Annotated in this window: 359 protein-coding genes, 9 tRNA genes, 1 pseudogene, 1 CRISPR repeat array and 1 riboswitch (1 of these 371 only partly in view); of the genes and pseudogenes, 123 read left to right on the forward strand and 246 right to left on the reverse strand. The window is 37.3% G+C overall.

Going from position 1 to position 461,373, the window contains the following annotated elements:
• Nucleotides 1-132 precede the first annotated feature (132 nt).
• The 10 genes from FLEMA_RS0109115 to FLEMA_RS0109175 form a co-directional block, all read right to left on the reverse strand.
• The gene (locus FLEMA_RS0109115) at nucleotides 133-1,011 is read right to left on the reverse strand and encodes a helix-turn-helix domain-containing protein (protein ID WP_026995202.1); all 879 of its coding nucleotides are present in this window, start codon (nucleotides 1,009-1,011) and stop codon (nucleotides 133-135) included.
• A gap of 12 nt (nucleotides 1,012-1,023) precedes the next feature.
• On the reverse strand, nucleotides 1,024-1,440 hold the full coding sequence (locus tag FLEMA_RS0109120) for a nuclear transport factor 2 family protein (protein ID WP_026995203.1): 417 nt from the start codon (nucleotides 1,438-1,440) through the stop codon (nucleotides 1,024-1,026).
• A gap of 56 nt (nucleotides 1,441-1,496) precedes the next feature.
• Nucleotides 1,497-2,030 carry a carboxymuconolactone decarboxylase family protein gene (locus FLEMA_RS0109125; protein ID WP_026995204.1) on the reverse strand — a complete coding sequence of 178 codons (534 nt, stop codon included), beginning with the start codon at nucleotides 2,028-2,030 and terminating at the stop codon, nucleotides 1,497-1,499.
• Between the two features lie 530 nt (nucleotides 2,031-2,560).
• Complete coding sequence (locus FLEMA_RS77350) at nucleotides 2,561-2,848, reverse strand: DUF4236 domain-containing protein (RefSeq protein WP_081681288.1); 288 nt, start codon at nucleotides 2,846-2,848, stop codon at nucleotides 2,561-2,563.
• Nucleotides 2,845-4,512 (reverse strand): hypothetical protein, encoded by a 1,668-nt coding sequence (locus tag FLEMA_RS0109145; RefSeq protein ID WP_026995207.1) that lies wholly within the window; start codon nucleotides 4,510-4,512, stop codon nucleotides 2,845-2,847. The genes FLEMA_RS77350 and FLEMA_RS0109145 overlap by 4 nt, the downstream gene beginning before the upstream one ends.
• A complete protein-coding gene (locus FLEMA_RS0109150) occupies nucleotides 4,512-5,231 on the reverse strand; it encodes a SpoIIE family protein phosphatase (RefSeq protein WP_159102675.1) in 720 nt (239 codons plus the stop codon). Before FLEMA_RS0109150 ends, FLEMA_RS0109145 begins: the two co-directional genes overlap by 1 nt.
• 29 nt (nucleotides 5,232-5,260) lie before the next feature.
• Nucleotides 5,261-6,103, reverse strand: a complete 843-nt coding sequence (locus FLEMA_RS0109155) for a vWA domain-containing protein (protein ID WP_026995209.1) — start codon at nucleotides 6,101-6,103, stop codon at nucleotides 5,261-5,263.
• Between the two features lie 317 nt (nucleotides 6,104-6,420).
• The gene (locus FLEMA_RS0109165) at nucleotides 6,421-7,536 is read right to left on the reverse strand and encodes a transglutaminase domain-containing protein (RefSeq protein WP_026995211.1); all 1,116 of its coding nucleotides are present in this window, start codon (nucleotides 7,534-7,536) and stop codon (nucleotides 6,421-6,423) included.
• 279 nt (nucleotides 7,537-7,815) lie between these two features.
• Nucleotides 7,816-9,558 (reverse strand): CocE/NonD family hydrolase, encoded by a 1,743-nt coding sequence (locus tag FLEMA_RS0109170; RefSeq protein ID WP_026995212.1) that lies wholly within the window; start codon nucleotides 9,556-9,558, stop codon nucleotides 7,816-7,818.
• Between the two features lie 148 nt (nucleotides 9,559-9,706).
• Nucleotides 9,707-10,012, reverse strand: coding sequence for a winged helix-turn-helix transcriptional regulator (locus FLEMA_RS0109175; protein ID WP_026995213.1), 306 nt, complete (start codon nucleotides 10,010-10,012; stop codon nucleotides 9,707-9,709).
• A gap of 143 nt (nucleotides 10,013-10,155) precedes the next feature.
• Here FLEMA_RS0109175 and FLEMA_RS0109180 point away from each other — a divergent pair, with 143 nt between their 5' ends.
• From FLEMA_RS0109180 to FLEMA_RS0109205, 5 genes are all read left to right on the forward strand, one after another.
• Nucleotides 10,156-10,758 carry a nitroreductase family protein gene (locus FLEMA_RS0109180; protein WP_026995214.1) on the forward strand — a complete coding sequence of 201 codons (603 nt, stop codon included), beginning with the start codon at nucleotides 10,156-10,158 and terminating at the stop codon, nucleotides 10,756-10,758.
• 659 nt (nucleotides 10,759-11,417) lie between these two features.
• Nucleotides 11,418-12,236: an AraC family transcriptional regulator gene (locus FLEMA_RS0109190; RefSeq protein ID WP_026995216.1), complete on the forward strand. Its 819-nt coding sequence runs from the start codon at nucleotides 11,418-11,420 to the stop codon at nucleotides 12,234-12,236.
• A 98-nt stretch (nucleotides 12,237-12,334) separates the two neighbouring features.
• The gene (locus tag FLEMA_RS0109195) at nucleotides 12,335-13,384 is read left to right on the forward strand and encodes an MBL fold metallo-hydrolase (RefSeq protein WP_081681415.1); all 1,050 of its coding nucleotides are present in this window, start codon (nucleotides 12,335-12,337) and stop codon (nucleotides 13,382-13,384) included.
• A 225-nt stretch (nucleotides 13,385-13,609) separates the two neighbouring features.
• The gene (locus tag FLEMA_RS0109200; protein WP_044171164.1) at nucleotides 13,610-14,677 is read left to right on the forward strand and encodes a 2,3-butanediol dehydrogenase; all 1,068 of its coding nucleotides are present in this window, start codon (nucleotides 13,610-13,612) and stop codon (nucleotides 14,675-14,677) included.
• Nucleotides 14,678-14,889: 212 nt separating this feature from the next.
• Nucleotides 14,890-15,807, forward strand: coding sequence for a bestrophin family protein (locus FLEMA_RS0109205; protein WP_026995219.1), 918 nt, complete (start codon nucleotides 14,890-14,892; stop codon nucleotides 15,805-15,807).
• Nucleotides 15,808-15,815: 8 nt separating this feature from the next.
• Here FLEMA_RS0109205 and FLEMA_RS0109210 read toward each other — a convergent pair whose 3' ends face one another.
• On the reverse strand, nucleotides 15,816-16,148 hold the full coding sequence (locus FLEMA_RS0109210; RefSeq protein WP_026995220.1) for a winged helix-turn-helix transcriptional regulator: 333 nt from the start codon (nucleotides 16,146-16,148) through the stop codon (nucleotides 15,816-15,818).
• 92 nt (nucleotides 16,149-16,240) lie between these two features.
• On the opposite strand from FLEMA_RS0109210, the gene FLEMA_RS0109215 reads away from it, so the two are divergent.
• Nucleotides 16,241-16,876: an NAD(P)-dependent oxidoreductase gene (locus tag FLEMA_RS0109215; RefSeq protein ID WP_026995221.1), complete on the forward strand. Its 636-nt coding sequence runs from the start codon at nucleotides 16,241-16,243 to the stop codon at nucleotides 16,874-16,876.
• An 89-nt stretch (nucleotides 16,877-16,965) separates the two neighbouring features.
• Here FLEMA_RS0109215 and FLEMA_RS68045 read toward each other — a convergent pair whose 3' ends face one another.
• Together FLEMA_RS68045 and FLEMA_RS0109225 are read right to left on the reverse strand one after the other, a co-directional pair.
• Complete coding sequence (locus FLEMA_RS68045) at nucleotides 16,966-17,394, reverse strand: LytR/AlgR family response regulator transcription factor (RefSeq protein WP_026995222.1); 429 nt, start codon at nucleotides 17,392-17,394, stop codon at nucleotides 16,966-16,968.
• 415 nt (nucleotides 17,395-17,809) lie between these two features.
• Nucleotides 17,810-18,772, reverse strand: coding sequence for a sodium-dependent bicarbonate transport family permease (locus tag FLEMA_RS0109225; RefSeq protein ID WP_026995223.1), 963 nt, complete (start codon nucleotides 18,770-18,772; stop codon nucleotides 17,810-17,812).
• 340 nt (nucleotides 18,773-19,112) lie between these two features.
• Between FLEMA_RS0109225 and FLEMA_RS0109230 the strand changes: the two genes are divergently transcribed.
• From FLEMA_RS0109230 to FLEMA_RS0109240, 3 genes are all read left to right on the forward strand, one after another.
• On the forward strand, nucleotides 19,113-19,757 hold the full coding sequence (locus FLEMA_RS0109230; protein WP_026995224.1) for an ankyrin repeat domain-containing protein: 645 nt from the start codon (nucleotides 19,113-19,115) through the stop codon (nucleotides 19,755-19,757).
• 257 nt (nucleotides 19,758-20,014) lie between these two features.
• Nucleotides 20,015-22,963: a M16 family metallopeptidase gene (locus tag FLEMA_RS0109235; protein WP_144080070.1), complete on the forward strand. Its 2,949-nt coding sequence runs from the start codon at nucleotides 20,015-20,017 to the stop codon at nucleotides 22,961-22,963.
• Nucleotides 22,964-23,138: 175 nt separating this feature from the next.
• On the forward strand, nucleotides 23,139-24,245 hold the full coding sequence (locus tag FLEMA_RS0109240; RefSeq protein ID WP_026995226.1) for an NAD(P)/FAD-dependent oxidoreductase: 1,107 nt from the start codon (nucleotides 23,139-23,141) through the stop codon (nucleotides 24,243-24,245).
• 305 nt (nucleotides 24,246-24,550) lie between these two features.
• Here the strand turns inward: FLEMA_RS0109240 and FLEMA_RS0109245 are convergent, their stop codons facing one another.
• Complete coding sequence (locus FLEMA_RS0109245; protein WP_026995227.1) at nucleotides 24,551-25,012, reverse strand: Lrp/AsnC family transcriptional regulator; 462 nt, start codon at nucleotides 25,010-25,012, stop codon at nucleotides 24,551-24,553.
• Nucleotides 25,013-25,263: 251 nt separating this feature from the next.
• On the opposite strand from FLEMA_RS0109245, the gene ald reads away from it, so the two are divergent.
• The 7 genes from ald (at nucleotide 25,264) to metE (ending at nucleotide 36,079) form a co-directional block, all read left to right on the forward strand.
• Nucleotides 25,264-26,379 (forward strand): alanine dehydrogenase, encoded by a 1,116-nt coding sequence (gene ald, locus FLEMA_RS0109250; protein WP_026995228.1) that lies wholly within the window; start codon nucleotides 25,264-25,266, stop codon nucleotides 26,377-26,379.
• Nucleotides 26,380-26,601: 222 nt separating this feature from the next.
• Nucleotides 26,602-28,461: an LTA synthase family protein gene (locus FLEMA_RS68050; protein ID WP_052354039.1), complete on the forward strand. Its 1,860-nt coding sequence runs from the start codon at nucleotides 26,602-26,604 to the stop codon at nucleotides 28,459-28,461.
• Nucleotides 28,462-28,697: 236 nt separating this feature from the next.
• The gene (locus tag FLEMA_RS0109260) at nucleotides 28,698-29,804 is read left to right on the forward strand and encodes a LysM peptidoglycan-binding domain-containing protein (protein WP_026995229.1); all 1,107 of its coding nucleotides are present in this window, start codon (nucleotides 28,698-28,700) and stop codon (nucleotides 29,802-29,804) included.
• A 79-nt stretch (nucleotides 29,805-29,883) separates the two neighbouring features.
• Nucleotides 29,884-31,110: a LysM peptidoglycan-binding domain-containing protein gene (locus tag FLEMA_RS68055; protein WP_044171169.1), complete on the forward strand. Its 1,227-nt coding sequence runs from the start codon at nucleotides 29,884-29,886 to the stop codon at nucleotides 31,108-31,110.
• Nucleotides 31,111-31,502: 392 nt separating this feature from the next.
• Nucleotides 31,503-32,444: a ribose-phosphate pyrophosphokinase gene (locus tag FLEMA_RS0109270; protein ID WP_026995230.1), complete on the forward strand. Its 942-nt coding sequence runs from the start codon at nucleotides 31,503-31,505 to the stop codon at nucleotides 32,442-32,444.
• 84 nt (nucleotides 32,445-32,528) lie between these two features.
• On the forward strand, nucleotides 32,529-33,095 hold the full coding sequence (locus FLEMA_RS0109275; protein ID WP_026995231.1) for a 50S ribosomal protein L25/general stress protein Ctc: 567 nt from the start codon (nucleotides 32,529-32,531) through the stop codon (nucleotides 33,093-33,095).
• A 240-nt stretch (nucleotides 33,096-33,335) separates the two neighbouring features.
• A riboswitch (cobalamin riboswitch) is annotated at nucleotides 33,336-33,533 on the forward strand.
• Nucleotides 33,534-33,721: 188 nt separating this feature from the next.
• Nucleotides 33,722-36,079 carry a 5-methyltetrahydropteroyltriglutamate--homocysteine S-methyltransferase gene (metE, locus tag FLEMA_RS0109285; RefSeq protein ID WP_026995232.1) on the forward strand — a complete coding sequence of 786 codons (2,358 nt, stop codon included), beginning with the start codon at nucleotides 33,722-33,724 and terminating at the stop codon, nucleotides 36,077-36,079.
• A gap of 28 nt (nucleotides 36,080-36,107) precedes the next feature.
• On the opposite strand, the gene FLEMA_RS0109290 is transcribed toward metE, so the two are convergent.
• The 12 genes from FLEMA_RS0109290 to FLEMA_RS0109345 form a co-directional block, all read right to left on the reverse strand.
• The gene (locus tag FLEMA_RS0109290) at nucleotides 36,108-36,638 is read right to left on the reverse strand and encodes a GNAT family N-acetyltransferase (protein WP_026995233.1); all 531 of its coding nucleotides are present in this window, start codon (nucleotides 36,636-36,638) and stop codon (nucleotides 36,108-36,110) included.
• 18 nt (nucleotides 36,639-36,656) lie between these two features.
• Complete coding sequence (locus tag FLEMA_RS68060; protein WP_044171171.1) at nucleotides 36,657-37,358, reverse strand: VOC family protein; 702 nt, start codon at nucleotides 37,356-37,358, stop codon at nucleotides 36,657-36,659.
• Between the two features lie 139 nt (nucleotides 37,359-37,497).
• Nucleotides 37,498-38,616 (reverse strand): ABC transporter permease, encoded by a 1,119-nt coding sequence (locus tag FLEMA_RS0109300; RefSeq protein ID WP_026995234.1) that lies wholly within the window; start codon nucleotides 38,614-38,616, stop codon nucleotides 37,498-37,500.
• A 12-nt stretch (nucleotides 38,617-38,628) separates the two neighbouring features.
• Nucleotides 38,629-39,735: an ABC transporter permease gene (locus FLEMA_RS0109305; RefSeq protein WP_026995235.1), complete on the reverse strand. Its 1,107-nt coding sequence runs from the start codon at nucleotides 39,733-39,735 to the stop codon at nucleotides 38,629-38,631.
• A 25-nt stretch (nucleotides 39,736-39,760) separates the two neighbouring features.
• The gene (locus tag FLEMA_RS0109310) at nucleotides 39,761-39,991 is read right to left on the reverse strand and encodes a hypothetical protein (RefSeq protein ID WP_144080071.1); all 231 of its coding nucleotides are present in this window, start codon (nucleotides 39,989-39,991) and stop codon (nucleotides 39,761-39,763) included.
• A 150-nt stretch (nucleotides 39,992-40,141) separates the two neighbouring features.
• Nucleotides 40,142-40,894 (reverse strand): ABC transporter ATP-binding protein, encoded by a 753-nt coding sequence (locus FLEMA_RS0109315; protein ID WP_026995237.1) that lies wholly within the window; start codon nucleotides 40,892-40,894, stop codon nucleotides 40,142-40,144.
• An 18-nt stretch (nucleotides 40,895-40,912) separates the two neighbouring features.
• A complete protein-coding gene (locus tag FLEMA_RS0109320) occupies nucleotides 40,913-41,821 on the reverse strand; it encodes an ABC transporter ATP-binding protein (protein ID WP_026995238.1) in 909 nt (302 codons plus the stop codon).
• Between the two features lie 24 nt (nucleotides 41,822-41,845).
• Entirely contained in the window at nucleotides 41,846-42,778 is a 933-nt protein-coding gene (locus FLEMA_RS0109325) for an HlyD family secretion protein (protein WP_026995239.1), read from the reverse strand.
• Nucleotides 42,779-42,800: 22 nt separating this feature from the next.
• Entirely contained in the window at nucleotides 42,801-44,057 is a 1,257-nt protein-coding gene (locus tag FLEMA_RS0109330; protein ID WP_044171172.1) for a TolC family protein, read from the reverse strand.
• Between the two features lie 96 nt (nucleotides 44,058-44,153).
• A complete protein-coding gene (locus FLEMA_RS0109335) occupies nucleotides 44,154-44,783 on the reverse strand; it encodes a TetR/AcrR family transcriptional regulator (RefSeq protein WP_026995241.1) in 630 nt (209 codons plus the stop codon).
• Nucleotides 44,784-44,871: 88 nt separating this feature from the next.
• A complete protein-coding gene (locus FLEMA_RS0109340) occupies nucleotides 44,872-45,324 on the reverse strand; it encodes an RES family NAD+ phosphorylase (RefSeq protein WP_026995242.1) in 453 nt (150 codons plus the stop codon).
• 6 nt (nucleotides 45,325-45,330) lie between these two features.
• Nucleotides 45,331-45,756: an Xre family toxin-antitoxin system antitoxin gene (locus tag FLEMA_RS0109345; RefSeq protein WP_044171174.1), complete on the reverse strand. Its 426-nt coding sequence runs from the start codon at nucleotides 45,754-45,756 to the stop codon at nucleotides 45,331-45,333.
• Between the two features lie 222 nt (nucleotides 45,757-45,978).
• Between FLEMA_RS0109345 and FLEMA_RS0109350 the strand changes: the two genes are divergently transcribed.
• Nucleotides 45,979-46,935, forward strand: coding sequence for a Brp/Blh family beta-carotene 15,15'-dioxygenase (locus FLEMA_RS0109350; RefSeq protein ID WP_144080072.1), 957 nt, complete (start codon nucleotides 45,979-45,981; stop codon nucleotides 46,933-46,935).
• A 238-nt stretch (nucleotides 46,936-47,173) separates the two neighbouring features.
• On the opposite strand, the gene FLEMA_RS0109355 is transcribed toward FLEMA_RS0109350, so the two are convergent.
• Together FLEMA_RS0109355 and FLEMA_RS0109360 are read right to left on the reverse strand one after the other, a co-directional pair.
• The gene (locus FLEMA_RS0109355; protein ID WP_026995245.1) at nucleotides 47,174-48,508 is read right to left on the reverse strand and encodes a flippase; all 1,335 of its coding nucleotides are present in this window, start codon (nucleotides 48,506-48,508) and stop codon (nucleotides 47,174-47,176) included.
• A 6-nt stretch (nucleotides 48,509-48,514) separates the two neighbouring features.
• Nucleotides 48,515-49,471, reverse strand: a complete 957-nt coding sequence (locus FLEMA_RS0109360; RefSeq protein WP_026995246.1) for a hypothetical protein — start codon at nucleotides 49,469-49,471, stop codon at nucleotides 48,515-48,517.
• 748 nt (nucleotides 49,472-50,219) lie between these two features.
• Here FLEMA_RS0109360 and FLEMA_RS0109370 point away from each other — a divergent pair.
• Entirely contained in the window at nucleotides 50,220-51,272 is a 1,053-nt protein-coding gene (locus tag FLEMA_RS0109370) for an MBL fold metallo-hydrolase (protein ID WP_229359397.1), read from the forward strand.
• A gap of 66 nt (nucleotides 51,273-51,338) precedes the next feature.
• Nucleotides 51,339-52,508, forward strand: a complete 1,170-nt coding sequence (locus FLEMA_RS0109375; protein WP_026995248.1) for a PQQ-dependent sugar dehydrogenase — start codon at nucleotides 51,339-51,341, stop codon at nucleotides 52,506-52,508.
• Nucleotides 52,509-52,812: 304 nt separating this feature from the next.
• Here the strand turns inward: FLEMA_RS0109375 and FLEMA_RS0109380 are convergent, their stop codons facing one another.
• From FLEMA_RS0109380 to FLEMA_RS68065, 6 genes are all read right to left on the reverse strand, one after another.
• A complete protein-coding gene (locus FLEMA_RS0109380; protein WP_218918527.1) occupies nucleotides 52,813-54,888 on the reverse strand; it encodes a beta-galactosidase in 2,076 nt (691 codons plus the stop codon).
• Between the two features lie 299 nt (nucleotides 54,889-55,187).
• A complete protein-coding gene (locus FLEMA_RS0109385; RefSeq protein ID WP_044171176.1) occupies nucleotides 55,188-56,852 on the reverse strand; it encodes a glucoamylase family protein in 1,665 nt (554 codons plus the stop codon).
• A 258-nt stretch (nucleotides 56,853-57,110) separates the two neighbouring features.
• On the reverse strand, nucleotides 57,111-57,944 hold the full coding sequence (locus FLEMA_RS0109390; protein ID WP_026995251.1) for a LamG domain-containing protein: 834 nt from the start codon (nucleotides 57,942-57,944) through the stop codon (nucleotides 57,111-57,113).
• A 147-nt stretch (nucleotides 57,945-58,091) separates the two neighbouring features.
• Nucleotides 58,092-59,627, reverse strand: a complete 1,536-nt coding sequence (locus FLEMA_RS0109395; protein WP_081681291.1) for a RagB/SusD family nutrient uptake outer membrane protein — start codon at nucleotides 59,625-59,627, stop codon at nucleotides 58,092-58,094.
• Between the two features lie 79 nt (nucleotides 59,628-59,706).
• Complete coding sequence (locus tag FLEMA_RS0109400) at nucleotides 59,707-62,844, reverse strand: SusC/RagA family TonB-linked outer membrane protein (protein ID WP_229359399.1); 3,138 nt, start codon at nucleotides 62,842-62,844, stop codon at nucleotides 59,707-59,709.
• A 32-nt stretch (nucleotides 62,845-62,876) separates the two neighbouring features.
• Nucleotides 62,877-64,469, reverse strand: a complete 1,593-nt coding sequence (locus FLEMA_RS68065; protein ID WP_081681292.1) for a glucoamylase family protein — start codon at nucleotides 64,467-64,469, stop codon at nucleotides 62,877-62,879.
• 236 nt (nucleotides 64,470-64,705) lie between these two features.
• Here FLEMA_RS68065 and FLEMA_RS0109410 point away from each other — a divergent pair, with 236 nt between their 5' ends.
• Nucleotides 64,706-67,579, forward strand: a complete 2,874-nt coding sequence (locus FLEMA_RS0109410; protein ID WP_026995254.1) for a two-component regulator propeller domain-containing protein — start codon at nucleotides 64,706-64,708, stop codon at nucleotides 67,577-67,579.
• On the opposite strand, the gene FLEMA_RS0109415 is transcribed toward FLEMA_RS0109410, so the two are convergent.
• The 11 genes from FLEMA_RS0109415 to FLEMA_RS0109475 all read right to left on the reverse strand — a co-directional run bounded on the left by FLEMA_RS0109415 (nucleotide 67,563) and on the right by FLEMA_RS0109475 (nucleotide 78,299).
• Nucleotides 67,563-67,901 carry a DUF952 domain-containing protein gene (locus FLEMA_RS0109415; protein ID WP_026995255.1) on the reverse strand — a complete coding sequence of 113 codons (339 nt, stop codon included), beginning with the start codon at nucleotides 67,899-67,901 and terminating at the stop codon, nucleotides 67,563-67,565. The genes FLEMA_RS0109410 and FLEMA_RS0109415 overlap by 17 nt on opposite strands.
• A gap of 47 nt (nucleotides 67,902-67,948) precedes the next feature.
• Nucleotides 67,949-68,293: a 50S ribosomal protein L20 gene (gene rplT, locus FLEMA_RS0109420; RefSeq protein WP_026995256.1), complete on the reverse strand. Its 345-nt coding sequence runs from the start codon at nucleotides 68,291-68,293 to the stop codon at nucleotides 67,949-67,951.
• Between the two features lie 119 nt (nucleotides 68,294-68,412).
• On the reverse strand, nucleotides 68,413-68,607 hold the full coding sequence (rpmI, locus tag FLEMA_RS0109425) for a 50S ribosomal protein L35 (RefSeq protein WP_026995257.1): 195 nt from the start codon (nucleotides 68,605-68,607) through the stop codon (nucleotides 68,413-68,415).
• Nucleotides 68,608-68,891: 284 nt separating this feature from the next.
• Nucleotides 68,892-69,449 carry a translation initiation factor IF-3 gene (gene infC, locus FLEMA_RS0109435; RefSeq protein WP_026995258.1) on the reverse strand — a complete coding sequence of 186 codons (558 nt, stop codon included), beginning with the start codon at nucleotides 69,447-69,449 and terminating at the stop codon, nucleotides 68,892-68,894.
• Between the two features lie 266 nt (nucleotides 69,450-69,715).
• On the reverse strand, nucleotides 69,716-71,659 hold the full coding sequence (thrS, locus tag FLEMA_RS0109440) for a threonine--tRNA ligase (protein WP_026995259.1): 1,944 nt from the start codon (nucleotides 71,657-71,659) through the stop codon (nucleotides 69,716-69,718).
• A 122-nt stretch (nucleotides 71,660-71,781) separates the two neighbouring features.
• A complete protein-coding gene (locus tag FLEMA_RS0109445; RefSeq protein WP_026995260.1) occupies nucleotides 71,782-72,978 on the reverse strand; it encodes a tetratricopeptide repeat protein in 1,197 nt (398 codons plus the stop codon).
• Between the two features lie 314 nt (nucleotides 72,979-73,292).
• The gene (locus tag FLEMA_RS0109450; protein ID WP_044171180.1) at nucleotides 73,293-74,189 is read right to left on the reverse strand and encodes a class I SAM-dependent methyltransferase; all 897 of its coding nucleotides are present in this window, start codon (nucleotides 74,187-74,189) and stop codon (nucleotides 73,293-73,295) included.
• A gap of 115 nt (nucleotides 74,190-74,304) precedes the next feature.
• Nucleotides 74,305-75,900 carry a sulfur globule family protein gene (locus FLEMA_RS0109455; RefSeq protein WP_052354041.1) on the reverse strand — a complete coding sequence of 532 codons (1,596 nt, stop codon included), beginning with the start codon at nucleotides 75,898-75,900 and terminating at the stop codon, nucleotides 74,305-74,307.
• Nucleotides 75,901-75,948: 48 nt separating this feature from the next.
• Entirely contained in the window at nucleotides 75,949-76,356 is a 408-nt protein-coding gene (locus FLEMA_RS0109460; protein WP_026995263.1) for an EVE domain-containing protein, read from the reverse strand.
• Between the two features lie 513 nt (nucleotides 76,357-76,869).
• Nucleotides 76,870-77,688, reverse strand: a complete 819-nt coding sequence (gene menB, locus FLEMA_RS0109470; RefSeq protein ID WP_044171182.1) for a 1,4-dihydroxy-2-naphthoyl-CoA synthase — start codon at nucleotides 77,686-77,688, stop codon at nucleotides 76,870-76,872.
• Between the two features lie 149 nt (nucleotides 77,689-77,837).
• Nucleotides 77,838-78,299, reverse strand: coding sequence for a DUF2452 domain-containing protein (locus FLEMA_RS0109475; RefSeq protein ID WP_026995265.1), 462 nt, complete (start codon nucleotides 78,297-78,299; stop codon nucleotides 77,838-77,840).
• Between the two features lie 467 nt (nucleotides 78,300-78,766).
• Between FLEMA_RS0109475 and FLEMA_RS0109480 the strand changes: the two genes are divergently transcribed.
• The 5 genes from FLEMA_RS0109480 to FLEMA_RS68070 all read left to right on the forward strand — a co-directional run bounded on the left by FLEMA_RS0109480 (nucleotide 78,767) and on the right by FLEMA_RS68070 (nucleotide 85,460).
• Nucleotides 78,767-79,264: a QcrA and Rieske domain-containing protein gene (locus tag FLEMA_RS0109480; RefSeq protein WP_026995266.1), complete on the forward strand. Its 498-nt coding sequence runs from the start codon at nucleotides 78,767-78,769 to the stop codon at nucleotides 79,262-79,264.
• A 133-nt stretch (nucleotides 79,265-79,397) separates the two neighbouring features.
• Nucleotides 79,398-80,411, forward strand: a complete 1,014-nt coding sequence (locus FLEMA_RS0109485) for an AMP-binding protein (RefSeq protein ID WP_229359401.1) — start codon at nucleotides 79,398-79,400, stop codon at nucleotides 80,409-80,411.
• 66 nt (nucleotides 80,412-80,477) lie between these two features.
• A complete protein-coding gene (locus tag FLEMA_RS0109490; protein ID WP_026995268.1) occupies nucleotides 80,478-81,251 on the forward strand; it encodes a hypothetical protein in 774 nt (257 codons plus the stop codon).
• A 177-nt stretch (nucleotides 81,252-81,428) separates the two neighbouring features.
• Complete coding sequence (locus FLEMA_RS0109495) at nucleotides 81,429-84,347, forward strand: TolB-like translocation protein (RefSeq protein ID WP_026995269.1); 2,919 nt, start codon at nucleotides 81,429-81,431, stop codon at nucleotides 84,345-84,347.
• 87 nt (nucleotides 84,348-84,434) lie between these two features.
• Entirely contained in the window at nucleotides 84,435-85,460 is a 1,026-nt protein-coding gene (locus FLEMA_RS68070; protein ID WP_052354042.1) for a sensor histidine kinase, read from the forward strand.
• Nucleotides 85,461-85,753: 293 nt separating this feature from the next.
• Here FLEMA_RS68070 and FLEMA_RS0109505 read toward each other — a convergent pair whose 3' ends face one another.
• Entirely contained in the window at nucleotides 85,754-87,034 is a 1,281-nt protein-coding gene (locus FLEMA_RS0109505) for a metal-dependent hydrolase family protein (RefSeq protein ID WP_026995270.1), read from the reverse strand.
• A gap of 287 nt (nucleotides 87,035-87,321) precedes the next feature.
• Here FLEMA_RS0109505 and FLEMA_RS0109510 point away from each other — a divergent pair, with 287 nt between their 5' ends.
• Nucleotides 87,322-88,515 carry a trans-sulfuration enzyme family protein gene (locus tag FLEMA_RS0109510; protein WP_026995271.1) on the forward strand — a complete coding sequence of 398 codons (1,194 nt, stop codon included), beginning with the start codon at nucleotides 87,322-87,324 and terminating at the stop codon, nucleotides 88,513-88,515.
• A gap of 66 nt (nucleotides 88,516-88,581) precedes the next feature.
• A complete protein-coding gene (locus tag FLEMA_RS0109515; RefSeq protein WP_026995272.1) occupies nucleotides 88,582-89,673 on the forward strand; it encodes a complex I subunit 1/NuoH family protein in 1,092 nt (363 codons plus the stop codon).
• 103 nt (nucleotides 89,674-89,776) lie between these two features.
• Here the strand turns inward: FLEMA_RS0109515 and rhaT are convergent, their stop codons facing one another.
• The 3 genes from rhaT to FLEMA_RS0109530 form a co-directional block, all read right to left on the reverse strand.
• On the reverse strand, nucleotides 89,777-90,847 hold the full coding sequence (gene rhaT / locus FLEMA_RS0109520) for an L-rhamnose/proton symporter RhaT (protein WP_026995273.1): 1,071 nt from the start codon (nucleotides 90,845-90,847) through the stop codon (nucleotides 89,777-89,779).
• 150 nt (nucleotides 90,848-90,997) lie between these two features.
• Nucleotides 90,998-92,413, reverse strand: coding sequence for a glycoside hydrolase family 28 protein (locus FLEMA_RS68075; protein WP_229359403.1), 1,416 nt, complete (start codon nucleotides 92,411-92,413; stop codon nucleotides 90,998-91,000).
• Nucleotides 92,414-92,458: 45 nt separating this feature from the next.
• Entirely contained in the window at nucleotides 92,459-95,023 is a 2,565-nt protein-coding gene (locus FLEMA_RS0109530; RefSeq protein ID WP_081681293.1) for a glycosyl hydrolase, read from the reverse strand.
• Between the two features lie 282 nt (nucleotides 95,024-95,305).
• Between FLEMA_RS0109530 and FLEMA_RS0109535 the strand changes: the two genes are divergently transcribed.
• Nucleotides 95,306-99,220: a M12 family metallo-peptidase gene (locus tag FLEMA_RS0109535; RefSeq protein ID WP_026995275.1), complete on the forward strand. Its 3,915-nt coding sequence runs from the start codon at nucleotides 95,306-95,308 to the stop codon at nucleotides 99,218-99,220.
• Nucleotides 99,221-99,537: 317 nt separating this feature from the next.
• Here FLEMA_RS0109535 and FLEMA_RS0109540 read toward each other — a convergent pair whose 3' ends face one another.
• Nucleotides 99,538-99,747, reverse strand: coding sequence for an alkylphosphonate utilization protein (locus FLEMA_RS0109540; protein ID WP_026995276.1), 210 nt, complete (start codon nucleotides 99,745-99,747; stop codon nucleotides 99,538-99,540).
• Between the two features lie 431 nt (nucleotides 99,748-100,178).
• On the opposite strand from FLEMA_RS0109540, the gene FLEMA_RS0109545 reads away from it, so the two are divergent.
• A complete protein-coding gene (locus tag FLEMA_RS0109545) occupies nucleotides 100,179-101,345 on the forward strand; it encodes a pyridoxal phosphate-dependent aminotransferase (protein WP_026995277.1) in 1,167 nt (388 codons plus the stop codon).
• Complete coding sequence (locus FLEMA_RS76070) at nucleotides 101,342-103,276, forward strand: DsbA family protein (RefSeq protein WP_052354045.1); 1,935 nt, start codon at nucleotides 101,342-101,344, stop codon at nucleotides 103,274-103,276. Before FLEMA_RS0109545 ends, FLEMA_RS76070 begins: the two co-directional genes overlap by 4 nt.
• A 59-nt stretch (nucleotides 103,277-103,335) precedes the next feature.
• On the opposite strand, the gene FLEMA_RS0109555 is transcribed toward FLEMA_RS76070, so the two are convergent.
• The 32 genes and pseudogenes from FLEMA_RS0109555 to FLEMA_RS0109725 form a co-directional block, all read right to left on the reverse strand.
• On the reverse strand, nucleotides 103,336-105,018 hold the full coding sequence (locus FLEMA_RS0109555; protein ID WP_026995279.1) for a sensor histidine kinase: 1,683 nt from the start codon (nucleotides 105,016-105,018) through the stop codon (nucleotides 103,336-103,338).
• The gene (locus FLEMA_RS0109560; protein ID WP_026995280.1) at nucleotides 105,015-106,133 is read right to left on the reverse strand and encodes a histidine kinase; all 1,119 of its coding nucleotides are present in this window, start codon (nucleotides 106,131-106,133) and stop codon (nucleotides 105,015-105,017) included. The genes FLEMA_RS0109555 and FLEMA_RS0109560 overlap by 4 nt, the downstream gene beginning before the upstream one ends.
• 1 nt (nucleotide 106,134) lies before the next feature.
• Nucleotides 106,135-107,208: a porin gene (locus FLEMA_RS0109565; protein WP_026995281.1), complete on the reverse strand. Its 1,074-nt coding sequence runs from the start codon at nucleotides 107,206-107,208 to the stop codon at nucleotides 106,135-106,137.
• Nucleotides 107,209-107,372: 164 nt separating this feature from the next.
• Nucleotides 107,373-107,936: a K(+)-transporting ATPase subunit C gene (locus FLEMA_RS0109570; protein ID WP_026995282.1), complete on the reverse strand. Its 564-nt coding sequence runs from the start codon at nucleotides 107,934-107,936 to the stop codon at nucleotides 107,373-107,375.
• 88 nt (nucleotides 107,937-108,024) lie between these two features.
• Entirely contained in the window at nucleotides 108,025-110,070 is a 2,046-nt protein-coding gene (kdpB, locus tag FLEMA_RS0109575; RefSeq protein ID WP_026995283.1) for a potassium-transporting ATPase subunit KdpB, read from the reverse strand.
• 72 nt (nucleotides 110,071-110,142) lie between these two features.
• Nucleotides 110,143-111,840 (reverse strand): potassium-transporting ATPase subunit KdpA, encoded by a 1,698-nt coding sequence (gene kdpA / locus FLEMA_RS0109580; protein WP_026995284.1) that lies wholly within the window; start codon nucleotides 111,838-111,840, stop codon nucleotides 110,143-110,145.
• A gap of 28 nt (nucleotides 111,841-111,868) precedes the next feature.
• A complete protein-coding gene (gene kdpF / locus FLEMA_RS77355) occupies nucleotides 111,869-111,949 on the reverse strand; it encodes a K(+)-transporting ATPase subunit F (protein WP_169719931.1) in 81 nt (26 codons plus the stop codon).
• A gap of 314 nt (nucleotides 111,950-112,263) precedes the next feature.
• The gene (locus FLEMA_RS0109590; RefSeq protein ID WP_026995286.1) at nucleotides 112,264-113,640 is read right to left on the reverse strand and encodes a sigma-54-dependent transcriptional regulator; all 1,377 of its coding nucleotides are present in this window, start codon (nucleotides 113,638-113,640) and stop codon (nucleotides 112,264-112,266) included.
• Between the two features lie 88 nt (nucleotides 113,641-113,728).
• Nucleotides 113,729-115,801: a M48 family metallopeptidase gene (locus tag FLEMA_RS0109595; RefSeq protein ID WP_026995287.1), complete on the reverse strand. Its 2,073-nt coding sequence runs from the start codon at nucleotides 115,799-115,801 to the stop codon at nucleotides 113,729-113,731.
• A 489-nt stretch (nucleotides 115,802-116,290) separates the two neighbouring features.
• On the reverse strand, nucleotides 116,291-117,157 hold the full coding sequence (locus FLEMA_RS0109600; protein ID WP_026995288.1) for a dienelactone hydrolase family protein: 867 nt from the start codon (nucleotides 117,155-117,157) through the stop codon (nucleotides 116,291-116,293).
• 469 nt (nucleotides 117,158-117,626) lie between these two features.
• The gene (locus FLEMA_RS0109610) at nucleotides 117,627-117,848 is read right to left on the reverse strand and encodes a hypothetical protein (protein WP_144080073.1); all 222 of its coding nucleotides are present in this window, start codon (nucleotides 117,846-117,848) and stop codon (nucleotides 117,627-117,629) included.
• A 144-nt stretch (nucleotides 117,849-117,992) separates the two neighbouring features.
• Nucleotides 117,993-118,349, reverse strand: coding sequence for a hypothetical protein (locus FLEMA_RS0109615; RefSeq protein WP_026995291.1), 357 nt, complete (start codon nucleotides 118,347-118,349; stop codon nucleotides 117,993-117,995).
• A gap of 4 nt (nucleotides 118,350-118,353) precedes the next feature.
• A complete protein-coding gene (locus FLEMA_RS0109620; protein WP_026995292.1) occupies nucleotides 118,354-119,097 on the reverse strand; it encodes a hypothetical protein in 744 nt (247 codons plus the stop codon).
• Nucleotides 119,098-119,153: 56 nt separating this feature from the next.
• Nucleotides 119,154-119,666, reverse strand: a complete 513-nt coding sequence (locus FLEMA_RS0109625) for a hypothetical protein (protein WP_026995293.1) — start codon at nucleotides 119,664-119,666, stop codon at nucleotides 119,154-119,156.
• Nucleotides 119,629-119,970 carry an immunity protein Imm33 domain-containing protein gene (locus FLEMA_RS0109630; protein WP_026995294.1) on the reverse strand — a complete coding sequence of 114 codons (342 nt, stop codon included), beginning with the start codon at nucleotides 119,968-119,970 and terminating at the stop codon, nucleotides 119,629-119,631. Before FLEMA_RS0109630 ends, FLEMA_RS0109625 begins: the two co-directional genes overlap by 38 nt.
• A gap of 1 nt (nucleotide 119,971) precedes the next feature.
• Nucleotides 119,972-120,940 carry an RHS repeat-associated core domain-containing protein gene (locus FLEMA_RS76075; protein ID WP_310587240.1) on the reverse strand — a complete coding sequence of 323 codons (969 nt, stop codon included), beginning with the start codon at nucleotides 120,938-120,940 and terminating at the stop codon, nucleotides 119,972-119,974.
• Entirely contained in the window at nucleotides 120,927-121,382 is a 456-nt protein-coding gene (locus tag FLEMA_RS76785; RefSeq protein WP_026995295.1) for a hypothetical protein, read from the reverse strand. The genes FLEMA_RS76075 and FLEMA_RS76785 overlap by 14 nt, the downstream gene beginning before the upstream one ends.
• 6 nt (nucleotides 121,383-121,388) lie before the next feature.
• Complete coding sequence (locus FLEMA_RS0109645; protein ID WP_026995296.1) at nucleotides 121,389-122,690, reverse strand: RHS repeat domain-containing protein; 1,302 nt, start codon at nucleotides 122,688-122,690, stop codon at nucleotides 121,389-121,391.
• Nucleotides 122,691-122,921: 231 nt separating this feature from the next.
• A complete protein-coding gene (locus FLEMA_RS0109655) occupies nucleotides 122,922-123,335 on the reverse strand; it encodes an SUKH-3 domain-containing protein (RefSeq protein ID WP_026995297.1) in 414 nt (137 codons plus the stop codon).
• Nucleotides 123,319-124,509 carry an RHS repeat domain-containing protein gene (locus FLEMA_RS0109660; protein WP_026995298.1) on the reverse strand — a complete coding sequence of 397 codons (1,191 nt, stop codon included), beginning with the start codon at nucleotides 124,507-124,509 and terminating at the stop codon, nucleotides 123,319-123,321. The genes FLEMA_RS0109655 and FLEMA_RS0109660 overlap by 17 nt, the downstream gene beginning before the upstream one ends.
• A gap of 475 nt (nucleotides 124,510-124,984) precedes the next feature.
• Nucleotides 124,985-125,311, reverse strand: a complete 327-nt coding sequence (locus FLEMA_RS0109665; RefSeq protein WP_026995299.1) for a hypothetical protein — start codon at nucleotides 125,309-125,311, stop codon at nucleotides 124,985-124,987.
• A gap of 10 nt (nucleotides 125,312-125,321) precedes the next feature.
• On the reverse strand, nucleotides 125,322-126,314 hold the full coding sequence (locus FLEMA_RS68095; protein WP_052354048.1) for an RHS repeat domain-containing protein: 993 nt from the start codon (nucleotides 126,312-126,314) through the stop codon (nucleotides 125,322-125,324).
• 40 nt (nucleotides 126,315-126,354) lie between these two features.
• Nucleotides 126,355-126,690 carry a hypothetical protein gene (locus tag FLEMA_RS0109675; protein ID WP_026995300.1) on the reverse strand — a complete coding sequence of 112 codons (336 nt, stop codon included), beginning with the start codon at nucleotides 126,688-126,690 and terminating at the stop codon, nucleotides 126,355-126,357.
• Between the two features lies 1 nt (nucleotide 126,691).
• Nucleotides 126,692-127,846 carry an RHS repeat domain-containing protein gene (locus FLEMA_RS0109680; RefSeq protein WP_026995301.1) on the reverse strand — a complete coding sequence of 385 codons (1,155 nt, stop codon included), beginning with the start codon at nucleotides 127,844-127,846 and terminating at the stop codon, nucleotides 126,692-126,694.
• Nucleotides 127,847-128,129: 283 nt separating this feature from the next.
• The gene (locus tag FLEMA_RS0109685) at nucleotides 128,130-128,558 is read right to left on the reverse strand and encodes a hypothetical protein (RefSeq protein ID WP_026995302.1); all 429 of its coding nucleotides are present in this window, start codon (nucleotides 128,556-128,558) and stop codon (nucleotides 128,130-128,132) included.
• Nucleotides 128,559-128,741: 183 nt separating this feature from the next.
• Nucleotides 128,742-129,143, reverse strand: a complete 402-nt coding sequence (locus FLEMA_RS76565; protein ID WP_081681298.1) for an IS1/IS1595 family N-terminal zinc-binding domain-containing protein — start codon at nucleotides 129,141-129,143, stop codon at nucleotides 128,742-128,744.
• A gap of 94 nt (nucleotides 129,144-129,237) precedes the next feature.
• On the reverse strand, nucleotides 129,238-129,900 hold the full coding sequence (locus FLEMA_RS0109700) for a hypothetical protein (protein ID WP_026995304.1): 663 nt from the start codon (nucleotides 129,898-129,900) through the stop codon (nucleotides 129,238-129,240).
• A pseudogene (locus FLEMA_RS0109705) lies at nucleotides 129,887-130,708 on the reverse strand (RHS repeat domain-containing protein); the annotation flags it as partial. The pseudogene FLEMA_RS0109705 and the gene FLEMA_RS0109700, both read right to left, overlap by 14 nt.
• A gap of 142 nt (nucleotides 130,709-130,850) precedes the next feature.
• Nucleotides 130,851-131,213, reverse strand: coding sequence for a hypothetical protein (locus FLEMA_RS0109710; RefSeq protein WP_026995306.1), 363 nt, complete (start codon nucleotides 131,211-131,213; stop codon nucleotides 130,851-130,853).
• A 4-nt stretch (nucleotides 131,214-131,217) separates the two neighbouring features.
• Nucleotides 131,218-134,670: a DUF6443 domain-containing protein gene (locus tag FLEMA_RS0109715; RefSeq protein ID WP_044171190.1), complete on the reverse strand. Its 3,453-nt coding sequence runs from the start codon at nucleotides 134,668-134,670 to the stop codon at nucleotides 131,218-131,220.
• 17 nt (nucleotides 134,671-134,687) lie between these two features.
• On the reverse strand, nucleotides 134,688-137,816 hold the full coding sequence (locus FLEMA_RS0109720) for a hypothetical protein (protein WP_026995308.1): 3,129 nt from the start codon (nucleotides 137,814-137,816) through the stop codon (nucleotides 134,688-134,690).
• A complete protein-coding gene (locus FLEMA_RS0109725; protein WP_026995309.1) occupies nucleotides 137,768-138,802 on the reverse strand; it encodes a hypothetical protein in 1,035 nt (344 codons plus the stop codon). The genes FLEMA_RS0109720 and FLEMA_RS0109725 overlap by 49 nt, the downstream gene beginning before the upstream one ends.
• A gap of 499 nt (nucleotides 138,803-139,301) precedes the next feature.
• Here FLEMA_RS0109725 and FLEMA_RS0109730 point away from each other — a divergent pair, with 499 nt between their 5' ends.
• Nucleotides 139,302-140,639, forward strand: a complete 1,338-nt coding sequence (locus FLEMA_RS0109730) for a chloride channel protein (RefSeq protein ID WP_026995310.1) — start codon at nucleotides 139,302-139,304, stop codon at nucleotides 140,637-140,639.
• Here FLEMA_RS0109730 and FLEMA_RS0109735 read toward each other — a convergent pair.
• Nucleotides 140,636-141,580: a helix-turn-helix transcriptional regulator gene (locus FLEMA_RS0109735; RefSeq protein ID WP_026995311.1), complete on the reverse strand. Its 945-nt coding sequence runs from the start codon at nucleotides 141,578-141,580 to the stop codon at nucleotides 140,636-140,638. The genes FLEMA_RS0109730 and FLEMA_RS0109735 overlap by 4 nt on opposite strands.
• An 86-nt stretch (nucleotides 141,581-141,666) precedes the next feature.
• Here FLEMA_RS0109735 and FLEMA_RS0109740 point away from each other — a divergent pair, with 86 nt between their 5' ends.
• The 5 genes from FLEMA_RS0109740 to FLEMA_RS0109760 all read left to right on the forward strand — a co-directional run bounded on the left by FLEMA_RS0109740 (nucleotide 141,667) and on the right by FLEMA_RS0109760 (nucleotide 148,544).
• A complete protein-coding gene (locus FLEMA_RS0109740; RefSeq protein WP_026995312.1) occupies nucleotides 141,667-142,359 on the forward strand; it encodes an HAD family hydrolase in 693 nt (230 codons plus the stop codon).
• A gap of 380 nt (nucleotides 142,360-142,739) precedes the next feature.
• Entirely contained in the window at nucleotides 142,740-145,157 is a 2,418-nt protein-coding gene (locus tag FLEMA_RS0109745) for a TonB-dependent receptor (protein ID WP_026995313.1), read from the forward strand.
• A 33-nt stretch (nucleotides 145,158-145,190) separates the two neighbouring features.
• Nucleotides 145,191-146,351: a DUF4249 domain-containing protein gene (locus FLEMA_RS0109750; protein WP_044171194.1), complete on the forward strand. Its 1,161-nt coding sequence runs from the start codon at nucleotides 145,191-145,193 to the stop codon at nucleotides 146,349-146,351.
• Nucleotides 146,352-146,490: 139 nt separating this feature from the next.
• Nucleotides 146,491-147,567 carry a ferrochelatase gene (gene hemH / locus FLEMA_RS0109755; protein ID WP_026995315.1) on the forward strand — a complete coding sequence of 359 codons (1,077 nt, stop codon included), beginning with the start codon at nucleotides 146,491-146,493 and terminating at the stop codon, nucleotides 147,565-147,567.
• An 86-nt stretch (nucleotides 147,568-147,653) separates the two neighbouring features.
• The gene (locus FLEMA_RS0109760; RefSeq protein WP_026995316.1) at nucleotides 147,654-148,544 is read left to right on the forward strand and encodes a DMT family transporter; all 891 of its coding nucleotides are present in this window, start codon (nucleotides 147,654-147,656) and stop codon (nucleotides 148,542-148,544) included.
• A 7-nt stretch (nucleotides 148,545-148,551) separates the two neighbouring features.
• Here FLEMA_RS0109760 and FLEMA_RS0109765 read toward each other — a convergent pair whose 3' ends face one another.
• From FLEMA_RS0109765 to FLEMA_RS0109785, 4 genes are all read right to left on the reverse strand, one after another.
• Nucleotides 148,552-149,130, reverse strand: coding sequence for a DNA-3-methyladenine glycosylase (locus FLEMA_RS0109765; protein ID WP_026995317.1), 579 nt, complete (start codon nucleotides 149,128-149,130; stop codon nucleotides 148,552-148,554).
• Nucleotides 149,131-149,319: 189 nt separating this feature from the next.
• A complete protein-coding gene (locus tag FLEMA_RS0109770; RefSeq protein ID WP_026995318.1) occupies nucleotides 149,320-150,195 on the reverse strand; it encodes a YicC/YloC family endoribonuclease in 876 nt (291 codons plus the stop codon).
• A gap of 131 nt (nucleotides 150,196-150,326) precedes the next feature.
• On the reverse strand, nucleotides 150,327-151,040 hold the full coding sequence (locus tag FLEMA_RS0109775) for a 3-keto-disaccharide hydrolase (protein ID WP_026995319.1): 714 nt from the start codon (nucleotides 151,038-151,040) through the stop codon (nucleotides 150,327-150,329).
• A 178-nt stretch (nucleotides 151,041-151,218) separates the two neighbouring features.
• On the reverse strand, nucleotides 151,219-153,666 hold the full coding sequence (locus FLEMA_RS0109785; RefSeq protein WP_026995321.1) for a putative glycosyltransferase family protein: 2,448 nt from the start codon (nucleotides 153,664-153,666) through the stop codon (nucleotides 151,219-151,221).
• Nucleotides 153,667-154,006: 340 nt separating this feature from the next.
• Here FLEMA_RS0109785 and lolA1 point away from each other — a divergent pair, with 340 nt between their 5' ends.
• Nucleotides 154,007-154,639: an outer membrane lipoprotein periplasmic chaperone LolA1 gene (gene lolA1, locus FLEMA_RS0109795; RefSeq protein WP_026995323.1), complete on the forward strand. Its 633-nt coding sequence runs from the start codon at nucleotides 154,007-154,009 to the stop codon at nucleotides 154,637-154,639.
• A 70-nt stretch (nucleotides 154,640-154,709) separates the two neighbouring features.
• Here the strand turns inward: lolA1 and FLEMA_RS0109800 are convergent, their stop codons facing one another.
• On the reverse strand, nucleotides 154,710-156,152 hold the full coding sequence (locus tag FLEMA_RS0109800) for a sodium:solute symporter (RefSeq protein WP_026995324.1): 1,443 nt from the start codon (nucleotides 156,150-156,152) through the stop codon (nucleotides 154,710-154,712).
• Nucleotides 156,153-156,354: 202 nt separating this feature from the next.
• Between FLEMA_RS0109800 and FLEMA_RS0109805 the strand changes: the two genes are divergently transcribed.
• From FLEMA_RS0109805 to chrA, 5 genes are all read left to right on the forward strand, one after another.
• Nucleotides 156,355-156,636 carry an ATP-dependent Clp protease adaptor ClpS gene (locus FLEMA_RS0109805; protein WP_026995325.1) on the forward strand — a complete coding sequence of 94 codons (282 nt, stop codon included), beginning with the start codon at nucleotides 156,355-156,357 and terminating at the stop codon, nucleotides 156,634-156,636.
• Nucleotides 156,637-156,681: 45 nt separating this feature from the next.
• Nucleotides 156,682-157,299 (forward strand): recombination mediator RecR, encoded by a 618-nt coding sequence (recR, locus tag FLEMA_RS0109810; protein WP_026995326.1) that lies wholly within the window; start codon nucleotides 156,682-156,684, stop codon nucleotides 157,297-157,299.
• A 61-nt stretch (nucleotides 157,300-157,360) separates the two neighbouring features.
• Nucleotides 157,361-158,110, forward strand: coding sequence for a superoxide dismutase (locus tag FLEMA_RS0109815; protein WP_026995327.1), 750 nt, complete (start codon nucleotides 157,361-157,363; stop codon nucleotides 158,108-158,110).
• Nucleotides 158,111-158,206: 96 nt separating this feature from the next.
• The gene (locus FLEMA_RS0109820) at nucleotides 158,207-159,184 is read left to right on the forward strand and encodes an isopenicillin N synthase family dioxygenase (protein WP_026995328.1); all 978 of its coding nucleotides are present in this window, start codon (nucleotides 158,207-158,209) and stop codon (nucleotides 159,182-159,184) included.
• Nucleotides 159,185-159,373: 189 nt separating this feature from the next.
• On the forward strand, nucleotides 159,374-160,546 hold the full coding sequence (chrA, locus tag FLEMA_RS0109825) for a chromate efflux transporter (protein WP_081681299.1): 1,173 nt from the start codon (nucleotides 159,374-159,376) through the stop codon (nucleotides 160,544-160,546).
• A 52-nt stretch (nucleotides 160,547-160,598) separates the two neighbouring features.
• Here chrA and rfbA read toward each other — a convergent pair whose 3' ends face one another.
• Genes rfbA through galE form a run of 3 tightly spaced genes read right to left on the reverse strand, consistent with a single transcriptional unit; the run spans nucleotide 160,599 to nucleotide 163,580 of the window.
• Entirely contained in the window at nucleotides 160,599-161,459 is an 861-nt protein-coding gene (rfbA, locus tag FLEMA_RS0109830; protein ID WP_026995330.1) for a glucose-1-phosphate thymidylyltransferase RfbA, read from the reverse strand.
• Between the two features lie 17 nt (nucleotides 161,460-161,476).
• Nucleotides 161,477-162,532: a dTDP-glucose 4,6-dehydratase gene (gene rfbB, locus FLEMA_RS0109835; RefSeq protein ID WP_026995331.1), complete on the reverse strand. Its 1,056-nt coding sequence runs from the start codon at nucleotides 162,530-162,532 to the stop codon at nucleotides 161,477-161,479.
• 28 nt (nucleotides 162,533-162,560) lie between these two features.
• Nucleotides 162,561-163,580, reverse strand: coding sequence for a UDP-glucose 4-epimerase GalE (gene galE, locus FLEMA_RS0109840; protein ID WP_026995332.1), 1,020 nt, complete (start codon nucleotides 163,578-163,580; stop codon nucleotides 162,561-162,563).
• A 292-nt stretch (nucleotides 163,581-163,872) separates the two neighbouring features.
• Here galE and FLEMA_RS0109845 point away from each other — a divergent pair, with 292 nt between their 5' ends.
• Nucleotides 163,873-164,712, forward strand: coding sequence for a transglutaminase-like domain-containing protein (locus FLEMA_RS0109845; protein ID WP_026995333.1), 840 nt, complete (start codon nucleotides 163,873-163,875; stop codon nucleotides 164,710-164,712).
• A 94-nt stretch (nucleotides 164,713-164,806) separates the two neighbouring features.
• Here the strand turns inward: FLEMA_RS0109845 and FLEMA_RS0109850 are convergent, their stop codons facing one another.
• Nucleotides 164,807-165,442 (reverse strand): 4'-phosphopantetheinyl transferase family protein, encoded by a 636-nt coding sequence (locus FLEMA_RS0109850; protein ID WP_026995334.1) that lies wholly within the window; start codon nucleotides 165,440-165,442, stop codon nucleotides 164,807-164,809.
• Between the two features lie 173 nt (nucleotides 165,443-165,615).
• Between FLEMA_RS0109850 and FLEMA_RS0109855 the strand changes: the two genes are divergently transcribed.
• From FLEMA_RS0109855 to FLEMA_RS0109875, 5 genes are all read left to right on the forward strand, one after another.
• Nucleotides 165,616-166,527, forward strand: a complete 912-nt coding sequence (locus FLEMA_RS0109855) for a WD40 repeat domain-containing protein (protein ID WP_026995335.1) — start codon at nucleotides 165,616-165,618, stop codon at nucleotides 166,525-166,527.
• Between the two features lie 125 nt (nucleotides 166,528-166,652).
• A complete protein-coding gene (locus tag FLEMA_RS76080) occupies nucleotides 166,653-167,762 on the forward strand; it encodes a DivIVA domain-containing protein (protein ID WP_052354050.1) in 1,110 nt (369 codons plus the stop codon).
• A gap of 172 nt (nucleotides 167,763-167,934) precedes the next feature.
• Entirely contained in the window at nucleotides 167,935-168,285 is a 351-nt protein-coding gene (gene folB, locus FLEMA_RS0109865; protein WP_026995336.1) for a dihydroneopterin aldolase, read from the forward strand.
• Between the two features lie 63 nt (nucleotides 168,286-168,348).
• Nucleotides 168,349-169,371 carry a LacI family DNA-binding transcriptional regulator gene (locus FLEMA_RS0109870; protein ID WP_044171197.1) on the forward strand — a complete coding sequence of 341 codons (1,023 nt, stop codon included), beginning with the start codon at nucleotides 168,349-168,351 and terminating at the stop codon, nucleotides 169,369-169,371.
• Nucleotides 169,372-169,563: 192 nt separating this feature from the next.
• A complete protein-coding gene (locus tag FLEMA_RS0109875) occupies nucleotides 169,564-172,365 on the forward strand; it encodes an alpha/beta hydrolase family protein (RefSeq protein WP_026995338.1) in 2,802 nt (933 codons plus the stop codon).
• Between the two features lie 172 nt (nucleotides 172,366-172,537).
• Here the strand turns inward: FLEMA_RS0109875 and FLEMA_RS68110 are convergent, their stop codons facing one another.
• Nucleotides 172,538-172,954 carry a barstar family protein gene (locus tag FLEMA_RS68110; RefSeq protein ID WP_052354051.1) on the reverse strand — a complete coding sequence of 139 codons (417 nt, stop codon included), beginning with the start codon at nucleotides 172,952-172,954 and terminating at the stop codon, nucleotides 172,538-172,540.
• A 7-nt stretch (nucleotides 172,955-172,961) separates the two neighbouring features.
• On the reverse strand, nucleotides 172,962-173,456 hold the full coding sequence (locus tag FLEMA_RS68115; RefSeq protein ID WP_044171199.1) for a guanyl-specific ribonuclease: 495 nt from the start codon (nucleotides 173,454-173,456) through the stop codon (nucleotides 172,962-172,964).
• 389 nt (nucleotides 173,457-173,845) lie between these two features.
• Here FLEMA_RS68115 and gyrA point away from each other — a divergent pair, with 389 nt between their 5' ends.
• Nucleotides 173,846-176,386: a DNA gyrase subunit A gene (gyrA, locus tag FLEMA_RS0109890; RefSeq protein ID WP_026995339.1), complete on the forward strand. Its 2,541-nt coding sequence runs from the start codon at nucleotides 173,846-173,848 to the stop codon at nucleotides 176,384-176,386.
• A gap of 159 nt (nucleotides 176,387-176,545) precedes the next feature.
• Nucleotides 176,546-178,030, forward strand: a complete 1,485-nt coding sequence (locus FLEMA_RS0109895) for a tetratricopeptide repeat protein (RefSeq protein WP_026995340.1) — start codon at nucleotides 176,546-176,548, stop codon at nucleotides 178,028-178,030.
• Between the two features lie 449 nt (nucleotides 178,031-178,479).
• Here FLEMA_RS0109895 and FLEMA_RS0109900 read toward each other — a convergent pair whose 3' ends face one another.
• From FLEMA_RS0109900 to FLEMA_RS0109915, 4 genes are all read right to left on the reverse strand, one after another.
• Nucleotides 178,480-178,947, reverse strand: a complete 468-nt coding sequence (locus tag FLEMA_RS0109900; RefSeq protein ID WP_026995341.1) for a pyrophosphohydrolase domain-containing protein — start codon at nucleotides 178,945-178,947, stop codon at nucleotides 178,480-178,482.
• 1,362 nt (nucleotides 178,948-180,309) lie between these two features.
• On the reverse strand, nucleotides 180,310-180,777 hold the full coding sequence (locus FLEMA_RS0109905) for a helix-turn-helix domain-containing protein (RefSeq protein ID WP_026995342.1): 468 nt from the start codon (nucleotides 180,775-180,777) through the stop codon (nucleotides 180,310-180,312).
• Nucleotides 180,778-180,929: 152 nt separating this feature from the next.
• Complete coding sequence (locus tag FLEMA_RS0109910) at nucleotides 180,930-181,772, reverse strand: CvfB family protein (protein WP_026995343.1); 843 nt, start codon at nucleotides 181,770-181,772, stop codon at nucleotides 180,930-180,932.
• A 779-nt stretch (nucleotides 181,773-182,551) separates the two neighbouring features.
• On the reverse strand, nucleotides 182,552-183,370 hold the full coding sequence (locus FLEMA_RS0109915; RefSeq protein ID WP_026995344.1) for a 2,3,4,5-tetrahydropyridine-2,6-dicarboxylate N-succinyltransferase: 819 nt from the start codon (nucleotides 183,368-183,370) through the stop codon (nucleotides 182,552-182,554).
• Nucleotides 183,371-184,413: 1,043 nt separating this feature from the next.
• Here FLEMA_RS0109915 and gap point away from each other — a divergent pair.
• Nucleotides 184,414-185,427, forward strand: coding sequence for a type I glyceraldehyde-3-phosphate dehydrogenase (gene gap, locus FLEMA_RS0109925; protein ID WP_026995345.1), 1,014 nt, complete (start codon nucleotides 184,414-184,416; stop codon nucleotides 185,425-185,427).
• Nucleotides 185,428-185,573: 146 nt separating this feature from the next.
• Here gap and trmB read toward each other — a convergent pair whose 3' ends face one another.
• From trmB to FLEMA_RS0109955, 6 genes are all read right to left on the reverse strand, one after another.
• On the reverse strand, nucleotides 185,574-186,239 hold the full coding sequence (gene trmB / locus FLEMA_RS0109930; RefSeq protein ID WP_026995346.1) for a tRNA (guanosine(46)-N7)-methyltransferase TrmB: 666 nt from the start codon (nucleotides 186,237-186,239) through the stop codon (nucleotides 185,574-185,576).
• Between the two features lie 157 nt (nucleotides 186,240-186,396).
• Nucleotides 186,397-187,722 carry a bifunctional folylpolyglutamate synthase/dihydrofolate synthase gene (locus FLEMA_RS0109935; RefSeq protein WP_310587209.1) on the reverse strand — a complete coding sequence of 442 codons (1,326 nt, stop codon included), beginning with the start codon at nucleotides 187,720-187,722 and terminating at the stop codon, nucleotides 186,397-186,399.
• Between the two features lies 1 nt (nucleotide 187,723).
• Nucleotides 187,724-188,692 (reverse strand): hypothetical protein, encoded by a 969-nt coding sequence (locus FLEMA_RS68120; RefSeq protein WP_052354052.1) that lies wholly within the window; start codon nucleotides 188,690-188,692, stop codon nucleotides 187,724-187,726.
• Nucleotides 188,693-188,714: 22 nt separating this feature from the next.
• Complete coding sequence (locus tag FLEMA_RS76085) at nucleotides 188,715-189,731, reverse strand: HU domain-containing protein (RefSeq protein ID WP_052354053.1); 1,017 nt, start codon at nucleotides 189,729-189,731, stop codon at nucleotides 188,715-188,717.
• A gap of 115 nt (nucleotides 189,732-189,846) precedes the next feature.
• Nucleotides 189,847-191,532, reverse strand: coding sequence for a TonB-dependent receptor (locus FLEMA_RS0109950; RefSeq protein ID WP_026995348.1), 1,686 nt, complete (start codon nucleotides 191,530-191,532; stop codon nucleotides 189,847-189,849).
• Between the two features lie 60 nt (nucleotides 191,533-191,592).
• On the reverse strand, nucleotides 191,593-194,616 hold the full coding sequence (locus FLEMA_RS0109955; RefSeq protein WP_044171203.1) for a tetratricopeptide repeat protein: 3,024 nt from the start codon (nucleotides 194,614-194,616) through the stop codon (nucleotides 191,593-191,595).
• A gap of 125 nt (nucleotides 194,617-194,741) precedes the next feature.
• Here FLEMA_RS0109955 and FLEMA_RS0109960 point away from each other — a divergent pair, with 125 nt between their 5' ends.
• Entirely contained in the window at nucleotides 194,742-196,541 is a 1,800-nt protein-coding gene (locus FLEMA_RS0109960) for a M61 family metallopeptidase (RefSeq protein WP_229359406.1), read from the forward strand.
• A gap of 55 nt (nucleotides 196,542-196,596) precedes the next feature.
• Here the strand turns inward: FLEMA_RS0109960 and FLEMA_RS0109965 are convergent, their stop codons facing one another.
• The 3 genes from FLEMA_RS0109965 to FLEMA_RS0109975 all read right to left on the reverse strand — a co-directional run bounded on the left by FLEMA_RS0109965 (nucleotide 196,597) and on the right by FLEMA_RS0109975 (nucleotide 197,696).
• Nucleotides 196,597-196,836, reverse strand: a complete 240-nt coding sequence (locus FLEMA_RS0109965; protein ID WP_026995351.1) for a hypothetical protein — start codon at nucleotides 196,834-196,836, stop codon at nucleotides 196,597-196,599.
• Between the two features lie 11 nt (nucleotides 196,837-196,847).
• Nucleotides 196,848-197,294 (reverse strand): peptidylprolyl isomerase, encoded by a 447-nt coding sequence (locus FLEMA_RS0109970; RefSeq protein ID WP_026995352.1) that lies wholly within the window; start codon nucleotides 197,292-197,294, stop codon nucleotides 196,848-196,850.
• Between the two features lie 78 nt (nucleotides 197,295-197,372).
• A complete protein-coding gene (locus FLEMA_RS0109975) occupies nucleotides 197,373-197,696 on the reverse strand; it encodes an Mpo1-like protein (RefSeq protein WP_026995353.1) in 324 nt (107 codons plus the stop codon).
• A gap of 17 nt (nucleotides 197,697-197,713) precedes the next feature.
• Between FLEMA_RS0109975 and FLEMA_RS68130 the strand changes: the two genes are divergently transcribed.
• Nucleotides 197,714-198,640: a tetratricopeptide repeat protein gene (locus tag FLEMA_RS68130; RefSeq protein WP_052354054.1), complete on the forward strand. Its 927-nt coding sequence runs from the start codon at nucleotides 197,714-197,716 to the stop codon at nucleotides 198,638-198,640.
• Nucleotides 198,641-198,966: 326 nt separating this feature from the next.
• Here the strand turns inward: FLEMA_RS68130 and menD are convergent, their stop codons facing one another.
• The 6 genes from menD to FLEMA_RS0110010 all read right to left on the reverse strand — a co-directional run bounded on the left by menD (nucleotide 198,967) and on the right by FLEMA_RS0110010 (nucleotide 206,718).
• Nucleotides 198,967-200,685: a 2-succinyl-5-enolpyruvyl-6-hydroxy-3-cyclohexene-1-carboxylic-acid synthase gene (gene menD / locus FLEMA_RS0109985; RefSeq protein ID WP_026995354.1), complete on the reverse strand. Its 1,719-nt coding sequence runs from the start codon at nucleotides 200,683-200,685 to the stop codon at nucleotides 198,967-198,969.
• Between the two features lie 82 nt (nucleotides 200,686-200,767).
• Complete coding sequence (locus tag FLEMA_RS0109990) at nucleotides 200,768-201,631, reverse strand: sigma-70 family RNA polymerase sigma factor (RefSeq protein ID WP_026995355.1); 864 nt, start codon at nucleotides 201,629-201,631, stop codon at nucleotides 200,768-200,770.
• 246 nt (nucleotides 201,632-201,877) lie between these two features.
• Entirely contained in the window at nucleotides 201,878-204,007 is a 2,130-nt protein-coding gene (gene pnp, locus FLEMA_RS0109995; protein ID WP_026995356.1) for a polyribonucleotide nucleotidyltransferase, read from the reverse strand.
• A 248-nt stretch (nucleotides 204,008-204,255) separates the two neighbouring features.
• Nucleotides 204,256-204,531, reverse strand: a complete 276-nt coding sequence (gene rpsO, locus FLEMA_RS0110000) for a 30S ribosomal protein S15 (RefSeq protein WP_026995357.1) — start codon at nucleotides 204,529-204,531, stop codon at nucleotides 204,256-204,258.
• A gap of 55 nt (nucleotides 204,532-204,586) precedes the next feature.
• A complete protein-coding gene (locus tag FLEMA_RS0110005) occupies nucleotides 204,587-206,083 on the reverse strand; it encodes an LptF/LptG family permease (protein ID WP_026995358.1) in 1,497 nt (498 codons plus the stop codon).
• A gap of 242 nt (nucleotides 206,084-206,325) precedes the next feature.
• Nucleotides 206,326-206,718: an START-like domain-containing protein gene (locus tag FLEMA_RS0110010; RefSeq protein WP_026995359.1), complete on the reverse strand. Its 393-nt coding sequence runs from the start codon at nucleotides 206,716-206,718 to the stop codon at nucleotides 206,326-206,328.
• Nucleotides 206,719-207,016: 298 nt separating this feature from the next.
• Between FLEMA_RS0110010 and FLEMA_RS0110015 the strand changes: the two genes are divergently transcribed.
• The 3 genes from FLEMA_RS0110015 to FLEMA_RS68135 all read left to right on the forward strand — a co-directional run bounded on the left by FLEMA_RS0110015 (nucleotide 207,017) and on the right by FLEMA_RS68135 (nucleotide 207,810).
• A tRNA-Met gene (locus FLEMA_RS0110015) sits at nucleotides 207,017-207,090 on the forward strand.
• A gap of 45 nt (nucleotides 207,091-207,135) precedes the next feature.
• Nucleotides 207,136-207,209, forward strand: a tRNA-Met gene (locus tag FLEMA_RS0110020).
• Between the two features lie 124 nt (nucleotides 207,210-207,333).
• Complete coding sequence (locus FLEMA_RS68135; RefSeq protein ID WP_044171206.1) at nucleotides 207,334-207,810, forward strand: deoxycytidylate deaminase; 477 nt, start codon at nucleotides 207,334-207,336, stop codon at nucleotides 207,808-207,810.
• Nucleotides 207,811-207,958: 148 nt separating this feature from the next.
• Here FLEMA_RS68135 and FLEMA_RS0110030 read toward each other — a convergent pair whose 3' ends face one another.
• On the reverse strand, nucleotides 207,959-208,471 hold the full coding sequence (locus FLEMA_RS0110030) for an FKBP-type peptidyl-prolyl cis-trans isomerase (protein ID WP_026995360.1): 513 nt from the start codon (nucleotides 208,469-208,471) through the stop codon (nucleotides 207,959-207,961).
• Between the two features lie 186 nt (nucleotides 208,472-208,657).
• Between FLEMA_RS0110030 and FLEMA_RS0110035 the strand changes: the two genes are divergently transcribed.
• The 6 genes from FLEMA_RS0110035 to FLEMA_RS0110060 all read left to right on the forward strand — a co-directional run bounded on the left by FLEMA_RS0110035 (nucleotide 208,658) and on the right by FLEMA_RS0110060 (nucleotide 215,113).
• Nucleotides 208,658-209,260 carry an acyl carrier protein phosphodiesterase gene (locus FLEMA_RS0110035; RefSeq protein ID WP_026995361.1) on the forward strand — a complete coding sequence of 201 codons (603 nt, stop codon included), beginning with the start codon at nucleotides 208,658-208,660 and terminating at the stop codon, nucleotides 209,258-209,260.
• Nucleotides 209,261-209,354: 94 nt separating this feature from the next.
• Nucleotides 209,355-210,374, forward strand: a complete 1,020-nt coding sequence (gene holA, locus FLEMA_RS0110040; RefSeq protein WP_026995362.1) for a DNA polymerase III subunit delta — start codon at nucleotides 209,355-209,357, stop codon at nucleotides 210,372-210,374.
• Nucleotides 210,375-210,608: 234 nt separating this feature from the next.
• The gene (locus FLEMA_RS0110045; protein ID WP_026995363.1) at nucleotides 210,609-211,721 is read left to right on the forward strand and encodes an alkene reductase; all 1,113 of its coding nucleotides are present in this window, start codon (nucleotides 210,609-210,611) and stop codon (nucleotides 211,719-211,721) included.
• 14 nt (nucleotides 211,722-211,735) lie between these two features.
• A complete protein-coding gene (locus FLEMA_RS0110050) occupies nucleotides 211,736-212,704 on the forward strand; it encodes an aldo/keto reductase (protein WP_026995364.1) in 969 nt (322 codons plus the stop codon).
• Between the two features lie 12 nt (nucleotides 212,705-212,716).
• On the forward strand, nucleotides 212,717-213,838 hold the full coding sequence (locus tag FLEMA_RS0110055; protein WP_026995365.1) for an alkene reductase: 1,122 nt from the start codon (nucleotides 212,717-212,719) through the stop codon (nucleotides 213,836-213,838).
• 108 nt (nucleotides 213,839-213,946) lie between these two features.
• Nucleotides 213,947-215,113: an MFS transporter gene (locus FLEMA_RS0110060; protein ID WP_218918529.1), complete on the forward strand. Its 1,167-nt coding sequence runs from the start codon at nucleotides 213,947-213,949 to the stop codon at nucleotides 215,111-215,113.
• A 249-nt stretch (nucleotides 215,114-215,362) separates the two neighbouring features.
• On the opposite strand, the gene FLEMA_RS0110070 is transcribed toward FLEMA_RS0110060, so the two are convergent.
• The 6 genes from FLEMA_RS0110070 to FLEMA_RS0110095 form a co-directional block, all read right to left on the reverse strand.
• Nucleotides 215,363-215,435, reverse strand: a tRNA-Lys gene (locus tag FLEMA_RS0110070).
• An 85-nt stretch (nucleotides 215,436-215,520) separates the two neighbouring features.
• A tRNA-Lys gene (locus FLEMA_RS0110075) sits at nucleotides 215,521-215,593 on the reverse strand.
• Nucleotides 215,594-215,683: 90 nt separating this feature from the next.
• A tRNA-Lys gene (locus tag FLEMA_RS0110080) sits at nucleotides 215,684-215,756 on the reverse strand.
• A 90-nt stretch (nucleotides 215,757-215,846) separates the two neighbouring features.
• Nucleotides 215,847-215,919, reverse strand: a tRNA-Lys gene (locus FLEMA_RS0110085).
• 89 nt (nucleotides 215,920-216,008) lie between these two features.
• Nucleotides 216,009-216,081 (reverse strand) — tRNA-Lys (locus FLEMA_RS0110090).
• Between the two features lie 109 nt (nucleotides 216,082-216,190).
• Nucleotides 216,191-216,263 (reverse strand) — tRNA-Lys (locus FLEMA_RS0110095).
• Nucleotides 216,264-216,645: 382 nt separating this feature from the next.
• On the opposite strand from FLEMA_RS0110095, the gene FLEMA_RS76790 reads away from it, so the two are divergent.
• Nucleotides 216,646-217,089 carry a hypothetical protein gene (locus tag FLEMA_RS76790; RefSeq protein ID WP_144080076.1) on the forward strand — a complete coding sequence of 148 codons (444 nt, stop codon included), beginning with the start codon at nucleotides 216,646-216,648 and terminating at the stop codon, nucleotides 217,087-217,089.
• A 55-nt stretch (nucleotides 217,090-217,144) separates the two neighbouring features.
• Here FLEMA_RS76790 and FLEMA_RS0110105 read toward each other — a convergent pair whose 3' ends face one another.
• Nucleotides 217,145-217,957 (reverse strand): SDR family oxidoreductase, encoded by an 813-nt coding sequence (locus FLEMA_RS0110105; RefSeq protein ID WP_026995368.1) that lies wholly within the window; start codon nucleotides 217,955-217,957, stop codon nucleotides 217,145-217,147.
• Nucleotides 217,958-218,230: 273 nt separating this feature from the next.
• Here FLEMA_RS0110105 and rlmD point away from each other — a divergent pair, with 273 nt between their 5' ends.
• Nucleotides 218,231-219,649, forward strand: a complete 1,419-nt coding sequence (rlmD, locus tag FLEMA_RS0110110) for a 23S rRNA (uracil(1939)-C(5))-methyltransferase RlmD (RefSeq protein WP_026995369.1) — start codon at nucleotides 218,231-218,233, stop codon at nucleotides 219,647-219,649.
• A gap of 299 nt (nucleotides 219,650-219,948) precedes the next feature.
• On the opposite strand, the gene dnaB is transcribed toward rlmD, so the two are convergent.
• Nucleotides 219,949-221,556 (reverse strand): replicative DNA helicase, encoded by a 1,608-nt coding sequence (gene dnaB, locus FLEMA_RS0110115; protein ID WP_026995370.1) that lies wholly within the window; start codon nucleotides 221,554-221,556, stop codon nucleotides 219,949-219,951.
• A 194-nt stretch (nucleotides 221,557-221,750) separates the two neighbouring features.
• Between dnaB and FLEMA_RS68140 the strand changes: the two genes are divergently transcribed.
• From FLEMA_RS68140 to FLEMA_RS0110135, 4 genes are all read left to right on the forward strand, one after another.
• On the forward strand, nucleotides 221,751-222,749 hold the full coding sequence (locus FLEMA_RS68140) for a PhoH family protein (protein ID WP_044171208.1): 999 nt from the start codon (nucleotides 221,751-221,753) through the stop codon (nucleotides 222,747-222,749).
• A complete protein-coding gene (locus FLEMA_RS68145) occupies nucleotides 222,746-224,029 on the forward strand; it encodes a M43 family zinc metalloprotease (protein WP_052354056.1) in 1,284 nt (427 codons plus the stop codon). Before FLEMA_RS68140 ends, FLEMA_RS68145 begins: the two co-directional genes overlap by 4 nt.
• Before the next feature lie 171 nt (nucleotides 224,030-224,200).
• The gene (locus tag FLEMA_RS0110130) at nucleotides 224,201-224,833 is read left to right on the forward strand and encodes a TetR/AcrR family transcriptional regulator (protein WP_026995371.1); all 633 of its coding nucleotides are present in this window, start codon (nucleotides 224,201-224,203) and stop codon (nucleotides 224,831-224,833) included.
• A 36-nt stretch (nucleotides 224,834-224,869) separates the two neighbouring features.
• Complete coding sequence (locus FLEMA_RS0110135) at nucleotides 224,870-226,198, forward strand: ABC1 kinase family protein (protein WP_026995372.1); 1,329 nt, start codon at nucleotides 224,870-224,872, stop codon at nucleotides 226,196-226,198.
• A gap of 171 nt (nucleotides 226,199-226,369) precedes the next feature.
• Here FLEMA_RS0110135 and FLEMA_RS0110140 read toward each other — a convergent pair whose 3' ends face one another.
• Nucleotides 226,370-226,762 carry a DUF3127 domain-containing protein gene (locus FLEMA_RS0110140; RefSeq protein ID WP_026995373.1) on the reverse strand — a complete coding sequence of 131 codons (393 nt, stop codon included), beginning with the start codon at nucleotides 226,760-226,762 and terminating at the stop codon, nucleotides 226,370-226,372.
• Between the two features lie 142 nt (nucleotides 226,763-226,904).
• Between FLEMA_RS0110140 and FLEMA_RS0110145 the strand changes: the two genes are divergently transcribed.
• Nucleotides 226,905-226,988, forward strand: a tRNA-Leu gene (locus FLEMA_RS0110145).
• A gap of 21 nt (nucleotides 226,989-227,009) precedes the next feature.
• Here the strand turns inward: FLEMA_RS0110145 and FLEMA_RS0110150 are convergent.
• The 7 genes from FLEMA_RS0110150 to FLEMA_RS0110180 form a co-directional block, all read right to left on the reverse strand.
• Nucleotides 227,010-228,053 carry a patatin-like phospholipase family protein gene (locus FLEMA_RS0110150; protein WP_044171210.1) on the reverse strand — a complete coding sequence of 348 codons (1,044 nt, stop codon included), beginning with the start codon at nucleotides 228,051-228,053 and terminating at the stop codon, nucleotides 227,010-227,012.
• A gap of 36 nt (nucleotides 228,054-228,089) precedes the next feature.
• Entirely contained in the window at nucleotides 228,090-229,325 is a 1,236-nt protein-coding gene (locus tag FLEMA_RS0110155; RefSeq protein ID WP_144080077.1) for a hypothetical protein, read from the reverse strand.
• Nucleotides 229,326-229,472: 147 nt separating this feature from the next.
• Nucleotides 229,473-229,700, reverse strand: coding sequence for a hypothetical protein (locus tag FLEMA_RS0110160; protein ID WP_026995376.1), 228 nt, complete (start codon nucleotides 229,698-229,700; stop codon nucleotides 229,473-229,475).
• Nucleotides 229,701-229,913: 213 nt separating this feature from the next.
• On the reverse strand, nucleotides 229,914-233,612 hold the full coding sequence (locus tag FLEMA_RS0110165; RefSeq protein WP_229359408.1) for a VCBS repeat-containing protein: 3,699 nt from the start codon (nucleotides 233,610-233,612) through the stop codon (nucleotides 229,914-229,916).
• A gap of 92 nt (nucleotides 233,613-233,704) precedes the next feature.
• On the reverse strand, nucleotides 233,705-235,501 hold the full coding sequence (locus tag FLEMA_RS0110170; RefSeq protein WP_026995378.1) for a RagB/SusD family nutrient uptake outer membrane protein: 1,797 nt from the start codon (nucleotides 235,499-235,501) through the stop codon (nucleotides 233,705-233,707).
• 69 nt (nucleotides 235,502-235,570) lie between these two features.
• Nucleotides 235,571-238,753, reverse strand: coding sequence for a SusC/RagA family TonB-linked outer membrane protein (locus tag FLEMA_RS0110175; protein ID WP_026995379.1), 3,183 nt, complete (start codon nucleotides 238,751-238,753; stop codon nucleotides 235,571-235,573).
• A 512-nt stretch (nucleotides 238,754-239,265) separates the two neighbouring features.
• Entirely contained in the window at nucleotides 239,266-239,490 is a 225-nt protein-coding gene (locus tag FLEMA_RS0110180) for a hypothetical protein (RefSeq protein ID WP_026995380.1), read from the reverse strand.
• A gap of 294 nt (nucleotides 239,491-239,784) precedes the next feature.
• Here FLEMA_RS0110180 and FLEMA_RS0110185 point away from each other — a divergent pair, with 294 nt between their 5' ends.
• Both FLEMA_RS0110185 and FLEMA_RS0110190 read left to right on the forward strand, forming a co-directional pair.
• Nucleotides 239,785-240,120: an ArsR/SmtB family transcription factor gene (locus FLEMA_RS0110185; RefSeq protein ID WP_026995381.1), complete on the forward strand. Its 336-nt coding sequence runs from the start codon at nucleotides 239,785-239,787 to the stop codon at nucleotides 240,118-240,120.
• A 105-nt stretch (nucleotides 240,121-240,225) separates the two neighbouring features.
• A complete protein-coding gene (locus FLEMA_RS0110190; protein ID WP_026995382.1) occupies nucleotides 240,226-241,107 on the forward strand; it encodes an arsenite methyltransferase in 882 nt (293 codons plus the stop codon).
• Between the two features lie 67 nt (nucleotides 241,108-241,174).
• On the opposite strand, the gene FLEMA_RS0110195 is transcribed toward FLEMA_RS0110190, so the two are convergent.
• Nucleotides 241,175-241,789 carry a deoxynucleoside kinase gene (locus FLEMA_RS0110195; protein WP_026995383.1) on the reverse strand — a complete coding sequence of 205 codons (615 nt, stop codon included), beginning with the start codon at nucleotides 241,787-241,789 and terminating at the stop codon, nucleotides 241,175-241,177.
• Nucleotides 241,790-242,011: 222 nt separating this feature from the next.
• Here FLEMA_RS0110195 and trhO point away from each other — a divergent pair, with 222 nt between their 5' ends.
• On the forward strand, nucleotides 242,012-243,001 hold the full coding sequence (gene trhO / locus FLEMA_RS68150; protein ID WP_044174584.1) for an oxygen-dependent tRNA uridine(34) hydroxylase TrhO: 990 nt from the start codon (nucleotides 242,012-242,014) through the stop codon (nucleotides 242,999-243,001).
• A 45-nt stretch (nucleotides 243,002-243,046) separates the two neighbouring features.
• Here trhO and FLEMA_RS0110205 read toward each other — a convergent pair whose 3' ends face one another.
• Together FLEMA_RS0110205 and FLEMA_RS0110210 are read right to left on the reverse strand one after the other, a co-directional pair.
• Nucleotides 243,047-243,541 carry a GNAT family N-acetyltransferase gene (locus tag FLEMA_RS0110205; protein WP_081681417.1) on the reverse strand — a complete coding sequence of 165 codons (495 nt, stop codon included), beginning with the start codon at nucleotides 243,539-243,541 and terminating at the stop codon, nucleotides 243,047-243,049.
• A complete protein-coding gene (locus tag FLEMA_RS0110210; RefSeq protein ID WP_026995385.1) occupies nucleotides 243,534-244,106 on the reverse strand; it encodes a 1-acyl-sn-glycerol-3-phosphate acyltransferase in 573 nt (190 codons plus the stop codon). Before FLEMA_RS0110210 ends, FLEMA_RS0110205 begins: the two co-directional genes overlap by 8 nt.
• Nucleotides 244,107-244,296: 190 nt before the next feature.
• Here FLEMA_RS0110210 and surE point away from each other — a divergent pair, with 190 nt between their 5' ends.
• Together surE and FLEMA_RS0110220 are read left to right on the forward strand one after the other, a co-directional pair.
• Nucleotides 244,297-245,067: a 5'/3'-nucleotidase SurE gene (gene surE, locus FLEMA_RS0110215; protein WP_026995386.1), complete on the forward strand. Its 771-nt coding sequence runs from the start codon at nucleotides 244,297-244,299 to the stop codon at nucleotides 245,065-245,067.
• A 98-nt stretch (nucleotides 245,068-245,165) separates the two neighbouring features.
• The gene (locus tag FLEMA_RS0110220; RefSeq protein ID WP_026995387.1) at nucleotides 245,166-246,719 is read left to right on the forward strand and encodes a GH3 family acyl-acid amido synthetase; all 1,554 of its coding nucleotides are present in this window, start codon (nucleotides 245,166-245,168) and stop codon (nucleotides 246,717-246,719) included.
• A 162-nt stretch (nucleotides 246,720-246,881) separates the two neighbouring features.
• Here the strand turns inward: FLEMA_RS0110220 and FLEMA_RS0110225 are convergent, their stop codons facing one another.
• The 24 genes from FLEMA_RS0110225 to FLEMA_RS76795 form a co-directional block, all read right to left on the reverse strand.
• Nucleotides 246,882-247,610 (reverse strand): SDR family NAD(P)-dependent oxidoreductase, encoded by a 729-nt coding sequence (locus tag FLEMA_RS0110225; RefSeq protein ID WP_026995388.1) that lies wholly within the window; start codon nucleotides 247,608-247,610, stop codon nucleotides 246,882-246,884.
• Between the two features lie 19 nt (nucleotides 247,611-247,629).
• On the reverse strand, nucleotides 247,630-248,625 hold the full coding sequence (locus tag FLEMA_RS0110230) for an SDR family NAD(P)-dependent oxidoreductase (RefSeq protein ID WP_026995389.1): 996 nt from the start codon (nucleotides 248,623-248,625) through the stop codon (nucleotides 247,630-247,632).
• A gap of 624 nt (nucleotides 248,626-249,249) precedes the next feature.
• On the reverse strand, nucleotides 249,250-249,690 hold the full coding sequence (locus FLEMA_RS0110235; RefSeq protein WP_026995390.1) for a VOC family protein: 441 nt from the start codon (nucleotides 249,688-249,690) through the stop codon (nucleotides 249,250-249,252).
• Nucleotides 249,691-249,871: 181 nt separating this feature from the next.
• On the reverse strand, nucleotides 249,872-250,471 hold the full coding sequence (locus FLEMA_RS0110240) for a DNA alkylation repair protein (protein ID WP_026995391.1): 600 nt from the start codon (nucleotides 250,469-250,471) through the stop codon (nucleotides 249,872-249,874).
• A 254-nt stretch (nucleotides 250,472-250,725) separates the two neighbouring features.
• Nucleotides 250,726-251,091, reverse strand: coding sequence for a VOC family protein (locus FLEMA_RS0110245; protein ID WP_026995392.1), 366 nt, complete (start codon nucleotides 251,089-251,091; stop codon nucleotides 250,726-250,728).
• 230 nt (nucleotides 251,092-251,321) lie between these two features.
• On the reverse strand, nucleotides 251,322-252,443 hold the full coding sequence (locus tag FLEMA_RS76090) for a DUF4932 domain-containing protein (protein WP_026995393.1): 1,122 nt from the start codon (nucleotides 252,441-252,443) through the stop codon (nucleotides 251,322-251,324).
• A gap of 287 nt (nucleotides 252,444-252,730) precedes the next feature.
• Entirely contained in the window at nucleotides 252,731-252,901 is a 171-nt protein-coding gene (locus FLEMA_RS76940) for a hypothetical protein (RefSeq protein WP_159102678.1), read from the reverse strand.
• A gap of 229 nt (nucleotides 252,902-253,130) precedes the next feature.
• A complete protein-coding gene (locus tag FLEMA_RS0110260) occupies nucleotides 253,131-253,847 on the reverse strand; it encodes a phytanoyl-CoA dioxygenase family protein (RefSeq protein ID WP_026995394.1) in 717 nt (238 codons plus the stop codon).
• 186 nt (nucleotides 253,848-254,033) lie between these two features.
• The gene (locus FLEMA_RS0110265) at nucleotides 254,034-254,357 is read right to left on the reverse strand and encodes a hypothetical protein (RefSeq protein WP_026995395.1); all 324 of its coding nucleotides are present in this window, start codon (nucleotides 254,355-254,357) and stop codon (nucleotides 254,034-254,036) included.
• A gap of 150 nt (nucleotides 254,358-254,507) precedes the next feature.
• A complete protein-coding gene (locus tag FLEMA_RS0110270) occupies nucleotides 254,508-256,112 on the reverse strand; it encodes a serine hydrolase domain-containing protein (protein WP_159102679.1) in 1,605 nt (534 codons plus the stop codon).
• 238 nt (nucleotides 256,113-256,350) lie between these two features.
• A complete protein-coding gene (locus tag FLEMA_RS0110275) occupies nucleotides 256,351-257,046 on the reverse strand; it encodes a hypothetical protein (protein ID WP_026995397.1) in 696 nt (231 codons plus the stop codon).
• 26 nt (nucleotides 257,047-257,072) lie between these two features.
• On the reverse strand, nucleotides 257,073-257,228 hold the full coding sequence (locus tag FLEMA_RS76945) for a hypothetical protein (protein ID WP_218918530.1): 156 nt from the start codon (nucleotides 257,226-257,228) through the stop codon (nucleotides 257,073-257,075).
• A gap of 2 nt (nucleotides 257,229-257,230) precedes the next feature.
• Nucleotides 257,231-257,929: a hypothetical protein gene (locus FLEMA_RS0110285; protein ID WP_026995398.1), complete on the reverse strand. Its 699-nt coding sequence runs from the start codon at nucleotides 257,927-257,929 to the stop codon at nucleotides 257,231-257,233.
• Between the two features lie 179 nt (nucleotides 257,930-258,108).
• On the reverse strand, nucleotides 258,109-258,564 hold the full coding sequence (locus FLEMA_RS0110290; protein WP_218918531.1) for a nuclear transport factor 2 family protein: 456 nt from the start codon (nucleotides 258,562-258,564) through the stop codon (nucleotides 258,109-258,111).
• A 309-nt stretch (nucleotides 258,565-258,873) separates the two neighbouring features.
• Nucleotides 258,874-259,953, reverse strand: coding sequence for a ligand-binding sensor domain-containing protein (locus FLEMA_RS0110295; protein WP_026995400.1), 1,080 nt, complete (start codon nucleotides 259,951-259,953; stop codon nucleotides 258,874-258,876).
• A gap of 184 nt (nucleotides 259,954-260,137) precedes the next feature.
• Nucleotides 260,138-261,400 carry a hypothetical protein gene (locus tag FLEMA_RS0110300; protein ID WP_044171212.1) on the reverse strand — a complete coding sequence of 421 codons (1,263 nt, stop codon included), beginning with the start codon at nucleotides 261,398-261,400 and terminating at the stop codon, nucleotides 260,138-260,140.
• A gap of 164 nt (nucleotides 261,401-261,564) precedes the next feature.
• Nucleotides 261,565-262,197: a hypothetical protein gene (locus FLEMA_RS0110305; protein ID WP_026995402.1), complete on the reverse strand. Its 633-nt coding sequence runs from the start codon at nucleotides 262,195-262,197 to the stop codon at nucleotides 261,565-261,567.
• 175 nt (nucleotides 262,198-262,372) lie between these two features.
• A complete protein-coding gene (locus tag FLEMA_RS0110310) occupies nucleotides 262,373-263,353 on the reverse strand; it encodes a hypothetical protein (RefSeq protein ID WP_026995403.1) in 981 nt (326 codons plus the stop codon).
• A gap of 166 nt (nucleotides 263,354-263,519) precedes the next feature.
• Nucleotides 263,520-263,744: a hypothetical protein gene (locus FLEMA_RS0110315; RefSeq protein ID WP_026995404.1), complete on the reverse strand. Its 225-nt coding sequence runs from the start codon at nucleotides 263,742-263,744 to the stop codon at nucleotides 263,520-263,522.
• Between the two features lie 11 nt (nucleotides 263,745-263,755).
• A complete protein-coding gene (locus tag FLEMA_RS0110320) occupies nucleotides 263,756-264,001 on the reverse strand; it encodes a hypothetical protein (RefSeq protein ID WP_026995405.1) in 246 nt (81 codons plus the stop codon).
• A 12-nt stretch (nucleotides 264,002-264,013) separates the two neighbouring features.
• Nucleotides 264,014-265,132 (reverse strand): hypothetical protein, encoded by a 1,119-nt coding sequence (locus FLEMA_RS0110325; protein WP_026995406.1) that lies wholly within the window; start codon nucleotides 265,130-265,132, stop codon nucleotides 264,014-264,016.
• 281 nt (nucleotides 265,133-265,413) lie between these two features.
• Complete coding sequence (locus FLEMA_RS0110330; protein ID WP_026995407.1) at nucleotides 265,414-266,346, reverse strand: hypothetical protein; 933 nt, start codon at nucleotides 266,344-266,346, stop codon at nucleotides 265,414-265,416.
• On the reverse strand, nucleotides 266,347-266,709 hold the full coding sequence (locus FLEMA_RS0110335) for a mCpol domain-containing protein (RefSeq protein ID WP_026995408.1): 363 nt from the start codon (nucleotides 266,707-266,709) through the stop codon (nucleotides 266,347-266,349). It abuts the gene before it with no gap.
• 27 nt (nucleotides 266,710-266,736) lie between these two features.
• Nucleotides 266,737-266,940: a hypothetical protein gene (locus FLEMA_RS76795; RefSeq protein ID WP_026995409.1), complete on the reverse strand. Its 204-nt coding sequence runs from the start codon at nucleotides 266,938-266,940 to the stop codon at nucleotides 266,737-266,739.
• 67 nt (nucleotides 266,941-267,007) lie between these two features.
• On the opposite strand from FLEMA_RS76795, the gene FLEMA_RS68160 reads away from it, so the two are divergent.
• Together FLEMA_RS68160 and dcm are read left to right on the forward strand one after the other, a co-directional pair.
• Nucleotides 267,008-267,313, forward strand: a complete 306-nt coding sequence (locus FLEMA_RS68160) for a DUF6471 domain-containing protein (protein WP_052354057.1) — start codon at nucleotides 267,008-267,010, stop codon at nucleotides 267,311-267,313.
• Nucleotides 267,303-268,673 (forward strand): DNA (cytosine-5-)-methyltransferase, encoded by a 1,371-nt coding sequence (dcm, locus tag FLEMA_RS0110350; RefSeq protein WP_026995410.1) that lies wholly within the window; start codon nucleotides 267,303-267,305, stop codon nucleotides 268,671-268,673. Before FLEMA_RS68160 ends, dcm begins: the two co-directional genes overlap by 11 nt.
• Here the strand turns inward: dcm and FLEMA_RS0110355 are convergent.
• From FLEMA_RS0110355 to FLEMA_RS0110395, 8 genes are all read right to left on the reverse strand, one after another.
• Nucleotides 268,663-269,352: an NgoBV family restriction endonuclease gene (locus FLEMA_RS0110355; protein WP_026995411.1), complete on the reverse strand. Its 690-nt coding sequence runs from the start codon at nucleotides 269,350-269,352 to the stop codon at nucleotides 268,663-268,665. The genes dcm and FLEMA_RS0110355 overlap by 11 nt on opposite strands.
• Before the next feature lie 235 nt (nucleotides 269,353-269,587).
• Nucleotides 269,588-270,325, reverse strand: coding sequence for a hypothetical protein (locus FLEMA_RS0110365; protein ID WP_052354058.1), 738 nt, complete (start codon nucleotides 270,323-270,325; stop codon nucleotides 269,588-269,590).
• Nucleotides 270,326-270,481: 156 nt separating this feature from the next.
• The gene (locus tag FLEMA_RS68165; protein ID WP_044171216.1) at nucleotides 270,482-271,177 is read right to left on the reverse strand and encodes an SMI1/KNR4 family protein; all 696 of its coding nucleotides are present in this window, start codon (nucleotides 271,175-271,177) and stop codon (nucleotides 270,482-270,484) included.
• Nucleotides 271,178-271,339: 162 nt separating this feature from the next.
• Complete coding sequence (locus FLEMA_RS0110375; RefSeq protein WP_026995414.1) at nucleotides 271,340-273,190, reverse strand: DUF4209 domain-containing protein; 1,851 nt, start codon at nucleotides 273,188-273,190, stop codon at nucleotides 271,340-271,342.
• Nucleotides 273,191-273,344: 154 nt separating this feature from the next.
• Complete coding sequence (locus tag FLEMA_RS76570; protein ID WP_229359410.1) at nucleotides 273,345-275,009, reverse strand: tyrosine-type recombinase/integrase; 1,665 nt, start codon at nucleotides 275,007-275,009, stop codon at nucleotides 273,345-273,347.
• A gap of 60 nt (nucleotides 275,010-275,069) precedes the next feature.
• Complete coding sequence (locus FLEMA_RS0110385) at nucleotides 275,070-275,417, reverse strand: single-stranded DNA-binding protein (RefSeq protein ID WP_026995416.1); 348 nt, start codon at nucleotides 275,415-275,417, stop codon at nucleotides 275,070-275,072.
• A gap of 334 nt (nucleotides 275,418-275,751) precedes the next feature.
• Nucleotides 275,752-276,300, reverse strand: coding sequence for a DinB family protein (locus tag FLEMA_RS0110390; protein WP_026995417.1), 549 nt, complete (start codon nucleotides 276,298-276,300; stop codon nucleotides 275,752-275,754).
• A gap of 118 nt (nucleotides 276,301-276,418) precedes the next feature.
• Nucleotides 276,419-277,003, reverse strand: coding sequence for a Crp/Fnr family transcriptional regulator (locus FLEMA_RS0110395; protein WP_026995418.1), 585 nt, complete (start codon nucleotides 277,001-277,003; stop codon nucleotides 276,419-276,421).
• Between the two features lie 213 nt (nucleotides 277,004-277,216).
• Between FLEMA_RS0110395 and FLEMA_RS0110400 the strand changes: the two genes are divergently transcribed.
• From FLEMA_RS0110400 to FLEMA_RS0110410, 3 genes are all read left to right on the forward strand, one after another.
• On the forward strand, nucleotides 277,217-277,903 hold the full coding sequence (locus tag FLEMA_RS0110400; protein ID WP_026995419.1) for a response regulator: 687 nt from the start codon (nucleotides 277,217-277,219) through the stop codon (nucleotides 277,901-277,903).
• On the forward strand, nucleotides 277,904-279,280 hold the full coding sequence (locus FLEMA_RS0110405) for a HAMP domain-containing sensor histidine kinase (protein WP_026995420.1): 1,377 nt from the start codon (nucleotides 277,904-277,906) through the stop codon (nucleotides 279,278-279,280).
• A 99-nt stretch (nucleotides 279,281-279,379) separates the two neighbouring features.
• Nucleotides 279,380-279,748: a hypothetical protein gene (locus tag FLEMA_RS0110410; protein WP_144080078.1), complete on the forward strand. Its 369-nt coding sequence runs from the start codon at nucleotides 279,380-279,382 to the stop codon at nucleotides 279,746-279,748.
• Between the two features lie 184 nt (nucleotides 279,749-279,932).
• Here FLEMA_RS0110410 and FLEMA_RS0110415 read toward each other — a convergent pair whose 3' ends face one another.
• The 4 genes from FLEMA_RS0110415 to FLEMA_RS0110430 all read right to left on the reverse strand — a co-directional run bounded on the left by FLEMA_RS0110415 (nucleotide 279,933) and on the right by FLEMA_RS0110430 (nucleotide 283,280).
• Nucleotides 279,933-281,069 (reverse strand): glycerate kinase, encoded by a 1,137-nt coding sequence (locus FLEMA_RS0110415; protein WP_026995422.1) that lies wholly within the window; start codon nucleotides 281,067-281,069, stop codon nucleotides 279,933-279,935.
• Between the two features lie 220 nt (nucleotides 281,070-281,289).
• Nucleotides 281,290-281,454, reverse strand: coding sequence for a hypothetical protein (locus tag FLEMA_RS77115; RefSeq protein ID WP_218918532.1), 165 nt, complete (start codon nucleotides 281,452-281,454; stop codon nucleotides 281,290-281,292).
• A 655-nt stretch (nucleotides 281,455-282,109) separates the two neighbouring features.
• A complete protein-coding gene (locus FLEMA_RS0110425) occupies nucleotides 282,110-282,721 on the reverse strand; it encodes a LysE family translocator (RefSeq protein ID WP_026995424.1) in 612 nt (203 codons plus the stop codon).
• A gap of 10 nt (nucleotides 282,722-282,731) precedes the next feature.
• Nucleotides 282,732-283,280: an NUDIX domain-containing protein gene (locus FLEMA_RS0110430; protein ID WP_026995425.1), complete on the reverse strand. Its 549-nt coding sequence runs from the start codon at nucleotides 283,278-283,280 to the stop codon at nucleotides 282,732-282,734.
• 161 nt (nucleotides 283,281-283,441) lie between these two features.
• Here FLEMA_RS0110430 and FLEMA_RS0110435 point away from each other — a divergent pair, with 161 nt between their 5' ends.
• On the forward strand, nucleotides 283,442-284,425 hold the full coding sequence (locus FLEMA_RS0110435) for a cation diffusion facilitator family transporter (RefSeq protein WP_026995426.1): 984 nt from the start codon (nucleotides 283,442-283,444) through the stop codon (nucleotides 284,423-284,425).
• A 49-nt stretch (nucleotides 284,426-284,474) separates the two neighbouring features.
• On the forward strand, nucleotides 284,475-285,251 hold the full coding sequence (locus FLEMA_RS0110440) for an alpha/beta fold hydrolase (RefSeq protein WP_044171219.1): 777 nt from the start codon (nucleotides 284,475-284,477) through the stop codon (nucleotides 285,249-285,251).
• Between the two features lie 110 nt (nucleotides 285,252-285,361).
• On the opposite strand, the gene FLEMA_RS0110445 is transcribed toward FLEMA_RS0110440, so the two are convergent.
• The 4 genes from FLEMA_RS0110445 to FLEMA_RS0110460 all read right to left on the reverse strand — a co-directional run bounded on the left by FLEMA_RS0110445 (nucleotide 285,362) and on the right by FLEMA_RS0110460 (nucleotide 288,309).
• On the reverse strand, nucleotides 285,362-286,282 hold the full coding sequence (locus FLEMA_RS0110445) for an SPFH domain-containing protein (RefSeq protein ID WP_026995428.1): 921 nt from the start codon (nucleotides 286,280-286,282) through the stop codon (nucleotides 285,362-285,364).
• 107 nt (nucleotides 286,283-286,389) lie between these two features.
• Nucleotides 286,390-287,091: an SDR family NAD(P)-dependent oxidoreductase gene (locus tag FLEMA_RS0110450; protein WP_044171221.1), complete on the reverse strand. Its 702-nt coding sequence runs from the start codon at nucleotides 287,089-287,091 to the stop codon at nucleotides 286,390-286,392.
• A 140-nt stretch (nucleotides 287,092-287,231) separates the two neighbouring features.
• Nucleotides 287,232-287,930, reverse strand: coding sequence for a GTP cyclohydrolase I FolE (gene folE / locus FLEMA_RS0110455; RefSeq protein WP_026995430.1), 699 nt, complete (start codon nucleotides 287,928-287,930; stop codon nucleotides 287,232-287,234).
• Nucleotides 287,890-288,309: a 6-pyruvoyl trahydropterin synthase family protein gene (locus FLEMA_RS0110460; protein ID WP_026995431.1), complete on the reverse strand. Its 420-nt coding sequence runs from the start codon at nucleotides 288,307-288,309 to the stop codon at nucleotides 287,890-287,892. Before FLEMA_RS0110460 ends, folE begins: the two co-directional genes overlap by 41 nt.
• 642 nt (nucleotides 288,310-288,951) lie before the next feature.
• On the opposite strand from FLEMA_RS0110460, the gene FLEMA_RS0110470 reads away from it, so the two are divergent.
• The 5 genes from FLEMA_RS0110470 (at nucleotide 288,952) to FLEMA_RS68180 (ending at nucleotide 293,240) form a co-directional block, all read left to right on the forward strand.
• A complete protein-coding gene (locus FLEMA_RS0110470) occupies nucleotides 288,952-289,812 on the forward strand; it encodes a sugar phosphate nucleotidyltransferase (RefSeq protein ID WP_044171224.1) in 861 nt (286 codons plus the stop codon).
• Between the two features lie 218 nt (nucleotides 289,813-290,030).
• The gene (gene ispG / locus FLEMA_RS0110475) at nucleotides 290,031-292,070 is read left to right on the forward strand and encodes a (E)-4-hydroxy-3-methylbut-2-enyl-diphosphate synthase (RefSeq protein ID WP_026995433.1); all 2,040 of its coding nucleotides are present in this window, start codon (nucleotides 290,031-290,033) and stop codon (nucleotides 292,068-292,070) included.
• Between the two features lie 29 nt (nucleotides 292,071-292,099).
• Nucleotides 292,100-292,288 (forward strand): DUF6728 family protein, encoded by a 189-nt coding sequence (locus FLEMA_RS0110480; RefSeq protein WP_026995434.1) that lies wholly within the window; start codon nucleotides 292,100-292,102, stop codon nucleotides 292,286-292,288.
• Nucleotides 292,289-292,316: 28 nt separating this feature from the next.
• Nucleotides 292,317-292,670, forward strand: a complete 354-nt coding sequence (locus tag FLEMA_RS0110485; protein WP_026995435.1) for an MmcQ/YjbR family DNA-binding protein — start codon at nucleotides 292,317-292,319, stop codon at nucleotides 292,668-292,670.
• 24 nt (nucleotides 292,671-292,694) lie between these two features.
• Nucleotides 292,695-293,240 (forward strand): tetratricopeptide repeat protein, encoded by a 546-nt coding sequence (locus FLEMA_RS68180; protein WP_044171226.1) that lies wholly within the window; start codon nucleotides 292,695-292,697, stop codon nucleotides 293,238-293,240.
• A 149-nt stretch (nucleotides 293,241-293,389) separates the two neighbouring features.
• On the opposite strand, the gene FLEMA_RS0110495 is transcribed toward FLEMA_RS68180, so the two are convergent.
• From FLEMA_RS0110495 to FLEMA_RS0110510, 4 genes are read right to left on the reverse strand one after another with little or no spacing between them, the layout of a single operon-like run.
• Nucleotides 293,390-294,772, reverse strand: coding sequence for an APC family permease (locus FLEMA_RS0110495; protein ID WP_026995436.1), 1,383 nt, complete (start codon nucleotides 294,770-294,772; stop codon nucleotides 293,390-293,392).
• Between the two features lie 4 nt (nucleotides 294,773-294,776).
• On the reverse strand, nucleotides 294,777-295,844 hold the full coding sequence (locus FLEMA_RS0110500; protein ID WP_026995437.1) for a mandelate racemase/muconate lactonizing enzyme family protein: 1,068 nt from the start codon (nucleotides 295,842-295,844) through the stop codon (nucleotides 294,777-294,779).
• A complete protein-coding gene (locus tag FLEMA_RS0110505) occupies nucleotides 295,841-296,890 on the reverse strand; it encodes an N-acetyltransferase DgcN family protein (RefSeq protein ID WP_026995438.1) in 1,050 nt (349 codons plus the stop codon). Before FLEMA_RS0110505 ends, FLEMA_RS0110500 begins: the two co-directional genes overlap by 4 nt.
• Nucleotides 296,891-296,924: 34 nt before the next feature.
• Complete coding sequence (locus FLEMA_RS0110510) at nucleotides 296,925-299,468, reverse strand: serine hydrolase (protein WP_026995439.1); 2,544 nt, start codon at nucleotides 299,466-299,468, stop codon at nucleotides 296,925-296,927.
• 147 nt (nucleotides 299,469-299,615) lie between these two features.
• Here FLEMA_RS0110510 and FLEMA_RS0110515 point away from each other — a divergent pair, with 147 nt between their 5' ends.
• Nucleotides 299,616-300,068 carry an Lrp/AsnC family transcriptional regulator gene (locus FLEMA_RS0110515; protein ID WP_026995440.1) on the forward strand — a complete coding sequence of 151 codons (453 nt, stop codon included), beginning with the start codon at nucleotides 299,616-299,618 and terminating at the stop codon, nucleotides 300,066-300,068.
• Between the two features lie 50 nt (nucleotides 300,069-300,118).
• On the opposite strand, the gene FLEMA_RS68185 is transcribed toward FLEMA_RS0110515, so the two are convergent.
• From FLEMA_RS68185 to FLEMA_RS0110530, 3 genes are all read right to left on the reverse strand, one after another.
• The gene (locus FLEMA_RS68185) at nucleotides 300,119-301,150 is read right to left on the reverse strand and encodes a thioredoxin domain-containing protein (RefSeq protein ID WP_052354059.1); all 1,032 of its coding nucleotides are present in this window, start codon (nucleotides 301,148-301,150) and stop codon (nucleotides 300,119-300,121) included.
• Between the two features lie 88 nt (nucleotides 301,151-301,238).
• A complete protein-coding gene (gldC, locus tag FLEMA_RS0110525; RefSeq protein WP_026995441.1) occupies nucleotides 301,239-301,592 on the reverse strand; it encodes a gliding motility protein GldC in 354 nt (117 codons plus the stop codon).
• 53 nt (nucleotides 301,593-301,645) lie between these two features.
• Entirely contained in the window at nucleotides 301,646-302,374 is a 729-nt protein-coding gene (locus FLEMA_RS0110530; RefSeq protein WP_026995442.1) for a DUF4197 domain-containing protein, read from the reverse strand.
• Nucleotides 302,375-302,578: 204 nt separating this feature from the next.
• On the opposite strand from FLEMA_RS0110530, the gene FLEMA_RS0110535 reads away from it, so the two are divergent.
• Nucleotides 302,579-303,817 (forward strand): competence/damage-inducible protein A, encoded by a 1,239-nt coding sequence (locus FLEMA_RS0110535; protein WP_026995443.1) that lies wholly within the window; start codon nucleotides 302,579-302,581, stop codon nucleotides 303,815-303,817.
• A gap of 56 nt (nucleotides 303,818-303,873) precedes the next feature.
• On the forward strand, nucleotides 303,874-305,175 hold the full coding sequence (locus tag FLEMA_RS0110540; protein ID WP_026995444.1) for a dihydrolipoamide acetyltransferase family protein: 1,302 nt from the start codon (nucleotides 303,874-303,876) through the stop codon (nucleotides 305,173-305,175).
• Nucleotides 305,176-305,552: 377 nt separating this feature from the next.
• Here the strand turns inward: FLEMA_RS0110540 and FLEMA_RS0110545 are convergent, their stop codons facing one another.
• The 7 genes from FLEMA_RS0110545 to FLEMA_RS0110575 all read right to left on the reverse strand — a co-directional run bounded on the left by FLEMA_RS0110545 (nucleotide 305,553) and on the right by FLEMA_RS0110575 (nucleotide 313,019).
• Nucleotides 305,553-306,233 carry an ABC transporter ATP-binding protein gene (locus FLEMA_RS0110545; RefSeq protein WP_026995445.1) on the reverse strand — a complete coding sequence of 227 codons (681 nt, stop codon included), beginning with the start codon at nucleotides 306,231-306,233 and terminating at the stop codon, nucleotides 305,553-305,555.
• Nucleotides 306,226-307,167 (reverse strand): hypothetical protein, encoded by a 942-nt coding sequence (locus FLEMA_RS0110550; protein ID WP_044171228.1) that lies wholly within the window; start codon nucleotides 307,165-307,167, stop codon nucleotides 306,226-306,228. Before FLEMA_RS0110550 ends, FLEMA_RS0110545 begins: the two co-directional genes overlap by 8 nt.
• Nucleotides 307,168-307,281: 114 nt before the next feature.
• The gene (locus FLEMA_RS68190) at nucleotides 307,282-308,043 is read right to left on the reverse strand and encodes an acyl-CoA desaturase (protein WP_044171230.1); all 762 of its coding nucleotides are present in this window, start codon (nucleotides 308,041-308,043) and stop codon (nucleotides 307,282-307,284) included.
• A gap of 156 nt (nucleotides 308,044-308,199) precedes the next feature.
• Nucleotides 308,200-308,880, reverse strand: a complete 681-nt coding sequence (locus tag FLEMA_RS0110560; protein ID WP_044174596.1) for a DUF4159 domain-containing protein — start codon at nucleotides 308,878-308,880, stop codon at nucleotides 308,200-308,202.
• On the reverse strand, nucleotides 308,880-309,581 hold the full coding sequence (locus FLEMA_RS0110565; RefSeq protein WP_026995448.1) for a 16S rRNA (uracil(1498)-N(3))-methyltransferase: 702 nt from the start codon (nucleotides 309,579-309,581) through the stop codon (nucleotides 308,880-308,882). The genes FLEMA_RS0110560 and FLEMA_RS0110565 overlap by 1 nt, the downstream gene beginning before the upstream one ends.
• A 588-nt stretch (nucleotides 309,582-310,169) precedes the next feature.
• Entirely contained in the window at nucleotides 310,170-310,733 is a 564-nt protein-coding gene (locus FLEMA_RS0110570; protein WP_026995449.1) for a hypothetical protein, read from the reverse strand.
• 81 nt (nucleotides 310,734-310,814) lie between these two features.
• Nucleotides 310,815-313,019, reverse strand: coding sequence for a glutamine synthetase III family protein (locus tag FLEMA_RS0110575; RefSeq protein ID WP_026995450.1), 2,205 nt, complete (start codon nucleotides 313,017-313,019; stop codon nucleotides 310,815-310,817).
• A gap of 571 nt (nucleotides 313,020-313,590) precedes the next feature.
• On the opposite strand from FLEMA_RS0110575, the gene FLEMA_RS0110580 reads away from it, so the two are divergent.
• The 3 genes from FLEMA_RS0110580 to mtaB all read left to right on the forward strand — a co-directional run bounded on the left by FLEMA_RS0110580 (nucleotide 313,591) and on the right by mtaB (nucleotide 317,948).
• Nucleotides 313,591-314,604, forward strand: coding sequence for a glutamine synthetase beta-grasp domain-containing protein (locus tag FLEMA_RS0110580; RefSeq protein ID WP_026995451.1), 1,014 nt, complete (start codon nucleotides 313,591-313,593; stop codon nucleotides 314,602-314,604).
• Nucleotides 314,605-314,722: 118 nt separating this feature from the next.
• Complete coding sequence (locus tag FLEMA_RS0110585) at nucleotides 314,723-316,561, forward strand: LTA synthase family protein (RefSeq protein WP_144080079.1); 1,839 nt, start codon at nucleotides 314,723-314,725, stop codon at nucleotides 316,559-316,561.
• A gap of 34 nt (nucleotides 316,562-316,595) precedes the next feature.
• Complete coding sequence (mtaB, locus tag FLEMA_RS0110590) at nucleotides 316,596-317,948, forward strand: tRNA (N(6)-L-threonylcarbamoyladenosine(37)-C(2))-methylthiotransferase MtaB (RefSeq protein ID WP_026995453.1); 1,353 nt, start codon at nucleotides 316,596-316,598, stop codon at nucleotides 317,946-317,948.
• 221 nt (nucleotides 317,949-318,169) lie between these two features.
• Here mtaB and FLEMA_RS68195 read toward each other — a convergent pair whose 3' ends face one another.
• Complete coding sequence (locus tag FLEMA_RS68195; protein ID WP_044171233.1) at nucleotides 318,170-318,745, reverse strand: 3'-5' exonuclease; 576 nt, start codon at nucleotides 318,743-318,745, stop codon at nucleotides 318,170-318,172.
• Between the two features lie 412 nt (nucleotides 318,746-319,157).
• Here FLEMA_RS68195 and FLEMA_RS0110605 point away from each other — a divergent pair, with 412 nt between their 5' ends.
• Nucleotides 319,158-321,362: a carbohydrate binding family 9 domain-containing protein gene (locus FLEMA_RS0110605; RefSeq protein ID WP_026995454.1), complete on the forward strand. Its 2,205-nt coding sequence runs from the start codon at nucleotides 319,158-319,160 to the stop codon at nucleotides 321,360-321,362.
• 162 nt (nucleotides 321,363-321,524) lie between these two features.
• Here the strand turns inward: FLEMA_RS0110605 and FLEMA_RS0110610 are convergent, their stop codons facing one another.
• The 3 genes from FLEMA_RS0110610 to FLEMA_RS0110620 all read right to left on the reverse strand — a co-directional run bounded on the left by FLEMA_RS0110610 (nucleotide 321,525) and on the right by FLEMA_RS0110620 (nucleotide 324,821).
• Complete coding sequence (locus tag FLEMA_RS0110610; protein ID WP_026995455.1) at nucleotides 321,525-322,865, reverse strand: ammonium transporter; 1,341 nt, start codon at nucleotides 322,863-322,865, stop codon at nucleotides 321,525-321,527.
• Between the two features lie 136 nt (nucleotides 322,866-323,001).
• Nucleotides 323,002-324,129 (reverse strand): porin, encoded by a 1,128-nt coding sequence (locus FLEMA_RS0110615; RefSeq protein ID WP_026995456.1) that lies wholly within the window; start codon nucleotides 324,127-324,129, stop codon nucleotides 323,002-323,004.
• Nucleotides 324,130-324,473: 344 nt separating this feature from the next.
• Nucleotides 324,474-324,821 carry a 4Fe-4S dicluster domain-containing protein gene (locus FLEMA_RS0110620; protein ID WP_026995457.1) on the reverse strand — a complete coding sequence of 116 codons (348 nt, stop codon included), beginning with the start codon at nucleotides 324,819-324,821 and terminating at the stop codon, nucleotides 324,474-324,476.
• A gap of 221 nt (nucleotides 324,822-325,042) precedes the next feature.
• Between FLEMA_RS0110620 and FLEMA_RS0110625 the strand changes: the two genes are divergently transcribed.
• Nucleotides 325,043-326,062 carry an aldehyde dehydrogenase family protein gene (locus tag FLEMA_RS0110625; protein WP_026995458.1) on the forward strand — a complete coding sequence of 340 codons (1,020 nt, stop codon included), beginning with the start codon at nucleotides 325,043-325,045 and terminating at the stop codon, nucleotides 326,060-326,062.
• Between the two features lie 163 nt (nucleotides 326,063-326,225).
• Here the strand turns inward: FLEMA_RS0110625 and FLEMA_RS0110630 are convergent, their stop codons facing one another.
• From FLEMA_RS0110630 to trpS, 3 genes are all read right to left on the reverse strand, one after another.
• Nucleotides 326,226-326,663 carry a DUF2147 domain-containing protein gene (locus FLEMA_RS0110630; protein ID WP_026995459.1) on the reverse strand — a complete coding sequence of 146 codons (438 nt, stop codon included), beginning with the start codon at nucleotides 326,661-326,663 and terminating at the stop codon, nucleotides 326,226-326,228.
• Nucleotides 326,664-326,665: 2 nt separating this feature from the next.
• Nucleotides 326,666-327,223: a phosphatase PAP2 family protein gene (locus FLEMA_RS68200; RefSeq protein WP_044171235.1), complete on the reverse strand. Its 558-nt coding sequence runs from the start codon at nucleotides 327,221-327,223 to the stop codon at nucleotides 326,666-326,668.
• Between the two features lie 105 nt (nucleotides 327,224-327,328).
• Nucleotides 327,329-328,303, reverse strand: a complete 975-nt coding sequence (gene trpS / locus FLEMA_RS0110640; protein ID WP_026995460.1) for a tryptophan--tRNA ligase — start codon at nucleotides 328,301-328,303, stop codon at nucleotides 327,329-327,331.
• 217 nt (nucleotides 328,304-328,520) lie between these two features.
• Here trpS and FLEMA_RS0110645 point away from each other — a divergent pair, with 217 nt between their 5' ends.
• From FLEMA_RS0110645 to trxA, 7 genes are all read left to right on the forward strand, one after another.
• Nucleotides 328,521-329,204 carry a DUF2461 domain-containing protein gene (locus tag FLEMA_RS0110645; protein WP_026995461.1) on the forward strand — a complete coding sequence of 228 codons (684 nt, stop codon included), beginning with the start codon at nucleotides 328,521-328,523 and terminating at the stop codon, nucleotides 329,202-329,204.
• A 267-nt stretch (nucleotides 329,205-329,471) separates the two neighbouring features.
• Complete coding sequence (dnaE, locus tag FLEMA_RS0110650) at nucleotides 329,472-333,044, forward strand: DNA polymerase III subunit alpha (protein ID WP_026995462.1); 3,573 nt, start codon at nucleotides 329,472-329,474, stop codon at nucleotides 333,042-333,044.
• A 316-nt stretch (nucleotides 333,045-333,360) separates the two neighbouring features.
• Nucleotides 333,361-334,740: an MBOAT family O-acyltransferase gene (locus FLEMA_RS0110655; RefSeq protein ID WP_026995463.1), complete on the forward strand. Its 1,380-nt coding sequence runs from the start codon at nucleotides 333,361-333,363 to the stop codon at nucleotides 334,738-334,740.
• A 33-nt stretch (nucleotides 334,741-334,773) separates the two neighbouring features.
• Complete coding sequence (locus FLEMA_RS0110660) at nucleotides 334,774-335,760, forward strand: hypothetical protein (protein WP_026995464.1); 987 nt, start codon at nucleotides 334,774-334,776, stop codon at nucleotides 335,758-335,760.
• 96 nt (nucleotides 335,761-335,856) lie between these two features.
• A complete protein-coding gene (locus FLEMA_RS0110665; RefSeq protein WP_026995465.1) occupies nucleotides 335,857-336,183 on the forward strand; it encodes a DMT family transporter in 327 nt (108 codons plus the stop codon).
• A 51-nt stretch (nucleotides 336,184-336,234) separates the two neighbouring features.
• Nucleotides 336,235-337,383 carry a hypothetical protein gene (locus FLEMA_RS0110670; RefSeq protein ID WP_026995466.1) on the forward strand — a complete coding sequence of 383 codons (1,149 nt, stop codon included), beginning with the start codon at nucleotides 336,235-336,237 and terminating at the stop codon, nucleotides 337,381-337,383.
• Nucleotides 337,384-337,583: 200 nt separating this feature from the next.
• Nucleotides 337,584-337,907: a thioredoxin gene (trxA, locus tag FLEMA_RS0110675; RefSeq protein ID WP_026995467.1), complete on the forward strand. Its 324-nt coding sequence runs from the start codon at nucleotides 337,584-337,586 to the stop codon at nucleotides 337,905-337,907.
• Nucleotides 337,908-337,963: 56 nt separating this feature from the next.
• Here trxA and FLEMA_RS0110680 read toward each other — a convergent pair whose 3' ends face one another.
• Nucleotides 337,964-338,773: an AraC family transcriptional regulator gene (locus tag FLEMA_RS0110680; protein ID WP_044171237.1), complete on the reverse strand. Its 810-nt coding sequence runs from the start codon at nucleotides 338,771-338,773 to the stop codon at nucleotides 337,964-337,966.
• 278 nt (nucleotides 338,774-339,051) lie between these two features.
• Between FLEMA_RS0110680 and scpC the strand changes: the two genes are divergently transcribed.
• The 4 genes from scpC to FLEMA_RS0110700 all read left to right on the forward strand — a co-directional run bounded on the left by scpC (nucleotide 339,052) and on the right by FLEMA_RS0110700 (nucleotide 344,940).
• Nucleotides 339,052-340,548 carry a succinyl-CoA:acetate CoA-transferase ScpC gene (gene scpC / locus FLEMA_RS0110685; RefSeq protein ID WP_026995469.1) on the forward strand — a complete coding sequence of 499 codons (1,497 nt, stop codon included), beginning with the start codon at nucleotides 339,052-339,054 and terminating at the stop codon, nucleotides 340,546-340,548.
• Between the two features lie 231 nt (nucleotides 340,549-340,779).
• Nucleotides 340,780-342,138: a TolC family protein gene (locus FLEMA_RS68205; RefSeq protein ID WP_052354060.1), complete on the forward strand. Its 1,359-nt coding sequence runs from the start codon at nucleotides 340,780-340,782 to the stop codon at nucleotides 342,136-342,138.
• Nucleotides 342,139-342,150: 12 nt separating this feature from the next.
• Entirely contained in the window at nucleotides 342,151-343,209 is a 1,059-nt protein-coding gene (locus tag FLEMA_RS0110695) for an HlyD family secretion protein (RefSeq protein WP_026995470.1), read from the forward strand.
• 141 nt (nucleotides 343,210-343,350) lie between these two features.
• Nucleotides 343,351-344,940 (forward strand): MFS transporter, encoded by a 1,590-nt coding sequence (locus FLEMA_RS0110700; RefSeq protein ID WP_044171240.1) that lies wholly within the window; start codon nucleotides 343,351-343,353, stop codon nucleotides 344,938-344,940.
• Nucleotides 344,941-345,520: 580 nt separating this feature from the next.
• Here FLEMA_RS0110700 and FLEMA_RS0110705 read toward each other — a convergent pair.
• The 8 genes from FLEMA_RS0110705 to FLEMA_RS0110740 all read right to left on the reverse strand — a co-directional run bounded on the left by FLEMA_RS0110705 (nucleotide 345,521) and on the right by FLEMA_RS0110740 (nucleotide 357,659).
• Nucleotides 345,521-347,431, reverse strand: coding sequence for a YgiQ family radical SAM protein (locus FLEMA_RS0110705; RefSeq protein WP_026995472.1), 1,911 nt, complete (start codon nucleotides 347,429-347,431; stop codon nucleotides 345,521-345,523).
• A gap of 435 nt (nucleotides 347,432-347,866) precedes the next feature.
• A complete protein-coding gene (locus FLEMA_RS0110710) occupies nucleotides 347,867-348,886 on the reverse strand; it encodes a hemin-degrading factor (RefSeq protein WP_026995473.1) in 1,020 nt (339 codons plus the stop codon).
• Nucleotides 348,862-349,719: a heme ABC transporter ATP-binding protein gene (locus tag FLEMA_RS0110715; RefSeq protein WP_044171243.1), complete on the reverse strand. Its 858-nt coding sequence runs from the start codon at nucleotides 349,717-349,719 to the stop codon at nucleotides 348,862-348,864. Before FLEMA_RS0110715 ends, FLEMA_RS0110710 begins: the two co-directional genes overlap by 25 nt.
• Nucleotides 349,720-349,744: 25 nt before the next feature.
• Nucleotides 349,745-350,821 (reverse strand): FecCD family ABC transporter permease, encoded by a 1,077-nt coding sequence (locus FLEMA_RS0110720; RefSeq protein WP_052354061.1) that lies wholly within the window; start codon nucleotides 350,819-350,821, stop codon nucleotides 349,745-349,747.
• Between the two features lie 179 nt (nucleotides 350,822-351,000).
• Nucleotides 351,001-351,852, reverse strand: coding sequence for a heme/hemin ABC transporter substrate-binding protein (locus tag FLEMA_RS0110725; RefSeq protein ID WP_026995476.1), 852 nt, complete (start codon nucleotides 351,850-351,852; stop codon nucleotides 351,001-351,003).
• 12 nt (nucleotides 351,853-351,864) lie between these two features.
• On the reverse strand, nucleotides 351,865-353,259 hold the full coding sequence (locus FLEMA_RS0110730) for an HmuY family protein (protein WP_026995477.1): 1,395 nt from the start codon (nucleotides 353,257-353,259) through the stop codon (nucleotides 351,865-351,867).
• Between the two features lie 105 nt (nucleotides 353,260-353,364).
• Nucleotides 353,365-355,662 carry a TonB-dependent receptor gene (locus FLEMA_RS0110735; RefSeq protein ID WP_081681300.1) on the reverse strand — a complete coding sequence of 766 codons (2,298 nt, stop codon included), beginning with the start codon at nucleotides 355,660-355,662 and terminating at the stop codon, nucleotides 353,365-353,367.
• Nucleotides 355,663-356,009: 347 nt separating this feature from the next.
• Nucleotides 356,010-357,659: a M28 family metallopeptidase gene (locus FLEMA_RS0110740; RefSeq protein ID WP_026995479.1), complete on the reverse strand. Its 1,650-nt coding sequence runs from the start codon at nucleotides 357,657-357,659 to the stop codon at nucleotides 356,010-356,012.
• An 802-nt stretch (nucleotides 357,660-358,461) separates the two neighbouring features.
• Here FLEMA_RS0110740 and FLEMA_RS0110745 point away from each other — a divergent pair.
• The 9 genes from FLEMA_RS0110745 (at nucleotide 358,462) to cas4 (ending at nucleotide 367,664) form a co-directional block, all read left to right on the forward strand.
• Nucleotides 358,462-360,417: a TM1802 family CRISPR-associated protein gene (locus FLEMA_RS0110745; RefSeq protein ID WP_026995480.1), complete on the forward strand. Its 1,956-nt coding sequence runs from the start codon at nucleotides 358,462-358,464 to the stop codon at nucleotides 360,415-360,417.
• A gap of 17 nt (nucleotides 360,418-360,434) precedes the next feature.
• Nucleotides 360,435-361,421: a CRISPR-associated protein gene (locus tag FLEMA_RS0110750; RefSeq protein ID WP_026995481.1), complete on the forward strand. Its 987-nt coding sequence runs from the start codon at nucleotides 360,435-360,437 to the stop codon at nucleotides 361,419-361,421.
• A gap of 8 nt (nucleotides 361,422-361,429) precedes the next feature.
• A complete protein-coding gene (cas5, locus tag FLEMA_RS76100) occupies nucleotides 361,430-362,224 on the forward strand; it encodes a CRISPR-associated protein Cas5 (protein ID WP_026995482.1) in 795 nt (264 codons plus the stop codon).
• 1 nt (nucleotide 362,225) lies between these two features.
• Complete coding sequence (locus FLEMA_RS0110760; protein WP_026995483.1) at nucleotides 362,226-364,649, forward strand: CRISPR-associated helicase/endonuclease Cas3; 2,424 nt, start codon at nucleotides 362,226-362,228, stop codon at nucleotides 364,647-364,649.
• A 9-nt stretch (nucleotides 364,650-364,658) separates the two neighbouring features.
• Complete coding sequence (locus FLEMA_RS0110765) at nucleotides 364,659-365,321, forward strand: CRISPR-associated endonuclease Cas6 (protein ID WP_026995484.1); 663 nt, start codon at nucleotides 364,659-364,661, stop codon at nucleotides 365,319-365,321.
• Nucleotides 365,322-365,354: 33 nt separating this feature from the next.
• Nucleotides 365,355-365,528 carry a transcriptional regulator gene (locus FLEMA_RS76950; RefSeq protein WP_044174613.1) on the forward strand — a complete coding sequence of 58 codons (174 nt, stop codon included), beginning with the start codon at nucleotides 365,355-365,357 and terminating at the stop codon, nucleotides 365,526-365,528.
• A gap of 9 nt (nucleotides 365,529-365,537) precedes the next feature.
• Nucleotides 365,538-366,560, forward strand: a complete 1,023-nt coding sequence (gene cas1, locus FLEMA_RS0110775; RefSeq protein ID WP_026995485.1) for a CRISPR-associated endonuclease Cas1 — start codon at nucleotides 365,538-365,540, stop codon at nucleotides 366,558-366,560.
• A 29-nt stretch (nucleotides 366,561-366,589) separates the two neighbouring features.
• Nucleotides 366,590-366,880, forward strand: a complete 291-nt coding sequence (cas2, locus tag FLEMA_RS0110780) for a CRISPR-associated endonuclease Cas2 (protein ID WP_026995486.1) — start codon at nucleotides 366,590-366,592, stop codon at nucleotides 366,878-366,880.
• Between the two features lie 211 nt (nucleotides 366,881-367,091).
• Nucleotides 367,092-367,664, forward strand: a complete 573-nt coding sequence (gene cas4, locus FLEMA_RS0110785; RefSeq protein WP_026995487.1) for a CRISPR-associated protein Cas4 — start codon at nucleotides 367,092-367,094, stop codon at nucleotides 367,662-367,664.
• 196 nt (nucleotides 367,665-367,860) lie between these two features.
• A CRISPR array of direct repeats spans nucleotides 367,861-399,496; the repeat unit is 37 nt; unit sequence CTTCCAGAGTAACTTCCATTAGAATAAGGATTGAAAC.
• A 207-nt stretch (nucleotides 399,497-399,703) separates the two neighbouring features.
• Here cas4 and FLEMA_RS77070 read toward each other — a convergent pair.
• Complete coding sequence (locus FLEMA_RS77070; protein WP_081681301.1) at nucleotides 399,704-400,927, reverse strand: C1 family peptidase; 1,224 nt, start codon at nucleotides 400,925-400,927, stop codon at nucleotides 399,704-399,706.
• A gap of 290 nt (nucleotides 400,928-401,217) precedes the next feature.
• On the opposite strand from FLEMA_RS77070, the gene FLEMA_RS0110845 reads away from it, so the two are divergent.
• Both FLEMA_RS0110845 and hmpA read left to right on the forward strand, forming a co-directional pair.
• A complete protein-coding gene (locus tag FLEMA_RS0110845; RefSeq protein ID WP_026995488.1) occupies nucleotides 401,218-401,670 on the forward strand; it encodes an RrF2 family transcriptional regulator in 453 nt (150 codons plus the stop codon).
• Nucleotides 401,671-401,819: 149 nt separating this feature from the next.
• Complete coding sequence (gene hmpA, locus FLEMA_RS68225; RefSeq protein WP_044171247.1) at nucleotides 401,820-403,022, forward strand: NO-inducible flavohemoprotein; 1,203 nt, start codon at nucleotides 401,820-401,822, stop codon at nucleotides 403,020-403,022.
• 118 nt (nucleotides 403,023-403,140) lie between these two features.
• On the opposite strand, the gene FLEMA_RS0110890 is transcribed toward hmpA, so the two are convergent.
• From FLEMA_RS0110890 to FLEMA_RS0111170, 21 genes are all read right to left on the reverse strand, one after another.
• Entirely contained in the window at nucleotides 403,141-404,076 is a 936-nt protein-coding gene (locus FLEMA_RS0110890; protein WP_026997683.1) for a helix-turn-helix domain-containing protein, read from the reverse strand.
• 30 nt (nucleotides 404,077-404,106) lie between these two features.
• Nucleotides 404,107-405,123, reverse strand: coding sequence for an aldo/keto reductase (locus tag FLEMA_RS0110900; RefSeq protein WP_026997684.1), 1,017 nt, complete (start codon nucleotides 405,121-405,123; stop codon nucleotides 404,107-404,109).
• Between the two features lie 174 nt (nucleotides 405,124-405,297).
• Complete coding sequence (locus tag FLEMA_RS68230) at nucleotides 405,298-407,304, reverse strand: carbohydrate-binding domain-containing protein (RefSeq protein WP_052354062.1); 2,007 nt, start codon at nucleotides 407,302-407,304, stop codon at nucleotides 405,298-405,300.
• 466 nt (nucleotides 407,305-407,770) lie between these two features.
• Nucleotides 407,771-409,090 carry a M56 family metallopeptidase gene (locus FLEMA_RS68235; RefSeq protein ID WP_044171250.1) on the reverse strand — a complete coding sequence of 440 codons (1,320 nt, stop codon included), beginning with the start codon at nucleotides 409,088-409,090 and terminating at the stop codon, nucleotides 407,771-407,773.
• Between the two features lie 3 nt (nucleotides 409,091-409,093).
• Nucleotides 409,094-409,459, reverse strand: coding sequence for a BlaI/MecI/CopY family transcriptional regulator (locus FLEMA_RS0110955; protein ID WP_026997685.1), 366 nt, complete (start codon nucleotides 409,457-409,459; stop codon nucleotides 409,094-409,096).
• Nucleotides 409,460-409,744: 285 nt separating this feature from the next.
• Nucleotides 409,745-410,632, reverse strand: coding sequence for a class A beta-lactamase, subclass A2 (bla, locus tag FLEMA_RS0110965; protein ID WP_026995492.1), 888 nt, complete (start codon nucleotides 410,630-410,632; stop codon nucleotides 409,745-409,747).
• A gap of 2 nt (nucleotides 410,633-410,634) precedes the next feature.
• Nucleotides 410,635-411,195, reverse strand: coding sequence for an STM3941 family protein (locus FLEMA_RS0110975; RefSeq protein ID WP_044171252.1), 561 nt, complete (start codon nucleotides 411,193-411,195; stop codon nucleotides 410,635-410,637).
• Nucleotides 411,196-411,302: 107 nt separating this feature from the next.
• A complete protein-coding gene (locus FLEMA_RS0110985) occupies nucleotides 411,303-413,012 on the reverse strand; it encodes an alpha/beta hydrolase-fold protein (protein WP_026995494.1) in 1,710 nt (569 codons plus the stop codon).
• A 153-nt stretch (nucleotides 413,013-413,165) separates the two neighbouring features.
• Nucleotides 413,166-413,936 carry a 3-keto-disaccharide hydrolase gene (locus tag FLEMA_RS68240; protein WP_044171254.1) on the reverse strand — a complete coding sequence of 257 codons (771 nt, stop codon included), beginning with the start codon at nucleotides 413,934-413,936 and terminating at the stop codon, nucleotides 413,166-413,168.
• Nucleotides 413,937-413,988: 52 nt separating this feature from the next.
• Nucleotides 413,989-414,480: a GNAT family N-acetyltransferase gene (locus FLEMA_RS68245; protein ID WP_044171256.1), complete on the reverse strand. Its 492-nt coding sequence runs from the start codon at nucleotides 414,478-414,480 to the stop codon at nucleotides 413,989-413,991.
• Nucleotide 414,481: 1 nt separating this feature from the next.
• Complete coding sequence (locus FLEMA_RS0111025) at nucleotides 414,482-415,342, reverse strand: alpha/beta hydrolase (RefSeq protein WP_026995496.1); 861 nt, start codon at nucleotides 415,340-415,342, stop codon at nucleotides 414,482-414,484.
• A gap of 76 nt (nucleotides 415,343-415,418) precedes the next feature.
• Entirely contained in the window at nucleotides 415,419-415,700 is a 282-nt protein-coding gene (locus FLEMA_RS68250; protein ID WP_044171258.1) for an antibiotic biosynthesis monooxygenase, read from the reverse strand.
• Between the two features lie 161 nt (nucleotides 415,701-415,861).
• Entirely contained in the window at nucleotides 415,862-416,773 is a 912-nt protein-coding gene (locus FLEMA_RS68255) for a DUF5829 family protein (protein ID WP_144080080.1), read from the reverse strand.
• Nucleotides 416,774-417,024: 251 nt separating this feature from the next.
• A complete protein-coding gene (locus tag FLEMA_RS0111070) occupies nucleotides 417,025-417,420 on the reverse strand; it encodes a hypothetical protein (RefSeq protein ID WP_026995497.1) in 396 nt (131 codons plus the stop codon).
• A 221-nt stretch (nucleotides 417,421-417,641) separates the two neighbouring features.
• On the reverse strand, nucleotides 417,642-418,358 hold the full coding sequence (locus FLEMA_RS68260; RefSeq protein ID WP_044171262.1) for a DUF3667 domain-containing protein: 717 nt from the start codon (nucleotides 418,356-418,358) through the stop codon (nucleotides 417,642-417,644).
• Nucleotides 418,359-418,580: 222 nt separating this feature from the next.
• Entirely contained in the window at nucleotides 418,581-418,763 is a 183-nt protein-coding gene (locus tag FLEMA_RS76575; RefSeq protein WP_144080081.1) for a hypothetical protein, read from the reverse strand.
• Between the two features lie 75 nt (nucleotides 418,764-418,838).
• Nucleotides 418,839-419,258: an SRPBCC family protein gene (locus tag FLEMA_RS0111100; protein WP_026997686.1), complete on the reverse strand. Its 420-nt coding sequence runs from the start codon at nucleotides 419,256-419,258 to the stop codon at nucleotides 418,839-418,841.
• A 152-nt stretch (nucleotides 419,259-419,410) separates the two neighbouring features.
• On the reverse strand, nucleotides 419,411-420,337 hold the full coding sequence (locus FLEMA_RS0111115; RefSeq protein WP_026997687.1) for an alpha/beta hydrolase: 927 nt from the start codon (nucleotides 420,335-420,337) through the stop codon (nucleotides 419,411-419,413).
• 141 nt (nucleotides 420,338-420,478) lie between these two features.
• Nucleotides 420,479-421,417 (reverse strand): polysaccharide deacetylase family protein, encoded by a 939-nt coding sequence (locus FLEMA_RS0111130; protein ID WP_044171264.1) that lies wholly within the window; start codon nucleotides 421,415-421,417, stop codon nucleotides 420,479-420,481.
• Between the two features lie 154 nt (nucleotides 421,418-421,571).
• Nucleotides 421,572-422,276 (reverse strand): hypothetical protein, encoded by a 705-nt coding sequence (locus FLEMA_RS68270; protein ID WP_044171266.1) that lies wholly within the window; start codon nucleotides 422,274-422,276, stop codon nucleotides 421,572-421,574.
• 484 nt (nucleotides 422,277-422,760) lie between these two features.
• Nucleotides 422,761-423,534 carry an SDR family oxidoreductase gene (locus tag FLEMA_RS0111170; protein ID WP_026995502.1) on the reverse strand — a complete coding sequence of 258 codons (774 nt, stop codon included), beginning with the start codon at nucleotides 423,532-423,534 and terminating at the stop codon, nucleotides 422,761-422,763.
• A gap of 114 nt (nucleotides 423,535-423,648) precedes the next feature.
• Here FLEMA_RS0111170 and FLEMA_RS0111185 point away from each other — a divergent pair, with 114 nt between their 5' ends.
• Nucleotides 423,649-423,975: a winged helix-turn-helix transcriptional regulator gene (locus tag FLEMA_RS0111185; protein WP_026997688.1), complete on the forward strand. Its 327-nt coding sequence runs from the start codon at nucleotides 423,649-423,651 to the stop codon at nucleotides 423,973-423,975.
• A 361-nt stretch (nucleotides 423,976-424,336) separates the two neighbouring features.
• Here the strand turns inward: FLEMA_RS0111185 and FLEMA_RS0111200 are convergent, their stop codons facing one another.
• The 7 genes from FLEMA_RS0111200 to dnaK all read right to left on the reverse strand — a co-directional run bounded on the left by FLEMA_RS0111200 (nucleotide 424,337) and on the right by dnaK (nucleotide 431,409).
• Nucleotides 424,337-425,098 (reverse strand): SDR family oxidoreductase, encoded by a 762-nt coding sequence (locus FLEMA_RS0111200; RefSeq protein WP_026997689.1) that lies wholly within the window; start codon nucleotides 425,096-425,098, stop codon nucleotides 424,337-424,339.
• Between the two features lie 79 nt (nucleotides 425,099-425,177).
• Nucleotides 425,178-425,738: a Crp/Fnr family transcriptional regulator gene (locus tag FLEMA_RS0111210; protein ID WP_026997690.1), complete on the reverse strand. Its 561-nt coding sequence runs from the start codon at nucleotides 425,736-425,738 to the stop codon at nucleotides 425,178-425,180.
• A 394-nt stretch (nucleotides 425,739-426,132) separates the two neighbouring features.
• Nucleotides 426,133-426,594, reverse strand: a complete 462-nt coding sequence (locus FLEMA_RS68275) for a hypothetical protein (protein WP_144080082.1) — start codon at nucleotides 426,592-426,594, stop codon at nucleotides 426,133-426,135.
• Between the two features lie 63 nt (nucleotides 426,595-426,657).
• Complete coding sequence (locus FLEMA_RS76960; protein ID WP_159102681.1) at nucleotides 426,658-426,819, reverse strand: uracil-DNA glycosylase family protein; 162 nt, start codon at nucleotides 426,817-426,819, stop codon at nucleotides 426,658-426,660.
• A gap of 299 nt (nucleotides 426,820-427,118) precedes the next feature.
• The gene (locus FLEMA_RS68280) at nucleotides 427,119-427,652 is read right to left on the reverse strand and encodes an RloB family protein (RefSeq protein WP_229359413.1); all 534 of its coding nucleotides are present in this window, start codon (nucleotides 427,650-427,652) and stop codon (nucleotides 427,119-427,121) included.
• 170 nt (nucleotides 427,653-427,822) lie between these two features.
• Complete coding sequence (locus FLEMA_RS0111275; protein ID WP_026997691.1) at nucleotides 427,823-429,154, reverse strand: AAA family ATPase; 1,332 nt, start codon at nucleotides 429,152-429,154, stop codon at nucleotides 427,823-427,825.
• Between the two features lie 350 nt (nucleotides 429,155-429,504).
• Nucleotides 429,505-431,409, reverse strand: a complete 1,905-nt coding sequence (gene dnaK / locus FLEMA_RS0111285; protein ID WP_026997692.1) for a molecular chaperone DnaK — start codon at nucleotides 431,407-431,409, stop codon at nucleotides 429,505-429,507.
• 442 nt (nucleotides 431,410-431,851) lie between these two features.
• Between dnaK and FLEMA_RS0111300 the strand changes: the two genes are divergently transcribed.
• On the forward strand, nucleotides 431,852-432,790 hold the full coding sequence (locus tag FLEMA_RS0111300; RefSeq protein WP_026995508.1) for an NAD(P)-dependent oxidoreductase: 939 nt from the start codon (nucleotides 431,852-431,854) through the stop codon (nucleotides 432,788-432,790).
• Between the two features lie 341 nt (nucleotides 432,791-433,131).
• Here FLEMA_RS0111300 and FLEMA_RS0111310 read toward each other — a convergent pair whose 3' ends face one another.
• A complete protein-coding gene (locus FLEMA_RS0111310) occupies nucleotides 433,132-434,100 on the reverse strand; it encodes a hypothetical protein (RefSeq protein ID WP_026995509.1) in 969 nt (322 codons plus the stop codon).
• 125 nt (nucleotides 434,101-434,225) lie between these two features.
• Between FLEMA_RS0111310 and FLEMA_RS68285 the strand changes: the two genes are divergently transcribed.
• A complete protein-coding gene (locus FLEMA_RS68285; RefSeq protein WP_044171272.1) occupies nucleotides 434,226-434,684 on the forward strand; it encodes a hypothetical protein in 459 nt (152 codons plus the stop codon).
• Nucleotides 434,685-434,786: 102 nt separating this feature from the next.
• Entirely contained in the window at nucleotides 434,787-435,602 is an 816-nt protein-coding gene (locus FLEMA_RS0111340; RefSeq protein WP_026995512.1) for a Cof-type HAD-IIB family hydrolase, read from the forward strand.
• A gap of 79 nt (nucleotides 435,603-435,681) precedes the next feature.
• Here FLEMA_RS0111340 and FLEMA_RS0111345 read toward each other — a convergent pair whose 3' ends face one another.
• The 8 genes from FLEMA_RS0111345 to FLEMA_RS0111415 form a co-directional block, all read right to left on the reverse strand.
• The gene (locus FLEMA_RS0111345; RefSeq protein ID WP_026995513.1) at nucleotides 435,682-436,791 is read right to left on the reverse strand and encodes an XdhC family protein; all 1,110 of its coding nucleotides are present in this window, start codon (nucleotides 436,789-436,791) and stop codon (nucleotides 435,682-435,684) included.
• A gap of 297 nt (nucleotides 436,792-437,088) precedes the next feature.
• Entirely contained in the window at nucleotides 437,089-439,344 is a 2,256-nt protein-coding gene (locus FLEMA_RS0111360; protein ID WP_044171274.1) for a GH92 family glycosyl hydrolase, read from the reverse strand.
• Between the two features lie 3 nt (nucleotides 439,345-439,347).
• Nucleotides 439,348-441,552: an alpha-N-acetylglucosaminidase gene (locus tag FLEMA_RS0111370; protein ID WP_026997693.1), complete on the reverse strand. Its 2,205-nt coding sequence runs from the start codon at nucleotides 441,550-441,552 to the stop codon at nucleotides 439,348-439,350.
• 35 nt (nucleotides 441,553-441,587) lie between these two features.
• The gene (locus FLEMA_RS0111375) at nucleotides 441,588-442,724 is read right to left on the reverse strand and encodes an acyltransferase family protein (protein WP_026997694.1); all 1,137 of its coding nucleotides are present in this window, start codon (nucleotides 442,722-442,724) and stop codon (nucleotides 441,588-441,590) included.
• Nucleotides 442,725-442,931: 207 nt separating this feature from the next.
• Complete coding sequence (locus FLEMA_RS0111380) at nucleotides 442,932-444,080, reverse strand: Gfo/Idh/MocA family protein (protein ID WP_026995515.1); 1,149 nt, start codon at nucleotides 444,078-444,080, stop codon at nucleotides 442,932-442,934.
• Between the two features lie 33 nt (nucleotides 444,081-444,113).
• A complete protein-coding gene (locus FLEMA_RS0111390) occupies nucleotides 444,114-445,484 on the reverse strand; it encodes a putative oxidoreductase C-terminal domain-containing protein (RefSeq protein ID WP_026997695.1) in 1,371 nt (456 codons plus the stop codon).
• Nucleotides 445,485-445,561: 77 nt separating this feature from the next.
• Entirely contained in the window at nucleotides 445,562-446,959 is a 1,398-nt protein-coding gene (locus FLEMA_RS0111395; protein ID WP_026995516.1) for a Gfo/Idh/MocA family protein, read from the reverse strand.
• Nucleotides 446,960-447,364: 405 nt separating this feature from the next.
• Nucleotides 447,365-447,757: a VOC family protein gene (locus FLEMA_RS0111415; RefSeq protein WP_026995517.1), complete on the reverse strand. Its 393-nt coding sequence runs from the start codon at nucleotides 447,755-447,757 to the stop codon at nucleotides 447,365-447,367.
• 118 nt (nucleotides 447,758-447,875) lie between these two features.
• Between FLEMA_RS0111415 and FLEMA_RS0111425 the strand changes: the two genes are divergently transcribed.
• Genes FLEMA_RS0111425 through FLEMA_RS68290 form a run of 3 tightly spaced genes read left to right on the forward strand, consistent with a single transcriptional unit; the run spans nucleotide 447,876 to nucleotide 449,957 of the window.
• A complete protein-coding gene (locus tag FLEMA_RS0111425) occupies nucleotides 447,876-448,466 on the forward strand; it encodes a TetR/AcrR family transcriptional regulator (RefSeq protein WP_026997696.1) in 591 nt (196 codons plus the stop codon).
• A gap of 14 nt (nucleotides 448,467-448,480) precedes the next feature.
• Nucleotides 448,481-448,705 carry a hypothetical protein gene (locus tag FLEMA_RS0111430; RefSeq protein WP_026995518.1) on the forward strand — a complete coding sequence of 75 codons (225 nt, stop codon included), beginning with the start codon at nucleotides 448,481-448,483 and terminating at the stop codon, nucleotides 448,703-448,705.
• Between the two features lie 31 nt (nucleotides 448,706-448,736).
• Nucleotides 448,737-449,957, forward strand: coding sequence for an MFS transporter (locus tag FLEMA_RS68290; protein ID WP_044171277.1), 1,221 nt, complete (start codon nucleotides 448,737-448,739; stop codon nucleotides 449,955-449,957).
• Between the two features lie 125 nt (nucleotides 449,958-450,082).
• Here FLEMA_RS68290 and FLEMA_RS0111470 read toward each other — a convergent pair whose 3' ends face one another.
• The 5 genes from FLEMA_RS0111470 to FLEMA_RS0111510 form a co-directional block, all read right to left on the reverse strand.
• Entirely contained in the window at nucleotides 450,083-451,465 is a 1,383-nt protein-coding gene (locus FLEMA_RS0111470) for a DUF4932 domain-containing protein (RefSeq protein ID WP_044171278.1), read from the reverse strand.
• A 97-nt stretch (nucleotides 451,466-451,562) separates the two neighbouring features.
• Nucleotides 451,563-453,974, reverse strand: a complete 2,412-nt coding sequence (locus FLEMA_RS0111490; RefSeq protein WP_026997697.1) for an ABC transporter permease — start codon at nucleotides 453,972-453,974, stop codon at nucleotides 451,563-451,565.
• A 100-nt stretch (nucleotides 453,975-454,074) separates the two neighbouring features.
• Nucleotides 454,075-456,459, reverse strand: coding sequence for an ABC transporter permease (locus FLEMA_RS0111495; RefSeq protein ID WP_026997698.1), 2,385 nt, complete (start codon nucleotides 456,457-456,459; stop codon nucleotides 454,075-454,077).
• Nucleotides 456,460-456,514: 55 nt separating this feature from the next.
• Entirely contained in the window at nucleotides 456,515-458,917 is a 2,403-nt protein-coding gene (locus FLEMA_RS0111500; RefSeq protein WP_026995522.1) for an ABC transporter permease, read from the reverse strand.
• Nucleotides 458,918-459,082: 165 nt separating this feature from the next.
• A protein-coding gene (locus tag FLEMA_RS0111510; RefSeq protein ID WP_026995523.1) for an ABC transporter permease crosses the window boundary here: on the reverse strand, nucleotides 459,083-461,373 show its 3' portion. 94 nt of this gene lie beyond the right edge of the window; 2,291 of the gene's 2,385 nt are visible here — the last part of the coding sequence; its start codon lies beyond the right edge, outside the window — the gene reads right to left on this strand; its stop codon occupies nucleotides 459,083-459,085.

Here is a 461,373-nt window from a genome sequence, read left to right on the forward strand (position 1 = left end):
CGATTTGAGCAAGGTCGAGGTTGGTTGGTAAATTTGCAATAGGAGGGCTTTTAAGCACAGATAACAAAATCTCACCTTTTGCAAATTACTCTTGCTATTGGGCCGTCGATGATTTGTCTACTGCAAAAAAGTCTAAGCTCCTCGTCCAAAACCAACGGTATCACGATATACTTGAGGCGAAATATCGGCATTAGTTTTAAAGAAACGACTAAAATAATATTCGTCCTGATAACCGAGTTCGTAGGCAATTTCTTTAATAGCCTTGTTGGTAAGGTACAGTTCTCGTTTAGCTTCTATGATTATTCTTTCAGCTATTAAATCAGTTAAAGTTTTATTAAAGTGGGTTTTGGTTATTTTGGCTAGGGCATTTGCTGATATATTCAAAATCTCGGCATAATCACTTGCCGAATGTTTAGTTTTAAACTCTTTTTCAATGGCATTTTTCAATTTTTGAAGAATAAACGGCTCTTTTTGTTCATCTATAGCTTGTAACGCCTTGGGTTCTTGTTCTGTTTTTAGGCGTGATGCCGTTATTAAAAATATCTTCAAATAGGAAATTAATAATTCGTCTTGAGCTAATGCAGGATTTTGCACTTCGGTTTTCATTTGGCTCATTAACATCTTGAATGTTGAAGCAGTATGTTCATCAATAGTAATAAATGGCGGATTATATATATTGTTAAACAATACTCCGTTGCAAGCTACTTCGGCTTGGTGCTTATGTATACAAAAAAAATCGGGATGAAACTGTAATGCAACCCCCATCAACGCATTATTGCTATGTAACATAAAAGGCTGATAGGGTGAAAATGCAAACAAGCAATTTTCGTAAAAATCATACTCCGAAAAATCTGCTTTTACTTTTCCAGTGCCTTGAGTAAGCCAAATAAGCGAATAATAATTATTGCGTTGAATATGGTCGAAATGGCTATTGTCTTCAAACGAAAATAACTTGAATGCTAAGTTTCCATTTTGAGGATTTACTAAGGTAAAAGCTGATTGGTTGCTCATTGTACATAAATATTATTTTAGTCTTCGTTCTGTTTCTTGAATAGGCAAGTCATTGATACTTGCCAACCTTTTTTGCATATAACCATTTTCGTCAAACTCCCACAGCTCGTTACCATAGCTGCGAAACCATTGCCCTGTGTGGTCATGCCATTCGTATTCAAAGCGTACAGCCATTCTATTTTCACGAAACCCCCAGAGCTCTTTTTTTAATTTGTAAGATAATTCTATTTCCCATTTTTTGTTCAAAAATTGTTTTACTTCTTCTCTTCCGTTGATAAATTCGGTTCGGTTTCTCCATTCGGTATCCACCGTGTAGGCCATACAAACTTTTTCGGGGTCTTTAGTATTCCAAGTATCTTCGGCCAATTGTACTTTTTGCAATGCTGTTTCCAGCGTAAATGGAGGCAGTGGGAGTCGTTGATTTTCCATATTTTCTTGGTTAGCAAGAGGCCATGCCGATATGTCTAACACAGCCTCTTTTATGATTAAATGGCCTTGGCCAAAGGGAAGTCAATCTCAACTTTTGTAATAGCGTGTACATAATTCATGGCTGTTTTTTCAGCAACCAGAAAAACAAGTTCTATCACTTGACCTTTGGTATAACCTGCATCAACAAAAGCGTCTATCGTTGCTGTTGAAGCGAACCCTTTTGTTGTTGTAATTTCTTTTGCCAGAACAACCAAGGCATTTAATTTACTGTCAAAGGAAGCATTCCCTTTTCTTATTTCAATAGTTTGTTCTTCGGTTAAACCATTCATCGTACCTAACAACGTATGTGCCGATTGGCAGTAATAACATTCATTTACTTGACTTACCACTAAGTTAATAACCTGTTTTTCTTTGTTTGAAAACGTAGTTTTAGCATTTTGAAAGGCAAGGTAATTGCCTAATGCCGTGTCTGACAACGCCATTACGGCATAAAGATTCGGAACCATTCCTAATCCTTTTTTGAGATTATCAAAAATTTCTTGATTGTTTGCAGAAACCTCGCCTCTGCTTGGAACATTAAAATTTGTCATTTTTCACCTTTTTTAGTTATGCCATTATTGACTATGCAAAGATGCAAGGACAGAACGTGCCTAGAAATGGAGAATTAAAGCAAGAAGATGGACAATTTTTTCAGCATCAAAAAACTATCTTTATCCAAAAACTACATAAGCAATCGAAATCTACTTATCACTACAAAAAATAACCTCGCTTAAATGGTATTAAACGAGGTAGGGGAGATATATTATGAGCGTTTTAGTAAAATTGAGTTGGGCAATGTATAGCCTAACGATGAGTTATGACATTTTTGGGCTTGATAAACAGCAGATTTTTAGCATAAATGTTTAATAAATGCACTATTGTTTGTTTATGCACAAAAGTTTCATAGAAGCACGTCAGCCCCATTGCGGCAATACCTTGTTAGTGGTTTGTCCTTCTTGTCTATATGTTAGTTGTTCGTTTATTTTATCGGTCGTGGTGCGTTGCTTGGTGGCACATTTGCAAAACTTGGCTTTAGCGTTGGCTTGTACGGTTTTGCAAATGTACCATCCAAAGTGTTGGGTTATAAACTTTTCTGTTTCCACCAATGTTCTGTGTTCTGATTATATTGTGTCATTCTGGGTTTTTGAATGGTCTTTTGTTGCTCGTTCGGTAAAGTATTTTTGCCTGATAAGTACTTTAAAAAATACAATCCAGTTCCAGGTATTCCAATGCTTAAATATTTTCGTCCCGTTGGTGATATTCCAATTCTAAATCCAGAAATACCCCAATTCATTCCAATACCTCCTTTAGAAAGTGTCGTCCTAATCGGACCAAAGTGAAATATTTTTCTAAAAACCCAACTCGTTATTTAAACCAACTTTGAACCCAAGCACCTAAAATTCCGCCCCCGATTGCTCCAACAAACCAAAGTTTACCGTCTGATGCTGCACCTATGAAAATTGCACCCAAGATTGCAAAAATTATAGGAACAATACAGCCTCTATTATCACTACTGCTATTAGAACTTGATGTTGTTTTTGTTGTCTGACTTGGACTGCTGTAGGTCGTAGTCGGTGGCTTGTAAGTTGTTTTGGGTTGTGTATTTACAGGCTTAGGTGTTTGTGTTACAGTCGGTTTCGGTGGTGTATAAACTGGTTTGTTTTTGTATAGTGTATTGAAAATGTCAACTTCTTTGTCAATTACCTTTTGGGGTTGTTGTTGTGGTTGAACAGTTGTATTTATGGGTTTTTGTTTCAGCCTTTGATTTACTTCACTTACACTTGCCAAAATTTGAATTTGTGTCGGCTGTTCAATAATCATTTGTGGTTTTCCACCAAAACTGCTTATTACTCCTGTAACACTTACATATTTTCCGACCAACGAATTTGGTGACATTCCTTTTGTTGTAAGGGCTGAAATTCCCTCTTGCCAAATTACAAGTGTAAATGTTTGGTTGGGATAAAGCCCAAAGTTCAAAAACATATAAGATGAACCGTGATAGGTTAAGCCTGAATGTTTTCCTGATATTTTTCCAACAACTTCAATTTTTTCGCCAAAATGTTCAAGTATGCTACCCTTTTTAGTTGCATCAATAATTTCATATTGACTGCGTGTAATGTTAATTGTTCCAACTGCACTCTTGTTGTATATGAAGTTTCCTGAAAGGAAATCTTTCAATGACGGCACTTTATCAAACTCTAAATAGCAACAGCCAATTAACCTTTCAACGAAGGGCTTTAATTCAGAGATTGATGATAAATCCTGAATAAGTGACGAGTTTTGAAGGTCGGCATAATCCTGACTACGGAATAAAATATTTTCTCCATTTTCATACTTGCTCCAAAGAGAAGGCTTTATGGAAATTGCTTTTAACCCGATGTAAATTACAATCGCTGAAAATCTATCAATGTATTGATTGTAGTGCGAAGCGGAACGCTTTGGGTGTTGATAATTTATGTGTCCAATTTCATTTGTTCTCAATGATGCCAATTCAGGAAAATACATTCCGTCATAGTCAATCAAATGAAGTTTATCGTTTTTAACTATTATGTTTCCGTGTTGTAAATCTCCGTGTGCAATTCCAAATTTTTCAAGTTCGCTGATTAGTTGAACAAAATCAGAAAGAAGTTTTTCAACCTTAGCTTGTTGATTATAGGCTTTGCTTAAATATATGTTTAATGGCTCGCCCTCAAGCCAACGCATTTTGATAATAGGATAACCTTTGCCATTGATTTTTATACCCTCTGACAAATATTTAGCATCTACAAAATATGAAGATTTATTACTAGAAAGGAAATTTCCAATAGATAGATAACGTTTCTGTAAATCTTGTATATCTCTGTGAAAACACCTTACCGCCCAAGCCGTTTGATGATTTGATATTTTGTAAGTGATAGTGAAACCACCAGAATATGGTTTGGGTAAACCCAATGGCGTAGTTTCTACTGAACCACTTTTAAGGTCGGTATCTGTAAATGCAATTCGTGGATTTTGAACCGCTACATTATATTCATCTCCTCTTGGTAGTAGCATTATTCAAATTTTATCATTAAAAGGGTTACGTCATCATTTTTAATTCTACGTGTTGCTCTTTTTTGGTTTATCCGTTCTTCAAAAGCATTTTCATCGCTCTTTTCAAATTGTTCAATTAGAGTTTTCTTAATTTTAATACTACGATTTTTTTGTTTCAAAATCCAAGCCGCCAAAGCGTCTGTTGCGAGTAGAATTATATCATTTGGCTCAATTTTTCCCTTGTGATAAACTACATTATTTTCTAAGTCAGTTTGATATTTTTCATTGCTAGCAATCAAATTTGGGGTATTATTAAAATCTTCAACAGATGAAATAGGAAACAAAAAATATAATTCATCATTCCTTATTTGAAAAAGCGAGCAATCGCCAATCGCAACCGCATCAAAAGAATTATCTTCTCGGTTTATTGTCAAGCCAAGAAAAGTAGCGAATGCTCCATTTTCAGCCTTTTGTTGGGCATACCAAGGCAATTCAGTGGCGTTAGCCATTGAGTGCCAAGTTTTGGAAATTGTTTTTATTGTTTCAGGTAAATGAACTTTGTCAAAGGGCTTATCTTTGTAGGCGCAAACCAACAAATCCGACCACTCCTTTGAAAAAGAAGATTCCGTTGCTCCATCAGAAATTGCAAACCGAACAAGTGTATCTGATTCAATTTCTGATTTACTTGGCTCTAAGATGTTGTCTTCGTTTTCATCTGCTGAATTTCCAAACTTGGGCAATGATATACTTTTGAAATGGCATTGTAGCATTATCTTAATTGTAAGTTCGGTCTTGTTCCGATTTCTATTGCTGTAATAATTAAATCTATATCCCCATTAAGAACAAATGCTTTAGCCCCGTCAGATAAATTCAAACTGAACTCTTGTGAGGCAACGTTTCTCATAAAACTTGGCAAAGTAGAAGCACCTTTGAAAAGCAATTCGGAATACTGGTCAGGCAATTGAACTTCTGAACCCGGAAATGAAATTGGATTTGTGCTTCTTGAATTGGTATGAAGATTAAACAAAATCACATTCCCGTCATTTGATGTTTGAGAAGTTAAGCTATTCATTTCTTCGGTTGGGTCTCCGTCTGTGCTTTCTCCATCTGTTATGTGGATTACAACAGGTGGAAAACAATTAGGGTTTTCGCTTAACCACCCCGAAATAATTGTGTTTGCTTGTTTAAATGCCTCTGTCATTGGTGTTCCACCGTTTGCAGTTGGGTCAAACCAAATAGGAAACTTAACGGTCGTTTCAATCAAACCACCTGCACTGTCAGAAACTTTTTTAGTGCGTTCTTCAATTCGTGCAGGATTATTGGCGATGGCAGAAATAGGAACAAGATTTTGTCCTGACAGGTTTCCGCTAAATGCTGCACCAGCACCATTTGCACCGTAGCCAATTACCCCAACGTGGTAATAATCCCTCACGCCTTCAGATTTTGCACACTTGATCACAAGTTGTTGAAACATTCTGTTGATCACGTCTGCAAGTGCTTCTGATTTTGGTTTACCAATACTTGCGTATTTGTCCGACATAGAACCCGACTGGTCTATGATGAAAAGGAAACAACTTGGATTGTTTCTACTGATTTCTGCTGTATATGCCATATTGAATTATTTATTGAGTTTGTAAAGTTAAAATTTTGCTTGTTGTGCAGTTGGGGCAAAAGCAAATGTGGGGTAACACGTTGGCTTTGTGCTGTGGGTTGTAGCTCTTTTAATTTTGCTGAAGCGTTGGGTTGTCTGTTCATTTATCTGTTGAATTTTAGCACGGTTGTTCAATAAGGTGACCGCTAACAAGAATATAACTGCCATAAATTCAGTACAGTTGCGTTTATCAGTATCAATAAGTGGTATGTTGATTTTATTATCTACGGGCTAACACTGCTTAGCATAGTCAACATAGGGGTTATACCGTTATATCATCAAGGTTTTGCATAAAAATCTTGGAGTGAGTTGGTGTATTCGCAGTAGTCAATTTTTGTTTTCCAAACCCACATAAATGTCGGATGTTCTATTCCTTGGGGAACAAGCATCAGGCTTCGTTTGCTATTTACTCTGTTGCGTTCTGTAATGACATCTTCACGCTGATCAAAAGAGCAATCAAAATAAAACAGGTAGGGTTGAACAAAGCTGATATAGGATATTTTGTCTACTTTGCCCAAACTCTTAAATGTTAATGTGTCAAAGTTGGTTCTGATGGCATTTTGAAATTCTACGGCATTTAAAGGAACTCCATTCAGAAAGGGCATGGCATTAAATTGGGCATCAACGAATACCCATTTTTGGAGGTCATCTATAAATACTTCGGTTGCAACGTGTCCGCCACCTTGCATAGATGTTGCTATGTCTTTGGTTTTGAGGTATATAACTCTTGATTTGAAGCCTGCAACCTTTAGTTGCGATGCCAGTACATAGCCATAGGCAAAACAAGGAAATCTGCCACCTTCTTTTACTTCATCCAAAATTGAGATAGCGTCGTTTTTCTTGGGGCTTACATTGCCGTTGTGTTCCCATTGGCTGCGAGTCCAATTTAAAATAGCCAGAACTTTATCGGTTTGTGTTTTGGCATTTTTTACACTAATCGGATATTTGGCTTTTAGCGAGTCAAGATACCCTTTTTCTCGGCTGTCGGTATACAAAATTTTATAAGTAGGATTACTTGTTGTGGATGTATAATGTAAGGTAGGAATCAGAATATGCTCTCTAATTACGGTGGTTAGGGCATAATGCTGGTTGTTTAAATGAACATAAAAACGCCTAGTTTCTTTTTCGTGGATGTCAAATTGTATGCTATCAATATCGGTCTTAAACTTAAATACGATTTTATCTTTTGAGGAAAGATAGGTTTTAATGAGGAGACTATCATCGGCTACTTTTGGGGCAACAGACCAATTGATGTTTTCAAGATTGTTTACATAGTATTTGATTCTTACGTTATTGGCTTCTATGACAGGAAGACCGTTGTACGTTTTTTGACCGTAAATGGCCAGTGAATAGAGCGATAGTAATAATGGCAGAAAGATGTTGGATAGTTTCATTATATGTTAAATTAAATAACCCTTTTCAGGTGTATTATTAGAAAATTTGCTACGACTTTGGAGCGTAATATTGTGGTAGGTTTTAGTACCAAAGTATAGTGATATACGGAAACTTTAATTTAAAATAAAAATTTTATAGAAATATCTTAGTAAGTGTATTTTTTCTATCTGGAATAATATTTTCTTCGATAAACATTTATTATCGATTTAAACTTATTAAGTGGTAAATTAATTTGTTTGTCTATAGAAAAAGCAACTCCTGATAAGAAGATTTTAGGGTTATTTGAGTACAGGAATTTTAACATAGCTATCGTTGTACCATTTTATGATTAAAGGCTCTTGTGCATCTTGTATGGTTTCGTCGCTTACTATTTTTCCTGTGCCGTAATTTAGTTCTGAGAATGAATTTTTATTGATATTCAAATGAACTAATAGGCGACTTCCTTTGCGTAATTGTTTGCTTACAAAATGGGTATTTGAAAACGGAATCGTTTCTATCAGATTGGGTCGTAATAATTTTCGTTGGGTAATATCGCTGGCATAACTTGCCCGACCAATAAAATAAGACAAATGAAAATACATTCCGTCGGGCATTACTTCGTATAGTGTAACACCAATATCCATATCCTTTTTGTTGATACTTGCTTTGATTTCGCCTAAAAACGAGCCATTGACTAGCAAATCCTCTGTAAGGGGTGCACTGATAAAGTTAAAGCCGCTGCTTGTATCAATTTCCTTTCTGACGATAGGGTCGGGGTAGTAGTCGTTATTGCTTTTTTCTCTGTCAGCAAAATCGACTTCTTGTTGTAAAAAGGCTTTTTTACGAGGCTTTTGGGTATTGGCTGAATAGAATTTCCCTGAGGGGCTGTTGGTCAAATACAGGGTGATGGAGCTATTACTCATTTTATCAAGAGAAGGGGCATGTTTCCATTCCTTTGCACCCATTACTTGGTAATTAATCTGATTTTGAAGGATTTGGGGTTTAATACCATTTTTCAGAATATAGTCGAACCATTGATATGTAATATTTTTGGTATTGATTAATGCGTTTGAATCAACGGCATATCCGTTGATAATGGCCTCGCCTTCTCTTTGAGCTCCGAAGTGACTGTAAGGGCCAATAATCAAGTATATATTAGCTTTGGGATTGTATTTTTGAAGTTCCTTGAGGTAATACATACTCGAATTTTGAGAGTCGTTGTAATAGCCATCTATCGCCAAAATAGGAATATTAATTTTGGTGAATTCTGTTTTGTAGGGAGCCATTTTTTGCCAATATTCATCAAAAGAAGGGTGACTTAGCCATCTTTGGAAAAGCCTATTCGGAACACCATCGATACTGTCTAGCTTGTTGTAGGCAGTGCCTGTTTGCCACCATTTGTTTTGCATTTTTCTGAATCGCTGTCTGTTATTTCCAGCAATAGTATCGAGGTATTTGTTATTGCCTACAAAAAACGACCACTCGTAATTGGGATTTACAAAAACGTTATTTTCCATTGGCAAGCCCATTCCTGGCCGATTGGCCACATAAGGAACTATCGTTTTGAGGGCAGGATGAAGCGTTTTGCAGGCCGCCCATTGGGTAAAACCATTGTAGCTGCCGCCGTACATCCCGATACTTCCATTACACCATTTTTGTTGGCTAATCCAGTCAATTATATCAAAAGCATCGTTGGCATCGTGTTCATAAGGAAAGATTTCGTTGGGGCTAAATCTTTTTCCTCGTGTATAGGCAATCACACCAATATAACCCTTATCTACATTTTCTTTCAATGATGCCATATCTCTACCTTTGTCTCTTACATAAATGGTAAATTGCAGCAATACAGGTTGGGGTAAATTATCTCCTTTTTTACGAACCACCATGGCCGAAATGATAGCTCCGTCTCTTGTTTTTATCAAAACACTATCCTGAATATCATAAATACTGATTTTGTCCTCCAATTGCGTAGCTGTAGTTTGTTGTGCCAAAGCATGAAAACTAATGAAGAAAATCCAAATGTATTTTAAGTAATGTTGCATTCGTTTGAATTTTAGATGATAGTGTCATTTATTGAGCCAATGATGCCAATATTTTCTTTTAGTTGCATTTGGATTCTCTCATTTGGGTGCAAATTAATTTGCACCCAACTAGGAAGGTAGAGCCTTGATGATAAATATTTTGATGTTCTTACACTTCCACAACTTTACTCACTCTGCTATCTTTTATGGCGGTTTCTTTGCCCCACTGAGCAATGGCCTGCAATAAAGGAATAAGTGTTCTTCCAAATTCTGTGAGTTCATAATCCACTTTTAAGGGCGGTTTGCTTGTATAAACTGTTCGGGTAATCAAGCCATCTTCTTCCAGCTCTTTCAATTGCAAACTTATGGTGCGTTCTGTTACCATCGGAAGCTCCTTTCTTAGCTCGTTATATCGCTTTTTTTCAATTAAATGGATAAGTATTACCGCTTTCCATTTTCCGCCTATGTACTTCATAGTCAGGCTAGTGCTACAAGGATACTGTTTGTTTTCTATACAATACATCTGATACTATCTATTTTAACCGTTATTGCAAATATAAATCACTATACTTAGTTTTGCAACAATAAAAAGTATAGTAATATTTAATCTTCAAAAATATGAGTTTTTTAGCTATTGCAGAAAGTAGATACACTACTAAAAAGTATAATCCGAATGAAAAAATTTCGGAAGAAAAAATCGAACAATTGAAGGAAATTTTGAGATTAAGTCCTTCGTCAATCAACAGCCAGCCTTGGAAGTTTGTCTTTGTTTCGGAGGAAACAACTAAACAAAAACTGGCAAGTATTTCTTATTTCAACGAACCCAAAATAAATGCGGCAAGCCATTTGGTAGTTTTTTACGCTATTGATGATATTCCAAAATTTGAGGAACAAATCAAACAACATTTGCCTGAAGGTGCTGTGGGTTATTACAATCAATTTCTGAAACCTTTGTCGGAAGCCGAAATAAAAGCTTGGTTTCAGCATCAGGTTTATCTTTCATTAGGATTTTTCCTTGCGGCTTGTGCCAGCCTTGACATCGATAGCACTCCAATGGAAGGTATCAATATTGAGGAATACCAAAAAGCATTGCCTTTGGATGGTTACAAACCTTTGTTTGCGGTGGCTATTGGTTACAGAGATAATGATGATGCCAACCAACCATCCATAAAGCCTAAATCAAGATTACAGCCAGAAACTGTTATTCAATCTATTGGATAGAATCCATTAAAAAGTGTTTCCAGTGCCATATAGTTTTGTGGCACTGGAGCATAATTAACGGGTTATTATCAGCAAAAAACTATTCATAATAGTTATCATAACGCTCATAACTATATGTATCGGCTACACAGGTACATTGAAGTGCGGTATTGAATAATGATAGAAGTCTGGACAAACAGCCATATGATATTTTTAGGTTGAAGCCATTGGCCAAAGGGGCTGTCACAAATATTAGATTATCGTTTTTTATTGCCGTTTTCAAGTAAAATGACATATTTAATCAAGCTACAATTATAGTATTATCCAAATTTTTATACTAGGCCTAAAACTACTTATGGCTATTCAAACTGAAATAGGTTGCAACTATCTCTGCAAATAATCCTTCCTAATATTGTATCATAACCTTTTAAACAAAGTATATTCGGACGTTTGAACAAAATACCCTTCTATAGCATTACCTAATTTTGTATCATCAAAACAATTGAACTTTCTGAGAAACGCTACAGAATCGTTATCCATGAATGTGGCAAAAGCCAGTAGGTGCTGGGCTTAACCCTAGTCGTGGATTGGAGGTAAATAGATATATTGAACAGATTTTGAGGTACTATTATTTCTATTTTTGTATTATTGAGGTATCCTTTAAAAATAGTGATAAAACAATGGAATATAAAGCAAAATATATAACAGACGATATAAAACTGTCCTGTTACGAAGATAAGTTTTTTAAATCGGACATTATGTTTGAACACCACATGCTGATTTGGTTTATTTCGGGCGAAACCAAAATCGTGCAGGCCAATGCTACTTACGTTTTTAGGAAAGGAGATATATTCTTAATCCCAAGAAATCAGCTAGCAACGATTATCAATTATCCAAAAGATGGCCAACCTCACAAAACCGTAGTTATGCACTTGTCGATTGACAGATTAAGGAATTTTTATGCAAACCTCAATGTGACACCCCAACCTTCTGACTCACAAAAAATATATTGTTTTAATAACCACCCTTTACTAGAAAGTTGTTTGGCTTCTTTGATTCCGTATTTTGATATGCAAGAGCTTCCAGAAGATATTGCTCTTTTGAAAATTACTGAAGCAATTAGTATCCTCAGGGCCATCGACAAGGGAATAGATAATGTATTGGCAAATTTTGAAGAACCAGGCAAGATTGATTTAATCGGCTATATGGAAAAGAATTTTATGTTTAACCTGCCATTAGAAAAGTTTGGGTATCTGACAGGAAGAAGCCTTACTACTTTCAAACGCGATTTTAGCAAAGCATTTCATACTACTCCACAACGGTGGCTTACCCAAAAGAGATTGGAGTTGGCTCATTATCAGTTTGTTGAAAAAAAGAAAAAACCCATTGATGTTTGTTATGAAGTAGGGTTCGAGAACCTGTCGCACTTTTCCTATGCTTTCAAAAAACACTTTGGCTATGCCCCTACAGAATTGATTAGTCAAGTGGCAGGGATATAAGATAGTTGTAGTACATAGGGTTTTGAGATTATGTAATGGGTTATTTCAGGTATTTTTTTATAAGTTGGGCGTAAATAAATGGTTTAATGATTAGCAAAATGATAACAGCAATATTGATTCTTATCAAGAAATTCTTTTTGAAAAAAGAACCTCCAGTCATTCAAAGTTATACTGCAAATACAGCATTACAAACCATCAAACAAGATTGGTTAGGAACACCTTTAGACCAATATGGTTTGTTTGTGAATCATGAATACCCCAACGCCATTAGTTTAAGAGCTGTCGTCAAATTTATGCTGGAAAGAAATCCTCAAAAGCAGTTGAAGAAAACTGACACATGGCGTATTGCGGTTAATAAAAACGATGACTGGTTATGGGATTTTTCTGATAAAATTGTTTGGCTGGGACATGCTAGTTTTTTTGTTCAATTAGCGGGTATTCGTATTGTGATAGACCCTGTTTTTGGCAACTTGCCAGTGGGCAAACGTTACTCTGAACTACCTGTTGAGCCAGATAAGCTACAAAATATTAGCTATATTTTGGTGTCGCATGCACATTACGACCACTGCGATAAGGAAAGCCTAAAACGCCTAGCAACCAATAACCCACAAGCCCAAATTTTGGTAGGATTGAAACTCAATGAGCTAATAGCCAAGTGGGTAGACAACCCGATTCAATCGGCTGGCTGGTATCAGCAGTACAAGCTTGACGATAAGCTGAGTATTACTTTTTTACCATCCAGACATTGGGCCAACAGAAGCCCTTTCGATACCAATACAAGCCTTTGGGGTGGTTTTATGATTCAGTCAAAAGATAAGTGTATTTATTATGGTGGCGATTCAGGATATGGTTCACATTTTAAAGCTATTGGCGAGCTTTTTCCCAAAATTAATGTGGCTTTGATAGGGGCAGGGGCTTATGCACCAGCGTGGTTTATGTCGCCCAATCACCAAGACCCTTACCATGCGGCCAAGGCATTTAATGAAACAGGGGCAAAAACATTCATTCCATTTCATTATGGCACATTCGACTCTGCCGACGAACCAATGGGAGAGCCTGAAAAAATCCTGACGACCCTTGATGCTGAAGGTAAAATCAATAATAAACTCAAGCTATTAAAGTTAGGAGAGCCTTTTGAGCTAAAATAAAAATACCTCAAATGTACAAATACGGCTTGCCGATTTTTATTATAAAATATGTGTATAATCCATCAATAGGCTGTGATATGATTAAGATAACGAAGGCATTAGTATAGGTTTAAAATTTTGTTAACAACTCCTTTTCGGTATTAAGTTTGCTTTTGGCCTGATTGAAGTCATAGAAATTGTCGGTAGCCTTGCTTAGGTTTGCCGTACTTATAAACACATAAAAATATGACTAATACAATGAAAGCTGCTCGCTGGTATGCTGCCAAAGATATCCGAGTAGAAACGACCGATATTCCTTCTACAAAGGTTGGTCAGGTAAAAATAGCGGTACAATTTGCAGGGATTTGTGGTTCTGACCTGCACGAATATGTTCATGGCCCACAGTTAATTCCTGTAGACAAGCCATATCCTTTGAATGGACACCAAGGCGTTACTACTTTGGGACACGAGTTTTCGGGCATTATCGAAGAAGTAGGAGAGGGTGTTGTCAACCTGAAAGTTGGTGACCGTGTGGTAGTCGAGCCTATTTTCAAGAATTTTGAGAGTCCTTTTATTATCAATGGTAAGTACAATTTATCTGAACCTTTGGGTTTTGTAGGTTTGTCGGGCAATGGTGGCTTTGCACCTTATGTAGTGGTAGAAGACTATATGGTACACAAAATTCCAGATACGATGTCATTTGAAAAAGGGGCATTGGTTGAGCCTGCCGCTGTAGCTGTATACGCAGTATTGCAAAGCGGCTTACAAATCGGGCAAACCGTGTTGGTATCTGGAGCTGGGCCTATTGGTTTGTTGTGTGTTCAGGCTGCTTTAGCCGCGGGTGCTACAACGGTTATTGTAACTGATATTGCCGAAAAACGCTTGGAGAAGGCTATTTCTATTGGTGCTACTCATGTTATCAACGCCAAAGAAGAAGGTATTCCACAAAAAATTAAAGCTATCACAGGGCTGGGGGTTGATGTATTTCTGGACTGTGCAGGCGTGCAGGCATCGTATTCAACGGGTATCGAAAGCCTAAAAAATGGAGGTACAGCCGTATTAGTGGCACTATTTGGCAAGCCCGTAAATACCAATGCCCTTGACCAAGTTTTGCGTGAAATTACGGTAAAAGGAATTATTGCTTATCGGAATATTTTCCCCCAAGTGATTGCCTTAATAGATAGTGGAAGAATGCCCGTAGAAAAGCTCGTAACTCGTAAAATTGTTCTGGACGATATTGTTCCACAAGGGTTTGAAGCCTTGGTGAATGACCCCACAGAGGTGAAAATTTTGATTGATATAAAAGCAGGATAAAACCCCTTCAATAATTGAGCAAAATAGTGAGTGTGGTTTGGGTATAGTCACTATTTTGCTCAATCATAGCCTATTGGATGCAATATTTAAGCCTTTGTTTGCAGAACAATATTCCATTATCTTAGCATGGCCGTCAAAAAAGAATGGCTTGGAGAATGTCCTTAAAAATTTTAGGGAAAGCGTTTGTTGCGTATATACAAATTGGTTAGGTTATGATTCAACGGAAAAGAAAAAATTGGTTTTATATGTTATTTGTTTGGCATGGGTCTGTTTTGCCACAACTGCTGCCAAGGTTATTATTACTATTGCTTTTTTCTGCTGTAATAGTGTATTTTAAGGGTACTTTATACAGTTATAAAATTCCACTCAATCCAGCTCCTTTTACGATTTTTGGTTTGGCTGTGGCCTTATTTCTGGGTTTTCGTAACAATGCTAGTTATGATAGATTTTGGGAAGGACGTAAGCTTTGGGGAGCATTATTGATAGACACTCGTTCGTTATTACGACAGGCTCTTTCGCTTACTCAGCCCCATATTCCTAGCAATACTACCGATGAGTTTGCTAGGTTGCTTATCGCTTTTGCTTATTCGCTCAAACACCAACTTCGTAAAACAGACCCATCGGCTGATTTTATCACAAGGTTGTCGCCCGAATTGGTTCAAAAACTCGAAAACGTTCAATTTAAACCTACACTTTTGATTTATGAAATTGGTTTTTGGGTACAAAAAGCAAGAATAGAGGGCTATATAGATACCATAGGGCAGGCTGCCATGGACGAAAACCTGAATAAATTGTCGGGAATAGTAGGAGGTTGCGAACGAATTGCCTCTACGCCAATTCCGTATACTTATAGTGTGCTATTGCATCGCACTGTTTATTTATATTGCTTTTTTCTGCCCTTTGGATTGGTCGATAGCCTCGGCTGGCTTACGCCTCTTATTACGGTTTTTATTGCTTATACTTTTGTGGCATTTGAAACTATTGCCGACGAGCTGGAAGAACCTTTTGGAACATCGCCCAACGACCTTGCCCTGAATGCAATGTGCTTTACTATAGAAACAACGCTACTAGAAATGATTGGTAAGCCGATTGCTCCGCAGCCCAAATCGACAAAATACTTTATTGATTAAAGATAGCCTTAGCCCAAAACTACCTTTCGGTGTTTTTGTCCCCATGCTACAATTTGTCCAATAAGTGGAGTTAATGATTGGCCGTGGCTCGACAAACTATAAACAACCGAAGCCGATGCTAAGGTGTCTTCTTCACGCACTATCAGTTTGTTCATTTCTAGGTATTTTAGTTCTTTTGTCAACGTTCTGGGCGTAATAAGTCCCAAATCTCTTTTTAGCTCGTTAAAACGTTTTGCTTTGTCGCACAAACTGGCCAAAATAGCCCCACGCCAGCGGCCTCCAATAATGTCGAGAACATCCTGTACGTCTCGTAGTTGTACTTGTTTTTGTTTGTTTTTCATAAAAAAGTAGTATCCTAAAAGATAGCGGTATTTTATGCAAAGGTAGTATATTTTGGATACTTGTTTGATACCTTTGTTCAAAAAAAAACAATATGAATATCACAATAATAGGAGCTTCGGCAGGTGTTGGCTTAGAAACCGTAAAAAGGGCCTTAGATAGAAATCACTATGTGACTACACTTTCACGATCTCAGATGCAAATCAATGATAATGAAAGACTTATCAAATTGAAAGGTAGTGCAACCAGTAAAAGCGATTTGCTAAAGTCGATTGAAAATGCCGATGCTGTAATAGTAGCCTTAGGTACTGGCAAAAGCATGAAAGCTACTACTTTATATTCTGATTTTGCCAAGCTTTTGGTCGAAATTCAAGCAGAAACAAAAGTGTCTATTCCCTTTATTATACTGACTGGGTTTGGGGCAGGAGAAAGCGGAAAATACCACGATAGTTTTATCATGAAAATGGCTTTTAAATTCTTGTTAAATGATGTTTATGCCGATAAAACCAAAATGGAAGAAATCATTGCAGGGTCAAGCATTACATGGGAGATTGTACGCCCTGGCCTTTTGAAAGATAAGCCTCTGACAGAAAAATACAGAGTCGAAAACCAACTCTACAAAGGCATAAATATTGGTAGTATTAATAGAATCGATGTGGCAGATTTTTTAGTGAAACAAGCCGAAAACCCAACTGAGCTTTATCAATATCCAGCATTGTCTAATAACTAATTGTGCCAAAACGAACACCAATAATTAGGAATGTATTTGCCTGATTATTAGTTTTTAAGTTATAGGCTGTTTGGCAATCGACCAATTTGCTAGTCGATAACGCTGTAAATATGCTTAATGATGTCGAGGAAATCTTTCTGATATTTTCTACCAATTGGGATTATCATTTTATTAATGCTGATTTCGTTTGCCGAAAACTCATGAATATGGTTGATATTGACTAAATACGAACGGTGTACCCTAAACATATTGGCCATTTGGAGCTTTTCTTGGATTTCCGTTATACTTCTTTTTATTACATATTTTTTATTGGTATTAGTAACCACATTTATATAATTGCCATCGCTTTCAATATACGAAATATGATTGTAGCTGACTTTGATGAATTGGTGGTTTTGTTTGATAAAAATAGAAGGCTCATTTGTTTTTATTGGTAATGAGTTGGTTATTAGTGGATTAATAGAAAAGGCAGATTCTACTGTTCCAAGGATTCTGGTCGATAAAGCTTGAGTTGTCATAAAAATGTGCTAATGCTTTAAGGGTATTTCTTCGTAATGTGTTTATCCAACGTTGGTTTGGAGCAACACACTAAAATAATTTGTTTGAGATAGATATTACAGAAGTATCAATAGTTATGAAACGGTGTTTTACTTCTTTATCACAAATAAAATACATAGAAGATTGTTACTTTGGTGCTTCTTGTATCAATGGGAGTTTTGGCTGAATGAATGGGCAAATTTCATACACAGAAAACCTTCATAAAAGAAACAATAGCACTAGAATCAGCTAAATCGGAAATATACGCCACAGGTATTTTGCATCTTAAAATTGATGTAAATACCTGTGGCATATACCTATAAAGAAAATAGTGTTTTATAAAAGTTATTTAAAAACTTTGGCAACAGCCGAATTGATTTGCAAAGCGTAAAATAGCTAGAAAAGCTGCACAACAAGAAAGTAAATGGGCATTCCAATGGTAATATTAATTGGAAAAGTTACTGCCAGTGGCATTGGTAAATAAAGTCCGGGGTTGGCCTTGGGTACTGTAATTTTCATGGCTGCAGGTACAGCAATATACGAGGCACTGGCTGCCAGTACAGCAAAGATAAATCTGTTGGTAATATCGCTAGTAACAAACGAGCTGACTATGGCAAAAAAACAACCATTTATCAGAGGAATGATGATGGCAAAAACAAAAGGAAACCAGCCAAAAGAGAAAAATGATTTTAGCTTTCGGCCACTTGTAATACCCATGTCTAGCAAAAAAATCGCTAAAAAACCTTTGAAAAGGTCGTTGGTAAAGGGCTTGATACCTTCGGCTTGTTTGGCATTGGCCAAAAACCCAATCACCAAACTTCCAAGAATAAGCAATACACTACCGTTGGTCAATGAATGAGTAAGAACAGCTCTTTTTTGTATTTTCTGTGAATCGTCTTTGTTGTATACCGAAATCAAAATGAGTCCAACAATAATGGCTGGCGACTCCATTAGTGCCATGATGGCTACCATGTGCCCGTGTAATGTCAATTGCTGGGATTCAAGAAACGATACCGCCGTAACAAACGTTACTGCACTTACCGAGCCGTATGCGGCGGCTATTGCACCAGCATCAAATACATTGAGCTTTTTCTTGAGAATGAAAAACGTATAGAAGGGAATAAGGGACGAAATACTGATTCCTAATAACATCGACCAGCCTATTTCACTGGTTAGGGTTTCGTGCGATAACTCCTGTCCACCCTTAAATCCAATAGAAAATAACAAGTATAAAGAAATAAATTTGGAAGAATTGGGCGGGATTTCTAAATCACTTTTGAGATACACTGCAACAATACCAAGTACAAAAAATAATAGTGCGGGATTGGTAAGGTTTTCAATTAGTAAATTAAAGTTCATGATATATAAATGCTTAGTTTTTTAGTTGGTTTTGCAAAGTTGGGTATCATATTTTATAATTTTTTATTTATATTTAATATATTATGTATAAATATATTTTATGAATACAAGCTTGTATCAGCGATGTAATCGAAAAATCGGAAGAATAGCAAAGCTGTTTTGGAGGGGTAGTAACAATTTCAACAGCCTTCTACGAATGGAGGAATAACTGTTGGGAAGAAATAAAAAACACATAACAAATACGTAAAGTTTACGATAGCAGCCACAGAGTTAGTGTAATAAATTATAGTGTAAAAAAACTTGTCTAGAAAGTATATATTTGCACAAAAACAGCTCAACTATGTTAAAAGAACTAATTGATAATAAAGACTATCAAGGTATTGCAGATACCCTTATTCATAACCCTAGCCTTGCCAATGCGGCTATGTCATATAGCAACGACAATGCGGCAAAAGCTCATCCATTGCATCGTATTTGTGATGGTGTGTTTTTTGGTAAATATACCGATGAAGAAGCTGTGCAAATGGCAAAAATCTTTCTTGAAAACGGAGCAGATATTAATGGCGGCGAGCTTATAGAAAAACAAGATACTCCTTTGATTGCTGCAGCTAGCCTATATGCCGACCAAGTAGCTATTTGTTATTTAGCCCACGGAGCAAACATTCATCATGCAGGATGCTATGGCGGTACAGCCCTGCATTGGGCAGCATGGTGTGGCCGAGTAGCAGTAGTAAGGGCTCTTATCGAACACGAGGCCGACCTCAACAAGCGGTGTATTGATTTTGAGGCTACACCATTATTTTGGTCGGTGCAAGGTTATAAAAATGGAGGAAACACCAGCAAGGAAGATTATCTGGCATGTATTCGTTTACTGTTACAGGCAGGAGCAAACAAAAATATCCCTAATATGATGGGAAAAATCCCCTTTGATTTACTAGATAATAGTGATACTGATTTTAAAGAAATACTGAGTGACTTGAAGTAAAAAAGCTGAATTACTACCCATTAATCAAACGCTATGGCAGCTATAAAATGTGTTGTAGCGTTTACTTTTTGTTTTTGGTTATCCGTATATCCATCAAAGTGGCTGTTTGGGCAATATCTTCGTCAATACCGCCAAATCCTCCCTTTTACTGTAATAAGTTATCTTTAATCAGTTTTTTCAACCGTTCAAAAATTTCGAGGTATTTAAAATAGCTCAATTTCGTATATTGCTATTTATAACTTTAACCTTAATGAATTATGCTAAAAATGATTAAACCGCTATTCGTTCTGATGGTATTGGTCAACACCCTCGGAGCAATTGCACAAAGCAAAGTTGAATGGAAAACTGCATCTGCTGGTGGCTACACATATCGTTATGTCACAAACGACCCGCTCAAAGCTAGATTTTATCAATTGAAAAATGGGCTTACAGTTATTCTGAGCGAAAATCACAAAGAACCTCGTATTCAGGCTCTTATTCCTACTAGGGCAGGCTCTAATACCGACCCTCGCACACACACAGGTTTGGCTCATTATTTAGAGCACATGCTTTTTAAGGGTACAGATAAGTACGGCTCGCTTGATTGGGCAAAAGAAAAACCTCTTTTAGACAAAATAGACGCACTATATGAGCAGTACAACAAAACTACGGATGCCTCTAAACGCAAAGAAATTTATGCCGAAATAGACAAGGTATCGGGCGAGGCCGCCAAGTTTGCTATTGCCAATGAATATGACAAAATGATGGCATCGATGGGCGGGCAAGGTACAAATGCTTTTACCTCATTTGAACAAACCGTTTATACCGAAGATATTCCTACCAACGCTATCGACCGCTTTATAGCTCTTCAAGCTGAACGTTTCCGCAATCCAGTGCTTCGTATTTTTCATACCGAGTTAGAAGCTGTATATGAAGAAAAAAACCGTAGCCTCGACAACGACCCATGGAAAGTGTACGAAGCCAGAAATGCAGCGTTATTCCCAACTCATAACTATGGCCAGCAAACTACTATCGGTACAATCGAGCACCTCAAAAATCCATCGTTGGTAGAAATCCGCAATTACTTCCATAAGTACTATGTGCCAAATAATATGGCCATTATTATGGCAGGTGATTTTAATTCGGATGAACTTATCAAAAAAATTGATGCGGCCTTTGCCTACATGAAGCCCAAACCAGTACCAGCTTATAAGCCTGCTCCCGAAGCCCCTATTACGGCTCCGTTGATTCGTGAGGTTTTTGGTCCTAATCCCGACAATATTACTATTGCTTGGAGATGGCCGGGTGCTTTGAGCGTTAAAGAGCGTGTAATTGGTACGATTGTCGACGAGCTGATGTCCAACTCAAAGGCAGGTTTGATTGATATTAACCTTTCAAAAGCCCAAAAAGTACTTCGTGCAAGTTCAAGCCCTGAATGGAATAAAGATTACTCTGTTTGGCAAATGACAGGTACACCTAAAAACGGTCAAAGCCTCGACGAAGTAAAAGATTTGTTGATGGGACAATTAGAGTTGTTGAAAAAAGGTACTTTCGACGAGTCGATTATCAAGGCTATTGCTGCCAATTACAAACTAACCGCAATTCAGGGGTTAGAAAAAAATGACTCACGTGCTTACAAACTATTAGAAGATTTTGTGGTGTCGAAGGGCGAAGATTGGCCTGCTACTATTTCTTTAGCCAACGACTTGGCCAAAGTTACCAAACAACAAGTGATAGACTTTGCTAACAAATACTGCGGCAAAGGCTATGTGGTAGTATACAAAAGAAAAGGTGAAGACAAAAATATTATTAAAGTAGACAAACCAACTATTACACAGGTAGAAACCAACCGTGAAAAGCAATCTGCATTTTTGCAACAAGTGAATGCAATTCCAATGAGCGATATAAAACCTCAATGGGTTGATTTCAACAAGGATTTGCAAAAAGGTAAAGTAGGTGCTGCCGAGTTGTTGTATGTCAAAAATGATGACAATGATTTGTTCCGTCTCAATTATCGCTTTGATATGGGTAGCTGGAATAGCAAAATTTTACCAATTGCATTGCAGTATCTCAACTTTTTGGGAACAGAAAAATTAAGCTCGGAGCAAATCAGTACCGAATTTTATAAGCTAGCTAGCAATTTTAATACTTCTTTTACCGACCACCACATTACATTGACAGTTTCGGGCTTAAACGAAAACTTTGACAGAACGGTATCGTTGTTTGAAGAGCTTGTTACCAAGGCTAAAGCAGACCCTGAAGCATTGGAATTGCTAAAAGGACGTTTATTAAAACAACGCAATGATGCTAAAGCCAACAAAGGGGCTATTTTACAAAGCTTGGCAGTATACGCCCAATACGGTGACAAAAACCCAAGAACAGTCTTGAACTTGTCAAACGATGAGCTAAAAGCCCTAACAGCCGAAGAACTGATAACTTTCTTGAAAGATTTGTTTTCGTACAAACACACAATTGTGTATTATGGCCCCAAGTCAATTGCCGACTTGAGTACTGCTTTACAAACTGTACACAAGCTACCAAGTCAGTTCAAAGCCGATTTACCAGTTATTGTACAGTTTGACCGCAAAACCCCTAGCAAAACACAAGTGTTGTTTGTGAATTACGACATGGTTCAGGCCGAAATCGACTGGGTACGTCCAACCGTAAAGTTTGACCCAAGTGCTACACCAGTTATTGATTTGTTCAATAATTATTTTGGAGGAGGTATGTCGTCTATTGTATTCCAAACTATTCGTGAGTCAAAAGCGTTGGCCTATTCTACTTACGCCTATTATTATACGCCAAGTACCAAAGACGAAAAATACTTTATGATGGGGTATGTGGGTACACAGGCCGATAAAATTAACGAGGCTATACCGAGTATGAACGAGCTATTTAATAGCTTCCCAGCTTCGCCCAAAAACTTGGAAACAGCCAAAGCAAGTATGAAAAAAACGTATCAAACTGAACGAATTACACAAGATGCTATTGCATTTACGTATTTGTCGGCTTTGGAAAAAGGTATCAACTATGACGAACGCCAAAAAACCTTTGATGTTTTGGATAAGTTGACCCTCGACGATTTGAAGGCTTTTCACGAGCAAAATATTGCCAATAAGCCTGTGATTTATTGTATTGTAGGTTCTGAAAACAAAATCAAAGCAGACGATTTGGCCAAATATGGCGAAGTGAAAAAGTTGAGCTTGGAGGAAGTTTTTGGTTATTAACCAATGGCTATGCTCGCTCATATTTGTTGGTAGCATGTAAGGCTCAATAATAATTAGGTCGAGAATTACCCCAAAGGTGATTCTCGACCTAATTGTTTTTATAAACCACACTTAACCTTTTGTTACCTATAGGCGTTATCCCATTGATAATTGTTGTTGTATAATCCCCAATAAAATGTTTGATGTAATTATAATAGGAGGAGGTTTGGCTGGCTTATGTGCTGCTATTCAACTTCATAAGTCAGGGAAAAGGGTTTTACTTATAGAGAAAAAACACTATCCTTTCCATAGGGTATGTGGGGAGTATGTCTCGAATGAGACCCAACCTTACTTACAACAATTAGGATTAAATTTAGAAAGCCTTGGTGCTAAATCTATTACAGAATTTCAATTTACCTCTCCTCAAGGCCATAGTTTACTAGCTGACCTTGACCTTGGGGGTTTTGGAATTAGTCGTTATAAACTAGATTATGCCCTGTACCAATTAGCCCTAGGTTATGGCGTTACTTGTTTGTGTGGAGTAGAAGTAGAGCAGGTAGTTTTCCAGCAAAATAGCTTTGTAGTATATACTTCTCAGTCGAGCGAGGGGCTAGAGGCTCGGTATGTAATTGGGGCTTATGGTAAGCGAACCAAATTGGATGCAACATTGAAAAGACCTTTTCTAGCACAACGAAGCCCTTATGTTGGTATCAAGTACCATATCAAAACAGATTTTCCACAGAATCGTATTGCATTGCATAATTTTAAGGATGGTTATTGTGGTATTTCGGCTATTGAAGACGATAAGTATTGTTTATGTTATTTGACAACACGAGAAAATTTGAGAATAAATAGTAAGATACCAGATATGGAAAGGAATATTCTCTGGAAAAATCCCTATCTCAAGGAAATTTTTACAACCTCCGAATTTTTGTATAACAAGCCCGAAGTAATTAATGAAATATCATTTTCCCCGAAAAGCACTATCGAAAATCATATCTTAATGATAGGCGATACCGCAGGATTAATTACGCCTTTGTGTGGCAACGGTATGGCAATGGCAATTCATGGAGCAAAAATAGTATCCGAAATTTTACTCGAAAACTTTGAAAATAGAACAGAAGTAGAAACCCTTTTTGCACAACAATGGAAACATCATTTTGCTACTCGTCTTTGGGTAGGACGCACCGTACAAAAATTATTCGGGAACGAATTATTGTCTGAAATAGCTCTACAAACCTTACGGATTTTTAGGCCAGCCCTAAGTATTATTATGAAATCAACACATGGGAAAACTTTTTAGCGAAAAAAAATTATATTTGGTTATAATTATTTTGTGCAGAATAGAATTTGTATTTTTCTTATATTGTCAAAAATAAAAATATATAATAGGTTTTTATTCAATTATTTTAATAATAAGTATAAATGCCTAGTTTTGGTAAATTGAATTCTTGGTATTATGTTTGCATACCAAATTACACTTCAACGATTAGACCTGTAAGCGTTACCAGACTACTTACAGGTTATTTTTTTGTCTATACCTTAGCTGGCAATCAGAACAGCAATATGTTATATCATGATGAGTTATAGCCCCTCCCAAACACTTCTTTAGTACAAGGGTATTACCGTGGTATTTTTAACTTCCGACATCACAAACGAACTACTAATATGGGCTACGCTTTGTAAGCTCGAAAGTTTTTTCTGGTAAAAGTCATTGTAAGCTTCCATATCTTTGGCAATAACCTTTATTAAATAATCGTAGTTGCCCGATACAATACTGCATTCAATTACCTCTGGAAATTGTTTGATAGCCTCCTCAAATTCTACAAAATGATTCTTTTGCTGTTTGTCTAAGGTAATACTACAATATACCAGTAGGGGATTGCCCAAAAGTTTTCTGTTTAAGATAGTTACGTATTTTTCAATAATGCCCTCATGTTCCAGTCGCTTGATTCTATCATGAGTGGGTGTCATGGATAAATTAATCTTCTGTGAAATTTCTTTGATAGTTAATTGGGCATTTTCTTGAATTAATTGAAGTATTTTGATGTCGAGATTGTCTAAGCTCATAAGATTGACAGAAATTTTTATTAGTTTAAGGGAAAAAGCTACACCATTTACAGGAAAAAATCCTTTATAAGTTCAAAATTATTAAAACAATTTCTTATTTATAAACTCATAGTAAAATAATTTCCTGTATTGCGTAATTTTGTTTCACACTTCATCAACAATGTCTTATCTGGATAGTACGATTGATTGTGAAGCTTGTCAGATAATGGCATCATTAACCCATAGTATAAATCCTTAACAAACCCAAAACAATGATAATCGGCGTACCTAAAGAGATCAAAAACAACGAAAACCGTGTAGCATTAACACCAGCAGGTGTGGCAGAATTTAAGAAAAATGGCCATACTGTGTATATCCAAACACAAGCAGGTGTAGGAAGTGGTTTTTCGGATGAAGAATACCAAAAAGCTGGGGCAAGTATTTTGCCAACAATAGAAGAAGTATATGCTATTGCCGAAATGATTTGTAAAGTAAAAGAACCTATTGCTTCTGAATATAGCCTTATTAAAGAAGGACAATTGTTGTTTACTTATTTTCACTTTGCCTCTTCAGAAGAGCTTACACACGCTATGATTAAGCAAAAAGCAACTTGCTTGGCATACGAAACCGTAGAGAAAAACGACCGTAGCTTGCCATTGCTAGTACCGATGTCGGAAGTAGCAGGACGTATGGCTATTCAAGAAGGAGCGAAGTATTTGGAAAAACCAATGGGCGGTCGTGGTATTTTGTTGGGTGGTGTAGCTGGTGTAAAACCTGCCAATGTATTGGTACTTGGCGGAGGGATTGTAGGCACACAAGCTGCTAAAATGGCCGCAGGATTAGGTGCAAACGTTACGATTATGGATGTAAGCCTTCCTCGTTTACGTTATTTGGAAGATGTAATGCCTGCCAATGTTGACACTGTAATGTCAAATGAATATAACATTCGTGAAGCTATCAAATTATCGGATTTGATTATTGGAGCGGTATTGATTCCTGGAGCAAAAGCTCCGCATTTGATTACACGCGATATGCTGAAAGAAATGAAGCCCGGTACAGTACTTGTCGATGTGGCTGTTGACCAAGGCGGATGTATCGAAACTTGTACGCCAACAACCCACGAAAATCCAACGTTTGTAATAGACGGTATTGTTCACTACTGTGTAGCTAATATGCCAGGTGCAGTACCATATACTTCAACGTTAGCTTTGACAAACGCTACTTTGCCGTATGCTATTCAATTAGCTAATAAAGGTTGGGAAAAAGCTTGTCGTGAAAATGAAGAACTTAAAAAAGGCCTTAATGTTGTACAAGGCAAAATTGTTTATAAAGGTGTTTCTGAAGCATGGGGGCTTACATTGAGCGACCTTTCGGAGGTATTAGCGTAGTTTAACACACACACCACGTATTGATTCTTGTTGTTTGAAATTGAACCTTTAAGAATTAGATAACGTTACTATATAGTTAAATGCCATCGTCATTTTGAGGATGGCATTTCTTTTATCAATACTTGTATAATTTGTTATTTATAAATGTATCTCTTTAAACGTCAGTATGCCCTCTTATTCAAGCGGATAGGTTGGCTAATGTGCCTTTATACACTATGTAGAGTGTTATTCTTATGGCTCAATCGTTCTGCATTTAGTACAGCTTCTGCTACAGACCTACTGTATGCTTTTGTATTAGGGCTTCGTTTTGACCTCTCTGTTATTGCTATTATCAATATGCTGTATGTGCTGTGTGCTCTTTTACCGCAAAAACTGTGGGATAATCTTTCCTATCAAAAGTTTTTGAAGTGGTTTTTTGTTATTCCTAATGCTCTATTTTTATGGTTTAATGTAGTTGATTTAGAATACTATAAATTTATTGGTCGTCGAACCAACTTTGAAATATTGGGTATTGCCAACGATGCTACTGACCAAGCTCTCAATTTGGCTGGTGAATTTTGGTATTTGGTTGTAATAGGAGGCATTCTTACATGGGTTTTTGTTGCATATCTGCCTCAATATCAAACGGTAAAAGTGTTGGGGAAAGACCAAAAACGCTGGAATCCATTTCTGATTTTTTCGGCCTTATTTACTACTGCTTTATGTATTTTGGCTTTTAGAGGAGGTTTGCAAGAAAAACCCTTGCGTATCAATCAGGCATTTGTACAAAATAATAGTGCCTTGGGCAATTTGGTGTTGAATACACCCTTCACTTTTTTGACTACGGTAGATGCCGTTGGTACTCATAAGGTAGATTATATTAGTCAAAACAAAGAATTGCTTTCGCTGGTGAGCCGTGATACTGAATTGTCAGGTTTCAGGCACAATGCTCCTCAAAACGTAGTAGTGATTATTGTAGAAAGTTTGTCGGCCGAATACATGGGCTTGGGCAATTCTTATGAAGGATATACCCCTTTTCTGGATTCGTTGGGTAGGGCTGGTTTTTGTATGCAGCAGCATTTTGCCAATGGTCGGGAGTCTATCGATGCTGTGCCTGCTGTTACGGCTAGTATCCCTAAGCTGATGGACGAGCCTTATATTACCTCGATGTACCAATCTAATCTAATCGAAGGCTTAGGTACAATTGCCAATACTAAGGGGTATAAAACTAGTTTTTTTCATGGAGCAAAAAACGGTTCTATGGGTTTTGAAGGCTTTTCTCAAATAGCTGGTTATCAGCATTATTTTGGGCTGAACGAATATCCCAACAAAGCCGATTATGACGGTCATTGGGGTATTTTCGACGAGCCGTTTTTACAGTTTTTTGCCGATAGGTTATCCCAAGAAAATACGCCATTTGTGAGTACAGTGTTTACCCTAAGCTCGCACATGCCTTATACAATTCCAGAACAACACAAAGGTAGATTTAAAAAAGGGCCATTAGAAGTTCATGAAACTATTGGGTATGCAGATTATGCTTTGAAGCGTTTTTTTGAAAAAGCCAGTAAACAACCTTGGTTCAAAAATACTCTATTTATCATTACAGGCGATCACACCCAACAAAACCACGAAGCCAAATACGCCAATGAACTAGGGGCGTATCGTGTGCCATTGATTGTTTTTCATGGTGGAAATGAGGAAAACAAGCGTTTGAAAAGTTTTGTCCATCCTCAAAAAATTACCCAACATGCCGATATTATGCCTTCAATAGCCGATTTCTTGAATATCCGTTTGGCTCAGCCTCTCCCTTTTGGTGAGTCTATTTTTAGGGCTGGCAATGGAGGCTTGGCTTTGCAGTACAATGAAGGTATTTTTAGAATGGTGTTACCCGATAAGTATATCAAGTTTGATGGCGATAAGGTACAGGCCTTTGGATATAACTTGGCACAAGGGAAAATATGGCCTTTAGCCTCCGATTTATCCAAAAACTTAGCTATAAAAGAATTACAGGCTTTTATTCAATATCATCATAATGGACTGATTGATAATTCATGGATCGAAAATCAGGTTTATAATAAAACGTATTTGGTAGAACGTAAATAGAGAATTTTAAGACTGAAATTCTATCAAGGAAGGGGAATATGCTTACTTTTGTGTAAAGTTTTAAAAAGTACAAAGTAATGTAGTCAATATAATTATTGTGTACCTTATTATGTAAGTAGTTGAGCTTATGGTTTAGTATTTGGGTAGATAATGGATTGATAGTCAGTTTTTTGATTGTTAGTCTACTTAGTTATTCACTTACTGAAACCTAAAGCCATTATTCCCCCCAAAATCTAATGACACATACCGTTCAAGCCAAGGAAACTCTATTTAGCATTTCAAAAAAATATGGACTAACTGTTGAGCAGTTAATGAAAGTCAATAATTTGCTTAGTAACAATTTGTTTATTGGGCAAAACTTAGTGATTTCTTTGCCTTCACCCGTTACTCCCAATGTCCCAGCAAAGCCTGTAGTAAGTTCTTATTTAGACACCCGCAAGGCTTTTGTGGTAAACAAACAGCCCAAAGGAACGTTTAATAATTATACGATTTCGTTTCCTTCCCCCAATGGAACTATTATCACAGGTTTGTTTCGAGACAATTATCCTTCACCCAACCGTGTCAATGCCAAAGGAATTAGCTACACAGGCAAAAGTTTGTTTGATACAAACAGAACACTCTTTGCCGATTTGTGCCAGCAAAACTATTATTTAGAAGTACTGCATCATATTGCCAAAAATGAGGGCTGTTTCGACGCTATTAATAGCTATGACAAAGCTATCTTCTCATTTGGCTTTATTCAATTTACAGGAGCAAAAGCTAGTGGAGCAATGCTTACAAGGGTTTTGCAAAGATTCAAATTAAGAGACGAATATGCTTTCAACGATTGTTTTACTCAATATGGTATCAATATCCAGTCCGACAAAGTACCAATTTTTAAAGTAGCCACTCCAGCTATTACCCTAGAAGATGATGCCGCATATACCGAAGTAGCCAATAATCTTCAGCTAACTGGGGCATTTATTGCCAGTGGGTTTAGGCGTAGTATGATTAGGGCTCAGGTAGAAATTGCGTTGGAGGAATATGTCCTAAAGGCAGTTTCGCCAACAGTTATGCTTAATTTTAAGGGACAAAGTGTGCCCTTAAATAACGTCCTAAAAACCGAAGGAGGCTTTGCTTTGCGGATAGATTTATGTGTGAATAGAGGTTTGACAGGCTCGTTATCAGTCTTAAAAACAGCTATCGAAAAAGTAGCCCAAGAATCGGGTATTACAACGGCGGTAGGTTTGGCCAAAATTAATGAAAGAAGGGTAGTAGAAGTACTAGCCATGAACGAAACCGATACCCTAAAAAGAGATAGAACCCTAAAGCTGCTCAATGAAGGCTTTAGTTTCTGGAAATAAGCCGTTAGATAACTTTTGGACAATAATAAAAATTACTTTCCAAGGATTTGATAATTTTATAGCTTACTCAAACTTAACTATGACACACACTGTAAAACCACAGGAAACACTGTACGCTATTTCACGGAAATACAACGTAAGTGTTGACCAAATCAAACAATTGAATGGGCTTATAAGCAACGACATTTCCATTGGGCAGGTATTATATATTACCTTTGACGACGCCCCCGTGTATCCCAATGCCAACCCTGTAACTCCCAATTATAGCGATAACGTGTATCCCAATACACCACCAAGCTATCCATCTACGCCCACTTACCCAAGCACACCCTCGTACAATACGCCTTCGGGTAATTACAATAATAATAATAACAATGCAGCCGTTGGCATTGAGGCGTTTCAGGTAAGAAAAGAGAATAAAGGCTCGTACAATAGTATCGTTATTTCGTATCCGAGTGATTATGGAACAGATTCAACAAATCCTATGCGAGACAACTACCCATCTCCCAATTTGGTAAACCCAAGAGGGGTGTCGTATTTTGGAAAATCTACCTTTGATTCGCAACGAGCTCAATTTGAAGACCTTTGTCCACGCCCTTTTTATGCCGATATTTTACATTTTATTGGCAAAAACGAAGGTAGTTTCGATGCCGTCAATAGTTATGATAAAGCTATTTTTTCATTTGGGTTTATTCAATTTACAGGAGCAGTAGCAAGTGGCTCTATGCTGACACGAGTGTTGCAACGCTTCAAAAACAATAACCAAAGTGCATTCTATCAGTCATTTGGGCAATTTGGGTTAGATGTTTCTACTTATGGAACACCTTTATTTACCGTCAATACGGGTTATGGGCAAAAGCAAGGCGATGAAGCGTACCGAGAAGTAGCCAATAATTTACAGCTTACAGGAGTATTTATTGCATCGGGTTTTGAACGTGAAATGATTCGTGCCCAAATCCAAATTGCTCAAGAAGAATATATGAATAAAGCCTTGGCCGATAGCACAAGCGTTGCTGTGCTGGGGCAGGGGGTTTCGCTCAATAGAGTTCTGTATTCGGAAGGAGGTATTGCCTTGCGAGTAGACTTGTGTGTCAACAGAGGTTTGTCGGGGTCATTGGCTGTTTTACAAAAAGCTATTGCTCAGGTAGCCGCCGAATCGGGTATTTATTCGGTAGCATCATTGGGTAGTATCGACGAAAGAAGGGTGGTCGAAACCGTTGCCAATAATGACATAGAGCAGTGGAAAAAAGACCGTACTCGCAAGTTATTGAGTAGTAATTTTAGTTTTGACAAATACTCAGTTTGATGAAATCGAGAGCAGAATATGTTAGATCTTGGATCTGTGATGCCAGAATGATTGAGCGTAACGCCTTTTATCCCTATCTCACAATCCAAAACTTTTTATATATTCTTAAATCTTGATAATCAGTTGTCAGCTATTTTGTTGTAAAAGTCCTTGTTTTAGGTAATATAATACAGGATTTAGAGATAGAGCATTGGATTTTGGCTTGTCAATGAATTTTTGTTGGGAAAATTTAAAAAACTCTTGGCAAAAGAGTATAGAATATGGCGTAAATTTCGTACTTTTGCGGAAAATTTTAAATCGGGCGACAGAGAAATGATACCAAGATTAAAGATGATTTTTTCGCTTGGAGAGGCACTTTTTTCTTAGGGCATAACTCTTTCCTCACAATAAAAATGGCTTCCATAAATCAAGTTAAAATTTTCTCAGGGTCTTCTTCTGAATATTTAGCTAAAGAAATTGCAAAGTATTTTGGAAAAGAATTAGGCTCAACTACAGTACAAAAATTTTCAGACGGTGAAATGTCACCGAGCTTTGATGAATCAATCAGAGGATGCGATGTTTTCTTGATTCAGTCAACATTCCCACCTGCCGATAACCTGTTGGAATTGTTGTTGATGATTGACGCAGCTCGTCGTGCTTCGGCACACTATGTTACGGTTGTGATTCCTTATTTTGGGTATTCTCGCCAAGACCGCAAAGACAAGCCAAGAGTAGGTATCGGTGCCAAATTGATTGCCAATTTGTTGACTGCTGCAGGTGCTGACCGCCTTATGACACTTGATTTACACGCTGGACAAATCCAAGGATTCTTCGACTTTCCAGTTGACCATTTGGAAGGAACAGCTATCTTTGTTCCTTATTTGAAGTCGCTAGGTTTACAAAACCTTTTGTTTGCTTCGCCCGATGTGGGTGGGGTGGTTCGTACTCGTAACGTTGCCAAGTCGTTCAATGCCGATATGGTAATTTGCGATAAACACCGTAAACGTGCCAACGAAGTTGCTTCAATGCAATTGATTGGTGATGTAACAGGTGCAGATGTAGTGTTGGTCGATGACTTAATTGATACCGGTGGAACTATGTGTAAAGCTGCTCAGTTAATTATGGACAAAGGTGCAAAATCTGTAAGAGCTATCGTAACGCACCCAGTGCTTTCTGGAAAAGCCTACGATAATATCAGCAACTCGGTATTAACCGAATTAGTAGTAACTAATACTATTCCGTTGCAACAAGAATGCGACAAAATTAAGGTACTTTCTGTGGCTGAATTATTTGCCAAAGCCATCGGAAGAATCCGTGACCATGAGTCTATCAGTTCATTATTCATAAAGCACTAAGAATATTCTGAGGTGCAAATTTATTTTAACCGGTTACTAGAAGATAGCTATCATGTGAAAGGCTAGTAACATAATATCACTCAAATGAGAAAGATTGAAATTGTAGGTTTCAGAAGAGAAACCCTTGGTACTAAGTCGGCAAAAGATTTGCGTAACGAAGCTTTAGCTCCTTGCGTATTGTATGGTGGAAAAGACCAAGTACACTTTGCTGTACCATTGATTTTGTTCCGTGACTTGATTTACACACCCGAAGTAGCGGAAGTTGAATTGAACATTGAAGGCGAAATCCGTCGTGCTATCTTGCAAGATGCTCAGTTCCACCCAGTAAATGAAAGTATTTTGAACGTAGATTTCTTGGAAATCGTTGATGGTAAGCCTATCAAAATCGATGTTCCTGTAAAAGTAATCGGAAATGCTCCTGGTGTTCAAAAAGGGGGTAAAATGGTTCAAAAATTGCGTAAAGTAACTTTGAAAGGTCTTGCTGAAAACATTCCTGATTTTGTTGAAGCTGACATCACTGGTTTAGACTTGGGACAAACTATCAAAGTTTCTAAATTGAAAGTAGAAGGTGTTTCTATCTTGAACAACCCTTCAAACCCAGTGGCAACTATCGATATCCCACGTGCATTGAGAGGAAAAATCAACTCTTAATTCACCAAAGTTTCAAACTGATAGATATTCAAAATGCCGTCTCGAATGTATTTTCGAGGCGGTTTTTTGTTGTATTATCTAAATGGTTTTTCTATAAAATTTGGATTTTATGGTATTTGTAAAGATAAAATATCTATTAATCAATTATTTTTTTGTATAAATATCTAAAATTGACACAAAAACCAGAATATATATAAATTGTATTTTATACTCTTCTAACTTTGTCGTATCCTTTTGGTACACATCAATCGGAATATTAGTATCAAAGGCAGCTTTGATTGAAAAAGGAATCGTGTGAAAATCACGAACAGACGTGCTACTGTAATTAACCGTTCAGCCATGAACAAATCGTATGCAAGAATCCATTGTTCTATTCAGAATGAGAAGGAGCGTTACGATGTTATAAGTCAGGAGACTTGCTAATATTCTCAATGACAAAACTCTCACGAACAGAGTATTGGACACGCATTGGTTTTTCTTATTTTATCGGAATGCCATAACCACGCTTCAGGCTTGGCTGGTAGGCTTTTGCCCAATAAGTAAGTAAAATCTGGCTTTCAATTAAACTAGGTGAAGGAATTGGCGTGTGCTAAAATGTTTTTGTTCATTTCTAAACATTTTACAACATGATTACTCACAACCTTGGCTATCCTCGTATTGGTAGCAAAAGAGAATTAAAACGTGCCTCTGAACAATACTGGGCTGGCACTATTACCAAAGAAGAATTAGCATTGGTAAGTCGTCAAATAAGAACACAAAATTGGAAAATTCAGCAAAATGCTGGTATCGAATTGATTCCAAGCAATGATTTTTCGTTGTACGACCACGTTTTGGACACTTCGCTGATGTTAGGGGCGATTCCCGAACGCTATCATGTATTGATTGATGGAATATCGAGTAAGGAACTCGATATTTATTTTGCTATGGCTCGTGGCGTACAAAAAGAGGGCGTTGATATTGTAGCTTCTGAAATGACAAAGTGGTTTGATACCAATTACCACTATATTGTTCCCGAATTTGTTAAAAATCAAAAGTTTTACCGCTATTCTGAAAAGGCTATTATTGAGTTTGAAGAAGCCAAACAGTTGGGTATTCTTACCAAGCCTGTTTTGGTAGGGCCTGTATCGTACCTTTTGCTTGGAAAAGAAAAAGAGGAAGGCTTTAGCCGAATAGATTTATTAGATCAGCTTTTGCCTGTTTATATTGATATTTTACAAGATCTAGAAAGCCGAGGGGCTACTTGGGTACAGCTCGACGAGCCATTTTTAGTGATGGATTTGACCCAAAAAGAAAGAGAGGCTTTTGAAGTTGCTTATCAGAAAATCCGTAAGGCATTACCTCATTTAAAGATATTACTTGCTACATATTTTGAATGTTCTGGCGAAAATATCCATACAACAGTGGCCTTGCCTGTTGATTGTATTCATTTGGACTTGGTGCGTTGTCCTTCACAATTGTCTGATATTCTGGCTATTGATTCATTTGTGGCTTCCGAAAAATTTTTATCGTTAGGTCTGGTAGATGGTCGAAATATCTGGAAAAATGATTTTACAAAATCACTCAGATTTATCGAAAATGCCGTTACAGTATTGGGCGAAAACCGTGTATTGTTAGCTCCTTCTTGCTCGTTATTGCATAGCCCTTGTGATTTAGATTTAGAGAAAAACGAAGCTGTTTTGAGTCTAGAAATCAAAAACTGGATGGCTTTTGCCAAACAAAAACTTTCGGAGGTAGTGGTATTAAGCAAATTGTCAGGAGCATCAACTTTTGCCGAATACACCAATCAATTGCTTGAAAATCAGCAAGCTGTAGAAAGTAGGAAAGTGTCGGCCTTGATTCACCGCCCAGCCGTAAAACAGCGAGTGGCCTCAGTACAGAAAGCCGATTTTAGTCGTGAAAAAAGCTTTGCCGAACGTCAGGCTATACAATTAAAAACCTTGAATTTACCTTTGTTTCCAACTACCACGATTGGCTCGTTTCCTCAAACAGCCGATGTTAGACAGTTAAGGGCAAGGTATAAAAAAGGAGAAATTTCGCATGAAAACTACGTGAAGCAAATAGAGGATGCTATTGCCCTGTCGATTGAGTGGCAAGAAGAAATCGGTTTGGATGTATTGGTTCATGGCGAATTTGAGCGTAACGATATGGTCGAATACTTTGGCGAACAGCTTTCTGGCTATGTATTTACCCAAAATGGTTGGGTTCAAAGCTACGGAAGCCGTTGTGTAAAACCTCCTGTAATTTATGGCGATGTAGAACGTCCTGTACCAATGACAGTACAGTGGTCGACTTTTGCACAATCCAAAACACAGAAATATGTAAAAGGAATGCTTACTGGGCCTATTACGATTTTACAATGGTCGTTTGTAAGAGACGACCAGCCTAGAAAAGATACAGCGTATCAGATTGCCTTGGCGATTCGTGATGAAGTAGTAGATTTGGAAAAAGAAGGTATCAAAATTATTCAGATAGATGAACCTGCCATTCGTGAGGGCTTGCCATTGCGAAAAGCCAATGCCGAAGCTTATTTGAACTGGGCTGTTAATGCTTTCCGTTTGAGTGCTTCGGGGGTAAGAAACGAAACTCAGATTCATACTCACATGTGCTATTCTGAGTTTAACGATATTATCGAACATATTGCAGCCTTGGATGCCGATGTGATTACGATAGAAACGTCTCGTTCACAGATGGAGCTATTAGATGCCTTTGCCGAATTCAAATATCCTAACGAAATTGGTCCTGGGGTTTATGATATTCATTCGCCACGTGTACCAAGTGTAACCGAAATGGAAATTTTGTTGAAGAAGGCCCTAGAAGTAATTCCTGCAAGAAATTTGTGGGTTAATCCAGATTGTGGTTTGAAAACCAGACATTGGGAAGAAACTGAAAAAGCATTGAAAAACATGGTTGCTGCAAGCGAAAACCTGCGTGAATTGCATGGTTCAACTCAGTCGGTAGCCGACTATGATGGCTTTTCGTTATAAAAGATAGTTACTTAGCCTCCTCAAAAGCCTATTGGCCTGTTGAGGAGGTTAAGTGATACCAAGTGGTTGGGCTGTCGTCAAAGCTGAAAATCTCTTTGAATTGAAAGCCCAATTTTTCAAGAATATGTCGTGAAGCGGCATTGTCTACATCAGTAATCGCAAATATTTCGTGGAGTTGCATTTGCTGAAAAGCATAATCAATAATAGCCCTACATACCTCAGTGGCATAGCCCTTGCCCCAGTGAGCTTGTTGAAAGCGATAGCCCAAATCATAATAATTGATATGGTGATTGGTGCTTTCTGTTACCAGTTTTAAGCCTGCCCAGCCAACAAAAGTATTATCAGCTTTGAGTATTACCGCCCAGCGTCCTATTCCGTTGGTTTGATATTGTTTTCGGATAAATGCTATTACATCGACACTTTGCTGAATGTTGCTTAATGGCGGATGCCCAACATACTTTACCACTTCGGGGTCGGAGTCGAGTAAGAACATCCCCTCGGCATCTATAGGGAGTATTTCACGGATAATAAACCGTTCGGTCTCAATAATTGGTTTCATAGTATATCAGGACGCCACTTAAATAGCCCCATTATAAAAACTTTTTTCAACACTAAATGCTGCGTCGTATTTGATAGAAAAAACCTGATTTTCTACCTCAACTACAACCTCTGTCCATTGTTCTGTTGCTGGTGTTGATGTTGGAAACCAATTTCGTCCTGTTTGGGCAAAAATCAATAAACCTTCATCATTGCCCAAAGCTGCAAAATCGGGTAGGGGAGCTTGTTTAGCAAAATAATTAAGGCGATAATTTGTAATAAGGCTTGTTGTAGTGGCCTTTACATTGTCGACGGCAAAGCCTACTTCGCTTACAGCTATTACCTGATTGCCAGAAAACTCATTTTCATGACTTGGGGCTAAATCAAACCTAGCAATAAACTCAACGATATTTTGATTATTGTCATAAAAATAAAACGATTTTGCATGCCAAGTGGCAAAATTAGAAACTTTTTGGTTAGGGGTAATTTCAATCAGAGGCATCCGAGCAGCCACCCAATCAAAAGCTTGTTCAAGTTGGTTGGGGTGAATATTAAAGGCAAAATGATACACAGGCGTATTGTCGAGAAATGGCGATAGCTGAAAACCTATTGTGGTAATTCCTGCCCGAAATGCAATATAATCGCTATTTTCTGTTACAATAGGCAACCCTAAAATGGTATGGTAAAACGTTTTGGTTGCTTCGAGATCCTGAGTGCTTAAAGAGAGTTTTAAAATCTTCATACTTTTAATGGAACAAATTTATTATTGGATGTATTATCATAACACAGCAATATAATGTTTTGTCCATTTTTGAAGAAAGGCTCTTTAATTAAGTCTATTATTACTATATTTTACTTAAATATTCCCAAAATACTGGTCATTATACCTGTTTTCGATAGGTCCAAATTGCCAGCCCATTAAATACTGTAGCAAAGCCCATAATAGCCAAAAGATGCTCCTTTATTTCTTTTAAGCCCGACCCTTTGATAACCACCAATCGCATCACTTCGATAAAATAGGCTACAGGATTGAATTTTGTGATGATTTTAGCCCACTGGGGCATACCATCTATAGAGGTATATAAGCCTCCCATAAGCACAAATACCATAATCAGGAAAAACGAAATAAACATGGCTTGCTGTTGGGTATCCGAAAAGTTGGAAACCAGTAACCCAATACCCAATACCGCCAATAGGTATATAGCCGTGAAAAAGAATATCAAAACCAAACTTCCCACAGGAATAATACCAAATACAAGGCGGCTAATCACTAAGCCAATGGCGGTTACGAACAAGCCCAATAACCAAAAAGGAATGAGTTTGCCTAAAATAAAATGATGTTTTTTGATAGGCGTTACATTGATTTGTTCGATAGTACCCACTTCTTTTTCTTTAACAATATTCAATGCCGATAGAAAAGAACCTACCATAGTTACCAGAATTACAAGAATACCTGGTACCATAAATAGCTTGTAGTTCATGGTTGGGTTGTACCAATTGCTTGTTCTTATATCTATCAATGGGGCGTTATTGAATCGAGGCAGGGTAATCCAGTCTAGGCGAATATCCTGATTGAAATCACGAAGGATACTTGCCATATACGAACCGCCAAGATTGCCCTTCATGCCATTGACGGCATTGACCGCCAAAAGTAATTGGGCAGAATTTTCCTTGATAAGGTTTTTCTCAAAATGAGGAGGTATTTCTAAAATCAAATCAGCCGAATTGTCTTCAATCGTTTTCATTGCTTTGGAATACGAATCGGCATAGTTGACTAATTTGAAATAACCCGAACCTACGATTTTAGTAATCATCAGCCTAGAGTAAGGCGAATGGTTGTGGTCGACTACCGTAAAATTGACATTTTTTACTTCATAATCGGCCGCCAATGGCAATACAATCAACTGCATAATAGGCATGACAAAGATAATCCGAAGGATAGAGCCATTTCGGAAAATTTGTCGAAATTCTTTTTCTAACAAAAAATAGAGAGTTTTCATGGAGTATTGTATTTATTCTAACCTGATTTTATAGTTTTTTAGGGCTATTCCCAAAAACACACAGGTCATGGCTAATAAAATGAAAGTTTCTTTCAAAATACTTTTAAAATCGAGTCCTTTAATCATGACATCTCGAACAATAAAGAAATACCATTTTGAAGGAATAAAATTCGAGATTATCTGCATGGGTAAAGGCATATTTTCGATAGGAAACATAAAGCCACTAAAAATGAGCGTTGGCAGCATGAGTATCATCAACGACACCAACATGGCTACTTGTTGTGAGTCGGTGATGGTAGAAATAAAAAGACCCAGTGCCAACGAAGCAAAAATAAATAGCAAACTTTCGCCTAAAAGCAATACCAAACTTCCTTGTATGGGTACATCTAGTAGAAATACACTGAGTAACAAAATAGTGGTGACATTGATACATGACAAGAAAACATAAGGAACGGCCTTGGTAATAATGACCATTAATGGTGGTACAGGCGATACCAACAGGATTTCCATAGTGCCAAGTTCTTTTTCACGGACAATAGCAATAGATGTCATCATAGCCGAGATCAATAACAAAATCATGGCCATTACACCCGGAACAAAAGTGTATGCCCCTTTCAATTGGGGGTTGTACAACATACGTATTTCGGGCTTGATAGTGTAGGGGAGCGGATTTTGGGCTAATAGTTCGTCCTGAAAATCTCGAATAATGGCACTTGCATAATTACTTACGGTATTGGCTGTGTTGGGGTCGGAAGCATCAGCAATAAGCTGAATACTTGCCTGATTGGTGTGGAGTAGTGTTTCTTTAAAGTGTTCTGGAAAAACAATGGCTAGCCTGATTTTCCCAGTTTTGAAGGCTTCGTGAATATCTTTGGTATTGGTTATGTTTTGTTCAATATCAAAATACCGACTAGCTTCAATTCTTTGGATAATTTTTTGAGAATAATCATCCTTCGCTTGGTCTAGAATTACCACACGAGAATCCTTCACTTCGTTGGTAAGGGCAAAGCCAAATAAAATAATTTGGACAATTGGCATACCAAACAAAATCAGCAAAGTACGTTTGTCACGTAAGATATGTTTGAATTCCTTTGTAATAAAGGCGATGAATAACTTCATTTTTTGACAGATTTATGTTGAAATCCTAATCGGTATATAGCTCACAAATAATATCAAGACTTTGTAACTGCTCGATAATCTGAAGGCATAATAGGGGGTTGTGGGGAAGGGCAACAATTCTGATTACATGGTCAATATCTTCCCAATCTATTGTCCAACATTGAATTTCGGCAAACTTTCCAAGCCCAGCCATTAGCTGAGCGAGTCTATCTTTAGATATATCGTAGGGTTTCAAAAGAATAATTTGGGATTCCATACCATACGTATTGTGTTTTATTGCAAAATTATTAGGCATTGTATGAATAGTTTTTGGCAAGTAAGAATACTAAATTAGCTTGAGAAATTACTATATAATATATTGAAAAACAGTTATTTGTCAATACAGCTTGTTCAGTACTTCTATCTATTATTCACCTCTTTGGGCTTTTCGTGCCAACTGATGAAATACCTCGTCCATAGAATGAGCATTAAATTGTTTTTTAAGATTGCTAGGTGTATCAAGAGCTTCTATTTTACCATCAACCATAATAGATACCCTGTTGCAATACTCAGCTTCGTCCATGTAGTGAGTTGTAACAAAAATCGTAACGCCACGGTTGGCTGCTTCATAAATCATATCCCAAAACTGGCGACGAGTAATAGGGTCGACCCCGCCAGTAGGTTCGTCAAGAAATACAATTTTGGGTTCGTGGAGTATGGCAATCGAAAACGAAAGCTTTTGTCGCCACCCAAGTGGTAATGAAGCTACTAGCTTGTCAGCTTCTTCTTCTAGCCCTAATTTTTGAATTAAAGCTTCGCTTTTTACTTTCAAATCTTTTCTGTTGAGGCCATAAATACCGCCAAAAAAGCGGATATTTTCTCGAATAGTGAGGTCTTCATATAGCGAAAATTTTTGGGACATATAGCCGATATTTCTTTTAATATCCTCGGTTTGGGTATATACATCAAAACCTGCAATAGAAGCTTCGCCAGCAGTTGGTTTTGAAATACCAATAAGGATTTTCATGGCGGTGGTTTTGCCTGCACCGTTCGCTCCCAAAAATCCAAATATTTCACCTCGGTATACCTCAAAAGTAATAGCGTCTGTTGCCGTAAAATCACCAAATCGTTTGGTCAGATTTCGGGTTTGAATTACAATATCCTTGTTGATTGGTTTCATTGCTGTTGGGTATTTGGGCTACATCATGGCCATAAAACAGTCTTCAATAGTAGGCTCAACTTCGGTAATTTGAAGAGCCAAGCAATCCTTTTCTCCCAGATATTCCAATAAGGCTTTCATATCGGCTTGGTTGTTTTGCAAGGTTAAATGATGACTTTCGCCAAAGCTAAAACATGAGTGCGTTGATGGAAATGCTCGTAAATCCAGTAATAATTGATACATATTTTGGCTTTTAATTGCCCAAAGTTTTTTGGGAAACTTCCGAATAATATGCTCTGGTGAATCAATATCAAGGATTTGTCCTTTTTGAATCAGTGCCACACGGTCGCACAGGGTGGCTTCGTCCATGTAGGGAGTCGACACCACAATGGTAATACCTTCTTGTTTGAGGTTTTTGAGCATTCCCCAAAATTCCTTTCTCGACACAGGGTCAACACCAGTAGTGGGTTCGTCCAAAAAAAGTACTGTTGGTTTATGAATTAAAGCACAACATAAAGCTAGCTTTTGTTTCATACCCCCCGAGAGTTTGCCTGCTTTTCGGGTTTTGAAAGGTTCTATTTGTTGGTAAATATCCTTGATTAAATAATAGTTTTCTTGAATAGTTGTGCCAAATACTTTCGCAAAAAAATCCAAGTTTTCTTCTACGCTCAAATCTTGGTATAACGAAAAACGTCCTGGCATATAACCTACTCGTTGGCGAATGGCCTTAAAATCATTTTTGACATCAAAGCCATCGACCGTAGCACTTCCTTTTTCGGCTAGAAGAAGGGTGGTTAATATGCGGAAAAGGGTGGTTTTGCCAGCACCATCGGGGCCAATCAAGCCAAATAATTCGCCTTGTTCTACTTGAAAAGAAATATCGGATAGTGCCGTTACTGTTCCTTTTTCAAATGACTTGTGTATATTTTGAGCTACAATTGCTTGCATTTGCGTTGGATTTGAAGGTTGAAATTATAGCTTTATTTCGCCATACATACCCAATTTGAGATAACCATCGTTTTTTACCCTGATTTTTACGGCATATACCAAATTGGCCCGTTCTTCTTTGGTTTGGATGGTTTTTGGGGTAAATTCGGCCTTATCAGCAATCCAGTAAATTTGCCCTGTTAGTTCCTTGAAGCTGTCAGTGCCATTGTCTACCAAAACTTTTACGGTTTGGTTGAGCTTTACCTTGGGCAATTGCGAGCCACTCAGATAGGCACGCAGTGTTAGGGTTGATAAATCTGCAATTTTGTATAGTGCCTTACCCGGTGCAGTTACCTCGTAGGTTTCGGCGTATTTGGTCAAAACCGTTCCTTTGATAGGATTTACAATGTTGGCACGACTGATTTGGTCGTTGAGTTGTGCCACTCTTTTTTCTAAAGGAGCTTTTTCGCTATTGATGCCTCTATTTTGTAAAGCAACTTGGGTTTTTTGAGCCGTAATTTGGCTCGACAATACCTGTATTTGTTTTTTTACTAGTGCTATTTGTCCTTCTATATCATCGAGTTGCTTGCTAGGGGCAGCTTCCGACTTAACAAGGTTGGTGATTCTTCTGTGTTCTTTCTCCAAAATACGTAACTGTTCCTTTTGTACGTCTATTTGGTTTTCTAATACTTTTATTGGGGCCGTTGGGTCGTTAAATTTTTGGGGCAAACTCTCAATACTTGACTCGATTTGTTCTTTCTGAATAGTCAAATTGAGCATATCGATTTGACCCACTTTTTGTCCTGCTGCTAGTGTATCGCCTTCATTGATATTGAGTGTCAGGATTTTACCGCCTATTTCCGAAGAAATAATGGTTTCGTTGGCCTCAAAAGTACCCGATGCGTCAGATTGGTCTGTGTTTTTTTGACAGGAAATAAGGCTACAAGCAAAAGAAATGACAATAATATGCTTTTTCATGATGATGTCGTTGGTTTTTATGTTACTGACCCAAAATGGTTTGATAGTTGGTTTTGGCAAGTAATAGCTGAATTTCGTGCAAGAGTTTATTTTCTTTGGCTTGATTTTCGGCAGTAAGGTCGCTGATAAAATCACTTGCTGTAATTGTTCCGTTATCAAGCTGGATACTCGATGTTTGCTTGATTTTCTCTCTTAAAGCTATCATTTGTTTATCTTTTTGAATAATACTTGTTAGCTTTTCGATTTCGCTAGTAGCTTGTTTTAGGGCTATGTTATTGTTAAGTAAGAATATATCTTTCTGAATATCAATACTTTGCTGTGATATAGACAAGATAGCTTTTTCGTTTTTGTGTGTATAAAATCCACTTAACGACCAGTTTACACGAAGCCCGCCAAGGTAATAGCCTGTAAAACTATTGTCTAAAAAATTAAGGGCTGGCCGCCCCAAGCCTGTTTGTAGGAAAAGCCCAACTTTGGGCAAATACTTGGCCTTTAATTGTAAATTTTGTTGGTCGATAGCCTCTTTTTGCAATGAAAATAAGGTTAATTCAGGGCGTTTAAAAACCGATTCGGACGAAGCTTGTGGATAAATGGGGCTTTGTAACTGAGCATTGGCCATGTCTTGATTTAGTAATAGTCCTAGCGACTCACGTGCCGATTTTTCGGCAGCAAGAATTTCGATAACTTTTTGCTCGGTTTTCAACAATTCCACCTGTAAAGTGTTCAGCGTGCTGGTAATACTTACACCATTCTGAATTCCCGCTTGTACTTTACTAATTTTAGCTTGTAACTCATTCTGAATATCTTGTGTGATTTTCCATTGATTTTTAGCGAGTAAAATACTGAAATAGAGTTGGTTAATGCGTTCTTTGAGCTTGTCGAGCTCTACTTCAATTTTTTGTTCATCTACTTTTGTATTGGCTATTTGTACTGCTTTTTGGGCTTCTGTTATTCCACCATCAAAGATATTCTGTTTGATTTCGGCATATAGCTTGTATTGGTCTTTGGCTATTTGCTGAATCTCACTATTGGGTAGTTTGATGGGAATACTCGTTACATCCGACTGGTAGGTGGCCTGACCTATCAGCTCAACCTGAGGTTTTTTGTTGGTTTGGAGGTTGTGGAGTTGCTTGGTTAGAATGCTGTTGAGATACCCTCTTTGCCGAGCTAAAGGATAATTTTGTTTGGCTAGCCGATAGCATTCTTCCAATGTATAGTTTTGTTGCCCATATATTTGCCAACTATGAACAAGTATTAGAAATAAAATGACTTTTCTCATTTTTTTAACTATTTGATTTAACTATTTGGTTAATTTTTGGGTAAAAATTTAGCAAGCCTAAATAATTAAGCAAGCAATTGATTAATAGTAAGTTACTTATTTATTAAGGCCACTTGTATTGGTCAATGAAAGTATGATAGTTTGGTAAACTTCTTTTTTACGTTGTAGGAGTAATTCCTGAAACAAGGCATCTGGAATATCTACCAATATATTTTGGATAATGGGTTTTCCTATAAACGGAAACACGCACATCGAAACAATATTGATAAGCAGGTGAATAGGCGTTATTGGCCTAATTTCGCCCTTTTCAATGGCCTGCATAATTTCCAAAGCCAGACTTTTGAATAAAGGAACTTCTCCATTTTTTTGGATTACACCTATGATCAAATCTGGGTTTTTCGATAACTCGTTGGCAACAAATAGTGGTATCTCAGGATTTTCCATTAAAAAGTTGATATAAGCTTCTATAATTGCCTCGATTTTTTGAAACAAGTGAGCCTCGGAATCAATGATTTTATTGATATTGGGTACAAGTTTGCCAATAAATCCTGAGAATACATTGGTGAAAAGTTTCTCTTTATTTCTGAAATAATAATGAAGTAAAGCTTTATTGATACCAGCTTCGTCTGCAATGTCTTGCATTCGTGCTCCGTCCCAACCTTTTTTTAAGAATATTTTTTTGGCTGCTATTAGAATCTTCTCCTCTGTGCTAATTTCTGCTATCATTTTTATCAAATAGTTTAACCATTTGGTTAAATATGGCACAAAGTAAAAATGCCTAGGAGAAAAAAGCAAGAGAATGGGGAAAAAAATATTACTTGATTCGATTGTCAAACTCAAAATCTTCTTGTCCGAGTAAAGTAATATGCCTGAAGTCGGGGTGACGAACATTAATAAGAAAATTGTATTCTTTAGGAATAATAGCCGAGGGTACTTTCAATAAAGGAAATTGATTTTGATTAAGCCATTCATTACCAATGTGTTGGCATATTTCGTAGCCATCCATTGTGCTTTTGTTCCAGCCAAGAGGGAGTTCTTCGGGGCTAATTTCTAGAATACCCAACGATTCGGGAACGTCGATAAGCATTACTTTAAATACTTGCTGAAGCCCTTCGCCAGAACGATGCACAACGTTTTCGAGGCAAGCCAAAGCCCTACTCGAAGCCGTATAAATCACAAGTTGTCCTTTGCTATTCCAGCGGGCAGCATTGCCCGAAGCGTACAGGCTATCGGCCCATTGGGCCAATGTAATTCGATAAACTTGCATGCGTAACTAGGCTAAATCTCCGTATTCGATTCTAATTAATTCTTCCATGATAAGTTCGATACCTCCAGAAGTTTGCATCAAGTCGTAAGGTATTTGCCAGCCTAATCCATAAGCAGGCTTATTAACCCAATTGCGGAAAGCCTCAATATTGCCAAAAATTTCAGTACCTTTTTGGTAAAGGGCGATCAGTTTAAGGGCATGCTCGCTACTTACAACATCAAGATTGGCATTTGACTGAGTGTAGCGTTGTATCGTTTTGGTAGAGGTATGAAAAAGCTCGGCCAATTGTTCTTTTTTGAAACCAGACAATATGAAAATATCGTAAAAGGCATTGGCATTCAGGCCATTGCGAGCACTTAGTACAATGGCTGTATTATTTTTTATTTGAGGAGCATACTTTTGGTAAATGCTCGAAATGTCGTCTCTTGCCATGACTATAAAAGTTTATTTGATGTAAAGAAATGGAAATTTGTCTGGAAAAGCAAGACAAATTTCCATTTGATGAGTAACAAAAGGCCAAATCGTTTAGGGCGTTGTATGTTGAGGTACAATATATGTTTTATTTAGGTATCATTAATTATTTTGTACTCTCATATCAAGTTGTACCTTTGCCAAAGAAAAATAGTAATCATTACATTTGAAACAGAACTAGAAGTGACTAAATTGTTGAAAGGTATTGCTTACAATCCTATGATTGTAACAATTGTTTTGGGAATCATTTTATTGATTTTTCAGGAAATAAAAGGAGAATTGACTGTTTGGATACAGATTTTTTTTGCATTTGGGTTTGTATTTTTTATAGGCATTCCGCATCGTGTTATGGACATCTGGCTAGAGCAAGAGCATCAGCGACGTGCAGGAAAACCTTTTAATAAGATACTATTTTATATAAGATATATTATTTCGATTGCTTTGCTAAGTACCTTATGGTATTTTGTTCCGACACTGAGTATTATATTGTTTTTGTTGCTAACAGCATGGCATATTGGTGAATCCGACCTGAAAAATGTTCCTGCCAACAATATTTTGTGGACTTGGACACGGTTTGTTTATGGGTTGTTTATTGTTTCGTGGCTGTTTTTATTGCATGGCTCACAAGCAAGTATATTATGGGCAAGCATTACTAAACAAGACTACTTTATGATGCAAATATGGCTATTGCTCAATGCCTATAGCAATACCATTATTACAACTTTGGGGGTTATGCTTACTTTGTTGTTGTTGTTAGTACAGTGGAAGTTTGAGATGCCATTGGAGTTGAAGAAAGTAGTATTCTTAATTTCTATTTTGGTAATTTCGGCATGGTTGCCACTATTACCTGCCATAGGCTTATATTTTGGAGGTTGGCATGCGGTCAATGCTTTTTCCGATGCTCATCGTTATTTTTTGCCTCAGGGAAGAAGTATTCTGACAGCCTTTCAACTGTGGTTGCATATTATGCCTCTTACATTAGTAGCTGTATTTTTGACTTTGGGATATGCCTATTTTTGGGCAAGTTATGCCAAAAGTATGAACCCTATTCCAATTTTATATTTGTTGGTAGCCTGTACTATTTTACCTCACCAGTTGCTAATTAGCCAGCTTAACAAACAAGACAAAAGTATTCGATAATTTGTGATAGAAAAAGGCTAGTGATACTTTGATTGCTTCATTGTAAGTATTTGACATACAGGTGTTTTGATGAGGTGGTATAATGCTATACAAGCTTGGTTTTGAGGAGTTTATTAAACTTGATACATTGAATTTGGTTTTTTGATGATGAAAAAAGCTTTATTCTTCTTTGAGAAAAGAGGAATAAAGCTTTTACATTTGACATCGTCCGCAACTGCTATTACTTGTAAAAACTTGATTAACGATTTTTGAAAATTCGAGGTTTTACATGTTGTTGGTAAAATTCGGGATAGAACCGAAAAGCGTAAATAAACGGATGGAAAACGTTTACTTTAAGTTCTTTATACAGAATAAACTGACCAATAATGAAACCAATAATATTGGAGTACAAGGTGGCATGAGCAGCACCCATAACACCCTGAGAACCAATAAGAAAATAGTTCATTCCGATATTAATTGAGGCCGTAAGTAATACCACCGAAAAAGTGAGGCGGGTTTTGCCGATAGAATCTATAATAATACCAAATTGACGACCAAAAGGCACAAAAATACAATACAGCAATGTGATTTTTAGTAGTGGAATAGAGTCTTCGTATTTGCCACCTGCAATAATATTGACAATAAAGCCTGAAAACGCATAGAGAAAAATAATTGCAGGAATAACCAAGGCCAATATCGTTCCAACCGACTTTTCATACAAATAACGTACGCCATCGAGGCCATGAGTTTCTATACGTTTGGCACTTTGCGGAAATACTATATTGGCAATCGCCCCTGTAGGAATTTCGATAAGATTGGTGATTCTGACAGCTACATTAAATGCCCCCGAAGCCACTGGCGAAAGCATTGCCCCCAACATCATTTGGTCGATTGTTCCCGACAAAATAGAGCTTACCGATGTACCGAAGGTATATTTGCCAAAATTAAATAGCTTTTTTATCCACTCAGGGAAAAGTTTTCGCTCATAAACCAAATGTTTACGAGCATAAATATAGCCCATTATGGTACTTACGGCAATTCCTGCAATTTGGGCATATACCAAGTACATGAGTGGTGTGGCGTAGTTGAGTGTATAACATACCACAATATAGCCAAACAAGATAGCCTGTCTGATAAAAGAGGTCATAAATACCCCACTGAATTGTAAATGAGCCTGTTCTACACTATTGAACAACGCTAATATTCCCGACAAAATAAAGGTGATATTGTGGACATAAAACATCAGCTCCAATTCGGGTGTTTTCCAGAGAATACTGAGCTGATGAGCAAAAACAAAATTGAGAATCACACAAAGCCCCGTTAATGAAGCACTAATAGTAGCCGATGCCGTAATAATTTTGGGGTGTTCTTCGGGGCTTGCTCCCGAAAGAAACTTGACCAAGGCATTGCCTGTAAGGCCATTTCTCATTACTTCCAAGATAGAAATGGTAGTCATGAAGAGCGTCCAGGCTCCAAAATGGTTTTTGTCGAGTATCCTTACCAACATATAAAACCCTCCAAAGCCAAATAGTACCCCTGTAAGGCTTTGTAAAATATTCAGAAAACCAGACTTGAGCCAGTAGTTATTAGCCATATAGTATTACTTTTTTACGTAATGTTGAAGTACAAAATTGCGGGCTTCTTCATTGGTTTTAGCATGATAAATAGTAGCCCCCGACAACATCGGGAATAGCTTTTGGAAACAGCCAAAATGATGCTCGGGGCCTTTTTTTGAGAGAATAATATTAGTGCCTTCAAAACAACTCGCCAAAGCCGCCGTACCTCCGTGAATAGAAATAAAGTGTTCGCAATTGGCATAAACCAGTAGCTGAAAGTGGTTGTAATTGCGAGCATTAGCTTTATTTTCTTTGTACAAATCTTCCATTAATATTACTTCTGGATGTGTTTTAGCAAGCCATTCGTAGTCGTTTAGCTCATAAATATCGCTGGTATCGTTGGTGATATTTTGGGGTCTTGGGCGATTATACACAATACTATAGTCATTTTTGAGTTGGCTAATCATAAAGTCGAGGTCCTCGATGCTATAAAAGCTAATAGGAGGGCCGCCCCATTCCATGTTGTAACGATTGGCAATCATGAGCATAGGTTTCTCAAAAACATAAATATCGTTTTTAAAATGTTCCTTAAAAGGTACTTTCAGCCATTTGTCCATGTTATAATCTTGGCTGTACAAAACCCTAGGCAACTCAAAATTATAATTCCCTTCGTTGGTTCTTACATCAAAAACTTCTTCATGATTAGGCGAAAAAAAGTACATTTCTTTGGTGTACAATGCCCCTTTGGTGCTTTTTAATGTACCATTTTTATAATGCCAGTAGGCAAATGGAAGGGTAAATTCCAATTCTGGAGCAAATTCGCCATCAAATACAATTTCCTTATAAGGCTTTTTTATCCAATAGTCTTTAAAATAGTATTGAATTTGGGTCAATTTACACATATACGTATGGCGGTAATAGTACCTTACATCGGGAGTAAGTTTACCATGACGCAACAATACAATCAAGCTCAAAACCTTGTTTAATAATTTTGTGAACATAAGGAAAATGATTTGGAATAATTCAGTAAAATCATAATAATAGTTAGGGCAAATAATCCTAATGTCAAATATAGAAACTTTTGCCAGAATAGTGTCGAATGAGAAATATTTTTAACCAATTATAGAAAATAAATGATAAAAATTACTCTTTGATAAATCGTTATGAATACTTACTTAGGTAGGAATAAAAGAATTTTAGTTGAATTCGTACAAAAAGTATTCCAACTTATAGCAGATAATGGAATAATCTTGATTTCTTGGAAAAGTATAAAATAAGCTATTGTACAGCCCATAACTTATGGTTTGGTACTTTGGTACGTAACTTTATCGTTTGCCAAGAATAAGATACAAGTAACTAGAACAAAAACAAGGACTTAGCCAAGAAAATAAACAGCCAATTGGTATTGGGTTTATCAACACAATAGATACAGTTTTTTGAGTAAAGTTTTTATAAACTATTCTACATTCAGTGGAAAATACAATACTAAGCTATTTTGATACTTCCAATGCTTGCAGGATGGTTTTATAGGAAAAAGGGCGTTTGGGTATTCTTTCAAAATCATTTGCTAGGCTGTTTTGGGTTATTGGGCGAAAATTTGCCATTCAGGGTAAGTCAGAATTTGAAATGACGTACTTTTGGGGTATTATTAAATAGACTCTTTGTTGCCCAAAGCAACCAAAGTATTATTATTAGAAGTGTACAAAATGACAAATACTATACCTGAAGGGGAACTTGAGGTATAGGAATATGATTAAAATAGAATTAGGCTTCATTGAAAAGAAGAATAAGCCCAACGCTATCCAACATCTCATTGTCAATCATCTGTACACATTATTATTCATGATTATGTTATCAAAGAAAATCATCAACACGATTGCCCTTACCTTGTCGAGTATGGCATTGCTGGCTCAAACGCCAAGCTTTGAGGTTGTGCCTTTGGGAGTAAAAGGCGGTACCGACGAGCGTAATTTATCGTCGTATTTGCTTGCACCTACGGGTACTACACAATATATCGCCTTAGATGCGGGTACGATTTACGCAGGCCTCGAAAAAGCTGTTGCTCAAAAAACCTTTAAAATAACTGCCCCACAGGCCTTGCGACAGTATATCAAAGGGTATTTTATTTCGCATGCTCATCTCGACCACGTTTCGGGGCTAATTATCAATTCGCCTGGCGATTCGGCCAAGACTGTTTACGCTACCCAAGACTGTATGACTATGATGCAAAATCATTATTTTAATGATAAAACATGGGTCAACTTTGGCGATTCGGGCGTAGGTTTTCCCTTGAAAAAATACCATTTTGAAACCTTAATTCCCGAACGAGAAATTCCAGTAACCAATACTGAAATGACCGTTAAAGCGTTTACATTAAGTCATATACACCCTTATCAGAGTACAGCATTTTTGGTAAAAAGTCAAGATAGCTATGCTTTGTATTTAGGCGATACCGGCCCCGATGCTTTGGAAAAAGGGCATAACCTCCAAAATCTTTGGAAAAACATAGCCCCACTGATTCAATCTAAGCAGCTCAAGGGTATCTTTATTGAAGTATCTTTTCCAAACGAACAGCCCGACAAATTGCTTTTTGGCCACTTAACTCCCAACTGGTTGATGCAAGAAATGCAAGTATTGGCCGACTTGGCAGGGAAAGAGGCTGTAAAAGGCTTGAATATCATAGTAACACATATCAAGCCTCCGCTAAGTAGCGAGAAAAAAATTATACAGCAACTCAAACAAAATAATCCACTGGGATTGAAGCTGATATTTCCCCAACAAGGGAAAAGATTCAATTTGTAAGCCAGTGTCGTCGTTTGAATTTACGCATTAATATTCAGTCCATTTTTACTAAACTATCCTCATATTATGAAAAATACCTTTTTAGGTTTTGCCTGCTTTTCGATGATGGCCGTATTGCCCTCAACTTCGTGCAAACAAGATAATACCACCAAAGCTACTGTAGAAGTAATAGCACCCAGCGATGAACCCAAAATCAAAACTAATATCTTGTTGACCAACCAAGAGATTATTTGGGGGATGGATTTTTTACCCAATGGGGACTTGTTGTTTACAGAGAAAAAAGGTAAAATTTACCGCTTTAGTGGTGGTAAAGTAACAGAGTTGTCGGGCGTACCGAACAACATCTTTTCTGATGGGCAAGGAGGCTTGTTAGATATTCGGGTACACCCCAACTATGCCAGCAATGGATGGATTTATGCCTCGTTCAATAGCTTGGGGGCTGGAAAAGCTACGCAGCTCAATTTGGTTCGTTTTAAGCTACAAGGTAATGCCTTGACCAACCTTGAAACTGTTTTTACGACAGAAGCTAGCAATACTTGGTACGGACACAATGGTAGTCGTATTGATTTTGACGATAAAGGCTTTTTGTATTTATCTGTAGGAGAGGGTGGTTCTACCAGTTATGGAGGCGAAGGCTCGGCCAATAAAAATGCTCAAAATACCAAAGTAGCTTGGGGAAAAGTACACCGTATGACCGACAGCGGGCAAGTACCAAGCGATAACCCAATTTTGGAAGGAAATACAGCTCCAAGTACTATTTATTCGTATGGTCATCGCAATCCACAAGGCTTGATTTTTAATCCTACTACCAAAGAAATGTGGGAGGCCGAGCATGGCCCTCGTGGCGGCGATGAAGTAAATATTATTCAAAAAGGTAAAAATTATGGCTGGCCTTTGGTTTCGTATGGGATTAACTACGATGGAAAAACGATTGCCAAAAATCCAATTTTGGAAGGTACTGTTGCTCCAATTCATCAATACACGCCATCGATTGGTACGTGTGGAATTGCCTTTATTACTAGCGACAAATTTAAGGCTTGGAAAGGTAATTTGCTTGTAGGGGGCTTGGCATATCAGTATTTGAGTCGCTTGGAAGTGAATGGTAATAAAATCGGAAAAGAACATAAAATGTTTGAAAATATCGGTCGTGTTCGTAACGTAAAACAAGGACCCGATGGCAATATCTATATTTCTGTTGAAAACCCCGGCCGTATTATTCAGATTATTCCAGAATAATATATCTACAGAGCTTTAAAGCTCTGTGTTGAACAATAAAAACATAAGCCATCCCGAATTTTTAGAACAAACAAGGCGGTCGAAATGAGTTTTTCGACCGCCTTGTTTAATAGTCAATAAATACCTAACAGTTGTGTGCCTTTTTTCCAATAAACAAGAGGTCTCTATTATAAATGGTCATGTTTTTATGGCTAAAGAAATTGTTTTGGGTGATTCTTGGAGGGCAACTGTTAAAAATCGTCTCGATGGATGAATACAGTTTGACCTGTTTTGTTATAAAATTATAAGACTATTAACAAAAAAATCATTCTTCTTCCAGAATCAAGCTATGCCATGCCTCTAGCTCGACACCCTGATTTTTGATAAGTACTTTTCCCGACAAAAGGTCTTTGGCTTTGTTGAATGGAAATTTGATGTTTTGTTTTTCTCCTGAATAATTAAAAATATATCGAACCGTTTTTCCTTCTTGATTCTGTCCAGATTTAATAATTAAGGGAAAATGTAAGCTTTGTTCGATTCCCCAAAGTCCTGCTTTTGTTATAACATCCTCCAAGATTTTTTCGGTAATAGCTCGGCTGGTCATACAGCCAATATAAGTAGCCAAACCTTTGCCATATTGATTTTGGGTAATAGCGGCGTATTTGCCCCAAACAGGATGATTATACGATGCCATTACTTGGGCAGTCGTGGGTGTAATAAGCTCCATCCATGTATTTACCTGCTTTTGGTCGTTGGGTACTTGGTATGTAGTAGTATTGAGCGATACCTGCTGAGGAATAGTAAATTGGCTATACTGAATACCACAGGCTTCGTTGATAATACCGGGTTGTATACTGCTCCTAACTTTAACGTTTTCGTCGGAAAACCCACTTTTAAAGGTATAAACAATATGTCCTCCATTTTTCACAAACAGATTGAGTCGCTCTAATAGCTGATTAGAAGCCGCATATAAAACGGGTACAACCAACACTTTGTATTGCTCGATATTGGTACTAGAAGGGTCTACAAAATCAACTTCGACATTCATTTTATAGAGTGCATCGTACATTGGTCTGAGAATATCGTTGTAGTTTTCTTTAGCTCCCCAGCCAAAACTAAAGGCATTAAAAGCTGTAAGGGCTTCGTTACTAAATAGAAACGCTACTTTATTCTGCTTTTTGAGATTGATGAGTTTGGGACTAAGTTTTTCAAAATCACGGCCTATGGTTTGGGCTTCTAAATAAGTAGGATTGGGTTCAAAGTCGTGGCTCAGCAAACCTTTCCAGTAAGTTTCTATGGCATTATGAATAGAATACCAATGCCAATATTCGACCATGTTGGCTCCTGAGGCCAAATGACTAAAGGCTTGTAAACGCAATTGGTTTGGATAAGGCACCCATTGAGGAAAACCCTGTGCTTCGGTTTCGAGTACCAAATAGCCTTTTCCTGCTTTCATCGAGCGGGTTATGTCGCCTCCAAAGGCTATTTCAATACCCGTTAGGGCATCTTGTGTAGGGTGATAAATATCAATACCAGCAATATCCAAAGCCTTTGATGAAGCAAAATGGTCAACATCGGGCTGAATTCCATACGAGAACCCTCGCCATTCTAAGTCGAAATTTTGGGTGACAAATTGCTCAGGGCGTTTGTATTCATTAACTAAGGCCGTTTGCCAAGCCAAGTAATCAGTTACTAATTTGCGCTGAAATTTGGCAAACTCTGCCGCCAGACTGGCGTTGATGGTGCCGATGGTAGACGGGAAATCATCCCATGTATTAATGCGATTGCTCCAATAGTCGAGCCCAAAAGCTTTGTTGAGGGCATCGAGTGTTTTGAATTTTTGTTGACAATACGCTACAAATAGCTTCTGAACATTAGGGCCAGCCGTATTATAGGCTTTGGTTTCGTTGTCGACCTGATAGCCAATAATAGCAGGGTGGTTTTTGATATGCTCCATCATTTTACGAATCATCCGCTCGGCAGCCTCTCTAAAATGTATATTGGCAATATCCATATTTTGACGAGCACCATACTGGTTTTGTCCCAATTTTGTAATAGCCAATATGTCTGGATACTTTTTTACAAGCCAAGTTGGTATGGCATAAGTGGGTGTTCCTACGATTACTTTGATATGGGCTTTGTGCATGGCATCGAGTACACGGTCGATATGCGAAAAGTCAAAAACGCCTTCTTGGGTTTCCATTGTTCCCCATGTCGACTCAGCTATTCTGACCACATTGATACCTGTAGCTTTCATCATAGCAATATCTTTGTCCAGACGGTCATAGGGCATATATTCATCGTAATAAGCAACGCCATATAACAATTTATCCATTTTGATTTGTTGTGCTGTAGCTATCATCGATAGCAAGCTGAGTAACAAGGTTGCGATTTTTTTCATAGAAATGGTTTTTTAGTACAAATATATACTTGTTAAATGCAACATTATCTATATTTGAAAAAATATTGTATCAAATTGAAACAATAAATAGTAATGCAAGTCTAGCTAAAGTTTTTGTATGAATAATTGCTTGATAATCAATTTTTTAAATTGCAATTACTTTTCGATATTTCGTATTTCTACTAAATAGTTTTATGATAAAAAAAACCGACCCAAGTTAATGGTGTCGGTTTGTGTGCTTTTGCCGAAATCACGGCATTTTGTATGAATATAGATATTTTTGCTTTTCATTTAAAACGTTACATCGTTTTAAATGAAAGTTTAGAGAGGCCATTTTGTACTTCAGGTGCAGACATAAAAAGTTTCCAAAGTAGTTGGGTACGATGGTTTTCAATCATGATAATGATAGGGCCTTGGTCTATTGCCAAAAAAGAATTAGCAAACCAAAGTTTATTCATATTGAAGGCATCGACAAAGCCATATTCTTTCCAGATTTTGTCGCCAAGGGTATAGTAAAAAAAGTGTAGGGCTTTCATTGATTCGTTAGGTGTGTAGGGAAAAGAAGCCAGTGCTGCCGTTGGACTAATCACACCTAGGTCGTTGGTAGGCTCGTGGGCAGCATAGCCATTTTCGTTATCGCTGGCTGTGAGTCCCCAGCAATTTTCGCCATAAAAAGCATATTGCTTAGGATTGGCCTTACAATAATTATAATTGATAAGGGCATGTGCTTTATTTTGTTCGCCATAATTGGCATATTGGTCAGACAGGCCGTTGGGGTTGATTCCTAAAAAAGAATAGTGTGCAAAAAACATAGGACCACCCAAAGTAGGCCCCAGCGGAAGCTTGATGCCATAATAACTAGTATTGTTGGCCATTTGTCCATTTCTAGCCCAACCTTTGTCATAAACAGCTTTACTAATAGTATGAGAAGGCGATGCGGCTGCCAAGAGATATGTAATTAAGGATTCGTTCCAGCCTGCAATTTTCATGTTCATGTCCCAGTTATAAGTGGGTGACCAGTGCCAGTACAAAACCTCTTGGTTGTTTTGGGTAAACCAGTCCCATTCTACATCTTGCCAAATTTGGTTGATACGGTTTCGTAGGTTATTTTCTGTGGTAGTATTTTGGTTAAAATATTGCCGAGCAGTCAGCAAGCCTTGTATTAGGTAGGAGGTTTCGACAAGGTCGGCACCATTGTCTTTTGTACTAAAAGCAATGGTTTGGCCTGTTGCTCCATTTAGCCAGTGGGGAAATGCCCCATGATAGCGTTGTGCTTTATTTTGCAGAAAATCTACCATTGTGTTGAGTCGGCTGAGTCCTTCTTGACGAGAAATGAAATTGCGTTCAATACCAACAATCAAGGCCATAATACCAAATCCAGAACCACCCGAGGTTACAATGTCGCCTGAAGTATTACGCTCACGGGCAAGCCCCGAAACAGGATGACCAAAATCCCAGAAGTATTTGAAAGTTTGTTGTTGTACTTTGTCGAGTAGTTGCTCGTCTGAAATACGAGTAAATTTGTCTTTTATATCAATATTGGTAGTAAGACTGATACTAAATTCTGAAAGTAATTTTCCGCCTTTGTTAGAAAGTAAGCTATTATTAACGGCTATGGTATATTTGGTAAGGTAGTCGAGTGGTTGGCTTGGTTGAATTACAAGGGTACTGTCGTTTTGTTCAAAACTGGTACTATATGGAATCGTCAAACCACTGGTATTTCGGAAAGAGATGCCGTTGGCAATGCTATTTTTGTCAATTACGGCTGCAAACGATAATTTGATAATAGGAGAGGTACTGGTATTTTTATAGTCAAATCCATTAAAAACACCATCAACTTTTAGCGTATTAAAACTAAATGAAGATGGTGCTGGGGGTACTATAGGGTTATTAGGCTCATCTTTTTTACAAGAAAAAAGCAAAATAATCAGCCATAGTATGTTGATGAAGGGGGATTTTTTCATGATATAAAATGGAATAGCTTGCTTGTTAGATAAAGCGGGTTGACTGATATTTCTGAGTATTTGAAATTTATGCCAAACAGTCTGTATCTGATTTTTAGGTAACTATGTACTACATAGGTTTTGTCTGAATATCAGAACTTTGTATTTTGGAAGGTTTTAGTCGGTTTGAATAGCTTTGTGTGAGCAATACGTAAAAATAAAGCAACTAGGCAATGAATGTCTACAATAAATCATCCAAAACCTAGTTGCTCAGGAGGTTTATTTTCCTCGGCCTTCAAGCTTTACTAAAGCATTGACTTCGTTTTCGTTGAGGGCTTTGTTATAAATTCTCACTTCGTCGAGCTGCCCATTGAGGTAGCTTGCCCAACTTTGTTTTTCTCCACCATTCAAACTTGGAGAAGTTTGGAACTGAACTGTTCCAAAAACCATTTTGGTAGGTTTCTGGAATTTTAATGCTCCAAAACCAGCTACTACCTGAGTAGCAATTTTATTGCCATTCACAAATACTTTAAACGTAGACGTTGTTTCGTCGTAAGAAACCGCAATATTTGTCCAAGTATTCCAGAAATTGTTAAGGTCATAATTGCCCAACCAAGCATCTTTTCCATTGTTATTCACATGGATTTTGAGTAAGCCTTTGGTATCAGTAGCACCGTTTTCCAAGAAAATTGTTAAATTTCCCCAGAAAGAATCAGGATTGGCGATGTCCAATAAACCAACAATTCCTTTGTCATTTTTCTTGGTATTAACCCACGATGTTACGGTAAAGCTTGTTAGGTTTTGAACTGCATTACTAACATTGCTTACTACGTATTTGTTGTCAGAGCCTACGATTGACGCTCCTTTGATACCATTGGCAAAGGTAGTTCCTGTATTTTCGCCAGCCGTTTTAGAAACAGCATCAGCATAATTATTGTCGAACGACCAGTACCCCACAAGATTGCTAGGCGAAATTTCGGTAGTACTCGTAAAGCCTCCGATAGATACGGCTGGAGCATAACTAGATGCGTCAAACTTTTCGTAACACGACGATAAACATAGCGATGAACCCAACAGTCCCGCTACCAACAATTTATTTTTGAAAATTTTCATAAGGCTCTTTTTGGGGGATAATTCTTTATAATTAAGTGAGTTGTGAGTGAGTGATAGTGTTTCAGTGAAACTTGATTTTGGGAACTCCAATAAGGACAATCCAAGTTTTTGAGAACTCAATAATTCACTCCTCACAACATATCACTTTTAGTATCCTGTATTTTGTTTTAAAACTCCAGCACTCAAGTCGATTTCGTTTTGAGGGATAGGCCAAACTTCACTTACGCCAGTTTTGAAGCCTTTTTTGCCAAATACTTCAGCACCTCTTCCTTGGCGAATTACGTCGAAGAAACGGTCAAATTCCATGGCTAATTCTACTCTTCTTTCGTGGTAAATAGCTTTACGCAATAGGGCTTGGTCGGTAGTAGTTACTTTTGGTAAAATAGCATTATTACCTTGACGAGCTCTAGCACGTACCATTTCTAAAGAAGCCAAAGCGTCGGCAGTATTACCTAATTCGTTATTAGCTTCGGCATTCATCAATAATACTTCAGCATAGCGAATCACACGGATATTTTGGTCGGCACCTTCGTTGTAGCCCGAAATAAACAAAGAGAATGGCACATACGATTTTTGATTGTACATAGGGTTGTCGCCAGTAGCAGGAATCACATCGCCTTGAGGGGTAATTTCACCTCTAAAAATAATAGTGGCATCTTTGCGAGGGTCTCCTTCCTCAAATTCATTAACGAGGTCTTGTGTAGGTACATGGAAGCCCCAGCCACCGCCTTGCGAGCCTCTTACGCCTTGTACTTGCGAGTATTGTGAGTTAGAAGCGGCAGCATTGCCAAGAATCAATTTACACTGAATCTCGAAGATAGATTCTGAACAGTTTTCGTTAGGAATTCTAAACATTTGCTCGTAGTTTGGAAACAACGAATAGCCCATTCCCATTACTTGTTTGGTCAATGCCACTACTTCGCTCCATTTTTTCTGGTACATGGCCACTTTGGCATTCAAAGCTAGGGCTGCTCCTTTGGTAGCACGTCCAATATCGGTAGCACCATAAGTTTGAGGCAAAATACTGGCTGCATCTTTCAAATCTTTTTCGATAGCCGCCCATACTTCAGCTTTTGGACTTCTTGGTAAGTTATAGGCTGCTGCATCCTGAGCCAACGATAAACGCAAAGGAACATCACCAAATGCACGTACTAAGCGGAAGTAACAATAAGCACGAATAAATTTAGCTTCGGCGATATAGCGTGTTTTAAGATTTTCGTCCATGCTAATAGCTGGAATATTATCAATTACTTGGTTGGCGTAATTGATAGACTGGTATTGTCCTTTCCAGAAATCGCCGATTTGTCCTTCAGAAGCACTAGCAGTGAAAGTGTCAAATTTATTGAAAAAAGTGGCATCACTAGGGCTACTACCTTTTTCGGTATCGTCCGAGGCTATACTCTCAACAGCCATTGGAGCAAAAGCTGTGTTGTTCCATGAACGTAGGTTGGCATACATAGCATTGACGGCTTTGGTGGCATCGCCTTCATTTTTCCAAAACTGCTCGCTAGGTTGTTGTCCTTGTGGTGGAACATCCAAAAAGCTGTCTTTACAACTTGTCAGAGAAAGTAATAGGGCAAAGGGTAAATATTTGCCTATTGTTAATGAGGATTGAATAATATTTTTTTTCATGATAATGCTTGAGTCGTTTTCTAAATGATTGATAATAGATAAGTAAGCCATTGTAATCTAAGGTATTGCTAATCAAATAGCTATGTTGATACAGGGAGGCTTTTTACATACTTACTTATTCGTTCTGTTTTTAGAAAGTTACATTTAAACCAAAGTTATAAGTGGCAAACAATGGATATACGTTCGTATCGATACCCGAGTTGATAGTAGCAGTTGTGCCAGTTACCACTTCGCCGCTGTTTTTGTAAGCACCCGAAACTTCTGGAGAGAAACCTCTGTATTTGAAGAAGTTAAAGGCATTTTGAGCATTGGCAAATACTCTAAGTTTTTTGATATGCAATTTATCGGTAAGAGCATTTGGCAAAGTATAACCCAACTGAATGTTACGAACTCTAAAATAAGCACCACTTTCTACAAAGAATGAGTTTGGCTTGTAGTTGTCGCCACCACCAATATTAGCAGAAGGGTAGGTATTTGATGTACCTTCGCCATGCCAACGGTTGTTATAAAAATCTTTGGTGAAGTTTTCGTTACCATAACGCAACCCTAGGTTGGCATTATAAATATCTACACCAGCAACTCCTTGAAAATCAAGTGTTAAGTCGAATTCTTTGTACATAAAGTTGGAATTGATACCATAGCTATATTTTGGGTTTGGATTTCCGATAGGAGCTCTGTCGAGGTCGGTAATTACACCGTCAGGAACACCGTTTGGCCCACTGATGTCACGGTATTTGAAATCGCCAGGTTTAGCATTTGGCTGTGCCGATGATGAAATCTCGGTATTATTTTGGAAAATACCATCAACAATATACCCAAAGAACTGCCCAATAGGCTGTCCTACAATAGTACGAGTAGACAACGCACCTCCTGTAGAAGCACTACCACCTGCATAAATAGGATTGCTACCTGTTACTACCGATAACACTTTGTTGTTATTGATACCAGCATTGGCACTGATTGAATAAGAGAAGTCTTTTGAAACGGTATTTCTCCAAGTAATAGCAAACTCATATCCACGATTTTGAATATCGGCTTGATTACCAGTAATAGTACTAGAACCAGTACCGATTGACGAAGGAATAGGAATATCAAAAATGGCCAATTCGGTTTTCTTGTTATAATAATCCGCTTCTAGGGTTAATTTGTTTTTCAAGAAAGCCATTTCTACTCCGATGTCTGTACCAACGCTGCGTTCCCAATAAGTAGTAGGAGGTACAACCGAGTTGATACTACCACCTGTGTATATTTGGTCGCCAAAAATGGCTGTTAAATTAGGGTCTTGGTTAACACGCAACACCGAAATATTAGAAGGAACAGACGCATTACCTACTTTACCCCAGCTAGCTCTAAATTTTAGGTTGTCGAACGTAGATTGATTTTCCATAAAAGGCTCATCTGTAACTACCCAACCCAAGCCCACAGAAGGGAAATAGCCCCAACGGTTGTCACCAAAGAATTTTGACGAACCATCAGCACGAAGCGAGGCATTCAACATATAACGGTTTTTGAATGAATAGTTAACACGACCAAAATAAGACGCAATCGTATTCAAATCGCCGTAGTCTGTAATCTGACGGCCATCTACATTTCCCAACTTGATATATAAATCACCATCGGACGTATTAGGTACATTTTGTGCCGAAGCTGTATAGCCATAAGAACGGTAGCTTTGGGCTGATTGACCCAATAATACTCTTACAGTATGGTCATTGTTGAATGTATTATCATAGCTTAGTGTATTTTCTAAAATCCAGTTTCTCGTTTCTGCTCTCGACATCGAAAGTGTACTAACTGTACTTCTTTGTTTTAGGGTAGCAGTATAAACGGGTGTATAATCTGTAATTTCATTTTGTCTGAATTCACCTCCAAGGCTAGTATGGAAAGTAAAATGTTTAGCAAAATTCAAATCAGCAAAGACATTTCCTGTTAGGCGGTATCCTTTTGATTTTTTGTTGTAATAGTCTAAAGTAACTTGAGGGTTGAAGTTAGCACCATCACCAAGGTTATAGTCGCTAGGGTCGCCATAAGTACCGTCGGCATAACGTACAGGAACCACAGGAGAAGCTGCATACAACTGTCTGAAAATACTTTCAGGAATATCATTAGAAGTATTGGCCGCACCCGTTGCAGAATAGCCAATTTTCAAGTGTTTTGAAATTTGGTAATCATTTTGTAAACGAGCAGTATAACGCTGATAATCGTTGCCCTCGACAATACCCGCTTGGTTCAAATACCCCAACGAGAAGTTGTAAGTAGATTTTTGTGACCCACCCGACATCGAAATTTGGTGATTGGTAACAGGTGCACTTCTTAATACCTGACGATACCAGTCTGTACCTTTTCCAAAATTAGCGGCTGTCAACAACTGACTACCTCCATTGGCAATCGACAACTCGTTTACCATAGTAGCAAACTCATTGGCATTGGCCATTTCTAATTGGTTGGTTACTCGCTGAACACCATACGAAGCATTGTATGTAATATTTGACTGGTCGGCTTTTCCTTTTTTAGTGGTGATCAAAATCACCCCGTTGGCTGCACGAATACCATAAATAGATTGAGCCGAAGCATCCTTCAATACGTTCATTGTTTCAATATCGGCAGGGTTTAAGAATGAAATATCATCAAACCATACACCATCAACTACGTACAAAGGGTTGGGGTTACCATATACTGTACCCAAGCCACGAATCCGAATCTGAGGTGCTGCCCCTGGCGAACCAGAGTTGGTAATTTGAACACCCGCTACTTTTCCTTGTAAAGCACTCACGGCATTCACAGAAGCTTGTTTTGAAATGTCTTCTCCTTTTACCGATACCACCGAGCCAGTTACATCCATTTTGCGTTGTGTACCATAACCTACAAAAACTACTTGTTCTAGTTCTGTCGAAGAGGGTTGTAATACCACATTGATAACGCTTTTGCCATTAACAGCAACTTCTTGCGTTTTGTATCCTACCGATGAAAAAACTAAAACGGCATTGTCGCCTACAGTTAGGCTAAATGCTCCATTAATATCGGTATTAGTTCCTTTGTTGGTATTTTTTACTCGAACAGCCACACCCGGAACCTCTTCTCCGTTTGTATCAGTAACCTTTCCTGTTACTTTAGTATCCACAGCCTGTTTGGTATGATTGGCAGGCACTTTGGCTTCGGTGATAACTGGCCCTGTAACCATTGCTGCCAAGCATGCGTATCTAAAAAACTTCAACACATCGAGCGTATTAAGTTTTGTAGAAGGAATAGTAAATGGTTTTTGTTTCATAAGTTTTGCTAATTGGTTAAATGAAAAAGAAACTACTTTAAAATCAATGATACTTCGTGTTGGTTATTACCTTGGGTGATTGTCGCTTTATATCTTCCCGATTTAGTTTTAAAGTGTACTTTTTGCATTTCTTTTAAAGAATTGGTTTTTGGAATTAATGTTTGCTTGTTATTATTATGGTCGGTGAGTGTTAGTTCTATGGGTTCGTTACCAGCTACAGCAAAGTCAAGGACATAATCGCCCGAATCGGGGTGTGTCATTAGCGTTACATCGTTGGTTTTGGGGTCGGGAATGTACATATAGAACCCTGTTGGGTAGTTGGGTTTATGGATTCCCATTTTTTGTAAGCCTATTTGTAGTTCTTTGGTTTTTTCGCCCAAACTCCACAATAAGCCAGATCGATAGTTTTCAATCATAACTACAATTGGCCCTTGGTCAATGGCCAAATACTGATTGGAATACCAATTTTTTTCGGCATTGTAAGCGTCATAAAAACCATATTTTCCAAATAAAATCGCTCCTTTTTTAAGATACATATACCGCATTGCTTGGTATGATTCAAATGGGGTATAAGGAAACGACGAAAGGGCTGCCGTAGGGCTTATCGTACCGTTATCATTGGTAGGAGAGTGGGCATCGTAAAAGTTATAGTCGTCGCTAGCGGTTAAACCCCAGTTTTCGGGAGAATAACCAAAGTTTTTGGGAGCTTCTTCTACACAATGCTTGTAGTTGATAAGTGTTTGAGCCAAATTATGTTGCCAGTAATTGGTTTTTTCGTCTTGCATCAAACGAGGGTCGAGGCTCAAATATGAATAGTGTGCAAAAAACAATGGCCCACCATAAGGAAACCCAACCGATAGTTTGTAGCCTAAATAGCTTTTACCATTTTCATAGAAATCACTTTTTTTCCAAGTATTTTGGTATACCTCAGGCTTGATAGCATGTGTTGGCGACGATAAGGCTAGTACATAAGTAATCAAGCATTCATTATAGCCACGAATAGGCATATTCATATCCCAGTTGTATTTGGGCGACCAGTGCCAGTATAGATGATTGTCGCCACGAGAAGCGTACCAATCCCACTCAACGGTTTCCCAGAGCTGAGTAATACTTTGGCGAAGAGCTTTTTCTTCGGCGGTGTTGCCATTGAAATAGGTACGGGCAATTAGCAGACCGTTGACTAAGTAGGCTGTTTCTACCAAATCGCCCCCGTTATCTTTTTCGCCAAAAGGTATCATTTTGCCATTTCGGCCATCAAGCCAGTGCGACCAAGCTCCATGAAAGCGTTCTGCTTTTCCCAAGAAATTAGCAATTTTAGCAATATGTTTAACACCTTCTTGGCGTGTAATCCATCCACGATGTACACCAGTTACTATACTCATAATACCAAAACCTGTACCTCCCGAAGTTACAATATTGGGTGTTGCCGAACGCTCGGCAGCCATGCCCGAAACAGGATGAGCAAAGTCCCAGAAATACTCAAATGTTGCTTTTTGAACAGTACCTATGTATTCATTTTTTTCATTAAGCGTATATTCTTTTACAGGAGTAACAAGGTTAGATTGTGCCAGTGAAGGTAGATAACTACAGGTAACAACTCCAAGAAGGGTAATTAATTTTTTCATGGTTTTTATGAAGTAATTGAATTTTGTTTCGACTAAATCTTAAAAGTGCAATCATTTGTGAATGAACACCTTTATAGAATAATTATTACTTTTTCTATAAAAATTTAAAATTTTACAGGGCAAATGTAGCGTGTTATCAAAGTGCTTTCCTAATTTTGTACTACATCATTACTACATCAAAACCTTATTTTTTCACTGTTTAGGCATATTTTAACTACGTCATACACAATTTTGATATGAATCGAGGACAATTTTTGGCATCTAGGGAGAGATTTCGATATTTGAGAGGGCGATTATTCTATTTGTGGATATTGGCTAGCCTATTTTTACTTTCAGAAGCTGCGGGGCAATCAGTTAGTAGTATTTGTAATCCTGAGATAATCTCTTTTACTAAGCAACAGTACGGTGCTCATTACCAAAACTGGGATGTAGTTCAAGACCAACAAACGGGCTTTATGTATTTTGCTAATTCAAAAGGATTATTAGAATACGATGGAAGTAATTGGAAGGTGTATGAATTACCCCAAAAGCAGATTGTTCGTTCGTTGGCAGTAGATGGTCAAGGCAGAATTTATACTGGGGCATTGGGTAGTATTGGGTACTGGCAAGCCAACACACAAGGCTTGTTACAGTACCACTCTATTGCCGAGCTTATCAAAGAAAAGGAGTTTTTTAAAGAAGAAATCTGGCATATTATTCCTTACAAAAATGGGGTTATGTTTCAATCGTTTGCTTTTTTGTATATATATGAAAACGGAAAAGTAACTCGGCTCAAAAATCCCGGTACAATTCTCTTTGTATCTGAAGCTCATCAGCGTTTGCTAGTTCAAGTAATAGGGAAAGGTATCTTTGAAATTATTCATCAGCAATTTGTTCTGATAAAAGGAAGTGAGATATTTGCCAACGAGGCCGTCAATGTAGTGTTGCCTCATGGCTCTAAAGACTTTCTTATTTGTGCAAGCAAGGGATTATACCTTTACGATGGACAAAATTTTAAAAGCCTCAATACCTCAACAAACGCATTTTTACAGCACTTTCAGCTCAATAGAGGCATTCTCTTGAAAAATGGGCAATACCTCTTCGGTACGATTCTCAATGGGGTTATTTTGACCGATGCCCAGGGCAATATCATTAGGCATATTAATCAGAAAAATGGTCTACAAAATAATACCGTATTAAGTCTGCTTGAAGACCAAAACCAGAATGTTTGGGTGGGTCTCGACAAAGGAATAGACCTATTAGTCTTGAGTTCTCCATTAACCTATTATCGTGATTTAGAAGGATATTTTGGTACTGTTTATGATGTGGCTACAGTCAATGACTGGTTTTATGTAGGTACTAACCAAGGCGTTTTTTGTAAAAAACTTAGCGATAAAAATGCCCGTTTTAGGCTTGTTCCTAAAACCCAAGGGCAAGTTTGGGATTTGGCTTATATCGACAATCAGTTACTTTGTGGGCATAATAATGGTACTTTTTTACTTGAAGGCGACCGTGCTACCCAATTATCTAGTATTACAGGGGGCTGGATGATCAAAAAACTCAGGAATCACCCCGACTGGCTGATTCAGGGTACTTATACTAAATTGTGTATGTACAAGAAAACAGCCTCAGGACAATGGCGTTTTGACCACGTGCTAGACGGCTTTACTGGTTCGGCTAAACAGTTAGAAGAGGATTCTGAAGGCAATATTTGGGTAAATCGACCATCGATAGGCTTGGCTAAAATAACGCTGGATAAATCACTAAAAAAAGTGGCTTCTTTGGTGGTTTTTGAGCAGGCAGAGTTTAAGGATGCAGGCAATAATTTAACTTTTTTCCAAAACCAGATTCTTGTGTCAACACCCCAAGGATTACAAAGCTATGATATAGCAAAACAACGCTTTAACCTAAGTGACACATTACAGAAATGGCTTTTTGGCGATATAATACATAAATTCTTTCCTGTTTCGGCTTCTGAGGCATATATTTTACGGAAAGACGGTACTTTACAGTATGGCAAAATAGGTCACAAACCCATAGATATTCCTATTAATAACAATCGCTGGGTAGATAGCTATGAAAATGTGGTGGCTTTACCTACTGGCGAGCTAATAGTATGTACCGAAGATGGCTTTGCCAATTTGCCCAATATTCGGCAATTGAGCCAATATTCAACCAACGCTATTAAGCCCTTTGTACGAAGTGTAACGTCGTTAGATGCCCCTATTGCCCATATTTTCCGTAAACCTCCCCAAAATGAGCAAATAGAACTGGATTATGACCAGAATAATATCAATGTGGTTTTTAGTACAACTAATTTTACTACGAAAGTTAAGTATAGCTATTGGCTAGAAAATGCCATGAAAATTTGGTCACCTTTTCAGTATATCACACAAAAAGAATTTAGTAATTTATTGCCTGGAAGGTATATTTTTCACCTAAAATCTAACCAAAATGATCAAGAAAATACAGTAACAATTACGATTCTGCCACCTTGGTATTGGAATAATTGGAGTAAGGCTGTTTATGTATTGATTTTTATAGGGTTAAATGTCCTGTTTTATCGTTGGCAAGATAAGCGATTCAAGCTGAAGCAATTAAAAGAAAGACGAAAACTTGAAAAACGCTTGCGACGACAAGAAGAATTGAGCCAGAACGAAATCATGCAACTGCGTAATGAGCAACTAGAAAAAGATATTATCCGAAAATCGGAAGAGTTGGCCAATTCGACTATGGTTGTTATCAAGAAAAATGAGTTACTGCTAGAAATCAAACAGGAAGTAGATAATTTAAGAAAAGAACTGGGTGGGCGAGGAGGTACACATGCCTACAAACAGATTTTACATTTGATTGATAGCAATATTTCAACCGAGCAAGATTGGCAAATTTTTGAATCTAATTTTAATATGGTTCACGAAGAGTTCCTCAAAAAACTTATCGACCATTATCCCAACTTAACGCCTAGTGATTTAAAACTTGCGGCCTATCTGCGAATGAACCTTTCTACGAAAGAAATAGCCCAGCTATTCAATATTACCAACCGTAGTGTTGAGTTGAAAAGGTATAGACTTAGAAAAAAAATGGATTTAGACACAGAAGTAAACCTAGGTGAATTTATGATGAAGTATTAAAGGTAAAGTATCCCTGAACATTGGGTTTTAGCTCATCAATCCCAATAATAGCACTCTTGTTGAGACGGCCATAAAGGTGTGGAAACACACCATGGTTTCCAGCTGATTCAAATACTAGCGGAGCCGTTAATAAATCGGCATCAATATGCAATAGCAGAATAGACGGCGTACCCACAAAATAGCGGTTGAGTGTACCTTCTACTTGTTCGGGCATCGAAAAATGAATAAACTGCTCGACAGATAATGTTTCGGATTCGTAGTAGTCTTTGCTATCAAAGGTAGCCCACCAATCGGGCAATACAAGGTGATGTACAAGTTTCATCTATCAAAGAAAAGACCGAGCTAAGATTAGCTCGGTCTTTTTAAGTTCTATTTTACTTTTGCTAAAACAGCCTTGAACGCCTCTGGGTGGTTCATTGCTAAGTCAGCCAATACTTTTCTGTTTAATTCAATACCTGATTTATTCAATTTACCCATGAAAGCTGAGTAAGATAAACCTTCTTGACGTGCTGCTGCGTTGATACGTTGAATCCACAATGCACGGAAATCTCTTTTCTTAACCTTACGGTCACGGTAAGCGTATTGAAGACCTTTCTCGATCTTATTTTTTGCTACTGTCCAAACGTTTTTACCTCTTCCGTAAAAACCTTTGGCTAATTTAAGCACTTTTTTACGTCTTGCTCTCGACGCTACGTGATTGACGCTACGTGGCATAATCTTGTTTGTTTTTTGAAATTTGGCGTTTCAATAGTGAAATCTTCAAATGCCAAGTTTCTGGTTGAACAATAACTAAAAGTATTTGAAAAGGAAATCCTTTTTCAAACAAAGGGGAATTACATTACTAACATCAATGTAACTCTGTCCATATCACCAGGACTAACTAAAGTATCGTGAACTAAGTTACGTTTACGTTTAGTTGATTTTTTGGTAAGAATGTGGCTGTGGAAAGCGTGCTTACGCTTAATTTTGCCTGTTCCAGTCACTTTGAAGCGTTTTTTCGCTCCTGACTTAGTTTTAATTTTTGGCATTGCTGTTAAACGTTTAAAATGTAAAAGTATTAACCTGTTTAATTTGGCTTGTGCTGAATGAACAGGCTTTTGTAAAATAGACCGCAAAAATACAAAAAAAATATGACAAACCGTATTGAAGACAAAAAGAATTTTAGCAAAAAGGCCAATAAACCTTATAGAGAGGGCTTATTGGGTCTCTTTTGTGAGGCTTCGTTGAGGTTTATAGTAAAAAAGCTCATTTGTTACCACTGAGGTACAAACGAGCTTTTTGTATTTATCCGAAATAAAATCGGCTATAAGTTTTATTTTTTAGGAGCTTTTGGCGAGAAAATAATCGACATTCTCTTGCCTTCAAGTCTTGGCATTTCATCAGGCTTACCAACTTCTTCAAGTCCTTTGGCAAAGTTCAATAATAGAATTTCACCTCTTTCTTTAAATACGATAGCACGACCCACAAAGTGAACATACGCTTTTACTTTTGCACCTTCTTTCAAGAAGTTGATAGCGTGTTTTAATTTAAAATTAAAATCATGCTCATCGGTGTTAGGGCCGAAACGGATTTCCTTTACGACTGTTTTAGCAGCGTTGGCTTTAATTTCCTTTTGTTTCTTTTTTTGCTCGTATTTAAACTTAGCATAGTCAATAACACGACATACTGGTGGAACAGCTTTGGGTGAAATTTCCACTAAATCTAATCCTTGTTGTTGTGCAGTTTCTAGTGCTTGCTTGAAGTCAACAATACCTTGCTCAACATTTTCACCAACTAAACGAACTTGTTGGACTCCACGAATAAGATTGTTGATTCTGTAAGGTTCTTCTTCTCTTTTTGGTCCTTTGAATTGATTCGGGCGTAACGCCATATTGTAAAATTTATTGGTTTTAAAAAGTTTGAAATTTAGGTTTGAGTTTGTACAACTCTGTACAATAGCTGTATTGAAATGATACTGTACTTTTTCCTATTTGTCGGGGTTTCTAATATTATAACTCATTATAAGTCAAAATAGTTGCCCTAAAACATCCGAAATCTATATTAAAAATAGATGAAATGCAAATTTCAGAGAAGAAGGAGATGATTAAATTTAAAAAAAACGTTAATATGTCTCCCTCTTCAAGGGTTTGCTGAGGTTTAACCTATTTTTACAAGATTTTTATTGATTTCTTCCTGTGCTAATTGGCTGAACTCTTCGATAGTCATCATACCCAAGTCGCCTTCTCCTTTTTTACGGACAGATACTTTTCCTTCGGCCGATTCTTTTTCTCCGACAATCAACATAAATGGAATCTTGGCAACTTCTGCATCGCGGATTTTACGACCAATTTTTTCGTCTCGGTGGTCGATATAGCCACGCAAGTCATTTTCTTGTAAACGCAAGAACATTTCGTTGGCATAGGCTTCGTATTTCTCTGAAATAGGCAATACCGCCAGTTGGTCGGGCGAAAGCCATAATGGGAAATTACCAGCAGTATTTTCAATCAAAATTGCAACAAAGCGTTCTAATGAACCAAATGGAGCACGGTGAATCATCACTGGACGATGTTTTTGGTTGTCAGAACCTGTATATTCTAGCTCAAAACGCTGAGGTAATTGGTAATCTACCTGAATTGTTCCTAACTGCCATTTTCTGCCCAAGGCATCTTTTACCATAAAGTCGAGCTTAGGGCCATAGAAGGCAGCTTCGCCTAGCTCTACTACTGTTGGTAAGCCTTTGGCTTCGGCCGAACGAATAATAGCCGCTTCAGCTTTGTCCCAATCTTCGTCTTTACCAATGTATTTTTCCTTATTTTCTGGGTCACGAAGTGAAATTTGAGCCGAATAGTTATCAAAACCTAATGCTTTGAACACGTACATCACAAGGTCGATAACTTTCATAAACTCATCTTCTACTTGGTCGGGGCGGCAGAAAATGTGGGCATCGTCCTGAGTAAAGCCACGTACACGAGTAAGGCCATGCAATTCGCCCGACTGTTCATAGCGATACACTGTTCCAAATTCGGCCAAACGCAATGGTAAATCACGGTAACTACGAGGTTTTACTTTGTAAATTTCGCAGTGGTGAGGGCAGTTCATCGGTTTCAAGAAAAACTCTTCACCTTCGTCGGGTGTGTGAATTGGCTGAAACGAATCTTTGCCATATTTGGCATAATGGCCCGAAGTAACGTATAATTCTTTTGATGCAATATGAGGTGTTACTACTGGAGAGTAACCAGCTCTTACCTGTGCCTTTCTCAAGAAACTTTCTAGGCGTTCACGAAGCATAGTTCCTTTTGGCAACCACAATGGTAAGCCCATACCTACTTTTTCAGAGAATGCAAAAAGTTCTAGTTCTTTACCTAGCTTGCGGTGGTCTCTTCTTTTGGCCTCTTCCAACAAGTGTAAGTATTCGTCTAGTTCCTTTTGTTTTGGGAATGTAACGGCATATACACGAGTCATTTGTTTGCGAGAAATATCGCCACGCCAATATGCACCCGCCACGTTCATTAATTTTACAGCTTTTACAAAGCCAGTATTAGGAATATGTGGGCCACGGCAAAGGTCGGTGAAGTTTCCTTGAGAATAGAACGTAATAGAGCCATCTTCAAGCCCTTCTAGCAATTCTAATTTATATTCATCTCCTTTTTCTGTGAAGTATTGGATAGCTTCTTCTTTTGAAATAGGCGTTCTTTCATACGTATTTTTTTGGCGAGCCAACTCCAACATCTTGTCTTCGATTTTCTTGAAATCTTCCGAACTTAATGTTTTGTCGCCCATGTCGATATCGTAATAAAAACCTGTGTCAATAGCAGGCCCAATCCCAAACTTAGTGCCAGGATACAGGGCTTCAATTGCTTCGGCCATTAAGTGGGCTGATGAGTGCCAGAAGGTTTGTTTTCCGTCTGTGTCATTCCATGTGAGCAACTGAAAAGCCGAGTCTTCGTTGATAGGCAAAGACGCATCTACTACTTTTCCATTGACTTTTGCTGCCAAAACATTTCTGGCAAGACCTTCCGAGATACTGAGGGCAATGTCCATCCCAGTGACTCCCTGGGCATACTCTCTAACACTACCATCTGGTAAAGTAATTTTAATCATTGAATTGTTAAGTTGATGTTGGGGGGTTATCATTTCTGAATAGCATATTATACAAACAATACGATTCAGTAATTTCCATCCTCAGCAAGGTTATTGTTTTTGTATTGAATATTCAAATTTACTTAATTCTTTCGAGAAGAATCAGGTTTTAGATTTAATCTTGTTTTGGGTTGTAACTGCCTAAAGGTTGTATCAATATTGCGATGTGGGGTTTCGTACTTATTACGAGACGACGTATCGTATTTCATTTCAAAATCTTCAGGTAAATAATTGTCAAACTGTTGCTTTCTTTTGGCTCGCCACATGCCATTAACAGCCCGATAGTCTTGTGGAGTTTCGGCCACAATTTCAGAATAATATTGTTCTGCTTTGGCAAAATCGCCTGTATATTCCAAACACAATGCCAAATATAGCTTGGCATCGGGGTATTGGGGGTTTATTTTTAGGGTATGGGCAAATTGCGGTAAGGCTTGCCTAAAAGCCCTAATCTTGAAATACAGATACCCTGCACTAAAGCTGGCCTGTATCAACGACGAATCGAGTTTTACGGCTTTTGAATAGCTTGCCAAAGCACTATCTGTTTGGAATGCCCTTTGGTATGTAATACCTTTTTTGAAATATAAATCAGCATTTTTAGGGTGGTGCTTGATACCCTCATCGGTATAAAACAAGGCCAAATCGTATTGTCTCAATGCTGTATATACTTCTGCAAACTTGATGTACAAAGGCAAAAACGTAGGTTTTAAATTAAGCGTTTGATGGTACAATTGTAAGGCAGTAGCTGTGTCGGCTTGTTTGGCTGCAATTTCACCTCTAAAAAAATAGGTTTCGCCATTGTTGGGCGAAATCTGCAACGATTTATTGAGGTATAATTTAGCTTTTCCGTATTGCCCAATCTGCTGGTACAAATCGCCTAAAAGGGTAAATAGCTCAGGTGATTCCACATTGAGTACTTCAGCTTTTGAGGCTGCTTCAAGGGCTTGTTGAGGCTCTTTGAGTTCTCGCAGAATCAGGGCTTTTACTTGGTAATAATGCCCATTGTTAGCTTTGATATTGATGGCATCGTTGATGTCATCGAGGGCTTCTTTGGGTCTTTCGTCTTCCAAATACAGCTTGGCTCTTTTATAATAAATATCGGCCGAATTGGATGATGAGTTTAGCAAATCGCTCAAAAACTCTATGGCCGCTGTACGTCGAGCCTTTTCTGTAACTTCGGGAACAGCTGGAATTGACAAACCTTTTTTTGATTCGCTACCACAACTAGCCAAAAATATGCCTATGAACCCTATAAGAATATTGATGCTGAAATTTTTCTTCATTTCCTCAAAATTACAACTTTCCTATTACAGATTAAGTGACAAAATACAAATATAAGCGTTGTAAAATAAGGCAATATAGCTGTATAATGAATAAAATGCTGAACAACAGTTACTTGTGCTTGGGTTTAGTACACGTTATTTTGTAAAATAATTGACTTTTATCTTTTGATTAAAATACCTAAAACGTTTGTGCATTGCACCACAAAATTATATATTTGTTGCTCAACTAATCACTTAAAATATTGTTATGAAAAAGATTTACTTGTTTGCTCTTTTCTTATTGTTACTCAAAGCTTTAGAGTCTTTTTCTTAAGCTAAATACTCGCAAAACGATAGAATACTCCAAGGGGAAGTTTTTTGTTGGTAATATCATTTAAGTACAATTCTCCAAACTCGTGATTTTGGGTTTGGCTGAAGCTGCACTTCACTAAATTTTCAACAATTAAAGACGAAAAACCCATAGAGTACATATTCAAAATAAGGAAATAGTTTTCCTTGTCGAGTATCTGGGCTACAGTTTTGAGCATTTCGTTGATTTGCTCTTCCAAAACCCACTTTTCTCCGTCAGGCCCTCTTCCGTAAGCAGGAGGGTCTAGGATTATTCCTTGATAGATATTTCCTCTTTTGGCTTCTCTTTTTACAAATTTCATAGCATCTTCTACTACCCAACGGATATTTTCGAGGCTACTGGCTTCCATATTCTCGCGTGACCAGCTAATTACTTGCTTGATAGAATCGACGTGTGTGACATCTGCCCCAGCTTGCTTGGCAGCAATAGATGCCCCTCCCGTATAAGCAAATAGATTGAGTACTTTGGGGTTTTTGACGGGTAATTGTTTCACTTTTTGAGCAATAAAGTCCCAGTTAGTAGCTTGTTCTGGAAAAACCCCGACGTGCTTGAAGGAAGAAAGAGCTAGCTTAAAACTTAAATCCAACGATTGGGTCTTGTAAGGCATATACCAACGTTCGACCATCCCTTTTTTCAAAATCCATTCTCCCTTTTCTTGCGAACCTTTGTCTTTTTTGAAATAAGCATGGGCTTGATTTTGCCATTCTAAGTCAGAAAGTGACTTGTCCCAGGCAGCCTGTGGCTCGGGGCGACGAAGAATATAATTACCAAATTTTTCTAGCTTTTCAAAACCACCCGAATCTATAAGTTGGTAGGCTTGCCAATTTTGTGGCGTTTCAAGTTTGATTATTTCCGACTTCAAAGTAATCTATTGTTTGAAATGTGTCCCTGTATAGGGATTTTGATGAATAAAAAAGCGATACTCAGATGAGTATCGCTACAAAGTTACAAAAAAGACTTGTGACTAACGCTCAAAACTAAAATGACACTTTATTTATATAAAATACATTACGTTTGGCATTTTCAGAATCGTTGTTAATACGTTGATAACCAGAGGCAATAAAGTATTTGTCGTACCAAAAATCAATTTGGTCGGAGGTAGTTCTTTTTACTACATCGCCATCGTTTTGGGTATCTATAGATTTCTGGCTTAGCTCACCTATGGTTTTGTCACGCATAATGGTTTTGGTATAAATTTGCCCTTTGTTGCTGTAAGTCAGGGTGATATTGTCGCCATCAATAGAAGCCTGAACCTTTTCAATAAGTTTTGGCTCTTTTACATCTTTCAACGGAATACTATTGTCCCAAAGCAAATTTCCTTTCTCGTCAAATGCTGCTACAATAGCATGGGTATAAATCCAGCCATCAAACACTTGCTGGTTGCCATAATAGCGGTTGCCATATCCCCACGGGCTATAATAACTACTAAATGGCGAATAAAGCCCATAATAGCCCCAACCCCAGCGATAAGGATTATAGAAGGTGTTCCAGGGGCTACCAAAGAAGCTGTTGTATCCATAAGGACTACCAAAGCCGTTGTAATTATTGTATTTATAATCAGCATAAAACGCCTCGGCCACCAAGATATACTTATCATCTTTTTTGATAATATCATGCACCAGCAAACGGTAATCCAAGCGTAAATCTTCGCCTTTATCTTTTTTGTCTTGGATTTTCTTCTCTTGTTTCAGCCGTTGTTTATCGCTTAGGTAATTGAAGAAATTTTTAAAATCGGTAAAGCTATGAAACTTCAGGTCGGTAACTTCGTTGTCCAGGAGCTTACTAAAATAAATTCCTTGTGAGGTTGGCCCACGCGATGTTCCAATGGTATTTTTATGACCATACGTACCAAACATCACTTGTGTGCTGTCGGTCAAGAGATTAAGACGGCCGTTCATCATGGCAAAATCGTCTTGGGTATCCATCACAATTTGATTGATAGATTTGCCTTCTTCATCAAAAGATTTTACAACCAATTGAAAGTTTTTGCCACGAGTACCCACCGCATAAGTTACATTCACAATATTGGTAGTTGTATCAAGCTCCATCGATTGGATTTCGGCTTGGTTTTTCAAAGCAGAAGGCAACACCTTGGTTTTGCGGGCATTGAGGTCGGTAAATAAAATAACAGGCTGGGAATTAACTACTCCTGCAATAAAAATAGACGCATTTACAGCCTGAAAATCAGACACTTCCATTCGGTCTACCGAAACTATCTGAAATTTTTCGATAAAGCCAGGCCCCAAGTTTACCTTAATTACTTCATATACATTACTTCTGTAACGGCTAAAAAGTAAGTAAATATTCTTGCCATCGAATGAGTGCTTTACATAGTCCAGATTGCCGTCGATAGTACCATTAATTGACCATACTTTTTCGAGGTTGGTATCAAAGCGAATCAAACTAAACTGCGTTTTGGTGATTTGTGATAAAACCAAAAGGCCTTGTTTTTGCAAAGGAATGGTAAAGTATTCGGTAGAGTTGGTTGGCAAAGGGATTTCGATCCTTTTGATGCTTTGGGCTGAAATGAGCGTCGAGCAAAATAATAAACAAATTACTAATATGTTTTTCATAAGATTTCTTATGGATTGATTAGTGATGAGACATAACACAAACATGGATTACTCATGAGCCAATCCTATAATAATGTCAAACTCTTCTGGTCGCACGGGCGTAACAGATAAACGAGATTGTTTGATGAGAGCCATGTTTTGTAAACGTTCGTCATTCTTGATTTGTTTTAGGGTAACGGATTTAGGGAGTTTTTCAACAGGAGCAAGGTCAACCACCACCCACTTGTCGTCATCGGCGGTAGGGTCGGGGTAATGCTCACGAACCACCTTGGCTATACCAACTACTTCTACGCCTTCGTTGGAATGGTAAAACAATACCAAATCGTGTAATTGCATAGCCTTTAGATTGTTGCGAGCTTGATAATTACGGACACCGTCCCACATTCCTACTTTTTGTTCTACAAAATTATCCCAAGAATATTTGAAAGGCTCAGATTTTACTAACCAATAGTTCATTTGTTGTGTAAGGTTGAAATAAGCCTTTAGCATAGTGCTTCTGGCGATAAATGTTTTTTGACGGCTGAAAATTATGGATTTATTCCTAAAAACTAAAAGAAATATCGAGATACTTAACGAATAAAAATACTTTCTTGTTATAGTTTTTTATAGAAACAAGGATAAACCATTTAGTGATAATGACACCTATTTGGCCGAAAAGGTTGATATACATAACAGTTATTTTTTTGGCAATATGCTATTATATTGATTGGCAACCTGATAACTTTCAGGAATAACAACAAAACATTAATAGATTAAGATTGAGGGAATGAGTGATTATTTTTTATGTATACCTTGCCGCAATTAGAGACGTAATATGATGTGTCTAAAAATTAGCGTCATCCAATAGATTAATATCAAAAAAGCGGTCGAAAATTGTTTTTCGACCGCTTTTTTTGATAACAGTTGGATAATAATCCTAGCTCCAAAATTTGGGATGACTCATGTTTATTGGATACGCTATTTTGCTTATCATGGAAACTTTGGAAACTTGCTAAAGTCTGGCTTTCTTTTTTCCAAGAAAGCATTTTTACCTTCTTTAGCTTCGTCGGAAAGGTAATACAACAATGTAGCGTTACCTGCCAACTCCTGAATACCCGCTTGGCCGTCTAGCTCGGCATTGAAAGCCGACTTTAACATTCTTAGAGCCAATGGGCTTTTCTCTAGTATTTTATGACACCACGCTACTGTGGTTTCTTCGAGTTGGTCTAGTGGTACAACTTTGTTGACCAATCCCATTTGAAGGGCATCTTGAGCATCGTATTGGTCGCAAAGGAACCAGATTTCTCTTGCTTTTTTCTGACCAACTACTCGTGCCAAATATGAAGCACCAAAACCGCCATCAAACGAACCCACATTAGGGCCAGTTTGTCCAAAACGAGCGTTATCTGCAGCAATACTCAGGTCGCAAACTACGTGCAAAACGTGTCCACCACCAATAGCCCAACCTGCTACCATAGCCACCACAGGCTTAGGAATAGAGCGGATAAGTTTTTGTAAATCGAGTACATTCAAACGAGGTACATGGTCTGTACCAATATAGCCGCCGTGTCCACGTACCGACTGGTCGCCTCCGCTACAGAAGGCACGTCCTCCTTCACCTGTCAAAATCACAACACCAATACGTTCTTCGTCACGACAAATATTCATGGCATCAATCATTTCTTTTACCGTAAGGGGCGTAAAAGCATTGTGCACATGCGGACGATTGATAGAGATTTTGGCAATACCTGCTTCGTTAAATTGAAACAAAATCTCTTGATATTCCTTGATGGTTTCCCACTGTATCATAAGTATATTGTATAATTAAGTAATTGACTAAACGTGTAATTGTTGAATGTAGGAGTATTCGCTATGAGTGCTAATTGTGAAAATGTCTCATTATTAGACCAATAATTTCGGTAATTGACACTTCATTAATACCCTTTATTTACAATCTTTTATTGTTCTTCTTGATCTAAAGCTTCGTTGTAGGTAACGTCCCAAGTGTGGTCGGCTAGTAGCAATACCTTGGCCAAATACCTTGAATACTTAAAGGAACGTCCCCATTCGTGAGGTGCTACCAAAGATAACAAATCTGAACCATCTTCTTTCTCGTACATGTAGTAGGTTTCGTTGATGATAGGCTCAAAGCCAATGGCAGCATCATATATTCTTTCCGAAATCTCACGTCTTTGAGCCAATGCTTTGGCCTGTTTTGCCAAGGTTTCCATTTGTTCGTACAACTGGTTCATTTGGCGGTCGGTTTGCTGACGCATGGCTGTTACAGAACGCCCTTTGGTTTTGCCCATATCTTCAGGCTTAATAACGGCACTTCCTGCTGTATGAGCATAAGGTAACAAACCTGGATTTTCGGCAACTTTATCCTTATTAATAGGATTAATAAATTTATCGTCTGACATAGTTGTGAATAAAAATGCTATTGCAAAATATTTTTACTACAAAAATACACCACAGAGAATTTTTATTTATCAAGGGCTTTGATTTTAGATAGACTATCTGTTTTTGTGATTTTTTATAGTAAAAAACACTTTGTGCCTCTTGATTAGCTTACAAAAATAGGGGAATTATCTTTTCAAAAGATGAATATAGCTCGATAAATCCTCGATCAAAGCATAATTTCTTACTGTGTATAGTGATTGTGTCTTGAATTAACTTCTAAAATAGACGCATTGTTTTGAGCAATATACAGTGAAAAAGATTTTGTTAAAAAATATGTATCAACATTTAATATAGCTACATCATTGTTTATTAATAGAAAATTATAGAAATTATTATGTTTTTGAGAAATAATAAAATATTGACTCAAAGACAATTACTCTTTCTAATATCCTTATTAGTTAAAACACATTAAACTTCTTAATCGCTTATGGAACGCAAAGAATTCTTATCGCTAGTTGGTATTAGTGTTGGAGCTGTTATTCTCCAAAATTGTATTTCGGGTTGTAGTAGCAAGTCGGACCCCACGCCATCTGGTAACAATGGAGGTTCTACTTCTGGTGGTGGTACTACCACTGTAACGGGGCTAACAGGTAATGCCACTGCCTCGAAAGGTACTATTGATTTTACGCTTGATTTAACAGCTTCAGACTTTGCTACGCTCAAAGACAACGGCAAAGCTCTTATTGTGGGCGATGTTATTGTTGCCAAAACCAAAACAGGCGATTATATCGCTGTAGCAAAAGCTTGTACACATGAAGGAACTACCATCAACTTTTTGTCTGACCAAAATAAATTCAAATGTCCTAATCATGGTTCAGAGTTTGATACCAGTGGTAGCGTATTGCTAGGCCCCGCCGCTACTGCCCTCAAGCAATATAAAGCAAGTTTTGATACCACAAAAAGTATATTGTCGATAAAGGCTTAGGTTTGAATACCAGTATAAAACATTCTTTGCACATCAATCGGCAAAGTACTTTGCCGATTGATGTGTATTTTTGTATATGTTATATATAAATCCTTTTGAAAAATTGCCAGTTGCTCAAAGCCAGTATGAACAAATGGCTATAGATTTTTGTAAAAAATGGCAAGCTGGTGAATCTATTTTTACTTTGCATACTTCTGGCTCAACGGGTATTCCCAAGCCTATCCAACTGACTCGCTACCAAATGCAACAAAGTGCCTTACTAACGGGGCAAACATTTGGGCTACAGCAAGGCGACCATATTTTGGTTTGTGTAAATATAGCCTATATTGCAGGTGTAATGATGCTGGTACGTGGCCTCGAATTGGGGCTCGCTATGACGGTAGTTGAGCCTGCCAGTAACCCTTTTGTAGGAATTGAGCATCTTGAATGCCAGTACGATTTTGTAGCGTTAGTACCTCTGCAAATCCAGAAAATACTACAGAATGATGTGATTTATAGACAGAAACTCAACCAAATGAAGGCGGTAATAGTAGGAGGGGCAAGTGTAAATAATACATTGCAACAGCAAATCCAAGAGCTTTTAGTTCCTGTTTATAGTACCTATGGCATGACCGAAACGGTTTCGCATATTGCCATTCGCCGACTCAACGGACCAGAGCCTAACGCTAATTTTAGGGTGTTGGAGGGTGTCGAAGTGAAAATAGATGAGCGAAGCTGCCTTTGTATCAAAGCACCAGCCTCTAATAATCAATGGATTGTTACCAATGATGTAGTAGAACTCTTGGATGCTTCGCACTTTTGTATAATTGGCCGATACGACAATATTATTAATAGTGGTGGAGTCAAAATCCAGTTAGAAAAGGTTGAAGCAGTTTTGGAGGTAGCTCTTCGAAATGTTTTGTCAACAAAATTGCTACCTCGGTTTTTTGCCTATGGTATTCCCGACGACCGCCTTGGGCAGCAATTAATAGTAGTAATAGAGTTGCCACAGTTGCCAGAAGAAGAGCGAAATCGTATCCTGGGTTTTTTACAGGAAAAACTGGGGAAATATGAAATTCCGAAGCAAATTTTGATAATTTCGGCCTTTTCTGAAACACCAACAGGAAAAATAGATAAAAGAACAACTATAAAAAGCTTAAATTTGTAGCATAATTGAGCAAAAAACTATTTTGAAAAGTTGATTGCTGGCAATACATTTAACATAATTACCTGAATGGATATTAAGAAACTAGAGTCATTGGTTATAAAGTTTGAAACGGCAGATATGATTCCGCCACCATTTTCTCATCAAATTTTGCTAGAAACAAAACCGAGTGGAAAAGGAATTGAAGTCGATTTTCAGATTGCTTATATTTATCGTGAAGAACTTTCTGAGGAAGAAATTATAGAAGAAGGCTTTACCCTCAACGATGATTATGCGTGGAAGGGACTTTTGGATACGCCTTGGATAGCACCTTTACAAAATTTATTAACCCAAACCCCCAACCGATTCAACAACAAGGCTTTGGAAGAAGAACAAAGCTTTTTGGAGATTTCGGTTAATAACCAGCATACTGGTACACCTCAAAATCAGGAAGAATGGGAGTATTTTTTGCAAGAATTGATTCAAGCTATTTATGAAACTTCGCAAAAAGAAGCCCCATTTCACTTGGATTACCGCAAGATTGGAAAGGATAAAACGATTCAAAATTTTGAATTAAATTTATACTATGCCGTTCGTAAGGCCGAGGGTATTACTACTACCAATGGTACAAATCCTGAAGTGCGTGAGATAACTTGGGAAGAGGCCAACAATATTATCCAAAATGTATTTATTGCTGAATTTATTCAGGAAAGTGCTTTAAAATCAGAACCTAAAAATACAGGAAAATACCTCGCTATTGGCGATGGCCTTTGGTATGAGTTTGGCAAAAGCCTAAAACGCCCACATGGAAACAAAGGGTATCTTTCAGAGCTTGAAAGAACTTTTGACGGGTGGATAGACTAAAAAATGGATTATACTAGCACAAAAGAGTGTCGCATTGGGAATACTAAAATAACCAAATGTGACACTTTTTTTGTTATATTAGTAATTCTTGCCAGTATCTGCCAATGGTAAGCAATAGCATCGATATTCTTAACTTAAATAGCTAAATCATATTTTTGAAAAAAAGACCTTTGTTAGATGAAAAGAATCCTATTGTCAATTTTCCTTATTTTTGATAGTGCCTTAATTGTTGCACAAGAATCTTTTTCAAATCTTGAACAGAACCCGCCTAGTGTAAAGTGGTCTCAAATCAAAACGCCTCATTTTAGATTGATTTTCCCGATGTCTATCGAGTCGCTTGGACAGCGTACTGCCAATGTCCTCGAAACGGTATATCTGCCAGTGAGCCAGTCGTTGGGTAAGCAACCTCGCCCGATTTCTATTATTCTACAAAACCAAACCAGTGTTTCAAATGGATTTGTGACTTTGTTGCCACGTCGGTCAGAGTTTTTTACAACACCTCCGCAAGACCCAAACCTGTTGGGTAATAACAATTGGCTCGATTTATTGGCTGTCCACGAGTTTAGGCACGTTGTACAAAACGACAAAGCCCTAACAGGAATATCTAAGCTTGCTTACACGCTATTTGGCAATAATGGATTGGGGCTTATTACAAGTTTATCGACTCCCAATTGGTTTAAAGAAGGCGATGCCGTTGGCCTAGAGTCGGTACTAACCCCTTCTGGTCGAGGACGCATTCCGTCGTTTGATATGGCCTTGCGTACTCAGTTGATTACCCGTGGTGCATTTTCATATCCTAAATCAACGGGGCAATCGTTCAAAGACTTTGTGCCTAATCATTATGTAAGTGGTTATTTTTTAACAACTTATGTCAAAGATAGATATGGTAACGATGCTTGGGATAAGATATTGGAGAAAATGTATCGTTTTCCGTTTTACCCATTTTCATTTTCAAATAGTATCAAAAAAGTAACAGGTTTTAGGGTAGAGGAAATTTATAGTCAGGCTTTGGCCGATATACAAAAACAGTGGAAAGAAGAACAAGCTACTATACAGGAGTCGCCCTTACAGTATTTGGCTTCTTCGGCAAAGTATTTTACCAATTATCAATACCCTCAGTATTTGTCTGATGGCAGAGTTTTAGCTCTGAAATCAGGTTTAGATAATATTGAAAGCTTTGTGATTTTAGACAAACAGGGGCAAGAAGAAAAGCTTATCGACCTTGGTATTTTTAATGATGCTGGAATGCTGTCGGTACAAGATACCAAAGTTGTTTGGGCAGAGTTTGAATATGACCCTCGTTGGGGGCAACGCAACTATTCGGTAATAAAATCGTATGATTTGCGGTATAAAAAAATCAAAACGCTGACGCATAAAACCAAGTATGCTTCGCCAGCCCTAAGTACCGATGAAACCAAAATAGCGTGTATAGAAAGTTTGCCAGAAAATAAATTTGCTATTGTGATTTTGGATGCCCAAACAGGTCGGCTATTACAAAAGATTCCTAACCCAGACAACGCATTTTATCTTCATCCTCGCTGGAGCAATACAGGCGAATTAGTAGCTGTACAATCAAAAGATACCCAAAAAGCGATTGTGATTTTTGAAAAAGATACCTATTTGCCTAAAATAGTGGTAGCACCAACAAGCGAAAATCTTTCGCATCCTGTAAAAAAAGGAGAGAAGGTTTTCTTTAACTCAGGAGTGACGGGTATTGACAATATTTTTGTGGTAAATACCTCTACCAATCAGCGTTTTCAGGTTAGTAACCGCAAATTTGGAGCAATGAATCCAACTTTGTCTAGTGATGGCAAAGAGTTACTTTACAATGATTTTACTCCTTTGGGGCACCGAGTAGGCTATGTACCTTTCGATGAAAATACCTTGCAGCCTTTTAACCCTCAACAAACGCAGGCAGGACGATACTTTGGACAAATGCTTGTGAAAGAGGCAGGTGAAAATTTATTGAAAAGTGTGCCGAATGTTCAGTATCCAGTTAAGCCTTATAGCAAAGCTAATGTTTTCAATATCTATTCGTGGGGTGCAGTTTTAAATTCTACAGGTAATTCGCTTATTGCGGGAGTGTCGTCACAAGATTTGTTGAGTACCACTTCAATATCGGCGGGTTATGGCTACAATGCCAACGAACAGCGTGGGCAATTGTATGCCAATTTGAGTTATCAGGCTTGGTATCCAATTATCGACTTTAGTTTTACGAGTGGTTCTCGCAAAACCTCGATATATATCGATAACGACCGAACACTCGACAGCCTTCGGTCAGATACTTGGAATCAGCAACAAATGACTTTGGGGTTAAGAATTCCTTTGAATCTAACCCAATCGAAATACTTGCAGGTGATGTCGTTGGGGGCTAATTTTGCCTTGACTCAGGTGAGTGGGTATAATTTGCCAAAACGCTATTTGTCGGAAAGTTATAATGGTACAAACAAGTCGATGATATATAGTATTTCGTATACTCGTCAACTCAAGCAATCGCCCAGAGATATTGCTCCAAAATGGGGGCAAGGGCTTAGTTTTTATTATCGCAAAGCATTTGATAGCAATATCGACGGAGGCTTAGCAACACTACAAGGGACATTGCTGGTACCAGGGTTATTGCCACACCACAGTATTAGGTTAAGAGGCGGCTATCAGTATCAGTACGGCTTTAAAGATGCCATCGGAGCACCCAATCCTAACCTTTATATCTTTAGCAGCCCAATTAGTTTTGCAAGAGGCTTTTCGTACCGCAATTTTGAAAATCTCAATACCTTTAGTGCCGACTACCGCTTTCCCTTGGCCAATCCTGACTGGGGGATTGGGCGTTGGGTATATATCAAGCGTTTGAAAACCAATTTGTTTGTAGATATGGCCAGAGGCGAAACAAATTATGATTTTACGGTACGAGAAGGAAACAGGCTAGTGAACTACAAAGGAAGTGATATAGGTAAATTTACGTCGTTGGGCATAGATTTTTCTGCACAATTTCACTTTATGCGTTTTTCTCAAACTTTTGAAGCGGGGCTAAGATTCGTATATTTGCAACAAAATAAAGATTTTATATTTCAGCCATTGGTAATCGACATCGGGTTTTAGCAAAAGGTATTCTTTATATTTGTAATATATTACCTATTAGTAAAGAGGCGTTGAATACTTTATTTGAACACCTTCAAGAGCAATAAAATGAAATTAATCGATAAAAGAATTTATTGGATAGGCCAATTGAGTTGGTGGATTTTTACCACATTTGTGCTTAGACAACCCACGTCCAAGTACTTCGAGATTGGATACAATTTGCCTATTTATCTGACTGTTAGTTTTTTGATAGGATTATTGCTTACACATTTATACAAAGAGCTATATCAATGGAAGTTTAGTACCCAAAAACGGGTTATCCCTGTTGCATTAGGAGGTATTCTGATTGTTGGGGCAGCATTTTATTTGCAAGACTATTTTTTTGGCTTTCAGCGATACCGCAAGCCGAGTATGGGTTTACCTTTAGAACCCTATGACTACTTTCAGTTTTATATAGAATCTATTCGATATGTCATTATTTGGTTCTTGTTTTTTCATTTAATTGTAATGGATAGGGTTTCGCACCACAAGGCTATTCAGTTGGCCAAAGCTGAAACTTTATTGAAAATTGCAGAATTAGAAAACCTCAAAAACCAACTCAATCCTCACTTTTTGTTCAATGCTATCAATAGTATCAAAGCCCTAACCCTAACAGACCCTGCTTTGGCAAGGCACGCTTTGACTGAGCTTTCAGACCTTCTACGTACCTCTTTGTCGATGGGGAGTCACCAATTGGTAAGTTTTGAGGATGAGCTAAAATTAGTCAAGGATTATCTTTTTCTCGAAAAATTGCGTTATGAAGACCGTCTGCGTTATCAGTTTATGATAGAACGAGCTACAATGGGCTGTAAAGTTCCGCCTATGTCGTTACAACTTTTGGTTGAAAATGCTATAAAGCACGGTGTAGGTAAGGTGAAAAATGGAGGTGATATTATGATTCAGGCAAGAATGAATGAGAAAAAAATGATTATTCGTGTTACCAATGTCGGTAAGCTCAATTTAGAAAATCACAGAGTGGGTGTTGGTATGAAAAACTTAGAAAGACGATTATCGATCAATTTTCAAGACAAAGCCGAATTTCAGCTGCTACAAGAAGGCGAAAAAGTGGTATCGCAGGTAATTATACAATATTAAAAAAGTTCTTTTCATCTGTAAATCCATAATTTCCGATAAAGTTTGTAACTGAGAAGTTTAATCAAGGGTATTAATATCAAACATGATTTATCCCGAATTTTGGGATAATTTATAATAAAGGCCCCTTATTTGTATTTGTTGGGATTCAGGAAGTAAAGCATTTATTGGCTAATAACCAAACAAGGCGGTCGAAATCAGTTTTTCGACCGCCTTGTTTGATTATTCGTGATGACTTATGTTTTCATCTTAAATTTCAGAATCACTTATTCGACTCATCTTACTTATGGAATAGTTTATTGTTTGTAAACAACCCCATCCTTCATCACAAAGCTAACTTTTCTCATCAACTGAATATCTTGCAGGGGGTTGCCGTCGGTAGCAATAATGTCGGCTACTTTACCCGCTTCAATTGAGCCAAAATCTTTGTCAACACCCAAAATCAGGGCAGGTACTACTGTAGCCGCTCTGATTGCCTCAATAGCAGGCATACCAGCCTCCACCATATACTGAAATTCGTAGGCATTTAAGCCATGCAAAGAAACCCCCGAGTCAGTACCAAAGGCAATTTTTACACCTGCTTTATAAGCTTTGGCAAACATACTTTGAATAAGTGGACCTGTTTCTAAAGCTTTTGGTACAACCAAAGGGTGATAATACCCCATTACTTTGGCCGAATCTGCTACTGTTTTGCCAGCTAAAATGGTAGGAACTAAATAAGTGCCATTTTTCTTCATGATTTCTATGCCTTCATCGTCCATAAAAGTACCATGCTCGATAGTGGTTACACCTGCACGAGCGGCTCTTTTAATACCTTCGGCCCCATGAGCGTGGGCTGCTACATGGAACCCATAATCTTTGGCTGTTTCTACGATAGCTTTTATTTCGTCGTCGGTAAACTGAGGGGCTTTTCCATTTTTAGCAATACTCAATACACCACCAGTTGCCGTAATTTTAATACAATCAGAACCCTCTTTATAGCGTTGACGAACAGCTTGGCGGGCTTCGTCGGGGCTATTTACTACTGCCGAAAGCATGTGTGGGTCGGGTGTATAGTTTTTGCTTAGGGCGTTGGTTGGGTCGCCGTGTCCACCTGTAGTAGCAATTGTTTTGCCTGAAGTATATACTCTTGGCCCCACAGTAAGCCCCTTATTGATAGCATTTCTTAAAGAAATATTGACACCACTTCCTCCCAAATCACGAACCGACGTAAATCCAGCCAAAAGGGTAACTCGTGCATTACGAGCTGCTTCAAAAGCCACATCGGCATCGTTGTACTGGTAGCGTTTAATAAGCTGGTCTTTGCTGGTTTCGCCCTCAAGGTGTACGTGCATGTCGGTAAGGCCGGGCATTACGGTTTTGGTTTTGAGGTCTATTACCTTATCTGTACCTTTGGGTGTGCTATAGCCTGCCTGAACAGCCGTTATTTTGCGACCTTCTACCACAATTGTGACTTGGTTTTGGGTATTACTTTTGGCAACATCAATAAAAGTGCCGCAGTGAATAAGGGTTCTTTGAGCAAAACTTGCCGAACTGATAAGACAAAGTGCTGCAAAAGAGAGTAGGTTTTTTTTCATGTTTGTTAATAAAGGTAGTTTAATGATTGTGTAAACAGAAATACATTCTGTATTCTAAAAATAACAATACTATTGCATTTTTTGCATAAAACATATTTAGTTTTTGAAAAAGAAGTAAAAATTACGTTCCATTCGAGGATTTGGGCGTAAATTAGTAGCTCGATTTAAGATATTTTGTCGTATAAACCATTTACTATATTGGCTTACTCTACTAAATGTGGCCAAATAGCTAAAACTTGGTGTATTCAGGCAAAAAAATATTGTCCATTTTAAAAAAAGAGGCTAAGATGAAGAAACAGACCAAAGCCATAAGAATTCAGGCAGAGCGTTCACAAAATCGTGAACATTCAGTGCCTTTGTACCTAACATCGAGTTTTACCTTTGATGATGTAGAGCAAGGAAGAGCCATTTTTGCCGAAGAAATGGAAGGCAATATCTATTCTCGTTATATGAATCCGAATGTGGATGAATTTGTAGAGAAAATGTGTATGCTCGAAAATACCGAAGATGGACTAGCATTTGCCTCGGGAATGGCAGCCAACTTTGCGGCTATGGCGGCTTTGTTACAACAAGGTGACCACGTGGTAGCTTCTAAAGCCTTGTTTGGTTCGGCTATTCAGATTTTGAGCAAGATTACACCAAAATGGGGCATTACATGTACTTATGTAGATGGGCACGATTTGGAGGAATGGGAAAAGGCTATTCAGCCCAATACTAAGTTTTTGTTTTGCGAAAGCCCTTCAAATCCAGGCTTAGATTTGATTGATTTAGAGGCTATTGCTCAGTTGAAGGCAAAATATAATTTGATTTTGGCGGTAGACAACTGTTTTGCTACTCCAGTTATTCAAACACCTGCCGATTGGGGTGCTGATTTGGTGATTCATTCGGCTACAAAATATATCGACGGACAAGGTCGTGTATTGGGTGGGGTAGTATGTGGTCGTGCCGATTTGATTAAAGAAATTAGATTCTTTGCTCGTCATACAGGCCCATCAATGTCGCCTTTCAATGCGTGGATTATGTCGAAAAGCTTAGAGTTGATTCATTTGCGTATGGAAAAACATTCTGATAATGCGATGAAATTAGCTACAGCTTTGGAAGGAAACGAAGCTCTTAATTTTGTAAAATATCCATTTTTAACTTCGCACCCTCAATATGAATTGGCTAAAAAGCAAATGAAAATGGGTGGAGCTATTATGACAATGGATGTAAAAGGTGGCTTTGCGGTAGTAAACGAAATGTCGAAGCATTTGAAAATTGCCTCTATTTCTCCTAACCTTGGCGATACTCGTACCATTATTACACACCCAGCTTCAACAACTCACTCAAAACTCAGCAAAGAACAACGTGCCGAAGTAGGAATTACCGACGGCTTGGTGCGTATTGCGGTAGGTTTGGAGGCTGTAGAAGACCTCATCGCCGATTTTGAGCAAGCTTTGGCCAAAGCCTTGGCTACTACTTTGGAAAGTGCAGAGGCTTAATATTTGATTTACAACACATTGTGCCATAGTATCCTAGATACCTTGTGCCTTTTAGTACTATAAGATATGTTGATTGCACTGTTGATTTGCCTCGGATTAGTATTGACCAACGTTGTGATTGGTGTATATGCCGAGCGAAAGGTATCGGCTTTTATGCAAGACCGCCTTGGCCCTATGGTAGTAGGGAAATACGGTTCGTTACAGTTGTTTGCAGACTTGGTGAAGTTGCTGCTAAAAGAGGATATTATACCAAAGCTAACCGATAAATGGTTGTTTTTGATGGCTCCATGTATCATTTTTGTAGCTATTTTTGCAGGGTTTGCGGTTATTCCACTGGGGCCAGGTCAGTATTTGCAAGGGTCGCAGGCCGAAATAGGAGTCTTTTATTTGTTGGCCATTGTGTCGATTGATATTATTGGTATTTTGATGGCTGGCTGGTCGTCAAACAATAAGTATTCATTGTTAGGGGCTATGCGTTCGGTGGCTCAAATTGTATCGTACGAAATACCCTTGGGGCTATCGGTATTGTGTGTAGTAATGATTTCGCAGACCCTTAATTTACAGGAAATTAGCTTACAACAAGGTATTTATTCAGAACAAACTAACTACCTTTTTGGGCTCAAATTTTTGCATATAGATGTAAGTCAAGTAGGAGGTTTTTTGACTTGGAATATTTTTAGAGTACCTTTTTTTCTAGGGGTATTTATTATATTCTTTATTGCATCCTTGGCCGAATGTAACCGTGCTCCCTTCGATTTGCCAGAAGCCGAATCCGAATTGGTGGGTGGTTTTCATACCGAATATTCGGGAATGCGATGGGCATTGGTATTTTTGTCGGAATATGCTATGATGTTGTTGGTGAGTATATTGGGTGTTATTTTGTTTTTAGGAGGTTGGAATTCCCCCTTTCCTAATATTGGCCCTGTACAGCTAGCTACTTGGACTTCTGGCGAACTAGATTCTTGGTCTGGGGCTATTTGGGGAGCTTTTTGGCTATTGACAAAATCGTATGTTTTGATATTTGTTCAGATGTGGATTCGCTGGACTTACCCTCGTTTGCGTGTAGACCAGTTGATGTATCTTACTTGGAAAGTACTAACGCCTTTTGCTATAGGGGCAATATTCCTATCGGCTATTTGGCGTTTGCTGATGATATAGTTACATCCTAGTATGGTAATATCAAAAAAAGCGGTCAGGAATTGTTTCTCGACCGCTTTTTTGATGAAATTTGGAGGATAATCGCAATGCTAAAATTGTAGCTTTAGTGTCCACCACTACCAGATAAGAAATTGCCATAACCTACAATAAATACCGAAATAATTACGGTAATAATACCTCCAATAATGGTTTTGTAAGTTTTGGTTGAAACACCCTTCCATTCGTTGAAATAAATACCCCAAAGGTTAGAAACAATAATAATACAAGCCATGTGTAAAATCCAAGAACTAGCACCATTACCGAGCTTGCTTTCGCCCATTCCATAGAAAAAGAACTGCAAAAACCAAGTAACTCCAGCAATAGCCGAGAAAATATAGTTACGCTTTAATGGTGCTTTTTTATTGTTATAATCGCCAAATGTTTTGTTACGGGTATTGAGGAGCATGCACCAAATAAAATTGGTGGTAAACCCTCCCCAAAGTACTACTACAAATATAACATTGTTTTGAAATAGAGGATTGCAGCCATTGGCCAAGGCGGCTTCGGCCATCGGCTTTCCTGCTTCGATCCCAAAGTTGAAGCAAGCACTCAGAATTCCTGATACAGTAGCTACAACCAAGCCTTTCCATAAATCAAATTCTTTGATACTTTCTTTTTTCTGCTCTTCCGACAAATCACCTTCTTTGAATGTACCTGCTTTTCCGCATATCATAATACCTAATAAACACACCCCAACGCCCAATAATACAACATTGCCACCTATATTTTGTAACATACTACTAAAAGTACCCGTTGTATTGTTGGTGGCCAAATCACGATAAATAGGAGGGACTAAAGCCCCAAAAGCTGAACAAAATCCTAAGACTATCGACATTCCCAATGACATTCCGAGGTAACGCATCGTTAATCCGAAGGTTAAACCACCAATCCCCCAAAGAATTCCCAGTAGATACGTCCAAAAAAGAATGGTTGTATCGGTATTCAAAATGATATTCATAAAATCGGGAATTGTCAAATAGGCGGCTGTAAATGGAGCAATCAGCCAAGAAAAAATACCGCCAACAATCCAGTAACTTTCCCATGACCAACCTTGTACTTTTTTGTAGGGAATATAGAAGCTACCCGATGCAACGCCTCCAATAAAGTGATAAAGAACTCCGAAAATAACTTGCATTGATATGATGGTTGATTTAGGAATGGATGATAAGTTTATCGTAAAACTACTTTTCCCATTCTGATAAACCGTCATGAGGTATCATGTATTTGTACAATTTTTTTACTTAATGATGCAATTTTTTGTGAGTTTGGCGTAAAATGGATTTGCTCAATTGTCAAAGTCAATATGTTGGCTATTGCTAACTGCTATACTTGATTGATTTTGGGTGAAAATAGCAATATCTTTTCCTTTCCAGTTTGAGGCGTATTCGATATTGCCTGCATATTGGGCAGCAATATGAATATGCTGTAAATCAAAGTTTTGTAGGATAGATTCTTTTAAGCCACTGGCCGAAATCCCCTTTTTTGCTCCTACAACTTCTATATTACTTAAATAAATATTCTTGAATATAGGAATCCCCAAGCTAGCAGGCTCTACTTTGGTAAGCATGGTTTTCCAGTGAGCGGGTAGTGTTTCCCACTGATAGCCTTCGGGTAAGGTAGAATAGCTATAAGATGGATTCCAGTTCATGGTAACCTCAATGGCAGTGCCAACTTTGGTCATTTTGATTTGCTCGAAGTGAATATCTTCTATTACGCCTCCGCGTGTGGTTGCCGATTTGAGGCGAATACCCACCCCAGTACCTTCTGCCGATAGGTTTCTGGCTAGAATATGTCTAATACCGCCGGAGGTTTCGCTACCAAGCGTAATGAGGCCGCCGCCTGCCCTTGATATACATTGTTGAATTAATACATATTCGGTAACACGATTAACCCGTAGGCCATCGGCATCTCGTCCTGATTTTAAGCAAAAGTTATCGTCGTTACAATCAATGTCACAGTGCTGAACCAATACCCAGCTTGACGAATCTATGTCGATACCGTCGGTGCTTGGCCCATGACCATTTACGTTGTTTCTGATGATGATACCATCGGCAGTAATATGGGTAGAGTACAAAATATGGACAGTCCAAAAGCCTGCTTCTTGGAGGGTAATATCTTTGATACTAATATCTGAGGCATTGGCAATCAGAACGGTTCTGGGGCGTTTACAATCATAATCAACAATCCAACGAAGGTTCTTTTTTTCGTAATCTTTTCGCATAGACCAGTATTTGTCCCAAAAGATTTTGCCTTGGGCATTTACCAAGCCTTTGCCTGTAATGGCAGCATTTTTTTGTCCCAAAATATTGATTAAAGCGGCTGGCCATTTCATTTCTATACCAGCAACACGGGTATCTATTTCTGGATAATCGTTTAAATCGGTACTTCCTCGTAGTTCAACACCTGCTGCTATTTCGAGGTTTACGCCCGATTTGATAAACAACGAACCCGAAAGATAAACCCCTTTTTCAAAACGAACGATACCTCCGCCTTGCTGGGCACAAATATCAATAGCTTGCTGGATAGCTTTAGTACAAACCTCCGAGCCATCGTTGGCTACACCGAACTTATTTACCCAAATTACCTTTTTACTTTTGGGAAAGTTTTTGGCCCCAACCTTTTTTGTCCAATTTTGTGTATCAGAGGATACGTTACTAAAAAAAGATAGAAAACTAATAATAGAAACTAGCATCAATTGCATGGATAGCATTGTATTTGAGAGTGATAATTATGCGTATAAAGGAAACTATTCGATTTCTAAAACAACTGGGCTGAGCAAACCCGATGGTTCGGGTTGCCATTGTGCAGGTTCTAGGGCTTTGTATTGAATATCGACTATATTAATATCATGAAATTTTTTCCAGTTATGCGATTGCTTGTCGATATACCGCATACGGTTGGCCGATAGGTTTTTAACGTCTATTTCAATAGTATTTTCGGTTTTTAAAATCTCAGAAGGAACAGCCAGCCTAAAAGGTAAACACCATGCTGTACCGATTATTTTTCCGTTGATTTTTACAGTAGCCGATTCTCGAACGTTCCCCAAATTAAGCCAAATAGGTTGGTTTTGTGCCTTTTTTGTCCATTTAAACGTATTGCTGTAGCGTGCTGTCCCAGTAAAATAGCCATTGGTGCTATCGCCACGGCTTGTCCATGATTCAAGCTTTTGGGTACTGTACGAAGCAGGACGAAAAGGTTGTCCTTCCAAAAAATCGACCTGCCAAGGGCCGTCAATCACAAGCGTTTGTTGGGCAGGTAGATTGGAGTCTATCCATTTTGCTCCCTGATGTGCCTGTTTAAATGTTTGGATAAACAAACTTTGCCCAGCCAGTAGTTTAATATTGATACTAATGGTGTTAGCGTCAATGCGTTTGAATGGAACAAACCCTTTGCGGTTGTTGACAGCATCAAATAACTCTACTGCTTGTGCATTTGTTTTGAGCATAATATTGCCATGTTGAAATTTTTGGTCAAAATTACTGATGAAATATAAAGTTCCGTTGGCATTTGTTTTGCGGATAAAAGAGATACCCAATTGAGGCAAAACCTCATTTCGTACCCCATTTTTGGCGAGTACTTCGGGGAGCTTTTCTAGTGGTATTGTGGCTTTGTCTTGGGTGAAGGCCTTTAGGGCAAGCTCCTTTTTTTCCCAGTCCAGAAATCCTGCAATATGTTGGGGTAACCCTTCAGCAAAGATGATTTTTGCTCTTTTTTGTTGAAGCCTCTGTAAGGCTTGTAAGGTTTCAAAAGGCAAATAGGCTGTTTGTGGAATTATAATTGTTTTGTAAGCAAGCCCCCCCTCACTAATAATTTGGCCCTTGGTATTTACATGAGCTTTGGTAATTTGAAGGTCAGAGATATAATCAAAACCTACCCCGTTTTGCTGTAAAAGCTTAGCTAGTTTTCCGAATGAATTAGAAAAAAGTAATTCTTGAGCGTTGGCATGAACACTCAATAAATGAACATGTTCTTTGCCGCCTGTATCGTGCCAAATATCATGAATTGGAAAGTACAATAGTACCTCGTTGTCGGCCGAGGCTGTTTGCAGAAGCTCCTGACAGCGAGTTACATAGCTATTGAGCCAATGAAATTCGTTCCAAAAATGGCTTTGTTGATTGAAGTTGGTAGAAGCATAAAATAACCAACCAGGGTAGGTGTCTTGTGGAGGAGAATAAGGAATGCCATGATAAAAAATATGATTAATACCAGAGGTAAACGACTCATCGACAATAGGTTTTACTTGCGATAGCGATACTTTGAAGTGGTTGGCCAGCCATGTGGCGGTTTCGGAAGATACCAGTTTTTTGCCAGTTGTATTAGCCGACGACGTAGCAAACTTAATAACTAAGGGGTCGGGTGTGCCAAAGCGACTTACTTCAAAATCGGGGTCTCTTCTGAAAAAAGGAATACCAAATGCTTTTGTACCAAAATACTCAGTTTCGGGAATATCCGATAAGGCATATAAATCTAACATATTTCCTGGCGAGCCGTGGGCTTCGTTGCGGGTAATCTTGCCCATTTTTTTGCAGGCATCATTCCAAGTAGCCGTAAAGGCATCACGACACAAATCGGCAATCGTGGCGTTATAATCGCCCCAAATACGCTGTTCTGTACTAGAATTTGTTTCAGTTTTGGCCAATACATCAAGGTGTTTTGCCAAATCGTATCCTCGTCTTTGCTGAAATTCTTCTAAAAAATTATTCGTCCAGTTAGCTCCATAAACCTCATACGAGTCGTTATAAAGAGCTCTAAGTGGATACTGAGTACCTGAAAAGGTAGCTTGAAAAGGGGCTAAATAGTGACGTAATGCCTTTGTATTGAAGTGGTCGAGTACCAAGCCTTCGCCACCTGGAGCAGCACGTTTTACTTTTTGCATGGTTGGTAGTATCTCTAATTGATATTGCCCATTGATTAGTTTTACCTGAAATTTCTTGGCAGCATCTTCTAGGCTTACTTCTTTTCCACCAAAAGGCCATCCTGTACCCATCGTAAGGTCGATACCCATGCCAAGTTTACGAGCTTCGGCTATTGTAAAGGCGAGTCGCTCTTTCCATAAAGGACTCATGAAAGGGATATTGTTTTGTTCATTGCCTTTTACACCATAAATCGGGATAATATGTAGCCCCCCAAGACCCGCACTGGCGTAGTCTTTCAGATTTTGACGGATACCTTCTTCTGTAACTGCACTGCCCATCCACCACCAATAAGCCCAAGGCTTGGCAGTAGAAATGGAAGTTTTTTGACCCAACATCCCTGTTAGTCCTACTAGAAAAAAGCACAAAGCAAGGACGACTTTTTTTACTAAAATCATGATTTTGAAGATAATGTTTTTGGCTTGAATAAAGGTTTTTGTTTTTCCAGTTTTTAGTATAAAAATTTCAAGTTACATAGATACGCCAAATACTTTTACAGAGTATCCTGTGGCGTGCTGTTTGGTTGTAGAGGATGAATTTTCCAAAAGTTACCATTCAATAAATAAATTGTGACTTAGTAATAGTGATATTATGCTATCGCACTGATTTTTATTATCCTTGCGAAGTAATTCGCCATAATATCAATACTTGTTATCGCTCATCATTAATCAATATGCCAGATGAAAAAAAATCTACTGTTCTGCTTTTATTTTTTTATTAGCTTTTGGGGACATAGCCAGTCTCAAATAGCACAAAACCTCCAAAAGATACAAGCCGAAAAAACGGCAGTGTCGTTAAATCCCTTCGTTGTATATAATTCGCCAACAGCCCAACTGAAAGCAGTTCTGAAATCGGAATGGAAGCCCTCTTTTTTACAAATGGATACCAATATTCTGGAAAAAAGCCTTGCTGCTAGTCCCGAATTACTTACATTGACATTGCCTGCTACTGCCGATTCGACAGTATTACTAGACCTAATGAAGGTAGAATTATTTGCCAGTGATTTTAAACTAACAACCCAAGAAGGTAAGGCTATTCCAATGAATAGAGGATTGCATTATCAAGGGGTTATCCGAGGAGCAAGGCAGTCGCTAGTAGCAATAAGTATTATAGACGGTGAGTTGTCGGGGGTGATTGCCCATGAAAAAGGAAATAGCCTTGTAGAACAAGTAAGAGGAAGTACTAATCTTTATGCTGTTTTTGATGAGAGGGCTCTTACAGAACCAAGACCTACATTTAATTGTGGTGTACAAGATGAAGGTCGAGCCTTGAATACTTCCGAAGTATTGCCTGTTAGTAGTATAGGCTGCAAAGTGGTAGGCTTATTTTTTGAGGCAGATTATCACATGTATCAAACCAACGGCTCAAGTGTAACCAATGTGGCTAATTATGTAGCCAGAATGTTTAACCAAGTCGCTTTGTTATACAATAACGAAAATTTGGCCATAAGAATCAACGAGCTTACAGTATGGACAGTTAGCGACCCTTATGTAGGCTATACGAGTACTTCGAGCCTGCTATCGGCTTATCGTTCAACACGAAGAAACTTCAATGGCCAGCTTGCCCATTTGCTATCTACAAGAGATTTGGGAGGAGGAATTGCCTTCCTTGATGTTCTGTGTAGTACAACCTCCAATTATGCAGTGAGTGCTAATTTAGGTTTATTTGGAACGTTCCCTAATTATTCATGGCCCGTGAATGTAGTGGCTCATGAAATGGGGCATAATTTTGGTTCACCACATACCCATAGCTGTACATGGCCAGGAGGGGCTATCGACAACTGTGGTATTCGAGCAGGCTATTCAGAAGGTTCATGTACTGGGCCTACACCTACCAATGGAGGTACAGTTATGAGTTATTGCCATTTGTTGAGTGATGTCGGTATAAAGTTCTTGAATGGATTTGGGGAATTGCCCGGCAACCTGATGAGGAACAGGGTGTCTTCTAAAAGCTGTTTTGTTATTAGTAACGATACCCCAACTAGCTTGTCTGTCGAGAGTGTAGGAGCTACCAATGCTACATTAACATGGGTCTCTACATCGGGTAGTACCTCTTTTACGGCTCAATATCGCCCAACAGGAACAACCAATTGGACAACAACGGGTACTATTTTGGGGGTTAGAACAAAACTTACAGGGCTAAATGCCGATGTCGTTTACGAATGGCGAGTAAAAGGCGAGTGTGGCGATACCTATTCGGCTATTGCTACATTTCGTACTGGCCAAGGGGTATATTGTACACCAACTTACTATTATAATGGCTGTGATTATGGTATAGGAATCAGTAGTGTTACGATTAATGGTAATGTTGTGTCGTCTAATAGTGGCTGTAGCACAAACTACTATAGGTTTTTTAATACACCAGAAGTTAGTTTATGTCGAGGAAATAACACTTTTCAACTAGATTTATTGGGTTATTATAATGGTCAACAAATAGCTATCTGGATTGATTTTAATAATGATTATGAGTTTTCAGATGCCGAAGTAATCTATGCTACTACTTCCGCTCAAAGAAGTGCAATTGTTGCCTCGTTTTCGATACCTAATAACGTTACGGCTGGACTAAAACGCATGAGAATTCGGAATCAGTTTAGTAATAAGGTTACTGATCCATGTGGTACATTAGGGTATGGCGAAACAGAAGATTATGTCGTCAATATTATTCCTACTCCTGTTATTTCAGCTTCAGGCAATACTACAATTTGTCGTGGTTCAAATCTTACCTTAACAGCCCAAGGTTGTACAGCCTATCGATGGTCAAATAACCAAACCACTGCAAGTATTACAGTGAGCCCTACGACCAATACTACCTTTACGGCTCAGTGTACCAATGCTACATGTCAAAGCCCTATTAGCAATGCTATTGCTGTAACCGTCAATGCTGTACCAGAGGCTCCTTCTATTGCGGCTGAATATTGTTCTGGACCAAAACTAGATAGTGATAAATTGTTTGGAGGCACATTGGCCGACTCTTTGCGAGATATGCTGGTTACTAGTACTAATCAATATTTATTTGCGGGGGCTTCTTTGTCAGCCAATAATGGTGATAAATCTGAAAATTCGCGTGGGGCTAACGATTTTTGGGTAGTTAAAACCGATAGTACTTTTCAAAAAATCTGGGATAAACGCTTTGGCGGTACTGGTGAAGATTTTCTGACAAGTATTACCCAAACTTCTAATAATGAATATCTATTGGCTGGTTCTTCGTTGTCGGGACTCAATGGCGACAAATCGCAGGCTTCTCAGGGGGGCTTAGATTATTGGCTCGTGAAAACCAATAGCAGTGGTACAAAAATTTGGGACAAACGCTTTGGCGGTACAGCCAGTGATTCTTTACAAAAGGTACTTCAATCGGGGGCAAGAACTTGGCTACTAGGTTCTTCTAATTCTGGAATTGGGGGCGACAAATCGCAGGTATCTTTAGGACAAAAAGACTATTGGGTAATCAAAATAGACAATAATGGTCAGAAGATTCTGGATAAAACTATCGGGGGAACATCTCAAGACGAATTAGCTGCTGCATTGGTATCGTTGAATGGACAGCTGGTATTGGTTGGGAAGTCGCTTTCGGGTATTGGAGGCCATAAAACGCAAGATTCGAGAGGTGCTAGCGATTTTTGGGTAGTTAAGTTGGACAGCAATGGTACAAAAATTTGGGATAAGCGTTTTGGCGGAACGGCTCAGGATATTCCTACAAGTGTAGTAACAAGTGCCGATGGAGGCTTTGTAATAGGGGGCTATTCGGCTTCAGCCCTTAATGGCGACAAGTCGGAGGCTTCAAGAGGAGGTTTTGACTATTGGGTTGTAAAAATAGATAGTGCTGGTACAAAAATCTGGGATAAGCGTTTTGGAGGGTCTGGAAATGATTATTTGAGTAGTATTGCTGTTGCATCCGATGGTGGTTTTGTTTTGACGGGAAGCTCAGATTCGCCTATTAGTGGCGACAAATCGCAGGGTAGCAAAGGGCTTACAGACTATTGGCTCGTAAAAATAGATGCCAATGGCACTAAAATTTGGGATATTGCTTTGGGTGGCTCAGGTAACGATAATGCCTATACTATTGTTACAACAAAAGAAAATGATTTTGTTGTTGGTGGTGCTTCTGCATCATCACTTTCTGGCGATAAGTCGGAAGCAAGTAAAGGGTTGTCAGATTTTTGGTTACTCAAAATCAAAGACTGCCATGCTAGTACGGGGTCTATTTGTGAGGGAATGAGCCTAAAACTTGTTTCAAATGGTTGTAATGGAGTGGTAAACTGGTCGGTAGGAGGCACAGGGCTTACTAAAATTGTGACTCCCAATACCAATACCACTTTTACCGCTACCTGTACAGAAGCCTCTTGTGTAAGTGCTAGTAGTAGTGGGTATGGCATAACCGTAAACAATTCGATGTATAGTGTAGCTTCGGGTAATTGGCAGAACGTTGCTGTGTGGTCGTGTGGCAGACTTCCCGTTGTAACCGACGATGTTACCGTAAGCCAAGGACATACCGTAGAGGTATTGAACAACAAAGCTGCGGCAAAGAATATTATCCAAATAGGAAACGTATTATTTACCAATAGCGGTAAGCTACAAATAAAGGGAAGTATAGATTAGTGATTTTATTTAGTGAATGAGTGATTTAGTGATTTTTTTGAAAAAAAGTTAGTATTTGAGGAACTCAAAATATTGAGATGGCGTTCGGCCTATTCACTCATTCACTCATTCACTCATTCACTCATTCACTCATTCACTCATTCACTCATTCACTCATTCACTCATTCACTCATTCACTCATTCACTCATTCACTCATTCACTCATTCACTCATTCACTCATTCACTCATTCACTCATTCACTCATTCACTCATTCACTCATTCACTCATTCACTCATTCACTCATTCACTCATTCACTCATTCACTCATTCACTCATCTATGCCTTTTTCAAAAAGCATGCTTTCAAAACAATACTCATTTTATCTACACGACAATCTACCTCTTCAGGGTCGTCGGTCAATTTAATATTTTTGACAACTTTGCCCCTCTTCAATGTAATAGAAGAGCCCTTTACCTTTAAGTCTTTGATTAAAACTACTGAATCGCCATCGTTTAGTAATGTTCCGTTACTGTCTTTTACTTCCATGATATATGTTTTTGGGGAATAAACCCTTGTGTGGATAATTGGGTCAAAAAATTTTGCAAAGATAACTTTATTCCAAGAATATAGAATGGTGTTGCTTTAAATCGCCCTGATTTAACCACAAAAATGATTTTTATCATTTTTGTGCAAAAGTGAAAAATATTGTTAGAAAAGAATTTCTTCACTCTTGTAAATAAATAAAATTACGATAGTCTTGTATTTTCTACTTTTGTTGTACATATTTAGCATATAAATACAAAATTCAGTAAAATTGCTAATAATTTCATAAGTCTGTTTGCCAAAGGCCTAAAAAAATGGAAAAGTCAGCTTATGAATAAAAGGGTGTTATCCTTATGAAGTCGTATACGTAATGGTAGTATCTTTCGTTACCAACCCATAAAAGTAGTATTGCTATCAACCCCATACCCTAGCTAATGTTTAGTAATAAATCCGTCGATTTAGAAATCTTAAAGCAGCGTGCTTATAACTTGAGGTGGGCAACTTTGCCCGATGGAGTGATTCCATTAACCGCCGCCGACCCAGATTTTCCGAGTGCACCCCAAATAGCCGATACTCTTACTCGGTTTGTCAAAGAACGCTATTTGTGTTACGGGCCTTCCGATGGCTTGCCTGTATTCAAAGAAAGTGTTGGTGCTTTTTTTCAACATAAACGCAATATACCTGCCAATCCTGCTTATATTTTTCCCGTTGATAGTGCAGCATTCGGGATTTATGTTGTTTGTCAAGCCTTTTTATCGCCCAACGACGAAGCTATTATTTTTGACCCTGTAGATTTTTTATTTCGCTATTCTGTAGAAACGGTCGGAGCCAAAGCCATACCTTTTGCTATACCCGCTGGAACAGAAAAGGTAGATTTCGAGGCTCTGGAAGAATTAATTACACCCAAAACACGATTAATATGCTTGTGTAATCCCCTAAATCCAACAGGTAAGGTGTTTACTCCAGACGAACTTTGGGCTTTAGGAAAAATAGCTTGTAAGCATAATCTGATTATTCTTTCAGATGAAATATGGAGCGATATAGTGTATCAGCCTTATACTTATACCAGTATTGCTTCGCTCGATGAGTCGATACGTCAGCAAACCATAACCGTAACAGGTTATAGCAAGTCTTATGGCTTGGCTGGGCTTAGGATTGGTGCTGTGATGGCATCTAATCAGGGGCATTTCGACAAGCTCATGAAGGTTTCGTTACATCAGTCAACCATACATGGCGCTAATGTTTTAGGCCAAATAGCTGCTTCAACAGCTCTTAATGAATGTGAGGCATGGCTCAAGGCGTTTGTTGAGCATTTGTACCAAATGCGAAACCTATGCGTGACCGAACTCAATAGTATTAAAGGGGTTAGTTGCTATGCTCCTGAAGGGTGCTATGTGGCCTTTGCCAATATCCAACAAACAGGTAAAACTAGCCAAGAAATTCATCAGATTCTTTTAGAGCAAGCCCAAGTAGCTGTTGTTCCCGGTTTAAAAGAATGGTTTGGCGAAGGTGCTAATGGCTATATTCGCCTAAGTTTTGCTACGTCAACAGAAATTCTTACTAAAGCTCTTGCACAAACTAAAAATGTATTAAATGTATGAAAGTAGTTATTATTGGAGGGGGAGTTGCTGGCTTAACGCTGGGACTCTTGTTACAGAAAAATAATATTGAAGTAGTTGTCAATGAAAAATTACAAGAAATGACAGCCCGTGGTCATGCTTTTTTGATGCACATTGATGGCTGGTCGATTTTGAGCGAACTCAACGAAAATACCCATACCAAACTTCCAGGGCAAGAAATAGGTACATTTAGCCTCAATCGGCAGGACGGTCGACCTATCAAAAAGCAAAAACTGAACCTTTGGCGGTGTATTCGTCGAAAAGATTTAATAGATTTTTTGACAGAACTATTGCCTACTACTTTTCTCAAAACAGGTCGAGCGTTTTCGCATTTTATTTATGACAATGGAAAAGTTGTTGCTGCTCAGTTTCAGAATGGCGATATTGAATATGGCGATGTTTTTGTAGGAGCAGACGGCAGTAATTCGGCCGTAAGAGAGGCCATTCTTGGTTCTGTTAATTTTACGCCAATTGAAGTAAAAGAAGTGGTGGGGCTGTGTCAAAATGAAAAATTAAGTGCTTCGTATCATAATATTTTTACAAAATATCAAAGCGATTCACGAGGTGTTAGCTTTGGGATGATTCCTGTTTCGGAGAAAGATTTTGTATGGTTTATGCAATACAGTGTTGCCGAAGCTGATTGTAATGCAGGTTGTACTGCCGACGAACTAAAGGCGTTTTGTGAATATCAATTAGCCGATTTTCCGCCTGTGGTAAGTGAGTTGCTCTCTACCAACGACTTTGGTACTAGCTATATCTGGAATACCCGAGACTTTGGCTTATTGGATACCTTTCACCAAGGAAATGTGGTTTTAATGGGCGATGCTGCTCATTTGGCTTTGCCTTTTACTAGTGCAGGTACTACCAATGCAATCTTGGATGCCAAAATGCTGACCGAAAAATTGTTGTCGACCAATACGGTAGAGGAGGCTTTCCAGCAATATTACGATGCTCGGAAAGAAGAAATAGAAAAGCATATCTATTTGGGACGAGAAATGAAGGATATATTTCTACATCCTGACAAAACGGATAGCGATAAAATGATTATTCCGCTGATTTCCAAACGGGTATCTGCCGATGTCAATACCAATAAAGAAATACAAGTACAATATTTTACCGACCCTATTTGTTCTACTTGTTGGGTGGTTCAGCCCTTGTTAAGAAAATTGAAATTGGAATATGGCGAATATTTTCAGATAGATTACCGAATGGGAGGCTTGCTACCTTCATGGGATGATTACCAGCGTGGCCCTATTTCTAAACCTTCCGACGTAGCACCACATTGGGAAGAGGTTTGTATGATACACGGTATTCCGCTCGATGGCGATATTTGGCTAGAAGACCCGCTACCGTCGTCGTATCCGCCTTCGATAGCCTTTAAAGCTGCTCAAATGCAAGATGCCGACTTGGCGATTTTGTTTTTGCGACGTATCAAAGAAATGCTTTTTCTCGAAAAGAAAAATATTGTGGATATGGCGTATTTAGAAAAAGCCGCTTTTGATGTGGGTTTGGATTCGGCACGATTTATTCAAGATTATGAGAAAAAAGCTCAGGAAGCTTTTAGAGATGATTTGCTTTTGGCTCAGCAAATGGAAGTGGGAGTTTTTCCAACGTTGATTTTCAAGAACAAGGATGAACAACAAATCATTAGCAAAGGGTATCAGGAATACGAATATTTAGAAGATATTATTCGTCAGCTAGTACCAGATGCCCAAAAGAAAAAGATAAACCATGATCCTATTTATTTGTTTAGTTGCTTCTCGACAATGACCAATAAGGAGTTTTCTTTTTTGAGCGATAAACCTATGGACGAAACAGATACAACCTTACTTGATTTGTATGAAAAAGGTTTTATAGATAAATACGAAAGTAAAAATGGTATTATCTGGAAAAGTAAACTAGCGGATTATTGATAAAATAGTAGATTACCGAGGAGGATGAAGCCTTTATTGAGCTTCATCCTCCTCGGTTTTTATGCCAAAGGAAGTGAAAACATAAAGTTTGCCCCTTGTCCTATAGTCGACTCAACCCAGATTTGTCCATTTTGAGCTTCAATAAATTGTCGGGCAATAGCTAGCCCTAAGCCCGTGCCGTTTTGGCTATCGGGTGCTTGAAAATACTTTTCAAAGATTTTTTGAAGGTATTTCTCTTCAATACCTTTTCCAAAATCTTTTACCGAAAACACTACCGTATTGGTTTGTCTTTGTGCTGCAATAATAATCTTACTATGTTCCGAGCTATACCGAATGGCATTGGTAAGTAGGTTTACTAGTACCCACGCAGATTTTTCGGCATCGGCTTGTACCAAAGGCAGGTGGTCTGATAAATGGATTTCTATCTCTATTTGGCGTTGTTGTGCCTGAAATTGTACAGCCGAAGTAGCGTAATCAATGATAGCTGAAGGCTGAACGGCCTCAAAGCTTAATGCTATTTTGCCACTTTCTACTTGGGTGAGGTCGAGTAGTTCGCCTGTAATATTGAGGAGGCGTTGGCTGTCGGACTTAATGGTGTCCAATAATTGTATTTGTTCGGGATTAAGTGTGCCAATTTTTTTATTCTCTAAGAGTTTTAAGCTCATTTTGATAGAAGAAATAGGCGTTTTTAGTTCATGCGAAATCGTAGCGATGAAATTTGTTTTTGCTTCGTCGAGGTCATGAAAACGGGTAATATTTTTGAGCAAAATAACTCTTCCCAATACTTTTTCATTACTTTTTACATCAAGAACCTCTTTTGAAAAATAACTTTCACGCTCATCTGCATAGATTTTGAGGGTTTTTTCGGGATTAATATCATTGAGTAATAATCTAAAGAGGTCGTTATATAGGGCTATGTCGGGAGCGTACTTTCCGATAAGGTCTTGGGGCTTGATATGCAGTATATTGAGGGCTACAGCATTGGCAAACAAGATATTATGCTTTTCGTCGAGTCCAATTACGGCATCGTTGAGGTTATTGATGATGGCCTCGGTACGACTTTTTTCAAATAGTATTTTAGCAAGATTAGAATGTTCGTATTCATCAAGTTTTTGAGCCATTGTATTAAAGGCTGCGGCTAGTTCACCAAACTCATCGTTTGAACTAAAATGGATTCGTTGTTCGTAATTTTTATTGGCAATTTCTCGAATACCCTTGGTTAGTTGGTTGATTGGGCTAGCAATATAGGCAGGGAAGTTTATAATAAAAGTAAATGACAACAACAGGCAAATAATCGTGATAATTTTTAGGTAACTCGCTGCTTTTTCGGCAGTTTGTTGTGCCATATCGCTTTTACGAATCAGGGCTTGTCGATTTATTTCGGCTACTTTGAACAAGGCCGTGCGTATTTTTTGGAGGTGTACCGAGTCGGGTTTTAGTTTAAAGGTATCAAAGTTAGCCCGAATAGCTTGGGTAGCAGCTTGTTCGTCAACTTCGGTAATATTGTTTTCTTGTTGTTTTAGAGCAGCTTCAAAGTTGCCTAGATTTTCGGCATTGAAAGGTTGTAAATCAATAGACTCTTGCATGGCCTCTACATAGCTCAGCGACTCGTTATTATCTTTCAGGATAACAGCCGAATCTTGTTTGAGTTGCTCAAGGTAATAAGTTCCCATACCGCCCAGCATCACGATAACGGCAAAAAGGAAGAATAAACCTAAACGAAGTTTTGCTTTTATTTTCATGATAGAATAACTATATCAACTGCCGCCGATGAGAGTTTTTTGAGTAATTGATTAAACAGATTGGTAGCCAAAATAATCTTGAATAGGTTGAAATGTGGCTTTCCAATACAAATAGTGGTAATTTCGTTTTTTTCGGCTACCTCAACAATCGTTTTGGCTACCGAATCGCTTTGTATTCTAATTACCTCAGCCCCTAGCTCGGTGGCTAGCTTTAGGTTGTTGATAAGGTGTCGTTGAGTAGCCAAATTAATGTTGTCGCTCGACTCAGAAGGCGTCTGTACATACAAAACAAACCATTTTGAATCATAATGTGAGGCCAGCCTGGCGGTTTTGCGAATAATATTTTTGGCTATGTCGGTATTTGAACTTACACAAGCCAAAAAACGCTCGTGGGTAAATTTGGAATTGGAGACTTCGTTAAAAACTTTACGTTCTACCTGATGAGCTACCTCTTTGAGTGCCAGTTCACGCAATTGTAAGATTTTGGAAGTCTGGAAAAAATGATTGAGAGCTGTTTCTACTTTTTTCAAATCATAAATTTTTCCTTCTTTCAAACGCATAATTAGCTCGTCGGCGGTAAGGTCGATGTTTACTACTTCGTCGGCTTGTTGTAGCACCCAGTCTGGAATACGCTCGGTTACTTCTATGTTGGTAATTTGTTTGATTTCCTCATTGAGGCTTTCAATATGCTGAATATTTACTGCCGAAATAACATTGATACCTGCATTGAGAATATCCATGACATCTTGCCAGCGTTTTTCGTTTTTTGAGCCTTCAATATTGCTATGAGCCAGCTCGTCGACAATCACAACTTCGGGATGTAGATTAATAATAGCTTGCAAATCCATTTCTTCCAAGGCTTTGCCTTTATAGAAAAGTTTTCGCCGAGCAATAATCGGAAGCCCTTCGAGCAGGGCATGGGTTTCGGCTCGATTATGGGTTTCTACATAACCAATTTTAATGTCTACATGATTGCGTAACAGGGTGTGGGCTTCCTGCAACATTCTGAAGGTTTTGCCCACACCAGCACTCATTCCTATGTAAATTTTGAACTTCCCTCGTTTTGATTGACGAATAAGTTCAAGAAAATATGCGGCTGACTGCTCTTTTTGCATGTTAAATTGAAATAGCTATGGAAGTGGTTAAAGCAAAGTTATGATTTACAACTTTATCATCGTGGGTAAAAATAGGGTCTTTGCTTTGTAATAACCGACCTTCTATTCGCCAAAGCACACTTTCGTTTACTTTGTAGTCGGTATTGAGCGAATACCCTGTTGTTTTAAAACCATTAGGGGTATTGGTCAAAACAATTACGCCATTTTTATCTTGGTAGTATTCCCACCGAGCAGCGGTACTCCACTGCTGATTGAGTTGATATTTTATAATTACAACAGGCCCAAACCATGTATTGTATTGGTTAGCCCTTGGAGCTTTTTGTTCAAGCCCATAATCAAATCCAGTGATAATACCCCATTTGTCGTTGGGCTGAAAGATACCATATAAATTTGAGAAATACCTTTGTTGTGCTTGTTGGCTAGGTTTGTCGTTGCCTATAAAAGTACTCCAATTAATGGTGGTTTTGTTGCTGGGTTTGTACACGATTTGTGTGCCTAAGCCCAATGTTTGGTTTTGGTCTGGGCGTTTGATACGTTGCCACCCATTGAGCAATAAGCCCGAAAAAGTCCACTGATTATTGGTATAAGTTATTTTTGCTCCTGTTTCGTAATAAGGCGAATTTTCGGCCACAATACTACGTGTAAGTGTCCAACAGTCTTTCGAAATGGCACTTTCAAAACCAATATGCGAAGGCATAATACCCGTATCGAGCCAAAGGTTGGCTGATTTGGCTAGTTTTATACCAATATTGGCCTCATAGACATGCTGCAACACAGAAGGCTCTGCTACCAAATTATACTGGGCGTATGTACCCGCCATGAGTGCCAAATTTGCCCTTGTAGTAGGGCTTGAATAAGTTCCTTTGATATAACCCAAATTAAGATTGAACTCGTTATGGCGAGTATGATTGTACAAAAAGCTAGGCCTGTCATGGTTTTGGGGTTGGTTAAAATCGTAAGCATAATAGGTATCCAAATAGGCTGTCCATGTAAGGCTAGGCTTATCGGCTGTTTGCCCGAAAATAAGGTTTTTTGAAAGTAAACTTAAAAACAAAATAAGATATGTCGTTTTCATGATTTTGAGATTGTTGAAAAATATGTTGTTTTATTGGCAGAAATAAGTGTTTGATAATCAGGTGTGTATTAGACTTGTGGGGGTTCAGATGTTGGATAGAAATTAAGTGTGCTTTTTAAGAACATAGCCATTTTATCCAACATTCCCACTATTTTCGTACAAGACTAATGAAGCGTATCTAGGGCAATATTAAGCTTTAAGACATTGATTTTGGCAGTACCAAATAAACCCCAAAGGGGCTGTTCGGTATGCTCTTTTACTAGTTCTACCAGTGTTGCGGTAGGAATACGACGAGCAAGAGCAATGCGGTTGATCTGAACCAATGCCCCTTGCGGAGAAATATGAGGGTCGAGGCCGCTACCCGAAGCCGTTACTAATTCGGAAGGTACATTGGCTTTTGTAATAGTGGGATTATGTACTAAAAAAGTATCAATTCTAGCCTGAACATCTTTGAGATAGTCGGGGTTTGAAGGCCCTTTGTTTGAGCCGCCCGAGCCTGCTGCATTATAATTCACCGCCGACGGACGAGTATTAAAATAGCGGTCGGAATCGAATGTCTGTCCTATATTTTCGGCACCAACAATTTTGCCATCTACCTCAATAAAGGCTACTTTCCCTTGGCTAGGAGCCAACTGGGCTACTCCCAATATGGCTAAAGGATAAGCCACAACAAATAGCAATAAACATAACACCGTAAGTTTGAATGCTGGAAAAAGATGTGTTTTCATGGAATATTTTCTAAAAATTATTTATCCTAATCTTTTGACTTAATACTGTATTAACCTTTTGATATTGAGTGTTTTAGGTTTTATTTGTTCAGAAAAACAAACCAACGGCCATATCTAATATTTTGATACCAATGAAAGGAATAATTACACCGCCCAAACCATAAATTAAAAGGTTTCTTCTTAATAAAGCACTTGCTCCGATAGGTTTATATTCCACTCCTTTGAGTGCTAGTGGGATTAAGGCAGGTATAATCAAGGCGTTGAAAATAACGGCCGATAAAATAGCACTCTCGGGAGAATGTAACCCCATAATATTGAGTCCTTGCAAACTTGGAATACTAGCAATAAACAAAGCTGGAACAATAGCAAAATATTTGGCAACGTCGTTGGCAATCGAGAAAGTAGTGAGCGTACCACGGGTCATAAGTAGCTGTTTGCCTATTTCTACGATTTCAATCAGCTTGGTAGGGTCGTTATCTAAATCTACCATGTTTCCAGCCTCTTTGGCTGCGGCTGTTCCTGAGTTCATGGCTACGCCTACATCGGCTTGGGCTAGGGCAGGGGCATCGTTGGTGCCATCGCCCATCATGGCTACGAGTTTGCCACTTGCTTGCTCGGCCTTGATATAGTTCATCTTATCTTCGGGTTTGGCTTCAGCAATAAAATCGTCTACGCCAGCTTTGTTGGCAATGTATTTGGCTGTTAAAGGGTTATCGCCTGTTACCATGACGGTTTTGACACCCATTTTTCTCAATCTTTCAAAGCGTTCCTGAATACCTGGTTTGATAATATCTTGTAGCTCAATTACACCAAGAACTGTTTCGTTTTCGGTAACAACCAAAGGTGTACCGCCATTACTCGAAATAAACGTTACTTTATCAGCTATTTCCGACGGGAATCGGTTGCCCGCCCGCTCACTTAATTGTCGCATGGCATCAAAAGCCCCTTTTCTAATACGTCTATCGTTGGGCAAGTCTACGCCCGACGAACGAGTTTCAGCCGTGAATTTAATCAGTTGAGCCTCTGATGGCAACGCCCCAATTTTCATACCATGTACATTGGCCAGTTCAATAATAGATTTTCCTTCGGGGGTTTCGTCGGCCAAAGAGCTAAGTACTACGGCATTCATAAAGGCATCGAGTTTTATGCCATTGGCTGGATAAAAATTGGTAGCTTTTCTATTACCAATGGTAATAGTACCAGTTTTGTCTAGTAACAAAACGTCGATGTCGCCAGCCGTTTCTACGGCCTTGCCCGATTTAGTAATAACATTGGCACGTAATGCCCTGTCCATCCCTGCAATACCAATGGCCGAGAGCAGTCCACCGATAGTTGTTGGTATCAAACAAACAAAGAGTGAGATAAAAGCAGCAATAGTAATAGGTGTATTGGCGTAGTCGGCAAAGGGCTTGAGGGTTACACAAACAATAATAAAAATTAGGGTAAAACCTGCTAGCAAAATGGTAAGGGCAATCTCGTTGGGTGATTTTTGGCGACTAGCTCCTTCTACCAAAGCAATCATTTTGTCCAAAAAGCTTTCGCCGGGTTGGGTAGTTACCAGAACTTTGATTTTGTCGGAAAGTACCTTTGTGCCACCTGTTACCGACGATTTGTCGCCACCCGCCTCACGAATCACAGGAGCAGATTCGCCTGTAATGGCCGATTCGTCGATAGTGGCTAAGCCTTCAATAATTTCGCCGTCGGTTGGGATAACATCGCCAGCTTCACAAACAAATATATCACCTTTTCTGAGTTGCGAAGAGCTAATGGTTTGTATTTCATTGAGATATACCTCGCCAACTTGACGGATAACTTTGGCAGGAGTTTCTTCTCGTGTTTTTCTTAATGAATCAGCTTGTGCTTTGCCACGGGCTTCGGCAATAGCCTCGGCAAAATTGGCAAATAATAAAGTGATAAACAGTACCAAGAAAACCGTGAGGTTGTATACAAAAGAACCTTGGTCGTTGTGGCTCAAACTGTAGATGGTTACCAAAAGCATGACAATCGTGCCAAGTTCTACTGTAAACATCACAGGATTTCGGAACATTATTGTGGGATTCAATTTAACGAAAGAAGCTTTTAAGGCTTCGTTCACTAAATCCGCTTGAAAAAGCGAGGGTGATGACGTTTTCATATAAAAAATTGAATGAATTGTGTAACAAAATGCGTTGGGCGTTGAGCTTTATTAGGGTAAGCTACTCGGTTATTATTTCCATGTAAAGTATTCTGCCAATGGCCCAAGAGTGAGGGCTGGGAAGAATGCCAATGCTGCAATAATAAAAATGACTGCAAAAACCATCAACCCAAATGTACTTGTGTCGGTTTTGAGTGTACCTGCACTTTCGGGAATGTATTTTTTGTTGGCCAAAATTCCTGCAATAGCAATAGGGCCAATAATGGGCAAATATCTGCTCAGAATCAATACTACACCTGTTGTGATATTCCAGAAAGGCGTATTGTCGCCCAAACCTTCAAATCCCGAACCATTGTTGGCAGCCGATGAAGTGTATTCGTAAAGCATTTCTGAAAAACCATGAAACTGTGGGTTGTTGAGCCAGCCAATTGCTGGATTGCCCACAAAGACAAACGAAGCTAAAGCCGTACCCGATAATATTAGCAATGGGTGTAAGAGGGCTACAATTGAAGCGATCTTCATTTCTCGTGCTTCTATTTTTTTACCCATAAATTCGGGCGTTCTGCCTACCATGAGTCCCGAAATAAATACGGCAATAATCACAAATACATAAAAATTGAGAAAACCTACGCCTACACCACCATACAGAGCGTTAATCATCATTCCCAACATCGCAAACATTCCTGTAAGGGGAGTCATGCTGTCGTGCATGGCATTGACCGAGCCATTGGACGTAACAGTGGTAATAATACCCCAAAAGGCCGATGCTGCCGAGCCAAACCGTATTTCTTTGCCTTCCATACTACCTAGCGATTGGGCTATGCCCATGCGTTCGATGGCGTGGTTGCCATTCATTTCTACAATTACAGAAGGAATCAGAAAAAGCAAAAAGCCGATAGTCATAACCCCAAAAATCATATAAGCTAGCTTTTGGCGTTTGAGGTAATACCCCAAGGCAAAAACCATAGCAATAGGAATCAGAATAATACTACCACTTTCTAGGATATTGGTAAAATAGTTGGGGTTTTCGAGTGGGTGAGCCGAGTTCACCCCAAAATAGCCTCCGCCATTAGTACCTAGTTGTTTGATAGCAATCATCGCTGCCGCTGGGCCTCTTGATACCTGAACGGTATCGCCTTGCATGGTGACAAGCGAGGCTTTGCCTTCTATATTCATAGGTGTGCCTTCAAATACCAAAAAAATGGCTAGTACTATCGACAACGGTAATAGAATACGAGTACATGACTTGACAAAATATTGATAGAAATTGCCAAGCTTGTCGGTTGTATGTTCTTTCATGGCGTTGAAAACTACCGCACAAGCAGCCATACCTGTACCCGCTGTCACAAACTGAAGAAACATCAAGCAGGCTATTTGTCCCAAATAGGACATCCCTGTTTCGCCCGAATAATGCTGTAAATTACAGTTGACCAAAAAAGAAATAGCAGTATTAAATGCCAAATCTGGCGACATCGAGGGGTTGCCATCTGGATTCCAAGGAAGCCAACCTTGGTTCATCAAAATAAACATTGCCCAAAAAAACCACAGGAAGTTGATAGTAAGTAGTGCTACTAGGTGCTGTTTCCATGTCATTTCTTGCTTGATATTGATGCCTGAAATCGAGAAAAATAGTTTTTCAAGGGGCGATAATACTGGGTCAAGAAGGGTTTTTTCGCCTGCATAAACTTTGGCAATATATTTTCCTAGCGGAATGGCAAGGGCAACGGTTAGGACGAAGGTAAAAACGATGCCTAAAATTTCTGTATTCATTGGAGTTTTCTTTTAGTAAAAAAGCTTACTAGAATTTTTCGGGTTTTAATAAAACGTAACACAAATAGCCAAAAACGGCAATAGCCAGCACAAATAAGGATGTCATCATGGTTTTTGTAAGGTTAAATTTTTTCAAAAAAATCAATTGACCGAAAGAAAATGACAAAGCATATAATGCCAGTTGCCAAAAGCACAAAAGTTGTTAGCATGAGATTTTGAAGTTGGTTTTAAGTTTTGTAACCTGTTTGGTAGGTATATGCCAAACTTCGTTCCGAATGCTGAATAAAGATATAATTTTGTGTGTTAGTATTTGATAATCAATATGTTGTGTTATTTATGATTTTTGTTTGGATTTTTACCAAAATAAAAAACCCTTCCAAAATGAAAGGGTTTTTGTCAAAATGAAAATAGGTTTTGCTACCATTACTTGATTTGGTATTCTTCGATTTTGCGGTAAAGTGTTGTAAGCCCAATATTCAGAAGCCTTGCGGTTTCGGTTTTATTGCCTTTGGTATGTTGCAAAACTTTCTGAATATGCTGTTTTTCGATAGTCTGCAAATTGAAAGATGAAGCCGCTTCGGATGAAGCCGCTTCGGATGAAGCCACATCGGAACTGTTTTCTAAAGAAGGAAACTGGATATGATAAGGCAAGCTTTCGAGGGTTAGCTGGCCGTCTTCGCTCAAAATTAAGGCTCGTTCCATAACATTTCTTAGCTCGCGGATATTGCCTTGCCATTCGTATTGTTCTAGTTTTTCTAAAAATGCTTTGGGAATTGCGGGCATAGGTAATTGAAAGCGTTTTGAAAAACCTTTGAGAAATGCCTTAGCCAATAGCTCGATATCTGCTTTTCGTTGGCGAAGAGGAGGCAGTTGAATCTGAAAAACCGATAGGCGGTAATATAAGTCAGCTCTAAAATGTCCTTCATGGGCTTCTTTGGCCAAATCACGATTGGTTGCCGATATAACCCGAGTATTTACTTTGAGAAGTTTGGTATCGCCAACTTTCATAAAAGTACCTGTTTCGAGTACTCTGAGGAGTTTTGCTTGCAAATCGAGCGACATTTCTCCGATTTCGTCCAAGAATATTGTACCTCCATCGGCTTCTTCAAACAGCCCTTTTTTGTCTTTGATTGCCCCTGTAAATGCTCCAGCTTTGTGGCCAAAAAGTTCAGATTCAAGGATTTCTCTAGAAAACGTAGAGCAGTTGACAGCCACAAAAGCCCTATCTCGGCGAGTAGACTCTTGATGAATAGCATTGGCAAATACTTCTTTTCCTGTACCTGTTTCGCCTGTTAGCAAAACCGTAGTATCTGTTTTGGCTACTTTTTGGGCTAATGATATTACCTCCACTATGGGTTTTGCTTTGCCTAATACTTTGGCAAAACCCACAGTGGTAGCCTCTGTCGAATCTGTTTTTAAGGTATTTTGGGTAGCCTTAGCTTTGTCCATTGCCAAACTTAGCATCGGAATAATTTTCTCATTGTCGTCGCCTTTGACCAAATAATCAAAAGCCCCATTTTTCATGGCTTTTACACCATCTTGAATAGTGCCATAGGCGGTCATTACAATGATTTCGAGGGCTGGATATTGGTTTTTGAGTTTTAAGGTAAAGTCTACACCATTGCCATCTGGCAGTTTTACATCCGACAAAACCACCTGAATGGTATGTTGTTCAAGGATTTTCCAAGCTGTTTTTAAATCACCTGCTTCTAATACTGTATAGTCCTCTAGCTCAACAATCCGTTTGAGTAATCCCCTTAATTGTTTTTCATCGTCTATAATTAATACTGTCCCTCTCATGGTTGCCAAGATATTGTTTTGGGTGCGAATGTAGAAAGGCTTGTCGAATAAAAATAGCATTAAGGGGAAAAATCAGCAAAGTTTATGGCTAAATGTTTGTACTATAAGCCTCGTTTAAGGGTTGTTCCAATAAATACACCTGAAAGTTGAGCAACCTGATTTTGATAAGTAGAAAATTGCGAGCTACTAAATAGTGGAAATTATGGATGGCCTTAAAAAATATATTCAGATTATCATTTTCGTAGTTGTCATTGATAAAATAGTCCCATTTTTTTGATAAATACAGTTCAAAATTTTCCCGCATTACGTGGGTGATTTCTGTTTCTAAACAACGGTTTTCCAAGAGTTTGTGGATTTCGGTTTTTAGCTCTTCTTCCAATAAAGTAATATTGTTGAAGTTGGTATAGATTTGTGTAAAAGGCGTTACGACATGAATAAAATCGGTAGCATTGATAAGTTTGGTGTATAGTTCCATGAGGGTATCATATTCGCGGTCTATCTCAAAAAACTTCAGATACTTCTCTCGTAATTTATTTTCCTGATTACTTTGCTGAGCTATAGCCAGAAAAAAGGCATAAATATTTTTGTCATTTTCTGTAATTTGCACTTTAATATTTTCGGCTACTTGGTTGAGTTGCAAGCTCAGGTTTTCAGCTTCTTTTGCGGTATATCTTTGGCCGTCATAGTCAAAAGTCTTGATAGTAGACGCTGGCAGGGCAATTTGCGTCAAGGCATTTTGGTCGTTTATCAAGGCAATATGTTCATAGATTAAATCTACTTTTTCATTGCTGAATAGTTCGTCAAACGAAAAATTGTGGTTAGCCCTTACTGCGTCTATCTCAAAATAATTAGGATTTTTACTGTCGTAATAGCTATTATATTTTTTCGGAAAACTGTCTTTATCAAAAGCTTCGGTATAGTTTTTCTCAAAGTCTTCGATAGCCAATATAGTAGCAGGTTCTTGGTAATTGACATTGGCAAAGAGCTTTTGGGTTAGTTGTTCTTCGAGGGTAGTTGTATTTCTCAACAAATCCATGGCCGATTGATTGTTAGAATTACTTTTTACAATATTAAGTGCCTCAAAAGCCTGTATACGTTCTTCGGTACTAGGGTGCGAAGCCCACTGGTCTTTGATTTGTAGTTTTGATTTGTTGTATTTATTGAGGTCATTTTCCGACACAAAAGGCAGGTTGTTCTTAAAAGGCAAATCGTTTTCTTTGGCAAGAAAATTCATCACAAACTGTTGTTCTTTAAATATATTGTTACTCTTGATATTGTTGGCAATTTTTCCTTCGTAAAAATTGAGTACCGAATTGTACGAATAATCGGCTAGTTGTAGCCTTAGTAAAGATTCTTTCAATGGCAAAGAACCCGCCACATGAGTAGCTACAGCATCGGCATGAAACTCCATTTCTCGGGAAAGAGCCATATAGCTAATATTAATAAAATCGTACATTTTTTTGAGTACCCACTGAATAGCCTTGATAACCCTAAGAGCCAAGCCGATAAAAAAAGAAAAATAGCCATTCATATTTGCCCAGTACAAAATCGCCTTATCAAAAGATTGGTTATCGTACAACATATTATAAATTACCTTATTTACATTGTAGACATAACTACCTACTTTCATGCTTTTTTGTGAAAAATGGCCAAATTCATGTGCCAAAATTGCCTTAAACTCTTGTTCAGATACGCTATTGATAAGCCCCAAACCTATTTGTAGGTTTTTCTTGATAGGGAAAAACATACTCCAAAAGCTAGAATCATAAAAAACACAGGCATTGACATCGGTCGACAAGTAAATTCTTTTAGGAAAATCGGTTTCAACTTCATCTACAATATGTTGGATAAACTCGAAAAGGCGGGGTTCTTGTTGTTGAGTGATTTCTGTCAGGTAGCTTTTGTCGATTTTATGGCTTGTAAAAAGAAACTTAATCATAAAAAAGAGAATGAAGCCCCCAAAGCCAGCTAGTCCTGCTCCAAGCCCAATTGTGAGGAGCGAGGGTTTTCCGAAGATGAGCAAAAAAGCCATAGCCAAACACGAAAAGGTAACGCTAATCGCTAGAATGACTAAAATTAGGTAAACAAAGATAAACAATACAATAGAGAAAATGGCTTTGGTGGTCATCTTCTTGAAATTTTGGGATACTTCGATGTTCATTGTTGTTTTGTTTTAAGGGATTTAGTAGAATATTCGAGCTTGTTGGAAGGTTAATTAGGAAATGTAAATAAGTACTAGCGTAATGAAAGCTAAACGCCACAAGAAAAGAATACTGAATTACGGGTGAAAAGGTTTGAGATTGAACAATGGTTTATCATGTCATGGTTGAAATTAAAACTCCAACATATTGTACATGACTACACAATATACATTGGGTATTTATTAAAGCTTAATGAAAATGACGAAAGTTTAAGTAAGCAGATAATCCTTTTTTTTCCAAACAAAACATTGATTTTGTTCAGTTAAAACTTATTTAATGGTTGTATAACACTGAAAATTGGCTAAAAAGCAATTAATGGGAGTTGGTGATAGGCAATACTAGAGGTGCAAAGTTCAATAAATAATCTGTAGAACAAATGATGAATTGATTAGCAAGCAAACTATCATATTGGCTTGCTAATCAAAAGTAGGCCTTTCAAAAGCCTGATTTTATAATTTGTACTTACCCTTCAAATAAGTAATAGCCATTGTATATGCTTCTTTACTAGCAGCTTCGTCGTATTTGGGGTTACTTGGGTTTGAAAAACCATGAACAGCATCAAAAATCTTGTAATCAAGTTTCTTACCTGCTGTTTTCATATTGGTAGCAAATTCTTCGATAACCTGTTTTGAGATATATTGTTCAGTAGCAAAAAGACCCAAAACATCAGTATTAAGCGTTTTGAGTTTTTCTACATCTTTTACAGGCATACCATAATACATTACAGAACCAATGGTTTGTTTGCCCCCCAAAAGAGCCGATTTTAATGACCAGCTACCGCCAAAGCACCAACCCACATTGGCAATTTGTGCTTTGGGCCCAGCGTATGCGACCCCGCCATTAACAATAGCCTCTAAGCGACTTTCAACAACGCTCTGCATCAATTTGCCTGCTTCTTTAGGGTCAGAGGTTGACTTTCCGTCGTACATATCTAAAGCCAATACATTGACATTACCACCCAAATCGTTGTAGAAAACATCGGCTTGGTGTTTGATATGGTCATTGAGTCCCCACCATTCTTGGTAAACAAATAGCCATTTGTTAGATTTCTTTTTAGCTTTTACAAAATAAGCTCCAGCAGTAGCCCCGTCGGCAGTAGGAAAGGTAATTTGTTGTCCCAAAGCCTCAAACTTCAAGGGCAGTGGCGTAGGGTGCAAAGCCACAAACGTAGGGTCGTTGGCAAACTGAGCCATACCGTCGGTAGTAGTAGTGTGGCAAACCGTAATAGCCTCTAGTGGCTCATTTACTTTGGGCTTAGTGAAATAGCCAATCAAGCTAATTACCACCACATTGAAGAATAACAAAAATTTGTGCATCGTTTGTTATAGATTATTAGTTAATAGTTGGACAAAAACAACAGTACTTTTTACAATAATAGACAACAGCGGTGATTTGTTCTATAATTCATAAAAATATTCGACAAGTGGATGAATTGAAGCTATAAGATAGGAGAGTTAGGTATAATTGTTGACATATTATCATACCATCTTGCTCCAAAATCTGTGTAGCCAGTTCCTTGTAAGCTTTCCTTACCTGTAAACTCAAAGTCGGTAAATCTTCACCCCAAACACCGTAGGCATTAGCTTGTGTAATCTTGGCTATGCCTAGATTGCCTAAATGGTCGGTGATATTTATCTTATTTGGAAACTTAAAACCCCTCAATAGTATCTGAATTAAATACTATTGAGGGGTTTATTATTTAGAATACTACAAAATTTCAAAGTTTTTACCTATTACTTTTATATCTTTTAGAGGCAAAAGTATTTTTGACAAAACCCTTTATTTTTAAGATTTTAATTCAGCTACTTCAACTTCTTGTGCTTGATACTTTTGAATAATATCTACAAAACAAGGAAATGAACTTTTTGAACATGAACCTGTCATGTGGTCGTAGCTTTCAAAAATGGTATCAAGATTAAGAATAATATTTTGGTGAACTATTTTATCATAGATTTCTTCTTTCTCAATTATTTTAATCAAATTTTCTCGACTATGTTGATTCATCATTATATCCCACCCATATACATCATTTATTGAAATATATAGTGAAAAGACTTCAGGGATTATTCCTCAAGAATCTCTTGAAATATTCCATACAGAATTCAGGAGCGTTCTGTATAATATCTAATAATAAATCTTTTTCTATTAGGATTATTCAACACAAACGTCGCTATCCTTATATTTGTTCAGCAGTTCAACTTTTAATGGAAATGAATCTTCTAGTATTGTAAATAACATATTGTCATAACTTTTGAAGATAATACTTTCATTAAAACGAATATATTGATGGACAATTTTATTATAGATTTCTTCTTTATCAATAATCTCAGTTACCCGTTTTCGATTATCTGACTTTATAATAATATCCCAACCATATACATCATTGAACGATATAAATTCTGCGAATACTTCTGGGATTCTTTCCCATGAATCACTTGAAATATTCCATACGGATGACACGGGCGTATTCTGTATAATATCTAATAATAAATCTTTTTCTGTTAGCATTATTCTAATATTTTATGTCCTCCATATTTAGGGCATAGTTTTCACCTGCTTTGGTACTTCCATAAGTGGCAGCGGTGATGCGAGAAGCCCCGTCGTAGTTGTATTGAAATGCTCTTTGGATACCGTCGATATTGCTTTTCCAATATTGGTTTCTGATATTTCCGTCGTAGTATGTACCGTCTTCTTCGTAGTCTAGTTTATAGCTGAATAGGCTACTGGTTAGGTTGTTATTGGCATCGAGATTGATGCCTTTTAATCCGCCTCTGATATGGTATTTGTAATCAAGGCTGTATAGGGTGTTGATATTGGCATTTCCTATATTGAGTTGGGCAATGTTTTGCATGGCAAGGTTGGCATTGGGGTTCATTACCAATGCTCCTGCATAGGCTGTTGTATTGGAGGGCATTGTTACGGTATGCCCTGAGTTGATGGTTACTATATCTTCTATAGTAGGTATGCTATTGCTGAGCCATGTAGCTGTATTTGTCCATTGTCCCGATTGTTTGCTTCCTATAGGTGTACCAGCAGGAGCGAATGTTTTGGTTTTTAACCGCCCTATTTCATCGTATTGATATTTGGCTACAACTTTGCTATTATGCGAAAAAGCAGTTTTTCTTCCTACATGGTCGTAGGTATATTCATAGAGTTCTACTAAATCATTAACCCCTGGTTTTTTTTGTGTGATTCTAGTGGCAAGGATTTCTCCATTAAAGCGATATTGGAAATCAGTACGGTCTATTCCGCCCAAATGGTTTTGGTTAAATGTCTGAATAAAAGGTCGGAAGGTATTCCGACCATGGCTATCTATTCGGTGGCTTTTTTATATATTAAATTTGTCGGTTTTTTAGAAATATCTACTAAAAATCCGTCTAGATAATTAGGGTTAAACCAGTCGTCCCACGGCAATAGAGCATAGAATGAGTTTAAAAAATCTTCTAACAAAGCGGCGTCGTAATGTCTTGCTCCAACCCAATTTTTTCTTTTAAATTCTTCATTGGGAAATTTTTTTTTCGGAATTTCTATGCGTTTATTTCCCATCAGTTGCCAAACATCATAATCCAACTGTTCACGACTGGAAGCCACCAATAAGATAAGATTTGACATTGAACAAGATTGCCCAATATTAAATTCTTCTAAACTATTTACAACTTCGTCAAACAGTGCAACTCTCACAACATTAGGCATTTGTAAGTCCAAAACTTGCCCTGTTCCATACTTTCCATTTTTTAATGGGACTAAAAACACATCGCCAAAGTTCCACTCTTTCTTTTTCTTCTTCTTAGTTAAGAATGCTTTCGTCAAACCAAACATCTTCATAATCACCTGCTATTAAAAAACGCCAACCAGGGGGAAGTCCTAAATATTTTTCCACGTCTGGAATCCACTCTTTTATGTGTTCAACATGTAGTGGTTGAAAAAAATCAGGCTCATTGGACAACTCCTCGCCAGCCCAAATATACCACCCAACGGTATCACCTTCTGGTTCTATTCTTAGTCCGTTAATTGGCAATATGCCTAACTTTACATTAGGTGCAATTCCTAACTTTAAAGAAGTTTCAGAATAGTAAAAAGGTGCTCCATATTTGAGGCAAACCTCTTTTTGTAAGTCTTGTATATCCATTTTACAAACCATTTGCTTTTTTCATTTCTTTAGAATATTTGGACATTTCAGCCCCTTGTCTCGCTGAACAGGTAGGACATTGTGGCTGTACTGCATCAACACTCCTCATTTTTATTTTGTCTATTGTACCTGTTTGGTAGTATTCTTTAACAAGCGGAGTTTTATGGTCTGCAACCATTTTAGGTGCTTTTGTACCGCAGTCAACACAGGGCTTGCCTTGAACAGATGCTCGTTGCTCTGCTGTAACTGACCCTGATGGTCTTTTGTATGCAGATGTTACGCTAACTGTTTGAGTTTCTGTACTAGCAACACTCCCTTGTACTTTACTTACGACCTTATCTAGGACTTTACCACCTACGCCAGCAATTACACCAACTGCCGCATCAATCGCAACTGATTTTGCAGTTATTTCTTTGCCTTGTATCGTATTGTTAATTGCACCACCTACTACATTCGCTCCTGCCGATACGCTGGTCGTAACCAATAAACTTGCCCCACCCGTAAACCCTGCTGCTCCTCCTGTAATGCCTCCTTGTAAAGCTGCACCACCTACGGCAGACCAATTTGATACTTTTCCATCGTGGTAAAGTTGTGTTCCTGCTTCTATTGCTCCGCCTATCAACGCCCCTATACCTGCTCCAATTCCAGCCGTTACACAATTGGGACAATCACCATCAGGGTCAGATCGTAAAATCGGATTATTCCACCCATATTGATACAAAGATAAATGTTCTTGTCCTTCTATTACAGGGTCTTGACTAATGAATCTTCCAATGATATTATCAAATTGGCGATTTACTAAATCTGTATATCCTGTTTCAGATTGAAATTCACGGTTTAAGTATCCAAAGTTGTTTATTTTAGGCGTATTAAGGTATTTCAAAGTTGGTAAATCTTCTCCCCAAACACCGTAGGCATTAGCTTGTGTAATCTTGGTAGAGGTATTGGATAGGGAATTATGTTTTCGTATTAATGTTTATATAACAATACCGTGCAATCAGTATCGCAATAAAATTGATTGAGAAGCTTGATTCATTGATGTCCCAACTCATTAGAATTTTAGCTTCTAATATACCAACGTTCAGGGATATTGTATTTAAGGAAAAATTGTATTTTAGTATTAGGGTTGCAATCGTGTTATACTCATATGACAAACCAAAAATCGAAAATGAAACAATTTGTAAAATAGCGATTGTCATTGCTATCATAAATCCAACTCTTCTCTCATTAATAATAGAACCTGCTGCGTACAATTGAACTAATGCAACTAAAAAAGAAAAACAACTAAATATGATTTGGGGTGTTGATATGTTTTTGAGAAATAAAAAATAGCTTACAGAAGCGTATAAAAGGAGTAATGCACCTATAATAAGTATTAAGGAAATAATTTTATTTATTGATAATAATCTCATTTTTGTCTATTGTTTTTTAATGTTTTGTATGTATCTTTTTTTGTCTATTGCTTCTTTCGACGAATCAAACTGATTTTTGGTAAAATCTGTAAATGTCTCAGATAACAGATTGCCAAAGCCTATCAATGTATTAGTTAATGTTTCTTGTACTTTTTCAAGATTTGCTTCTATGCTAGCTGCAAATGTACCAAGCTTTATACCTATTGCCAAAGATTTATCAGTTGTATTATAACTTGCATCACCATTAGCAATAGAATTACTACTAGAGATGTTTTCTTCAGAAATTGCTCCTTGTTTTCCTATAGTAGTTGAATAGGTTCCTGCTTTAAACTCTTTAGAAAAATCTCCCCCTTTGGTAGTAATTCCTAAACCAATTTTAAAGGCATTCATTTCACTCTTAACCTCTTTTGTAGTTGTGGATAACTCAACAGGGTATAAAGAAAACTCTGCTTTTGCTGTACCTAATTCTCCTAATTTTATTTCCTTTCCTGCTCCAAATAATTGAGTTCCTAGTTTAACTGTAAAAATTTCTTTAGAAGTACCTACAGCTTGTTTAAATGGAGCTTGAACTGATTGTGCACCAGTATGTTTACTCAAAATTTTAAATGGATTTTCTGGACTCATCCCATCAGGATCAATAAACCTTAGCGGATTATCAAAAGCATAATTATAAGGTGACCATCTTCTCATTTTCTCTGCCAGTGGGTCAATAGTGATAAAGCGAGGCACAATATTATCATACCATCTTGCTCCAAAATCTATGTAGCCAGTTCCTTGTAAGCTTTCCTTACCTGTAAACTTAAAATTATTCAAGTTCGAGGTACTTCTAAAACTCAAAGTTGGTAAATCTTCCCCCCAAACACCGTAGGCATTAGCTTGTGTAATCTTGGCGATTCCTAGTGAATCTTTGAAGGCTACTCTTAGATTGCCTAGATGGTCTGTGATATTGTATTCATATTCACCGTTTACGATTCTACCCTCATCGTGTGAAATCTGATACAAGATAGCATTTTTATAAATCTTATTGGCTGAATAATCGGTAATATCAGAACCAATCGTTTCTTTTAATTTTCTACCTGTGGCATCGTATTGGTATAAAATCGTAGTTGAGCCTTTTACGATTCTTTTAGGTAACTTCAAATAGTTGTATTCAATGATTGAAATACCTTTATTATTGTCTGATTTTAAAGAGCCATCTTGCCAGTAGGTGTAATCATTCCCTGAAACATCTTTGAAACTTGACTCTTCTCCTGAAACATCATCGACCTTTAGTATTTTGTTGGAGTTGGTATTATAAGTATAGTTCAAATACAGTATTCTGGTCTTCAATAATCTGCTATTAAAATAATATAGATAGTTTAATCAAAAAGCCAAGTCTGCCTATTTTTGATAGATAGACTTGGCTTGAAAATTACCCGGGGCGTTGCTGCCATATGTGTTGTGGGTGAAAAAACACCGCAGAATGGTATGCAACGTTTTTTGCTAAGAACGAATACCAACTACGGCAAAAAACTAAATAAACAGCGTGGAATGTGATATTTACAATTCAATCAATTCTTGATTAAAATATATATTTTCAATGGCTGTTTCATACGAGTCTCCAATAAAATATAAAGACTCATCATATCCACCATAAATTTTACCAAATGAGTCCATAAAAAGAGTCAGATGGTCGTTATATGCTTGACCAATTATACACAACTCTACATTTTCTAACCGCTGAGAATACTCTTTAAGAATCCATGAAGAGTCAATATCTCTCTCTGCTTTCAGAACATCAAAGTGCATTTGTTCTGTTTTCAAAAAAACAAATTCTTCTAAGAAAACATTTACTTTCTCAAACCAAAAATATCCCTTATCAATTAGGTGATTTTTAATGGGATCAATATTTATTTTTCTGTTTGGAGTCCACTCTAATTTTTTTAGAATTGTTTTATTAATCATGTTTTTCATGTGTTGCGTTTTGGAGAGTCTCTTGGCAATTACGACAAGGTGCCATTGATTCTCCTGTTTTAGTTCTTACAGCATGGTACTTAATATTGAAAATTGATGAACCTTCATTAACCAAAACATTTACTGCTTTTGTCTCTCCACAATTACAAATAGACCAAGGTTCTAAACTTGGATTTGGAGCTGTTGATTGCAACACGGGATTTAAAGCTGTTGGGTTTGGTTTACCACTAACTTGGACTACTACTTTTCCCGTACTTACATCCACTGCAGCTCCTGTAACTGTTGGTAAAGGTTTTGTTGAATTATTTCTTAAATTTTCAGCATGTGCTACAGCAGCAGCTCTTGCTGATGGTACAGTTCGTCTTGGAGTTTGTGTCAGTGCTGCTCTTGTCATACCTAATCCTCCTCGCTGCTCTTGACCAATTACTTGTATTGATGATGCGATAGCATCTACTACTATTTGTTGATTTGTTTGAGGGTTTCTTGTATGACCATTATAAGCAGTATTACTGTATATTTGACCTATTATTTTATTAGATTCTGATGGAGTACCATTTAACCAATTCTTAAATTTATTCCAAAGACCTTCCCCTGGATACTCACCATCAGGGTCAGATTTAAGAATCGGATTATTCCAACTATATTGATATAAAGATAAGTGTTCTTGTCCTTCTATTACAGGGTCTTGACTTGTGAATCTTGCAATAGAAGGGTCAAATTGTCTGTGAATCAAGTCTATATATCCTGTTTCAAATTGCGTTTCCCTATTTAGGAATTGGAATTTATTGAAATTAGTAGGATTTCGTGTAATTGCCATCCCTTTCATCGACAAACCCCAAGGGTCGTAGAATAGGCTTTGAAGAGGTACGGCTATACCTGCGGAGTCTTTGAGTGATACTCTTAGATTACCTAAGTGGTCTGTGATATTATATTCATAAATACCATTGACAATTCGTCCTTCGTCGTGAGAGGTTTGATATAGATTACCATTCTCATAAATTTTATTGGCAATATAATCGGTTGTTATTCCTTGAGAAGTAACCTTTTTGATTTTCTTTCCATTGGCATCATATTGATAGTTTACCCAAGTTCCGTTGCTAAACTTAATTCGATTGACTAATTTGAGATAATTGTATTTGATACTATCAATTCCTTTGTTTAAGTCTTTTTTCAAACTACCATCAGCGTAATAATCATACTCGTTACCAGTAATATTACCATCTCTAAAATCGCCTACATCAACGTTATTTTTGGTAGCATCCTGTACACTTAGTAATTTATTTGAATTGGTTTGATAGGTATAACTTAGGTTATCGACATTGCCAAAACTGGTATAATTGGTATTTGTTGCTCCATTTCTTGAAAGAGTTTTGATATTCCATTGGCATCATAAGTAATTAAGGGCATTCCATAGTTCTCAGCATTTACTCCTGAATAAACAGCAGACTTTAAGTGTTTGGCATAGTCATAACTAAAAGTATAGCTTCGTTGAATATTTGATTAATTACTGATAATGAAGGAGTTATGTTGTTTTTCATGTATGATAAGCAAGTGAAAGACAATATCTCTGAAAAAGAATTGAAAGAACTACTGGAAGATTTAGAGTAAACACAAAAGCCCTCAATTTGAGGGCTTTTGTCATTTAAATATTACTTCGTTTTTTGAAACTCACAAGAGTTTTGTTTAAAAATCAATTCTTGTCCATTAAATCCTATAATTGAGTTCATAATTTCATTTTCAGGAATATTACAATTACCCACCTTTTTGTATATTCCTTGTTCCCACACCCCGCCATCTTCATAAAATATTACCAAGTTAAGTTTTTCAATTGTAACGGACTTAAATAAAATCCAGCAACCTCCATCAACACCACCTTTCCAAATAGCATTTTTGGGAACTGTTTCAGGTTTTTCCCTTTCATTTGGGTTACAAGCCAAGACAGTAGCTAATATTAAAATGTTAAAAATTCTTTTCATTATTTAATTTCTATTGCTTAAAATATGATTTCATTTTATCTAAAATTTCTTGATAACGAGATTTATCAACAGTTTCTTTTGTTCCACCTGTTTTTGGATTGTATTCTACTGTCCCATAAGTGCCTTGATATTCTTGTACAATGCTGTTGGGTCTTGGGTCGCTTATTGATGGGGATTGGTCTTTTACGTTGGGATCTTGGTTGAGTACATCACATGCGAAAGTGCCACAGTTATTATTTGCCAAATTATATGATTTCCTTTTAGGGTCATCTTTTTCTTTTACCTTTCCAGATGCGTAATTATTCATAGCATCAAAATTGTCACTTTCAACGTAAGCACCTTCTATTCTTGTCCCATTACCAGATTTCTTTGAAATTTGACCTAATACTTTATTTAGAGATGCCTCTGTTGGCTTACCGTCTTTCCCGATTTTGACATTTGAAACCGAAACAGTTCTTGCATAACCTTTGCCTTCATTATCGTAACGACCATACTCATAGTATTTTGTAAGACCTGTTTTATTATCTATCAGAAGTACTCCTGCGTGACCTAATCCACCTACTTTCCCTACTGGTGTTGATATTTTGTAGTCGGGAAAAACAATCAAAACACCATCTCTACCATCGAGGTCTATGTATTTTAAAGGGCTGTTATGAATATAAACGTAACCACTTTCAAAGTGATTTTTTTCAGCCAACGGGTCAATCGTGATAAATCTAGGCACAATATTATCATACCATCGTGCTCCAAAATCTGTATAACCAGTTCCTTGTAAGCTTTCCTTTCCTGTAAACTTAAAATTATTCAAGTTCGAGGTATTTTGATAACTCAAAGTCGGTAAATCTTCCCCCCAAACACCGTAGGCATTAGCTTGTGTAATCTTGGCTATGCCTAGATTGCCTAAATGGTCTGTGATATTGTATTCAAAACGTTGTTTTACCACAAAAGCCAAGCCCACTACGTTATAGCGTAGCAAACTTGGCTTGACGATTTGCAAATTCATATCAATTAGCTTTCAAATGTGAGTATCTGGAAGAACATAGTCAATTTTTCAAACCATTAATAATATTTTCGAGTAATGAAATAGTTATTGGCTCATTTATTTCAGGATTGGATAATTCAAACATGATGTTTTGAGTTTCTTCATCTTCAAAACCTATATCATCTCTACATTCAATTAAATTAGCCCAACTTTCTAATTCAACGAAAGATATTTCATTGTTTATACATCTACGAATTACGTTAGATAAAATATTTTTTGTTAATACTATGGTTGGTTCATCTAAATCCCATGCGAATTTTGAAAGCTCATTTTCAAGTTGATTCAAATTAGCATTGAAATATATAAGTTCATTTAATATATCTTTCCTATTCTTCATTTTACTTTTTTGGTTTTACATGAATAATACTACCATCTGGAGCTACTGTGGTTTTTAACATTTTTACGGTTTCGCCTTCTGAATTTACCCATTTTTGATAAATTGCTTTTGATCCGGGTACTTTTCCTGGTGAGGTTGCTTCAAATATGAAACTTCCATCATCCAACATTTTGTAAGAAGCGTTTGATTTTGAATTAGATGGAACTTTACTTAAAAATCGTTTAAAGTTATTGGCTACATTTCCCTTTAATGACTTTACAGATTTTGTTCCCAACATAGTATAACCTCCAAATCCAGCACTCAGTCCACCTACCACTAACTCAAGAGTCTGCCATTGAGCTTTTATCTCTTCAAAAACATAATCAAACATATCTCCGCCATTATTTGAGAGTGCATATTTGATTAACTTGTCTATGGCTGCTTGTGAATGGTGCATATCTATCAATGAACTTGGTATCAGTAATCTACTTTCACTACGCCAATAGTCATTCCAGCCAATCGAATTAGTAATTTCAGGTAAAGCACTGTTTACATTATTTCTGAAATTTTTCAGCTTGTCCCAATGTACAACAAATACATCATTTCTACCATCATTAGTATTAATGATAGTATTTCCATTAGGGTCTATATATTGAGTTGTAACATATTCTGAGGCATTTCCATCGGGGTCAGTCTTAGAAATAGGGTTATTCTCTACATAATTAAATGGTGTTAGATGTTTAAAATCTTCCCCTAGTGCATCAATCCCCCACATTATTCCCAAAATAGGATCTTGTTGCCTCCACCCGAAATCATTTAATCCTGTTAGAGATTCAAATTCCTTACCTGTAAACTTAAAATTATTTAAGTTCGGGGTATTTTGATAACTCAAAGTTGGTAAATCTTCACCCCAAACACCGTAGGCATTAGCTTGTGTAATCTTGGCGATTCCTAGTGAATCTTTGAAGGCTACTCTTAGATTGCCTAAGTGGTCAGTGATATTATACTCGTATTCTCCGTTTACGATTCTACCTTCGTCGTGTGAAATCTGATATAAGGTATTGTTTTTATAAATCTTATTGGCTGAATAATCGGTAATATCAGAACCAATGGTTTCTTTTAATTTTTTGCCTGTGGCATCGTATTGATACAACGTAGTTACGCCATTTTGTACCACCTTTTTAAGTAGTTTAAGATAATTATATTCAATGAGCGTAATGCCTTTGTTGGCATCGCTTTTGAGTGAGCCATCTTGCCAGTAGGTGTAATCATTACCTGAAACATCTTTGTGTATAGAAGGGGTAACAATTGTTAATAAAGTTATTGTTAAAGCAAAAGCGAATTTGGAATAGATTAATAGAAGTCATCCCGAATTATTAGAGATGACTTATGTTTAATACTTACACAATTTGTGGGAGACTGCCAGCTTTAACACCTGTATGAGTTACACAATAAGCCAGTTATAGCCCTCTTTTTTTTGTACCATATATATCAATCTGATTGTATTTCATTATTTTAGGGTTTGTGAAATTAAGTTCTTGTTTTACAATCAATCCTTGATAAGTAAATGATATTATCTCATATTTCCCCTTGAAAAATTCGGATAGTAATAATTCTAATTCTTCTAGTACAATCTCATTTATTAAAATGTAAAATTCACTTTGAATATATCTCAAGCTCAAAGTATCTTCATCTAAATAAATAAAGAGAAATAATCCATTATTTTCGATAGAGATATCTACATTTTTTTTGCCTATCTCTATTTCGAAGTCATATTCATTTCTAAATTTTTGTAAATTCTTAACTAAGAATAAAATAACAGTGTTGTATAATGAAGAATCATTACTACTGCAGTTCTGGAGATTCTCTATAACGCTATTCTTTGACATATTTTCTTAATTCTTTTGCATTTCTGAAAAATATATGTTTTTTACCTGCTACACCGTGGTTTATGTGGGTTCTTATTAGTTTCCTCCCTGTACATCGCTCTTTGCTATACAATTCCGTTACTAACAAATCGTTATTTTCAATATCAACCAAATACTCTTCAAAAAGACTATCTCCTTTTGTAATCACCTCACTTTCTGGTACTTGGATGTAGTCCTGTAATGCAACCGATTTTTTTTTATAACCTCTATTCTACCTATTTCTTCATCCATCCTGTCTGCTAAATAAACTTCAATATCAGGCAAGGTTAAGTCAGCATTCAAATCATCAGGTAAGGCTTCATATAACTTTTTAATATAGGCTAAAAGCCATTGCTCGCTCACATTGCATACTCGACAAATACTTGATAGCGAAATTCGCTCTAAAAGCAATTTGTTGATAAAGATTTTATCAGACTCCGATACAAACCAATCTTGACCACCTTCTACAAATTGACGGTTGCAACTATGACATAAATAGTTTTGTTTCCCATAATGGGTATGACCATTCTTCTTTGTTGTTGTACTACCACAGTGACTACAGTTCATTTTACCTTTTTTATATCAAAGATAAATAAAGCATTACATTTACAGGACTACCAAAAATCAGAGTGTCTTTTTTCAGATACATTAATTATATGGACTAAAATTCTTTCTTGACAAACTCTTGTAAACTCCAGTAATCTTCTCCATCATTACCACCAATTCTGTATAAAATATCTCCTTGGGGACAAAAAACAAGCATGATATTTAATAAATCAATATGTGTCCACCCTTCTAATCTCTGTAAGAAACATATATCATCAATAAACTTATTATTCAAATAATCATTATGTGTTGTTATGATGAATGAATTTGTATAATCAAAAAAGAATCTTGACAGATAATCAAAATTATTCTCTTTTATTCTTGCAACAAAAGCAAATCTACTTTGATTATTAGATAGTATCTGTTCTTTTTGAATAAATAATTCTGAGTTTATTACTTGTCTATCTATAAGTCCTTTATAACTACGAATTTTAGAAATCACATTTGACTCGCTTTCTAAACCAAAAAGAAAAACATTTCTTCTCTGATTAAGAATATGAGCTAAAATTTGATTCTTAAAATCATTTAATAATGATATAAAATTGTTTTGATTTCTATTTGACCTCATTCCTTCAAATAAATACTCTCTAATTTCGAAATTTTGAAGTTCTTTTATTTTGGAATTTTCATTGATTTTTTTTATAGGAAATGATTCGTCAGATTTCCAAACATTGTATAACAAAAAGTCTTTCGTGATGTCATATTTAATCATTTTCATAGTTATGATGTTGTTTTAGTTTTTCTGTATTATCTTTTACTTTGCCTGCGTTATAATGCTCTCCTTGTTTTCCTCCATCTGGATAGGTTACAGGATTATCTTTACGAATAATAACTTTCTCTCCTTTACTATTTCTATATTCATAAGTTCGTAATGGTTTTCCTGTATTTTTATCTGGGGTTTTGTACTGCTGTTTAGGCTGCTGACTTTTGGGAATGCCATTTTGTTCTTTAGCCTTGTTGAAAGCTTCTTTTTGAGTTGTGCTTTTTGTATCTTTTCCAGCATCAAACGAACCGCCATTCTTGCCATTGTCGCCTTTACTTGAGCTTTTAGACTCATTACTTGATGAAACACTATTAACCGCTAGCTCTTTTTCAGCTTGTTTAGCCTTCATTTGAGCATAATATGGCACAATACTATTTCCACCACCTGCTAATACACCAGAGTTTGCTAACTTGGTTAAACCTGCTCCCACTGCTAAACCTAAAGTAGAGCCTGCTATATATTCTCCTAGTGCAATTACACCTGCACCGATTTCAGGTAATAAAGGAATCGCAGGACAAAAAGGACAATCACCATCAGGATCAGATTTGAGAATTGGATTATTCCAACTATATTGATATAAAGATAAGTGTTCTTGTCCTTCTATAACGGGGTCTTGAGAGGTAAAACGTCCCGTTTGGGGGTCAAATTGTCTGTGAATCAAGTCTATATATCCTGTTTCAAATTGCGTTTCCCTATTTAGGAATTGGAATTTATTGAAATTAGTAGGATTTCGTGTAATTGCCATCCCTTTCATCGACAAACCCCACGGGTCGTAGAATAGGCTTTGAAGAGGTGTGGCTTTTTAACATTCCTATTGTTTAAACCTCTCGGGGTATTTGGTTCGATTGTGAGATTGGTAAATACAACGGCGTAGTGTTTTCACTACGCCGAGTAGGGATATATACTTAAATTATTACATAGGAAATTTCTATACTATTACCTCCGATTATTCGGATATAGTCAATTATTTTGTTAGAAATGGACATACCTCCCATCATGTTATTAGATGTCAAATAAACAAAGAAATCAAATGATTCTCGATTGATATTTATTTCTTTATTAAGTTTATTAATATATTCTGCATCAAAAAATACCTTATCTATATCATCAATGATAATTACATAAGAACCATCTATTGATGATACGTTAAAACTATGAATAATATCCTTTTCTTTTAATTTCGAACAAATTAAATCCGCTACCTGTTTTGAATCCACAGCGTACCTAAAGCTAATACCATATTCGTCGCTATTTTTTTTCTTTCTCATATAATTATTTCTTTGTTGGTTTTAATGATTTGGCTAAACTTATAAGTTCTTTCCACGATAAATTATCTTTTCCGCCCATATTATTTTTCTTTTTGTAATCATGTATTGCTTTACCAAGTTTTTTTGAATCCACACCTACCTCTTTTGCAGCATCTTTAGGCATTCTTTCTGCTGAGCTTCTTTTTTCTTTACCCATTTTTTCAAAGTTTCCCTGTGTCTCTTTATCTCTCCCTTTCTTTCCCTCGGAATTAAGATAATAAGCTGCTTTTGCAAACGTAGAACCACCATGTAAAATCATGCTAGTACTACCTGTTGCCAATGGTACTGCTACTGGGGTGGCTCCCCCTAATGTCACGCCTTCTCCTACCGCTGCTGTTGCATCGCCACCTATACCTGTGATGATTTCGGCTGTTGCTCCAATCATTGAAAGTATATGACCTGTTGTTGCTCCTGCACGGTAAGAGCTAGAACCGTTGGGGTTTACATAACTTGTCGCTAATGGAATATTGTTTTCCATGATAGCGTCTATAGTTCCTGAAACAAAATCTATTACTCCTCCACAACATGGTTCTTTACCATCAGGGTCAGATTTGAGAATCGGATTATTCCACCCATATTGATATAAAGATAAGTGTTCTTGTCCTTCTATTACAGGGTCTTGACTAGTGAATCTTGCAATAGTAGGGTCAAACTGTCTGTGAATCAAGTCTATATAGCCTGTTTCAACCTGTAATTCTCGATTTAAAAATTGAAATTTATTGAAGTTAGCAGGATTTCGTGTAATTGCCATCCCTTTCATCGACAAGCCCCACGGGTCGTAGAATAGGCTTTGAAGAGGTGTGGCAATTCCTGCGGAGTCTTTGAATGATACTCTTAGATTACCTAAGTGGTCAGTGATATTGTATTCATAAATACCATTGACAATTCTTCCTTCGTCGTGAGAGGTTTGGTACAGATTACCATTCTCATAAATTTTATTGGCAATATAATCGGTTGTTATTCCTTGAGAAGTAACCTTTTTGATTTTCTTTCCATTGGCATCATATTGATAGTTTACCCAAGTTCCATTGCTAAACTTAATTCGATTGACTAATTTGAGATAATTGTATTTGATACTATCAATTCCTTTGTTTAAGTCTTTTTTCAAACTACCATCAGCGTAATAATCATAATCGTTACCAGTAATATTACCATCTCTAAAATCACCTAAGTCTGGATTGCCAATGGTGGCATCTTGAATTTTCAGGAGTTTGTTGGAATTGGTTTGATAAGTGTAATTTAGGTTATCGACATTGCCAAAACTGGTATAATTGGTATTCGTTGCACCATTTCTACTAAGACTAAGGATATTCCCATTGGCATCATAAATTACGTTATTTAGGGCATAGTTTTCACCAGCTTTGGTACTTCCATAAGTGGCAGCGGTGATGCGAGAAGTCCCGTCGTAGTTGTATTGATAGGCTCTTTGGATACCGTCGATGTTGCTTTTCCAATATTGGTTTCTGATATTTCCGTCGTAATATGTACCATCTTCTTCGTAGTCTAGTTTGTAACTAAATAGGCTATTGGTTAAATCATTATTGGCATCGAGGTTGATGCCTTTTAATCCGCCTCTGATATGGTATTTGTAATCAAGGCTGTATAGGGTGTTGATATTGGCATTTCCTATATTGAGTTGACCAATGTTTTGCATGGCAAGGTTGGCATTGGGGTTCATTACCAATGCTCCTGCATAGGCTGTTGTATTGGAGGGCATTGTTACGGTATGCCCTGAGTTGATGGTTACTATATCTTCTATAGTAGGTATGCTATTGCTGAGCCATGTAGCGGTATTTGTCCATTGTCCCGATTGTTTGCTTCCTATAGGAGTACCAGCGGGAGCGAATGTTTTGGTTTTTAACCGTCCTATTTCATCGTATTGATATTTGGCTACAACTTTGCTATTATGCGAAAAAGTGGTTTTTCTTCCTACGTGGTCGTAGGAATATTCATAGAGTTCTACTAAATCATTAACCCCTGGTTTTTTTTGTGTGATTCTAGTGGCAAGAATTTCTCCATTAAAGCGATATTGGAAATCGGTACGGTCGATACCGCCCAAATGGTTTTGGTTAAATGTCTGAATAACTCGCCCTTTATAATCGTAATAGTTGACAGATTTGTACCAGTCGTTGGTTTCAACGTTTCGTACCAATGCTCCTGTTTGGAGGCCTTTGGTATTGGCTTGTGTATGGAAGGCATTGGCCGGCTGGAAGTTGTAGGCTGTTTCTGTTTGCCATGTGTAATCGTCGTAGTAGTTGACGGTTTTTATGTTGGTCTCGGCAGGGGTATAACTGCTTGGAAACGAGCGATTGGTATAGCCCAAAAGGGTTGAGCCCCTTTCTTCGTAGGGAACGCTTACGGCATCAAACTCGCTTTGTAATTGGCTACGGCTATAAGTACCAATGTTATTGATAAGTCCTGTTCGGATTACCCTTCCTAAGGCATCGTACTGGCTAAACTTCCAGTAGTTGGGACTGGCATTGGCATCTTTGTCATCGTTTTCGAGGACGATTCGGTCTTGTTTGTCATAAACATAGCGTGTCCAGCCTGTTCCAGGGATATGTTTTTCGGTTAAACGCCCTTGGTTGTCGTAATGATAGCCGTAGATGCCTTCTTTGAAGATGTCGTCTGTTTCTGAAAAGTTTTGTAATAAGCCTGTTTCAGTACCAAATTTACTAAGTGCTAGGGGTGGTATAACGTAGCGTAATCGCTCAAAATCATCGTAAATGTAAAGTGTACTTAAATAACTATTTAGGCCATTTTGGCTGTTTTTTTGAATGGTTTTGCCGTCTTTATCGGTATATTCTACAGTTTTGTTTCCTTGCTCTGATATGGTTTCATTTTTATAGAGCTGTGATGCACCATAAGTTCCAGTAATATTGGCCCCTATACTGCTAACATCAAATAACAGTACCTCATTACTGTTGGCAATTAGGTATTTAGATTGGGTGTATTTATTGTTGTCACGCCAGTTTTTTCCTGCCCCATAGGTATTTAGGGGTCTGTTTGTAGGCGAATTTTCGTACAAAGCAACTTGGGTAAAAGGATATAGGTCGTTATAAAAAGATTGAGCCAATGACTGTGCCTGATTGGCGAACCCACCCGTGTTAGTTTCTGAAGCTACGGGTAGGATGTTTTTATAATTTCGCCCAAAACTATCGTACTCAGAGGTTGATGAGATAATGTCTTTATTAGCATCGGGAGTACCTCTGTATATAATGGATTGAGTAGGCCGTCCTAGTCCATCAAAATATTTGATGTTGGAGAGTATGGTAGCGTATGTCCCCGTTAAAGAAGTGGTTGCTTCACGGGGCGTTTGTTCCATGATGGCATTTTTGTTAGTAGAAATACTTTGAGCCTGAAGCTTGATAGCACTAACAACATACATTAATATCAATAGTTGTAAATTCTTTTTCATGGTGATGTAGAGGTAGTTTAAAAGTTAGAGATAAAACCATTGTCGTTTATCTGGACATTAGTAAATACTACCTGTGCCGTAGATGTATTGGCACTGGGTGGATTCTCTAAAGTTAAGCCTATCTGAAAGTTAGAGCCCCAGGTAATACTTGGGGCTGAGCCAAAAAGATTTGGTAAAAATTCGGTCCAGTTTGTATCATTATTGATACTTGGGTTGGAGGCTGTACTATAATAAGACTGAATGGTATTGCCTTTTTTTTTGATTTTTAACCAGACACCAGCAGGAGTATTGTTGTCGTATTGCCAAATAGTAACAGGGTCATTGACAGCACTTCTATGAAGTTTGCCAACGGTGTTGTTACCATCTTGAACAATCGAAAAAAATATATCTTTAGTACCAAGACCCGATTTGAATATAATACCAGCTCTTATATTAGCAGTATTGGTCATGCTACTTATCTTGGCCATGATAGTGACATTACCCGAAAACTGTTTATTGAGGTAATAATGGACATCGTTGTCTGTACCACCGATTCCGCCTGATGGGCTGGCCTGCATTCTTATCGTATTATTGCCTAATACCAAACAGCCATTGATAGCGGGGCTTCCAATATTTGTGGCATTCCAGCCAGTAGGGTAGGTTAGTCCTGTTATTGGACTAGAGGCCACACTTGTACAAGTGGTGGTACATGTAGCGGTATAGGTGGTGGATGTTACTGAAGGTACTGTAATGGTATTGCCAGTTTGTGAATTACTCCAAGTAACAGTTCCGCTACATCCAGAAGCTGTTAATACTGCATTACAGCCTATTGAGGCTGGTGTTGCTGAGATTGTAGGTGCTGCCACTGTACAACTACCTCCACCTGTTGCTTCGGCATAGCGATAAGTATAGTTTTTGACGATATAATTACTATTGTCTCTAATTATTTTTAGGCGATTAAAAGAATCGTATTCAAAATACGAACTAATATCATTCGCTGATTTGATAGATTTGAGGCCAACGCCCGAAGTTAGAACGCCCGATGTTACGAAGGCTGTTGGGATATTGGTTCTTAGGGTATTTCCGATAGCCGAAATTTGAGCGTCTTGTGTATACTCTGCAATCGTTTCTAGATTACCTATTTGAGCCTCTACCTGTGCTTTGGTGGCGTTGATGACTTCTGCTATAGGGTAAGAATGTTTATAGCCCCATACATAAGTTTTGGAGGTGCTATTTCGAGGGGTTATTTCTACTATATTGCCTTTACTACTGTACTTTCGAGTTTCATATAGATAGAAATTGGTGTCGAAAAAGGTACTAGGATTATGGTTGTGAGTTATTAAATTATTATTCTCGAAATGATATATTTCCGTTTGATTGCCAACCGCATCGGTATTGATCAAAACCCCATCTACTGTTTTATTATTAATATTCTTAATTACTTTTAGTGGAATACCAATAATATGTTTGTTTTTGAGGGTGTTAATTTGGGTGTTGGCAATGCCATTGTTAAAATCATTGGGGTAATAGTTGATAATATCTACGACTTGATTTTTACTGTTAGTTGTGCTTGTTTTTTGTAATAACCAATCATTATTGTAGGTATAATTTTTGGTACTACTAAGTGTATTGTTTTCGGCATAGTACTTACTTGTTTCGGAGCTAATGGCAAATTTATCTGAAAATACTGGCTGAAGAGCGGTGTTGAAATACAGGTCGGGATTGGATGTTGCATAGCTTCCAGAAGGACACGTGAGTTTTCGCCCAATTTTTATTCCATTTTGGGTAATAGGGAAAATGGTAAGAGGAGTATAATTTTTTTGAACCTCTTGCATAATAGTAAAAACACTCGATTCGTTGCGATAGGTTTCATCGATGAGTAGGTTGCCGCTTCGCCAATTGAGGTTAAATGTAGATGGGTATGGGCTAGTAGCAATAGGGCCTCCCACAAATACATTGGGTTCGTATCGATATATCTTTTTACCATTGTTGCCATTTGCCCCGTGATTTTCGGTTACTTTGAGGTATTCAACATGAAAGCCATCCCAAGCGTGTACGTTGTTTTCACCCAAAATATAAGTTGTTCCGCAGATTATTTGTCCACAAAGACCTCCCTCAGAGCCAATTCCTTTGCCTGTTTGGATAGTAGAAACATAAAAAGGAATGTCTAATAGATTGGCATTTTCGTAGACGAAATTACGTTCATGATAAGCACTTGTTCCATCATAATCAATAACTTTAGAAACCCTATTGCCTCCTACAGATAAATCGATACCTCCCGAAGGGGTTACAGGTTGTTCGATTTTGAAAGAAGCCTGAGCCGTTACATTTTGAGTTTGTGTTACACAACCAGGATATAGGGTATAATAATAAGTGCCTGCGGGTAAATCGGTTATCATTTCGCCATTGGTTGTATTTTGGGCAAATTCATTGATGATGTAAGGTGCTGAGCCAGTAGTGCTTAATTTAAAAGACGAAAGGTCATCACTACTATTGGTCGACAATACCCACGTAATCTTGGCTGCCACAATTGCCTGTGGAACAGTAAATGTTCCAGATACAGGGCCTGTGTTACAATCTTTAGTGCCAGAGTTGAGAAATATAGAGTAGCCACTGGCATGCTGACTTTTCATGAAGAAAGGAATGCTAGCATAATTATCAAAATGAATAGTGTTGGGCTCGTAAGCTATGGTTGTAGAGCCTTGCGTTGGGTATGTGATTTTTTTGAGCATACCAATTTTGGAAGCATCTCCATCGGAGGCTCTGTTTGCATTACCAAAATCAGTAGAGGTATTGGGGATTATTAACGAATAATTAGCTCGAGGTATCTTTGAAAGGTTGCTTTTTCCATTGTAGTACCCCCAATGGTCAACGGAGTTGTTGATAGGGTTGCTATTCAAAGAAGGGATAAGGATACTTTTGGCATTACCATAGTATTCAAAACTAAATTGCTGGACTTTACTATTGTCCATAATATCTAATATAGCTACATTGTCAAGTTGTAATCGGCTGTAACTTGATGTGCCAAAATCAAATCCAATTTGTTTAATGAGGGTATTGTTTTCGTTATAAACTTTAATTTTACTTAGTGCTTTAGACTTGTTATTGTTAGCATCTTTCAAATCCTCTCTTGGGATTGTTTCAAAAACAATTTTTTGCCTTTCCAAAGAATTTCTGTCAATAAATACTGACCCACTGTAATATTGGAGTCTTGTCCCTGATAAGCAAATTGGCTAGATTGAACACAACCACTACTATTAACACTAGCACCCACCGAATAAGAAGTATGTGCTGCGGCGATTGAATATGCTATATCGGCGTTATAGTTGAACGTAGCTTCTACACCCGAAGGTGTAATAATTTTGGTAAGGTACCAAGTTTTGGTACTTACAAGAAAGGGGTCGGTATTTCCAGTAATGAACCCGTCAGAATTAATAAATAAACTGAATTGAAAGACAAAGCCTTGTTGGTCTGTAATTGTAAAAATATTATTAGTGAAGCTTACTTTTAATGGCATATAGTTGAAGAACACCACATTGTTTCCATTGAAATAGAATTTGCCTGTTTTTCCTAATAAATTAAATGAAAATACATCGTACTGTGAATCTTTGCTACTATTAATAACATCTGTACTATACTGATATTTTGTGTAGCCTGTCATCGAGCCATTGGTATAACTTTGCAACTCAGAGCTAGTAAACTGTAAGCCTCCAGCAGAAAAATCATCAATACCTTTTATATATTGCACCACCGTTCCGCTAAGATTCAAATCCCATCCATTACCTACCCAAGAGGGCACTTGCTCTGGTTTTAAGCCCGAATTATTATAGGAAAGTTGAATCGGAATAGACAATTTATCGCCTACATCAATGGTGTGCAAGGGTATGATATTACTTAGTTGACCTGTACTATAATTAATGGCGATATTGCCATACTGCTCTATAGACGCAACATTGGGAGGTGTTAATTTTAGCAAATTATTAGGGGCTTCGTAGGATGATAACAGTGTCGATGATACCGATGCCAGATTGGCAGGAAGAGTTTTCTGAATAACACCTAATGAGTCCTTTTGGGGTGTTTGGGCTAATAATAATGAGTCGCCAAACCCAATAATAGCAATAGCTATGATGAATAATTTGTATAGTTTTAACATGATAAGGCTGTTCAAATGATTGAACGTATAGTTGTAGGATACCTAAGAATGAATGATGATATTATTTATCTAATACGATATGTATACAAGATGACTTTTGGATTTTTGAAGATTTGTTAGCTAAATAGGTGACGATGCAGTTGTTAGAATAAGTGTTTTTCATGTATGTATATTTTGAAAATTGTAGATAACTAATTAAGCGACTTTCGGGTATTTTTTGATTTATACTACAATATTATGAGTCAATTGTGTTAAATACAAAAAAATACTTGATTGATTTAGAGATAATAATAGAATGGTTGAAATAGAAAGCTTCAATGATTGCTTATTACTGCTTACTTAAACCCTGTATTTCTCGAAGATGTCTAATAACCTCTGTTCGATACTTGTTAGAATTTGATTAGAGTTTTGCCCTATGGAGTAATACAGGGTTTGAAATTTGATGAAGGTAACTACCTTGTCATCGTTTTGGAAAGTTAAATATTTAAAATAGTATGTTATGAGTGAACTAGCTCGCTTATTTAGTTCTGCTATTGGTAGAATCAAGAATAAAAAAATTAAGCACAATATTTTGCAGGCTATCCCTTTCTGGGCAGCATCTTTGATTACTGGTTTTGTAGCGGTATTGTATGCCAAGTTATTTGCTTTGGCGGAACATCTTATTTTTCAGCTTTTTGAAAGTCATGCTTGGGCGATTTTTGTGGTAGCTCCTGTTGGGTTTGTTACCTCGTGGTGGCTTGTAGAAAGGTTCGAGCCATTGTCGAAGGGTAGTGGAATACCCCAAGTAATGGCGGCTATTGATCTAGCTACACCCAAGCAGAGCCATTTAATCAAACACTTGCTAAGTGTTAGGATTGTCATTATCAAAATACTATCGAGTATGCTGCTGGTGATGTCGGGTGGTGCTGTGGGGCGTGAAGGCCCAACCATTCAGATTTCGGCCTCTATTTTCCGAAAAATCAATGAAATGCTGCCAAGTTGGTATCCAAAAATTGCCAATAAAAATATGATAATGACGGGTGCAGCCGCAGGTTTGGCTGCTGCATTTAATACCCCTCTTGGCGGCATTGTATTCGCTGTAGAGGAGTTGACCAAAACGCATATTAGTTATTTTAAGTCGGCTATATTTACGGCTGTAATTATTGCTGGCCTAACAGCACAAGCTTTTGCTGGGCCTTATTTGTATTTGGGTTTTCCTAAAGTAGAACATATCTCGTATTTTATACTTTTTGCAGTGGTGCTGGTAGCCAGTGTGGCAGGGTTGTTGGGCAGTGGGATGTCTAAGGTTATATTAGGCGTATTGGCTTGGAAAAAGCGGTTGCCATCAAAGGCTTATCATGTTGGATATGCCTTATTTTGTGCTATGCTGATAGCCTGTATGGCTTATTTTATCTCAGGGCAGGCATTGGGCTCGGGCAAAGAAATTATGATGCAGTTGTTGTTTACCGATCAAAAAACACTTCCTTGGTATTTGCCTATTTTGCGAATGATTAGTTCTGTTTTTTCATTTACTTCTGGTGGAGCAGGTGGGATATTTGCTCCAGGCTTGGCTACAGGTGCCAGTATTGGCTCATGGATTGCAGGGTTGTTGGAGGTATCGCCTTCACATACCAACGTATTGATTTTGACAGGAATGGTTGCTTTTTTGACGGGTATAACTCGTTCGCCATTTACATCAGCTATTTTGGTACTAGAAATGACCGACCGCAACAATCTTATTCTGCACTTAATGCTGGCGGGGTTGGTGGCTAGCTATGTTTCTTTGATCATAGACAAACATTCTTTTTATGACCATCTAAAACATACCTATTTGAAGGAAGTAGAATCGTGTTCTTAGACAAGCCTGCCAAAGCGTTTTCTAAAGGCTGTCATAAAATGGCCTTTGGTGCTGTAATGTAATTTTTCGGCAAGGGTATCTATCGAATAATTGGGCTGGTCGAGGAGGCACTGGCGGGCGTATTGCATCCGTAGCTCCAGTATGTATTGATAAGGGGTTGTATTGAAAAGAGCTTTGAAGCCTGTTTTTAGCTTAAAATCATTGAGTAAAAATATTTTGGGTAAATCATGTACCGCAAGAGGCTCTAGGTAATGAATATCCAGAAAGTCTTTTAATGCCCATAGCTTCTCTTGATCCGATGCACTTATGGGGCTTTTGGCTATAGGGTAAGTTGCTGGAATGCTTTTGTACCAAAGAAGTAATTCTGCAATTTTCAAAAACTGAAACCGTTCCTGTAAATCGTTCGGAAAAGGGTTGTTGAGAAGTTGTTGAATCACTTGAAGCTGTTCGGCTAAAAAAGGTTGTGCGTGTTCTGTAATCGAAAACGACTGATTGGCCAGTGCCAATTCCTGATATGCTGGCCAGTCGATAGTGGCTAATAGCGATGGAACAATACTGGGCTTGACACTTATGGTAATGTATTCGTAGTTTTTCTGGGCTGGAAATTCATAACTAGCTTGTATCTGACAACATGAAATAGCCCTAGTTTGATATTGTTTGAGAGATTGAGTATGTTCAAAACCACTAATTCGAGCATTAGAATATCCTTTTAGCTGAAAATGAAGACTCAAATGGTCGCTGTCGTTCATGTTTTGTACCAACATATTTTCTCGAAAATCTGCTTTGATATGTAAAATATGAAAATGCTGATTGACAAGAATCGAGCTAGAACAGTCAAAATAAGGCGAATGGAGCGTATTGTTTTGTTGGTTTGCTCCATTGTGGTCAAACTGCCTGCTGATCAAACCTGAAAAATCTTCGCCTGATATTTTTTTATACATTTTTCGAAATGATTAATACCTTTTTCGTAAAATTTATGCGAAGTTAGGGTCTTAATTTTGAATTTGTACGACTAAAAAATAAATGTATGAAAATTAAAGTAATTGCTTTTGATGCCGATGATACTTTGTGGATTAACGAACCGTATTTTCAGGAAATAGAACAGCGTTTTTGTGAATTGCTAGAAGACTACCTTCCACAGCATACCGCCGCAAGGGAGTTGTTGCAGGTCGAAATCGGCAATTTGCCTTTGTATGGCTATGGTGTAAAAGGTTTTGTACTGAGTATGATTGAGGCGGCTTTGAAGATTTCGGATAAAACGATTCATATAGATGCCGTCGAAAAAATTATTGCTTATGGTAAAGAAATGATTGAAAAGCCTATTGAACTACTAGAGGGAGTAGAGGATGTACTAAAAAACCTGCAAGGGCAGTACAGGCTAGTGGTGGCTACCAAGGGTGACCTGCTCGACCAAGAACGCAAACTCAAAAGGTCGGGATTGGAAGGTTATTTTCACCATATCGAAATTATGTCTGATAAAAAAGAATCTGACTATCTGAAGCTCATCAGACACCTTGATATACAGCCCGAAGAGTTTATGATGGTTGGGAATTCGCTAAAATCCGATGTTTTGCCAGTATTGGCTATTGGTGGTTATGGTGTACATGTGCCATATCATACTACATGGGCTCATGAAAAAGTAGAACATGTTGTAGAACATCCTCATTTTTATGAAGGGCAAGGGCTTTCGTCTATTTTGCTGCTTTTACAAAGCCAATAATAGGGCATAGAGTAGGGTTGTAGCTCAGTGTGGCCAATGTGGTATCGTTTATATCTATATGGGTATATAAAATATCAATTTGATTTATAGGATATAGTCGGTTAGCTTTGTATGAGCCTATAACAGTAAAATGCTTAGCGTGTAATTGTGCTGTTGGGCTATTATCAATTTATGATTGAAGATGAGTATCGACTACCTCAATTAAACCAAAAGTTTAGTTGAGGTAGTTTTGTTTTAGGCCTTTACGTAGCTAAAAAGACACTATTTATCGAAAGGATTGCCTTGTACGTATAGAAAGGAATTACAAATAGTAAGAATTTACGTAAATTGCTCAACTGGCCAAAGGTTTGGCTGGTTGCCCTCAAATAACGTTATTCAACATGAAACTAATTCTACCGTGCTACAAGTGGCTATTTTATTCTTTCCTATTGATGTTATGTTTTGAAAGTGTGTCTCAAAATACCAGCCCTCAATTTTTTACAATAGAGGGTATTGTTACTGAATATGGCACCGAAATGCCCATTCGTGGAGCTACCCTGTCACTGGATTTTCGGAAGTCGGGCTATATTACTGATAGCCTTGGCCGCTTCAAAATTTATTTGCCTCCAGGCGAATATGTCATCAAGGTAAGTAGTGTAGGTTATAAGTCGTATAGAACCAGATTACTTTTACAAAAGGATGAGCAACTCAAAATTGAGTTGGAGGATGTTAGCAAAACCCTAGAGGAGGTTATTGTGTCGAGTCAGGCTACTCGCAAAAGTATCCAAACACCCTCGTTGGGTGTAACTTTGTTAAATATCAAGGGAATCAAAAAGCTGCCCGCAATGATGGGGGAGGTTGATATTATTCGGTCTATTCAGACATTGCCGGGGGTTTCGTCGGTGGGGGAAGGGTCTAATGGCGTAAATGTTAGAGGAGGCAACGTTGATCAAAACCTTATCTATATCGACGATATGCCTATTTTTAACCCAACACACTTATTTGGTTTGTTTTCGGTATTTGCTTCTGATGCCATACGTGAGTTAGAGCTTTATAAAGGAGGTATTCCTGCTCGTTTTGGAGGGCGTACTGCGTCGGTATTAGATATTAAAGTAACCGAACCTAACCTAGAGAAGTTTAAGCTGTCGGGCGGAGTAGGCTTGGTGTCGAACAGAGCCATGGTTGAAGTTCCTCTTATCAAGGAAAAACTATCGGTATTAGTGGCTGGGCGTGTGTCGTTCAACGACTTCTTGTTTAAATGGCTTGGCCCTGAGAATATCAAAAATACCAAGGCTAATTTCTATGATTTAGCTACAAAAGTATATTTTCGTCCTAATAAAAATAATACCTTTTCGCTATCGGCTTATCTTAGTAAAGATTTTTATCAGGTAGATTCTTTGTTTAGTCTTGAAAACGTGATTGCCAAACAAACGAAATTTGACTACGGGCATCAAAATGCCGCTCTTCACTGGAGTCACTATTTTAATCCTCAGCTAAGTATGGAAGTGGTAGGCGTAACCAGTTTTTACAAAACACTTACCTATGCACCCGACTCGGTCAATAATATTGATTTGAGAAATAGTGTATTGTATAATAACCTCAAAATAGGTTTTGATTATAGTCCTTCCGATGCTCATAAAATCAATTTTGGGGCGAGTTTGGTACGATATGACATTGCACCAGGAAGCTTGAACAAAGAGGTGAAGTCGAGAATTGCAGCGGTAGAATTACCCAAGGAGCAGTCGATGGAAATGGGTGTTTTTGTAGATGATGAGTTTAAGGTAAATGATAAATTTACGATTCAGGCAGGCTTACGTTATGCTCGTTATTGGGCTTATGGTGCTGGAACAATCAATTATTATGCCGACTCAGAACCCAAATCGGTAGGGTCGATTATCGGTACAAAGCAGTTTGCTAATGGCGAGGTTATGCAGTCGTACGGAGGTTTTGAACCAAGAGTTACTATGAAATATTCTTTGGGCGAAAACAGTACGCTGAAATTAGGATATAACCGAATGCAGCAATTTGTTCAGCTTATTTCAAATAACACCACGCCATTGCCTACCGCTCGATGGAAACTGGCCGATGAATATGTAAAACCACAACAAAGCGATTTTTTGTCGTTGGGAGCTTTCCATACATTCAAAGAAAATATCTGGGAGCTTTCGGCTGAAGGATATTACCGTAAGTCCAACAATATATTAGATTATATTTCTGGGGCTAATTTACAGTTGAACAAAAATATTGAAACGCAGTTGATTTCGGGTGAAGGAAAAGCGTATGGCTTAGAACTTATGCTTACCAAGAAAAAAGGTGAACTGAGCGGATGGGTGAGTTATACGTATGCTCGTAGTTTGCAACAGATGCGAGGCGATTTTCCAGAAATTCAGCAGATAAGCAACGGCAACTGGTTTCCGTCCAACTACGACAAGCCTCATATCTTAAATATGATGTTGAATATTCAGCCTACTAGGCATCATAGTTTCTCGTTTACATTTGCTTACCAAACGGGTCGTCCGTTTTCTTCGCCAGTTGGGATATTTGCTATCGACAATCAAAAGTATCCAGTATACGAATCTCGTAATAATGGAAGGATTTCAGATTATCATCGTTTAGATTTTTCTTGGACTATTACCAATCCTTCTATGAAAGATAAACGTTGGGAGGGAAGCTGGACTTTTACGATATATAATATCTATGCCCGACAAAATGCCTATTCGGTATTTTTTAAATCGGCACTTGGTAGTATCAAGCCTTATGAGTTGAGCGTATTTGGAGCACCGTTTATTTCGTTGACTTATAATTTCAAATTTTTATAAGTCGTATTTTCACCCCTTCTTTCTTTTGTAATTATGAACAGATATTATATACACTTGAGTACCTTAATGCTGATGATAGCTTTGTTGTCGGCTTGTATTAATCCTATTAATGATTTTGAGCAAGTAGCCTACAAACGTTTCCTTACGGTAGAGGCTTCGATTACTGACCAAGTGGGTGCTCAGAAAGTGAAATTGTACCAATCGGCCGATAAAATAGATGGTTCGGGCAACTTTGTGGCTATAACAGGAGCGAAAGTGTATGTGACTACGGCATCGGGACAAACTGAGGATTTTGTAGAACAGACTTCGAGTGCTGCCAAGGGGGTGTATGCTTCGTCTGATGGTTTTTTGGGGAAAATAGGCGAAACCTATACTTTGCATATCAAGTTGAGCAATGGAAAAGAATATGAGTCAACGGCAGAAACGATGCGAAAAGCTCCAGAGATTGAAAATGTCATTACTCAATTTGAAATAAATGACGCTTATTCAAAGGGCGATGCTCGTAGAGTGGGCTTTAATGTATATGCCGATTTTCAGGATGATCCAGCTTTGGGCGATTACTATCAGTGGTTTTGGAAGCATTATGAACGGGCACCTTTTTGTATTACTTGTGTGAATGGTGCAAAATATAACTTTAGTACCAGCAATTGCGAGTCTCCTCGTATTCCTAATAACGACGTTTGGAATTATTTATGTAGCTCGCCTTGTTGGAATACCACTTTTAGTACCGAACTAAATCTGATGTCGGATGCCTATTTGAATGGTAAGCGAATTACAGGTAAAAAAGTCGCAAGAGTTCCTTTTTCAGACTACACTCCTTATTATTTGCAGCTCGAACAACGCTCTTTGACTCGTAATTCATATAATTATTACCTGAGCCTTGCCAATCAAACCCAAAATACAGGAACACTGTTTGATGTGCCAGCCGAAACTCGCTTCAGTCTCAATATCAAGAATAAGGCGGATGTAAATGAGAAAATCTTGGGGATATTTGATGTATATGCTGTTAAAAAACGTATTTTTTATATTGACAGACAAGCGGGTGTGCCAGACAATGAATATCCATTAAAAACGGTTGTTGATGGAAACGTGTATAGTTGCCCGCCAGGTAGTGTGAATTGTCAGGATAAAGTACCTTGTTTGGAAGGGCTTTACCGAACACCCTTCCGACCAGAAGGTTGGATAGGCGATTAAGGAGGTATGTTAATAATAAAATCGTGAAACAAAAGTGAAGGAAGTTGAGTTGTTTTAAAAAACCTTTTAGAACTTTGTAGCGTAGGTTTGTTGAACTCACATTTATTTGGCCTTCATGAGGAGGCTTTACATACTCAAGATGGAAATTATTGAAAAAAATCAGTGCATCAATGCACAAGTTACCACTAGCAAAAATGATTTGAAAACAGGGGTATTGATTGTTAACCTTGGTACTCCCGACTCTCCTAATACGCCCGATGTAAGAAAATATTTGAGAGAGTTTTTGATGGATGGCCGTGTGGTCGATATTCCTGTGGTATTTCGTTGGATGCTCGTGAATTTGATTATTGCTCCATTTCGTGCTCCTAAATCGGCTAAAATATACCAAGAGCTTTGGGAAGAACGTGGCTCACCCTTGAAATTTTATGGAGAAGATGTTCAAAAAATGCTTCAAAATGAATTAGGCGATAACTTTGAAGTAAAGCTGGCAATGCGTTATCAAAGCCCAAGTATGGACAGTGTTTTGGAAGAGTTTAGGGTTGCGGGTTTTCAAAAAATTATTGTTATTCCATTTTTTCCTCAATATGCTTCTGCTACAACGGGCTCGGTGTACGAAAAAGTGATGAATATTGTAGGCAACTGGCAGATTATTCCTGAAATTAAATTTGTCAATACTTATTACGACCATCCCAAGTTTATCGAACACTTTACTTCGGCAGCTCGTAAATACATGAGTGAACATCATTTCGACCATTATATTTTTAGTTATCATGGTGTACCCGAGCGTCAGATTAGAAAGGGAGATTGTACGGGTAAAACATGTAATTTTGGGAGCTGTTGCGATACCATTCACGCCATGAACCAGTACTGCTACCGAGCTCAGTGCCATGAAACTACAAGGCTTATGGCTCAGGAATTAGGCTTGGAGGAGGGTACGTATATTACTACTTTCCAATCAAGGTTGGGTAGAGACCCTTGGATTCAGCCTTATACCGAAGATACTATCAAGCGGCTGGCCAAGGAGGGTAAAAAGAATATTTTGGCTTTTTCTCCTGCATTTGTGGCCGACTGCCTCGAAACTACCATAGAAGTAGGCGAGGAATATAAAGAAGTTTTTGAAGAAATGGGCGGTCAACACTGGCAATTAGTAGAAAGCCTAAATAATTCACCACTGTGGGTAGAGCTTCTTACCGACTTGGTAAAGAAAAATGCTTAATCTACGATTTGAGCCATTATCCTAAAAAAGCAATGTACAAAATGTGTATATTGCTTTTTTTATTTTCACGCGAATCTTTCATCAATATGTTGGCATTAATTCTTAGTATTCTTTTTTCGGTAATTCTACTGGTTAATTTTAGGTTGCATCCTCGTTTTAAGGTCAATACCTTTCAGGCTATTATTTTTAATTATCCTGTATGTATTTTGTCGGGGTTATTGTTTCTTCCAAGTAATCAGCATTTTTCATTAGATTTTTCTCAGAACGCTACTTATTATGCTCTTTTGTTGGGAATAGGCTTTGTGCTTACTTTCTTGCTATCGGGGGTTTCTACCCAACGAATGGGCATGACAGCCACTTCGCTAGCCAATAATATTTCGTTGGTAATTCCAGTACTGTTTAGTTTGATTGTGTTTAAGATGAGCCAAAATTTTGATTGGCTTAATTATTTGGGCTTGGGCTTGGCCATTTTGGCTGTGGTGCTGAGTACCTTCAAAAAAGAGGAGGGGGTTCGAGACGTGAATCGCCTTGATTGGCTACTGCCTTTAGGGGTATTTGTGATGTACGGTATTACCAATACAACCTTTAACTACCTTAATGCCCAATATGTAACGGCATCGGGACAAACAATTCCTTTTACCCTAACCATATTGTCGGGGTCGGTTGTATTTGGGTTATTGATTTTTGCTTATCGTTTGGCCAAGGGCTTAGAAGTATTTTCAATAAAAAGTGTTTGGGCTGCATTTCCATTAGGGATTCCCAACTTTTTGTCATTTTATTATTTACTAAAAGCCCTCGATGCTTTTAACAACAACGGAGCTTATGTATTGCCTTTGTACAATATTAGCGTAATCTTGATTTCGTCGGTGGTTGGTATGGTCTTTTTCAAAGAGAAGCTTAGTTTGATCAACAAAATAGGTTTAGGGATTGCGGTATTAGCTATTGTATTAATTTCGCATCAGGGGCTTATCTCCTAAAATTCTCCTAACGCCTACTTATAAACGGATTGTTTTTGATATAAAAACGATAGGGTAAATCTGCACCTTGGGTAATACCTATACGAGTGGTAGTAACAATGTCATTTTCGGCTATATTGCTTTGAGGAGGAAGAACACTAAGATTGCTTTGTTGGATAGTCCAAAAGTTCATGTCTTTGTGGATGCCCATTGCTTGTACTAATTTGGCAGGGCCAGAACAAAGGTTTTTGAGTATGAGGCTATTTCGGCGTTCTTGCATAAGTTCGATACCTTGTGTTGGTTCTAAAGCTCGTATCAAAACGGCCTCACCAATGTTTTCTTGATTGCAGGCTATATTGACGCAATAGTGCATTCCATAAATCTGGTAAACATAAATAGTACCTGCTTGACCAAACATCGGGGCATTTCTAGTACTTTTTTTGCGATAAGCATGACAAGCGGGGTCGTCTTGCAAATAGGCTTCGGTTTCGACAATAATACCCGATGTTGTGCCTTCTTCCGACGACAACGTGAGTGTCCAGCCAAGTAGCTCTTTTGATAGCGAAAGGGTATCGAGCTGTAATAGTGTTGAAATATCGGTAATCATATTCTAAAAATGTGTTTTATAGTCAAAGAGGCAATAGGATAGAAACCTATTGCCTCTTTGGCTAAGTAAGGGTTTTTGTCTAATTATTAAAACATATCATAACCTAAACTCTGAAATATGTTGTTAAGTTACTGATTTCTTAAAAAATGATAAAAACACTTACCGACTTAGTACGTTGCCTAACAACTTTTATAAAACATTAGATGTTTGTTCTTTGATTTTTTCAAGTTCATCTTTCATATTCACTACCAAACGCTGAATCGCTACATCATTGGCTTTTGAGCCGATAGTATTAATTTCTCGTCCGATTTCTTGAGAAAGAAAATTGAGTTTTTTGCCACTGCCTTCTATTACAATATCCTGAAAATAGTTGAGGTGAGTTCTTAAACGAACTTTTTCTTCAGAAATATCATATTTCTCAACATAATATACCAACTCCTGTTCAAAGCGATTTTTATCAAATTCATCGTCTTGGAGTAAGTCGGTAATAGATTTGCGGAGGCGGTCACGTACCGAAGGAATACGGTTTTTGTCTAATACCTCTACTTCAGAAAGCAGTTGTCCGATATTCTGAGCGTATTCGATAAATTTATTTTGTACGATTTTACCTTCACGCAGCCTAAAGTTATTACATTCTTGAATAGCCTTGTTGACAGCACCCAAAACAGCTTTCCATTCGTTTTCGCTTTGGTCTTCCGAAACGGCATCGGTATTAAAGGCGTTGGGCATGGTAAGTGCTACTTTTAATAACTCGGAGGGTTCGATATGGCCAAATAGTTCGGCTGTTTCAGATAAGTCTCGCATGTAGGCTTGAACAAGTGGCCTATTTACAGACGTTCCTGTGGCGGTATCGGTATATTGTAACTGGATATTGAGTTCTATTTTACCTCGTTCTAAATTTTGAGTCAGTAAATTTCTAATTTCAATTTCTCGGGAGGAAAGACTTTTAGGAATTCTACAATATATATCAGTAAATTTAGAGTTTAGACTTTTTACTTCTGCTGTTACAGTTACATTATTTGCTTCTACTACGGCTTTTCCGAAGCCAGTCATGGATTTAAGCATAGTTAATCTTGTTTTCGTGTAAGTGCAATTTGCAGGTAAAAATTGACTTGTCCAAATAAAAATGCAGTAGCTCCGCTGATATTGAACCAAAGGGACTACTGCATCTAGGCTATTAGCAAGAGCTAATAGGACTATAATGTTTTGATTTTGATATTGCGATACCACACCAAATTGCCGTGGTCTTGCAAAACGATATGTCCTTTCAAGAACTTTCCAAAATCGGGCATATTTTTGAATTTACTATTGGCAATCAAGTCTTTCCAGTTTTGGTTGTCCATTCTGGTTTCTACTACTTTTACGCCATTCAAGTGAATTTCTAAAGCTCCACGATTACTAATAATTTTTACGGCATTCCATTGGCCAACAGGTTTTACGGGTTCTTCTGTTGATTTAATTAAATCGTATAAATTGCCAGCACGGTGTTTTTCGATTTTGCCATCAGGGTGTCCGTCGTTGTCCAATACTTGGATTTCGGGGCCAGTAAACCATCCGTAGCCATATTTAGGGTCTTCGATACTATTGATATAGATACCGCTATTGCCATTCGGTGATATTTTCCATTCTAGGTTTAGTTCAAAGTTTTCAAACTCTTCGTTGGTTACTAAATCGCCGCTACCTTCTTTTCCTTTCGATGGGTCATAAGTCAAAGCTCCGTCTGCTACAGTCCAGTTGGCTAGTACTTCTTGTTTTTTCCAAGTGTGCCATCCATTAGTAGTTTTACCATCAAATAGCAAACGCCATCCTTGTTTGACTTCTTTTTTGGTTAATGTATTAGGCGTTTCTTTGGCTTCTGTAACAAAGCTAGCTGAGAAAAGCAGGCAAGATAAGATGATTGTTTTTTTCATGTCTTAATAATTAAAGGGATCAATAGAAATTGGGATAATTTCGTTATTCATCAGCAAATATATACATTCTATTTTGATACTGTTGACCTGTTGAGTATTGAAATCGGTATTTTGAGGTAATAAAAAAAGCCAGAAGGGGGTTTTACTTCCTTCTGGCTTGTATTTTGTGGCAATAAAGCTAGGCTTTCTTTTTCTTGATTTCAAAGAATACGGCTACGCCAATAAGGCCGATTAGCAAAAATGAAGCTACCAAGTCGATTTTTTGTCCTTTGGCAATTACTTCTGGCTCAAACTTAAACTCTATAGTATGCTTTCCTGCTGGTACAACAATGGCTCTAAGGACGTAGTCGGCACGTAAATGAGGTTTGTATTGTCCGTCGATATAGGCTTTCCAGTCTTTGTTGCCATTATAAAAGATTTCCGAAAATACCGCTAGTTGTTCTGACTGGGTTTCGGAAGTATAGGTCAAGTGATTGGGTTTGTATTCTTTTAAGGCAATTTTGTTGTTGATAGAGTCTGCTTTGATAGCCAAGTTGCCTATTTCGGCTTGGAAACGTTTGTCAACAAAAGCTGTTTGTTTAGGGTTAAATTTATCAAGTGCTTTTAGTTCTTGGTTGGCATTGTCTACGATTTTATATTCTTTAACAAACCAGGCATTGCCACAAGCATCTGGATTGGTTTGTACCATTGGTGTTCCCTGAGCTCCGCCTGGTACAATCACATATTTTACATTCAGCATATTGAGTACCTGAACATTCAATGGGTTTTTAGATAATTGGGCTTCTACAAGTTCTTGATAGCGACGCAATTTAGCTCCATGATACCCCCCAAGTGATTGGTGATAATACGACATTTTGGCATCGCTCATAAAGTTGGTTGTAAGGTCAATTACTTTGTAGGTCGATTTGTCTTGAAGAATTTGCTGGTCGATTGGTGAAGGTGCTACACTTTCGGCTGCTGCATCTTTGTCCATAAACGAGTCGTTATTGAAATAGCGTTTATCAACAGCGAATAAGTCGGTAAGTACCAGTAGAATCAAAATAGGATAGAGGATATTCTCGCCTATTTTTTTGGTAGTAAATGCCCACAAAGCAATAGCAGCCGCAGTAATAAACCCAAAGGTACGTAGGGCATCGCTTCGCAAAAGTGACGCTCGGTCTTTTACAATAGCATTGAGTAGCTGTGCATCGAAGTCTTTGTTGCCGCTCAACTGAAAGCTAGCATCGTTGGGCGAACGGAAATTGAAGAATAAGTCAGGTAACAATGCCAGTATCAAAGAGAATCCTGCCGTAAGCCCAAAGCTTATCAATAAAGCGTTTTTGATTTCTTCAAAACTTAATTTCTTTTCTACAATTTGCTTAATGCCTAGTACCGCTAGCGTAACCAATGATAATTGTACCAAACATAGAATCATGGTAACGGCTCTGAATTTGTTGAACATAGGGAAATAGTCAAACATCAAGTCGTTGAAAAAGAAATTTTTTCCCCATGATAATACGATGTATAAAACCGTTGTTGAAACAAGCCACCATTTGAGCGAACCACGTACCAAGAAACATCCCATCAAAAATAAGAAACATATTACTGCTCCTGAATAAGCTGGACCACCTACAAAGCTTTGGTCGCCCCAATAAGCAATGCTTCTTTCAGAAAAACCAATAGCCACTTCTTCGGGTTGTCCGGCATCGATAAGCGTTTTGTAGGTTTCAGATTTTTTGCCTCCCAACGACCCCCCTGAAGCCCCACCTCTGAAGTTAGGAATCAACAGAGTGCCTGTTTCGACAATGCCATAGCTCCAGTCAAAAGCATAATTGCGGTCGAGGCCACCATTCGACTGTGTGTTGGTTGTAAGTTCTGATTTTCCACGGATACTTTCTTTTGAATATTCGGCGTTGCTCAACAGACGCATGGAGTGGTTGGCTGCTCCTAAGCCTAACGCACCAGCCAATACTGCCAACGACACTACAAGTTGCTTGGCTTTGCCAGCCTTGATTTGTTGAATAGATTCGAAAAGAATAAACAAGCCCCACGACATAAATAGGTAATAGGTGATTTGGACGTGGTTGGCATATAGCTCCAAGCCCATGAATAAGGCTGTGAGTGCCGCACCAAGCAAATACCGTCCTCGCAAAACAAGAAGTGTACCCGCCATAATCAGCGGAGCAAAAGCCAGTGCCAATACCTTGGAGTTGTGCCCTGCTGGAATAATAACCATGTTGAATGTGGCAAAAGCGTAGCCAATAGCTCCCAATACCGACAGCCAATTGTTTAGCCCCAATACAAGCAAGAAAATATACATTCCTAGCATTTGGAGGAATATCATATTTAATGGGCTTGGTAGTATATTATTGGCATATTGCCCTATACGAGTAGTAATACTGTTGGGATACGAAGCTGAAATCAAATAGGTAGGCATACCTGCAAACATCGAGTTGGTCCACCAAGTTTGTTCGCCTGTTTCTTTCTTAAACTCAACCGACTCATGAGCGGCCGCTTGGGCCATCTGAATATCGTGTTGCTGAATAATTTTCCCTTTGAGGGCAGGTGCTGCGTAAATTCCTGCTAATACTGCAAATAATACGATTGCAATAAAATGAGGAAGGAACTTCTTAAATGAAAATTGCATGTTCTTGTGAAGTAAGATTTTTCTTTTGTTTAATACGTTTTGGGGTTGGCCAATAGCCGTCACCTCATTGCCAAAGCCACCAATTGTGTGTTTAGTTCTGTTTTAGCATACAATGAAGCAAAGATAAAAGGATTCCTGCATTCGCAAGTGTAATGCCTCCAACTTTAGGGACAAAATATACAAAACAGACCTGCTTATTTCGTTTATAACTTATAAAGTATTGGATTATTATTAGAAAAACGGGGTATTTATTCCCTTTTTTCATTTTTTTAAGTAAAAAATCAAACCTTTTCTCTGTAAATTTGTCCATAAGTTATAAATACACTCATACCCACTCAGAATGAAAAAGTTCATTTCAATTGTTACAATCGCATTGGCTGTTAACCTTACAAATGCCCATGCTCAGGATTCAAAAGCTGGTGCCATTATAGATGCAATGCAAAAGAAATATAAGGCTATGAAGTCTTTTAGTGCTTCGTTTTCTTATGGTGTTGATGGAACAAAACAAGTACTCAAAGGTGATATTACCGTAAAAGGTCAGAAATATCGCTTAAAATTAGCTGGTCAAGAGCTTTTCAATAACGGCAAAGAGGTGGCTACATATATCAAAGAAACGAATGAAGTAAACATTTCAGACTACGAACCGTCAGACAATGATTTGAATCCAGCTAAAGTATACACTTTCGACAAAAAAGGATACCGTTATGTTTTTGTTGAAGAAGTAAAAGAAGGTGCTGATACTTATGAAGTACTAGAGCTTTCGCCAGAAAAGAAAGGCACACAGGTTGCTAAAGTAAAAATTAAATTGAATAAGAAAGATAAATCTGTAAAAAGCTGGACTATTACCGATAAAAGTGGCAAACGCCAAACTTTCAAAGTGAATACATTTACACCAAACTTGAATGTTGATGATAAATTCTTTGCTTTCGATAAATCAAAATATCCAGGTGTTGAAGTAAATGATTTAAGATAAAAATTGATTTTTACTATAGATACAAAAAGAGCGGGTCTGAAGCCCGCTCTTTTTGTATCTATAGCTGTTTCTATTTTTTACGAAGAAGAATAAGACCAACAATCGTAATTGCTCCATTGAGTAAAAGTTTTTCAAAACCAAACTGGTAGCCATTGAGCCACTCTTTTGAATTACTGTCTACAATAAAAGTTAGAATAGGAGATATAACACATACCAAAGGCACGAGCTTATCATTTACAGGAACTTTGCTGAAAAGACCAAAAGCAAATAAGCCCAGCAACGGGCCATAGGTATACCCAGCAATATTAAATACTGCTGCTACAATAGATTGCTCGCTATAGGCATTGAAAATAAGAATAACTACGAAAAAAGTAGCCGAAAAACCTAAGTGTACGTAATGCTTGATTTTGCTACGTTCTTCCTCTTTGAATTTTTCGATGTGCATAAAGTCGATACAAAAAGCTGTTGTTAGTGCTGTTAGTGCCGAGTCGGAGCTTGCGTAAGTGGCAGCCGTAATACCTAACAAAAATGTGATAGCGGCAACAGTACCAAAATGCCCACCCAATGCCAACATAGGATACAGTTGGTCGGTTTTGGCAGGAATAGCAAACCCTATCTTGTCGGCATAAATATAAAGCAACGCACCAAGGGCAATAAACATCAAGGTAACTACGGCAAACGTACAGCAAAACCAAAACATATTTTTTTGAGCTTCGCCAATATTCTTGCAGGTCAAGTTTTTCTGCATTAAATCTTGATCGAGCCCCGTCATCACTATTGCAATAAACGCCCCCGAAATAAAGTCTTTAATAAAATGATGTTTATAAGAAATATCATCGAAGAAGAACATCTGTGAATACTTACTTTCCTGAATGGTAGAAATCATTTCGCCAAAAGAAAGATTAAGCTTGTTGTTGATCAAGATAATCGTTAGTGCCAATGCTGTTAATAAGAAAAACGTTTGTAGGGTATCGGTTACGATAATGGTTTTGACACCGCCTTTGTATGTATATACCCATATAAGAGCAATCGTTACCAAGGCCGAAACGGCAAAGGGAATATGCCACGAGTCGAATATAGCCAATTGTAATACTTGTACTGCCAAGAACAACCTAGCTGCTGAGCCAAGGGTACGGGCTAGCAAGAAAAAAGCAGAGCCTGTTTTGTAAGACCAAAATCCAAATCGTTTTTCGAGATAAGTATAAATCGAGATAAGGTTTAGGCGATAGTAAAGGGGCAATAATACCGTAGCAATAACAAAATACCCAACCAAGTTGCCTAATATAATTTGATAATAAGAAAGAGATACCTTTCCTACATCTCCTGGTACCGAAATGAACGTTACCCCCGAAATGGATGTTCCAATCATACCGAATGCTACCAACCACCAAGGCGATTGTTTATTGGCTGTAAAAAAAGTATTAGTATCTGCACCCTTCGAGGTGAAGTGTGCTACAATAATCAGCATAAGAAAATAAACAGCGAGAATTCCAAAAGCTAAACCTGTGGTCATATTATTTTGTGGGTTGTTGATAATTGGGTATATACAGTTTTTAAGAAATGATTAAATAAAGTTTGAAAAGGTATTGTCATGAAAATGAACACCAAAATTGATATTTTTTGTTAAATTTGCTAATAGACAATCATATATATTTATCGTCTTTTTGGTAAAGTATTAAAATCCAAATCATTAAAATTTAATAAATTTTTAGCAAATGCGACCATTTGAACAGTTTGAAGAAGAAGTAGATGTACTGGAAGAAGTAAAAGACATCGACCAATACGACCTTGTAGTCTTCAATGATGACATTAATACATTTGATTTTGTAATAGAAACGCTAATCGATGTTTGTGGTCATACACCCGAACAAGCCGAGCAATGTACCCTCCTAATTCACTATAAAGGAAAATGTGCTGTTAAAAAAGGCTCGTTCGACGAACTAGCCCCTATGCGTAATGATATTTGTCGTCGAGGTATCTCAGCGGAGGTAATGTAATTTAGTACGAGATACCCCAAGTATCTCATAATCGTGATTAATACATTGAATTATCCATCAAAGCTTATTGAAAATGCCATTGAGGAGATAGCCAAGTTGCCAGGAATTGGCAAAAAGTCTGCCCTGCGAATGGCCTTGCATTTACTCAAAAGAGACGAAAAACATACGCTTCAATTGGCTGAGGCTATTGTGGCAATGCGAACCCAAATTCGGTATTGCCAACAATGTCATAATATCTCGGATAGCGACTTATGTGCAATTTGTACTAATACCAAGCGTGAAAAGTCGCTGTTATGTATTGTTGAAGATACTCGCGACGTTTTAGCTATCGAAAATACTTCGCAATATCGGGGTTTATATCATGTACTAGGAGGTATTATTTCGCCATTAGAAGGGATTGGCCCTGCTGATTTAAAAATCGAATCGCTTATTCAACGAATTACGCTTGCTCAAAATACCGACGAGGCTATCCGTGAAGTAATCCTTGGCCTTAGCCCAACAATGGAAGGCGACACTACTGCTTTTTATTTAACTAAACGTTTAAAACCTTTTGGAGTCAAAATAACAACAATCGCCCGAGGTATTCCTATTGGAGGCGATCTGGAGTATGCCGACGAAATTACGCTAGGGCGAAGTATCGTTAGCCGTATTGCTTACGAATAAAATCTGTTGCATTTTTCAGTATTCTTATCTTATACAAAACTTAATTAATCATTCTAAACACATGAACCGTAAAAATTTTTTGAAAACAACACTCGCGTCTGCTTTGGCATTGACAAGCATTAAATCGTGGGGTTTTTCTTTTGGAAGCAATTATAATAAAAAATTCCCAGTGATGTCGTTGGAACAAACCCTGGCCGAGTCAGCTCCTTTTACTTTAGCAGCTTTGCCCTATGCTCCTGAGAGTTTAGAACCAAACATAGATAAACTTACTATGGAAATTCACCACGGCCGTCATCATAAAGCGTATGTTGATAACCTCAACAAAGCTATTGTGGGTACTCCATTAGAAAAGCTTTCGCTTTGGGATTTGTTGAAAGATGCAGGCAAGCAAGTGCTAGCAGTACGTAATAATGCAGGTGGACATTGGAATCATACTTTTTTCTGGAATATCCTTTCGCCAATGGGTGGAGGTACGCCTAAAGGGGCATTGGCCGAAGAAATCACAAAAACATTTGGCTCATTTGATAAATTTAAGGAAGAGTTTGCAAAGGCTGCTACTGGTCGTTTTGGTTCGGGATGGGCTTGGTTGATTGTTCAAGATAAAAAATTGGCAATTACTTCAACTCCTAATCAAGATAATCCTTTGATGGATGTTGCCGAGAAAAAAGGACAACCTATTTTGGGTATCGATGTTTGGGAGCATGCCTATTACCTAAAATACCAAAACAAGCGTGCCGATTATATTGCTGCTTATTGGAATGTAGTAAATTGGGACGCTGTTAGCAAAAATTTTGAAAATGCTTTAAAATAGTTTTTGTTTAATACCAACATACTTCGACCTTTGTAGTCCCATTTCGGGAAAGGCGATTTGGGGTATATATCAACAACAAGTTAAAGTATTACTATCATGAATTCAGAAACACTTCTCGACAAAATCCCTTCGCTTGATTTAGCAGATTTTACATCGGGTGATACCGAGCGTAAAGCTAAATTTGTACAAGATTTAGGAACGGCATTTAATAATATAGGCTTTGTTGCAGTCAAAAATCATGGACTTACCGACGATTTGACGCATAAGTTATACGATGTTGTTCAAAAGTTCTTTTATTCAAGCGATGAATTAAAACAACAATATGCCATTGAGGGTATTGCTGGGCAGCGTGGGTATATTGGCAAAGGAAAAGAAACGGCAAAAGGTTTTAAAGTAGCAGACTTAAAAGAGTTTTATCATATTGGTCAGCCAAAAGTAGATGATGGCGACCCTATATGGGCTCAGTATCCAGATAATGTTTTTCCAAAAGAACAACCCGAATTTGAGGAGGCTACTTTAGTGGCTTACAAAACTTTGGAAAATGCTGGCAAAAAATTACTTCAAGCGATTGCTTTGTATTTGGAGCTTCCAGAAGATTTCTTCGAGGAAAAAGTAAAGCATGGTAATTCTATTTTAAGAGCTATTCACTATTTTCCGATTCCCAATCCTGAGGAGGTTCCAGATGGGGCGGTACGTGCAGCAGCACACGGTGATATTAATTTGATTACCCTTTTGATGGGGGCTTCGGCCGAAGGGTTAGAAGTGCTGCGTAGAGATGGCGAGTGGATTCCTATTACTTCATTACCCGAATATGTGGTTGTAAATGTTGGCGATATGCTCGACCGTTTGACCAACCATAAGCTCAAATCTACGATTCACAGAGTTGTTAATCCACCACGAGAAAAATTGGGGACATCTCGTTTTTCTATTCCGTTTTTTATGCACCCTCGTGCCGAAATGGACTTAACTTGTTTGCCTACTTGCGTGTCTCAGGACAACCCTAAATTGTATGTTGATATGACCGCAGGGGAGTTTTTGAATGAAAGATTGATAGAATTAGGACTAAAAAAATAAATTATATGACATAATCATCTCTAAATCACAGAGATGATTTGTTTTATAAAAGCAATTTTCTGAATTTCGCAAAAGGTTTGATTGTAGCAGCAATGTCAGTCAAACCTTTTGTTTATTGTAAAGAATTAGGCCATTGCGTCGATTTGTATTGAGGAAGGTCAAATTCTACCGCTTTTGCTGCTAAAACTGATGAAACAAATTAAACACTTAGATTTCCTAAAGGATGTTTTAATATTAGCATTTACCACTTTTGGAGGGCCTCAAGTGCATTTAGCTATGTTTATTGACCGATTGGTAAAAAAGAAAGGTTATCTGACGGAAGAAGAACTACTAGAGATACAAGCATTGTGTGCTTTTTTGCCAGGCCCAACCTCAACACAAACCCTTACTGCTATTGGGTATAAAATTGGGGGGCCTAATCTGGCTTATATTACGCTAATCCTTTGGATTTTGCCAGCCGTATCTATTATGACGGTAGCAGCCTTGGGTATGACTTACCTGAAAAACAGAGATATTGTTCGTTTTATCCAACCTATTGGAATTGCCTTTATTATTCATTCAGGGATTATTTTAGGAAAGCTTGTTTTGAAAAACTATACAGGCTATGTTTTAATGGTACTTTCTGCTGGATTTGCGTATTATTATCAATCACCATGGGTTTGTCCTATTGCTCTTATTGTAGGAGGAACGCTCACTTCGTTTAACTATAAAGATTATCCACGCCAGACCAAGCATAAAATGATTATTCCTTGGGCTAATTTTAATTTGTTTTGGGGATTTTTAGCTTTTTTGGCTGTACTAGGCCATTTTACAGATTCGATGCCAATTCTGTTATTCGAGAATTTTTATCGAAATGGAAGTTTGGTTTTTGGCGGAGGACAAGTTTTAGCTCCTATGCTTTATACAGAGTTTGTTGAATTTAAGGAGTTGATTCGTGGCGATGATTTTTTGACAGGTATGGCTTTGTCACAGGCTTTGCCAGGGCCTGTATTTGCTTTTACTTCGTATTTGGGTACACTTGCTATGAAGGGCGAGGGGCTTGGCCAACAAATATTGGGTAGTGCAGTGGGTGCAGCAGGGATTTTCTTGCCTGGCACATTTCTTATATTTTTTGTATATCGTATTTGGGGTCAACTGAAACAGTTCAGGGCTATTCGTGCATCTTTAGATGGTATCAATGCCTCGTCTGTCGGGTTGACATTGGCAGCAGCTATTTCATTTTTGATGCCTATTGTGCATGAGCGAGACTTTGCAGGAGTATTTACTATTATAGCAACTTTACTGGTTATTCGGTTTACCAAACTACCTAGTTTTTTTATCTTTTTAGGAGGCTTATTGTTAGGCTTGATTTTGTATTTATAATATACCCAAAGAGCCGCAACATGGCGGATCTTTGGGTACAATACTCTTACTCTTATTTCAAAAGGTTGAGGAGGTACTGTCCGTATCCACTCTTTACCAATGGCTGAGCTACCAGCTTGAGCTGTTCGGCGTCAATGAAGCCCATTCTATAGGCTACTTCTTCAATACAACCAATTTTTAATCCTTGTCTTTCTTCAATAACCTGAACAAACTGTCCTGCTTGCATGAGAGAGGCAAATGTACCTGTATCTAACCAAGCTGTTCCACGATTGAGAACCCCCACTTTTAGCTTACCTCTTTTAAGGTATTCTTTATTGACATCCGTAATTTCGTATTCGCCACGTGGTGAGGGTGCAATGTTTTTAGCAATTTCCACTACATCATTGTCATAGAAATACAAGCCTGGTACAGCATAATTGGATTTTGGAGATTGAGGTTTTTCTTCGATAGAGATCACATTAAAATCGTTGTCAAACTCGACCACACCATAACGCTCAGGGTCGTGTACTTGATAAGCATATACCACACCACCGTCGGGGTTGTTGTTGGCTTGTAGTAATTTGCTTAAACCGCTTCCATAAAAAATGTTATCACCAAGTACCAAGGCCACCTTGTCGTCGCCAATAAACTCTTCGCCAATCACAAAAGCCTGAGCCAAGCCATTGGGCAAAGGCTGTTCGGCATAGCTAAAGCTACAGCCTACTTGCGAGCCATCGCCAAGAAGCTTTTTGAAATTTGGCAAATCGTGAGGCGTTGAAATAATCAAGATTTCTTTGATACCCGCCAGCATCAAAATAGAAAGCGGGTAATAAATCATAGGTTTGTCATAAACAGGCATTAATTGCTTGCTTACGGCCAACGTGAGCGGATGCAGTCGTGTACCCGAACCACCTGCTAAAATAATACCTTTCATATATATAGATGGGTTAATTATCGGTTTGTGTACATGGTATCGTAATATTTCTGATAATTACCAGACGTAACGTTGTCGAGCCATTCGCTATTTGACAAGAACCAATCAACGGTTTTTTCTAAACCTTCTTCAAATTGTAACGAAGGTTTCCAGCCTAACTCATTCATGATTTTTGTAGCATCAATCGCATAGCGCAAATCATGGCCAGCACGGTCGGTTACGTAGGTAATAAGCTGTTCAGAAGAACCTGCTTCACGGTTGAGCTTTTTGTCCATTACCGAACATAGTAATTTTACGATGTCGATATTTTTCCATTCATTAAAACCACCAATATTGTAGGTTTCGCCAAGGACTCCTTGGTGATACACCGTATCGATAGCTCTTGCATGGTCAACAACAAACAGCCAATCACGAACATTTTCGCCTTTGCCATAAACAGGTAAAGGCTTGTTATTGATAATATTGTGAATCATCAAAGGAATCAATTTCTCAGGGAAATGATTTGGCCCATAATTATTAGAGCAGTTGGTAATCACTACAGGCAATTTGTAGGTATTTCCGTAAGCACGAACAAAGTGATCGGACGAAGCCTTTGATGCAGAATAAGGCGAACGTGGGTCATAAGGTGTAGTTTCGGTAAAGAAATCTTCTGGATTGTGAAGCTCGCCATACACTTCGTCGGTAGATACATGATAAAAACGACGAGACTCGTAGCTGCCTTTCCAAGTATTTTTGGCGGCATTCAATAAATTTACCGTTCCTACTACATTGGTCATCACAAAAGCCATAGGGTCGGTAATTGAACGGTCAACGTGTGACTCTGCCGCTAAATGGATAACGCCGTCGAATAGGTGTTCGGCAAAAAGGCTATCTATAAAAGCTGCGTCGGTGATATCACCTTTTACGAAGGTATAGTTGGGTTGGTTTTCAATATCGGTTAAGTTGGCCAAATTACCAGCATAGGTAAGCTTGTCCAAGTTAAAGATTTGATAATCAGGGTATTTGGTTACAAATAGTCTAACTACATGCGACCCAATAAAGCCTGCACCTCCAGTAATAAGAATTTTTTTCATACTTTTAAATTGTCAATAAATCTGTGGATTATCGTTTTGAAACAGCAACTTGCCAACGCCAAGCATCAGCAAGAGCTTCTGCCAAGGTTTTTTCGGCTTTCCACCCCAATACTTCATTTGATTTTGTACAGTCGGCATACACCGCAGTAACATCACCTTCTCTTCTTGGTTTGATAGCGTAATCTACCTTGAGCCCTGTCGATGATTCAAACGCTTGAATAACTTCCAATACGGTACTACCTTTTCCAGTACCAATATTGAAAAAATCATAATATGTATTTTTGTCTTTTTGTTCTAATAATAACGCCAATGCCGAAACGTGAGCTTTGGCAAGGTCAACTACATGGATATAGTCACGCACAGCCGTGCCGTCTGAAGTTGGGTAGTCGTCGCCAAAAACAGACAATTGCCCCCTAAGCCCAGCTACTGTTTGGGTAATAAAAGGAACAAGGTTGGCAGGTACACCAATCGGCAATTCGCCAATAAGAGCACTTTCATGAGCCCCAATAGGGTTGAAGTATCGCAAAGAGATAGCCTTTAAGCCTTTTTCTGTAGCTACGGTATCGCTGATAATTTCTTCACAAATTTGTTTGGTGTTACCGTATGGAGAATTAGCAGGTTTTACCGATGATTTTTCTGTTACAGGCAATGCGTCGGGTTGGCCATAAACGGTACATGATGAAGAGAAAACCAAGTTGCTTACGCCATGTTCTTGCATTTTTTCGAGCATCAATACAGTTGCCGCTACATTATTTCTGTAGTATTTTAGCGGTTCTTTTACCGACTCGCCTACAGCTTTGTTGGCTGCAAAGTGAATAATACCATCGATTTGTTGCTCGGTAAATACCTTGTCCCAAGCGGCAGCATCATTAATATCGGCTTCGTAGTATTTTACAGATTGCCCGATAATTGTAGTAAGCCCATCTAGTACGGCTTTTTCGGAATTAGAGAAGTTGTCGAGGATAATAGATTCATAGCCTGCTTTGTATAATTCTACAACTGTATGCGAGCCAATGAATCCTGCTCCACCTGTAACGAGTATTTTCATAATTATTATGAATAAAGAAATGACGTTTTGAATAAGCAAAGTTAGTATAATCGAAATCTAAAAAAAATTATATTTCTTATTTATGAGTATTTGGCGTAAGTACTTGAACCTTGAAGCTTTATTTGTAGTTTTAAATGATAAATTGTATTTTCAATATATCATTTAATTTTTTAGTAATAATCGTACTTTTGAAGGTATATTTTTGTTTTTGTAATAGTTTGATAATGAATACCTTATAGGTATTGCCTAACGCTATAAATTGTTGTTGGATACGATATTTTAAAAATAGAGAATGGAATTAAATCAGTCGGAAATAAAAGCTCTTGTGTCGTTGTTGGATGACGATGATAATGAGGTAGTTACATTAGTGGAATCTAGGATTCGTTCTTTGGGCGGAAATATAATACCGTTCTTGGAAGACCGCTGGGAAGAATCTTCGCTCAGCCCTGTTATCCAAAAAAAATTAGAAGATTTGATCCACGATTTACAGTACGAGGCTTTCCAAAAGCGTATTATGGCTTGGTACGAAGCTGGTGGCGAAGATTTGCTAGAAGGAATGTGGGCTATAGCTACTTATCAGTATCCTGAGCTTTCGATTGAAAAACTTAAACAAGATTTAGAACAAGTATATTACGATATTTGGATGGAATTTCGGGATAATATGCACCCGATGGATCAAATTAAAGTGCTTAACTCGGTTATTTTTGCTAAGTTAAAATTTGGAGCTAATACCAAGCATTTTCATTCGGCATCTAACTCGATGATAAATATTGTGTTAGATTCAAAAAAAGGAAATCCTATTTCGTTGTGTGTGATTTACATGCTTATTGCTCAAAAACTAAACATGCCAGTGTTTGGGGTCAACTTGCCGAATTTATTTATTCTAACTTACAAGTCGGAACGGATGCAGTTTTATATTAATGTATTCAACCGAGGTTTGGTATTTAGCAAGGGCGATATAGATAATTATTTGTCGCAGTTGAATTTAAGCCCTAACGATATTTTTTATCAACCTTGTACCAATCTGGACATTATTAGAAGGGTGCTTCGAAACTTGATTTTGGCTTTTGAAAAAGTTGGCGACGACGACAAAGTCAAAGAGTTAGAGTTTATCTTGAATCAAATGTTATAATTGTTGGTAATTGGTGGCGTAAGGTAGAATGCTGAATTACGAATGCCTATTTTGAGGATTTATATAATAGGTACTTAAAAATCAGCATTCACTCTTAGAGAGTAACCGTTAAAATATAGTCATCTTGGTAATACACATTGAGCGTATGCGAACTTTCAGATTCGGTATGATGAATGATTTTGCCTGTAACCTGACTAATATTTTCGTCAAAATTGTCTAAAAAAATATGTTCTTTAAAGCTTAAGTTTTTTTTGCCATGCCATTTGTATAGACTTTCTTTGGCACACCAATAAATACATTTTTTTTGAAGGCTATTATTGGCTGCTATCAACTCGTTGGTTGATAGATATTTGTGGGCAACTCGGTTGAGTTTATCTGATATTTTTTCAATATCTATGCCAACGGGGCTATCTAAGCTGATACTTACTGCTGCATACAAATCGGTGTGAGTTATCGAAATGTGAGCAACATGATTATTAAGAGAAGGATTGCTATATTCGTCTTTGGCAACACCCCGATATTCGATACCCATTTGCTCACAAAGGTATTTGACGCAAGTTCTACTGGCCAACCATTCCAATTGCTTCTGAGGGTGTGTTACATTCGATAATTCTTGGATTTTATTTTCTGAAATACCTAAGTAAGAGGTATAAAACTGTAAATTCTCTTCAATTTTCCATAAGGCAATTTTGCTTGAAGGGTTGGTATGTTGACAAAAAACGAGCGACATTGATGTTGTTGGGTAGTTGAACTACAAATTTCAGAAACTTTATTAAAGAATCAAAACCATTGCCTTGTCCATTGTTCAATACATTTTTTGAAGGGTAGCCAAAATAGCGTATTTTTGCAAACCTAAATAGGCAACAAAACCTCGAAATTTGCCTAGTAATAAAGAAATAACGTATGCAAGTAGAAAAAATAGATACATTCTCTGGACATCGAGATTGCGTATATACCTTGGAAAAAGGCTCAGAGAATACTCACTTTTTTTCTGCAGGAGGCGATGGCTTGGTAGTAAGGTGGAATTTAAAAACCCCTGATGTTGGTGAGTTGTTTGCTCAAATACCATCTTCTATTTATGCGATTTGCTTTGATTCACAGCGGGAACACTTGTGGGTGGGCCAAAATTTTGATGGTATCCACCTGATAGATGCCAAAAATAAAAAAGAATTATCGTCGGTAAAGATTACCTCATCGTCTATATTCGTTATAAAGATTCATGACAATAGTGCCTTTGTTGGGCTTTCAGATGGAACAGTTGTGGTAATGGATGTAGCTCTTTTTCTAGTAAAAAAACATATCAAGGCTTCTGATAAAAGTGTTCGGAGTATAGATATTAATCCTTTTACCAACGAATTGGCGGTAGCCTACAGCGATTTTACTATCAAGATTTTTGATTTGAGTGATTTAACTTTAAAGCATATTATTCAAGCTCACCAAAATTCCGTTTTTACGGTAAAGTATTCTCCAGATTATCAATTTTTGCTGAGTGGTAGTCGAGATGCACACTTGAAGGTTTGGAAGGTAAGTGATAACTATACTATTCATCAAGATATAGTTGCACACTTGTTTGCTATCAACGATATTTGTTATCGCTCAGATGGTAAATTATTTGCTACCTGTAGCATGGACAAATCTATTAAAGTTTGGGACGCTCAAACATTTAAGTTGCTCAAAGTAATTGACCGAGCCAGACATGCAGGGCATGGAACATCTATCAATAAACTGCTATGGTCTGAATATGAAAATCTTTTAATATCTTCGTCCGACGATAAAAAGGTATCAGTATGGCAAATAAAAGAAAAAGTTTCATAAAAAGACGGTTCGAGTGCATAAATAGCGAATAAATAACTATATTAATTGATACCTTTGTAGAAGCAGACATCCTACGTGTTTTTGTCCTAAGTAAATTGCTTAGGATTTATTAATAAAATACAGATATGAGAATTACTCCCTTAGAAATCAGACAGCATACTTTTGATAAAAGTTTTAGAGGATATGATACCGAATCGGTTGACGCATTTTTATTATCCCTTTCGCAAGAATGGGAGCGTGTTGCCGAAGAAGTAAGAGTGACCAAACAGCAATTAGACAAAGCTGAACAAGAGGTTAATCGTGTCAAAGAAATAGAGACAAGTTTGTTCAAAACCCTAAAAGTAGCCGAAGATGCTCAGAAAGAGATTAATGATAAAGCCTATGCCGAAGCTGCCAAGATTGTAGATGAAGCCAAGGTAGAAGCTACAAAAATTATCGAAAATGCTCGTATCGAAGCCGATGCTATTGCTAATGAAGCCCGCAGAAATGCCAATATTACCGTTACCGATGCTGAAAGCAAGGCCACTTACTTGGTAGAAGATGCCGATAATAAACTGAAAAGTTTTGAGCGTGATACCAAAGCTCTGGAACGTTACAAAGATTTGTTAGTTCAAGAATTGAAAAAATTTGCTACCGATACTCTCGATAAGGTAGCGAAGTTTGAAGAACGTACAAGCGTTGCGACTGTCGTAGAACCAAGCAGTATCGACGTACCTATCGAGCCGATTACTGAACCTGTTCCAGAACAAGCTCATGCTGTTCCATTAGCAACAGAAGTTGCTACCGACGAGTCACCTGCCGAAGAACTTCCTTTGGTAGAGTTTGAACCCGCCAATGATTTTGACGATGAGAATGACGAGCTTCCAACAGTTTCGGCTATTGTTCACAACGAAGAAAAGCATTTGGCCGAGCCTTCAGACAGAGATGATGAAGAAGCAGAGTTGCCAACGTTGTCGGCTATTTTACAGCAAGACTTTATGGAGACAACTACCCTCGAATATGAAACAACGCATGAAGAGGCTGAAGCAGAGGAGTCGTCTAAAGAGGAAACCTCAACGATTCAAGACAATACCGAAAGTCTGATAAAAGAGGCTAAGTCCACAAAACGTCCTAAAAAATTGACAGATGGCAAAGACTTAGGCTTGCCAACGGTTTCGTCGGTAATGGAGGAATTTAAAAAAGACAATCCTGGTAGTATCAATAATGGGGGAGGTTCTTTTTTTGATTCGTTCTAATAACTGAGCGAATGAATAATAGAAATTTAACAGCCAATCAAGTTGATTTTGTAAAATTTACTATTGTCTAAGCCCCATAAAGTATTGCCTTGATACCCAAACAATATGTATAGTTTTGTGTCAGGTAGGAAACTACCTGACTTTTTTTTGTACTTTTAAAAAGATAATTTCAATGGGAACAATTTCATTAGAAGGTTTAGAGTTTTTTGCCTATCATGGTTTTTATGAAGAGGAAAGGAAAATGGGAAATAGATACCAAATCGATATTCAGATTACCACCGACTTTAGTGAAGCTGCCGAAAAAGACCAACTAAAAGCTACCGTAAACTATGTAGACCTTTATAATATTATAGCAGAAGTTATGAAAATAAAGGCAAAACTTCTTGAACACATCGGACAACTGATTATCGAAAAGGTTAGAGAGGTGTATCCTAATATCGACGAAGTTCAGGTAACTGTATCCAAGTTTAACCCACCAATAGGAGGGGTTTGTACTCGTGCAAAAGTTACGCTTCAAGGATAGAATCATACATAATCTTGTTTATATTTGTTTATTTATTGGTATCATTTTATACACAAATTTTCAATGGCTCATCAAGTCACAATTAAAGATATAGCAAGGCAATTAAATATTTCTGTTGCAACGGTTTCCAGAGCTCTTCGAGATATGCCAGATATCAAGCCTGAAACCAGACAGGCCGTGCTTGACTTGGCAAAGGAGTGGGACTACCAGCCCAACGTGTTAGCTACGAGTTTGGTAAAAAGTAGAACCAAAACATTAGGTGTTATTGTACCTGACTTAGGCTACCATTTCTTTTCGGCGGTAGTAAAAGGTATAGAAGCAGAAGCCTTTCATCGTGGGTATAGCCTATTACTTACCCAAACTGGTGAATCTTACGAACGAGAATTAATCAACCTCCAAACATTATCACGAGGGCAGGTAGAAGGGTTTATTATTTCGCTGTCGCAAGAAACTTCTAATTACGAACACCTCAAGCGTTTACAAAGAAAAGGTATTCCAATGGTATTTTTCGACAGAGATGCTGTTGAAATAGATGTATCCAAAGTGATGGTTGATAATGTTGGAGCTGCCTACGAAGCCGTACAACATTTACTAGATAATGGGTGTAAAAAAATTGCGATTTTGGCAGGGCCTAAAAATGTAACGGTAAGTAACCAACGATTAGAAGGGTACAAAAAAGCACTAAAAGATGCAGGTATTCAAGTAGATGAAGCATTGATTGTTCATGGTGAGTATAATTTAGAAAAAGCCATAGCTCTAACTACGCAGTTGGCCGAACTCAATGAAATCCCCGATGGACTTGTTGTAGTAAGCGACCGCCTAGCAGTAGGTTCAATCATGGCACTAAAAGCAAAAGGTATTAGAATTCCAGAAGATGTCGCTGTCGTAAGTTTCAACGACGAACCTATCTGCTCACTAATCACACCAACCCTGAGTAGCGTGGCTCAGCCCACAGCCGAAATAGGTAGAATGGCTACTTCACTATTAATAAACCAAATAGAAGATGGCGAAGAGTTTTATAAACCACAAGTAAGGGTTTTGAAAACAGAACTCAAAATCAGAGAATCGTCTAAAAGATATAGCTAAGCTAGTAGGCTTACATAGTATAACAGTAGCAATGTGACCCGATTTATCGGGTCACATTTTCTTTTATAAACACATTTGATTTTTGTTTGATAATGAGCCTTTAGCTATTATTTTCACTTGAATAATTACCAATAGTAATAATCAACAAATCGAAATGAGATAATTACCTCATTCCTAAAAACCAATTCATCAATGAAGAAACCCCTGTACGCCGCAGTGTTCCTGCTGGCATCGTTATCTGCGTATGCCCAACAGCCTCAAAGCTTGCCTCCCAATGCCAAGAAAAAATTAACTCATGATGTGTATGATGGATGGAAAGAAATTCCTGATAAACAAATTTCGCCCGACGGCAATCATATTGTTTATGCCTTGAACCCCCAAGAAGGTGATGGTCGTGTTGTAATTTATACTACCAAAACAGCCAAAGAGGATTCTGTAAGACGAGGTGCCGATATAACGCTTACCGACGATTCGCAATTTGCTGTTTTTAAGATAAAACCTCAACTAGCTTTGCTGAAAGACTTGAAACGCAAAAAGAAAAAAAAGGAGGATATGCCCAAAGACTCTTTGGCTATTTATGCTTTAAAGACGGGAGTCCTTACCAAAATCCCAAATATTGTTTCGGTTAAATTACCAGAAAAACAAGCTTCATGGGTGGCTTACCAAACAGAATCTATTGTTGGAAAAAATGCTACTCCTAAAGGTAAAGCTAAGAAGGAATCGGAAACCAATGGTTATAAATTAGTTGTACAAAAACTTACTGGACAAACCAAAGTTGAGTTTGGCTTTGTAACAGAATATGATTTTTCTAAGTTTGGTCAAAAAATAGTTTTTAGCACCACTGGCAATGATTCTACTTTACTATCGGGCGTTTATGTTTATGATGTAGCCACAGGAAATCTCCAAAGTGTTTTTCAGGAAAAAGGAAAATTCAAAAAGCTAAGTCTTTCCCAAGATGCCAATCAGGTAGCGTTTATTGCCGACCTTGATACCAATGCCAAGACACTCGTTAGGTTACCAAAGCTCTTTTATTGGAAAAGTGGTATGACTACCGCTCAAAAGGTTGTCGATGAGTCTCAGAGCTTTGCACCAGCTGGATGGCTACTTAGCGAGAATTATCAGCCTAAGTTTTCTAAAAATGGACAAAGGCTGTTTTTTGGAACAAATCCTCGTCCTATAGTACAAGACACGAGTTTGTTGGCCGAAGAGATTGTCAATGTAGAAGTTTGGCATTGGCAAGATAAAAAACTCCAAACCCAACAAAAGGTTACTTTGGAGGAAGATAAAAAACGCTCATATTTGGCATATCTCAATTTGATAGATATGAAGGTGACTCAGATTGGAACAAAAGATATTCCACAGGTAAGTTTAGATAAAGAGATTGCTAATGATATATTATTGATGACCACCGATGTACCTTATTCACAAGAACATTGGGATTGGAATACCAAAAGAGATGTGTATCTCTTTAATTTGAATGATGGGTCTAAAAAACAAATTGCAAAGGCATTACAAGGAATGCCAAGTTTGTCTCCAAACGCAAATTTTGTCACTTGGTGGTCACTTTCTGATACAGCTTGGTTTAGTTACTCTGTTAAGATGGATAAATTAGTAAAACTAACTGATAATAAGGCGATTAAGTGGTACGAAGAGGACGACGACCACCCCGACCTACCACCGTCGTATGGTATGGCAGGATGGCTAAATGACCAAGAAAAGCCCCTTTTAGCCCTTTATGAACGCTTTGACATTTGGTTATTTGACCCTTTTCTAGCATCTAAACCCGTACAAGCGACTCTCGGGCGGTTGTCGAAGACTAGAATGAGAGCCGTAAATCTGGATACCGATAGCAAATTCGTCGACCTACGATTAGTTACTACTTTTAATGAAACTACCAAGTCGGAGGGATACGCCAAACTTGGAGTAAATGCTAAAGGTGTCTGGGAAACTAAAAAATTAGTTGAAGAGGCTTGTATGTTTTCAAACCCAATCAAAGCTAAGCAGTCGGATAAGATAATCTTTACGAAACAAAACTTCCAACAATTCCCTAATATCTATTTATCGGATCTATCGTACAAAACCGTACAAAAGGTTTCAGAAGCTAACCCTCAACAAGCAGAATATTTATGGGGGACAGTTGAGTTGGTAAATTGGCAGTCTATCGACAACAAGCCATTGCAAGGATTATTGTATAAGCCCGAAAATTTTGATGCAAATAAAAAGTATCCAATGATTGTGTATTATTACGAACGCAATTCTGATAACCTTCACAATCATATTGTTCCTGCTCCAATTCGGTCGTATATCAACTATTCTTATTTTACATCAAATGGCTATATTGTATTTGTGCCTGATATAATTTATACAGTAGGAGAGCCTGGCAAAAATGCTTATAATTGTATTATTCCGGGAGTCGAAAAATTGACTAGTCAAGGATTTGTCAACAAAGACCGTATCGGAATTTCGGGGCATAGCTGGGGAGGCTATCAAACAGCCTACCTTGTAACACAAACAAATATCTTCAGAGCTGCCGAAGCTGGTGCTCCCGTTTCAAATATGACAAGTGCTTATGGTGGTATTCGTTGGGACTCAGGACTTTTACGCCAAGCTCAGTACGAAAGAACACAGTCGAGAATAGGAGGGACACTTTGGGAAAAGTTTGATAAATATGTAGAAAACTCACCACTGTTTTTTGCACCTAAAGTACAAACCCCATTATTGATGATGCATAACGACGATGACGGTGCTGTGCCATGGTATCAAGGTATTGAATATTATGCAGCCCTGAAGCGATTGAATAAACCTGTTTGGATGTTGAACTACAATGGCGAAAAGCATGGATTAACCCTTCGGAAAAATAGGAAGGATTTTGCCAAGCGGATGTATCAGTTCTTTGACCATTATTTGAAAGATGCACCTGCACCACTTTGGATGACAGAAGGTTTACCAATGATAGAAAAAGGAATAAATCAAAAATTAGAATTAAATAAATAGTAAACATGAGTTATCCCGAATTTTGGAACTAAGATTATTCTCCAACTATTTATCAAAAAAAGCGGTCGAAAATTTTTTTTCGACCGCTTTTTTTGATATTATTTTAGGCACACAATATTACGTATCTAAGATAAGGTAATCACCCATTCACTCAATTAGGAATGACACATGTTTATGCTTCATCTTCGTAAGTAATACCAATTGTTTCTAAATCATCTACCCCCAGCTCTGAAGGTTCAATCAATATCTTAATAGATTTAAGGTCATCATCTCGTCGCCATTCTTCGGCTGCATCATCCAGTATTGTCAAGATAATTTCACGTAACTCATCATTCTCTTCTGATAAGAACTCATCATAATTTCTAAAAACCAAGAAAATATTTTTCTCGCTGAGCCATTCTAAGTCATTAATCATTTCGTCGAAAGCATCTAAGTTAGCCCCAAATTCTTCAGGAAATTTTAAGCTTGCTGCGATATTAGTATAAAACTCTTTAACAGTTGTGTTTAATTCGCCATCCACCATTACAACTAAAGTTTTGTGGTCTGATATTTTTGTACACAAGTCACTGAGAATTTTGAAATTAGCCATAGTATTTTTAGTGTTGTAACTGTTTTGCAGGAATTAATTGGAAAGTACGGTAGTGGTCAGATGTATAATAGGCTTTTCCATCTGAGCCTGTTACCATTCTTTCAGCACCACGATTTTTCCCTTGTATTTTGGGGTTTACGTCCCATTCTTGATATACGATTTTTTGACCTTTTTCGTCTTCTGTTGGAAGTAATTTTTCGTAATTACTAAACTTTCTGCCACCCACATAACCTTCTTTGGCGCGGCCATTTTCTTTAACATATCGTAAAATATCAAAAGCTTTTTGAGGAATATCTCCAGTAGATTGGATACGTTGATTTTGAGCGTTTTGACGACTTTTATAGTCATATAGCTCTTTATCGTGTTTGGCTCTATGTTTTTTCTTTTTACTTTGAAAGTCATACTGATGCTCTTGGACAGAAGCCGAGGTAACAAAAGAAGAGCTTCCTAGTAAAAAAATGACAAGCAAGAAAAGGCCTTTTATATATTTGAGAATTGACATGAAATAGAATGGTTATATATTTTCGGTAAAGCTACAAAATTATCTAAACGAGATAACGTTATAGAGGTAATAAACCCCAAAAAAACAGTAATTACTTTAAAATGAGATACTCAATAACGCCCCAAATATGTCAATTGTTGTACCAATAATTAGATTCCTATTAAAATGCTATAACAGGTAGGATACATTCTTCTCTGAGATTTGCAAACCCCCAAAAAATTCACGAAATTTGTATAAATAGGCTAATTTTTGGTATTTAGTCCATTGATATGGAAGCGTAAATTTCCGTAATATTTACCTTGATTGAAAGGATGTGTAGGCATTTTTATGCGTGAACAGATGTACTTTCAGGCCAGTGTCTAAATGTCCCAAATTCGTAATCAAATAATATGTCAGAACAATTTAGTAACATTATCCCCATCAACATTGAAGACGAAATGCGGGGAGCGTACATTGACTATTCAATGTCCGTAATCGTTTCCCGTGCCCTACCTGATGTCCGCGACGGATTAAAACCTGTTCATCGAAGAGTACTCTATGGTATGGACGAATTGGGCGTTAATTATAATAAGTCCTATAAGAAATCAGCCCGTATCGTTGGTGAAGTTTTAGGTAAATATCACCCTCATGGCGACTCATCTGTGTACGATACCATGGTTCGTATGGCTCAAGAGTGGTCTTTGCGTTATCCATTAGTGGATGGACAAGGAAACTTTGGTTCTATCGATGGTGATTTCCCGGCAGCAATGCGTTATACGGAAGCTCGCTTGAAAAGAATTGCGGAAGAATTACTGGGCGATATTAACAAAGAAACAGTTGATTTTCAACCCAACTTTGATGATTCCTTAGAAGAACCTACCGTACTTCCTGCCAAAATCCCCAACTTGCTATTGAATGGTACATCGGGTATTGCTGTAGGTATGGCTACCAATATGGCTCCTCATAATTTGAGCGAAGTTGTAGACGGTATCGAGGCTTATATCAATAACCGTGATATTACTATTCTTGAATTGATGGAGTATGTAAAAGCTCCCGATTTTCCAACAGGCGGTACTATTTATGGTGTTCAGGGTATCAAAAATGCTTTTGAAACAGGCCGTGGACGTATTGTGGTAAGAGGTAACGCTACTTTTGAAACCTCAAAAACAGGGAAAGAGCAAATTATCGTTTCCGAAATTCCATATATGGTCAATAAGGCTTCCTTGATTAAGCAATGTGCCGACCTCGTAAACGATAAAAAAATTGAAGGTATTTCCGAAATTCGTGATGAGTCGGATCGTCAAGGTATGCGTGTGGTATTTGACCTCAAGCGCGATGCCGTTCCAAACGTAGTACTCAATAACTTGTATAAGTATTCGGCTTTACAATCTTCTTTCAGTGTCAATAATGTTGCCTTGGTGAAAGGTCGCCCAATGACATTGAATTTGAAAGACTTGATTCACTATTTTGTGGAACACCGCAACGAAGTAATCGTTCGTCGTACACAGTATGATTTGAGAGAAGCTCAAAAAAGAGCTCATATCTTAGAAGGTTTTATTATTGCCCTCGACAACCTCGATGCAGTGATAAAATTGATTCGTGAGTCAAGAGATCCAAATGCTGCTCAACAAGGTTTAACTTCTACCTTTGGTTTGTCGGATATTCAAGCAAAAGCAATTCTTGAAATGCGTCTCCAACGCTTAACTGGCATGGAACGTGACAAGATTATTGCTGAATACGAAGAAATCCAACGACAAATCAAGGATTTAGAGGATATTTTGGCAAGACCAGAGCGTCAGCTAGAAATTATCAAAGCTGAATTGAAGGAAATCAAAGAACGTTATGGTGACGAGCGTCGTACTCAAATCAACATGACCGACGATGAATTCTCGGTAGAAGATATGATTGCTGATGACGAAATGCTGATTACTGTTTCGGCTCAAGGCTATATCAAACGAACCCCTCTTTCAGAGTACAAAGCACAAGGACGTGGTGGTGTAGGCTCACGTGCAGTAGCTACTAAAGACGACGATTATACCGAACACTTATTTACAGCAACCATGCACAACTGGTTGTTGTTCTTTACAGAAAGAGGTAAGTGTTTCTGGCTCAGAGTATATGCTGTGCCTGAAGGTTCAAAAAATGCTAAAGGTCGACCTATCCAAAACTTGATGAATATTGAAAGCGGCGATTCTATTCGCTCAGTAATCAATGTAAAATCAATTACTGATGCCGACTATATCAATAATAATTTTATTGTGATGTGTACAGAAGACGGTACTATCAAGAAAACTTCACTTGAAGCGTACTCTCGTCCTCGTCAAAATGGTATCATTGCAGTAACAATTCGTGAAGGCGACAGACTATTGGATGTAGCCTTAACCAATGGTAACAACCATATTATTATTGCTACCAACTCAGGAAGAGCTGTACACTTTGAAGAAAGCCGTGTTCGTCCGATGGGGCGTTCGGCAGCTGGTGTAAAAGGTATCTGGCTCGACGAAGAAATACCAACAGAAAAAGTAATTGGTATGGTATGTATCGAAAATCCAGAAACTCAACAGCTTTTGGTAGTATCTGAAAAAGGTTTTGGTAAACGCTCAGATGTTGAAGATTATCGCCTAACCAACCGTGGTGGTAAAGGGGTAAAAGCCTTAAATATTACCGATAAAACAGGTAACTTGGTAGCTATCAAGGAAGTAAACGATAATAACGACCTGATGATTATTACTAAAGCAGGTATTTTGATTCGTATTGCAGTAGCTGATTTGCGTGTAATGGGCCGTAATACTCAGGGTGTTAAGTTAATTCGTTTGAAAAATGAGTCAGATGAAATTTCTTCTGTAACTAAAATTGTAAAAGATCCAGAAGAAGAAGTTACTGAAACAGACCCAGAAGTTATCGTAAAGCCTGAAAACACAGAGAATACAGAAGGAAATTCTGAAGCGTAGTCATGAGTAATTTAGGCAGAATAGGGGATAAGCCTTTTTCTGCCTAAATTTTTATAAATTTTTTGTCTTTTTATAGTACAACTAGAGGCAAATTTGCCAAAATAGCATTTTCTTTGATATGCTATTTTACTTTTTTAAAACCAAACCATTTACCAAACAATGAGAAAACTAACATTTGCTCTTTTTACAGTTGTGATGACAGGAGGAGCAACTTATGCACAAACAGACAAGTTGCTTTTGGAAGCTCAACGTAAAACGATTTTAGAAGCTAGAAAAAAAGCAGACGAGGCCATTACTAAAAAAGATTCAGTAAAAGCAAAAACATGGTTGACAAGAGCCGAAGCTTATTTAGATTTAGCTAACTCACAAGATGCCGAGTTGACCAATCAAGTACCTGATGCAGCGTTTACGGCTGTTGCTTCTTTGAAAAAAGCTATTTCATTAGATGTTAAAGATGGCAAAGAGGGTTCTGTAGCTGCTGCTGCTAAAAAATTCTTAGATGTTACTTATTCTAAAGAAGGTAAAGCAGAAGGAGATGGGCTGAAACTCTACGGTGCATTTATGAATGCAGGTATTGCTAAATACCAAGCCAAAGATTATGTTGGAGCATTGAAAGACTTACAAATGGCTTCTCAAGTAAGTTCAAAAGATACTACTGCTGCCATGTATACAGGTATTATTGGACAAATGGCCAAAGATGAAAGTGCTGCAAAAACTGGTTTTGAGAAATTCATCGCTTTAGGAGGTAAAGACCCAGGTATTTTCTACAGTTTGACTCAAATCTATAAAGATGAGAAAAACGAAGAAAAAGCATTAGCCACATTAGAAAAAGGTATCCAATTGCACCCTGAAAACAAGGATTTGAAAAACGAGAAAATCAACTTGTACTTGGCGTTCAAAAAAATCGACCTTGCTATTGCAGATTTACAATCGGTTGTTAATAAAGACCCATCTAATGTTCAGACTGTACTTAACTTGGCAATTCTTTTTGACAATAAAGCTGAACAATACAATGCTGAGATTCGTGAAATCAAAGATAAGTTAGCTGAGAATGACACAGAAGGAGTGAAGAAGAAAATCGCTGCTCAAAAAGATAAAGTAGACGCTTTTGAATCAGAAATCAAAAGATTAACTGATAAAATCAAAAAAGACCCTAAATCGGCTGTAGCAACAAAAAAACAAATTGCTGAAATTACTAAGCAAAGAGATGCTGAAAAAGCTGAATTAGAAAATTTGAATGCTGAATTGGCTAAGAAAGCTTCTGCATCGGGTAATGTAGCTGAATTGACTGCTAAATTGAACGAATTGCAAGAAAAACAAAAAGCAGCCAAAGCTCAGGCTTTAGTAAACTACGACAAAGCTTTGAAAGCTGATCCAAATAACTACGATGTAAACTACAACTTAGGTGTTATTGCTTTTAACGAAGCTGTTGTATTGAACAAGAAAGTAGGCGACATGGCAATGGATGAGTATAAGAAAGATGGTAAAGCCGCTGAAGCAACAAGAGATGCGAAATTTAAAGAGGCTTTAAATTTCTTTGAAAAAGCTTACTCAATCAAAAAAGAAGATGAAGTAAAAGAAAACTTGAAGCAATTGTACCGAGTTTTGAAAATGGAAGATAAATTGAAGGAATTAGGAGAATAGTCTGTTCTGACAAATTATTAATTAAAAAATCCGTAAGCGTTACGCTTACGGATTTTTTTTGTACATAAAAGTATTCTTTCAATCAAGGATTTACAGGAGAGTCTTATTTTTTCAAAGTTATATTTAACATAATATAAATTATAAAACATTTATATTTTTATAGAAATGACCTTATTTACAGTACTTTACGGAGTAGTAGCTTGCATTAGTACTCTTCTTAATAACATTAAGTACTCTGCAAGTATCTCTACTTGAATCCACTTAATAGTTATTGTATTTCATATAATTATATCAAAAATAGCCCAGAAATAGTAAAATTTTGAATCGCCTGAGAATCGCGTATTTAAAATTATCAGTACTATTATCCAGAATATTCATTTCTGAGGAATGATGAATTTTGTCTAAAAAATCAAAAAAGCGTCCATGAATCAGTTCATGAACGCCCGGAGTTACTGGAGAATCGCTTCAAGATTCGCTGGTGAATAATTGACCGATTTTAGGATTTTATTATCGGCTCTACGGTATACCAAGTACTTGTCGCCATCCTCTTGAATATAAGCTTCTGTACCATCTTTATCAAAATAGAATTTTATAGTCTGCTCGGCTTCTTCCAGAGTACTACAAGCCTTGCTCATATTAGAGCGTTGTACTTCGTTAAATAGTGCCACAAATTTATCGCCCAAGCCAAACTCTAATACTGCCCCCGAAAGTACATATTGAATATCGCACAAAGCATCTGCAATTTCGACAATATCATTATTCTTAATACCTTCTTCTAGTTCTTTTAATTCTTCAGCAATAAGACTTACCCTAAGGCTTGTTCTCTCTGCAGCAGGTATTTGTGGGGTCGCTAATATAGGAGCTTTAAATGTTTTATGAAATAATGCAACCTGATTAAGTGAATCCAATTTTTCCATGTATCTCAGTAATGAATGTTGTTTATCTAAAATAACTGCAAGTTAGCCTATTCTGAGCTATTGATAATTACCAAACAAGAATATTTCCCAATAAAATATTAAATCAATGTTTTTGTTATATTTATCACGGATATTTGTCGTTTAAATATATAATTTACCCAATATGTAACTAGTTGATATTCAGGTGTTTATATATCCACGTGGAACAGTTTACTGAATTGCTGTTTTTCACGATAAAAAAGAAGAATTTTGAGTGTAGTTATTAGTTAATAAAATAGGTTAAGTGCCTTATAGTCAGATTGTTGTATTGTTATGAGGGCGCTAAATAAGTATAAAGTGGTATGAGAGAGCTTAAAATAATATATAGCTCTATGATGATATGGGTAGGTAGGGCTTATAGATAAAGACCTAATTATTGGAAAGGGATAGAAGGTAAGCAAACTGGGAAAGAGATAAATGATAATGATAAAAAATATAAAATTAAATAATTATAATTTTATACTCCCCTATTATTATTCTTTTTTCCTCCTTCCCTAACCTCTTATTTATTTATACAATTTTAGTTTTAAGCCTTTATTTATTTGTGGTTAAACGCTAGCATTGATTTGTGGTTTTTTGCACCTCTCCTGCCCTTAAAATGACTAATACACCTCCTATTTGAGGGTATGCTTACTGGTAATAATTGGGATAATACTAAAGAGATAATCCCATAAGTATCAAAAGACATTGGAGTATAAGAGAGCAAATATGTAAACATAACCTCATTTATTTATCGTAAATAACTACTAACTATGGATATTATAAGTTTAAAAAGGCTTAGATAACTAGTTTTAGTAGGATAAAAAGTAATCTTAAATTACAATATTTGAGGTTTCTGGATAGATTTTGGTACCAGAAAGCACTTATTAATACTTTTAAAAGAGCTAGAAATTTAGCTTAGGAGTCAGTAAAATTTACCTATTAGCTAGTGAATAGATTCGCCAATACCGAATGCTTTATCCATTCAAATTATCAATGCTACATTGTCTATTTATAAGCTAGCTAGGGATTTTTGGCATATAGCAAGGCCATTATTCTGTTGAAAATAATAATTGATATAAGCCTTAAATCTGTTGAATTAACCCTAATACTAGCAATGATTTCTTTCTTGACACTGGATAAAATAATACTATAAAATAGAGTATAATAAATATTGGCCTTATGAGAAAAATACAATTTGCAAAAGCCATTTGATTAATGAGTATACCCTTGTAAAATAGGTATAATAAGACAATGCCATTTATTCCTTTTATACAAATTGGAATAAATGGCATTGTTACCAAAATATGATATTATCTTGATTGTATTATAATACCGTTGATTTTAACCGATTGGTTTACTTTCCATAAAAGTTCCGTCAGTATAGAATATCACAATACGTTCTATCTGTTTTCCAGAAGGCTCTGGAGAATTTGATGGAGGAACCACGGGCCTTTCTATCTTTCTTCTTAAAGGATTCTGAGTAGGACGTTCATCAAGCTGCTGAGTTTTAAACGATTCTCGCGGTGTTGTATCTTGAGGTATATTGCTCGTAACTCTCTGATTATAAATTGATTGTGGCGAGTTTTGAGGCTGTTGGAAATTAGGTGTTTCAGTGTCAAAAAGTAGCCAATCTCTATTAATATCAGGGAAAATCTTCAATATTTTCTGGATAATATCCAAACTTGGCTTATTTCTCCCAGAAAGTATATGAGAAATACTACTTCTTTGAACTCCGATAGCATCTGCAAAGAAACTAGGAGACATCCCTTTATCTACAATAATCTGTTCTATTTTTTTATTCAAGTCCATCTATTTACATTTGTTTCAATGTTGAATGCTTTTACAGTTGTAATTTATTTGTAACAATTATATATCACAAATGTATTTACAATAAAGATTAAATACAAATGTAATTCACGAAATAGTAGTTTACACCTGTATCCTTTATGAGAAATGATAGTTTACAAAAGTGAAATACCCTCTTCTGTGATTTCAATAAGCTTTTCCTTTAACAATCCCCCAATAGCTTTCTTAAAATCTTTCTTTGACATTTCTAAATTATCATAAATGATACTTGCATCTGTCTTGTCATTGAATGGAAGTGTATTTTGATTTAGTTTAAGTTTGTTAATTATCGTTTGTTTACAAATGTGTATTCTGTCGTAACCCTGAATTTCCAATGTTAAATCAATTTTACTGTCTTCTCTAAGCTTTTTTACATATGCTTTGGTTGGAGTACCCAGTTCAATCTTTTTAAAGACTTCTGATTTATAGATAACACCTATATATTTTTCGTTTATCAAAGCCTTAATTCCTAAATCTGTATATTCGTAAGGAATAATGTTTACTTCTTGTCCCACTTGTAAGTCAACCTCTTTGGCCAAGAATCTATCTATCTTCGCTGAAGCCACGATTCTTTCAGTTTGCTCATCTACATATATCTTTACTAAATACTTTCGTCCTACGGCCATTTTATGAGTTTGTTCACCAAACGGAAGTAATAAATCCTTTACCAAACCCCAGTTAAGGAATACCCCAAGTTTGGTTACGTCTTTTACTTCTAAATAAGCGAAATCACCTACCTGAGCAAAAGGTTTCCAAGTGGTAGCAATAAGGCGGTCTTCAGAATCTCTATAAATAAATACATCTAGGAAATCTCCTATTTTAGTTCCTTCTGGTACATACGAACGAGGTATGAGGATTTCGTCTTCAAAGCCATCTAAATATAAGCCAAAATCAAGTTCTTTAATAACTTCTAATCTGTTGTATTTGCCCAGTTGGACACGTTGTGTTTGTTCTTCCATAAGTTGTTAATTTATTTGAAATCGTATTTCTAAATACAAAAATGCAAGAAGAATATCACAAAGCCTAAAATAGCTTTAATTACCGAGCATCATACTTGTATTAGAAACAAAGTTAGATTGCTGATACTATCTAATTAGTTGCCTTACCTCCCTCCAGTCAAAACACTATTTAGAGCCTATTATATACTACTATCTTGTATATACATGATTTTTTCATAATGATACATCCTGTATATACAAGATGTATCTGGTTAATTATCAAGCATATAATCGTAGTAATATCTAGTATCATCTTGCTTGTTGAAGTTTTGTGCTTAGAATGGATAAAGTATGTGTTGGGAGCTGAACAAAACTATTTATAGGCTATAATTAGCATGAAATAGTAAGAATGGTACCAATACTCATACCAGTAATAGATCGTTGCTAAAAACAAAGATTTGGCATATTATTTAGCTAAGGTATCCCCTATTGTATCATGCCCTGAAAGCCCGAGATATAATGATACTAGCTAACTAAATACTGAAGCCTGTAAAAATGACCTAAAATATATTGTTGTATAGAATGAGAGAGATTTAAGTACAAAGATTAGCACTGACTAGTATGGTTATAGTGATATTGGGAGTAAAGAAATCAATTAAACTCAATTGGAATTAAGTAAGGATTAGATTTTGAAAAAATTAGTGAGGTATTCGTTCACTCTGTAATGCTAGAAAGTCAATTAAAAAAGGGATTCGCCGAGTTATTAGCGAATCCCTTTTAGATTGTGGTATAAAGATAGCTTAGATAGCTACGTTGTTTTCTCTTAAAGCTTGATTTAAAGATGTTTTTAAATCAGTACTTTCTTTTCTTTTACCAATAATCAAAGCACATGGAACATTGTATTCGCCTGCGGGGAATTTTTTAGTATATCCTCCAGGAATTACAACACAATTTTCAGGTACATAACCAATGTATTCTACAGGTTCTGGACCAGTAACATCAATGATTTTTGAACTACCAGTAATAGTCACACCAGCACCAAGAACGGCCCTCTTGCCTACCCTAGCACCTTCAACAACAATACATCTTGAGCCAATGAAGGCTCCATCTTCAATAATTACTGGAGCTGCCTGTGGTGGCTCTAGTACTCCTCCAATACCAACGCCGCCACTCAAGTGAACATCTTTACCGATTTGAGCACAGCTACCAACTGTAGCCCATGTATCGACCATAGTACCAGAATCTACATAAGCACCAATGTTGACATAAGAAGGCATCATAATAACACCTTTCGCAAGATATGCTCCATAACGGGCAACTGCTGGAGGAACAACTCTTACTCCAAGGCCTGCATAATTTGTTTTGAGTTTCATTTTATCATGAAATTCAAATATACCTACCTCTTGTACTTCCATTTGACGAATTGGGAAATACATTACAATGGCTTTCTTCACCCAGTCATTTACTGTCCAAGAACCATCTTCATTGGGTTGAGCTGTTCTTAGAAGACCTTTATCAACTTGGTCTACTACCAATTCAATAGCTTCTTTAGTTTCGGCATTAGAGCGGAGGCTGGTATCATCCCAAGCCTTTTCAATAATTTCTCTTAAATTTTCCATTAGATAATGTTAACACTTATTTTTTATTTGACTGCAAAGTAAGCATATTTCGAGGGTATATTTTACATTTTGTAGTGGTAAAATCAGAGTACAACCAGATATAAAGTGGAGGCTAAAGAAGCTTTTGTGACTAAAAAATGAAGATTTTCTGAAAAATAAGATATTAAATACATCTTAAAATATAACTTGAGGAGGATATATTTATGAGTTTGATTTTGAGAGAGTTATAGATTCTTAATTCCAGAGGGGATTGGGTATTCAAAATAAAATTTTGAATACGTTTTATGGAAATACCATTTGAAATGGTACTAGAAAAAAGGCATGAAAAAATACGAAGATATACAGATTAAGTGAAGCAAGGATATGCGGTGAATAAGGATTTATTCTTAAACAAAGTAAAGGATAAAAAATGAAAAATCCTAGTTTTTTCTAGCTTATTTGTGCAGTAATAAGAGGTTTTTATTCAATTATTTTGTTTAAAGAATGTTTTTTATGTCTAGGTTATCCATGTATTTCCTTATAAATGGCCTGTTTTTGGGCCAACACGAGCTTATTTTGGGTGTCGATGACCTCCTATTTGCTTTTTTGAATTAGCTCTTCTTAGGTTGAATATATTCCTGTTTTGCCATCTATGTATTACTAGATTCATTTCAGCTTTTAATACTCCTTTATATTGTCTAACTCTTTACTATTTTATAATAGTGTATGTTTTTATTTTCTAGGTTAATCGTGCTGTTTGGTTTTATATATCGTTTCGTACGATAGTATTGCATAGCATATACACTATTATTTTTAGTAATTTCACCTTATTTACTAAATTTATTAGCTATTTATTTTAGCATAATACTAATGATTGTAATGTATCTGCTAATTTAATTGACATATTCTACTAAATTTCATTTATCTATTTTTACGGGTATTACGGGTACTCAAATGGAATTTTTCTTTCTTTCTTCCTCTCAACTTCTTTGCTATATCCTTGCAAATAGCCTCAATATCCACTACTTTTGTAGAGTGTTTAAACTATTATCCCTTATAAAAAAATGGCTAAAATTAAAGTTGCAATTAATGGCTTTGGTCGTATCGGTCGCTTAGCTTACCGTCAAATCTACAACATGCCAGGTATTGATGTTGTCGCAATTAACGATTTAACAAGTCCTTCTACCCTAGCACATCTTTTAAAATACGATAGTGCACAAGGTAGATTCAATCAAGAAGTTACCTCTACTGATAATAGCATTATTGTAAACGGAGAAGAAGTTAAGATTTACGCTCAACGTAACCCTACAGATATTCCTTGGGGAGCTCATGAAGTAGATGTTGTATTGGAATGTACAGGTTTCTTCACAGACAAAGACAAAGCAGCTTCACATATTACTGCTGGAGCGAAAAAAGTAATTATCTCTGCTCCTGCTACTGGTGACTTGAAAACAATTGTATTCAACGTAAACCACGAAATCCTAGACGGTTCTGAAGATGTTATTAGCTGTGCAAGTTGTACAACTAACTGTCTTGCTCCAATGGCAAAAGTATTGAACGATAACTTTGGTATTGCTATCGGAACAATGACTACCGTTCACGCTTATACTAACGACCAAAATACACTAGATGCTCCACATCCAAAAGGAGATTTGCGTCGTGCTAGAGCTGCTGCTGCTAACATCATCCCTAACAGTACTGGTGCTGCAAAAGCAATCGGTTTAGTTTTGCCAGAATTAAAAGGTAAATTAGATGGTGGTGCTCAACGTGTACCTACTATCACTGGTAGCTTAACTGAATTGGTTACTGTATTGAACAAAACTGTAACTGTTGACGAAATTAATGCCGCTGCTAAAGCTGCTTCAACTGAAAGTTTTGGTTATACAGAAGATGAAATTGTTTCTAGCGATATTATAGGTATTAGCTACGGTAGCTTATTTGATGCTACTCAAACTAAAGTTATCACTGTTGGTGACAAACAATTAGTTAAAACTGTAAGCTGGTATGACAACGAAATGAGCTACGTAAGCCAGTTGGTTAGAACTGTAAAATACTTTGCAGAACTTATTAGCAAATAGTCATTTATTAATGATATAGTAATAAAAAAAGGGGATATTGTATCCCCTTTTTTTATGCTTTTTTGACAATTGTACAACCTATTCAATACAAGAAAAGGCTTTGAGAATCTCACAAAAAAAATTATCCAATAATCATATCTGTTTAATCAATTCTGAGTGGCAAATGCTGTTGCCAAATAGTTAATCTTAAACCCTTTTGCCGTAAAAATCTCTTCAAACCTCGTTTTAATCCCATGATGACGATCATTATATTCAGAGTTGTAGAGGTCTTTAGTACTAATAAAATTCTTTACACCCATTTGCTTGAGAGACTCTACAGAATAATCAAAAAATGGCTCGCTGTCTGTCTTTAGATGTAACGTTCCTCCTTCAATTAATACATTTCTATACATTGCTAAAAATCGAGGGTTAGTAAGCCTTCTTTTGATACCTCCCTCCAATGGTTGTGGGTCGGGAAAGGTAATCCATATTTCTGAAACCTCATTGGCTCCAAAAAAATCTTCGAGGTTATGAATCTTTGTTCGCAGAAATGCTACATTAGTAAGACCCTCATCTGTTGCGGTCTTTGCCCCTACCGCAATTCTATCGCCTTTTATATCTATTCCGATAAAATTAAAATCGGGAAATATTCTAGCCAAGCCAACAGTATATTCTCCCTTACCACACCCTAACTCTAATACTAACGGATTTGGTTTCTTAAATACTAATTCATTCCATTTCCCCTTGATAATATCATAAAGAGGCTTTTTCTCCTCTAAAACATTGTCTAATACTTGATTTAATACAAATCTCTTCTCTTTTTTTCTTGCCACTGCTTAATTTTTTTTGGTAAAAAATGGTATTTAAAATTCTGATTATCAAGGCTCAAAACGTTCTTTTAATATATATGAGTCGTCTGAGAATCGATTATTTGTTTTTACTGGTACATATTACCTGCTTATTCTATTGAAAAAGCCTTTATTTCGTCCATTAAAGCTCGTCGAGGTCGGCTACAACGAAAGTACTTCCTCCAATATATACTAAGTCTGACGTTTTACAATTTTGTCGAACAAAATTTAAAGCATCATTCACATCAGTAATGACTTGCCCTTTCAAACCAAACTCATTCGCCAAGTCGGAAAGTGCCTGAGCTTGAAAGGCTCTAGGTACTTTGGCTTGACAAAAAATAAAATTGGCTTCTTTGGGAAGTAATTGCAAAATACCTGTAATATCTTTGTCACTTACAAAGCCTAGTATCATCCATAATTGTCGATATTCCATCTTACGAAGGGTTTCGACAATTTCGCTTATTCCTGCTATATTGTGACCCGTATCACAGATAGTCGTGGGTGATTCGCTTAGTTTTTGCCAACGACCCTTCAAACCGGTATTGGTGACCACTCTTTGAATCCCTCTTGATAGGGCTTCATCTGAAATGGCATAGCCTTGCTCACGAAGCGTATCCACAGCTCTTAATACTCCGATTATATTATGAAACTGGTAATGACCTACTAGCTCCGACTTATATGGCGTTATTTGCCCACTTTCTTTGTTTTTAATGTCAATAGTAAGACACTTACCATCAAATGAATAGTCATTCATTTGATATTTATCTGTAGCATAGGCAATTATAGTATTTTCTTGTTGAGCTTTATTATTAAAGACTTGTGAGGTAATAGGATGTTTTTCTGAGATTACCACAGGTATATTGGGCTTAATAATACCTGCTTTTTCTGCGGCAATAAGCTCTAGGGTATCGCCAAGGATATCTGTATGGTCTAAACTAATATTGGTTATTAAACTTAATTCGGGTGTAATAACATTGGTAGAATCTAAACGTCCTCCTAAACCTACCTCTATTACTGCAATATCGACACGCTGTTGAGCGAAATACTGGAAAGCCAACCCAACAGTGCATTCAAAAAAAGAAGGTCTTAAATCTAAAATAAAGGGATTATTTTGTTCGACAAAGTTAATCACTTCCTGCTCTGGAATAGCATTCCCATTGATTCTGATACGTTCTGTAAATGATTTAAGGTGTGGCGAGGTATACAAACCTGTTTTGTAGCCTGATTCTTGTAATATAGAAGATAGAAAATGAGAGGTACTCCCTTTTCCATTTGTACCAGCTATATGAATGCTTTTGAATTGCTGTTGTGGATTTCCTAAATGCTCACAAATCTTAATGGTATTGGTCAAATTGGCTTTAAATGCCTTTTTTCCTTCTCGATGAAATACTGGAAGGAGTTGATACAGGTAATCGATGGTTTCTTGGTACGTCATAATAAACAAAAAAATAAAGTAGTATGTTGCCACACTACTTTGAGTTAATTCTAAATGTTATTGTTCCTACTGATAAGTCTGGGCGTTCTCCGCTAGATGTTGGCCTAAAGGTAAGTCGCTGTACTGACTTTTTGTAACGCTGTGCTACACTAGGACTTACCGTACTTTCTATTAATTCTACAACTTGTACTATACCATCGGAATCCACTTTTATTCTAAATCTGATAACACCTGTTTCGTCTGAGTCATCATCTACTTGTGGTTTGCTATTCCATGTCCAGCCTGAAAGGCTAAAAGAAGACCCTCCACCTGAACCTCCATTGCCTGATCCACCTGTACCTGGTGGGCGACGTTCGTAAGTACCTCCTTCCACAACATTTCCATTGGATTGTCCTTGATTGCCAGTGCCTTTTCCTGTTCCATCAGAACCACCTCCTGGACGACTGTTGGTACCTGTTGTGCCATTTGAGCTTGTATTTCCTCGTCTTGACGGAAGGGTTGAACCTTCTATAATTTGTGGTTCTACAGGCTTTGCTGGTGCAGGTGTTGTTTTCGTTTCAACAGGTGGACGCTTTGTCGGCTCTACTTTTGTATTAGGTTGTTCTTTTACTTTTACAGGACTTGGCCTGTTACTCGTAACTACTGGAGCCTCTGGCGTTGGTTTGGGTTTGGTAGGCTTTGCTTTTTCAACGACTGGAGCTTCTACAGGCTTTTTGATAACTTTTTTGACTGCTTCAGGTTCTACTGAGGGCTTTGAGTCTATTTCTTCTTTTAACTTACTACCTCTATTTTTGGTATAAACCGAACCACTACCTGTTTTGTCTGTTCCAAAATTGACAATAAAACCACTCCCTCCAATTTGTTCTACTTTTCTGTTTTCTTCAACATTCCATATTGTTACATACCAAAATAAAAAAAGCATTATTGCATTGAATACGGAGGTAACCATGAATGCAATTTGCCGATTTTGGCTTTCTTCTTTCTCTAAATTAAAACTAGCCATTCTTTTTTCTTTTTAAATAGATTTAATTAAAGCTCTTGTAAATCCATGCAGATGATTTAAGCTTTGTTTTTATTTCGCTGGCCTTACTGTATGCCTGCGATTCGTAAGGGCATCCTGTGGCTGATACTTTGATAAGCTTGTTGGATGTATTGGGTTCGATTATACTTGCTTCTGTAAAACCTTGTTGCTTTAATGCTTTTAACAATTTGTTGGCATTTTTTTTACTACCAAAACTCCCTACAATAACGTAATACTGATTTTCTTTAGTATGACTATCTTGGGTTTCTTCTGGTTGTATTACTACCGATGCTGTATCTATATTGGTAGGTTGAATTTCCTCCTTTTCTGCTGTAGGCGTTGCTGGTGCACTAACGGTATTTGATTGCTTCTCTAAATTGGCAAAGGGGTTTAGGGTACTAAGGCTGCTGTGAGTATGTTCATAAAAAAACATGGCAAATCCAAGCAACAATGCCGTACCTATACCCGCAACAGTAGGTAATACCTTTTTACGACGTTTTTGAATGACTCCTCCTGATAATACTTCTGCCTGGGTTTCTCTATCAACGATACTCAATGGTCTATTACTTTGCGAAACAACTATACTTAGCTCTTGATCATTGACAAGTGGATAGATATTCAAGGAATCTAAACCAAAACTATCAGTAAAAAAGTTTTGCATTGTATCTGGCGTAAATACTACTTTTTGCTCTTCGTTTAAGCTAAAAAAACCTAGGTGCTCAAAATGAACCCTTGGCTTCATTTTTAAGTCTTTTTTTAAGTCATCAACAAATATTTTTACTTTCTGAACAGCTTCTTCTCTTGAAATATGCTCGATTTTGGCAATATAATTCACCAATAGACCGTCGTCGGATTTTAATAATCCGTTAAAGGCAAACCACTTGGTTGATGGGGTAATATAATGTAATGACTTTTCAATACTTGAACTCTTAAAATTGGCAATAAACCCTCCAAATTCAGGAATGACTACACAATCTTGTTCAAAAAGCAATTCATGAATATAATTCTGTACTGTTGCCATGGTTGAAAGTCTGGTTGAGTCTAAGACATAAAAAAATCGTGTAATTATCTTAAAATCAATAACTTATATTATTGAAATGAAAAATTACACGATTCTAAGAAAATAGTATCACAATTTAAAAAGAAAATGACAATCCTGCAAGGAAGTTTACTCCTTGAACAGGATAATATGCATATCTTTCGTATTTTTTGTTCAAAATATTATTAACAGAAATAAAGGCATCAAATCTATCGCTGATGAAATAAGTAAACTTGAGGTTTAAATCTACGATAGGGTCAAGTTTGATTTCTTTGTTGCTTTGGTAGTTCATGGCTTTTAATCCTGTCATAAAATAAAAGTCTGAGGTTACTAAAAGTTTTTCACGAATAGTAAAGCTATTTGACCACGTGGCTTTGAACGTTGGACGATTCCAAGCATGAACCAAATTACCTAAATTGCTGTAAATCATGGCATCGGCTGTTAATTGTGAACGCCACATTTGTGGAATTTCATACATCAATTGTCCTGAAAAACTGGTTACTCGTACCTTAGTGGTATCGTTTGAATAGGTAACATCAAATCTTGTAGAGTCATTTTGGGCATTGTTGATGACATAGAAGTTTTTGTAATTAGCATAACTTGCTTTTAACTCTGCCGTAAATCCATTGTCTAAATTTGCCTTTGCTCCTACATAAATATCAGAAATCTTTCGGGTAGGTCTTAGTTCAATAAATCGCCCTAACCATTGGTTTTCTTGTAATAAGTGGGTAAGGTTATTGGCAGAGATATCGCCTTCAAAGCCTGCAAATATTTTCAAGCCTTCCATTAATTGATAGTCTGCTTTAAGCACTGGAAATACGTAACTATCGTTTTGAGAACTTTTCTCTTTGCTATTCACCAACAATAAGCCCAATGAAACGCTAAAATTATCGCCTCTATACTTAAAACTAGGGGTCAATTTATACAAATTACGATAAGTCGTAAGCGAATCTTGTGTTTGAGCCACAATCATATTTCCATCAAAATTAGCCGATAACTGGTCGGTTAAGGGGAAAGAGGCATTTAGGCCACTATTCCATACCAATTCGTTGGCTTTGAGGTGCGTAAATAAATACGAAAGATTTGATTTGAATGAATAGTCTACCTTTGAGTTTTTACTGGCATTGGCTATGATTCCTTCAAAGTTAAACTTGTTCCAAGAATTGTATATGGTTTCTTTATCGAAATCATATACGGGTGGTTGAAACCCATAAAAGTAAAATCCTCGTCGCTGCCAGCCCAAAGCTCCTTCTAATCGAACAGTATTTAATAGTGTTCGGCTATGTACTTTAATTTGGTTGTCGGACTGCCCCGAGTAGTTTGACCCTACTGGCCCTAAGCGAAAGGCATTGTGTTTTACATAAACCCCATGGTAGTTTTCCTCGCCTACTGATATGCCCGCGTGGCCTTCCAGATAGGTATGACCATAATTACCAATTCCTGCCCGTACAACATTGTTGTATTTACCTAATTTGTCATTTTCTACATTGGTATTGGACGGCATGGTTACTTGTGGACTAAACTCTGGGGCTTGTACACCCATCCGAATTTCGGAGTAGTTGTAGTTGAGGGGTGGCCGTGTATTGGTATTAGGTGCTACAAAGACTTTCTCGAAAATACGGTTGGCACCTGATATATCAATTTTTTTCTGTTTTACAATATCTATTTCTTCAGGAGTAAGTACCCCTTCTTTTTTTCCTTGGGCAAAACCTTCTTGTGCCGCCAATAACATTTGAACGAATACAAGCGATGCTGCTGAATATCTTAAAATATGATTTTTCATTAATTATCTTGCTTAAATAGATTATTTATCCTTTACTAAACTACGCTGTTTATCGTTTGCCTAACGTCGTTCGATTGAACGGAGTTTCAAACGAGCTTGTTCTACGCTTTGTTCGTCTGGCAAATTATTGATAATAGAATTAAGGGTAGTTCGTGCTTGGACAATATTGTCCATAGCAATAAAGTTGTCGGCTAGTAACAAATAGGCTTTGCCAATTACGGGGTCTGACACCGCCGCAAAGTCGGTTCTGAATTTGTTCATAATCATGTCGCTCGATTCTTTATATTTCTTTTCATTGTAAAGCATTTTGGCTAACATGATTTGAGCTTCTCCTCCTAAGTCGTCTTTAGCAATAGCAATGGTTTGATTAAAGGCTTCGGTGGCACGGACAAGATCTCCTTGTTGCATATAAATACGACCAATGTAAAGATTGGCTTTACTTTTTGCCCCTAAAATAACATCGCCATTATTGATAATCTGACGAGCAAAATATAAGGTAGAATCTGACTTAGGAGTATTATAATACGATTCCATTAAGCCAATCAACGAGGTTTGAACATCTTTTTTGTCGATAGCCAATGACAATAGGGTTTTATAATTGGTAATGGCTCTTACATAATTCGTTCCTTCAAATTCTATTTGAGCGGCCTTTGCTACGGCTTTATTAACATTTTTAAATTTGTTTTCAGCAATAACAATATAATAGTAACGTAAGGCTTCCTGTTTGTTGTTGAGCTTGATATATGCCTCCGCTATCAGATAATTGGCTTCATACACATCGTTGGCATTTGGGTATTTACGTACATATTCTTTCAAAGCAGGAATCGCTTTGTCGAAGGCATCTTTATAAAACAAGTTTTTCGCTAATTCGTACTCACGGCTAATCACTGAGGTATCGAGTGGGTTAGCTTTTTGATAATCGGCCAATATAACGCCAAACTCTTCTGGTCTATCAAGGGTTGTTAGGGCTTCTTGTAATCCATTCAAAGCATCTTTGCTTTCTGGCTCGGTTGGATAATATTTCAGGATGTACTTATAATCCAAAACGGCATTCTCTAATTTATTCAAACTTACGAAGGCACTTGCTCGTTTGATAAGAGCCAGTGGTACAAGCGAGCTCTTGGGTCTTTCCATAATCAGGCGTGAATACGCTGATATAGCCTGAGAATAGCGTTGGTTTTGTAATTCGTTTTCGGCTGTTTGGAACAACGACTTATCCAAGTAAATAGACTCTGGAAATTGCTTAGTAACGTCATCTAGGGTTTTCTTTCCGCCAGCTTCGTCTTTCAACAAAATCTGTATCATCCCTTTTTGGTAGAGGGCATAGTCACGATCAGATTTATTGCTTCGATATGCCAAATCATAGTATTTTAAGGCTTGTTCATAATTACGTTTAGCATAATACGTATCTGCCAAACGAACGATAGCATCTTGATACGTTTGTGAATCTTTGGTTGCTTGGCGGTCAGTAAATTCTTTAAAGTAAATATTGGCTTTGTCGTAATCCTTGAGGTTATAATACGCATAGGCTACTGAGTAGCGACTTTTTTGCTGTAGTTCGGCCAGATTTACGGTACGAACATCGTTGGTATTAATCAAACTCTGGTAATAGTTGACAGCTTCCTGAAAACGCTTTTCAGCCGAAAGTGCCTCCGCTTTCCAGAAAGTAGCCGAATATCTTAATTCTGGATTTTCGGGCATACGCAACGATTTGTCAAAAAAAGTAATGGATTCGAGATACGCCTCCTCGTTGTATCTTTTTACGCCTTGATTATACGCAATACGTTGATAAGCTAGGTTGGTTCTGGTGGTTCTTTTCTTCAAACCTTCGATATAAGCCAATGCTGCCAAATAATTATTGGAAGCCAAATAGGCTTCACTAATAAGTTCGTTAGCTTCGTCTTCAAGTCTTGAACCAGGGTATTGTGCCAAAAATGTTTCAAAGGCTTTTACGCTCTCGCCTCCTCTACCCAAATCCAAAAGCACTTTAGCATAATTAAAAGTAGCTTCTTCCTTTACAGTTTTATTAAAGGTTAGTTTGCTGGCTTGGTCAAAAGCTCCTAGTGCGTAATTAAGATTGTTGGATTTTTGATAGCAAATTCCCAACACAAAGGCTGAATACTGACCTAGGGTGTCTTTTACTGCAGCTACATTACGAAGCTGTTCGGTCGCAGGCACAAATTGATTGGTTTTATACAAACTATAACCATAACGATATGCCACAGCAGGAAGCATACCTTGCGACTTGTAGTTTTTATAAACACCATAATAATAAGAGGCTTTTTCAAAATTGCCTTGTTGAAAATACACTTCTGCCGTAAGTAATGCTACGTCTTCTAGCTTTCGACCTGAATTCTTTTCTCGAAGAATTGGCTCGGTATAAGCTAACATTTCGGTAAGCTTGCCTTGGCGATAATACGCATTGGCAATCCATGAAGGCATTTCGCTGCGATACATCGACGACTGTTCGGCTCTTTTAAAATCGGGGATAGCCTCCTCGTAATGTTTGGCACGAAATTGAATAACACCTGCATAATAAGCAGCCGATGGGCCAAACTCTGGATTTGAACTTTCTTTCAGTCGATTAAAGATACTTAGAGCATTTGAATAGTTTTGTAAGGTAAAGTGAGCAATACCTAAGCGATACTGAGCAGCTTCATCCGACTTGGAGCTTTTCGACAAATAATCGATGGCTCGGGCATAATCGCCATTATCAAAAAAGTAATTGCCTATTTCACGAAACAAGGTAGACGATACCGTATGCTCGGGGTGTTCTCGAACAAAGCGGTCGGCCAAAAGTTCTGTTTCGGCTCGATTCATATACAAACTACACATAATGATGTAGTACTGAGCCCATGCGGTATTAGGATCGTTTTTGTCCAAAAAATTTCTATCGCTAGACAAATACAGCTGAAACTCTGCTCGGGCAGCCTCATAACTCTTAGATTCAAAGTATTCTTGCCCATTCCGAAAATGTATGTTCACTTCAGAATAATTCAGTGTACTTTGAGCATACAACTGGCTATTGGAAATACTACAAGATGCGGCTAAAGACAAAAATACAATCGAAGGTAATTTTTTCATTAGAAATATTTTTTGGGATATTGTCAACTTATAAGATATGCGTTATAAGCCGAAATTTTATTTGTTTAACAAGTGAGGCTTTACTACTTTCACGTTTTAAAAACGCAAAATGTAAACGTTAAATTATGAAAAAAATCTCATTTTTCGCTATTTGCTTACTGCTTAGCTTCATTTCATCAGCACAAACTAACAAACAACAACCCAAGATTGAGTATTTCTTATCGATGGAAAAACCTCAGTCTCATTACTTTGATGTAGTGGTACAAGTTTCAAACATCGATGCAAAAACTAAACAACAGGGTTTTGTCGATTTTAAGATGGCCGTATGGACACCGGGTTCGTACTTGGTGCGTGAATATGCCAAAAACGTAGAATCGGTGTCTGCCTCTAGTGGTAATTTACCAGTAAATGCCGAAAAAATCAACAAAAATACTTGGCGTGTCAAAATTCAATCTTCTACTCAAGAATTGCGACTAAAATACAAAGTTTATGCTTATGAACTGTCCGTTCGTACCTCGTTTTTGGACGATTCTCATGGTTATTTAAACCCTGCGAGTGTTTTTGTTTATGTTAATGATTGGAAAAACCTTCCTTCTACCTTAAAAATCAACCCTTACCAAGGATGGAACACGATTTCAACAGGGTTGAAAAGCCTTGGTAATAATACCTTCCAAGCTGAAAACCTCGATATTCTTATTGACTCTCCTATAGAGATTGGTACACAAAAAGTTCTTTCTTTCGACTTAAATGGTATTCCTCACAAAATAGCCATGTATGGCGAGGCCAAATACGATGCTGCCAAAGTAACCGATGATATTAAAAAGGTGTGTGCTTCGGCTACTTCGGTGGTTGGCGAACACCCTTGCAAAGATTATACTTTCTTGATTCATAATTTGGCCGCTGGTGGTGGTGGTTTAGAACACCTTAATTCTACAACTTGCCAAACGTCGAGAACTAGTTACGAAAATGAAAAAGCTTATAAAGGCTTTCTTAGCTTGATTGCTCATGAATATTTTCACCTTTGGAATGTAAAAAGAATCAGACCTAAAGCTCTTGGGCCTTTCGATTATGAAAACGAAAATTACACACATATGCTTTGGTTTTCGGAAGGTTGTACAAGTTTTTACCAAAACTATATTTTAAGAAGAGCTTCGGTTTTCTCGCCAGAAGAATACATCAATTCGTATGTCGGTGAAATCAACGTTATCGAAAACCAACCAGGCAATGCCGTTCAGTCGGTAGCTGAGTCTAGCTGGGATGCGTGGATTAAGTATTACCGTCCAAACGAAAACTCAAGAAATAGCACAGTTTCGTATTATGACAAAGGTGCTGTCTTAGGGGGTATTCTAAATCTCGAAATACTGGCTTCTACAAAAGGTGCTAAAAACCTCGACGATGTTATGAGATACCTTTACCAAACCTATTACAAAAAATTAGGTCGTGGCTTTACTGACGAAGAGTTCAAGGCTGCTGTTAATTTGGTTTCGGGTAAAGACCTAAAAGATTTCTTCCAGAAATATATTTTTGGTACTGAAGAAATTCCTTATAATGATTACTTAAAAGCAGTAGGTATGCAATTGATAGATGCCAATGCCAATAATAACAGTGCTTTTTTAGGTGCAGACGTTCGTGCGGGTTCGCCTCGTATTACAGCGGTAAGAAAAGATTCTCCAGCCTATAACGATGGTCTAAATGTTGGTGACGAAATCCTCTCAATCGATGACAATAAAGTTGACGATTTGAATAAGTTTGTAGCAACCAAAAAAATTGGTGATGTTATTCAGGTAAAAGTAAAAAGAGATGGTTTAGAAAAAACCTATTCGGTTACTTTAAGCAAAAGCCCTATTAAAAACTATAAGATTGAGGCTCTTCCTAATAGCACCGAAAGCCAACAGGCTCTTTACAAAAAATGGTTGTTTATTTAACAATCGTATTTTTTTAACAAAAATCCCGAGAAACTTATTCCTCGGGATTTTTTTGTTAAAAAGGATTCAATGCTTCATTGAGGTCGTCGTACATAGCATGGAAACGGGCTATCACACGCTCCACAAACTCGTCGGTAATCAAACTTCTCACTTCGTCTTCTCCTCCTACTTCTGTTTCTGCAATTTTGAAGGTCTGTTCTAAATCAGGCGTTTCAAACTTTACAAAGAACTTCCCATTCCATTTATACAAAGAGACTTTACATTTTGGATTCGGAATATCGCCAATAAAATACATATCTGATTGTATTAAGCTTGTTCGTCTTCAATAATAGTAACGCTGATAATCTTATCACCTTGTCTGATTTGGTCAATTACATCTAAGCCATCAATCACTCTGCCAAAACAAGTATGGTTACGGTCTAGGTGGGCGGTATTGCGACGGCTGTGACAAATAAAGAATTGTGAGCCTCCTGTATTTCTACCACGGTGAGCCATTGACAATACGCCACGGTCGTGGTACTGGTTATTGCCTGTCAATTCGCAGGGAATCGTATAACCTGGGCCACCAGCTCCTGTGCCTGTTGGGTCGCCACCTTGAATCATAAAATCTGGAATAACTCGGTGAAAAGTAACGCCATCATAAAATCCTTTTTTCGATAAATCAACGAAATTTTTTACGTGGATTGGTGCATCCTCCTCATAAAAAGTTATGGTCATTAGACCTTTATCGGTCAACATTTCAGCTTTTAACATACTTATTTAATATTAAAGATTGTTATACAATTGGGTTGCAAAGTTAAAACATCTCGTTTACTTTTCATGATATTCTGGCTATATCTTTACCTTTCCTCGAATAATGTCAAAAAACATCAGAAAGTCACTAGCCAGGCTATACAAGGGGTATTGAAAAGTAGCAGGGCGATTCTTTTCAAAAAAGAAATGACCCACCCAAGCAAACCCATAACCCACCACAGGTATCGCCCAAAGCAATTGCCAAGCACCCAACAAACAAATTCCTAAGAGAAACAGTATTACTAAGGCTGTTCCAATAAAATGCAGTAATTTTGAGATAGGGTTTTGATGCTCGCTCAAATAAAAAACATAAAACTCTTTCAATCGTTTATATCTTATTATACCATCAACTTTATTTTCCATTTTATTACTTTTTAAAGATGAAACATAATATTACCAGCAATTTAGCTAAAATTATCATTATATTCCCTCTTTTATTGTTGTTAGGGTGTGGTACCGACAAAAAAGAAGAAGCTATCAAATTTTTTAAAAGAGGAAACTACAAACTAAAAGACCGAGAGTACGAAGAAGCGATTCATTGGTATGGAGAAGCTATTATCAAAAACCCAGATTTTGCCGATATTTATAACAATCGTGGGTTAGCTTATCAGAAAAGTGACAAACTTGAAAAGGCATTAGAAGATTATAACAAAGCACTGGAGGTTGATGCAAAATTTTGGGAAGCCTATTACAATCGTGCAGAATTGTTTTTTGCCTTAGGCAATTTTAAAGCCAGTCTTCAGGACTTAACCAAAATTGCTAAAGTTTATAAAGACTCTAGTTTTTATTTCGTAAGCTTGGGTAATACCAAAACCCAACTCAACGACCTGTCGGGTGCTACAGCCGACTACGAGCGAGCCATATTACTCAACCCCAAAAATGCCGACGCTTATACCAATCATGGCTATTTGTATTTTCAACAAAACAATTATCCTTTGGCTCAAATCGACTTTGAAAAAGCTTTGGCTATCAACCCAAAACAAGATTTTGCGCTCAATAACCTAGCTTTTATTTTAGGTGAAAAAGGTCAATATAAAGAAGCACTGGTTTTGGTAGACAAAGCTATTTTCTTAAAACCTGCTCAGCCTTATTATCTCAACAACAAAGGTTATATCCTTTTACAACTTGGGCAGCTAGAGCCAGCCAAGGAGGCTATTGAACACTCGCTCAGAATTGAAGGTAACAATGCTTTTGCTTTACGCAACCTAGGATTATATTATACAAAAAAAGGGGATACTCAAAAAGCTCAAGAATTGTTAACCAAAGCAAAAGCAATTAATCCAGCGATTAGTTTTGGGCAAAAATAGACTATTATTTGTAGACAAATGCAGTTTGGTTGAGGCGTATTGAACACAAAATGTAATATCTCAAAATAATACAACAAAACACAAGTGTTTTCTCGGCAATTATCGATACATGACTTAGAATAATTATATTTTCCAATAAAAAAAGGAACTGATTTTTCAGTTCCTTTTTTTATTGGAATAGCCTATTAATCATTTTTGGAGGGTTATTTTTCTCGAATTTCACCTTAAAAATGCTTTTCCGAACCGCCTGAGAATCGTGTATTTGAAGGTATTCTAGGTATTTGTACAGAATATTCGATTCTCAGAAAACTGTATTTTAGGCATATTTACCTCGCAGGCATCACAAACGAACGTTTATATTGCTTAAACATTTCGGCATTAACTTTGGCATCGGTTTGTACCTCAAGCAACTGGGGCGAATCAGTAATCTGCATGATTCTGCTAACGGCTTCGGTAAGTTGACCAAAATTAGTAGCCAGAAAATAATCAAGTCCCGACTCCTTAGCAGTAAGTTCTGCGGTAAAATTTTGTTGGGTTTCAAAGTAACCCTCTAGCTCAGGCTGCTTACTTGGCCCATCAATCATTCTAAAAATAACACCTCCATGATTATTCATCAAAATAATTTTGAGATTGGCGGGCAGGTAAATATTCCAAAGAGCATTTCGGTCGTAGAAAAAAGCAACATCCCCCACCAACAAATATACGGGTTGGTCTGTAGCAAGGGCTGCCCCTACCGCAGTACTTACACAGCCATCTATACCACTTGTACCCCTGTTAGCAAACACTTCAATATTTTTATGGGTATCTATTCCAATATGATTGGTATAGCGTACTGCCATAGAGTTGGCAACGTGTAATTGACAGTTATGAGGTAAACTATCAATGATTTGCTTATAAGCATATAACTCGTGCCAAGTACCTATATCAGTCAAAAACTGTTCGCAATGTTGTTGAGCTTTCCATTGGTATTTTTGCCAAGCAGCCAAATACGACCCATCTCGTTCGTCGGAATCACCATTTTTAAAGGCTTCAAAATCTAAATCCTCCAATAGCCTATCAAAAAACACTTCTGGCTTCAGTGGAATACTATGTGTCAAAGATTGAAAAGTATCAATCAAATGCTCGTCGAGTTGCAAATGCCAATGCTCAACAGGTTTATTATTTCTAATAAACCCTTTAAAAGCTTTTGATATAAACGATTTACCAAATGTAATCAGAAGTTCGGGGGCAAGCTCGTCGAGTTCATTATTGATAAACAAATCTTGCTTTGTGATAAAATCGCCCTGTAGGTTAGTAATCACATCGCCCAAGACTACTACATTAAATTCTTCTTGAAGCTTCTGTAAGGTTTTTGATAAAGCTTCGTTAGGTTTATCTTGTCCACCAGCTATCAGAATTTTGTCATATTGCTGAAAACGCTCTAACAGCTCAAACCAAACCGATTTAGGTAATTGAGTTTCAGTAGCAAATCGTTCAATAATTCGCTGAGGCTCAAACCTAATTGTTTCATCGGCAGTAGGGTAAAAAGGCTCTCGTAAGGGTACATTAATATGTACAGGCCCTTTAGGGAAAGCATTAGCCAAATTAACGGCCTCATTCACGACTCGTTGGATATGCCACTGAGCATCGGGGTGAGTATAATCGGTGCCGAGGCTCCATGAGGCCTTCACATGTTTGCCAAAGATAGTATCCTGAAAAATTGTTTGGCCATCATGCTGATGAATCCATTCTGCGGGGCGATCGGCAGTAAGAATGATAAGAGGAATTTCCTGAAAAAAAGCTTCAGCTACCGCTGGGGCATAATTGTATGCCGCCGAGCCAGAGGTACAGCAAATAGCCACGGGCCGCTCAGACACCTGAGCCATACCCATAGCGATAAAAGCAGCCGATCGTTCATCCGAAATTGAGCGAGTCCGAATTTTGGGATGCCTAACTAGTGCAATTGTAAGAGGGGCATTTCTTGAACCAGGTGAAATAACCGCTTCGGTTACGCCTTTCTGAGCAAGTATTTCGGCAATATTGATAATGGGTTGTAAAATCGCCATGATGATATATGCTAAAGATGGGTAAGTCTTATCATAAAAAAAGCCTCTAAAAGAGGCTCAAAAATGCAATCTATAAAGCATCTTATCCTAAATAGGTTTTGAGTGCTTTACTACGTGAAGTATGTCTTAAACGACGAATCGCTTTTTCTTTGATTTGACGAACACGTTCGCGAGTCAAGTTAAATTTCTCACCGATTTCTTCCAGAGTCATGGCATGCTCACCATTCAATCCGAAATACAAAGTTACGACATCAGCCTCACGCTGAGTAAGGGTAGATAAAGCACGTTGTACCTCACGACGAAGCGAGTCATTAATTAAGCCGCTGTCAGGTTTGTCTTCACCGTCATTTTCCAAAACGTCCAAAAGAGAGTTTTCTTCACCTTGTACAAATGGGGCATCCATAGATACATGACGGCCAGAGATTTTTAGGGTATCTACAACTTCGCCAGTTGTGATTTCTAATACTTCGGCCAATTCTTCTGGCGTAGGCTCACGTTCAAACTTTTGTTCAAGTTCAGAAAACGTTTTAGAAATTTTATTCAATGAACCAACCCTGTTCAATGGCAAACGAACAATACGAGACTGCTCGGCCAAAGCCTGAAGGATTGATTGACGAATCCACCATACTGCGTAAGATATAAATTTAAAACCACGAGTCTCATCGAAACGTTGTGCAGCCTTAATCAAACCTAAATTACCTTCATTGATAAGGTCACCTAAGCTTAGACCTTGGTTTTGATATTGTTTAGCAACGGACACTACAAAACGAAGGTTGGCCTTCGTTAGTCTTTCCAAAGAAAGTTGGTCTCCTTCACGAATCTTCTGAGCTAAAATAACCTCCTCCTCTGGCGTTAGCAAATCTACCTTGCCAATTTCTTGCAAATACTTGTCGAGCGACTGACTTTCTCGGTTGGTAATCTGCTTACTAATTTTTAGCTGTCTCATATTAGTTACTACCTCTTGATGTTCTTAGTAGGTTAACAATTATATTAATATTACGAAATTGAGGAGTAAAAGATTGTTGTTAACCACGACAATGTTTTAATTCCCAAAAACAGTTTCCTGAAAAACCAGATACCAAACAGTTATATAAAGATGTATTTTATCAAAATATAACTGTTTGGTAAGAAACAATTTTTATAATATGGTTTAATCTGTCTTCAGGATAACGTTAATATCTTTAACTTTGTTCTATTTCTTTTCTGGTTTTGGCAACAAAGCTTTTCTTGACAAACGATACTTACCTGTTTTCTTATCTACTTCAATCAATTTCACTTTTACTTCCTCTCCAATTTGAAGTACACCGTCCATTGTTTCGAGGCGTTCCCATTTAATTTCAGAAATATGCAATAAACCATCTTTTCCTGGCAAGAACTCAACAAATGCACCGAAAGGCATAATTGATTTTACAACACCATCATAAATTTCGCCTTCTTCAGGAATTGTTACGATTCCTTTTACCATTTTCACAGCAATATCCATTGATGTTTTGTTGGCCGAGAAAATCGAAACATAACCACCATCTTCTTTTTCTTCGATAGTAACCGTTGCACCAGATTGTTTTTGAATATCTTGTACAATTTTACCACCTGGCCCAATTACAGAACCAATTTGGTCTTTGAAGATTTTGATAACTGTAGCACGAGGAGTTTGTGGTTTGTAATCTTGTCTTGGTTCAGCGATAGCCTCCTTCATTTTTCCTAAGATATGAAGACGACCTCTTTTAGCTTGTTCTAAGGCTTCTACCAATACATCGTACGACAAACCATCCACTTTAATATCCATCTGACAAGCTGTGATACCATTTTCAGTACCTGTAACTTTGAAGTCCATATCACCAAGGTGGTCTTCATCGCCCAAGATGTCCGATAAAACGGCATATTTACCTGTTTTCGGGTCACTAATCAAACCCATAGCAATACCCGACACAGGAGCTTTGATAGGTACACCGGCATCCATCAACGCCAAAGTTCCAGCACAAACTGTCGCCATAGACGAAGAACCATTTGACTCTAAGATGTCAGAAACAACACGGATTGTATAAGGATTGTCAGCATCGGGAGGAAGCACTTTTTTCAAAGCACGCATCGCCAAGTTACCATGACCAATTTCACGGCGACCAGGAGCACGGTTTGGTTTTACTTCGCCCGTAGAATAACCTGGGAAATTATAGTGCAACAAAAATCTGTTATAACCAGAAACCATTGCTTGGTCTACAATTTGTTCATCTAATTTTGTACCTAAAGTAACCGTTGTCAAAGATTGAGTTTCGCCACGAGTAAATACAGCCGAACCGTGTGGTGTTGGCAAATAATCTACTTCGCAAGTAATTTGACGAATTTCATCTAACTGACGGCCGTCAAGTCTGAAACGCTCGTTCAATACTAATTGACGGGCAGCTTCCTTTTCAATATCGTGGAAATACCACTTTGCCAAACTTTTGTTGACAGTAGTATCTTCTGGTAAAGAAGCAAAATATTCTTCTTCAATCGCTTTAAAAGATTCTTTTCTTCCGTTTTTGCTAGGGTTAGCCAATTTAGCTACTTCATAATAACGTTGGAAATAAGTATCCCAAAGGAAAGTTCTTAATTCTTCATCGTGTGTTTCGTGGCTATATACACGTTTTTCTGTTTTACCAGTCGCTGCTTCTAGTTCTTTCAAGCCAGCACATTGCACTTGGATAGCTTCATGAGCCAAACGCAAAGCTTGCAACATATCGCTTTCCGAAACCTCGTTAGCTTCACCTTCTACCATCAAGATGTCGTTTGTATTAGCCGCTACGATAAGCTCTAATTCAGCACCTTTTAATTCAGAAGTAGTTGGATTGACAATGTATTCGCCATTGATTTTGGCAACACGAACCTCCGAAATAGGGCCGTTGAAAGGAATATCTGAAACAGCTAAAGCAGCAGCAGCAGCCAAACCTACATAAGCATCTGGCAAAATCTCGGTATCAGCAGAAATCAAGTTAATCATTACTTGAGTATCTGCATGGAAGTCTGAAGGGAAAGTTGGACGCAAAGCACGGTCAACAAGACGGCTTACTAATACTTCATAATCAGACAACTTTGATTCTCTTCTAAGGAATCCACCAGGGATTTTTCCTGCAGAAGCAAATTTTTCTTGGTAATCAACAGAAAGAGGTAAGAAATCTACTCCTTCCTTAGGTGTTTGGTTGGCAACCACTGTTGCCAAAAGCATCATGTTTCCGCTTCTCACTACCACAGACCCATCTGCCTGCTTTGCGAGTTTGCCTGTTTCAATGGTAATTTCCTTACCATCGGGCATTGTGATTTTTTTCGTAATTACGTTAAACGACATAAATAGTTTGCTTAGTACCTTTTACTTATATATTTACAAAACGTTTTGTAAAAGGATTTTGTTGGATTTGCAGTCATCAATAGTTAATCGTCAATTGCCAATAGTGTAGTTTGATTGTTCAGGCGTCTTCACGATTAACAAAACCATCAACTATTAACGAAGACCCAAGGGAAAGAAGAGAAGACGATTTTCGTCTTATGGCAACAGGGAATCCTAAACCAATAGAATTCCCTGTCGTTGAAAGTATATTACTTTCTGATACCAAGTTCAGCAATGATAGCTCTGTAACGAGTAATATCTTTTTTGATAAGATAATCCAATAAGCTTCTACGCTTACCTACCAATTTCAAAAGACCCAAACGAGTTGAGTGGTCTTTTTTGTTCTTTTTCAAGTGTTCAGTCAAGTGATTGATTCTGTAAGTGAAAAGTGCAATTTGCGACTCAGCAGAACCAGTATCGATTTTAGACTTCGCGTTTCCTCGAGATTCGAAAATCTCATGCTTTTTTTCTGAAGTTAAGTACATCTTCAACCAGTTTAAATGTGATAATTTTTGTAAACACGCAAAAATAGCTTTTTCTTTAGTTATTTGCAAATTTAAAGCCTAGTTTACGCAATATTTTTTCAATGAGTGTAGACTTTGACAAACGTTCTTTTATCTTAGCTATAGCCATTGTATATACGTCTGACTCGAATAACCTTGAATCATTACGAGCTTTGGTAAAGAAATATACACCTATGCTAAACAATATCACATTCGATATCCATGCCCCTAACTGTACTATCAACTTACCTTCTTTGGCTAGTTTATCGCCCTGCTGGGTCATTACATACATCAAAATAAAAAAGGATATTGCTACAACTACAGGCATACCAAAACCTCCTTTTTTGATGATAGCCCCCAATGGTGCCCCTATCAGAAACATGACAAAAATGGCAAAGGCATTCGTAAACTTATGATGCCATTCTAAATTAGTTTTTTGAAGGTCTTCTAGTTTAGAACTTACCGTATAAGCATTGCTCTCAGCAAAAGAAATCATATTTTTCGACTGTGATATAGCAAAATCCAGATGTTGATACGGATTTGGCTTGATTTGAGTCTTGATTTTTTTTCCAACCCAATCGCCTTCGTTTGCCATAACTTTCTTTTGTTCTGGCAATAACGGCGTCGGCAATGTCTTTAAACTATATAAGTAATATGATTTGGCAGCCTCGTAAAAGTTTTTGCGATAATCTTGTGTAAGTGTTTTCAAAGAATCGGCATCTTGGCTCAACTCCACTACATTTCGCATAATCTGGTGGTGCTTAAACTGGTCTTCTTCGGTTTTGTGCATATCAAATGCAGCCAGACTCATCACAATTTTACTTTTGGTAAACCCATGCGATGCGTGGTCGGTAGCATCCGAGCTTGATGTACGGTCGGCATCTTCTACGTAGTCATGGCCATTGTATAGTTCAAAAACCAAATATTGCTTGTCCATCATCGTGTACATCAAAGCCGAATCAGCCAAGGTTACGTGTTTGTTGCCATCGTTTTTAGAATGGTCATAAATAATCACGCCCTTGAGCGTTTTGTTATCGGGATATTTCTTCATAACCTTGATACTATAGCCAGGTAAGTCATTATAAAAAATCCCTTCTTTGATATTAAGCGTCGTTTTGGTGGTTTTGATATCATAAAGCAGGCGGTATCCTTTCAAATTAGCCCAAGGCAATGCTACGTTGTTGAACCAAAAAGCAAAAACAGTGATTAAAGATGCTACCACAAAAATAGGTCGCATGGCTCGCCCAATAGAAATACCGGCACTTTTGATGGCTGTCAATTCAAAAAACTCACCCAATTTACCAAATGTCATCAAGGTAGAAAGCAACATGGCCAATGGCAAGGCAATCGGAATAGTAATTAAACCAAAGTAGAAGAATAATTCAAAGTAAAGGTCTATGCCAAGGTCTTTGCCAAATAGGTCGACAAAATACACCAGTATTAAACGCATTAAGAAAATAAATATAACAACAGCAAGGGTTAAGAAGAATGGCCCCCAAAAGGCATTGAGTACTAATTTATCTATTTTTTTCATATAGTAACTTTACAAATTCGCTACAAAGTTATCACTATTGTATGACTAATAAAGTTAAAGTTATTTAAAAGCAAGATTTTCGTGAAGCCTCGTGAATAGAAATTCCTGATGTCTATCTGATTAGATAGGCATACAAATGTGTAGCATAAAAATGCCATGTACACTCCATCCCTCAATGGAGTGACATAAAAACGCTAGTTGGCAGATATTTGACTCAGTACCCATCAACTAGCTTGTGAAACTTAATTACCTACGATTTCTTTCAATTTGTAAATTAAATCTTCCCACAGTTCTGTCAACTCCTCCTCATCCGAATTACCTGAATAATCTATTATTTTTAAATAGGTAGACCCAGTCAAATCACTCACATCCATTTTAAACTCGATGTAGTTATGGTCACGGTCATCGGAGTTAGTCGGAATAAAATCAAACTTTGCGGACTTATTTAATCGTAATTGAGACAATTTGGCAATATGGCTCTCGCCATCCCAAACGAAATCAAATGTAGAGCTATCTTTCAGGGTAACTTTCTCCGCAAACCACTGTTGCAAGCCAGAGGCTGAACTGATATACGGGAATAACACCTTTGGCGATGCTCTTAATTCAAACTCAACAACAAATTTGTGCTTACTCATACGCAAGAATTTAAAATTACCTTTTTGGCAAAGGTATAATTCTCTGATTAATATGCAAGTTTTTATATCATCTTTCCGAAAATAATATGCAAAACAACTTCCAAATGTCTACATATCAGATACTTATACCTAAACACCACATATTTAACAATATTCTAAAAATATATTTTTTTTAGATGTCATAATTAATTGACAACCAACTAGTAATCCTATACGTTACAAATTATTTTCATAATTTTCCATCAAAGCACTTGCCTCCCATATATTAATTGCCTAATTTTGCATCACAAAAAAATAAGGCGGGGTAGCTCAGATGGTTAGAGCGTAGGATTCATAACCCTAAGGTCGGCAGTTCGATCCTGCTCCCCGCTACTATAATCACTCTTTGATTAGTCTTTATTTTTTTATTTTTCGCATGGCGGGGTAGCTCAGATGGTTAGAGCGTAGGATTCATAACCCTAAGGTCGGCAGTTCGATCCTGCTCCCCGCTACTATAAAAGCCTTTCAGCAATGAAAGGCTTTTTTTATACGCATCAAGTCCCTTATTTAAGTTGTATTCCTTTCTAGAATCCTTTAATTTAGTACTATTCTCAAGATTAAACATATTTGATTAATATGGCAAGACCAGCATTTGAAGATATTTATATGGAATTGGCAATCAACCTTTCCAAGCGCTCGCACTGTATCAAGGCTCATGTGGGTGCAGTACTAACAAAAGATACAAGAATTATTTCGATTGGTTATAATGGTCCTCCTTCTGGTACTCATAACTGTGACGAGGAATTTCCAGAACATGGCTGCGAGCGTGACTCAAAGGGTAGCTGTTCGTTGGCTTTGCATGCCGAACAAAACGCTATCTTGTTTGCAGTAAAAAATGGGTCGGAAGTAGAAGGTGCTACTTTATATGTTACGCTGTCGCCATGTATTGCCTGTGCCAGAATTATTTATTCTATGAAAATTAGTAAAGTTATATTCCTTGACTCTTATGCCCAATACAAAGGTTTGCCCAAAGATGAAGGCGTTGAATTTCTGAGAAAATTTGGGGTTGAGGTTGTACAATACGACAAAACGAAATTACAAAAAACAGTATAACAAATATAAGTCATCCCAATGTGAGTGAATGAGTAATTATTTTTGACTATAATTTTCACCAGTAGTGATGCAATGCTTTGATGTTGAACATAAAAAAGGCGTTCGAAATTAGTTTTCCGAACGCCTTTTTTATGTTAAATATCAATTATTAATGATGTACACCACCATCGCCATGAACATGACCATGTTCTAATTCAGACACAGTAGCTTCTCTTACTTTCAAGATAGTTCCTTTAAAGAACATCTCTTTGTCGGCTAATGGGTGGTTAAAATCCATACGAACAATTTCGTCTGTTACTTCCAAAATTTTACCCTGTAGTCTATTACCTCGGTCATCGGTCATAGGCAAGAAATTGCCCACTTCAAGCATTTCGTCTACCACTTCGCCATCTACTTTGAAAATTTCCTTTGGCAATGCTACTACTGCATCATGGTCGTATTCGCCATAACCTTCTTCTGCGGGTACAGCAAATTCAAAGCTATCTCCTTCTTGAAGACCAGCGATATTATCTTCAAAAGCTTCAGGCAAACCACTCATTCCGTGGATAAAGACCATCGGCTCATCTTGTTCTACCGTTTCTACTAACTCTTTTTCACCATTTTTATCAGTCACTGTCAACTCATAAGTCAATGACACAACTTTTGCATTTGAAATTTGCATTATCTTAAATATGTTTTATCTGTCGACAACTTGACACAAAACAGGATAACCTACCCAGAGAAGTTGTCGACTATAACTCTAAGTAACTTCAAACAGACATCTCTCATATAGTTTGTCCATTTTTTTACAAACGTAAGGTTTTTTCCTTAACTTTATGGAGAGACAACATCAAATTTCTATAAAAAGTTGAATTACTTATCACATATTTACTTGTCGGGTCAAGATGAAGACATTATCATTGGCAACTTCCTAGGCGATTATGTCAAAGGGCATTTGAGTAAACTCGAAAAAAGTCCTTATAACAAAAGAGTCTTGACTGGTATTGCTCTGCACCGACAAATCGACTCCTATACCGACGCTCATCCGACTGTACGCAAAAGTACCGAAAGGCTCAAATCCAAATACCATAAGTTTTCGGGCATTATTGTGGATATGTACTACGACCATATTTTGGCCAAAAACTTTCATCAATTTTCAGATATTCCTCTTACACAATTTAGTCAGCAATTCTATGAGCTTTTGGCTCGACGCAGCGATGATATTCCAGCGGCACTCGACCGCATGGTGGTATCTATGACTACTCGTGACTGGCTGAGTAATTACGCTACCTTGGAAGGCTTATCGTGGGCATTGCGGGGTATTGCTTCTCGCCTCAAGTTTGTTTCGGGTATAGAAAATGCTACCGACGATTTGGTGGCCGACTATCATCGTTTTGAAGAAGACTTTATGGCTTTCTTTCCTGAAGTACAAGCACATAGCGTCCGCTTTTTAGAACAGCCTTCTTTTTGAGTTCTTAAAAAACAAGCCTGATTCGCTTTTCTGTCAATAATCATGCTTAATTTTAGGTTGTTTTATCAAAGAATACCTTTAACAGATTCCGATAATGCCCAAATTAGTACAAGACGTTTTAAAAGAATTAAAAAAAAAACATTTCGCACCGCTTTACCTTCTTCATGGCGATGAACCTTTCTTTATTGATAAAGTTACTGACTTTATTGAAGAAAACGCTTTGCCTGTAGCCGACCGCAGTTTTAATCAATATATATTATATGGTAAGGATTTGACCGTACCAAGCTTGCTTTCGTATGCCAAACGCTTTCCGATGATGTCAGAACGACAATTGATTTTGGTAAAAGAAGCTCAAGGAATACAGGGTATAGAACAAAAAGAGATGCAAGCAGCCCTAGAAGCTTATGCCAAAAACCCTCTTCCTTCTACTGTATTGGTGCTTGCCTTTAAAGATAGCGTTGACGAACGACGCACTTGGGTGAAAGCTTTTGACCAACAGGGTATTTTGATGAGTTCCAAAAAAATGTACGACAATAAGATTCCAGACTGGATTATCGACTATTGTCATGAGTCGGGCGTAAAGATTAGCCCAAAGGCTGTACAAATGATTTTGGAAAACGTAGGAAACGATTTAAAACGTATTGCTTCTGAAATCGATAAGATTATTATTAATCTTAAAGTCAACGAAGAAATCAATGCCAGTGTTGTCGAACGATTTGTGGGTATTAGCAAAGAATATAATTATTTTGAATTTCAAAAATCCCTAATCCAGAAAGATGTATTGAAGGCTAATCAGATTGTCAATTTTTTTGCCTCTAATCCCAAAGACAACCCTTTAGCTCCTATTATTCTGCTGCTATTCAACTTTTTTAGCAAAGTCCTATTAGCCTATACCACTAGCGACAAATCCGAAAAAAATCTGGCTGCGGTTTTGGGTGTTAATCCCTTTTTTGTCAAAGACTACATCCAAACGCTTCGTCATTATAGTTTACCCAAAGTGGTACAAATCATTCATGAAATCAAGGAAATAGAATTACAAGCCAAAGGTATCGACTCCGTTTCGAGCCCCGATAGCGAAAAACTAAAAGAGCTTACTTTCAAAATCTTGCATTAAAATACCTAGATCTTGTATCCTCCGACAGTTTCGTCAGAATAGCCATCTTTCATAAGGTGGTTTTTTTTTGCCATCGCCTCTCAATTTCAATGATATAGTCTGATTTATCTAACAGCATTAACTTTTGCCCAGCAATATTCTATTATTTTACTGATACTTATCTATCATTTAAACTATTTTTATAATACAAGTTTAAGTAAGACCTTTGTATCAGTTAAAACAAACTATATGAATATGTTATTTGAATCTTTTCAACTAGAACATAACTATCTAAAAAATAAAATAGTTATGCCACCCATGACCCGCTCAAGAGCGGCAAAGGGAGAAGTACCAACTGCGTTAATGGCAGAATACTATGCACAAAGGGCTTCGGCTGGTCTTATTATTACAGAAGGCACACCCATTAGTACTCAGGGAAGAGGCTATGCTTGGACACCCGGAATTTATACACAAGCACAAATTGAAGGCTGGAAAAAAGTAACTCAGGCTGTACATGCCAAAGGAGGAAAAATATTTGTACAACTTTGGCATGTGGGTAGAGTTTCACATACTTCTTTACAAGAAAACGGAAATAGCCCTGTTGCCCCATCAGCTATTCTGGCAGAAGGCGTAAAGGTATTTTTGGCCAAAAACGGGCAAGAAGCTAGTAGTGGGCAAGGCGAAATGGTACAACATTCGATGCCTCGCTCTCTCTCAATTCCAGAAATTCATCAAATTATTCAGGATTTTGTACAGGCTGCTCGCAATGCCATAGAAGCAGGCTTTGATGGCGTAGAACTCCACGGAGCCAATGGTTATCTGATAGAGCAATTTATAGATTCACAAACCAATAAGCGTACCGACGAATACGGTGGCTCGTTGGAAGGACGTTTACGATTTCTGAAAGAAGTTACTACTGCCGTTGCAGATGCCATCGGAGCCAACAAAGTAGGCGTACGTCAAGCTCCACTTACTACATTAATGGGTGCAATCGACGACACGCCTGAAGAAACCTATATTGCCGCCGCCAAAATACTCAACGAAATTGGTGTTGCTTATATCCATATTGCCGAAGCCGATTGGGACAATGCCCCCGAAATGGCCGTCGACTTTAAGGCAGCCTATCGCAAGACTTTTAAGGGAGCATTGATTTACTCTGGAAAATATACCGTACAACGAGCTGAAGAAGCTCTACAAAGTGGCTGGGCAGATTTAATCGGGTTTGGTCGTCCATTTATAGCCAACCCCGATTTGCCTTACCGCCTTCAATATGGCTTGCCACTCAACGAACCCATCCGTGAAAAATTCTTTGGGGGAGGTGCCGAAGGCTATACCGATTATCCTTTTGCTGAAAACAAACAACTTTAATCATCAACATTATCATGAAAAGACCCTTAGGTACAAGTCCTATCCATGTTTCACCACTTACCCTTGGCACATTTGCTATTGGCGGATTGATGTGGGGAGGCAACCAACAACAAGATTCTATCGAAGCAATACAAACAGCCATCGAAAATGGTATTACCTCTATAGATACCGCTCCATTTTATGGTTTTGGATTAAGCGAAAAAATGGTGGGGAAAGCCATCAAAAAATATGACCGCTCGAAAGTAGAGATTTTGACCAAATTTGGCTTGGTTTGGGAAGACGACGTTAAAGGAACACCAGCCTTCGAGATTCAGTCGGACGGAAAAAATATTCCTATTTATAAAAATGGTAAAAAAGAAAATGTTGTCAGAGAAGTAGAGAATAGCCTACAACGACTTCAAACAGATTATATCGACCTTATTCAGTTACATTGGCCAGATGCTGGTACGCCTATTGCTGAAACAATAGAAGCAATGCTGTTACTTCAAGAACAAGGAAAAATAAGAGCCTTCGGAGTATCTAATTACAGCACAGAACAAGTACAGGAAGCTCTACAAACAACCCAAATACACTCTAATCAGGTTTGGTACAGCATGTTACACCGAGCTATCGAGCAGGATTTAGTCCCATTCTCGGTACAAAATAACATTGGTATTATTGCTTATAGCCCACTAGAACGTGGCTTACTTACAGGCAAATACCTCAACAATCCACAAGGGTTGAGCAGCCAAGACCACCGTAATGGGTATTTCCAACAGTTTGATATACCTCAACTTACCTTACTTCTAACAGTATTACAAGATTTGGCCTCTGCCAAAAATTGTAGCGTCGCTCAATTGGTGTTAGCATGGACAATCTCCCAACCCGGTATTACCACCGTATTGGGAGGAGCAAGAAACGGTCAACAGGCTGCTCATAATGCAGAAGCTTTACAAATAACACTTACCCAAGACGACATCAAGCTCATAGCTCAATACATTTAATCAACCATCATTATGGCTATCAATATGTTTGAACCTGCTAACTGGGGTTCTTTTTCTATCAAAAATCGTATTGCTATGGCTCCCATGACAAGAGCCCGCAATGCCAACGGTATCCCAAACGCCAGTAATGCCTTATATTATGCTCAACGCACTGGAGCAGGCCTGATTATTACAGAGGGTACAGCTATTTCTGAGACATCGAAAGGAGTACTCCATATTCCTGGCTTATACCAACAAGCACAAGTAGAGGGCTGGGCCAAAGTAACCAATGCCGTACACCAACAAGGAACACGCATATTTACCCAACTTTGGCATGTAGGGAGGGTTTCTCATATTTCTATTCAACCCAACCAACAACCTCCCGTTGGGGCTTCAGATATTCAGGCGGCAAACTCTACTGCTTGGGGGTATGACGAAAATGGGAAAGAAGGTTTTGTTACTTGCTCAAAACCCCGTGCTTTGACAACAAAAGAAGTAAAAGCTGTTAGCCTAGATTTTGCGAATGCGGCCCAAAATGCCATAAAGGCTGGTTTTGATGGCATAGAATTACACGGAGCCAATGGTTATTTAATCGAACAGTTTTTAAACCCGTATATCAATAATAGGTCAGATGAATATGGAGGAACACTCGAAAATCGTTGCCGATTTTTATTAGAAACGATTGATGCTTGTATTGATGCCATTGGAGCTGATAAAGTTGCCATTCGCTTAACACCCTATGGTGGATTGCACGAACTGCCTCATTATGACGAAATCGAGAAGACTTATCAATATTTGGCGAAAAATCTTTCGGAAAGAAAAATTGCCTATATTCACCTTATGGACCAAAAATCACGAGGCAGTTTTGCTTTACCCGACGGCTTTTTAGAGCGTTTTCGTAGTTGGTACAATGGCATTATTATTCTTGCTGGTGGTATGACCAGAGAAAAATCCGAAAGCCTCATCAACCAAGGGCTTATTGATATTGCTGCTTTTGGAGAAGATTTTATTGCTAATCCTGATTTGGTTGAACGCCTACAAAACCGTTGGCCGTTTACGCCGCCCAAAAGGGAACTCCATTATGGCCTCACTATGGAAGGCTATATTGATTGGAAAACCTACAGCGAAGCACAAGTTGAAAGTGTAAACTTGTAATATCATACTCTTAATGAATCGCTATTGGATTGTTCTTCTATAAAATTTAGATTTTTTCAACAAATACCAAACGAGTACAACATTCAGCAACATTGATAAAATAGTATAATGATAGACAAACGAGTATTACCATTAGCAATAGGTGGTTTAGGAATAGGCACTACCGAGTTTTCAATCATGGGACTTTTACCCGACATTGCTCGCTCTATGAACGTCACTATTCCAGAAGCAGGACATTTTATTTCGGCCTATGCTTTGGGCGTAGTAGTTGGGGCTCCTTTACTTATTGGCTATTCGGTCAAATATCCCCCCAAAAAAGTATTATTGGCATTAATGATACTTTTCACCCTGTTTAATGGGCTTTCAGCTATTACATCCAACTATACCAATATGATGATAGCAAGGTTTTTGTCGGGGTTACCTCATGGAGCTTTTTTTGGAGTCGGAACAGTCGTAGCCTCGCAGCTAGCAGGAAAAGGGAAAGAGGCAAGGTATATTTCATTGATGTTTTCGGGACTAACCATAGCTAATTTGGCTATGGTTCCTTTAGTAACCTTTGTTGGACATACATTTGGCTGGCGGTGGTATTTTATTATCGTAACATTGATAGGATTAATTACTTTGTTATCGCTATATTGGTGGCTACCCAATATCAAAAGTCAGCAAAAAGCTAGTATCCAAGAAGAACTACGGTTTCTTAAAAATGGGCAATTCTGGTATGTATTCTTATTAGCCTCTATTGGCTTTGGCGGACTATTTGCGTGGTTCAGCTATATCACACCATTGATGACCATCGTAGCAGGGTTCTCACCTCAAACAATGGCCTATATCATGGTATTGGCGGGTAGTGGTATGGTAGTTGGTAATCTCATAGGAGGTTTTCTTGCCGATAATATGGGTGCAACCAAAACAACAGCTTGGCTATTATTTGCAATGATGATTGCTTTAACCTGTGTATTCTTGTTCTCCTCCTATAAAATCCCTGCATTATTTCTCACATTTGTCTGTGGAGGGTTGTCAATGTCAACGGCCGCCCCTGTCAATATTATGATGATGAAAGCCTCTCCTGGTTCTGAAATGATGGGAGCTGCATTTATGCAAGCAGCTTTTAACATAGCTAATTCGGCGGGAGCTTTTTTGGGAGGAATTCCTTTAGAATATGGATACTCCTATAATTATCCTTCGCTTGTTGGTGTAGGAATGACTCTGATAGGATTAGCCATTTGTACAAGTTTCTTTCTGAAATATAATTCTCCCAAACTGATCAAAACATAACGCTCTATAAGGTTAATGTCTTTTTTATTAGCAGCCGAATCTACTAATCCGTCTGCTAATAAAACCCTTCAGGTTACCAGTTTTTTTAGATTAATAGATTTTCAAGGTTATTGAGAATATGTAATAGCTTCCACTATGTCGTATTTTCTTATTAGTTGGCAAATATAAAAACAACTTTCCGTGTAATTATTGTAGGATATATAAAAGCAAAAGGCATCAAAATCATTGATTTTGATGCCTTTTATTTTGTGATCCCGCTGGGATTCGAACCCAGGACCCATACATTAAAAGTGTATTGCTCTACCAGCTGAGCTACGGAATCGTGTGATTAGGCATATTGCCTTTTCACTATATATAAAGTGGTTCACGCTGGAACCGAAGGGAAAATTTGCCACTGGCAATCTTCGTGATCCCGCTGGGATTCGAACCCAGGACCCATACATTAAAAGTGTATTGCTCTACCAGCTGAGCTACGGAATCTTAACCTACTCTAATAATCTTGTATCTCACAAAAATAACGCCTTATTTCTGCTACTGTTTGTCAACCCTAAAGTCGATAACCTTTTTTTGTGATCCCGCTGGGATTCGAACCCAGGACCCATACATTAAAAGTGTATTGCTCTACCAGCTGAGCTACGGAATCTTAACCTACTCTAATAATCTTGTATCCCACAAAAATAACGCCTTATTTCTGCTACTATTTATCAACCCTAAAAGTCGACAACCTTTTTTGTGATCCCGCTGGGATTCGAACCCAGGACCCATACATTAAAAGTGTATTGCTCTACCAGCTGAGCTACGGAATCTTAACCTACTCTAATAATCTTATATCCCACAAAAATAACGCCTTATTTCTGCTACTGTTTATCAACCCTAAAGCCGACAACCTTTTTTGTGATCCCGCTGGGATTCGAACCCAGGACCCATACATTAAAAGTGTATTGCTCTACCAGCTGAGCTACGGAATCTTAACCTATGCTATTATTTTCTTTGCGATTGGAATTATGAAGACAAATGAACCTAAACTCTTTTATCACTTTCGCTATTCTAATCTATTTGTATCGTTAGATACTTTTGTGATCCCGCTGGGATTCGAACCCAGGACCCATACATTAAAAGTGTATTGCTCTACCAGCTGAGCTACGGAATCGTTGCGTTTAAGGCTGCGTTTTACTATTTTTGTATTCCCGCTTTGTTTTCCTTAATTGCGGTGCAAAACTACTATTTATAGAAACATAATGCAAGCACTCCATCTAAAAAAAGTTATATTTTTTTTCGTTTTTTTGTTTTGTTTACCGCAACTTTCTAAGTGTCTGAGTGATACCTACTCACTTAAAAAGGCGGATTCACTTTACAAAATTCAAAATTTTTCTGCTTCAGAAGTCATTTTTGAGCGAGAATTACCCAAAATAGAAAAACCGTCTCACATAATTTTTTTAAAATTAGCCAACATTAATGAGAAAAAAGGAGACTATTTACGCTCTCTTTATTACCTCAATAAGGCTTATGAAATAAAACCCAATGAGAAAATTTTGGCAAAACTCAGTGATATTGCTCAAAAATATGAACTGAAAGGTTACGAAATGAACGACTTCAACTTCCTGATTTTACTCTATAAGCAGTACTCAGGCTTTCTGATTGGGTTGATGTTGGTTATTGCTATTTATATTTTCGTTGTACTTTTTATTAAAAAATATAAAAATCAATATACACCATTCTCTCAAAAAGTCATTTTGGCTATTTACCTTATTGGGATAGCAACGCTCTTAAATCTTCCCGACAAGTACCACCAAGGCATTATCAATTCGGATGGAGTTTTGTTACGTACCGAGCCTTCAGCTGCCTCTGGCGTAGAGGTGTCTATCAACAAAGGGCATCGACTCAATATTATTGGCGGAGAAGATATTTGGAGAAGAGTATTCTGGAATGATAAACTTTTGTATGTAAAACAAAGTGACATTTGGATGGTAGAATAAATCCATAAGTTGTATAAATAAAAAAGAGGTTATCTTACAAAGACAACCTCTTTTTTTATTTTTTCTTCAAAGGCGAATCCTTCTCTTTGGCCAATGTATTATATACCAACTTGTCGGTAAGGCTAGGAAGCCATTTATTCAAAAATACAGTTAATTTGCCTTGCGAAGTCATAATAAGTTCTCTTTTTCTTGTTTTTACTGCTTTGAGAATACGTTGAGCTACCTCTTCGGCCAACATCATACCCGATTCATCACGCATGGTTTCTCCTTTGGTATTGCCATCGCCACCCAAAGAGGCTACCCTGATATTGGAAGCCGTAAATCCTGGGCAAGCTGTAAGTACATGAACACCCTCGTGCAGGAGTTCTGTTCGTAATGATTCTAAAAAGCCATTCATAGCAAATTTTGAAGCCGAATAACCAATTCTTACTGGTAGCCCTCGATAGCCCGCAATCGACGAAATACCAACAATCGACCCTTTGCTTGCTTTGATATAAGGCAAAGCATATTTGGTAGCGTACACCGTACCATAAAAATTAATATCCATTACCTTCTTAATAACATCGGTATCGCACGATTCAAACATCGATCTCATACTAATTCCTGCATTATTAATCAAAACATCTATTTTGCCAAAATGAGCAACCGTTTTTTCAACCACCTTTTTATTATCTTCCTCCACACTAACATCAGCAACCAAGGCTAGGTTATCAATACCCGCTGCACTTAGCTCTTGACTGGCCTGCTCCAAAGCATCCGCTTTTCGTCCTGTAATAACAATTTTTCCACCTTCTTGTCCAAATGCAAAGGCCATTGCTTTGCCAATTCCAGAAGAAGCACCTGTAATGATAATAACTTTATCCTTCATAAGTTTTACTTCTATATAATATCTATATTTTAAGTTTCCCAAAATTATGGATAAATTCAGAAAATAACGAATTCGTACCGACTTTGTACAATATACAACTCACTTGATTTTACCTATCACCGAGATTCTATCATAATCGTAGTATCCATGTTGTCAAATCTTGGCCTAACTCTTGACTTCGGGTTTAACATTCTAGGTTTATTTCTAAGAATGCCCAACTATGTCGAGCCAAAAGGTAGTACGTGTTAAGCTTTTTTGTAATTTTGCATCCTTATGAAAAAGAAGAATAAAGAAAATATCATTTTTGAAAATGTACTTGTCGAGGATTTTGCCTCAGAAGCTAAGTGTATTAGCCGAATAGACGATAAAGTAATATTTATAGACGGTCCTGTAGCTCCCGGCGACACTGCCGATTTGAGAGTAACCAAATCAAAGAAAAGCTTTTATGAAGCTACGGCCTTTAATATAAAGCCTAATTCTACTTTTAGAACTAATACTATTTGCTCGCACTTTGGTACTTGTGGTGGCTGTAAGTGGCAACATATTGATTATGCAACCCAATTGGCCTTTAAAACCAAACAGGTTACTGATTCACTCGAAAGAATTGCCAAGGTAGACTTACCTCCTATTTTGCCAATTCTTGGCTCTAGCGAAACATTTTATTATCGTAACAAATTAGAATTTACTTTTTCGCAAAACCGTTGGTTAACGATTGAAGAAATTAATTCTGGCAAGGAGTTTTCGAGAAACGCACTTGGCTTTCACGTACCCAAAAGATATGATAAGATTTTACAGGTAGACCACTGTTATTTACAGCCAGACCCTTCTAACAAAATTAGAACGGCCTTGCACGAGCTAGCTCAAAAACACAATATTGACTACTACGAGCAAGTAAAACAAGAAAAAGGAGCTTTAAGAAACCTCATTATTAGAAATGCTTCTTCGGGCGACTTGATGGTTATTGTGCAGTTTGCCTATTGTACCGAAGAACAAATCGACTTGGTCATGAATTTCTTGGCCGAAAATTTCCCAGAAATCACTTCTCTCAATTATATTATCAATACCAAAGGAAACGATACATTTTTTGATTTGGAGGTGGTTAATTTTAAGGGGCTTCCTTATATTACCGAAGAAATGGAGGGCTTAAAGTTTAGGGTTGGGCCAAAATCTTTTTACCAAACCAACTCTAAGCAGGCTTTTGAATTATACAAAATTACGCGTGAATATGCTGGCCTAACTGGCGAAGAATTTGTGTATGACTTGTACACAGGTACTGGTACCATTGCCAACTTTGTAGCTCGACAAGCCAAAAAAGTAATTGGTTTAGAGTATGTAGAAATGGCCGTCGAAGATGCCAAAGTCAATTCCCAAATTAATGGCATTAGCAATACAGAATTTTATGCAGGCGATATGCGTAAGTTGCTCGACAACGAATTTATTAACCAGAAAGGTCGCCCTGATGTAGTAATCACCGACCCTCCTCGTGCAGGTATGGACGAGCCTGTGGTTCAAACGCTACTCAATGCCGAGCCTCATACGATTGTATATGTAAGCTGCAATCCAGCAACTCAAGCTCGTGACTTGGCTTTACTCGACCTCAAATACCAAGTTACAGCGGTACAACCTGTAGATATGTTCCCACAAACCCACCATGTTGAGAATGTGGTAAAATTGGTAAAACGAAACAATTAAGGTTTCTTGATATACCAACATAAGTCATCCCTAATTTAGTGAATGGTGATTATTTTGAATATGATTTTCACCCGTAGAGATGCAATGCTTTGAAATTTAACATGCAAAAGGCGTTCGAAATTAGTTTTTCGAACGCCTTTTGCGTGAATAGCTTCTCAATCCCTATCATTTGAGCAATTGATAAGCCTCTTCAATGTTCACTTGGCTACCTGATGAATATCAACAAACACAAAGAGATAATCTAATCTCTTTTAATATTACCCAAAATTCGGGATGACTCATGTTTATAGCATATATATCTAAAATGGGACATCCTGATTAGGAGGTGTTGCACCAAATGGCATATTGCCATTCGACGGAAGGTTATTCATTTTACTACCTACAGTTCTGGCACCACCTTCAAACGCCGCCAATGAATCGTTGACAGCAGCAAACGATTGTAAATTATCGCTTCCAGCAAAGCCCGAGTAGTCTGTAGCGTCGAGGTCGCAGTATTTGGTATACTTACCGATAAAGCGAAGCTGAACGGTATCTAATGACCCCGCACGGTTTTTAGCAATAATTAATTCCCCTACCCCAGCAATCGAATTTCCATTTTCGTCTTGAGTTATACCGTAATATTCTGGACGATAAATAAACATTACCATATCGGCATCTTGCTCAATAGACCCCGACTCCCTCAAATCGGAAAGTTGTGGTTTTTTGTCTCCTCCACGGGTTTCTACGGCACGGCTCAACTGCGATAGGGCAATCACAGGTACATCTAATTCTTTGGCAAGTTGTTTTAATGAACGTGAAATATTGGCAATTTCTTGTTCACGGTTTCCTCCCCCTTTTCCGCCCGACTCGCCTGACATCAATTGGAGGTAATCAATCACGATCATTTGAATATCGTGCTGAGCCTTCAAACGACGAGCCTTGGCACGAAGTTCCAAGATAGAAAGGGCTGGCGTATCGTCAATAAATATAGGGGCGTTGGTAAGTTTACCAATTTTGGCATGAAGCTGAGCCCATTCGTGAGGGGCAAGATTACCTTTTCTAAGCTTTTCAGATTCGAGTTCGGCCTCAGACGAAATAAGACGATTTACTAACTGTACCGACGACATCTCTAGCGAGAAAATAGCCACAGCTTGTCCAAAATCGACAGCAGCATTACGACAAGCCGACAAAATGAGGGCTGTTTTACCCATACCCGGACGAGCTGCAATAATCACAAGTTCGGTTTTTTGAAAACCCGACGTAATTCTATCTAAAGCACTAAAACCAGTAGGTACACCTGTAAGGCCGTCTTTCTGATTTTTTTTCATTTCTAATTCCAACAACGCCGTTCGCATAATTTGCGACATATCAGCATAGTTTTTACGGATATTAGCCTCCGAAATTCTAAAAAGTTCTTGCTCAACCTTGTCCAACAACTGGAATACATCGGTGGTATCTTCGTAGGCCATTTTCTGGATTTCTGAAGAAACCGTAATCAATTGTCTTTTCAACGAATGTTCCACTACAATCCTAGCATGAAACTCGATATTGGCTGCCGAGTTGACCCTTTGGGTTAATTCGGCCAAATACGACACCCCACCAGCCATTTCCAATTCGCCATTCATTCTTAGCTGATTGGTAACTGTCAATAAGTCGATAGGTTCTGATGCTGCAAATAATTGTGTGATAGCACCATATATTCTTTGGTGAGCCTCTTTATAAAATGAATCTGTTTTTAAAATATCAACAACTGCAGTCAGTGCATCCTTTTCTATCATCAAAGCACCCAGCACCGCCTCCTCCAAGTCGAGGGCCTGAGGAGGGATTTTTCCTAATCCTGTATCCAGCCAACGATTGGTTGCAGAGATTCTTCCCCCAGCAAAATTTGAGGGCTTTTTGAAGGTATTATTTCTATTAGACTGTTCCATTAGTACAATTTTACAAATATTTTCTCAGATTTCCGAAAACAAAAAACGCCTACACCTCCTAATGATTTGATTTACAGCCATTAAAAAAAACTTAGTATTTATGTTGTAAGAATAGAACACAAACTACCGTTATTTTTGTTAGTTTAGTATTCAATATTTTTTATTTCCTAAAAAACCTTTATTCATTCTTAGATTTGACAGAAAAAGTAATCACCTTAGAAGACGTTGAGTTAGTAGGATTTCTCGGCGTGGAGAACAGCAACATCAAAGAAGTTGCTAAAGCCTTTCCTCAAAGTAAAATTATTTCGAGGGGAAACGAAATAACTATTCGTGGGTCAATTCCTGAGATAGTTAAAATTAACGAAATTTTAGATGCTCTTGTTGTTCACTATCAAAAGTATGGTAAAATTACTACCGAACAGGTAAAAACATACGTTACTCTTGATAAAAATCCAACAGAAGAACCCCAAGTTCATTTAAAAGAAGAAGAGGATGTGTTATTGTACGGTACAAAAGGGGTTGTGATTCGGGTAAAATCGCCAAACCAGAAAAAACTGGTAGAAGCCGCCAACAATAACGATATTGTTTTTGCGATTGGCCCCGCTGGTACTGGTAAAACCTACACTGCCGTAGCTTTGGCTGTAAAAGCCCTCAAAAATAAAGAAGTCAAAAAAATCATTATTACTCGCCCAGCCGTAGAAGCAGGTGAAAACTTAGGTTTTTTGCCCGGGGATTTGAAAGAAAAAATTGACCCTTATCTTCGCCCTATTTACGATGCTCTCGACGATATGATTCAGCCCGAAAAGCTTAAATTCTTTATCGAAAACCGTGTCATAGAAATCGCTCCGCTGGCCTATATGCGTGGCCGTACCCTCAACAACGCCTTTATTTTGCTTGACGAAGCCCAAAACACTACGCCAATGCAAATGAAAATGTTTTTGACTCGTATGGGTATCAACTCGAAAGTAATTATCACGGGCGATAAGTCACAAATAGATTTACCAACAAAAGTAAAGTCGGGGTTGGTAGAAGCCAGCAAAATTTTGCAGGGTATCAAAGGTATTTCGTTTATCGAACTCGACGGTAAAGATGTTGTTCGTCACCGCTTGGTACGTGATATTATTATGGCTTACGACAAGGCTGATGCCGAAAAAGCAGAACACAAAACAACAAGCTCTTTTAATCACAGATGAGATTTATCACTTTAACATTCATCTTTTTGGTTACATACACCACATTTGCTCAAAACAAATGTGGTGTTGTTTTATACGATTCTTTGCAAGCTACCAAAATTGCTAATTGGCAAAGCCGTAAATCACAGTTTGAAAGCCAAATAAAGCAATTTTCCCAAACCACCAGCCAACTGAGAATAATGGCTTTTTCTACCATTCGGATTCCTGTTGTGGTGCATATTGTTCATAACAATAGCTCTGGAACTATTGGGGGCAGCAACAATAATAATATTTCGGACGAACAAATTGCGTCTCAAATCGAAGCTCTAAATGACGACTATCGCCGCAAATCGGGTACTGCTGGTTATAATACCAATCCAGTAGGTGCCGATATGCAACTGGAGTTTTACTTGGCCGATTCACTAGCCCAAGGCCAGACAACCAAAGGTATTACTCGCCACTATGTCAACCATCAGAGCTTCGATTTTATTGCAGAGAATACCACTTTGGCTCAAATATCCACTTGGAATCCGCTCAAATACCTAAATATCTATGTAACTCGTTCCAATGGTCGAGCCATTGGCTATTCGGGCTTTCCGTATGATAGCTTCTTGGAAGGGCTCAATCCTAATGCCTCCGACTTGTCTACTCAGCAAATTTTTGATGGGGTTATTATCGACTATCGGTATTTTGGGCGTTGTTGTGGTAATATTTCGCAAGTTTATAACCTTGGCCGAACTACCACACACGAAATAGGCCACTGGCTAGGCTTACTACACCCCAATGGCGATACAAGTTGTGGCAACGATTATTGTGATGATACCCCTACTATCGAAAAGCTCAATTTAGAAACCAATTGTAATCCTCTTACGTCTACCTGCAATGGTATTACGGTAAGCAACCAAATTCAAAATTATATGGACTATTCACCCGATGCCTGTATGAATCTGTTTACCAACGACCAAAAAAATAGAACTCGTGCAGCCTTAGAACTTAGCTACCGACGAAAAAGCCTAATCAACAATGCTATTCACTTACCCGAAAGCAATACCCTTCAGGTAAGTATAGAACCCAACCCTGTTCAAAACAATGCCAATATAAAGGTATTGCTAGAAGGTAGCCAAAATATTACGGTACAAATTTATAATCTGGCGGGGGTACTTGTTTGGGAAGAAACACACAACAACCAAAGTTCAACCTACTTTGTTATCAAAACAACCTATTGGTCCAATGGCCTGTATTTTGTGAAGGTATCAACACCCCAACAAACCGCCACTCAAAAAATGTTGATTAGCCGCTAAAACAGCAGCTAAACCACAGACAATCAGCCAGATTATTGGTTATTCTAGGGTTTGCCTATTACCTTTACCGTTGGTTAATAATTAAATATTTATGTCGTTTTCTCAAAAAAACAGCATTCAGTAAAACATTGTTTTTTTACAATGTGTTATCTGATTAAACAACATAATTTTATGGAAAAAGCAGATAAAATAAAGCAGGCTTATATGGAATACTTTTTGGAAAATGGGACACAGCCTCAATCAGTGTATTCGTTTACCAAAAAACTCAAAATAAAAGAATCTGAATTCTACGATTATTATAATTCTTTTGAATTACTAGAAAGTAGTATTTGGTTGGATTTCTTTAAAGAAACTATTCAAAAAATAGAAGCAGAGCCTGTTTATGCCACTTATAGTGTAAGAGAAAAACTTTTGGCATTTTATTATACATGGATTGAGGTACTAAAACAAAACCGAAGTTATGCTTCTCAAACATGGCGTTTAATCGACAAACGTAAACTCAAAACACCTACGTTTTTGGTTGACCTCAAAAATGCTTTCAAAGAGTATTCACGTGATTTGGTCATGGAAGGCAAAGAAAGCCGTGAAGTACAACCTCGCAAATACTTGGACGAACGTTATCCCGATGCTTTTTGGCTTCAGTTATTGATGGTACTCGACTTTTGGGTAAAAGACAAATCTAAAGGCTTTGAACAAACCGATGCCATGATTGAAAAGGCCGTAAATACCTCATTCGACCTCATGGCCAGTTCTGCTCTTGATTCGGTCCTTGATTTTGCCAAATTTTTATATCAAAATCGCTAAAAATAGTTCGTTGTTTTGCAACGAATATGCTATAATATGAAAGAACAAAATTCGATTCCCACCTCAAAAGTGGCACGAGCTACACAGTTTGTCAAAACAGGTGTTAAAATTGGAGGCAATTATTTGAAACATAATGTTAAAAAAATGATTGACCCAAGTACCACCAAAGAGCAGCTACACCAAGAGAACGCTGAAGATATTTATTCATCGTTGAGCGAATTAAAAGGTTCGGCCTTGAAGGTTACGCAAATGCTCAGTATGGACAAAGGCTTATTGCCTAGGGCTTACCGCGAAAAATTTGCGATGTCTCAATATTCAGCCCCTCCACTTTCTGGGCCATTGGTTATCAAAACTTTCAAAAAAAACTTGGGCAAATCTCCTTCCGAGATTTTTGATAACTTTGAAATGAATGCTAGCAATGCGGCCTCTATTGGACAAGTACACAAAGCAAGCCTCAATGGCAAAAAGCTAGCCGTCAAGATTCAATACCCTGGTGTTTCGGATAGTATTAGTGCCGACCTCAAAATGGTAAAACCTATTGCTATTGCGATGTTTGGCTTAAATGACAAAGACGTTGAACGGTACATGGGCGAGGTACAAGAACGCCTTTTGGAAGAAACTAATTACCGTTTAGAACTTCAACGCTCGGTAGAAATCTCGGAGGCTTGTGCTCATATCAAAGACATCTTTTTCCCGTCGTATTATCCCGAATTTTCATCCGATAAAATCTTAACGATGGACTGGCTCGACGGCTTGCACATGAAGGAGTTTTTGGAAACAAACCCTAGCCAAGAGGTAAGAAACCGTATCGGACAAGCCCTTTGGGATTTTTATGATTACCAAATACATACCCTCAAGCAAGTACACGCCGACCCACACCCAGGCAACTTTTTGTTACAACAAGACGGTACATTAGGTATTATCGACTTTGGTTGTATTAAAGTGATTCCTGAGGTTTTTTACGAAAATTATTTTGCTCTTATTAATTTTGATACGCTCGAAGATAATGACAAAATCAGCAAAATCTTTAATACCTTAGAGTTTATTGTACCGCAAGATTCGGCCGAAGAAGCTAAATTCTTTACAGAATTGTTCAAAGAAATGATTTTTTTATTAGGAAAACCTTTTGGTGAAGAACTGTTTGATTTCTCGGACGACGCTTATTTTGAGCAAGTATATGTTTTTGCCGAAAAACTTCAACATTTAGAAGAACTCCGAAACTCGAAAGTAGCCAGAGGTTCGCAACACGGTTTGTATATCAACCGAACCTATTTTGGGCTTTATTCTTTATTGAATGAGCTTCGAGCCAAAATTACAGTAACTAAACCCGAATGGTTACGTTCTAAAAAGCTACAAGATGTATAAACATGAGTTATCCCAAATTTAGTGAATAAGTGATTATTTTTGAAGATACTTTGTAGCTAAAGATGTGTCATACTGACATTTAACATGCAAAAGGCGGTCGAAAAACTAATTTCGACCGCCTTTTTGATTTAAAAATTTGGAATGACTCATTGTTTATAATACCACCTGTCTTTAGAAAGGTAAGTCCTGGTCATCTTCACTAAATGATGGCAACGATGCCGTAGATGGCCCAGCAGCAGGACGTACCGCCGATGGTGCAGCAGGAGCTTGATACGAAGCCGCTCCGCCTTCCGAAGCCAATTCAATACGATATGCACGCAAATCTGTGTACCAACGTTCGTTGTATTCACGAGACTCTACACTAAAAGTTAATTTTAATTTATCTCCTAAAGCAAATTGTTTTAAATCATTTGCACGGTCGCCCCAAGCTGAAAAACAAGCTTTTTTTGGATATTGCTCTTGCGTTTCAATCACGAAATCTTGTTTTACCCATTGACCATTCTTACTGCTTCCTGTCTGTTCTGGTAATACTTTAATCAAAGTACCTTCTAATTCTAATGCCATTTAAAAAAAGTTTATAATTGTAATGCGAAGTTAATTTCTGATTTTCAAATACTTAAAAAAAATGTTGATTTTTTATTTCCGAAAGGTATAAAAAGTATTTTGCAATTCCATTTTATCTTAATACTTTTGCACCACCTAAAAGGGCGATGTGGTGGAATTGGTAGACACGCTACTTTGAGGTGGTAGTGGGAGTAATCCTGTAGGAGTTCGAGTCTCCTCATCGTCACAAGGCGTTTTGAATGTATTTTCAAAACGCCTTTTTGTTGTTGGTGGCTACATCCAAAAAAGCCAGTATTTTCATTTTTTCACTCCTAAATCTTGATATAGCCAATGCTCTCATTTGTTGAATTACCTTATCATCTTTATTGTCGAGGGCTATCACTTTATCGTCAGAAATAGCCCGTAGATTATGTTGAATACGAAAATAATTAAGCTCAGAGTTCGGCAATAGGTTTTTTACATAATACTCCGAGGCTTGCATATTAGATTCTACTAACAAATCGGGCAAGTATTTTATCCATTGGTAATTTCCCCAATCGCCATCACCCAATTTTTCTTTGTGAAACTTATTCATGTTGGATGTACCTGTACCTAACGACAAAATCTTGATGCTGTCGATGTCCCAGCCTAATCCTTTCCGAATACCATTTTCTATCGATTTATTGACAGCAAGAGCTAATGCCGAAATAGCAGGATGGTTAATAGCAACCCCTCCGTCGATATAAGCTCCTGGCAGATTCTCTGATATATAAATAGGGAAGTACGTAGGCCCTGCCGAAGTAGCACAACCTATATCGTACAAATAATATGCGGTATCCAATGGATTTATTGAACTGAAAACCTTTGGGCGGTAATTGAGGTCGACAGTAGCTACGTCAAAGTTTTCGGGGGCTAAATCAAATGACGGAACCATCAAAGCAAAATCTTTGGCTTGTGACTTTGCCCATTGGTCTATATCGCCTAATGTTGCGTTTTTAAATAGCTTTTTTAAAATCTTCTTGAGATTATTTTGCGAATAATCTGCTCCAAAAGTCTTTCCAAAGTCTTTAAAATTATCGATATTGTTATCTGCAAAAATAGCTTTAGATTTTTTAAGGTAAAGTTCTTCAATGTCTTTCGCTGCAATACCCATAGCTAATCCTATGGCAATAATGCCACCTGTGGATGTTCCAGCAATGAGGTCAAACTGTTCTCGGATCGGTATTCCTGTATGTTCTTCTATAGCACTTAAGATTGTTGCAGGAATGATACCTCTTGTACCACCACCATCAATAGTAAGAATCTTTTTCATCGTTTGAAATTTTAGAAAATATAAAATTGCAGTTATTTAATTGCCTGAGAAGTATTGTTTTTCCTCAAATACCTCATAAACATAGCACAAACAACTCTTGCCTTGACTACTACGACTGTCCCAGTATGTTCCATGTACCCTAATACTATAAAGAAAAAGAAAATCTATTAGCCTGTCTGTTTTTACTGGATTTGCTTCATAATTGAAATTAATGGGCCTATTACTCGATAAGCCCATTCCAAACTGAGCCTCTCCTACTTGGGCATCTGTTCTGAAATTGGTAGCAAGGGCATCTACAATAGAATAAATATTGACCCATAAGATTATGTTACCTAAGTCTATCTTACGTTCTTTATAAAAATCGGGATAATATGACTGTATAAACTCAAAAGGTGTACCTATTGTAATTAATGCTTCGATATGATTTTTGGCATTATTTGAGTGATTAGCCCCAAATGGAAAAATATAATCTAAAGCAAGAATACTTCCAAAGCTATAGGTATGAAAATGGATAGAAGGATTATCCTCGTTTTCTGAAATATAATCTACCAGCTTTTCAAGATTACCTTGGATTTCTTGGCGTTGTAAACCAAACTCTAAATAATTGTTGGCACACACAAATTCAGTAGCCAAGGTAGTTACTAAAGTATTGGCATTGGGAATTACTAATACAATCAAAGAGGTAATAATGCCACAAGTAGTCATAGTCTTCTTTAGTCCCAAGACGCTAATAAAGGGTATGTCGTAGCTCTGAAGACTGAAGAGGTTCTTGAATGTTATAATACCTTGCTGAAAGGTGTTATCATTTTGGAGGGATACTATCAGATTGGGAATCATAAAAACCGTAGCGAGGGCTATAATTCCGAAAATACCAAATATGTACAGGGTTTGTCCCGGACGATTATAATAGTTTTTGATAAATACTCGCTCTACCAAAATAGGTACTTTAGTGATCACCAGCACTAAAAGATAAAAGCTTTTTAGCAACAAAGCATAGCTAATAAACTTCTCTGTAAGGATTTCGTGGTAATTGAAGCTGTATAATTTATAAATTACTTGGGGGTTTTGCTGTTCTTTTAGAATACTCACAACAGTACAAAACCTATCTTTTCGATAAGAAATCTTTTCAGACTTAATACTATACTTCATTCTGTTAGTATTGTATTCCATCTCATTGACCAAACGAGCCGCATATTTTTCTACCGATTCATTTTCAAACGATTGTCCAAGTCCTGATATGTAAATCCCGATTTTCATGATAAAGAGTCTCATAAATACTGTTTACAAGAATCAGAAGAATACATAACAAAACCTATTTTTTATATTACAAATCAGGCTTTTTTTTATTATACGTAATATCATTCCATAAAAAAATCCCATTGAGTTGTTCAATGGGATTTTTTACTAAATAAAAGTAGTTTAGCTTATTTTTGTTCTGGAAGATAGCCCTGTATAAGCACCCCTTAATCGTCTGAACGATTCTTTTTGGTGTTCTAAATTGGTATAATAATCCAAATTTTGCTGTTTCCAGTTATAAATAGTAGAAATGGGAATTCCCTTTTCTTTTGATACTGAGTTCATGCTTTTCCCTGTAATCATCAGATTAAGCACCTCGATAATCATGTCTTGTGTATATTTAACTTTCATTATTAGTGGGTATTTTGGTTGACAATGCAAATATCATATCCTTTCTTAAAAAAATCTGTAACCAAAAAGATAATTACCTGTCAAAATAGATATTCAGGCTCAATTTATACTTAGTCTTAACAAAAGAAAAATAAGTATAAACACTCAAATACAACGATTAATGAATACAAAATACCAACCCATTGAGCTTTTATACCGATATGATAGTCAAATCTAGTCGAACGTGATTATCCTTTTTTGGCCCGATATATTACTTATCTCAACCGACTTTGTGCCATAAGGCAACCATACAGTATTACTCGATTGCGACAAGTAGGTATTGCCAATACTTACTTCTTCTTTGAGTTTTTTGCCATTTTTTAGCATTACTGTCATTGATATATCGGTAGGAATTAGGCTAATTATTGGAGCAGAATTATGCCATTGGTAGATTTTTAGTCCTGCTCTATTTTGTGAATTAACAAGGAGCAACTCATTTGACTTACCTCGTACTTTTACTAGAGCCTTGCTGTCGCCATCGAAACATATACCAGAACGAGCCAAAGGCATTTCTTGAAATTTGCCTTTACCATTTCCTAAAAATAATACACCTTTTGAAGCATCTAGCCTACCAATACTAATTTCATTGCCATAATCATTGCCAGAAATTAGTACATCAAGGTTGCCATCCTGATTAAAATCTTGGATAAGTATAGCCAAAGTAGTTGAAAACTGAGCCGATAAAGGCAATGCCTTTATTTCAAAAACACCATTTCCTTTATTTTCTATATAACTGGTATTCATCCAATTAGCTTTTAGCACACGTGCTTGACTAAGCTCGTCGGGCAAAAGAATATCCTGAATACTTGCTTTAGCATATTGGGCATATTTAACAAATCGCTTTCGGGTTTGGATAAACTGCTTCACCATGTCATCTCTTGTATTATAGGGAAATTCTGTGCGTTGCCCTAGCGAATCTTTTAAATACACCGTTGGAATAGCCTCGAAACTGCCATCGCTATTAAAATCGCCATAATATATTCTTGCGGGAGTAGTATCACTGGCACGATGTAGGGTGTTTTGTCCTAAATTTCCTGCTATATAATCGGTATCGCCATCGTTGTCAAAATCGCCTGCGGCAAGGCTATTCCACCAGCCTATTTGCGATGCTAAACCAGTTGTTGAGAGTAGCTGAAATTTTCCATGAACATTTTTGAAAATGGTAATAGGCATCCATTCGCCAGCAACGATAAGGTCTTGCCAGCCATCATTGTCAAAGTCGCTCCATAGGGCATCGCATATTAAGCCTATTTCTTTGAGCTTGGGAGCTAGCGAGGCCGTAACATTGGTAAACTTCAACATGGGGGCTTCGTTGCGGAGCAAATAACCACTAACGGGTTTTGGATATGCCGATGGCTCTATACGTGAGCCAATAAACAAATCTAAATCCCCGTCGTGGTCAAAATCTGTGGCTTTTACACATGAGCCACTTTTCAAAAAATTGGGTATAATATCGGGGTTCTCCTTAAAATTTCCTTTTCCATCATTCATATAGATATGGTCTTGGTATGCTTGGTCACCTATAGGGGCTTCATTGCTACCGCTAACAATATATAAATCTAAGTCACCGTCATTTTCTATATCAAATAAAAGTGTTCCTATGTCTTCAGTCCTTTTGTCGGGGCCATCTTTGCCCGAAAGCAAATCTTTGACCACAAATTTACCAGCAGTATTTTGTATCAAAAATCTACCTTTTTTTCTATAACACCCACCTACAAAAATATCGTCGAGGCCATCGCCATTGACATCGCCAACGGCCAAACTTGGCCCTTGTTGCGAAAACTTATGTGGTAATAATTTTTGAATATTAAAATCAATAAAATCCTCCTCCTCGTACAATTGTGGGATATTGAGTTGCTGAGAAATATCGGTAAACAGTGGGGTTTCGATAGGGCTATCAGTTGGGATGATTGTTTTGGCTTGATTTTCGTCAAGTACTAAAACCCGATTAGCTGGAATATTCCGCAAAACTTGAATTTTGCCCGAAGGCCAAACCACCTTCACTTGCTCTACACCGGTACAAGAGCCTAAGCCAAAATGAGCAATAGCTTCTACAGAAGACAAATACCCTCGATAAGGTGTATATTCATATACCTGCTTTTGCCCTTTATAATTTATTTCAATCCATGCTCCTAGCCCTGCCACATTAGGTGTATTTCCTTTAAGTTTTATTCTTAGATAATGGCTTTTTTCGGGTATTTGTTGAATGGCATTATTTCTGTATACCGAAGCCGAATCGTTGATATTATTAACAACATAGTCCAAATCGCCATCGTTATCCAAATCGGCATAAGCCGCCCCATTTGAAAAACTGGCTTGTGTAATACCCCAATCGGCCGTAACATTTTCAAAATTTATTTTCCCTGTATTTTTAAACGCATAATTTTTGATTTTTACCGACGGAATATAGTCGAGCAACAAAATTGGTGCGGCGTAATTGCCCACCTGCGAGCGGTATACCATAAAATCTTGGTCGGTAATATCTTGGGGAAAACCATTGGTAACTATAACGTCTCGGAATCCGTCATTGTCAAAATCTGTAACCATGGGAGTCCAACTCCAATCGGTTTCGGCAATACCAGCCAACAAACCTACTTCGCTAAACGTTGGCCGATGAGTAGTAGGGTCTACGCCACGGTTCAGTTGTAGGGTATTGCGAGGGTATTGATAATCATAACCAAATTTATCATTGTTTTGATATGCCTGATAATTATTGGCTAAGGTCATCATTTTTTTACGATAATTATCGGCTGGCATCATATCTACGGCTATAATATCTACCAATCCATCGTTGTTGATGTCGGCAATATCGTTGCCCATTGCCGAATGAGACGTATGCTTGAAATAATCATGAGCTTGGTCAATAAATCCAATATGTTTGCCATTGCTATGTTGATTGATATACAGCAAATCGTTGGTCAGATAATCGTTGGTAATATAAATATCTTTCCAGCCGTCTTGGTTGATGTCGGTGATATTAATACCCAATCCATACCCCTCCAGTAAAATTCCTTCTTGTTGGGATACGTCTGTAAAATAAGGATGTTTTTTTTGAGCATCCCAATCGTTTCGATATAGCCTATCGGTTAGGTGTGACGAACCATCTTTGATTTTGGGATGATACATATTCGGAAACCGAGTGTCCGACATTTCATTTACCAAGATATATAAATCTAAATCGCCATCGTTATCGTAATCAAAAAAAGCGGCATTGGTAGTATGAGTTGTATCGGCAATACCGTACTCTTGAGCCATTTCCTTGAAGGTAGGAATACCATTTGAATCAATTCCCTGATTAACATATAACAAATTAGCCCTTTGAGAAGCCGTTTTTTTGGCCGTAGCACACACATATATATCTAATAGGTTATCGTGGTTAATATCAACCACAGCCACGCCCGAACACCAACGCCCTTTTCCTTCTACATGAGCCTGTTGGGTAATATCCTGAAATTTGAGTTGATTTGAGCTAGTATCTTTTCGGTTTAAGTAAAGGCGATTACCAACTTGGTTTCCTGTAAAATAAATATCGGTAAGGTTGTCATTATTAAAATCACCCAAGGCAATGCCGCCTCCATTGTTGATATACTCAAAAGTAAGAATATTCATAGTATCATTTTCGGTAATTCTGTTTGAAAACCGAATACCTGTTTCTTCAGCTCCTAAGCTGGTAAAAAGTGTTTGGGACGATTTGTTTTTGCAAGATACTCCTCCCAAAAGGCATAAGGGTAAAAAGTAAATTGGCCAATAAGCCCCCCCCATTTGTCTTATTACATTTTTAACTAACATCAGTTGACGTTGAATCAACTGATGAAAAAATGTCACAAAACCAAAAATAGTATGTAAGGTGAAAAAAGTAAAGCTTTTTTGCATAGTTAAGGCTGTTATTGAATTGCTTACAAAAACAGAGATGGCAGAATATACCATCTCTGTAAAGTAAACCATTTTTCAGTTATCAATCCAATCTATTTATAAGCTGGGTCTTGTGTTAATGTAGGTTTTCCATCTTTCTCTGAGCGGTCGATAGCCTCTTGAGGGATAGGGAAAAACTCGTGCTTGCCTTTTACAAATACACCGCCTTTTTTGTACACCCTTTTGGTACTTTCAACAGTATTGTATTTATTCAATGTTTCTGCTGCAATACCCCATCTCACTAAGTCAAAGAATCGGTGACCTTCCATAGCAAACTCAAGGCGAGTTTCAAAACGAACGGCTTTTCGGGCTACGTTGGCATCTGTCCAAGCACTCGAATAAGGCTTGATCACATAGTTACCCGCAGGAACAGGATTACCCTTCGAGTCAAATACCAAAGTATAGGCATCACGTGTAGCACCTTGTGTAGCTTTTTGTACAAATCCACTCGGATTAGCAGCACGGTTTCTGATTTGATTAACCAAATCTCGGGCTCTTTCCAAATTGCCTAATTCAACTTCGCATTCAGCCAGCCAAAGCAAAATCATGCTATAACGCATAATACGGTAGTTGTTGCTAGTTAAGTTTGCCCAACCGTTTACACCAGTAAAGGCTTTTGAAGGAATGTGCTTTTTAGGAGAATATGGCCCAGCATAAGTTTGGTCACGAATAAAATCACGGTTATGAATTTTATAGTCAATGAACAAAATACCACGACGACCTACAGTGTGATCCAAACGAGGGTCAAGTGTACCATCATAAGGTGTATAAGGGTCATCAAAACCAACACCTTGGTCATTTTTCACGTCTGAATCGTTGAAAGTATCCATCAATGGTAATCCATTAGCATCTGTTTTGTAAGCATTTACCAAGTTTTGAGAAGGCTGATAAAAACCACAGCATCCCCAAGGCGAAGCATACGGGTGAGCCAAACCAACACCTGCGTTAGCGGCATCGCCACTGGCACTCGACGAAGCGTACTGAATCTCGAAAATCGATTCCGCATTGTTACGAGTACTTGCATCGTGGTTATCTCTGAAATTTTCTACTAGCTTAAATCTACCACTGGCTACAATCTGGTCTAATAATGCTTTTGCAGCCTGTAATTTTGCTACATTGGCAGCACCAGTACTAATATTCCAGCCCTGAAACATATAGGCTTTGGCCAAAAATGCCATAGCTGCCCATTTGGTAGGACGCCCCACCTGAGCTTGTGTATTGGGTAATACCTCCATAGCAGCTTTAAAATCAGCCTCGATTAGTGGCCAAGCATCTTTGTCGTTAGGCACTTTGGTACTTTCCAAATCGTCCAACTTATAGGTATTATCATCGATATATGGAATATTCTTCCACATTTTCTTAGCTTCAAAATGGAACAAGCCTCTCAAGAAACGAGCCTCCGCAACAATCTGCTTTCTTCTATCATCGCTAATGTCTTTTACATTTTTCAAGGTATTAATAGCATCATTGGTACGAGCTACCCCTTTGAAAAGGCCTCTCCATTTGTTTTTGATATGGCCGTTGGTAGGTTGAAAGTCCCACTTTTCGATAAACGATTGCTCGGGCTGGTCACCTGCATCAGTACCTTTGTAAGCATCGTCAGAGGCAATTCCGCCAAAAACCCAGCTCTGAATATCGTTATTCCAAGCATCCTGGCCATCCAAGCCTTGCCCATCAATCATGGCATAAGCACCTAATAAAATTCCTTCTACCCCTTTGGCCGTTTGGAGTGCCGATGGGCTATACTGTGCTTGTGGCTCACGAGTAAGGAATTCGTCGCTACATGCAGTAGCTATACCAAATACCAAACATGCCGACAAGCCTATTTTTATGATATTATTACGTTTCATATTTTCTATGTTTTTTTAAAAAACAAACTATTTTAATTCATAGATTTTGTCTAGAAGCATGGCTATTGACTAAAATCCAAGGTTAACCCCTAAAATGAAAGTTCTAGAAACTGGCATATATCCACCATCAAAGCCCAAAGTATTGTCTGTACCTGTCTGAATTTCAGGGTTCAAGCCCGTATACTTGGTAAATGTTGCCAAGTTTTGAGCTTGTACATAAATTTGAGCATTGTCCAAACCTACTCTACTTGCAATTGTTCTAGGTAAGTTGTAAGTTAACTGAACGTTTTTGATACGGAAATATGAACCATCTTCAATAAAATAGCTTGAAGGTCGGCTACTGATTTGGTCGTTGGCATCCATAATTGGCACAGTACCCGACTTATTGGTTGGCTGCCAAGCATCATACAAAGCACGTTTTGAACGGTTTCCTTGGAAAGTGTTGAAGTCTGAGAAATAACGAGTATAGTTAAATACATCGTTGCCCTGTGTACCATTACAGAAAATCGTTAAATCGAAAGCTTTGTAGCCAAAGTTTAGGTTCAGACCATACGTAAAGTCGGGGTGTGGACTACCAATAATTGTACGGTCGTCGTCGGTAATTTTACCATCGCCATTAATATCTGCAATTTTAAATTTACCTGCTTTGTTATAATCACCATACGCTGGCCATGCTTTAGCTTCTTCATCAGACTGGAAAATACCCACAACTTTATAGCCATAGAACGATGACACTGGCAGTCCAGCTTGTGTCAATGTAACCGCAGGTACCCGTGAACCATAACCAAAATAACGTGTATTGGGACTAGCGTCTAGTTTGTCTACCATGTTACGATAAGTAGAGAAGTTTGCCCCTAAGCTGTAACGGAAGCCCCCAACGCTATTTTTGTAGTTAACGCCAATATCTATCCCGTGGTTGGTCATTTGTCCTACGTTAAAAGCAGGAGCTGTGGCATCACCAGCCGTAAAGGTAATTGGCGTTGTAAACAACATATCAGAAGTTTTTCTGTTCCAAACATCTAGTTCAATACTTAATTTACTATTGAACAAAGAAGCATCCAAACCAACGTTGGTCGATGTAGTTGATTCCCATTTAGCATTTGGGTTACCAAAAGCACTAGCATCATAACCGATAGTCGGCGTTGTTTGGTTGCCATCAATTGGATAGCCTGCATGGAAAATGTCCGAACGGTATGTTGTATACGCATTATATTTACCAATTTTCTGATTACCAGTTTTACCCCATCCAAAACGAAGTTTCAAATCACTAAAGAAAGGAAGTTGGTCTTTAATAAACTTCTCTTCCGACAAACGCCATCCTAAACTGGCAGCAGGGAAAAACGCATTACGAGAAGCCGATAAAAAACGAGACGAAGCATCATTTCTAACAATCAACTGTACCAAATATTTGCTATTATAAGCATAGTTAACTTTTCCGAACTGAGATGATAGGGTATAGTCATTTTCAACTGTTCCATAGTTGGATACTTTTGTAGGGTCGCCAAGGTCAAGATAGCTAATAATTGGATTTACCTCAAAAGCGTATCCATTTCTGCTTGCACCAAACTTTTCACCAAATTGTTTGATTGACTCTAAACCAATATAGGCATCAAATTTGTGAACATCATTGAAGGTTTTGTTGTAAGACAAAGTATTTTGCCAAACCCACTGAAAATCGTAGTTGGTTCTTGAAGTAGAGCTATTGTTGAAGCTACCTTCAATATATTCAGGGTTTGCACGGCCAATTTCTTTTTGGTTTTCTGTAGTAATATCCACCCCAAAGCTAGTTTTAGCTGTTAAGTTTGGAAGAATGTCGAACTCGGCATAAATATTACCAAAACCTCTCATTCTATACAAACGGTTGTCTTTTTGACGATACAAAGTGGCATAAGGGTTTGAGTTGTTACCCAAGTTGGCACCACGGCTACCAGCAAAGTTTCCTGCTATATCATAAATAGGCAATAGTGGGTGGTGCTTATAAGAACCCGAAACAGCATTTTGCTCTTCGTTGTTTGAATATCCACCTTTACGGTTATCTACCGAAACGGTAAAGTTTTCACCAACTCTTAATCTTTTTTTCACTGCCGAAAACTCGGTATTGGTACGAAGTGTAAAGCGGTCATAACCAATGAATTTCACAACACCGTCTTGGCTAAAATAGCCCAATGACAAGGCATATCTACTGTTATCTGTACCTCCCGAAGCCGAAAGTTGATAGTTTTGAATAGGAGCCGTTTGTGTCAACTCGCCCCACCAATACGTATCTGCCGATTTGGTAATAGCATAGATATTGTCGGGAGTTAATGAATATAATTTAGGATCAACGGCTGCAGTACCTGCTTTTCCTGCACTTGGATATACATAGTCGGGAATAGTAACTTCACCATTTGAACCAAATGTGTACTGGCCATGCGACGGTGTTTTACCTGCATATTTATCAGCCAAATACAAATACTGCCCTAACTCTTTGGCATTCAGCGATTCAACATTGTTTGATACCTTCTGAGAACCATAATACGCCGAAAAAGTAATTTTAGGAGCACCTGTTTTACCTTTTTTGGTAGTGATAATTACAACCCCATTTGCAGCTCTTGAACCGTAAATAGAAGCAGAAGAAGCATCTTTCAAGATTTGAATCGTTTCAATATCATTAGGGTTTAAGTTACCTTGGTTTTCGGTAGGTACACCATCAATAATGAATAGAGGGTCGTTGTTACCAATAGTACCAAATCCACGAATACGTACAGTAGCGTTACCACCAGGTGTAGCATCGTTTACAATACTCAAACCCGAAGCACGACCTTGTAGCTGTTGGGCAAAGGTAGTGGCTGGTACAGATTGTAAATCCTTGGCATTTACGGTAGTTACAGCACCCGTAATATCTCTTTTAGACTGCGTGCCATAACCTGTTACTACTACTTCTGTCAGATTTGAAATATCTTCGCTCAAGCTTACATTAATAACTGATTGGTTTCCAACTTTTACTTCTCGTGGCTGAAACCCTACCGATGAAAACATCAGGGCATCGTTACCACTTTTTACTACTATTGTATACTCACCATTTGCACCAGTTGCAATACCCGTTTTAGTACCTTTTATAATCACAGAAGCCCCTGGCAAGCCTTGTCCATCAGCCCCAGAGGTTACTTTTCCTGTAATTTTTCGTTCTTGTGCCTGTACAAAATAGCTCATGGATAAAAGAGCCAGCACGGTCAATGCACTGGTGACGCTTTTTAGTAATTTGTTTTTCATAGAAATTAGTTTTGGGAAAAATGTGAAATAAATTATCGTAGTTAATTGGGTCTAAAAATAAATACCTCCTTTCTTTTGATACATTAATTAATCGTTTAAGTTATTATTAAAAAAATATAAATTTTCAAAGTAAATATTAATCGGAAATATATTACGTTAATATTCACTCCATTTTATTGTATCAATATAATACAATATTATATACCTATAATTAAATATCAGCTCATAAAACTCTATATTATTTTTTTAAATAACAAGCATTTTTTATATTTTTTGTTATATTTTTTTGTATTTATCAAAGTTAACCAACAAACATGATAGTACAGGACAGTTACAGAAAGCTAATAAATAGTTTTGCCATTTTTAAAAAATGGAGTTTTTACAACATTGCACTTTTCTAACAAAAAAACAATTATCACAATATTCTAGTCTTTTTTGCGTTTGAATGACCACAAAAAAGCCCCAACCATAAATTATGGTTGGGGCTTGGGAAAATTCATTATACACTACAATTATTTTCTAGCATTATTACAAGCTTCAAGATATGCTTGTTTTAATCGTTTGAATTTGGCTTTGCTTTGTGCTTCTTTAGGTAAGTCGTATCCATTTTTTTTCTTCCAAGCATGAATATACGATGAAGAGTTTCTCAACTTGTCTGCCAATTCTGCAAAATCATAATTAGTTAAATCAGAAGGGTCTTGATGGTTTTTCACAGGTTCAAAAGGAGTCGTTTGCATTTTGAGTCTAAGTTTAGTTACTATTAATTTTTAAAGGTAATACTTGTTAGTTGCTGGCTATCACAGTCATTATATGCTATAAATTTATATCGACGGCTTCTCTTATATTTTTTCAGACAATTTATTCATAAAATTAGTTCGTGTAAAGATACGCTATATTTTATAGAAACGAAAATATCCCTCCTGCCCTATCATGGTAAGAAAACAAATGATTTTTGTCATTATTGGTAGATTTATTTTGAATAATAAACACAAATGACGTATGTTTGCGACATACTTTATTGAATACCTACTATGACATACGCAAAAACCAATTTATTCCAAGCCGACCAACAAGAAATTGCCCTTATTGCTAAGGCTCTTTCTCATCCTGCTAGGGTAGCAATTATTCAGTTTTTAGCTGAAAAAAATGTATGTATTTCAGGCGATATTACCAACGAGTTACCTTTGAGTAGAACCACCGTTTCGCAACATTTACAAGAACTAAAAGAGTTAGGCATTATTCAAGGAGAAGTTAGCGGCCAAAATGTATGTTATTGCCTTAATATAGAGGTAGTTGATCGTATTAAATCTCTATTCGACACCCTGTTCAATCAACTCCTCGAAAAAAAGGCGAGCTGTTGCCAATAGGCTATTTGTACTTACACATAAATCAATCATAACTTTTAATAACAGACATACAAAGACGTATGTTTACAACATAAGATTATATTTAACCTTAAAATCAATCATATCATGAAAAGCGAAGAACAAACCTTAAAAGAAATTGTAAAGCAGAAATACACTGAAATTGCTTTGCAAGACAAATCTACGAACCTTAGCTCGTGCTGTGGTGCTGGTGGCTGTTCTACAGAAGTGTACAATATCATGGCCGATGACTATCAAAACCTCGAAGGCTATAACCCTGATGCAGATTTGGGTTTGGGATGTGGGCTTCCTACTCAATTTGCCAAAATTAAAAAAGGAAATACTGTTATCGACCTTGGCTCGGGTGCTGGCAACGACTGTTTTGTTGCAAGAGCAGAAACAGGCGAAACAGGGAAGGTTATTGGCATAGACTTTACCGAAACGATGATTAATAAAGCTCGAATCAATACCGAAATACGGGGTTTTAATAATGTAGAATTTAGGCTTGGCGACATCGAAAATATGCCTGTTTCTGATGCTATTGCTGATGTTGTTGTGAGCAATTGCGTTTTGAATTTAGTACCCAATAAACAAGCTGTATTTGCTGATATAAAAAGGGTTCTCAAAAATGGAGGTCATTTTAGTATTTCTGATATTGTCTTGGTGGGAGAACTGCCCGAAAAAATTAAATCTGCAGCCGAAATGTATGCTGGTTGTGTGGCGGGGGCTATCCAAATGGATGATTACCTAACACTTATTGCCAATACAGGCTTCAGTAATATTTCGATACAAAAGCAAAAGCCCATTATCGTTCCTGATGATATATTGATTAACTACTTGTCAGAAACTGATATTGCTGATTTTAAAGCTAGTGGTACAGGGATTTTTAGTATTACGGTTTATGCAGAAAAAGCCCATCCAACAAAGCCAAAAGTTAGTATTGCCGAGTTGGCAAGTGGAAGCTGTACTCCTAATAGTGGTTGTTGCTAGTGGATGTATATAACAAAAGCACAAAGTATTTTCCTATACAAAAAAGATACTTTGTGCCTTTGGTGTGTTACTTTTCGTACAACAATGCTTTATCTACTTCACAAATAACAAAATCAAAATGCTCTTGATTATTAACATAATCTAAATCATTTACATCAATCACCAACAATTTGCCATCTTTATAATTATCAACAAACTCATCATAATGGGTATTTAAGTCGGCCAAGTACTTTTCTGACATATTGGCTTCAAAATCCCGTCCTCTTTTCTGAATCTGTCCTACTAATTTGGGCAAATCGGCTTTCAGATAAATCGTTAAATCTGGGGCTTTTACGGTTCTCATCATCAAGTCAAAAATACCTCTGTAGGTGGCATAGTCGTTTTCGCTCATAACCCCCGACTTATATAGGTTCATGGCAAAAATATAAGCATCTTCATAAATGGTTCTGTCTTGAATAATTCTTTTATTCGACCGTTGTATTTGCATAACTTGCTCGTATCGGCTCTTTAAAAAGTACATTTGCAAATGAAAAGCCCAACGATTCATATCCGAATAAAATTCGGCTAAATAAGGATTTCCTTCTACGGCTTCGTACAGCACTTCCCATCCAAAATGTTCTGCTAATTTAGTTGCTAATGTAGTCTTTCCTGCTCCAATATTGCCTGTAACTGCTATGTGCATTGCTCTTGATTATGATTTTATGGTAAAAATTAGCAAAAAACAAGGTATATAATCTTGTACAAAAATTGCCAAAATGGTCACAAAGTTCGTGTATTTACATTCAAAATCCAAGTTCATCAGAAAAGAAAGAAATAGCAAAAAAATCCAAATTTGCCCAATTTGAGCATCTTTTGTATCTTTGCCAAAATTTAATCAATCATTAATCTGTAACTCATGTTGAAGATGAAGCCATACAGAGTACTTTTATATTACAACTATACGCCCATTCCAAACCCAGAGGCGTATCGAGAAATACACCATTTGTACTGTCTCGAAAACAATTTATTAGGCCGCATTATTGTTGCCCCTGAAGGGCTAAACGGTACAGTTTCGGGGCTTGCCGAAGACTGTGAACGCTATATGCAATGGCTTGAAAATGACCCTATTTTTGTAGGAAGCAATTTTGACTTTAAAGTAGAGGCTCATGAAAAACATGCTTTTGCCAAACTTCATGTAAGGGTAAAAGAAGAAATTGTAAATTCAGATTTACCTGTAAATCCACGTGTCAAAACGGGCAAACACCTTGAACCAGCAGCTTTTAAAGAAATGCTCAAAAATGACCCCGATGTGGTGTTGGTAGATATGCGTTCTAATTATGAACACGCTGTGGGCAAATTTAAAGGAGCTATTACTTTCGATATGGAAACGCTTCGTGAGCTGCCAGAGCATGTGCAGGAAATAGAACATTTGAAAGACAAAAAAATTATTACTTATTGTACTGGTGGTATCAAATGTGAAAAGGCTTCGGCTTATTTACTAGAACGTGGTTTTGAAAATGTGTATCAACTTCACGGTGGTATAATCAAATACGGCTTGGAAGAAGGTGGAGAAGATTTTGAAGGAAAATGCTATGTATTTGACAACCGTGTTACTACCGAAGTCAACCAAATAAATCCTAAGGTTATTTCAAAGTGTTATATCTGTGACACCGACTGCGACAAGATGGTAAACTGTGCCAACCCTACTTGCAATGAACACGTACCTATTTGTGCCGATTGCTTAGTAAAGATGGAAGGAGCTTGTTCGGAAGAATGTAAAAGTCACCCACGCAAGCGACCATACAACCCCGATGGGTATTATAGCAAACAATCCGATAATTATACGCCAGAGTTTGGCTTTAAGAGTCGCCAAAAAACAGAAGTAGACTATAGTAACTTTCGTTTAGAAGTATAATAATATTGCACTCCGTAAGGGTTAAAATCCTTACGGAGTTTTTTATTATGCTTGTTCTATTACCTTGTGCATTACAAAATCGTTCATCCAATAGCCATTACCAATATTAATATCAACTTCATCGACAATCTGAAATCCATTTTTCTGATAAAATCCTATGGCTTTATTATTGCGGTTTACGTTTAATTCTATAATAGACAAGCCTTTTTCCTGGGTTATTTTCACAACTTCCTCTATCAAAGCTTTACCCAAACCTTTACCTTGGGTTTGGGGCAACAAGTAAATTTTGTGTAGTTTCATAACTTGCCCGTTTTTAGGTTCAAAACCCGCATACCCAAGCCATTGGGTATCGTCACCAATAAGAATAAAGCTATTGGTTTCAAATTGTTTGGTCAATGATGCAGTTGAATACATCATATCGAGCATAAAAAGCGTTTGTTCTTCTGTCAGAATTTCGCCGTAGGTTGGTCGCCAAGTTTGTTCTGCAATAGCCTGAATCGTAGGAATATCGGCAATCGTAGCTTGTTTTATTTTAGTCAAATTTTGCATCTTTCAACGAAAAGTAAGCGGGGTGTTTGGGAGTAATAGACAAATATTGTTTTTGAATTTTCACTAAATCTTCTTCGTAATTACCCGTCGGATAAAATACATCTAGGAATCCAGCTTCTTTTTTACCAAAATCCAAAAAACCTAAAATAATAGGTACTCCAGCCCCTACTGCAATATGATAAAATCCTGACTTCCATTCTTTTGTATACGAGCGTGTCCCTTCGGCAGGAACAAGCAGATGAATTTCGTCGGCATTTTTGATATTGTCGACCATCAGTTGTACCAAATTATTTTTTTGGCTTCTGTTTACTGGTATACCTCCTAGCCCCTTAATAATGATACCTAACGGAAACTTAAATAAAGAATCCTTGGCTAGGTAGTTTATCTTACTACCTACAGCCTTGAGGGTGGCCATCGCAAACAGATAATCCCAGTTTGACGTATGTGGGGCAGCAATCATTACTGCTTTTTTGTACTGATTAACGCCCAATGGGGTTTTATCGACTATTTTCCAGCCAAAAAGTGTCAAAATAACCTTCCCTATAATTTTTAGCATTTTTTTATTCTGTTGAAAAATATACTTATCCTTCAAAGCCTATTATCTTTGAACTCCGATTCAAATGTAAGCAATTTTTGAGTTTAGTTTTTATCAAAAAAGATAATACTTCCTAATTTATTTTACTTGATAACTCAATTAAATAGACTCTTTTCACAAGAAATAAAATCTGTATAAAACACGCATCAACATGCAAAAACCCTTAATACTGATTTCAAATGATGATTCGATCGAATCAAAAGGTATCAAAATATTAACAGAAATAATGACCCAACTTGGCGAAGTGGTAGTGGTAGCCCCTGACACACACCAATCGGGAATGGGACACGCTATTACACTCGACCGACCACTTAGGGTACAAGAAGTACCTGATTTTGTGCCTAATGTAAAAGCCTACAAATGCAGTGGCACACCAGCCGACTGTGTAAAATTTGGCAAACATTTTGTTTGTAAAGGTCGTAAAATAGACCTTGTTGTAAGTGGTATCAATCACGGCTCTAATTCATCAATTGCTGTTATTTATAGCGGAACGATGTCGGCTGCTATTGAAGCAGCCATTGAGAGTATCCCAGCCATTGGTTTTTCGCTTTGTGATTTTGGCCGCGATGCCGATTTTTCACATACTACCGAATTTATTACCAAAATTGCCTCCGCTATTTTGGCCAATGGGTTGCCTCATGGTGTTGCCCTCAACGTAAACTTCCCTGCCAAATCGGAAGAACCCCTGAAAGGAATTAAAGTATGCCGCCAAACCGATGCCCTTTTCCGTGAAACTTTTGAAGAAAGAAAAGACCCTTATGGCCGTTCTTACTATTGGATGGACGGATTCTTACAAAATGAGGATAACGGAGGCAATACCGACGAAGATGCCCTCAAAGAAAACTATGTGGCAGTTGTACCAGTCAAATTTGACTTAACCGATTATAAAGCCATTGAAATACTCAAAGAAGTGTTGGTTTAGTAATTCTGAGTACTGATTGAAAATACCAACCAGCCATATTCAATAAGCTGTAGGGTATACTTCCCCCCTTTATTTTTCAAATTAATTTTAATAATATTATGACCATAGTTGGAAGTCTTTTGAAAAGAGGTATTGGATTAACGGCTGTTATCCAAAGGCCCAAAAATAATTTAGCTAAATTACAAAAAAAGACCCTGATTAAGTTACTCAATAAAGCCCGTTTCACACAATTTGGTGAAAAATATCACTTTGAGGAAATAATGAATTCGGCGTTGTTTTCAAAAGACAAAGAATTTTATACCAAATACAAAAACAATGTGCCTGTTTATGATTACAACAAAATGTATCATGAATGGTGGCACAAAACGCATGCTGGCGAAAAAAATGTTTCTTGGCCAGGAAAAGTGAAATACTTTGCCCTCAGCTCAGGCACATCAGAGGCAGCCTCCAAGCATATTCCTGTTACTAAAGACATGGTAAAGGCGATTCACAGAACCTCTATTCGTCAGATTTTGTCGCTGAGTGCCTACAAAAACTTACCTGCTCAATTATACGAAAAAGGATATTTGATGCTAGGTGGTAGTACCAAACTCCAAGATATGGGCAGTTATTTTGAAGGCGATTTGAGCGGCATTACAGCAGGAAAAATCCCTTTTTGGTTTGAGCGATTCTATAAACCTGGCAAAAAAATTGCTGAAACACGTGACTGGAGCGAAAAACTCGATAAAATTACCCAAAAGGCCAAAGATTGGGACATTGGTTTTATTGTAGGTGTACCTGCATGGATTCAGGTTTTGATGGAAAAAATTATCAAGGAATATGGTGTAAAAAATATCCATGAAGTATGGCCAAACCTCGAAATATTTTGTCACGGAGGGGTTAGTTTCGAGCCCTACAAACAAGGTTTTGAAAAACTGCTCGGTCGTCCGATTACCTATATCGAAACTTATTTAGCATCGGAGGGTTTTCTTGCTTATCAGACACACCCCGACAGCGATATGCGTTTGGTACTCAATAATGGTATATTCTTTGAATTTGTGCCTTTCAACGACGACAACTTTGATGCCGACGGTGTGATGGCTAATAAACCCGAAACTTTGATGATTGATGAGGTAGAGGAAGGCAAAGAATATGCCCTACTGATTTCGACAGTTTCAGGAGCGTGGCGTTATTTGATTGGCGATACTATCAAATTTACCAACAAGAAAAATGCCGAAATCATCATCACTGGTCGTACAAAGCATTTCTTGAGTTTGTGTGGCGAACACCTTTCTGTCGACAATATGAACAAAGCTATAGAATTGGCTTCTAAACATTTTGGTATTGATATTCGAGAATTTACTGTTGTCGGCAAAAAAGTAGCCAATACTTTTGCTCACCACTGGTACGTTGGTACAGACGATACTGTTGATGCTCAGGCATTGACACTATTTATTGACCAAACACTATCTGAAATCAACGACGATTACCCTGTCGAAAGAAAACACGCCTTAAAAGAAATGGCTGTCAATGTTTTTCCAGCAAGTACATTTTATGATTTTATGGAAGCCAAAGGCAAAACAGGTGGACAACATAAATTCCCTAGAGTACTAAAAAAACAAGACCAAATTACAGAATGGGAAAGTTTTTTGGCAAAAAGAAAAGCTTATTAAAGAAGTAAAAAATATGCTTAAAAGCTAATTTATGATATGTGAAGCTTAGCTTTCTCTAGCAGTTATGAATCATCTAGCGAATAAATTCGCTAGATAATTCATAAAACACCATATATTTAGGATCTGCCATAATAGATATTCACAGCTGATAGAAGCCTCATGTTATACTGACTGCCCACCATCAATAAGAAAATTTGAACCTGTAATAAATGAAGCACTATCGCTTGACAAATAAGTTATCAAGTCTGCTACTTCGTCTGGTTTGCCCAATCTTGACAACGGAATACCATCCATAAGTTGTTTTTCAAGGGTATTATCTAGCCCAATTTTATTCATAATCTCTGTGGCAATAGGGCCAGGGCTAACAGCATTCACACGAATACTACGAGGAGCCAATTCGAGTGCTGCAATTTTCACCACGGCATTAATGGCAGCCTTACTAGCTGCATATACAGATGCACCTTGTGGCGAAATAGTAGCAGATGTTGACGATAAAAAAACAACTGATGCGTTCTCATTCAGAATGGGAATAAATTTACTTAGCGTAAAATAAGCCCCTCTAAAATTCACATTCATGATTTCGTCAAATACACTTTCTGTTGTTAATGCTATAAGTGCAAACTTGGTAACTCCTGCATTAATAAGCAGAATATCTACTTTACCATATTGGTTTTTTACTTCCAATACCAACCTTTCGATGTCGGATAATTGGGATTGGTCGGCCAACAAACTACTTACGTTTAGTTCTGATGCGGCCTTCTCTACAGCTTCTTTTCTTCTGCCTGTAATAATAACTCTTGCATTGTTTTCACTAAGTACTTTTGCTGTGGCATAACCTATACCACTGTTGCCACCCGTAATAACGGCCACTTTATCTTTTAGATTTTTCATTTCAGTGTTTTTATAGTATCTAGAAGATATTGAATGTTATACCTGTCATTTCCTCGCTCAATGTCCATAAGCGTTTGGCATTGTCTTTATCCAATGAGTAATGTTTTACGCCATTTGACACTGCAGAATCAGGGGCCAATTCAGCCACATCTACATCTTCACAATACACACCTCCAATAGTATTCAGCAAAGGACTGGTGGCACACCAAACGCTTGTGGCTGCACCTTGTGGGATTGTTTTTAATGAGGCGGCTACTTCGGGCAATAAATTACCTTCAGCATCACAAAATCCCATTTTCTGAAATAATTCCAATGAAGCGTCTCGGCCTAGTTCGGTTCCAGCAATAGAACCTGGGTGCAACGAATAAGCCCTTACATTAAATGCTTTTGCACGATGGTCGAGCTCAAGAGCAAACAAATTACTGGCCGTTTTGGATTGCCCGTACGCTTGTAGTGTTTCATATTCTCTATGAAGAAAATTGGGGTCGTCAAAATTGAAAGGTGCAAATTGATGCCCCTGCGACGATACATTAATTACTCGTGCACCATTGGCTTTTTGGAGGGCAGGCCAAAGGCGGGCTGTCAATTGAAACTGTGCTAAATAATTAGTCGCTAACTGTGATTCAATACCTCGGCTATCCTTACGCAACGGTACCCACATGATACCTGCATTGTTGATAAGCAAATGAAGTGGTCGACCTGAAGCCAAAAACTTTTCAGCAAAGGCATCTATAGACTCTGGGCTCATCAAATCCATTGCTTCTAATTCTACATTGGCTATACCTGTTAAATTTCTTTTTGCTTTTTCGGTATCCCTTGCTGGCACAATTACAGTTGCACCTGCTGCTGCAAGCGTTTTGGTAGTTTCCAAACCAATGCCTGTATTGCCACCTGTTACGACAGCAATTTTTCCTGTAAGGTCTATTCCTTTAATGACATCACTTGTTGTGGATGTTGCGTTGAAGCCAGAACCTGTTAGTTTTTGTAATGCTCCTTGATAATTACTTTGTTCCATTTTTTTAAATTTTATATGTTTTTGATGGAACAAATTTAGAGCAGAAATTTGGGGGCGACTTTGTTTAAACGTCCGAATACACTTTGTTTAAACGTTCTGTATTTTTGATGTGTTCAGATAAGCTTGTTATACCAATTTGTCAAACCAGATAACTTGATTGATGTTTTTATCATATAAATGCCTATGACATATTTAATCTATACACCATTCTGACACCCATCCCTCATTTAGCGTGAGTTAAACAAGGGATAGGTTAATGTTTTTGTTCACTATATACTAGCCACAACGATTTTTGTAATGTATCAATATAGCTAGTGCTAGTATAAATTATAATATCCAGTTGTCAATTTTCAATTTATTCATTAGCAATAACATCGTCGAAATTCTGTACTTGTTTGTGTTGGATATTTGCCTCGTGTTCTTTTTCGTTTCAATCACAATTGTAGCGTTATCTTTCCACCATGCCTTCACATCGGAGCTACAGCCTTATGTTTCTCAAAGTGTTTGGCTCAGTAAAAACTCTCACTGTTACCTCCTCACAGCTGTCATCCTTTCTGGTGTCAATTTGTATCAGTTTTAGTTTATTAAGTAGAGCTATGGAAAGGGTTCATTGTTTTTGTTCAGTTATACTTGCCCTTTATAGTTTGGGTCAAAATCTACCATCCATTCAATACCATACTTATCTCTAAACATACCAAAATAAGAACCCCAAGGGCTGTCAGCAATTGGCATTTCAATTTGTCCACCAGCAGAAAGCCCATTGAATAGTTTATCGGCTTCTTCTTTGCTTTCTGCACTTATTGCAATTTTACTTCTGTTCTCATTCTCGTTTGTTTTTCCCAAAATTTCTGGAACATCATTGCCCATCAATACATTACTTTTGCCAATAGGCAAAGCAATATGCATAATGTTATTTGCTTCTTTTTCTGACACTGGAAATTCAGGACTAGCAAGGTCTTTGAAACGAATAACCTTTGCGAAATCTCCGCCAAATACTGATTTGTAAAAATTGAATGCTTCTTCGGCATTTCCGTTGAAGTTGATGTGAGGATTGATAAGTGCCATAGTGTATATTTTTGGGGTTGTTTATAGTTCTTTACTAATATCCTAAAAAGGATGTCGTATTACAACGACACCTAACAATTCACAGCTCAACAATGTGGCACATTTTAGTACAAAACTATGCTATTGGTTCATTCAGCCGTGTCGTCGGCTCGATCCAAACCCTTGTGAATGGCAGGTATGTTTATTTTCCTTTTGCTAGTTTATAGGTAAATACTGTCTTTTTGTTGGTCAAGTCCCAAGTTGAGATTTCGTCAAGCACCTTATCGGTATGTTTTTTGCCGATGTCACGAAGTGCGTTACCAACTGATTTTCGTAAGTATTCACTGTTGTCTGATTTATGGTTGCTAATAAGTTGTATTGCGGTTGTTGGATTTTCTTTAAAATAAGGTCGGCTTGTCCAAATACGAAGACCTTCAATAACGGCTCTTTTTACATTCGGATTTGTGTCTGCAAGCCATTTTTCAATCGTGGTCAAACTCTTTTCATAGCCAATTGTATTGCAATAATAGTCAAAGGCTTTTGCCAACATTTCTTGTACATGCCAATCTTTGTCGTCTGCAACCTTTGTTTCAAGAAGTATGAGGGCTTCAGGATTATCCGTTGAAATTTGACCTAAAAGATAAGTTGCCAGCATTCTGACTTGATAAGTGTTGTCAGAAAGAAATGTTATTGCAAGGTCAAAATGATTTTGTGTTTTATCAGCCAGCATACTGTTGCCAGCTTCAACAATAGGCTTAAATCCATGTTCAATTTTCTTGATGTCGTCAATTAGTTTTTTCATTGTTGGTGCGTGTACTAAAAATTTCGGTTGATCATATAATTTTTTAGTACAAAAGATTAGAACGCTGAACCCTATCCCTAAGCCTAATCAAAGCTTTTTAGCCCCATGTTTGGCAATACCTTGTTGAGTATAGTTTGTCTTTTGGTGGGTGCTTTATTTTACGAAAAACATTTAAAACAACCTCAATTGCTAAAACACGAATCATTATCTGTTCGGGATTAACAATTGGGAGCCTCAGAAGTAATATTATTTTCCTAAACTTTTAGCCATAAGGGTGTTTCATCTGTCGGTTGATTAACTCTAACCAAATGGCCATCTGGGTCATTAAATTCAATTGTCATCATACCCAAATGTGATTTTTTAGGCCCACAAAAGGCGACTCCACTGGCAGAAAGTCTGTCAATAACATTTTGTAAATTGTCTGTCAAAAAGCTTGTTACCATCATTTTAGGTGGTAAATGTGTCGAAACATTAAAGTCTACTCCTGCAACTCCTGAATCAAACACTTTTAACCCTTCTTGGTCAACCGAAGTTTCTAGACCTAAAATAGAATTATAGAATAACTTGCTTTTGCTTGAGTCACTTATGCCTAATTCAATCTCTTGAAGTCTAATTTTCATTTTTATACAATTTATCTATCCCAAATAATTAATATTCTATTGCCTGTAGAAACTTCGTATCTAGTTTATTGCATAACTCAAATATATGAGAATAAATATATATATCAGCTTGTGAAGGCTCTTTATTTTATCTTGAATAATTACCTATATACGTTTTACAACATCAAAAAATAGCCTCGTTTAAATGACATTAAACGAGGCTAGGAAAGACAATTAATGAACGTTGGGTTTTATTTTTTAAAACTGTTTATAAGTTCTGGATACCAATCATCTATTTTCTTATTTTGATTTTTGTCATAAACGTTGAAGAGGTTTTCTGTAAAAATTTCCATTTTTATAAATCCTCTGTCTGTCATTAAATCTCTTATTTCCTGACTAGCCTTTTTTGTAACATTGCTATCAAAATTATCTTTACAGTACATTAAAAACACACCATAAGTCATATACTCATCAAACACCCTTTCAGGATTAGGATAATATTCTGTACCATATTTTGATGTATCTACCCATTCTTCTCTATTTTTAAATACAGATTCGATCTGTTCCCTATTTTTCATTGTTGGGTTTCCCACATAGTTATGGTCTATTTCGGTGAACATACCTCTCGTATTAAAAATAACATTATCTATTTGAGATAGCTTGGGGTTTTCTGTAACTGGCGGTAATACCATCATTATTTGTTTAAAATTTTGATCGGTATAGGAAGTTGTATAATTTAATCCGTTTATTAATGGAGAACACATAATGGTATAGTTGTTTACTTGAGTATTAAACTTTTTTTCCAACCAATCCCATTGTTTTTGGAGATTTGCGAGTTTATTATAATCCGAAATTACTTTGTTGTAATATTCTTTATGTGATTTATAGAATTTCCTAAATCCAGATTTCTCTGCAAAATTTTCAATTTCTTCTTTATATGTTGTAATAGGATTTATGGTTATTTTGGTGTGTGAGGACACATTTTGAGCTGGGAAAAGATATGTTTTATCTTTTATTAATTTTTTACCTTTAAAATTATAGCTCAATGCGTTTCCTGTAAGAAAAATGTAGTAAAGTGGATTTGACTTCATAAGAGAATCAAATTTTGCAATTATTTTCTCGTTTTTAAATGTCTGAAAAGTTTGGATAACATCTTTATAATAATCGCCAGACTGTTCTATCATATCGTCGTTTTCCAATCCAACCTCTGTAATGGCAATCATTATATGCAGTAATTCCTTGGTTTCGTGGATTTCGATTTTTACTTTCCCTTGATTTTCCTTTTTGAATTTTTCATTAAAATTTACTTTTTCTTGTGCCAATAAACTAAGAGACCATAAAATTAACAGAACAGAAAATAGACTTTTTATCATTTTTATTTATACTTTTTTAGTTGTTGAAATTAAAGACAATGCTTTGATCTTATAAAAGTGGGGAATTTACAAGACTAACGCTCAAATTTAGTACAAAGTCTTTGAGAATCACAAATATTCTGCCGCTTTGGGCAAGCAGATATGCTATTGGCACAACTCGAAAATACAAGAAATAAGTCCAGATAACTTCTATAAAAACTCAATAAGGCCTCCTTTAAATTGGATTAAAAGAGGCTTGGAAGGATATTCTATAAGAGTATTGTTAGAAAAAATAAGTTGTGCAACAGCTACATCCGATACTCAAATGCTGGTCGGCCTTCTGTTTTAATTGTTTGTGGAGGGAATTGTAGTTTATCAACAAAGGTATCCAGAAATCGAACGGGATTATCGCAAGCAATAGCATCTTCGAGAGAAGAAAAGTGAAATTGAAAACGGCCTTTTTTAGAAGCTACGGGCATCTGGTGAAGAAGATTTATTAGACTTAAAAATACTATTTTTTTAGCATATCTCAAAGATTTCAGAGAGTTAGCTTTTTCACAGCCTGACGGTTTTCGGCTTGGCGATGTGGCGGATTTTTAGCACAAAAGTTCAATAGAATTCCTGCCGTTGAACCTTGTACCAATGTTCATTAGAAATCCGTCAGCCGTCATATTGCCAAACCGATGTTGTGCGTTCGGCTTTCTTGTCTCAGTTCAGCCGTTCTGCCCATTTTAATTCTGTTGGTAATCCTTGATTTGAAAATTCAATGTGTATTACTCGTCTTTTTTTATTATTCGTTGTCCTGCTTGAACTATGTAAAATTAAAGGTTTCATTATCATAATTCCACCTTTACTCACTTTACAAGTCATTTCAGTTTCTGTCGTCCAGTCAATTGTTTCAGGTCGATAAATTTTCTTTGAATGTGATTTTGGAATTACTCTTAATGCACCATTATTTTCATCTGTGTCGTCAAGGTGAATTCTAATTGTATAAATATTTTCTAATATGTCAATTGGTGGTTGAACAGCAAATTGATTTTGCTTTGTCGTCCAAGGTCCAAAGTTTTCAAGTTCTACTTTTTTGTCAACTGAAATTGTCAAATCTTGGTGGTAAGAAACGTACCAATTTGAAGTTGCTGGTTTGTCAAAATAAATGCTCTTAACCACGAAGTAATTGTCTCCAAAAAGTTGTCTAACTACGCTTTTTAGGTTTTCATTAAAAACCAAATTCTTAATCTCGGGAATTTCTTTTAGAAACTGTCTAATTGCAAAAAGGTCAGCCGATTTTCTGAATGTTTCTTTGTCTTTGTCGGCTTGGTCAACAGTCAACAAAATTTGTTCTATTTCCTTATCAGAATAAATACTGTCAACAGTCGTAAAACCATTTTCTGTAAGGTCAATTTTATATCTTTCGGTTACTGTCATTTTTTATCTGTTTCGTCTTTTAAGTTTAAGCTGACGCACAACGATAGGGCTTGGCATTGGGGCAGAAATCGAAGTACAAAAGCTGGTTTTATTACTAAAGCTTAATTGAAAAACTACCGTTGAATTTTGCATTTCAGCTCGCCTGATGCAAAACTCGTGTATTGTATATAGTTTTCTATCATTGCGTTAACTCAGATGATTCCCAAATTTGCCCATGTCATTGTGAATATAGGATTTCAAAAGAATTCGAAAATCTGCGTTGATGTCAAGACTAAGTTGGTCTTTTGATAAATCGGGGCTAATTGCCCATATCCAACAGTATATTTCCTCTTTAAGTGGCGGTTCATTGTCTGGAATGAATTCGATAATGTCTTCTGAAACTCCTATCGGAGTTTCAACTAAAGTGTCAACTGCTGAAAGTCTTTCGTCAAAATTATCGAAATCAATTATATCTGTATGATTAACAGTCGTTGGATATGATTCTAATATTTTCTTTAGTTCTGTCTCCATGTAATGATGCCTAACGAATAGGTCTTTGTGCAGGTAGGGAATTAGAATTCCGTAAGCTCAAATTTAGTACAAAAGGTTAATAGAATTACTACTGCTCAGTTACTTCCATCAGTCCCACTTACACAAAACCGATGTTGTGTGCAGTTCTTTTTATTTTGTCACGGCTGGTAAAATATATTTTGATAGCATTTCTGTAACCTGTGAATGTGCATAATATTGTCCGTATGCACTTGCTGTAATTACAATAACTAATGGCTCATTTTTGAAAATCAAAATGTAGTTCCCACCGTTACCTGCACAATAATAAGCTTCGTAATCTTTATCATTGGCCTTAAAAGTCTTATTCCAAAATAAATAACCATAATACTCATTATCTCTGCCTAGTATCTGTTTTTGCTTATTTAAGGATTGCTCGACCCAAGTTTTACTTAGAATTTGTTGGCTATTCCAAATTCCACCATTTTTATAAAGTTGCCCATATTTTGCAAAGTCAAGGGCATTCATTTGAATGCCACCTGCCGTATTGGGAACGTTTTGTGGAGTGTATTGCCATTTGTAGTTTGAAATCCCCAATGGCTTAAACAATTTTTCGTCAGCATATTTTTCTAAGCCTTTTGGAACAGTTTTGTTTAAAATGTCGCCTAATAAAACTACCCCTGCTGTAAAATAATGCCATTTTTCTTTGAGACTGTCTTGATAGGGTAAATCCAGCGTAAATTTCACCCAATCCTCTGTCGTATACATATTTTCTTCGTTACCAACCGAATTATCAACTTCATCGTTGCCGTCAAAGCCCGAACTCATAGTTAATAAATCTTTGATAGTCGCATTTCCTTTGGATTGAGTAAAATTTTGAAATTGAGTAAGCTGATAGAAACCACTAATGGTTTGGGAATCACTTTTGATAAACCCTTCGTTAATTGCAATTCCTGTCATCGTAGAAGCAAAGGATTTCCCTACCGAACGTGGGTCGTGAAGCGAATATCTATTTTCGCCATTAAAGTACTCTTCAATCAGAAGGTTACCATTCTTTATAACAACAATGCTATTAATTTTTTTGAAAACTCCTTCGTCTATTGCTCCTTTCAAATATTTAATTTTCTTCTTGTCGAATGATGAATTTGAAATTTCTAATCCATTGTAAGGAGTTAACTGGTTTAATTTAATTTTTCTAATATTAATTTTCGGTTTTCTGAGTACATCAAGTATTAATTCTCCTGATGCAATAATATTTCCTGTTATAATAGTGTCTGTTTGTACATACGGGCGAATCTCCATTTTTAATAAATGATTTCCATCTGTGAGGGTTTTGTCGCCTCCATTACGCATAAATCTATTCCAAAAAGATTCGCTCCAAGTTCCTTGACCGTTGATATTATCAATAAATGGACGATTTAAATAGGTGTCTTTGTCTTGATTCTTTGATTGTGGAGCACCAGGAAGAAGATTACTCTGATAAGTTAACTTGCTATCAATGTATATAGAAAATTGATAATTACCGATTTTAAAAAGTGTGTCGCCTGAATACTCAGGTAATATTTGGTGTTTGTAGTTGGTTAGCGAATTGTTGAAATAGGCAACAAAGAATAGATTGCTTTTATTTGTTAGTTTATAAGTTTTTAAAAAACTTCCCTCATTAATACTTTCGTATGAAAGGCGTTGCTCTGTAAAAAAGATTTTACCAATGTTAGATTGATGCAATTCTGTCTTTATCAGTTCAGGTTCTACAATGTTTTTGACTTGTCCAAAACACAAGTTTGAAAAAAGTAGTGTAACATATGTAAGAAGGTAAGTTAGTCTCATTTTAAATTTGTCAAAATGTTAAGCTCTGTTTTTGTTAGAATTGCACACAACGTAAAAGCATTTATGAAGGCACGGAATTCAGGGCTTGTCCGCCCAAAAACTGCACAACTGCTAAATTATTAAATAGCCATACAGCCGAGTTCCGTCTGCTGTACTTTAACAAATGGAATGTTGTGGGCAGGTTCATTTACTATAAATTTAAATTGTTCCGTAACCAATTGTCCAAGTCTGCTATCTGTGTCGCCCCAGTATTAACAGCATATTGACTAGGACTTAGAGAATAGAAGCTAAATTCAATTCCACGTTCTTCACATATTGAAATTATTTCACGAACATACTGTTTGAAACCGATTGGGTCTCCATTTAATTCAACGGGTTTAATGTTATTAAAACTTTCAATTCGTGAACCCATTGTATGAATTACTTTTCTTATCGATTGGGATTCTCTTAGCAATTCAAGAATTGAGTTGTTGTAACTTCTTTTTAGATTAATAGTTTCGCCTGACCTGTTTGTCGAAGTTGTCCAAATGGTCTGGTCAGCAAATTCCCCAAATATTTTTCTATTGAGATAGTCCGTAAGTATTTCTTCGTTGTAACATTCAAAATCAATACTGTCAATTACGTCTAGGCAACAGAATCTTGCTGTCATTACTTCAATTTTTCGATTCAACCCATGTTGTTGGTTGAAGAAGTAAAGCTCTGGTTGTCCAATGATTCGTGCAATTGATTTCCAAAATTGATTGGTAGTCCGACCATAATAATAGTCCAATCCTGCTTGTCCGTTAGGATTAAAAGGATTGAACGAACCCAAAACTAAGGAGGTTGGATTATTCAAATCGTTTGCTGTCAACCAATCTAATGCTAATGCTTGATGTTGTACTATCATGTCGTAATTGTCTGTTAAGCTTGCAACTAACGGTTTTCGGCTTGGCGATGTGGCGGATTTTTAGCACAAAAGCTCAATAGAATTACTGCTTTTGAACCTTGCACAAATGTTTCAAATAAGCACTTCAGCCGCCATATTGCCAAACCGATGTTATGGGCTGGGCTTCTTGTTTCAGTCATCATTTTTAGTCTTCCCATTCAGCTTTATCGGCATACATTTTTGAATATTTAAAATCGTCAAAGTCTGAATAAAAAGTCGTGTTAGGATAACCTTCTTTCTCTTTTTTGCTTGTCCAAGTTAAATGAACCAAAGCAAACTGTTTATCTAATCCTTGTTTCTTCACTTCAAATAGTACATCGTCATTTCTTTGGTCGTGGCAAAATGCAGAAAATTCACTGTCAAACAGAATGTGTTTCTGTGGTTTACTGAGAATGTCAAAGAAAGATTTCTCATTAATACCTAATTCCTTTGTTAGCTCGTCTTCAAAAGCAAATTTCTGTTCGATTTGTAATTCGTTCCAAGGTTCTTCAACAAAAGGTCTTGGAGGGTTTGTTTGTAAAAAGTCTTGAAGAATTTTACTGTTCACTCCAACTATGTCAATACGTTTAGGTTCGTTTGGTAGTTCTTTAATGTCGTCAATTGTGTATCCTCCTTGTGGAAATAAAAAAAGTCCATTTTCTAATTGCACATTTAGTCGCAAAGAATACCATTTCTTATAGTCGGGCTTGTTTGTCTGCCAAAACTCCCAAACCGATTTTTGTACTTTGTCAAAATAGTATTCTGTTGGAACAAAGTTTCCATAAATTCCGCCCATACTTTCGTCACCAACTTGTAATTCAGTTGTTCCGATTAGTTGTCTATGTGAGAATACTTTTGCTTTCACTTTGTCTGTCTTTTAGCCTTGCCCATAACGAACTAGGCTTGGCGATGTGGCGGATTTTTAGTACAAAAGTTGATATTATTACTAAAGTTTAATTGAAAAACTTCCGTTGAGTTTTGTACTTCAGCCCGCCTGACGCAAAACCCTTGTTGGCGGTTCGTTGTTGTTTGTTTTTAGGTTCTTTAATGTTGCTTGGTGTCATTAAACTGCCAAAGTACATTGACAATTTTCCAATTTCCATTTAGTTTTACAATGTGCATATAGTCAATCCATTCGTCAGCAACTAATTTCACAGAAGCTGTTCGCTCCGAAACGTCAAGTAATATTACTTCTTTCTTAGGCGATGAAGGAAACTTATCACCGTTCTTATTATAGCTTTCAGCAAGCAAAATCATAGATTCAGTAGTTGTCTCACGAACATAATCTTTGCCTGTTGCCTTGTCTTTCCAAAATGTTCTCTTTACCATTCTTGGGTGCAAGGCACGTTCCATTTGTAAAGGGTTTGGTTTGTGTTGTGATTCAATATAATCGAGGGCTGCCTGTCTTATTTGTAAGCTGTCTTGCTTAGTTTGCCCAAAAACAGTGTTGCCTGTCAGAAATAATACGAGTCCCAATAAGGGAAGTTTTATATTCATCATGCTTATAATTATTAGATTCAAATTTTCCTTCTCAATATTCGTTATTACTCGTTTTACAATGACCGCCAACGAGCAGGGCTTGCTGCTGTGCTGGCTTTCTAACGTCCAGCCCGGAACTGAAGCCCAATTAAATTACTGATGATGAAGTTAAGACAAAAGCTCAATAGAATTACGTCTGCCGAAACCGCTGCTGATAGCGAACAAAAAGATGAGGATTTATTCGTCTGCCAGCATAGCAGCAAACCCAATGTTGTGCGTTCGTGCTTTTTAGTATACTTTCTTTCAAATCACTTGTGTCGTCTATTTTTGCTAATCTGACCAAGGTCCATTTTGTTTTACTTGATAAAAACGTTTTCCATCAAATCGATAGAGTCCTTGCCCAGTACCCCACCACATTCTTCCCGATATATCTCGAAACATACTTTGAACGCAACAAGTAAAACCGTCTGCAGATGTAAACACTGTAAACGCATTTGGATTTGGTAAGGGAATTGAAGGGTCAAATCTTGTGGTACTGCCTTTGGCTGTAACCCAAATTATACCCGACTTTTCGATAATTATGCCCCAAAATTCAGTTCCACCTAAGCCGTCTTTGGCTGTGTATTCTGTTAAAGTTTTACCATCATATTTGCAAATACCGTTTTTCATAGTAAACCACATATTGCCAGCGTTATCTTGTGCTATACCCCCTGCATAGTTTTCACTTAATTCTTCCTTTTCTGCAATATTGATAACTGTTTTGCCATCATAGCGAAAAGCACCTTTGTTAGAGGAAGCAAACCAAATGTTGCCACTTTTGTCTTCCATGATGCCAGCAATATTGATAGGAGGAAGTTGTTGAAATAATGAAAAACTTTGACCGCCTTTGCTATCAGCAGACGGGTCATATCGGTAAACGCCACCATGTGTACCTACCCAAATAGTACCAGATTTGTCAACAAGGATGCCTTTTCGACTTATATCAATATGCTTCAGTCCATCTTTTTGATTATAATTCCTAAATGTTTTTCCATCATATCTATAAACGCCCTGATCAGTCCCAAACCAAAGATTACCATTTTTATCTTCATTAATAGCATAGACAGTGTTGTTATTAAAACCATCAGGATTGGAAAAGTAGGTCAACGTTTTTACATCATACCTCACTACGCCTTCGCCTAAGGTACCAAACCATAAATTCCCTTTCGAATCCTGAAAAATACTTCTGATAAATTGGCTGACCAGGGTAGTGTCAAAATCAGGAGCCAAACCTATTGCCTTAAAGTTTCTTATCACTTTGGGACTTGATTTGGAAGTATTTGGTTCTTTACCTGTGTTTGCTTTTTCTTGTCTGTTGCAAGAGGTAAGAATTGTCAAAAAACTAAAAAGTAATATTTTGTTCAATGTCATAATTAAAGTCTTTTACAGTTGGTGAGGTCTCTCTTAGCATGACGCACAACGTTGCGGGGCTTTGCGTTCGGGCGGGAAATCGAAGCACAAAAGCCGATATTACTAAATTTCAATTGAAAAACTGCCGCCCTAATTTTGCACTTCAGCCCGCCTGACGCAAAACCCGTGTTATGTGAGGTTTTTATTACCACTTCCATATTTGAGATTCATTTTTCCAAATTAATAGTCTGAATTCTCCATAATGATTTCCATTTCCTATTGTATGCTTGTCCCTGTGTCCTTTTCCTAATATTAGTTTATGCAAAATGCCACTTGAAGAACCTACCCACAAACTTTGTTCGTCATCAGAAATCGTCATTCCACTTATAGTTGAACCTAAAAAATGTCTCCAAATTTCCTTCCCGTTTTTATCTATTGCTTTAATGTTGCCATATGCATCTCCAAGTATATAATAATTTCTTGTAGCCAAACCAACATAAACTCTCATTTCTTCATCAATTATTTTATAATCGTCACTTTCTGTATATGCTTCAATTTTAACTCCAATAAATCTGTCAGAATTAATTCCAATAGTCACACCGTTGTAGAAATGGCAAGAATTGGATATTAGCTGACTATCATCTTTTGAGAATAAACAAAAATGAGGATAGGATGATTGTGGTCCAATACTACCTAAAGTGTTACCATCGGAGTCTAAAATTCTATGGTCGTAACATTGGTCACCAACAACTATGTATTTATTGTCATTGGATAATGTTGCATTTTCCATATCTATATTTGAGGACCAATCTTCTTCGTTTTCTTCATTTAACGGATGAATAAGTTTTTCTTCATTTTTAGACACCAAGTAAATTCCTTCAGATGTTACTGTAAGGAGTTTATGTCCGTCATTGAATGGAATGAGTTCCGTAATTCCAAGATTAGCAGTTTCATGTAGTGTAAATTCATTAATAAGTTCTCCCTCCCAGCCTTTAAAAGTGGATATTTTGCTTTCAGTGGCTATAGCAAAAATGTTATTCTGCATAGATTTTCCAATAGCATTAATATTCTTATCAAGTTCTAATGTCTGGTCATTACTTAGTAGGTATGCTTGTCTTTTTTGATATGCAGTACCTGTTAGGAAAACTATTTTTTGGTCATTAATAAAGTGAAGTTGTTCAATACTTTGGGACTGTTTTTCCAAGAAGGAAATAATTGGTGAGTGTGATGGAGGAAAATCATTTCTAAAACGTTCAACTCTTTTTTCGACATTGGCTTGTTTTAATTGACGAATTACTTCTTCAGCTAAATGGTCTCTTTTATCTTCGGGTTCTTTTCCTTTCCAATTTTCCCAGCCATTTTTTTCGCCAAATTCAACCATTTCGTTGATTTCTTTAGCATAATGCTCTCCTTTTGAATTCCATTCTTCTAGAATGTTAGATTTATTTTTTTTGAAAATATTTATCATTTGATGTAGTTGGTTTTTAAAATCTCACATAACGGTTCTCGGCTTGGCGATGTGGCGGATTTTAGCACAAAAGTTCAATAGAATTACTAATGTTGAACCCAGCACAAATGTTTCATAGAAGCACTTCAGCCGCCATATTGCCAAACCGATATTAGCGGTAGTTTTTATTCAATTCTATTTGTGTTATATTTCTCTTTAAAGTCTCTAATTGTTTTTTTCTTGTCTTCATTGCTAAAGTTCAAATTGTCTTTATTAAAAAACTTCTCTTTCAACTCGTTAAGTTCTTTTGTCTTTTCATACTCAAACTCTTTGTCGTAGATTTTGTCTGTCCCAAAATAAAGTCTGTCTTCGTGAAAATAAAAAAGTCCCCAATTTAGCGTCTCATCAAATATTATTAAGTCGTCAGCAAAGAAAAGTCCTTCCCAATATTTAATTACCATCTTCCAAGTTAACGTTACAGATTGTCCACTTCTTTCACTGTCAATAAAAACATATTTGTCAAACGGAATAGATTTTGAGTAAAGCCATTTTTTAATTTCGTTTTCACAATTTTCTGTTACTTCAAATTCTTCGACAGTCTTAAAATATCTTTCATTAAATGGTTTCCATAACGGACCTGTAACCATTTTTGAACTGTCAATATAATTTCTTACAAACTTGCTTGCTTCATCATTTAGAAAAAAGATTTGGTCTTTATGTTCCTGAGGAATTTCACTTGCTTCTTCTGGCGACCACAAAAAACTACAAGTCTTTGGAAAGTCAGTTGAGTAAGTTTTTATGTTGTCAAAATTTATCATTCTTGTTTTGCAGTGTCGTTTCCTAAAATTGCCACCAACGTTTCGGGGCTTTGCGTTCGGGCGGGAAATCGAAGCACAAAAGCCGATATTATTACTAAAGTTCAATTGAAAAACTGCCGTTGGATTTTGTACTTCAGCCCGCCTGACGCAAAACCCTTGTTAGTGGCAGTAATAATTATTCTTCTATTATGTAATCAAAATTTCCGCTTGTAGGAATTTGAAGTATTTTCGCTTTATGCATTTCGTTGGTTGTTTGAGTGTAAATAAAATGATACCACCAGATAAAAAATTCTTCAAAAGAAATTTCTTTATCGTAGCCCAGTTTTTTATACATTTTTTTACAGTAAGGCTTTTCTTTTTCGAGAATATTCAACAAGTCAGGAAGAAAGTTTTCCGCCACTTTTTTGAAAATTTCATTGTCCTCTTTGGATACAATATTTTGGGAAGAAGTAGCTTTTAAATTCAATCTGTTGTTACCATAGATATTGATATACTTGTTGTCGCCAACTTGTTGCGACTGATTTCCATATATTCCGAACGATTCAATTTCGGAATTTGTATTTTCATCAATTTTATAGTAGTAATGTTTTCCGTTTCTCAACGGTCTGTCTTCCTGTTTAAGAAAATGTTTTTCAACATTATCAATCTGCCACGAGTCCAACAGAACGTCACTTAAAATAAGGAAAGACCAATGAAGAAAATCTTTCTTTTGAGAGAGTTCAGTCTTTTGAAATTCAGATTTGATTACCGGCAATCGTTTGTTTATGGCTTTGACAATCTTTGATGAAAGAGGTTTTGCGTAATGGTACAACAATTTTCCATCGTTTGCATCTGCAATAAATACAGTAGGTTTGTATTCATCGTTAATTTTGTGAAGCCAATTCTTGTTTTGTAAAAGAGATATTAAATTCGATATTTTGCCGCTACTAAAATTTGTATATTTTTGAAAATCTGTAACGGAATATCCTTTATGAAGGGCAAAAAGAAATTTGTCGAGACTATCTTTTTTTACCCGAAAATCGGGGAAATTATCTCCTCTGGAAATTAGCGATTGTTCAATCTTAAGTTTGAAAATATAATCAATTCGATTCTTTTCTTGCCCCCATATTTTTCCTGTGAAGAAAACAAATACAAACAGGATAATTTTTAATTTCATTTGCTTGGTTTTTAGATTATTGCCACTAACGTTTCGCAGCTTGACGAAGTGGCGGATTTAGAAGCACTTACTTTCAATTTAGCACTATAGTTTATTAGAATTCCGAATGTTCAATTTAGCACTGAACCCGTCATTTTGCCAAACTGCTGTTAGCTGTAGTAATTTTTTAAGATACAGATATTTTAAACTCAAATTTTTCATTTTCGTCATCGATTTTCCCTAAACTTTCAAACATAAAATCATATTCTTCAATATTTGAATATGGAAATGTCATTCCTATTAACGGTTGATTCTTATGGTCTGTTGCAACTTGATTGTTTTCTTCATCAACAAAGTTTAACGTTGCAGTTTTTGTTTTATGGTTTGCTATTACAATTGCTTTTCTTGACATATTTTTTTATTTTACAATTCTATTTCTTTTTCTTTAGAGTATTTCTTGAGTGCTTCACAAGTTTCATAATCTTCTTTTTCAATCGCTATCTTGTTTATTCTCTTTAGTGTATCAATTGTTGGTTGGTCTTTCATATTTTTTAGAAATTCAACTATTTTCTCACTGTCATTTATACTTCTAATCAGAGTAGAAATTCCATTAGCTAATATGTTTTGAGTTTCGTTGTAAAGTTTGTCCATTTCTTCTTGTAAATTCATATTTATAGTTTTTTATTCTTCGTTTATGTTATAAGGATGGAAATCTTGAATACTTCCGTTTGGTTCAATTACAAGTCGATAATAGTGTCCGTCTATATAAACCGCTCTTTTACCTATCCGTCTAAATGGCAATTCTGGATTTTGTTCAAAATGACTTTGAATTTCATCGCTAACTGTTTCAACAACCATTTTCAACAAATATTTAATATCGTCAAATTTATATTGAAAAACAGTCTTTTCTCCTGAAAATCTTTCTCCGATTTGAGTTTCAGCAACGTGTCTTGCGTAGATATGAACAAATCTCTCGAAAGAAAGATAAATTGGAATTTTACCAAACCCAATTATATCTTCTTCGAATGAATAACAACATTTTCTTAATTCCTCAATTTGAGTTTTAAAATTTTCAGTTACTAAATTAATGTTATCTCCAGATTTCTTAATTTCATTATCGACTATGTCTTTCTTATAAAATATATTCTCGACTTTTAGTTTGGCAAATTCTTGAATTTGTTCTTCTTCGATACTTAATTCTTGAAACTTACAGTCTAATTCTACAAGTCTAACTTTTTTCAAAAATTCTGCATCTCGGTTCTTAATATTTGAAAAGTCTTCTAAATCTAATCCTAATCCAAGATGGGTTCTTAAACCCCAATATTCTATCTCTTGATTAGGAGTGAAAGGTTTTTTAGATTTATAAATAGAATTTAAAAAACCAAACCTTAATCTATTTAATTCTTGCCAACCATCAATTTTCGGTGCTTGGATTGTAATTTGGTTTGGAATTTCTTTTGTTCCTTTTTCTGCAAATCTATTTTTTCTTGGTCCATTAAAAGAAGATATTACATTTATTGTACTTGCTTGAATTCCATATCTGTCAAGTAGTTCAATGTTTTCAGCATTTAATTTTTCGATTGATGAAGGACTAAATTTTATTTTTGTATCGGTTCTTGGGATTTGTTCGCTTTCTAAGATTTCTTCATATTGCTTTCTCTCTTCAAGAGTGTATAAAAACACTCCCATTAGTCTATTTCCGAAACGATTATATTCATCTGAATTATATTGAAATTCAAGTGTTACAAAAGTGTCGTATTGTCCATACATTGAGTATATTTCTTCTGCTGAAAAGTTCATTTCGGTGTCAGTTTTGTATTATTACTGCTAACGAACAGGGCTTGTGGTCAGGTGGGGGATTTGGAACTCGTCTGCCCGACCTTCTGCCGATATAAATTACTGATGTTGAGTCATTTACAAAAGTTAAATAGGTTTCCGTCAGCCGAAACAAAAGTACAATAAAATTCCTAATGTTAAATTACTTTCGTCAGCCCCACTTGACACAAACCCATGTTGGTGGCTGCCGCTTTTTGTTTGTCAAACGATGTATCTAAAGACGATAAAGGTTGGTTCTGAAAATTTTAAGACTTTTCTATATCGTTTTTTATCTTTTTCAATTTATTTGTTTTTAGCCAATCATATAAGTTGTCTATTTTGAGTGCTTCTTCCATGTTTTTACCTGAAAATATTTGAAATATTAAATTGAGTATCCAAATAGCTGGTGCAAGTAATAAAAAAGTCCAAGGTTCTATTTCGTTCCAACTATTCAAGTTCTTTAAAAACAATAATACAAAAGCCACTAATGGTATTATAATTATTGTTCTTACAATATTGGTGATTATGTTTGCATGGGAACTTGCCCACCCTTCTATAATAGAAATAATTTGTAAGTCTTTCTTATTTTCGATTTCGAATACTTCATTTTTGAATACTGATGTTCCAACCGTTACAGCACTTTTAGAAATATTTTCATACTCGTACTCAGTATTAACTTGTAAGTTGTGTATTAATTCTTTGTCATCATAAGTTCTATGTTTTAATTTTTTTATCTTAAAGTAAAATAAACTTGAATTATTGAGAAAAAAAGAAAGAGTATAAACATCAATTAAATAATCTTTTTGGAAGCCTGTTACATCAAAAATACTCTGTTTTGTTATTATTTGTTTCAATTCATTTTCTAAGTTTTTATATAAAACTGCCCTGTAAACAAATTTAAAGTCTAAAAGTGATGCATATTTTCGTTGATGATGTTCTGGAATCTCAATTTTCTTCAAACTTTTATCCTTTGATGAAAAATATTCTCCTCGTGATAGATTTCTAATTTGAGAAATTATTTCTCCTTTAACGTCATCAAGATATTTTTCAGCATCTTCTCTTTTGCCATTATCTTCAAATATACCAATGAAATATATTTCTCGTTCTAATTTAAAATTCGTCTTACAATGAAGGATTGCATTAATATAAACGTCAGGCGAATTGGAAGTTACAAATACGTATAAATTATTCTTGTCCATTTATTTAGAAAATTTTATTTGATTCTTACCATATAATTTTGCAATACTTAGTTCATAAATTGCAGTTTTTATATCATCACCAACTCCACCACTTATAGTTAATCCCGTTTTCCCAAAAAATATTTCACCTATTGAATTAAGAACCTCAATAAACTTATCATCATCATGCAGCTTTACTAAAATATCATCCCCCCCCGCAATTAAAACTTCACCTTTATCTTCTAAAAATTGTTTTATTTCATTTATAGCTTTATTAATATTTTCAGAAAGATTTTTAGCATCCAAAACTTTATTTTCCAAAAGTAATATTTCGATAGTACTACCAACATTATCACCATCAAAAAAAGCAAATTTGTATTTCATTATTAGTAATTTGTTATTAAGAATTTATCAAAAAGAGAAAATATATTGAGTAAAAGTCCGTAAAGCGTGATTTTTGCGGTAGCCACCAACGGTTTGCAGCTTGGCGAAGTGGCGGAAATCGAAGCACAAATGTACAAAATTTGCACAATGTTCAATAGAATTCCAAATGTTCAATTTAGCACTGAACCCGCCATTTTGCCAAACTGCTGTTAGGTGCAGTTTTTTTTTCATTTTTGCATTTATTTTTGCGTATTTGAATTATTATTCTCATATTTGCAAAATAAAATAAATTCAAGTTATGTCTGAATGGAATAATAAAGTCAAACGAATACTCAAATCAGAGTTAGTAAAACGTGGTTTGTCCACCGAAGATTTAACCAATTTGTTAAACGAAAACGGTTGTACTGAAACGAAATCAAGCGTTGATAGTAAAATTAGTCGTGGTACTTTTAGTGCTTCTTTTTTTATGCAATGTCTGTATGTCATAGGTTGTACAAAAATTGAAATTGAAGAATACCGCTCTACTTTTATGATTTCGGAACCGTCTGTTTTGATGGTTGCTGAACCTAATGATGAATATAAAACTGTGAAAGATGACAACTAAATTAAAATTTATAGATTTATTCGCTGGTCTTGGAGGTATTCGTCTTGGTTTTGAACAAGCTTGTCAAGATAGAGGAATTGAAACAGAATGTGTTTTAACTTCTGAAATTAAACCTTATGCGATACAAACGTTAAAACATAATCATCATCACGAAAATTTTGTAGGCGATATTTTTCAAGTTAAAAATGAGGATATTCCGCCATTTGATTTTTTGTTCGGTGGTTTTCCTTGTCAGCCGTTTAGTGCAAGTGGAAAACGCAATGGTTTTGCCGATACAAGAGGAACTTTGTTTTTTGAAATAGAACGAATTATTAAACACCACCAACCAAAAGGATTTATCCTTGAAAATGTTGAAGGTTTGGTAAAACACGATTTAGAAAACAAACACGATGAAATAGGCAGAACCTTAAAAACTATTTTGCATAAACTTGAAAATGAGTTAGATTATCAAGTGTCTTGGAAAGTTTTAGATAGCGTTAATTTTGGCGTTCCACAGTCAAGAAAAAGAGTTTTTATAGTCGGTACAAAAACTGAAAAAGTGTCATTAGATAATTTTGAGCCAACTTATAAAGTTTTGAAAGATATTTTAGAAAGTGGTAAACCAACAATGAATACTGATTTTACTAAAAAATTACTTTCACATTTTACGGTTGAGGAACTTTATGGAAAGTCAATAAAGGACAAACGTGGAGGCGAAAATAATATTCATAGTTGGGATATTGGTATAAAAGGCGAATGTTCAAAAGACCAAATAAATTTACTAAATAGGCTTTTTAAAGAACGTAGGAAAAAGCAATGGGCAAGTGAAATTGGTATTGATTGGATGGATGGAATGCCTTTAACTTTAAGTCAAATTCAGTCATTTTTTCCTGCGAATAATTTGTTTGAAAATGTTGATGTAAAATCACTTTTAGATGATTTGGTTGAAAAAGGTTATATAAAATTCGAACATCCAAAAAAATTAGTCTCTGAAAATACAGAGAACGGTGTAATTACTTCTCGTGTATATGATGAAACAAAACCAAAAGGCTACAATATTGTAACTGGAAAATTGAGTTTTGAAATAAATAAAATCTTAAATCCTTTTGAAATAGCACCGACATTGGTTGCAACTGATATGGTTAAAATTGTTGTTCCCGATGGCAAAGGAATAAGAAAACTAACCATAAGAGAAGGTTTAAGAATTTTTGGTTATCCCGAAAATTACGAGATTCCTGTCAAAGAAAGTTTAGCATTTGATTTGTTGGGAAATACTGTTGTCGTTCCTGTTATCAAAGCAGTTGCAGAAAGAATTTTAGATGCTTTGGAAGTTTCAGAATATGAAATGTTAGAAACTGAAAACGCAGGAATTAGAGTTTAATTCCTGTGTTTTCAAAATATTTTTTCTTTACGTTTTCTAACCAATTTTCGCTGTAACTTCCTGTGCTGTGTGAATATTTTTCAAGTGTTTCGGCAATTGCATTTAAAAAAGTTACTTTGTCTGCAAAAGGTTTATTTTTAGCAGTTTTAGCATACCATTTTATTGGTCTTAAATTGTAAGGTTGACCATTTTTGGTTTGCATATTTACAGGATTTGCTCCCGAATTACCTGCCATTTCCCAGACTTTCATAAGCCATAAATTGTCCACACTCAAAACAGAATCAACCATTTTATAACCAAAAATCAAATAATCAGCATCAAGTCTTTCAGGTTTGATAAGCAAAGATTTGTTATAAGAATCGAAGTTTGCAATATCAAAAGCAGGTGTGGCACTTGCGTTGAAAGTTTTAATCTCTAAATATCCACTTTTGTTGTCTTCTGCAAGTAAAAAATCTGGAAATTCTTGTGTGTTTGGATGTTGTCTAAAATAGAAATTCTTTTGCTTTAACCATTGTCCGAGCCACTCTTGTAATAAGTCGCCAATTGCGTCTTTGCCGTTGTATTTTGCAGAAATTCCGCCAAGTATGATTTCAACGCTTCCAATTTGTTCTTTTATTTTAAATTCGTTAAGTAACAAATCATAAATTTCATTTGCTGTAACCTTTTTCTTTTCTGCCATTCTTCTGTCTTGATTATATTTTAAAATTGTCGCAAATGTACAAATTTTTCGTTGATGTTTATTGTCGGTCTGCGGTTCGGTAAAATTGCACCTAACGTTCGGCAGCTTGGCGAAGGCACGACTTTGGAAAACGTCTGTTCAAATTTAGTACAAAATTTCATTAGAATTCCCAAAGCTGAATTTAGCACTTCTGCCGTGCTTTTGCCAAACTGCTTGTTAGCTGCTGCATTTATTGTCATTGTAGTTTGCCATCTTTGAAAATTTCTCTCGCCGTTAAATATCCGTCTCGTTTTAAGATAAATAAGTCTTCAACATAGTTACCATAAACCGCAATAGCCTTGTCACCAATTGTCTTAAAATATTTTTTAGGGTAACTGACTGTAATAACTTGACTGTCTGACCTAATTATTTTTGTTGGATATGAAACTTCCTTTTCAAAATCTATGATTATAGGTTTTACGCTTGTCTTTTTGTTGTTATCGTGTTCGTAATCTTGTTGTACATAACAGCCTGCCCATCTACCGTCTTTTGTTAAATATACGTCGTTATACATATATTTTTGATGAAAGTATGTCCCACTGTCTGAGGATACAAATAATAAGACGTTGTCAAACTTTGAGAATGGCGGAACTCCATAGTGGTCATATGCCACAAATTCAATTGTGTCAAGTGAAAAGTTGCCAAATACTTCTTGAAGTATTTTATATTTTGCTTTAAAACCACCGTCCATTGAACCATCTCTGTGTGGCAAAACGTCAACTGAAATTTTTTGTCCTACAAATGCAAAGAGCTTATTATTTTCTCCATTGTAGTTTTTTACAAAGTCAATTGGGTTATTCTTCTTGTATGTTGTCTTGGTCTCAGTTGATGTGTCTTGTCCATCTAATTTTGATTTTTTAGGAGTTGTCTGTCCGTTGCAACTAAAAAATAAAGTTGTCAAAACTAAAGGTAATATGTGAAATGTGGTCTTCATAATGTTGCAGCTAACGTACACATATTGGCGAGGGTACGGGGTTTGAAATACTGATATTCATTTACTTATACGTGCTAAATAGTATTCTAAAAGTTGAATTACTTCCGTTTGCCGTACTCTTGCCAAAATGATGTTGGCAGCCGTATTTTGTTCTTTCTACCAAATTTTCCACCAAGGTTTATTTGTTTCTATATTTTGTTTTGTATTACTATTTAGTCTCGATTTAATTTCTGAAATTGAGTTATCCAACCACAACTCGTACCAATCTAAAAAGCTTATTTTTGCTTTTTCTCCAAGTTGAATTGTTGGGTAAATTCCTCCATCATTTCCTCTATCATCTGTCCAAATGTTACCATATTCTTGTCCATTTACTACTAAATTTAATGTTATGCCACAGCCATAATTACAAATTGCAAGAACTCCATTTGTATGTTCGCTATCAAAGTACAAGTCCGTAAATTTTTCATATTGTCTGTCGTACTCTTCTTCATTTTCGTCTTCACTTACCGTTGGCTCAAATTCCATATTCCAAGCGTCCGTATGTAAAAAAGGTTTACTGGGATTTAACAAACCGTCCTCACGTTTAAAGTCTAAGTCGTCAAAAATAGCATTTTCAAAAGGTTCAAGTCCGTAAAAAGGTCCTGCTCCGCCATTTCCAAGAGTTGTAAAAAATGAGACATATTCTCTTGGTAAAGTAATTTTATGTTTTGCTTCAAACTGTTTTACTATGTCTGTCGGCACAGTTGGGTTAAGAATGTACTTGTGTTTTTCAGAACCAAAAACCTCCAAATTAATGTCCAATTGTCGTAACAATTCAAGTTTGTTCTTTATGTTGTCTAACTGGTTGTCCATCGTTTTTGGTGTCTTCTTAATATGGCTGCCAACGTTTCGGGGCTTTGCGAAGGCTGGGATTAGAAGTACGAATGTTCAAATTTAGTACAATGTTCATTAAAATTCCAAATGTTCAATTTAGCACTGAAGCCCAGCTTTTGCAAAACCCCTGTTATGTGCAGGCTATCTTCGTTCTTCAATATTGTATTTTCCAAGTCTAAAAAGCACAGCAAGTAATAATAGCATTTTGTCAGGATGGTATTCGTTTTCGCTATAAAAACTATGAGCAATATTGTTTCTTAGATTTAACCCACCTTCATTTGAAAAAACGTAGTCAAATAAAAGAATATCTTCTTCGTTGAAATACTTTCTTATTGTTTCGTTGTTCATTATGTCGTGAGCCAAAGCTTCTTGAACTCCATTTCTTTTCCCTTTGCTTGTTGATACATTAAGTCGTTCACTAAAGTTTCTAAATAGACCTTCTATCTTTAAAGTTAAACTGTCAATGCACAAGATAAAATTTGGTGAATAATATTTACTTTCTCCCCAAGCTAAAACTTGTGTAAAAAACTCATTAATTGAAGGTGCAATTTGAAAAATCCAATTACTTGTTTCTAATTTTCCTCCCAAGTCAATTTTAGTATGTGGTTTGCCAATCCACGTATAATTAATAAAGTAGTTCAAAAGAGTTTTTGTTGTTAGGTGTCCTGACTTAATCCCATAAACAAAAAAATAATGCATAAATGGAAGAAATGTTTCTTTAATTCTCATTCCATAGGTTTCTAATAATTTGCTTTTTTCTTCATCTTTAGCAAATTTTCTAGAAATATTTTTATTGTTGTCGAATTGAAGAGTAACTGCAAAATCGAGAAAATCTGCCTTGTTTTCTTTTGATGCTTTTCGCACATCCTCAATTTTGGGATAGTATTTTCCATTAGCAAAGTTTACAAAAATTATTTCTGGAGGAACTTTCAATAATGATAAAGCGAACTCTTTAATTTCATTTTGACTTTCTTTAAGTTTTTTGATTGTTTCTTCATCAAAATCAATTCGAAATGTGTCAAGTTTAACATTGGGTTTTAATTCAAAATATGATTGCTCGATTTGTTCCTTTCTCGCTTTGTTTCCACTTATTCTATATGCATCAATTGCTGCTCTATAATAATCTAATTTTATCCAATTCCTATTGTCTTCAGTTTCTTGTTCTGCAAGTCGCAAATTTGCTTTTCCAACTTCTTCATACCAAATCTTAATGTCAGTTTTGGTTTTTTCCGCTACTTTAATTGCAGTTGGTAAATGGTAATTTATAAGGCTAAAATCGTCTAATTTATTTGTTGAAATTTTTATCCGCTCATTAAATATTGGAATTGCAAGAGTAAAGTCTTGGGCTTTAAACAATTTTGGATATTTCAACATATCATCAATAATTCCGTGTTTAGCCCAAAAGTTTAAAGTATCAGATTTTAGCAATGTTTCGATTAATAATTTTGATTCAGAAATGTTTTGCTTGCTTTCAGACACAATAGAAAGTAGATTCTCCACTATTCTTCCAATTAAATATGAGTAGTCTTCTTCATTTTTCGTTTTGATAAGACATTCATTTATTGCCTCAATATAGTTTTCGCTTGCATTCTTGGCATAAACGTTAGTCTTTTTGACAATGCTATGCCAAAGTAAGAAATTATATTTTGCTCTTAAATATGCAGATTGTGAAGACATAGCCCTATTTGCAAGGAAGTTAAAAGCAACTTTTTGATATTCATTTAAGTCGGGATATTCTTGTATTTCTCCAATTGTATTTCCATTACTTGACGAAAAGGAAAAAAGTCTACTTCCTCGAAATTCAAATAATGAGGCTTCTATTTCCCATTGTAGTTTTTGAATAACTTCTTCGTCTGTCGATTTCTTTTTAAATTGTAATAGTGGCTCTAAAAGGTCATAACTTTTTTTGAGTTCTATTGCTTTTTTATCATACTCTTTATAAAAGTCTTCTAATGTTTCAATGCTGCCGAGACTAAATTCTGTTTTGCTCATCTTTGTTGAGTGTTGGTATTAGCTTGCACATAACGAGCGTATAACCGCCATACGCTTCGTTTTTTATAGTTTATGGCGGTTATATGCCATGTATCTGAACCTGTTTTTGATTTTTGTTTGGTGCAGATTTATTTCTAAAACTACGTGTTTTTTTCTAAATGTCCAATTTATCTAAAGGACTTTTTATCTGCTCAAAACCTTTGGTAGTAATGTGGGTATAAATCTCTGTGGTCTTTGAACTGGAATGCCCTAAAAGACTTTGTATATACCGTATATCAGTCCCATTTTCAAGTAAATGCGTTGCAAAACTATGTCGTAACGTATGTACACTTACGTCTTTGATAATGCCTGCCTTTTGTACGGAGGCATGAAAAATATTTTGAATACTCCTTGTAGAATATTGTTCTCCGAGTTTTAGACCCTCAAAAAGCCAAATCTGCGGACGATATTCTTTGAAATAGGATCGTAAAACTTGAAGGTTTTTCTCAGATAAAAGGGTGTATCTATCTCTTTTACCCTTTGCTTGTTCAATTCTAATTTGCATTCTTTCAGAATCTATATCTTTGATTTTTAGACTTATAGCTTCGCTAATTCGTAATCCTGCTGAATAAATGGTCATTAAAATGGCTTTGTGTTTGATATTTTCGGTGGCATTCAAAATAGCTTTTACCTCTTCAGTACTCAAGACCGATGGCAATGCTTTTTCTTTTTTGGGACGGTCGATGAAATAGAACTTTCGTTGTCCACCCAGTACCTTTTCGTAGTAGAACTTAATGGCATTAATGGACTGATTTTGATAGGTAATGGATATTTTTCGTTCGGTTACCAAGTATCTCAAAAACTTGATAATCATGGGTTCATCAATCGTTTTTATGTCGAAAGTGGGGTAATAATTGATAAACTCCTCAAATAAACCTGTATATAATTTAATCGTTTTTTCACTGTAACGTAATTCCGTTAACTTCATAGAATATTCTTCTGGACAATAGCGGTAATTGGCTAATTCATAAGGGTTTATTCGACTTACCTTATCGTTTTGTGGTTCTTGTTCTTCATAGCGAAGTGTCAAATTAAGTAATTTAATTTGTCGCTTAATTTCTTCCAAAAACTGTTCGGTATATGGAACTGTCCACCATTTATTTTTAACGTCCCATACGTGATAAGGTATTGATTTTAAAGATTTTGACAATTCGGGAATATAGCCAAAAATAACCTTTAAGCGTTTGGTATTGGTTTTAAAAATTAATACTTCGTTTTTAGAAAATGTTACATTCTCTTTACTATTTGGAATTGGGTTTTCTATCTCTTCATGTACTTTTAGGTCATGGAGTCGATTCCCGAAGTAATTAACTATCATTTCGAGATTTCCCGGGTAGTTGGGGATGCTCCAAAAACACTGTTCTTTTTCCCATTTACTATATCGTAGCGTCAAGATAAACTTTACATCAATGTCGTTTTTTGGCATTTTAACCAAGATTTTTCTACCGATGACTTCCACATAAATTTTTGTCTTATCTAAAGTGGACATAGCAGTTTGACTTTGTTCAAGCTGTTTATTTTCAGGGACTTTCAGAATTTTACCCTCCACCATTTTAGTGTCTGAATTAGGTAGTTTCTGCTCTTGTTCAAAGCTGATTTCAGGGAAAAGGGCTTTTAGCTTATAAAAACTATTTTTTTCATCAGGAATATGCCAAGCTTTTAGGTTTTGACTCCAGCGAGCATCCTTGATTTGCTTGATAATGGCGGTAAAATGTTGATTGTAAGGGAAATCAACTTTAATACGAGATTGACCTTTATGAATTATCTTAGAAATCTTCATTTTTGGCAGTTATACAATGATATAGTTGGATAGACGCAATAAAATCAAGTAATAAAGCCCTTAATGGGCTTCGTTACTTACTTTATCAAGCATCAAAAAACTCTCAGCAATTATTTCTGTAAAATAGCGTTTCTGTCCGTCTTTGTCTTGGTAAGTTCTGGTTTTGAGCTTACCCTCCAAATAAACTAAACTGCCTTTTTGTAGATACTTTTCGGCTAGCTCTGCCAAGCCTCGCCATAAAACAACGTTGTGCCAGTCGGTAATATGTTGGTTTTGTCCGTTAGAATCTTTAAAGGACTCTGAGGTGGCAATAGAGCATTTGGCAACTTTTATATTGCCTTCAAGTATTTGTATTTCGGGGTCTTTACCTATATTCCCGATTAGTGTAACTTTATTTAGTCCTTTCATTTGCGTTATTGGTCTGTGTAGACTTTGAAGATAATCATTATTTTAAGAAAATAAAAAAATACTAGACAATTAAGAAATCTCGCTCCTTGATTTTCGAAGTACCGAATGATAGATCTTGTATTTGAGTTTTTTAAAAAGTAAGCTTTTATTGTTCTGAATAAAAGATACACTATAGTATATATACGTTAACACAACAGGGTTTGACCTGTATTGGTCAAACCCTGTTATTATATCGTCAAGCATCTAGTTTTACTCCAATGTCATATTGACTCAAAGCACCTAGGAGTACTTTTTTTGATGAATGGAGGATTTATTATTTCCCTAGTTACTTTCATTATTTCAAGTTCCGATTAGCCTGTTGGATATGTCGTTCGTTGTGAATAATCAAAAAATGTAAAGCATCGCCTAAGTTCAATTTCAGAAATTTGGCGATTGAAATTGGGATTTTGATTTTTCCGAGGTCTTTGTGTTGGGCTTTGCGTACTATCAGTAGCAGGCGTTCTTGTTGATTAATAAATTCGGATACCACCTTTGGGGCATCCAAAGCTTGTGGAGGAATATGTCCTTTCTGGGCTTTAAATTTCTTCTTGCCTGTAGCAGGGTTCATCGACCGAATGGCCAAATTACCCAATAACGAACTTGTAAAGGTTGGCACCGAGCTATCCTGATGCTCGGCAATACCTTTTTCAAACAATGGCAAATAATACACACCATAAGAATTCAGGTGGTCGAGGCACTGGGCTATGCTCCAACCGCCACTAGATGAAGGTTGAAGTAGTATTTCTTCCGACAAATTCTGAAAGGTTTGAATAGCTTCTTGCAAATGACGCTCTATATAGTTTTCTAATTGCGACAACAATTCTGTTTTATTGATAGCTTCCATATTTTGAGTAATATTATTTGAAACGAGTTTTGGGCTGCTACAAAGTTGGGCTATCTATTCTTAAAAAATATTGGTATTTACCAACATTAAATCTACCATAAACTGTTAGTAGCCTTTGCTATATTTTGATACTATTCAATAATTTGCTGAAATTACTGGCATCTATTCCGATATAGTTGGCCAAGTATTTATGAGGAACAATCTGTAAAATATGAGGACTACGCTTTAACAATTGTCGAAATTTTTCTTCCGAAGAAAAACATTGCAATTCTACTAATCTTTCCAAAATTCCTGAAAAAGCTCCAGTAAGACCTTTTCTTAATAAAATCTCGATATCGGGGTAGGTATTGATGAGTAATTCTATTTGCGAAAAACTAGCTCGTAACAATATTGAGGGCGTTAGGGTTTCGTAATAGTATCGCGATGGCTGTTGGCTCATCATTGAGTCGAGGACTCCGCCAAAATTAGAAGAATACGTAAACAACAAGGTGGCCTCACGCTGTTGTTCATCCAGATAATACATTCGTTGTAACCCCTCCACAACAAAATACAGGTGTTTTTCGACCTCCCCCGCTACAGTCAATAGCTGTTTTCTTTTGGCAGAATAGGGCTTAAATGTGGCAAAAAAAGCCTCAAAAGTTGGCTCATCTAAGGGGTAAATAGCCTGTATGGTTTGGTATAACAATTGCTTTTCTGGAAACATAAATAATAAAAATCATGCGTTTAGGACAACTCGTCTAGCAGTCGATAACAACGTTGGGGCATCTACCCAACAAACAAATATATACGATTAGAGGTATTTGACAAATCTATCGAAATAATAATTGAGTCTAGCAAAATTTAATTTCGTTCTAATCTCAATCCGTTCAATAAAGTAATCTAGCTTGTATATATTTGTTGTTTAACCTAAAAGAAAATGGAAAAGAAGAGAATTTTGATTGTCGAGGATGAACAAAAAGTAGCCAATTTTATCAAAAAAGGCCTTGAAACTCAGGCTTTTGAGGCCGATATTGCCAACGACGGACAAACGGGAGTTGATTTGTTTTCAAAAGAAAAATTTGATTTGGTTATTCTTGACTTAAATCTTCCAGATATGAGTGGCTTGGATGTCTGCTCAAAAATACGTACCCAAAATACCCAAGTACCTGTTTTGATGCTAACAGCCTTGGGGGGTATGGCCGACAAACTTTCGGGCTTTGAGGTTGGTACAGACGATTATATGGTAAAGCCTTTTGATTTTATGGAGCTATTGGTACGTATCAAGGCTCTTTTAAAACGTGCTGCCCCTACCGAAGAACTCAACGAAACACTCAAAGTGGCCGACCTAGAACTGGATTTAGCCCAAAAACTGGCTTTTAGAGACGGAAAGGTTATTGAACTTACCGCCAAGGAATACAGCCTATTGGAGTACCTCATGCGCAATAGGGGGCGTGTTATCTCGAAAGTAGATATTGCCGAAAATGTCTGGGATATTAATTTCGACACAGGCACCAACTTTATAGAGGTATATATCAATTATTTAAGAAATAAAATCGATAAGGGTTTTCATACCAAATTGATTCATACAGTTGTAGGCATGGGCTATGTTTTAAAGGCTAAATAAATGACAATCAGAACCAAACTTACTGTATTATTTACGAGCATTGTATTTACATTGCTCTTGCTTTTTTGTACTTTTTTGTACCTAGAAGAAGAATATCATCGCAAAGAGGTTTTTCATAATCGCCTCAAACAGGAGGGTTTAACTTCGGCCGAAGCCTTGTTTGGCACTGAAAAAATTAGCCCTAAGTTGTTGAAGCTTTTAGACAAAAACCAGATGACGGTATTGGACAAAGAGGAAATTGTTATTTTCAGCCTCAATCATCAAATTATTTATGAAAGTGGCTCTGATTTTGTCGATATTTCGCCCGATAAAATTACGGCTGTTCAGAAAAACAAGGAGCTATATTGGCGAATGGATAACCGTGAAATCGTTGGTTTTTTGTATGATAAAGGCAAAGAACCGCTCTTGGTTTTTTCGTCGGCTATTGATAAATATGGTTTTAGCAAACAGCAAAATCTAGCGTTGATGCTTATTTCGGGCTGTTTTATTACCTTGCTGGTAGTATTGCTTGCGGGTTGGTTTTTTGCAGGAAGAGCCTTAAAGCCTATTACCAATATTATCAAACAAATAGATAATATCAATGCCTCTCAAATGGATTTGCGAGTAAGTGAGGGCAATCGCACCGACGAAATTGCTCAGCTAGCTCAACGATTCAACCAAATGTTGGAAAGATTACAAAAGGCTTTTAGGATTCAAAAGTCATTTGTGGCACATGCTTCTCACGAACTACGTACGCCTCTTACGGCCATTACAGGACAGATTCAGGTATCGCTACTTGCCAACGATTCGCCCGAAGAATTAAAACAAATGATTCAGTCGGTTTTGGAAGATGTTCAGCAACTCAATAAGTTGGCCAATGGTCTGCTAGATATTGCGAGCATGGATACCAACCAAACACCTCTGAAATACACTTTAGTAAATATTACTGAGCTGGTGTGGCAAGTACGGATGGAGCTACTTGAGAAAAAACCACAGTACCAAATCCTCGTAATGCTTGAGCAAGAACGAGACTTTATGCCTGAGGTATATGCTCACGAACCTTTGCTATATACGGCATTGATAAATCTTATTGAAAATGGGGCAAAGTTTTCATCCAATCATACGGTTTCGGTAAAAATAGCCTGTGAGCCGTCGGCTATTAAGCTGTTGATCCATAATGAAGGCAAACCGATTCCTCCCAACGAAATCCAAGAAATATTTGACCCTTTCAAAAGAGGCTCGAATGCCCGAAATACAGCTGGGCATGGCGTTGGGCTTTCGTTGACCAAGCGTATCGTCGACCTTCATAAGGGCGATTTAACCGTAGTATCGTCAGAAAAAGAAGGTACTTTATTTACTTTATCGCTTAGTAATAAGCCTATTTTACCCAAAAACTAAAATCTAATGTTGTTCTAAGGTGAGTCTGAAGTTGTCCTAATGTTGAGGTTGCATCTTTGTATTGTAAACAAAACGAAACAACCATAAAACAATCATATCATGAAAACTTTAGCATCAGTATTCGGACTTATTCTTTTCGCTCAAACAATCACAATGGCACAACACGCTTGGTCTGGCGACCCAGGATACAATGCCAATAACTATAAACACCCAAACAAAGCGGCTGTTGCTAGCAAAAGCGAAAAGTCGCCTCAATCTTCTTCAGCGCTGGCTTTGATGGGCAAATCTAACAGAGATTACAAAAAAGTTAATGATTCGGCTATTGAAAAACAAATCAGACTTGATTACAACAAAACACAAGCTGAAATTACTCAAGTACGAAATCATAAAATGCCATATACGCCATTTCAGAGTTCGGTAGCCGACAAAGAGTTGGCGATAAAATCGGACACTGGCGATAAAAACTAATTATTGTTTAGAAGGTTTAAAGGCTTGTCGATGCTTTACAAAAGTATTTCGACAAGTCTTTTTTGTTTCTTCAAAACAACCTGTCTGAAAAAGACATAAAATAGCTGAGTTGATAAGAATAACTTTGCGATGTATTCAAATACCTGACTATCAAACAATACATTTTATTCATTAAGCTTATTTATCATTTGTGAAAGTACCTCAACCATTTTCCTAAACTTTGGCCTTTATTATACAACAAAGCGGCTGTAGAAGCTAGTGCCTCGGACAATAATACAGGTTTATCTAAAATAGAAGTAGCATAAATTACCGATGGCAACTGTATAATAGTATCCAAATCTTGGAGTGTTCCAGCTACCAAAATCATAGGCTTTTGCCAATATTGAGCTTTTTGCCACACCACCGAAAGAACTTTCCCTTGCCAAGATTGCGAGTCGATACGTCCTTCACCCGTAATAATCAAATCTGTTTGCTGAATCGCTTCGTCGAGCTGTAGGGTGTCAAAAATCCAAGTAGCTGCCGAACAAATCTGAGCATTCAAAAAGCAAATAGCCCCTGCTCCTATTCCTCCTCCAGCCCCACTACCTTCTATATCCTGAACATCCTTATAAAAAGTATTGGCCATTAGCTTGGCCACCGAAGCCAAACCTTGGTCGAGCAATGCTACAGCACTTGGGTCTGCCCCTTTTTGTGGAGCATATACGTATGCGGCTCCATTAATACCATACAAAGGGTTTTTTACATCGGTTGCCACCCAAAAATCAACAGACTGCAAATTCGGATGCACCGATGCAGTGCCTACAGATGTTATTTCGACCAAATTTTGTCCTTTAGGAATTATACTTTGCCCATTTTTACCATAAAAAGTATATCCCAAAGCCAAGGCCATTCCAAGGCCTACATCATTGGTAGCACTGCCGCCAGCAGTTAGTACGATTTTTTTAGCTCCTTTGCCCAAAGCATCAGCAATTAATTCGCCTGTACCAAAGGTTGTTGTTTGTAAACAGTCTCTTTCGTCTACTTTTAGGAGTTCTAACCCAGAAGCTCGTGCCATTTCTACAATAGCCAATTGCTGAGATGCTACCCACAAGTACGATGCCTCAATAGCTCGCATAAGTGGGTCATGACACCGAACCGTTACCCATTCGCCCCCCAATACATCGGCCAAAATTGCTAGTGTACCTTCGCCACCATCGGCCAAAGGGAACACACGACAATGAGCTTCTGGAAAGGTAGACTCAATGCCTGAAGCAAGCGAATCACATACCTCAAACGCAGGAAGAGCGTCTTTAAACGAGTCGGTAGCAATTAGTATATTCATAAGATTATCAACACTTTATGGATAGTCAACAACATTCTAACAAACTGTTTTTTCAAAGTACAAACGGCTGGAAAAGGCTGTTTTTGTAGAGAAAAACAAACTTATTATCAATACAAAATACTTGGTAAAATGGTTAGTATTTTTAGACTAAAGCTTCATCGAAGCACAGAAACAAAAGCAGTTCCGCTAGTATTAATCAATACCGTGTTAATCATTTTATTTATTTTTGAGGTTCGCTCATTTCGTCGGTATCAGCATAGTTGAACTCTAGTTTACTTTGAGTTATTATCTCACCTAAAATATTTTTGAAATACCCCAATTTTATACTGTCGGTAAAGCGTTCGTTAAGCGTAGGAATATTTATTACTTCTTCTATACAGCTCATGTACCTGTCAACAATTGCTGTAACCAAATAAGTCTTACTTGCATTTTCTTTAATCTTGGTTAAAAGTCTATCCGTTGGCACATCTAACTTAATAACAAAGGTGATGGGAAACTTTTGAATTTTGTCAATGTCTAGAAAGTATTTTTTGAAGTCTAATGTTTCTGTTACCTGAAAAAAACGCCCCAATGGCCGCATTACAAAATCAATTCCACCATCATTGGCATTTGTTCTTCCTGTTTTGAAAAGTTGTAGGTTTTCTTTTTTTAACTTATCAGCTTGATAACCCCAGTAAATATGCTGGTCGTGATAGTAATATTTGAGAATAGCATAGCTGACGATTTCAAAAATTCTTGCATCTACATTAGGAGCAAGTAAATTATAGATAAACGCTATTACTTTTTCTGGTTTTGATTTTTCAATTTCCTGAAGTTCCTTAAGAGTTTTGATAAAACGCTGAAAAGCGTCTTGTTTTGTCTTGATGTATTCGTCTATAATTTCAACAATTACATTTGCTAAGTTGTATTTAGCCTAGCTTTGGGCATAGGATTTGGGTAAAATGAATGAAATATACTTAAAAACATCTAATTAATCTGACATCAAAATACTAAATTATTTTTACAGTCATTTGTACAGTTCAGTAAACACCCCCTCCTTTTTACGCAAACTGCTTATACAAAATCAGTAATGCCGAAATAATAAATACCATTCCTGCTAACTGATTAATACGCCGAATTACTTTTTCGGTTAATACTTTTTTCATTTTATTGGCATAAAAAGAAATCAATGATTCGGCTAGCATTGTGGCAACTAGGCTAAACGAGAAAAAAACAACGATTTCGTTAAGACTAAACTGCTGAGCTCCTTTTAGGTAGGTAGATGTACCAAAAACAGCAATATAATTGGATGGGTTTAATAAATTTAACAATAATCCCGAAGTGAAGTAATATAAAAAAGTACCAAACTTGGTTTGGGGATACACCAACTGTGTTTGTTGCTTGAAGAGGCTAATACAGCCCAAAGCTATCAAAAGTGTAGATCCACCGATAGACAAATATTCGTCAAAATGCTCAATTTGAGGTAATAGAGCTGTTCCAAAAACAGCAAAAAACATCAAAATAGCATCTGCTACAGTTACACCCAAGGCTATCAAAACACCACTTTTGTAGCCATTATCAATACTTGTTTGTACTAATCTAAAAAATGCTGGCCCAAATGTAAAACATAAGATAAAGCCATATAAAAAACCAAATACTATCGCAGAAATCATAATCTCCTTTTTAAATACCTTTCAATCGGGCTACTTTGAGTAACGCCGCAATACTTAATGAATCTGTAATTTCAGCATTCATTACCATTTCTACCGCTTGCGATAGGCTTACTTTTTTGATTACTAATATTTCGGTATCGTCTGGCTCTGATTCGCCAAAACTAAGTTGCTCGGCCATATACATATAGCCAACTTCGTCAGTTACCGAATTGGAGGTATGAATCCGTCCTAGCTCTGTCCAGCTACGGGCTTCAATACCTGTTTCTTCCTTGAGTTCTCTTTTGGCCGAATCTAAGCTATCTTCGTTCATAGGGCCACCTCCCATAGGAATTTCCCACGAATATTCTTCCAAAGGATAACGATATTGGCCTACTAGCCAAGTATTATTATGCTCGTCGAGGGGTACTATGGCTATTGCCTTATTTTTGAAGTGTGCAACGCCATAAATACCGGGGTCGCCATTGGGTTTTATTACTTCTTCGTGCCTAACAGTTACCCACGGATTATCATAAACTTGGGTTGAGGCTATTTTCTGCCAAGGATTTTTGTGTGTTGTCATACCACAAAGGTAGACGAAGAACTTGACAATTGAAAAACTCTTATTAAGGTTATTGAGAACTAATATGTGAAATTATACGTATTTGTAAAATAACAAACATACATCACTTTTGTCGGTGACATCCGTGTGTTTTGCCGTACCTTTGTGAAAATTTCCACTACATGAATACCAAATATAAAATCATATTATCATCGTTTGTTATTAGTACGTTTTTGATGATTATCAAATTTATGGCCTACTATATGACCTATTCTAGTGCCATTTTAACCGATGCCCTCGAATCTATCATCAATGTTGTAGCTAGTGGATTTGCGTTTTATGCCATTTATCTGGCGTCTCAGCCCAAAGATATGAATCACCCTTATGGTCATGGCAAAATAGAGTTTTTTTCGGCGGGTCTTGAAGGTGTCCTTATTGTTTTAGCTAGTATCTTTATCATATTTCATTCAGTTCAAAACTTCTTCAATCCTCAACCTCTTAGCGACTTAAAACTTGGTTTGGGTATTATTATTTTGGGTGCTGTGGTCAATTGGTTTTTGGGGCATTATATTGAAAAAGAAGGTATTAAGTTTCAATCGCCAACGCTTATTGCCGATGGCAAACACCTCAAACTTGATGCTCAAAGTGGTATTATTCTTATTATTGCCGTAGCTATAGTGGTTGTTAGCAAATCGGCATGGATAGATGGTGTTGCCTCGGTTAGTTTTGCTATATTTATGGGCTGGAGTGGTGTCAAGATTATTCGTAAGTCTATTGGTGGACTCATGGACGAAACCGACCAAGAAACGCTCGGAAAAGTAGTGGAGATTTTGAAAAATCATAAAAAAGAAGAATGGATAGACATTCATAACCTCCGTATTCAGCATTATGGTGCCGATTTGCATATCGATTGCCATATTACACTGCCCAAATATTACAATCTCGAAAAAGTACATGCCAATGTACATGAGTTTGAGGAAATTCTTGGAAAAGAATTTGAAGGAAATGTAGAGATTTTCATTCATGCCGACCCGTGTTTGCCTGAATGTTGCCATTATTGTAAGGTACACGACTGCCCTATGCGTTCGTTCCCAACCCTCAAAACTATTGAATGGAATCATGTTAATCTATCACTCAATCAAAAGCATTTTATTGAAAGCATCTAAATTCCTGATTGTGCTTGTGGTATTCATTCCGATTATATTGATTGGGTGTATGCAAAATTTTAAGATGAGCCCCAAAGAGGTAGAGCTATATTATCTAGTTCACCCACCCAAGCCTTTGTTTCAATATTTTACTAGTCAACACAAAACTATCCATTATGCTTGCTCGGCCAATAATTCACATAGGATTCTCTTACTGATTCATGGGGCACCTGGGGCATGGTTTGGTTATAAAGAATACATTTCTGACCCTGTTTTGTTAAAGTATTTTAAAATTATTGTTCCCGATAGGCTGGGGTATCATAAGTCTGACCCCCAAACCAGTAGTATTGACCAGCAAGCCAAGGCACTAAAAAGCTTACTGGCACAGTTTCCTACTGCCGAAATCACGGTATTGGGGCGTTCTTACGGAGCACCTATAGCAGCAAGATTGGCAATGAATTACCCCAACTTGATAAAGCACCTGATTTTGGTAGCTCCTGCTTGTGCTCCAGCTTTAGAAAAATTCTGGTGGTTTTCTAAGCCTGTTAATACGGGTTTGGTACGCTTTTTTTTACCTAGGTTTATTAATACTGCTAGCGACGAAAAGTTTCGCCATCAGCAAGAACTCAAAGAGATAGAACCAGATTGGGGCAAAATAACTTGTTCTGTAACAATTCTTCAGGGTGGAAAAGATTGGATTATCGATACAAAAAATGGAAAATATGTAGATTCAGCACTTACAAACGCCCCTAAGAAGTTTATTTATTTACCCGAAAATAGCCATTTATTGACTTATGAAAGAAAAGAATTGATGGAGGAATTGATTTTGGAAACCTTACAAAGATAATACTATTGCTTTTATGGTTGTAAAACATTACAGATGTTCAAACCACGTCAAAGTTCCAAGAGCCTTATCTGAACGATAAGGCTCTTGGGATATAAAGGATAAATACTGTATTATTTCATTTCTTTCATTTGCTGAATACCCATAAGCTGTTTCATTGTTTTTTCCATACCTTCTGTTGAACCATCCAAAAAAATCACATTGCCTTGCCCTTGTTCAGCAAAGTGCTTAACGGCCTCTGTCCACATCGAAAACAAAATCAAAGAAGCATCCAACTGGTTGTCTTTCATCACCTTAGCCGACTCGGCCATACCTTTTGCTACCTCCTCACGGAACAACGCAACCCCTTGTCCACGCAACTGAGCGGCTACTTTTTCGGCCTCTGCTGCAATTCTAATCGCATTGCCGTCGGCTTCAGCACCTTTGGTTTTGGTAATTAGCAAAGCCTGTCCTTCGTTTTCGGCAGCAGCTTTAAGGTTATTGGACGCTACAATCTGAGCCATAGAACGCATAATAGCCTCGTCAAAAGCAATATCATTCAATTGTAAATCTATCAAATGATAGCCCCACGTTTCGAGGGTATTATCGATATGTTCTTTTACCTGTACTACAATTTCGCTTCTTAGACCCAATACTTCAGCCTGTTTTTTGGTAGCTACCAAAGCCCTGATCGTGCCTTCGATTGTTCTAATAAGGGCTTGCATAAAAGAACGCTCATCCATAAATTTGAAAGCTACATTCTTGATAGTTTCCTCTTCTTGATTCATTACAGCATATACCAGCATAGCCTTAAAATTAACATTAGCTTGGTCGGCTGTAATGGCCTGAAACTCTAGTTCTATCGACCTACTTTGGATAGAAATTCGCCTAAAAATAAACTCAACGAAAGGGATTTTAAAATTTAAACCAGGGGTCATAACTCTTTGATATTTACCAAAAACTGTTACAACTGCCACTGTTCCCTGATTAACAATCACCAATGACAAAGCACCAGTAATAAGCAACAACAAAACAATAATTACTAAAAAAGCCATAGTTATAGAAGTTAAAATTACAAAAACAGCATCAAGGGTTGTTCCCTGATGCTACTCCAATGATACTAAAAATTACTAAACTATACTATCACTTTATATAATAAATTCTACACTCCCTTAATACTTCCCATGCCGCCATCTACCCCTATTACTTGGCCAGTAATCCATGAAGAAGCATCACTTATTAAAAAAGTACTAATTTCGGCAATGTCTGCTGGCAAACCAACACGCCCTAATGGATGACGTTTGTTTGATGCCTCTTTTTTCTCTGGAGTCGACAATAAGTTTTGTGCTAAAGGGGTGTCTGTCAACGATGGGGCAATACAATTTACTCTAATCTTGGCAGGCGACAATTCGGCAGCCAACGAAATCGTTAGCCCTTCTAAAGCCCCTTTTGAAGCAGCCACCGAAGCATGAAAACCCATACCAATTTTGGCTGCAACTGTGCTATATAATACAATAGATGCCCCTTCGGCTTTTTTGAGCCTAGGCAATACTGCCTGAATTACCGACACAGCTCCGACAACATTGATTTGAAAATCTTGTCGGAAATCATCCAAAGTAAGTCGATTGATGGGCTTTAAATTAATCGTACCTGGACAGTACACTACACCCGCTAATGCCACAGGCAAATTAGCAAAAACGTTGGCATCTGGATTGGTGGCATCCCAAGTAAGGTGTTCGACACCTTCTATATTCGGATTATTTCTGGAGGCAGAAATAACAGAATAGCCTTTTTCTAATAAATTTTGGGCAATCGCATACCCTATTCCTGAGCTTGCTCCTACTACTAAAATATTTTTTGACATATCATTACTATCATTTTCAATATAGACTTTTTTCTTTATCTTAAAATTTTTGTGTATTTTTTATTAAAAAACATTAAACAAAAAAGCATCTAAGGTATAAACCCTAGATGCTCATAAATGTTTTATTTTTGATAGCTTCTTTAAGAAATATACTTCAAAAATTCGCTGCGTACAGCTTCATCTTGGAATTTGCCACCATAAAAACTTGTCACAGTAGAAGAAGTTTCATCTTTTACCCCACGCGATGCTACACAAAGGTGTTTGGCATCAATCAACACTGCTACATTTTCGGTACCTAGCACTTGTTGTAATTCGCGAGCAATCTGCATAGTCAAACGCTCTTGTACCTGAGGGCGTTTGGCAAAATACTGTACAATTCTATTAAGTTTTGACAACCCAACTACTTTACCTTCGGCAATATAAGCTACATGAGCTCTACCAAAAATTGGCACAAAGTGGTGTTCACAATTAGAATAGAATGAAATGTTTTTTTCGACCAACATTTCGTTGTACTGATACTTGTTGTCAAAAAGAGCCACCGAAGGTTTATTTTTAGGGTCTAAACCACTAAAAATCTCTTTCACATACATTTTAGCCACTCTTTTAGGCGTTCCTTTCAAAGAATCGTCGGTCAAATCTAGCCCAAGGGTTTCCATGATTTGCTTGAAATGATATTCAATCTGAGCCATTTTTTCATCATCCGACATCTCAAAAGCATCCGCTTTCAAAGGAGTTTCCACAGACGTACTAAAATGTTCATCACCAATTTCTTCGTCTGAAAGCAATAATTTATCGTTATCAACCAATAGGGTATTCAACAAAGTTTCGTTCTGTTTCATATAATCTAATTTTAATGTCCAAGTTGGGGTTTAGCTTGTTTCGAAGCAAATCATAAATTACAATAGCAATATTTTCGGCAGAAGGGTTCAAATCTTTAAATTCCTCCGTATCCAAATTTAGGTTTCGGTGGTCAAATCTATCGAGAACCTCTGTTTTGATTAAATCACTCAAAATTTTCATATCAATTACATAACCTGTATCGGGGTCAAGCTCTCCTATCACCTGTACAATCAATTCATAGTTATGCCCATGATAATTGGGGTTGTTACATTTACCATACACACGCTCGTTTCGCTCGTCCGACCAATTCGGATTGTGAAGGCGATGTGCGGCATTAAAATGTTCTTTCCTGAACACAGCCACTCGCTTTGTACTCATTTTATCAATTGGGTTGTTGAAAAATAGATTCTAAAGACGGTTGTTTTGGCCAGCTTCTTGAATGTCTTTCCATTCAATTCCTAAAATAAGGCTGGACTAATGCAATCCGTGTGTGAAACAAACTGTAAATAATCGGGGATTTAGTCTCAAAGTTTAAAAGTCGTCTGAAAGGTTGTCAGCAACACTCTTAAACTAAATCGGCGAGTCGTTATTTCAATTATACTAACTATGTTGGGGTTAAAAAGGTTTTGATTTTGTTTAATTTTTAATTCAAAACAATAAACAAAATAACATTAGCTAGCTTAATCTCAATATTTTCTTTAATCATCTAATTGGTACAACAAATACATTTTTTAATACGTTCAAAAGCTTCCAAAAAACATTGGGGGCATGTTGGCTACGCAAAGATAATAACTCTCATTATCAATTGTTTACTCTGCCAAACAAAAAGCATATTGGGTGGTGTTACTTTTGATTTTTCTTTTTCTTGAAAAAGAATCTTCATCTTACATAGTTTTTATTGTACTTTAGTCAAAAAATAAAAACTATTCCTAAATTTGCGGTAATATATTACTTCAAAAAATTGGACAACGAAAACCACAGGGTTTTCAGAAATGCTACCATTCATCGTACTTTATTTATATGGCGAAATTATTAATTATGGCGGGCGGGATGTCTTCTCGCATGAAGAAAACAGACGGCATTGCCAACCTTGACGAAAAACTGGTTGAACAGGCAAACACCTTACCTAAAGGAATGATTGGCGTAGGCAAAGATGGTCGGCCATTTATGGATTATTTGCTTTACAATGCTCATCGTGCAGGATACAACGAAGTTTTGATTCTTAAAAACCCTAAAGATACCGTTACTCAACCCTATTATGATAAATTAGTAGCCGATAACAAAGCGTGGGGATTTACCTTCAAATTTGCCACACAACTTATCGCTCCCGACCGTGAAAAGCCCGCTGGCACTGCCGATGCCATTCAACAGGCTTTAGAGCAAACACCCGAATGGAAAGGCCAACGCTTTACGGTTTGTAACTCAGACAACCTTTATTCGGTAGATGTTCTTTCGTTGTTGAAAGATGCCGCAATTCCGAATGCTGTGGTATCTTACAATGCCGATGCTTTGGGTGTTGAGCCTGAACGTGTAAAAGCTTTTGCTATTATCAAAACTGATGCAGAAGGCTTTTTGCAGGAAATTTTAGAAAAACCCAACGACGAACAAATTGCCGAGGCGAAGCGTATTGCAGGACAAATTGGGGTAAATATGAACGTATTCCATTTTAAGTACGATGATATTTTGAAATATGTTCAATCTGAACCCTTCAATCCTATTCGCAACGAACGTGAGCTACCAAGTGCTGTTACTCGTATGGCCAAAGAAAACCCAAGAACCGTAACCACTGTACCTGTAGCCGAATCTGTTCCTGACTTAACATCGAAAGGTGATATTTCTACCGTACAAAAATACCTTATCGACGAATTTGGAGATTTCTAAGAGAATATCTCCTCTTTTTGTAACCATCTTACCCCGACTCTAGTTATAGAATCAGTCGGGGTATTTTATTGTCAATCTATTTATATCCCCTAAATTTGCGGAAGCAAAAACTCATTTTTAACCTGTCCTTCAAAAATGTCATCGCTAAAAGGATTATACCCAATAGTTAAAAAAGAGTGAATTATCTTTCATATAAAACGATTCGTATCCAGCATATCATGTCGAATAACTCTCAAATAGTGAACCTCATTGAAAAAGGCACACAATACTGTGACTCCCTTACGGCTTATTCACGACGTAAAACCGTTCAAGTTAATATAGGCGATTTATGGATGGGCTCAGACTTCCCTATTCGTGTACAGTCGATGACCACCGTAGATACCATGGATACAATTGGGTCGGTTGAACAAACTATCAGAATGATTGAGTCGGGCTGCGAATTGGTTCGTATCACTGCTCCATCTGTAAAAGAAGCCCAAAACCTTGACAATATCAGAAAAGAACTCCGCAAACGAGGATATAATGTTCCCTTGGCAGCCGATATTCACTTTACGCCTAATGCAGCCGAATTGGCAGCTCGTTTGGTCGAAAAAGTAAGAATTAATCCAGGTAATTATGCCGATAAAAAAAGATTTGAATCAATTGATTATACCGAGGCATCGTACCAAGCTGAATTAGACCGTATCAGAGATAAGTTTTTGCCCCTTATCAAAATCTGTAAGGAATACGGAACGGCAATGCGTATTGGTACTAATCACGGTTCGTTGAGCGACCGTATTTTGAGCCGCTATGGCGATACCCCACTAGGAATGGTCGAGTCGGCCTTGGAGTTTTTACGCATCTGCGAAGACGAAAATTACTTCAATATTGTACTATCTATGAAGGCTTCCAATACTCAAGTTATGGTAGAAGCCTACCGCTTACTCTGTAAAAAGCTCAACGAAGAAGGACTCAAACCATACCCTCTTCACTTGGGTGTTACCGAAGCTGGTGAAGGCGAAGACGGCCGTATCAAATCGGCAGTAGGAATTGGTACACTATTGGAAGATGGCCTTGGCGATACCGTGCGTGTGTCGCTTACAGAAGACCCCGAGTTTGAAGCTCCAGTAGCCAAAAGTTTGATCGACCGCTATACTCAACGAGCTGAAAAATCGGCTACCATCTCGGCTTGGACTTCCCCCCAAGGTGCGGCTTTTGATTCGCCAATCAACCCCTTCCAACATAGCCGAAGAAGTACTAAAGAGGTACATGTTTTTGGAGGACACAACGTGCCGAGAGTGATTGCTGACTACTCGCAAATCAAGATTGAACAGCCAGAAGATTTAAAGGCTATTGGGCATTTTTACTTACCCGCTACTGACAAGTGGGCAATGAACGATTTAGGTGCAGATTTTATATATACGAAAAATTCACCTGCACCTTTCATGTTGCCTATGGGACTCAAAGAAATTGTTGACTACAAAACTTGGTCAGATTTAAAAAGCCCCGAAAATATTTTTCCGAAGCTCAATGCTGAAGATTTTTTAACAGAAAATAAAAAGCATAAGTCTTTGAATTTCATTGAAGTTAAAGCTAGTAACCTCAACGACAACTTAATAAATGCCCTAAAAGCCGACAACACCGCTGTGGTACTCTTACAAACAGATAACGACCACGCAATGCCCGAATTTAGAAGGTTTTTCTTTGAATTATTGAGTCGAGAATGCAAAGTACCAGTCATTATTTTAAGGCAATACAACGATATTCCGAGTAGTGATTTCCAGCTATTTTCGGCTACCGATATAGGTGGTTTATTGGTCGATGGCTTTGGCGATGGAGTATTACTAAAGTTGCCGATTTTGTCCCAAAAATCAGAACTTATTGAACGTATCAAAGGTTATAACGCTACAGCTTTTGGTATTCTTCAAGCAGCTCGTACACGCATGAGCAAAACCGAGTATATTTCATGCCCTTCGTGTGGAAGAACCCTTTTTGACCTACAAGAAACCACTGCATTAATCCGCAAAAGAACCGACCATTTGAAGGGTGTAAAAATCGGGATTATGGGTTGTATCGTAAATGGCCCTGGCGAAATGGCCGATGCTGATTATGGCTATGTGGGTATTGGAAAGGACAAAATTGCCTTGTATCGAGGACAAACCGTTGTGAAAAAATCGGTTCATGCCGACAATGCCGTAGATGCCCTTATCGAAATAATCAAGGAAGATGGCGTTTGGTTTGAGCCAGAGGTTTCTGAACTATTAGAAGAAAGTTTGTAGATTAACAAAACCAGATAAATTATACTAATATGAGCCGTATCAAAGACCAATTTAATATCGGAGAAGCCTTTAGTTATTTTCTAAGAGTATTCTCAAAACCAGACCCCAATAAGCCTACGAGCTTCAATCTAAAAACCATGCACTTCATCAACAAAATCTCTATTTTGATGTTCTTGGTTTGTATTATTGTTATGATTTACAGAGCTTTTACACGATAGCCGTTCATGCAATTTATCAATAAAAGATATGGATATTGAAGCATTTCGGTTATATTGTCTAGCTAAAAAAGGCGTTACAGAAGAACTACCTTTTGGCCCCGACACCTTGGTTTTTAAGGTAATGGGCAAAATATTTGCTCTGACAGGCTTAGATGAGGAAACATTTAAGGTAAACCTCAAATGTGACCCCGAACGAGCGATTTCGCTCCGAGAAGAACATAGCTTTATTGTGGCTGGCTACCACATGAACAAAAAATACTGGAATACCGTGAATTTTGAACGAGCCTCCTCGGTATTAGCACAAAACCTTATCGACCATTCGTATCAATTGGTAGTGGATGGCCTAACAAAAAAACTAAAAGCTGAGTTAGCAACCCTATAATCAACCCAATAGGCACAGAATAATATGGAATGGTTAGTTTTGTTTTTCTTTTTACCCTTTGTACTTACTTTGATGTTTTTTAACTGGCTTGAAGAAAAGTTTATCAGTTTCAAAAACAAAGAAAAACTGGAGGAAGGTGAAGCTATGCTTCATGAGAAAAAGTACGCTCAGGCGAAGGCTTTTTTTTCGGAAAAACTCAAACGTTTTCCCAAGTCGGCCAAAGCGTATTTGCTTCGTACAAAAGCCAACCTCTTTTTGGAAAATTACTATTCGGCTCTCTATGATATTGAGCAGTCGATTAGCTTTGACAATACTGTTGCCGAAGCGTATGTGCTAAAGGGAAAAATCTTGTATAAATTAGACGAATTTGACAAAGCTTTTTTAGAGTTTGACAAAGCAGATTGGCACTACAGAAGCGAAAACCCTATTGCTCTGAGATGGCGTGGTATGGCAAGGTTTCAAATCGGACAAACCGATAATGCTATCGAAGATTTTAGGCGTGCCGTAGAACTTGGCGATGAAGATGCTGAATACATTTTAAGAACTCAGTTTGAATACATCAAAAGGTAACGCTTAATACTTTATAGTATATTGAATGAGTAGGCGGAAAGGTTCGCCTACTCATTCAATATAGCAACTCAAAAGCCTATTTTAGTAATTCTCTATCCGTTTAGCCTTATTTGTATCCCTCTTCAGTATTACTTCTTATCTGTGATTTTTTACTTTTTTTGCTCCCAAAACCAATAAAAAGGAACTCCTGTAGCAATAAGTCCTAAACCCAATAGTGCCTCATAAGGCTGACTGACAATCGTAATCGCCAATAACGAAACACAAAAAAGTACAAAAAAAGCTGGAATATACGGATACCCCACAACTTTGTATTTTCTTTCTATTTCGGGGCTTTTGATTCGCAATATAATAACCCCCAAAGCTGTACTTCCATAAAAAATAAAGGACGAAAAGACCAACATATCTGTAAGCTGATCGAAACTCCCCGACCAAATAAGCATAATCGACCAAATTCCTTGAATCAAGATAGCCATATCGGGGGTCTGATACACAGGATGAACAGAAGCAGCTTTCCTAAAAAAAAGGTTGTCGCGCCCCATAGCATAAAATAATCTAGCCGACATCAGAATTGTACTGCTGGTAGCATTGAGGGTTGTTAACACAATCAAACAGGCAATAAATAACATACCTCCATTACCCCATAGCTTATTGGCTACTTCTACGGCTGCAATTTTGTTGGGTTGCTCGTTGAGTTGAATAAAGAAATCAATTGGTAGAATATAAGCAAAAACGGTATTTAATAGTACATAAATCAAAATCACCAAGCCTGTGCCTACACCCAAAGCTACGGGTAAGTTTTTCTGAGGATTTTTGATTTCTTCGCCGATGTATCCAATATGATTCCAGCCTTCATAACCCCAAAACGCCCCCAAACTTGCCAAGGCCATTGCTTTGACAATCGACCATCCTGCCAGTTTTTTGGTTGAAAATGTGGTACTTTTTTGCGTAAGATTATCCCAATTGCCTGCTGTCGAAAAAAAACCATATACAATAAAAATAGCTACTGCCACAAACATTATATAGGTGAGCCATGTACTTAGTTGTTCGGCTACCGACAAGCCTCTAAAGTTTAGGTAGCTAAGTATTACAATCAACAAAGAGGCCAAAAGTTTGATAGAAAAGTTTTCGAGAAGGTCTTTTCCCAATACCCAAAAATGAATACCAACATCGGGCAAAGGGATAAGGCTACTAAACGATTGGGCAAAAATATAAGCAAGAGCAGCAATAGAGGCTGTTTTTACAACTGTGAAATTGCCCCAACCATATAAAAAGGCAAAAAAACGCCCATATATTTTTTGGAAATAATTGTATTCTCCTCCCGAATCTGGATACATACTGGCCATTTCGGCCGTCGACAAAGCCCCTGCCAAACTAATCAGTCCTGCCAAAACCCAACATAAAATAATAAGTAAAGGCGAGCCAAGCTCGCTGGCCATTGGTGCTATCTTCTTGAATACCCCCGAGCCAACAATTACACTAACTACCAGAATAATAGCCGCCCGAAGCCCAATTTGGGGAGTGAGTTTTGTCATATTTTCATATTAGGTCAAAGCCAAAACCTGCTTTATGATTAATTTTCATTAAACCATTGTGAAGACTAAAGCCTCCTGTTACCAAATCTTCGGCTAAGTCAAAGCTACCATCCAAATCAATATACCGTGTATTTGCACAGCTATAGGCAACATGCAAGGCTGCCGTTATACTTACAATACTTTCGTCGTTACAACCCCAAAATAGCTCAATATTGGCATTTTTGGCAATAGTGGCTATTTCTAATGCTCCCAAAATACCTCCGCATTTCATCAGCTTGATATTATAAATACCGAATGGGCGGGGTTCTTGGCTAAATGCCAAGGCATATTGAGCATTTTTCATCGATTCATCGCCCACTAACATGGTTCGCTCGGCCAAGCTAAGTGCTAATAATTCTGCTTCCTTACCCACCAGCAATGGCTGTTCTATTAGCTCAATATCAAGTTTTTCTATGGCTTTCAAAAATAGTTTGAGTTCATCCAATGAATACCCTTGATTGGCATCCACCCTGATTTTCAAGGTATTCCGATACAATTCGTCTAACTTATAAATACGCTCTATATCTTCGTCTAAATTATTTCCTGTTTTTACTTTCAAAACCTTGAACCCAAGTTGTTCAAAATTGTGGGCTTCTTCAAGAGTATCGGCTACATTCATGATACCAATGGTCACCGATGTAGGAAGGGCTTCTATTTTTTGTCCATAAAAATCAACCACCGATATACCCAAAAACTTAGCAAAAGCATCGTGCAGGGCAATATCAACGGCGGCCTGTGTGCCGGGCAACCAAGCAAAATGCTGATGCACCTCAAAAATAATTTGCTGAAAATGCCGAATATCTCGTCCTACCAAATTATTGACAAAATCAGATTGTAGGTTCAAGAAAGTTTGGGACGAGGTTTCGCCTACAACCTCCTCGGCAGGGCTAGCCGAACCTATCCCCACGATACCATTGGCGAGGGTTATTTCTAAAAAAACCAACTCTACATCCGAGAAAGTATTGTAGGCAATGGTATAGGGCTTTGTAAGAGGGAGTTTTTTCAAATACGTTCTGACAGCCGATATCTTCATGATTTCAACGATTTTAGGATAGGAATAATACGCTCTACCCCCTCCTGAATTGGCAATAATACGGGTATTTGTAGGTTTTCTTCAAAGTGTTTTTGATATGCTAGATATTCCTCTTGGGTGCAGCCTTCGGTATTGAGGGCCAAAGCTATTACTTTCGAGCCTAGCTTTTCTATCAATTCTATTTCGGACACTACAGAAGGTATTTCGCCCCAATGTGGGTCGTTATCAAAATACTGGCGTTTTGGAGCGTGTACTAGCACTACGTGCCGAGCTTTACCCGAAATCAGAAATTCAAACCCACATGGCCCACTCGGATTACGTAAAGAGGATTGCCCCTCTAATAGAATAAAATGAGGATGTGTTTCTTTCCAACAACTCACAATAGCATTTTCTAATTCGCCCGAGACGAAATCATTGAGGGTAGAATCGAAAATAAAACCGTATTTACCACCTTGCAACCAACCTGTCTGTCCTGTATAAATCATTTGGGCATTTAGGTTTTGAGCCTCGCAGGCTTGTCTTATCAATCTTGCTGTAGTACGTTTGCCCAATGCACAATCCATTCCCATTACAGCAATAATAGGTACATCCACTTGCATAATTTCGCCTGTCCAAAAATGTAAATCTTTTCTGCTCTTGGGTTTTCGAATATCAATGAGTTCTACGCCATATTGCTGGGCTAGTTGCGATAATGCTGTTTTTTCGGAAAGATATTCATGCAAACCATTTACCACTGATATTTTGTGAACAATTGCCTCTTCGACAATCGCTAACATATCGGCTGGCAAAACCCCTCCGACTGTAGCTACACCAATAATAAGATAATTAATTTCAGACAATTGTGAAATTGCCAAACTCAATGAGCCAAAAATAGGAATATCACGATTTTTACCATCCAATACTTCACCTGCATCTTTGCCTTCATTAGCAGGAATGTCTATGACTCCTACTATATCGTACCGCTCAGTTCCTCTAATAAGCCCATGGGCTGTTTTGGCATCGTTGGTCACCAATAATCCATTTGTTAATACTACCGCTTTTTTCATACGCTATTACTTTGATAAGAAACTTTACTTGTTTCTATTTTCTTTTAATCAATCTTCCTGAATAAATCCCCGTTGGCTTTTGGGCCTGATATACTACTTCACCATTTACCCAAACCATTTCTATGCCCGAAGAAAGAGCCTTTCCGTTTTTAATATCGGCATTGTCAATTACTGTATCTGGATTAAAAAGTACTAAATCGGCAAAATTACCGCTGGCAATAATACCTCTGTCGTTGATTCCCAAATGCTCGGCCGAAAGTCCTGTCATTTTGTATATAGCAGTTTCTAGTGGCATTATTTGTTGTTCTCGAACATATCTGCCTAATACTCGGGTAAAAGTACCATGCCCACGAGGATGCCCACTCGACGCACCGTCGGAACAAATGTTGGTATGTGGCCAAGCCAAAAAGTTAGCAACATCGTTATCGTCCATCGACTTCCCCATAATTGCTTCTATTCCTTCATTGAAATTGGGATTTTTCTCTTCAAAATCGGCTGCTATTGCAATAAGATTCATGAGGGTTTGGGAAGGTTTTTCATTACGTAATTGGGCTATTTCCGAAACTGTTTTACCCGCATAGCTTTTGTTGGGAGCAAATCGCACCAATACCGATTTCTCGGGATCAAACAACTGATTCACAGCAAATTCGGCACTTATAGGATTGGTATAATCTCGATTAGGAAATAGTACTCGCAAGGTCGAATTCCAAAAATTATAAGGATAGCAGTCGGCTGTAATATCAACACCTTCGGCCCGAGCCTTTTGGAGTTGAGCCAATAACTGAGAAGACTTTCCCCACTGGTCTTTTTTAGCAATTTTGATATGCGAAATCTGAACAGGAATATGAGTTTGCCTACCGATTTCTATAATTTCGTCTACTGCTTCTTCCAAATGAATATCTTCACTACGAATATGACTCATGTATCGGCCACCAAATTGAGCTGTTATTTTGGCCAATGCTAAAACCTCTTCACGGTTAGAAAAAAAAGCTGATTCGTATTCTAAACCTGTATTCAAGCCCAACGACCCTTTTTCTAGCTCTTGTTGCAATAGCTTTTTCATTTGCTCTAATTCACTAGGCTTGGCTGTTCTGAAAAGACTTCTAGCCCCCAATACCTGTGTCCTAATGGTAGAATGCCCTGTAAAGGAGGCTATATTTACAGCAACGGGGGTTTTCTTGATAAAATTCTGAAGGGTATCCATTGAATAGCTTCCTCCGTCTTGTCCAATAACAATGGTAGTAACGCCCTGACTTACCGATGGAATAGCCTCTGGTGTTTTTTCTAATCCTCCAAAATGATGACTATGCGAGTCTATAAACCCTGGCGATAATACCAAGCCTTTTCCATCTATGACTTTTTCGTTGGGCAATGCCTGCAACTCGCCAATTTCCCATATCCTATCGTTCTTTAACCGAACAGATGCCCTACGAGCCACCGAGCCTGTACCATCGACAAGTTTTACTTGTGTAATCAATTGTGTTTGAGGAAGTTTTACTTTTTGCCCCGACAAGATATTATTTGTCATCGACAAAACCGTTGCACTGGTAGAGCTACTCAATACTATTACAGTAGTTTTCTGAGCAAGATTTCGTTCTATGCTATTTCTAAAACCTACCCAACTACCCGTATGCGATACAATTTTGCCATTATCCTTGATAGCCCAACCGAAGCCATAAGGGTACTTCGTGCCATCTTTTAGCTGAACTGGCTCAAAAGCCTCTTGAATAGTAGCCTGACTCACCAATTTATTGGTGTATAAAGCTTGTTCCCATTTTAGTAAATCATCGGCAGAAGCATAAACGTTGCCATCGCCCACTACTCCATCTAGCCTCATAAGGTCATTGAGCTGGTTTATGCCATTTTGCCTTTCAAAACCATAAACCCGCTGGCTGTTACTAGCCAACGGGCTTTTCATGTTAAGGTAAAAAATAAAGGTATTGGTCAGGAATAGTGGTTGGGTAATATTTCTTTTGAAAAAATCCTCGATAGGCATTCCACCTACTTTTTCAATAATTGAAGCCAACAAAACATAGCCTGTGTTGCAGTACTCCCATATTAATCCTACCTCAAAATTGAGAGCAGGATTAATATCCGTAAGGAGCTGGAGCAGTTTGTCGTTGTTGAGTGTATCTAATGTGTTATTATGACGCATAGCCAAATCAAAATACTCTGGTAATCCCGATGTATGAGTTAGCAAATGCCTAATCGTAATAGCTTCATACGGGAAGCTTGGCAAATATTTTTGTACTTTGTCGTCGTATTGCAGTTGTTTTCGCTCTTTGAGCTGCATTATCATCATGGCAATAAATTGCTTTGATACAGAAGCCAGATTGAATGACGAGCTACTCGATAAAGGTTGTTGTGTACGAATATCACTGATGCCAAAAGCTTTTTTGTAGAGCGTTTTACCGTTTTGGGCTACCAGTACAACACCATTAAAAAGAGCTTTTTCATGTAAAATTGTCAAAGCTGAGTCTAGGGTTTTGAGTCTTGACGGAGTAGGCTGTGCAAAAGATACTTCCGTTAGAAGGCAAAGGCCAATACAAGCATATATTATTCTCCAAATCGTTTTCATAGATTATACTTTTATGCTGAATTTATACCATAAATATATATTTCATTCTGAATAAGTTTATTTTTTCCTAATAAAAATATTACTTTTAAAAATATTTAAGCATAATTTGCTTTTAATAATAAAAAAGATAGACTCATTCAGAAAAATATGCTGGACAAAACCGATAGCCAAATTCTTAACTTACTACAACATAATGCCAAACTAACCATCAAAGAATTGGCAGAGGCATTACATCTGACTACTTCGCCCGTTTTTGAGCGAATCAAACGACTTGAAAAAGAGGGGGTTATTTCTGGATACGTAGCCTTGGTAAATGCTGAAAAGGCTGGACGAGGGCAAATTGTGTTTTGTAACGTATCGATGCCGATTTATACTACCGAAAACATTGATACTTTCGAGCATCTGGTAAAAGAGATGCCACAGGTATTAGAGTGCTATCATTTGGCTGGCATGGTCGACTACCAGCTAAAGGTATATGTAAAAGACATTAAGGAATACGACAACTTCCTAAAACAACTTGCTGAAATACAGATTGTTAAAGTACATAGCAGCACTGTAGTTTTGCACGATGTAAAGTACTCTACTGTCATTCCTACTTAAAAAATACTCAGCAGGCAAGCTAGTTGCTGCTGAGTATTTCCATCAATTAATTATTTAGCTTTTGCAGCCCATGTAGCGGCCTTGGCCAACGCATTTTTATCGGCAGTTCTTGCTCTTACAAAATTGCTTAGAAACAAATAGGCATTTTTGTCGGTTCTGCTATCTATCAAACTTTCCAGTACCTTAATTGCTTGGTCGGGCTTTCCTTCTCTAAACAAAGCTGTTGTTTCTTCCCTAAAAACTCTTCCAGCAATCGACTTCTTGTCGATTCCCAATTTGGTCAAATTAGCTTTTACCTGATTAATTTTTGCTACCGACGAACGGCTTCCTCGGCTAGAATACAACGAGTACATAATAATATTTTCAGCCGTTTGCTTCACCAATGCCTTGTCGTATTTAGCATTATATTCGGCCAAATGCGTCATCATATACGTAAAAATCGGGTTTTCGTCGTCCATGATTACCTTTTGTAAAACCAAAAAATTAGAATTATTGGTATATTGACTACTTGGGATTTTACTGGCATAAGCTTTCATTGCTGCAATATTGTCGGTAGTATCTTTCATGATTCTGGCCATGAAGGCATAATCAATCAAAAAATTGGGGTCTCGCACACCCGACTGAAAACTAGCTTTGTAGGCTGTGCTTCTTCTTTTGGGGTCGAGGGCCTTACCTGCTGCGTCTATTACTACTTGTGCGGTATTGGTATTTTCGCCCATTACAGCAATGTGCAATAGTTTTACCTCTTTATCAAAGAAAAGCAATGTTGGAGTTGACGGAATCCAGATTTTTTGTTTTTGCAAAAAAGCTTGAGCCTCGGTTGTGGTTACATCTAGCTTGTAGCTAATATAATTACGATTATAAAAATCACCTACCAACGGAAGTTCAAAGGTAGGTTTAAAGGCAATACACACATGGCAAGTAGGAGCATAGGCTTCTAAAAAAACAGCCTTATTTTGCATTTTTGCCAAGTCAAAAACCGTTCTGAGGTTACCCCCTGCAACAAAATTTACTCCTTTTTGAGCATTGCTAATATTAGCAATTATCATTAGCAATATTAAATTTAATACAATTTTTTTCATGAATTATCTTATTATAAGCTGGTAAAATTCAAAAAAAGCCCCTTTTCTTCACTGAAAAGGGGGCTAAACTAATTAGTATCGTTCAAGCTTAGGCTTGGGGCTGTTGTGCAGCTTTGATTTCTTCCTGAAGGTTTTTGGTCAAAACACGGCATAAATCATCAATCTGAAAAGCCATTTTTTGGTCGCCAGTTGCCTTTACCAACGATTCGGCAACACTACCCATTACCTCAATATAAAAACGTTTCATTTCTAAAACATCCATATCTTTGGTCCACAAAGGAAGTGCCAAAGTACCTTTGTGGTAGTGGTCCCAAACACCGATAAAAATAGCTTTGGTTTCCTCTACACCCTCATTAGGGTTTTCGGTGGCAGTCCAATGAATTTGTTCTGGAATACTTTGTTCGTCTAATGTTACTTGAAAATTGATTTCTGATTTTTTCATGGCACTATTTTAGTCAAGTTAGCACAAGCTTGCCTTGACCTCCTCGTTTATTTTTATTGATTACTTCCAAAAACTTTTTTGAGCAAATCGGTGACACGAGCCGCTGGATTTTCTCTGATTTTTTGCTCTTCCTGAGCTACTAATAAGAATAACCCATCTATGGCCTTTTGAGTTGCATAACCTTTCAAATCTGGGTTAACTTTTTGCCCAACGAAAGGAATTTTGTTATAAGTGGTGGCAATATCGCCATATAATTTGGTAGCCCCTGTCGAATTGATGGCCTCGTCCATAATAGGCGAAAAGGCATTGGTAAGGGCTTCGGTAGAAGTTTTTTTGAGGTACTGTGTGGCAGCGTCTTTATCGCCTTTCAATATTCCTAAGGCATCCTGAATTGTCATTTTGGTAATAGCATCCACAAAAATAGGTACTGCTTGCCCTGCTGCTTTTTCGGCACCACGGTTCAAGGCCGTAATAAATTTATCACACTGGCTTCCTAGTCCTATTTGACGTAACTTTTCTTCAACTTTGCGAGCTTCTGGCGGAAAAAGCAATTTTATTGTTTGATTACCCAAATACCCATCTAATGCCGAAGCCTGAGATGAACTATTTTTGATTCCTACAGTTAGGGCTTCTTTCAAGCCTTTGCTAATTTCTTCGGTGGTTAAGCCTCCTTTTGCACTACTCAATACATCGTTGGCTTGTTTCAATACATTTCCCCAGTTTTGCGACTGGCAACTTGATACAGAACCTAAAAAGCATACAGCAATAATAATTTTTCTCATTCTAGTGATTGTTAAAGTTGAACATCACGATATTCCTTAGGTATATTTACAGAATGTCGCCGATTTTTAAACGACAAAAGTGTTTAAAATGTGTAATTTTGGGCAAAAATAATGAATAGTTGGCAGGGCAAAGCCGAAATGCCTATTTTTATTCACATATTTGAGTCTTCACACAAAAAGCTTTTAGATAGCCCCCTTATAAAAATGATTAAAGCAGAGATTATTACCATTGGCGATGAAATTCTTTATGGACAAATTACCGATACCAACACCCAATGGATAAGTGCAGAATTAGATAAAATTGGCATAAGAACCGTTAGAAAATCGTCTGTTGGCGACACAGAAGAGTCTATTTTAAGCATTTTTGAGGAAGCAACTAAGCGTGCCAATGTAATTTTGGTAACAGGTGGCCTTGGCCCCACCAAAGACGATATTACTAAAAAAACGTTTTGTAAGTTTTTTAATACACAAATGGCGGTTCATCCGCAAGCGTTGGAAGACCTCAAAGCTTTTTTTCAGAAAAGAGGTAGAGAAGTAACAGGCTTGAACCTCGGACAAGCCGAACTGCCGCTCAATGCTGAATATATTCATAATAAATTAGGTACTGCCCCAGGTATGTGGTTCGAGCAAAACGAAACTGTTTATATTTCGATGCCAGGCGTACCTTATGAAATGAAAGGTTTGATGTCTGATTTAATTTTGCCTAAATTGCAGACATTTTTCAAGACCCCTGTTATCTTCCATAAAATCATCAGAACAGTAGGCATTGGCGAGTCGCTCTTGGCTGAAAAAATCGAAGATTGGGAAGATGCTCTGCCTTCACATATTCGATTGGCTTATTTGCCGTCGATGGGTAGTGTAAAAATGCGACTAACTGGCTTTGGTAGTGATATGGCCGTGTTAGAACAAGAAATAGATACAGAAATTCAAAAGGTTATGCCCATTATCGAGGAGTTTGTGTATGCCTTGGGTGAGGTTGAATTAGAAGAAGCCGTAGGAAAAATGCTAAAAGCCCGAAACCTAACGGTATCTACAGCCGAAAGCTGTACTGGTGGATATTTGGCTCATCAGTTTACCAAAATAGCTGGCTCGTCGGCGTATTATTATGGTAGTATTATTTCGTATGACAATTCTGTAAAAATTAACCAATTGGGGGTAAAAGAAGAAACGTTACGTGATTTTGGAGCGGTTTCGGAAGAAACAGTAATACAAATGGCTCAAAATGTACGACAACTTTTACATACCGATATTGGCTTGGCTACTAGTGGTATTGCTGGCCCCGATGGCGGAACACCCGAAAAGCCTGTTGGTACTATTTGGATTGCCCTGGCTACTGCCGAGCAAACTATTACTCAAAAACTACAATTGGGTGGTTTTAGAGAACAAAATATTCATTCAACTTCCATCAACATACTCAATTTACTACGAAAAGTTTTGAAATAGCACTGGCATATTTTCTCAAAATCCATTGACCATCTCAAAACAAAAACATTATTAATATGGCTCAAATTGAAATTATCATGCCCAAAATGGGCGAAAGTATCATGGAGGCAACGGTGCTTTCTTGGCTCAAAAAAGTAGGAGAACGCATTGAAGCCGACGACTACCTACTGGAGGTAGCTACAGACAAAATTGACACCGAAGTACCTTCGTCGCATAGTGGCGTGATTAAAGAAATTTTGGTGCAAGAAGGTGATATTGCTGTAATTGGTAGTCCTATTTGTATTATTGAAACCGAAGGAAATGCCGACGAGCCTCTTCCTACCGAAGAAGCAGCCTCTACTGCCATTGAGGCCGAAATTGAGGAAATACAAGCTCTTACGGGTATTGCCCTCGACCCCACACAAGCCAGTGCCGATAGCTCCCCTAGCCGTTTTTACTCGCCTTTGGTGCTGAGTATTAGCAAAGAAGAGGGTATTTCTATGCAAGAACTCAATGCCCTAAAAGGAAGTGGCTTGGATGGCCGTGTTACCAAAAATGATATTTTAGCTTATATAAACCAACGCAAAAAGCCTATCGCTGCTCCTGTCGCTCTACCTGCAACACCTACTTACGAAACACCTAAGGCTGTGCCTATAAGTATTTCGGGGCAAGACGAAATCGTACAAATGGATAGAATGCGTAAGATGATAGCCGAAAGAATGGTTGATTCAAAACGTATTGCACCACATGTTTCGTCGTTTGTAGAAACAGATATGACACCTGTCGTATTATGGCGTGAAGGAATTAAAAATAGCTTCAAAAAAGAATATGGCGAAAATATTACTTATACGCCTATCTTGATTGAAGCTGTGGTAAAAGCTATCAAAGATTTTCCAAAAATCAATGCTTCCGTTGATGGCGACCGTATTATTTATAAAAAGAATATCAATATTGGTATGGCAGTGGCATTGCCTAATGGCAACTTGATTGTGCCTGTTATTCATAATGCCGATAGCTATAACCTCATTGGGCTTACCAAAAAGGTAAATGATATTACTAAAAGAGCAAGAGAAAATAAGCTCAAACCTGAAGATTTGGAAGGCGGAACTTATACTATTTCTAATATTGGTACTTTTGGCAATGTGATGGGTACGCCTATTATATTACAACCACAAGTAGCAATTATGGCTTTTGGAGCAATTCAGAAAAAGCCAGCTGTCATTGAAACCCCCGAAGGCGACTTGATTGGCATCCGTCAAAAAATGTTTATTTCTCACTCTTACGACCACCGTATTGTTGATGGTTCGTTGGGTGGACAATTTGTAAAACGGGTTTCTGATTACCTAGAGGCATTTGATTTAAAAAGAAGCTTAATCTAATTCATAGAGACATGAGTCATCCCGAATTTAGTGAATTGAGATTGAGTGATTTAGTGATTATTCTTTATGTCTACCTTGCAGCAATAGAGACGTAATATTTTGTGTCTAAAAATTAGTCATTCAGTAGATTAATATCAAAAACATGAGTCATCCCGAATTTTGGGATAATTTACAAAAGAGACCTCTTGTTTGTGTTTATTGAGATTCACGAGGTAGACCATTGTGCTTTTTTCCCAATAGGGTGTTCAGTAGCACCCTATTGGAAAAAAAGCACAATGGTTAGGCATTTATTGACTATTAATCAAAAAAGGTGGCCGAAAAACGAATTTCGACCGCTTTTTTTGATTAAAAAATTCGGAAGGACTCATGTTTTTCTCTTATAATATCTTTGACAAATCAGGCTGATTTATATGGCTTTCTTTTAGTTCTCTATCTATTTCGGCAAATGCTTCTGGCTGATAAACCTTCTCTATCTTGGTATCTTTCAACCATAATATGGCATCACATACACCCCTAAGGGTATCCAAAATATGGGAAGTTATAATAACCACTTTTCCTTTTTCTTTCAACACCTTGATTATATTGGTAAGTACCCAGCTAGATTCTAAATCTAAGCCATTGTAAGGCTCATCCAAAATAATAATTTCTCTATCTAGCTTTAAAATACATAAAAGAGCTAGCTTTTTTTTCATTCCTGTCGAATACTCTTCAACAAGCGAATCCAAAGGTAAATCCATGATTTTTGCCCATTGATTTTCGTCAAAAGAAGGTATTTTCGAGGCGAAAATTGACAATATTTCTCGGCCTGTTAAGTAGCTATAAAAAAAATTATTGGTTTCCAAGATAGCTACTTGCCTTCTGTCTAAGGGCTTGTTTTGCCATAGTAATTCGCCACTTGTTGGGAACAAAAAGCCTGCAATACAATTGAGCAAAGTAGATTTCCCTGAACCATTTAGGCCAACTAAGCCATAGATATTACCGCTTTGAAATGATATTGAAATATGTTTTAAAACGGGCTCTGCCTGATAGGAAAAAGTGATATTTTTGAGTTCAAGCATTGAAGTAAAATTTGAGGTTCCTGATAGATTTTTGGTAAAATACAAAACATAATACCATTGAAATAGGAAACATGTAAGGCAAAAATATACCCACAAACAAAAAACCTCCTATTACAGTATTGGACGGCACTCCTATATTAGGCTGGTATGATTTATATTTATTAAGGATAAACACCAGATAATTAAGCACATACACTACCTGTAGTGCTATAAAAAATAATAAATTTTCGGGATAGTGAATCCCATACAATACCATCAATGGCCCTACAAATACCAAGTATTGCTTCGTTTGAAATAGAATCTTTTGATACAAAAAAGATTGGGCTGTTGTTGCTTCCAGCAAGACAATTGGAAGACTTTCGCATCTATTAAAAAAACCTAGAAAAAACATCGTAATCAGTCCAATCCCTAAATAGCCTGAAGGATACCAGGTACCTATAATCAAAACTCCTATATAAATCAACATAATTGGCCATTGATGTTGCCTCATACCAGCTATCCACTCAAAATTACCCTCCAACAAGATGCTTTTCAAAACAACGTGTTGCCTTATTTTAGGTAGTTCGACCGTACGATTGACCCAGCCGATAAGTCCAGTAAGCATAATAGCAACACCAATATAAACCACAGGAATTTGATAAGCGATTAGGGCTATATACCAAGGCATAAGCACAAGGTTATATTCCAGCCAATAATATAATGGGTAATTCTGTGAAAAAAGCATTTGGATTAGCCGCTTATCTTTTCGTTGCAAGTGAACTGTCCATGGTGCTAAAGCCGACAACATGGCTGTCCAAGGATTAAGCTGTATGGCCAGAAGTAACCTTAATACTAGTATAATACCCATAATAGCCCCTATCAATATAGCTATCCAACCTGCCTCCACAAGAAGTCTTTTGAACTGTATATACCTTAGTAACAATATATTTATCATATCAGATATTATGGTTATGAACTATTAGTCAAACAATACCCCAAAACATTACATTTAATTGCAATAAAAAAGGCTACCCTTATGAGGTAGCCTTTTTTATTGCTTTATTTCTACTTAAAACTTTGCATCAGCAGGTTTTACATTGGGTTTAATAATTCTTAACCAAGTCAAAACTTTGATTACAGGATAAGTTGGGTCAACCTCATACCACTTAGAACCGAAGTTCATGCTATTGGGCAATTTGTGGTGGTTGTTTTGGAACAACTCGCCCAACATCAAGAAATCAAAAACCAAAGAGTTTTTTGATTTATCTTGGTTGTCATAGTTTTGATAACCATACTTGTGGCCCGACCAGTTTACGATAGCACCATGAATAGGCCCCATCAAGAAGTGTACAGGCAACAAAAAGAAAAATGCCCAGTGCATATCAAAATATACATAAGCCACAATATAGAATACTGAATAAGCTACACCCCAGCCAATTCTTGAAGCCCAGTGGTCGCCCAGTTTTTCAATAAAGTTTGAATATGGGTAATTATGGTCAAAACGCTCTTCTATTTTAGTTTTGCTATTTAACAAAGCATTGTAAATATCTTTTGTTTTCCACATCATTGTGAAAACATTGCTTGAGAAGTGCGGTGAGTGAGGGTCTTTTTCTGTGTCGCTAAATGCGTGGTGCATACGGTGCAAAATAGCATAAGCACGTGGGCTTAAATATGATGAACCTTGTGATACATAAGTTAAAAAGTAAAAAAAGCGTTCCCAGAACTTGTTCATTAAGAACATTTTATGAGCCGAATAGCGGTGCAAGAAAAATGTTTGGCTAAATAATGACAAATACCAGTGAATAATAAATGCGGGTAATACCAATTGCATGTGTGTAAGTAGTTTAAAAATTATACAACAAATATACTCTTTGTTAGTCGAAAATGTTTTAACAATACGTTATTCTGACAAATGTCACTTTTTTAAAACATTTATATCTTTGTTTATATCATCTTTAACAGAATTAGTGTGTCAAAAAGGATATTGCTAAAATGAGGTGAGGGCAAATGACAACAAATTGGCACCCATCTGTAAAGCTTTCTGTCGAACACTTTCGGGGTCGTTATACACCGATTGGTCTTCCCAACCATTGCCCAAATCGCATTCGTAACTATAGAAACAAACCAAGCGTCCTTCCCAAATAAGGCCAAATCCTTGTGGAGCTTTCCCATCGTGCTCGTGTACCTTTGGTAAGCCATTTGTAAACTTAAATCGTTGGCTATAAACAGGATGATTAAAAGGCAATTCTACAAAATTCAGTTCGGGAAATACTTTTTTCATTTCTCTTCTGATAAATTTATCTAAGCCATAGTTATCGTCGATATGCAAGAAGCCACCACTGATAAGATATTTTCTTAGATTTCTGGCCTCGCTTTCCGAAAAAACGATGTTTCCGTGTCCAGTTAAGTGTACAAATGGATAGGTAAACAATTCGGGGCTACCAGCCTCAACAATATCTTCTTCGGGGAAAATATTCATTCGTAAATTACTATTACAAAACTTGATAAGATTGCCCAATGAAGTCTTGTTACAATACCAATCACCGCCACCGCCATACTTCATTTTGGCGATTTTGTAAGAAGCTTGCCCAAAAACGTTTTGATTAAAACCAAGCAAAACTACCAAAATACAAACTAAGCAAACTTGTACGTGTTTCTTCAAATACATCATTGGTTAATTAAATTTAATGTATGACAAGCTACCAATCCTGCTGTTTCGGTTCTGAGGCGGCTGTCGCCCAGACTAACAGCTCTAAATCCCTTTTGTAATGCCTGTGTGATTTCATCATTTGAGAAATCACCCTCTGGCCCAATCAACACACAAGTACTTTCACCTGCAAGTGGCACATTTTTTAGCAAATGGCGTTCGCCATCTTCCAAATGTGCTATTAAGTTATGTGTTGCAAGCAAATCTTTCTTGAGAAACTCTTTCCAAGTAATCATTTCATTGATTTTGGGCATGAAAGCTTTCAGCGATTGTTTCATTGCTCCTACTGCAATTTTCTCAATTCTTGGCAATTTAACTTCTTTTCTTTCAGAATAACGTGTTTGGACAAAAGTTATTTCATCAATTCCAATTTCAACACACTTTTCTATCATCCATTCTATTCTATCAAGGTTTTTGGTGGGGGCTATTACCAAATGAAAATAATAGTTTCTTACACCAAAGTTTGATTGATATTCGAGGATATTTAGCTCACATTTTTTATCATGTGCTTTCAAGATTGAACACTTAAAAAGCCCTCCTTTGCCATCTATTACATGAATCAGCTCTCCTTCCTGTAATCGTAACACCTTTACCGCATGCCTCGATTCTTCTTCATTCAATCGTTGCTGAGATTGTATTTCTGGTTGATAAAATAAATTCATGAAATTATTTTTCTTATATATTAAAAGCCTTACATACAAGGTTTGCTTGTCAAGGCTTTTTTTGTACTATTCAAACATTTGCTATTGCTAAGTAACTGTATCTACACACGAATCAGCTGATTATCTGTGTTTTTGGCTTAGGGTTATTCTATTTCTAAAGAGGATCTTTTATCTATAAGCCAAATACTACAGACGAAAGTTCAAATATAGCATTTCTCCCTCGATTTTGATAATATCTCCCAAATTGCCTCTGATATTGAATAATTATTGGCCCAACCTACAAAATATAGACAAACGATTGATTTTCAAGAATTTATTCTTTTGTTTACTAAAAACCTTAGGTTATCAAGTTTTTTTACCAATTGATGACAGCCTCATAATCAGGTATTTTGTGCTACTTACGCAGGTAAACAGCATTTATTCATAAAAACTTGATATTTTCTATCTTGGATAATTGGGAGAAAAGCAAAATTTAGATACTAATTGTTATAAAAAGAAGCCTATGAGAAGTGTAGTAATACTTAGGAGTAGCTTTCAAAAATAGTACAGAGCCTCGTAGATAAGACCCTGTACCAAGACCTTTATTGATTAGTCGTCATGTTCTGTTTTGAAAGAATACAAAGTTGGGTCTAAGCGAATACTACCCGACAAGAAGTCGTCTACAAACTTAATAACCACTTTTTCGGTAATTTCTTCTACATTCAAGCAAACATCCAAGCCAATACCATATTCAAAATTTTCGTCAACCTCAATGTGTTCAGCTAACTTAATTTCTTCATTTTCTTCAATTTCCTCTATAAGCTCGGTAATAAATAACTCTACTTCTTCGTCCATAGCCTCGTTAGGAGTGTATGTTTCATCACGGTTTTCCATAGGCACATACAAAGGATACGACTTAATAGCTTTTCTTTCAGCGGTTTCATAAACCACACTATTATAGTGCAATCTTAAAGTATAAAGTACGGCATCATAAATCACCTCTTGATTTTTGTATTCGCCTACGAATTGAACATGCACAAACTCTTCTACATTATCTGGTTCGTCATTTAGTTCATCTTCGAAATAGACAAATTTTTGTCCAGCCTCGATACATTCTTTTTTGAGCTGTTCAATTTCAGCGGGGTCAAAGCCTAGGTTTTTCTTTTGAGCCATAATTTTAATATTATTATTTGAATCAATGTTTTGCCAAATATAAGAAAAATGCCCTCCGCTTAAAAGTGGAGGGCACTAAAATTATCGAATCAATAACAACTCACGGTATTTTGGCAATGGCCATTCGTCATCATCAACGATTAGTTCTAGCTTATCTACGCAATATCTAATTTCTTCAAAAAAGCTTTTAATATTGGTACTATATAATTTGGCTCTTTCAAAAGTATCTTCTACATTATTGGCTTCCTTACGAGCTTCGGTCATATCGTCGCAAAGGGTTGTAATCTTAGAAGTATATTGAGAGATTTTTTTAATCATTTCGATAGTAGGAGCAAAATATTGAGGGTCGATACCAATTTCTTTTTGTCCCCGAACATTATCTACCAACTGTGTTTGGTATTTTAATGACGTAGAAACTACGTGATTAATAGCCAAGTCGCCTACAACACGTGATTCTATCTGTACTTTTTTGATATAGTTTTCTAATTCGATTTCAAAACGAGCGTGCATTTCGGTTTCGGTATAGATACCATATTTCGAGAAAAGCTCAATAGCCGCAGGGTCTAGGTATTTGGCTAAGGCTTCAGGGGCAGTTTTTAGGTTTGACAACCCACGTGACGCAGCCTCTTCAACCCAATCTTCAGAATAGCCATTGCCTTCAAACAAAATACGTTTCGTACTTTTTACATACGATTTTAGTACCTCAACGATAGCCAATTCTTTTTTAACTCCTTTTTCTAAGATAGCATCTACTTCTTCTCTAAACTTGAAAAGTTGATTAGCCATAATAGTATTTAGGATAGTCATTGGGGCAGCCGAGTTGGCCGACGAACCTACAGCACGGAACTCAAACTTATTGCCAGTAAAGGCAAACGGAGAAGTTCTATTGCGGTCGGTATTGTCCAATAATAAGGCAGGAATTTTATTAATACCCAAACGCAAATATACGTTATCGCCCTTTTCTAATTTAATATCGTTGAGTTCCGACAGGTTTTCGAGGTCGTTGAGTACTCTTGTCATTTCTGTACCAATAAAAATAGATACAATGGCAGGAGGAGCTTCATTTGCCCCCAAACGGTGTTCGTTGCCCGACGTAGCGATCGAGGCTCTAAGTAGGTCGGCATGGTCATGTACAGCCTTAATTGTATTGACAAAGAAAGTCAAAAAACGAAGATTTTCTTTAGGCTTGGTAGACGGGCTCAACAAGTTGATACCAGTGTCTGTACCTAACGACCAGTTGTTGTGCTTTCCAGAACCATTGATACCCGCAAATGGCTTTTCGTGAAACAACACTCTCAATTTGTGTTTTACAGCCACCTTATTCATCAAGTCCATCAACAAAGCATTGTGGTCACAAGCCAAGTTCACTTCTTCAAAAGTTGGAGCTACTTCAAACTGAGCAGGAGCTACTTCGTTGTGACGAGTACGTACAGGCATACCAAGCTTTAGGGCCTCCAATTCAAAGTCGACCATAAAGGCATTGATTCGAGAAGGAATCGAGCCAAAATAGTGGTCTTCTAATTGTTGTCCTTTGGCAGGTGAATGCCCGAAAACGGTACGACCAGCCATCATCAAATCGGGACGAGCATTGTATAGAGCTTCGTCGACCAAGAAATACTCTTGTTCGGCACCGAGTGTTACTGTTACTTTAGACACATCACGGTTGAAGTACTCGTTCATTACTTTGGTAGCAGCCTTGTCAATCAACTCAATTGATTTCAACAAAGGTGTTTTGTAGTCGAGTGCCTCACCAGTATACGATACAAATACAGAAGGAATACAAAGCGTAGCAGTACCAGCTACATTTTCCATAATAAATGCTGGCGACGACGGATCCCAAGCAGTATATCCACGAGCTTCAAAAGTAGAACGAATCCCACCATTTGGAAAAGACGAGGCATCGGGTTCTTGCTGAACCAAAGCACTTCCTTTAAATTTTTCAATAGCCTTTCCTGTATGCGTAATATCAAAGAAGGCATCGTGTTTTTCGGCTGTTGTACCTGTTAAGGGTTGAAACCAGTGCGTATAGTGAGTTGCTCCTTTCGACAAAGCCCAAGATTTCATGGCAGCAGCTACTTCATCAGCGGCTTCACGGTCAATTTTTTTGCCGTCTTGGATGGCATTGGTTATTTTTAGGTAAGCTTCAGGGCTCAACAACGAACGCATCACTTCGTCGTTGAAAGTATTGCTTCCATAAAAATCTGTTACCTTTTCAGTAGGTACTTTCACTGGGACATTCTGACGAGTCTGTGCCAGTTCGAGTGCCTTAAATCTTGCTATCGCCATAAATTATAAAGTTACATTTGGTTGACAAAATTGTTTGCACCTCAAAAATATACAATAGATTGTTAAAAACATATATGAATTATAAGGAATATTAGAATAATGAACAATTAGAAAAATGTATTTATTCAAAAAAGAGGCATGAATACAAATCAAGTTTTATTTTTTATTGCACTATTACATTAAAATAGCTATAATAATAGGCATTCAATTTGTTTTTTTATTGAATTTATATCAAAAGAGCTTTAAGTACAAACTATCAACTTTATTCAAAATAAATTCTTTGAAGAAAAAATTGTAATATTCCAATAAACGCATAAAATATTTTGCAATTTTCTTTTACAGCAAAATATTATCTTGTACTTTTGAATAACACAAAATATAATTCTTATTTACTAAAAGATAAGCATTTATACATGTAGTGGTATTTACCTATTTTGTTGAATCCATTAATTACAAGTTTTATTTTGAATCTTTTTTTAAATTTTTTTTGTATTTTTTCAATAAAGTGCTTTATATTTGTACCAAGATTTAAGAAATAATTAACCAATCAATAAAAACCAGTTAACTTATCATGGCAAAAGCTAAACTTGAGTATATTTGGCTGGATGGCTACAAACCAACACAGAGCCTCCGTAGCAAAACTAAAATCGAAAACAATTTTAGTGGTAAATTAGAAGATTGCGACATGTGGTCTTTCGATGGTTCTTCAACAGAACAAGCTCCAGGTGGTTCATCTGACTGTTTATTGAAACCAGTTTTCATTTGTGTTGACCCTGCTCGAAGAGATGCTTATTTGGTAATGTGCGAAGTGTTGAATGCTGATGGTACTCCACATGAGTCTAACGGTCGTGCTACTATCGAAGATGATGATAACGATTTCTGGTTCGGTTTTGAACAAGAATATTTCCTTTGGAATCTTGAAACAGACAAACCTCTTGGCTTCCCAGCTAACGGTTACCCTGCTCCTCAAGGCCCTTACTATTGCTCAGTTGGTGCTAAAAATGCTTATGGCAGAGATATCGTTGAAGAACACCTAGACATCTGTCTTGATGCTGGCTTGAACGTTGAAGGTATCAATGCTGAAGTTGCTGCTGGTCAGTGGGAATTCCAAATTTTCTCTAAAGGTGCAAAAGAAGCTGGTGACCAAATCTGGATTGCTCGCTATTTGTTGGAAAGACTTGGTGAAAAATATAACGTTGCTATCAACTGGCACTGTAAACCACTCGGAGCTACTGACTGGAACGGTTCTGGTATGCACGCTAACTTCTCTAACACAGCTCTTCGTACAGCTGGTAAGAAAGAAACTTACGACATCATTTGCGAAGCTTTCCGCCCCTACGTTGCTGAACACATTGCTGTATATGGTGCTGATAACCACTTGAGATTGACTGGTAAACACGAAACTCAGTCTATCGACCAATTCTCTTATGGTGTTTCTGACCGTGGTGCTTCTATCCGTATCCCAATCGCAGCTGTTGAAAAAGGCTGGAAAGGTTGGTTGGAAGACCGTCGTCCAAACTCAGCTGCTGACCCATACAAAGTTGCTGCTCGTATTATCAAAACTGTTAAAACTGCTAAAATCTAGTCTTAACAGTTCGCAATATTCAAAAGCCTGTTCCTTCCAGAACAGGCTTTTGTTATTTACAGCCTCTATACTTTTTTTCGTTATTAAATAAGTACCTTTGCAGAAAAATAGAGAAACCGTGTTATCAAAATTAAGCTTCCTCCTCAAATACTATTGCTTTTGGTGGGCATTTTTTGTCTTTTCCAAAATCCTTTTTCTTACCTATCATACCACCAAAACGCTGGAATTGTCTTTGGCAACGATTTTACAAACTTTTGTCGTTGGCTCAAAACTAGACTGGTCTTTTGCAGGCTATGTTTCACTTTTGCCTTTTTTAGTATATAGTTTTTCTGTTTTTCCCAAAATACAAAACAAGCTATATGTCTTTATTCAATCCTATACTATTATTGTGCTAGTACTATGCAGCCTGCTAGTAGTCATCGATATGGAACTTTACCGTACATGGGGCTTTAGGATTGACGCTACGCCACTGATGTACTTGTCTAATCCCCAAGAAATGATGGCTTCGGCTGGAGCTTCGCCCGTTTTTTTGTTGGTCGGAATCTTAGCAATATTATCGGGCTTAGGGATTTTCATATACCTCAAATACCTTTCGTTGCACACACAAAAAGTAAATACCCCTTTTTATTTTTTGCCAATTGGCTTATTTTTTACTGCCGTACTCATTATCCCAATTCGTGGAGGGCTACAGCTTGCCCCGATCAATCAAAGTGCTGTATATTTTTCTAATCAGGTATTTGCCAACCACGCAGCAATTAATCCCCTTTGGAATTTTGCCGACTCTTGGGTCAATAAAACTGCTATTAAGCAAAATCCTTATAATTATATCGAAAATGAAAGGGCTGAGAATCTCGTAGATTCTTTATTCTCGAATCCAAATGCACATACCGAATTGGTAATTGATACAAATGTGGCCAAACCGAATGTTTTAATTATTACTTGGGAAAGTTTAACAGCAAAAGTTTTCTCCAAAACAGGTGGCCTACCCAATATTTTACCCGAATTAGAACATATTGCCGATGAAGGGCTTTTATTTACTCGATGTTATGCCAGTGGCGACCGTTCAGACAAAGGGTTGGTGGCCATTTTGAGTGGATACCCCGCACAAACTACTGCCAGTATTATGACAATGCCCAAGAAAACTGCCAAATTACCTATTCTAAGCCAAGATTTTAAGAAACAAGGCTATTATACGGCTTGGTATTATGGCGGTGAACCCGAGTTTGCCAACATCAAATCTTATATGCTTGAAGGACAATTTGACCAACTTATTACCAAAGAAAGCTTTGACGCTAAAGATATGAATTCAAAATGGGGAGCACATGACCATGTTGTTTTCAAGAGAATTCTCAAGGACTTACAACATCAGACACAGCCATTTTTCATCAATTATTTTACCTTGAGTAGTCACGAACCCTTTGAAGTACCCATGAAAACGGCTTTTGAAGGCGAAGGCGAAAAAAGTTTATTTCTCAATGCTCATCATTATACCGACAAAAGTTTAGGCGAATTTATTAAAAAAGCCAAGGAACAATCTTGGTGGAAAAATACGTTAGTCATCATAGTGGCCGACCACGGTCATAGATTGCCCGAGAGTACCGACAAAGCTGAAAACTTCCATATTCCGATGGTTTGGACAGGTGGATTACTCAAAAGCAAAGGTAAGGTTATCAACACAGTATGCTCTCAGAATGACCTGATTGCCACGCTTTTGGCACAACTCAAGCTTAATCACACGGCTTATCGCTGGTCGAAAAATATACTGAGTACCCCCTACAAACCATTTGCGTATTTTGCCTTTAACAATGGCTTTGGGTTTGTCCAACAAAACAACAATTATACCTTCGACAACGAAGGCAAACAACTTATTCAATCAACAGGAAAAGTTAATTCACAAGATTTAGTTACAGGAAAAGCGTATCTCCAACAATCATTCCAAGATTTTTTGGATAAATAGCTGTAACTTTGCCTTATAGATTCCTATCAGATTTATGCAAAATATTGAAAATCATACCGATAAAAAGAAAGTAGCCTTTTATACATTAGGCTGTAAATTAAACTATTCCGAGACCTCCACTATCTCGCGAATGTTTGAAAACAAGGGTTATCAAAAGGTAGAATTTAACCAAAAGCCCGACATATTTATTATCAATACGTGTTCGGTAACCGAAAATGCCGATAAGAAATGTAAGAAAATTGTAAAGGAAGCCAACAAAATTAACCCTGACGGTTATGTTACTATTATTGGTTGTTATGCTCAGCTAAAACCTCAGGAAATTGCTGATATAGAAGGGGTTGATGCAGTTTTGGGTGCAGCCGAAAAGTTTCAGCTTATAGACCTCCTCGACGGCTTTGTTAAAGAACCAACACGACAAAAAGCAAAAGTATATAACCAAAATATTGAGGAAGCGATTGAGTACCATACCTCCTATTCACTAAACGACCGCACTCGTACTTTTCTGAAAGTACAAGATGGCTGTGACTACCCATGTTCATACTGTACTATTCCACTGGCACGAGGAGGCAGTCGCTCCGACACCGTTGCCAATGTGGTAAAAGCAGCCGAAGAAATAGCACAAAGTGGGGTTAAAGAAATTGTATTGACAGGTGTAAATATTGGTGACTTTGGCCTAAGAAATGGCAAACGAGAAGAGACATTCTTAGATTTGGTGCAGGCCTTGGACGAAGTAGAAGGTATTAGTCGTTTCAGAATCTCGTCGATAGAACCCAACTTGTTAACCGATGAAATTATAGCATTTGTAGCTCAATCAAAAAGATTTGTACCACATTTTCATATTCCTTTACAATCAGGCTCAAGCAAAGTTTTGGCTTTGATGAAAAGACGCTACAAAAAAGAATTATATATTGACCGTGTCAACAAAATCAAATCATTGATGCCAGATTGTTGTATTGGTGTTGATGTAATTGTAGGCCATCCAGGCGAAACAGACGAAGAGTTTCTGGAAACTTATAACTTCATTAACGAGCTACCTGTCAGCTATTTACATGTATTTACCTATTCGGAAAGAGAAAATACCCACGCTACAACGATCAAGCCTGTAGTACCACAAAGTAAAAGAGCCGAACGCTCAAAAATGCTACATATTCTTTCAGACAAAAAACGTCGTTTTTTCTATGAAGAACAATTAGGCAAAACATTTGAAGTATTGTTTGAAGAAGATATAGAAGATGGACAAATGCAGGGCTTTACCGAAAATTATGTACGAGTAACAGCCAAATATGACCCACTGCTTATTAACGAAACCAAGAAAGTGGCCTTAGTAGCCATCAATGAAAAAATGTTGGTAGAAGTAGAAGAAGCAGAAGTATATGAAACACATTAAAAAACAAAAAAGGCTGTTCAGAGTTGAGCAGCCTTTTCTTATAACAAAACAAAACCACAAGAAACCAAACTTGTGGTTCTGCAAAGATAAGGAATGTTTCTTAGAATAATACTACATACGAATACATTATCTAAAAAATGTTCAATTAGTTGTTACTTATAGTCTATTCTAATTCTGTTTACAGCTAACTTCCTGTATATGAATAGGATTATACGTTACGACTATCTTCTTTTATGTCTTTTCGATTGATTTGAACGATTCGATGTAAAGTTTTCTACCAATTCTTCTATGGTATTTGCCCCTAAATCTTCGGCTAATCTGAGCAAAAGTAAAGCACTCACTTCTGCGTCTTCCATAGCATTATGGTGATTAAACTGATGATTTAGCTTGTTTGTTGCCAATGTATTGAGGCCATACCCAGGCTCACCCACCCAAACTTTACGAGATAACTCCAAAGAACATAAGGTAGAAAAAGGGATTTTGGGAATTTCGTAATGGCTCATTACAGTTTGTAAAACACTGAAATCAAATTTACCATTGTGGGCTACTAGAGTGGTGTTATCAAGCATCGGTTTGATTTCGTGCCACACAACATCAAAGGTGGGTTGTTCTTCTAATAATTCGGCTGAAAGGCCATGTACCCTAAACTGATAATATCCAACTTCAAATGGAGTCGGTCGAATTAACCATTCTTTTTTTTCAACAATTACACCATTCTCGACCCTGACAGCCCCCAATGCACATGCACTACTCCTATAATTATTGGCAGTTTCAAAATCAATCGCAGTAAAATTCATTCTAAAAAAGTTCAAATGACCTATTCTATTTTAAAAAAACAGATGGGTCTAAATAACAATATCTTAACTATACTTAGTAAAACGGATTCATAGAATAATCCTAGAAAGCTATAATATGTGAAACTTCTTGTACCTTTATTATGCCTATTTAATTTCTGTATAGACTGCAAATATCGTGAAAAACCGATGAATTTCTTATTAAAATCAACAAATAAGCAAACCAACTAAGAATTATCCCTACAAACAACGATAATGATATAATTTAATATGATTCTATTTGTTGTTATATACTTTATTTTAAAGTAATTATCTATATAATTATATTTCTATCTATTCTATTGCTAACTTAAAAGAGCCTTGACACAGCCATTTTTTTCGACTCAAATACTATTTATATAACCCAATATTTTCTATGAGAAAAATTTTACTACTATTGCTTTTTAGTACAACTACTTTACAGGCTCAGGATGCCAACGTATTCAAGCCCGACTCTATCAAAAGAGTCATAGAAGCTATTGAAATTAATACTACCCTTAAAATTGATGGCTCACTCAATGATTCAGAATGGCAGAAAACCAAGCCTTCACCTAAATTTGTACAAATCGAGCCTTTTCAGGGTAACACCCCCAATCATCATACCGATGTAAGGGTTTTATACAACAAGCAGTTTTTGTACTTAGGCATTTTTGCAAAAGATTCTCTTGGCAGAAAAGCTATTCGTGCTACCGATTTCAAACGGGATTTCAACGCCATGCAACACGATTTGGTTACGCTGTCGTTTGATGGCTTCAACGACCAACGCAATGCCATGGCTTTTGCTACCAATCCTTATGGTGTTCAACGCGACTTACTTTCGTTTGATGATTTGTATTATGACGTTGATTGGGATGGCCTATGGAAAGTACGAACAACCCGCATAGATTCGGGCTGGGTTGCCGAAATAGCTATTCCTTGGCAAACTTTGCGTTACCCTAAAACCTCCGACTCGCTACAAAATTGGGGGTTTAATGTTTTTAGAAATAGGCGCTTATCAAACGAAACATCGGCTTTTGCTCCAGTGCCTCGTTCTTTTACTTCGCTACGAATGGATTATGCAGGAGTCCTCAAAAACCTACAACCACCACCACCCAAGCCTAATGTTAGAATCCAACCTTTTATTCTAACGTCGTTTGATCGCTACAAAGGGTTTGATAATAACAAGCCTAACGAAACGAGCCTTAAATTGGGGGGTGAACTCAAGTGGGCTATCAATCCGAATGCGGTATTGGACATTACAGCCAATACCGACTTTGCCCAAGCCGATGCCGACCGTCAGGTAAATAATGTGACTCGATTTTCTGTATTTTTTCCAGAAAGAAGACAGTTTTTTCTAGAAAATGCTTCATTATTTGGCATTGGTGTAAGCCGAAATCCTGATGAATCTGGTGGAAATATGCGGATACAGCCATTTTTTAGCCGAAGAATTGGCCTCGACGATACAGGTAATCCTATTCCAATAGATTTGGGAGGGCGCTTCGTATATCGTTCTTCTAAACGTAACTTCGGTGCAATTTTAATGCGACAAAGAGGCATTGAAGATTCGCCAGCAACTAATTTTTTTGTAGGAAGGTTTTCAGAAAATATCGGGAAACAAAATAGAATTGGGGGGCTAGTTACAGTAAAAAGTCGTCCAGAAAGTGCCAATGTGGTAAGTTCAATCGATGGGTTCTTCCGTTTGGGCGAGTCGCATTCACTCAGTACTATGGTTTCTCATAGTAGTACAAGCAATACCAATAAGCAAGGTATTTCGGCCTATGCACAGTATTTCTTTGTCAATAATCAATTTAAAATCTGGTGGACTCAGTCGATTGTTACGAAAGACTACGACCCTGAATTGGGCTTTGTGTCTCGCAACGACGTTGTAGGTACAACACCCGGTATATTTTGGTGGTATCGTGGCAAATATTTACCTTTCAAAAAATGGCTACGAGCCTGGGAACCAAGTATTTTCCCCGAGTTTTATCATCAAGTATCTACAGGAAAGCTTATTGAAAAAACTTGGACGATTTACCCCATTTGGCTTAATTTTCAGAATGGTGCTTATTTTGGCTATAGTGCTACTCCTACTTTTCAGGAACTCACCGAACCATTTGAGCCACTGGGTATCACAATTCGGACAGGACAATATAATTATTTTCGTCATCAGATTTATGCAAGTACCGACCCCTCAAGGGTTTTAAACTTACAGACTATCTATAACTGGGGAAGTTATTTCAATGGAAAGTTGTACTCGGGCGACTGGACGCTACAATTTGCTCCAATGCCTCATTTTTCATTGACGGCTCGTTTCAATCGTAATCATTTTGTAGAAGTTGGCGAAAACAATACCACCTCGACTGTTGATCTATATGCTTTGGAAGGAAGGTTTGCCCTTAACCCGAGGGTACAATTGATAGGTTTTTATCAGCGTAATTCTGAAAATGAATCTCAAAATTACAATATTCGACTTTCTTGGGAATATCAACCTTTATCATACATCTATGTGGTACTCAATCATCGAGACTTTCAGGATATTCAACTAAAAAATATGGCTGAAAATCATGTAATTGCCAAAGTAAGTTATCTGAAGCAGTTTTAAAGAGAGATTGTAGAGATATAGATTATTTATTCAAAGATAGGTTAGTGATAAACCCATATATATATAACAGTAAAAAGCCCTCTGACACAGTCTGAGGGCTTTTTTTCTGAAACAAAACCACAAGAACCATTACTTGTGGTCATGCTTTTATGTAATAAAATTCTAAACTTCTACTAAAGATTCGTCGTGTTGAGAAATATCCAAACCAACTCTTTCTTCTTCTTCTGTTACACGCAAAGGAACAATTTTGTCTGTGATAAACAACAAAGCATAAGAACCTAAGAATGCAAATGCAGATACAACTACCAATGCAACAATGTGTTTGATTAATAAAGCTGGGTCGCCAGTGATAAAGAAACCTTGTTCTGTATCTACAACTGCACCATTGATAGCTTTTGAAGCAAACAAACCTGTCAACAACATACCCATCATACCACCTGTACCATGGCAAGGGAATACGTCTAGTGTATCATCCAATTTTGAGTTGGCTCTCCAGTGTGCAGCAATGTTAGAAACAATAGCCGAAACTGTACCAATAAAGATTGCCGCTGTGATAGAAACAAAACCAGAAGCTGGAGTAATAGCCACCAAGCCTACAACAGCACCAATACTAAAGCCTAATGCTGAAACTTTACGACCACGTGTTACATCAAACAATACCCATGACAAACCTGCCGAAGCTGCAGCTACTTGAGTTGTAGCAAATGCTGATACCGCCAATGGACCTGCTCCTACTGCCGAACCTGCATTGAAACCAAACCAACCAAACCAAAGTAAACCAGTACCTAACAATACGTAAGGAATGTTTGCTGGAGGTAAAATATTAGCTTCTACGTGTGCTTTACGACGCTTCAAGTAAATAGCACCTGCCAAAGCAGCCCAACCCGCACTCATGTGTACTACAGTACCACCTGCAAAGTCAAGAACACCATATTTGAACAACCAACCATCTGGGTGCCATGTCCAGTGTGCCAATGGAGCATACACCGCAACACAAAACAATACCATAAATAATACAAATGCACGGAAGTTGATACGCTCAGCCAAAGCTCCTGAAATCAAGGCTGGTGTGATTACCGCAAACTTCATTTGGAAGAAAGCAAATAAAGCGAATGGAATAGTTGGTGCTAAAGACCAAGGCTTACCATCAAATACACCTTTAAACATAGCGTAGTCCAATGGGTTACCTACAAAGCCTCCAATTGAAGAACCAAATGCAAGGCTAAAACCAAATAGTACCCAAATTACAGTAATAACACCCATAGCGATGAATGACTGTAACATCGTTGAGATTACGTTTTTGTGGTTAACCATACCACCATAAAAGTAAGCCAAACCTGGGGTCATCAATAATACTAAAGCCGCAGATACTAACATCCATGCAGTGTCGCCTGCACTAATACCTTCTGTAACTGCTGGGCCAGGAGCTGGAACAAATGCTGCGGCAATGGCAACTGCCAAAAGCACTAACATTGGAATCCATGATGGTTTTTGTTGTGTCATAATAATAAGTATTTTAGGGTTTATGGATTTGTTTTCAGAGAAACATTGTACATAATGTTTGATATAAATAAATAAGGTATCAAACACCTTGAGTAATAGTCACGAATAAAGTTTTATTCGTGACTAAAACCTTATATTAGAATTTGTAAATCATTGCCCAAGTTAATGTTGTTTGTGATTTTTTATCAACATTATCGCCATCTACAAAGAAGTTTTTGTCGAATGAATCAACTCTCAATTCTGGTTTCAATAACAAGTGGCCATCGGCTACTGTAAAAGTAGGTGTGATTGTGAATGAGTTAACCTTAACACCTTCTCCGTTAGCTACCAAAGCCGTCATACCATTTTTGTTTGAGAATGACTCATAACGAGCACCCAAGCTAAATGTACTAGTAAAATCATATTTTGGATATACAGCAAAACCACCCCAAGATTCATTGCTGAATTTACCATCTCCATTTTTATCTTCAACACCAGTCGCAGCATTCAAGCCTAACAAGAATTTCTCTGTTACTTGGTAAGTTGTAGCCAAATCTATCAAGTTATAAGTACCTTTTGGCGTAAGTCCTGTTGATGGGTCTTTAGCGTTACGGTTAATAGTAATACCGTTTACATAAACGTTCCAGCCAGCTACTGGTTGTACAAACACCTGAGCAATCAACCCTGGTTTGTTGTTGTTGCTATAAAGTGCATCTACCCCACTTACAATGCCACCCATCAATGCAAATTTGTCAGAGAATGCGTATGCTGCTTTTACCCCAACATGGTAGAATGGACCGTTGTTGAATAAGTTTGACAAAGAATAGTGGTAGTTTACTGGGGCATCAATTACTTCATAACCGATGTGAGTACCAAACTGACCCGCCGTCAATGTGAATTTATCTGTTGCTTTCCAGTTGAAATACGCTTGTTTGATAATAAGTGAAGAAGAACCATCTGTTCCGAGTGGCCCGATATTGTTACCATAGTTACCCAAATCAGCGTTAGGACCAAAAGCTAAATCCAAAACCACATCCGATTTTTGAGTTGAGTATCCAATTTTAGTTTGTACCAAACCTAATGAAAAACCTGTTTTTTGGTCGAATGCTCTAGCTGTTCCTGAAGCACCACCGTTTTTCATATCTCTTGGATTATTGAAGTTTGTTAAATAGTAAGAATCAATGTAGCCAGAAAATGTAAACTTACTTTTTTCTTCTTCTTTATCTTGTGAAAAAGCCGGAACTGCCAAAAACAAAGAAAATAATGCGGTTAATGTTTTTTTCATAATATTATTTGGTTAATTGATTAATAATTAATGCTTGATTACAATGCAAATATTATAGGTAAAAATCATTAATCCAAATTTTTTAGATAATTTTTAAACCTATTTTGTGACTTTTTTCAAAAAATAATCCAAATTACCTCTTCATATAGACCAAAATATTCCAATTTCACATAAAAATAGCATATATAGGTTCAATTTATAACTTATTCTGTTTTTTCAACAATTAACCAAATATTCTTTGTTTACGATTTCAAGATTTTTTTGCACAAAACCAATAAAAAAGCCCCGATTTCTTCCGAAATCGGGGCTTTGTACGTTTTCTAACAATTGTATTATACCTTGTTCTATTCAGCGTGCAACCATGCTTTCTTAGCCAAAAGAGTTTCTTCGTCTTCTACGTTGTCAGGGTCAGGAACACAACAATCTACTGGACAAACTGCCGCACACTGTGGTTCTTCATGAAATCCCATACACTCGGTACACTTATCTGATACTATATAATAAAATTCGTCAGAAACTGGAGTCATTGGATCTTTCCCACCAATTACGGTACCGTCTTCCAATTCAACGTCTACCAACTTAGTACCACCCGACCAAGTCCACTCAACACCACCTTCATAGATTGCAGTATTTGGACATTCTGGTTCGCAAGCTCCACAGTTGATACACTCCTCGGTTATGATAATTGCCATAGCTTTAAAAAATTTAATAAAAACGTTATCGGTTAATTGCTATCGGTTAATCATGAATAATTATCGCTATAAATTCAAAATTTACTGATAATGATTTTGATACCTAAATAACTAGCACACAAATTTAATAACTAAACACTGAATAGGCTACATAGTTTGAAGACTATTGTAAAAATTTTATTTGACCAGATTTGATTACCTTTGTGAAAATATTTTTAATTATGACTTTAGAATCACGAATTAAGGCTTTTTTAGCACTCGGTCGCTTTTTAAAAGACGAAAAAAACAAAGCAGAAATTGAACTTTGGGCAGATTCGGCCGTTCATCAAAACAACTGGTTTACGCCTCAAAACACCTTGAACTCGCTTCAAGCAATTGCTGATTTGTACCTCGAAGAGGAGGCTCTCCGCCAGTGGGTTGAACTATACGATATTCCCGAAAGGCCACAGACGGTTTTCCGTATTGGTGTTATTATGGCTGGTAATATTCCTGCGGTGGGTTTTCATGATTTATTAACTATTATTATATCGGGGCATGCTTGTGCTGCTAAACTTAGCTCGCAAGATTCAGTAATTATGAAGGCTATTATCCTAAAATTACTCGAAATAGAGCCTGATTTGGATATTACCTTGGCAGAACAGCTCAAAGATGTAGATGCCTTGATTGCTACTGGTTCTGATAATTCGTCTCGTTATTTTGAATACTATTTTAGAAATAAACCGCATATTATCCGCAAAAATCGCTCTTCGGTGGCGGTATTGAATGGCCAAGAAACAGCCGAAGATTTCCTTGGCTTGGGCTACGACATTACGTCGTATTATGGCTTGGGCTGTCGTAATATTTCTAAATTATATGTTCCTGTAGGCTACGATTTCTCTGATTTTTATGATACTATCGAGCCGCTTGGCGATATTTTTTACCACAACAAATACAAAAATAATTACGACTACAATAAGTCTATTTATTTAGTCAATGGTGTTTTGCATTACGACAATGGCTTTTTGGTACTTACCGAAAGCGAAAATTTGGTATCACCTATTTCGGTCGTGTTTTTTGAAAGATACCACTCGGTAGAAGAATTACAGGAAAAATTGGTAGTTCATGCCGACAAGATTCAATGTATTGTAGCTAAAGATGCTTGGCTAGAGGGTAGTTTGCCTTTCGGACAATCGCAAAAGCCTAAGATTTGGGACTATGCCGATGGTGTTGATACAATGCGTTTTTTGCTTGAATTGTCATAAAATCAAACATGAGTCGTCCCGAATTTTGGGCTAATTTAAAATCAAAACCTCATGTTTGTATTTATTGGGATTTACGAGGTAGATCATTAACCAAAGAAGGCGGTCGAAAAACTAATTTCGACCGCCTTCTTTGGTTAATGATTATCATTTATCCCCAAATTTATTACTCTTCGGTTATTCGTGAAAAAACCACACTTTTCCCAAAAATAGGTTTACCTATATACCCTCTTACATCAAGTGTATGGTTATTTTTTAGGGTTAGTCTACAAGCATACGATTTGCCACTTTCGGGGTCATAAACTCGACCATTTGTCCAAACATTTTTAGATTCATGTACAAAATCGCTTAGTATTATTAAGCCCAAAATAGGCTTGTTACGTAAGCTTTTATTTTCGTTTTTAGCATCAAGAACAGACTTACCTTGCTGATTTTTGAGCCAAACTACTTTACCGTGGTATTTTCCTTCGGTTTCATAAATCTGTATTTTCGATAACTTGTCTTCTGTGTACCAAACACCCAGAATAGCATCTTTTTCAGATACCAATGGGGTATTCGTCCAAAATTTACCTAATAATAACAATAAGCTGATAGCAATTTTCATAGTTAATTCGCTGCTTTTCTATTTTTGAGATAATACAAATAACATTCAAAATTAATTTTGGCTACAACAAGGCCAACCAATGCCCCCGCCAAAATATCTAAAGGATAATGTACTCCTACATAAATACGGCTATAACTTACGATTATTGCCCAAGGAAAAAATAAGGCTACCCAACGGTGTTGTTGGCCAAACAAATACCATAAGCTAGCTGCCAATGTAAAACTATTGGCGGCATGCGAACTACAAAAGCCGTATTGGCCTCCGCAGCCCCCAACCAAATGCACTAGGCCATCGAGGCTCGGCTGGTGACATGGCCTTAACCTTGCTACCCAAGGCTTTAGGATTGACGAACAAATTTGATCGGAAAACAATATACAAACCAATATCATCACTAACATCGGCACAGCCTCTTTTTTATGTGTTTTTATCATTGAAGCAATGATAAGTACATACAGTGGAATCCATGTAAACTTATTGGTAATCAATGCCATTAGGGTATCGAGCCAAGGAGAATGCAAACCATTGAGCAACAAAAAAGCTTGGGTGTCGAGCTGATTCATACCAATACATTGGGGGTTAAATCTTTATTTATGCTAAAAATACAGGCACAATCAGTATTTCTTTCTAGAAAATCATCCTGTGCCTATCTATGCCTTTATTGTTTTCTAAAAACACAATACCTTTCTGACACGCTCAATAGTGGCTTTGGCAATAAGTTCTGCTTTTTGCTCACCAGCTTTTAGTTTTGCTTCTAATTCATCCAAATTGTTCATATAATAGTCAAAAAGTCTTCTTTCTTCGGCAAACTCACGTACCAATACTTCGTACAAAGCCTGTTTGGCATGGCCGTATCCAAAGCCTCCTGCCAAATATTTTTGACGCATTTCGGCTATTTCGGTGGCGGTGGCTACTAATTCATACAATTTGAATACGTTACAGGTATCAGGGTTTTTGGGTTCTTCCAACGGGGTGGTATCTGTCACAATTTTCTTTACTACTTTTAGCAATTCTTTTTCGGGCAAGAAAATATCAATATAATTGCCATACGACTTGCTCATTTTTTGGCCATCAATCCCTGGAATAGTCATGACGGTTTCGTCAATTTTGGCTTCTGGCAATACCAAAACCTCCTGATTATATTGACGATTGAAGGTAGAACCAATATCTCGGGTCATTTCTAGGTGCTGGCGTTGGTCTTTTCCTACTGGTACCAAATGGGCATCGTAAAGCATAATATCGGCTGCCTGAAGCACAGGATAGGTAAACAAGCCTGCGTTGACATTGGCGAGTTTCTCAGACTTTTCTTTGAAACTATGAGCGTTTGCCAACATCGGAAATGGCGTAAAGCAATTCAAATACCACATCAATTCGGTATGGTAGCCCGCCAACCTTGATTGTCTATAAAAAAAGTTCTTTTCTGAATCAAACCCACAAGCCAACCACGCTGCCGCAATAGCATAAGTATTTTGGCGAAGTGCCTCACCATCTTTCAAGCTAGTAAGGGTGTGCAAATCGGCAATAAATAAAAATGATTCATTGGCGGGGTCTTTGGATAAGGCTACTGCAGGACGAATAGCTCCCAAAATATTTCCCAAATGTGGTCGTCCCGATGCTTGGATTCCTGTTAAAATTCTCATTATTCAAAGTTGTTAACTGTGTTCTGTGAGTCGAGTGTTGTTTCTCTCAAAATTTGATTAAATACCTATTTCTAAAAACTATTCCAAAATTTGTTCACAATATGATTTAATCAATAAAACACAAAAATCAATAAATTCCTCCAATCCATCAAATCATGGTTGAAACATTTTGAGTAACTTCACACGAAAGAAATATACAACATCATCAAATTATCAACCCATGGCGATTTCACAAGAAACGTTTGACTACCTTAATCAGCTCAAAATCAACAACAACCGTGAGTGGTTCCATGCCAATAAAAAGCAGTATGATTCAGTAAAAGCTAGTTTTGAAGAAAATATTCAAAATCTGATTCATTCAATCGGAACTTTTGAAAACATGACGGGTGTCAAAGTAAAAGATTGTAACTATAGAATTGCCCGTGATGTTCGGTTTTCGCCCAATAAAGACCCTTACAAAACATGGCTTTCGGCAAGCTTTTCGGAAGGCGGACGCAAGTCGGGTAGAATGGACTATTATTTACATATTCAGGATGGCGAATCGTTTTTGGGTGGAGGTATGTACTCGCCTACCCCCGAGCAGCTGGCTTTGTTTCGGCAGGAAATAGATTATAATGCCGAGCATCTCAAAGGAATTATCTATAATCCTACTTTTGTAAAAACATTTGGTACACCTGTTGGCGAAAGCGTAAAAACATCGCCCAAAGGATACGACAAAAATCACCCAGAAATTGAGCTTTTACGAATGAAACAAATGTTTTTCTGGAAAAAATTCACCAATGAAGAGGTTATCTCCTCAGATTTTGAACGAATTGTTACCCAATCCTGTCTGGTATTAAAGCCTTATTTGGACTACCTCAATGCTATTTTCTTTGACCACGAAGAGCCTGTCATTCAGTTGTAGGCACATAAATATAATGTTTGGTACAAAAGCAACTCAATGATACTGTTAATAAACCTTTGAGCAAACTAAACAATCAGTAAATAAATAGGTAAAAGTGCTATTCTATTTTGAAGTTTTTCAAATTTGTACGCCAAACAAAATCATTAGGCTTTTATAAAGGTAGAGCCAGAAGCTATTGGAGTTTAACTTGCAGGTATATTGCCAAGATTTAGCCTATTGTTCTCTTCTATTATAAAAGTCATAATACTTGATTCAACACAAACAATCATGCAATTCAGTCATTTACATTGTCATACACAATATTCGCTACTCGATGGAGCGTCTAAAATCTCAGGTTTGTTTGCCAAAGCCAAAGCCGATAATATGCCCGCTGTGGCTATTACCGACCACGGTAATATGTTTGGGGCATTCCAATTTGTGGCCGAAGCTGGCAAACATGGTGGTGTAAAACCCATTGTTGGTTGCGAGTTTTATGTGGTTGACGACCGCCATAAACGGGCTTTTTCTAAAGACCAAAAGGATAAACGATACCACCAGTTGATGCTGGCCAAAAATAAAAAAGGTTACGAAAACCTCGTAAAACTTTGTTCTTTGGGCTATATCGAAGGTTTGTATGGTAAATACCCTCGTATTGACAAAGAATTAATTCTGAAATACCATGAAGGCCTTATCGCTACAACTTGCTGTATTGGTGCTTCTGTACCACAGGCAATCTTGCGTCATGGCGAAGAAGAAGCCGAAAAAGAATTCAAATGGTGGCTCGACCTTTTCGGTGAAGATTATTATATAGAAGTACAAAACCACGAAATTCCCGACCAACTAAAGGTAAATGAGGTTTTGTTGAAATTTGCCCAAAAGTACAATGTCAAAGTAATTGCTTCTAACGATTCGCATTACCTCGACCAAAAAGATGCCAACGCCCACGATATTTTGTTGTGTATCAACACGGGCGAAAAACAGGCCACTCCTACTTATAAGGACGTTGACGATGGCGAGAGTGTAAAAGGTAAACGTTTTGCCTTTTATAATGACCAGTTTTACTTTAAAAGTACAGCCGAAATGACTCAACTCTGGAACCATATTCCAGAGGCTATTGATAATACCAACGAGATCGTCGATAAATGCGACCACCTCAAACTCAAGCAAGATATTCTTTTGCCCAACTACCAAATCCCAGCGGGGTTTGTGTCGCAAGACGATTACCTCGAACACCTTACTTGGGAGGGTGCTCGCAATCGCTATGGACAGGCCTGGGAAGAACCTCATATCAAAGAGCGTTTGGCCTTTGAGCTACACGTAATTCGGACAATGGGTTTTGCGGGGTATTTCTTGATTGTTCAAGACTTTATCAATGCTGGTCGTGAATTAGGCGTATTTGTAGGCCCTGGACGTGGTTCGGCGGCGGGCTCGGCTGTAGCTTATTGTATTGGGATTACCAATATTGACCCTATCAAGTACAATTTGCTATTTGAGCGTTTCTTGAACCCCGACCGTAAGTCTATGCCCGATATTGATACCGATTTTGACGACGAAGGCCGCCAAAAGGTGATTGATTATGTGGTAGAAAAATACGGAAAACAGCAGGTAGCCCATATTGTAACCTATGGTACAATGGCCGCCAAAATGTCGATTAAAGACGTAGCTCGGGTACTCGATTTGCCGCTTAATGAGTCGAACGAATTGGCCAAACTTGTACCTGATAAACCCGGTATTTCGCTCGACCGTGTGATGAATGCCCCAATTATTGGAGAAAAGTCACTCAGTGAGAAAGAAAGCTTACAAACTGAAGATTTAGATAATGTCAAAAAACTAAGAGATATTCGTCGAGAAGGCTCGTTACGCTCGAAGGTACTCGAAGAAGCCCTTATTTTGGAGGGTTCTGTGCGTGGTACTGGTATTCATGCTGCGGGTATTATTATTGCACCAAAAGATTTGTCAGACATTCTGCCTGTATCTACTTCTAAAGATGTAAACTTATTGATTACTCAATTTGAAGGAAAAATTATTGAGGATGCCGGTGTAATCAAAATGGACTTCTTGGGGCTAAAAACCCTTTCTATTCTTAAAGAGGCTCTTCGTTTGATTAAACAAAATCATGGTATTACGATTGATTTGGATACTATTCCGCTCGACGATAAATTAACCTACGAGCTTTATCAACGTGCCGAAACCAATGGTACATTCCAGTTTGAATCTGTGGGTATGCAAAAGTACCTCCGAGAACTCAAGCCCGACCAATTTTCGGATTTGATTGCCATGAACGCACTCTATCGTCCTGGGCCATTGGAATATATTCCCAACTTTATTGCTCGTAAACATGGGCGTGAGGAAATCACCTACGACCTTCCCGAAATGGAAGAATACCTAGCCGATACTTATGGTATTACGGTGTATCAAGAACAGGTGATGCTTCTTTCTCAAAAATTGGCGGGATTCTCGAAAGGCGATGCCGATGTTTTGAGAAAAGCAATGGGTAAAAAAGACCGTGCTACACTCGATAAAATGAAAGGAAAGTTTGTAGATGGGGCCAAACAAAAAGGGCATCCAGAAGACAAGCTCAACAAAATATGGACCGACTGGGAGGCTTTTGCTCAGTATGCCTTCAACAAATCTCACTCTACTTGTTATGCTTTTGTAGCATATCAAACAGGGTATTTGAAAGCCCATTATCCTTCCGAGTATATGGCCGCGGTGATGTCTAACTCGCTTGGACAAATTGAAAAGATTACGTTTTTCATGGAAGAATGTAAACGAATGGGATTGCCAGTATTAGGCCCCGACATCAATGAATCGTATCGTTCGTTTGCGGTTAATAAAAAAGGGGAAATTCGTTTTGGACTAGGGGCTATCAAAGGCACTGGCGATGCTGCCGTAGAATCTATTATAGAAGAACGTGACAAAAACGGCTTCTATAAAGATATTTTTGATTTTGTAACAAGGGTCAACTTACGGACTGTTAATAAAAAAACCCTTGAAAGCTTGGCTTATGCAGGGGCTTTTGACTGCTATCCTGAAATTCACCGAGCTATTTATTTTGATGAAAGTGAAGGTAGTTCTTTTATCGAAAAAATCATTCGGTATGCCAACAAGTCGCTAGAAGTAGCATCGTCGGCTCAGGCTTCGCTTTTTGGAATGCTCGGCGAAGGTGGCGGAGCAGATATTGCCAAACCTAAAATTCCGACGATTGAGAAATGGTCGCAAATGGAGCGGCTAAAGTTTGAAAAAGATGTTGTAGGTATTTATATCTCGGGACACCCTCTCGATACCTATCGCCTCGAACTTGAAAGCTTTTGTAGTAGTACCCTCGACCGTGTGATGGAACCTGTTTTTAGAGGAAAAGAGGTAAGTGTAGGTGGTATTGTAACCAAAGTGGTAGAAAGGTATTCTAAAAATGGTAATCCTTTTATGCTTTTTACCCTCGAAGACTACAATGGTAGCTATGAATTTGCCTTATTTGGTGAAGATTTTGTCAACCTTTCTAAATATGTAGCTCAAGATAGATTTTTGTATATTCGGGGGCAAATCAAAAACCGTTGGGGAAGACCCGACGAGTGGGAATTTAAGCCTGTTTCGATGCAGCTTCTTTCCGAAATTCGAGATAAATACACCAAAGAACTGCGTATTATTGTAGGGCTGCAAAGTGTCAATGCCGATTTGGTACAACAACTTAATAGTATTATGAACCAGCATCAAGGCAATTGTAGCTTATCGATTATGGTAGTAGACCCCGACGATAAAGTGGAGGTAACGATGCTTTCTCGCAAAAATAAAATTTCGCCTACCAACGAATTATTGGAGGCTCTTCAACAATTGAAGGGCTTGACCTACAAACTTAATTAATCACCTTTCAGTAAAAAACACAGATGTACACAGTGAGGCTAGATACACGATGTATCTAGCCTCACTGTGTTTTTTATTTAATTTTTATCACCAATTTTCATTAAAATAGTTTTTATTTTATTTGTTCTTCACAAAAACATTCCTCATTTTCACATAAATTACCACTCCTGCCTAATTAATAGCTATAAACATACTTACCTCATCCATTCTTCTTGCATTTTAATAGCCTAGTAGGCAACAGTATGAAGGTTTCTCTTGACTATACAATAGATATCCTGTTTTTATGTATGCTTTTTCCACTATAACTAAATAATATATGCCATTTAATACGCTAAAGTTTGTGTACTTTTTTGCTTTTTTTTTCCCTATTTATTGGGCAGCCAAAAAGAACACTACTCTCCAAAATAGTATTCTGATAATAGGTAGTTTGGTATTTTATGGTTGGGACGACTACCGACTGAGTGTTTTGCTTGTAGCCATTTCTATATTTTGTTGGATAGGTGCTATTGCCATAACAAAACTTGAAAGATTCAAGGTATTTATCTATTATTTTGTAATAACAAGTCTTCTTTTTCAGCTTTTTATTTGTAAATATTACCACTGGATTCTGGGCGAGCGTCATCACAACATTACGTGGTATTCATTTACTACTACTGTGGGTATTAGTTATTATATTTTGGCAGCATATAGTTATGTTACCGATGTATATCGAGAAAAACTACGGCCTTCTTTCAGTATTATCAACCTCCTTGCTTATTTCTCATTTTTCCCACAACTTCTTTCGGGGCCAATACCTATTGCATATCGAGATTTGGCACAATATGCCGAACCTAAAAACTTGAGCCTTGAAAGTACCGAACAGGCTATTCAACGCATTATTTGGGGATTGTTCAAAAAGGTAATCGTATCAAGTACCTTGGCTACACCTGTAGATTATATTTTCTATAATCATGATGCTTTAGAAGCCCCATATTTGTGGTTGGGGGTGTTTTTATACAGTTTTCAGGTATATATGGATTTTTCGGGATATTCAGATATGGCTTGGGGCTTGGCTAGGTTGCTTGGTATCAAAATCAATCCCAATTTCAACGCTCCTTTTATTTCGAGAAGTATCGACGAGTTTTGGCGTAGGTGGCATCTTTCGTTGAGTGCTTGGCTAAAAGAATATATCTATATTCCTTTGGGTGGGCGTGGGAAGTTCAAGCTACAGTATTGTTTTAATGTTCTAGCCGTTTTTTTTATAAGTGGGCTTTGGCATGGTGCCAATAGCACTTATATTCTTTGGGGTACTGCCAATGGTCTGTTATTTGTTATTTCTATTCTGTTGGGCTTAACTCGCAATCCCAAAAACCAAAATTATACATGGAAAAACCTTTTACCCATATTGCTAGTTTTTATTTCAATTTCACTAACACGTGTGTTTTTTCGCTCTCCAAACCTAACCTCAGCTATACTATATTACCAAGAAATGTTCAAAGTCGGGCAACTAAACATCCCTGATATTGGTCATGAAGCTATGTTATTGTCGCTTGGCGTAGTTTTGGTTGAGTTTTTTCAACGAAATCAAATACATACAGCCGATATTCAGCACAAACCGCTCTATCTACGAGCAATTATTTATGCCATAATGCTTGGTAGTATTATTTATTTTTGGCCAGCCCACAATTCAACAGAGTATATATATTTCAAATTTTAACAGACAAATTAATTATTTCAAAAATTAACCAGAATGAAAAACATCCACTTACAAATCCTTATTGCAGGAACATTGCTATTTACTTCTTGCTCTGAAACCAAAACCACATCTACCCAAAGTACCGAAACCAATGCTAAAGAAGAAATTCTTGGGCAATTTCCAGAAATCCCACGAGACGAAATTGTTGCAGAATCTGATTCGCTATCACAAAAAGTGTATACCGAGCTTCAAAACCGATACAAAGCCCAACTAAGCAAGCTCAACAGCCTAACCAAGGCCAATGGGGCTCAATTAGTAATTACATTTCTTACGCCAGAAGTAGGAAACAGTCTAACCCAAATCAACAAAGAGGGTAAGGGCTTGATTGAAGGCTATTGTAAAGAACTGAATATTCCTTATTTTGATTTGACCACCAAAATTGCCGATATGGACCCTGCTGTTATTACGCAGATTCCCAAAGATGGGCACTGGTCGAAAGAAGGAGCTAAAGTAGTAGCCAACGAACTTGCCCCTATTATCAAACAATTTGGGAATGTAAAATCTAGTGCTACATTTGCCCAAAAGCCTGAAGTTTGGGGCGATTTGACACCCAATACCGACGAAATTTCGGATGGAGGAAAAGGGTTGCCTTATCGGGTAAAAAGTAATGCCCAAGGGTTTAGAATGGATACCGACTTGGCTACCACCAAAACCAAACAACGTATTTTGCTCATGGGCGATTCTGAATTTTATTTCCCTTTTCTCGACAATAAATTTACAGGTTCGGCCATTTTACAAGATATGTTTCCCGACAAAGAAATCATCAACTCAGCTATGTGGGGGTATTCTATCGACGATTATATTTCATTATACAACGAAAAAGCTAAATTTGCAGAACCTGACGTAATCATTGTAGAAGCCAACGGCAACGATATTTTAGACCTGTATTTCTCGCATAGAAATCGTTTTTCGAGAGTAAAACAACCCAAAAAACCTACCGCATTAGAAGAACAATATTACAAAGCAAAGTTTCAGAAATAATACTTTGTAGTAATCAACAATAGAAAGGGCTTATGACCCTTTTTTTCGTTTCGTAGATTTATGTCTAAATTTGCCCTTATAACAAACCATCTACTTATGAACTGGATTTTACTTATTATTGCTGGTCTTAGCGAAATAGGGTTTACTACTTGCCTAGTCAAAGCCAAAGAATCGACAGGCAATATTGCACTGTTTTGGTTATTGGGGTTTTTCTTTAGCCTTACTCTCAGTATGTATTTGCTTTATCGAGCCACGCTTACACTGCCAATGGGTACAGCCTATGCCGTATGGACGGGTATCGGGGCAGTCGGAACGGCTATTATAGGAATTGTTTTTTTTAAAGAACCTGCTGAATTTTGGCGTATTTTCTTTATTTTTACCCTCATCGCTTCTATTGTTGGACTCAAATTTGTTTCTCACTAAAAGTCAATTTAACATATCTCTTAATACCTTATTGCTCAATCAAAATTCAAGATGTTCAAAAAATCTCTATCCGTACTCAGTATCAGTATTGCCATTTTTGCTTGTTCGACAGGTAAAAAAGCCTTAGAACAAGGAAATTATGATGAAGCGGTTTATACAGCCATCAATCGCCTGCAAAAAAGCCCTACCAATTCTACTTCGCAACAAGTACTCAAAGAAGCATATCCTATGGCTCTGCGGTATCATAATAATAGAGTTGCCAATTGGGAAAAATCAACGGAGGCTTTTCACTGGGAAAAAGTAGTGGCCGAATACCAAACTATCAACCAATTGGGCGAAGCCCTCGACCAATGCCCTGCTTGTATAAGAACTATAGGCGATGCCAAAAAATATGTAGAACCGCTTCAAGCGGCTCAAAACCTTGCTGCCGAAGACCGCTATATGTCGGGCAATGCGTTGTTGAATACCGCAAGCAACAACCGGCAAGCTGCCAAACAAGCTTATTCCGATTTTTTGCGTGCCAGCGAGTTAGTACCTCATTATAAAGACACTGAGTCAAAAATTAATCAGGCCTATAACCTTGCCGTAATTAATGTAGTGGTAGAACAAGTAACTGTAACGTCGAGAACCTACAAACTTAGCAATGAGTATTTTCAAGACAAAGTGAATGAGTTTTTGAGAACCAACCCTAAACTCAATCAGTTTATCCAATTTTATGCTCCAGAAGAAGCTACCAATATCAAGCTTCAGCCACAGCATATCATCCGTTTGCAGTTTGATGAATTTGTCGTTGGCCAAACGTATGTCAATACCAATACCGAAACCCTTACCAGTAAAGACAGCGTAAAAGTAGGCGAAGCAACCGTAAACAATAAAAAAATACCTGTTTATAATAAAGTAACGGCCAAATTTAGCAAAACTCGCAAAACAGTTACCTCAAATGGCGTATTAGATATGCAAATCATTGATTTTAAAACCAATCAGGTTATTTCAAGAGAAAAAATCCCAGGGAATTTTGTTTGGGTAAACGAATGGGCAAGTTTTAATGGCGATGAAAGGGCTTTGACCAAAGACCAGCTCAATTTGACCCGTAACAAAGAGCTACTGCCTCCGCCACCACAGCAATTATTTACAGAATTTACCAAGCCTATTTATGACCAACTCACCCGCCGAATAAAGAAATTTTATGAAAAGTATTAATTATCAATACAGGTACTTTTCCGAAAAATTTGATTTAAAAGGCCAAAATCCATAAATATTAACCGCATTTTAAAAATACAAAATACTGTTAATCAACAATATACCAAAACACTCTTTCATTTTCAACAAAAAATGAACTAAGAAAGTATATCAATTTGTTTTAACTTTGAACGTGAATATTAATCTTAATTAAAAATAAAATGGGAAATTATGTTGTAGCAACTGATGCAAACTTTCAGGAGCTAATAAATTCAGACAAACCTGTATTAGTAGATTTTTGGGCAGAATGGTGTGGTCCATGTAAAATGATAGGCCCAGTTGTAGAAGAATTGGCAGGAGATGTAGAAGGCCAAGCAATTGTAGCTAAAATGGATGTAGATGCTAATTCGGTTGTACCTGCAACTTTGGGTATTCGTTCTATTCCAACTTTGATGATTTTCAAAAATGGTGAATTGAAAGAAAGATTAGTAGGCGGTAATATTCCAAAAGCTGTTTTGTCTCAAAACCTTTTGAAACACGCTTAATCAGCAGAATACAGCAAAAGGCTCTTGGTGTAGCACCAAGAGCCTTTTTTGTGCCATTACTCCAACACTCGCTTCATTTTGGCATAATCAGACGGCCGAAAACCCATTAGGTTATAAAAGGTATTACTGAAGGTAGGTATGCTACTGTAGCCAACCATAATGGCCACATCATTGACAGGCAGTTTTTCTTCTAATAGCAATTGTAAAGCCTTCAATATTCGCAAAATAGTATAAAATTGAATAAACGACATCCCTAAATCGGCCTGAAATAAACGTGATAAACTCCGCTGACTAAATCCAAATTGCTGGCATATTTCAGAGAACACAATAGGGTTATGAAGGTTATTCCTCATAAAATCTATCAGTTTTGTCAAACGTTCATCTTTGGGATAGGGCAATGCCAAGGGCAAGCTAAAAGCACTAATAGATGGCAATAATGCCTTTATGGCCAAAGCTATCGTAAAATTAGGAATGTCGCTAGGCACAATGTCGCCATGCCAACGATTGGAAAACAAAAACAATTGCATCAACAAATCATTGACAGGATAAATCGCTGTATTGGCATAAAAATCTACATCGTTTTGACTGGTAGGAAAATACAAATTCCGCATAATTATATCGGGCGAGCTAGCATGAATACTATGCTCAACACCTGCTGGAATCCATAAGTAATGCCTTGCTGGCAAAAAATACGTCTTTTCGGGTATCGAAATATGTACTACCCCTCCTTCTGTGTACAACAATTGGGCCTTTTGGTGTGTATGTGGCTGTACCAAGTTTTCGCCCATGGCATCATGATAACAATAAATCGAATCAGACAACTTATCAACTTCTGTAAGGTAGTATTTTGTAGCAATTAAGCTCATGGCCGAAATGAATAAATATTTGACTTTTTAAGATATTTCTACCACAAACCTACCAACTAAATTTGTCATATTATACTTCATCGACATATATATCCAAAATTTAGGGGCATAAAAATAATCTCAATAAACAATTAGGTGAATAGGCCAGTAGGTCATCAGCAATAACTCGATAGCATCAGCAAATGTAAGTTCCCAAAACAATCAGTTATTGCCACTTTTAGCTATTGCCTTTATCCTTAGCCCCTTTTTTTAGCTTTTTCAACCATTTGTCAATTACTATGAATCAGGAAAGAATACAACAACCCGAGCTTCTCCACAAAATTATGTCGGCCAATGAGGCTACTCGATTTTTTACAGATGGCATGGTTGTTGGCTCAAGTGGATTTACTCGTGCAGGCGACAGCAAGGCTGTTTTACAAGCCTTGGCTGAAAGAGGAAAAACCTCGCCGCTCAAAATTACGCTTATTACAGGGGCATCGCTAGGACACGACACCGACGGGCTACTGGCCGAAAACCATATTTTATCAAAAAGAATGCCTTTTCAGGCCGATGCCGTACTGAGGAAATATATCAATACAGGTGATATTCTTTTTATCGACCAGCATTTGGGCGAAACAGCCGAGTTGATTCAAAACCAACATTTACCCGCCATAGACATAGCCGTGATTGAAGCCGCTATGATTAAAGAAGATGGCAGCATTATACCTACTACGTCGGTAGGAAATTCGGCAACATTTATCGCAAAAGCTCAGAAAATCATTATTGAAATCAACCTTGCTGTACCTACAAGCGTACAAGGTATTCATGATATTTTTTATGTAGGCGATTATCCCAACCGTTCGATTATCCCGATTACGTCGGCCGATACTCGTATTGGACAAAACAGTATCCCTGTGGATACCTCCAAAATCGTCGGAATTGTATTCACCAATTTGTCGGATAGTGCTGCCAATATTGCTCCGCCCGATACAAAAACAACGGCTATTGCCGAACACCTTATTCAGTTTTTTCGAGAAGAAGTTCGTCAAGGGCATTTAGGATACTCATTATTGCCACTTCAGGCAGGTATTGGCAAAGTAGCCAACGCTATTTTGCATGGCTTTGTTCATAGCGAATTCCATGATTTAACCATGTATTCGGAGGTGCTTCAAGATAGCACCTTCGAGCTAATGGATGCAGGCAAAATGACTTTTGCGTCGGCTTCATCTATTACCGTTTCAAAAGAATGCTATCAAAGACTTTTTATGAATTTTGAGAGATACAAAGACAAAATTCTTTTGCGTCCTCAGAATATCAGTAATGCTGCCGAGGTGATCAGACGCTTAGGCATTATTGCCATCAATACGGCTATCGAATGCGATATTTATGGCAATGTCAATTCTACACACGTGTATGGCACAAATATGATGAACGGAATAGGTGGATCTGGCGATTTTGCTCGAAACTCCTATCTCAGCATTTTTGTCACACAAGCAGCCTCAAAAGAAAACCGAATTTCGCATATTGTACCGATGGTGTCGCATGTAGACCATACCGAGCACGATGTCGATATTATTGTAACAGACTACGGTTTGGCAGATTTAAGGGGGCTTGCTCCGAGGGAAAGAGCTATTAAGATTATTGAAAATTGTTCGCACCCCGACTACCGCCCATTGTTGCTAGACTATTTTGAACGTGCTTGTGAAAAAGGCGGTCAAACGCCCCATTTGCTCAATGAAGCCCTTCAATGGCACGTTCGATTGATTGAAAAAGGAAACATGACGATTGACAAATAGAGGGTTAGATTACTTGCGTTTTGGGCGTACAGATTTTGGGATGGCAAACAAAACTGTTTGGGAATCTAGTACGCTCAATCGATGAAATGTAAATGGTTCTACCTTAATTTAACAATAAACCATATACATACCGATTTCATGAATTAATAATAAAACTACTAGCTCAACAACTGGCTCATTATAGAGACTGTATTTCACTCTTTCAAAATTATATTTTATACAATTTTCGTTATGAAACCCCTCAGAATCCTCTCGGATAGGCGTATTTATTATGCCATCCTGTATACGGTATTGGTTCATCATAAAAGCCTTTATGCCCAGCATACCACAGGGCAACCTACGCATGTCCTAACAATCAATTTGACAGAGGCCCTCACTTTGGCCAAAAGCAACAACCGCAATATCCAAAAAGCAAAACTGCAATTAGGTATTAGTGAGGAACTTATCAAAGAAAAAAAGGAAATCCAACTGCCCGATATTGATTTGCATACCTCTTATTATAGAATGAGTAATTTGGTAGAATACCAACACAGCGACGTTACCAAGTTTTATAAAACCATTCCCGATATATACGACATTACGCTCAATGCCAAAATGCCTATTTATATGGGACATAAAATCAAATATGCTATTCAAAAAGCAGAAAAGGAGCATGAATTAGAAAACATCCAGCTCGAAAAAATTACAAACGATAAGCAAATAGAGGTAATCCAAACCTATTTGGGTATTTGTAAATTGATTGAGTTCAAAAAATTACTTACCGAAAACCTCCGAGAAGAAGAAGAACGGCTCAAAGTGGTAAAAGCCTTTCAGAAAAATGGAACAGTTACCAAAGAAGAGGTTTTACAGGCCGAATTACAGCGTTCAGATATTCAGTTGGCCACTATTTCAAACGATCGCAATCTTGCTGTATTATCGCACGACCTAAAAACACTTTTGCAAATTCCAGAAAATGACTCATTGACTGTTGATAGCAACAACGCCATAGCCCCACACGAAAACCTCGGCTCTATTGAGCAGTATCTGGCTTTTGCCCTCAACAAAGAAGAGTTAAGAATGGCTCAGACCCATACCGAAATCAATCTGCTTGATAGAAAATCGGTAAAAGCCAACTATTATCCAACAGTAAGTTTTTTTGGTACGTTTGGGTTCAACTACCCCAACTATATGCTTTTTCTTTTTCCACCACACCCCTATTTGTATAGCCTTGGCCGAGCCGGAATAGATATTAATTATAGCATTTCTAATCTATTCAAAAACAAAACCAAGATGAGTATTGCTACACAAAAAATACAAATTAGTCAGGTACAAAAGGATATTGTCAAAGATGAAATTTATGATAATGTTTTCAGAAAATACATGGCCTATCAAGAAGCCCAAGACAAAATAAGGGTTACCCAAAAGGCTATTAATCAGGCAGAAGAAAACTATCGAATTATCAAAAACAAGTATTTTAATCAACTCGCTTTGCATACCGACATGATGGATGCCGACAATGCTTTGCTACGAACACGATACAATCATCTTTCTATCCAAATTGAAGCTACAGCAAAATATTACGACTTGTTGTATGCTTGTGGTAAACTATAAAAGCAAAATATCATGAATACCCCAAAAATAACCGATACAAGTAGAATTTTTAACACTTTGGTAAGTGTATTTGCAGGAGGCATAACCCTTGGCGGTATTGCTATGGGTGGCTGGTTTTATGTTTTTTATAAAAATAACGAAGAAACCAACGATGCTCAGATAGAGCAATACGTAACCCCTGTTATGAGCCGAGTGTCGGGCTATATCAACAAGGTTTGGTACACCGAAAATGCCTTTGTTCATAAAGGAGATACCCTTGTTTCTATCGACAATCGTGAGTACAAAGCCAAACTTGATATGGCATACGCCGATTTTGAGAATGCCCTGAAAAATGAAAATGTTATAGAAAACAAAGCTCAAACTACCAAGGGAACAATCGCTATTCATCAGGCTCAGTTAGATGCCACCAAAGCCCATGTTTGGGAAACCGAACGAGAATATAAGCGGTATTTGAACTTGCTCAAGGAAGAAGCGGCCACCGAACAAAAAGTAGAATGGGCCAAAACCAATTATGAAGCGGCTCTTTCCAAATACAACGAGGTTGTTGAAAGTATCAAAGCTACCGAGCTACTAGCCAAAGAAGCTGCATCGGTAATACCTTACGGCAATACGATTATCAAACAGAAAAAAGCTGTACTCGATAACGCCAAATTGTTTTATTCTTACACAGTTATTACTGCTCCATACGATGGCTGGGTAGGCAAAAAAAACCTACAGGCGGGTCAGTTGGTAAAAGAAGGGCAAACTTTGGTGTCGGTAGTAAGCAAAGAAAAATGGATAACGGCCAATTTTAAGGAAACACAAGTACGTTTTTTGAAAATTGGACAAATCGTAAGTTTTACTGCCGATGCTACTGGTAACAAAAAATGGAAAGGACAAATTGAATCGTTTTCACCTGCCAGTGGGGCTCGTTTTTCGCTTTTACCTCCCGATAATGCTACTGGTAATTTTGTAAAAATAGAACAGCGGATACCTATTCGTATCAAAATAATGGAGATTGACGACCCTTTTTATCCACTTCTAAGAGCAGGAATGAACGTCGAAGTAATAGCCAAACACGAAGACAAATAGATTATTTTTTATACTGAGTACACCCCTTTTTTAACAAAACAAAATCACTCGATTGTATTAAAAACAGCGGTTGCCTTATAGCCAATCAAAGTTGTAGGGCAACCCTTATTCCAATTTTTCACCTCCTCCAAAGTTTTTATTATGTCTGCTTCTGGAAATAGTATTTTCAAAGAATGGGTTCCAAACTGGGCAATTCTGAGTATTCTGGTTTTTTGTATGCTACATTCAATGGTACTTTTGGGTTTATACACTTCAAATATTACTTATTCGGCCAGCTATCTTGACATCGAACCCGAAGATTTGCAGTTTACGATGAGCCTAACTTATGGTACTTTTTTGGCTACCATCATGATTGAAGGTAGGCTTTTCAAGTATTTCCCTACCCGCAACTACTTTGTGGTAATCTACTGTTTTTCAGCTATTTTGTTTATTGTATCGGCCTATACCAACGACTTTTACGTATTTGCTATACTTAGGGTTATCGAAGGTATTTTGATGGCCTTACCTTGGATTCCCTTGAGGATTTTGTTGCTTTCAAGATTCAAAACACAAAATGCTACAATTGTCGTTTTTTCGCTGACTTACGGAGCATTACTAATTGCTACACCTTTTATCGTAAACATTGCCGTTTGGATACTCGATTGGTCAGACTGGACTTATATGGTTTATGGCTCGGCCTTTTTCCAGATTGTGTGTGTGGGTCTTATTTCTTTGACATTCAACAACAACCATTTTCATAGAAAAGTACCTCTATATCAAGTGGATTGGACAAGCTTTGTATTGCTTTGTGCCGATATTTTGAGCGGTGCTTTTATTTTGGTTTATGGCGAAAAAAAATACTGGTTTCAGTCACCCCAAATTGTTACAGCCACAGTTATTTGCCTGATATTTAGTGCATTATTTATCATCCGACAATTGACCGTAAAAAGACCTTGTTTTGATATGACTGTATTTCGGTATGCCAATTTACGTACTGGATTATTGCTTTTTATACTTTTTTATATCTCTCGTTCTTCGCTCAATATCTGTCATGCTACCATGAGCAAGGTATGGAATTGGGAGCCTATCAGAGTAGCCAACATTCAGTATTTGAATGCCTTAGGCGATATGATTGGAATTACCTTTGCTGGTATTCTTATGGCCAAGGGTGTGGCCACTCGTTTTATTTTTGTCATAGGATTTTTGTTGATGGCTATTCATCATTTATGGTTTACGTTTCTATTTGTTCCAGATGTGGCTTTGGTCGATATTGTTGTGCCTTATATGCTTCAAGGCATAGCCGTCGGAACGCTATTTGTGCCATTGGTGTTATTTACGGTTTCATCGGTGCCATCACATTTGGCTCCATTTTCGGGAGCGGTTGGAGTTTCAGGACGTTTTTGGGGTACTAATATTGGCTTTTGCATCATGCAAAATGCTCAGGTATTTTTTCAAGCCAAACACTTTCATAAATTTCGTCAGTTTATTGCACCCGAAAGTCAGGAAACTCAACAGCGAATCGCCCAGTTACAAAATAGCTTTTTGGCAAAAGGCTACACCGCCGACAATGCTTACCAATTGGCTATGCAACAAATTGGCGTAGCAGTTCAAAAACAAGATATATTACTAAGTAATATGGAAATTTTTACGGGTATTGGGCTTGTATTGCTAGTATTGGTAGTGCTATTATTAATCAATCAACATTTGAAAGATTCATTTAACTTATTCAGAAATAAGATTTGGGTAAGTTAGATTTGTTCCAATGTTGAGATATAAAGCTGTTTAGGTTAACGGTAACGAGCGAATAAATTTGCTCGTTAATAGGAAAGAAAATATCGTTTGAGAGTAGATTTGTCTGTCAAAAATCAGGATAAAGAAAAGTCATTGGAGGGTTTTATTTACAAAGAATGAATCGATTTCTTATAAAATTTCGTAGCTTCTTTTTAGGGCTTCTTGGGATTGGTGATTGTATCAAAAAATATTTGACTATCTCTTTCAGAGGTGATTATTTGTTTTTTCTGTACTTATTGGCATTTTAGGATTACCCTAGCAACAAATCTCATAAATCGTCCCGAATTTTGGGATAATTTAAAATAGAGACCTTTTGTTTGTATTTATTGGGATTCATGTAAGTAAACCATCGTGCTTTTTGTTACAATAGGATGCGAATCAATTCGTATCCTATTAACAAATATTAGGCATTTATTGACTATTAATCAACAAGGCGGTCGAAATTAGTTTTTCGACCGCCTTGTTGATTATTCGAGATGACTTATATTTTCAATTTTGTGCTAACAAATATTTTGTTGTTGGCTAATAATTCGCCTATTGGTTAGCGTCTAAATTTATTTTTTTTCTTAGCGGGTTTCCCTTCTGTTTCGGCTATCAACTTATCGGCTGCTTGCTTTTGTGGATTTGCCAGTAATCGCTCGGCCAAATCTGGACGATTGAGTTTTTGTAATCTTTGTTTTATCCAACCTTTAAACTCAGGCTTGTACCAGAAGAAATAACGATTTTGGTTTTGTTTTTCTTCTCGTGTTTTGGCCGTGGCTACAGGTTGTAATGTATAAGGATGTACTCCCGAATAGTAAATCACCTCGGCTACAGTCATTGGTGTAGGCGTAAAATCCTGCACTTGCTCCAACTGAAAACCTAAATCTTTGGTTTCGGCTGCCAAATTGGCCATATCGGCCTCCTCACAACCAGGGTGCGATGAAATAAAGTACGGAATAAGCGGCTGTTTGAGGTTATGCTTATCTTGAATACGGTCGTATTTTTCTTTAAACTTCTTGAAATATTTAAAAGAAGGCTTACGCATTATTCTAAGTGTATTGTCGGAAGTATGTTCTGGAGCAACTTTCAAACGACCCGATACGTGACGAGTCACCAACTGTTCCATGTATTCGTCGTGATTGCCATCTTGATTGTTTTTATTGAAATCGTCAACCAATAGATCATAACGCACCCCCGAACCCACAAACGCCTTTTTGATACCTGGGTGAGAATCTACTTTGCGATAGATTTCGGTAAGAGGCTTATGCGAAGTGTCTAAATTTGAGCATATTACGGGGTGAATACAACTTGGACTCTGACAACGATTACAAATAGATTCATCTTTGCCCTTCATCCGATACATATTGGCCGATGGCCCGCCCAAATCAGAAATATAGCCCTTAAACTCTGGATGTTTTACAATTTCATCTACCTCTTTCATGATAGATTCTTGGCTACGAGATGCAATAAATTTGCCTTGGTGTGCCGAAATTGTACAAAAACTACAACCTCCAAAACACCCACGGTGCATATTTACCGAAAACTTAATCATTTCATAAGCTGGAATAGCCCCTCGCTTTTTGTATTTAGGGTGTGGCAAACGGGTATAAGGTAAATCAAATGATTTGTCCATTTCCTTCTCTTCCATTGTTTTGAAAGGAGGATTTATGACCAAGGTTTTCTTGCCAACTTTCTGAATAATACGATTGGCTTGCCATTTGTTTGATTCAACTTCTACAATTTTGAAGTTGGCCGCATATTTAATTTTATCTTTCAAGCACTCTTCATGGCTTGCCATTTCCACTGTTTCCCAATTATTAAAGTCTTGGAGCGACTCTTGGGTTTCTTGTAAAAATGCAATTTGATTCACATTCCGAATGGTATCTAAAGGAACACCTTGGCGTACCAAACGCAGAATTTCACGAAGAGGCTGTTCGCCCATACCATATACAAGCATATCTGCCCCTGAGTCGAACAAAATAGTTGGCATTAGTTTATCTTGCCAATAATCGTAGTGTGTTACTCGACGCAATGATGCCTCGATACCACCAATGAGTACTGGTACATCGGGGTATAGTTTTTTGAGAATCTGTGTGTACACTGTGGTTGCGTAATCGGGACGATAGCCCGCTTCGCCACCAGGCGTATAAGAATCGTTGGAACGAAGGCGTTTGTTGGCGGTATAATGGTTTACCATCGAATCCATACAGCCCGCAGTTACGCCAAAAAAGTATTTGGGTTTACCAAATTTTTTAAAATCTCTTAAATCATCTTTCCAGTTGGGTTGTGCTACAATAGCAATTTTAAAACCCTCACTTTCGATAATACGGCCGATTACAGCCGTCCCAAAAGCAGGATGGTCTACATAAGCATCGCCCGAAATAAGTACTACATCTACTTCATCCCAGCCTCGTTTTTCAACCTCTTTTTTGGTGAGAGGTAACCAGTCGGTAATTGGTCTTTCTAACATATTGCAAATTTACGCAAAAATATTGCGTTTGATTATCTTCATGGGTGGGTATCCTCTAACAAGTGGTTGCTATAGTTAGAAAGGACACATTTTTAAAGCAAAACAAGCAATTGGCTTGTAAAATCACTGCCGTTTTAACAAAAAAAAGACTAGAATAGTTTGCTATTTGGGTAAAATAATAGAAAAGCCGCTTGAACTTTGCTAAAAAGATACTTAAAGCGTTGAGAAACAGGATTCACTGAATTGGTTTTGAATCTATACTAGCAAGCTTATTTACCAGTTACAAAAGGCTGATGTGCTTTATTGAAAAGATGTGCTTTATTGAAAAATAGTAAAACAAAAAAAATCCTTCAAGCTTTTAGCTGCTTGAAGGACTAGATTCGGGGTTTTGAAAATAATTTTACATCCAATAGTTCAAAAATCTGCTACAAGCTATTACAAATACTTGGCAATGATAGCTCTCCAAGCTTCCAACTCAGGCTTGCCAGGTTTACGTTTCCCAAAAATCAAGGCAATTTGATTGTGGGCTTCATCAAATAGCTCGATACTAGTTACAAGGCCATCGGTAGTTGGTTTTTTCACAATCCAAGCTTGGGCAATATGGTCTTCTCGCAAATGAAGGTTAAATTGAGGGTCTAGTACATTGAACCAAGGCCCCATTTGTACCAATTTTTCAATCAAACCTGTGTGAATTTGGATACAGCCATGGCTACCCACAAATATCATTATTTCAAGAGCTGTGTTTGAGGCTTCGCCCAAAATAGCCTTTACTTGTTCTACCGAAATAGCCTGAGCATGTCCTTCTGGAGCTAAGTATAATGCTTGCTCGCGGGCTACGCCATATTTGCGTAAAAGCGGAAAAAACTCGTGGGTATCTTTCAACGCTAACCAGTCGGCCTGAAAGCCAACAATATCTATCTCTTCGTTTTTTTTCTCAGGCTCGGGTGCTGGATAGGCTTCTGTTTCGAGAAACGACGACTGAATTGGGTCGGCATAAATGTCGACTAATTGGTTATACGCTTCAATATTACTACTTTCTTGCAAAAAAATTTTGTGAACAGCCTCGCCGTTTTTGTCGAAAAACTGTAAGCTTTGATTGTTTTCTTTGACAGCAAAACCAAATTTCCAATGAGTCATAAACAAACGAAGGTCAATATCTTCGCCCAGTACTAAGCCCACGTGGTTGTTGAATGATACTTTTTCATAAACCCCTTTGCGTTCGTGAACACAACTTTCGTTGCGGGTAAGTGCCATTACATAGCCCAGCGAAGGTATTTCTTTGAGAAGCTCTCTGAAATCGCCTGTGAGTCGAATTACATTTTCACCTACCGATGTGGCAAGTAATTCGGCTTCAGATACGCCCAATTGCTTGGCCGCATCACGGATTCTCACTTTAGGATTTTCATTTTTAAATTCTTGATAACGTTCTTTTAATGAAAGTGTTGCGGTTGACATATCTCTGTTTTTTTGTTTGAAATTGGTTCTTGACAATGTACAATAAATGGACAAGCCATGTCTGGCTGATGAATAAGATTGACCGCAATATTAAAAGCCTCTAATACATTATGAGGGCTCAATACATCGACGGGCTTGCCATAGCCCAATACCTCGCCTTGTTTCAGCAGCAGTACTTGGTCGGCATATTGCAAAGCCAAGTTGAGGTCGTGGAGAATAGCAATCACACAAAAACCCTTCTGGGTGAGTTCTTTGGCTATTTGTAACAAATTATGTTGATGATACAAGTCCAGACCAGTGATGGGTTCGTCGAGCAAAAGGTATTTAGGGGCTTTAGACACATAATTTTCATCCAAAATAGCTTCATAATCTAGCAATTGAGCCATCACTTTTGCCAAAAATACCCGCTGCTGCTCGCCTCCTGAAAGAGTCATAAAAATACGTTCGGACAAATGACTTACGCCTGTTTTTTGGAGGCAATATTGTACTATTTCGTGGTCGTACACACTGGGGTTTCCCTTAAAATGTGGGTATCGTCCCATAATTACCAAATCATATACGTTGAAGTTGAAAGCCAAGGTATTTTGCTGAGCCAGTACAGCCCTAAATCTTGCAAGGCTTTCTCTTGTCCAGCAATCTAACGACCGCTGGCGGATTTGAATATTGCCCTGATGAGGAAGAAGCTCTTTGCTCAATAGCCTCAATAAAGTAGATTTGCCTGCACCGTTTGCTCCAACAATCGCTAAAAGCTCGCCTGTTTGAGCTTCGAGCGAAACACCTCTTAGCAATGTTCTACCTCGGATTGTATAATGGATATTTTGTGCTTGTATCATGCCTTTTAGCGTAATGTTAAATCACTTATTGATTTCTGTTTTTAACCAAAATCCAAATAAAAATGGGTGTTCCTAGCATAGCTGTAACAATACCTATGGGTAATTCGGCAGGTGCTACGATAGTTCTCGATACCAAATCGGCCAAGGTTAACACTATAGCCCCCAAAAGAGCCGACGCAGGTAATACCAAGCGGTGGTCGGCACCAGCAAATAGCCGAATAATATGGGGAATAATTAGCCCGACAAAGCCTATGGCCCCACACAAGGCAACCGAAACACCTACACCAAGCGTAGTAAGGATAATGATTTGGTTTTTGAGCCTGATAGGATTAATACCCAAATGTTCGGCCTGACTTTCGCCTAATGCAAAGGCATTGAGAGCTTTGCCAAGCCTTGGTACAAATAGAATAGGAATAAGGCACAAAGGCGTTGCTACCTTCAGGGCATCCCAAGAAGCACCACCCAAACTGCCTAAACCCCAAAATTGGATGGTTCTTAGCTGGGCATCGTTGGCCATGTAGGTCATCAGGCCAGTAATTGCTCCTGACAAAGCATTTACAGCAATACCAGCCAATAGCATGGTAGTTACTACGGCTTTTCCTTCTACTTTTGATAGTTGATATACCAAAACGGTAGTTAGGCAAGCTCCAAAAAATGCAACAAATGACATTCCGTATAAGCCCGCAAGTCCGTTGAGTTGTTGAATTACCTTGAGCTCTAAGACAATCATTCCTACAGCAAAAAGTGATGCTCCCGACGAAATACCTATCAGTCCGGGGTCGGCCAGAGGATTACGGAACAGCCCTTGCATAGATGCCCCCGTAATACCCAACACTGCCCCTACCAAGATTCCCATTAAAACCCTTGGCAAACGAATAACCGTTAAAATAACAGCCTGCTGTTCGGCAAAATGGGTATTTGTCCAGCCTAGTTCGTTCAGCAAGATATATCCTACCTCTTTGAAAGAAATACTTACAGCACCAACACCTACTGCCCAGATGCCTACGCCAATAAGAATAACCATCAATGAGGTTAATACAATTCCTGCTTTGGTATAGCTAAAGCCAATTGACTGAGATTTTTGCAATGCAATTATGTTCATTACTTTATTGAATGAAATAGTTGACCCATGAATAATTACCAATCATCAAACTATTACCTAATCACTCATGGGCTTACTGATGATATATGTGGTTTTGTATCAAAATTTTGTCAGAATTATGATTTTTAGGATAAGATAATTTTTCCCCTAACAATCCCCACATTCTGCCGATACGTCCTTTATCTCTTGAGTTTTTCGCTTAGCTCTAATACAGCACTGCCAACTCTTGGCGTAAAACCCGTTAGTAATACGCCATCCATTTCAATTACCTTTCGTTTTTTGCCAGCATTGGTTTGTGCAACGCCTGGTACTTTCAAAAGACCATCTATACCTCCAATACTTTCCAAGCCACTATTGAACAACAAGATATAATCTGGATTAGCCGCAATAAGTCCTTCGGGGGTGAGTGGCTTGAAGTTGTCAAAATCATTGGTAGCGTTATGTCCACCTGCTAATTCTATCAAGCTTTTTACCGACGTACCATTACCCGCAACCGACATTGCTCCTAGGCCTCTGGCATAAATAAAGAGGACTTTGGGAGCTACGGCTGGCTTTTTAACTTTTGCCAAGTTGGCATCTATTTTCTGAATCAGGCGAGCTGCTTGAGCTTTTTTACCAAAATAATTGGCGACATCGTTTATCAGCTTTTTAGTACCTTCTATACTATATTCTTGTGTAAACATCTGTACTTTTACTCCTGCCGATTTAAACTGTTCTTCAACTTCGGGTTTGAGGAAGGATTGTCCTTTCTCGTCACGAGTACCTATTACAATGGTGGGCTGTAAAGCCAGTGTTGTTTCTGCCCCGATACCTCTATTATGACCCACTTTGGGCAGTTTTTCAATCGCCGCAGGATAATTGGAGGTTACGTCGGTGCCAACAATCTGATTTTGTAAGCCTAGTTCTACCAATATTTCGGTTACAGATCCACTGATAGACACAATCCGTTGAGGCTTATTCTGGCTAAATACTTGTGTATTGATTAGCCAACATAAGACTAATAGCCAGTATTTTTTGTTATAATTTTTCATTTATCAACTATCTTATGAAGCCTTTTTTACTAATTTATATTCAATATTGGGGTATCCACGCTCGCCACCATCGGCCGAAGTAAAGTTCAAAAATTTCAATTTATAGATATTTCCTGCGGCATCTTTTACGACATAGAAGCGGTCGGTTTTTACGCCAATTGTACCTGTTGTAGCACGCCAATTCGAACCAATAACCGAACGGTTACCACTAAACGTAACAGTGCTAAGATTACTTTCGCCAAAGGTGTCATAACTTACCGTAGAGGTAAGTACCTCGGCAGCCTGTACTCCAGCCAAATGATTAATGAATACTTGGTCAGAGAAATAATAAGGGACTTCTACCGTTGCCGACAAGTTGGTTTTGTACACTGCCCCTGTCCACTCAATATCCCAACGGTCTTTGGCAGGCTCAACACTTACTGGTGTTCCTGTTGCAAAAGACACATAACTAAAGTTATAGCTTGCATCTTTGGCAATAGTCAGTGTTTTGAAGGCAGTTTCGGTCAAGCCCGCATATTGTAGGGTATATCCGCCACTAGTATTTCTCAAAACTCTTATTTTCATCAAATCTGTTTTAGCTGTAGAACCACCTGTTCCTCTGTTGATAATATATACTTTATTATCGGCATCGGTAGCCGATACCGCAGCAATAACCGTATTGGCAATATCGCCAGTAATATCATCAATCAGGGCAAAGTGAGTTGGCTCAAAGCCTAGTGTAAGGTTTTTGCCAACAGTATCGGCTGCACTTACTTGGGTAATATCGCTTTTGGTAGTAGCCAACGCCGTTGCTGCGGTGGTATTATTGATTTTCACCACAAAATTACTGCCTGTATAAAAGCCCAAATCCCAAGCTGCACGAGCAACTGCTACTTGGTTATTGTTGCTAAAATCTACAAAAACACTATTAATTGCCGACGAACCACCCGTGCCTCCATTGAGTTTGAGGTTTGTTCCTGTCGATACTATTGCTGTAAATTTTACGGTCAACTCGGCATTTGTACCTATCAAAACAGGACTGGTTACACCCGCAATTTTAAACTTTAGGGTTTCGGCTCCGCTCAAAAATATACCCGAAGTTTTAGTTATTTTGAACGATGCTTCGCTACTACCCACTGGTACAGACAAACTTACCACATTACTTACGGCTGCTGGCACAGTAGCAAATTCAGTACCATAAGTCATGCCTGTTGAGGTTACTTGTACAGTAACGGTTGTAGCAACGTCTACAGCTCTCGATAATTGTACTTTTATCGTAGCTTCGGAATTGGTAGCATCCATACCTTGCTCTGTACTTTCAAATTGTGCCAAACTGTCGGGCAAAGCGACTTCGTCTTCTTTACAGCCAAGTAAAAATAGGGTATTTATTAGGGCCAATACCAACCACACATTCAATAAACGTTTCATTTTTTTTACTAAAATTTAGATTATGAAGAAGAAAATACTAGCCATGCTCTTGTTCTTCTTACAGGCATGGTTGTTATAAATCTAATCCCTACAGCATAGAGATTTTTAATTTTTACTGGTAAGGTTATAGGTAAGCCCTACAAAATAAGAGCGGCCGTAACTCATGGGCAATGGGCCACTGGTACTATGCCCTGCTGTACCCGCAGTACCCGAATTATTGAGCCTAGTTACATTCAATAGGTTTTTTATACCTGCACTAGCCTGTAAACCAGCAGGTAATTTTTGGGTAAGGGTAAAATCAGCCCAATGATAAGCCGCCACTTCGGTCAAGCTAGCTTTTAACGCACCATTGCTATCGGTTTCGGCCTGATAAGCAGGGCGTTTGCCTGTATATTTATAAAATAAACCCAAGGTAGTTTTGCTTTGTGGCAGTGTGTACATGATATTAGCATTTACCTCGGGCGACCACAAAAATTTGGGCATTGTTAGAGTTTTATACTCTTCGTCGCTCAACAGTTGGTTATAGCGACCAATATACGAAAAGCCAACGGTAGCTCGTAGATTTTGCCATACGGCAGTATTTTCGAGTGTTGTACCCAGTGTTTTAAAACGGTCTATATTAATGGTTCGGGATACCGAAGGGTCGCTAGGGTCGGTGCCATAGCTAATCAAATTACGGAAATCGTTATAAAAACCCGTAAGTACCGACTTCCAATTAACGGTTGTGTGTTTAGGTGAAAAATAGGTAATAGAACCATTAAAACTATCTGATTCTTCAGCTTTTAAATCAGGATTCCCTTTGATTGAATGACTGGCATCAAAAAAATTAAAGTATAGTTCTCGTAAAGCTGGCGATCGAAATCCGCGAGCATAGGCCAAACGTAAATCCCAATTGGTGTTCAGCTTCATTTTGGTATTGATAGACGGAATTACTGGCGGAGCATCATATACCGAGTTTTGGATAAACCGCAAGCCCGGCCTGATTTGAATACTCGAATCAAGTGAAATCACCGACGATACAAAAAAGGCATAATCGTTGATTTTGGGCGAACCTGCAATTCTAGCCCCGCTAGCATTATCTATATTTACCTCAAAACCAGGCTGTAACGAAATAGCTTTTGTCCATCGGTATTGAAAGGTGGTTCTTACCATTTTGTTGTCAAATCGAGCTACATCTTGTTCGCCCTGTCCAAGCGACAAAGTTCTTTTTCCTGTATTCAAATCCAAAATAGATGTCTGTGTTTTGCGTTGGTAGTCGGTATAAGCTGCCAAAGCATTCATACTGAGCCTTTCCGAAATACGGAGTTCGCCCTGCAATTGGTGCATCATTCGGTCGGTTATAAACTTTTGGTCACGAGCCTGTTGCGTATTGATATTGACATTGCCAAAGCTGGTGATTGTTTCGTGTAAAAAATCATTTCGGTAATAAATACTCCCCTTTGTTTTGGTCAAGCCCAATTTTACATGTCCCAATACCTGCTCTTTGGGTAGCCATTCTTTACTACGTCCAGTAGAATTACCTTGCCAGCCACCAAAATTATTACTACTCAAGCCAGCCGATACATTAAGCGTACCATTTTGCCACATACCACCAATACTCTGATTATGAGCACCTTGCCTTACAGCATCTTGCTTCTTAGAAAGCTTATATTCGTTACTAACGGTTTCTTCCTGAGCTTTGGCAAATAGCGACCATTGGTTGTGGCTAGGCTTTTTTGTAATAATATTAATCACACCAGCCAATGCGTCAGTTCCATAATTAACAGACATTGGTCCTTCTACAATTTCGATACGTTCAATCGTATTAATATCAATTTGATTCAAACTTTCACGGGTATCGCCTCGGTCGAGCATCGGCACACCATCTAATAAAATTTTTACATTTCGCCCTGCCATACCCATCAACTGAATATCGGTAGTACCCAAGGCCATATCATTGGAAAAGCGAAAACCTAATTCGTTATTGAGTATTCCTAACAAATTGGTAGCAGCCCGTTGTTCTATTCTAGCACGGTCGATTACCCTTACCTGAAACACCGAGTTTTTGATCGACTGAGGTTCGTATTGTCCTGTCACAACAACCTCGTTGAGCGTTTGAATAGCTGGTTCTAATTTAAAATCAAGGTTTGTATTGCCTTGAAGACTTATCTTTTTTTCGACAGTACCAAAACCTACATAACTAACTTTTATTATTTCAGAGCCAGATTTAGCCACCTTTAATTGATATATTCCTTGTTTGTTGGTCAAAGCACCCTTTTTTTGAGCTACCAATACCACCGAGGCCCCTTCTACGGGCGTGCCACCCAATGCAGTTACCTTTCCTTTAATTTCTATTTGTTGGGCAATAGCATTCAACCCTATTCCTAGCCAGAATAGCACCCCCAATCCGATTCTATATTTCATGGTTGTTGATTTAATACATGTTGGCAAATTCTATTTTGGTATGTCTAAGCAATTTTAGACTATTTTTATTTAGACTTGTTATAAATAATAGAACAAAGGTATAAGAAGAATACATACGAGTCAATATTTATTTAGACTAATTTTAAATAGTATTTTCAAAAATGATATAAAAGATGAAGATGTGATAGAGTAAGAACTTTACGAAGCAAATATTAGAGCAAAAAAACATTACCGTTATTTTCCATGAAATCATTGGTTAATCCCCAAAAATCAGAAGGGTAATTCTTTCTATTGCTGTGTGTACAGTAGAAAGAATTACCCCATTTTATAGGCCAAAACCTATGTATTTATTTCCCGAATTTTCCTCCAAAAAAATCTCCCTGATTCCATGAAGGCAAATTAGAATCGTTACCAACGTAATAGCCAATCAGATAATTGACTTTTACATGAGTAGCAGCAGCATTGAAGTCGAAAGGCTGGTTCATATCGTCTTGTGGAGTATGATAAATCGTGCTTCGCCAAGCTACATCCGACTTACTTCTATCCACAGTATCTTCGGGAACAGTCATAAAACCACTTTTTATAAACAAAGCAGGAATTCCTTTTTTGATAAAACTAAAATGGTCGCTACGAATAAACACTACTTGTTCGGGGAAAGGGTCGGGACTAACTTGCAAATTCAAAGCCTTAGTAGCTTGCAAAACCTGTTTATTGAGGCTTGAGTGTTGTGCACCATACGGTACAATATCCAATATAGGATGAAAGAAAAATGGCATATCTATTGCCAAATTAGCCACAATTTTACCATTTTTCAAAGGCATATTGCTCACAAAATAGTCGGAGCCCAATAGGCCAAATTCCTCGCCAGTAACAATAGTAAAAATAATAGAGCGTTTGGGTGCTTTGGGCAAAGATTGAAAAGTATGGGCAATTTCCAACAAAATAGCAACACCCGAAGCATTGTCGTGTGCCCCATTATAAATAGAATCGCCTTTTACAGGAGCTCCTATACCAAAATGGTCGAGGTGAGCCGTATATACGACATATTCATTTTTGAGCTTTGGGTCGCTCCCCTCAATAAGTCCTACCAAATTAGAGCCTTCCACAAAAGTATACTTCGTTTTGATTTGAGCCTTGGCACTAATATTGAGTGGAAAAGCCTGTGATTTACCCGCTTTTACAGCCTCTATAACCTCTAAAAACTTTTTACCCGAATTAGCAAATAGCTTTTCAGCAAAATCAGTATTGAATGTTACTACCGCTTTTAGCTCGCCAAAAGCATCGTTGGCTACTCCTTGGGCATCGAGCCACTTAAAAGCACCCTGCTTGGTACGTCTTACGGTAGCATCCCAAGACGAACGCTTGTCGTTAGGTAAATTAAAGCTTATCAAGCCAACCGCACCACGCTTGATAGCCTCGTTGTACTTTACGGTATTAGTAGTAAAATAAGCTCTTTGATTAGACGCAAAAGCCTCAGGTGCTGCATTAATAATCACGACAACTTTGCCCTTCACATCAATATCTTTATAATCATCGTAGCCCAATTCAGGAGCCGAAACACCATAGCCTACAAATACCAAGTCGGCATTGACCCCAGTATTTTCGGAAAGCATATATGGACTACCAATAAAGTGTTTGCCAAACGCCAAAACCTCTTCTTGTCCATTGGTTGTAATACTCAAAGTAGTGGCTTGTTCATCGACAACCCCTTTTTTTAGTGGTACTTTCTGCCAATACGTATTTCCTTCGAGAGCAGGCTTTAGCCCCAAAGCTATCAATTGCGATTCTACATATTTTGAGGCAATCGAAAAGCCCTTAGTACCAGGCTGTCGCCCCTCAATCAAATCATCGGCCAAGAAAGACATCGAAGCCTTAATTGCATTCGGATTTACATTTTTAAGATTTTTGATTTCCTCTCCACCTTTTTGGGCAGAAACATCATGAGCAACACTTGCCAAAAGCAAAGCTGCAACACACCCGAGTGTTTTTGTAGTCATATTGGGTTTATCGAATAAGTTGACGAAAAAGTAATCCTTAAAGATAAACTCAAAATCGGTAAAAACGAGCAAAAAAAGGGATATTCAAAGGAAATTAGGAAAATTACAGAGATAAGATAGGTAGAAAACCATTGACAAGACATCAATATGCTAAAGCTAAATAGAAAAAAATCTCACAATAATTTGTGAGTAAAAAAGAAAAATATACCTTTGTAGAAATAATTTACTTTAACCGTAGTTTTATTTTAAATTTCCATAAAAATAGGTTTGAAAAACCGTCGTTTTCTTTTGTTCTTTTTTCAGAACATTCCAAAAAAATAAGGATTGTAAAAAGGCCCATCTCGTAACTTCTTGGCCGGACGCACGAAATGGGCTATCAATAATTTTTCACATTAAAAATGCAAAAACATGACAAATTACACAAAAAATGACTATAAGTCAAATTCTGACTTACTTATCAATCGCCCCATTTCATGTACTGGATGTCACAAATGTAACTTTCTATGCCCTGAGCTGGATGAAGATTACTTTTGTGGTATCAGTAATAGTTACTTATGAAAAGCCTAATTCATGAGTAACTATTGACCGTATAATAAGTATATGTCAAAGATAATTTTTATCACTTTTTTCTGGAAAATTTACAGTTAAATTTGAAAATATTACTTTAAGATACTTAATTATATGAGTTCTTAGATAAAATAATTTTTAGTTTGGTTTTAAAACAGGTATAAATACGCTAAAAAAAGTCATATTAATTTCTGAAAATTGACATACTAATTCTTTATAAAGCCCTATTAATACAATGCTCGACACCCTTATCAAACTAGGCTCACAACTCAGCCACAACCGTGGCGAATGGGATGATATTATTGATTATCCAAATATTCAGAAAGAAAAAGATAAAAATATCAAATTGTATGTTGCTGAATTGATTTTCGATTTAGACAAATCTGATGTTTATCTCAACCCATCTTTGAAAGAATACGATGAAGAGCAATCGTGTTTGGCATTCAAGAATATTAAAATTCAAGGTGGAAATAATAAGGCTATTTATGCTTGTGTTGAATCTGGAAAGTTAGAACAAGTTAGAAAAACGTTTTTTGGTGCAATTGATTCAAAAGGAAATATCCCTTCTTCTGGGCAATTTCAAGAAGCTATTTCAAAAGATTTTCCTCAATTTAATGATACTTTGCTTGGAAAAATTCTTCCTAAACTCTTCTCTTTGAGTAATATTTTCATTGAAAAATTTACGATTGAGAAAGAAACTAAAGGGCAAGTAGAGCGATTAATAGATGAAAAGCTGTTAACGTCTTCAGTACTACAATCACCATCCTCAAAAATCATTCTTTTTTACACAAGTGTTTTATCATCAGAAGATAGTATAAACACTTCCACTGCTATTTCTAAAATTGAGGGGTTTGAGGAATTTATGAAAGCTAAATTTCTTGAAAAAGGCAAAAAACAAACATCAATTGAAGTAAGTAAAAAGCTATGTTATGCTACAGGCACACTAAGTCCTGATGTTGACGAAGTTAATTTTTCTGATAGATATAGCTTAAATAAAATGTTCGTAAAAGAAACGAAAAATTATGCTTCATTTTTCGATAAAAACAGTTTTGTCTTAAACTATCAAGTTTCTAATAACAATCAATTGTTATTAAGTAGAGCCTCCAAATACCTTTTAGAAAACCAGAAAATCAGAATTGCAGGTATTGATCACTGTATTATTCCTCAATTTCTCCACAAAGAAAATGTCGATATTCAATACATAACCAAAGGTATTTTTCAGAAGTCGGAGCTATTATTTGATAGTAACTCTTTTGACACTTTAGTAACAAGTGCTGAATACGAAACTGATGCACCCTTTTGGATAACATTTTTGGCTTTTGAATCAGATGGAAATTTCTTCAAAACTATCAATGAAATAAAGGACGTAAGTAAATTCCACTTCTACAAAATCATTGATACTTTTAACGAAGTTAATAATTTCTTTAAAAATGATTTGCAAGATTCAGTGGATTGGCTTTCTGTCATGACAGACTACGGCAAGCAACACCATTTCAATTTGGCATCTATTTATTCGATAATTCCAATTAGAAAAGATAAGGAAAAGAAAAATGAAGTACTTTCTCTTTTCAAATTAATGTTTGAGAATAGAAAAATAGACTCGAATAAGCTCTTTAAACATTTTTGTGACCTTATTTTATGCCATAGATACAAGCGGTATGAAGCATTTAAAAATGTAAAAAAATATGAAGACAAACACTTTGATTTTGCTATTCGAGATTCAGTATTCAAATACTTTGCTGTAATTCAAGCTCTTAAACAATTAAACCTTTTACATACAATGGAAGAAATTGAAATCGTTGTACCCGAACTATCAGAAGATTCTACAAATGAATACCAACAAAAAATCAATACATTTTTCCAGCAAATGAGTTATAAAACAGACCAAAAAGCGATGTTTTATTTAGGCAGAATGCTCAGTTCCGTTGCTTATATCCAAAAAGATAAAAGTAAAAATGTATTAGAAAAAGTAAATTTTAGCGGCATGGATAAAGCCCAAATTTTACGTTTGAGAAATAGCTTAATGGAAAAAGCAAAACAATATAAAGAGGTTTCAAAAGTAATATTCGCAGACTCAGAGTTTAACAGCTACTTTGACTTTAATAATTGGAATATGAAGCCAGAAGAAGCTGTGTTCTTCATTTTATCAGGATATTCATTTGGAATAGTAAAATCATCAGATAACAAATAATTCAATACACTCGAAAAATGGAAAATAATACAATCATCCAAGAAAACTCTGACTTTCTTTTTATCTATGATGCTACACTTAGCAATCCAAATGGAGACCCCGACCAAGAAAATAAGCCCAGAATGGACTATGATACCAATACAAATTTAGTTACAGACACAAGAGTAAAGCGTAGTATTCGAGACTATCTTAAAGCGTCAGGAAATGAGATATTTGTGGATATGGAAGGAGACACAAAAGTAAGTCCTGATTCTAAACTGAAAGCTGTAATCAACAGAATATTAGCAGATGAAACTTCAGTAGATAGCTTTTTTGGAGAAAGTCCCTACAAAGAAGTATTTGTAAAAATCATCAGTGAAAAAAAAGCTACTGACCCAATTTTCAAAGCTATTCAAGATAAAAAGAACCTTGAACTTAACAGTTTTATCCTAGAGCAGTTAGTCAAGCAACAATTTATTGACATCCGAATGTTTGGTAGTGCCTTTGCTATTGGTGGTTTTTCTAAAGCTTATACAGGCCCGATTCAACTAAATTGGGGCTACTCTTTACACAAAGTGGATTTAGTTGAATCAAATACCATTGTAACTACGATGAATGATGATAGTAGTACATTTGGAAAAGATTACCGTGTACATTATTCAATGTTGGCGTTTAATGGTACTATCAATAAACACGTGGCAAAGTCCACAGGATTAACAATTGCTGATAGAACGCTTTTCCGTCAAATGATTTGGGAAAGTATTTCGGCTATGCCTACTCGTTCTAAATTGAATCAGTATGCAAAGTTATATGTAGAAATAGTTTATAATGAAGGATTCTCTAATGGTCATTTTGGAGATTTACGCAATTTAGTTTCTACAAAACCTGATGAAATCATTCGTAAGGTTGAAGATGTAAATGTTGATTTGAGCAAACTCTTAAAAATTATCCGAGAAAATCAGGGAGAAGGCAAAGCTATCAAAGAAGTAATCTTTAAAAATCAACTCACAGATGATAAAATTTAGGGTAAACTATGGAAATCATTCAACTTGATATTAGTGGTAAGTTTGCCCATTTTAGAAAGTATTATGCCAATAATACAGCGATGACTTATAGTTTACCACCTCGAACAACTATTATCGGAATATTGGCTGCAATTTTAGGAAAACCACGAGATAGCTATTACGAAGATTTTTCATCAGATAAAATCAGAATTGGCATAGCTATCAAAACGCCAATTAAAAAGAGTTTTCATCGACTAAATTTTCTATCTGTAAAAAGTTTAGGAGATTTTAGGAAATCTTTTGACTCTGACTTTAGAGGAATGGCGGGAAACCCTATTCAAACACCTTTTGAAGTAGTGACGGGGCTAAATCTACAAGAAAACGATGTTAAATATCGTATTTTCATAAGTTACTTTGATGAAGGAAACGAATTATTTCAAACATTAAAAAATGCTTTAATTTCAAAACAGCTTACTTATAATATTTCAATGGGAACAGCAAATTTTAACGCCAGTTTAGGGAATGTAAAAGTGTTTGAAAATTCACAAATCATTGAAAACACATCTAGTTCAGGTGATTTGATTGAGGTTGATTCTGCTGTAAATTCTGATATAGTTGATGAAATTATTTTTGAAAAAGATAGTGAATTAATGAATTTCATCGAAGAAGAGCTTTTACCAGCGGATTTTGTAGCAAATTATAACAGAGAATTATCTAAAATGAATAGAGTGCTTTACACAACGGCAGGGCTTCCATTGAAGATAAAGTTCTCGGGTAAATATTATGTACTTGAAGGCAAGCAAACCATTCAATTTTTAGATTAACATGTTCTATTCTCATAGTGAAACCTTGCCAGATGGTACTCGCAAAGGCATAAAATCTATTCAAAAACATAATCAAGGCGTTTCTCAAAACGCCTTGAATTCTTTCGAGTCAAATATTTCTCTCCCAGAACTCAATGCTCAACAATTAAAACTTTTAATAAGTGATATTTGTCGATACCATGACTTAGGCAAGTATTCAAAATATTTTCAAACGTACTTGTTAACCGACGAGCGTGTTGACAATTATTTAAAAGCTCATGCTCGCTTTGGAGCTTATACGATATTTCAAAAGTATAAAGACCAAAATTCTATTCTTGCTTTACTTTTGTACTATGTCGTAGTTAATCACCATCTTAACTTAGACAATTTAGCAAAAAATGAATTTTCGCAAAAATCAGAGGCTAAAAACAATGAAGGCTATTTTAACAAACAAAAAGTAACTTTCAATGAATTTTGGGATATAATCAAAACTGAAATTGGAGATGAGAAGCTTGAGCAATACGTAACTACACCTGAAGGAAAAACTACTTATAGAGCAACCAAAGAACTTACAGATACAAAACCCAACATCCAAAACTATTTCCTAATCAATTACTTATTTTCTCTTTTGATAGAAGCGGATAAGTTGGATGCTTCTGATACCGCTTTATACTCTAAAAAATTGATAGGAAAACACTTGGTAGATAAGTATCGTCCTTTAAGCATTGAGAAATTAATTGAAAAACAAGACATTAGTTTGTTCTCTCAAAATGAACTTCGTAGTTATGGGCGTTTGCGAGTAAATCAGTTTTTGGAAAGAGCTGATTGGCAAGAACATAAACTTTTTACCCTTACTGCTCCAACTGGTTTAGGGAAAACGCTGATGGCATTAGATTTTGCCATTCGACTAAGAGAAAAAATTAGAGAAACCGAACAAAGAGAAGCTCAAATAATTTATGCTTTACCTTTTATCAATATTATTGAACAATCATTAAAGGTTTACAGTGAGGTTTTGGGTGAAAACGTAAATCTATTAGCACATTACCAATATGCCGATGCTTTAGAACAAACGTCTAAGGATGAATCAAGTAATTATAATCAAAAAATGATGATGCTTGACACATGGCAATGCGATGTGGTGATTACGACATTTGTCCAATTTCTTCAAACCTTAATTGGTAATAGAAATAAGTTGTTAAAGAAATTCAATCATTTTGCTGGTTCAATTATTATTCTGGACGAAGTGCAAACAATTCGTTTGGGACAATTACCGCTTATTGGTGCTGCCTTGTTTTATCTGTCTAAATTTCTCAATGCACGAATTGTATTAATGACGGCGACAAAACCGAAAATTTATGAATTAGCCAATCAGGAGATATTGAATAATGAAGGTGAAGAAGCTAAAAGTATAGAACTATTACCTGATTATGAAAATGTATTTCGGTGTTTTAAAAGGACGAAAATTGTATCGTTGATTGATGAAAAATTAGAAAATGAACAGCAATTTATTGATACTATTTTTTTAGAAAAATGGTCTGAGGAAAAATCATGTATTATCGTTTGTAATACAGTAAAACGTTCATTGGATGTTTTTAAGCTTATTGCTCAAGAATGTAACGAAGACATAAACCCCGTTTATTACCTTTCAACTAATATTATTCCAGCCAGACGACAAAGTATTATAGACGCTATCAAAGCGGATTTAGAAGCTAATTTAAAACCAATTTTAGTTTCTACCCAGTGCGTAGAAGCTGGTGTGGATTTAGATTTTGACATGGGTTTCCGTGATTTAGGGCCAATGGATTCAATTATTCAAGTTGCAGGTAGAATCAATAGAAACAATAATTTGGCTAAACAATATTCGCCTTTGTATATCATAGATTTTGGTGATTGTGAAAAGATTTATGATAAGGTTACTCAGCACCAAGCAAGGCTTTTATTGAACAATAACCCACAAATTCTTGAAGATAATTATTTAGAAGTGATAGAATCTTATTTCTCAAATGTTGCAGGCAATGGAAACACATCTTTCTTTAAATCACGAGAAATTTATAAAGCCATGAAAGCATTAAAATACGATTCGGAAGACCCTAAAAATGACATAGCTGTTTCATCATTTCAAGTGATTGAAGAAAAGTTTCCACCTATATCTGTTTTTATAGAAATTGATGAAAAAGCAACTGAATATAAAGATAAGTTTGTCAAAATGATTCATAAGGAACTCTCCCAAGAAGATTTTTCATGTTATAAAAAAGGTTTTCACCAACATATCATTTCTGTTCCAAGTCATCTGCCAAAGGTGAAAGAAGATTTAAAACAATCGAACCGTTATTTACTTTGTGAAGGTATTTATATTATTCCAATTGATGAGTTGGAAGCCTTTTATGATTTAACCACAGGTTTTATCAGAACTAACGAAGACAAAACCCATTCAAGATTTTTCTAACCCTTTACCATGCAAACCATCCATCAAACCATCATTCGTTTTCCTGAAATACAGTTGGCTACTCGTGATGCTCATAAGTTACGGGGCTATTTTGGGAATATTTTTCAAGAATATTCGCCTTTGTTGCATAACCATTTGGAGTCGGGCGAGTCGGCGTACCGTTATCCTTTGGTGCAGTATAAAGTTATTAATAGAATTCCTACCTTGGTTGGGCTAAACGAAGGAGCAGATTTGTTGATTAATCTTTTTTTGAAAATCAAAACCCTCCAAATTGAGGATAAAACCTACCATATCAACCAAAAAAATATCGAATCAAAAACGCTTGAAATTGGGTTGTCAAACGAACTCCACTCCTATCGTTTCCAAACACTTTGGATGGCGTTGAACCAAGAAAACCATCAAAAATACCTTCATAATTCTGCTTCCGAACAGCAAAAACAGTTGAATACTTTACTCCAAAATAATATTCTGAGCTATTTCAAAGCGATGAATTATTGGGTAAATGGTCAGGTAATGGGCATGTTACAAAATGTGTATGAAAAAGAAACCAAGTTTAAAGATAAATCAATGATTGCCTTTCAAGCTGATTTTGTGAGTAATGCTGTATTGCCTTCGTTTGTGGGGATTGGGAAATCCGTTGCACGAGGTTTTGGAACGTTGGAGGCTATATAAATAGGTGATTTTATCAAAACAGAAATAACAACTATGACTATTCAAACGATTGAAACCGAAGAAGAATATGAGTTGATGCTGGCTTGGATTGATAAACAGTTTGACCAATCCACAACTCCAGATAGTCCAGAGGATGAACAGTTAAAGCTGGCTTTATCTTTCGTAAAAGCTTATGAAGATATTCATTATCCGATACCATCTATTTAATCATAAACTATGCAAGTATATCTGAATACTTTTGGAACATATCTACATATCAAGGATGATATGTTTGAGGTGAAGATTCCTGTAAAAGATGGAGAGTCAAAGAAAATACCTTTGGCTGCCCACAAAGTTAGTTCGTTTGTGCTGGCTACTTCGGCTTCTTTGAGTACCGAGGCGGTTCGATTGGCGTTGTTCAATAATATTGATATTATTTTTGCACGATCAGACGGTTATCCCTTGGGAAGAGTTTGGCATTCAAAACTGGGAAGTACGACCAAAATCCGTAAACAACAACTGCAAGCCAGTATCAACGAAGAAGGTGTAAAGGCTACCAAAAATTGGATTTCGGAGAAAATGACGCATCAGTTAGAGTTTATCAAAGACTTGAAAAAACATCGTCCACAAATGGCGGAATATCTGGACGATAAAATTGAGCGAATCCAAAACCTCGTTATTTCAGTTGGTAAATTGGAAGGCAATACTGTACAAGATTTTGCCGAAACCATCCGAGGATTAGAAGGCACAGCAGGACGCTTGTATTTTGAAACCATCAATTATGTATTGCCTTCATCTTATCAATTTAACGGAAGAAGTAGCAGACCAGCCAAAGATTCATTTAATGCTTTTCTGAATTATGCTTACGGTATTCTTTATACGAGAATAGAAAAAGCCTTAATTTTAGCAGGCTTAGACCCTTACGTAGGATATTTGCACCGAGACGATTATAACCAGAAATCCATGGTTTTTGATTTTATAGAGCCATTCCGAATATTTGTAGAAGTACCTGTTTTTAGATTGTTTACGGCAAAAAAAGTCAATAAAGCTCATATCGACGAAATAACGAACGGTGTTACGCTGAATAAAGAAGGCAAAGAGTTGTTAATTAAGGCATTGAACGACTACTTGGAAGAAGACAGCATTCGTTACAAAAACCGCAATCAGACAAGGGCAAATATCATTCAGCAAGAGGCTCATTCTTATGCTAATCAATTGATTGAAAAAACCAAAGACACCAGCGAAACGCTGTATTTATAAAAAGGCATTCATTCAAAAAAGCATAGAAAATGATTGCATGGGTATTGTATGATATAAAAAACGACAAGGCACGTACCAAAGTTGCCAAAATCTGTAAGCAATCTGGCTTATTCAGAGTTCAATTTTCTGTATTTCTGGGTACAATAGACCGCAATATGAAAGACAGCCTTCAATTACAAATCGAAGATTTGATTGATGAAGCAACCGATTCCGTTTATATTTTCCCGATGTCAAAAAACGAATTACAAGAAACCGTTTTATTGGGGCAAGCCTTTGATAAGAAATTAGTTTCAGATGAAATAATGGCACTTTTTCTTTAAGAATTATAAAAATTTCAAATTTATGATCAGTATTGAAATGTAGCGGCAATTCTTGCAATTGCCGTTTCAAGTGTGGCAATTGTAAGAGTTGCCGCTACAAGATTTTAAGGATTAATGAAATTCTTGGTACAATACTAATTTCGGATATTATCCAATTTCCGAAATCATAAATCCCAAATCCGCAATAGCACTATAACTCATCATTCATACAATGACACTTACACCATCGCATATCATAGAATTTTTGTATTGCCCAAGATTTACTTATTTTGAGTATGTTATCTCAATTCCCCAATATGAGGATAGGCATTATAAAGTACAAAAAGGCCGAGAAATTCATAACCAAAAATTAGAGCAAAACAAAGAATACCTACGCAGACGTATAGGGGCAGTAGAACGATACAACGACCAGTATTTAACCAACGAGTTATTAAGAGGACGTATCGACGAAGTACTCAAATTAGAAGACGGCACAATGACACCCCTAGACTATAAATTTGCGGCTTATGACGACAAAGTTTTTGAGACTTACAAAACCCAATTGTATTGTTATGCTTGGTTGATAGAAGAGAATTTTCACTGCAAAGTCAACAAAGGTTATTTGGTATATACACGCAGCAGTAATAAATTGGTAGAAGTAGAAATAAAAGACAGCGACAAACATTTAGTTAAAGAAGCAAGTCGAGAAATTTATCAGATTATAGAGAATAATTATTACCCAAAAGCTACCAAATCTAAAATGCGATGCGTAACTTGCACTTATAGAAATATTTGCACGAAGTAATCAATTTCCGAGTAGCAATTTATTTTCAAAAGCAAAAAACAAAGCATTAAAATATTAAAAATCAACTAGTTATGTTTACGGAAAATTTCAAAAAACAAACTAAAAAACGTCCATTGACCTACTGTTTAGAACATAAAAGGGAAATAAAAAATAACATACAAGTATTTATGTTACAAGGAATTAGCCATTCTGACGACTTCCAGAGTAACTTCCATTAGAATAAGGATTGAAACACGACTAATTTTGCGCTGCGTGACAGTGCTACGGGGGTCTTCCAGAGTAACTTCCATTAGAATAAGGATTGAAACAGCATTTTACGAACCATTCCGCAACACTCGGATACCCCTTCCAGAGTAACTTCCATTAGAATAAGGATTGAAACAAATACAATATTTCAGCCCAATGAGGTGGATAATGATCAGCTTCCAGAGTAACTTCCATTAGAATAAGGATTGAAACAATATTCACAATGATATTAGATTTGCAGTAACATCTGGTCTTCCAGAGTAACTTCCATTAGAATAAGGATTGAAACGACTCTTCGCAAATCTTCTAGGGTAAGTTCGTACCACCTTCCAGAGTAACTTCCATTAGAATAAGGATTGAAACTCTCGTTGTTGAAAACGGGGGTGAAAATGAAACAGGCTTCCAGAGTAACTTCCATTAGAATAAGGATTGAAACTTTTGTAAATTACAATTACATAATTATTACGTATATACTTCCAGAGTAACTTCCATTAGAATAAGGATTGAAACTTATTCAAGCGTAAGTTCTGACCATTTAAGCGGAAAACTTCCAGAGTAACTTCCATTAGAATAAGGATTGAAACAGTGTTGCCAATCAATCAAAACTACGGCTACCAGCTCAGCTTCCAGAGTAACTTCCATTAGAATAAGGATTGAAACTTTTTCAAGGTGCTTATTATCGCCCCTGACAAAGTACTTCCAGAGTAACTTCCATTAGAATAAGGATTGAAACCAAAAACTATTTCGTCTCTATTTTCAACAGTAGACGCTTCCAGAGTAACTTCCATTAGAATAAGGATTGAAACTTAATCGGCTTAACTCTATTGAGTCTTTTCGGGATATGCTTCCAGAGTAACTTCCATTAGAATAAGGATTGAAACTCTGTTCAATAGGGATGTTGAACATTTTCGACGCTGTCTTCCAGAGTAACTTCCATTAGAATAAGGATTGAAACATCTTGGTTACAAATTCGGCAATTAATTACCGTCTCCTTCCAGAGTAACTTCCATTAGAATAAGGATTGAAACTACCCTCGAAACGCTTCAAGTTTCGGGATTCTTAACACCTTCCAGAGTAACTTCCATTAGAATAAGGATTGAAACAAACGCCCTTAACTGGAATCAATTCAACCCCATTGTAATCTTCCAGAGTAACTTCCATTAGAATAAGGATTGAAACCTGTCGCAGGGGCGTTGCTATCACCTAACACCCCCGAACTTCCAGAGTAACTTCCATTAGAATAAGGATTGAAACATCCACCACCCTACGCGAACAGATGAATTATATTTACTTCCAGAGTAACTTCCATTAGAATAAGGATTGAAACCCAGTAATACATAAGGGTTAGCGTTGGCTACCAAATCTTCCAGAGTAACTTCCATTAGAATAAGGATTGAAACGATTATTCTAATACAAAAAATTCAATACGAAGGCTTTTTCTTCCAGAGTAACTTCCATTAGAATAAGGATTGAAACTCCACAAAGAACCAATTGTAGAAGGTTCAACCGAATCTTCCAGAGTAACTTCCATTAGAATAAGGATTGAAACTGATATTTTTGTATTATTGTATTGTTATGTTTTGATCTTCCAGAGTAACTTCCATTAGAATAAGGATTGAAACTCCCAAAAACGGTAAGGAAGGGCGTTTTCAATTAGTCTTCCAGAGTAACTTCCATTAGAATAAGGATTGAAACGGGCATCGCTACCGCCCGTACATAGGATAATCTCACCTTCCAGAGTAACTTCCATTAGAATAAGGATTGAAACGTTTTTGGTTTCGTCCGTCTAGCTGGACTTTGGATAGTCTTCCAGAGTAACTTCCATTAGAATAAGGATTGAAACGCCACGGGTGGCATTGCCAACGACGGCGGCAGCTATCTTCCAGAGTAACTTCCATTAGAATAAGGATTGAAACTGTACCACAATCTTATCCGCCTATTTGAATCTATCAACTTCCAGAGTAACTTCCATTAGAATAAGGATTGAAACAATACAACGTCATTTATTTGGCTTCCGGGTGTTCTTCTTCCAGAGTAACTTCCATTAGAATAAGGATTGAAACATAGAGCGTTTGGATTGATAATATTTTCTCTACATCAGCTTCCAGAGTAACTTCCATTAGAATAAGGATTGAAACACATTGTAGATGCCTCAGAGACATATACAAGGTTAATCTTCCAGAGTAACTTCCATTAGAATAAGGATTGAAACGATTAATTAAGCAGCGTTTTCGTAAACCCAATCGTACTTCCAGAGTAACTTCCATTAGAATAAGGATTGAAACAATCCGAGGCAAATCAAACAAAAATCAAACAGTCTCCTTCCAGAGTAACTTCCATTAGAATAAGGATTGAAACGGCGAATACCCATCTCCGTGTATAGTCACCGCGAAACTTCCAGAGTAACTTCCATTAGAATAAGGATTGAAACGCTCCACTAACCTTCTGAAGGTAGGAGCAAGAAAGCCTTCCAGAGTAACTTCCATTAGAATAAGGATTGAAACGAAATGTTATTAATATTTTTTAGCAGCCGCACGAGAACTTCCAGAGTAACTTCCATTAGAATAAGGATTGAAACATAAAATACTTTTCTTGTGTATCAAATAATCTAAATCTTCCAGAGTAACTTCCATTAGAATAAGGATTGAAACTCATGCACTCCAAACTCAATGATATTTTTCATTCTCATCTTCCAGAGTAACTTCCATTAGAATAAGGATTGAAACGAGTACTGGTAGTTATGGCGGGGGTGGCTGTAGTGGCTATCTTCCAGAGTAACTTCCATTAGAATAAGGATTGAAACTAAAAAAACCATGCGTCTAGGATTTCTCCTGTTTCTCTTCCAGAGTAACTTCCATTAGAATAAGGATTGAAACTACATTTTGCCCTTTTGTAGTGGCTTCAAGTAGCTGCTTCCAGAGTAACTTCCATTAGAATAAGGATTGAAACTCCGCTATTTCTATGGCTTTGGCGTAATACGTGCCTCTTCCAGAGTAACTTCCATTAGAATAAGGATTGAAACATTGCTGTTTTGCCGTCGTACATTTTGCCAGTAAATACTTCCAGAGTAACTTCCATTAGAATAAGGATTGAAACGTAAGTAATTCATTTCAAACGGTCAATTAATATGCACTTCCAGAGTAACTTCCATTAGAATAAGGATTGAAACTAAGCGTAGGATAGTGTATTTAAGCGACAAATGTAAGTCTTCCAGAGTAACTTCCATTAGAATAAGGATTGAAACCTAGTTTTTCGGTGTCTAGGAAATTCAAAAAGCGTTTCTTCCAGAGTAACTTCCATTAGAATAAGGATTGAAACCCAAACTTATTCTTCTATTTCTGTTTCAGGTTCTACTCTTCCAGAGTAACTTCCATTAGAATAAGGATTGAAACGATGTAGCCGCCTTGCTCGAAGGTTGGCGGTTTTTGGGCTTCCAGAGTAACTTCCATTAGAATAAGGATTGAAACCGCTTTCAAAAACCCCACTAACGATTCTAATGAGACAACTTCCAGAGTAACTTCCATTAGAATAAGGATTGAAACCGTCTACAAACTCAATCACCCCCTCGGCACGATTTTCTTCCAGAGTAACTTCCATTAGAATAAGGATTGAAACAAGTGAAGCGCTCAAATAGGTTTTTTGAGTGCGATATCTTCCAGAGTAACTTCCATTAGAATAAGGATTGAAACTCAGAAAGACCAATACGGAATTAATTGTAGCACAATCTTCCAGAGTAACTTCCATTAGAATAAGGATTGAAACAATGAAATACCATAAATATAGTCTGGCTTTGACAATACTTCCAGAGTAACTTCCATTAGAATAAGGATTGAAACTGACCGAGCCTCAACCTATTAAGCGAACAATTTTCTTCTTCCAGAGTAACTTCCATTAGAATAAGGATTGAAACTGTCAGAGTGTCGGCATTGGCGGCGGACGGTTTCTATCTTCCAGAGTAACTTCCATTAGAATAAGGATTGAAACATTTGGTGGCTCGGGTTCGATTCCCGCCGGAGCCTCATACTTCCAGAGTAACTTCCATTAGAATAAGGATTGAAACTGAAGAATTTTGTATTTTGTATAGCGCTTTTGTTTTTCTTCCAGAGTAACTTCCATTAGAATAAGGATTGAAACATAAGATGAACGATGGACGCCTCGCCCAGGGTTGTAGTCTTCCAGAGTAACTTCCATTAGAATAAGGATTGAAACTTGTTGCTGTCTTTTGTGATTACATACTCACGAGAAACTTCCAGAGTAACTTCCATTAGAATAAGGATTGAAACCATCTCGTCTTCAGTACAAAGAATGGCGACTGAATAACTTCCAGAGTAACTTCCATTAGAATAAGGATTGAAACATGCTTTTCAAATGCCACAAACTGCCCAACAAGTAGCTTCCAGAGTAACTTCCATTAGAATAAGGATTGAAACTCCAACGCCAGTTGAGGTGATTATTCAAATGTTAGACTTCCAGAGTAACTTCCATTAGAATAAGGATTGAAACTGGCCCGAAATGCTTAGAGCAATTCGAGAGCTTGCCCTTCCAGAGTAACTTCCATTAGAATAAGGATTGAAACTTGCGGACGTACCAAGCGGAGTAGACACGCTCAAATTACTTCCAGAGTAACTTCCATTAGAATAAGGATTGAAACATAATGAATTGCTCAAACGGGTAAGTAGTCATATCTACTTCCAGAGTAACTTCCATTAGAATAAGGATTGAAACCAAAGAGCTACAACGCATAGCCGAAGTAGTGTACAACTTCCAGAGTAACTTCCATTAGAATAAGGATTGAAACAGGTAGCTACGTCGTCTTTTGGCGTAAAACCGTTGTACTTCCAGAGTAACTTCCATTAGAATAAGGATTGAAACTTGTAATGTATAATATAACCAAGCCAAAATTTGATGACTTCCAGAGTAACTTCCATTAGAATAAGGATTGAAACATTCGAAGGAAGATTAACATAAGGGTTTCCCCCTGTAATCTTCCAGAGTAACTTCCATTAGAATAAGGATTGAAACGTACGGTTTGGATACGAGCGCCCGCCGTGGAGTTGCGGCTTCCAGAGTAACTTCCATTAGAATAAGGATTGAAACAACTTCCCGTCCTTATCGGGGAGTATGTTTTGTTCTACTTCCAGAGTAACTTCCATTAGAATAAGGATTGAAACTACAAAGTGATAATTTCAAGAAAATCCCCCAAATACACTTCCAGAGTAACTTCCATTAGAATAAGGATTGAAACTGAAGAATTTTGTATTTTGTATAGCACTTTTGTTTTTCTTCCAGAGTAACTTCCATTAGAATAAGGATTGAAACTTACTTCATCCTCAATCCTTGTGACAGAGTTGTCGCCAACTTCCAGAGTAACTTCCATTAGAATAAGGATTGAAACGTTGCAATTGTCCCGACTGTGAAGGTAAAGAATTTACACTTCCAGAGTAACTTCCATTAGAATAAGGATTGAAACTGCAAAAGCCTATATCGAGTCAGAGCGAACAATGTCACTTCCAGAGTAACTTCCATTAGAATAAGGATTGAAACAAAAACTTAGCTGGTATCCGCATGTCAACCATCTGTCTTCCAGAGTAACTTCCATTAGAATAAGGATTGAAACGTATCAACTCCTGTGAATAGGACAGCATTTTTATAGACTTCCAGAGTAACTTCCATTAGAATAAGGATTGAAACCGACTACTCTTTTCCGCTTAATTTTGGCCTCATTTTCTTCCAGAGTAACTTCCATTAGAATAAGGATTGAAACCTCCTAGACAGCATCTTGGAGCGACAAACCCCAAACTTTCTTCCAGAGTAACTTCCATTAGAATAAGGATTGAAACCGATAGATGGCCCACTACTTACCGCCGACGAACAAGCCGCTTCCAGAGTAACTTCCATTAGAATAAGGATTGAAACGTACGATTAGCATTTTTTTCTATGCTCGATACTTCATCTTCCAGAGTAACTTCCATTAGAATAAGGATTGAAACTATGTAATTCCATATATTATATCAGGTTTCAATACACTTCCAGAGTAACTTCCATTAGAATAAGGATTGAAACGAATATCATCCTAATGAAATGGCTGCAAGAATGGACTTCCAGAGTAACTTCCATTAGAATAAGGATTGAAACTTGCCACCGACAGGGCATTTGTACCGCTACGCTTGGCTTCCAGAGTAACTTCCATTAGAATAAGGATTGAAACGCAAGGTTTCAACCTTATTCCCATCTGCCCGCCAAATGTCTTCCAGAGTAACTTCCATTAGAATAAGGATTGAAACTATATCTTTTTCTATAAGAATCGTCTCCACCTCCAATCACTTCCAGAGTAACTTCCATTAGAATAAGGATTGAAACTACAGTGCTGAAATTAAAAAAAGGATTTTCAGGATTTCTTCCAGAGTAACTTCCATTAGAATAAGGATTGAAACTAGCAAAAAAACAGCCCCAAAATTGAGGCTGTTCTTCTTCCAGAGTAACTTCCATTAGAATAAGGATTGAAACTTCCACGGGGCCGTTTCCCAACTGTTTTTCTTGCCACTTCCAGAGTAACTTCCATTAGAATAAGGATTGAAACTTGAATGGTGATTTTTTGGGTTTTGTTACCGGCTGGTCTTCCAGAGTAACTTCCATTAGAATAAGGATTGAAACCAATTGTTACTCAAATGTAATGTTTACTTTTGTTCCTCTTCCAGAGTAACTTCCATTAGAATAAGGATTGAAACCTTCTTCGGTGGTACTGCCTGTAGATTTTTCAATGTCGGCTTCCAGAGTAACTTCCATTAGAATAAGGATTGAAACCTACGCATGACATAGTTTCATCTCCTGTAATATTATTCTTCCAGAGTAACTTCCATTAGAATAAGGATTGAAACTTCTTGAATATCGGTACTCGTGTAATGCTATCAACAAAACTTCCAGAGTAACTTCCATTAGAATAAGGATTGAAACGGCGAACTCCCTCGCTATCCTATTATTGTTCAAAAACTTCCAGAGTAACTTCCATTAGAATAAGGATTGAAACTCCATAATGTTCTAGGGCTTCCCAGAGGGGTGTCGCAACTTCCAGAGTAACTTCCATTAGAATAAGGATTGAAACTGACTATGCCATCTTCATGGACAATGATAAAGTTTGGCCACTTCCAGAGTAACTTCCATTAGAATAAGGATTGAAACGCTCGGACGATAGTATTCTTTTGCGGGCGGTTAGCTCTTCCAGAGTAACTTCCATTAGAATAAGGATTGAAACAGGTACTTAACCCCACTACCGACAAAGTCTACAAATTCTTCCAGAGTAACTTCCATTAGAATAAGGATTGAAACTCTTAATCTCATTAAATATTTTTTTTGAAAAATTAAACTTCCAGAGTAACTTCCATTAGAATAAGGATTGAAACAAGCCACCCGAATGCACTTGCAGCTATTTCGCCAATCTTCCAGAGTAACTTCCATTAGAATAAGGATTGAAACATACTATTGATGTATTGTATGTTTCATAACCACTAGCCTTCCAGAGTAACTTCCATTAGAATAAGGATTGAAACTTTATATACTGTTTGTACATATATGATTCATAGAAGTCTTCCAGAGTAACTTCCATTAGAATAAGGATTGAAACTCATTCAACAAGCCAAAGCAGGAAGTGCTGAGGCACTTCCAGAGTAACTTCCATTAGAATAAGGATTGAAACCGGTTTTCGAAAACGAACAATATGCCGTTTCTGTCTCTTCCAGAGTAACTTCCATTAGAATAAGGATTGAAACTCAGTGGGCTTACTCAAAAAGGGAGGTTTGTACGGTCGTCTTCCAGAGTAACTTCCATTAGAATAAGGATTGAAACAAAGACCTTTTCCGCGACACCAAAGAGCTAGACGCACTTCCAGAGTAACTTCCATTAGAATAAGGATTGAAACTATATTTCAGGACCTTTGTATATGTCATCTTGTGGACTTCCAGAGTAACTTCCATTAGAATAAGGATTGAAACTTTTGAGCAAATCGGTTGCTCTTTTCCTTACAAGTTCCTTCCAGAGTAACTTCCATTAGAATAAGGATTGAAACTTGAGACACTTGGAATGAAAAGCGAAGACTTTCTGCTCTTCCAGAGTAACTTCCATTAGAATAAGGATTGAAACCAATTAAAGGTGCAGAGTGGCTTAAATATGCAGGATCTTCCAGAGTAACTTCCATTAGAATAAGGATTGAAACTACTCCTCTTGTGGCTTTGCAATGTATTTGGTAATGTACTTCCAGAGTAACTTCCATTAGAATAAGGATTGAAACATGTTTAAAATTAAAAATTGATTAAAAAGTATATGCAGCTTCCAGAGTAACTTCCATTAGAATAAGGATTGAAACTTAGGACTAAAAGGAAGTACAGGTTTAGACTTTACACTTCCAGAGTAACTTCCATTAGAATAAGGATTGAAACTTATCAATAGGTGATTCTCTAACAGAGCAAACACTCTTCCAGAGTAACTTCCATTAGAATAAGGATTGAAACTTTCTTCAACTATAGGTTCAGTTTCTTTGACAACAATTCTTCCAGAGTAACTTCCATTAGAATAAGGATTGAAACCCAAACCAAGCCATCACCTCAAGTTTGGACCTAAAGGCTTCCAGAGTAACTTCCATTAGAATAAGGATTGAAACATACCGTCAGTTACGCTGATAACTTCTGGCGTGTCGCTTCCAGAGTAACTTCCATTAGAATAAGGATTGAAACATGTTGACCTCATTGATGCCAAGCAATTCTTTCTTTCTTCCAGAGTAACTTCCATTAGAATAAGGATTGAAACCGAACACCTTTGAAAATGATTGTTTCCTCATTTTCTCTTCCAGAGTAACTTCCATTAGAATAAGGATTGAAACCGAATAGTCACCACCAGCCACTTTTTGAAGCAGGATCTTCCAGAGTAACTTCCATTAGAATAAGGATTGAAACACTCATCAAAATACGCAAATACAATTGACATCCTTTCTTCCAGAGTAACTTCCATTAGAATAAGGATTGAAACATAGTATCCATTACCAATATCTGTAAATTCATTTTTTCCTCTTCCAGAGTAACTTCCATTAGAATAAGGATTGAAACGAAAACCAGAATCCTGATTGTAAGCCTATCAAATGGCCTTCCAGAGTAACTTCCATTAGAATAAGGATTGAAACATAGGGAATGATTCCCTACTAGAAATCGGCCTAATTGCTTCCAGAGTAACTTCCATTAGAATAAGGATTGAAACATAGTCAACACCTACAACGACCAAGGCGAACTAATACTTCCAGAGTAACTTCCATTAGAATAAGGATTGAAACAATCAAAAATACAATGGCACAAAACGAAGAAAGTAAACTTCCAGAGTAACTTCCATTAGAATAAGGATTGAAACGAAAAACCAAATGGAAGGTTTGTTGATTACACAATACTTCCAGAGTAACTTCCATTAGAATAAGGATTGAAACATGTAATTCGGGCTATCCCGGCTTTTGTCAACGACACTTCCAGAGTAACTTCCATTAGAATAAGGATTGAAACCACTTAACATATAATTAACATTTTCGCCATACCTTGCTTCCAGAGTAACTTCCATTAGAATAAGGATTGAAACCTTTATATTTTTATATTTACAATGTTTAAGAAGTTACCTTCCAGAGTAACTTCCATTAGAATAAGGATTGAAACTCGCATTTTCAATAGGCTTTAAACTACTCCCAACGGCAACTTCCAGAGTAACTTCCATTAGAATAAGGATTGAAACATTACCCTCCTAAAGCTTAATAATGAAAAAGTACTCTTCTTCCAGAGTAACTTCCATTAGAATAAGGATTGAAACTTGAACAGGCACAAAGCCCAGTGGAACATCAATATACTTCCAGAGTAACTTCCATTAGAATAAGGATTGAAACAACCCAACTGGCTCACACAATACTCAAGCAACTGTTCTTCCAGAGTAACTTCCATTAGAATAAGGATTGAAACAGACAGCTTGAAAGAGTAGCTTTAAGCTCATCTCCTCTTCCAGAGTAACTTCCATTAGAATAAGGATTGAAACCACTTTTGATACGTGACACAGGAGACAGAAAGTAAGCTTCCAGAGTAACTTCCATTAGAATAAGGATTGAAACACAGATAAGGCACAAAGTAAAACTATTATCAAAGGACTCTTCCAGAGTAACTTCCATTAGAATAAGGATTGAAACTGAATATAGGATTGAAAATCAAGGAGTTATATAAAACTTCCAGAGTAACTTCCATTAGAATAAGGATTGAAACATTCCATTCCCATAGCCCTAATACTGCCCTCCGCTAACTTCCAGAGTAACTTCCATTAGAATAAGGATTGAAACAGGCCTCCCTCTTCTAATAAGCTTAGATTATTAGATACTTCCAGAGTAACTTCCATTAGAATAAGGATTGAAACAAGCTAACGTTTCAGGGTCGGTAACGTCGCTAATACGCCTTCCAGAGTAACTTCCATTAGAATAAGGATTGAAACACAGTGGTTCTACAATAGATGAAGGCAATTTATTGGTCAACTTCCAGAGTAACTTCCATTAGAATAAGGATTGAAACGGTCTTATCACTTTTCTAAGTGCAGAGCAAAAGCAAACTTCCAGAGTAACTTCCATTAGAATAAGGATTGAAACGCTGGAGAACTCGGTCAGGCGCTCCAACAAATCGGTGGCTTCCAGAGTAACTTCCATTAGAATAAGGATTGAAACTTGATAGTCCAGAAACTTCCTCAATCACACCTGCTACTTCCAGAGTAACTTCCATTAGAATAAGGATTGAAACTTACCATTCGAATCTGCTGTTGGCTCTACATAGTTACTTCCAGAGTAACTTCCATTAGAATAAGGATTGAAACTCAATAACGCGAATCGTGTATTTTCTGGTAAATGGACTTCCAGAGTAACTTCCATTAGAATAAGGATTGAAACTCAATGATTCCACAATCAAGACAGCGGTTTCTGGTGGTCTTCCAGAGTAACTTCCATTAGAATAAGGATTGAAACAAAGTTTTTGCCAGACTCGTACCAGTAATTCCCCGTGTCTTCCAGAGTAACTTCCATTAGAATAAGGATTGAAACAAAGTTTTTGCCAGACTCGTACCAGTAATTCCCCGTGCTTCCAGAGTAACTTCCATTAGAATAAGGATTGAAACACAATGAAAATGCTCTTTCGGCACTTCAGAAGATTTCTTCCAGAGTAACTTCCATTAGAATAAGGATTGAAACAAATTGCAATCGAATGGAAACTTTACATTCCGTTGTCTTCCAGAGTAACTTCCATTAGAATAAGGATTGAAACTTCGCAACCTGTTCTAAAACGTGGCACGAAAAGGGCTCTTCCAGAGTAACTTCCATTAGAATAAGGATTGAAACCCTTCCAAGCTATTGCGAATCTCTTTGTCAAGCTCTCTTCCAGAGTAACTTCCATTAGAATAAGGATTGAAACTGGTTGTTTTGATACAGCTCATTAGCCTTTTGTTCACTTCCAGAGTAACTTCCATTAGAATAAGGATTGAAACAAACCTGCACCGACTTGAATGATACTTTTGTCAAGGGCTTCCAGAGTAACTTCCATTAGAATAAGGATTGAAACTACGGGGTGTAATAAATTGAGTATAAATCAATATGGCTTCCAGAGTAACTTCCATTAGAATAAGGATTGAAACAAAAACTTAATTCATAATCACATGAAAAATTTTGCAGCTTCCAGAGTAACTTCCATTAGAATAAGGATTGAAACTCAAATATAAGCCCGTCTTACCGCCGACGCCTCCGCCTTCCAGAGTAACTTCCATTAGAATAAGGATTGAAACGATTCAGTTTGGTACTACCTGCGGAGCTATCACACTCTTCCAGAGTAACTTCCATTAGAATAAGGATTGAAACGAGATTTTGTCCGATTTGGCAATAACTTGGTCAATCTTCCAGAGTAACTTCCATTAGAATAAGGATTGAAACTAATACGAATCATAATAGCGAATAAGCCATCGCTTTTTCTTCCAGAGTAACTTCCATTAGAATAAGGATTGAAACAAAGTTTTGGCCGCACACGTACCAATAATTCCCAGTGCTTCCAGAGTAACTTCCATTAGAATAAGGATTGAAACCTAAAATGACAAAGGCACAAAACAAGAAAGCAGTTATCTTCCAGAGTAACTTCCATTAGAATAAGGATTGAAACAGGTATGTTGTCCCGTTCCATACTTTCATTGTTTTGGCCCTTCCAGAGTAACTTCCATTAGAATAAGGATTGAAACGGGACTCTCACCCATGCTGTACAAGGCAAATTCTTTCAACTTCCAGAGTAACTTCCATTAGAATAAGGATTGAAACTTCACTTTTGCGCTGTTATACGGCGCTTACTTAATCTTCCAGAGTAACTTCCATTAGAATAAGGATTGAAACTCGGCGGTAATCCCCTGGAGTGCAAATGCCCGGCAACTTCCAGAGTAACTTCCATTAGAATAAGGATTGAAACTGAAGAATTTTGTATTTTGTATAGCACTCTTGTTTTTCTTCCAGAGTAACTTCCATTAGAATAAGGATTGAAACATCAGTGACTCGACGCTCAATCGACTAACAAAGCTGACTTCCAGAGTAACTTCCATTAGAATAAGGATTGAAACTTTTCAGGCTGAAGTTTTCTGAGGCTCCGCCTTCGGTCTTCCAGAGTAACTTCCATTAGAATAAGGATTGAAACTAATGACAATTTCTTTTGAAGATATTGCCGTTTCTTCAACTTCCAGAGTAACTTCCATTAGAATAAGGATTGAAACAGTCCCACAGAGGGGCTATTTCGTCGAAAATATCCACTTCCAGAGTAACTTCCATTAGAATAAGGATTGAAACTGAGGTGGTGCATTGACCAGCGCCCCTTGGTGAAATACTTCCAGAGTAACTTCCATTAGAATAAGGATTGAAACTCAACTTTCCTACAACAATTGTTTTCCGAAACCAACACGGCTTCCAGAGTAACTTCCATTAGAATAAGGATTGAAACCAACACTTGTCAATATATATATTGACAAGTGTTGTAAAACTTCCAGAGTAACTTCCATTAGAATAAGGATTGAAACCTATCAGGTGTTACATCTTTGCCATCGATTATAACTCTTCCAGAGTAACTTCCATTAGAATAAGGATTGAAACAAAAACTCAAAACTAACTTTTTGGGCAAGCAAGTTGACTTCCAGAGTAACTTCCATTAGAATAAGGATTGAAACTTCTTCTTAAGCCCTAAAGACTCGCTAAAGTCTGTCTTCTTCCAGAGTAACTTCCATTAGAATAAGGATTGAAACATAATGCAACTAAAACCTTCAAGCTGAAGCCGTTCGTCTTCCAGAGTAACTTCCATTAGAATAAGGATTGAAACGAAAACTTCACGAAATCGTAAAATATAACCAACCGTTCTTCCAGAGTAACTTCCATTAGAATAAGGATTGAAACACGCTGAATTAACAGTTTCAGCGTTTTTCTTTGTTTCTTCCAGAGTAACTTCCATTAGAATAAGGATTGAAACATGAAAGAGATTGAGCAAACCAAAAAGGAAATCAACTTCCAGAGTAACTTCCATTAGAATAAGGATTGAAACATTATATATTAGAAGTTCCTACAGGAGTGACAGAATCTTCCAGAGTAACTTCCATTAGAATAAGGATTGAAACATCATGGAATTAAAATACAATGGAGAGGATACTATTCTCTTCCAGAGTAACTTCCATTAGAATAAGGATTGAAACATGCCTTGAAAATGAAAGAGCCTTTCAAGGTTGATTCTTCCAGAGTAACTTCCATTAGAATAAGGATTGAAACTCAATAACGCGAACCGTGTTTTTCCTAGCAAGTGGACTTCCAGAGTAACTTCCATTAGAATAAGGATTGAAACTAGTATCCACGCATCTATGACACTCATTTGTAAGTTTCTTCCAGAGTAACTTCCATTAGAATAAGGATTGAAACCTTATTATGCTATGAGAGATTATTGGGTTTTGTACACTTCCAGAGTAACTTCCATTAGAATAAGGATTGAAACATTCCGATCAATGGATTGTAATTCACGATGCCTCTTTCTTCCAGAGTAACTTCCATTAGAATAAGGATTGAAACCTCGAAAAAAGTATGCCAACAATATACCCTGCTGAACTTCCAGAGTAACTTCCATTAGAATAAGGATTGAAACGGGAATTAAAAAGAGTAGGCCTATGAAAGAAATAACCTTCCAGAGTAACTTCCATTAGAATAAGGATTGAAACAGATAGTAACCCACGGAGGAATTTTTCATGCTGATGACTTCCAGAGTAACTTCCATTAGAATAAGGATTGAAACGCTTAGAATATTCTCTTCTACCTCTGAAGATACTTGCTTCCAGAGTAACTTCCATTAGAATAAGGATTGAAACAAGAGATTTTTCCCAAACTCCATTTTGGGGTCTCGGTCTTCCAGAGTAACTTCCATTAGAATAAGGATTGAAACGTGTCAAAATTTTGACACTAAAAGTAAATTGTCTATCTTCCAGAGTAACTTCCATTAGAATAAGGATTGAAACTTTGCGTGTTAGCTTTTACTGAGGCAAAACGGTTTTGCCTTCCAGAGTAACTTCCATTAGAATAAGGATTGAAACGGGTTGGTTGAAAAGGTGCAAAATGATACTACAATCAACTTCCAGAGTAACTTCCATTAGAATAAGGATTGAAACTCCGACAATGGCCAATGTATGGATGTAATTTTAAATACTTCCAGAGTAACTTCCATTAGAATAAGGATTGAAACTATTGACTACTGAATTAGCAAAACTTTCATCAGTAGCTTCCAGAGTAACTTCCATTAGAATAAGGATTGAAACATGGCTTAGATTTCAGCTCATTCAAAAACACGCTGCATCTTCCAGAGTAACTTCCATTAGAATAAGGATTGAAACTTAAGAGTCTAACATAGACCCGCTCAAACAATCACACTTCCAGAGTAACTTCCATTAGAATAAGGATTGAAACTTCCGACTCACTAAGGCGAGAGAACCATCTCGCAAAAAACTTCCAGAGTAACTTCCATTAGAATAAGGATTGAAACAATTATACATTTGCCTCAAACTACGTGTATAATACGCTTCCAGAGTAACTTCCATTAGAATAAGGATTGAAACAATAATGAAGGAGAAATTTTCAAATATTGTTCGTTTCTTCCAGAGTAACTTCCATTAGAATAAGGATTGAAACGTCTATTTTTTCGGGTGCCGCTGTTATTTTCCTACAACTTCCAGAGTAACTTCCATTAGAATAAGGATTGAAACGCCAAAGTAGCCAACAAAGGCATATATCTATTGTGTCTTCCAGAGTAACTTCCATTAGAATAAGGATTGAAACAAAGTTTTGGCCGCATATATACCAATACGACCCTGTCTTCCAGAGTAACTTCCATTAGAATAAGGATTGAAACTCGCGGACGTACCAAGCGGAGTAGACACGCTCAAATTACTTCCAGAGTAACTTCCATTAGAATAAGGATTGAAACAAGATAATATTTTTGTATTTTTTTGATAGTCAGAGACTTCCAGAGTAACTTCCATTAGAATAAGGATTGAAACGGAAAAAATCAATTCTTATATAATTATAATGAAAAACTTCCAGAGTAACTTCCATTAGAATAAGGATTGAAACTATCAGGAGCATGTCTACATCAAGAAAAACACTAGTCTTCCAGAGTAACTTCCATTAGAATAAGGATTGAAACCGATGAGAAGACATGAGAAGAATAATAATAATAAAAGCTTCCAGAGTAACTTCCATTAGAATAAGGATTGAAACTCAGAGCCAGAACCGCCACCAGCTTTTGAGGCTCCGCCTTCCAGAGTAACTTCCATTAGAATAAGGATTGAAACGCTCGTTTCTGCTCCTCTTTGGCTTCCTCCTTTTGCTTCCAGAGTAACTTCCATTAGAATAAGGATTGAAACGAAAAATTTGACAAAATAAAACCCCTCACTTTTCGGGCTTCCAGAGTAACTTCCATTAGAATAAGGATTGAAACCGCCTAGCACTTTTGCAAGCTTGCGACGGCTTGCGAGCCTTCCAGAGTAACTTCCATTAGAATAAGGATTGAAACTCTGTGAATACCGCAAATTACTAGTAGGGAATTATAACTTCCAGAGTAACTTCCATTAGAATAAGGATTGAAACATGCTGATCCTAGTGCGGAGCTGTGGGACTGGATATCTTCCAGAGTAACTTCCATTAGAATAAGGATTGAAACAAATATGAATATTACTGAAGTTATCCAGGAAGCTGGCTTCCAGAGTAACTTCCATTAGAATAAGGATTGAAACTACCTATTCAAGTACGTGGACATTGAGAAAGCATTTCTTCCAGAGTAACTTCCATTAGAATAAGGATTGAAACACCCCAAATCCAAAATCATGCAAAAGCAAACACTTAACCTTCCAGAGTAACTTCCATTAGAATAAGGATTGAAACTAAAAAGAACTAACTGTGCCAATATCGTAAATTCGTCTTCCAGAGTAACTTCCATTAGAATAAGGATTGAAACCTTATACCAAAAACGGTAAGAGATTGGCCTACTACATACTTCCAGAGTAACTTCCATTAGAATAAGGATTGAAACAGCGATTTGCACAAAGTTGCTGGTCTGAGTTATGCGACTTCCAGAGTAACTTCCATTAGAATAAGGATTGAAACCGAATGAAAGAAAGCACACGTAGACAACTATTTGCCCCTTCCAGAGTAACTTCCATTAGAATAAGGATTGAAACATGAAGAGAGCGGGTTGCTACTTCTTATAGACCTTCTTCCAGAGTAACTTCCATTAGAATAAGGATTGAAACAGAAAAAAGGGAAGTCAGTGGGTTTTGGATAGATTTCTTCCAGAGTAACTTCCATTAGAATAAGGATTGAAACAGTCGGTAAAGGTTGTTTTTGATGGCGCCAAAATATCTTCCAGAGTAACTTCCATTAGAATAAGGATTGAAACCAGGGGATGGTTTGCACGCTAACTATCCATTAGGCTCTTCCAGAGTAACTTCCATTAGAATAAGGATTGAAACACTCCTGGAATGGGTCGTTTTCTTTCCATTTCGAGACTTCCAGAGTAACTTCCATTAGAATAAGGATTGAAACTTTTGAATTTGTCCATAAGTCTACAATTCTCGATACTCTTCCAGAGTAACTTCCATTAGAATAAGGATTGAAACCCCAGTCATGAATTGGAAGCCAATCGAAAACGGCTCGCTTCCAGAGTAACTTCCATTAGAATAAGGATTGAAACATGGACTGCAAGCAGCACAAGCAAGTGCGGACAAATACTTCCAGAGTAACTTCCATTAGAATAAGGATTGAAACATGATTATATCAAACAAAATAGGCAGCGAATCTTGACTTCCAGAGTAACTTCCATTAGAATAAGGATTGAAACTCCCAACCAAAGACGACCTTATGTCTTTGTCCGACATCTTCCAGAGTAACTTCCATTAGAATAAGGATTGAAACATTGTTCTTCCTAATCTCGAGCTTTTCAAAAATCCACTTCCAGAGTAACTTCCATTAGAATAAGGATTGAAACGCACCAAATGATAATTTTTCGATTGGTGACGGTTCTACTTCCAGAGTAACTTCCATTAGAATAAGGATTGAAACCATCACTCGTTTTGTCGCACGCTTGTGGAAAGGTGCAGCTTCCAGAGTAACTTCCATTAGAATAAGGATTGAAACCGACATATCTACTATCACCAAAATACACCTCTTCACCCTTCCAGAGTAACTTCCATTAGAATAAGGATTGAAACTCTAGTGCCATTATTGCATCATACTCCAGATCGGTAACTTCCAGAGTAACTTCCATTAGAATAAGGATTGAAACGAGAGTAAAAGAGGTGAGCTTGACAAGGAAATTAATCTTCCAGAGTAACTTCCATTAGAATAAGGATTGAAACTGAGAACCACGTATGTACAACAACCAAGACTCATAGACTTCCAGAGTAACTTCCATTAGAATAAGGATTGAAACTGGTTTGATAGACGATTATCCCAACTAAGCCCCATTTCTCTTCCAGAGTAACTTCCATTAGAATAAGGATTGAAACTTAGATAGTCATACATTAATCTAGCTACCAATTCGCCTTCCAGAGTAACTTCCATTAGAATAAGGATTGAAACATACTGAGTTTGAAATTTCCGAGAACTTAGCAACAGCTTCCAGAGTAACTTCCATTAGAATAAGGATTGAAACAGGTCAAATAGTACTCTCACAGGTTCTTCAGTAAGTGCTTCCAGAGTAACTTCCATTAGAATAAGGATTGAAACATAGTCTAGGGATTCGCTCAAATTACTGTGAGGGTAACTTCCAGAGTAACTTCCATTAGAATAAGGATTGAAACGCAATATCCTTAATATATAAGGTAAGTTCGCCATAACTTCCAGAGTAACTTCCATTAGAATAAGGATTGAAACACTGAGATTATTAGCTATGTCAAAGAGCATTATTGAACTTCCAGAGTAACTTCCATTAGAATAAGGATTGAAACCTGACAATACCGTTATTGATCAGGTGAACATTCAGGACTTCCAGAGTAACTTCCATTAGAATAAGGATTGAAACATTACCTAACCACAAAAAACCAGGGCGGAAATGTCGCTTCCAGAGTAACTTCCATTAGAATAAGGATTGAAACCAAATCCATCGGCTTATGCTATTTCACCGTGTTTCAACCTTCCAGAGTAACTTCCATTAGAATAAGGATTGAAACTGTCTTGACAGCATCTCAATCAATGCTTTTTGGTTTTCTTCCAGAGTAACTTCCATTAGAATAAGGATTGAAACCTCAACTGTCTATAAGTGCTTGGATGCACAATAAGTAATCTTCCAGAGTAACTTCCATTAGAATAAGGATTGAAACAAAAGGCTGAAGCTGCAAAATTAAACCGTGAAATTGACTTCCAGAGTAACTTCCATTAGAATAAGGATTGAAACAATTAGAACTAAGCGTAATTATAGGGTTGTCGTCTGAACTTCCAGAGTAACTTCCATTAGAATAAGGATTGAAACTCCATCATATCGCCAGTAAATGTTAAGTCTACGGTATCTCTTCCAGAGTAACTTCCATTAGAATAAGGATTGAAACTTTTCCTAGTTTTCGAACGATGCTTATAGCACCGCACTTCCAGAGTAACTTCCATTAGAATAAGGATTGAAACATACCACGCTTAATTTTCTCTCTCAATCCATCTGCTCCAACTTCCAGAGTAACTTCCATTAGAATAAGGATTGAAACTCGTATCGAACACCTCCGTAATTTTGCGCTCGTTTGCTTCCAGAGTAACTTCCATTAGAATAAGGATTGAAACCAGCACAGTACTATATTACGCCTATCGAGGCTGGTACTTCTTCCAGAGTAACTTCCATTAGAATAAGGATTGAAACAGGATTATAGCTTTTATTCCACAAAAAAAATGAAGAAACTTCCAGAGTAACTTCCATTAGAATAAGGATTGAAACATTATTGACTATTGCTAGGATTAGATAGACTGACTTCTTCCAGAGTAACTTCCATTAGAATAAGGATTGAAACGCCAAAAATACAAATTGCTGGGTGGCCAAACGGAGTCTTCCAGAGTAACTTCCATTAGAATAAGGATTGAAACAGCTAAGGGTACTCGACAAGGCCAAAAAGGATATTTTCTTCCAGAGTAACTTCCATTAGAATAAGGATTGAAACGCCGAAACAGGGCTAGATATTTTGGTAGATTTTTTTCTTCCAGAGTAACTTCCATTAGAATAAGGATTGAAACGGAGTTTTTTAGCTTCGTACATTTTCCATTCTTCAACTTCCAGAGTAACTTCCATTAGAATAAGGATTGAAACATATATTGAATTCATTCAAGAATCTGTCACCCTCAACTTCCAGAGTAACTTCCATTAGAATAAGGATTGAAACGTAATCACTAAAACAATACCTTTTTCGGTAGTATCTGCTTCCAGAGTAACTTCCATTAGAATAAGGATTGAAACAAGCCATGATACTTTGGTCGGCATTGATATATTGCCTCTTCCAGAGTAACTTCCATTAGAATAAGGATTGAAACATAGTACTTGGTTGTGATTCTTTCAAGCACCTCAATACTTCCAGAGTAACTTCCATTAGAATAAGGATTGAAACAGCCTTCTTCAGCTTCTGCGATAATACCAAGAATTTCTTCCAGAGTAACTTCCATTAGAATAAGGATTGAAACTGTTCGGCGTGTCAAACGAAGCACAAAACACCGCATCCTTCCAGAGTAACTTCCATTAGAATAAGGATTGAAACTCAAATTTGCCTTTGTTGGTTCTAATGAAAGTATATTCTTCCAGAGTAACTTCCATTAGAATAAGGATTGAAACACAAAATTTTCAAACTGCTCATGACAGAGCGGTGTCTTCCAGAGTAACTTCCATTAGAATAAGGATTGAAACCCAATACAGTGATTTTTTAATTTTTCTTTCTATATCCTCCTTCCAGAGTAACTTCCATTAGAATAAGGATTGAAACATTTTTGCATTGAAAATGCCGAAAATGCTTTCCAATTCTTCCAGAGTAACTTCCATTAGAATAAGGATTGAAACTCTGAGCCTTTGTATAGGCGAATGAGAAGACACTTTCTCTTCCAGAGTAACTTCCATTAGAATAAGGATTGAAACCATCTTCGGGGTCTACAGACACCCGAAATTCAGCCCCCTTCCAGAGTAACTTCCATTAGAATAAGGATTGAAACGGGCTAATCTACCTAGTTCAGATTCCACCACTACCGACCCTTCCAGAGTAACTTCCATTAGAATAAGGATTGAAACATACAAAGTGGTGTCGACCATTGGCGACAGAAAACTACTTCCAGAGTAACTTCCATTAGAATAAGGATTGAAACTTGTTTCATTCTTATGATACTGCATCAATCAAGTACGCTTCCAGAGTAACTTCCATTAGAATAAGGATTGAAACTTTTTTACTAAATACCCTTAGCGCATTCAGGGCAATCTTCCAGAGTAACTTCCATTAGAATAAGGATTGAAACGCGAACCTATACCCGTCTGGTATAGATACTGTTCCTGCTTCCAGAGTAACTTCCATTAGAATAAGGATTGAAACCAAAAATCCAAACTGCAAAAAGACATTCGAGCCAAAAAACTTCCAGAGTAACTTCCATTAGAATAAGGATTGAAACCCTTTTTGGCATCGGCTTTTGATAGCCCAGTCATTTCCTTCCAGAGTAACTTCCATTAGAATAAGGATTGAAACAGCCTTGTACGGTAAAACCATTTCTCTGGATTATCTCTTCCAGAGTAACTTCCATTAGAATAAGGATTGAAACCTGTGTACTAGAATGTACACAAAATTCCTTTGACTCACTTCCAGAGTAACTTCCATTAGAATAAGGATTGAAACCCCATCTGTAACTGGATGGCAAGAAGACCCTCAGTTTCTTCCAGAGTAACTTCCATTAGAATAAGGATTGAAACATCGAAAGTGGAATCTTAACATCAATTATCTAACCTTCTTCCAGAGTAACTTCCATTAGAATAAGGATTGAAACCCAAAATTCAGCAAATGTGACCTGATTGAAGTATTCTTCCAGAGTAACTTCCATTAGAATAAGGATTGAAACCTTGGTAGTGGAAACCCTGGCGAACCTGTGTTTGGCTTCCAGAGTAACTTCCATTAGAATAAGGATTGAAACCGGAAGGCATTTTCTATCCTCCTAAAAATAGTACTATCGTCTTCCAGAGTAACTTCCATTAGAATAAGGATTGAAACACAAAAAAGCTGCTTAGAAAAAAGTGCCGTAAGTGAACTTCCAGAGTAACTTCCATTAGAATAAGGATTGAAACTTTAACCAGACAGAAAGGCGTATTATCTACGAAGGCAACTTCCAGAGTAACTTCCATTAGAATAAGGATTGAAACTCAAATTTGCCTTTGTTGGTTCTAATGAAAGTATATCTTCCAGAGTAACTTCCATTAGAATAAGGATTGAAACCCCAAAAAGTGCCCATAACAGATGTGTCATTATGGACTTCCAGAGTAACTTCCATTAGAATAAGGATTGAAACCGTTGAGGCCGCTCATGGCTAGGCAGACGGTTTTGAGTCTTCCAGAGTAACTTCCATTAGAATAAGGATTGAAACATATCAATTATCAAAATACCAAAACCATTTTCTTTGACTTCCAGAGTAACTTCCATTAGAATAAGGATTGAAACTGGTTTCTAATGATGTGGCATCTTCTGTAGTTTTGACTTCCAGAGTAACTTCCATTAGAATAAGGATTGAAACCACCTAAGAACAAGCAAAGACCTTTGATTGTGAAAGGCTTCCAGAGTAACTTCCATTAGAATAAGGATTGAAACACGGTAGCCGTTGACAAAAGCTACAAAAAGGCCGAACTTCCAGAGTAACTTCCATTAGAATAAGGATTGAAACTCTTCAAGCGTATCAGACCAGCTAAAGGGCAAAAAGACTTCCAGAGTAACTTCCATTAGAATAAGGATTGAAACGGCATGGAATATGACCTTGTCTTTCGAGATAAATAAACTTCCAGAGTAACTTCCATTAGAATAAGGATTGAAACCGAAATGTTGAGAGACCTCAACAAAAAGGTCTTCAAGACTTCCAGAGTAACTTCCATTAGAATAAGGATTGAAACCAAGATTTTCCCAGATGCAGCAAAAACGCGGTTCGACTTCCAGAGTAACTTCCATTAGAATAAGGATTGAAACCCAAAACGATTATAAATCTCAACGCCTATTTGATACTTCCAGAGTAACTTCCATTAGAATAAGGATTGAAACTCTTCAAGCGTATCAGACCAGCTAAAGGGCAAAAAGACTTCCAGAGTAACTTCCATTAGAATAAGGATTGAAACTTCCTACTGTTTTTTGTAGGAATGTAGGTAATACAAACTTCCAGAGTAACTTCCATTAGAATAAGGATTGAAACTTTTTTCATGCCCAACCGAGCAAACGTCTTCACGTTTGGCTTCCAGAGTAACTTCCATTAGAATAAGGATTGAAACTCAAAGAGGAAGAACTCAAATTGTTTTTGAATGGTACCCTTCCAGAGTAACTTCCATTAGAATAAGGATTGAAACCATATAAAAAATGGAAAAAAAATATCAACTTCCGATTCTTCCAGAGTAACTTCCATTAGAATAAGGATTGAAACGATAGGCGCGTCATAAACGATTGTAATAGACCTTGGCTTGCTTCCAGAGTAACTTCCATTAGAATAAGGATTGAAACTAAAATAAAAAAGCCCATGCGGTCAGGACGCACGGGCTTCCAGAGTAACTTCCATTAGAATAAGGATTGAAACTGTTTCTGCATCCATTGTCAGATAAGTACTTATTAATCAGCTTCCAGAGTAACTTCCATTAGAATAAGGATTGAAACGGAAAAAAGAAGTTCAGGGGCGAAAAGAGACCCCCGACTTCCAGAGTAACTTCCATTAGAATAAGGATTGAAACTTGTAAAATTTCAAACATAGTAAAGTGAAAAAAGCTACTTCCAGAGTAACTTCCATTAGAATAAGGATTGAAACGCGAGCGGCATGCTATCGCTAAGTTGAGCGATGGACCTTCCAGAGTAACTTCCATTAGAATAAGGATTGAAACCGCCTTCGATTATTTCGAGGGATTTAGGGTTGGTTGACTTCCAGAGTAACTTCCATTAGAATAAGGATTGAAACACATTTGCACAAACTGTAATAATTTCTCCTTGTCTGTCTTCCAGAGTAACTTCCATTAGAATAAGGATTGAAACCTGGATGATATTGAACAAAAATTGAATGATAAAATAAACTTCCAGAGTAACTTCCATTAGAATAAGGATTGAAACATAGCTTTTTTCATGTTTTTCTAATTTATTTATACAAAGCTTCCAGAGTAACTTCCATTAGAATAAGGATTGAAACTTGGCTCTGCACTACGAGCCAATTCAATTACTTGATTAGCTTCCAGAGTAACTTCCATTAGAATAAGGATTGAAACGAACAGTAGACCCAGCCGATACTCCTACCATTGTTTCACACTTCCAGAGTAACTTCCATTAGAATAAGGATTGAAACTCCAAATGCAAAAGTGATTCTTTGGGCATCGCTCGAACTTCCAGAGTAACTTCCATTAGAATAAGGATTGAAACCGAGTTTGAGTACAACGACTCGCAACATTACGAGTTACCTTCCAGAGTAACTTCCATTAGAATAAGGATTGAAACATACAAAAAAGTTGGTTCACCCTTAATTTTTCAGGTAAAGCTTCCAGAGTAACTTCCATTAGAATAAGGATTGAAACAACAAGTGTCTATATCTAGTAGGGAATAGCCTTGCGACTTCCAGAGTAACTTCCATTAGAATAAGGATTGAAACGTGAGGACAAATCCCCTTGGTAAATATGGTTACCAGCTTCCAGAGTAACTTCCATTAGAATAAGGATTGAAACAAGGTTAATTGTCTACCTGCATTTGTGGTAGGGTCACTTCCAGAGTAACTTCCATTAGAATAAGGATTGAAACACTGTTTGTTTTGCCTTATCCCACCTCTCAATAGGGACTTCCAGAGTAACTTCCATTAGAATAAGGATTGAAACGAAAATACTTAACCGAGGACATCAATGCCAAATCGGGCTTCCAGAGTAACTTCCATTAGAATAAGGATTGAAACGAGCCTTTTCCAACTAGGCTCAAACATTCATATATTCTTCCAGAGTAACTTCCATTAGAATAAGGATTAAAACCGACATCTGCCAAACAAAAGAGTTTGCCTATCGCATCAACTTCCAGAGTAACTTCCATTAGAATAAGGATTGAAACGCATTGTCCCGTAGTTATGCTCAGGAAAAAGGATTAACTTCCAGAGTAACTTCCATTAGAATAAGGATTGAAACTGAATACTGTCATCAAAAAGGCTATTCATGCTCACCGAACTTCCAGAGTAACTTCCATTAGAATAAGGATTGAAACAAAATTGATGGTATTCTACAACCTAAGTTTGAAACCCTTCCAGAGTAACTTCCATTAGAATAAGGATTGAAACGCTATTGGTGTAGCAAAACAAAACGCCTCACCAAATCTTCCAGAGTAACTTCCATTAGAATAAGGATTGAAACTTTTACATTAAGCATTGAAACTTATTCAAGTTATATTCTTCCAGAGTAACTTCCATTAGAATAAGGATTGAAACATGACGGCTACAATTGGAAGTGAGGGTGCAATCAATCCTTCCAGAGTAACTTCCATTAGAATAAGGATTGAAACTCCATCTTTGCAGAATCCCCCATACTACCGCCAAAACTCTTCCAGAGTAACTTCCATTAGAATAAGGATTGAAACTACTGAACAACTGTGTTACCGTTAAGTGTTAGTCCTCTTCCAGAGTAACTTCCATTAGAATAAGGATTGAAACATAAGTTAACAAAAGAAGAATTAATTGAGCTAAGACCTTCCAGAGTAACTTCCATTAGAATAAGGATTGAAACACATTAGCTTAGTGTTTTGCTAGTATTAATAATGAACTTCCAGAGTAACTTCCATTAGAATAAGGATTGAAACCTTGACTGTTCAAGTTCGTATGCGAATTGGTGCAACTCTTCCAGAGTAACTTCCATTAGAATAAGGATTGAAACTTAATACCCCAAACTCGTAACCTATATTTTCAATTTCTTCCAGAGTAACTTCCATTAGAATAAGGATTGAAACCAACTATGGCTTATCCTGACAAAGTGGAAAAGTTGCTCTTCCAGAGTAACTTCCATTAGAATAAGGATTGAAACTGAATTGGCATCTCGTGACCGTCTGGCCCTGCAACGCTTCCAGAGTAACTTCCATTAGAATAAGGATTGAAACTTGACCATTGCAGGAACAGTATCTATACCAGACGGGTCTTCCAGAGTAACTTCCATTAGAATAAGGATTGAAACAAACAAATATTTCTGCACTTATTAAGTTGTTTCTGCCTTCCAGAGTAACTTCCATTAGAATAAGGATTGAAACATTAAAAAAGGCATTCAGCTAGACGAATACCGCTACAACTTCCAGAGTAACTTCCATTAGAATAAGGATTGAAACATACGTTTGAGCCGGAACGCCAAGCCTTGTTTTTGTACTTCCAGAGTAACTTCCATTAGAATAAGGATTGAAACTCAATTACGCTACGATTATTCTTGTAGGTATTTCGGCTTCCAGAGTAACTTCCATTAGAATAAGGATTGAAACTTGGCATGGCCAAAGATAGCCCTGTTGCGGGGGCTATCTTCCAGAGTAACTTCCATTAGAATAAGGATTGAAACCAATGGGTGATTGGATTATCTAGTTCACTACAATGGGACTTCCAGAGTAACTTCCATTAGAATAAGGATTGAAACTTATTCGCCCCTAACTGCAGGACGTCTGAAAAATTGACTTCCAGAGTAACTTCCATTAGAATAAGGATTGAAACACTCCATTCCCATAGCCCTAATACTGCCCTCCGCTAACCTTCCAGAGTAACTTCCATTAGAATAAGGATTGAAACAGTAGGGCTAATACTTCTTCGTCTTTTTCAAAAAGACTTCCAGAGTAACTTCCATTAGAATAAGGATTGAAACGGGTATCCGATGCCGTGGCAGGAATTATATTAACCCACTTCCAGAGTAACTTCCATTAGAATAAGGATTGAAACGGTAGATCCGTTGTACCCGTAATAGTAAGCGGAAAGTCTTCCAGAGTAACTTCCATTAGAATAAGGATTGAAACTATATGCTTATAGCTCCTGATAGCCTTAACACCCTCCTTCCAGAGTAACTTCCATTAGAATAAGGATTGAAACGAAAAGTGGTACACTTATACCCTTACTTTTCCAACGGCTTCCAGAGTAACTTCCATTAGAATAAGGATTGAAACCTTTTTTGAAGTAAATTTTAGAGTCACCTTTCTCCTTAACTTCCAGAGTAACTTCCATTAGAATAAGGATTGAAACTCATATAGAGATATGGACGCTACTACATCTCCAGTATCTTCCAGAGTAACTTCCATTAGAATAAGGATTGAAACTGGGTGAATGCTTTGTGAGTCCGTGGAAGATTCGCACTTCCAGAGTAACTTCCATTAGAATAAGGATTGAAACGCTATTGGTGTAGCAAAACAAAACGCCTCACCAAATCCTTCCAGAGTAACTTCCATTAGAATAAGGATTGAAACAGTTTCGAGCGTCTGATATTGAGACGATAGCCGAAAACTTCCAGAGTAACTTCCATTAGAATAAGGATTGAAACAATGGGCAAATAGATAGGGTTAAGGTCGAAGACGCTACTTCCAGAGTAACTTCCATTAGAATAAGGATTGAAACGTAGAATTTGAAGGCGGCCAAATCGGCTGGGGTAAGGTCTTCCAGAGTAACTTCCATTAGAATAAGGATTGAAACATCAATATTTAAACAACCGAAAAAATGAAACAAACAGCTTCCAGAGTAACTTCCATTAGAATAAGGATTGAAACTGCCAATGCCACACCCCTAGTAGCTAGTGTATAAGTAGCCTTCCAGAGTAACTTCCATTAGAATAAGGATTGAAACTCGGGGGTTTTCTCAAAAAACGTTGTATTATTCAAAGCCTTCCAGAGTAACTTCCATTAGAATAAGGATTGAAACATTTGCTCTTTCAGCTTATCATTAACCTGTTCTAGTTCTTCCAGAGTAACTTCCATTAGAATAAGGATTGAAACATTCCGTTACTTTTGATGAAGTCGTTCACCTGAGCATCTTCCAGAGTAACTTCCATTAGAATAAGGATTGAAACAGTAAGTCTTTTGTTCTGGAGTCAACTCGTTTGTTGCTTCCAGAGTAACTTCCATTAGAATAAGGATTGAAACAACAAAGATGTGCTTAGCATATCGTCTGGTAGTGGCAACTTCCAGAGTAACTTCCATTAGAATAAGGATTGAAACTAAATATCAGATGAATTAGAGAGTAGGAATGTTTCTTCTTCCAGAGTAACTTCCATTAGAATAAGGATTGAAACCCACACCTTCTTTCAGCGGTACAACCTGCGTTGTTTCTTCCAGAGTAACTTCCATTAGAATAAGGATTGAAACCACCTAAGAACAAACAAAGACCTTTGATTGTGAAAGGCTTCCAGAGTAACTTCCATTAGAATAAGGATTGAAACCAAAAGTCAGGTCATTACAGTGTCCTTCATATAGCTCTTCCAGAGTAACTTCCATTAGAATAAGGATTGAAACAAAATAACACGTAACAAAATGTTGCGTGAAGGTCTACTTCCAGAGTAACTTCCATTAGAATAAGGATTGAAACCCACACCTTCTTTCAGCGGTACAACCTGCGTTGTTTGCTTCCAGAGTAACTTCCATTAGAATAAGGATTGAAACTTCATGACCCTTTGAAAGTCTCCGATTAGGAATGATACTTCCAGAGTAACTTCCATTAGAATAAGGATTGAAACTTACAATAGTTCTTATCCAAGTCTCCTAAACTATTAACTTCCAGAGTAACTTCCATTAGAATAAGGATTGAAACTTTTTTGTACATTTGTTAAACAACATAAAATACTTTTCTTCCAGAGTAACTTCCATTAGAATAAGGATTGAAACCCGCTTGATTTTGGCTTATTTCTCCTTCGCAAGTATCTTCCAGAGTAACTTCCATTAGAATAAGGATTGAAACTTTCGCTCATTTGAGCAAAATCACTACTATGGCCACCCTTCCAGAGTAACTTCCATTAGAATAAGGATTGAAACATTATTAGAACGTGGGCGGAGAAGCTCCAAGCCTCGCCTTCCAGAGTAACTTCCATTAGAATAAGGATTGAAACGCCTCTTCAAAGGCTTTTTCTATTTCGCTATCTGAGCGCCTTCCAGAGTAACTTCCATTAGAATAAGGATTGAAACCTGCATCAACCAGCAATGGTTCGTCCAAATCTATAGCTTCCAGAGTAACTTCCATTAGAATAAGGATTGAAACTGCCACTCAAAAAAGGTTACTCACAAAAAATTGTCTCCGCTTCCAGAGTAACTTCCATTAGAATAAGGATTGAAACGGCTCTATAGCTGTAAGAAGCAGCATATTCTTTGGTCTTCCAGAGTAACTTCCATTAGAATAAGGATTGAAACTGACTTCAAATCTACATAATCAATCTTGGATACATAATCTTCCAGAGTAACTTCCATTAGAATAAGGATTGAAACTCAAAAAACCAAAAATAAAATTTGGTCTACTTGGTACTTCCAGAGTAACTTCCATTAGAATAAGGATTGAAACACCGCTCGTTATCATTGAGCCTAAATTTCTCAATGTCTTCCAGAGTAACTTCCATTAGAATAAGGATTGAAACAATCGTTCATTACTTTGCTGTTGATTAATTTAGAATCGTCTTCCAGAGTAACTTCCATTAGAATAAGGATTGAAACCTGCCAAACTGAAAATGTCTTAGTCGGCGTACTGTTCTTCCAGAGTAACTTCCATTAGAATAAGGATTGAAACGGTACAAGGGTTGCAAGGGCGTGAACATTTGGGGTATCTTCCAGAGTAACTTCCATTAGAATAAGGATTGAAACGTTGGAATCCCTTGCCTAGCAAGTCAATTCCAGAACTTCCAGAGTAACTTCCATTAGAATAAGGATTGAAACGCAATTGCACGGGTACTTTGGGCGCTTAATGAATGGTCTTCCAGAGTAACTTCCATTAGAATAAGGATTGAAACGCAATTGCACGGGTACTTTGGGCGCTTAATGAATGGTCTTCCAGAGTAACTTCCATTAGAATAAGGATTGAAACAGCAAAACAAAACATCTCTTAAGTCGAACCCAACGCCCTTCCAGAGTAACTTCCATTAGAATAAGGATTGAAACGTCTGTGACATACGATGCTGGAAACGTAACTGATCACTTCCAGAGTAACTTCCATTAGAATAAGGATTGAAACGGAATTTGACATCGTTGCTATTCAACTCAAACTCATACTTCCAGAGTAACTTCCATTAGAATAAGGATTGAAACTAACTCCTCCAATAGTTTCAATTACGGAGTTATACCCCTTCCAGAGTAACTTCCATTAGAATAAGGATTGAAACTTCATAATGGTAAATGTACCTCATGTCGCTATTGTAGCTTCCAGAGTAACTTCCATTAGAATAAGGATTGAAACCGCAGGTATCTTATACCATTGTTGAAAATAATTCGGCTTCCAGAGTAACTTCCATTAGAATAAGGATTGAAACATAAAACATCATCTTGGATTAAGCGACTTCAAGAACGCTTCTTCCAGAGTAACTTCCATTAGAATAAGGATTGAAACTCAATTATGGCAAAGGAATGCCATACATCAAAGCTAAACTTCCAGAGTAACTTCCATTAGAATAAGGATTGAAACGTATTATTTCCTTACGCTATCGGTGCAGCTATAGCCCTTCCAGAGTAACTTCCATTAGAATAAGGATTGAAACTTTCTTATAGTAATGAAGATGGACAAAATCAATCAGCTTCCAGAGTAACTTCCATTAGAATAAGGATTGAAACTAATATGGTATCAATCCCCCTTTGTTTATCTGACAACTTCCAGAGTAACTTCCATTAGAATAAGGATTGAAACTTCAAATTCTCTCGAACCTGCAAAAAGGATTCAAGAGCTTCCAGAGTAACTTCCATTAGAATAAGGATTGAAACGCGCAACAATAGATGATAGTGATTTCAATAAAAAACTCTTCCAGAGTAACTTCCATTAGAATAAGGATTGAAACCTTTGTCCTCAAGCCCCAATTCTTTGCAAAGCATAGACTTCCAGAGTAACTTCCATTAGAATAAGGATTGAAACTTGAAGGAATTAGTGCTAAAAGAAGCTAGAAACAGTTTTTCTTCCAGAGTAACTTCCATTAGAATAAGGATTGAAACTATTAAAATGGATAGCAATGTAAGTATTGAGCAATTAGCTTCCAGAGTAACTTCCATTAGAATAAGGATTGAAACAACTATCTTTGTAGCAACCGTAAACAGGCAATGAACTCTTCCAGAGTAACTTCCATTAGAATAAGGATTGAAACGCCGCTGGCTTACTTGAGACTCAGCAAATAGATAATCTTCCAGAGTAACTTCCATTAGAATAAGGATTGAAACTATCGGTAGCTTTGAACTTAATTTTACGCTTGTTGTAATCTTCCAGAGTAACTTCCATTAGAATAAGGATTGAAACGAGGTTAAGTAGTTTGATAAACCACCTCCCTAAAAGCCAACTTCCAGAGTAACTTCCATTAGAATAAGGATTGAAACATAGACGTTAGCACCAATAAAAGTCAAGTGCTGTTTGAGCTTCCAGAGTAACTTCCATTAGAATAAGGATTGAAACTAATCCTCTATTTCAAACAAAAATTCACATTTCAACTTCCAGAGTAACTTCCATTAGAATAAGGATTGAAACTAGTCAATACGCAGCATATCAAAAAAAGGTAGATGCCTTCCAGAGTAACTTCCATTAGAATAAGGATTGAAACATTATTACTCTTCTCATGGCAAAGTTTGGATTATTTCACTTCCAGAGTAACTTCCAGTAGAATAAGGATTGAAACCTGAGCAAATAGTTGAGACTGATACCGATAAAAAGCCTTCCAGAGTAACTTCGCATAAGGTTTGAAACACTGTAAGCCCCAAGTAATGAGCAAAAAAGACAGTAACTTCCAACAAAATAAGGATTGAAATCGGTTTTTCTCCGTTGTTTTTTGTACCATAAACAGGAGGCTAATCTGTATTACTACTGACTAGCCTTCGATGTCTTACTATTTACTCTCCTCTTCTTCTTCCCCCTCTTCATATTCTTCTTCTTCCTCTTCTTCTTCTTCCTCCTCTTCTTCTTCCTCCTCCTCCTCTTCTTCTTCTTCCTCCTCTTCTTCTTCTTCCTCCTCCTCTTCTTCTTCTTCCTCCTCTTCTTCTTCTTCTTCTTCTTCTTCTTCTTCATATTCTTCTTCCTCCTCCTCTTCTTCTTCTTCGTAATATTCTTCGCTGTCTAGGTCACTTTCTATGTATTCTAATTCTTCATATTCACTCGAACTTTCATTGATGTATTCAATGACTTCATCCAATAAATCAAAGGCATTGAAGTGTTCATAGTCATCGACTGAATAGATGGCTATATCTTCTCGGTTATAACCTTTGCCATTATTTACTACTGAACGTTTATCGTTTTTCCATGTTTCTTCAAAATCAGGAATAGGGGCTGTTCTGGCTATCATCCAGCTATCGCCCATATTGAATTTTTCGTTGATAATATAATTGTATGGCATATAACAATATCCTTTGTCGCCCCATTGCTCACCCCATGAGTTGCGTACTATAAACATTTGGTCTATTTCCGAATAACCTACACAAAGCATGGCGTGTAAACCGTGCGAGGCTCTGCTGGTTGCTTTGGGCGAAGGCATTGGTACAATTCCTTTGTTGGCCGAACAGTTATCGAAGCCTTCAAATAGGGCTATACCAAATATAATAGGATACCCTTCTGCTAAACAGCTTTTCCATGCGTTGAGGTCGGTGGGTACGTTTTTGGTTTCTTGTACTTTGAAATTACTGGCTTCTTGATAACTTTTACCATGTGGCTTTTCGTTTACTTTCTTGGTGTCATAAGGCCAAATGTCTTCGGTACAAGCTCCTAGTTTGTGTAAACTGTCAATGGCGTACTGGATATGACTACCGTTATCCTGGATTTTTGAGCTTGCTCTGAGTCGTGCGTTGTAGTAAATAAAGAGTCTGCTTACTTCAAAGGTTCGGTTTTTTAAGTGCTTTTTGGCCAAATATTCGTATGCTCCTGCGGTGGCGTTGGCAGTACAGCTACTCAAGTTTTTTTGATTCTCAACCTTGGTCATGTGTGGTCGCAAATCTACTTTTGGTGGAAGTTTCTTTTTCTTTACTTTCGACGACGGTGCGTAACTTGCCGAGTTTGGATTGGCAGCCATATAGGAATATCCATTAGACAAATTAGTGTTTTTTTGGGGTGATGGGCTCATGTGAAGAGATTTGTTATATGTGTTCGTTTAATTATCGTGGAAGATAATTATAATACTTGATACTTTTAAAACGTATATAAATTGATTTTAAAAAGATTTTTTTGTACGAAATCCACCTTACAAGTTTTACCTATAAACTCATTAGCTCCCCAATACTTAACAAATCTTGTTGATTATCAATAACTTTACGCTACAATACTTCATTCATCAGATAAATACGCAAAATAAATAAAAGACTTTTTTGTCTTTTATTATCATATCTTCTATCTTTGTGCAAATTATTAGTCGATATGTTTTCCAAAACTTGTGAATACGCCATAAAAGCGAGCATTTATATTGCATCTCAATCTCTTGAAAATAAGAGGGTTGGTATCAAAGAAATTGCTCAGGAAATAGCTTCTCCAGAGGCTTTTACGGCCAAGATTCTACAGGTTCTTTCCAAAAATCATTTGGTAGATTCGGTAAAGGGTCCAAATGGCGGTTTTGAGATTCAGCCTGCTAAACTACCCACAACGATGTTGGCTCAGATTGTAAAGGCTGTGGATGGCGATAATATTTTTATTAGTTGCGGACTTGGCCTAAAAAATTGTTCTGCTAAAAATCCTTGTCCATTGCATAACCAATTTGCTAAAATCAGACAAGATATTAGCCGCCTCTTAGATAATACCAGTCTGGCGGATTTGGCCAATGGATTGAGTAGCGGACTTACATTTTTAACTTCTAGCAATACGCCAGAAATATGACTAATAATTTTGGATATAGTACGTAGCTTTCCAAATACCTTGTATTGGTAATGGTTAGCTCCTGTTTGATATAATTCCTTTTTTTTATTTATATAAAAGATAAAAAGGTCTTTTATTCTTTTTTAATTAAATCTAAATTTCAACCCGTTATGGCAAGTCAAAAAACTATCGACATTGTAAAATCTACGGCCTCAGTTTTGGCAGTTCATGGAGCTACTATTACAAAGGTTTTTTACCAATTACTTTTACAGAATCATCCCGAGCTTAAAAATGTATTTAATATGACCCATCAGGCTCATGGCACGCAGCCGCAGGCGTTGGCCAATGCTATTTTTGCTTATGCTGCCAATATTGATAATTTGGCTGTTTTGAGTTCGGCGGTTGAACAAATTACCCAAAAACATAGTAGCTTGAGTATTACACCTGCTATGTACCAGCTTGTTGGCACTAATTTACTGGCTGCTATTAAGGAGGTACTTCAAGATGCCGCTACACCCGAAATTATGGAGGCTTGGACAGAAGCTTATAACGATTTGGCTACGCTTTTTATCAATAAAGAAGAACAGCTATATCGGGCTGCCGAAGCGAAAAAGGGTGGTTTTAGGGGGCCAAAAGATTTTATCGTTACTAAAAAGGAGGCTGAAAGTAATATTATTACGTCGTTTTATCTTAGACCTGCCGATGGCTCGGTAATACCTAGTTTTAGAGGTGGGCAATATGTTGCCGTCAGTATTCAGATTCCTGACCTAGAGCACCTTCATACCAGAAACTACAGTTTGTCGGGCTGTCCTACTCAAAATTCATTGAGAATTTCGGTAAAAAAAGAAATAGGTAGCCCTAATGGTATTGTGTCTAATTACCTTCATGACCACATAGTTGTTGGCGATATTATTAAACTGGGAATTCCTGCTGGTGAGTTTGTTTTGCAAGAAACCCAAAAACCTATTGTGCTAATTGCAGGTGGTGTGGGTATTACACCGCTCATGAGTATGTTTATGGAGCAGTTTCATTATGGTCAAAACGAGGTATTGTTTGTACAGTGTGCCAAAAATTCGGCGGTTCATGCTTTCAAAGATGTGAGTCAAAAACTTGCTAAACAAAAGGATTCTTTACAAGTAATTAGCTTATACGACGAACCTTTAGAGACAGATGAGTCTGATAATATTCATCAATTTTCGGGTTTGTTAAGCATTGATATTCTACAAGAAAAGCTAGGCCATTTAGATGCTGAATATTATTTCTGTGGGCCAGTGGGTTTTATGAAGAGTGTCAAAAATATGTTAGAGTCGGCTGGTGTGCCATCGACACAGTTGCATTACGAATTTTTTGGCCCAAGTGAATCGTTGGCTTAATCACTTGGAAATATTGAAAGGCATAAAGCAAGGAGGTGTATTGAATAGTGAATACCTTTTTTTCATCAACAAACCACTAATTATCAAATAGTTAATACACCCTTACTTTATGCCTTGGCTATGAGATTATGCTTTCTCGAAATGAGCTTCTAAAAGCTAAAGGTGAAACATTAGTTTTGCTTTTGAATAATTTGCTAAATGACTGCGGATATTCAAACCCTAATTGATACGCAATTTCACTAACCGACAATGAGGTTGTTGTGAGAATCTCTTTGGCTTTATCTAATAGCTTATTTTGAATATGTTGCTGTGTACTTTGCCCCGTTAGGGTTCGTAGCATATCGCTTAGGTAATTGGGCGATATATTGAGTTGTTCTGATACATATAGTACAGTTGGAAGCCCCATTTCATGTATTTTTTCGCTATTGAAATAGTCAGACAACAGGGCTTCTAATTTGGTCAACAAATCGTTGTTGGCCTGTTTGCGTGTAATAAACTGCCTATTATAAAAACGGTTGCAGTAGGTAAGCAGTAAGTCTATTTGTGCAATGATAACATCATGGCTAAAAGCATCAATAACAGAGCGGTATTCTTGGTCGATATTTTGCATCATTGCCGTAATCATAGCTTCTTCCTTTTCTGAAAGGTGGAGGGCTTCGTTGACAGCATAGGAGAAATAGCCATATTCTTTGATACTTTTTGACAAAATGGTATTTCTTAGAAAATCGGGGTGAATAACTAGCCACCAACCATGTACTGCCGTGTTGCCTGTAATGTCGGTTGAAACTACCTGCCCTGGAGAAAAGAAAGTCATTATTCCTTCGTCAAAGTCATAATAATTTTGCCCGTATTTCATTTTCCCTTTAAAATCCTTCTTGATACATATCGAATAGAAATTATACACTACACTTTTGATAGTTTCGTGGGGAATACATTTCACATTGATCAGCTGAATAACGCTTACCAATGGATGCTCTGGCTTGGGTAGCTCAAGCAAACGATGTAATTCTGATATAGAATTAATGATATAAGGATGATTGGTTTCTTTTTTCATAAAAGGGGAATACGTTCGATTGGGTTTTGCCTAAACATCTATCATTTGCATATTAGCGTCGTCGTATCGGTTGCCTGTTGATGTACCCAATGGCACGATAGCCTCTAGCTGGGCGATTTCGTCGGATGTTAATGTTACAAAGGTTGCGGCTATATTTTCTTCTAAATACTTAATGCGTTTGGTGCCAGGTATAGGCAATACTCCTTTTGACAAAACCCATGCAATCGATAGCTGAGACACGGTAATACCCTTGTTTTGAGCAATACTTTTCATTTTGTTGACCAATTGAATATTTTTATAAAATTGTTCGCCTTGGAAACGAGGGATATAACGTCTAAAATCATTTTCAGGAAAATCATCGGGACTTTTAATCAATTCGTTCTCTGACAAAAAGCCTCTTCCTAGTGGCGAATACGCCACAAAACCTATTCCTAGCTCTTGTAGTGTTGCCAGTATTCCTGCGTCTTCTACTGTACGCTCAAACAACGAGTACTCTGTTTGCACTGCTGTTATCGGAAATACGGCTTGGGCTCTTCTGATAGTTTCTGAAGATACTTCCGAAAGACCAATATACCCAATTTTTCCTTCTTTCACTAATTCGGCCATAGCCTCTACAGTTTCTTCGATAGGGGTGCTGGGGTCGAGGCGATGAAGGTAATAAAGGTCGATATAATCAGTACCCAGATTTTGTAAAGAACGTTCAATTGCTTTTTTAACGTAGGCTTTTTGGCCATTTATTTTCCAGGTCAATTGCTCGTTATCGTCGATTTCATAGCCAAACTTGCTGGCAAGAATATACTTATCATGATTTCCTTTGATGGCTTTGGCCAGTAGGCGTTCGTTGGCCAGTGGGCCATACAAATCGGCTGTATCTAAAAAATTACCTCCAAGCTCTAGTGAGCGATGAATGGTTGCGATAGCTTCTTTTTCATCTGCTTTTCCATAAATATCAGCTCCTGCAATTTGGGTCATACCCATACAACCTAACCCTATAGCGGGTACAACTAATCCTTGACTTCCTAATACTGTTGTTTTGATACTTTCCATTATCTGTTTTTGTTGATTTTTGTATTGATTTTAATACTACAAAGGTCGATAAGCTCATTTCAATATCAGTATCTCGATCTCTTATTGTTGTATTCAAATTGCCGATAAAGACAAAAGTCCCATAAAGATTTGACTCCTTATAGGACTTTTAGACAAGTTGATTTTAGAGGTATTTTATAAATTAACAGTGGTTAGTTTACTCGAAATACTAAATGTACCTTTCTGAGTACCACCGCTGTAGGTGCCGCCCGTATAGAGGCCATTGGTATTGGTGCTTACCGAGTAGCTGCCGCCTGTATTGATTTTGTACGATGAGCCGCTTTGCAAACTTGATGAAGAGAATACAAAGTAATAAGCTGTTCGAGCTGGGGCATACGTTACCAGATTGTTGCCGTTGGTATCTTGTATGTTAAATAGTGTACCTGCGGCATGAGCACTCGTTAATTTGACCAATACGGCGTTTTGTGCCGATGTTGTGCTTGTAGCTTGAATCATTCTGCTGGCATTTGGCCCTGATGCAATAAGCAATCCACCCGATATATTGAATGTTCCGTTATAATCAATGGCTACTTCGGGCTGTGATGGAGGGCCTTGTACAATCACGGTTCCGCCTGTCATGGCAATACTGCCGTTGCTGTCGAGGGGGTCGCCTCCTGTAGAACTTACCGATACAACTCCTCCTGCAAAGGTCATTAGGCTACCATCGTTCGATTCACCTCCATTACCTTTTGTGGCATTAAAACAGTCGTCAGACGATAATACATTGATAGTGCCGTTATTTACTGTAATAATTGGAGCTTCGATGCCTTCGGTTGATTTGGTAATAGCAATTGTACCTTTGTTGATAATTACCGATACTCCAGACTTAATGGCATCATCAACAGCCGAAATAGTGATATTGCCATCGTTGACGGTAAATGCACCGTCGCTTTTGATACCTTTGGCTTCGCTGTCACTTGACCCATAGGTAAACGATGCTCCTGCCGTAGTAATATTAATAGTACCGCCATTGATGGTCGAGGTGCCATCTACCGAAATACCTTTTCCTGCAATACCTGTACTATTGATAGTAATACTACCTTGTTGCATGACAAAATTCCCGTCGCAATTAATCCCTGATGCGGCTGCAATATCGGCATCTGAGGTATCGTAAAAAGCATTGCCCGAAGTGGTAATATTGGCTTGGATATTGGTCAATGTAAGGTTTCCATTTGATTTAAAGCCTTTAGAAGCTTTACCCGATACCTTGAGGGTAATATTATTGTTGCTATTTACGGTAATATAACCTTCGCTTTTGATAGCATTGCCCTTATCGCCAGTTGTTGTAACATTGATAGTACCGCCTGTAATTTGAATATATGGTGTAATAGTAGCGTCTGTACCATCGTAAGATGCCGTAATACCATCGTCGACACTGTTTATGGTAATTGTACCGCCGCTAATAGTAATATAGCCTTCTTCACAATCAACGCCATCGCCCGAAGATGTTACCAAAAGTGTTCCACTTTCTATTTTTATATAGTCGTTGGCATGCATACCGTCAGAAACAGCTTTCGTTATATTAATAGTACTTTCTTTGATAGCAATATAATCGTCGCTACAAATAGCGTGTTTGTGATTGCCTGTAACAGTTAACGAGCCTGTTCCTGAAAAACTCAATTGTCCTTCACTAAAAAACGTACCCTTTTGGTCTTCCGAGCTTGTGGCATAGGTACTACCATCTATTAACCTATTGTTGGTGGTGCTTAGGACATTGATAGAGGCTTTTTTTCCTGACTGAATATTGATTGCTGGGCCATCGCTATTGACAAGGCTTACACCATTCATGGTAATAATAAATTTATAATCGCTATAAACCTTCAAACTCCCGTTGGTCGACGAACCCGACAATACATAATTTACTTCGGTATCGGTAATAGTAGAGGTTACTACCACATCGCCATTGCTAATGGCCACTTTTACACCTGTATTTTCGTAAGGATTGGTTACGGTAGCGGTTGTACCTGTGTATTTGATAACAACGGCATTGGTAAAAGTGGTATCCTTGGTATTGGTATCAAAATCGCCATCTACGACGACTTCCTCAATAATAGCATCTTCGGCTTTTTTACACGATTGAAAGCTGAAGGCTAATGTCATGGCCGAAAGGAAGGCTGCTAGAAATAATCTGTGTTTTGTCATAAAGTATGTGTATTTATTGGTGCTTTTAAAGAAAAACATTGGCTACGAGGTCGACAAACGCTTGTGCCTTTTCTTACAAGACCGTACATTTCTTTATTTCGTTACACTTATTTATAAAAATTCTAAATAATTCTCTAAAAAGTCAATACAATACCCTGAAATACAAATACTTAAACTCAAATCACCGCAAACTTGGTGAATGAGTGATTATTTTTGAAGATGCTTTGGGGCTAAATATATGTTACTCTGGCATTTAACATACAAAAGGCGTTCGAAAAACTAATTTCGAACGCCTTTTGCATGAATAGCTACTATTTTTCTATCATTTGAGCAATTGATAAGCTTCTTCAATATTCTATTGACGACCTTATAAATCTCAACAAACACTAATAGGGAGTTTTTAATATTCCTAAAATTTGGGCTGACTCATATTTGTTTTCATACAATAGGTAAAGAGGTTAAAAAATTATTTTTTGAGGGTAATTTCGAGCACTCCATTTTTTGCTCTTTGGCCATATTGACTAGTGGCTTTTTCACCTTTTAGTACATTAATCGAATTAATGATTTGTGGTTCATATTTTGCTAGCTCTTCATATTTCACTTCTTTGCCATCAACTATAACAATAGGTACTTCTGTAGGACTACTATTTACCTTTTTTGCCTTAAACCGAAATATAGCCGCACTTTCATCTTTACCTCCCTCCTGCTCAGGCTTATCCGTAATTATGATGGTACGGGCTTCTGTTCCATTAACAACGGTATCTTTGGGGACAACTACAGCAAAAGATACGTGTTTTTTTGTTCCATTTTTCTTAGCTACTCCTTGAGCAGCTTTTTTACTTACTTCTGCTTCCTTGGCTGTCGTGTCTTGTAGTATTAGGTTGTTTTGAACCGCCGCCTTAGAAACCTCCAGTAATTTTTCGGTATTTTGTGAGGCTTTGGTCACAGTAAATACCATCATACCACTTGCCAAAAAAGGAATCATAACAAGGTATTTTCCTAATTGTAATTTCGAGGATTTTTGTTTGTTCATCATAATAATTCGTCGTTTTAGAATTCTATAGTTAAATTGATTTGTTACATTTACGGGTTTACCTTGCATGGCTACGTTGAGCAAGCTAAACTGATAGGCTTTTCTGTTTACGCCTGCTTCCAAAACTCGGTTGTCGGTCAAAAACTCTAGGTTTTCGACAATGGCTTTTTTCATGAGCCATGAAAATGGATTTATCCAAAGCACTATACAACAGCATTCTGCCAAAATCATATCAAATGAATGTAGGCCGTCGATATGGGCTTGTTCGTGTCTGAAAATATCAGACAATTCTGTGCTTTTATGCTGACTAATATTTAGATAAATGGTTTTCCAAAAAGAAAATGGCTGGATGGTTTTTGGTGTATTTCTAAAACCATACCCCCTCCAAGTATCTGGGAATGAATACTTTGCAATATTAAAAAGTAGCCAAAACTTATAACATAATTGCCCAAATATCAGAAGGCTACCACCAAGTACACTGAAAAATAAGATACCTTCTAGGGGTACAATGTCTTGCTCTATAGGCGACCAGTTGGGTATATACGTTACTGCGGTATTCAGTACAGGTACACGCTGTACCATGTCGGGTTCAAACGATACAAATGGGCATATAAAGGCATAAATAATAGCAAATAGTAAGTAAAAGCGGTTATGCTGAAAAAAGGTAAGTCGCCTTAAAAAGCAGTAATAACCTAGGTAAAAGAGTGTCAGTGCTACATTTACCTGTAAGAGTACAAGCAAGTATTGTTTCATAAGCTAGGATTCGCTACCGTCGTTGATCATTTTTATTATTTCTTGTAGTTCTTGGGCACTAATTTTTTCTTCTTTTGCAAAAAAGCTCACCAGCTCTTTGTAGGAATTTTTGAAATACCCACCTACAAAGCCATTCATAAAAGTGCTTTTATATGCTTCTTGCGAAATAATTGGCTCGTACCTATTGGCATTCGCAAATTTGACGGCTTTGACAAATCCTTTTTTCTCTAAATTTTTGATGGTTGAGGCTAGTGTTGTATAAGGAGGCTTTTCTCCTTCCATTTCATCTAATATGTCTTTGACAAAACCTCCGCCATTTTTCCAAAGCAATAACATCGCTTCTTCTTCTTGTAATGTTAGTTTTTCCATAGTTGTTGTTGTTTCTTCTTTACAAATCTACGAAAAAAAAGTATATCTACGAATTTTTCGTAGATTATTTTTCAATTTTTCCATTCATATCGTGTATAAGTTCAGATTTTACTGGATTTGAGGCACTAGACTGTTTTTTTATTGAAGATACAAACAAATTTGATAGTCCGATAACACTACCCAATTCAGGATTTAAAGGATTAGAAAATACTAACCTGACATTTTAGTCTAAAAAATCCTGATTCTGAGTAGCACAAGATGATGAACAAGTAAGCCACAAACTACTCAATGAACAAAATATGCCCAAGTTAATTGGGTAATTTCTGCTATGATCTGTTCGTTGGTATCGGTATTTTCTTTTGAGTTAGCTACAAAAATACTGATAGCAAAATGTTGGTTGTTGGGTAAAGTAACAATTCCGATGTCGTTTACGGCCGCCGTAATTCCTTCGGTATTTGTTCCAGATGTACCTGTTTTATGAGCAACGATTGTTCCTTCGGGCAATTGGCCTTTTATGCGTTTTTTGCCTGTAGTAGTTTCGACCATAGTTCTCCATAAAAAATCAAAGCTACTTTGACTTAGTATTTGATGACGATAAAACATAAGTAATAAATCGGTGGCGGCTTTGGGTGTTGACCAATTGGTAAATTGTGTGTCCCAATCTTTTTGCATGTCCTCTTCATTCACAGTAATTGCTACATCCTTTATTCCTAATTTGTGAAGATATGTATTTAATACCTTGGGGCCACCAATTAATCTTAGCAGAATATCGCATCCATTGTTATCGCTTAGGGCTACGGTATATTTCAAAATTTCGGAGAGGGGTATCTCAACATCTCCCGCTGGATATGCCTCACGGATAGGACTCCATGTATTAAGCAACAAATCATTTTTTTTGACTACTATTTTTTGATTAAGCTGCAATATACCTTTATCGACTTGGTTTAATACGGCCAAGGCCAAATGGAATTTAAAAACACTTTGTAATGGATAATGCCCCGTTGCGTTGACAGCAAAAGCTTCTTTGCTTTCTATGCCCACGACAGAAACACCCACTTTTGCCTTTTTGGTGGCCAAAAATTGTTCTATTTGCTGCTTGAGTACAGCCGTTTGTGCCTCAACATTGAACGAACTCACGATTATAAAGGTGACTAAGCAGAATACTTTTTTCATGATTAATTATCGACTTTTACGCTTTTGAAATACTCATTTAGTAATACTTTTAGGTAATGATGGTTGCACTGAAGTCCATTGGCCGAAATTGTAACCACTGTGCCATATAAATCATAATTGAGTTGTAATAACTTTTGGGCTAACACTGGCTGTTTGTTGATATATGCTTGAGGTGTTTTGAGTACCAAACTTATCAGTGGCTGATTAACCACTGTTATTTCCTTGATGTCAACAATATCTGTACAAGGTATAAAACCCACACTTACGCCACTAGAGTTATCGGTTATCCCGTCTGCCGAAACTACAATTCCTGGTGTATTGTCAAACAATTTTTGACTAATAACAAAACCTCCTAATCCAAAAAACAATACACTTGCCAATCCTAACACTAATAATAAGGCAGAATTATTCCAGATAGAATGATTGCCTTGGGGTGGAGCAAGTATCAACCACAGACCTATTGCTACGAATATGGTACTTGCGATTACTAATCCAATAAGTTTGGTTTTACTCAACTTGATTTCAGTAGAGGCTGACACATTGAAGGCTTTGGGGGTATTCATACGTAGAGTGAGTTTATTGAAAGTGAACGGTAAAACTATTGATTCCTTTGTATAAGTCGGCGTTTGTATTTACCGACTTATGCAAAGGCTAATTGAGATGTTTGAGTTTAATATTTCCAGCTAGTTAGGTCGGCACCTTGGGGAGCCGACTGCTCTATTCGTTTCAAGATTTTGGGAATATACATGGTATTATATCTTAGTCTTGATATGTAATTGGGCTGATTAGGGTCGCCATTCCAGCAGTGTTCTGCACGGTCGCCGTAAGTTACCTCGCCATTATAGCTTGGATTTTTGGTATTTTTCAAAAAATCTTCCATCAAATATACGGCATTGTTGAGGTAATAATTGTCCATATCGCCACAATAAATATGAATTTTGCCTTGTAGTTTGGCTCCCAATGTAGCCCAGTCTCTTTTCAGAATATGTAATAAATCAAAATGCTCTTTCCAATATTCAGCTACTTTTTTATCAATTACGCCTGTAGTTTTATCAAAAATTCGTTGTGGATAGCCGTCAGCACCTACGGGCGAATAAACTGCCTCCCAGATGTCCCATTGCCCCCCTGAGCGAGTTTTGTCGCCAATGGCCAATTCGTGGCGGTTCATATCTTCTACGGTACACTTTACAGTACCCAGATAATCTCTTTTTCCAGGAATAGCCGTTTTTTTCCAAGGGCTGTCGTAATAATAAGCATTCGAGAATTTGTACAAATCTATTGACGTATAAGCTTCAAAGGAAATTGGGTCGGGACAAGCCGCAAAGCACCCATTATATTCGTCAGGATAAAAGATTTGTGCCGCCAGCGATTCCCAACCGCCTGTTGAGCCACCGTACAAAAATCTTGCCCAGCCTTGTCCTATTCCTCTAAACTGTTTTTCGATATATGGAATCAGTTCGTAAGTAATGGCATCGCCATAAGGGCCAATATTGGCCGAATTAACAGCATAAGAATCATCATAAAATTGGTTGGCGTGCTGAATTTCTATGATTAACATTCTTGGAAAATCTTTACTTGTCCACTGTTTGTAGAAATTATACGCTTCTTCTTTTACAATTTTGTTATAGCCATAGATTTTGAAACGAGCCGAATAATCATCAGTTTTTATATCGGCTGGAGGAGGATTTTCGCTGAAGCCATCAAAATCGGCTGGAAAGTGCCCATGAGAAATTGCCAAAGGATACCGAGCTTCGGGATGAGTATCAAAGCCTTCTGGAATAAGTATATTAGCTCCTAAATAGATGTCTCTTCCCCAAAATTTGCTCAACAACTCACTTTTCATTTTGATATGCTTAATGTATTTGGTGTCTTTGGGAGCAGGAATTGCGGGTATTTCTTGGTCTATTTGTAACTTAATAGACTGATTACTAGCTTTTTTAATGGTTATTTTGACAGGAACACTGTAGATATTGCCAGGAGCTTCATTAAACTGCTGACCTTCTCCTCTATCCATTGGTAGCTTGAGCGTATGCCCATCGGCTCTATGAAAGGTTTCATATTTATGCAAAAGTACTTGGGCAAAATATACCCCATCGGGTATTTGCTTGATACTAGCAATAGGATACCCAAACGCTTTGCTATCGATAATTTGAACCTGGTTAGGCTTCCAATTATCGACATTTATACCAAACATTAACTGAGAATCGGAATCATCGCTAATTTGTTTGCGAGGTTCTCTTTTATTGTTATCGGCAATAAATAGCATTAGTCGGCCATCTAAGGCCGTTTTACTAAGTTTTTCGCTAAATGTTACCGAAAACTGTTGGGCTTTTGTCAGAAAAGAAAAGGAGAGTAAGAAAAGGAATACAGCTTTTTTCATGGAATAATAGTTGAGTGATGAATTGTTGGACTATCAGCAATAGCATACAATAAATATACCCAATCCTAGGCGATATGCCAAAACATTTGCCTTGAATAAAGCCTGCTGGTATTATGGGAATTTTGTAGCCTCAACCATTTATTACTATCCTAATTATTCTTTTACCAAAGGCTGAAGCGTAATATTTCTATAAAAAACCTCTGAGCCTTCGGCTTGTAACAATATCTTTCCTTTGGTGAGGGGTATCCATTTTTTTTGATTTTCATCCCACTTTTTCATCGCTATTGCTTCGTTGACTAGTTGGTCATTGATATAAAACTGGGCAAAATCACCTTTTACCACTAATACCACTTTATTCCAACCAGCTTTTTCCCAACAAAAAGAGCGCGGTAAACGATTATATTGCGACTCTAGTGTACCGAATGTACCCAATAATCCATCTTTGTTGAAGTTTTTGTGCATGGGGTCTATTGTAGAGCTTGCTCGTGATTTTACTATCCACAAATCACCTGTATCTCCTTCCTGAATCTGGCACTCTATGCCTGCTGGCCATATTACATCTTCGCCATGCTCATGAAAAATAATACCTGCATCACGAACGGCATTTTCACGAGGTCTAAATTTTTTTTCGCCCCATTTGTATTCCAATGTTAGGGTATAGTTTTCATACTCTTTTTCGGTAATAATAGCACCAAAGGGCTGTAGGGTATTTTCTGTTTGAGTTGCATAAGCATGAATTACACCATTTTCGGCTTTAAATAAACGCTGTTCTATGCCATTTTTTTCTATTACCTGATACCAGCCATCTAGGTTTTTACCGTTGAACAAGGCTATACTAGAGTTACTAGAATTGGCTATGGGAGTTTGACAAAAACTATTCAAACTAATGAAACATAAGATAACATACAATTGGAAGGTTTTCATATACAATAGTTTTGAGAAGATTCATACAATATGCTTACTTAATCATCATAGCTTACTCACTCGGGTTAATACCGTATAATAACTTTACAGAATCGTCGATCAAGATTTCTCGATAAAAGTGCATTCCTAATCTTTCGAGCAGATTCACCGATTTTTGGTTTTCTTTTAATACAATTGCTACGATATTTTTATGTTTTGGTAATTCTATCAATGCTGCGAGTACTCGTTTTGAGGCTTCAAAGGCATATCCTCGTTTGGTATGTTGTGGCAGAAAGGCAAAGCCTATGTCATGATATGCTAAAAAATCTCTTTTGATAAGCGATACAACACCAATAGGCGTTTGGTCGGCGAGCGTATGCACTACCCAATACTCTACATCTGGATTGGCATTGATTTTCTCAACATAAGCTTCGGCATCTTGTAGTGTCTCTACATGACGGTCGCCTATATACTTTTTCCATTCACTTGTATTGACCAATTCATAAATAAATGTAGCATGACTAGCCTTTAATGCTGTCAAACTGAGGTTTTCTGTTGTTAACATTTTATTGTTTTTTATCGGGATACAATATTCTAAAAGCATTAAAAACCGCCGAATGTGTTACTGTAGCGTGGTTTTCGTTGGGTAGATAATCAAAGTAAACTTGTACTTTTTTACTTTTGGTTTGCTGAATTTTATCGGCTAATATATTAGCATCTACTTCCATTACATGATTAGAGGTAGGTGTTAAACCTTCTTTGCCAACTCCTACATAAACAGCGGTTGGATAAGAAAAACTTTCCTGCAATATACTAGGGCTTTGATTGAGCAATGCCCCATTATTCCACCACAAACTTGGACTAACAATAATATATTTGTCGAATAATTGAGGCTTGGTAAATAGTATTTCGGTAGCCAACAAACCTGCTAGCGACTGCCCAATGATGGTTTTTGAAGTATTGGTTTTGTATTTGGCATTGACAAAAGGCTGTAATTCTTTTTCAATAAAAGCGATAAAACGAGCAGAACCTCCATTGGTCGGAATTACCTTTTTGTCAGAGTCTATACTACTAGGTGTAGTAAAATCTCTGCGACGGTCGACATTGGCAATACCTACCACAATAGACTTAGGAACACGGTTTATCCACGGAAAACTATTGTAATGTACCAAACCAACGATATGAAGAAAATCTTCGTCGATAGAGCCATCAAGTACATAAATCACTGGATAGGTTAGGGTGTCTTTGGGGTTATAGCCTTCGGGTAGATAAATATTCAGGGTTCTTTTCTCTGAAAGTTCTTTGGATTGTAATTCGTCGATTACACCCAAGACCAAGGGTTTTGATATAGATGAATGACTGGTAGTTTGTGCTGAAGTATAAAAAACGACTAAAAATAAACCAATACAGTAAGCGAATTTCTTCATTTTAGAATAGTTTATGATTGATAATTTGATTAATAAATATTTGAAGTTTTCTACCAGAAAAACGCCTTTAAACTATTTATAAAATACCTGATTCCAATTCGTCTAAATAGATAAAATGAGGAGCTTTGACTCCTGCGTTCTCTCTGATTTGAACAAGTTTAGGCGATTCAAAGAAGTTTTTGGCATTTTCGTGGGAAGTCCAAACAGAGAAATGTACGATTTGATTAGGTTTATTTTCATATTTTAGTACCTGATACGACACCTCGCCTGCCTCCTTCCTGATAGTGGCTGCATTATCGAATACTTTTTTCCAAGCATCATAATCGGCAACTTCGTGTATAATCAATACATATTTCATAGCGTGAGTGGTATTATGTAATGGTTCTACAAATTACGTTTTAATGGGTAAAACACATCAATGTTTGTACAAAATTGTGATTAATATTTTATCCCTAGCAATTAAGACAGCTATGAGTCTTTGTATTAGCATAAGAATTATCCCTTTGGTTATATCTACCTTCAAAACACTATTTCACAATTTTTTTGGTTTATGTTGAACGATAAATTGTTGGATACTCGAATATTTCGTTTTGCTTGTGGATTTATTAATTCTACTTTAATTTTTTTGATTTTGGTGGGCAATGGAGTATCCACCACAACATAGTCGATGCTCAAGTCGGGGCTATAAAACGAGTTTCGTGTTTGCTTCATTTGGTTGAGTACACAAAACTGCTTAAAATATGGCATTTCAGTTTTGTTGATTTGGAGTGTTATTGCCCTGATTTTGTTGAACTGTCGGGGGTATTTCCGTCCATGAGATAGCTTTTGATTAAAATAGTCGAATGTCATTGGGCTTGCTATTTCGGCATCGGTAAAGCCCAAATATTTTAAATACACTTTTTGATATTCTATTATACTTAGCTCAAAATTGGTCTTTGTTCTTTTTACCTTGAGGGTTTTGTACCAAACCAATACGATGTCCTCTTCAGTTAGCTGAGTGGTATTGGTATCAATAGGCACTTTTTGTTGTTGGGCTATTTGCTGTAACGTCTGAAGCTCGCCCAAAGTTCTTGTTTTAAATTCTATCCCAAAATCATTGAGGTGATTTCCTATTTTATCTTGCTCGGAAGGTTTAAAAAACTCTAAATTGGCGGCTTTTCCAATAGCATATTTGCCTGTATAGCTATCGTTGAGGGTATTGGTGGTGGCTTCTCTACAAAAAAAGAGGGTATCTTTTATATACGAATTGGCAAATAATTGCCGATAACTCACCGAATCTATACAAATAAAAATGGTATTACAGTCTGACAAGAGTTTGGGCTGTGCTAAGATACTATGAGCCAATATCATAAATACAATAACTAGCCTAGTGTCGATACTACACCCCAATCGACACCCATCATAAGACTTTACGCTACTTTGTTTTTCCATCGGAGTATTCTGTTTATCAAGATTGTTAGCATACCACAAATCATCATTTCAAGCCTGACTATCAGCTTATTAATATATTTTATTTCATGATAAGTTTTATAACTTGTCAACCACAAGAGTTACCTCTACACCCAATTATTGATTAAAAACTTGGAGCATTTATCATATTCATTGTATCGATATACGTAACTCAGAGTTACACAAGGTAATATCCATTGTATAACTCTGTTACCTAGGCCATATCGTTATGATTATTTTTTCTTGGCTGACGGATTGGGGTTTTCAAGGCTTATCGAAATCCTAAAGCTAGTAGATTTGTTGCTGTGATTAGAAACACTCAACAAATAATCTTTGGTTACTTCGATTGGCATTTGAAAAGGGTCTGTATTGGGTTCAATCGAAATTTTACCTAAATCCATCGAGCCTTTTTGGGTATCATCAATGAAACTTAGGGTTAAATGTTGCCCTTTGGTAGCTTTAAATACAAATGATTTGCTACTGTTGGCAGCTACTTTTTGTTCCCAAACTAAAGAGTTTGAGCCTTCCTTGGCAAAATCAATACGTTTGGGCGTTTGGGCGGAAGAGATTGTTACAAAAGCCACGTTGAGTAATAACACGGCTAGGAAAGAAAAGAAGTTTTTTTTCATGTTGATATGTTAAAAAAGTTATTCTTCGACAAGATATTTTTGAGTCAAATATCTTATCTGTAAGACTTTTTCAAATTACTATTTTTTTAACATTCTTGCTAACAGAACAATAAAAACTTAAAATTGTCCTAGCCAATAACTGTTATTGAAGCCCTAAAAATTTACAGGGTTTTAAATAGAGTAACCTCAGATACTGGTTAAAGCCTTGTTGAGTATGATTTTTATAGCTTCTTAGCCATTGCGTCAATCGCTAGCCCTACTATTATGGCAATGATTTCAAATGTGAGAAACCCAAACAAATAAGCAATAATTGCTTTGAAGTAATTTTTGAAGCCTCCTCCAAAAAACTGCCCAATAGACCAAGCTATATAGATTAATATTCCGCCATATAAGATTGTATCAAAAATGGTATTGGTGACAAATTTTGTAAACAGAGGATGTATCGTAAACAACAACATACATTCGCCAATGACAAAACATAACAGAACCCCTATTTCATAGATATTGTACGATTGCTTTTTGAACAAAATCTTGGTCCAGATGGCAATAAATACCAACATCAAAATATTGGCATATCCATAATTGTCTTGTACCCACAGCATCACATTACTTACACCCGAAATTCTATACTGTTGATTAAGTTGTTCTTCGGTAAACACGTCTACCTTCAAACTACTGGTAATCAAACTATAAACTACCGAACAAAGAATCAAAAAAGTTACAGGTTTGGTACAGGCGTTTCTGTTGGTATTAAGATAATGATGGATTAGTTTGCTAGGACGCAGCAATAGTTCGGCAACAGTAAATAAAAAACCTTTTTCATAGCCAATTAGGTTAAGGAACTCATCGAGGGCATATTTCCCATCAACTCTTGCCAATAATACTTTTTGCTGATTTTCTGCCAATATTTTATCATTATTATCGATACTGTTATTCATAAACTTTTAATTATTTATTGATACAATAGATTTCAACAGCCCAATTTACTAGGAATCAAGCCAAAATCCTTCTGCAATTATAGTGAGGTTTGGGCTAAATGGTTAGGTTATTGATTTTCACTATTTAAGTATTATACAATAGCCACTTAGTAACACTTGCTCTGCAATCATTTACTCCATAATTATCCAAAGCAAAATTGCTTCAAAAATTAACGCAGTAGGCTACCCAGTTTTGTCTTGAAGTATATTTGTTAAAAATATTCCAACCATTACTGGAAAAATAATTAATGCTTCTAATGCTCTTGTTCTTGGAATAATTATTAGTTGTCCTCCAATGATTTCAGCAAGTCCAACAAGTAGCATAAGCCACCCTATTTCTATAAAGGCACTAAAAGCTTTTACCATTTTTTCTGGTATTGGTATATAATTGAAAAACCTGTTCAGTCCTGCATTACAGCTAATACAAAAAGAGTTTTCGATTTAAGCGATACTTTCATTTTCTGTATATGTTTTAAAATTGTTTAATATTGATTGCCAACCACCTTTTTGCATTTCAATTGGATTTTGATTTTCAGGGTCAAAACTCACAATAAGTTCTGTTTGACTTCCCAAACTTTTAAACTCAACAGTAGCTGTTCGTCCACCAAATTCATAAGTAAATTCCTTGCCTTCAACGATTTTGGAATACACTGCTTCAAAGTCAAACCCAAAACTTTTATCTTTGGCTTCCATTCTTGCTTTATAAGTTCCTCCAACTTTCATATCGTTTTCAGCTTTGGGACAGTGCCAACTTGGGTCAGCAAAATTCCAATTTACAATGTGTGATGGATTGGTGTAATAATCCCAAACTTTTTTTGTGTCTGCATTTATGATTGCAGTTACCGTGATTTTGTTGTCCATTTTTTGATTTTTTAACGTTTGTAATTGTTGTAGGTTGCACTACGCTAACAGATTGGGGATTTGCAATGGTGGTGCAATCGAAGTACAAATCCTCAATCGAGAAACTACCGTTGAACTTTGCACTATTTCAAAACCCTTGTTGGCGGTATTTTCTATTTTATCCACTTTGCAATGGTGTTTATAAACTCTGTTTGCTGGTCAACAAATGGATAATGTGAACAGTTGTCAATAACTTTAAAATTCTGTTTCTTGACTATTTTCCTCATATCATTTAATTGCTTTTTTGAAAAAATTTGGTCTTGTTGCCCATAGATAGCAAATAATTTGACTTGTTTTTTAAGGTTTTTTAAAATTGGTTTTGTGTCAATATTATTTTTGCTTTCGTTTTGGTAGAATAAAATGGGTGCGTTGTCATTTCGGATATTATTTTTTCCAAAAGCACTTTGCTCATAATTGTCTCGAAGTTGATTTGCTTCCTTTGTTGGAAATGGCATTTTGAAATAATTATTTTTACTCGCAATTTCATAACATTGTTGTCGATACTCAGCAGAATTTTTTGGAAGCTTTTCAATTTCTGCAATTTCAGAAAGCATCAAATGGTCTTTTTGTGCCGAATAGATTTTTTTCGTCGTTCCCAAGATATGGTCATACGTTTCTTGTTGGGAAAACAAAGCACCTGCAAGTATCAAAGATTTTACCTTTTCAGGATTTTGTTCTGTAAAAAGTGTTCCAACTAAACCGCCAAAACTATGAGCTATCATATTTGCTTTTTTGATGTTGTATTTTTGGTAAATATGATTCAAATCATTTATTGCTTCTTGGAAAGTAAAAGTTGCCCTTGTGTCTATAGAACGGCCTTCGCCTCGTCTGTCATAAACAATTACATAAAAGCCTTTTTCTGCTAACTTTTCGGCTGTTGTTCCTTCAAAAAGTGTTGAGTTTCCTCTTGGGCCGCCATGAATAAAAATAATCGCAGGGTTTTCGCTTTGTCCATACGATTTGGAGTAAATGGGATTTGGCTGTGCATTTATTGTCAGCGATGTTAAGATATAAAATAGGAATAAATATGTTTTTTTCATTTGCCATTTATTGTTTTGCGGTGTAGTTGGTCAAAATAGCTGCTAACGGCAGTTTGTAAAAAACTTAACGTTGAACAACTCATATCTGCTAGTCTTTATTCAATACAATATTGGTAATAGTTTTTACTCTTTCTTGGGCTGTCAAAGTCCTAATTTGTCCATTATCGGTTTTTCGTAATCCCCATCTTCCGCTGGGTAACGCAACACATTCTCAAACCTCCCTGATTGCTTTGCTAAAGCCCATATCAAACTTTCGCCTGCTGGAATATTATTAGGAATTTCATTATATATTTTGTCTTTATATGCTTTATCTACGTCAATAACTTCCCAGCCATTGTCTTCAAAATATTTAATTAAATCGTCTAAGAACAATGCTGCTGCCAAATTATGGTGTAAAAGTATCACATGATTTATCCGTCTGTCTGTTAGCTGAAATGCCAATGAATCATAATATAAGGCACGATCAAGAAGATGTTTTTTATAATAATCTCTGAAGCCTGAAATGTCTGAATTAGGATTTGTTTTAAGTCGCTGAATAAGTCGGCTGTCGATATACCAATCAGAAGCATCAATTGAAACGTGTCCATTTTTGTAACCTTGTTGGGTCATAAAAGCTCTAAAGCCATCAATTTTTTCCTTTGAATTCCCTTCTTTCAAATAAGGAAACCTAAAATATGGAACGAAATTAGAGTAACTTTTTATGACAGAATCGTTTAGAATTAATTCTCGCTTAAAAGATTCTAAGCTTGTATTTTTGCTATTAAAGTTGGCATGAGTAAAAGTATGATTTGCAATAAAATGTCCTTCATTGTTCCACGATGTTAAGACGTATTTTCCTTTTTCCGAGAGTTTATTTGCTCCAGAAGAAAATAAAATTGCTTTTAGGTTGTGTTTTTTTAAGTTATTCAACAACATTTGATTCCATACTTCCAATTTATATTCGCCAATATCATTGGTTTGCCCATCGTCAAAAGTAAATGATATTTTAGGTTTTTCAGTTTGAGCATATATTTTGCTATTGCAAGAAATTGTCAGCCCCAAAAATGTTGCAAAGAATAAAAAGGGTAAGGTTTTTGTCATTGTTTTAGGGTTGTCTTAAAGTTACTGCCGAAGGTTTGCTATTTGCCGAATGCAGGAGTTTTAGCATAAAAATTTAGTTTTGTACAAAATTCTCATACAGTTCAGTAACAAACCTGCCATTTTACCAGACTGCTATTGTACACTGGCTTTCTATTTATTCTTGCAATATCAGATTTTTTAAATTAATGCTTCCACAATTGATTTCTTTCTCGCCTGATTTACTATTACTTTTTGAGCCATCAATTTTTATTTTATAAAAGAGATTTTGTCCTTTTAGACTTAGCTCTGTTCGCATAGTTCCGTGTGCTCCTTCTGTCAAGCAAATTATTACAGTATAAAAACCATTCGATTCTTTTGGGCTAATCGTTCTTTTTAAAGATGCTGATTTGTGAATATTGTTATCTATATAAGCTGCTAAATTTGTTAAACCATAAAGGTATAATGGAAACTTTGCAAAAGTCATGGTGTCATTCGGAATCAATATTTTATAGTATTTACCTGGCAAAGACGGCACTTCATAGGAATTCAAAGGAAAATCTATTGTCAATTCAATTTTGTTATCTGTTTCATTTACTATTTGTGTCCAAAAAACAACATAACTGTAATTATCACCTTTTTTATCAGTATATTTTAGCCCACCTCTTGGAAAACCATTTTTTATGATAACGTTTTTACCCGCAGGATCTACATATTTATATGTGGAGTAAATATCTTTGTCGTTAAAGGTATGCTTTTGATTGCTATTATTTATCGAATCTGAAACATTGGTTTCGATTATATCTGTTTTTGAATTGTTAGATTGCTTACAGGAAAAAAGTCCTATTATCGCTATGATAAAAATTAGTATGCTTTTTTGCATTTTCAATATTTTTTATGATAGATGGCAAGCTTTTGGATAACGGCAGTCTGTGAAAAAACCTTGTGCCTGTTGCACCATTCAAATATATAGAAATAAACATAGATTTTCATACTGTCCAGTGTAGTTGCCTAAAATTCGTATCCTAAACGTAGGCAAGGGCGTAAAATACCCCAAATGGAAATGTATTACCAAGTTAAATATTGGTAAGTTCCAGCTAACAATGAATTTACAGAAATACTAATTATGCTTTAACCTGAAAAAACAAGCATATTACCCCAAGCTACTCCTCTACTTGAACCAATAAACTACGCTTTTACAAAAAACTCGATTTTAAGTCCTGCAAGTTTGAGGCTATTCTCAACAAAATAAAAACAAACCTCCTATAAATCGCTTTAGAAGAGGTTTGAATAGATAATTGATAAGAAGGTTTTTACAAAAATTGAGTTGGGCAACAGATACCCATGTCATTTGTTCTGTTGGTCGTTTAGATAGTTGGTAAAGCACCTCCGTCAACCGAATAATTAGTTCCTGTGATATATTTTGCTTCCTCAGAAACAAGGAATTTTACAAGGTTCGCAATTTCTTCGGGTTCTGCCATTCTTCCCAATGGCACACTAATTTTATCCATTACAATTTTAAATGCTTCGTCTGATGTAATGTTTGACGATTCTGCAATGTTGTCAATAAAGTCCAACATTAACGGTGTTTTTACAACGCCCGGTGAAACAACATTGACCCGTATTCCTTTTGAGCCAACTTCGTTTGCCAATGCTTTGCTATAAATATTCAATGCTGCTTTTGCAGAAGAATAAGACATTGTCATTTCCCATATTGGTTGCTTTGCTGCAACCGTAGAAATGTTGACGATTACACCGCTTTTTTGTTCAATCATTGTCGGCAATAATGCTTTGTTGATACGAACAACTGACATAAAATTCAGTTGCCAATCATTGTTCCAATGTTCATCTGAAAGAGCATTGAAACCGCCCCCTGGACTTAAATTAGCCCCTGCATTATTGACAATAATGTCTATTCTGCCGTATTGCCCCAAAATTTCTTTGGCAAGAGTTTCTGCACTTTCGGGTCGAGCAAGGTCTGTTGCAATAAAATGCTGTCCGCTTGTACTTTCTTTTGGTGCAGTTCGTGCCGTTACTACTACTTGCACACCTGCATAGCTTAATTTGTCGGCAATGGCTTTGCCTATGCCTTTTGTTCCGCCTGTTACCAAGGCAACTTGTCCTTTCAATGAATTGTCCATACTACTTTTTTTAAGATGAGTTGTAAAGTAAAAAATAATACTTTACATTTGAAAGTGGTTACACGATTGTACAGTAATGACACGAAGTAAAGTTTTGAACAAAATCAACTATTTATGAGCAAAAAAAAATTACAAAAGCCTCAAGAAAAATGCACACTTCAAGAAATTTTAGGTGTAATAGGTGGAAAATGGTCTATGTCCATTATCTATGTTTTATTTAACGGGAAAAAGCGTTTTAGCGAATTAGAACGACTTATACCAAACATAAATACCCGCATGTTGGTCAAAGAATTGAAGAATATGGAAGCCAATGGAATTGTTGTCAGAGAAGTTTTTGCAACTGTTCCGCCAACAGTTGAATATACCCTAACGACAAAAGGGGAAAAGTTAGAGCCAATTATCAACGAACTCTATAAATGGGGCGTTGAATATGTTGGCTAACCGCAACGGTCGTGTTTGGGCGGTTGTTTGTTCGTGATATTTTTTGGCAAAAGTCAGCAAATCTGCACAATAGTTGATAAAAGCACTATTACCAAAGATTAGCAAAAAGTCCTTTGAAAGCTTATCAGTGGGCTTTTTACTAATCTTTAATACTGTCGGATTGTGTGGCCGCCTAACATTCGGACTTTGCAACGGGCGGGTTTCTAAGCATAAATGCCCATTATTACTAAAGTTCATTACTCTTTTATATCCCTTTAGAAGAGGTTTGAAAGAATAATTAATAAGAAGGTTTTTAGCAAAAATGAATTGGGCAACAGCAACCCGTGTTATGGCAGTTTTTAGTCTTTTCAACAAATATATATTACCATGGAATTTCTCCTGTTTCGGGATTTGTTTCTTCGCAAAAGAATTTTCCTGTTACTCCATCATTGCCAATTAAAGCATATTTTACGATACGTTTTCCTGCATCTTCCACCGTTTCTGTTCCACGATGATGATTGAAATCAGTTTTGGTAAAACCAGGACTTACAGCGTTAATTTTGAAATTAGTATCACGAAGTTCATAAGCTAAATTAACGGTGAACATATTGAGTGCCGATTTTGACGACAAATAAACAACACCTTTGTGGTGATAGTATTTGTAAGTAGGGTCGCTGTGTAAGGTAATAGAACCTTGGCTTGAACTGACCATTACAATTCTTGGCTCGTCCGATTTTTTGAGTAAATCCAACAATGCTTGTGTAACTCTAACAACGCCATAAACATTGGTTTCATATACTTCTTTAAACACCTCTACACTTGTATGCTGTGCTGTTTGAGGAATAAAGTTCCCAGTCTCGTCAAATTTGACTCCATTAATTCCTGCATTGTTGATTAGCACGTCCAAAACACTTGTTTTTTTGCCGATTTCCAAACGTGCATTTTTTACTGAATTGTCATCGGTTACGTCAATTTGGATGGCTTCTACATTTGTTAGCCCTTCAGATTTTAATTGCCCTACGGCTTTCAGTCCGTTTTCTAAACTTCGGCTTCCGAGATAAACATAAAAACCTTGTTGTAATAATTGTTTAGCAACTTCAAAGCCAATGCTTTTGTTTGCTCCTGTGATGAATGCTTTCTTCATTTTTGTTGATTTAAAATTTGACAAGGCAAAGTTGTTTCAACAAAAAATGAAATCGTTTACCAAATGGTAAAAAGTGATTTTATCGAATGTTTTTTCTAATTCTGCTTAAAGATTGTTGTGTAATTCCGAGATAAGAAGCGATGTATGAAAGTGGAATACGATTGGCAAGTGATGAAAACTTTTCTAAAAATGTTAAATATCGAGTTGTAGCATCGTCAGAAACTAACGAACTTCTTCTGTCTAATTTTTCTAACAAGGCTTTTTGAAAAATTTTATTTGTAATGCTCTCCCAACTGACAATCGTATGAGAAATTTCGTTCCAATCTTGTTGAGAAAACACAATAAGCTTACAGTCGGTAACGGCTTGAACATATTCTGTCATAGGTTCGCCTTGGTGGGGGTTTGTAAACAAATGGTTTTCGTCAACAAAATACTTTGTGATTTCTTCGCCTTTGTTGTTGTAATAGCAAATACGCAAAACACCCTCCAAAACGAAAACGACTTGGTTGAACATTTTTCCAGCTTCTACAAAATAGTCGTTTTTTTTGATTTCCAATTCGGTTGTCTTACTTGTAATCAAGTCTATTTGTTGTTGGTTTAGATTTCCGAATTGCAATATGTAATTTACCAGTTCTTTCATTATGCAAAATTAGCAAATGATAGTAGATTGGATTTAACATTTGGTAAAAAGTGTTGGGCTGCGAGGTTGTCTAACATTGCTGTAGCGTTTGGGTAGTGCCGAAGACGGGAATTTTTAACACAAAAGTTCAATCGAAGCCATTCAGTGCCGCTTGTGGCAAACCCGTGTGCCTGTTGCACAACTCAATTATATAGACTTCCATCTTGTGAAGAGCCTTTAATTTTGCCTTGGGAAACTGCCTAAAAACGAGTATTTTCGAGGTATACAAGAGCTTAAAAATCTCCAGAGGTTAATTTCTAGCAACTAAAAAAAACCTCCTTTAAATTACTTTAAAAGAGGGCTGGAGGTATATTTTATAAGAGTATTTTTAGAAAAAATGAGTTGTGCAATGGCTTCATGATAATAATTGTTTATACTGTTCGCGTCTGTAATCCTCAGGGTTTAAATTTATATTTTTACTGTTTAATCCCTTGGCAATTCCTCTGATTCCCTGGTCGGATGGTGAATATAATGTCTTAATATTAAGTTCTCTTGATGTTCGAAATATATTTGCAGGCAACTGAACTTTCTCAAATTCAAAATCACCTGATTCAATTGGAACAAATATTTCTTTTTTTTTCTTTTTATTGCCTTTTCCAGTCTCGTTTTTCTTGTCAAGTAAAGGTTCTATTTGTTGTTTGAGTAAACTTGTTACTAATTTACTTGTTGTATATACAGTGTCAACTTTAAAATTTCTCAGAATTTCAATGATGTCTTGAAACTCAATAATAGCTAAGTCTTCATCTGCCGATGAAGTGTTGTCTTTGCGATAACACTTACGTATAATGTCAATAATGCCAAACTCGTTTTTATTCAAATAGTCCAAAATGTTCTCAGTCGTGATTTCAGTTTTAATGTCTAAAACGTCATGGATTAAGTCTCAAAATTTATTGTCTGTGCTTCCATAATAAAAATCAAGTCGCGGACTTTTTTTGTTTGTCACTTGAAAAGCTGGAAATGTTCCAATAATTAATTTGGTCGTTTTTTCATTTATAGAAGGAAGTCCTATTTTGTCATTGAATGGGTGTGTTTCTATATTCATGATTGTTGTCTTTTTAGCATTACTTATAACGGCAGTCTGTGAAAAACTCAAAATCTAAGTCTTTAGATTGTAATAGTTGAAAGTTTCTCGGATAGGTGTCCGAGTATAAAAAGGACTCAAGTTAGTTTTTTCACAGCCTGACGGTTTGCAGCTTGGCGAAGTGGCAGGAATTTTACCACAAAACTTGATTTGAAAAACTGATGTTTGATTAACCTTAAAACTGTCTTTGGAACACGAAACCCCGCCTTCTGGGTAGGTGCTGTTATAGGCTGGGCTGGCGTTCTTGTTGTGGTCTAGGACTATATATACTTCAATAATTCTTTAACAAGTCTAAATACAGTGGTGGATGACTCTTCATTTGCAGGATTAGTATGGTCAAAAAGGTCGTAATTCCTTTCTGCTCTAGAAATTGCTAAACGCTTCCTCTCCTTATTTATTTTTTTGTCAATACCGTCAAGCACTTCAAAAATTTCTTCCGTTATTGTTTTGTTACTTTCACCTTCGTATGTTAGTCCAAATGGTTTTAAAAGTTGATTGATTTTATTGTTGTAATCATTTCTATTCATTCCACCACCTTGATGGTCGTCAAAATGAAGTATGAGCCAATATTCAAAAGCTTGATTTGAATATGCAACACCAAAACCGTTTCTTTCAGCAAGTTTTACTGCATCATTGAATTTTTTTGCATGCTTAGGGTTATCTGGCTTAGGGTCAGCATCAAATACACACCAAACTTGTTCGTATGACCTTTCTTTTGATAATTGAACTGCTCTTTGAACTAATGATATAGTGTTATAACCTTCACCAACTGGTTTGATTGTGGCAGAAGACAACTTGAATTGTCTAAAATATGATGGCTCTGTATTTTCACCTTCACATACAATTAGTATTGTTGGCCTTTCAGAAATTTTCGCCTCACTTCTTTACTAATACAGGTTCTGCTCGTCTTTTTGTTTTTAAAGATTCTTTATGTGCCTTCTTTGCTGCTATCTGTTCAGCTTGTTTATTTTTCATTTTCATCTTGTGGCAATAAATTTTTGTGAATTAAATTGTCAAAGAATCCAAGAAATGGAACCGCACCATATTTACCTCTGATGTAATTGTCCTCAAAAGCCTCATTTTTTCTTACTGTCTCAGACTTAAAGTCAGCCAACGAATATAGTTTAGCCTCTCCGTATTTGTCTTTTTCTGTAAACCAAACTTGGTCTTTTCTAAACAAACCTGAGCTTAACAAATTTGTGTCGTGAGTGTTGAAAATAAGTTGTGCATTTTTAGGATTGAGTTTTTTTGAATTGAATAATGAAACTATTTTACAAACTAAATTTGAATGTAGTTTTGAATCTAATTCATCAACTACAAGAGTATATCCATTTTCAATTGAATCTAAGACAGGTCCAGTCAATGCAAAAAACTTTCTTGTTCCAAATGATTCATCATCATCAAGAGAGAAGTTAATATTCCCAATATGGTGCTTAGAATTGTCAAACTTTTTATGAGTAGTCAAAATATCAGAAAAGAATTCTGCATTATCCTCTTTTGATTTTTTCAAAATCATTTCTCTCAATTCTTTAGGCATATCCTTTGGCAGCTTTGTGACATCTAGCATCTCAAGCTTAATATCTTGAATTCCTAAATCAGCAGCCTTGAGTAATTCAAGAATTCTTTCTTTATGCTTTGGGTCTTTAGTTTTACCCATAGTGTAGCCTTGATAACCTTCTTCTTTAAGTCCAGAAATTGTCTTGAGATTTTTGAACCATTCAATAATATTCTCGCTAGTCGTATCATTGAATTGAGCCGCTACCGATAGAAGTAAAGCATTATTTCTAATCAATTCTTCTCTAACTAATGTTGCACCTTTTGGAAAATTTCTTGAATGAATTTCGAAATTTTGAAAATCTCTATAAAATAACTCAACTTCTTTTGTTTTTGGCTTGTGATATAGCCACTCTGAAACAACTTGGTCTTTATCAACTTCAAAACCATAACGAAACATTTCCTTTTTGTACAAAAAGATTACTTCAAACTCACTAGGTTGTTTCTCACTTTCGTTATTTAATTTAAATGGTTCCACATCAATTTCTTCCCCTTTTTGACTTTCTTTTGAAGAATTGATGGCAAAACGCTTCATGAACATTAACGCCTCAATAAATTTGCTTTTTCCACTTGCATTCGCTCCGTAAACAACAGCACTTTTAAGAATTCTAAGATTGTAAATATTGATGTCAGAAATGTTTTCTGTTTCTCTAGTTTCTTTGTCGTAATTAGATGCGATAAGGCTCAGTGTGGCCTTTTCTTTAAATGTTCTAAAATTTCGAACTGAGAATTGAATTAGCATAATATATCGTTTTATTGCAATTTACCCGCAAATATAGCCTTTATTTTGCAAAAAAATACATTTTAAAGTATTTTTTTGATAATTTTTCATTGGTCAAATACACAAGCAGTCTTTTTGAAACTTGAAGTTTGATGGTTTGACGGTCTTCCTACGCTTGCCTGTAACAAGTATATAACCACAATATACCCAATAATTTACTAAACTATTGCGTCTATCCAACCCAATATAAGGATAAACACCACAAAAAAAGTGTCACAAAATCTCCTTCCAAAAACTGAAAGATTCCTTAAAGGAGATTTTGTAACACTTTACTATATTTAGCCAAAGGCTAAGAGCCGATTAACGACTTCTTATTTTACTTCTTCAAACGGAACGTCTTCTGCTTGTGAAGAACCGCCGCCTGCGTTAGCTGATTGACCGGCATCGCCTGTTGGCTGTGCGGTGTCGCCACCTTGTGCATACATTTCTTGTGATGCTGCCATCCAAGCGTTGTTCAATTTTTCGAGAGAAGCATCTATTGAGGCTACGTCACGTGATGCGTGAGCTGTTTTCAACTCTGTCAATGCTGATTCAATCGCAGATTTGTTGCCTTCCGAAAGTTTTTCGCCGTACTCTTTCAATTGTTTTTCTGTTTGGAAAATCAATGAATCAGCTTGGTTGATTTTTTCGATTTTTTCTTTTTCTGCTTTGTCTGCGGCTTCGTTTGCTTTTGCTTCTTGACGCATTTTTTCGATTTCGGCATCTGTCAATCCACTCGATGCTTCAATACGGATGTTGCTTTCTTTGCCTGTTCCTTTGTCTTTTGCCGACACATGAAGGATACCATTGGCATCTATATCGAATGTTACTTCTACTTGTGGTACACCACGTGGTGCTGGTGGAATACCGTCGAGGTGGAAACGACCCAATGAACGGTTGTTGGCTGCCATCGGACGTTCGCCTTGTAAGATATTCAATTCTACTGAAGGTTGGTTGTCAGAAGCTGTCGAGAATGTTTCTGATTTCTTCGTAGGGATTGTTGTGTTGGCTTCAATCAATTTGGTGAATACACCACCCATAGTTTCGATACCCAACGACAACGGAATAACGTCTAGCAACAATACGTCTTTTACCTCACCTGTCAACACACCACCTTGTACGGCTGCACCAATCGCTACAGCTTCGTCAGGGTTTACACCTTTAGATGCTTTTTTGCCCCAGAATTTCTCTACTTCTTCAACTACACGTGGAATACGTGTTGAACCACCAACCAAGATAACTTCGTCGATGTCGGAGTTGCTGTAACCAGAGTTTTTCATGGCACGACGGCAAGGCTCTAACATTCTTTGAATCAAAGAGTCTGCTAATTGCTCGAATTTAGCACGTGACAATGTACGAACCAAGTGCTTAGGCATACCATCTACAGGGAAGATATACGGCAAGTTGATTTCGGTAGATGCACCTGATGACAATTCGATTTTTGCTTTTTCAGCAGCTTCTTTCAAGCGTTGTAATGCCATAGCATCTTTACGCAAATCTACACCTTCGTCTTTTTTGAATTCGTCAGCCAACCATTCGATGATAACTTGGTCGAAGTCGTCACCACCCAAGTGTGTATCACCGTCGGTAGATTTTACTTCAAATACGCCATCACCCAATTCTAAAATTGAAATATCGAATGTACCACCACCAAGGTCAAATACAGCGATTTTCATATCTTTACCACCTTTGTCCAAGCCATAAGCCAATGCTGCGGCAGTTGGTTCGTTGATGATACGTTTTACTTCCAAACCTGCAATAGCACCCGCCTCTTTGGTAGCTTGGCGTTCTGCATCGTTAAAGTAAGCTGGTACTGTAATAACCGCTTCTGTAACTGTTTGTCCTAAATAGTCTTCAGCAGTCTGCTTCATTTTTGTTAAAATCTGAGCAGAAATTTCTTGTGGTGTATATAAACGGTCACCAATACGAACACGTGGAGTGTCGTTTGAACCTTGTTCTACTGAATAAGCAATCGTTTTTAATTCGCTACCTACTTCCGAATAACGCTTACCCATAAAACGCTTGATTGATGAAATCGTGTTTTTAGGGTTTGTGATAGCCTGACGTTTTGCTGGGTCACCAACTTTACGTTCTCCATTTCCGTTATCTAAAAAAGCTACGATTGAAGGTGTAGTACGACGACCTTCTGAGTTAGCGATTACGACTGGCTCGTTTCCTTCCATTACTGCAACGCAAGAGTTGGTTGTGCCTAAGTCAATACCGATAATTTTTCCCATTGTTAGAGTGAATTAATTATTGTTAAATATCTTTTTTTGTTCCTTAAAACGGTCAAATGTTTTTAGACTCGCATGCTGAGTCTATTTGTTCTTCTTCGCTTTTCATCTGACTTCGTGTAATTATTTAACAATCATAATGCCAAGTCTATTTTGAGCTTTTTTTGCTGACAGATTGTCATAATTAGCGACATTTTATTGCCATTTTTTCGGAAAAGTCTTTGTATGTCTTTTCCAAAATGGCAGAAATAACCTTGTTTTGGCACTGACAGCTTAGAGGAATACTTCGGACAAATTGGCCTCTTGGGGCTAAAAATGGCTCTTGGTTCTTAATTTTTCTTGCTTTTTTGGTTAGATTGCCCCTTCACCGCTCTTTTAGGGCTATGGTGTTTGACCAAAATTGACTACTTTTCCAAAACTTAATGTACTTCCAAAATACTATTTCATGAAAATTTTTGTCCATACCATATTCAGTGACACTGAAAAAGCCTATTTCAGGCAAAATTTACCTACTCGATACGAGCTTTGCTTTGGCAGTGAACTTTCGGAAGAAAACCGCAAGGAGGCGTTTCTTTCCTCTGATTTGTGTTTGGGGAATATACCTTTAGCTTGGGCTCAAGCTAATACTAGCCTACAGTGGCTACAATTACACTCGGCGGGACTCGATCCGTACCAGCAACTAACTCTTCCTGCTTTTCCGATTACCAATCTTAAAGGCTTTTTTGGTCAGTCGGTTGCCGAAACTGCTGTAGCGGGTATTATGGCTATGTATAGGGGTATCGACAGGCTGGCTCGTTGGCAGACTACCGAAAAATGGGTTGGTACGCCTATGCGTGCTAGTTTACATTTGTTAGAAAACGCTAAAGTAGGAATTTTGGGCGGGGGGGCTATTGGCCTAAAAACAGCCAAAATCTTAACGGGCTTCGACTGTGATATTAAAATATTTTCTAGAACTGCCAAAGGTGATAGCATTTTGAACATCAATACGCTTGGGCAGTTTTTGCCAGATTTGGATATTCTGGTGGCTTGTTTGCCCGAAACACAGGAAACTATCGGGCTGATTAATAAATCTTTGCTTGAACTGCTCAAACCTTCAGCTCTTTTTGTGAATGTTGGCCGTGGCTCGGCTGTAGATGAAGAGGCTCTAATTGATATTTTACAGGAAAACAAAATCTTTGGGGCGGTATTGGATGTGACAGCCACTGAACCTTTGCCTCCACACCATGTACTCTGGCAGATGCCTAATGTGCTGCTAACACAACATACTTCGGGTGGATGGGCGGAGGAGAACCTGAATAAAATCAATTTCTTTTTGGAAAATCTTCAGCGTTTTGAAAAAGGTGAGCCTTTACTCAATATGGCCAATTTAGAAAGAGGGTATTAATGGTGAGTGAGTGCATTGTGAGTGAGTGTTCATTGACTTACTTATATATTGACTTTTGGACGATGGGGTTCGATATTTGCTTTGTCGACATGAGTTATCCCGAATGTTGAGGTAATTTAAAATAGAGACCTATTTTTTGATCTAAATATTCGGGATAACTTATGTTTTCATATTAAATTTCAGAATCACTAAATCACTAATTCACAATTCACTAATTCACAATTCACTAATTCACAATTCACAATTCACTAAATCACTAAATCACAAATCACTAAATCACTAAATCACTAATTCAGGATGACTTATGTTATTGACGTTATCTTTTCTGCAAAAAATCCTGTTTAAAAAAGACCTATTTTTTGCATTAGCTTTGTTGACATTTTGGACTTGCTAGAAATATACCGAACACTTGCTCCAAAATAGGGGGCGGTTGAAGGGGTAAATGAATCAATGTTGTCGCCTGAGGCATTGAAATACCTCAACTGACGAAACGTGACAAGTCCGCCTTCTAACGACACATTGAATACCTTTAAAATATGGGCATTGGCCGACACCGTAAATTTGATATGTTGGTAGTTTTCTTTGCGAGGGAGTTTTTCATTGAAGGCTATATCCTGAAAACCTCCGCTAAACCCACCCAAAACCGCATTTCCACTTACATTGAACCATTCGTTTATTTTGCGAATACCGTTTACCTGAAATGGCAAAATACCCGAAATACGCCAATCTGAATTTATCTTTTTGTTGAACCCAAAAATAGGAATGAGTCTAAAACGCTGGTTATACACTACTACCGTTCCGTAGAGAAGCTGAGAGTTTAAACCAAAAATCCGCATACGGGCTACGCCGCCCCACATATAGGGTTGTGGCGAAAAAAAGGTTTCGTTCGACTCGGTAACGCCCAAACCTCCACCATAAAGCCAAAATTTGTCGCGCAAACTTGCCTTTAGCTGAATAACTCCCACCGAAGCCGTTTTAAAACCACCAGTAGGCGTTTCTTTATTGTCGATAGTAGTATTTATTTGGGCTAAATTGGCTACCAAAAAAGTATGCTTTGCCTGAATATCCCATTTTTTACCAATACCAATACCTACATTCAGGTCGGTGCTAAGTGGTACAAAACCCAATATTGAACTACGAGTAAGGCCGTATTCGTGCAAACCGTCATAGCCTACACTCGGAATCGCCTCGGTTTTGAGGGTAATATTGGGATAAAAAATCTGACTCAACGAGTTATTTTGAGCTTCTGATTGATAATAAGAAATTAATAAAGCAACAATCACCAAGATTTTGTTCTGTGTGGTAGTCATAGGTATTTTTTTTATTCTGGAAACGCTTTTGACGTTTAAAAAGTATACGCAGTTATTTCTGGTTTTCCCAGAATTATATTTTAGCTTTACGCAGTATATCGTATCTATCTAATTTTAACCTATCTATGAAACCCCTCCGCATCGCATTTTTGTTCCTATTTGCCTGGCTAATAAGCTCTTGCAGTAAATGTAAAGACATAGCTTGCTTTTCACCTCCAGCCTCTTTTCGTTGTAAAGTTCTAAATACTAAAAACGAAAATATTAGCTCAAAAACACCATACTCACTTCGTTATACCAGCAAGGGCGTTGCTAAAACGATTGACCTAAGACTTGTTACGCCAAACACAGGAGAGGCTTTTTTGAGTACCGACGAAATCGGTTGGCTGAGTGCAGGCAATGAAAAAATCACCAACTATATACTTCTGTCGGGCGAAAGCCAAATTGGAACACTGACCTATGTCAATCAGCATCTTGATGACGATTGTTGTTCGTTTTATAAAACAAGTCAAATTTTGTTCAATAGTACATCTGTCCTAGAAAACCTCGACGCTGATTATTGTTATTTATTGATTATCAAGCCATAAATTGGGCTTATTCAAGCAATAATTGTGTAATAAAAGGAATCTTCTTCTGAACTTATTGGGGGTATTTTTTTGCCTATATTTTTGTAAAAAAAGTATATCCCGATGAAATATAAAATGTTAGTGTTGGACATGGACGACACACTTCTGACAGATGACCATATCATTTCTGAGAAAAACAAAACCATGATTCGCCAAGCCCAAGAAATGGGCGTTTATGTAGTATTGGCCTCTGGCCGACCTACACCCGCTATGATTTCGTATGCCAAAGATTTAGACTTGCCTGCGTTTGGTTCGTATATTTTGGCCTATAACGGGGCGGTGATTATTGAGATGAAAACGGAGGAAGTGCTATTTGAGCAAAGTATTAGTCAAGAGCATATCCATGAATTATATGATTTTAGCGTAGCCAACAATGTCCATTTGATTACCTATCTCGACGGAGCAATCATTGCCTCTTCCGAGTCGGAATATATTGATATTGAGGCTCAGCTCACAGGAATGCCTTTGGTAAAAGTAACTGATTTTAAGAAAGCCGTTCAGAAGCCTGCTGTAAAATGTATTATGCTTGCAGAACCTACCTATTTGCAAGAAGTAGGCGAAAAGCTCAAAGCTCAGATAACTCATAAAAGTATTACTACGTCGAAGCCTTTTTTCTTAGAAATTATGCAAAAGGGAATTGACAAAGCGGCAAGCTTGGCTCGATTAGCTCAAAAGCTAAATATTACTGCCGAAGAAATTATTGCAGTAGGCAATGCCAACAACGACCTCAGTATGATTGAATATGCAGGCTTGGGGGTTTGGGTAGATAATGTAACACCCGAGCTACGTGATAAAGCCAATGTAATTGTTGCTTCCAACAACAACGATGGCGTAGCAGAAGTAATAGAACGCTTTATTTTGGAAGGCGAACTCGTTTAGGGTTTATCCATAAAAAGGTAATAGCCTGATAGCAATATAGTTGTATTGGTTATTACCTTTTTGTATCAATATTTATAACCTATTCATAAATTGGTTTTTTGCGCAAGCGTAAACGGCCACCGTCACGCTTGGCAAAAAATGCCCGTATTTCTGCCACAATCGAAATAGCGATTTCTTCGGGGGTATTTGCTCCGATGTCCAAGCCAACAGGTGTGGCTATTCGCTGAAGCTCTTGCTCAGAGAAAAAACGACCCTCTTCGTTCAATTTTGTAAACATTTTGTCGGTACGCTTTTTGGGGCCAAGCATACCAATATAAGGAATAGGGGTATCTATAAAGTACCGAAGATTGCCAAAATCAGTTTCATAATCATGAGCCATTAGCAAAGCCACCGTAAAAACGTCGATAGCTACTTGATGTCCGTTCTCTTTGGCAATAACAGCGTCTGCTAGCTCAAATAACGACTTATGTACCTTCAATGGATTACAAACTACCGAAACCTTCCAGCCTACTTCTTTGGCAATTTTTACCATTGGATAAATATCATAATTGCCTCCATATACCAACAAATGCGTTGCAGGAACAAGCACCTCCACAAATATAGTAACCCGCTCTCCTGTTGCTAGCTCAAAACTATAACTCTTTGATTTCGTTAAACTTAATACTTCATCTATAGCCGTTATCACTTCCAAAGCAAGAGATTTATCAGGAAATTTTGCCTTAAAGCTATCTTCATTGTCGTAGCGAAATACCTGCCCCAATACTAAGCCAGGATGCTGCGATTCGGTAACAGTAAGTAAAATAGAAGGTAGCCGTTTTTCAATAATATCTTCGAGTACCCTTACAGGATTTTCGGTGTTATTGGCATCTAAAGGACTGAGTAATACATCGATAATACCATTACAACCCAAGCCAACCCCAATCTGGTAGGGGTCGTCGTCGGTGGTATCGTAAGTAACAATAGTAGCTTTTTGTTGAGCCATGGCCAATCTTGCCCTTTTCAAAGCATCGCCCTCCAAGCACCCGCCACTAATCCCTCCTATCCATTCACCTGCATCAGTCACCAGCATTCTGGCACCAGTTCGGCGATACGACGACCCTTCTACCCTAACAACGGTTGCTAAAGCTGCCTTTTTTACCTGAAAATCTATCTGTTTATATGCTTCAACAATGGCTTTTATCTCTTTCATTCAGTCAGAATAATAAATATGTTCATAAGATTATTTGCCAAATGTAACCGCTTATTCTGATTTTTTCAAACGAATTTCACACATTACTAATGTTATATTAATCGTGCAAAATAGGCTATTTTACTAACTTGAAGTATTAGTTGCCAATAGGTGTGTATTCTGACTTTTTTTCTATTATCATTCCATAAATTGCTGTTTGTGTTATTATCTGTCTGAATTTTTATGATTTTCTATTAGCAAACGAATAGACTCGTTTGCTAATGGAAAACCCTTTATGATTACATTATTTTCAATCGTTTATTTTCCCCACTTTTCATTAGGTTTAGTTCCCATTTTGAAGACGAGCGTACCTCCTTGTAATATTTGCTGATGTGTGAGCAAATACTTATTATATGGGACTCCGTTGAGGGTAGCAGATTGTATATAAGGGGCATTTTCGGTATTGCCGATTGTCTTTATCGTAAACTTTTTACCATTGGGCAACGACAAACTTATTTCATCAAATAAAGGACTGCCTAATACATAATTGGGCGTACCTGGGCAAACAGGATAATAGCCCATCATACTAAATACAAGCCAAGCAGACATTTGTCCGCCGTCCTCATTGCCGCTCAAACCACCTGCCGAAGTATCGTATTCTTCTCTAATAATTTCACGAATCTGCTTTTGGGTTTTCCAAGCTTGGCCAGCATAAGGGTACAAATAGGCAATTTGGTTGTTGGGTTCGTTGCCATGCCAGTAATACCCTTGCTCGAATAAAGTATCGAGTTTTTCTATAAATCGTTTTTTTCCGCCAATATGATTGATAAGTCCTTGTACATCGTGTGGTACATAAAAAGTATATTGTGCAGGCGAGCCTTCGGTAATAAAGCTAGCTCGTTGGGCAAATGGGTCAGACTTTTCGAGCCATTTGCCATTGGCGTAGCGTCCTCTGGCATAACCACTCATGGGTTCTATTACATTTTTGTAGTTTTGTGCTCTTGCATTTAAGGCTAGATAGTCGCTTTGTTTACCTAATTTTTGGGCAACTTGTCCTAATACAAAATCGTCGTAGGCATACTCTAAGGTACGAGATACTTGCTCTCGTTTATGAAATGCTTGCCAAACAGAATCTTCTAAAGGAATATAATTGTACTGTAAATACGATGCCAAAGCCCGACGACCTTTGCCCTCTTCGTAGCTTTTGGCATTGGTATTTACATCAAAGGCATTCTTACGCATATATATATACGCTGTATTAATATCAAAGCCTTTGATACCTTTCAAATAGGCATCGCCAATGGCTGCAATAGCGTGGTCGCCTATCATAGCGGCGGTATAATGGTTCCAGCATGGAAAAGTCGGTAGCCACGTACCTTGCTCGGCCTTTTTGACCAACGACTGCATCATATCGGCAGTTTGTCGAGGTTCTAATAAGGTATGTAAAGGGTGTACCGCCCGATAGGTATCCCATAGGTTGTAGTCTTCATAATAATCAAATCCTTGGGCATATTCTATTTTGGCCCCACCTGCAAACTGCGGATAAGCCCCGTCAATATCTGAGAATACCCTTGGCGTAAGCTTGGCATGGTACAAGGCGGTATAAAATAGTTGCTTGTCGTCTTCACGGCCTTTTAGAGTAATTTTGCCTAAAGATTGATTCCAAATATTGGCTGTATTGGTTTGGACTTTTTCAAAATCCCAATCGGTAATTTCAGTATCCAGATTTTTTCGAGCTCCTGCTATACTTGAAAACGATGTTCCTATTTTTACTTTTACTGATTGAGTATTAAATTTTAGGAATGCTCCTACTTTTTCTTTTTTGCCAGTACCTTGTACGGCTGTCGACTTTGGAGAGATAGCGTCGTTGAGCCAAGTACCAAAATCTTGAAAATCCTGTTCAAATTTTACAACAAAATAGCCACTAAATCCTGCGGGTTGTCCCAAACCTTGGTAAATTCTGTGAACAGGGTTATAGCCTACTATTTCTTTTTTTTCTGGAAAAATCTGAATAAAACCTTCTCCTTCGTCTGAATTAGGTTCTATTAACACATAGTTGTCGTTGGTACTATTGAAGGTGAATTTTAAAAACCCAGAACGACAAGTAGCGGTCATTTCGGCTTTGATTTTGCTTTCTATTAGCTCTACTTTATAATATGAAGGTTTTACGATTTCTTTTTTTCTATCAAAACTTTCACCTCTTTTTACGGGGTCAGTTTGTAAATGCCCCGACATTGGCATAACCGTGAGGCTTCCATAATCTTGGACACAACTACCATTCATCCAGTGAGTGCCTCGAAAACCCTGAATTTTGGTATCGTTATAATAAAAAGGAGGAATACATTTTTGTTCGGTAGCACGGGTTTGAGGTGTCCAAGTGGTCATACCTTGTGGTACACCGATAGCTGGAACAATTTGCCCCTTGGTTTCAGAACCAGCTTCGCTGTGTTTCTGTGCACTTTTTGTAGTGCTTGGGGCAGACCCTACCAATGGATTGACATAATCCATTGGTTTTTTTTGGGCAAAACTCCCTAAAGGAAGTAACAAAACGAGAAGAATTTTTTTATCAATCATTTTTTATTTTGAGTATGCTGCTGCTATTTTTTGATAGTATTTGTCGTAAAGTGCTTTGGCTACAAGGTTGGCATTACCAGTAGGTTGTGTTGGAAAGCTTTTTTGGGTAGTTACCCATTGCCATTCCCACCGACTAATTTCCTTCTCGAAAGCTTCGGTATTCACTTCTTCGCCTTTGGTCAAAGCCGTTTTTACTTTTGCAAAAAACTGTTGCCAGCGAGGCTTATAAAAATCGCTCATTAGGCCACTCCACTGGCGGTTTGAATATTCGTGCAACGGGCTATTTTCGTCGCCCCATAGGGTTATTAAATCTCTAGCATTTTGCTCGTATAAGGCTTTTTCTGCTGGTGTTGTACCATTTCGGCGAGCATCAGCAATCCATTTTCCTAGCAAAAAGTCTTTGCGAGTAGCCAATAGTTGGTCTAAATCATCCATCAGCACCAAATATTCTTGGCTATATTTTTCAAAGGCAGCTTGGTCTTTGTTTTTGTAGGCAACAACCCATTTTTTTTGTAAAGGCAAAGCATAATTAGCCAAAACCTGACGGGCAATATCGACCAGATCGTACTGAAAACCATCGCTTTTACCACAATCGGCAGTAGACTCGACCATTAATTTCCAAGCAGGCAATAGCTCTTTAGGAGGATAATTGAGTTTTGTACGTGTCCATTTTGCAGCCGAATCAAAAGTTGGCCTTCCAGTAAGGATAGACTCCGCTCCGTCTCGGATTTCTTTACCATTATAGGCAGTTTTCTTTAATATCTGCCAAACTTCCTGTGTCTTAGGTGTTAGTTTGGTATAGCGATTCAAGATATAACCATCTAGCCATTTGTCTAAATCAAGAGGTTGGCTTTCCCAAACATGACGCATTGTTAGCTCGTATAATACAGGGTTTTGTTCGATAGCCTCCATGGTCAAGCCTATTCCTTTTAGGTTGCCTTTATTGGGATTATCGAGGGCATCGATAGGGCCATTGGCGACCCCTTCGATTCTGCCAAAAAGGTTTACATTGCCCCCAAAATTATGGAGCATATTCCAGACCCACGGCTTACCATAATAGGCTTGAGTTCTTTTCCAAACGGGTTCTATTTCGGAAGCTAAGTCGAGCAGGAGCATTTTGTCGTTTGGTACGGCATCGAGCAAAGCCTTGATTTGGGGTTCTTTCCAGAATTTTCTATCGCTATAAAAAAGCCATCCCTGCATTACCCAAACCGCCTGCGGGTCGGCTTGTTTCATTCCTTCATATACCCTTGCACTCAGTTTCGACAAAAAAGCTGGGTCGTCGGTTGGGGGTTCGTTTTCGTTGAAAGTATCGGCCGAATAAAAGTGATTTGTACCAAACAATGCAGTTTGTTTTTGTAAAAACCTCTTACCGATTTCAGCAAAAAGGGGGTCTTCAGAATCCAGAATATACGTATCGGCAAAACCGTTTGTCCAATTGGTTGCTTTGAGTTTGGCTTGTGGGTATTTCTTTTTAAAAGCCGAAGGCACATGACCTGTAAAAGCTGGCAACACAGGAATCATACCCAAAGCACGCTCTCTTGCCAAAATTTTGGTTTGTAGTTCTTTGTGGCTTTTCATCCAGCTAAAAGGAAGTGGCCCGCCCCAAGCATCTAAATTACCCATCCAGAACCACGAGAAATAGGCAGGTCCACTAAAAAAAGAAGCCAGATCTTGGTCGCTGAAACCCATTTCTTTATAAACCTCGTACCAAGTGTATTCTTCGCCCGTAATGGCCAAAGGCATATTGATACCATGTAAGGCCATCCAGTCTATTTCTTGTTCCCAACGAGCCCAATCCCACCAGCTCATGCTATAATTGAAGGTACAATAGTTGAGATAATAGCGGTATTCAAATGAAGTGTTTTTATGTACTTTTCCTTGAACCTTAGGTAAGTTGGCGGGTAAGTTCAGATTTGTACCATTCCAAGTTATCTGACAGTGACAATACTCATTTAAGTAGAAGTTGAGAGCCGAAGCAATACTTACGCCTGAGCTACCACGCAATACAATTTTATGTCCTTTATTTTCTATTTCAAAAACATCTTTACCATTTTCTTGTGGAATACTCGCTACCTCAAAAGCCATAGCATATTTAGGCAAAACACGTTTTATAAGTGCTTTTGAGGCCGCCAAGTCTACCTGTGCCATAGCCGAACCCGACAGCAATAGCATTACTATCAAGAGTTTTATCTTTTTTTTCATCATAGTATTTTACAGATTTTATATGCGTGAATTCTTTGTTACACTTTCAAAAACCATTTTTGTTTATACAAAAAACACATAAATCCTATTTGTACAATTACAATACCCCAAGCCAATCCAACGGGTTGCCAAGCTATTGTCATTTTTTGAATTATTCCTCCAAAAAGATACAAGGCTGTAGACTCAAAATTGAATAGGCCATGTGCAGCCAAGTAAATAGTGATAGAGTTCATCCCTATCCAAACCAAAGGCATTGCCCATATTTTATAACCCAAAACATCTATTATGCCGTAGAAAAAAGCCATTAAAAACAAACTAAACCCACCTGTACAAAGCACAAATGAGCTTGTCCACATAATTTTGTTGATAGGAAAAACAGTATTCCAAAACAATGCCAGTACAATTAGCACACAACCCGCCAAAAGCATTACTGCAATTTTTTTGAGGTTTGTCCATTGGGTATTTTGCCAACGCAAAAACTGCCCTACAAAGATGCCCAAAAGCACATTGCATACCGCCGGAATAGTAGACAAGAGGCCTTCGGGGTCATACACTTTTCGGTGAAGTTTGCCAGGTAAAAACAGACGGTCGATATAGGCGGCAAGGTTACCTTCTTTGGTAAAAACACCTGCTCCGAAATTGGGAACTGGAACCAACGCCATCACTAGCCAGTAACCCACTAGAATACCCACAAAAAGACCAATTTGGGTTTTGAGGTTGGTATAAAGAAATATGATGCCTGCCAACAAACATGCCAAGGCTATTCGTCCCAAAACACTGGCCAATCGGGTATTTTCGTAGCCCTGCCACTTGAACAGACCATTGACAACCATCCCCAAAAATAGCAATATCAATGCCCTTCTTATTAGGCTTTTGGCTATTTGCCATTTAATATTTTGGGGATTGCCTTGCGAAAATTTGGCAAGCTGATTACCAATACTGTAGGGCATAGAGACACCTGCAATAAAAATAAAAAGGGGAAAAATTAAGTCATAAAATGTAAATCCGTTCCAGTCTGAATGGTGCAATTGGCCCGACATCCAATTGAGCATACCGTTGTTAGACGCTTTTGCCCATTCATGAATAAGCCCTTCACCTCCAATAATCCAAAACATATCAAAGCCCCGAAGTGCGTCTAATGATGATAGTCTTGATGAATTTGTTGTGTTTTTCATAGAAAACTGATTATGCTGTACTCCTCGCTTCTATCTTTTCTATCTCAAAAAGTTAAAAATAGGTTATTTATACTTGTCTATCAGAAAAATAACTTTATTGGTAAAGTACAAAAAAATACCCCTTACAGAAATATTATTACTGTAAGGGGTGCTATTACAAGCCTGACAAAGGCATTAGCTAATAAAAACGCTTTTTACGCTAATACACTATATTTTCTTGGCATTTTTTTGGGCTTTAATAGCTAATTCGGTAGCCAGAAAACAATGAGCCTGTGGCATAGCGGTTTCGGTTCTGTTCAGCACATCATCAACCAACAAAGTTCCATACGGCAATACCACTTGACTACAATCGATATATTGAGTATCCTTTTGGTTTACCAAGAATAAATGGTTGCCTCCTTCTCGCCCTGCAATATCTATATTTTTCCGAATCTCGATATATCCTTCTGTTCCTAAAATAGTTAGGCGACCATCTCCCCAAGTTTTGAGCCCGTCGGGCGAAAACCAGTCTACCCGAATATAGCCCGTACCACCATTACCTTTGAGTATTAAATCGCCAAAATCCTCAAACTGTGGATATTGAGGATGATTAACATTACCTATTTGGGAGGTTACTACCTCGGCTTGTGTCGAACCCGTAAAAAACAAAAACTGGTCGCACTGGTGCGAGGCTATATCACAAATAATTCCACCAAATTGTTCTTTATTAAAAAACCATGCAGGGCGAGTCGGGGCATTCATTTTGTGTGGCCCTAGCCCGATAGTTTGTACAACCTTACCTATAGCACCCGCTTTTACCAACTCGCCAGCTTTTACAGTAGCTCGGTTTTCAAAGCGTTCGCTAAACATGATAGAGTAAATACGTTTGGTTTCTTTTTGTACTTTTCTTACTTCGCTCAGTTGCTCTAATGTAGTAATTCCGGGCTTGTCGGCCATAAAATCTTTGCCATGCTTCATTACCCGAATACCCAACGGAGCTCGTTCATTGGCAATAGCCGAACTTAACACAAGTTGAATAGATTTGTCTTCGAGTATTTCGTTTTCGGATAAAGCCTGTTTGGCTTGCGGATATTTTTTGGCAAAAGCCGATACCAAATCAGCTTCTTTGGCATAAAAAGATACCAACTGCCCTCCTCCTCTAATAACGGCTTCTACCTGTCCATAAATATGCCCGTGGTTCATGCCAATTACAGCAAACTTGATACGTGGCTCAGCTAATTTATTGGTTTTCAGGTATATATTTTTATAACTTTTTGAGAAGTCCGCCAGAGCATCTTGAGTTACTCCTCCTGCAACTACTATCCCTGCCGCCGAGCTCAGGGAGTTTTTGATAAAATCTCTTCTATTATTATTCATAATATTACTAATTTTGAGCTGTTTAAGTATAAGTTACTTTCCCTTTGTTTTGGCTAATTCTAAAGCTTGGGTAGTTGTATAATATTTGGCAAGCATATTGGGTACTTCCCATTTGGGCAAAGCTCCTTTTTTGAGGTATTCCAGATAGCGAGCCATCACTAGTCCAAAATGAGCTTCATGACCATCTTTGTACTTTTCAGGGATTTCTACTTCCCAACCTTTAGTGATTTTCTTGAGTGTAACACCTGGAAACTTCTTTTGTACTTTGGCAAATGCCGCTTCTAATTGTGTTTGATAAAGCTTACTCTCCTGAATAGGCTCGATATACAACGCTGGTTTATAGGCTTGCTCTGCTCCTTGACGAATAATAATGTTGGCTTTTGTTCCTCGCATAATAGAATAATGGGTATCGCCACCGCCTTCTGGAGCTTTGTATGCCCAAATTACCGACGCTTTGGCATGTACTCCTTTGATGGTATAATTGATTTCACCATTTGAATACACTTTAAGCAGCGTATCGTTTACAACATCTTTGTGCAAATAGGCAGGAAAATCGGGAAGTTTGGTAATAGCCTTAAATTGGCTCAGGCTTATGTCGGTTGCCCAACGGCTAGCCGATTGTAGCTTAATATCTTTTTGATAATCAATAATTTGCTCAGGGAAACACTCCCACTGAATCAAATCAACAAGGTGTGTATTTACATCAACAATACCTTCGCCTTGTTGGGCTACATCCATAAACCACGCTGGACGAGTAAGCACACTTCCAGATACATATTTGTAAAAGTGGTGAACGCTTTCTTTGGTTACAGCAGGATTACTGGGTGTTCCTTTTTCTAAAACACCAAAAACCGAAGAAAGCATAGAAAGTTCTCTTTGCAAAATGGTCGTAATTTCTGACCGCTCGGTCATAATATCATAAAGCAAGACTTTCTTTTTAGCGGCTATTTCAAAAGCTTGTTTGAGTAGTCCAAAACGAGCGGCATCTATTACCATAGGTTTATCGGCCAATACATTAAAACCAGCATCTACTGCTTTTTTTATATATTCGGTTTTCTTTAGGTTATTACCTGCCATTACAACAACATTACCGGCTTTTTCCTGTACCATTTTTTCAAAAAAATCTGGCGATGAATACACAACTTCTTCCCACTTGGTAGGGTTTTCGGCTCGTTGGTTGTAAGCTTGAATACGCCCAAGGTGCATCTGTAAATCAGCTCCTTGAGGGGCATATACATGTACTTTAGAACTTACCTGTGGGTACATGTTTTTCTGAACCAACGCCGCATGAAAATGCCCAGGATCAAGGGTTACTATCCGAATTTCATCGGATTTTTGTTGTGCGTGTACAGCCGAAAACAAGGCCAATTGTGATGCTAAAGCAATCAAAAATCTAGTTTTCATAAAATATAATAATAAAGGGATGAAGGAATGAAGAAATGAACTACATTCAACTATATCACTAAATCACTCATTCACTACTACCGCACGGCGTATTCGGCTCTTTGTGGGCGAGATAATAACTTGTTAGCTTCAATATCGTTGATAAAAAGTTCCTTTTCAGGATTCCAAAATAATTTCCGTTGTAGTTTCATGGCCGCATGATGCAACAAACACGTTGTACAAGAACGGTGTCCTACTTCGGCAGGAGCAATTGGATCTTTTTTACTAACAATACTTTCTAACCAATTGCCATGATGGTCTTTACTAACGGTTAAATGTATTTCGTTTGCCCCTATTTCAGATTGAATAATCTTCGGATTACTGGCATCCAAGGCTTTGGCTGCATTTTGTTTGGCAATAGGGTCACTGGTAGTTACCGAAGCGTCTCCACGAGAAACAAAAATCCAGCCTTCTGTTCCTTCAAACCTAATACCGTTGGCTATTTCATTGGTAACAATCATACGAACCCCGTTGGCATATTGTGCTTCCGTCCTAAAAATTCCATGAACATTCCAAAGACCACTTTTAGGAAAATCGGCCCTTCCCCAAATCTCTACTGGCCCAGTATGCTCGGTATTCATGGCCCAATGGGCACAATCAATATGATGCGAACCCCAGCCAGTAATCATACCTGCCCCAAACTGCTCGCAACGCAGCCAGCCTGGACGGTCAAAACCCACATGAGGATGTACCCTTTTTTCGGTATAATAGACTTCGGGCGTTGTACCCAACCACATATCATAATTAAGGTTTTTAGGAATAGGCATTTCTAGCTCGGTATCGCCCGAGGGGTCGCCTGGCAAGCCTACATACACGGTTTTGAGTTGCCCAATCCGCCCATTCCGTACCAATTCGGCCGCGTATCTAAATTGCGACATCGACCTTTGTTGGCTTCCCACTTGTACTATTCGACCAGATTTTTTTACGGCATCGGCCATTTTTCTACCTTCTTCAATAGTTAGCGAAGCAGGTTTTTGCATGTATACATCCTTGCCTGCTCGTACTGAATTAATAACAATAGGAGCATGCCAGTGGTCGGGCGTACTCACCAGCACAGCATCTATATCTTTGTTGTTCAACAGCTCACGATAGTCGGTATATACTTTTACACCGTCGTAATCTTTACCTGTTTTTTTGGTATAATACTCATTTACAAGTTGTTTGGCAGCATTAGCCCTATTGGAGTCGACATCACAAACGGCCATAATCAAAGCATTGTCATATTTCCAAACCCCAGGCATATCGTGGCCTCTGGAAATGCGACCAGTACCAATTGCTGCAATATTGATACGGTTGCTAGGTGCATTTTTCCCAAAAACAGATGCAGGAACAATACTTGGAAAACCACCAGCAAATGCCGCTGTAGCAAGCGAGCTTTTCAGTGAAAGGTCTAAAAATGCTCTTCTGCTTACACTTTCTTTTTTTTCGAGTGTCATAATAATAAATCTTTAAATAGTAAATAGTTATGAGGAAAAGGTTTTAGGGTTTAGTTATGCTTGAAAGCCAGTTTAAGGGCACTTTTTACTCAGTTTATTCTAAATTTGTGATAAAATACTGTTTTAAATTGTTCTATTTTTTCCAGCTAGTAGATGAATGAACGACCCACAAAAGAAGAAATAGGGCTTCAGAAGCCTGTTTCAGGTCAGTTATAAATTGTATAAAATATACATATTTTATACAATTGCTTGGGTAGAATCAAAACATGAGCCATCCCGAATTTTGGGACAATTTACAATAAAGACCTCTTGTTGGGATTCACGAGGTAGCCATAAAAAACAATCATTCAATCTCTATTCACTAAATTAGCGATAACTCATGTTGGGCTTGTCGACAATATGCGATCATACAACTGGCTCGATAATATCCCAGAGATTACCGTACAAATCCTCAAAAACGGCTACCGTTCCATAGGCTTCTTTGCGAGGTGGGCGAATAAAATTAATCCCTTCCAAGACCATAGCATCGTAGTCTCGCTGAAAGTTGTCGGTAAACATAAAAAGAAATACTCGTCCGCCCGTTTGATTACCGACTCTACTCAATTGCTCTTCGCTATCGGCTTTGGCCAACAACAAACAGAAATCGGAATCGCCTTTGGGCTTGACACGTACCCATCGTTTGGTGGCACTCAATGGTGTATCTTCTACCAAATCAAATTTGAGTTTTTGGGTATAAAATTGAATCGCATCGTCGTAATCATCTACTACCAATGCAATATGAGCAATCCGTTGGTTCATGTTGGGCTATTATAAAGTGTTCGAGTATATTCAATGAACAAAGTTGCTTATTTTTTTGCTTGAAGAGATTTTTGTAAAATATTTTTTAAAAGAACAAACATTCATTTATATTTGTAAAATGAGAGTCAGAGATGAAAATAAAGAAGCCTTAGTAAAAGAACAAGCTTTAGCATTGTTGGTAGAGTTAGGTTTTACGGGGTTCAGTATGCACAAGCTTGCCAAAGCGGCACAGGTTTCGCCTGCTACTTTATACATTTATTATAAAGACAAAGACGATTTGATTATACAGCTAGGCATAGAAGCGGGCAAAAAAATGACGGAAGCTACCTTTGAAAACTTTTCTCCAGATATGCCATTTGAAGAGGGGCTTTGGGTTCAGTGGAAAAACAGATCGAAATACTGGCTCGAAAACCCTATTGCAACAGCTTTTCATGAACAACTTAAACATTCCCCTTTTCGGCCAAGAATTCAAGAAACCATTGCTCCAAATTTTAAAAATATTATGGGACAATTTATCAAAAATGCCATTGACAACCGTGAGTTACTGCCCCTTCCCTTAGAAGTTTTCTGGACGGTTGCGTATGCTCCTCTTTTTCAGCTTATTAAATTTCACCAAGAAGGACAAAGTATTGGCGAGCGGGCATTTTCGCTGAGTGAGCCTATAATGCGTCAGACTTTTGAATTGGTTATCAAAGCCCTTAAACCCTAATCTACCAAAGACCGATGGAAAAGGTTCTAGACATTTTTATTTTCAAAACTAATATCAATTCTATACATCAAGCAACGTTGGTTTATCAAGCTCTTAACTTGCCTGAGTATATCAGGGTAAATATTGACTTAGACGACTGCGACAAAATTCTTAGGGTTGAGTCTACTCATTCCGATTCACAATCTATTATCCAAACCATTCTTTCACTTGGCTTCACTTGCGAAGAACTGAGTGATTAGTTTATTCTATTCTTTGTCAATTTTTATTCTTATGGAAAACCAAAAAATATTTACCCCCTATCAAATCTTTATGATAGCGGTTTTATCTTTTATACAATTCACCGTTGTTTTAGATTTTATGGTGTTGTCGCCTTTAGGGGCAATTTTGATGCCTACTTTACAAATCAATCCACATCAATTTGGTATGGTGGTATCGGCTTATGCTTTTAGTGCGGGGGCTTCGGGCTTGTTGGCGGCAGGTTTTGCTGACAAGTTTGACAGAAAAAAGTTTCTATTATTTTTTTATATAGGCTTTTTGGTAGGTACGGCCTTATGTGCTTTGGCTACTAATTATACTTTTTTGCTAGCAGCAAGAATCTTTACGGGTATATTTGGTGGAGTGATTGGCTCGGTTTCGTTGGCTGTTATTTCCGATATTTTTAAGCCCGAAGTACGTGGTAGAGTAATGGGATTTGTCCAAATGTCGTTTGCTGCCAGTCAGGTGCTTGGCTTGCCTATAGGCTTACTATTGGCCAATATGTACGACTGGCACGCTCCTTTTTGGATGATTGTGGGCGTTGGCCTAGTTGTTGGAGTGGTAATTTTCACTAAAATGCAGCCACTAACCAGTCATTTGGCTTTACAAAAAGATGGAAACCCTTTTATCCATTTGTTTCATACGGTATCAAAACCACACTATTTAAGGGCGTTTATGGGTACTGTGTTATTAGCCACGGGTGGATTTATGCTTATGCCGTTTGGGAGTGCCTTTAGTACCAACAATTTAGGGATTTCTTTGCAACAATTACCTCTTTTGTACGGTGCTACGGGTATTGCATCTTTGGTATTTGGCCCTTTTATTGGAAAACTTAGCGATAAAATCGGGAAGTATAAAATGTTTGTGATTGGCTCGGTTGTGAGTAGTGTATTGGTGGGTATTTTCTGTAATTTAGGAACAACACCCCTTTTGGTAGTAATGGCTATCAATATTTTTATGTTTGCGGGTATCTCTTCTCGCATGATTTCGTCGTCGGCTTTGATGACCTCTGTACCTGTACCTTCCGACAGAGGTGCTTTTATGAGTGTCAACTCGTCGATACAACAAATCTCTGGTGGTATAGCATCGTTGGTGGCTGGGCTTATTGTAGTAAAAGCTCCTTCTGGAAAACTAGAACGCTATGATATACTGGGTTATACCGTAATTGGAAGTATGCTTGTAGCGATTTATTTGCTTAAATGGGTAGATACTTATGTAAAAAACAGAACGACTTAGGCTATCTGAATAATTTACTCAAAAACCCTCCTGTACCTAGCATATTTTGATGGGTACTCAGGAGGGTTTTGTTGTATTTCAAAGCTATTGCTAGGTTATTTCTGATTGGTTAGTAGCCATTTTTCTTATTGTAGTTCACTGATAATTTCACTCACTTTCTCTTCATACGATTTTTCTAAATACTCATTATTATACCAATATTCCAATTTTTCAATAATTTGAGGAAGATACACAAAAGACCTATTTTGAATATTGTCCTGAAAAAGCTCATCTGCTTTTTGTCTGTCGTTGAGCAGCCTTGCTATAATCACTTCATTGGCCCTCACAAAATGTTCATAAAGACATATTTTCCAATCAGAATAGCCTTGTTCAGACATCTTATTTTTGATTGGCTCAAAAAACGCCGTCTTGGAGTTTATCACTTTAGTATCAACTTTATCGATAGCTGGATTAATAAAAGAATGCCCAAATTCGTGAATACAAATCGTACGAAGAGAAGTTGCATTGTTAAAACCTAACGCTAAATCTTTGGGATTATCAATTTTTTCTGGTTTGTTAAAACAGGCAAAAACATTCCCTATCATATTCTCGCCTCCAACACCAAATCCTTGACTAAAGCCAAGGGTGAGACTTGGGTATAAATTGTAACTTTTCACTTCCTTGCCATAAAAATGTTCCATTTCGGTAATGAAATTTTGTTTTGGAATATTTTGTGAAACCTCCAAAAGCATTTCATCATAAAAGGCTTGGTATTTTTCTAAAAACTGGTCAAAAAGAATTTCTTTATACAAATTGTTAAAGGCATTGATAAAATTTTCAGCATCTTCAAAAGAGGAAAACTCACTCACAAATTGATTATTGCTCTTTATTTTAGCATGAGGAAAAGTTTCTAAGCTTAACAACAAATTAGCATATTGTAAGTAGAACTTTTTGTCGAAATAGGGCTTAATTATTTGAAGATTTTTAGCATTCAGATACGGTTTAAATTCATTGGCAATTTTCAGGTTTGTTGCATACAAATCTTTTACCTTAATGTCTTTTCCGTTTATGTTAAAAGTTTGCTCATTGGGAATATTGGCAAAATCCTCGTAGTTGATCAAAAAATTGGCTAATGCTAATACTTCTATGTTGATATTGTAGTTGATATTGATTTTTTTGTTTTCATAAATAGGGTACTTTAGCCCATAAGCCCCTTTAGCATTTTTGCCGATGATTTGAATATTTACATCTTGTTCTAAACTCAACTGGGTATGATTTACTTTGTGTGGATTTGGTAATAATTTTTGGTTTACCCAAAGACTCAAACTTCCTTCAGTTATTGATAATGCAGAACTTAAATAAGCTAACGAGTTGGTTTGTTTTTTAAACGCTAGTTTTTCTTTTCCGTTAAAACTGTCAAAAGTTGCATTCCACGATTCTTTGGTTTGATTACTTTTGATATTTTTTGAAACGGTGCAAGCATTGATAATGGTTAGTAAAAAAAATAATGCTTTATAGTTTTTTGTCATAACTGTTCTATTAGTTTTAAGTACTGTGCAGTTGTTGTATTTGTCAAAATTAAACTCGTATAAGTAGAGACGTTGCTATACAACATCTCTACTTATTTTATTCTGTTCTTAAACTCTTTATAGGATTTGCCAAAGCAGTTTTAAAAGTTTGCAAAAATACAAAAAGGCTAATAATAATGCTGAATCCGAAAGCAACAGTGGCAAATATTTGCCAACTTAAATCAATACGATAGGCATAAGCTGCTAGCCAATTGTTCATACTCATTACGCCAAGTGGAAAGGCAATTACAATAGCAATGGCTATTAAAACCACAAATTCTTTCAGAAAAAGCATGACGATACTGATACTCGAAGCACCCAATACTTTGCGAATCCCCAGTTCTTTGGTTCTGCGAGCAATACTCATCGAAACCATTCCTAAAATTCCCAATAGCACAATGATTCCCGATAAAACCGTGGCGATTTGCGAGGCTTTTTTGAGTTGAATTTCAGATTGATACAACTTTTGTAAGGTATCGTCAATAAAAGTATATTCAAAAGCCGAACCGGGCATTAATATTTTCCATTTTTGCTCGATACTCGATAAAGACTGAGCAAGATTATTCGGCTGAATTTTGAAAGATAAGTACCTAAAAAAAGGAAAATCTCTTACATTCATAAACACCAAAGGCGAAATGGCTTTGTGCATTGAAGCAATATGAAAATCTTTTGTAACGCCAACAATCGTAAATGGCTGTGGATAATAATGAATCCTGATTTGCTGACCTACGGCTTCTTCGGGCTTTTTAAATCCTAAAGTTTTTATAGCCGTTTCGTTTACAACAATTTTTCCTGTTTGAAAACGCTCTTGTTTTCGCTGAAAATATAAGCCCGAAACTAAAGGAATTTGATAAGTATCTGCATATTTTTCATCGGTTGTAATGGTCTGAATATACACCGCTTGGGTAGAATCTTGCCCCATTTTATAAAAAGCATTGTTGTTGCCACCATGTCCTGCTGGAATATCATACGACAAACTTACTTGACTTACTTCTTTGAGTTTTGCCATTTCGTCTCGGATGCGTTCCATTTTATCAACGCCTTGTGGCGACCAATCACGAGGAACACTTAAAGTAACAATGGCTTCTTTCTGATAGCCTAAATCTTTGTTAAAAAAGTAATTGACCTGTTTATTAATCACACTTGCCCCAACACAAACAAACAGAGCAATCGAAAACTGCGAAACGATAAGGACTCTTCTTAGGAAAATATTCTCTTTGATAGATTTCAATTTGCCTTTTAAAGAATCTATGGAAGGCAAATTAGACAAAATAAAAGCGGGATAAACACCCGAAATCAAGCCAATTAGCACAGAAAAAAGTATGGCAAAAAGATAAAAATATGGTGAAACCGCCAACAAAGAAGGTATTTTCTTATGTAGCATTTGTCCGAAAAAGGGCTGAAATACTTCATAAAGAATCAGTGAAATCAATAAACTGAACAAAGAAATCAAGATAGATTCTGCCAAAAATTGAAGCATTAATTGCTTTTTCTGACTACCAAGCATTTTTCTAACACCGATTTCTTTGAGTCTTGTAACTGCATTGCCGATAGACATATTGATAAAATTAACAATTGCCATCAACAGAATAAACAAAGCCACGAAAAATAGCGTAAGAATGGTCTTTTTTACAATGCCGTTGTTGGCTTCAAGATAAACCTCTTTCATCGGAACAAGGTAAGCTTGAAGATTGGCACTGATATTTTCGGGTGCGTTGGCTTTGATGAGTTTCGCCATTACTTGCGTAACTGTTGCTGGATTTACCCCATTTTTCAGTTCAACATAGCCAACATTATAAGGATTGTTCCAAGCGAAGTACTTTTCGATTCCCCAGAATTTACTACTTTCAAAAGACATGAAAATCGGAATTCTGGTATCAGAAAGTAAGTTCATCACCGAATTGGTATTTACTTTTCCTAAAACCCCCGAAATCATAAAACTCTTTTTGCTCCCAGCATTTGATTCTACCGTCAGGCTTTTGCCAACGCAATCTAATTTACCAAAGTACTTAATGGCTTGTTCCGACGAAATTACCATAGAATAAGGTTGGTCTAAAGCCGTTTGACGGTCGCCATAAAGCAATGTAAAACCATACATTTTCAATAAAGTAGCATCGCCAATTTGAATATCTTCTCTGAAAGCCTTGTCACCGTTTGAAATCGTAGAAGTATAACCTTCAAAACCATAATAATTTTCTACCAAATGGGGGTAATTCACCTTCAACGTTTTTGCCAACGGAGCAAGCGTCGTGATTTCTAAACCAATGTCGGGTTTCTTCCATTTGCTTTGAATTAAGTACTGATTTTCAACGTTTTTCAAATCAGCATTTACCTGTAATTCTCCCCAGATATAAGTAACAATCAGTAAAGTAAACGAAATACCCACCGACAAACCCAAGATTGAAACGAAAGAATAAAACTTCCGTTTCAATAAGTTTCTCCAAGCTATTTTAAAGTAGAGTTTCAACATGATTTCTTCATTTTTTTAGTTTAAAGTGAAGGTAATCAAGTGTTAATACTTATCACAGTGTTTCAATTGAGCTTAACTTTTTTTAACATTTTGAAAGAGATTACTCTGTTCGTAAACTCTTCACAGGGTTTGCCAAAGCCGCTTTTATTGCTTGAAAACTTACTGTTAGTAAAGTAATAATTAATGCTCCTAAGCCAGAAAGTGCGAACGTCCACCAAGAAATTTCAGTTCTGTAGTCATAGCTTTGTAACCAATTGTTCATATAATAATATGCGATTGGTACAGCCATTAAGAGAGAAATTAGTACGAGTAATACAAACTCTTTTGAGAGTAAAGTCCACAAGTTCAGCACCGTAGCTCCTAATACTTTTCTGATACCGATTTCTTTGGTTCTTTGTTCAGCTACAAAAGATGCCAAGCCAAACAACCCTAAGCATGAAATAAAAATAGCAAGTACGGCAAAAAATGAAGTGAGTTTTCCTATGCGTACTTCGTTAAGAAATTTTAGGTTATAATCATCATCAGCGAACCAATAATCGAATGGACTATCAGGAGCATATTTTTTGAAAACAGACTCAATTTTACTCAATGCTTCGGAAGTATTTACTTTTGGATTTATCTTGATATTGATAATATTTATCCATTTGTAGTCTAATATAAAAACAGTTCGTAAAGCGGGTTGGTATGGAGAATTCATGACCATATCTTTTACCACGCCAATTATTTTGTAAGGTTTGCCATCAACTTTCATAGTTTCACCTATTACTTGTTTCATTCCCATAAATTTGACGGCTGCTTCATTCAAAATAACGCCTGTTGAATCGGTTGAAAAGGCTCTTGAGAAATCTCTTCCCTCTTTAAATTGCCAGCCTACTGTTTTTCCAAAATCGTGGGTGACTGCTACTGTTCCAAAATTGCCTTGCACATTGGGGTCTTTGCCCTTCCAATCATAACCATTATTAATAGCCCAAACGCCCGTGGTAGGACTTGAAGATTCGGACATTTCTGATACAGCTCCAGTTTTTATCAAATCATTTCTGATAGCATTGTAATGTTGTATTAGGTCTTGATTATTGACAAACATGGCCAATAATCCATTTCGGTTATAGCCTATTGGGCGGTTTTTAGCAAATTGAATTTGATTGAAAACGATAATCGTTCCAATGATTAAAGTAATAGAAACGGTAAACTGTAAAACCACTAATACTTTGCGTGGCATAGTAGCAAAATATCCGATTTTGAAAGTGCCTTTCAGTACTTTTACAGGTTGGAAAGAAGACAAATACAAAGCTGGGTAACTGCCTGCTACAAAACCTGTGATTAAACTAAAGCCTAAGCCCAAAAACCAGAAAAGTGGATTTGTAAATGGGATGGATGTATTTTTATTGGCAGTTTCATTAAATGCAGGTAAGCAAAGTTCTACTAGAACTAAGGATAGCAAAAAAGCTATTATTACCACCAAAAAGGATTCACAAAAGAATTGAGTTATTAATTGTCCACGGATTGAACCAATGGCTTTCCTTACGCCTACTTCTTTCGCCCGTTTTTCTGAACGAGCCGTACTTAGGTTCATAAAATTGATACAGGCCAAAAGCAATACAGCAATGCCAATGATGCCAAATAACCAAACAAATTCAATTTGTCCGCCTGTATTGACACCATTTTTAAATGCTGAATACAGATGCCATTTACTCATAGGATGCAGAAATACTTCGGGTTTAAATGCAGCACCAGCTTTATCTACTTTATTAAGCTTTACATTTTTTATTTTTGCTGAAACCTTATCGACATCGGCATTATCAGCCAATTGTGCGTAAGTTTGAAAGGCATTACTTCGCCAAGGGTTAGAGAATTTTTCATCCCAATTTTCATTTTTGATGTAAAGCTCCCAAGGAGCAATAAATGCTAAATCATGGAAATCAGAATTATGTGGTATGTCTTCATAAACGCCCGTTACCTTTAGATTAAATTTATTATCAACTTTAAAAGATTTGAATAAGGGATTTTCATCACCAAAAAATGCTTTTGCTGTTGATTCATTAATTAAAATAGAGGATGGGTCTTGTAAGCCATTATTTGTTCCTTTTAGCATTTTTAAGCTTAGCATTGTTGGAGCGTCAGCTTCAATATATTCGCCTCTGATAGAAAGTTTTTTATCGCCAGATTTCAAAATGTGCTTCATTCTTCCTGAAGACATTAGTACAAATTTAAAATCACTTCCATACTTTTCACGAATTTCAGCTCCGAGCAAATAAGGATTAGATGTCTGAGTACCTACTTCACCATTAAAGGTTTGGTGTTGCATTACCTGTGCAATCTTATCGTAGTTTTTGTGATATTTATTGAAAGATAATTCATCATAAACCCATAGCCCAATAAGTATTGCCACTGCCATTCCTACAGCTAATCCACCAATATTGATAAAAGAGTAAACCTTGTTTCTGACAAGATTACGAAAGGCTATTTTAAAATAATTTCTAAACATGTGTATATAGGTTTAATAGGAATATTCCGTTGCAAATCAACGCATTATAAGGAAATTACTCTGTTCTCAGGCTCTTCACAGGGTTTGCTAAAGCCGCTTTAATGGCTTGAAAACTCACCGTTAGTAACGTAATCGTTAATGCTCCCAAACCTGCTACAATGAAGACCCACCAAGAAATTTCGGTTCTATACTCATATTTTTGTAGCCATTCGTGCATAAAATAATAGGCAAGTGGCGTAGCTGTGAGTAGCGAAATAATAACCAATATCAAAAAGTCTTTAGAAAGCAAAGACCATAAATTCAGCACCGTAGCTCCTAATACTTTTCTGATACCGATTTCTTTGGTTCTTTGTTCAGCTACAAAAGATGCCAAGCCAAACAAGCCTAAGCATGAAATAAAAATGGCAAGTACGGCAAAGAATAAAGCTAGAGTACCAATACGTTCTTCGGTTTTGAATTTTCTGGCAAATTCATCATCAGCAAATTTGTAATCAAAAGGAGCTGAAGGAATATACTTTTTGAAGGTAGCTTCAATTTTTGAGATAGACTCGCTCGTACTTTTATTAGGATTTAGTTTCAGGTTTATCCAATTTACATCATGCGAACTCAAGAAGTAAAAAGATTGCTTTACAGGTTTGTAAGGCGATTGCATCAGCATATCTTTAATGACACCAATGATAGTAAATTTTCGTGCATCTTTATCAAAGCCCCATGTAACAGTTTTTCCAACAGGATTTTTGATACCCATAAACTTCACGGCAGCTTCATTAATAACTAAGCCTGACGAATCGGTAGAAAAGGCTCTGGAGAAATCTCTACCTTCTTTAAATTGCCAGCCAACGGTTTTGCCAAATTCGTGGGTAACTCTGATGTTCGCAAAATCAGTATCTAAATTGGGGTCTTTGCCTTCCCAAGAAAAACCGCCTGTGTTCGACCATACTTCTGTTAAAGGACTTGACGATTCTGCTAATTCTACGATTGCACCAGAACTTTTGAGTTCGTTACGGAGTAAATCAAATTTTCCATAAAAATCTGGTGTTTTCATCTCTATCATCATCAAACCATTTTTATCGTAGCCCATCGGTCTGTTTTTAGAAAACTGTACTTGTCGATAAACGATAATTGTTCCAATAATTAAAGCTACAGAAACTGTAAACTGAAACACCACCAATACTTTGCGTGGAAGAGAAGAAAATCTACCTGCTTTAAAAGTACCTTTTAGTACTTTCACTGGTTGAAATGATGATAAATATAAAGCTGGATAACTTCCTGCAATTAAGCCTGTTAATAAACTAAAGCCCAAAGAAAGAAACCAGAACAAAGGATTAGCCCACAGAATCGTCATTTTTTTGTCGGCTATTTCATTAAAAAATGGCAAAGTGATTTCTACCAAAATGATAGAAAATATAAAAGCAAAAGCCACAACTAATAAAGACTCGCTTAGGAACTGTGCAATCAATTGTTCACGGATAGAACCTATTGCTTTACGAACGCCTACTTCTTTTGCCCGTTTTTCAGAGCGAGCAGTACTTAAATTCATGAAATTGATACAGGCCAATAGCAATACAAAAATGCCTATAATGCCAAACAACCATACGTATTCAATCAATCCTCCTGTATTTACGCCATTTTTCCAATTAGATTTTAAATGCCAATCGGCCATTGGTTGCAAGAAAATTCGGGCATCAAATCGTCTTTCTTCTTTTGGTAAATTATTGAATTTTGAACGAAGTATTCTTTTATTAACGGTTTCAAAATCTACATTATCAGCAATTTGGGCGTAAAGTTGAAAGGAATTGTTATCCCACTGACTGTTGGCTTTGGCTCGCTGTATCCACGGTTCAGATGTCACATACAATTCCCAAGGAGCAATAAATTTTAAATCTTTGAAGTCCGAATTATAGGAAATGTCTTCATAAACGCCCGTTACTTTCACGTTCAGTTTATTATCAATTTTCATTGTTTGATTGACGGCTTCACCTTCGCCAAAAAAAGCTTTTGCTGTGGATGCTGAAAGTAAAATCGAGTTGGGATTTTTCAACCCTTCGTTTGTTCCTTTTAGCATTTTTAGCGTAAGCATTTTAGGAGCATCCACATCAAAATAAATACCGGGTGTAGAAAGCTTCTTCTCATTGACCGACAAAATATGTTCGCCTTCCCACGAAGCCATTGCTAAGTATTTGAAGTTGTTTCCATATTTATTCTTTAGCTCAGCACCAATCGGAAAAGGCATTGCCTGTCCAGTAAAAACTGTCCCGTTTCCTGTTTGGTGTTGCATTGCCAAGCCAATTTTATCATAGCTTTGATGATAAGTATTATAAGTTAGCTCATCATGAATCCATAGCCCGATAAGCATCGCTACTGCCATTCCTACAGCCAATCCACCAATATTGATAAAAGAGTAAACCTTGTTTCTGACAAGATTTCTGAAAGCTATTTTGAAGTAATTCCTGAGCATATTTTTATGAGGTTAAACAGATTAACTAATGGATAATATGCTTATTCCCAAAAACAAAACCAAAAAAATAACTAACTGATAATTAATCATTTGCATTTTTTTAAAATAAAAAAAGTGTCCGAAAACGGACACTTTTTGTGCGATTTTGAACAAGTAGAGATGTAATTACTCAGTCCTCAAACTCTTCACGGGATTTGCCAAAGCAGATTTAAAGGCTTGATAACTTATAGTTAGAATGGTTATCAAAACCAAAAGCACTAATACCGTAGCGAACATCCAAGTACTTATTTGAATACGATATGGATAGCTTTCTAAGAATTTATTAGCAGCCCACCAAGCTAATGGAAAAGCAAAAACTACCGAAGCCAACACTAATTTTAAGAAATCTTTCGTCAGCATTGATACGATGGCTAAGGCACTTGCTCCTAATACTTTTCTGATACCGATTTCTTTGGTACGCTTTTCGGCTGAAAGTGTTGCCAAACCAAAAAGACCTATGCACGAAATAAAGATGATAAGTATGGCCGAAAAACTGATAATTTGCTTCCATTTTGCCTCTTTTTCATATTGTTTTTGGTTACTTTGGTCTTTAAAATCATAGATATAAGGCTGCGTTGGGCGTAGTTTCTTGAAGGTTTTTTCAATGAATTTTAAAGTACTTGGAATATCCGTCGGTTTAATTTTAATACTCAATTGAGCAAAAGAAGACCTTTTGGGATCACAAGTAAATAGTTGAGGTTTGATACTTTCATGCAAAGTATTGAAATGATAATCTTTCACCACACCTACTACCTGATACGTTTTATTACTTGAAAAAAAGTTTACCGTTTGCCCGATTGGATTTTTCCAGCCTGCTTCTTTTACAAAAGTTTCGTTTACTAAAACAGACTGAGCGGTATCTGAAGGAAAATCTTGAGAGAAATTTCTGCCTTGAACCATCGGGATTTTTAGCGTAGGAAGATAGTCTTCATCTACTACATCAATGGCAAAAAGAATTTCTTGTTTACCATTAACTTTGGCAATAGTCCTCCAAGAACCGCTTTGTCGTGGGGCAACTTTCTCAATCGACGGATTTTGTAATAGCTCTTGTTTGAAAGTATGGGTTTCGCTCAAAGTCATCCTGCCCGTTGATACATCTACCATATTTTTATCGTCATAACCCAAATCTTGCTTGACCATAAAATCAAATTGCGTATAAAGCACAAGCGTTGCCATCATCATAAAAGCCGCCAATGAAAACTGAAAAACAACTAAGCTTTTTTGCAAGAAACTTCCTTTTGAAAACTTAAATCGACCATAAAGTGTATCAACAGGGCTGAAACTTGAAAGTACTAACGAAGGATAAATTCCCGCCAAAAATCCTGTAAAAAGGAAGAGCAAGAAATACGAAGCAATTAACTGAAAATCAAAAAGATATTTCATTGAAAGGGCTTTATTAGCCAGAGTATTGAAAATCGGCAAAGAGAGTTCTACCAGAAAAATTGCCAATAAAAAAGCAACAAGACTCAACACAAAAGACTCGCCCATAAACTGGAAAATCAACTGTTTGCGGTCGCCCCCAACTACTTTTCTGATACCAATTTCTTTTCCTCGTTTCACAGAGCGAGCTACCGTAAGATTAATAAAATTGATACAAGCAATTACCAATAAAAATACAGCAAGCCCCATCAAAACATACGAGTACATCGGGTCACTGTCGTCTTTTAAGCCATTGGCTGCTCTAAATTCCGTTGAAAGATGCACATCCACAAAAGGCTGTAAACCGTATTGAATAGTACTTTGAAAATTCCATTTTTCTTTGGCTTCGATTAACTGACCTTTGGCTTCTTGGGCGTAAATACTGGCAAATTTAGCCTCTAAAGCTTTTGGGTTTGCGGATGGTTTTAGCTTTACAATAGTGTTTAAATAGAAATTAATCCATTGGTCATCATGGCTTTTTTCACGATGAAAAGGCATTAATAAATCTATTTTGATGGATGAATTTTGCGGTGACTTTTTGGTTACTCCAGCCACGGTAAAAGGCTGAAAAGTATCATCATAATTGATAGACAAAGTTTTGCCCAAAGCTGATACTTTCCCAAAGTATTTTTCGGCTACTTCTTCCGAAATCACAACTGATTGTGGGTCTTTCAAAGCCGTTTTGGGTGAACCTTCTACAAAATCAAAAGTAAAAATTGAAAAGAACGAACTATCAACTTTCAAGGCATCTTGTACCAATACTTCGTTGCCTTTTTTGATGTTGTAAGATTCACCTTGCAGACGAACGAAATTTTCAATTTCTGGCAATTGTGCTTTAAAAGTTGGCCCGGGCATCATTCCTGTAATGCCATATTTATCTACTTTACCATCTGGAGATATTTCGGTAGAAGTAATTCTATAAATCTGGTCGACGTTTTTATGGAAACGGTCGTAACTGATTTCGTCTTTGGTATAAAGTACAATCAACATACAGCAAG

This window comes from Flectobacillus major DSM 103 (assembly GCF_000427405.1).
GTDB classification, from domain to species: domain Bacteria; phylum Bacteroidota; class Bacteroidia; order Cytophagales; family Spirosomataceae; genus Flectobacillus; species Flectobacillus major.

Coding starts and splice junctions, on each gene's coding strand:
- FLEMA_RS0109115 (WP_026995202.1), bottom strand. CDS start 1,011: ATGAGCAACCAATCAGCTTTTACCTTAGTAAATCCTCAAAATGGAAAC.
- FLEMA_RS0109120 (WP_026995203.1), bottom strand. CDS start 1,440: ATGGAAAATCAACGACTCCCACTGCCTCCATTTACGCTGGAAACAGCA.
- FLEMA_RS0109125 (WP_026995204.1), bottom strand. CDS start 2,030: ATGACAAATTTTAATGTTCCAAGCAGAGGCGAGGTTTCTGCAAACAAT.
- FLEMA_RS0109145 (WP_026995207.1), bottom strand. CDS start 4,512: ATGCTACTACCAAGAGGAGATGAATATAATGTAGCGGTTCAAAATCCA.
- FLEMA_RS0109155 (WP_026995209.1), bottom strand. CDS start 6,103: ATGGCATATACAGCAGAAATCAGTAGAAACAATCCAAGTTGTTTCCTT.
- FLEMA_RS0109165 (WP_026995211.1), bottom strand. CDS start 7,536: ATGAAACTATCCAACATCTTTCTGCCATTATTACTATCGCTCTATTCA.
- FLEMA_RS0109170 (WP_026995212.1), bottom strand. CDS start 9,558: ATGCAACATTACTTAAAATACATTTGGATTTTCTTCATTAGTTTTCAT.
- FLEMA_RS0109175 (WP_026995213.1), bottom strand. CDS start 10,012: ATGAAGTACATAGGCGGAAAATGGAAAGCGGTAATACTTATCCATTTA.
- FLEMA_RS0109180 (WP_026995214.1), top strand. CDS start 10,156: ATGAGTTTTTTAGCTATTGCAGAAAGTAGATACACTACTAAAAAGTAT.
- FLEMA_RS0109190 (WP_026995216.1), top strand. CDS start 11,418: ATGGAATATAAAGCAAAATATATAACAGACGATATAAAACTGTCCTGT.
- FLEMA_RS0109195 (WP_081681415.1), top strand. CDS start 12,335: ATGATAACAGCAATATTGATTCTTATCAAGAAATTCTTTTTGAAAAAA.
- FLEMA_RS0109200 (WP_044171164.1), top strand. CDS start 13,610: ATGACTAATACAATGAAAGCTGCTCGCTGGTATGCTGCCAAAGATATC.
- FLEMA_RS0109205 (WP_026995219.1), top strand. CDS start 14,890: ATGATTCAACGGAAAAGAAAAAATTGGTTTTATATGTTATTTGTTTGG.
- FLEMA_RS0109210 (WP_026995220.1), bottom strand. CDS start 16,148: ATGAAAAACAAACAAAAACAAGTACAACTACGAGACGTACAGGATGTT.
- FLEMA_RS0109215 (WP_026995221.1), top strand. CDS start 16,241: ATGAATATCACAATAATAGGAGCTTCGGCAGGTGTTGGCTTAGAAACC.
- FLEMA_RS68045 (WP_026995222.1), bottom strand. CDS start 17,394: ATGACAACTCAAGCTTTATCGACCAGAATCCTTGGAACAGTAGAATCT.
- FLEMA_RS0109225 (WP_026995223.1), bottom strand. CDS start 18,772: ATGAACTTTAATTTACTAATTGAAAACCTTACCAATCCCGCACTATTA.
- FLEMA_RS0109230 (WP_026995224.1), top strand. CDS start 19,113: ATGTTAAAAGAACTAATTGATAATAAAGACTATCAAGGTATTGCAGAT.
- FLEMA_RS0109235 (WP_144080070.1), top strand. CDS start 20,015: ATGCTAAAAATGATTAAACCGCTATTCGTTCTGATGGTATTGGTCAAC.
- FLEMA_RS0109240 (WP_026995226.1), top strand. CDS start 23,139: ATGTTTGATGTAATTATAATAGGAGGAGGTTTGGCTGGCTTATGTGCT.
- FLEMA_RS0109245 (WP_026995227.1), bottom strand. CDS start 25,012: ATGAGCTTAGACAATCTCGACATCAAAATACTTCAATTAATTCAAGAA.
- ald (WP_026995228.1), top strand. CDS start 25,264: ATGATAATCGGCGTACCTAAAGAGATCAAAAACAACGAAAACCGTGTA.
- FLEMA_RS0109260 (WP_026995229.1), top strand. CDS start 28,698: ATGACACATACCGTTCAAGCCAAGGAAACTCTATTTAGCATTTCAAAA.
- FLEMA_RS68055 (WP_044171169.1), top strand. CDS start 29,884: ATGACACACACTGTAAAACCACAGGAAACACTGTACGCTATTTCACGG.
- FLEMA_RS0109270 (WP_026995230.1), top strand. CDS start 31,503: ATGGCTTCCATAAATCAAGTTAAAATTTTCTCAGGGTCTTCTTCTGAA.
- FLEMA_RS0109275 (WP_026995231.1), top strand. CDS start 32,529: ATGAGAAAGATTGAAATTGTAGGTTTCAGAAGAGAAACCCTTGGTACT.
- metE (WP_026995232.1), top strand. CDS start 33,722: ATGATTACTCACAACCTTGGCTATCCTCGTATTGGTAGCAAAAGAGAA.
- FLEMA_RS0109290 (WP_026995233.1), bottom strand. CDS start 36,638: ATGAAACCAATTATTGAGACCGAACGGTTTATTATCCGTGAAATACTC.
- FLEMA_RS68060 (WP_044171171.1), bottom strand. CDS start 37,358: ATGAAGATTTTAAAACTCTCTTTAAGCACTCAGGATCTCGAAGCAACC.
- FLEMA_RS0109300 (WP_026995234.1), bottom strand. CDS start 38,616: ATGAAAACTCTCTATTTTTTGTTAGAAAAAGAATTTCGACAAATTTTC.
- FLEMA_RS0109305 (WP_026995235.1), bottom strand. CDS start 39,735: ATGAAGTTATTCATCGCCTTTATTACAAAGGAATTCAAACATATCTTA.
- FLEMA_RS0109310 (WP_144080071.1), bottom strand. CDS start 39,991: ATGGAATCCCAAATTATTCTTTTGAAACCCTACGATATATCTAAAGAT.
- FLEMA_RS0109315 (WP_026995237.1), bottom strand. CDS start 40,894: ATGAAACCAATCAACAAGGATATTGTAATTCAAACCCGAAATCTGACC.
- FLEMA_RS0109320 (WP_026995238.1), bottom strand. CDS start 41,821: ATGCAAGCAATTGTAGCTCAAAATATACACAAGTCATTTGAAAAAGGA.
- FLEMA_RS0109325 (WP_026995239.1), bottom strand. CDS start 42,778: ATGAAAAAGCATATTATTGTCATTTCTTTTGCTTGTAGCCTTATTTCC.
- FLEMA_RS0109330 (WP_044171172.1), bottom strand. CDS start 44,057: ATGAGAAAAGTCATTTTATTTCTAATACTTGTTCATAGTTGGCAAATA.
- FLEMA_RS0109335 (WP_026995241.1), bottom strand. CDS start 44,783: ATGATAGCAGAAATTAGCACAGAGGAGAAGATTCTAATAGCAGCCAAA.
- FLEMA_RS0109340 (WP_026995242.1), bottom strand. CDS start 45,324: ATGCAAGTTTATCGAATTACATTGGCCCAATGGGCCGATAGCCTGTAC.
- FLEMA_RS0109345 (WP_044171174.1), bottom strand. CDS start 45,756: ATGGCAAGAGACGACATTTCGAGCATTTACCAAAAGTATGCTCCTCAA.
- FLEMA_RS0109355 (WP_026995245.1), bottom strand. CDS start 48,508: ATGGCTAATAACTACTGGCTCAAGTCTGGTTTTCTGAATATTTTACAA.
- FLEMA_RS0109360 (WP_026995246.1), bottom strand. CDS start 49,471: ATGTTCACAAAATTATTAAACAAGGTTTTGAGCTTGATTGTATTGTTG.
- FLEMA_RS0109370 (WP_229359397.1), top strand. CDS start 50,220: ATGATTAAAATAGAATTAGGCTTCATTGAAAAGAAGAATAAGCCCAAC.
- FLEMA_RS0109375 (WP_026995248.1), top strand. CDS start 51,339: ATGAAAAATACCTTTTTAGGTTTTGCCTGCTTTTCGATGATGGCCGTA.
- FLEMA_RS0109380 (WP_218918527.1), bottom strand. CDS start 54,888: ATGAAAAAAATCGCAACCTTGTTACTCAGCTTGCTATCGATGATAGCT.
- FLEMA_RS0109385 (WP_044171176.1), bottom strand. CDS start 56,852: ATGAAAAAATCCCCCTTCATCAACATACTATGGCTGATTATTTTGCTT.
- FLEMA_RS0109390 (WP_026995251.1), bottom strand. CDS start 57,944: ATGAAAATTTTCAAAAATAAATTGTTGGTAGCGGGACTGTTGGGTTCA.
- FLEMA_RS0109395 (WP_081681291.1), bottom strand. CDS start 59,627: ATGGCTTACTTATCTATTATCAATCATTTAGAAAACGACTCAAGCATT.
- FLEMA_RS0109400 (WP_229359399.1), bottom strand. CDS start 62,844: ATGAAACAAAAACCATTTACTATTCCTTCTACAAAACTTAATACGCTC.
- FLEMA_RS68065 (WP_081681292.1), bottom strand. CDS start 64,469: ATGAAAAAATTAATTACCCTTCTTGGAGTTGTTACCTGTAGTTATCTA.
- FLEMA_RS0109410 (WP_026995254.1), top strand. CDS start 64,706: ATGAATCGAGGACAATTTTTGGCATCTAGGGAGAGATTTCGATATTTG.
- FLEMA_RS0109415 (WP_026995255.1), bottom strand. CDS start 67,901: ATGAAACTTGTACATCACCTTGTATTGCCCGATTGGTGGGCTACCTTT.
- rplT (WP_026995256.1), bottom strand. CDS start 68,293: ATGCCACGTAGCGTCAATCACGTAGCGTCGAGAGCAAGACGTAAAAAA.
- rpmI (WP_026995257.1), bottom strand. CDS start 68,607: ATGCCAAAAATTAAAACTAAGTCAGGAGCGAAAAAACGCTTCAAAGTG.
- infC (WP_026995258.1), bottom strand. CDS start 69,449: ATGGCGTTACGCCCGAATCAATTCAAAGGACCAAAAAGAGAAGAAGAA.
- thrS (WP_026995259.1), bottom strand. CDS start 71,659: ATGATTAAAATTACTTTACCAGATGGTAGTGTTAGAGAGTATGCCCAG.
- FLEMA_RS0109445 (WP_026995260.1), bottom strand. CDS start 72,978: ATGAAGAAAAATTTCAGCATCAATATTCTTATAGGGTTCATAGGCATA.
- FLEMA_RS0109455 (WP_052354041.1), bottom strand. CDS start 75,900: ATGAAAAACATATTAGTAATTTGTTTATTATTTTGCTCGACGCTCATT.
- FLEMA_RS0109460 (WP_026995263.1), bottom strand. CDS start 76,356: ATGAACTATTGGTTAGTAAAATCTGAGCCTTTCAAATATTCTTGGGAT.
- menB (WP_044171182.1), bottom strand. CDS start 77,688: ATGATACAGTGGGAAACCATCAAGGAATATCAAGAGATTTTGTTTCAA.
- FLEMA_RS0109475 (WP_026995265.1), bottom strand. CDS start 78,299: ATGTCAGACGATAAATTTATTAATCCTATTAATAAGGATAAAGTTGCC.
- FLEMA_RS0109480 (WP_026995266.1), top strand. CDS start 78,767: ATGGAACGCAAAGAATTCTTATCGCTAGTTGGTATTAGTGTTGGAGCT.
- FLEMA_RS0109485 (WP_229359401.1), top strand. CDS start 79,398: ATGGCTATAGATTTTTGTAAAAAATGGCAAGCTGGTGAATCTATTTTT.
- FLEMA_RS0109490 (WP_026995268.1), top strand. CDS start 80,478: ATGGATATTAAGAAACTAGAGTCATTGGTTATAAAGTTTGAAACGGCA.
- FLEMA_RS0109495 (WP_026995269.1), top strand. CDS start 81,429: ATGAAAAGAATCCTATTGTCAATTTTCCTTATTTTTGATAGTGCCTTA.
- FLEMA_RS68070 (WP_052354042.1), top strand. CDS start 84,435: ATGAAATTAATCGATAAAAGAATTTATTGGATAGGCCAATTGAGTTGG.
- FLEMA_RS0109505 (WP_026995270.1), bottom strand. CDS start 87,034: ATGAAAAAAAACCTACTCTCTTTTGCAGCACTTTGTCTTATCAGTTCG.
- FLEMA_RS0109510 (WP_026995271.1), top strand. CDS start 87,322: ATGAAGAAACAGACCAAAGCCATAAGAATTCAGGCAGAGCGTTCACAA.
- FLEMA_RS0109515 (WP_026995272.1), top strand. CDS start 88,582: ATGTTGATTGCACTGTTGATTTGCCTCGGATTAGTATTGACCAACGTT.
- rhaT (WP_026995273.1), bottom strand. CDS start 90,847: ATGCAAGTTATTTTCGGAGTTCTTTATCACTTTATTGGAGGCGTTGCA.
- FLEMA_RS68075 (WP_229359403.1), bottom strand. CDS start 92,413: ATGCAATTGATGCTAGTTTCTATTATTAGTTTTCTATCTTTTTTTAGT.
- FLEMA_RS0109530 (WP_081681293.1), bottom strand. CDS start 95,023: ATGATTTTAGTAAAAAAAGTCGTCCTTGCTTTGTGCTTTTTTCTAGTA.
- FLEMA_RS0109535 (WP_026995275.1), top strand. CDS start 95,306: ATGAAAAAAAATCTACTGTTCTGCTTTTATTTTTTTATTAGCTTTTGG.
- FLEMA_RS0109540 (WP_026995276.1), bottom strand. CDS start 99,747: ATGGAAGTAAAAGACAGTAACGGAACATTACTAAACGATGGCGATTCA.
- FLEMA_RS0109545 (WP_026995277.1), top strand. CDS start 100,179: ATGTTTAGTAATAAATCCGTCGATTTAGAAATCTTAAAGCAGCGTGCT.
- FLEMA_RS76070 (WP_052354045.1), top strand. CDS start 101,342: ATGAAAGTAGTTATTATTGGAGGGGGAGTTGCTGGCTTAACGCTGGGA.
- FLEMA_RS0109555 (WP_026995279.1), bottom strand. CDS start 105,018: ATGAAAATAAAAGCAAAACTTCGTTTAGGTTTATTCTTCCTTTTTGCC.
- FLEMA_RS0109560 (WP_026995280.1), bottom strand. CDS start 106,133: ATGCAAAAAGAGCAGTCAGCCGCATATTTTCTTGAACTTATTCGTCAA.
- FLEMA_RS0109565 (WP_026995281.1), bottom strand. CDS start 107,208: ATGAAAACGACATATCTTATTTTGTTTTTAAGTTTACTTTCAAAAAAC.
- FLEMA_RS0109570 (WP_026995282.1), bottom strand. CDS start 107,936: ATGAAAACACATCTTTTTCCAGCATTCAAACTTACGGTGTTATGTTTA.
- kdpB (WP_026995283.1), bottom strand. CDS start 110,070: ATGAAAACGTCATCACCCTCGCTTTTTCAAGCGGATTTAGTGAACGAA.
- kdpA (WP_026995284.1), bottom strand. CDS start 111,840: ATGAATACAGAAATTTTAGGCATCGTTTTTACCTTCGTCCTAACCGTT.
- kdpF (WP_169719931.1), bottom strand. CDS start 111,949: ATGATGACATCCTTATTTGTGCTGGCTATTGCCGTTTTTGGCTATTTG.
- FLEMA_RS0109590 (WP_026995286.1), bottom strand. CDS start 113,640: ATGAGAGGGACAGTATTAATTATAGACGATGAAAAACAATTAAGGGGA.
- FLEMA_RS0109595 (WP_026995287.1), bottom strand. CDS start 115,801: ATGAACATCGAAGTATCCCAAAATTTCAAGAAGATGACCACCAAAGCC.
- FLEMA_RS0109600 (WP_026995288.1), bottom strand. CDS start 117,157: ATGCACAAATTTTTGTTATTCTTCAATGTGGTGGTAATTAGCTTGATT.
- FLEMA_RS0109610 (WP_144080073.1), bottom strand. CDS start 117,848: ATGATGAATCAACATAGTCGAGAAAATTTGATTAAAATAATTGAGAAA.
- FLEMA_RS0109615 (WP_026995291.1), bottom strand. CDS start 118,349: ATGCTAACAGAAAAAGATTTATTATTAGATATTATACAGAATACGCCC.
- FLEMA_RS0109625 (WP_026995293.1), bottom strand. CDS start 119,666: ATGAAGATGTTTGGTTTGACGAAAGCATTCTTAACTAAGAAGAAGAAA.
- FLEMA_RS0109630 (WP_026995294.1), bottom strand. CDS start 119,970: ATGGATATACAAGACTTACAAAAAGAGGTTTGCCTCAAATATGGAGCA.
- FLEMA_RS76785 (WP_026995295.1), bottom strand. CDS start 121,382: ATGAGATTATTATCAATAAATAAAATTATTTCCTTAATACTTATTATA.
- FLEMA_RS0109655 (WP_026995297.1), bottom strand. CDS start 123,335: ATGAAAAACATGATTAATAAAACAATTCTAAAAAAATTAGAGTGGACT.
- FLEMA_RS0109665 (WP_026995299.1), bottom strand. CDS start 125,311: ATGAAAAGAATTTTTAACATTTTAATATTAGCTACTGTCTTGGCTTGT.
- FLEMA_RS68095 (WP_052354048.1), bottom strand. CDS start 126,314: ATGAATTTGCAAATCGTCAAGCCAAGTTTGCTACGCTATAACGTAGTG.
- FLEMA_RS0109675 (WP_026995300.1), bottom strand. CDS start 126,690: ATGAAGAATAGGAAAGATATATTAAATGAACTTATATATTTCAATGCT.
- FLEMA_RS0109685 (WP_026995302.1), bottom strand. CDS start 128,558: ATGTCAAAGAATAGCGTTATAGAGAATCTCCAGAACTGCAGTAGTAAT.
- FLEMA_RS76565 (WP_081681298.1), bottom strand. CDS start 129,143: ATGAACTGTAGTCACTGTGGTAGTACAACAACAAAGAAGAATGGTCAT.
- FLEMA_RS0109700 (WP_026995304.1), bottom strand. CDS start 129,900: ATGAAAATGATTAAATATGACATCACGAAAGACTTTTTGTTATACAAT.
- FLEMA_RS0109710 (WP_026995306.1), bottom strand. CDS start 131,213: ATGAGAAAGAAAAAAAATAGCGACGAATATGGTATTAGCTTTAGGTAC.
- FLEMA_RS0109715 (WP_044171190.1), bottom strand. CDS start 134,670: ATGAAAAAGAATTTACAACTATTGATATTAATGTATGTTGTTAGTGCT.
- FLEMA_RS0109725 (WP_026995309.1), bottom strand. CDS start 138,802: ATGTTAAAACTATACAAATTATTCATCATAGCTATTGCTATTATTGGG.
- FLEMA_RS0109730 (WP_026995310.1), top strand. CDS start 139,302: ATGAGTGAACTAGCTCGCTTATTTAGTTCTGCTATTGGTAGAATCAAG.
- FLEMA_RS0109735 (WP_026995311.1), bottom strand. CDS start 141,580: ATGTATAAAAAAATATCAGGCGAAGATTTTTCAGGTTTGATCAGCAGG.
- FLEMA_RS0109740 (WP_026995312.1), top strand. CDS start 141,667: ATGAAAATTAAAGTAATTGCTTTTGATGCCGATGATACTTTGTGGATT.
- FLEMA_RS0109745 (WP_026995313.1), top strand. CDS start 142,740: ATGAAACTAATTCTACCGTGCTACAAGTGGCTATTTTATTCTTTCCTA.
- FLEMA_RS0109750 (WP_044171194.1), top strand. CDS start 145,191: ATGAACAGATATTATATACACTTGAGTACCTTAATGCTGATGATAGCT.
- hemH (WP_026995315.1), top strand. CDS start 146,491: ATGGAAATTATTGAAAAAAATCAGTGCATCAATGCACAAGTTACCACT.
- FLEMA_RS0109760 (WP_026995316.1), top strand. CDS start 147,654: ATGTTGGCATTAATTCTTAGTATTCTTTTTTCGGTAATTCTACTGGTT.
- FLEMA_RS0109765 (WP_026995317.1), bottom strand. CDS start 149,130: ATGATTACCGATATTTCAACACTATTACAGCTCGATACCCTTTCGCTA.
- FLEMA_RS0109770 (WP_026995318.1), bottom strand. CDS start 150,195: ATGCTTAAATCCATGACTGGCTTCGGAAAAGCCGTAGTAGAAGCAAAT.
- FLEMA_RS0109775 (WP_026995319.1), bottom strand. CDS start 151,040: ATGAAAAAAACAATCATCTTATCTTGCCTGCTTTTCTCAGCTAGCTTT.
- FLEMA_RS0109785 (WP_026995321.1), bottom strand. CDS start 153,666: ATGCAATTTTCATTTAAGAAGTTCCTTCCTCATTTTATTGCAATCGTA.
- lolA1 (WP_026995323.1), top strand. CDS start 154,007: ATGAAAAAGTTCATTTCAATTGTTACAATCGCATTGGCTGTTAACCTT.
- FLEMA_RS0109800 (WP_026995324.1), bottom strand. CDS start 156,152: ATGACCACAGGTTTAGCTTTTGGAATTCTCGCTGTTTATTTTCTTATG.
- FLEMA_RS0109805 (WP_026995325.1), top strand. CDS start 156,355: ATGCGACCATTTGAACAGTTTGAAGAAGAAGTAGATGTACTGGAAGAA.
- FLEMA_RS0109815 (WP_026995327.1), top strand. CDS start 157,361: ATGAACCGTAAAAATTTTTTGAAAACAACACTCGCGTCTGCTTTGGCA.
- FLEMA_RS0109820 (WP_026995328.1), top strand. CDS start 158,207: ATGAATTCAGAAACACTTCTCGACAAAATCCCTTCGCTTGATTTAGCA.
- chrA (WP_081681299.1), top strand. CDS start 159,374: ATGAAACAAATTAAACACTTAGATTTCCTAAAGGATGTTTTAATATTA.
- rfbA (WP_026995330.1), bottom strand. CDS start 161,459: ATGAAAGGTATTATTTTAGCAGGTGGTTCGGGTACACGACTGCATCCG.
- rfbB (WP_026995331.1), bottom strand. CDS start 162,532: ATGAAAAAAATTCTTATTACTGGAGGTGCAGGCTTTATTGGGTCGCAT.
- galE (WP_026995332.1), bottom strand. CDS start 163,580: ATGAAAATACTCGTTACAGGTGGAGCAGGATTCATTGGCTCGCATACA.
- FLEMA_RS0109845 (WP_026995333.1), top strand. CDS start 163,873: ATGGAATTAAATCAGTCGGAAATAAAAGCTCTTGTGTCGTTGTTGGAT.
- FLEMA_RS0109850 (WP_026995334.1), bottom strand. CDS start 165,442: ATGTCGCTCGTTTTTTGTCAACATACCAACCCTTCAAGCAAAATTGCC.
- FLEMA_RS0109855 (WP_026995335.1), top strand. CDS start 165,616: ATGCAAGTAGAAAAAATAGATACATTCTCTGGACATCGAGATTGCGTA.
- FLEMA_RS76080 (WP_052354050.1), top strand. CDS start 166,653: ATGAGAATTACTCCCTTAGAAATCAGACAGCATACTTTTGATAAAAGT.
- folB (WP_026995336.1), top strand. CDS start 167,935: ATGGGAACAATTTCATTAGAAGGTTTAGAGTTTTTTGCCTATCATGGT.
- FLEMA_RS0109870 (WP_044171197.1), top strand. CDS start 168,349: ATGGCTCATCAAGTCACAATTAAAGATATAGCAAGGCAATTAAATATT.
- FLEMA_RS0109875 (WP_026995338.1), top strand. CDS start 169,564: ATGAAGAAACCCCTGTACGCCGCAGTGTTCCTGCTGGCATCGTTATCT.
- FLEMA_RS68110 (WP_052354051.1), bottom strand. CDS start 172,954: ATGGCTAATTTCAAAATTCTCAGTGACTTGTGTACAAAAATATCAGAC.
- FLEMA_RS68115 (WP_044171199.1), bottom strand. CDS start 173,456: ATGTCAATTCTCAAATATATAAAAGGCCTTTTCTTGCTTGTCATTTTT.
- gyrA (WP_026995339.1), top strand. CDS start 173,846: ATGTCAGAACAATTTAGTAACATTATCCCCATCAACATTGAAGACGAA.
- FLEMA_RS0109895 (WP_026995340.1), top strand. CDS start 176,546: ATGAGAAAACTAACATTTGCTCTTTTTACAGTTGTGATGACAGGAGGA.
- FLEMA_RS0109900 (WP_026995341.1), bottom strand. CDS start 178,947: ATGGAAAAATTGGATTCACTTAATCAGGTTGCATTATTTCATAAAACA.
- FLEMA_RS0109905 (WP_026995342.1), bottom strand. CDS start 180,777: ATGGACTTGAATAAAAAAATAGAACAGATTATTGTAGATAAAGGGATG.
- FLEMA_RS0109910 (WP_026995343.1), bottom strand. CDS start 181,772: ATGGAAGAACAAACACAACGTGTCCAACTGGGCAAATACAACAGATTA.
- FLEMA_RS0109915 (WP_026995344.1), bottom strand. CDS start 183,370: ATGGAAAATTTAAGAGAAATTATTGAAAAGGCTTGGGATGATACCAGC.
- gap (WP_026995345.1), top strand. CDS start 184,414: ATGGCTAAAATTAAAGTTGCAATTAATGGCTTTGGTCGTATCGGTCGC.
- FLEMA_RS68120 (WP_052354052.1), bottom strand. CDS start 188,692: ATGGCTAGTTTTAATTTAGAGAAAGAAGAAAGCCAAAATCGGCAAATT.
- FLEMA_RS76085 (WP_052354053.1), bottom strand. CDS start 189,731: ATGGCAACAGTACAGAATTATATTCATGAATTGCTTTTTGAACAAGAT.
- FLEMA_RS0109950 (WP_026995348.1), bottom strand. CDS start 191,532: ATGAAAAATCATATTTTAAGATATTCAGCAGCATCGCTTGTATTCGTT.
- FLEMA_RS0109955 (WP_044171203.1), bottom strand. CDS start 194,616: ATGAAAAAATTACCTTCGATTGTATTTTTGTCTTTAGCCGCATCTTGT.
- FLEMA_RS0109960 (WP_229359406.1), top strand. CDS start 194,742: ATGAAAAAAATCTCATTTTTCGCTATTTGCTTACTGCTTAGCTTCATT.
- FLEMA_RS0109965 (WP_026995351.1), bottom strand. CDS start 196,836: ATGTATTTTATTGGCGATATTCCGAATCCAAAATGTAAAGTCTCTTTG.
- FLEMA_RS0109970 (WP_026995352.1), bottom strand. CDS start 197,294: ATGTTAAAAGCTGAAATGTTGACCGATAAAGGTCTAATGACCATAACT.
- FLEMA_RS0109975 (WP_026995353.1), bottom strand. CDS start 197,696: ATGGAAAATAAAGTTGATGGTATAATAAGATATAAACGATTGAAAGAG.
- FLEMA_RS68130 (WP_052354054.1), top strand. CDS start 197,714: ATGAAACATAATATTACCAGCAATTTAGCTAAAATTATCATTATATTC.
- menD (WP_026995354.1), bottom strand. CDS start 200,685: ATGGCGATTTTACAACCCATTATCAATATTGCCGAAATACTTGCTCAG.
- FLEMA_RS0109990 (WP_026995355.1), bottom strand. CDS start 201,631: ATGAGACAGCTAAAAATTAGTAAGCAGATTACCAACCGAGAAAGTCAG.
- pnp (WP_026995356.1), bottom strand. CDS start 204,007: ATGTCGTTTAACGTAATTACGAAAAAAATCACAATGCCCGATGGTAAG.
- rpsO (WP_026995357.1), bottom strand. CDS start 204,531: ATGTACTTAACTTCAGAAAAAAAGCATGAGATTTTCGAATCTCGAGGA.
- FLEMA_RS0110005 (WP_026995358.1), bottom strand. CDS start 206,083: ATGAAAAAAATAGATAAATTAGTACTCAATGCCTTTTGGGGGCCATTC.
- FLEMA_RS0110010 (WP_026995359.1), bottom strand. CDS start 206,718: ATGAGTAAGCACAAATTTGTTGTTGAGTTTGAATTAAGAGCATCGCCA.
- FLEMA_RS68135 (WP_044171206.1), top strand. CDS start 207,334: ATGGCAAGACCAGCATTTGAAGATATTTATATGGAATTGGCAATCAAC.
- FLEMA_RS0110030 (WP_026995360.1), bottom strand. CDS start 208,471: ATGCAAATTTCAAATGCAAAAGTTGTGTCATTGACTTATGAGTTGACA.
- holA (WP_026995362.1), top strand. CDS start 209,355: ATGCCCAAATTAGTACAAGACGTTTTAAAAGAATTAAAAAAAAAACAT.
- FLEMA_RS0110045 (WP_026995363.1), top strand. CDS start 210,609: ATGTTATTTGAATCTTTTCAACTAGAACATAACTATCTAAAAAATAAA.
- FLEMA_RS0110050 (WP_026995364.1), top strand. CDS start 211,736: ATGAAAAGACCCTTAGGTACAAGTCCTATCCATGTTTCACCACTTACC.
- FLEMA_RS0110055 (WP_026995365.1), top strand. CDS start 212,717: ATGGCTATCAATATGTTTGAACCTGCTAACTGGGGTTCTTTTTCTATC.
- FLEMA_RS0110060 (WP_218918529.1), top strand. CDS start 213,947: ATGATAGACAAACGAGTATTACCATTAGCAATAGGTGGTTTAGGAATA.
- FLEMA_RS0110105 (WP_026995368.1), bottom strand. CDS start 217,957: ATGAAGGATAAAGTTATTATCATTACAGGTGCTTCTTCTGGAATTGGC.
- rlmD (WP_026995369.1), top strand. CDS start 218,231: ATGAAAAAGAAGAATAAAGAAAATATCATTTTTGAAAATGTACTTGTC.
- dnaB (WP_026995370.1), bottom strand. CDS start 221,556: ATGGAACAGTCTAATAGAAATAATACCTTCAAAAAGCCCTCAAATTTT.
- FLEMA_RS68145 (WP_052354056.1), top strand. CDS start 222,746: ATGAGATTTATCACTTTAACATTCATCTTTTTGGTTACATACACCACA.
- FLEMA_RS0110130 (WP_026995371.1), top strand. CDS start 224,201: ATGGAAAAAGCAGATAAAATAAAGCAGGCTTATATGGAATACTTTTTG.
- FLEMA_RS0110135 (WP_026995372.1), top strand. CDS start 224,870: ATGAAAGAACAAAATTCGATTCCCACCTCAAAAGTGGCACGAGCTACA.
- FLEMA_RS0110140 (WP_026995373.1), bottom strand. CDS start 226,762: ATGGCATTAGAATTAGAAGGTACTTTGATTAAAGTATTACCAGAACAG.
- FLEMA_RS0110150 (WP_044171210.1), bottom strand. CDS start 228,053: ATGAAAAAGATTCTTACTATTGATGGTGGTGGTACAAGAGGTATCATT.
- FLEMA_RS0110155 (WP_144080077.1), bottom strand. CDS start 229,325: ATGAGACTCTTTATCATGAAAATCGGGATTTACATATCAGGACTTGGA.
- FLEMA_RS0110160 (WP_026995376.1), bottom strand. CDS start 229,700: ATGAAAGTTAAATATACACAAGACATGATTATCGAGGTGCTTAATCTG.
- FLEMA_RS0110165 (WP_229359408.1), bottom strand. CDS start 233,612: ATGCAAAAAAGCTTTACTTTTTTCACCTTACATACTATTTTTGGTTTT.
- FLEMA_RS0110170 (WP_026995378.1), bottom strand. CDS start 235,501: ATGAAACGTAATAATATCATAAAAATAGGCTTGTCGGCATGTTTGGTA.
- FLEMA_RS0110175 (WP_026995379.1), bottom strand. CDS start 238,753: ATGAAAAACAAATTACTAAAAAGCGTCACCAGTGCATTGACCGTGCTG.
- FLEMA_RS0110180 (WP_026995380.1), bottom strand. CDS start 239,490: ATGCAAACGACTCCTTTTGAACCTGTGAAAAACCATCAAGACCCTTCT.
- FLEMA_RS0110185 (WP_026995381.1), top strand. CDS start 239,785: ATGACATACGCAAAAACCAATTTATTCCAAGCCGACCAACAAGAAATT.
- FLEMA_RS0110190 (WP_026995382.1), top strand. CDS start 240,226: ATGAAAAGCGAAGAACAAACCTTAAAAGAAATTGTAAAGCAGAAATAC.
- FLEMA_RS0110195 (WP_026995383.1), bottom strand. CDS start 241,789: ATGCACATAGCAGTTACAGGCAATATTGGAGCAGGAAAGACTACATTA.
- trhO (WP_044174584.1), top strand. CDS start 242,012: ATGAAGCCATACAGAGTACTTTTATATTACAACTATACGCCCATTCCA.
- FLEMA_RS0110210 (WP_026995385.1), bottom strand. CDS start 244,106: ATGCTAAAAATTATAGGGAAGGTTATTTTGACACTTTTTGGCTGGAAA.
- surE (WP_026995386.1), top strand. CDS start 244,297: ATGCAAAAACCCTTAATACTGATTTCAAATGATGATTCGATCGAATCA.
- FLEMA_RS0110220 (WP_026995387.1), top strand. CDS start 245,166: ATGACCATAGTTGGAAGTCTTTTGAAAAGAGGTATTGGATTAACGGCT.
- FLEMA_RS0110225 (WP_026995388.1), bottom strand. CDS start 247,610: ATGAAAAATCTAAAAGATAAAGTGGCCGTTATTACGGGTGGCAACAGT.
- FLEMA_RS0110230 (WP_026995389.1), bottom strand. CDS start 248,625: ATGGAACAAAGTAATTATCAAGGAGCATTACAAAAACTAACAGGTTCT.
- FLEMA_RS0110235 (WP_026995390.1), bottom strand. CDS start 249,690: ATGGCACTTATCAATCCTCACATCAACTTCAACGGAAATGCCGAAGAA.
- FLEMA_RS0110240 (WP_026995391.1), bottom strand. CDS start 250,471: ATGAAAAAACTAATTGACGACATCAAGAAAATTGAACATGGATTTAAG.
- FLEMA_RS0110245 (WP_026995392.1), bottom strand. CDS start 251,091: ATGAAAATTAGACTTCAAGAGATTGAATTAGGCATAAGTGACTCAAGC.
- FLEMA_RS76090 (WP_026995393.1), bottom strand. CDS start 252,443: ATGATAAAAAGTCTATTTTCTGTTCTGTTAATTTTATGGTCTCTTAGT.
- FLEMA_RS76940 (WP_159102678.1), bottom strand. CDS start 252,901: ATGCCCGTAGCTTCTAAAAAAGGCCGTTTTCAATTTCACTTTTCTTCT.
- FLEMA_RS0110260 (WP_026995394.1), bottom strand. CDS start 253,847: ATGACAGTAACCGAAAGATATAAAATTGACCTTACAGAAAATGGTTTT.
- FLEMA_RS0110265 (WP_026995395.1), bottom strand. CDS start 254,357: ATGGAGACAGAACTAAAGAAAATATTAGAATCATATCCAACGACTGTT.
- FLEMA_RS0110275 (WP_026995397.1), bottom strand. CDS start 257,046: ATGATAGTACAACATCAAGCATTAGCATTAGATTGGTTGACAGCAAAC.
- FLEMA_RS76945 (WP_218918530.1), bottom strand. CDS start 257,228: ATGATGACTGAAACAAGAAGCCCAGCCCATAACATCGGTTTGGCAATA.
- FLEMA_RS0110290 (WP_218918531.1), bottom strand. CDS start 258,564: ATGATGAATATAAAACTTCCCTTATTGGGACTCGTATTATTTCTGACA.
- FLEMA_RS0110295 (WP_026995400.1), bottom strand. CDS start 259,953: ATGACATTGAACAAAATATTACTTTTTAGTTTTTTGACAATTCTTACC.
- FLEMA_RS0110300 (WP_044171212.1), bottom strand. CDS start 261,400: ATGATAAATATTTTCAAAAAAAATAAATCTAACATTCTAGAAGAATGG.
- FLEMA_RS0110305 (WP_026995402.1), bottom strand. CDS start 262,197: ATGATAAATTTTGACAACATAAAAACTTACTCAACTGACTTTCCAAAG.
- FLEMA_RS0110310 (WP_026995403.1), bottom strand. CDS start 263,353: ATGAAATTAAAAATTATCCTGTTTGTATTTGTTTTCTTCACAGGAAAA.
- FLEMA_RS0110315 (WP_026995404.1), bottom strand. CDS start 263,744: ATGTCAAGAAAAGCAATTGTAATAGCAAACCATAAAACAAAAACTGCA.
- FLEMA_RS0110320 (WP_026995405.1), bottom strand. CDS start 264,001: ATGAATTTACAAGAAGAAATGGACAAACTTTACAACGAAACTCAAAAC.
- FLEMA_RS0110325 (WP_026995406.1), bottom strand. CDS start 265,132: ATGAACTTTTCAGCAGAAGAAATATACTCAATGTATGGACAATACGAC.
- FLEMA_RS0110330 (WP_026995407.1), bottom strand. CDS start 266,346: ATGGACAAGAATAATTTATACGTATTTGTAACTTCCAATTCGCCTGAC.
- FLEMA_RS0110335 (WP_026995408.1), bottom strand. CDS start 266,709: ATGAAATACAAATTTGCTTTTTTTGATGGTGATAATGTTGGTAGTACT.
- FLEMA_RS76795 (WP_026995409.1), bottom strand. CDS start 266,940: ATGAAAAAAAAACTGCACCTAACAGCAGTTTGGCAAAATGGCGGGTTC.
- FLEMA_RS68160 (WP_052354057.1), top strand. CDS start 267,008: ATGTCTGAATGGAATAATAAAGTCAAACGAATACTCAAATCAGAGTTA.
- dcm (WP_026995410.1), top strand. CDS start 267,303: ATGACAACTAAATTAAAATTTATAGATTTATTCGCTGGTCTTGGAGGT.
- FLEMA_RS0110355 (WP_026995411.1), bottom strand. CDS start 269,352: ATGGCAGAAAAGAAAAAGGTTACAGCAAATGAAATTTATGATTTGTTA.
- FLEMA_RS0110365 (WP_052354058.1), bottom strand. CDS start 270,325: ATGAAGACCACATTTCACATATTACCTTTAGTTTTGACAACTTTATTT.
- FLEMA_RS68165 (WP_044171216.1), bottom strand. CDS start 271,177: ATGGACAACCAGTTAGACAACATAAAGAACAAACTTGAATTGTTACGA.
- FLEMA_RS0110375 (WP_026995414.1), bottom strand. CDS start 273,190: ATGAGCAAAACAGAATTTAGTCTCGGCAGCATTGAAACATTAGAAGAC.
- FLEMA_RS76570 (WP_229359410.1), bottom strand. CDS start 275,009: ATGAAGATTTCTAAGATAATTCATAAAGGTCAATCTCGTATTAAAGTT.
- FLEMA_RS0110385 (WP_026995416.1), bottom strand. CDS start 275,417: ATGAAAGGACTAAATAAAGTTACACTAATCGGGAATATAGGTAAAGAC.
- FLEMA_RS0110390 (WP_026995417.1), bottom strand. CDS start 276,300: ATGGAAGCTATCAATAAAACAGAATTGTTGTCGCAATTAGAAAACTAT.
- FLEMA_RS0110395 (WP_026995418.1), bottom strand. CDS start 277,003: ATGTTTCCAGAAAAGCAATTGTTATACCAAACCATACAGGCTATTTAC.
- FLEMA_RS0110400 (WP_026995419.1), top strand. CDS start 277,217: ATGGAAAAGAAGAGAATTTTGATTGTCGAGGATGAACAAAAAGTAGCC.
- FLEMA_RS0110405 (WP_026995420.1), top strand. CDS start 277,904: ATGACAATCAGAACCAAACTTACTGTATTATTTACGAGCATTGTATTT.
- FLEMA_RS0110410 (WP_144080078.1), top strand. CDS start 279,380: ATGAAAACTTTAGCATCAGTATTCGGACTTATTCTTTTCGCTCAAACA.
- FLEMA_RS0110415 (WP_026995422.1), bottom strand. CDS start 281,069: ATGAATATACTAATTGCTACCGACTCGTTTAAAGACGCTCTTCCTGCG.
- FLEMA_RS77115 (WP_218918532.1), bottom strand. CDS start 281,454: ATGAGCTGTATAGAAGAAGTAATAAATATTCCTACGCTTAACGAACGC.
- FLEMA_RS0110425 (WP_026995424.1), bottom strand. CDS start 282,721: ATGATTTCTGCGATAGTATTTGGTTTTTTATATGGCTTTATCTTATGT.
- FLEMA_RS0110430 (WP_026995425.1), bottom strand. CDS start 283,280: ATGACAACACACAAAAATCCTTGGCAGAAAATAGCCTCAACCCAAGTT.
- FLEMA_RS0110435 (WP_026995426.1), top strand. CDS start 283,442: ATGAATACCAAATATAAAATCATATTATCATCGTTTGTTATTAGTACG.
- FLEMA_RS0110440 (WP_044171219.1), top strand. CDS start 284,475: ATGCAAAATTTTAAGATGAGCCCCAAAGAGGTAGAGCTATATTATCTA.
- FLEMA_RS0110445 (WP_026995428.1), bottom strand. CDS start 286,282: ATGGCTTTTTTAGTAATTATTGTTTTGTTGTTGCTTATTACTGGTGCT.
- FLEMA_RS0110450 (WP_044171221.1), bottom strand. CDS start 287,091: ATGTCAAAAAATATTTTAGTAGTAGGAGCAAGCTCAGGAATAGGGTAT.
- folE (WP_026995430.1), bottom strand. CDS start 287,930: ATGAAACAGAACGAAACTTTGTTGAATACCCTATTGGTTGATAACGAT.
- FLEMA_RS0110460 (WP_026995431.1), bottom strand. CDS start 288,309: ATGAGTACAAAGCGAGTGGCTGTGTTCAGGAAAGAACATTTTAATGCC.
- FLEMA_RS0110470 (WP_044171224.1), top strand. CDS start 288,952: ATGGCGAAATTATTAATTATGGCGGGCGGGATGTCTTCTCGCATGAAG.
- ispG (WP_026995433.1), top strand. CDS start 290,031: ATGTCGAATAACTCTCAAATAGTGAACCTCATTGAAAAAGGCACACAA.
- FLEMA_RS0110480 (WP_026995434.1), top strand. CDS start 292,100: ATGAGCCGTATCAAAGACCAATTTAATATCGGAGAAGCCTTTAGTTAT.
- FLEMA_RS0110485 (WP_026995435.1), top strand. CDS start 292,317: ATGGATATTGAAGCATTTCGGTTATATTGTCTAGCTAAAAAAGGCGTT.
- FLEMA_RS68180 (WP_044171226.1), top strand. CDS start 292,695: ATGGAATGGTTAGTTTTGTTTTTCTTTTTACCCTTTGTACTTACTTTG.
- FLEMA_RS0110495 (WP_026995436.1), bottom strand. CDS start 294,772: ATGACAAAACTCACTCCCCAAATTGGGCTTCGGGCGGCTATTATTCTG.
- FLEMA_RS0110500 (WP_026995437.1), bottom strand. CDS start 295,844: ATGAAGATATCGGCTGTCAGAACGTATTTGAAAAAACTCCCTCTTACA.
- FLEMA_RS0110505 (WP_026995438.1), bottom strand. CDS start 296,890: ATGAAAAAAGCGGTAGTATTAACAAATGGATTATTGGTGACCAACGAT.
- FLEMA_RS0110510 (WP_026995439.1), bottom strand. CDS start 299,468: ATGAAAACGATTTGGAGAATAATATATGCTTGTATTGGCCTTTGCCTT.
- FLEMA_RS0110515 (WP_026995440.1), top strand. CDS start 299,616: ATGCTGGACAAAACCGATAGCCAAATTCTTAACTTACTACAACATAAT.
- FLEMA_RS68185 (WP_052354059.1), bottom strand. CDS start 301,150: ATGAAAAAAATTGTATTAAATTTAATATTGCTAATGATAATTGCTAAT.
- gldC (WP_026995441.1), bottom strand. CDS start 301,592: ATGAAAAAATCAGAAATCAATTTTCAAGTAACATTAGACGAACAAAGT.
- FLEMA_RS0110530 (WP_026995442.1), bottom strand. CDS start 302,374: ATGAGAAAAATTATTATTGCTGTATGCTTTTTAGGTTCTGTATCAAGT.
- FLEMA_RS0110535 (WP_026995443.1), top strand. CDS start 302,579: ATGATTAAAGCAGAGATTATTACCATTGGCGATGAAATTCTTTATGGA.
- FLEMA_RS0110540 (WP_026995444.1), top strand. CDS start 303,874: ATGGCTCAAATTGAAATTATCATGCCCAAAATGGGCGAAAGTATCATG.
- FLEMA_RS0110545 (WP_026995445.1), bottom strand. CDS start 306,233: ATGCTTGAACTCAAAAATATCACTTTTTCCTATCAGGCAGAGCCCGTT.
- FLEMA_RS0110550 (WP_044171228.1), bottom strand. CDS start 307,167: ATGATAAATATATTGTTACTAAGGTATATACAGTTCAAAAGACTTCTT.
- FLEMA_RS68190 (WP_044171230.1), bottom strand. CDS start 308,043: ATGCAATTGGTATTACCCGCATTTATTATTCACTGGTATTTGTCATTA.
- FLEMA_RS0110560 (WP_044174596.1), bottom strand. CDS start 308,880: ATGTATTTGAAGAAACACGTACAAGTTTGCTTAGTTTGTATTTTGGTA.
- FLEMA_RS0110565 (WP_026995448.1), bottom strand. CDS start 309,581: ATGAATTTATTTTATCAACCAGAAATACAATCTCAGCAACGATTGAAT.
- FLEMA_RS0110570 (WP_026995449.1), bottom strand. CDS start 310,733: ATGGCTCAAAAGAAAAACCTAGGCTTTGACCCCGCTGAAATTGAACAG.
- FLEMA_RS0110575 (WP_026995450.1), bottom strand. CDS start 313,019: ATGGCGATAGCAAGATTTAAGGCACTCGAACTGGCACAGACTCGTCAG.
- FLEMA_RS0110580 (WP_026995451.1), top strand. CDS start 313,591: ATGGCAAAAGCTAAACTTGAGTATATTTGGCTGGATGGCTACAAACCA.
- mtaB (WP_026995453.1), top strand. CDS start 316,596: ATGCAAAATATTGAAAATCATACCGATAAAAAGAAAGTAGCCTTTTAT.
- FLEMA_RS68195 (WP_044171233.1), bottom strand. CDS start 318,745: ATGAATTTTACTGCGATTGATTTTGAAACTGCCAATAATTATAGGAGT.
- FLEMA_RS0110605 (WP_026995454.1), top strand. CDS start 319,158: ATGAGAAAAATTTTACTACTATTGCTTTTTAGTACAACTACTTTACAG.
- FLEMA_RS0110610 (WP_026995455.1), bottom strand. CDS start 322,865: ATGACACAACAAAAACCATCATGGATTCCAATGTTAGTGCTTTTGGCA.
- FLEMA_RS0110615 (WP_026995456.1), bottom strand. CDS start 324,129: ATGAAAAAAACATTAACCGCATTATTTTCTTTGTTTTTGGCAGTTCCG.
- FLEMA_RS0110620 (WP_026995457.1), bottom strand. CDS start 324,821: ATGGCAATTATCATAACCGAGGAGTGTATCAACTGTGGAGCTTGCGAA.
- FLEMA_RS0110625 (WP_026995458.1), top strand. CDS start 325,043: ATGACTTTAGAATCACGAATTAAGGCTTTTTTAGCACTCGGTCGCTTT.
- FLEMA_RS0110630 (WP_026995459.1), bottom strand. CDS start 326,663: ATGAAAATTGCTATCAGCTTATTGTTATTATTAGGTAAATTTTGGACG.
- FLEMA_RS68200 (WP_044171235.1), bottom strand. CDS start 327,223: ATGAATCAGCTCGACACCCAAGCTTTTTTGTTGCTCAATGGTTTGCAT.
- FLEMA_RS0110645 (WP_026995461.1), top strand. CDS start 328,521: ATGGCGATTTCACAAGAAACGTTTGACTACCTTAATCAGCTCAAAATC.
- dnaE (WP_026995462.1), top strand. CDS start 329,472: ATGCAATTCAGTCATTTACATTGTCATACACAATATTCGCTACTCGAT.
- FLEMA_RS0110655 (WP_026995463.1), top strand. CDS start 333,361: ATGCCATTTAATACGCTAAAGTTTGTGTACTTTTTTGCTTTTTTTTTC.
- FLEMA_RS0110660 (WP_026995464.1), top strand. CDS start 334,774: ATGAAAAACATCCACTTACAAATCCTTATTGCAGGAACATTGCTATTT.
- FLEMA_RS0110665 (WP_026995465.1), top strand. CDS start 335,857: ATGAACTGGATTTTACTTATTATTGCTGGTCTTAGCGAAATAGGGTTT.
- FLEMA_RS0110670 (WP_026995466.1), top strand. CDS start 336,235: ATGTTCAAAAAATCTCTATCCGTACTCAGTATCAGTATTGCCATTTTT.
- trxA (WP_026995467.1), top strand. CDS start 337,584: ATGGGAAATTATGTTGTAGCAACTGATGCAAACTTTCAGGAGCTAATA.
- FLEMA_RS0110680 (WP_044171237.1), bottom strand. CDS start 338,773: ATGAGCTTAATTGCTACAAAATACTACCTTACAGAAGTTGATAAGTTG.
- scpC (WP_026995469.1), top strand. CDS start 339,052: ATGAATCAGGAAAGAATACAACAACCCGAGCTTCTCCACAAAATTATG.
- FLEMA_RS68205 (WP_052354060.1), top strand. CDS start 340,780: ATGAAACCCCTCAGAATCCTCTCGGATAGGCGTATTTATTATGCCATC.
- FLEMA_RS0110695 (WP_026995470.1), top strand. CDS start 342,151: ATGAATACCCCAAAAATAACCGATACAAGTAGAATTTTTAACACTTTG.
- FLEMA_RS0110700 (WP_044171240.1), top strand. CDS start 343,351: ATGTCTGCTTCTGGAAATAGTATTTTCAAAGAATGGGTTCCAAACTGG.
- FLEMA_RS0110705 (WP_026995472.1), bottom strand. CDS start 347,431: ATGTTAGAAAGACCAATTACCGACTGGTTACCTCTCACCAAAAAAGAG.
- FLEMA_RS0110710 (WP_026995473.1), bottom strand. CDS start 348,886: ATGTCAACCGCAACACTTTCATTAAAAGAACGTTATCAAGAATTTAAA.
- FLEMA_RS0110715 (WP_044171243.1), bottom strand. CDS start 349,719: ATGATACAAGCACAAAATATCCATTATACAATCCGAGGTAGAACATTG.
- FLEMA_RS0110720 (WP_052354061.1), bottom strand. CDS start 350,821: ATGAACATAATTGCATTGCAAAAATCTCAGTCAATTGGCTTTAGCTAT.
- FLEMA_RS0110725 (WP_026995476.1), bottom strand. CDS start 351,852: ATGAAAAATTATAACAAAAAATACTGGCTATTAGTCTTATGTTGGCTA.
- FLEMA_RS0110730 (WP_026995477.1), bottom strand. CDS start 353,259: ATGAAACGTTTATTGAATGTGTGGTTGGTATTGGCCCTAATAAATACC.
- FLEMA_RS0110735 (WP_081681300.1), bottom strand. CDS start 355,662: ATGAAATATAGAATCGGATTGGGGGTGCTATTCTGGCTAGGAATAGGG.
- FLEMA_RS0110740 (WP_026995479.1), bottom strand. CDS start 357,659: ATGACTACAAAAACACTCGGGTGTGTTGCAGCTTTGCTTTTGGCAAGT.
- FLEMA_RS0110745 (WP_026995480.1), top strand. CDS start 358,462: ATGCTCGACACCCTTATCAAACTAGGCTCACAACTCAGCCACAACCGT.
- FLEMA_RS0110750 (WP_026995481.1), top strand. CDS start 360,435: ATGGAAAATAATACAATCATCCAAGAAAACTCTGACTTTCTTTTTATC.
- cas5 (WP_026995482.1), top strand. CDS start 361,430: ATGGAAATCATTCAACTTGATATTAGTGGTAAGTTTGCCCATTTTAGA.
- FLEMA_RS0110760 (WP_026995483.1), top strand. CDS start 362,226: ATGTTCTATTCTCATAGTGAAACCTTGCCAGATGGTACTCGCAAAGGC.
- FLEMA_RS0110765 (WP_026995484.1), top strand. CDS start 364,659: ATGCAAACCATCCATCAAACCATCATTCGTTTTCCTGAAATACAGTTG.
- FLEMA_RS76950 (WP_044174613.1), top strand. CDS start 365,355: ATGACTATTCAAACGATTGAAACCGAAGAAGAATATGAGTTGATGCTG.
- cas1 (WP_026995485.1), top strand. CDS start 365,538: ATGCAAGTATATCTGAATACTTTTGGAACATATCTACATATCAAGGAT.
- cas2 (WP_026995486.1), top strand. CDS start 366,590: ATGATTGCATGGGTATTGTATGATATAAAAAACGACAAGGCACGTACC.
- cas4 (WP_026995487.1), top strand. CDS start 367,092: ATGACACTTACACCATCGCATATCATAGAATTTTTGTATTGCCCAAGA.
- FLEMA_RS77070 (WP_081681301.1), bottom strand. CDS start 400,927: ATGAGCCCATCACCCCAAAAAAACACTAATTTGTCTAATGGATATTCC.
- FLEMA_RS0110845 (WP_026995488.1), top strand. CDS start 401,218: ATGTTTTCCAAAACTTGTGAATACGCCATAAAAGCGAGCATTTATATT.
- hmpA (WP_044171247.1), top strand. CDS start 401,820: ATGGCAAGTCAAAAAACTATCGACATTGTAAAATCTACGGCCTCAGTT.
- FLEMA_RS0110890 (WP_026997683.1), bottom strand. CDS start 404,076: ATGAAAAAAGAAACCAATCATCCTTATATCATTAATTCTATATCAGAA.
- FLEMA_RS0110900 (WP_026997684.1), bottom strand. CDS start 405,123: ATGGAAAGTATCAAAACAACAGTATTAGGAAGTCAAGGATTAGTTGTA.
- FLEMA_RS68230 (WP_052354062.1), bottom strand. CDS start 407,304: ATGACAAAACACAGATTATTTCTAGCAGCCTTCCTTTCGGCCATGACA.
- FLEMA_RS68235 (WP_044171250.1), bottom strand. CDS start 409,090: ATGAAACAATACTTGCTTGTACTCTTACAGGTAAATGTAGCACTGACA.
- FLEMA_RS0110955 (WP_026997685.1), bottom strand. CDS start 409,459: ATGGAAAAACTAACATTACAAGAAGAAGAAGCGATGTTATTGCTTTGG.
- bla (WP_026995492.1), bottom strand. CDS start 410,632: ATGAAAAAAGTATTCTGCTTAGTCACCTTTATAATCGTGAGTTCGTTC.
- FLEMA_RS0110975 (WP_044171252.1), bottom strand. CDS start 411,195: ATGAATACCCCCAAAGCCTTCAATGTGTCAGCCTCTACTGAAATCAAG.
- FLEMA_RS0110985 (WP_026995494.1), bottom strand. CDS start 413,012: ATGAAAAAAGCTGTATTCCTTTTCTTACTCTCCTTTTCTTTTCTGACA.
- FLEMA_RS68240 (WP_044171254.1), bottom strand. CDS start 413,936: ATGAAAACCTTCCAATTGTATGTTATCTTATGTTTCATTAGTTTGAAT.
- FLEMA_RS68245 (WP_044171256.1), bottom strand. CDS start 414,480: ATGTTAACAACAGAAAACCTCAGTTTGACAGCATTAAAGGCTAGTCAT.
- FLEMA_RS0111025 (WP_026995496.1), bottom strand. CDS start 415,342: ATGAAGAAATTCGCTTACTGTATTGGTTTATTTTTAGTCGTTTTTTAT.
- FLEMA_RS68250 (WP_044171258.1), bottom strand. CDS start 415,700: ATGAAATATGTATTGATTATACACGAAGTTGCCGATTATGATGCTTGG.
- FLEMA_RS68255 (WP_144080080.1), bottom strand. CDS start 416,773: ATGGAAAAACAAAGTAGCGTAAAGTCTTATGATGGGTGTCGATTGGGG.
- FLEMA_RS0111070 (WP_026995497.1), bottom strand. CDS start 417,420: ATGAAAAAAAACTTCTTTTCTTTCCTAGCCGTGTTATTACTCAACGTG.
- FLEMA_RS68260 (WP_044171262.1), bottom strand. CDS start 418,358: ATGAATAACAGTATCGATAATAATGATAAAATATTGGCAGAAAATCAG.
- FLEMA_RS76575 (WP_144080081.1), bottom strand. CDS start 418,763: ATGGTAAAAGCTTTTAGTGCCTTTATAGAAATAGGGTGGCTTATGCTA.
- FLEMA_RS0111100 (WP_026997686.1), bottom strand. CDS start 419,258: ATGGACAACAAAATCACGGTAACTGCAATCATAAATGCAGACACAAAA.
- FLEMA_RS0111115 (WP_026997687.1), bottom strand. CDS start 420,337: ATGAAAAAAACATATTTATTCCTATTTTATATCTTAACATCGCTGACA.
- FLEMA_RS0111130 (WP_044171264.1), bottom strand. CDS start 421,417: ATGACAAAAACCTTACCCTTTTTATTCTTTGCAACATTTTTGGGGCTG.
- FLEMA_RS68270 (WP_044171266.1), bottom strand. CDS start 422,276: ATGCAAAAAAGCATACTAATTTTTATCATAGCGATAATAGGACTTTTT.
- FLEMA_RS0111170 (WP_026995502.1), bottom strand. CDS start 423,534: ATGGACAATTCATTGAAAGGACAAGTTGCCTTGGTAACAGGCGGAACA.
- FLEMA_RS0111185 (WP_026997688.1), top strand. CDS start 423,649: ATGAGCAAAAAAAAATTACAAAAGCCTCAAGAAAAATGCACACTTCAA.
- FLEMA_RS0111200 (WP_026997689.1), bottom strand. CDS start 425,098: ATGAAGAAAGCATTCATCACAGGAGCAAACAAAAGCATTGGCTTTGAA.
- FLEMA_RS0111210 (WP_026997690.1), bottom strand. CDS start 425,738: ATGAAAGAACTGGTAAATTACATATTGCAATTCGGAAATCTAAACCAA.
- FLEMA_RS76960 (WP_159102681.1), bottom strand. CDS start 426,819: ATGAATATAGAAACACACCCATTCAATGACAAAATAGGACTTCCTTCT.
- FLEMA_RS0111275 (WP_026997691.1), bottom strand. CDS start 429,154: ATGCTAATTCAATTCTCAGTTCGAAATTTTAGAACATTTAAAGAAAAG.
- dnaK (WP_026997692.1), bottom strand. CDS start 431,409: ATGGGAAAAATTATCGGTATTGACTTAGGCACAACCAACTCTTGCGTT.
- FLEMA_RS0111300 (WP_026995508.1), top strand. CDS start 431,852: ATGAAAATTTTTGTCCATACCATATTCAGTGACACTGAAAAAGCCTAT.
- FLEMA_RS0111310 (WP_026995509.1), bottom strand. CDS start 434,100: ATGACTACCACACAGAACAAAATCTTGGTGATTGTTGCTTTATTAATT.
- FLEMA_RS68285 (WP_044171272.1), top strand. CDS start 434,226: ATGAAACCCCTCCGCATCGCATTTTTGTTCCTATTTGCCTGGCTAATA.
- FLEMA_RS0111340 (WP_026995512.1), top strand. CDS start 434,787: ATGAAATATAAAATGTTAGTGTTGGACATGGACGACACACTTCTGACA.
- FLEMA_RS0111345 (WP_026995513.1), bottom strand. CDS start 436,791: ATGAAAGAGATAAAAGCCATTGTTGAAGCATATAAACAGATAGATTTT.
- FLEMA_RS0111360 (WP_044171274.1), bottom strand. CDS start 439,344: ATGATTGATAAAAAAATTCTTCTCGTTTTGTTACTTCCTTTAGGGAGT.
- FLEMA_RS0111370 (WP_026997693.1), bottom strand. CDS start 441,552: ATGATGAAAAAAAAGATAAAACTCTTGATAGTAATGCTATTGCTGTCG.
- FLEMA_RS0111375 (WP_026997694.1), bottom strand. CDS start 442,724: ATGAAAAACACAACAAATTCATCAAGACTATCATCATTAGACGCACTT.
- FLEMA_RS0111380 (WP_026995515.1), bottom strand. CDS start 444,080: ATGAATAATAATAGAAGAGATTTTATCAAAAACTCCCTGAGCTCGGCG.
- FLEMA_RS0111390 (WP_026997695.1), bottom strand. CDS start 445,484: ATGAAAACTAGATTTTTGATTGCTTTAGCATCACAATTGGCCTTGTTT.
- FLEMA_RS0111395 (WP_026995516.1), bottom strand. CDS start 446,959: ATGACACTCGAAAAAAAAGAAAGTGTAAGCAGAAGAGCATTTTTAGAC.
- FLEMA_RS0111415 (WP_026995517.1), bottom strand. CDS start 447,757: ATGAACCAACGGATTGCTCATATTGCATTGGTAGTAGATGATTACGAC.
- FLEMA_RS0111425 (WP_026997696.1), top strand. CDS start 447,876: ATGAGAGTCAGAGATGAAAATAAAGAAGCCTTAGTAAAAGAACAAGCT.
- FLEMA_RS0111430 (WP_026995518.1), top strand. CDS start 448,481: ATGGAAAAGGTTCTAGACATTTTTATTTTCAAAACTAATATCAATTCT.
- FLEMA_RS68290 (WP_044171277.1), top strand. CDS start 448,737: ATGGAAAACCAAAAAATATTTACCCCCTATCAAATCTTTATGATAGCG.
- FLEMA_RS0111470 (WP_044171278.1), bottom strand. CDS start 451,465: ATGACAAAAAACTATAAAGCATTATTTTTTTTACTAACCATTATCAAT.
- FLEMA_RS0111490 (WP_026997697.1), bottom strand. CDS start 453,974: ATGTTGAAACTCTACTTTAAAATAGCTTGGAGAAACTTATTGAAACGG.
- FLEMA_RS0111495 (WP_026997698.1), bottom strand. CDS start 456,459: ATGTTTAGAAATTATTTTAAAATAGCCTTTCGTAATCTTGTCAGAAAC.
- FLEMA_RS0111500 (WP_026995522.1), bottom strand. CDS start 458,917: ATGCTCAGGAATTACTTCAAAATAGCTTTCAGAAATCTTGTCAGAAAC.